Here is a 453,660-nt window from a genome sequence, read left to right as displayed (position 1 = left end):
AACTTCCCACCGGCTGGCGCTATCGATGGTGGAGTACGGCTTCCTGCGCCGTAACGAAAGCGGCGGTTTCCAGCTAGCTGTGGATCCGCCGCGGCGATGAACGTATTTGCCAGCTCAGCGTTGACAGCCAGCATGAGCTGAAGGCGACCCTGCCGGAGGGCGCACGTCTGCCGTTGCCGGCAGGGTCGAGCGGACGTCTCCTGGCAAGAGAGGCAGAGGCCTTGGAGGAACTGGCGGCGAACGGCTGGGTGGAATCTGTCGGGAGGAGGACACCCGGTCTTGGCTCCGTGAGCGCGCCGGTGCTGTCACGAAGCCAGATAATTGCCACGATCTGTCTCGCCATGCCGCTCAGCCGGATCAAGGAATCGCCCGGCTCGGACTTCGGCACCGCCGTTATGCAGGCTGCCCACCGGATAGAAGCCGATCTCGCACAAGCCCAGGAACGGTAACCCGCCGGCTGTCGCTTTGGCATCGTGCGGGCCGAAACCGTTTGTCGTCCGGCCGCGCTAGCATCCGTTCGGTACAGTGGCACCAACGCTAGGAGGACCGCCATGTCAGACGAACCGGAATTCACCGCCGCCTCGGTCGCGGAGCTGGCCCAGGAACACGGACTGGATATCCAATCCACCAGCGTCACGTTCAACGAGGCCGGCTTGGATTACCTGGTCGCGTTCGCCGTCGCCAGGGACAACAAGCACTGGGTCCTGCGGATTCCGCGCCGGCCGGACGTCTCCGCCAAAATTGCCGACGAAGCCAAAATCCTCAAACTGGTCAAAGGCAAGCTCTCCGCGGCCGTGCCGGACTGGCGGATCCGGAGCCGCTCGCTGATCGCGTACCCGGCGCTGCCGGGGCAGCCCGGCCTGACGGTGGAGGACGGACAACCGATCTGGCATTTCGACCGCGAATCGCCAACCTACTGCGCCTCGCTGGGTCGGCTCATCGCCCAATTGCACCGGATCGACGCCGAGCAGGCGCACGCGGCGGGCATTCCCACGCTGACTCCGGAGGAGGTGCGCGAGGAATGGCGCACCAACCTGGCCAAGGTGGAGGCCGAATTCCAGATTGCCGATGCTCTGCTGGAACGCTGGAACGCCTGGCTGGCCGAGGACAGCTACTGGCCGGACTTCACCGTCTTCACCCACGGGGAGCTCTACCCGGCACACCTGTTGCTGGACGAAAACGCCGAAATCCGATCCGTCCTCGACTGGACCACGGCCAAGGTGGCGGATCCGGCGCTGGACTTCATGTTCCAGCACATGGTCTCCACCCCGGAGGCCTTCGACCTCACCGTCCGCAGCTCCGTTGACGACGGCGGACGCGTACCACCGCGGCTGGCCGACCAGTGCGCGGAGCTGATGGCGGCCGCACCGATCAGCTACGGCGTGTATGCGATGACAACAGGGAATCCGGACCATCAGGCGGCGGCAGCTGCGCAGTTGAACCCGGCGGACTAACGATGGACTGAGCGCGCCCCCGGGCCGCCGCGGAGAACTGCCGGCAGCGGAACGGCGAAGAACAGACGCGGGTCCTGCAGCAACGCGGGATAGTCAAAGTCCGACCGGCGGATCTCGCCGCTGAGCACCAACGTCCGCGCGAGCGTGTCCGCTGCTCCGGTGATTGGACCGAGCGTACCTGTTGCGAAGCGCAAGCCGCCGTCGAGCGGTAAGGCGACCGGGTCGCCGTCGTTCGCTTCGTTCAGCATGGCATCCAACTGCCTGGCCTTCTTCCCCCGCACCGGCACTCCGGCGGGCGTCAAGGCAGGAAGACTAACGACGGCGGCGTCCGGCTTTTCGCCTTGCCCGCCTTGAGTGCGGGCTATCCACAAGCGCGGACCGGTGACTTCAGCGGGGACCAGCTCGGTGGCCGGCTCGGGCCAGATGTAGGGGAGCGCATCGGCAGTGCCGGGGAAGCGCGGCCCGTAGAATCCGGGATCCTTCTGGATAAGGTTGGAGCGATGGGCGCGGTGAAAATCTTCATCGCCCAGCCAGGGCGGCGGCGTCGGAGTCGCGGTTTCTGCCTCCGGCGCGAACTCGAGGATGGGGCCGCGGGTGCCGTCAGCGTGGCCGCGGGCCAGCCATTCGTCCGTCATGGCCAAGCCGTAGCGGACCAGCGCCGGCACGTGGCCCATCCACATCCGCACAGCCGGGTGCCGCTGCCAACCATAGTCGGGAACAGTCAGCGCGCGCAGGATCTGCAAAGTCTCCACCCGCTGCTTGCCCAGGCGCGGCCCATCGAGGACGGCCGCGCTGGAAGCGAAGTCAGGAAAGGGCAGGAAGGTCTGCATCCTGCCTAGGATAGCCCGGCGGGTGGAGCGGGAGCTGGACCTTCCGCTCTTTCCGGACCCTGTACTGCCTCCGCCCTGATCGTATGGCCGAAGCGCAGCAGGTTCGCGGGATCCCAGCGGCTCTTGGCGGCAGCGAGCTCCTCGTACGCTTGCGGGGACCAGGCACGGGCACGGTCCGTGGCATCCCCAGGCGTTCCGTGGAAGTTCACCAGCGTCCGGCCTGTGGAGTAGGGCGCCATTGCTTGCAACAGAGACTGGATAGCCACGGTAGTGGCAGTTGCTATGGGCGGGGCCGTCAAACCGATGGCAAGCAGCGAGAAGGCTGCGTCACGTCCGGAAACCGCGTCCGTTCCAACGCCGCCCAAGGAGAGCGCGCCCCCGAGTGGACGAAGCTCGATCAGGATGAGGGGGCAGTCCGAGCCCGGACCAGCCGCGGCGAGGAAGGCCGCCTCGGCATCGGCGTCGAAACTGTGCAGCAGCGCGCCGGCTTCTTCGTATGGCAGCGGTTCCTGCGGGTCGGCGTGCACCATATCCACGTCCAGATAACTCATCGGCCCGGCCATATCCATGATCGGTGATGAAACCATGCGCATGGGCGCCAACAGGGTCTCGGCTTCCTCCTGCGGGCCGGGATAAGCGAAGCGGAGGTGAACGACGAATTGCGCGCGCAAAGGTGGCGGAACGAACTCCAGATCCGGGAGCCGCAGCAGCGCGATAGAGGTGGCTGCCTTCGTGGGCAGGGTCGGCCACCAATGGTTGAACGTGGAGAGTACGTTTGCTGCATCTGTCCCAGGGAAAAAGATGCCACCGCCGTAGAACTCGTCAACCGGCAGAAGGTTGCAGGTCAAGGAGGTTACGACACCGAAGTTGCCTTTGCCGCCGCGCAGCAGCCTGAACAATTCCGGCTCATGCTCCGCGTCCACGCGGCGCAGCACGCCGTCTGGTGTGACGATCTCGAAGCTTCGTACATGATCGGCGGCAAAACCGTATGTCCGGCCGAGAAGAGGCAACCCTCCGCCGAGCGTATAGCCGACGACGCCGACGTCGGTACTCGAACCGTGCAGGCCGACCAGGCCGAGCGGAACGCTGGCCGCCAGCAAGCTGCGCCATTTCACTCCGGCGCCGATCCGCGCCGTCCGTTCCACCGAATCGATCTGCAGGTCCTGCATACGACTGGTATTGATGAGCAGGCCGCCTTCGATGGAGCTGTTGGCTCCATGGCCGGTGGCTTGGACTGCGATGGGTATATTGCGGGCTGCAGCCCACTGCACGCCCGCCACAACATCAGCGGCGTTCATAGCACCAAGGGCCACGTCCGGCCGATATACGGCAGCGAGATTGAACGCGGCGGTATCCTCCGCGTAGCCCGGCGCCCCAGGTGCCATAACAGGTCCCGCGACCAAGGCAGCCAATGTTTGTGTTTCTTCAAGAGATAGCATGACGAGCTCCAACCATTCCGGCTCAGCCAATGACCCGGGACAGCGAGTCCGGATCCGAAAGTATTCAATGCCACGGCCTCATGAGCCGGTAGAAACATCGGCCCCAAGCCCCGCGTCTTGCCGGTCCACCAGTCGGTTTTCCAGTTACTGGAAACAAGCCCCAACCAGTTGGACTATCCTCCAGGTTCAGTAGGCCGTCAAGAGGCCAATGGGATTCCTAATTGTGCACTGGTCCGCTAAGGGCCGTGGTCCTATTTGCGGCCTTTGCGTTTCAGCAGCGGCTTCGACGCGCAGGACTTCGCCTGTGCCTTTTTGCCCGGGGCGTTCTTGCTGGGGTCGCTTTTTCCAGGGGCACTTTTGCCCGTGGCGCTCTTGCCAGTCGGGGATTTAGCCGCAGGAGGAGCCGGGGACGGGGACGGGGCTGCGGACTTGGCCGCTGCAGGGGCGTCGGCTGCCGGGGAAGCTGCCGGCTTTGTAGGCGCTGGCTGGGGCGCAGTCTTTGGAGCAGGAGCAGCCTTCTGCCCGCTTTCTCCACCGGCCGGAGGTGCAGCCTGGTCTGCGGAAGGCGTGCACTCATCCGCCGGGTCGTTGGTTCGCGGCGGATTCCCAGCCGCCGGAGTGGCCGATTCGCCCGGAGCCGTGGCAGTCAGCGGCGAGGCGGGAGCGTCCATGGAGGAAACCAGTTTGGTGATCTGGCCGGTGAAGTCCGGGATAGCGGAATCCCACTTCGGGGCGGGCGACTGCTGTTCCGCGCTGTCGCCCGTGCCGTCGAAGAACACGTCACGGTAACCCAACCTCTGAACGATCATCCAGACGGCGATCGCGACCATGAGCAGCGTCAGCATGACAAACGCGCCTGTCCCGTAGATCCGGACGAGTACGCCCACGGGGGAGATCGACCCCTGAAGAGCTTGGTCTGCCAGCCAGACCACAAGCCAAAAGGTGGCCGTGACGGCCAGGATTCCCAGCGGCAGGCCAAGGCTGGCCTCGGAGGCACGGCGCCGCCAGTTACCCAGAGCAAGGAGCAATCGAGTCATAGGGCTGGTTTTGAACTCCTGTATGTTCCTGGTGGGGGCGGGGACGCTCACGTGGTGTTTCCTTCGGCAACTGGTTCGAAACCGGTTTCTTGGTGGTCGGCAAGTTCCTGGACGAAGCGGTCCAGCATACGTGCAAGTGTTTCACGGTCCTTCGCGGACCAGGTGGCCAGGACCTCGTCGAAGAGATCCGCTCCGGCCGCACCGATCTGGCGCTGCATCTCGCGGCCTTCTTCACTGGTGCTGACCAGCGTTGCCCGGGCATCGCCTGGATCTGACTGGCGGTCCACGAGCCCCTTGTCGTCGAGCCGCCGGACCTGCGGGGTCATCGTGGATTTATCGACGCCGTGCTGGACAGCAAGTTCGGAGACGCGCACCGGACCGTTCTTGCTGATGTAGTCCAGCAGCGCCACATCGTTGGGGGACATGTCCGAGGCGGCGGGGCCAAACAATTCTTTGCGGACCTGCGAACGCGCGGCCCAGCGGATCAATTGGGTGACGCTGGACCTTACTTGGTCACCCGCAGTAGGGCCAGTGTCACCTTGGCTCCCGGCCCCTTGAATCTTTTGCACATGATGAGGATACGTCCTAAAGTTTGATTGTGCCAATCAAACTAAATTGGCAGAGAACCGGGCAGATCCCCCGCTGGCCGCATCTCATTGCGGCTCGCGGGTTTACACTGTAAGTTGAACCAGTAAGTATACTTAGTGGTAGCTATACGAGATTTAGTTGGGGTTGGCTAGCAAAGTCCAAATTGATCTTCTGTGAGGGAGTGAGAGTGGTAATGCCCAATCACAAGCAGCGCTATCGGCCCATCGATAGGGATGACGACATCTCTGATCCTTGGTGCTCCGTCTGCGCCACGGACGACTATTTGATTATTGAAGAGGTCGAGCCCGCCGAAGAGCAGGACCTCAGCGGGCATCCGTTGTGGAACATCAGCTATTCGTGTGCCGAATGTGAGAGCTTCTATGGGCATCAGACCCAGAAGCCATGGCTGGGCGAGGCTGATGAGGCAGGCAGGCTGGTGGCGATCGAATCCGCCTACATCCATTGCGGTGAGCCGATGCGGCCGTTCGATTCCGCTCAGCGGCCTATCTATGACCCTGTGATCAACCATGATCCCGAGGCGGATGCACTGCCGCATGTCGAACTGGACACGCTGGTACTTCGCTGTGCCTGCGGATTCCAGATTGCAGTGCCGGCGGACAGCTATTCGGAAGGCAACTGAGCCGGCAGGAATGGTAAGAGCCGCACCGGCATTCGGTGCGGCTCTTACCATCAGGCGACGGTTAGGTGTTCCACTGTCAGCGGGGAGGCGGCTGCAGTGTCCGGGACGGGTGTTGCCGCGGGGGACCAGGAGAGTGTGATCTGGATGCCGTCCGCCAGTTCGCTGATCCTCAGGCGCAGGTCCTCGTCGTAGAGGTTCCTGCGCTGGGTGGCAAGGCCGTCATCCTCTGCCTGGTGCAATAGCTTGGAGACCGCCAGGGCCATGGCGCGGCCCCAATCGTACGGATGCTTGCTGTTGGCTTTGGCTGTGGCCGTGTACCTTTTCTCACGCATGGCAGATGTCCTAACGGTCCTGGGGATGGGCGTATTGGAAGGCCTGATGATTCGTCCGCCCGGACGCAGAGTCAGAGGGGACATGCGTTATTCAGTTGCTAAGGGTGCTGGTATTTGGTCATTCAGTGTAACGCCGAATGAAAGCATTCGTCCATCATGCGAACGGCTGGCAGCGCAACCGGGTTTGTAACGTCCTGACACGTGGCTCCCCGCGGCCGGGGTAGAGCGGTAGCGTCCCTGTATGACCGTTACCGTAGTTGCAGGAAACCCGAAGCCGGCCTCCCGGACCCTTGCCGCGGCCCGGCTCCTGGCCGAGCAGATCACCGGAGCCCCGGTGGACAATGCCGTCGACGTCATCACTTTGGGCCCGGGCCTGCTGGGGTGGGGCGACGACGCCGTCGCGGCGGCCGTGAAGACGATCCAGTCCAGTGACCTGGTGATTTTCGCGTCGCCGACCTTCAAGGCCACTTACACAGGAGTGCTCAAGCTCTTCCTTGACCAGTTCGCAAGCGGTGACGGGCTCAAAGGCGTTGTCGCAGTACCGTTGATGCTCGGTGCTGGCCCGGCTCACGCGCTGGCCCCGGAGCTGCTGCTCAAGCCGGTACTTGTTGAGCTCGGCGCCACGGTTCCTGTGCAGGGTTTGTACCTCAACGAGAAGTCCTGGGAAGACCCGGAAAGCTCGCGCGAATGGCTGGACCGGTGGACACTGGTGATCCAGTCGCTGCTCTGAGCTAGCCGGCGACTTGCTCCGCCTCGAAGCCGAGCAGCAGCTCCGGTTCCAGCTCGATGGCCTCGCCGTTGATGACGTGGGCATGGGCTTCGCCCCGCAGAAGTCCCATGGTCACCCTGATGAGCGTGCCGTGCGCGACGACGATGATGCGCTGATCTGGATTCGCGTTAACCAGTTCCTGCAGCGTGGCAATGCTGCGTGCCGCCACTTCGGCTTCCGGCTCGGAAACGAGCAGCACCTTGTCGATCTCGGTCCGGTCCATGCCCAGCAGGACGGTGCCTTCGGCGTCGCGGAAGTCCCGTTCGATCAGTCCTGGCAGAGTGCCGGAAATCGACAGCCCAACGTGCTTGCCGATGATCTCCGCGGTTTCGCGGGCGCGGCGCAAAGGTGATGAAACCAGAAGGTTCCATTCCTCCGTCGCCAGCTTCGCGCCGGCGTCGTTAGCCTGCCTGCGGCCCAACTCATTCAGCGGGATGTCCGTATGCCCCTGCAGCCGTCCGGCCGAATTCCAGTCGGTCTCACCGTGTCGCACCAGTGCCAGCACTTAGGCCTCCTCATGTCCAGTTGTCTGCATCAATCCTGCCCCAATGCGGTGCCAATAGGAAACGACGACGGGGCCGGGCCCGCGAGCGACGCGCGGCGGTCCGCGGCTTCCGGCCTGGCAGCAGAGGCGGTTGAAAAGCCGGGGCACGGGAGATGAAGCCAGGGTAAACGGTTCATGAGAGCACTCTCATCGGTACATCATGTCCCTTTCATATGGGCCGCGTTTAGTCATTACTGACAGCAAAACCCGGACTAAGGAGAAGACTATGACACTCGTCGCCCACCCCAGCGAAGCCCTTTCCCCCACTATCAGCACCGCAAGCATCGCCAGGACAGCAGTAGCCGCGGATCCCCAGCGGCTGCAGCGGGCCAAGAAGGCCTACACCACCCGCTTCCTCGCGGACCGGCTGGCACTCGATCCGGCAGGGTACGAACTGCTGGACATTACTCCGGCCGCCGGCGACGTGGTGCTGGCCAAGGTAGTGGAGATCGGGAACCACACGAAACTGGAAAGCCCGGCTTCGCGCCGCCAGGCCATGTTCCCCGGCGATGAAATCCTGGTCGCCTTCGGGAACCGCTACGCGCCGGACCAGTTCCTCGCCGTCGTGCCGGATGATCTGGGCGAATGCAGCCTGGTGGCCGGCGGGGGACTGGCCGCCCGTGTCCTTGAGCAGCACGCGGACATCGACAAGGCCACGACCATCCAGCCCATCGGCCTGCTGGCCAAGGACGGCGTGGTGGTCAACCTGCAGGACCTGGCACCGCACACGGTCAACCATGCAACGGAGCTGCCCGGCCGGCCGCCGGTGATTGCGGTGCTGGGTACCTCGATGAATTCCGGCAAGTCGACAACGCTGGGCTGCCTGGTCAACGGGCTGGATGCAGCGGGCCTGCGGGTTTCGGCGGGCAAGGCGACCGGGACCGGCTCCGGCAACGATCCGCGCCTCTTCACCGACGCGGGTGCCCGCTTGGTGCTGGACTTCACCGACTTCGGCTTCCCAACCACTTATCTGCTGGACTACGAAACCGTGCGTGGCCTGCTGACCAGCCTCATCGACACCCTGACCACGTCCGAGACCGATGTGATCGTGGTGGAGATTGCCGACGGCGTCTACCAGGGCGAAACGAGCAGGCTGCTCCATGACCCGGTTTTCCACGCGGCCGTCGACCACGTGGTGTTCGCCGCCGCAGATGCATTGGGTGCCACGGCGGGCATCGGCGTCCTGCAGGATGCCGGAGTTTCCGTGCCGGCGGTCTCGGGCCTGCTCACCGCCTCGCCGCTTGCCGCCCGGGAAGCCGCCGGGGTCATCACCACCCGCGTGATCGACACCTACGATCTGTGCAACCCGGCAACGGCCCTGGAACTGTTGCCCGCACGCAAATAAGGCAGGTGCGAAGTATGCCTAGCAAGAAACTTCCGCCTGGCCTGCCCCGGCTGCTCAGTGGCCGCCGGCGTGGTTTGATGGCGCTGCTGGTCAGTACCGGCCTGGCCATGGCGGCGGTGACCGGTGCCAGTGCGCTGCTGATGATGTGGCTGCTCGACGAAGCCCCAGCAGGTGCCGGGAACATCGTCCCCCTCGTCGCCGGACTGGCCGCGGCCGCGCTGGCCATCGGCGGCCTGCGGGCTCTCGAACGGGTGCTGGGCGAGATGCTCGGCCAGGACTACATCCATCAGATCCGCAAAGGCCTGGTGAAATCCGCGCTCGCCACCGACCGGGGTCCGTCGCCGGGCGTGACCATCGCTCGCAGCACCAATGACCTCTCCAGCGTGCGCAACTGGATCGCAATGGGAATCTCGCCGCTGGCCGTGGGCATCCCGCTCATTTTGGGCACGGCGGTGGCGCTGTGGCTGCTCGCGCCGGGACTTGCCCTCGCCGTCGTCGTTCCCTTGGCTGTTCTGGCCGCGTGCCTGGCGATGCTGGCCAGGCCGGCCTTTGAACGGGCGCGTGCCCTGCGGCGGCAACGCGGGCGGCTCGCGGCACGGCTCGCCGATACGGTCATGGCAGCCGGCACCATCCGCGCCGCGGGAGGCGAAGCGCGCGAGGTGAAACAGGTGGACAAGGCCGGCCGCAACGTGGTCGACGCGGCGGTGCAGCGCGCCGCCGCTTCCGGTTCCATCCGTGGTGCCGCCGCAGCCGCGGCCTCGCTGGGCACCGCTGCGGTCGCCGCCGTGGGCAGCTGGCAGGCCATTCCGACGGCGACTGTCGCCGCCGCGCTGACCATCGTGGGCATGATCGCGGCCCCCATTACCGATATGGGCCGCGCCGTCGAATACCGGCAGAACTTCAAGGCCGCACGCCGAATCCTCGGTCCCGCCCTCGCCGTTTCGGCGCCGGAAGGAAACGAACGACGACGGCGGGTTGCCGCCTCGGCCGGCCACGCCACTGCTGTGGGTGCGACCGCGGTGGGCGCGAATGAAGCGGCTTCAAACGGGGAGGCGTTGAACGGGGAGCCGCTGGCCGGCGAGGATGCGGGCTCGCTCCTGGTAGCGGGCCTGGCCGAATGCCGGAACTGCCCCGTCCCGGAGCTTCGGGCCTGGCCGGGCCAGCGGGTACACATCCGCTCCGCGGATCCAGCAGTGGAGACCAGGTTGCTGGAAACGTTGATCGGGGTGCGCGGCGATCCCGATGCGTTTACTCAGGTCGACGGCCAGTCGCTGCTGGACAGCGGCGGACGGGACCGGCGGCGACTGGTCGGCTATGCCGCTGCCGGAGCGTACCTGGAGCGGGGATCGATTGCCCGCAGCGTGCGCTACCGGAGGCCTGACCTGGATGCGGCGCAAGGATCGGCCGCGTTGGAACAGGTGGGACTGGCCGGAGCTATTGCACGGCTGGAGCGGGGCGAGCAGACCATGCTCAAACGCGGCGGCGAGCCTCTGTCCACCTCGGAGCGGGCACGGCTTGTGCTGGCCCGGGCGATGCTGGGGGAGCCTCCGGTGTTGGTGGTCAACCGGCTGGACGCGGACCTGGACCGGGACGGCAGGCAGATGCTGGCTGACGTTGTACGCGACTATCCCGGCGTAGTGCTGTTCGCCTCGGATGATCCGGACGCGCTCGCCGCCGGTTTCACCGAATGGTCCGTCGACTGCCCGCACGCCGGGCTGGACCTGACCTGGGTAGCCGCGCGCCCCGCCGTCGTTCATGATGCTTACTGACCTCGGTGATCGACGGTCTGATTAGCTCAGTGAGTGGCGGCTGCGAGGCGCTGGCCAGCGTTCATCCACGGCTGTTGTCTCTTGGCGTCTGCACGTATTGACCTCTGCCGCCGCCGGTAACAGAGTGGTAACTACGGGCGATGGCCTGTCCCGGGCCGCCTTGCATCCAATTCCCCTAAGAAGGTAAGACCATGACAGATGCAGCCAATCGGCCACCAGCAGAAGGCGATGACCGGTCCATCCTGACCAATCGGCAAGGGCATCAGGTTTACGACAACCAGAACCAGCGGACGGTTGGCCCACGCGGTCCGGCCACCCTGGAGAACTACCAGTTCCTTGAGAAGATCAGCCACTTTGACCGGGAGCGCATTCCCGAACGGGTGGTCCACGCACGCGGGTTCGTTTCCTTCGGCACGTTCGAAGCCACCGGAAAGTGGGGCGACGAACCGATCTCCCGGTACACGCGGGCAAAGCTGTTCCAGGAAGCCGGCAAGAAGACGGACGTGGCAGTGCGGTTTTCCACGGTGATCGGCGGCCACGACTCCTCGGAGGCTGCCCGCGATCCGCGCGGTTTCGCGGTGAAGTTCTACACCGAGGACGGCAACTGGGATCTGGTCGGCAACAACCTGGCGGTGTTCTTCATCCGGGACGCCATCAAGTTCCCGGACGTGATCCACGCGCTCAAGCCGGACCCCATCACCTTCCGGCAGGAGCCTGCACGCATTTTCGACTTCATGTCGCAGACACCCGAGTGCATGCACATGCTGGTCAACCTGTTCAGCCCGCGCGGCATCCCGGCCGACTACCGCCACATGCAGGGCTTCGGCGTCAATACCTACAAGTGGTGCAACCAGGCCGGCGAAACAGTTTTGGTGAAGTACACGTGGCAGCCGCACCAGGGCGTGAAGAGCCTGACGGAAGCGGACGCGGCGAGCATCCAGGCCAACGACACCGGCCACGCCTCCAAGGACCTGTTCGAGGCGATCGAGCGCGGCGACTTCCCGAAATGGGATCTCTACGTGCAGATGATGAGCGACGACGAGCATCCGGAACTCGACTGGGACCCCTTGGATGACACGAAGACCTGGCCGGAACAGGACTTCGAGCCCAAACTCGTCGGCACCATGACGCTGAACGAGAACGTCTCCGACCACCACAACGAGAACGAGCAGATCGCCTTCGGAACCGGCGTGCTGGTGGACGGGCTGGATTTCTCCGACGACAAAATGCTGGTGGGCCGTACCTTCAGCTACAGCGACACCCAGCGCTATCGGGTGGGGCCGAACTACCTGCAGCTGCCAGTGAATTCGCCTCGACGGGTACAGGTAGCCACGAACCAGACCGGCGGGCAGATGTCCTACGGGCGCGATCTCGGCGTGGGACAGAACCCGCACGTCAACTATGAACCCTCCATCACGGGTGGCCTGCGCGAGGGGCATTACCAGACGGAGGACATTGAGGGCCCGGAACTCACCGGCCGGCTGACCCGTGCCCGCATCCCGCGCACCAACGATTATGAGCAGGCAGGCCAGCGCTACCAACTGCTCGAAGACTGGGAACAGGATGACCTCGTCACCAACTTCACCACGTTGATTGCGCAGGCGGACCGGAAGGTCCAGGAGCGCATGCTCTGGCACTTCTACATGGTCGACGACGAGCTCGGCTCCCGCGTGGGCGAGGGCCTGGGCATCAGCCTGGAGGATGTGAAGGACCTTGGGCCGTTGCAGTCGCAGACTCTCGCGGATGCCGAGGTGTCGCGGATGAAGAACCTGGGCAAGAACGGTCCGCGGAACGTCGAAGGGCTCACCATGACGCATTGCGTGCCGAACGAGCACGTCGTCGTCGCTCCCTGACCTGGAACCTTGACTAACGACAGCGGCGTCTGACCGTTGGGGTGAGGCGCCGCCTCTACATTGAGAAGCGTTAGAAAGGCGGTGGGGTGTAGAGGTCCGGTGGTGGTGGTTCGGCTGGTGGGCGGATGGACCAGCTGTTTTCCGGCGTGCTGCTCCATTCGTGGCCGGTACGCGATTTCCAGACGGTGCTGCCGTCGGCATATTGGGTGACTTTCCAGCCGCCTTTGTGTTTTGCAGCGTGCTCGGGTTTGCAGAGCGCCTTGAGGTTTTCGAGGACGGTTTTGCCGCCGTCTTCCCAGGCGACGGTGTGGTCGATCTCGCAGAAGCGGGCTTCGACGCGGCAGCCGGGGCCGGTGCAGTGTCCGTCACGTAACCGGACGAGTCGTTTGAGCCATTCGGGCGGGTGCCGCAGGTCTTTCGCGGCGGCGATCGCGTTGCCGTATCCATCGGTCAGGACCGGCAGCCACGATTCCGTCAGTCCGGCGAGGTTGCGGGCCAGGTCTGGCGGGATCGGCCCGTACCCGGCGAGTTCACCGGGTTCCTCGCTCAACCCCGCCGCGGTCTCCAGTGACAACGTGACCGCGACGCTGGCCGTCACCCCCGCGCCGGCCCCGGTCCCCGTCCCCGCGCCGCTGCCGGTGCCGGTGCCGGTGGCTGCGCTGCTGCCGCCGCCGCCGCTGCCGGCGCAGGTTCCGGTCCCGCTGCCGTTGCAGGTGCCGGGGCTGTGGAGGATCAGGTCGGTGATGACGTCGGCGCGCAGCTGGGGCAGGGTCCGGGCTTCGTCGGGGCCCTGAAGCTTCTTCGCGAGGGCCTGAACCAGGTTGAACACCATCACCGCCTTGTCCGCGCTGCAGCGGAACCAGACTTCGGCCATCCCGTCATCCTGCGGCACCAAGCCGACGTTCCGGGACTGGTTCGCGCGTTCGTGCCGGACGGTCAGGCTTTCCGGGTGCAAACGTTCACGGGCCTTGCGGGCCCGGGCCCGCACACTCTCGACGGTGATCCCGCCGGCTTGGGGCAGGACCCCGGCCTCGAACGCGGGCAAGAGTTCTTCGGGCAGATCCTGGGAGCCGCGCGCGATCGCGGTGGCCCGCGGCAGGTCCAGGTCCCCGGCGGCCATCGCCTCCACCGTGGCCGGCAAATGGTCGCACAGCTGCGCGGCCTCGGTGAGGTCCTTCTGCGCAGCCCCGCGGGGCTGGGCCAGGGCCGCGGCGATCTCCGTCGCCGCGCAGGAAGAGAACCCGTGCGCGTTGCCGGTCTCGGCGCCCTCGGCCGGGCGCAGCTCGGTGAACCGGCTCAAGGCCTTCACCCGGCCGGACTGCAGCCACGCCACGGCCTTCGCGGATGCCTGCAGGTAATCAACGGTCCCGACGTCATCCAGGCCCTCCGGATCAATCCGCTCCAAAACCGCGGCCAGCGCCGCCGGCGCCAGGTTCTCCCAGCCCTCCGGCAGGCCCGGCACCTCCGGCAGCACCGCGGCCGTCGCCAGGGTCCCGGCCGCTTCCTCGGCGGCTTCGTCGAAGGGCTCCGAGTGCCGGCCGGCGAAGGCCAGGTTCTCCTCGGCCCAGGCATCGAGGAGGAGTTTGTGCAGCATGATTTCCAGCAACGAACGCCCCGCCAAGCCGAGTGCCCGCAAACCGCGCTCCCGGTCCGGCGCCGGCGCCGGTATGAAATCAAACTGGAAATCTTCCATACACCCACACTAAGAACCGCCTCTGACAGTATGTGACCACGCACAACCATGGAGTGGAAGCGGCAGAAAAACATCGGAAACTTCCGACGGCGGAGCTTGCCAGGGCGACCAAGGCGACGTGATGCCAGGCGTATGCAGCAACTCGCGAAGCGGCGGCCGGCAGGGGTGTGGAACAGACCGGCAGGGCCCGTGGGGGTAACGGGCGCCTAGAATCCGCCGTGGGGGTACTGAATGAAGTTAAAGAGATGGCGCCGGCTGGTTGGAGGTTGGGGGGAAACTCCGACCGGCCGGCGCCGCATCACTCGCACCTTTATGAGGTAACTTCACAGTAGGTCTTGAACTTGATTGTTGGCCGGGAGCAACCTGTGAATTGCCTGAGTATGGTTTTTAGACAGCTCGTTCCAGCACGAAGTCGCGCAAAACCAGGCGGCCGGTGGGGAAGTTCATGCCGCCAACGGTCCGGAAGCCGTTCTTGGCGTAGAACTTCTGGGCACGCACGTTTTCTTCGCTGACGGAGAGCCACACCGCACGCGAACCGTTTTTCGCAGCGGCGGACAGGGTGGCGTTCATGAGCCGATGAGACAGGCCGCTGCCGTGGGCGTCGGCCCGAATGTAGAACTTGCTCAGCATCGAAGTAGGCCGCAAGGTCAGAGCTGCTTGGACTTCGACATCCAGGGGAGGGGTGTGGACGAGCATGCTGTAGCCCACCAGCCTCAGGCCGGGGCGAGTTGCGGACGCGTCGACTGGATCAGCATTCGGCTCTTCGAGCACCATCACGGTTCGTTCCGCGTTGGCGATATAGCTGCTGAACCGGGCCTCCGTGAGATGCTCTGCTATGTAGCCGTTGATGTCGTCCTCGGTCATGACCGGAGGGCACGCCAGCGGGAAAGTTGCCGCGGCCAATTCGGCGAGGGCGACGGCGTCGTCGGCTGTGGCCTGTCGGATTAAAGCGTCGGCGGGCAGCACTGTTCTGCCGGTCCCAAATCCGGGCATGGTTGCAGATTCCGCTGACGCTAATCCTGCGTCTGAATGGATCGAATCGTTCACGGAACAATCCTAAGCGGGCGTCAACGCTCCGTTGTGATCACGCGCTGTACTCTGCCTTCACTGCGAGGACAGGGGCATTGGCCTGTAGCAGGATCTGCTGGGCGCTACTGCCCAGCAGGAACTTGCCCACGGAGCTCCGGTGCCGGATCCCAATGATGATCAGCGACGGATCCAGGGCCTCAGCCGTGTCCAGAAGATCACCCACGGCATCACGGCTGCGTTCGTTCGGCAGCCGGTAACTCACGGCCACGCCCTCCACCTCGGTAGGGAAGTCCAACTGGCTGCCGCCGACGACTTCTTCATCATGAACGGTCCGGTCCAGATCGAAAACCACAAGATCCTGTCCGCGGAGTCGAGCTTCCGCGACGGCAGCTGTAAAGGCGGCCGTTCCTTCCCTGGAGCGGGACCGACCAACGAGAATAGTCATAAATGTTGCCTTTCGCCGTCCGCCAGTTGCGACGGGTTTAGGTCCCTCTGGCCGCGTGAAATAGCCTACATTGGATCGGTTTCTTGTAACGAACCAGAGTTCGCATGGTGAATGCGCCACTATCAGCAATTCTAAGGAAGGTCGGGAATCATGGCATCCCCGAAGCCCCAACCCGGCGGCTCCACGGCCGCGAGTGGCCGTTCCCGGAAACGGACCGTCGGTCTGGCTATCTACGGCGTGATCGCGGCGCTTGTCATCGGAGGAGCAGTCTTCACGTCCTCCCGCAGCGCAGCCGATGCGGAGCTGCGCAGCAAGCTGACCCTTATTGCTCCTGCCGGTGCCGGTGGCGGGTGGGACACTTTCGCACGCGAACAGCAGCAGGCCCTGCGCTCCAACGGCATTGTGAACAGCGTTCAGGTAGTCAACGTGCCCGGCGCCGCCGGTACCATCGGTCTGGGCCAGTTTTCCACCATGCACGGACAGTCCTCAACCCTGATGGCCACGGGCACCGTGATGCTCGGTGGCATCCAGCTCAACGACTCCCCGGTGGGAATGGACGACGTGCGTCCCTTGGCCCGGCTGGCCGATGATTACGACGCGATCGTGGTGCCTGCCGATTCGCCCTTCAACTCCATCGATGACCTGATCGCCGAATGGAAGAAGGATCCGCGGGAGTTCCCGTTCACCGGCGGCTCAATCGGCTCCATTGACCATCTGGTCATGGCGCAGTTGGCCATGGAAGCAGGGATCGATGCCTCGCAGACCACTTATATCCCCAACACCAGTGGCGGCGAAGCCCTGCAGACCGTCTTTTCCGATACCGCCAAAGCAGCCATCAGCGGTTACAACGAATTCGCGGACCAGATCGAGGCGGGCAGGGTCAAGGCTCTGGCCATCTCGGCGCCGCAGCGGCTGGAAGGCATCGACGTTCCCACCTTGCTGGAAGAAGGCTACGACGTGCAGATGAGCAACTGGCGCGGGATGGTCGCCGCACCGGGGACCAGCGACGAGGACTTCGAGGAGTTGCTGAGCATCATCACCGAAATGTCGCAGACGGCGGAGTGGGAAGACGCTCTGGCCCGCAACCAATGGGATAACACCTTCATGGTCGGCGAAGAATTCGAGGAGTTCATCGCCGCGGAGGAAGAAGAAGTCGCCGAGATCCTGGAAGGGCTGGACCTGTGACACATCCGGACAACCAAACGCATCCGGGCGCGCCGAGGCCGGCCGCGGATGCCTCGCCGGCTGCCCGGGGCTTCTGGCACGGACGCAGCGGAATTATCATCGCCGTCGTACTGGCGGCGTTCAGCACCTATCTGCTGGTGGGCATATTCGACATGGATGTACCTTCGGGCGCAGCCTTCCCCGGACCAACATTCTTCCCGGCTCTGATCGTGGCGGCCGGCTACCTTCTTTCGGTGCTCCTGGCCGTGTTCACGATCAAGAACCCGGACCCGCCCAAGCCCCCGCACTACGAATTCGAAGAGGACCTTGATCCGGACGTCCGGGCCGCGGCCGAAAAGGCAGCGGCCCGGAAGTACGCAACGTATTCGGACTGGTCCTCGGTTGTGGTGGCTATCGGCAGCTTCCTGCTTTTCGCTTTGCTGATGGAACCGCTCGGTTGGATTATCGCCGCAGCTGTTCTGTTCTGGGGGATGGCCCGGGCCATGGGAAGCCGCCGGCCGCTGTTCGACATCAGCCTGGCGCTCGTGGTCGCCTCGCTCATCCAGCTCGCCTTCGGTGCCGCGTTGGGCCTCAATCTGCCCGCAGGGTTCCTGGGAGGTGTGTTCTAAATGGATGCTCTAGCCAACTTGATGGAAGGCTTCAGCCTGGCGCTGACGCCGATGAATCTGCTCTGGGTAGTCGTGGGTGCGTTCCTCGGCACCGCAGTGGGGGTACTGCCGGGACTGGGGTCCTCCATGGCGGTGGCGCTGCTGCTGCCGATGACGTTCGCGCTGGATCCGATCGGGGCATTCATCATGTTCGCCGGGGTGTACTTCGGCGGGCTCTTCGGCGACTCCACCATGGCCATCCTGATGAACACGCCGGGACAAGCCTCGTCGATCGCCAGTACCTTCGAGGGCCACAAGATGGCCAAAGCCGGCAGGGCGCCGCAAGCCCTGGCGACCGCTGCCATCGGCGCCTTCATCGGCGGCATCATTGCCAGCGTTCTGGTGGTGTTCTTCGCCCCCGTCCTGGCAGACCTGTCCGCCAACTTCGGCCCGCAGGAATTCTTCGCGCTGGCTGTCTTCGCGTTCCTGGCCACCTCCTCGGTCGTCTCGGACTCGGTGATCAAGGGACTGGTTTCCCTGGTCTTCGGCCTCGGTATTGCCGTGCTCGGCATCGACAGCATCTCCGGCGCCGAGCGCTTCAGCTTCGGCGTGCCGGAACTTTTCGACGGCGTTAACATCATCACCGTCACCGTGGGCATCCTGGCCCTCGGCGAGGTGTTCCACGTGGCCTCGCGGATCCGACGCGATCCGGCCGCCGTGGCCACGCCCTCCTCGGGCCGGCCATACCTCTCCAAGGCCGAATTCCGCGAGGCGCTGCCGGCCTGGTTGCGCGGCACGGCGATCGGTGTACCTTTCGGCGTCATTCCCGTGGGTGGCGCGGAAGTGCCAACCTTCCTGGCTTACGGGGCCGAGCGTTCGCTGGACCGCCGCCGCCGGAAGCCGATGTTCGGCAAGGGCGCCATCCGCGGCCTGGCCGCCCCGGAAGCGGCAGGCAACGCGACCACGGGTACCGCGATGGGAGCGCTGCTGGCGCTGGGCCTGCCGGTCTCGGCCACCGCGGCGATCATGCTGGCGGCGTTCCAGCAGTACGGGCTGCAGCCGGGCCCGCTGCTCTTCGACCGCGCACCGGATCTGGTCTGGGCGCTGCTGGCCAGCTTCTTCCTCGGCCTGATCGTGCTGCTGATCCTGAACCTGCCCTTCGCACGGTTCTGGGCCAGGCTGCTGCTGATCCCCAAGCAGTACCTGTACGCGGGAATCTCGGTCTTCTGCGGGCTGGGCGTCTACGCGACGTCGGCGTCGGTGTTCGACCTGCTGATGGTGCTCGGCATCGGGGTGCTGGGCTTCCTGATGCGCCGCTACGGCATCCCGCTGGCGCCGATCATGATCGGCATTGTGCTGGGTCCGCTGGCCGAAACCTCCATGCGCTCGGCCCTGTTGTCCTCCAACGGGGACTACGCCGTTTTCGTGGACAGCCCGATCACCATCACGCTGTACATCCTGCTGGCGGTCGCCCTGCTCATCACGGCGATCAGCCGGATCCGTGCGCGCGCCAAAGCCGACGTGTAGCAAACTTCCAACAGCGGACGACGGCGGCGCCCCGCCTTCAAAAGGTGGGGCGCCGCCGTCGTTCTCGGCTTTAAAGACGGTGGCCGGCTAGACCTTCAGCGACTTCTGCTTGCCCTTGGAGTCCAGGATCAGGGCCAGCGCGATGCCGAACATCCAGATGTCCTTGGCCAGGCCGGTTCCCTCGGCGGTGGGGCGGACGCTGTCCTCGTGCGTCATGCCCGGGGTCTTGAGGTACATGCCGATCAGCGTGCCGGAGAATGCGGCGAGGCCCAGGCCCACCAGCCGGCTGGGGATGAACGGAGCCAGCAGCGCGCTGCCGAGGGCGAGCTCGCCGTAGCTGACGTACTTGCCGAACTGCTCGGGCTCCATGTCCTTAATCTGGGGCAGGATGTTGCCGGCCATGCTCTGCAGGTATGCGGCGCTGTCCTTGTCCAGGTTCATCTTGCCGATGCCGGAATTGAGGATAAATCCGCCGGTGGTCAGGCGCAGGGGAATGTGGCTGAGCTTCATGTCAGGTCCTTCCGGTAGTCAGACTCGGTCCCTTCGAGCGTACTTCCGGGGGACCACTCCTGCCAGTGTTCGGCAGGCAGCTTCTGCCGGAAGGGGCGACTGCGCAGCCGATTCGGACAACTGCGCAGCCGGGTGGCGCGGGTTACAGTTTGTTTCCGGCGCATTTCGCACTGTTTTCCGTTGCTAATGCATGGGCTGCTGAGATTCAGTTAAGCGAAACAAACCGAAATGCCGCCCTGTGTTAACTTGCGGTTTGAGCCTCGTCTGCTTGGATGGAATGTAATAGGAAACGGGTATCCCGGTTCCGAAACAGCAGAAGGTTAGTGATGGATTACATCCAGGCCGAGCATCCACGGCCTCACCATTTCATACTGCACATGAGCGACACCCATCTGGTGGGCGGTCCGAATCCCCTGTACGGACAGGTGGACAGCGAGGCCCGGCTCCAGCAGGTCTTCACCGAACTCGAGGCTTCCGGCGCGCGTCCGCAGGCCATCGTGTTCACCGGAGATCTGGCGGACAAGGGCGAGCCGGAGGCGTACACCAAGCTCCGCGCCATCGTCGAGCCGGCCGCGGAGCGGTTGGACGCGCAGGTCATCTGGGCCATGGGGAACCATGACGACCGCGCCAATCTGCGCACCGGACTTCTGGATCAGCCAGCGGACATGTCCCCGCTGGATAAGGCGTACGACGTCGATGGCCTGCGCGTGATCACGCTGGATTCCACCGTGCCCGGGTTCCACCATGGCGAGCTCAGCGACAACCAGTTGGACTGGCTCAAGGGGGAGCTGGCGGTGTCCGCGCCGCACGGCACCATTCTCGCGCTGCACCACCCACCGGTGCCGTGCGTGCAGGATCTGTCCGTGCTGGTGGAGCTGCGGGACCAGAGCCGGCTGGCCGCGGCGCTGGAGGATACAGACGTGCGGACCATCCTGGCCGGACACCTGCACTATTCGACCACCGCCATGTTCGCCGGCATTCCGGTGTCGGTGGCGTCGGCGACCTGCTACACGCAGGACCTGAACGTTCCCGTGGGCGGCACCCGCGGCCGCGACGGCGCCCAGGCCTACAACCTGGTCCACGTGTACGACGAGACGATTGTCCACTCGGTGGTGCCGATCGGCGACTACGCCACCGTGGGCGAATACGTGTCCCCGGAGGAAACCCAGCGCCGGCTTGACGCGGCCGGCATCCGGATTCCCGAGAGCGGCCGCCAGCTCGCCGGAGTCTGACAACGACGGCGGCACGCGCCTTTGCGTCTACGGCTTCCGCAGGTGTGGGCACCGTTTTGTAGCCAGCGGTACCGGGGCTCAATAGGCTGGGTGAATGATGCCTGATTCTTCCCAAACTTCCGCCGGCCCAACCTCGCCTAACTCTGCCTCGGCCAGCCCAACTCCAGCGGCGGAACCTGCCAAGCGGACCAATGTGATCGTTGCGATCGCCGACAAGGTCACTTCGTTCGGCGTCCGACGGGCCTACGGCGAACCGGTCCAGGTGGGCTCCGAGCAGGTGGTTCCGGTGGCGCTCGTCCAATTCGGCTTCGGCGGCGGCGAATCGGAGACCGGCGAAGGCGGTGGTGGCGGCGGCGGAATGGTGCTGCCCGTCGGAGTACTGGCGCCGGACAGCCAAGGCAAAGCCTCGTTCCGGCCCAACCCGCTGGCACTGCTGGTTTGCACCGTCCCGCTGGTGTGGTCAGCCGGCCACGCCGTGGCGCGGGTGGTCAAGGCCTGCCGCCGGTAAACCCGACGGCTAACCCAACGACGGCGGGTGAGCACCCGCCGTCGTAATTCTCGTTAGGCCGTTACTTGCCCGGAGTCGTTAATTTTTCCCATCGGTCTTATTTTTCCCAAGGCGCGGGGATGGGGAAGTACTTCTCGAGGAAGTCCGTGACGACTTCCTGCCGTTCCAGGGCCGGAACTTCCGGGAAGCTGCCGTCATTGAGGCAGAAGAAGTCGTGGTTGCGCTTTTTGAGCAGCTTCGCCAATGCTTTCAGCCCCGAGTACATGGTGGTGTCGATGTACTTGACCTTGGCCTCGGTCTGCGTGACGGCGCGGCCGGTCAGCAGCGCGTAGTAGTGGTAGAGCGAGTTGGTGACCGAAATGTTGTCCTTGGCGCGGAAGCGGCTCGCCGCGGTAGCCTCGAACTCGGCGGCGAACTCCTTCTCCATTTCCAGCAGCACGCTCTTGCGCAAGGGCGCGGCGCAGTGTTCCAGATGCCGGGTGGTGATGCGGCCGAAGCGATCGTAGAGCAGCTTGCGGTTCACTCGGGCTGCGTTCTCGAAGCCTGAGCGGTCCAGGTGGTTATCGCCCAGCCCGATCCGGGTGGAGGCCTCGATGAACTTCGTGATGCCACCGGGGGAGAAGAACACGTGCGGACCCACTGCGCGGCCGAAGAACATGTCGTCGTTGGAGTAGAGGAAGTGCTCGCTCAGGCCCTCGATGTGCTGCAGCTGCGCCTCGACGGCCTGCGAGTTGTGCGTGGGCAGGACCGAGGGATCCTTGAAGTGCTCTTCGCTGCGCACAATGTTGATGGCCGTATGCTCGGCGTTCAGCCACTCCGGCACGGGGGAGTCGGTGGCGATGTAGATGTTGCGGATCCACGGCGCGAACATGTACACCGAGCGCAGCGCGTACTTGAGCTCATTGATCTGCCGGAAACGGGCCTCGGCGTCGTCGCCCTCGCCGAGGATGACCCCTTCCATCCGCTTGCGGCGGGCGGCCTGGTAGGCCGGATCGTTCCCGTCCACCCAGGAGAAGACGATGTCGATCTCGAAGTCGATGTCCGTGGCGTGGTCGGCGAACATGTTTTCGATGGTCGGCCAGTCCAAGCCATACCGGCGCACGGTGCCGCGGACGGCTTCGGCCGCAGGGAGCGAACGTCGGGTCAGCGAGTTTTCGATGGGCAGGATCAGCTTCTCGTCCTGCCACATCCACAGTTCCAGCTGCACGCCGGCCGACTGCCCGTAGACCAGCCCGCCGTTCGGCTCGATGCGGGGGCGGTAGAGCCGGAAGATACGGGCCTGGTTGCCCTCGGCGAGCCGGCCGTCGCCGACCAGCAGCGCGCGCTTCTTCTTGGCGTCCACCGTCATGGAGTAGAACGGTTCGTTCAGGCAGGCGGCGGCCAGCGCGTCCTGAAGTTCCCGGCGGTCATCCCAGTTAATGGCGATGACCGGACGGGCATCATTGCCCCGGACCAGCAAGTATCCGATACCAGCGTCATCGAGCACGCGGCGGATGAACAGCAGGTCCTCCACCATCGCCTCATGCTGGGTGCGGTCCCTGTTGACCAGCGCATAGCGCCGCTTGACCTTGACGACATCCTCGCGGTCGCTCAAGCGTGCGACGGCGGCAGGAGAGGTCACCTCAACGACGTCGCGCTGGCTTTCCTCCGGTTCCGGGGCACCAAAGTACGCATCCGAAATGTCACTGGGGGCAAGCGATTCGGTAATGGAAGTCTCCTTCAGTTTTGGATGTGGCGTATCTCCTCCATACTAAGCCTGCCTTCTCGCCGGCGTGAGGCGGCTGTGGATTCAGCGAGCTTCGAGGGCTGGGGAAGACGCGAGGAGCTGCTGTGTGTAGGGATGCTGGGGCGCGGCGAAGAGCTGCTCGGCCGGACCTTGTTCGACGATCCGCCCGCGACGCAGGACGGCAACCCTGTCGCTCATGTGCCGCACGACCCCGAGGTCGTGCGAGATGAACAGGTAGCTCAGTCCCAGTTCCCGCTGCAGGTCATCGAGCAAATCCAGGATCTGCGCCTGGATCGAGACATCCAGCGCCGAGGCTGGTTCATCGCAGATCAAGATGCGGGGCCGCGGCGCCAGGGCCCGGGCGATGGCCACGCGCTGGCGCTGGCCGCCCGAAAGCGTGCGCGGGCCGCGGCGGGCAAAGTCCGCGGGCAGCCCGACCATCTCCAGCAGGTCCTGGACCTGCTCGCCGGCGCTCCGGGAATTCAGCGTCCGGCCGCCGGTGACTGCATCCGCCAGGGTCTGCCCGACGGTCAGCCGCGGATCGAACGAACTAAGCGGGTCCTGGTAGACGGTGCCGATCAACGGCCGCCGGCTCCGGCGCTCCTTCTCGGTGAGCGCGCTCCAGGGCTCGCCGAACAGCCGGACATCGCCGGCATCCGGCGCGGTGAGCCCAAGGGCGATGCGGGCGATGGTGGTTTTGCCGGAACCGGATTCGCCCACCAGCCCCAGCGTCTCCCCGGCGGCCAGTTCGAAGGACACAGTATCGACGGCGGTGAAGCTGGTCTTGTCCGGGTTGCGGAAGCGTTTGGTCAGGTCGGTGGCCTGCAGGACGGGTGTGCCGGCGCCGGGCTGATCGATATCGCGGTCAGCAGCTTTTGGCTTCGCGGTCGCTGGAGCGGACGTGCCGGACGGACGGGATAAGCCCGACAGGCCCGACGGTCCGGACAGGCGCGCACCGCGGGGATGGCCGGAGGGTACGGCGCGCAGAAGCTTCTTTGTGTAGTCGTGCTGCGGCGAGCCCAGGACCTGCGCCACCGGGCCTTGCTCCACAATCCTGCCCTCGGTCATCACCGCCACCTGGTCCGCCACCGAACCGACCACGGCCAGATCGTGGCTGATCAGCAGCATCGCCGTTCCCCGCTCCCGCAGTGAGGCCAGCAGGTCCAGAATCTGCGCCTGCACCGTGGCATCGAGCGCGGTGGTGGGCTCGTCGGCGATAAGCAGCGCCGGATCCAGCGCGATGGCGGAGGCGATCAGGGCCCGCTGGCGCAGGCCGCCGGAGAGTTCGCCGGAGCGTTGGCCCGCCCGCAGCTGCGGATCGTCCATGCCCACATCGGCCAGCAGCTTCAGCACCTGCCGGCTGCGTTCGGCGCGCGTCAGCCGGGTCCGCAGCCGGAGCGAATCCTCGATCTCGCGCCCGATGGTCCGCAGCGGATCCAGCGAGACCAGCGCATCCTGCAGCACAAAGCCGACCTTGCTGCCGCGCAACTGCCGCCAGCCGCGCCGACCCAGCCCGGTCAGGGACTCACCGCCCAGTTCCATCCGCTGCGCCGAAACATCCGCAGTGTCCCCGGCGAGGCCGATCAGGGCCCGCGCGGTTACGGACTTGCCGGAACCGGATTCGCCCACCAGCGCCAGGCACTGCCCGCGGTCGATGGATAAAGACACCCCGCGCACTGCCGGGACGGCACCAAAGCCGATGTTGAGGTTCTCAACCCGCAGCACGGCGTCGTTCTTCGCAATCACCGTCCGGCCACCCTTCGCTGCAGAGCGCGCCCCAGCACGGTCGAGGACGCCGCGGTCAGGACAATCGCGACGCCGGGGAAGAACGTCATCCACCACGCCGTGCCCAGATACGTCCGGCCGGCCGCCAGCATCGCGCCCCACTCGGCGGCCGGCGGCGGTGCCCCGAGGCCGAGGAAGCTCAGCGAGGACGCCCACACCACGGCCTGGCCCAGCCCGAGGGTGCCGAGCACAAAGACGGGGGAGAGGGCGTTGGGCAGGATGTGGCGGAAGAGCACCTGCGCCGGCCGGCGGCCCAGTACAACGGCGGCCTCCACCATTGCGGACGACCTCACCTGGCGGATTTGGCCGCGGATGATGCGCGCGTAGCCCGGCGCCGTCGAGAGCCCGACGGCGATGACCGAGGTGGTGATCCCGGGGCCGGCCAGCGCGATGAAGACCAGCGCCAGCAGCAGGCCCGGCAGCGCGAACAGGACTTCGAGGATCCGGCCCACGCCGAAATCCAGCCAGCGGCCACCGAGCCCGGCCAGCGCGCCGAGCACCAGCGCCAGCCCGACGCCGATGGCGGTGGCTGCTGCGCCGATCAGCAGCGACGGGCGGGCGCCGTGGATCACGCGCGAGTAGATGTCGCGGCCGGACTCGTCCGTGCCGAACCAGTGCTTGGCGGATGGGCCTTGGAACGAGTCGGCCGGGTTGATGGCCAGCGGGTCGAACGGCGCCAGCAGCGTGGGGAAGCAGGCGGCCAGCACCAGGAACAGTGCGACGCCGGCGGCGCCGAGTTCGACGGCGCGCAGCCCGGACACCGGGCGCAGGCCGCGGGTGGGTCCGAGGGTTCCTGCGGCGCCGGGGGTGCCAGGAGTCTCCGCGACATCAGGGGTTCCAGCCGCGCCTGAGGTGCCGGCGAGGACCGGGTCCTGATGGTTGCGCTTGCTCGAGAAGATACTCATGCGGCCCGCAACCGTGGATCGGCGGCGCGCTCGGCCACGTCGCTGGCGGCCATGACCACCACGTAGGCCAGTGCCGAGACCAGGGCGACGCCGGTGACCAGCGGGATGTCGCGGAGCGTGACGGCATTGAGCAGGGTCCGGCCCAGCCCCGGGCGGGCAAAGATCGACTCCACGACGACGGCGCCGCTGAGCAGGCTGCCGAAGGCCCAGCCGGAAAGCGCGATGCCGGGCAGCGCGGCATGGCGCAGAGCGTGGCGGAACAGCACACCGGTCTCGCCTTCCCCGCGGGCACGGGCGGAAAGCGCGAACGGCGAGGTCATGGCGTTGAGCATGGATTCGCGCATCACCTGGCCCAGGAACCCGGCCAGCGGCAGCGCCAGCGCCAGCACGGGCAGCACCAGCCCGTCGGCGGAGTTGGTGCTGACCGGCGGCAGCCAGCCCAGCGTGTTGCTGAACAGCAGGATCAGGATGCTGGCCAGCCAGAAGTGCGGCACCGCGGCTGCGGCGATCTCCAGCCCCGAAGCAACGACGGCGGCCGCCTTGCCGTTCAGCGTGGACCAGCCGGCCAGTCCGAGCGCCAGCAGCCAGGCCACCAGCAGGGCCAGGGCGGACAGTAGGAGTGTGCCGGGAAGCTGGTTGCCGAGCAGTTCGGCCACGGGCATCCGCAGCGAGTAGGAGTCGCCCAGGTCGCCCTGCACCAGCCGGCCCAGCTGTGTGAAGTACTGGACCAACAGCGGCTGGTCCAGCCCGTAGTCCCGGCGGACCTGCTCCAGCGCCTCGGGCGACGCCTGCGATCCCGGCCCGCCCAGTATGGCTTCGGCCGGGTCGCCGGGGATCAGCCGGATCCCGAAAAAGATCAGCGTCGCAACGGCCCAGAGCACGAAGACCGCGCCCAGCACCTTGGCGAGCAGCCAGCGGAGGGTTGTGGGGAGGCGGACACCGTCAGCCAGGGTCTGCGCCGGCCCCCGGTCTTCGGCGCTCAGCGCTGCCCGGCCGGGAGCCGGTGGCTCAGGAGTTGAGCCAGGCATCGTAGAACGTCGGCGTGGACACGGTGGGCAGCGCCCGCAGCCCGGAGACTTCCGAGCGGTACAGGAAGTGGTTCTGCTGGTCGTACAGCGGCAGGATGTAGTAGCCCTCCAGCACAATCTTCTGCGCCTCTTCGTACAGAGCCGCGCGCTCGGCCGGGTCGGAGGTTTCGCTGCCCTTGGTCAGGATCTCATCGAGTTCGTCCAGCTTCACCTGGGACAGGTTGGCGAAGTACCCGCTGGGTGCCGGAACGGTGCTGTCCGAGTGGAACAGGATCCGCAGCACGTCCGGGCCCACCTTGGTGTACGGGGCGCTGACCAGGTTGTAATCGTTTTCGGCCAGGGCGCCGTACCAGCTGGACAGATCCAGCAGGTTCAGCTTGATCTCGAAGCCGGCTTCCTTGGCCGTGGCCTGCAGCTGCTCGAACAGGGACTGCTCGGCCGGGATGGACTGGTTGGTACTGACCGGGAACTCCAGGCTCAGCCGCTCGCCGTCCTTCACCCGGTAGCCCTCGGCATCCCGCTCAGCCCAGCCGGCTTCATCCAGCAAAGCGTTGGCCTCGGCCGGGTCGTAGCCGAACAGGGACTCATCGGAGTAGCCCAGCGGCTCGACGCTGGAGAGCGGCGAGTAGGATCGTTCGGCGGTCCCGAAGAACAGGGAGGAAACGCCGTCGTCCACATTCACCGCCCGGACAAACGCCTCGCGCACCAGCGGATCGTTGAAGGGCGCCTTGCTGGTGTTCAGCTCCAGCCGGTTGGAGGCACCGGGCCGCGGCGCATCCAGGTGCTTGATGACGTCGTTGTTCTCCGCCGCGGCAATGGTGTCCGGCTGGGCGTTGTCGATCACGTGCACCTCGCCGGCCTGCAGCGCGGCGTAGCGGGTGGCGGATTCCGGAATGAACTTCCAGGTGATGGACTCCAGGTAGGCCGGGCCCTCGTGGGCGGCATCGGCCGGCGGGGAGTTGTAGTTTTCGTTGCGGACCATGGTGATCGAGTCCTGCTTGACCCAGTCCTCCACGATGAACGGGCCGGTGCCCACCGGCGCCGCGCAGTTCTCTTCCTGGCTGCGCTCCAGCGCCTTGGGGGACTGGATGGCGACCCATGGCATGCTGAAGGATTCCAGCAGTGCGCTGTCCGGAGCCTTGAGGTTCAGCTTGAGGGTGAGGCCGTCGACGGCCTCCGCGCTCTCGATCTTCTGCAGCGCCAGGTAGCCGGTGGAGGACGCAGTTTCGGGGTCCTGGACGTGCTCGATGTTGGCCTTCACCGCCTCGGCGTTGAGCGGGGTGCCGTCGGTGAACTGCACGCCCTCGCGCAGCGTGAAGGTCCAGCTGAGGCCGTCTTCGCTCTCCTGCCATTCGCTGGCCAGCCACGGGATGATTTCGCCGTCGTCGTTCTTGGAAACCAGCGGTTCCAAGTACTGGCTTGCCGCCAGCGCCTGCGGGTAGTTGCCGCCCACATGCGGATCCAGGCACGTCGGTTCGGCGTCGCCCGTGGCGTAGACGAGGTTTCCGCCGCTGACCGGCTCGCCCGCGTTCTCTTCGGAACCGGTGCCGCCGGCGCTGCAACCGGCCAGAAGTACGACGGCGGCCGCGGCGCCTGCCGCTGCAACGGCTGCACGGCGCGGGGAACGGAAGGCAAACGACATAGGATACTTCCTCAACTGGATCCGCCCGGCCGAGGCCTGCGGCGGTAGAGCGCGGCCGGACGGGCGCCGGCCGCAGGTTTGTACCCATTAAGGGTAGGTCAGCAGCGCAAACCGGCGCATGACGCGCCGCACAATGTGAGCAACCCCTCCGGCGGGCGCCGGGCTGTAATGGAAGTCTCATGGCGGCGCGGGGAAACGTACTATGGTGCTGTGGCCGCCCGGCACCGACGCCGAAGGGCAGGACCACCAGACCGGACGGGGGTTCCGTCCGGCTGCCCACAGTTGATGACTTTTGGACTGGAGCCTGTCGCGTGCTTGATCAGACGACCATTGAGAAGATTGCCGATGAGCTGGTGGAGGCCGGGCGCACCCGTACCCCGGTGCCTCGGCTGACGGCCCGCTACCCGGAGATGACGGTGGAGGACTCCTACGCCGTGCAGAACCTCTGGCGGGAGCGCAGCGAAGCCAACGGCCGTAAGCTCGCCGGGCGCAAGATCGGTCTGACCTCCAAGGCGATGCAGGCCGCCACCGGCATTACTGAACCGGACTACGGCATCATCTTCGACGACATGATCCTCGAAAACGGCTGCACCGTGAAGTGGGACCAGTACACCCACCCCCGCGTCGAGGTGGAGCTGGCCTTCGTGCTGAACCGCGATGTCAAGGGCCCCAACGCTTCGATCTTCGACGTCCTGAACGCCACCGAATACGTGGTCCCCGCGCTGGAGATCCTGGACTCGCGGATCGAGATGGAAGGCCGCACCATCGTGGACACCATCTCCGACAACGCCGCCATGGGCGCGATGGTGATCGGCGGCAACCCGGTCCGCCCGCAGGACGTTGACCTGCGCTGGATCGCCGCGATCCTGTACAAGAACCAGACCGTGGAGGAGACCGGCGTCGCCGCCGGCGTGCTGAACCACCCGGCCGCCGGCGTGTACTGGCTGGCCAACAAGATCGCCCCGCACGGCGACCACCTCAAGGCCGGCGAAACCATCCTCGCCGGGTCCTTCACCCGCCCGATGTGGGTCTACGAGGGCGACACCGTGCACGCCGACTACGGACAGCTGGGATCCATCACATGCCGATTCGAGTAGAAGCAGCGCCGTCCTTCAAGGACCTCGTCAATGACGCCGACCGCACCATCGCGGGCATGTTCGTGTGCTCCGGCGACGCGGGCATCGCCGAAATCTGCGCCGGCTCAGGCATTGACTACCTGCTGATCGACGCCGAACACGGACCCAACGGGCTGGAGACGGTCCTGGCCCAGCTGCGCGCCATCGCCGGCTACCCGGCCATCCCCGTGGTCCGCGTCCCCTTCAATGATCCGGTGCTGATCAAGCAGTTCCTGGACATCGGGGCGCAGTCGCTGATCGTGCCCATGGTCAACAACGCGGAGCAGGCCCGGGCCGCGGTGGCTGCCATGCACTATCCGCCGCGCGGCATCCGCGGGGTGGGCTCGGCGCTGGCCCGTTCGGCACGCTGGAACCGCATCCCCGACTACCTCAACCGCGCCGAGGACCTGGTCACCCTGGTGGTGCAGGTCGAGGCGGCCGAGGCAGTCCAGAACGCGGCGGAAATCGCCGCGGTGGACGGGATCGACGGCATCTTCATCGGCCCGTCTGACCTGGCCGCCTCCATGGGCGTGCTTGGCCAGCAGGAGCACCCGGACGTGGTGGCCGCGGTGGTGAAGACCATCCAGGACGTGAAGGCCGCCGGCAAGTTCGTAGGGGTCAACGCGTTCGTCGAAGCCTCAGCGCGCCGCTACATCGACGCCGGGGCGGACTTCGTCAACGTCGGCGCCGACGTGGCCCTGCTGGCCCGCGGGACCGAGGCGCTCGCCGCCAAGTACATTCCCGAAGAGGCAGGAGTCGGAGCAGAGGCGCAGGCGCCCCGCGCCAGCTACTGACTTCCGCTGAGTGTGCAGCAGGTGCCCTTTTGAACGCTGGAAAGGGCATCTGCTGTCTCCTGGTTTCGGGAGTCTGGCTTACCGCAGGTACTCCCGGGCCTCGACATTAAGGGCGCGCCGCTTCACCGAGATCGCCTTGGCGTAATACCCGACCAGCTGCTCGCACAGCACCGGCCAGGTCCGGCCCTGGACGGACTCAAAGGCTGCCTGCCCGAAGGCCCGGCGCTTGATGTCGTCGCCGATCAGGTCCTGCACGCGGGACCGCAGTTCATCCAGCCGGCCGGGCGCGTAGATCCAGCCGGTCCGCGACTGATCCACCAGGTCCAGCGGGCCGCCCCGCCCCACCGCCACCACCGGCACCCCGGAGGCCTGCGCTTCCTGGATGGTCTGGCAGAATGTCTCGGATTCGCCCGGGTGGACAAACAGATCGAAGCTGGCCACCATCCGCGCCAGGTCTTCGCCGCCCTGGAAGCCGGCGAAGTATGCGTCGGGCAGCTTGGCACGCAGCGAGTTCTTCAGCGGCCCGGACCCCACGATGACCAGACGGGTGCCGGGGATGTCGGCGAGCACGGCAAGATCCTCCACCTGCTTCTCCGCGGCCAGCCGGCCCACAAAGCCGATGATCCGCTCGCCGTTGGGCGCGACGGAAGCCCGCCACCCGACGTCGTACTTCTGCGGGTGGAAACGCAAGGTGTCCACGCCACGCCGCCACAAATGCACCCGGCGCACGCCGTGGCTGTGCAGTTGGTCCACGGCGAAACTGGACGGCGCCAAGGTGAGTGTGGAGAGTTCGTGGATGTTCTCCACGTGCTGCCACAACAACTGCTCCAGCCACGGGGCACCGTAGCGCGCGGCGTAGGCGGGAACCTCGGTCTGGTAGATGGAGACGGCGGGGATGCCCAGCTGGTGCGCGGCCTGCACGGCCCGCCAGCCGAGGATAAACGGCGAGGCCACATGCACCACCTCGGGCATGAAGTCCGCGAAGATCCGCCGCAGCCGCGCCGGCGTTCCGGCGGCGACCCGCACATTGGCGTAGCCGCGCAGCGGGACGGACGGCAGCCGGTGCACCGGGTAGCCCTCCACCTCGGCCGGCGCCTCATCATCGAGCCACGACGACGTCGGCGCGATGACCAGCACGTCGTCGCCCCGCCGGCGCAGGTGCGCAATGACCTGCAGCAGCGAGTGGGTGACGCCGTTCATATGCGGCAGGAACGATTCAGCAACAATGGCGATCCTCACGCTTCTACCGTGGCGGCTGGGCGCAGACTCCCGGCGAGGACAGGGTTTCGCCCCGGTGAACACTTGCAAAAGACTCACGACGGCGCAGGTCCGGGCCGGTGGCGGGAGAAGCGGTCCGGGCACGCGGCGGGAGGCGGCTAGTGTAGTCGGGTGACTCTTGGACTCCTGACCGTAATCCTGGTGGCGATTTTCCTCGGCTCGGTGGCCCAGCGGATCGCCGGAGTGGGCTTCGCACTGCTGCTCTCGCCCATCCTGGTGATGCTGCTCGGCGCGCACACGGGGATCATGATGATCAACATCTGCTCGGTGGTCTCCTGCGGCCTGATCGTGCCGCGGGTCTGGGCGGACATCAACTGGAACATGTTCTGGTGGCTGACCATCCCCGCCACCCTGGGGACTATCGGCGGCTCCTTCGTTGCCGTCAACGTCCCGTCCGCGCCGCTGGTGGTCACAGTGGGTGCCATCGTCATCTTCGCCCTCGGCCTGTCCGTGGTGCTGCACCGCGCTTCCGTGACGGTGAGCGGGAATCCGCCCAAGGCGCTGGCCGGGCTGGGATCAGGACTGACCAACTCGCTGGCCGGCGTTGGCGGCCCCACCGTCAGCGCCTACGCGGTGCTGGCCCGCTGGCCGCAGCGCGAGTTCGCCAGCACGCTGCAGCCCTATTTCCTGGTGATCTGCCTAATCACCGTCGGCGTCAGGACCTGGCTTAACCCGTCCCATCTGCCGCAACTGGACTGGTGGATGTGGGCCGCACTGGGGGTCATGATCGTGGTCGGGATCTTCACGGGGGAGAAGCTGCTGCGGCACATCAAGGACGACCACGCGCGCGTGGCCGTCATCATCATGGCGTTCGTGGGCGCGCTCGCTGCGTTGATCAAGGGACTGCTGGACCTGGCCGGTTAAAGCTGGACTTCAACGATTAAATCCGTGCCGTTGTTCCCGTAGCGCTCCTTTTCCACCTGTTTCGTGCCCGCACTGGCTTTTTATTTTAAAGCAGGTATGGTCTCTCATACCGTTGTATTTCGCCTTGAAAAAGGAGCTGGAATGGCAGGAAAGTCCCCGCAGGGGTCTAACACCAAGAAACAGGGTAAATCTATCAAGGAAAAGCGTGCTGAGAAGCGCTCGAAGTCCTCAGCTGAGGAGGAGCTCATTCCCAAGCGCCGCAAGGGCGCCTAAGCTGGGGCTGGATGAAGAAACCTAGGCTGGCGGAAATCCGGAGGCAGTCCGCGGCATTCTTGCCGTGTTGATTTCCCGGAATATTCCGCCTTTCCGGGCGGCTGGTTCTTTTTGAACCAGCCGCCCGCTTCCATTTAAAGTCCTGTCATTCAGAAACCCCGTCAAAAATGATTGCCTAAAACACCTTTTCCCGAAAAGCGGATTTCCCTTTCCGCGCCGGTGAAAGTGCTGGACTGTCCCCCGCCCACCCGCTCAATTTTGGTGCTGGCTGCCCGTCGCTGCCCGGCGTAACATCTGTCTCGGGTGGCCCATGGTGCGAAGGAGCAGACCATGGAATGGATCCGGCCGGAAGACGCCGGCTACGACGAAGCGCGCACACTTTTCAACGCGATGATCGACCGGCGGCCGGCCGTCATCGCCCGATGTTCGAGCGCTGCCGACATCCGTGAGGCCCTGTCATACGGGCGGCAGCACGGCCTCGGAATCGCCGTCAGATCCGGCGGCCACTCCGTTGCGGGCATGTCCATGAACGAGGGCGGACTGGTCATCGACGTGCGCGGGCTGAAGGACATCGCCGTTGACCCTCAGGCCCGCACAGCAACGGTTGGCGGCGGCGTGACCTGGGGCGAGTTCGACCGGGCGGGGCGGCCTTACGGCCTGGCGGTCACCGGCGGCCGGGTCTCCACGACCGGCGTTTCCGGTTTCACGCTGGGCGGCGGCTCCGGCTGGATGGACCGCGCCTGGGGACTGGCCTGCGACAACCTAGTCTCCGTGGACCTCGTCACGGCGGCTGGGGAGGAAGTGACGGCCAGCGCCGATGAGAACCCGGAGCTGTTCTGGGCGCTGCACGGCGGCGGCGGGAATTTCGGCGTCGCTACCTCCTTCACGTTCAAAATGTACGACGTCGGTGAGCAGGTTCTATGCGGCCTGCTGCTGTGGCCGCTCGGACAGGCCCGGGACGTGGCGCGTGCCTACCGGGACTTCGTACCGGCCTCGCCCGAATCCCTGGGCTCCTGCCTGCTCTCGGTGATCGCGCCGCCCGAGGAGTTCGTGCCGGCCGAGCTGCAGGGGAAGCCGGCGCTGGGCCTTGTAGTGATCTATGCCGGCGACCCGGACGAGGGCAGGGAGGCGGTCCGGCCGCTCGTATCACTGCAGCCCGCGGCCGATATTGTCGAGCCCCGACCGTACGCGGATTTCCAGTGCATGCTCGACGACGCCCCGGGGCAGTTGAACTACTGGACGGCCGACTACCATGACGAATTTCCGGACGCGGCGCTGGATGTCTTCCTCCGGTTCGGGGAAGCTCTGCCGCATGAATCCTCACAGATGCTGCTGGCGCCTTGGGGCGGCCGGGCCGGCAGGGTGGACCCGGACTCCACTCCGATGGCCCGGCGCACTGCCCAATGGATGACCCACCCCTTTGCCGTGTGGCAGGACCCGGCGCAGACCGCTGAAGCCATTGGCTGGGCCAAGGGCTTCCGGCGCGATATCGCCCCTTATGCCAGCGGCGGCGTGTATCTGAACTTCATCGGCCACGAGGGGCAGGAACGCATCATGGCCGCCTTCGGGCCCGAGAACTACGCCAGGCTCGCCCGGATCAAACGGGACCTCGATCCGGACAATATTTTCCGCGGCAACCAGAACATCCTGCCCGCCGCAGGAGAGCCGGCCGAATGGGAAGGTGCCGTTGCCCCCTGAGGTGCGTGCCGCCGTCGTACGTTGACGCGTTTTCCTGCCGGGGCCTGTCAACCTCTAGCCCGAACCAGAACCGGCGCGTAGCGTTGAAAAGGTTCCCGCCGACGAGAAATCGCGCGGCCCGGCACGCGAATCATTGACAGGAGTTCCAGACATGAAAGCTCTGACCTGGCAAGGCAAACGTCAAGTGTCCGTCGAGGAGGTCCCGGATCCGGCCATCCAGGACCCCACGGATGCCATCATCCGCGTCACCTCCACCGCCATCTGCGGCTCGGACCTGCACCTGTACGAGGTGCTGGGCCCGTTCATGAACAAGGGCGACATCCTCGGCCACGAGCCCATGGGCATTGTGGAGGAAGTCGGCAGCGCCGTCACCAACATCAAGCCCGGCGACAAGGTGGTCATTCCGTTCAACATCGCCTGCGGGAACTGCTTCATGTGCGGCCTCGGCCTGCAGTCGCAGTGCGAGACCACCCAGGTCAGGGAGAAGGGGACCGGCGCGGCGATGTTCGGCTACACCGAACTTTACGGCTCGGTGCCGGGCGGCCAGGCGGAGTATCTGCGGGTGCCGCACGCGGACTACGGCCCCATCAAGGTGGCCAACACCAGCATTCCGGACGAGCGCTACCTGTTCCTTTCCGACATCCTGCCCACCGCCTGGCAGGCCGTGGATTACGCCAACGTCCCCGGCGGCGGCACCTTGGCCGTGTTCGGGCTGGGCCCCATCGGGCAGCTGGCCAGCCGGATCGGCAAACATCTGGGCTACCGGGTCATCGCCGTCGAACGCATTCCCGAGCGGCGGCAGATGGCGGAACGGCACGGCATCGCCACCTTGGACTGGACCCGGAACTGCGCCGATGACCTGCGCGACATGACCGGCGGACGCGGGCCGGACTCGGTGGTCGACGCGGTGGGCATGGAGTCGCACGGTTCGCCGGTGGCGGCAGCCGCGCAAGCCGCCGTCGGGGTCCTGCCGCACCCCGTGGCCAAGCTTGCCATGACGACGGCGGGGGTGGACCGGCTGGCCGCCCTGCACGCCGCCATCGATTCGGTCCGGCGCGGCGGTACCGTCTCGCTCTCCGGAGTCTACGGCGGGGAAGCGGATCCGATGCCGATGCTGAAGATGTTCGACAAACAGCTCCAGCTGCGGATGGGCCAGTGCAACGTCAAGCACTGGATCACCGACCTGCTGCCCCTCGTGGACGACGACACCGACCCGCTGGCTTTGTCCGATCTGGTCACGCATCGCGTCTCCTTGGACGAGGCGCCGGCCATGTACGAGATGTTCCAGAAGAAGGAGGACGGCTGCATTAAGGTTGTGCTTCAGCCTTAGTGTTGCGCTGGCTGCCGGGTGGCGGGACTGTTAGGACCGCCGCTTTGGCTGCTCCGCCGCGTCGCTGGCCGGACGTTGGCCCGTCAACTGGCACCATGGAGACAATGAAACTCAAATGGCGCCCGGGCGGGCAAAGCGGACTGCCCATGCCCCTCTGGCTGCAAGGGGGTTTCGAACTTTTCCAGAGCGCGCTGCTCTCGGCGATCGTCGTGTTGCTGCCGCTGGTCGGCGTGTGGTTCGCGGATGGGTTCGAAGACCGCAGCTTCGATTCGCTGGCCAGGCTTGGCGGACAGGCCTGGCTGCTGATCCATGGCGTGCCGCTGCAGTTGGAGATCCTGATGGGCACCACGTCCGCGGACACCGAGCGGGGAACGCTGTCCCTTGTCCCGCTCGGCCTGACGCTGCTGCCCTTCTTCCTGTCCTGGCGAGCGGGACGACGTCTGGCGCGTGCCGCGTATACCGACCAGCTATGGCAGGCGCTGCTCGGTGCCCTCGGCGTGTATGCCTTTGTCGGCGGCGCCACCGCTTATCTGGTGCAGACCGAGGAAGTGGAAATTTCCATGATGGCCGGCGCCCTGATACCGCTGATCCCGGCCGGGTCCGGCCTGATCATCGGGGCGTACCGCGCGGCCGGATCATGGGGCCGGCTGATCGGCGTCGACGCGGCCGCCTGGGTGGCCAAGGCCAGCCAGCACTCTCGCTGGGCCGGCTCCTATGTCTGGTCCGTCATCCGGGCAGGCCTGCTGGCCGTCACCGCCGCAGTCTGCCTGGCGGCCCTGCTGCTGGCCGTGGACATTGCCCTGCACTGGGCGGACATCATCGAGATCTACCAGGAGCTCAACACCGGCGTAGTGGGTGGCATCGTGCTCACTGTCGCGCAGCTGGGCCTGCTGCCGAACTTCGTTGGCTGGACGCTGGCCTGGTCCTCCGGCGCCGGGTTCGCCGTCGGCACCGGCAGCTCCATCAGCCCGCTCGCCACCACGGTGGGCCCGCTCCCGGCGTTCCCGTTGCTCGGAGCGCTGCCTACCGGCGAACTGACCTACGGCATGGCCGCCCTGCTGCTGCCTGTCGTTGCCGGCGTGCTGGCCGGCTGGTGGTTCCTGCGCGAGGGTGAAAACCACTTTGACGAATGGCTGTCGATCAAGGTCCAGACCCGCTGGTTCACTGCCGCGGCTTCCACCGTGGTTCTTGGCCTGCTGATCGGCGCCGCCGCCGGCGCCGGCACTGCAGTCCTGGCCTGGCTGTCCCGCGGTTCCCTGGGCATCGGGCGCTTTGTGGACCTCGGGCCGGACCCGATGTGGACGGCACTCTGGGTCGCGCTGGAAGTCGCTGCCGGCGTCGTTATTGGTTACGCCGTAGGTCCCTGGCTGGAGCGCGAGCCGCGCCGCGCTGCAACAATTCCGGCGGAGAGCCGCGGCAAGAAAGGCTAGCTTCCGCACCAGCGGCGACGGTTAGCCGCCGCCATAGTGACGGCGGATCCGTCAGCTCTGCGGGTTGAACAGGTTGCTGTAGTCGAGCAGCTTTTCCGAGTACTCGTTGGTGCACTGCGCCTGTGCGCTCTGCGTGACCGCCAGGCGTGTGCACTCCTCGTACTGGGCCGTGAGCGGCCAGAAGACCATTTGGGCCAGGGCGGTCAGCGCGAAGAAACCGCCGACGATGATGCCGAAAATGAACGTGATCCGAAGCGTCCCCGGCAGGCCGTGCCGGACTGACTTCACCAGACCCACGATCGAAACCACCACGGTGGCCACGGCCAGGACCAGCGCGGCAATCTTCCACGGCAGCGGCAACGCCGCCGCCAGGAATGTGCCCAGCACCAGCAACAGCAGAACCCGCAGATAGAGACTGGCGTTTTTTGTTTGTTCCTCGCTGGGCCGCGGCCGTGTGTCATGTTCCATGGGTTTAAGCCTAGGCGAGCCGGGAGCATAAAGTTGACGCATGCGCATCGTGGTACTCGTCTCCGGCTCCGGCACCAACCTTCAGGCAGTCATCGAAGCGGTGAAAACAGGGGAGCTCGACGCCGATATCGTCGCCGTGGGTTCCGACGTCCCGGGCTGCCTGGGGCTTGAGCGGGCCGAGGGCGCAGGGATCGAGACGTTCGTGGTGGCGCCGGCTGACCACGGCAGCCGGGCGGAGTGGAACCGCGCGCTCCAGGCCGCCGTCGCCTCCTATACCCCGGACGTCGTGCTTCTTGCCGGTTTCATGCGCATTCTGGATGCCGAATTCGTCGAGGCCTTCGACGGCCGCATGGTCAACACCCATCCCGCACTCCTGCCCTCCTTCCCGGGCGCACACGGAGTGCGGGACGCGCTGGCCCACGGCGTGAAGATTACCGGCGTCACCGTGCACATCGTCGATTCCGGCGTGGATACCGGACCTATTCTGGCGCAGGCCGCCGTGCCCGTCCGCGAGGAAGACACCGAGGAAATCCTGCACGAGCGCATCAAAGTGGAGGAGCGCAAACTCCTCGTGCAGACGCTCGCGGACCTCAGCACACGCACCAGTTAGCCTTTCTGGCGGTGATGGCGGCGCCAGCGTGGAACGCTGCTGTCCTCCGCGACTTATTGCGCTCCCTGAGCCCGGTTTCCTGTGGATAACCTTCCAGCCTTGTTAAACGTGTGATTACACTGGCTCGAATACGTCAGTAAGCAACCCGACCAGTGCATAGGGGTCTCGGTGAACCGCAGGACCAAATTCGATACTTTCACGCGTACCCGATCCTCGGTGTTTGCCGTACTGGCTGTGGCCGCTCTCGGTCTCACGGCCTGCGGCGGCGATGCAGAGGGCGAGCCTGGCACCTCTGCCGCACCTGCAACTTCGGCCGTTGCGGCTGAATCTGCTACGCCGACGCCTACACCAAGTGCCACTCCGGAATACAAGCCAGCTTCGGCTGATGGGCCGGCTGAGAACGTACCGGTGCCGAAAATGCCAGAACTCGCAAGCGAAGAATCCAAAGAAGGGCTCGAAGCATTCACTCTGTATTGGTATGACCTCCTGAATTACGCCTACGAGTCGGGAGACGTTAAACGGCTTCATAGCATCACGGAGGAATCATGTGTTCGTTGTAATGATGTTGCGAAGAATATTGGGGAATGGCATTCGGAAGGTCGCTGGCAGGTCGGTGGCAAAGTCGAGATAGATGGGACTGGGACTGATTTCGTCAGTAATTCCGCTGGTGAATATCATGTTGCAGTACAACTTGTATCAGGAGAGCTGCGTTACTACCTTGCCGATGGCACGTTGCACGGAACAACTCCAGAATCTGACATGCAAGTCGATGTTCTCGTCGCCCGTTATGAAGAAGGGGCATGGCAGACGGTGGATGTAGGCGTCGCTGGGGATGTGTAGAAACAATGAGGGGAACCCTTTTCGATCGATCGAGGCACCGGATCTCCTGTCAAGTGCTCTCGACGACGCTGGTAGCAGCCGCCGTAGTGGGCTTGAGCCACTCCGTCGCATTCGGAGCGCCAACGTCAATCTTGTTGCCATTTGCGAAGTCCACAGACGAGCCTCCTAAAATGGACTCCGATTGGGCAGGAGGGAAGCCTACTGTCACTTCGTATTACCCGGTAGCTGATGGTGGGGGGTGGACTAGCAGCCCGCATGCACTCCCGAAACCGGACACGGTTTTTCGGTATGAGATCGCGTGTATGGATGAAGGGCGAAACAACATTGATATAGCATGTCTCGGCGCCCTTCCCGAATGCGATGCAGCCGATGATGGTCGAGTCGTTTTCTGGGAGTCAGCCTCGACCCTTGTCGACCCCCTACAGTGGCGCCGGTTGGATGGATATTCGTGCCTGTATGCGGAGGAGCCTGTGGATGTCATGGACCTCATCGCTGAGGATATCCTTCGGGCGTTTCGTGATCTGCCGATAGAGGCAGGTGAAGTGATCGGTCAGCCGGCTCCGCATACTTTGCGCGGCGCCGAGACGAATTTCTATGCAGATGCCGGTGAACAATCGGCCGACTTCGAGCTTCATGGTCAAGAGATCCATCTTGAAGCCCGGCCGGTCCAGTATGAGTGGGATTACGGAGATGGAGCCCGTGGCGGACCATTTCTGTTTCCTGGCGGTCCTCTGCAAGAAGGCGAATGGGGAACGAAAACTGCCACCAGCCACGTCTTCGAGGAAACGGGAGACTTTGCTGTTGGCCTTACAGTGACTTACCGCGCTACTTACACTGTCAACGGTGGCGTCGTTATCGATGTCCCTGGCGATGCCGAATTTTCTGCCGAGCCAGTCACTACAAGTGTTTGGCGTTCCGTGGTGAACAACTTTGCGGATAACTGTCTTGAGAATCCGAACGGGGCCGGCTGCTGATCGGCGGCACCGCGCCCGCTTACTCGCCAACTGGCAAGTAAGCGGGCCGGGTCAAAGGACTCAGTGCAGTTCTGCGCCTTTGGTCTCGGGGGAGAACCTGGCCATCCAGAGGACAGCGATCAGTACTAGGCCTCCGGCGATGGCGAAGGACCAGGCTAGGCCGAGGTAGGGCCACATGATCGAGACGAAGATCAGCGGTCCGAAGCCGGCGCCGATTCGGGAGAACGTTGAGGCCCAGCCGAAACCGGAGCCTCGCAGTTCGGTGGGATAAAGCTCGGAGACGTACGCGTAGAGCACCGGGATGGCGATCTGGACGACGAAGCCGTAGACCAGCAGCCAGGTGATCACGGCTGCAGGGACCTCGATCACCAGGGCCACGATGACCAGGATCAGAGCTGAGAGCGGTCCGGTGACCGCGAGGATCCACTTCCGGCCCGTCTTTTCCACGAAGTACGCGGCGACGATGACGCCCAGCAGCCCAACGCCTGCCATGCCGGCAGTGGTAATGAAAGCGCGGACTTCTGCGAAGCCGGACTCGATCAGAATGCGTGGCATCCAGGTCAGAGCCAGGTAGTAGACCAGCAGAATGCTGAAGAATAAGGCCCACGCCGCCGTCGTTATTTTCCAGTTGTGTTTCCAGATGGCCGGGAACTGTTCAAAGATGTTGCCAACGGTAAGCTTCGGAATGGCCTCGGGCTCGGGCAGCCGCCATTCGGTCGGCGTGCCGCCGGTGCGTCTGACCAGATCGTTGATGACGTGGGCGGCTTCTTCGCCGCGGCCCTTGCTGATCAGGAACAGGGGAGACTCAGGGACGGATCGGCGGATCCAGAAGACCAGAAGCGCCGGAAGCACCATGATCAGCATGGTGTAGCGCCAGTCCGCCAAGGTGGCCATGATGCCGGCGGAGACGAAGCCACAGAGGGCAGCGCCGACGGGCCACCAGCCGTCCATTGCGGTGAGGACTCGGCCGCGTTGTTTGCGTGGCGTGAACTCCCCGACAAGCGCGTAGTCCACGGGCACGCAGCCGCCGAGGCCGAAGCCTGCGATGAAGCGGAAGATGCAGAACCAGACAATGTCAGGGGCGAAGGCGCCGAAGACTGTGAAGATGGAAAAGACCAGCAGCGTCGCCGTGAAGGCTTTCTTCCGTCCGATGAGGTCGGCGATGGTGCCCCAGACGAACGCTCCGACTGCCATGCCGATGAGGTTTGCGGTGCCGATCCACGCTGCCTGTGACGGTTCGAGGCTCCAATGGTCGGACAGCAAGGGGATCAGCACGCCGTTGAGGGTGACGTCCCACGCGTCGAACATGAACCCCAGGCCGCCGATGATGAAGACCTTCCCCTGCACCCTCCAGCGCCAGGGGAGTTCCTGCACTATGTGGTCGCCCGTGGGAATCCTCTGGGTTTCGGTCATGACGCCTTCCCTTTGCACCTACAAAAACTCTACTGCGCCCGGTCTCGAGATGTGCCGTGCGGGCAAATCATCAAAAATGAGAACTCTCTCATCGGGTTCTCCTGTTTATCTCACGTTCCAGGCGCAATGTTGCTACCAGCAAGGCACTCGGCTCGCATCGAAGGATACTTCTCATGAACAAGCGGAACATCTGGATCGCAACGGGCTCCCTCGGAGTCATGGCACTTGGCATGGGGGCAGCAGTTGCCGATAGCGGGACGATTCCCCAGGACCTTGGCAGCAGCATCACGGCACAGGCAGAAGTTTCGGCAAGCACGCCTGTGCTGGAGCGGGCAGTTTCGCCAGCGGAAGCGAACGTCTGGGACCAACAGCTTACGACGGCGGATTCGCCCACCAGCGCGCATACGGCAGCCTCGCCTGCGTCCCCTGTTTCCGCGCAGTCCGCGGGATCGCCAATGTCCGCGCAGTCCGCGGCCTCGCCGATGTCGGCCCAGTCTCCTGCTACGCCGGAGTCGGCGCCAAGCCCGGTCTCTTCGCCCAGTCCGGCGTCCGCCCCGAGCGCAGATACCGCCGCTGACTAAGCCCGCCAAAGCCGGTTCAACAGACCCGCCGAGCCCCGGATGTTCCCCCATCCGCCGGGGCTCGGCGCATTTAGCTCTGCCTGGCCGGAAGGTTGGCCGCGGGGGAGTGGCCTGCCCGGCGCCACTTCATACTCTCCGCTCAAGACACCCGTGAACTAAACTGATGCCATCCCCCATACTTTTGCATCCTTGGAGATTTGCGTGAGCTTGAAGCAGCTTGACCGTGTTCCCATCCGCCGGGCCTTGATCTCGGTGTACGACAAGACCGGCCTGGAGGAGCTGGCGCAGGGCCTCCACCAGGCAGGCGTACGCATCGTCTCCACCGGTTCCACGGCCAAGAAGATCTCCGCGGCGGGCATCCCCGTAACAGAGGTGTCCGAGGTCACCGGCTTCCAGGAGTGCCTGGACGGCCGCGTCAAGACCCTGCATCCGCTGGTCCACGCCGGCATTCTGGCCGACCGCCGCCGCGAAGACCACATCCAGCAGCTCAAGGAGCTCGGCGTCGAAGCATTCGACCTCGTCGTCGTCAATCTTTACCCGTTTGTCGACACCGTGAAGTCCGGCGCCGGCCAGGACGAGGTAGTGGAGCAGATCGACATCGGCGGACCGTCCATGGTGCGCGCGGCCGCGAAGAACCACCCGAGCGTCGCCGTCGTCGTCGATCCCACCAAGTACGCCGACGTGGTGACTGCCGCAGCCGAAGGCGGCTTTGACCTGACCGCACGACGTCGGCTGGCGGCTGCCGCTTTTGCGCACACCGCTGCGTACGACAACGCCGTGGCCTCCTGGACCGCCGCGCAGTTCGGCGACGATACGGATGAGTCCAACCAGTGGCCGCCGTACGCCGGCCTGGCTCTGGAGCGCTCGGAAGTGCTGCGCTACGGCGAGAACCCGCACCAAGGCGCTGCCCTGTACGTCGAGAAGGGCGCGACGCCGGGCATTGCCCAGGCCGACCAGCTGCACGGCAAGCCGATGAGCTACAACAACTTTGTCGACGCCGACGCTGCCCTGCGTGCCGCCTTCGACCATGCGGAACCTGCCGTGGCGATCATCAAGCATGCCAACCCGTGCGGTGTCGCCGTGGCCACGCCCGGCGCCACCGATCCTATTGCGGACGCCCATGCCAAGGCCCACGCCTGCGATCCCGTTTCCGCCTTCGGCGGCGTGATTGCTACCAACCGCACGGTGACCGCCGGCATGGCCAGCACCGTCAAGGACATCTTCACCGAGGTTGTCATCGCGCCGGACTTCGAGCCCGAGGCCGTGGAGATCCTCTCCCGCAAGAAGAACATCCGCCTGCTCACCCTCCCGGACGGCTACCGCCGCGACCCGGCCGAAATCCGCCAGGTATCCGGCGGCGTGCTGGTCCAGGTGTCCGATACGTTGGAGGCCGACGGCGACAGCCCCGCGAACTGGACGCTTGCCGCCGGCGAGGCCGCCGATGAGAAGACGCTGGCCGATCTGGCCTTCGCCTGGAAGTCCATCCGTGCCGCCAAGTCCAACGCCATTCTGCTGGCCAACGACGGTGCCGCGGTGGGCATCGGCATGGGCCAGGTCAACCGGCTGGATTCCTGCAAGCTCGCCGTGGAGCGCGCCAATACTCTGGGCGTGGCCGTCGACGGCGGTGCTGACGCCGCCGGGGGAGCCGCCAACGTTGAAGGCGGTGCTGCGCCGGAGCGGGCCCGCGGTGCAGTGGCTGCATCGGATGCGTTCTTCCCGTTTGCGGACGGACTGCAGATCCTGATCGACGCCGGCGTCCGCGCCGTCGTCCAGCCCGGTGGCTCGGTGCGTGATGAGGAAGTCGTGGCGGCAGCCAACGCCGCCGGGATCACCATGTACTTCACCGGAGCGCGCCACTTCTTCCACTAAACAGTTCCGCCACTGGCAAGTCAGGCCGGCACCCCTTGCCAGCGCCGTGCCGGGCACCTAGGTTCAAAGCAACCGTTGTGCCCGGCAACGGCGTTTAAGGGGTAGGGATGCTTCCGCTGCAGACCGTTGGATCAGCCGGCTCGTCCAACGTATGGGTCGGCCTCGCCGTCGTACTCATTGTGGTGGCGGCGGCGCTGGCGTTCTGGCTGGTGCCGCGGTTCAGGAAGCCGCGTTCCCGCTCCGCGCAGGAGCAGGCAGCAGTCCGTGAGGCCGAAGCACCCGGCGGTGCCATGCGGGACACGCACCTGGAACACAACAACGATGTGCACCGCGGCCAGATCTTCGGGCCAGGTACCGGGTTCTAGCCGCTGCGAATCAATGTGACATGCCTGCTTGGCGCGTCAGAAGCGCGGTCATGAAATGGCGCATATCGGGCCGCGATAGGGATCGAAGCGGCCTCCTCAGGTAAGTTAGATGGTGAATTCAACAGGATTTACAGAGTTCCGTAGACCTTAGGGAGACGCCTCACCAATGGCCAAGATTATCTATACCCACACCGACGAAGCGCCGATGCTGGCCACGTATTCGTTCTTGCCGATTGTCGAGGCCTTCGCTTCGACGGCAGGTGTGGAGGTGGAGACCCGCGACATCTCGCTGGCTGGCCGCATCATCGCCGTCTTCGGTGACTACCTCACTGAAGACCAGCGGACCGGCAACGCGCTGGCCGAGCTCGGAGAGCTGGCGAAGAAGCCCGAAGCCAACATCATCAAGCTGCCGAACATCAGCGCGTCCATCCCGCAGCTGAAGGCCGCCATCGCCGAGCTTCAGGGCAAGGGCTACGCCCTGCCTGACTACCCGGACAACCCCTCCTCGGACGAGGAGACGGACATCCGCTCCCGCTACGACAAGATCAAGGGTTCCGCCGTGAACCCGGTCCTGCGCGAAGGCAACTCGGACCGCCGCGCACCGCTCTCGGTGAAGAACTACGCCCGGCAGAACCCCCACTCCATGGGTGCCTGGTCGGCCGATTCGAAGACCAACGTCGCCACCATGGACGCCGATGACTTCCGCTCCAACGAGAAGTCAGTGGTCATTCCGGCCGACGACACGATCAAGATCCAGCTTGTTGCCGCCGACGGCACCGTCTCCGTCCTGAAGAAGGACTTCCCGGTTCTCGCCGGCGAGGTCATCGACGGCACCGTGATGCGCGCCGCCGCACTGGACGAGTTCCTCGCCGCCCAGGTTGCCCGCGCCAGGGAAGAGGGCGTGCTCCTCTCCGCACACCTGAAGGCCACCATGATGAAGGTCTCGGACCCCATCATCTTCGGCCACGTGGTCAAGGCGTACTTCACCGAACTCTTCGAGACCTACGGCGAGCAGCTCGCTGCCGCAGGCCTGAGCCCCAACAACGGCCTGGCCTCCATCCTCAACGGTCTTGAGGAACTGCCGGCCGACGTCCGCGAAGGCGTCCAGGCTGCGATCAAGAAGGGCCTGGAAGAGGGCCCGGCACTGGCCATGGTGGACTCCGACAAGGGCATCACCAACCTGCATGTTCCCAGCGACGTGATCGTGGACGCTTCCATGCCGGCCATGATCCGCACCTCCGGCCACATGTGGGGCCCGGACGGACAGGAAGCCGACACGCTCGCCGTGCTCCCGGACAGCTCCTACGCCGGCATCTACCAGGTTGTCATCGACGACTGCCGTGCCAACGGCGCCTACGATCCGACCACCATGGGCACGGTTCCGAACGTTGGCCTGATGGCCCAGGCCGCCGAGGAATACGGCAGCCACGACAAGACGTTTGAGATCCAGACCGCCGGCACCGTCCAGCTCGTGGACAGCTCCGGCACCGTGCTGATCGAGCACCAGGTTGCCCCGGGCGATATCTGGCGCGCCTGCCAGACCAAGGACGTGCCGGTCCGCGACTGGGTCAAGCTGGCCGTCAACCGCGCCCGCGCATCCAACACTCCGGCCGTGTTCTGGCTCGATGAAACCCGCGCCCACGATGCCAACCTGATCGCCAAGGTCAAGGAATACCTGCAGGACCACGACACCGAGGGCCTGCAGATCGAGATCATGTCCCCGGTGGAGGCCACCGCCTTCACCCTGGAGCGCATCCGCAAGGGCGAGGACACCATCTCCGTCTCCGGCAACGTGCTGCGCGACTACCTGACGGACCTGTTCCCGATCCTCGAACTCGGCACCAGCGCGAAGATGCTGTCCATCGTTCCGCTGATCAACGGCGGCGGCCTGTTCGAAACCGGCGCCGGCGGATCGGCTCCGAAGCACGTGCAGCAGCTGCTGAAGGAAAACCACCTGCGCTGGGACAGCCTCGGCGAGTTCCTGGCCCTGGCCGTCAGCTTTGAGCACCTGGCCAACTCCACCGGCAACAAGCGTGCGCAGATCCTGGCCGACACGCTGGACCGCGCCACCGGAACCTTCCTGCTGGAGGACAAGTCGCCCAAGCGCAAGGTCGGCGAGCTCGACAACCGCGGCAGCCACTACTACCTCGCCCGTTACTGGGCCGAGGAACTGGCCAAGCAGACCGAGGATGCCGAGCTGGCGAAGTCCTTCGCCGCCGTTGCCGACGCCCTGACCTCCAACGAGGATGCCATTATCGGCGAGCTGCTCGCCGTGCAAGGTTCCCCCGTTGACATCGGCGGCTACTACGAGCCGGACGACGCCAAGGCCGCCCAGGTCATGCGCCCGTCGGCCAAGCTCAACGAAGTTCTGGCCACGCTGAGCTAGGCACTGGTCAGGCACAGCCAAAAGCCTGAAGCGTACGACGCCGGCCCGCACCTTTTCGTTCAAAAGGTGCGGGCCGTCGTCGTACTTTGGCATGAACCGCCCCTGGCAAAGAGTCGCCCGCGCTATTTGGGCCGCCCGCAGTTGGGGCAGGCGGGAGTTTAGGGTTCCCAGGGGCTGAGCCCCAGCTGGTGGAACCGGGCAAGGGAGTCTTCCAGTCCCCAGGCCCGCACGATCAGGCCGTCTTCGAAGGTGAAGAAATACACTTCATCAACCTTGTTGAAGCGGCGTCCGGTGGGAGCGTGGCCTCGCCAAATCCCGAGGTGGGTGCCGGAGCAGCGGAACCGGGCGGCCACCGAGGAGTCGTCCGAGCTCAACTGCACTACAGACGTCCGGACGTCCGGGAACGAAACCCGGAACGGCTCGATCCAGCGGCGCACGACCGGCACCATCCGGGGGACGTAGAACCGTTCCAAGGCGGCCAGATCCCCGCCCACCAGGACTTCGTCAACCAGTTCAATGATGGCTGCTTTGTGGGAAGTGTTCATTGGCCCGGTCAGGATTGCTGCCGTGAACCATTCATGCCTACACACTAAACCCGTCCGGTGGAACCATGTCAGGTCTTCGTTAGGTAGGTGCCGGATCCGTTGCCCGAGTGGGGCAGGATAGGAAGCATGCGATTTATTCCGAAGCGTCAGGCGTCTACCACCCGGTCGGTGTCGAGCACGCTAAAGGCCGATCCGGACGCGGTGGAGTCCGCCACCGGACCAGGGGTGAAGCCGCAGGAGGCGCGGGGGATATTCGCCGCCGGGGTTGACCGCACGGCTCTGTGGACCGGCCGCGCCGTTGTCATCGCCATCGGTCTGGTGCTGGCCTGGTGGCTGGTTCGTGCGCTGTGGTCGGTGGTTTTCCCGACGATCCTGGCCCTGCTGCTGGCCAGCATCTTGTGGCCGGTGAACCGGCTGGCCCGCCGCATCATGCCCAAGGCGCTGGCGGCCTTTGTCACTGTGCTCGCTGCGTTGGCGGCCGTGGTCGGAGTGCTGATGCTGGTGATTCCGTCGCTCGCCTCGGGAACCGCGGGGCTGGCCGGGAAGGCCCGTGAGAACCTCGGGCAGATCACGCAGTTCCTTGCGGGGCCGCCGTTCAATCTGGAAAACGCGGACCTGAATTCCCTGGTGGACAGCGCGGTATCCCAAATCCGCCAGCACGCCGGCGACATCGCGTCGGGAATCACCACCGGTCTGGGCGCCATCACATCGGGCACCGTGATCTTCGTGCTGGTCCTGGTTTTCACCTTCTTCTGCCTCAAAGACGGCGACCGTTTCCTCGCCTGGACCAGCCGCTGGACGGACGCCCGGGTCTACGTCCACGCCGCCGCGATGACCTCCCGGGCTTGGCAAACCCTGTCCGGCTACATCTCGGCCCAGGCCGCCGTCGCTTTGGTCGACGCGGTCTTCATCGGCGCCGCCCTGTTCATCCTGGGCATTCCGCTGGCCTTTCCTTTGACCGTCCTGATCTTTATCGCTGCCTTCATCCCGGTGGTCGGTGCGGTGGCAACGGGTTTGTTGGCCGCCCTGATCGCCCTGATCTCCCACGGCTGGGTCACGGCCCTGATCGTGCTCGGCGTGGTGATTGTGGTTCAGCAGCTGGAGAGCAATCTCCTGCAGCCGTTCCTGGTCGGGACCCGACTGAAGATCCACCCGGCCGTGGTCCTGGCCTCGGTAACGGTCGGCGGCACCCTGTTCGGCATCGTCGGAGCTTTCCTGTCGGTACCCACAACCGCGGTGGGAATTGTGGTGCTGCGGTACCTGCGGGACGTGGTCTTCCCGGTCCAACCGGAGGGTGATGCAGAGGCAGAGGGTTCAGACAGCAGCCCACCGGAAGCAGAGGCAACCGTGGCGGGTGCCCAGGGCGAGCGGGATTAGCTGCCCAATGTCAGGCTGATCCTGTCTGACCCAAGACGTCCAAGTAATGCTGGTTGTACATCACACCGAGAATGTTGCCGAACGGGTCGACCACTGAAGCGGTCACGAACCCCTCACCTCGCTCAATGATGGGTTCGTGCTCAGAGGCGCCCATGGCGAGTAGCTTCTCCATCGCGCCCGGCAGGTCGTCGACATGCCAGAAGACGACGGCGCCAGCCGGTGATGCAGCGGCACCGTGAGGTGCGTAGCGGCTGTCGATAATCCCCAATTCGTGTTGGTAATCGCCGATACGGAATTCTACGTAGGCGGGCGGGCCCTGTTCCGGCCGCACGAAGTAGGCATCCACGCCCAGCAACTGGCTGTACCAGTCCATGGCTGCCGTGACATCTTCCGCATAGAAGCTGACAGTAGTGAGTCCTCGCAGCATCGGCTCTCCCTCGTAGGTGACGGCACACGGCCGCCATTGGTTTCTGCCGCCAAACCGGGCGTCTTGACCGGAGCAGTTAACCCGCCGCACCCTCCACCGGCCAGGTGTGGACCGGCTCGTTGGTATGCATGTTGTGCGAATACTGCCGCGTCATCTCGGCCAGCGCTGCCGGACGGTCCAGCCCGCCTGCTTCAAGCAGCCGCAAGGTCTTGAGCTGCCAGTTGGCGCCGTTCTGCTCCGTCTGGGCGCGGGAGCGAAGGATCTCCATGTAGCGGTCGACCAGATCCGGGGCCACACGAAGATCGGCCAGGCCCTCGGCGGCCAGCGGCAGCAGATGGCGGATAATCAGCTCCACCACCGGAATGTCTCCGATGCCCGGCCAATAGACGGTGGCTTCCAGCCCCTGCTTGGCACAGTTGATGAAGTTATCGGCCGCGCTCTTGAATGCGAGCCGGGACCACAGCGGCCGGTCCGCCGTCCTGATCATCCGGACCAACCCGAAGAAGAAGGCAGCATTGGCCACGGTATCCACCACGGTGGGCCCGGCAGGCAGCAGCCGGTTTTCGAGCCGCAGGTTGGGCATGGTGTCGCCGGGGTCATAGATGGGACGGTTCCAGCGGTAGACGGTGCCGTTGTGCAGGCGGAGTTCCGGCAGCAGCGGTGCGCCGGCCTTGGTCTGTTTGCCGGTGGTCCGCGAGAGCTCCGGCAGCAGGGCGGGGAAGTAGCGGACGTTCTCTTCGAACAGGTCGAAAATCGAGGTGATCCACCGTTCGCCGAACCACACGCGGGGCCGGACACCTTGGTTGCGCATTTCCGGCGGCCTCGTATCGATCGACTGCTTGAACACTTCGATCCGTGTCTCGTGCCAGAGCAGCTTCTCCATGAATACCGGCGAATTCGCCGCCAGCGCCACCTGCGGGCCGGCGACGATCTGCGCCGCGTTCCAGACCGGCGCGAATTCGGCGGGCTGGACCTGCAAGTGCAGTTGCACGCTAGTGCAGGCGGCTTCCGGCGCAATGTTCTTGGCATAAAAGGACAGCGATTCGATTCCGCGCAAGTCCATCAGCACGTCTTCGCCGCGGGCCTGCAGCACCGAAGTATTAAGGGCGGCATAACGCTTCCCGGCACTGAGCCAGGACATGTCTTCCACCAGGGCGCGTTTGAGCGTCGGCAGGATGCCGATCATGAGGATGCGGGCCTTTGCCGATGCGGCGCGTTCATCCGCATGGTTCAACTGGTCGCGCAGGCTGTTCTCGAGCTTCTCAAGCCCCCGGCCGGCCACGGCGAGGGCAGGATGGTTGAGCTCAATGTTGAAGGCGCCGATCTCGGTTTGAAAAGCCGGATCGGCGATGGCCTCGAGCACCGCGGAGTTGCGTAGCGCGGGGGAGCAGTCCGAGTTGGTCAGGTTCAGCTCCATCTCCATACCAATGGAACCGGTTCCGGCGAACTCGGCGGTGGCGAGGTAATGCCCGAAGCTTTCCAGGTTTTCCAGCAGACGTTCACGGTAACGGGTGCGCTGCTCACGGCTGAACGTCTTGGTTTTGACTTCTGAGCCCATGCTTGAAGGTAACCACCACGCGGGCACCTTGTATAGAGTGCGGGCCACCAGCCGACGGCCGCCACCCAAGGCGGCGGCCCCTCACCCGGAAGGGTAAGGGGCCACACTCCACGCGTCGACCGGGATTACGCTTTGACTGACTTCTGGTCATCGGTCGCTTCGGCGGTATCGACCGCCACCGTTTCAGCCGCTCCGGTGACAACCTCGATCTTGCGCGGCTTGGCCTTCTCGCTGACGGGGATGGACACCGAGAGCACGCCATTTTCGTACCGAGCGGAGATGGCATCGATGTCGATGCCCTGACCCAGATTGAGCTGGCGCAGGAACGAGCCGCCTTCGCGCTCGCGGGTGAGCCACTTGACGCCTTCCGCGCCACGCACGGTGCGCTCGGCCCGGATAGTCAGCAGCTGCCCGTCGACGTCGATGTCAACGGATCCCGGATCAATCCCGGGCAGGTCCGCGTTCAGGATGTAGTGGTCGCCGTCGCGGTACAGATCCATCGGCATCGGCCGCAGGCCCGGGCGGTTTTCCAGCAGGGCTCCCGCGACGCGGTCCAGTTCACGGAATGGGTCAAACTTCATGGCCATTGTCATCAACTCCTTCGCACGCCCCGAACGGAGCGGTTGTCTTTGGCTAACATAGTTGAGTCACCTTCGCTCAACTACGTTTATAGATTAGCACTCAGGTAGGAGGAGTGCTGACTCTTTTGATAGCTGTCAGCGAACAAATGAACAACCGATTCACCCAATCCTCTGGACTGGTGCTGCCAACGGACGTAGCCTGAAATTCGGTAGCAAAACTGGTCGTCACGGGGGTGGTCACGGTGCGCGTTGAGCCGCTGTCCCGTGTTCCAGTCCTGGTGCGCAAGGTCGTGCTCACAGCTGCAGCCACCGCCGGATTCGCTCTTTTCGGGATCGCCGGCGCGAGTGCCGCGGATGCTGACGACGGACTTCTGACGGAAGTGCTCAGTTCAGAAACCCAAAGCACGACGGCGGCGCTCACCGAGGAGCTCATACCCGTTACCGAAGAACCTGCGGCCGTGGGGGAAGAGGTCGCCCCGGTTGTCGAAAAGGCCGCCGCTCCTGTGGGCGCTGCTTCGGAGTCCGTCGCCCAGTCCGCGCAGCCGGTTACGGCGGCAGCGCACGAGGTAGCTGGCGCTGTTGCCTCCGTATCCGATCCTGTCCTTGAAGCAGCCGCGCCCCTGACCGAGCCGGTGCTCGAAACGGCAGCAGATGTAGTGGAACCAGTCGTTGAGACGGGTTCTGCCGCTGTGCAACCGGTAATCACTCCGGTTGTCGAAGCCGCGGCACCTGTTGTGGCACCTGTCGTCGAAGCAGCAGCACCTGCTACCGCCCCGGTGATCGAAGCTGCTGCTCCCGTCGTCGATCCGGTCGAAGACGGCCCGACCGCGGATGCATCATCTGTCTCCGTTGCGGTAGCTGAGGTTCCCAGCAACCAGCTGGCGGATGGCCCTGCCGAAGTCGCTCCCGCCGATACCGCCGCTGGTACATCGGACAACCGCCAGAAAGACGAGCACGAAGCAGCGCCCGCTCGGGCAGAACCTCAACCAACTCCGGCCCAGTTCTTGGCCCAAATTTCCCACACACCTTCAGCGGTCGCGGACCAGGATGCCCATAGTGCTGCCGTGGAGTCGTATCCCGGCCAGCCCGTCGCGGCTCCGCCGCCCGCCGTCCCAGCAGGCGTTGGCGGAAGCGGCACTGCTGCCGCTGGCGGAAGTGCATCCGCCGGCCAAGGCGCTGCTGACGTGCCTTTTTCTAATCTGCTCGCGCCGTTAGCCAATTCGGGTACTGCCCATGGCTCGGCCTGGAGTCTGCCCGCTTCACGTTCTTCGGATCCCGGTTCCTCTCCTGATTGATTCTGGTCCACGCTGCCCTTTTACCGGCAGTACAAGGACCATGGCCACCCGCAACAGGGCGGCGACAGATTCAATCAGGAGAACAACGATGCGTAGAACAATGCGGACGGCGCTGTGCAGCGTCGTCTTTAGCGGAGGACTTCTCGTCCTCGGTACAGCGGCTGCTTCAGCCGCGGAATCTGAACCACCGGAGCCTGCGGTTGCTCCGGACAGCACAGTGGCAGTTGATACGAACCTGAATGTCATCGCCGACGACGTCGGGCTCGATGCCGTAGCGGATGTGGACGCCGAGGTCCGCGGTTTCAAGGTAGACGCGGATCTCGACGCCGAACTGCTTGGAGCCGAATCAGTGGCCGATGTAATGGCCGACGTGGAACTTGACGGCGACGCGGTTGACTATGCCGCTCCCGTGGAAGCAGAGCCCGCGCCGGAGGCCATGGAACCTGAGGCAGCCGTGGTTGCGGAGGCTGACGTTGCCGTCGGGATAGCCGAACCTGCCGGCACCCAGGCGGTGCAACCCGAGGCCGTAGAACCTGACGCAGTCCTAGTTGCGGATGCTGACGTTGCCGTCGGGACAGCAGAACAGGACTATGCGATTGCCGAAGAACCTCAGGTGACGGAAGCGGAGGTGGAAGCAGTTGCGGATGTAGAAGCCGAAGCCGATGTCGTACTCGCCGATTCTGACGCGGTGGTCGCTGACACTACCGTCGAAGCTGATGCGGAAGTGATGGCAGAAGCGACGGTAGGCACCGAGGAAGTCGCTCCGGCCGAAGCAACTGATGATGCTGCTGAAACGGTCGAAGAAAAGGATGAAGCCCCAGCAGTAGTGACCGACTCGGACGCCGCTGCCGATGTGGTGGTCGAGGATGTTGCGGCTGCCGACGTTGATGCCGCCGCGGATGTAAATGTGGCGCTTGACGAAGACCGCCTGGTCGACGTTGCCGCTAACGTTTGCCTTGATGCTGATGTGGCTCTGTTGGGTGATGGGCTGTCGGCGGACGGGTTGCCGTGCCGCACTGCGGAGGGCGATATCGGTAGCGATGACGGTGTCATTGCCGAGGAGGATGCGGCTGCGGATGTGGTGGTCGAGGATGTTGCTGCTGCCGACGCTGATGCCGCCGCGGATGTAAATGTGGCGCTTGACGAAGACCGCCTGGTCGACGTTGCCGCTAACGTTTGCCTTGATGCTGATGTGGCTCTGTTGGGTGATGGGCTGTCGGCGGACGGGTTGCCGTGCCGCACTGCGGAGGGCGATATCGGTAGCGATGACGGTGTCATTGCCGAGGAGGATGCGGCTGCCGATGTGGTGGTCGAGGATGTTGCGGCTGCCGACATTGACGCTGCCGCGGATGTAATCGTGGCGCTTGACGAAGACCGCCTGGTCGACGTTGCCGCTAACGTTTGCCTTGATGCTGATGTGGCTCTATTGCGTGATGGGCTGTCGGCGGACGGGTTGCCGTGCCGTACTGCGGAGAGCGGCACCGGTAGCGATGACGGTCTGCTCGCCACCGATGCGGACGTACTTGCGGATGCAACGCTGGTGATCGGCGAAGTGATCGGTACCGATGATTTCAGCAACGTCGACACTGATGTTGCCGGAGACCTTGTTGCCGAGGTGGAGACGGTCGTGAACGCTGGCTACGGCGACGGATTTGGCGTAATTGCCGACATTTGTCTGGATGCCGCGCTGGTCCTTGGAGGCTTTGCGACAGGTGACAATGGCTGCCTGGCTGGAACAGTGGGCAATGGAACCGGCGGTGCTGAGGATACCGATGGAACACCAGGATCGGACCCCGCTGATGAGGATGCAACGGATCCTGACTCGGACGGTGACGGTACTCCAGGGTCAGACGTCACCGGCGGCGATGCAACTGACGAAGATGCAACCGGAGGAGACAGCAACGACGGAGACGGCGTAGCTGGAACGCAGGGTTCCGGCAATACCGGGATTCCGGATGGCGACACCTCCACCGGGACTAATGCCGGAACCGATGCAACCGAGTCGAACACCGATTCGCCTGCAGGGATCGCCGGAGACCGAGGGGTCCTCGTCGGTGGTGAAGGAACTCCAGGAATGGTAGGAACCCTGGATTCTGCCTTCGTCGCTGCTGCTAATGGCAGCGGGGCAATCAAAGGGACGCAGGGTGAGTCAGCGGCAAACGGCGTTGAAGCGTCGGTAGCCGCTAACCGCATCGCAGGCAGCGACGGAGCCGGAGCCAACAGCGGAACGCTGGCGGCCGGCGTCGTTGTTGGTAGTTCGGGTGCCGGCACACCTGGTGCCGACGGCACAGAAACCCTCGCCGAGACAGGAGCTACTACAACGGACCTGCTGTTCGGAGGGACGGCGATGATTCTGCTTGGTGGCCTGCTGGCCATGAGGCGGAAGGAAGTTGCTCCGATGCGGAGCTAACGGAACGGCAGGCAGTGGTGCGGCCTCTTCACTGGGACCTTGGCGGGAGCCAAACGCCGGAAGAGGCCGCATCCCCCTGTCCGCATATTGATACAACCCTCCACATAGTGGACGCTTGGGACGTAGCATTTATAAGCTTGCGCAATGACTTTGCCAGTTGAACCACCGCGGACAGCAACCGCCAGCATCGATACCACCCGGGAGGACCGCGCCGCGACCATCGCGGTCACGCTGTTCCCGATCCTGATTCTGGCCGGCGGTGTCGTAGCTTTCCTGTTCCCCTTGGCCTTTACCGGCTGGGGAGCACTGGTGACGCCGGCGCTGGGTATCATCATGTTTGGCATGGGGCTCACCCTGACGCCGCCGGACTTCGCGCTGATCGCCAAGCGGCCAATTCCTGTGGTGCTCGGGGTGATCGCGCAGTTCGTCATCATGCCGCTGCTGGGCCTGCTGATCAGCATGGCGCTTGGACTGCCGCCGGCGCTGGCGGCGGGCGTGATCCTGGTGGGCTGCTGCCCCGGCGGGACCGCCTCCAACGTGGTGTCTTACCTGGCCAAGGGCGATGTCGCCTTGTCGGTGGCGATGACTTCGGTGTCGACGTTGCTGGCGCCGCTGCTGACGCCGGTCCTGACCTTGTGGCTGGCCAACCAGTACATGCCGGTTGACGCCGCGTCCATGGCCGGATCGATCGTGCAGATTGTGCTGATCCCGGTGGTGCTGGGCCTGGTGGCACGCTTCTTCCTGCCCGGGCTCGTGGCCAAGGCGCTGCCGCTGCTGCCCTGGGTCTCGGTTCTGGCCATTACCTACGTGGTGATCGCCGTAGTCTCCGGCAGCGCGGCGGCCATCGCCGCGGCAGGGCTGCTGGTGTTCATCGCGGTGGTACTGCACAACGGCCTCGGCTACGCGCTCGGTTATGGTGCCGCACGCCTGTTCAAGCTGCCGATCTCCTCGCGCCGCACCACGGCCATCGAGGTGGGCATGCAGAACTCGGGCCTTGCTGCGGGCCTGGCCGCCCAGCACCTCACGCCCGAATCCGCGTTGCCCGCCGCCATCTTCTCCGTGTGGCACAACGTCTCCGGTGCGCTCATTGCAGCGTTCTGGCGCCGGCGGGATGCCGCCAAGTCTTAACCAAGAAAGCAGCCGGGCTGCGGGTCAGTCCGCTACCGGCACGGCCCGGTCGTTGACGTAGCTGACGCCGAGCTGGGCGCGCACGCCGTCGAACAGGCGCATGGTGTTCAACGTGTCGTCCAGCGGCATGGTGGGACTTTCCAGCAGGCCCTGCTGGATGCAGCGGGTGACATCGCGCAACTCGTACACATAGTTCTGGCCCACCGGCTCAAAGGTCTCGATCCGCGGCGTTCCGTTGTGCTCCCGGATGATCAACTCGGTTGGATTGTGCAGGGGGCTGTTGGTGCGAAGCCAGCCATTGCTGCCGCAGATCGTGGCGGTCCGCGGCGAGGACGCCAGGAGCGAGGAAGTCAGCTGCGCCTGGGCGCCCGAGCTGTAGGTGAGGGTCAGCGCGTTCTGGGCGTCCACGCCGTCGTCGTTAATATGGCCGACGGCGGAGATGGTCTGCGGGAATCCCAGCGTGCCGAGGGCCCATGTGAGCGGGTAGACGGTCAGATCCAGCAGGGCTCCTCCGCCGGCAGCGGGATTCCACAGCCGGGCGGCCGGATCATAGAGGGCGGGAAAGCCTATGTCCGCCTGCAGCCACTGGACCACGCCGAGCTCCCCGGAATGGAGGATCTCCCAGGCGCGTTGGACGATCGGCAGGAACCGCGTCCACACCGCCTCCATCAGGAACAGCGAGTTGCTCCGGGCCAGCTCGGCCAGCTCCAGGGCCTCGCGCGCATTGATGGTCAGGGACTTTTCGCACAGCACGTTCTTGCCGGCTTCCAGTGCGCTCCGGGCAATTTCGTAATGCTGGCCGTGCGGAGTGGCCACGTAGACGATATCGACATCGGGGTCTGCGAAGAGCTGCTCGTAGCCTTTGCCGCCGTCGTTATCAAAATAGGCGGTGGTAAAGCCGAACTGGTCTCGGAAGGCCAGCGCGTTTTCCGCCACCCGCGAGCTCACCGCCTGGAGCACGGAGTCCTCAAGCAGGGCGATGTCACCGCTGACCTTGGCGGCGACTTTCCCCGTGGAAACGACGCCCCAGCGCAACGGCCGGCCGGTGGCGGCTAGCGGGCTGGGTGCCCCGGGGGCGGCGCAGGGCGGCGTGATGATTCGCGGGGGCGTTGTCATGAATCCATCATTACCGCTGCAAATGATAACGTCCATCAAGCGGGGCAAGTCTCAACGTTTCACCTGACGGTGGTGCCGCGCTGTTCGGGTGCCCGGCGAGTGGCACCTTCATCGATATGGGGGATAGGCATGAGCGCCGTGCGCCGCTACGTTTTTCCGATTGTCTGGATGGCCATTTTCGCCGTCATCGCCGTGGCACTTTTCAAGCTGGCCTTCGTCGACGGCATGCGTGCAGAGGCCACGGACCAGCAGCCCGCGGCGCAGCTGGTCACGCCGAGCATTCCGGCTGCCCGCGGCACCGTGACCAACGTGGTCCAGGTGCAGGGGGCCGTCGCGAGCGATCCGGCCGTTGTAGTCCGCAGTACCGCCGAGGGCACCGTCAACTTTATCCATGTGGCAGTGGGCGCGGACGTTGCCAAGGGCGATCCGCTCTTCCAGGTGCAAAAACTCGTGGAACCGGATCCGGCGCAGGCCACCGAACTCTTTGCGGGCCGGACCGCCGACGACGGGGGAACTTCCGACACCGGCGGGTCCAACGGGACTGCCGGGAACGCCGAGCCGGAACCGGTACGGCAGGCTGCTCCGCCCGCTCCCGTCTACACCTACACCGACGTGGTGGCCACAGCGGCCGGCAAGGTCACCGATCTGGCGGTGCTCGTGGACCAGCAGGTCAGTGTGGGTGCCGATGCCGTGACGCTTTCGCCCGGCACCTTTTCCGTCTCCGGCTCCCTGACCTCTGACCAGCAGTTCCGGCTGCTGGACCGCCCGAGTACCGCGATGGTTACGGTCACCGGTGGCCCTGCGCCGTTCGAATGCCAGGCCGTTACCGTGGGCGAAGCATCTTCCTCGGACCCGGCCCCGCAGGCGCCGCAGGATCCGGCGGCCATGGGGCCGTTCGGGCCTGCAGCCCCTGAAACGTCCACCGGCACGGTCAGCTGCGCCGTGCCCGAAGACGTCACCGTTTTCGCCGGTCTCGGGGCCAGCATCGACATCAGTGCCGGCACTGCCGAGGACGTGATCACGGTGCCCACTACTGCGGTGAAGGGCGCGGTGGACTCCGGCGTCGTCTGGGTTGTGGAGAACGACGGCGGTGCGGAGCACGTCGAGCGCGAGGTGCGCCTTGGTCTCAACGACGGCCAGCAAGTGGAAATCACCGAAGGACTGGACGAGGGCGAACTGGTGCTGCAGTTCGTCCCGGGTGCTCCCGCTGAGGAACTGATGGGGCCGGGCATGGAAGGTTTCGGCATGGTGATGGGCGGATGACGGCGCCCGCCACTTCGCGGACGCCGGCGGCCGAGCATCCGGAAGCACCGCTGGTTGCGCTGGAGCGGGTAGAGCGAACGGTACTCATTCCCGACCATGGACCGCTGCACATTCTGCAGGGCGTGGACCTGGAAATCAGGATCGGCGACCACCTGTCCATTGTGGGCCGGTCCGGCTCTGGCAAGTCCACGCTGCTGAACATCCTGGGACTGTTGGACGTTCCTACCGGAGGCGCAATGTCCTTCGGCGGCGTGCCTGTCCAGTCCATGAATGAAAAGCGCCGTGCCGTGACGCGCGGCGCCCGGGTGGGATTCATTTTCCAGCAGTTCAACCTGCTGCCCGGCCGCACCGCGCTGGAGAACGTCATAACGCCGCTGCTCTACGCCCGGGGCAAGCAGTTCTGGCAGCGTGAGCGGCTGGCCACCGAGATGCTCGGGTTGGTGGGACTGGGGGACCGGCTGCGGGAGAAACCCCACAAACTCTCCGGCGGCGAGCAGCAGCGCATCGCCATCGCGCGGGCATTGGTACGCTCGCCCCAGCTGATCCTGGCGGACGAGCCGACCGGCGCACTGGACATTGAAACGGGCCAGTCCGTGATGAAGCTGCTGGATAACGTGGCACGGGAGTCCGGGGCCGCATTGGTCACCATCACGCATGACCCGAACGTCGCCGCGCTGGCACAGCGGCATTACCGCCTGCAAAACGGTGTACTCGTTGACGGGGAGTCTGCAGCATGACCGGCTTGATCGCGGCCCTGGTCGAAGCCTGGGCAGAACTGCGGATCCATAAGACACGAGTCCTGCTGGCGCTGATCGGAGTGGCCTTGTCGGTGGCGGCCCTGACCACCGTCGTCGGGCTGGGGAACATGTCCCGGGAAGCCATGGTGCAGACGCAGGAGCAGCAGGGCGGCCGCGCGGCCACCGTGACTGCCGAAGTTTTCCCGGCCAGCGGAGAACTGGAGGTACCGCAAGTACGGGAGGCCCTTGAGGGGCTGGTGGAGCGTTATGGCGTTGAGCATTCGAGCCTGCGCTACCAGACATCGGTTCCGTTCCAGTTCCCCGACGGCGTTTCGGCGGCGGAAACCATGGTGGTGGACCGAGGATACGGCACGATGCGCCGGGTGGATCTGTCCCTCGGGCACTGGTTCACGCCCACCGACGAGCAGCGGCTGGCACCTGCCATCATCGTCAACGAGGCTTTCCACCAGCGGCTGGGGCTTCCCGATCTGCAGCAGAATCCCGCGGTGCAGATCGTCCGGGAGCGGCCGATTACGGCCACCGTCGTCGGCGTGGTCCCCAACCAGTGGCCCGAGGCGCCGCCGCAGGCAACGCTGCTCGCGGCGCACTACGACGCCTGGGCTTTGGGCGGCGAGGCGCTGATGCCCCCGGCGATGGAGATGTGGGTTCCGGAGGAGATTGCCGAACCGCTCGCCGCCGCCATGAGCAGTGATCTCGCGGCACAGTTCGGGCCCGGTTCGGCACAGGTATTCAGATCCGATTATGCGGCCTTCGGCGACCCGTTCGAGAGCATTCAGCTTGCCGTCGGCGGAATTGCGGGTTTGGTGCTGCTGCTCGGCGCCGTCGGGCTCCTCAACATCTCGATGGTGACGGTCCGCTACCGGGTGCGCGAAGTCGGGATCCGGCGCAGTTTCGGTGCAACGGGTGGCCGGATTTTCTTCGGGGTGATGCTCGAATCCGTAGTCGCGACGTTCGTGGCGGGGGTCATCGGCGTGATGCTGGCGGTGGCCGTCGTCAAGAGCCCGTGGGTGCAGGACGTGATTGCCGCCGGCGTGAGCGAGCTGCCGCCCTTTCCGCTGGAGGCGGCCTTGATCGGCCTGGGAGCGGCAACCTTGGTAGGTGCTCTGGCCGGTCTGATCCCGGCTGTGGTAGCGGTCCGGGTCAAGGTCATCGATGCCATCCGGTACTGACAATTGCCAGCGGGGCGCCATCGGGTCCTGGCCCGGCTCTCGGCGCCCGCGGCAGTAGTCCGCCTTGCCGCTGACCTGCGGTTCCTGTGATGCGCCCCTGTTACTGCTACTCCATGAGTGGTACAAAGTAAGTAGGCTGATATTCCCGTTCAGCAGGAAAGAGGCGCTATACCCATGGATACATCCCAGATTGTATGGATCATTGTTGCAGTTGTAGTTCTTCTGATCATCATCGGTTTGATTGCCTTCTTCGCGAAGAAGCGCAACAAGGCCAAGATGCATGAACGGCAGGAAGCGGACCGGGCGAAAGCCGCCGAAGTCCGCCAATCGGCCCAGGCTACTGCACTGGGCGCCCGTGAACGCGAGGCGGAGGCTCACCGTGTCCAGGTTGATGCCGAGCAGGCGGACATCGAGGCCGAGCGCGCGCGGATAGAAGCGGACCGGATGCGGCGGCAGGCCGATGAGCGCAAGGCCGATGCCCAGGGCATCCGCGATGAGTCCCAGGAGCAGCTGCGCAAGGCCGACGAAATGGATCCGGACGTCAATACCGACGACAAGCGCAAGGGCGGGCGCGGAAGCGACCGGGGCGCCGGTGACCGCGACGAAAACCGCGGCCCCGACCAGAACCGCGACGACGAGGGCCGCCATGTTGCCCGCGACGCGGACGGAGACCAGCGCCGGCAGTAACCCGCGGCGCCGTCCTGAACCCACGTCGTCAGGAACTGCTCAGCGGCCGGCATCTTGAAGGAACATCGTTCCCCAAAGATGCCGGCCGCTGCTGTGTGTCCGGCCGGGAGATGCCCTGCTACCCCTTGACGGAGCCGCTCATCAGACCACCCACAAAGTACTTGCCGAGGATGATGTAGACGATCAACGTGGGCAGCGATGCGATGAGCGCACCGGCCATGGACGCGGCGTAATCCGTCAGCTGGCCGCCGGCGAGGAAGCTCAGGGCAATGGTGACCGGTCCGTTGCTGCCCGAGGAGAAGAAGGCGGCGAACAGGTAGTCGTTCCAGGCTGAGGTGAACTGCCAGATCAAGACAACAACGAAGCCCGGCGCGGAGACCGGCAGGATGACCGAGGCGTAGGTCCGCAGCAGGCCGGCACCGTCCATTCTGGCTGCTTCGATCAGTTCGCTGGGCACCGACTCGTAGTAGTTGCGGAAGATCAGTGTGCAGATGGGCAGGCCGTAAACGATGTGCAGAACCAGCAGGGACGGGATTCCGTTGGGGATGTTGAGCCCCTGCATCAGCTGGGTCAGCGGGATCATGACCGCCTGGTACGGGATGAACATGCCGAACAAGATGAGCGTGAAGACCACATTGGCGTAGGGGAACCGCCAGCGCGAGAGGACAAAGCCGTTCATCGAGCCCAGCATGGCAGAGATGATGGACGCCGGAATGACCAAGGCAAAGGTGCGGCCAAGCGCAGGCGCCAGCGTCTCCCAGGCCTTGGCCCAGCCGGCGGTTTCCCACGCCGTCGGCAGCAGCCAGGCCGTTGAGGGATCCGCATCGGCGGGTCCCTTGAAACTGGTAATGACCAGCACATAGGCCGGAATCAGGACGACGACGACGAACACCAGCAGCAACGCGTACTTGAGCGTGCGGTTGATCTTCTGCCGGCCGCCGCTGCGGGCGGGCGCGCGCGGGGTCGAGACTTTGACCGGGGGCGGGACGGTGGCGGTCGCCATCAGCGCTTCTCCTGCCGGGAGGTGTAGACGAGGTAGGGGACAACCACCAGGGCCACCAGGATGAGCATGATGGTGCCGATGGCGGCGGAATCCGCGTAGTCGCTGCCGATGTACTTAACCCACATCATGGTGGCGGGCACCTGGATGTCGTAGGTGTTGGCATCCGGGACGATGGCGCGGATCAGGTCGAAGAGCTTCAGCGACATGTGGCCGATGATGATGACGGCGGAAAGCATGACCGGGCTCAGCTGCGGGAAAATGACATGTCGGTACAGCTTCCATTCGCTGCAGCCGTCGATCCGGGCGGCCTCGCGCAACTCGTCCGGAATGCCGCGGAAACCGGCCAGGAACAGCGCCATGACGTAGCCCGAGAGCTGCCAGATCGCGGGGACGGCGATGGCCGCCACACCCCAGTTGGGGTCCGACCACCAGCTGTTCTGCAGGAAACCCAGCCCAATGCTCTCCAGCAGGCGGTTCAGGCCGGTGGTGCGCTCGCCGCCGGGCTGGTCCGTCTGCAGGCTTGAGAGCAGCCAGCGCCAGACCACGCCGGAGGCGATGAAGGATACGGCCATCGGAAACAGGTAGACGGAGCGAAAGAAGCCTTCGCCGAAGTCGGGGCGTTCGAGAATCCAGGCCCAGAGAAACCCGAAGATGAGCGTGCCGGCCAGGAAGACAACCGTCAGCAGCAACAGGTTGCGCAGCGAGTGCTGGAAGTCGGCGTCTCCGAACAGGCGGAAGTAATTGTCCAGACCGACGAAGTCCGCGCGGGGCAGGGACGTGTGCTGGTTGGTCATGGAGATTTGGACGTTCTGGGCGATCAGTCCGTAAACGAAGACGCCCAGCAAGATGATGGTGGGGGATATCAAGGCCAGCGCCGGGCCCCAGGTCCTGATTTTCGCGAACACGAACCCTATCTCTCCTCAGGCAGCAGCGGAACGAACGCGGTGGGCGGGTGCTTGAGGCCTGAGCCGCACCCGCCCACCGGTTTGTCCGGAACTACTGCGCGAACTTTTCCGCTATCGATGCGGCAGATTCCTGCAGTGCGGCAACGTCCTGCGGGCCGCCGAACTTGCTCACGGCGGTGCTCAGCTCGTTCAGCCATGCCACCGGCACCGCGGCGCCGTGGGCGAGCGAGGAGACGATGGTGTCCGAGGAAAAGTCCTCGATGGCGCTCTGCTGGTACTCGCCGAATTCATCGCTCGGCACGTCCGTGCGGGCAGGGATGGACCCCTTCGCCGCGTTGAACGCCTGCTGGCCTTCGACACTCGAAATGGTCGTCAGCCATGCCTTGGAGCCGGCCGGATTCGGGGCGCCCTTCGGCAGGGTGAACGAATCGGCCAGGAAGTCGAAGACGCCGTCGGTTCCGGGTGTCGGGAAGTACACGTAGTCCGTGCCCGGCTTCAGCCCGTCCTGCGCAAACTTGGCTTCAGCCCAGTCGCCCATCACGTTGTAGGCCGCGGCCCCGTCTTCGACCAGCTGCGTGGCAGGGCCCCAGTCGCTGAGGGTGTCGCGGTCCGAGTTGGTGTAGCTGAGCGCCTTCTTGTAGTTCTCGATAGCCTCGGTCACCTCGGGGCTCTTCCAGTCCGTGGTGCCGTCCCAGAGGCCGCTGTAGCCTTCGGGGCCGAGGGTTGCCAGCAGGATGTTCTCGAACAGCTGCACCTGCGTCCAGGTGCCGGCGACGGCCAGCGGGGTGGTGCCGCTTTCCTTGATCTTGTCCATGTCCGCGAACCAGGCGTCGAGATCGGCCGGCGGACTGTTCGGATCCAGGCCAGCTTCTTCAAGGACTTCCACGTTGGCCCACACCACGTTGGCCCGGTGGATGTTGGACGGAACCGAGTAGATCTTGCCGTCCACGGTCAGGCGGTCCAGCAGATCCTGCGGGAAAGCCTCATTGAGCTGGGCTTCCTCGTAGAAGGAGCTCAAATCCTCGAGCTGGTCCGCATTGATGTAGTCCTGCAGCTCGGCCCCGGCGTGGGCCTGGAAGGAGTCCGGCGGATTGCCGGACTTGAGGTTGGCCGCCAGGACGCTCTTGGCCTGGCTGCCCGCGCCACCGGCTACGGCCAGGTTGTCGAAGGTCAGATCCGGATACTGCTCGTCGAAGATGTCCACGAGCGCATCCAGGCCTACTTTCTCCGACCCGTCGGCCCACCAGGTAAAGACCCCGACCGAACCGGTAGCTTCTGTCGGGTTCGCTTCTTCGACCGAGCTTCCTCCGCCGCATGCGGACAGGAGCAAGCCTGCTGCCGCAACGCTGGCGAGCAAAGATACGCGTCGCATAACGCCTCCATTACTGAGCAGTCATTGACTACTTTGTCGTCTGGCTGAAGTTTGCACACGGGTTCGTGGCTTGCCTTGAAGTTAACTCCGTCACACACGTTGCCGTCAAGAGTTGAACGCAAAACTATTGCCGAGCCAGCATGCGGGTCGTTTTTACAACGAGGGCAGCTCGGCCTGCTGCAGGACCAGCGTGGCAGCGCCGAGGGCTTCGGCCCGGTTGCTCAGTCCGGACATGGCCAGTTCGGTGGATTCGCCCACGGCGGGTACGGCATGGCGCAGCAGCCCCCGTCGCACGGGTTCGAGCAGGATGGCGTTTAGCCCGGTCAGGGAGCCGCCGAGGACAATGACTTCCGGGTTGACCAGATTGCACACGTTCGCCAGCGCCCGGCCAACCGCCAACCCTGCGTCGTCGATTACCCGCAGTGCCGCAGGGTCACCGTCGAGGGCAATCCGGACAATGTCTTCGGTGCTGACCGGTTCGGATTTGCCGCGGCTCAGCAGCTCGATCATCGTGGAGGTCGACGCCACCGTTTCAAGGCAGCCGCGGTTTCCGCAGCGGCAGATGAGGCCGTGATCGGCGACGGTGGCGTGGCCGATTTCGCCGGTCACGCCGATGTTGCCGTAGAACGGTGCACCGTTAAGGATCAGTCCAGCACCGATGCCGGAGCCCAATTTCAGGAAAACCAGGTTCTGCACGTTCTGGTAGGGGCCCCAGCTGACCTGTGCCAATGCACCCAGATTGGCGTCGTTGTCGATGAAGACCGGAATGCCGAACGCCTCGCGGAGCCGGCCCAGCAAATCGATGCCCACCCATTCGGGCAGGATCGCTCCGTGGATGACCTTGCCGGTGCGGTGGTCGATCGGGCCGGGAATGCCGGCGCCCAGGCCGAGGAGCGATCCGGGTTCCACGCCGATGTCCGCCAGTAGTCGCCGGACCAGCTGGGCGGCGGCCTCGATGCCTTCCTCCGCCTGGTGGCCGAGGGGCAGTTCGACGCCGTCCTCCGCCAGAACCCGGTGGTCCAGGCTGACCAGCACCACATTGACATGCCGCCGGCCGAAATCCACGCCGACCGCAACCGCACCGCGGCCGTTCAGTGTGACGGAGAGCGCCCGGCGGCCGGAGCTGGTGGTCGGCGATGTCAGGATCAGGCCGTCGTCGACCATGGCCTTGACGATGTTGGACACGGTTGCGGTGGAGAGACCGGTCTGCCGGGCCAGCTCGGCCTGGGTCAGCCCGCCGCTGGTCATGAGCGCGCGGATGATCCGCTGGCTGTTGCGCCTGCGCAGTGCACCCTGGGAGCCGGGCCGGTGGTCGGTGCCCGTCACTGTGGCTGGTTCGGCTGGCATACCTAACAGGGTGCTCCCGCTACCCCTTGTAGTCAAGAAGTTAACGCAAGACGACCAGGTGGACTGGAACTTATGCGTTGGCATCCCGGTGCAGCTTGGCGAGCTCGACGTAGTGCGCCGCGTTGTCGAGGACGGACTGGTATTCCTCGTCGCTGAGTTCGCGGCGGACCTTTGCGGGAACGCCTGCCACCAGCGACCGGGGCGGGATCTGCGTGCCCTCCAGTACCAAGGCACCCGCGGCAACCAGTGAGCCTTCGCCGACGACGGCGCCGTTCATGATGGTCGCGCTCATGCCGATCAGGCAGTTGTCCTCCACCGTGCAGCCATGGACCACGGCCGTGTGCCCGATGCTGACGCCGGCGCCCACGGTGCACGGGAAGCCCTCGTCCGCGTGAAGCACCACGTTGTCCTGCAGGTTGCTGCCTGCCCCCACACGGATCGGGGCACTGTCGCCGCGGACCGAGACGCCGTAAAAGGCGCTGGAATCGGGGGCCAGCTCCACATCGCCGCTCAAGGTGGCGGTGGGAGCGACAAAGGCGGACGGGTCGGTGGCCGGGGTTTTGCCGGCGAGTGTGATGATGTGGGCCATGGCACCAGCCTACCCAAGCCGGGGTGGCCGCGCGGCGTGCGCACCGCCGTCGTAAATCAGGGTTTATAGATCATGAAGTACTGGTAATGCCCGGGGTCCTGGCCGTGTTCCCAGGTGGTGAAGTGGCGGATGGTGCCGTGCGGTTCGAACAGGCTCAATAGGGTCTCGTCGGAGCGGCGGCTGAAGAAGCGCTGCGGTTCCTGATCATCCGCGGCATTGATGCCCTCGCTGTCGGAGCCGGACCAGAGGCCCACGGCCAAGGGGGAGCCGGGTTTGAGGACGCGCATGATTTCGGTCAGGACACCGTAGAGGTCGGCGTTGGCGACATGCAGCAGTGTGCTCATGGTCCAGGCGGCGTCGAAGGTTTCGTCGGCGAACGGCAGCTCGCGGGCAGAGGCGACCGAGGCTTCGAGCTGTTTGTGCCTGGCGATCCGCACGCTCGCTTCGGAGAGGTCTACCCCGGTGTAACGGATGCCGGCGGCCTTGAACGCGAGGCCGTCGACGCCGGTGCCGCAGCCGATTTCCAGCAGGTCGTGCCGGCGGGTCGCCTTGAGGTGCTCGATGAACTCGCTGCGCTTGGCCACCCGCTGTGGATCCGGTGTCCGGGCATCGCGGACTTCGGCCTGCCGGTCATAGTAGGTTGTCAGGTCCCTCTCATAGTTGCCCATGCTCCGACCCTACGTGGGGACGGCAGCCAGGAGAAGGGCAGGTGCGGGAGAGCCCGGTCAGTTGAAGACGACGGTCCGCTGCCCGTCCAGCAGGACGCGGTGCTCGGCATGCCACTGGACGGCGGTGGCCAGCGTGCGGGCCTCCACGTCGCGGCCCATGGCCACGAACTGCTCCGCGGACTTCGCATGGTCAACGCGGATGACTTCCTGCTCGATGATCGGGCCCTCGTCCAGGTCCGGCGTGACGTAGTGCGCGGTGGCGCCGATCAGTTTGACGCCGCGGTCGTGCGCCTGGTGGTACGGCCTGGCGCCCTTGAAAGACGGCAGAAAGGAGTGGTGGATGTTGATCGCCTTGCCCTGCAGGTCCGTGCAGAGTTCGTTGCTCAGGATCTGCATGTAGCGGGCGAGCACCACGAGCTCGATGTCGTACTCGGCCACTAGGTCGCGGAGCGCTTGTTCGGCTTCGGCTTTGGTGTCCGGCGTGACCGGAATGTGGCGGAACTCGATGCCGTAGAACTCGGCCATGTCCGCCAGCTCCGTGTGGTTGGAGACGATGACCGGGACGTCGATGGGCAGCGTGCCCGAGCGTTGCTGGAACAACAGGGAGTTGAGGCAATGCGCGGACTTGGAAGCCATCAGCAGGGTGCGCATCCTGGCGCCCTGCTGGTTCAGGCTCCACTTCATGGTGAAGGTTTCCGCCACGGGCTGCAGCGCCCGGTGCAGGTCTCTGTAGGACGTGCCGGTGGTGACGGCGACGCGCATGAAGAACCGGCCGGAACTCGGGTTCCCGTACTGCTGCGAATCGACGATGTTGCAGCCGGCTTCCACCAGCGCTCCGGTCACGGCGTACACAATGCCGGGGCGGTCCTCGCAGGAGAGCGTCAGGTTGTAGGTGGAATCGGTGCTGGGCAGGGAAGCTTCACTCACAGCTCCAAGGTTACCGGTGCGGGCGCCGAAACCGACGACGGCGTCAGCCGGCCACCGTTGCCAGTGCATGCGCTCCTTGCTTCGGGACCCGAAGGATCTTCAGCTGCCGCACCGCTGCCATCGCCGCCGCCCGGCCGGCCCGGGTGGCACCGACTGTGGAGGCGGAGGAGCCGTACCCCACGAGGAACAGCCGCGGTTCCTTGACCACGGACACGGCGTCCGGCCCCATGCGGATACCGCCGCCGGGCTCACGCAGCTGCAGCGGGGTCAGATGGTCCAGCGAGGGGCGGAAGCCGGTTGCCCACAGGATGGCATCCACCTGCTCGGCCGATCCGTCCGCAAACACCACGCCGTCCTCGGTGATCCGGGCAAGCCGCCCGCGGGACACCAGGACGCCGGCGTCGATACCTGCCTTGTAGGTCTCGTTCAGCGGCAGGCCCGTCACGCCGACCACGCTCACCGGCGGCAGCCCGGCGCGGGTGCGCTCGTTGACCTTGCGCTCCACCTCGATGCCCCAGCTGGCGTCGAAGGGCTCGGTAATGAAGTCCGGCTCCCGCCGCGTGGACCAGACGGTCCGCGCGCCGGCGGCGTCGAGCTGGAGCAGGAACTGCAGGGCGGAGGTGCCGCCGCCGACCACCAGCACGCGCTTGCCGCGGAACTCGTCGGCCGACCGGAAATCGTGGGTATGCAGCTGCCGGCCGCGGAACGTCTCGCGCCCGGGGTAGTAGGGCCAGTACGGCCGGTCCCACGTGCCGGTACCGCTGATGACCGTGCGCGACAGCCACTCGCGGCCCGAGGCGCTGGTGACCCGCAGCAGCTGCCCGGAGCCGCCGTCGTCGTTGGTGATGGATTCGACGCGTTCGGGGCGGTGGACGGAGAGATTGAACTTCTGCTCGTAGGCACCGTAGTAACGGCTAACGACGGCGGACGCCGGCTCTGCGGGGTCGGTAACCCCGAGCGGGAGGCCGGGGAGATCGTGCAGCCCGTGGGCGGCGTCGAAGGTCAGGGAGGGCCAGCGGTGCCGCCACGCGCCGCCGGGGCCTTCGTTCGCGTCCAGGACAATGTAGTCCTGTTCCGGAACCAGGCCGCGCCGCTGCAGATGGTAGGCGGCGCTGAGACCGGCCTGGCCGGCGCCGATAATCACTGCGTCCAGAACCTTGTCCATGCCGCTCCCGTCCAAATTGGTTGATATGTCAACTTCTATAGGTTCCAACGGTCCTGGGTGCCAGGGTATTCCACGGTGCCTCGATGGGGCCGGGATGGCGCCGGGAATGTGTCGAGAACGTGTCGAAACGTGTCGAAAAAAGTCGGTGACGCCCCGGCCAGGGAGGGCGCCGCCGTCGTACTTTTCAGGGTCTGCGGGAGGCGCAGTAGAATTCCTATCGTCGCGACTGGCGTCAGGTGGACCACCATCAGGAAGCGGCGGCAGGGCCAACCGACCCGTGGGTTGATTGGCACTGCACAGTGCAGACCACGGATCGCACGCCTGGGCCGAGGGTCAAGTTTCAACCGGATGCGCATTGCAGCGCAATTTTGCAGGCCGGACACACAATGCGTGAGTCTGCCCGCAACCGGTAGCCTGACCTGTAGCAAATCCCTTATCTCCAGGAGAACCCCCGTGACGTCTTCCACCCCGTCAGTCACCGACCAGCCTCTGGCCGAAGTCGATCCCGAAATCGCTGCCGTTCTCGATGCCGAGCTCGGGCGCCAGCGCGACACGCTGGAAATGATTGCCTCCGAAAACTTCGCCCCGCGCTCCGTGTTGGAGGTCCAGGGATCCGTCCTGACCAACAAGTACGCCGAGGGCTACCCGGGCCGCCGCTACTACGGCGGCTGCGAGCACGTGGACGTGGCCGAGAACCTGGCCATCGAACGCGTCAAGAAGCTGTTCGGCGCCGAGTTCGCCAACGTCCAGCCGCACGCCGGCGCGCAGGCCAACGCCGCCGCGCTCGCCGCCCTGATCAATCCGGGCGACAAGATCATGGGTCTGTCCCTGGCCCATGGCGGACACCTCACCCACGGCATGAAGCTGAACTTCTCCGGCAAGCTCTATAAGGTCGCCGCGTACGAGGTGGACCCGCAGACCTTCCGCGTGGACATGGACAAGGTCCGCGAGCAGGCCCTGGCCGAGCGCCCGAACGTCATCATCGCCGGCTGGTCCGCCTACCCGCGGCAGCTGGACTTCGAGGCGTTCCGCTCCATCGCGGACGAGGTCGGCGCCTACTTCTGGACCGACATGGCGCACTTCGCCGGCCTGGTGGCCGCTGGCCTGCACCCGAACCCGGTGCCGCATTCCGACGTCGTGACCTCCACCGTGCACAAGACCCTGGCCGGGCCGCGCTCGGGCGTCATCCTGGGCAAGCAGGACTTCGCCAAGAAGATCAACTCCAACGTCTTCCCGGGCCAGCAGGGCGGGCCGCTGATGCACGTCATCGCAGCCAAGGCCGTGGCCTTCAAGATCGCCGGCAGCCAGGAGTTCAAGGACCGCCAGGCGCGCGTGCTCGAGGGCGCCCGCATCCTGGCCGAACGCCTCACCGCCGCCGACGTCACCGAGGCCGGCGTCTCCGTGCTGACCGGCGGCACCGACGTGCACCTGGTCCTGGTGGACCTGCGCAACTCCGAACTGGACGGCCAGCAGGCCGAAGACCTGCTGCACTCGGTGGGCATCACCGTGAACCGCAACGCGGTGCCGTTCGACCCGCGCCCGCCGATGGTTACCTCCGGCCTGCGGATCGGCACGCCGGCGCTGGCCACGCGTGGTTTCGGCTCTACCGAATTCACCGAGGTTGCCGATATCATCGCCACAGCGCTGAAGGGCGGGGCCGACGTCGAGGCGCTGCGCACGCGCGTGACCAAGCTGGCCCAGCAGTTCCCGCTGTACCCCGGCCACGAGCAGTGGTAACGCCGGCTCCGGCCGGTTCCCGCAGTCCACGTATTCCGAACAGGAGCCCGATGAATTCTGAAGCCACCCAGACCGCGCAGAAACTGGACGGAACGGCTACGGCCAAACGCATTAAGGAAGAGCTCACCGAGCGGGTTGCCGCGCTGAAGACCCGCGGTATCGTGCCCGGGCTCGGCACGGTGCTGGTGGGGGAGGACCCAGGCAGCAAGTGGTACGTCGGTGGCAAGCACAAGGACTGCGCCGAGGTGGGCATCAATTCCATCCGCCGCGACCTGCCGGACACCATCTCGCAGGAGGAACTGGAAGCGGTCCTCGATGAGCTGAACAACGATCCGGCCTGCACCGGCTACATTGTCCAGTTGCCGCTGCCCAAGCACATCGACACCAACGCCATCCTCGAGAAGATCGATCCGGCCAAGGATGCCGACGGCCTGCACCCGATGAACCTCGGCCGGCTGGTGCTCAACGTCAACGCGCCGCTGGATTCGCCGCTGCCGTGCACTCCGCACGGCTGCGTGGAACTGCTGCTGCGCCACGACATCGAGCTGGCCGGCAAGCGCGTGCTGGTGGTGGGCCGCGGTGTGACCGTGGGCCGGCCGCTGGGGCTGCTACTGACGCGCAAGTCCATCAACGCCACCGTGGTGCTGGCCCATACCGGCACCGTGGACCTGGCCGATGAGCTCCGCCGCGCGGATGTGGTGATTGCCGCCGCCGGCATGCCGCACATGGTCAAGGCCGAAGACCTCAAGCCCGGTGCCATTGTGCTCGACGTCGGTGTCAGCCGCGTTGAGGATGAGGAGACCGGCAAGGCCAAGGTCACCGGCGACGTGGAGCCCGCGGCCAAGTCCGTGGCCAGCTGGCTCTCGCCGAACCCGGGCGGCGTGGGTCCGATGACCCGCGCCATGCTGCTGGCCAACGTGGTGGAAGCCGCCGAGCGCCAGGCACGCTGACCGCAGTTCTGCTGCGTTTCGGGATTCTGCTCCGCTTTCACGGCGGCAGCAGGATCCCGTTTCGCAGTTAAACCCCGCTTCGAGGCGGGCCTACTCCCGGTGGAGTAGGCCCGCTACACCTCCGGGCGGAAGCGCAGCGCCCCGTCGCGCAGGTACGCTCGGATCATGAACCCGGGCTTCCGCGGGCCGCCCACCGCCGTCCTGATTGCGGTGACGGCCGTCATCCAGCTGGTCGGCACCAGTTTTGCCGCCGCCCACCAGTTTTCCCAGCGTCCGCTGGATCCTCTGGCCTACTCGCTGCTGCTGGCCGGCCCCGCGCTGCTATCGCTGCGCCGCAAGGCTCCCGGTCCCATGGCCGCCGGGGCAGCCCTGGCAACAGGAACCTATTTCGCGGCCGGCTATCCGGGCGGACCCATCTGGCTCTCCCTGGTGGTGGCGCTGTTCATCGCGGTGCGCTCCAAGGCACGCTGGTGGGCCTGGGGAGCCGTCGGCGGCCTGGCTCTGCTGTTCTTCTTCGCCACTTTCTTCACGGGCGGGCTCGCCGATTCTGCCCGGGCCGGGGCGGGCGTGGCCTGGCTGGTCATAGTCGTCATGATGGGGGAGCTGCTGGCGTCCCGTGCCGGACGACGCGCCGAACGCCGGCGCTCCGAGCTCGAGGCGGAGCAGCGCCGCCGGAATGAAGAGCGGCTGGTCCTTGCCCGGGATATTCACGACGTCGTTGCGCACTCCCTCTCGATGATCAATGTGCAGGCATCGGTCGCCCTGCACCTGGCACGGAAGGATCCGGATCCGGAGCAAATGCGGCAGGCATTGGAAGCCATCAAGTCCGGTTCAAAGGACGCCCTCGCCGAAGTGCGCGACGTCCTCGCGGTGCTGCGCCAAGATGCGCCGAGGGCTCCGGCCCAGCGGCTCGACCAGCTGCCGGAACTGCTGGCACGGGCCGAACAGGGCGGGCTGCAGGTCCGGCTGGATAACCACGCGGGCCAGCTATCTGAAAGCGCAGCCCCGGCGGAAAGCACGGCGTACCGGATCATCCAGGAAGCCGTCACCAACGTCGTCCGGCACGCGCACGCCAGCCAGGCGTGGGTGGGCATCAGCGTCGCCGGTGGCGTGCTCGAAGTGACGGTGGAGGACGACGGCGTGGGGTTGGGTAATGCGCCGGAAGGCAACGGATTGCGCGGGATGAGAGAGCGGCTTGATACGCTCGACGGCGAACTGGCGGTGGGGACGCGCGAGCCTGCAGGCACCCGCGTGCATGCCCGCATTCCGCTGCCGGGCGACAGGCCTGCAGCTGCCGGCCGGCCTGCAACGGGCGGCGGGCCGGGTTCAGGAGGGGCAGACCGATGATCAGGGTGCTGCTGGCGGATGACCAGACCCTGATCCGGGCCGGCTTCAGGGCGCTGCTCAACGCCGAAGACGATATGGAAGTCGTCGCGGAGGCCGGTACAGGTGCCGACGCGGTCCGCCTGGCCAAGGCAACGCGGCCGGATGTGGTCCTGATGGACATCCGCATGCCCGGGGGAGACGGCATCGACGCCACCGCCACGATTCTGGCCGCGGCCGAGCTCTCCGGTACGCGCGTCATCATGCTGACCACCTTCGAACTGGATGACTACATCATCGACTCCATCCGGGCCGGGGCCAGCGGCTTCCTGGTCAAGGACACCGAGCCCGAAGAGCTGATCCGCGCCGTGCGTGCAGTGGCCGACGGCGACGCCCTCCTCTCGCCGTCCGTCACCCGCCGCCTCCTGACCAAGGTGGCCGCCGAGTCCCGCCCCGCGCCCGCAGCGCCGTCGTCGTTGGAGCAGTTGACCGCACGGGAACGGGAAGTTCTGGCCTTGGTCGGCGCCGGGTTGAACAACGCGCTGATCGCCGAGAAGCTGTACATCACGCCGCTGACTGCAAAGACGCATGTCTCGCGCATCATGACCAAGCTGATGGTCCGTGACCGCGCGCAGCTGGTGGTCCTGGCCTACGAGTCCGGGCTGGTCCGGCCCGGCTGGACCGGCGCGGCGCCGGACCGGTAACAGCCGTAGCCTTCAGCCCGCCCGGCCAGCCAAGTCACGTGGGAGTACTGCCGGGCACTCCCGGGAGAGTAGCCGGCGGTGCATAAGTGTCTCCACCGGGGCGACGACCTGCGGCGCCGCGCTCGGAAGACTTGAACTGTGATCGACGGACGGTCACGAACGAAAAGTTTGGAGCAATCATGTTGACCGCAGCAACCGGCGCCATCGCCGCCAGCAGCTTTGTCGCCCAAGGACCTTGGAATGACGGCCGCGGACCCGGCTGGTGGATCCTGCTGGTTCCGCTCTTCTGGATCCTGGTTATCGGCTTCGCCGTCTTCCTGATCCGCCGCACCATGTGGCGCAACCGCAGGCAGGAAAGTGTCCTGGGCGCCGAAGGCGTCCTGCGCGAGCGGTATGCCCGCGGGGAGATCGATGAGACGGAGTTCCGCCAGCGGCTGGAGGTACTTCGCGCCCAGCCGCAACGCTAGCCGAGGCTGGTCCGGCCCCGGCTACGACGCAAACGAAGAGGCCCCGGACATAAAATCCAGGGCCTCTTCGGGCTGTTCTGTGCAGGAGCGCTTTAGACGGTGGCCTTCACGGTGTCGACGTCGTCGGTGGAGGCGCCGCGGCGCTTATCGAAGATGGTGGCTCCGACTTCCTGCTCGGCCTGGTTCTTGATGCTCAGGTCGATACCCGGACGGTCCCGCAGGACCAGCACGGCGCCCATGGACACGAAGGTCACCAGCAGCAGGTAGACCGACACGGCCGTGGAGGAACCGGTGGCCTGCACCAGCGCCTGCGCAATGGTCGGCGCGAACGCCCCGCCGAGGATGGCGCCCAGCGCGTAGGAGATGGAGACGCCGGAGAAGCGCACGGAGGCCGGGAAGATCTCGCTGTACCAGGCAGCCTGCGGTCCGTAGCCGAGACCCAGGCCCACCGAGAACAGTCCCAGCGCCAGGTAGAGTGCCCACAGCTCGCCCGTGTTGATCAGCCAGAACAGTGGGAAGACGGTGATGGCCTGCGCGGTAAAGCCGATCAGGTAGGTCTTCTTGCGTCCGATCTTGTCGGAGAGAATGCCGGCCAGCAGGGTAAAGACAAACCACATTGCGGCACCGAAAGTGATGGCCAGCAGGACCGGCGTGCGGTCCAGCCCGACCGGGCCGTTCGGATCCGTGGCGTAGCTGGGGATGAACCCGCCGGTTGCCATGTAGCCCGCGGCGTTGTTGCCGGCGAAGACCAGCGCGGCCAGGATGACCAGCAGCCAGTGCTTCTTGAAAAGCTCGACGGCGGGAACAGAGCGCTGCTCTTTCTTCTCCGCGATTTCCTGGAAGACCGGGCTTTCCTCCACGGTCCGGCGGACAACGTAGCCGACCACAATGAGCACGAAGCTCAGCAGGAACGGTACGCGCCAGCCCCATTCGACGAAGGCTGCGCCGGGGGAGATGACACCGGTCATCAGGGCGGTGACGCCCGAGGCCAGCAGCATGCCCAGGGGAACACCGAGCTGCGGGAAGGAGCCCGCGCGGCCGCGGCGGTCCCGCGGAGCATGCTCGACGGCCATCAGGACCGCGCCGCCCCATTCGCCGCCGGCGGAGATGCCTTGGACGATGCGCAGCAGGAGTAGCAGGATGGGAGCCAGCACGCCGGCGGTGGCGTAGGTGGGCAGGAAGCCGATCAACGTAGTCGACGCGCCCATCAGGATCAGCGTGAGCACCAGCATGGCGCGGCGGCCGATCTTGTCGCCGTAGTGGCCGGCAAGGAAGGCGCCCAGAGGCCGGAAGAGGAAGCTGATGCCCACAGAGGCGAAGGCAAGCAGCAGGCCGATCGAGTCGCCGGCCGGCTTGAAGAAGAGGTCGGCGAAAACCAGACCCGCGGCCGTGGCGTAAATGAAGAAGTCGTACCACTCGATGGTGGTGCCGATGATGGTGGCAAAGGCCACCCGGCGCTGGTTCGAAGCCTCGGAGCGGGGCTGCGTGTGAGTGCTCATACATGTTCCTTGATCGAGCGATTACTGCAATGTGGCCGGCACGGGAGCCGGTTGAATTCATGAACGGTTGAAAAGTGGAACTAGTCCACAGTTGTTACGAGTATCACAGGAAAACTTCCTCCGGTAAACTTCAGAGAACTGCATAACTTCCTTGATTGGACCGAAGAACCGTGGCTAACTTCACGCTCCGCCAGCTGGAGCTTTTCGCTGCCCTGCCGGATTTCCCCACCCTGAGTGCGGCCGCGGCCAGCCTGCGCATCTCGGAGTCGGCTCTATCCCAGGCCATCACCGCCCTGGAGAAGGTCGCGGGGGAGCAGCTGTGCGTGCGGCGCAAGGCGCGCGGGCTCCAATTGACTCCTGCGGGGCAGTTCTTTGCCCAGCGGGCGCGCCGGCTCATCCGCGACGCCGACGACCTGGTCAACGACCTGGCCGGAGAAGCCGGGACGCTCAAGGGCCCGGTGAAGCTGGGCTGTTTCAGCAGCCTGGCCCACAACCTGCTGCCCGGCATCCTTGAAGCCCTGCCTTCCGCACATCCGCAGCTGAACGTGGACGTCACCGTGGGCACGCACACCGAACTGCTGCCCGCGCTGGATGCCGGGCTGCTGGATATGGCCATCGTCTACGACATGCAGCTGCCCGCGGGGTACAACCAGCGGACCATCTACCGGACGGAACTCGAGGCCGTCCTGCCGCCGGACCACAAGCTTGCGGCGCAGGAGACGGTGGATCTGGCGCAGCTGGCCGAGGAGTCCCTGATCATGTACGACTCCAGCCCCAGCACTGCCAACACCCACCATGTCTTCGCCGAGCGCGGCCTGCGTCCCAACGTAGTCTCGTCAATGCCCCAGATGGTCCTCGTGCAGGCGATGGTCGGCCGCGGACTTGGGTATGCCCTGCTGATGTCCAGGCCGAACTCTCCGGGATTGACCGTCGAGGGCCGTCCGGTGGCCATCCGGCCGTTGTCCCCGCCGGCCACCCGGACCACGGTCTGCGCCATCTGGCCCGAAGACATGTCGCTGAGCCCGCGGGCCGAAGCCGTGGTGGACCTGGCCGTGCGGGTTCTGGGCGGCCAGGACTGAGAACCGGCTAGACGCCTGCCGCGGCGGCCTTGGAGTAGGCCTTGAAGTCGAATTCCAGGTCGGCGGCCTGTTCCGGGGCGAGGGTGCGTCCCTGGGCGAGGAGCCGGCGGGCGGCCATGTGGTCGGCAGGCTGGTTCACGGATTCGACTGCCACCAGCCGGCCGTTGCGGAAGCAGAAGACGGAGAACTTCCCCTCATCCGGGTTCCCGCGCAGGACGGTTTCGTCGTCGGGGTGCGCGATCCCGGCGATCTGCAGCCGCAGGTCTCCCTGGGTGGACCAGAACCAGGGCAGCTCGGTGTAGTCGCGGCCGCCGTCGTGGGTGTCGAGGATGGACTTGGCGGTGTGCCGGGCCTGGTCGGTGGCGTTCTGCACGGATTCGAGCCGGGTGCGCGCCTCGGCGTGGTGGCTGGGGTAGTTCGCGCAGTCGCCCAGGGCGTAGATGTCCTCGTCGTCGGTGCGCATGGCACTGTCCACCGTGATGCCGTTCGCCACCGCGAGGCCTGCCTGCTCGGCGAGTTCGGTGCGGGGGATGACGCCGATGCCCACCAGCACCATGTCGGCGGGGTAGGTTTCGCCGGTGGTGCTGACCGCGGCGGCCACGTGCCCGCGCTCGCTTGCCTGCCCGGCTTCGCCCTGCCCGCTGTCGTTGCCGGTGAAGGAGGCGATGCCTTCGCCCAGGCGGAGGTCCACACCCATGTTCCGGTGGGCCTGGGCAAACCAGTTGCCCATCACGGGGCTCAGCGCGCGGGCCATTGGCCGGTCCGCGTATTCGAGCACCGTGACGTCCAGCCCGCGTTTGCGCGCCGCGGCGGCGAACTCAAGCCCGATGAAACCGGCCCCGATGACGACGACGGAACGCACCGTGTCCAGGCGGGCGTGGACGGCTTCGGCGTCGGCCAGGGTCCGCAGCCCGTAGATCCCTTCCAGACCGCTGCCCGGGACGTTGAGTTCGCGGTTGGCGGCGCCTGTGGCCAGGACCAGCGTCGTGTAGGCGATGCTGGCTCCGTCGGACAGCGCAATGGTTTGTCCGGCGCGGTCGATGGAGGTGACCCGCACGCCCAGGCGGGAGTCGACGTCGTTGTCGGTGAAGAACTTTTCCGCGCGCAGCGGCAGCGGTTTCGGCTCCTTGTCCGCGGCCATGAAGTCCTTGGACAGCGGCGGGCGCTGGTACGGGAAGTGCGTTTCCTCGCCGATCACCGTGATGGTTCCGGCGTAGCCTTCCTTGCGCAGCGAGTCGACCAGCTGGATGCCGGCCTGCCCGTTGCCGACAATGACAATGTTCTGCTGGTTCCGCGGGTTCTGCGAGTGCTGCGCGTTGCTCGATGTGCTGGGTACGGCGGTCATGGTGGCCCTTCTCTGCGGTGGCGGACTTCCTAGATCTGGCTGGCGGGGACGTCGACCTCGATCTCGTCGAACCCTTCGCCCGCCTTGATCTGGCAGCCCAGCCGGCTGCGGTCCTCATCGCGCGGGTCTGCGGTGCATTCGAGCATTTCCTCTTCGTCCTCGCTGATTTCCGGGAGCCCGTCGAGGTACTCGGGACGGACGTAGACGTGGCAGGTGGCACACATTGCCTGGCCGCCGCATTCGCCGACGATGCCGGCGACGCCGTTGGTCACGGCCGCGCGCATCAGGGAGGTGCCCGGGTCGACGTCGAGCACGTCTACATTGCCGTCATTGTGGTGGAAGCTGACTTTAGCCATGGGAGGTTTCCTTCTTGAAAGTGTGGTCTGGTCTGATGATATGCCGGTTACTTCGCGTCCCAGCGGACCGGCAGGGCGTTCATGCCGCGGAACACCCAGCCGGCATCGACGGCCGGCCGTTCCGGGTCCAAGCGCAGGTTGGGCAGTTCGGCGAAGAGCTGCGGCAGCGCGATCCCCGACACCGAGGCCTTGGCCACCCACGCGCCGGCGCAGTAGTGGTTGCCGCCGCCGAAGGCCAGATGCGGCTTCTTGGGCCTGTTGATGTTGAAGCTCTCCGGATCCTCGAAGACCTCCGGGTCGCGGTTGGCAGCACCAACAACGACGCCGAGGCGGGCGCCCTTGGGCAGTTGCACGCCTTCCAGGACGGTGTCGCGGGTGGTTTCGCGCGGGTACATGCCGATGGGTGCGACCCAGCGGACGGATTCCTCGAACACGGTGGGATAGAGCGCGGGGTCTGCCAGCACCTGGGCCAGCTGGTCCGGATGGGAGAGCAGCGCCCAGACTGCCACGCCGAGCACGTCGCGGGGTTCGTTCAGGCCGCCGCCGATGGTCATCTTCATGTTGGCCCGGATGGCTTCCAGCGGGATCGGCATGCTGGTCATGCCGGAGAGCAGGCTCGAGTCCGGGTTCTTGCGCAGGTAGGGCAGGATCTCATCGATCGCGTCGTCGACCTCGTTGTAGGACTTTTCCGAGGCGGCCCAGACCTCCGGGTCATCGGCGTAGTTGCCGGTGCCGTTGATCATCGACTGCGACCAGCGCTGCATGTCTTCCTGCGTGGCGTTGTGGAAGCCCATCACCAGGCGCAGGTTTTCCGCCGCGTACGGAGCGGCGTACTCCCAGATCAGGTCGGAGCCCGGGCCGGCGGCCTTGAGCCGGGCCAGGTACTTTTCGTGGTTGGCCTGGAAGATCGCGTTCCAGTGCTCCTTGATCGCCTTTGGCCGCAGCACCGAACCATAGGACTTGCGGTCGACGTCGTGCTCCGGATCATCCTTGCGGAGCATCGAGTGGCCCATGGCGCGCTTCATCAGCGAGTTGGTTTCGTCGGCGGAGAAGATTTCCTGGTCATTCTCGACCGTGTGGCAGGCCGCGTAGCTGGTGACCATGTAGCGGTTCACGGCAGGCACCCAATGGACCGGCGCCTCGGAACGCATCTTCCGGTAGATCGGGAACGGGTTGCGGTAGAGGTCCTCGATGGTCACCCAGTCCGCGGTGGGCACCGGGCGGGCTGCAATGGCTTCGGCGGTCATCGTCCACTCCTTGTTGCTGCCGGTCGGACCGGCACGTAGGTGAGCTGTCTTTCAACTGAGTGTGGCAGGAGTCATATCCTCGGGTAAAGTTCATAAATAGTTGATTTATCCGCAGAAAAGCGGGGGATAGGAGGAACGGTGGCGCGCTACACGCTGAGGCAGCTCTCCTACTTCACTGCGGTGGCGGAAGCGGGAACCATTTCCGGTGCTGCGGCCAAGCTGCATGTGTCCCAGACCGCCGTCGCCGCAGCGGTGACCGAGCTGGAACGAATCTTCAAGACGCAGCTGACGGTCCGGCGCAAGGCCCACGGGGTGTCGCTGACGCCGGCCGGCTCGTACCTCTACGCGCAGGCCGCCGAGCTCCTGCGCTCCGCCGAGGAGCTGGAGCTCAACGCCAGCAGCGGCGGGCGGGAGTTGGCCGGGCCCTTGGTGATCGGCTGCTATGCCACCGTCGCGCCGACCATCCTGCCGGTGCTGATCGAGGGCTTCACCGTGAACCATCCGAAGGTGCAGCTGGACTTCGTGGAAGGGCCGCAGGACCGGATCCAGGAGCGGCTCTTCGCCGGGGAGCTGGACCTGGCCATCGTGTACGACATGGACCTGAGTCCCGGGCTGGGCTCGGTCCAGCTCTACGACGTGCGGGGCTATGTGCTGTTGCCGCTGGCCCACAGGTTGGCCGGCCAGCCGGAGGTTTCGCTGCAGGAGCTGGCCGAGGATCCAATGATCCTGCTGGATGCCCCGCCAAGCAGCCACCACACCATGACGCTGTTCGAGCAGGCCGGCGTCAGCCCGGCCATCCGCTACCGGACCACGGACTTCGAGCTGACGCGTTCGCTGGTGGGCCGCGGCGTCGGGTATTCGGTGCTGGTGCAGCGGCCGGCGATTGATTCCTCCTATGAGGGGCTGCCGGTGGTGCCCAAGCCGATCGTGCCGGCCGTGAAGCCCGTTGCCGTGAAGATGGTCTGGCCCGAATCGATCAGGCTGACTGACCGCGCGGAGGCCATGGTTGGCTTCGCCGCCAGCGCCGCCCGGAATGCCCGCAATCTGCCGCCTGCCTAGGCGTACGGCGGTGATTGACCTTGCTCAATCAGTGAACTCGATTAGGCTTATGACGTGCCTAACATTGCCGCGCCGAAGCAGCTGACCAAGACGGTTATTTCCGCCCGCGGGCTCACCAAGAAGTATGGGGATTTCGCCGCTGTCGACGGCATCTCCTTCGACGTGCCCGCCGGTGAATCCTTCGGGCTGCTCGGCCCCAACGGCGCCGGCAAATCGACCACCATGCGGATGATCGGCGGCGTCTCCCAGCGCACCTCCGGCGACCTGGCCATCATGGGTCTGGACCCGGAGCAGCATGGCCCCGAGGTCCGTGCGCATCTGGGCGTGGTTCCGCAGCAGGACAATCTGGACGAGGACCTCAGGGTCCGCGACAACCTGGTTGTCTACGGGCGTTACTTCGGCCTGCCGCACAGCTACCTGCGGCCCAAGGCGGACGAACTGCTCGAGTTTGCCCAGCTCTCGGACAAGGCCAAGGCCAAGGTGGACTCGCTCTCCGGCGGCATGAAGCGCCGGCTGACCATTGCGCGCTCGCTGATCAACGAGCCGAAGATCCTGCTGCTGGATGAACCCACTACAGGCCTGGATCCGCAGGCCCGGCACATCCTGTGGGACCGGCTGTTCCGGCTCAAGGAACAGGGCGTGACCCTGGTACTGACCACCCACTACATGGACGAGGCGGAGCAGCTCTGCGACCGCCTGATCGTGGTGGACAAAGGCCGGATCATGGCCGAGGGGTCCCCGGCCGCCCTGATCCGCGAATACTCCACGCGGGAGGTGCTCGAGCTGCGCTTCGGCTCCGAGCGCAACGCCACAGTGGCCGCCCAGCTCGAGGGGATCGGCGAGCGCCTCGAAACCCTGCCGGACCGCGTGCTGATTTACACGCACGACGGCGAAACATCGCTGGAACAGGTCAGCGGGCGGGGGCTTCACCCGGTGACCTCGCTGGTGCGCCGCTCCAGCCTGGAAGACGTGTTCCTGCGCCTGACCGGCAGGAGCCTCGTTGACTGAGAACAATCTCCAGCCCAGGTCCGCACACCCCGGGCCAACCCCGTCCCCGGGGTCCGCCAGTGCCCGCGAGGCAGACGCGGCCACGCCGCTGTTGTCCCTCCACGTTCCCCTGACCCCGGAGCAGTCCGCCGCGAAGGCCCGGAAATACGGCTCCCTCTACTTCGCCGAGCACTGGATCCGGACTATGCGCGGCTACGGCTGGACGGTGGCCATGACGGCCGTGGGCACGCCCCTGGTCTACCTGTATGCCATGGGCGTCGGCCTGGCCTCGCTGGTCGATGCCAACTCCAATGCAACGCTCGACGCCGGCAACGGCGCCGTGGTCTCCTACCTCACCTTTGTGGCCCCGGCCCTGCTGGCCACGGCCGGCATCATGGTGGCCAGCGAGGAGAACACGTATCCCGTAATGTCCGGCTTCAAATGGCGGCGCACGTACTACGGGCCCAACGCCTCCCCGCTGGGCAGCCATCAGTTGGTCAATGGCCACGCGCTGGGAGTTTCCTTCCGGCTGCTGCTGACCACCGGCATCTACTTCGCGTTCCTGCTGCTGTTCGAGGCAGTGCCCGGCTCCACCGGCTGGATCATGATCTTCACGGCCGCCCTGGGCGGGATGGCTTTCGGGCTGCCGCTGATGGCCTATGCCGCCAGCATTCAGGAGGACCGCGGACAGTTTGCGATGGTCCAGCGGTTCATCGTCATGCCGCTGTTCCTGTTCTCCGGCACGTTCTTCCCGCTGGCCTCCATGCCGTGGGCGGTGCAGTGGATCGGCTGGCTTTCCCCGCTGTGGCATTCCGCCGAGCTGGGCCGGGTGCTCAGCTACGGATACGGGGAGCCGGTCTGGCTGACCATCACCCACGTACTCTATCTGGCGGTGCTGGCACTGGCCGGCTGGATCTTCGCCCAGCGGATCTATGAGCGGAGGCTGGGCAAATGAGCGCGACCGCGGGCAGCGGCCGGACTTCTTCCGGGGACCAGCTTCAGCTCCTGCCGTCGGGGCGCCCCTTCGGTTCCCTTTACTCGGGAAATGTACGTGCCGTCGTCGCACGTGGTCTGAAGGCGACATGGGGCAGCAACTGGGCGGTCATGGCCAGCGGCTTTGTGGAGCCGGTGCTCTTTCTGATTGCCATGGGCATCGGGCTCGGCTCGCTGGTCGGAACCGTGGAAGGACCCGGCGGCCAGGAGATCGGCTACATCGCCTACATCGCCCCGGCCCTGCTGGCCGTGTCGGCGATGAACGGCGCGGTGTACGACTCCACCTGGAATGTGTTCTTCAAGCTGAACTTCGCCAAGCTGTACCAGGGCATGCTCTACACCTCGCTGGGCCCGCTGGACGTGGCGCTCGGCGAGATCACGCTGGCCCTGCTCCGCGGCGCGCTCTACGCCACGGGCTTCACGGCCATCATGGGGGTGATGGGGCTGATCACCACGCCTTGGGCGCTCCTGATGATTCCGGCGTCGGTGGTCATAGCTTTCGGGTTCGCGTCCTTCGGAATGGGCATCACCAGCTTCATGAAGACTTTCCAGCAGATGGACTGGATCAACTTCCTCATGCTGCCGATGTTCCTGTTCAGCGCGACGTTCTACCCGCTGTCCGTGTACCCGCAGGCCATCCAGTGGATGATCCAGGCGCTGCCGCTGTGGCACGGGGTGGAACTGCTGCGCCAGCTCAGCGTCGGCACGTTCACCGCCGCCACTGGCATCCACGTGCTCTACTACCTGGTCATGATTGTGCTCGGCCTGATCCTGACCACCGCGAGGTTGCGGAAACTGTTCCTGAAGTGATGGTGCGCCTGCTTTCTGCCGCCGACAGCCGGCAGGCCACCCGAGGGTAGCCATCCTTCCGGGTGCGGGTGATCATGGAAAGTGCCCGATGGAACGCTTACACGAAGTTCAGGAGTTGGCGATGATAGGTACATGGCAGTCGCTGGTCATAGATTGTCCGGATCCGGATTCCCTGGCCACGTTCTACGAGCAGTTGCTGGGCATGATCCGCATCCAGCACGACGAGGACGGCTGGATCAGCATCGGCGACGGGACGGGACGCCCCGGTATCGATTTCCAAAAGGTGGAGGACTACATGCCGCCGCAGTGGCCCGGCAGCGAGCACCCGCAGCAGATGCACGTCGACGTGCGGGTAAAGGACCTGGACATTGCGGAGGATCTTGCCCTCAAGCTGGGCGCGACCAGCATGGATTCAGGCACCAAAACCTTCCGGGTCTATCTGGACCCGGCGGGGCATCCGTTCTGCTTGGTGCTTTGGTGACGCTGCCCGGCGTGCGCGTAAAGCGGCGCTGCCAAGACGGTCCGCGGCGGATCGTTCGCCTGCGGTGGAAGCAGCCCGCGCCCCGGGTCAGGATTTGAGACAATAGCTCCATGCAATCCCTTGGGAACCCCTCAGCGAATACCTCTGCCAACCGCGTCCTGCCGTTCAAGGCGGGCAATCTCGGCATCGCCGTCATGGTGCTGGTCTTTCTTTTTGCCGTTGTTTTCGCCGCCAACCAGAACGATGTGATCGGCTGGATCGTGGCCATCATCGCGCTCGGCTGGTTGCTGCTGGCTGCCTTCGTGGTGTTCAGCGTCCGGGGTGCCACCAAGAAGGCCAAGGAGAAGTTCGCCACCGCCCAGGCAGACTTCGCTGCCCAGCAAATGCCCAAGGGCTCCGCCGGCGGCACCGCCGTGGTGGAGGAGCAGGTGGCCAGGGCCAACGCCGTCCGGGACGAGAAGCTGGACCACAGCTTCAAGATCGTCCAGGTCCAGGCCAAGGTCGTCCGGGACTATCTGGGCAAGGACGAGGGCATGGTGGAGCGCGCCCTCGATACCATCGAGGTGACCGCCCACAACGGCCGCGGCATGATCCGCAAGAACGACGGCGAGGGTCCGGTTACGGGCACGGTTGTCAACTGAGCTGCGGGCTTGGGTAAGGTAGTCGAGTGAGTTTGGCACTCGAGGGCATCGTTCAGGAATCCGGTACTGCAGCAGGCGGAGCAGGCATCGCGGTAAGGCAAAAATTGCGGATCGCCACCGTCAACGTCAATGGCATCAGGGCCGCCTACAAGCGCGGCATGGAAGCCTGGCTGGCGGAGCGCGATGTGGATATTCTGTGCCTGCAGGAAGTCCGGGCCCCTGACGCGATTGTGCGCGAACTGCTCGGGGACGGCTGGCACATCCTGCACGCCGAAGCCGAAGCGAAGGGCCGCGCCGGCGTCGCCGTTGCCTCCCGCATCGCCCCGGTGGCTACCCGGGACCACATCGGCGACGACTACTTCGTTACTTCCGGCCGCTGGGTTGAAGCGGACTTCGAGATCCCGTCCGACGACGGAACCCAGACGCTGACCGTGGTCAGCGCCTACGTCCACTCCGGCCAGGCTGATACACCGAAGCAGGTGGACAAGTACCGGTTCCTGGACGTCATGGGCAACCGCCTGACGGAGCTGAAGACCACCAAGGACTACGCGCTGGTGGTCGGCGACCTCAACGTCGGCCACACCACCCTGGACATCAAGAACTGGAAGGGCAACGTCAAGAAGTCCGGTTTCCTCCCTGAGGAACGGGCTTACTTCGACCGCTTCTTCGGCGACGAGCACGGCTGGCGGGACGTGCACCGTTCCCTCGCCGGCGAGGTTCCCGGTCCGTACACCTGGTGGTCGTGGCGGGGGCAGGCTTTCGACAACGACGCCGGCTGGCGCATCGATTACCACATGGCCACCCCGGAGCTCGCCGCCCTCGCGTCCGACGCCGTCGTTGACCGCGCCGAGACCTACGACGCGCGTTTCTCAGACCACGCACCCTTGGTAGTGGACTACCGCTTCTAGAAAGATCCTGCTCATATGACCAGCACAACCCAGACCACCGACGACGCCGAAACCACCAAGGCCGCCGCAAGCACTTCGCGAAAGCGGCTGCTCTCCGGCATGCAGCCCTCGGCGGATTCGCTCCACCTCGGGAACTACCTCGGCGCCCTGGTGAACTGGGTCAGCATGCAGGATGAATATGACTCCATCTTCTTCGTCCCGGACATGCACGCCATCACCGTGGACCATGACCCGGCCGAGCTCGCCACGCGCACCCGGGTGACCGTCGCGCAGTACATTGCCGGCGGGATCGACATCGAGAAGTCCACCCTCTTCGTCCAGTCCCATGTGCCCGAGCACGCGGAGCTGGCCTGGGTGCTGAACTGCATTACCGGTTTCGGCGAGGCCTCCCGGATGACCCAGTTCAAGGACAAGTCGCAGAAGTCGGGAGCCGAGCACTCCAGCGTGGGCCTGTTCGCGTACCCGGTCCTCATGGCCGCGGACATCCTGCTCTACCGCCCGTACGGCGTGCCGGTCGGCGAAGACCAGCGCCAGCACCTGGAACTGGCCCGCAACCTGGCCCAGCGCTTCAACCACCGCTTCGGCGAGACCTTCGTGGTCCCTGAAGCGGTGATTCCGCGGGAGGGGGCGAAGATCTACGATCTGCAGCACCCGAACGCCAAGATGTCCAAGTCGGCCGATTCCCCGGCGGGCCTGATCAACATCCTGGACAACCCGAAGACCGCGGCGAAGAAGATCAAGTCCGCGGTGACCGACGACGGCACCGAGATCCGCTTCGACCGCGACACCAAACCCGGCGTGTCCAACCTGCTGACCATTTACTCCACGCTCAGCGGCAAGAGCATCGACTCGATCGTCGCGGATTACCAGGGCAAGATGTACGGCCACCTGAAGGTGGATCTGGCGGAACTCGTGGTGGAGCGGTTGGCGCCCATCCAGTCCCGCGCCCAGGAACTGCTGGACGATCCGGCCGAGCTGGACAGGCTGCTGGCCCGCGGCGCCGAAAAGGCCCGCGGTATCGCCTCGGCTACACTTGCCGATGTGTATGACAAGGTCGGTTTCCTGCCCGCAGGGGCACGGCGCTAGCAATGTGCCAGCACCGGCTGCAGGTGGACCCCGGCGTCGCTCCGGACGGCGGCGTCCGTACGGCTGCCCTGCCTGAGGTGGGCTGTGCCGGCGTCGTAATCGGCATTCCGGAGCCGCTGGCCGGCGACCTTGAGGGCTGGCGAGCCTCCTTCGGCGACCCAATGGCCGCCGTCATCCCGCCGCACGTCACGCTGGTGACAACGACGCCGGTAGCGGATTGGGCTGCGACTACCGAACACGTCCGCCGGATTGCCCGCAGCCAGCAGCCCTTCACTGTAGCCCTGCGCGGCACCGGCAGCTTCCGGCCGGTGTCGCCGGTGGTCTACCTCAACATTGCCGAGGGCTTCGATGAAATCGTTGCGCTGCACCGGAAGCTGCAGGCGGGACCGTTGGCCCGGGAGCTGGAATTCGACTTCCACCCGCACATCACCGTGGCCCACGATGTCAGCGATGCCGGCATGGATGCGGCCGAAAATAAGCTTGCTGACTATGACGCTTCCTTCGCCGTCAGTAGCATGGGCCTGTACGAGCACGATTCGTCAGGAGTTTGGATACTGCGGGAAGAGCTGAGCTTTGGGACAGAAATCGGCGCAGAGGGCAGCGCGCAAGGCGACGGGCAGCAGCGGGAGTAAATCCGAAACACCGCATCCGCTCGAACGGCAGAAGCTGAAGGTTGTCGAGCTGGAAAAGCGGCGCGCCTTCGTCCGGGCCCGGCGCCAAGGCTCCACGGGCAAGACGGTGTTGGCCGCCCTGCAGTACTTTCAGGCGAAAGCCCACGCGTGGCGGGTCATGCGGGTCTGGATGCTCTACAGCATGCGCCACGGGCCGCTCATGGCCGCGGGCAGCGCCTACAATATGTTCTTCTCCGTGGCAGCGATGCTGGTGGCGGGATTCTCCATCTTCGGCCTCATCGCCTCCGGAAACCGCGACCTGCAGCTGGCCGTGGTGGAAGTGGTCAACGATTCCACGCCCGGGCTGATCAATACCGGCGACGGCGGCTTGGCCAAGCCGGAGCAGCTCTTCTCCCAGAGCGGGGCGTTCGGCATCACGCTTATCATTTCCACGGCCGCCATGATCCTGACCTCCCTGGGCTGGATTGCGGGCCTGCGCGAGGGGATGCGCGGTGTCTTCGGGCTCCCGCCGCTGCAGGGGAACCCGGTTCTGATCAAGCTCAAGGACGTCGGCACGCTGCTGTTGCTGGGGGTGGCGCTGATGCTGACCTCGGCCGTGGCCGGCATAGCGAACACTGCGCTGGACTTGATCATCAATCTGCTCCATTTCGACGGCGGCGCGGTGGTTCCGCTGACGAAGATCACCGCGGTGCTGGTCATGCTGTTGCTGGACATGGTGGCCGCCGTGGTGCTGTTCCGGATCGCCTCCGGTGTCCGCATGCCGCGCAGCATCATGTTCCAGGCAGCGCTGATCGCCGGGATCGGCAGTACCGTGCTGCGGTACTTCGCGTCGGACCTGCTGGGTACCGTGGGAAACAACCCGCTGCTGGCGCCGTTCGCGGTGATCCTGGGCCTGTTTGTCTGGTTCTACTTCCTCAGCCAGGTGTACCTGATAGCGACGGCGTGGGGTGCCATCGGCAAGGCGGACCTGCACGCCCGGGAACAGGCCGGCGGCCGGACACGCGGCTTCCTGTCCCTGCGCCGGCGCGCTCAGCTGAAGCAGGACGGTGGCCTCGACCACGCGCTCGACGGCGCCAGCGTTCCGTGAGCAGTCTGCCAGGCTGCAACCGTCCTGCCGGTTCCGCGCACTGGTTCCGTCCGGCAGGGTCAGCTCAGCGGGTCTTCGGTATCCAGGTACTGGTTGGCCCAGGCGGCGATCAGCAGGCCGGCGCGGTCCGTTTGATCCCGGTCGGTCAGCATGTGGTTGCTGCCTTCGAGCGAGATGAATGACTTGGGGTGCTTGGCCGCCGCGAAGATCTCTCCGGCGTTCTCCACGCCCACGGTGTTGTCGGTGGGGGAGTGCATGACCAACAGCGGCCGGTCCAGGTTGCTGATGCAGCCGGTCAGATCGGTCCGGCGCAGATCTTCCACGAGTTGCCGGCGGATTTCGAGCCGTTTGCCGCCCAAGGTGATTTCGGCCGAGCCGGTGCGCTCGACGTCGTCAATCTCTTCGTCGAAAAGGTGCATCACATGGTCCGGCCGGAACGGGGCGGCCACGGTGGCCACGGCCTTGACCTCGTCGAGGCTGCCGACCGCGCCTAGCACGGCGGCCCCGCCGAGGGAATGGCCGATCAGCAGCGAGATCCGGCGACCGCTCTCGCGCATGAACGCCGCCGCACTGCCGATGTCCGCCATTTTTGTGGAGAAGGTGGCCGCCGACCAGTCCCCGGTGGAGCCGCCCAGTCCCGCGGCATCATAACGCAGCACGCCGATGCCGTGCCGGGCCAATGCCTTGGAGATCCGGGCCGCGGCCGCGCTGTTCTTGCCCAGCGTGAAGCCGTGGCAGAACAGCGCCCAGGCTCGCACTTCGCCGTCGGGTATATCCAGGACCCCGGCCAGCGTGGTGCCGCCAACCCCTGGGAAGCTCACTTTCTCGAACGTGGTCATGCTGCTCCTGTCTGGCCGTCAAGCCGGAATACGGGCGGATGGTTAAAAGCGTAAGGTGCCGATTCCTGACGAATCGGCACCTTACGTATGCTGGCAGGTCGTAAGGACCTGACGGACCCGGCAAGCCGGGACGGATCAGATCTTGCGGTTCAGCACGGCGTTCTTGACCTCGGCAATCGCCTTCGTCACCTGGATGCCACGCGGGCAGGCCTCGGTGCAGTTGAAGACGGTGCGGCAGCGCCACACGCCTTCCTTGTCGTTGAGGATCTCCAGGCGCATGTCGCCGGCATCGTCGCGCGAGTCGAAGATGAAGCGGTGCGCGTTGACGATAGCGGCCGGGCCGAAGTACTGGCCGTCCGTCCAGAAGACCGGGCAGGACGAGGTACACGCAGCGCACAGGATGCACTTGGTGGTGTCATCGAAACGCTCGCGGTCCTCGGCGGACTGCAGGCGCTCACGCGTCGGCTCGTGGCCCGAGTTGATCAGGAACGGCATGATCTCGCGGTAGGACTGGAAGAACGGCTCCATGTCCACGATCAGGTCCTTCTCCACAGGCAGGCCCTTGATCGGCTCGACGAGGATCGGCTTGGAAGTGTCCAGGTCCTTCAGCAGCGTCTTGCAGGCCAGGCGATTGCGGCCGTTGATGCGCATGGCATCGGAACCGCAGACGCCGTGGGCGCAGGAACGGCGGAAGGAAACCGAGCCGTCGTGCTCCCACTTGGCCTTGTGCAGGGCATCCAGCACGCGGTCCGTGCCGAACATGGTCAGCTTGAACTCGTCCCAGCGGGCTTCTTCCGAAACCTCGGGATCGTACCGGCGAACCTTCAGCGTGATGTCGAAGCTCGGGACTTCCCCTCCGCCGCCGACCCCGGGGGCCAGCTCGACCTTTGACGGTCCTTCGGGAATTTCGGTCGGGGTGCTCATTAGTACTTCCTCACCATCGGTTCGTAGCGCGTGAATACAACCGGCTTCGTTTCCAGACGGATACCGGCGACGGACTCGGACGTAGCCAAGTCATCCTTGTATGCCATGGAGTGCTTCATGAACTTTTCGTCATTACGGTCCGGGAAGTCTTCCCGGAAGTGGCCGCCGCGGGATTCCTCGCGGTGCATGGCGGCAACGGTCATGACCTGGGCCATGTCCAGCAGGAAGCCCAGTTCCACGGCTTCGAGCAGATCCAGGTTGAAGCGGCGGCCGCGGTCCTGGATGCCGATGTTCTTGTAGCGCTCACGCAGGGACGCGATCACGTTCAGCGTTTCGTTCAGGGTCTGCTCGGTGCGGAAGACCTGGACATTTGCGTCCATGGTGTCCTGCAGTTCCTTGCGCAGCTGGGCAACGCGTTCGGTGCCGTTGGCCGCACGGACCTGTTCGATCAGATCGATCGTGAACTGGTCGGCGTTTTCCGGAACCTCCACGTACTCCGCTACCTTGGCGTACTCGGCGGCGGCGATACCGGCGCGCTTGCCGAAGACGTTAATGTCCAGCAGCGAGTTGGTGCCCAGTCGGTTGGAGCCATGGACGGAGACGCAGGCTACCTCACCGGCGGCGTAGAGGCCGGGGACAACCGTGTCGTTGTCCTGCAGAACCTCGGCCTTGATGTTGGTCGGGATGCCGCCCATCGCGTAGTGCGCGGTCGGGAACACGGGCACCGGCTCGGTGTACGGTTCCACGCCCAGGTAGGTGCGCGCGAATTCGGTGATGTCCGGGAGCTTGGCGTCGATGTGCGCCGGCTCCAGGTGGGTCAGGTCCAGCAGGACGTAGTCCTTGTTCGGGCCGCAGCCACGGCCCTCGCGGACCTCGTTGGCCATTGAACGGGCCACGATATCGCGGGGCGCAAGGTCCTTAATCGTCGGGGCGTAGCGCTCCATGAAGCGTTCGCCGTCGGCGTTGCGCAGGATGCCGCCTTCGCCGCGCGCGGCTTCGGAGAGCAGGATGCCCAGGCCGGCCAGGCCGGTCGGGTGGAACTGGAAGAACTCCATGTCTTCCAGGGGGATGCCGCGGCGGAACGCGATGCCCATGCCGTCACCGGTCAGGGTGTGGGCGTTCGAGGTGGTCTTGAAGACCTTGCCCACACCGCCGGAGGCGAAGACCACGGACTTGGCCTGGAAAACGTGGATCTCGCCGCTGGCGAGGTCATAGCTGACGACGCCGGCAACACGCTTCTGCATGTAGGGAGTTCCGTCTTCGCGGAGTGCTTCCTCCTCGACCAGGAGCAGATCCAGAACGTAGTACTCGTTGTAGAACTCAACGTTGTGCTTGACGCAGTTTTGGTACAGGGTCTGCAGGATCATGTGGCCGGTACGGTCGGCGGCGTAGCAGGCGCGGCGGACCGGGGACTTGCCGTGGTCGCGCGTGTGTCCGCCGAAGCGGCGCTGGTCGATCTTGCCTTCGGGCGTGCGGTTGAAGGGCAGGCCCATCTTTTCCAGGTCCAGCACGGCGTCGATGGCTTCCTTCGCCATGACCTCGGCGGCGTCCTGGTCTACCAGGTAGTCGCCGCCCTTGACCGTGTCAAAGGTGTGCCATTCCCAGTTGTCTTCTTCCACGTTCGCCAGCGCGGCGCACATGCCGCCCTGGGCAGCGCCGGTGTGGGAACGGGTGGGGTAAAGCTTGGTCAGTACTGCTGTTCGCGCGCGCTGGCCTGATTCAATGGCGGCGCGCATACCGGCGCCACCGGCACCGACAATAACGACGTCGTACTTATGGACCTGCATACCAGATGCTCTTTCTGTTGAAACCAAATGTTCTTCACGGGCTGATGCTGCCTCGGGTGCTGCCCCGATGGCAGCGCCCGCGGCGTTCTGCTGGATGTTCTGCCGGCCGCGTTTCCGGCGCGGCCGGGCGCCGGACTACGGCGCGGGGCAGAAGGAAGGCAGCAGTTCAGCAGCGGCGTTCGGCGGGCACGGATCGAAGGTGAAGATCACCAAGGTGCCGAGCACAATGATGACGGCCGTGGCCGCGTAGAGAACGGTCTTGAGCCAGAAGCGCGTGCCGTCCTTGTCCGCGTAGTCGTTGATGATGGTGCGCACACCGTTGGTGCCGTGCAGCATGGCCAGCCACAGCATCGCCAGATCCCAGATCTGCCAGAACGGGTCGGCCCATTTGCCGGCCACGAAGCCGAAGTCGATGGCGTGCACGCCCTCGCCAACCATGAGGTTCACAAACAGGTGGCCGAAGATCAGGACAACCAGGACGAGGCCCGAAACGCGCATGAACAGCCATGCGAGCATTTCAAAGTTGCCGCGGGAGCTGCCATGGCGGGTGTACTTAGGTGCAACGCGACCGGAGCGCGGTGCCTGGATTTCAGATGTAACTGCCATGATTAGTGACCCCCGGTGAATGCGAGCGTAAGGTGACGGATCAGGAACGGAACCATGACGAGAACCCACAGCCCGACAACGCCCCACAGCAGCTGTGCCTGGTACTTCGGGCCCTTCTTCCAGAAGTCCACGAGGATGACACGCAGTCCGTTAAAGGCGTGGAAGACGATGGCTGCTACCAGCCCCGCTTCCAGAAGGGCCATGAACGGGTTCTTATACGTGGCTATAACGACGTTGTATGCCTCCGGCGATACGCGTACCAGCGCGGTGTCCAGTACGTGTACTAAGAGGAAGAAAAAAATTGCGACGCCGGTGACGCGGTGTCCTACCCATGACCACATGCCTTCTCGGCCGCGGTAGAGGGTGCCTGCTGGTGTCTTCGACACTGAATTAACCTCCCTGCATCGCAAGGGCGCTAGCGTGGTTTCCACGCAGAGTTACGCCATGCGAGAGCGCTCTTCGTTCTAGACTAATCTAGGCTTCGCTCAGGGCTTATTCAATTTGAAGACACTCACATGTGAGCTTTTTAACAGCGGCGCTGTCATGTACGCCTGTTCCGCGCGAAATAGGGGCAAATTCAGGCATTTAGGCCATTAAAACATGCCCTATTCCCGGCCTCGCAAACAGGCTGCAGCGTCCGAACCTGGCGTTCACGCTGCGGACAGCCCTTGACAGGCGCGTGCACCGGATACCTCCACAGGATGAGTACGCCCGGCGCCGGACTGGTCTACCTTTGAAGTGATGACTACTGATAAGCCGCTGGGCAATGGCCCGGCCAATGAAGACAATGTGCTGGGCCGTTTTTACGGTGTTATTCCGGCCGGCGGGGTGGGGACCCGGTTGTGGCCGCTCTCGCGGGCGGCGGCGCCGAAGTTCCTGCATGACCTGACGGGGTCCGGGAGCACGCTGATCCGGGCGACGTATTCGCGTCTGGAGCCGTTGTGCGGGGACCGGACCATGGTGGTCACCGGGACCGCGCACCGCAAGGCGGTGCTGGCGCAGCTGCCGGAGCTGACGAAGAACAACCTGGTGCTGGAGTCCGAGCCGAAGGACTCCGCGGCCGCGATCGGGCTGGCCGCGGCGATCCTGTACCACCGGGATCCGCGGATCATCATGGGTTCCTTCGCCGCGGACCAGGTCATCAACCCGGTGGAGAAGTTCCAGGACGCGGTGCGCGAGGCGATCCATACCGCCGCCGGGGGCTACATCGTCACGATCGGGATCACCCCCACGCACCCCTCGACCGGGTTCGGGTACATCCGCACCAACGGGAACCTGGGCATCGAATCCGCGCCGAACGCACTCGGGGTGACCGAGTTCGTGGAAAAACCCGACGCCGAGACCGCGCAGGCGTACCTGGCCGAGGGCGGGTATTCGTGGAACGCGGGCATGTTCGTGGCCCCGGTGGAACTGCTGCTCAAGCACCTGGAGACCAACGAGCCGCTGCTCTACGCCGGTTTGATGGAGATCGCCGCGGCCTGGGACACCCCCAAGCGCCGCGACGTGGTCCGCCGGGTGTGGCCCGGGCTGCCGAAGACCGCGATCGATTACGCGGTCGCGGAGCCGGCCGCCGCGGCCGGGGACGTGGCGATGATTCCGGGCGACTTCTCCTGGGACGATGTGGGGGACTTCGCCGCGATCGGCCGGCTGAACGCCGCCTCGGAGACGAACAACCTGACCGTGCTCGGCGAGGGCGCACGGGTGTATGCGGAAAACTCCACCGGCATGGTGGTCTCCGATACCAAACGCGTGATCGCGCTGATCGGCATTGACGACGTCGTGGTGGTGGACACCCCGGACGCGCTGCTGATCACCACCAAGGAACACGCCCAGCAGGTCAAGAAGGCCGTCGAATCCCTCCGCGCCAGCGGCGACACCGACGTCCTCTGAAACGGGCCGCTTGGTTCGCTTAACGCGGGTACGTTGAACGCGGCTCTTCCGGCGGCAACTGGGTAGAGTTTGTCTGTGCAGACTATTTCAGAGACTTCGGACAGCATTCCCCGCATAGGTGTGTGGACGGCCCCGTTCGTGGACGGGTTGCGGCAGTTCCGTCGGGATCTGCACCAGCATCCGGAGTTGTCCCACAAGGAGTTCCGTACGACGGCCAACCTCATTGCCCGGCTGCGGGAGGCAGGGCTTGAGCCTGTGCCGCTGGAGGGCACCGGGCTGTACGTGGACATCGGCGAGGGGCCGCTGGCCATCGGCCTGCGTGCCGACATCGATGCGCTGCCGATCATGGAAGAGACCGGGCTGGAATACGCCTCGGTTAATAAGGGCATCAGCCACGCGTGCGGCCACGACATCCACACGACAGTCATGCTCGGCGTGGCCTTGGTGCTGTGCAAGCTGGAAATGGAAGGGGAGCTCGGCGGCCGGGTGCGCGTCATCTTCCAGCCGGCCGAAGAGACCATGCCGGGCGGCGCCTTGGCCGTGATTGAACAGGGCGTCCTGGTAGATGTGCCCCGTATCCTCGCCCTGCACTGCGACCCCCGCGTGGACGTAGGCCAAGTGGGCACCCGGATCGGCGCCATCACCTCGGCATCGGACACCATCCGGATCGAGCTCTCCGGACGCGGCGGGCATACCTCGCGGCCGCACCTGACCGAGGACCTGGTCTTCGCGCTGGCCGAGATTGCCGTCAACGTCCCGGCGGTGCTGAGCCGCCGGATCGACGTGCGCAGCGCGGTCTCCGTGGTCTGGGGCCAGATCCGCGCCGGCGCCGCGCCGAACGCCATTCCCGCACACGGGTTCATGGCCGGCACCATGCGCTGTCTCGACGGCGAGGCCTGGCATGCTGCGGGGGAGTTGCTCGATGAGGTGGTCACGCAGGTGGCGGCACCGTTCGGCGTCGAAGTGAAGCTTGAACACATCCGCGGCGTGCCTCCGGTGATCAACACCGAGCGGGAAACCGGTTTGATCGAAGCCGCCGCACGGCTGGAGCTTGGCCCCGGTTCCGTCATACTGACGCCTCAGTCCATGGGCGGCGAGGATTTCGCGTGGATGACGCAGGAAGTTCCCGGCGCGATGATGCGGCTGGGGACGCGGACGAAAGGCGGCGAGACGTTCGACCTGCACCGCGGCGACTACACGCCGGACGAGCACGCGATCGGCGTAGGAGTGCGCGTCATGGCCGCAGCCGCCGTCATGGCCTGCCGCGGCAAGGACCAGGGCTAGCAGCCTGACCGCAGATGAACCGGAGCCGGGGCACGCAGCCGGGCCCCGCCGTCGTCGTTTGTTCTGTGTCGATACCGGTAAGTAACAAATTTTCAACAATGTTCGTCCAAGTGCCGGAAATTGATACTCTGCCCTGCCCGCGGCCACTATTGTAGGCTCGTAACGCACCTGCAGGACGGGTGCGCCCGCCGCGCGGATGCCAGTGGTGACAGGACACGATCCTGACTGCACTCAGTGGTTTACGGCAGTGGGGCAATCTTTCTTTTTTGGAGGAACCTTGAAGAAATCACTGCGCACCATCAAGCGCGGCACCGGCCTGTCCGCGGCCATGCTCGGCGTATCTGCCCTCGTCCTCGCCGGTTGCGGCGCGCCTCCGGCCGAAACCGAAGGCAGCGCGGGAGCGGAAGGCGCCGATTACCTCGGCTGCATCGTTTCCGACTCCGGTGGCTTCGACGACCGTTCCTTCAACCAGTCCAGCTACGAAGGCCTGAAGATGGCCGAAGAGGGTCTGGGCATCCAGATCCAGCAGGCTGAGTCCCAGGCGGAAACCGACTTTGTGCCGAACGTGGACGAAATGGTGCAGTCCGGCTGTGACATGGTCCTGACCGTCGGCTTCCTGCTCGGCGATGTCACCAAGGAAGCCGCCGCCGCCAACCCCGAGACCCACTTCGCCATTGTCGACTACTCGGATCCCGAGTTCACCGACAACGTCAAGCCGATCGTCTACGACACGGCCCAGGCCGCCTTCATGGCCGGCTACCTGGCCGCCGGTGTCACCGAGACCGGCAAGGTCGCCACGTACGGCGGCATCCAGATTCCCACCGTCACGATTTTCATGGACGGCTTTGCCGACGGCGTGAAGTACTACAACGAGCAGAAGGGCGAGGACGTCCAGCTGCTCGGCTGGAACAAGGAGCGGCAGAACGGCACCTTTGTCGGCAACTTCGAAGACCAGGGCAAGGGCAAGACCAATACCCAGAACTTCATCAACGAGGGCGCGGACATCATCATGCCCGTCGCCGGCCCGGTGGGTCTGGGGACCCTGGACGCCGTGATCGAAGCCAACGAAGCAGGCAAGGAAGCCAAGGTCGTGTGGGTTGACTCGGACGGCTACGAAAGCGCCGGCAAGGGTGAAGAATTCATCCTCACCTCGGTCATGAAGGGCATGGCTGCCTCGGTCGAGGACGTTCTCCGGACCGATCTCGAAGGGAACTTCGACAGCACGCCGTACGTCGGCACACTGGAAAACGAGGGTGTCTCGCTGGCACCGTTCCACGACCAGGAAGCCAACGTTCCGGATGAGCTGAAGCAGGAGCTGGAGACCATTAAGGAATCCATCATCTCCGGCGAAATCACCGTTGAATCCGAGGCAAGCCCCAAGTAACAGCTGAACCGGCCGGACCGCCGCCGCCGTGCGTTCATCCGCATGGGGCGGCGGTTCGTTCTGTTATCGGTGCGATCGGTTTAGGCTGTAGACAGTTCGCCCGTTGCACGAAAACGTTCCGCTGACACCTACAAAGAACAGGTTGGTTGGGGTTTTGAAGCTCGAGCTAAAGGGAATTACCAAGAAATTCGGTTCCTTTGTTGCCAACGACCACATAGACCTCGTGGTCGAACCGGGACAGGTGCACAGCCTGCTTGGCGAGAACGGCGCAGGGAAGTCCACGTTGATGAACGTCCTCTACGGTCTGTACGAACCCACCGAGGGACAGATCCTGATCGACGGCAATCCGGTTGAATTCAACGGCCCCGGCGATGCCATGGTTGCGGGAATCGGCATGGTGCACCAGCACTTCATGTTGGTACCGGTGTTCACCGTGGCGGAGAACATCGCCCTGGGCAACGAGGCGACCAAAGCGGGCGGGATCCTCAACCTGGAGGAGACCCGGACCAAGATCCGGCAGATTTCCGAGCAGTACGGCTTCCACGTCGACCCGGACGCCGTGGTGGAGGACCTGCCGGTCGGCGTCCAGCAGCGGGCCGAGATCATCAAGGCGCTGGTCCGCGATGCCGAGGTGCTGATCCTCGATGAGCCTACGGCCGTCCTGACGCCGAAGGAAACCGACGAACTGCTCGCGATCATCGCCCAGTTGAAGTCGGATGGTAAATCGATTGTCTTCATTTCCCATAAGCTCCGCGAGGTCAAGACCGTCTCCGACCTGATCACGGTCATCCGCCGCGGCAAGGTGGTCGGCGATGCGGATCCCAACGCCTCCACCACCGACCTGGCCTCCATGATGGTGGGCCGCTCGGTGAGCCTGTCCCTTAACAAGGCCCCTGCCCAGCCGGGGGAAGCCACCTTCGCCATTGACGGCCTGACCGTGACATCGCCGACCGGACAGCGGGTGGTGGACAACGTCTCCCTGCAGATCGCCCAGGGCGAGATCCTGGCCGTCGCCGGTGTCCAGGGCAACGGCCAGACCGAACTCACCGAGGCCATCCTCGGCCTGCAGGAGCATGTCTCCGGTTCCATTCGGCTTGAGGGCAAGGAGCTGGTGGGACGCGGCACCAAGGAGATCATCAACTCCGGCGTCGGCTTTGTGCCGGAGGACCGCAGCGTGGAGGGACTGGTCGGCGCCTTTTCGGTAGCCGAGAACATGATCCTGAACCGCTATGACCAGGCGCCGTTCGCCAAGGGGCTGGCCATGAAGCCGGCGCTGGTCGCAGAGAACGCTGCCGAGCGGATCGCCGAGTTCGACGTCCGCACGCAGTCGGCCACTGCTGCCGCGGGCACGCTCTCCGGCGGCAACCAGCAGAAGGTGGTGATGGCCCGCGAGCTGTCCCGGCCGCTCAAACTCTTCATCGCGTCGCAGCCGACCCGCGGCGTCGACGTCGGTTCGATCGAGTTCCTGCATAAACGGATTGTGGCAGAACGCGACCAGGGCACACCGGTGATGATCGTATCCACCGAACTGGACGAAGTCCTGGAGCTGGCGGACCGCATCGCCGTGCTGTACCAGGGGCGGCTGATGGGCATAGTTCCCGGCAACACCTCGCGCGACACCCTGGGCCTGATGATGGCGGGGATGGGTGCGGAAGAAGCGCAAGGCACTGATCCGGCACGCACTGATCCTGAAAGCGGGGACAAATGAGCGAGGACGAGCGTAAGCACGCCCGGAAGAAAACCGACGAGCACGCCTCCGAGGTACGCCTTGAGGCCATGGTCGACACGGAGGACGGCCGGATTGCTCCGCCGCCGGTACCGGCCACCGCGCAAAGCGGAGACCTCCACCCCGAAGCCAGCTCGCAGACGGTAGTCCAGCGGATCATGAGCGGCGACGCCCTGGTGGCCGTGCTCGCCGTCGTACTCTCGCTGATTGCCGGCGGAATCCTGATTGCCCTGACCGACGAGGACGTTGCGCAGACAGCCACCTACTTCTTCGCCCGCCCGCAGGACATGCTGCTGGCTGCCTGGTCGGCCGCCTCCGAGGCCTACCTCGCGCTCTTCCAGGGGTCCGTCTTCAATTTCGAGGGCGAGACCTTCACACGGATGATCTCCCCGCTGATGCAGACCCTGACTGTAGCGACGCCGCTGATCTGCGCCGGCCTGGGCGTGGCGCTGGCCTTCCGCGCAGGCCTGTTCAACATCGGCGCCCAGGGCCAGATCATCATCGGTGCCACGCTGGCGGCCTGGGTCGGTTTCAGTCTGCACCTTCCGGTCGGCATCCACCTGCTGCTGGTGATCGTAGCGGGCATCATCGGCGGAGCGATCTGGGGCGGCCTGGTGGGCCTGCTCAAGGCGAAGACCGGCGCGCACGAGGTCATCCTGACCATCATGCTCAACTACGTGGCGATCTACCTGGTCACCTATTTCCTGACCACGCCCGCCTTCCAACGGCCCGGGTCGTCCAACCCGATCAGCCCCCAGTTGGATGAAACGGCCATGTACCCGCCGCTGTTCGGCGACGCCTTCCGACTGCACTGGGGCTTCATCGTGGCGCTGCTGGCCACGGTGTTCGTTTGGTGGCTGCTCAAGCGGTCGATCATCGGCTTCGAACTGCGCGCGGTGGGTGCGAACCCCGTGGCGGCGCGCACCGCAGGCATCAGCGTGACCAAGGGCTACGTTGTCGTCATGCTGATTGCCGGGGCGCTGGCCGGACTCGCCGGCGTGGCCCAGGTAGCCGGTACCGAACAGGTCCTGTCTTCCGGCGTGGCGGCCAGCTTCGGCTTCGATGCCATCACCGTGGCTCTGCTGGGACGCTCGACGCCGTGGGGAACGTTTTTTGCCGGGCTGCTGTTCGGCGCGTTCCGGGCCGGTGGCGTGACCATGCAGATCAGCACCGGGACCAGCATCGACATTGTGCTGGTGGTCCAGTCCCTGATCGTGCTCTTCATCGCGGCCCCGCCGCTGGTCAGGGCGCTGTTCCACCTGCCCGAGCCCGGCAAGACCAAGGGGCCCAGGAGCCCCAAGGGAGCCAAATCCCGCAAGCCCGCCACGACCGGAGGTTCAGCATGAGCACGGCAGTGTCAACCGCGCCCGAGCAGAGCACCACCCGCGCCGGCGCGGTGCGGAGCTGGAAGACTCCCATTACGCTGGCCGTGCTGGCCGTCTTCGCGCTGCTGGTCTTCGCCATCGGGGCGCCCGGCAACGAGGTGACCTTCCGGCTGTCCGACCCGGGGGATGCCATCGTGCTCCCGCCGATTGTCGTCTTCGCCCCGGTCATGGGCTGGATCGGCGCGGTCATCATGCTTGCCGCAGCCGCGCTGGCCTTCGTGCAGGTCCGGGCCGGCCGGCCGGTCCCCGGCTGGCTGATCGCCGTGTTCGCCGTCGTCTTTGTGGCGGCCTTCCTGAGCTGGATTGTCGGCAGCGCGCGCACACCCAACGTGGCGCTCTATGGGCTGCTGGCCGGATCCGTGACGCTGGCCGTGCCGCTGATCTTCGGCTCGCTCTCGGGCGTGCTGTGCGAACGCTCCGGCGTGATCAACATTGCCATTGAGGGGCAGCTGCTCTTCGGCGCGTTCTCCGCAGCTGTCGCGGGATCCCTGTCCGGCAGCGCCTTTGTCGGCCTGCTCGCCGCCGCCGTCGGTGGTGTCCTGGTCTCGCTGGTGCTGGCGGTGTTCAGCATCAAGTACCTGGTCAACCAGGTCATTGTCGGCGTGGTGCTCAACGTGCTGGTGTCCGGTCTGACCGGCTTCCTGTTCTCCACCGTGCTCAGCGCCGATGCCGAAACCTGGAACTCCCCGCCGCGCCTGCCGGTCATTTCCATTCCGTTCCTCTCCGACATTCCGATCATCGGACCCATCCTGTTCGAGCAGGCCATTGTGGGCTACCTGATGTATGTCGCCGTCGCGGTGATCTACGTGGGTCTGTTCCACACCAAGTGGGGCCTGCGGACCCGGGCCGTCGGCGAGCACCCCAAAGCGGCGGATACGCTGGGCGTCAAGGTCAACCGGATGCGCTTCATGAACGTGTCCCTGGCCGGCGTCGTGGCCGGACTCGGCGGCGCGTTCTTCACGCTAGTGTCCGTCTCCAGTTTCGGCCGCGACATGACGGCGGGGCAAGGCTACATAGCCCTCGCCGCGTTGATCTTCGGCCGCTGGAATCCGATCGGAGCCTTCTTCGCGGCCCTGCTGTTCGGCTTCGCCACCAATCTGCAGTACGTGCTCAGCTTCCTGGGCACCCCGGTACCCAACCAGTTCCTGGCCATGCTGCCGTACATCGTGACCATCTTCGCGGTCGCCGGCCTGGTCGGCAGGTCCCGGGCGCCGGCGGCCAACGGCGTGCCGTACATCAAGGGCTGACATGACACAGCTGCCAACGAATCCAACCAACGACGGCGGAATGTCACCTAACGATGGCGGGTCACCTCAGGTTGACCGGGCCAAGGCAGGCCGCGCGCAGGCGGACCGCCCAGAGGTGGACTGGGCCAGCCTGCAGGACGCGGCGCGCGCGGCCTCCGCGCACGCCTACGTGCCCTACTCGAAGTATCCGGTGGGCGCGGCGGCCCTGACCGAGGACGGCCGGATCGTCTCTGGGGCGAATGTGGAGAACGCCTCCTACGGCCTGACGCTGTGCGCGGAATGCTCGCTGGTCAGCGCACTGCATATGTCCGGCGGCGGGCGGCTAGTGGCCTTCAGCTGCGTCGACGGCGCCGGCAACATCCTCATGCCGTGCGGGCGCTGCCGCCAGCTGCTCCACGAATTCCGGGCGCCCGGCATGCAGCTGATGACCGTTTCCGGCATCAAGTCCATGGAAGAGGTCCTGCCGGACGCCTTCGGTCCCGAAAACCTGGGCTGAGTCCTGGCACGCTGAAAGAAGGAGAGCCACGTGAGTGAGAAGTTCGACGCCGTCGACATCATCCGGACCAAACGCGACAAGGGCACGCTGAGTCCGGAGCAGATCAGCTGGACCATCGACGCCTACACCCGCGGCGCCATTGCCGACGAGCAGATGTCCGCCCTGAACATGGCCATCCTCCTCAACGGCATGAGCCGCGAGGAAATCTCCCAATGGACGACGGCGATGATCGCCTCGGGCGAGAGGATGGACTTCTCCTCGCTCGGCAAGGCGACCAGTGACAAGCACTCCACCGGCGGCGTGGGGGATAAGATCACCCTGCCGCTGGCCCCGCTGGTGGCCGTCTTCGGCGTTGCCGTCCCGCAGCTGTCCGGCCGCGGGCTCGGGCACACCGGCGGAACCCTGGACAAGCTGGAGTCGATTCCCGGCTGGCGCGCGGACCTGTCCAACGACGAAATGATGGCGCAACTTGCCGAGGTCGGTGCGGTGATCTGCGCCGCGGGCGCCGGCCTGGCCCCGGCGGACAAGAAGCTCTACGCCTTGCGCGATGTCACCGGCACCGTGGAGGCCATCCCGCTGATCGCCTCCTCCATCATGAGCAAGAAAATCGCCGAGGGCACCGGTTCGCTGGTGCTGGACGTCAAGGTCGGCTCCGGTGCGTTCATGAAGGACGAGGACATGGCCCGCGAGCTGGCGGAAACCATGGTGGGCCTCGGCAAGGATGCCGGCGTGAACACGGTGGCCTTGCTGACCAACATGCGCACGCCGCTGGGACTGACGGCGGGCAATGCCATCGAGGTGGAGGAGTCCGTGGAGGTGCTGGCCGGCGGCGGCCCCCAGGACGTGGTGGAACTGACAATCCGGCTGGCCGAAGAAATGCTGCAGGCTGCCGGTGTGCCGGACGCGGATCCGGCCGCCGCGCTCAAGGACGGTCGGGCGATGGACGTCTGGAACCGCATGATTGAGGCGCAGGGCGGCGATCCGCGGGCCGCTTTGCCTGTCGCCAAAGAATCCGAAGTGGTCTATGCCGCAGCGGACGGCGTCCTGCTGGACCTGGATGCCCTCTCCGTCGGCATCGCCGCGTGGCGACTGGGTGCCGGCCGCGCCCGCAAGGAGGATCCGGTCCAGGCCGGTGCCGGAGTGCGGATGCATGCAAAACCGGGCGCGATGGTCCGGGCGGGCGAGCCGCTCATGACCCTGCTGACGGACACACCGGACAAATTCGATCGTGCGAAGGAAGCGCTGGCAGACGCCGTCGTTATTGGTCCCGAGGGGGACAGGCCCGCCCAGCAACTGGTCATCGACCGCATCGCCTGAGCGCCTACCCCAGTGCGCAAAAACTGGGGTAGAGGTAACTACATCGGATGGACAAACCTCTTCCGCAGCCGCCGCCTCGCAAGGATAATTGTTGCCATACCGGCGCCCGGGGGGAGTGGCCGGAGCCGCGGCTGTCTCAACCCGAGGGATGAGGCAGCCGCGGTGATCAGCGGCGCAGGACCTGCCGTTATGGGACGTGGGAATGATGCGCGCAGGATTGCGGGCACGTACCGTTATCTCAGGGGGTTGATCAGGGCAACACCCGATAGCGGCACTTATTGCAACGTGACATCGTTGGAATAACCAACCGGCGAACAGGATCATTCACGTGCAGGCTTTTATGGACGCTCTTAACGTCTTCATCATCGATGCGGCCGCCCAATGGTGGGTGTATCCGCTGCTTTTCGCGCTCTGCCTCATTGACGGGATTTTCCCGCCGGTGCCGAGCGAATCCGTGGTTGTCGCCCTTGCCGCGCTGTCCGTTTCGGCGGGCGTGCCGAATGTGTGGCTGGTCATGGCCATCGCCGCCGCCGGTGCCATAGCGGGGGACAACATTGCATATGTGATCGGCCGGCGCATCGGCTCGAACCGCTTCAAATGGATGCAGCGGCCGCGCGTCGCCTCGGCCTTCGCCTGGGCGCGGAAGGAACTCGACCGGCGCGGAGCCCTGCTGATCCTCAGCGCCCGCTACATTCCCATCGGCCGCGTTGCCGTCAACATGACCGCCGGCGCCACCGGGTTCCACCAGCGCAGGTTCGTCTTCTTCAGCATCATTGCCGGCATCTCCTGGTCGCTGTATTCCGTGGGCATCGGTGCCCTCGCCGGCCAGTGGTTCCACGACCACAGCCTGCTGGCAGCCGGCCTGGCCATCGTCATCGCCCTGGCCATGGGTCTCGTGGTGGACCATGGCCTGAAACTGCTCTACAAGCGCAAGGTGCGCAAGAGCCACGAGGCGGAGGACACCGCCTCGGCCACGGAAGATTCAGCAGCCGCTTCCAAGAGTGCGCACGCGCGGACCGGCACCCCGGTCTCGCACTGAACAGCGCGTTTTCCACCACCTCTACACAACGGCCGCCGAGGCGTGCATCGGTTCGGCTGTCAACGTAAGGTGGTGCCTGTGACTGAGCCTAATTACTCTGCTGACCCTGCCGCCGACGTCGACATTGATATCCGCAGCCTGCCCAAGGTTTCGCTGCACGACCATCTCGACGGCGGACTCCGCCCCGGGACCATCATCGAACTGGCCGCCGAAGTCGGCCACCAGTTGCCGTCCACCGACCCCGTCGCGCTGGGCGAATGGTTCCGGGAGTCCGCGGACTCCGGCTCGCTGGTCCGCTATCTGGAAACGTTCGACCACACCGTAGCCGTGATGCAGACCAAGGAAGGCCTGCACCGGGTCGCCAAGGAGTTCGTCGAGGATCTGGCGGACGACGGCGTGGTGTACGGCGAGGTGCGCTGGGCGCCGGAGCAGCACCTCACCAAGGGGCTGACGCTGGATGAGGCAGTCGAAGCAGTCCAAGCCGGGCTGGAAGCAGGGGTGGACGCAGTCGAAGCCAGCGGCCGTCCCATCCAGGTCGGTCAACTGATTACCGCCATGCGCCACGCGGACCGCGGCCAGGAAATCGCCGAGCTCGCCATCCGGCACCGGGACAAGGGTGCCGTCGGCTTCGACATCGCCGGCGCCGAGGACGGCTTCCCGCCCTACCGGTTCAAGGACGCCTTCACCTACCTGGCCGAAAACCAGTTCCCGGTCACCATCCACGCCGGCGAGGCCGCCGGGCTGGACAGCATCGTGGACGCCCTGGTCAGCGGCCGCGCCCTGCGCCTGGGCCACGGCGTGCGCATCGCCGAGGACATCCAGGTGGACTTCACCCCGAACGAAGAGAACGACGCCGACCTGGGCCTCGTCACGCTGGGCCGCGTTGCCGCCTGGGTCCGGGACCGGGGGATCGCGCTGGAATGCAGCCCGTCCTCGAACCTGCAGACCGGTGCCACGGCGCCCTTTGGCGAGGGCATCGAAAACCACCCGTTCGACCTGCTGTACCAGACCGGCTTCAAGGTCACGATCAACGCTGACAACCGCTTGATGAGTGGCGTGACGCTCACCGACGAGTACGAGCTGCTGGTCGAAACGTTCGACTACGATCTCGATGACCTGCTTGAAATCACGCTCAACGCAGCCGAAGCGGCCTTCCTGCCGCTTGAAGAGCGCGAAGCACTGGTCGAGTACATCGCCGAGGGGTTCAGGGCCTATCAGGGCTGAACCTGCCATGGCTGAAAGCACGACGGCGGTCGGCCGGCTTGTGCAGGTCGTGGCGCAGCTGCGCGAGCATTGCTTGTGGACAGCTGCGCTCACCCACGAGTCCTTGGTCGAGTACCTGATCGAGGAATCCCACGAGCTGGCCGAGGCCATCGAGGCCGGGCCGGGCGCCACGGCCGCCGAACTCAAGGGCGAGCTGGCCGACGTCCTCTTCCAGGTGCTGCTGCATGCCCGCATCCAAGAGGAGGCCGGCAACTTCAACTTCGAGGATGTGGCCGAGTACCTGAGTGCAAAGCTGGTCCGCCGGAACCGGCATGTGTTCAAGCCCGACGGTTCGCTGCAGGAGTCCTTCCCCGAAAGCATCGAGGAGATCGTCGCCAGCTACGATGCGGTCAAGCAATGTGAGCGCCCCGAACGGGACAGCCCGTTCGACGGCATCCCGCCGACCTTGCCCGCACTGACGCTGGCGGCGAAGTCGATCGACCGGGCCCGGCGCGCCGGCTTCCCGGTGGACCAACAGCCCGGCGCCTCCGCAGCCGGAAACCAGCCACCGGCTTCCGAAACCGAACTCGGAGACCTGCTGCTCGCCGTCGTCAGCCAGGCCTCTGCCGCAGGCCTGGACGCGGAGCAGGCGCTGCGGGGTGCGGTGCGCCGGTTTCAACGCGGCGTAACGGGCGCATAAGCGCGCCCCGTTCTCGATTACGCTTAGACCGACAGTGCTGTCCGGCGGCCTGTTGTAAAGAGTTTCATCTTTCGTTCCAATGAACAGGAGCAATCAATGGCGCTTATTGATGCCATCCACGCGCGTGAAATCCTTGATTCCCGCGGCAATCCCACGGTTGAGGTTGAGGTCTTGCTCTCGGACGGCTCCATGGGCCGCGCTGCTGTCCCGTCCGGGGCATCCACCGGTGCTTTCGAAGCGGCCGAGCGCCGCGACGGAGAGAAGAACCGCTACCTGGGCAAGGGCGTCAGCCAGGCCGTCAACGCGGTGCTCGACACCATCCAGCCCGCGTTGGTGGGCCGCGACGCGACCGACCAGCGCCTGATCGACCAGACCATGATCGATCTGGACGGCACCTCCAACAAGTCCAACCTGGGCGCCAACGCCATCCTGGGCGTTTCGCTGGCGGTGGCCAACGCTGCCGCCGAGTCGGCCAACCTGCCGCTGTACAAGTACCTGGGCGGCCCGAACGCACATGTGCTGCCCGTTCCGCTGATGAACATCCTCAACGGCGGCTCCCATGCCGACTCCGACGTCGACATCCAGGAATTCATGGTGGTGCCCCTGGGCGCTGCCACCTTCTCCGAGGGCCTGCGCTGGGGCGTCGAGGTCTACCACAGCCTCAAGACCGTGCTGAAGGACAAGGGCCTGTCCACCGGACTGGGCGATGAGGGCGGTTTCGCCCCCAACCTGCCGAGCAACCGCGCCGCGCTGGACCTGATCACCGAGGCGATCAACAAGGCCGGCTACACCCCGGGCAAGGAAATTGCACTGGCACTGGACGTCGCCTCCTCCGAGTTCTACTCCGACGGCGCCTACCAGTTCGAGGGCAAGTCCCTGACCGCGGCCGAGATGAGCGAGTACTACAAGCAGCTCGTTGCCGACTACCCGCTGGTCTCCATTGAGGACCCGCTGGACGAGGACGATTGGGAAGGCTGGGCCACCCTGACCGCCGAACTCGGCGACAAGGTGCAGCTGGTGGGCGATGACCTCTTCGTCACCAACCCCGAGCGCCTGCAGCAGGGCATCGACGCCAACACCGCGAACTCGCTGCTGGTCAAGGTCAACCAGATCGGTTCCCTCACGGAGACCCTGGAAGCCGTCTCGCTGGCACAGCGCAACGGCTACACCACGATCACCTCGCACCGCTCCGGCGAGACCGAGGACACCTCGATCGCGGACATCTCGGTGGCCACCAACGCGGGCCAGATCAAGACCGGCGCCCCGGCCCGGTCCGAGCGTGTGGCCAAGTACAACCAGCTGCTGCGCATCGAAGAAGAGCTCGACGACGCCGCGCGCTATGCAGGTGCCGGCGCTTTCCCGCGTTTCAAAGCCTGAACCCTGCCCCTGAATCTGTATCGTCTTAAGCGGGGACTGATAACCTCATTTCCTGCCGACGACCAATGATTTAGGAGCTCCATGGCCACCCGACGCCCCAGAGTGCCACGTGCCGGCCGCCCGGCCGGCGGCAACGGGCCTGTGCAAACAGGTTCCGGTTCAGGGGCGCCGGGTGGTTCCATGTCCGGGAGCGCAGGGCGGACCAACGGCGGCGCAGCGGGGCATGAAAGTGCCCCGTCCGAGGCGAAAGTTATCCGCGCGGACTTCGGTGGCTCCGAAGCCAAGTCCCACGGATCGAAAGCTGAAGGAACCAAAAAGAAGCCTTCGCCGTCGGAAGCCCGGGCAGCCGAACGCCGCGAGCTCTCAGGCGCCATCCGGCAACCCATCATCAGCAGGACGACGCCGCAGGACCGGCCGGAGGACAGCGGCGACGGCACGGGAAGCACGCCGGTCCCGGCCAGGGGATTTTCCGGACGCATGCTGGCCCTCGCCGTCGTACTCGTGACGATCACCATTCTGCTGGCGCCGTCCGTGCGGATCTTCATTGAGCAACGCTCCGAAATCGCCGCGCTGGAACACGAGATTGCAGCCGAGCAGAAGACCCAGAGCAAGCTGGAGCGGGAGCTGGCCCGCTGGGAGGACCCGGAGTACATCAAACAACAGGCCCGCGATCGCATATTCTATGTAATGCCGGGTGAGACACGTTATCTGGTGACCGGGACCGAGGGGCTGAGCGAATCCGAGGAGCATGCGTCCGTGGCGGCGCCGTCCGACCTGCCGTGGGTGGACGCGTTGTGGGACTCGGTGAAGCGGGCAGCTACCGACGTTCCCGCGGAAGAGAACGAGGAAAAGGCCGGGGAAAAGCCGGATACACAGGCCGAGAAACCAGCGGAATAGCCGGTCTGCCCGGCGGCAGCGGTGGCTGGCGGAACCGATGCGGCGCCGAGGCGTGGTCCGCATCGGCCCGGGACGTTGTCGGGAAGCCGGGGCAAAAACAGCCCGAACCAGTCAGCCAACCCGCCCGGCCCGCACGCACGAGCCATCCACCCAGCCCGCACCAGAACGTCCGCACAGTCAGGAAGGACCGCGCCATGGAAGACCCGCGCACACCCACGCCCCAGGATTTGGAGACCCTCAGCCGGCAGCTCGGCCGGCCTGTGCGGGACGTGGTGGAAATAGGAGCGCGCTGCGTCTGCGGCAACCCTCTGGTGGCCACCACGGCGCCGCGGCTGGGCAACGGCATTCCGTTCCCCACGACTTTCTACCTGACCCATCCGATCATCACCTCGGCAGTGTCCCGGCTTGAGGCCGCCGGTGTCATGACCGAAATGACCGAACGGCTCGAACACGATCCGGAACTGGCTGCCGCCTACCGCGAAGCGCACGAGGACTATCTGCGCGTCCGCGATGAAATCGGCGCCCGCACGGGCGTGGGGTCTGTTCCCGAGATTGCCGGTGTCTCCGCCGGCGGCATGCCCACGCGGGTCAAGTGCCTGCACGTGCTGGTGGGCCATTCGCTGGCCGTCGGCCCGGGCGTGAACCCGCTGGGCGACGAGGCGCTGGACAGGATCGCCGAATGGTGGACCAAGGACCGTTGCTATTGCGACGGCGCCTGGGACGTCGCGGGTCCGGCCCCCTCAAGGGACCTGAGCCGCCACACCAAGACCCAGGGCCTCAGCCCGGAAGAGCTCGAGGCCAAGAAGGCCGAACGCCGTCGTGCTGCCGAAGAGGAACCGGCGGGCGAACACGGCGCGCCGGAACAGGAAGAGGGAGCCCGATGAGCCGCGTAGGCGCCATTGACTGCGGAACGAACTCCATCCGCCTGCTGATTGCCGATATCGACGACGACGGCGTGCTGACCGACGTGGTGCGGCTGATGAAGGTGGTCCGGCTGGGCCAGGGCGTCGACGCCACCGGCATGCTCGCCGAGGAAGCCCTGGCACGTACCTTCGCCGCGGCGGAGGAATATGCGGCCCTGCTGCAGGAGCACGGCGCCGAACGCCTGCGCTTCGTCGCCACCTCCGCCACCCGTGACGCCGGCAACCGGCAGGTCTTTGTCGACGGGATCCGGGAGCGGCTCGGCGTGGAACCGGAAGTCGTCACCGGCGCCGAGGAGGCCGAACTGTCCTTCACCGGTGCGGCAAGCGTGCTGGCCACCGCGCCGGGGGAGAAGGTACTGGTGGTCGACCTGGGGGGCGGCAGCACCGAGTTCGTCCTCGGCACGTCCGAGGGAGTCCAGGCCGCCTTGAGCACGGACATGGGCTGCGTGCGCTTCACCGAACGGCACCTCAAATCGGATCCGCCGACCGCCGTCGAAATCGCCGCCGCGGAAACGGACATCAACGCGTACATCGACGCCGTGCTGGCGGACGTACCGCTCGCTGACACGGACCGGCTGGTCGGCGTGGCCGGGTCCATCACCACCGTGACGGCCCATGCCCTTGGGCTGACCGAATACCAGCCCGACACCATCCACGGTGCGGAACTGGATACGGCCAAAACCGCGGCCGCCTGCACATCGCTGCTGTCCATGTCACGTGCTGAACGCGCCGCGCTGCCCTACATGCATCCGGGCCGGGTGGACGTGATTGGCGCCGGGGCACTGATCTGGCGCACCATTAACAATCGTGTCAATGAACTGACCGCCGGCAGGGTCAACGGGGCCACCGCCAGTGAGCACGACATCCTCGACGGCATCGCCATGAGCGCCGCCCGCGGGTAAGTACGAAGTAACCGAAAAGGGCCGCCGGTCCGATCAACGGTAGGATAGTCCGCCATGCCCCCGTACAGGGGACTGGCAGGACACCGGGGAATCCAGGAAAGAGGACACGCATGCACAGCAGGGCCGGAAGACCGGGCCGTCGGGCCACGGTCCGAGCCGCCGCACTCTCTGTGGTCTCTGTGCTGGCCTTGGTATGCGGCACAGTCTTCGCCCCGGCGGCGATGGCCGACGCCACCCGGGACAAGCAGTACTGGCTGGACTCCTACGGCATCCGCGAAGCGTGGAAGACCTCGCAGGGCGAAGGCGTCAAGGTCGCCGTCATCGACAGCGGCGTGGACGCCAGCCATCCGGATCTCAGGGGCGCCGTCGTCGGTGGTACGGATGTTTCCGGCGCAGGCGCGCCGAACGGGCAGCGCGGCATCGGCCAGACTCCTGAACACGGCACCCTCGTAGCCACCTTGCTGGCTGGCCGCGGCCACGCCCCCGAAAAGAAGGAGGCGGACAAGGACGCCGCCGACAAGGACAAAGACCAGAAGGACGACGACGAGAAGGCGCCTGAGCCCAAGGACAAGGGCATCGGCGCCGGTACCGACGGTGTTATCGGGGTGGCGCCCAAGGCCGACCTGCTGACCGTCTCCACCTGGCTCGGCTCGCCGAATCCGGCCGGTGTCAGCATCGAAGAGCAGATCCCCGCCGCGGTGAAGTGGGCCGTGGACAACGGTGCCAAGGTCATCAACATGTCGCTGACCAGCTCCAGCACGTCCTGGCCCGAAAGCTGGGACGAAGCGTTCCTCTATGCCGAGCAGAACGACGTCGTTATTGTGGCCGCTGCGGGCAACCGCGCCGGTGGAACAGAGCAGTCCGGTGCGCCCGCCACCATTCCCGGCGTGCTGACGGTCGCCGGGCTGAACCGCGAAGGCGAAGCCAGCGAAGGCGCTTCCGCCCAGAGCATCGTGATTGGCGTGGCGGCCCCGGCTGAGGACCTGGTGGGCGGCCTGCCAGACGGCCTCTACGCGGACTGGTCCGGCACCTCCGGCGCCACTCCGTTGGTCTCCGGCGTTGCGGCCCTCATCCGTGCCGAGTACCCGGAGATGAGCGCGGCCCAAGTTGTCAACCGCATCATCTCCACGGCCAAAGACGCAGGCGTGCCTGGTCATGACCCGATCTATGGTTTCGGCATTCTCGACGCCGAAGCCGCCCTGACCGCGGACGTGCCGGTTGTCGGCGCGAACCCGGTGGGCTCGATCGCCCAGTGGATCACCGTGCACCGCAGGGGGCAGGTGGCCCCGCCCGAAACCAAGGCCCCCGCCAACCGCGTGGAGGAAGAACCGGCCGTACCCGAGCCCACCACTCCGGTGGCAGAGGAGCCGCGGCTTGAAGGGGACGTGCTTCCCGCGGTGATCGTGATCGGGTTCAGCCTCGTGTTTATCCTGGTCATCGGCCTCGGCGTCCAGCAGACGCTGCGGGCCCGTCATCTGGCAGCCGCTGAACAAGGTGGGGCCGACGACGGCGAAGACACGGGTTTCCTGCCGCCGATCCGCGAGCCGCTGCTCAAGGAATCGGGCAAGAGTGGGGGCCATGGAACCGGCAAAGACAGCGGTCCGCAGAACCGCTGACCATACGACGGGCTGACCGCGTTTCAGCGCCCGCTTCACGCGGTTCGGCACGAGCTCCGGCCACTTAGTGAAAACTTTCACAAAAGGGTTTACACTATTTCGTATGGCATACACTCCTGCTCTTTCAGACCGTCCTCGCGTCCTCGTAGTCGGCGGTGGCTACGTCGGACTTTATGTGGCCCTTAAGCTCCAGAAGAAGGTTAAGGCCCACGGCGGCATCGTGACCTTGGTGGACCCGCTGCCCTACATGACTTACCAGCCGTTCCTGCCGGAGGTGGCTGCCGGCTCCATCGAGTCCCGCCATGCCGTGGTTTCCCACCGCATGCACCTGAAGCAGACCGAAGTCATCACCGGCCGCGTGACCTCGATCGACCATGCCAACAAGACCGCCGTGGTTGAATCCGAAGACGGCGAAGTCAGCTTCGACATCCCGTACCGCGACGTCGTGATTGCCGCCGGCGCGGTGACCCGCACCTTCCCCATCCCGGGCCTCGCCGAAGAGGGCATCGGGTTGAAGACCATTGAAGAAGCGCTGGAACTGCGCAACACCGTGCTGGAGCGGATTGAAGCCGGCTCCATCATGCCGGACGGCCCGGAGAAGCAGCGCGCCCTGACCTTCGTCGGTGTCGGCGGCGGCTTCGCGGGCATCGAAGCCATGACCGAGATCGAGGACATGGCCCGCCACGCCGCGGAAAACAACCCTCGTCTGAAGCGCTCGGACCTGCGTTTCGTGCTGGTGGAGGCCATGGGCCGCATCATGCCCGAGGTCACCGAGCACCAGGCCGAGTGGGTTGTCTCGCACATGCGCTCGCGCGGCATCGAGGTGCTGCTGAACACCTCGCTGGCGTCGGCCGTGGGCGGCAAGCTGGACCTGATCAATATGCCGGACAAGACCCCGGCGCAGTCCTTCGAAACCGACACACTGCTGTGGACCGCCGGCGTGCAGGCCAACCCGATCGTCCGCCAGTTCGGCTTCCCGCTGGACGACCGCGGCCGCGTCAAGGCCAACGCCGAACTGCATATCATCGATGACAACGGCCAGCCGATCGATGGCGCCTGGACCGCTGGCGACGTCGCAGCCGTCCCGGACCTGACCGGCGGCGGTGTAGGCGGCTTCTGCGTCCCGAACGCCCAGCACGCCGTGCGCCAGGCCAAGCTCATGGCGAAGAACATCCTCGCCGAACGCTGGGGCGTGGGCGAGGTCAAGGAATACAAGCACGAGAACCTCGGTGCCGTTGCCGGCCTGGGGCTGAACAAGGGCGTTGCCAAGGTCATGGGCATCAAGCTCAAGGGCCCGCTGGCCTGGCTGGCACACCGCGGCTACCACGGCTTCGCCATGCCGACCGTGGAGCGCAAGATCCGCGTCGTCGCCGACTGGCTGCTCAACGCGGTCCTTGGCCGCGACACCACGGAGATCGCGGACCTGGAAACGCCGTACCGCGCCTTCCGCACGGCAGCCACGCCGCCGCGTAAGTCCGCCGAGCCGCAGCCTGCCGAAAAGAAGGCAGATGACAAGGCCGACGAGCAGGCGCCTGCAGACTCGCGCTAACAACGCGTGAAGTCCCGTAGCGCTAGCGATCCGGGATCCGGGTTCAGCGACGGGCGGAGCAGAACCTAACGACGGCGGGAGCCGGGGTTTCGTACGGAACCCCGGCTCCCGCCGTCGTCCGCTTGGTTGGTTGTTTGGACGGCGTTGGTTGGCCGGCGATCTAGACTGCAATGATGGAATTGCGCAGCGAACACACGAGCGACCGGCCGGCGATACTGGAATTAACCGGCCGTGCTTTCGCCACTGAGGAAGGGCCCAACCCGCCGGTCGAGGTTGCACTGCTGGCCGAGTTGTTCGAATGCGACGGCTATCTGCCCGGGCTCTCGATTGTTGCTGTCGATGCGGGCGTGGTTGTTGGCCATTCGATCACCACCCGTGGTTTTATCGCTGATCAGCCGGCGCTCGGCCTGGGCCCGATTTCCGTCCTGCCCGAACGTCAGCGGCAGGGAATCGGGGCAGCGCTGCTGGAGGAAACCAGAATCCGCGCCGAGGGGATGGGGGAGTCGGTGATCGTGCTGCTTGGACACATTACCTATTACCCAAGATTCGGCTACCGGCCCGCCTCCGAGCTCGGCATCGAAGCGCCGGATCCGCAATGGGGCGACTACTTCATGGCGCTGCCGCTTGGCGGCAGCGAGGTGCCTGCTGGAACGTTCCGTTACGCGGCGCCCTTCGCACGGCTGTAGGCCTTCGTGCCCGCCTCGTCCTGGCCCGGGCGGATCGAGTAGGCTTAGGAGGTGCATTTTCACGGCACGCCCCCGTAGTCCAATGGCAGAGACAGTCGACTTAAAATCGATCCAGTGTGGGTTCGAGTCCCACCGGGGGTACAACTCTTTCCGTTCCGGAAGGTCTCGAAAGGGGCCATTTTGGGACAAAAGGCCCCGACTGTGACGAGCGTTACAATGATGTAACCGAATAGTCTTATTTTTTGGCGCTTTGTGCACTAGCTTTTCTTCTAATCAGGAAACCCTGATATTCGCATCGAAGGTTCGCGGACCTTTGGATCGAGGAGAAAAATTGATGACTGCAACACGTAACGCAGTGCTGTTTGGCGCCGGCGGTAACACCGCGCGCGCGGCCAGATTCGCGGCACTCGGTCTCGGCGTCGCACTGTTCGCGTCAGCCTGTGGGGGCGGCACTTCGACCGAAACCGAAGGAAACGGCGGCTCACCCGCAGCCGCCGGGCTTGTCTGCCCCGAGGGTGGCGAAGGCGCGGGTCCGACCACCGGAACCAAGGGGGATCCGGCAGCTGTACCGGAGACAAAGGGGTCCACGGATACACCGCTGAAGATCGGCTCACTGCTGCCCACCACGGGTGCGCTGGCCTACCTTGGCCCGCCCGAAATTGCCGGCGTTGATCTGGCCATCAAGCAGATTAACGAAGCAGGCGGCGTTCTCGGTGAAGACGTCGATGTTGTGCACCGGGATTCGGGCGACACCACCACGGATATCGCCACCCAGTCCGTGTCCGCACTGCTCGGCCAGGATGTCAACGCCATTGTCGGCGCAGCCTCCTCTGGCGTTTCGAAGACCGTAATCAACCAGATCACCGGGGCTGGCGTTCTGCAGATCTCGCCAGCGAATACCTCGCCGGACTTCACTGACTGGGACGACAACAACCTGTACTGGCGTACAGCCCCCTCGGACGTGCTCCAGGGCCGTACTCTGGGCAGCTACATGGTCTCCTGTGGAGCGCAGACGCTGGGCATGATCGTCCTGAACGATGCCTACGGCACGGGCCTGCGGGATAACGTGAAGACCGCGTTTGAAGGCGCTGGCGGCCAGATCGTCGCTACGGAAATGTTCAACGAGGGCGATTCGCAGTTCAGCTCGCAGGTTGACGCCGTCGCAGCGGCCAACCCGGATGCCATCGCGCTGATCACGTTCGACCAGGTGAAGTCCATTGCCCCGCTTCTGCTGGCCAAGGGCATCACTCCGGACCAGTTGTTCCTGGTGGACGGCAACACCGCCGATCTGAGTGAAGATATGGATCCGGGCGCCATGGAAGGTGCACAGGGCACCATTCCCGGCACCTTCGCGAAGGACGAGTTTAAGGCCTCTCTCGCGGAAATCGATGACGGGCTGACTTCCTACGCGTATGCGGGCGAGGCTTATGACGCGGTGAACCTCGTGGCTCTGGCCTCCGAGGCTGCCGGCAGCACCAACGGCGAAGACATCGCCGGAGAAATGCAGTCGGTGTCCAGGGACGGCGAGAAGTGCTACGACTTCGCCGGCTGCGTGACCCTGCTCCGCGAGGGTGCCGATATCGACTACGACGGTATCTCCGGCCCGATCTCCTTCGATGAGAACGGTGATCCGACCGAAGCTTACGTCGGTATCTACGAATACGACGCCGAAAACCGGCCGCAGCCGATGCGTGAGGAGTTCGGCCAGCTATAAAATAGGAAATCGTCACTCGCAGTCACTCGCACTGACGCAGGAAGCCTCCGCTCTTGGCGGGGGCTTCCTCGCGTGTGGGTTCCAAACGGAACTCCAACTGTGGCCCCGTCACTCGTGGTGGGTTTTTGAAGTGCGTTTCGCTGGTCGTCCCGTTCTGGGAAAGAGGGGATTTGCCTGCAGTTCGGCAAGCGTTCTTAGGGTTGTACACAGCCCCGCAGGCAAGCGTTGTGCTCCCCATCACGCGACGGTAGAATCGAATGTATGTTCGAGTCAATCGTTCCAGCAGAGATGGACCCGGTGAAGCCGGTCCCCGGCGATCCGGGTGCTGCGCTGGTCCGCGGCTGGGCCGTCGAACTCGCAGGTCTGGACCTGGACGTCTCCGAGGGGGTGCGGATCGACCGGATCACCGCCCTGGAGGAACTCAAGGGCGCCCTCGCTGCCGCGCAGGCGCGGGAGACGGAAGCGTTTGTGGCTTCCCGGCGGGAGGCCAGGGCCGCGGCCCGGGTTCCGGCGGAGAGGCGGGGCCGGGGCCTGGCGAAGGAGATCGGGCTGGCCCGGAAGGACTCCCCGAATCGGGGTGGGAAGCACCTGGGCTTGGCGACCACGCTGATCCGGGAAATGCCGCACACGTATGCGGCGTTGGCCGAGGGCCGGCTGAACGAGTGGCGGGCGACCATCCTGGTCCGCGAAACCGCCTGCCTGACCGTTGAAGACCGCGCCCGCATCGATAAGGAACTGTGTTCTGATCCGAAGACGCTGCACGGGTGCGGGGATAAACGGATCGGGGCGATGGCGAAGCAGGCCGCGCTGCGGCTGGATCCCTTGTCGGTGGTCCGGAGGGCGGCGAAAGCCGAAACGGAACGCCATGTCTCCTGCCGTCCGGCGCCGGACACCATGGCCCAGGTGTCCTGCCTTGTGCCGGCGGGGCAGGGCGTGGCCGTCCTCGCCGCCCTGACGAAGGAAGCCGACCGGTTGAAGGCGCAGGGCGATGAACGCTCCCGGGGCCAGCTGATGGCCGACATCTTCGTCGAACGCGTCACCGGCCAGCCCGCGGAGAACCCCGCGAAAATCGAAGTACAGCTGGTCATGACCGACCGCACCCTGTTCCAGGGCGACTCCGAACCGGCCCACCTGACCGGGTACGGCATCGTCCCCGCCCAATGGGCGCGGAACCTGCTCCGCACCGGCGACACCGACACCGAGGTTGAGGGAGCGGCTGGCAGCGGCCATTCCGCCGCCGCAAATCCGGAAAATCGTGCCGCTGGCGAAGACGAATTCGTTGCCCGCGCAGCGGATGCCGTCGATGGGGGCGGCGCTACCGGTTCCGGTCCGCCGGCCAGCGGCGAACCGGAACCGCTCCCCGATGCTGGTGCCGGGAACACGGACCCCGGAACCGCCGGAGATGCCGGCTCGGCGGCCGGACCTCCCGGTGCGAAGCGAAGAGACCCCGGCGATGCAGGCGATGCAGGCGATTCGGAAGAGGTGGAAGTGTGGGTGCGCCGGCTCTACACCGCGCCGGGTACCGGGCAGCTGCTCGGAATGGATTCGCGGGCGCGGTTGATGCCCGCCGGAATGCAGCGGGTCATCCAGGCCAGGGACCAGCTCTGCCGTACCCCGTGGTGTGACGCGCCGATCCGCCACCACGACCACGTCGTGCCCTGGCGCAACGCCGGAGAGACCAGCGAGATCAACGGACAAGGCCTGTGCGAAGCGTGCAACCTCGCCAAAGAAGCCGACGGCTGGCACGCCCGAACAATCCCCGGACCCCGGCACACCGTCGAAACGACAACGCCGACCGGGCACACCTACCAATCCACCGCACCGGCACTGCCCGGCACACCACCGGCAACAGAACAACCGGACGAGACACTCGAGCCGGTGTCAATCTTCGAGCAGGCACTCGGCCGCATCGACTTCCTCTACCGCCCCGCCGCCTGATCTGTAAGTCAGTTACTGGCTACGCGGAAAGCGCGGTTCAGGATTACGCCCTGAACCGCGGTCACTAGGCGGAATCAGCCAGCGTCCCTAGATACAGCTGGATGACCTTGGGATCCTTCATCAATTCACGTCCGGTTCCCGTGTATGCATCCTTGCCTTGGTCCAGCACATATGCGCGGTCGCAGATCTGCAGGCACCGGCGCGCATTCTGCTCGACCATGATTACGGACACTCCGGCGCGGTTGATCTCATGTACCCGGAGGAAGGTCTCGTCCTGCTTGACGGGGGAGAGGCCTGCGGAGGGCTCGTCGAGGAGCAGGACCGCCGGTTCCATCATCAGGGCCCGACCCATGGCCACCATCTGCCGCTCGCCGCCCGAGAGCGAACCCGCACGCTGGGTACGGCGCTTGCCGAGCTCAGGGAACAGACTCGTGACAAAGTCAAAGCGTTCCTTGAAATTCTTAGGCTGCTGGAACATGCCCATTTGCATGTTCTCCTCAATAGTCAAAGAAGCGAAGACGTTGTTTGTCTGAGGCACGAAGCCGACCCCCTGCGTGACAAGCTTGTTCGCCTTAAGGCCCGTGAGGTCCTTGCCGCGGACGACCACGGTTCCGGAATGTACCCGCACCAAGCCGAACATGGCTTTGAGTAATGTCGACTTGCCGGCACCATTCGGTCCGATGATGCCGATCAGTTCACCGGGGCGGGCCTCCATGCTGCACCCATTGAGAATATTGACGCCGGGCAGATAACCAGCGACGAGGTCCGTGACCTTGACGACCGCTTCCTGCGACGCAGCCTCGCGGCTCTGCTCACTCATCGCTGTTCCTTACTGTCTCCGGAGCCCGGTTCGCCCGGGCGTTCAGCACCGCCGTCGAGCTCCGTGATATGGCGTCCGATCACGCCTTCGTCCTCTGTCCCGACAACCGACTCCTGGTCGTGTGAAAGCTGTTCTTCCAGAGCTTCGATTCCTTCCGCATCGCCCAGATCTACATCATGGTGAGCGCCAAGGTAGGCATCGATAACCGCCTGGTCCTTCATGACGTCCTGCGGCGGCCCTTCGGCGACAATCTTTCCTTCTGCCATAACGACAACCCAGTCGGCAATGTGGCGAACCATCTGCATGTCGTGTTCCACGAACAGAACGGTCATTCCCTCAGCCTTCAGGTTCTTGACGTGGTCCAACAGTGACTGAGTGAGAGCCGGGTTCACGCCTGCCATCGGCTCGTCGAGCATGACAAGCTTCGGCCTGACCATCAGGGCCCGTGCCATCTCCAGGAGCTTGCGCTGCCCGCCGGAAAGGGAGGCCGCGTAGTCATCCTTTTTCGTATCCAGTTTGAACTTCTCGAGCAGGATGTCAGCCTGCCTGGTGATCTCCTTTTCCCTGCTGCTCCACATGCCTTTGAAGAGTGCTTTGCTTAGCCTTTCACCGGGCTGGCTGTCCCCGCCGAGACGCATGTTTTCCATTACCGTGAGCTTGCCCATCACCTTGGTGAGCTGGAACGTGCGGACCATACCCATGCGGGCAACTTTGTGGGACGGGACGCCCGCCAGCGAATGGTCGTCGAACTTCCACTCGCCGCTTTGCGGAACGTCGAATCCGGTCAACAGGTTGAATAGCGTAGTTTTGCCTGCACCGTTGGGGCCGATCAACGCCGTGATCTTGTGTCGTGGGACTTCCAGGTATTCGACGTCGACCGCCTTGAGTCCGCCGAAGGTCCGGGTCACATTCTTGGCAATCAGGATCGGATCCCGCTTCTTGCAGCCCGGCGCGGTTTCGCCGGCCGCGATGGGCCTGGTGTCGGTCATGAATTCGGAGGCTGCATGCTTTGGCGCACCGCTTACGGGCGCCGGGACTGCGGTGTTGTTGTCGGTCATGCGAACGCCAGCTCCTTCTTATTGCCCATGACGCCTTGGGGCCTGAAGATCATCAACAGCATCAACGCCACACCTACCAGAATGTAGCGAAGCTGCCCGGCTTGGGTGGCTGTGAGGAAGGTGATGTAACCGGCTCCGATTGCACCATAGAGTACGCCCTGGGTTAGTGAGAGGACCACCCAGAAAATCATGGCGCCGATGACCGGACCGAGTACGGTTGCCATGCCGCCCAGCAGCAGGCAGGTCCACAGGAAGAACGTCAGTTCCGTGGCGTAGTTGGCTGGCTGCACGGCGCCGCGCGGCAGTGTGAAGATCATGCCTGCCAGTGAACCGAAGATACCGCCGATGATGAGGGCCTGCATTTTGTAGGAATACACGTTCTTGCCCAAGGAACGGACGGCGTTTTCGTCCTCGCGGATGCCCTTGAGCACGCGTCCCCAGGGACTGCGCATCAGCAGCCAGACGATCACACAGCAGATGGCCACCACACCCCAGCCCACAATCCGGATCCACAGGTCCCGCTCGTTAAAGTCCACCAAGCCGAGGTTGTACTGGCCTGGCGGGATGGGATTCATGGCAAAGAATCCGCCTTCGAAGGCGGCAAGGCCGTTGGCGGAACCGGTGATAGGGGTGAGTTGGTTGGTGGTGACGATGTAACGCAGGATTTCCGCCGCCGCGATGGTCACAATGGCCAGGTAGTCCGCGCGCAGCCGCAGGGTGGGAATACCGAGCAGGAGTGCGAATAGAACGGAGCCGATGAGGGCGATCAGCAGACCGACGACGAATGGCACGTCCCACAGGATCGTAGGAATGGCGAAGCCGTAGGCGCCGACCGCCATGAAGCCGGCCTGGCCGAAGTTGAGTAGCCCGGAGTAGCCGAAATGCACGGCGAGGCCGAGTGCCGCAAGGGCGTACGCCGCCGTCGTCGGGCTGATGACTTCGCCGAAGGCGTTGGCGAGAATGTTGAGAAAGTCCATATCGAAGCTCCTATCCCACTCGCTCTTTACGGCCCAGAATGCCTTGGGGCCTAAACAGGAGTACGACGATCATGATCAAGAGGGCGCCAACGTACTTCAGGTCCGCTTCAAGCCAGAGGGTGGACAGCTCAACAAACAGGCCCACGAGCACGGAACCCAGCAGGGCGCCGAAAATGGTACCCAGACCACCGAGAACGACGCCGGCGAAGATCAGCAGGAGGATCTGCTGCCCCATGTTGAAGGTCACGCCCGGGCGGTAGTAGGCCCAGAGGATGCCGCCGAGAGCAGCCAGCACGCCGCCGGCGGTCCAGACAATCCGGATGACGCGGTCCACATCGATGCCTGATGCTGCGGCGAGGGCCGGGTTGTCGGAAACGGCCCGCGTGGCCTTTCCGAGCCGGGTCTTGAGCAGCAGCAGACCGATGGCGATGATGACGATGGCGCTGACCACCAGGGACGTCAGGGTGTTGCGGCTGATGGAAATGGAGCCGAATTCGAGAATGGGGCTGTTGGAGCCGGGCAGTTGCTGGGTGGCACCGCCGAAGAAGAACTGGATGACGTAGCGGCTGGCGAGGGCGAGGCCGATGCTGACGATCATCATCGGGATCAGCCCCGAACCGCGGCGCCGCAGCGGCTTCCACAGCCACGCATCCTGCGTATAGCCGAAGATGGCTCCGCCGACGATCGCCAGGGCTATCGCAAGCCAGACAGGCAGGCCCGCGGCGTTGAAGCCGAAAACGAGCACGGCTCCGAGAGTCACCATCTCGCCGTGGGCGAAGTTCGTCAGGCCGGTGGTGCCGAAGATCAGGTTCAGGCCGACGGCGGCTAGGGCCAGGAGCAGGCCGAAGCTCAGCCCCGCGATCAGGCGTTCAACCAGCTGTTCCCCGAAGCTGGCGCCCTGGATAACAATGCCTTCGCCGAGCGGGAAGATCGCTGCCGCGTTGGAGGTGTTGGTGAAGGTTACCTCGCGCGGATTGGGCGTTCCTTCCGCAAGCTCCACGCCTTCGGGGAACGTTGCGACATCCACTTCCACTTGATACGTGCCCCGCTCCGGAACCCCAATGGACCAGGAACCGTTTTCTCCGGTGACGGTTTCCCCCGTGAATCCTTCGCCAGTGGCGGTGATTCTGACGCCAGGCACCGGGCCTTGGGCGTTGCGCAGAACACCGCTGATGGTGTCCCGGAATGGTTCGGCCGGGGCGCTCGTCGTTGTATCCGGCGCCGGCGCGGGCGCAGTAGTGGCAGCCAGCGAGGGCGAGGCGATGAACAGCATTGCCGCCGTCATAGCCAGAATTGCGAGTAACTTCCCCCAGAGCCGAGCGAGCTTCGGCATAGTTCTCAAAATACAAACCTCCACAGTGTGGGGTGGCCCGACGTTTTTTGGCGGCAGGCAGCTGACGTCGCCTGTGATCTCTATCACGGACGTGTCGTTTATGTTACTCGCGGAATTCGTTCAATACGTTGCGAAATGCTTGCTTTTCATCGCAATCGGATAACACTTGTGCACGCATGGTGAAACGAAGCTGCCTGTCGGGCTCTGAAGAGGCCTGAGAGCACGGACCTCAGGTCAGAGGTACAGCCCGGTGCTCTTGTCCTGCTCTTCCGGCTCGGCCACCGCATGGATGTCGCGCTCGCGCAGCAGCACATAGTCCGTGGCATTGACTTCCACCTCGGCCCGGTCCTCCGGGTCGAACAGCACCTTGTCCCCGACGCTGACCTGGCGCACATGGGGGCCTGCGGCGACGACGGAGGCCCAGGCCAGACGCTTGCCCATGGCGGCGGTCGCCGGGATCACGATGCCGGATGAAGAACGGCGCTCGCTGCTGTCCTTGTCCAGCGCAACAAGAATGCGGTCATGAAGCATCCGCAGGGGCAGTTTGGTTGCGGCGGTGCGGCTGGAGGAGGAATCGGGGCGCGTGGTCACCCCAGTATTCTAGCCATGGCGCCGGCTTGCGCCGACCGCAGCTGCCGGTAATCGCCGCAGGCCCACGGCCACTTGAACATCGATTCGGCAAGCGAAAACAGACGATCCGGACATTATTCACGGAACGGGATAAATTTCGAGCCTTCAAACGTTGTGATTGGTAGGGTTTAGTCAGCTCGTACCCCCTAGATGGAGGACAACAACAATGGCCATGGGTGGAAATCCGGTCTTCAATAATCCAAATGCGTTCCGCAGCCAGCCACAGCGCTCAGCGAACGCCGGCGCAGGCATGCTCGCGGGCCAGTCGCAAATGTCCAGCCAGCAGCTCAATGAGCTGTACAACCAGCCGTCGGCCGGTCCCGCACAGACCGGGCGGATGACCTACGACGACGTCATCATGAAGACCATGGCCTGCCTGGCCTTGGTCCTCGCCGGTGCCGCCGTCGGTTGGATGATCCCGGCCCTGATGATTCCGGGCATGCTCGTCGGCCTGGTGCTCGGCCTGGTCAACGCCTTCAAGAAGGAGCCGTCCAAGGCCCTGATCCTGGCGTACGCCGGAGCCGAAGGCGTGTTCGTCGGCGGCCTGTCCATGGTGCTCGACTCGATGTACCCCGGCGTCGCACCTCAGGCAGTCCTCGGCACCGTCTGCGTGTTCGCCGTAACCCTGCTCCTCTTCAAGAGCGGCAAGGTGCGCGCGACGCCGAAGGCGATGAAGTTCTTCATGATCGCCATCATCGGCTACGCGGTGTTCTCCCTGGTCAACTTGGGCCTGCAGATGTTCGGCGTCATGGACACCCCGTGGGGCGTTCGCGGCATCGAAATCAACATCATGGGCATCGGCATCCCCCTCGGCGTGATCATCGGCCTGTTCGCCATCGGCCTGGCCGCGTTCTCACTGATCATGGACTTCACCTCCATTGAGCAGGGCGTCCGCGCCGGTGTGGACCGCAAATACTCCTGGACGGCTGCGTTCGGTCTGACCGTGACGCTGATCTGGCTGTACGTGGAGATCCTGCGCCTGCTTGCGATCCTTCGCGGCACCGAGTAGCAGCGCATTCCATAGTTCGACCGCAGCGGGTCCCGGCAGCAATGCCGGGGCCTGTTGTGCTTAACGGGCGAATTGGCAGGCGGCGGTCAGGCCAACCGCCGGGCGCCGTCGGCCGGGGCAACCGGAAAGATGACGGGCTGCTTGAATCCGGCCATCCGGAAAGAATTGACGACGGCGGTGCTCACCTTTTCTGCCGCTTCTTCCGGGACAAGGGCGATGGCCGAGCCGCCAAATCCGCCTCCCGTCATCCGGGCACCCAAGGCGCCGTGCTGCAGCGCGGTGTCCACGGCCAGATCCAGCTCGGCACAGGACACTTCGTAGTCGTCCCGCAGTGATAGATGGCTGGCCGTTAAGAGGTCGCCGATGGCTGCGGGTCCGGATACCGGGCTGGATGCTTCGCCTTGCGACGTCAGCAGGTGGGCTGTCTGCTGCACGCGTTGGTTCTCCGTGACGACGTGCCGCACGCGGCGGAACGTTGTTTCGTCCAATCGGCCTCGTGCCGCCGAAAGCATTCCTTCCTCCACATCCCGCAGGGAGTCCACGCCCAGGCCTTCGGCGGCCCGCGCGCAGTCGGCGCGCCGTGCGGAATACCCGCCGCTGGCGTGCGAGTGCGAGACCTTCGTATCGACCACCAGCAGCTGCAACCCCGCCTCGCGCAGCGGCAGGGGGACCGGCTGCGTTGCCAGGCTGCGGCAATCAAGGAGCAGGGCATGGTCGCCGCGGCCCAAGAGGGAAGCGGTCTGGTCGAGAATGCCGGTCGGCGCGCCCGCCATCTCGTTCTCGGCCTGCCGGCAGATCTGGACCAGTTCCGGTGGTTCGAAGCCGGCCCCCAGCAGGTCGTTGAGGGCAACGGCCACGGAGCATTCCAGTGCAGCCGAGGAAGAGAGCCCGGCCCCGATGGGGACGTCGGACCCCAGTTGCAGCTCCAATCCGGGAATTTCCACACCGCGCTGGGCGAACGCCCACACGACGCCGAGCGGATAGGCAGCCCAGCCCGTCACGGCGCCGGGTGAGATATCAGCGGCAGCCAACGTCACGTCGTCGTACGCGGTATTTAGGGCGGTGGCGCGAACGGTTGAATTGTTCCGCAGGGAAACGGCGGCCAGGGTGGAGCGGTCGATGGCCAGCGGAAGGGCAAAGCCGAGGTTGTAGTCGGTGTGCTCGCCGATGAGATTGACGCGGCCCGGCGCGGCCCAGATGCCGTCGGGAGCGTGGCCGAAGCGTTGGGCGAAGGCATCGGCGGCGGCGGTGGTCCGGCGGGTCATACCGTGTCCGCCGCCCGGAGCCGCGCGGCGGTGTCCTCGGGCGCGGTGTCGTTGATGAAGGCGCCCATGGCGGCTTCCGAGCCGGCCAGGTACTTGAGTTTGTCCTCGGCCCGGCGCGGGGAGGTCAGCTGCAGATGGAGATGGCCGGAGGGTCGGAAGTCTTCGGCGACGGGTGCCTGGTGCCACGCGGCAATGTAGGGAGTGGGGGAGTTGTAGAGATTGTCCAGCCGGCGCAGCAGTTGCGGGTAAAGCTCCGCGAGTTCGTCGCGTTCCACTCCGGTTAGAGCGGCGAGGTCGGGGATCTGGCGGTGCGGAACCAGGTGTATTTCCAGCGGCCAGCGGGCGGCGAAGGGAACGTAGGCGCTGAAGTGGCTGCCCTCGACGATCATGCGCGCGCCGTCGGTCCGTTCGGCCGCCAGCACCGAACTTGTCAAGGTTTCCAGACCGCCGGAGCGCAGATAATGCCGCCGGGCCAGCTTCGCCATGCCGGCGCTGCGCGGCGTGATGAACGGATAGGCATAGATCTGACCGTGCGGGTGGTGCAATGTCACGCCGATCTCGGCTCCGCGGTTTTCGAAGCAGAAAACCTGCTGCACGCCGGCCATCGCAGACAGGGCCTCGGTGCGCTGGGCCCAGGCGTCCACCACCGTGCGCACCCGCTCGAACGGGAGCGTGCCGAAGGCACCGACGTGGTCTTCGGTAAACGAGATGACTTCGCAGCGTCCGTACGCCGGGGCGCTGGTAGCGGGAGCGTCGTCGGGGGCAGGCAAGGCGCCGAGCTGCGGACCGAAGGACGGGAAACGGTTCTCGAAAACCGCGACCTCGTAGCCGGAAGGAATCTCCGTCTGCCGTGCGCCGTCGGAGGGGCACAGCGGACATTCGTCCGCCGGCGGCAGGTGGGTGCGGTTCTGCCGGTGCGCCGCCACGGCCACCCATTCGCCGGTCAGCACATCGAAGCGCACCTCGCCGGTCTCGCCGCCGCGCGGATCCAGCTGCCGGGCGTCCGCCGAGGAGGTGTCGCGGCGCCGCTTGGCTGCGTCAGGGGTGCTGTCAAAATAGATCAGTTCCCGCCCGTCCGCGAGCCGCGTGGAAGTCATCGTCGTCATGGCGGCTCCTGAGGATGCATTCTCCGGTACGTTTTAGCTATGAGCCACCCTACCTTCGCCACCGGAGAACAGTTCGAGATTGTCCGCGGAGACTCACGCGCCGTTATTACCGAACTCGCAGCCTGCCTGCGGTTGTTCGAGAAGAACTCCGTGCAACTGACCGAGACCTTCGGCGACGACCAGATTCCTCCGGGAGCAGTAGGGATTCTGCTGGCGCCGTGGCCCAACAGGGTGGACAAAGCGGTCTGGACGCTCAACGGCAAGGAACAACGGCTGGACATCACGGAGCTCAAGCGCGGCCATGCCACCCACGGGTTGCTGCGGAACACCGGCTACCGCAAGGTGGAACACACCGAATCCGCCGTTTCGCTGGAGGCCCGGATCTTCCCGCAGCACGGCTATCCGTTCCACCTCACCCACCGCGTGCGCTACGAGCTGGATAACGACGGCGACCTGAAGGTCATGCAGACACTGGTCAACCATTCGGCGGAGGCAGCGCCCGTGGCCCTCGGCGCGCATCCCTACCTGCGGCTGGGTCAGGAAGATACCTCCGGCCTGACGCTGACGGTCCCCGGCGGGACGTACCTGATCACGGACGAGACACTGATTCCCCGGGACAAAGCAGCCGCCGCAGATGGGATGGACCTGCGTGCCGGACGAGAGGTGAGTTCGCTGGACATGGACTGTGCCTACACCGATCTGGTCCCGGCTGCCAGCGGCCGGGTAGAGAGCACCTTGAGCGCCCCGGACGGCAAATCCGTGACGTTATGGCAGGACGAAACATTCCCCTACACGCATGTGTTCGTGACAGACAAGTACCCGGGGCGGGCGCAAGCGGTGGCTATTGAACCGATGACGGCACCGGCGAATGCGCTCAACTCCGGCGATGGCCTCGTCTGGCTGGAGCCCGGCGCTCAATTCGGCGGCAGCTGGGGCATCAGTGCCGAGGTCAGTTCGACGAATGTCCGGGCGCGAATATGAAACTATTGACACTATGACCCGGCCCTTCCCCGACAACCGTCCACCGGCCGCCGGTCCGCGCGCCGGAACCGGTGGTGCGCACCATGTCCGCGAGGACGTGCCGTACGCCCTGAGGATCAGTGCTGCCTGGGCCTGGCGGCTCGGATTGATCATTGTGGTGGTCGGGGTGCTGATCTGGCTGCTGAGCTACATTTCGCTGATCATCATCCCGCTGATGGTCGCCGCCCTGCTGGCGGGCCTGCTCCAGCCCGTGGTCCGGTTCCTCCACAAGGCCAAAGTGCCCGGCGGCCTGGCCGTCGCCATCACGATCCTGGGCTTCCTGGGCCTGATGGGCGGCGCGTTGTCCCTGGTGGGGCGCCAGCTGTTCTTCGGTTTCCGCGAACTGTGGGACCAGGCCCTTGAGGGCGTGCGGCAGATCCAGGGCTGGCTGACCGACGGTCCCTTGGCCCTGACATCGGCCCAGCTGAACGACTACATCAACGAGCTGCTGGACCAGCTGCAGAACAACAGCAGCGCCATCCTCTCCAGCGCCCTCTCCGTCGGTTACACTGCCGGCCACTTCGTGACCGGACTGCTGCTGGCAATTTTCGCACTGATCTTCTTCCTGCTCGACGGCGAGCGGATCTGGATGTTCGTCGTCGGACTGCTGCCGAGGCGGGCACGCGCGGCAAGCAACGGTGCCGGCCGCAAGGGCTGGAACTCGCTGGTCCAGTACATCCGTGTCCAGGTATTCGTGGCGTTCGTGGATGCAGTCGGCATTGGTGCGGGCGCGGCCATTATCGGCGTTCCGCTGGCGTTGCCGCTGAGCGTGCTGGTGTTCATCGGTTCGTTCATCCCGATCGTCGGTGCGCTGGTCACGGGCTTCGTGGCGGTGCTGCTGGCCCTGGTAGCCAACGGCTGGGTCAACGCCTTGATCATGCTGGCCATTGTGCTGGGCGTCCAGCAGCTGGAAAGCCACGTCCTCCAGCCACTGATCATGGGCAAGGCAGTGTCCCTGCATCCGCTGGCCGTGGTGATCGCCGTGGCTGGCGGCACTATGGTGGCCGGCATTCCCGGTGCGCTCTTTGCGGTTCCGCTGCTGGCCATCGTCAACACGGTAGTGAAGTACATAGCGGCCCGGGGCTGGGAGCATGACAGCGCCCTCGTCGGGCAACAGCGGCCTGCTGAAGCCTTGGCCGGGCCGCCCGGCACAGAGAGTGCGCGCGGGGCCGGAGGGTCTGCGCCGGGCAGCGAGGATAGGCCGGTTGATGCCGCAAAGTCGGGCCCCGGGGACGCAGCAACGCAGGAAGCCGTGGTGAAGCCGGATGCCAGGGACGGGACTGCGGAGGGCACCGCCGTCGAGAATACGAAGCCCGAAAAGACTAAAGCTGGGGAACCGGGCGGTAATGCCCCCGAGGATAGGAACGAACTGCGCAAATGATAGATCTGAAAGCACTGCCCGTTACCGTTGACGACATCATGGATGCCGCCGAATTGCTCGACGGCGTGATCGAGCTGACTCCGGTCGAACAGTCCCGTGCACTGGGCCGGATGACCGGATCCGATGTCTACTTCAAGTGCGAGAATCTGCAGCGCGCCGGTTCCTTCAAGGTCCGCGGTGCCTACGTGCGCATGGCCCGGCTGAACGAAGAGGAGCGGGCGCGCGGCGTGGTTGCGGCGTCAGCGGGAAACCACGCCCAGGGCGTGGCCGTCGCTGCGGCCAGGCTGGGCATCAAGGCGCGGATCTTCATGCCCATGGGCGTCGCCCTGCCGAAGCTGGCAGCCACCCGCGGCCACGGCGCGGAGGTCGTCCTGCACGGCCACAACGTGGACGAAGCCCTGGCCGAGGCCCAACGCTACGCTGATGAAACCGGCTCGGTCTTCGTCCACCCCTTCGACAACACGGACATCATCGCCGGGCAGGGGACCGTCGGCCTGGAGGTGCTGGAGCAGATCCCCAACGTGGACACCGTGGTTATGGGTGTCGGCGGCGGCGGACTGCTGGCCGGCGTGGCGACGGCGATCAAGGCCCGCGCCAAGGAGCTCGGCCGCGAGATCAGGGTCATCGGCGTGCAGGCCGAAAACGCCGCTGCTTACCCGCCGTCGCTGGCCGCTGACGCACTGGTGCCGCTGCAGAAAGTGTCCACCATGGCGGACGGCATTGCCGTGGGCCGGCCCGGACAGGTGCCGTTTTCCATCATCCGGGAGCTGGTCGACGACGTCGTCACGGTCAGCGAGGATGCCCTCGCAAGGGCGCTGATCTTCCTGATCGAGCGGTCCAAGCTGGTGGTGGAGCCCGCCGGTGCCGTGGGCGTGGCCGCGCTGATGGAAGGGGTCATCGAAAATCCCGGCACCACGGCGGTCATCCTCTCCGGCGGCAACATCGATCCAATGCTGATGCTCAAGGTGATCCAGCGCGGCCTGTACGCCTCGGGGCGCTTCATGTCCGTGCGCATCATGCTGGACGACCGGCCCGGCTCGCTGGCCCAGATCTCACGCATCATCGCCGAGTCGGACGCGAACGTCACGCGCGTGGACCACACCCGCATCGGCGGCTCCATCAGCATGGGCGACGTGGCCATCACCATCGACATCGAGACTAAGGGCCACGAGCACTGTAAGCAGGTGCTGGGGAACCTGCGCGCGGAGGGCTTCCAGCCCGTCGTCGTGCATTAGCCATGGCTGACCACGGCGGGCAGGCGCCTCGGACCCAAGCGTCACGGGCGCGGTGGGGACTGGTGGTGCTCGGTGTCCTCACGGCCGTGCTGTGGGGTATCCAAATAGTCAATGTGTCGACCGGCCGAGAGCTGAATTTCCTGCTGGGAAACATCCCGCGGACGCTCTACGGGCTGGACGGCATCATCTTTTCGCCGCTGCTGCACGCGGACTTCAGCCACCTGCTCAGCAACAATCTGCCCCTGGTGGTGCTGGGGTTCCTGGTATTCCTGGAGGGCGTGCGCCGATTTGTCGCAGTCCTCGCCTCCAGCTGGCTGGTATCCGGCGTCGGCGTCTGGCTCACCGGCGCAGGCCTGACGGTCGGTTCCTCGGGACTGGTCTTCGGCTTCCTGACCTACCTGCTGGTGCGCGGGTTCTACAACCGCAGCTGGAAACAGATTCTGCTGGCCGTGGTGATCTTCATGTTCTACGGCTCGGTCCTGTGGGGCGTATTGCCGACGCCGGGGTCCGGCATTTCGTGGCAGGCCCACCTTTTCGGCGCGGTCGGGGGAGTGTTGGCAGCGGTCCTGCTGCGCAAGGAAGCCAGGCGCCGGAACCGGCGCGTGGGCAGCTGAAGCCAAGTGCCGCCGTCGTTGTTTGGACGCCGAGGGCAAAGGGCTGCTGACAGAAATGGCGGGCTCCCCGGTGGGGAACCCGCCATTCGAATCCGGACTGGCCGGAAGCTGCTTTAGCCCTTGTACGGCTTGGCGGAGATGATTTCCACCGAGATTTCTTTGCCGTTCGGTGCTGTGTAAGTGGTCTTGTCGCCTGCTTTGAGACCCTGGATTGCGGCGCCGAGGGCGGACCGCTCGCTGTAGACATCGATAGCGGCGTCGCCGGCAACTTCGCGGCTGCCGAGCAGGAAGGTTTCCTTGTCGCCGGCGACTTTGGCTTCAACAACCATGCCCGGTTCGACAACGCCGTCATCGGCAGGTGCTTCCCCCACATGCGCGTTGCGAAGCAGCTCGGTCAGCTGCCGGATGCGTGCCTCTGCTTTGCCCTGTTCCTCTTTGGCTGCATGGTAACCGCCGTTTTCCTTGAGGTCTCCCTCGGAACGGGCCTGCTCAATACGGGCAACAATCTCCGTACGGCCGGGGCCGGAGAGATGATCCAGTTCAGCCTTCAGGCGGTCGTAGGACTCCTGGGTGAGCCAGGCGACGGATGCGCTGGATGTAGACACGTACTTCTCCTTAGTTACTGCCGGTTTCAAAGCTGAGACTCCGGCACGGTTACTTATTGCAGGAAACGGCCGCCGGGTTGGCAGCCGCTTCCATGCAAAGACCCCGCCATACTGGTGACTCGTCTAGCGAATTTCCTTGGTCACCTGATGGGCGGGGTGGAATGTATTTGAATAAGTCTAGTCAATCACAGAAGCAAATCCCAATAATCGAGACCGAGCTGCAACATTTGCTTCGGGCTTTGCCCCCTGTGCGGGGAGGGGCAGCGGAGAGCCAGCGGCGCGGGTCAGTCCACAATCCAGCAGCTGTTGACGCCGCCGGTAGTCGCAGGGGATTCCGTTCGCAGCTCAACGCGATGGGCGGTGGTGCGGCCGTTGGCTGCTCCTTCGTCCTCCGCGTTGGGACCGACGGTGACGACCTTCCAGCCGACGACCGCGTAGTTTTCGCTCAAGGCCTGGACCGCGCACTCCGCCGTGGCGTCCGGATCCTTCATGACCTGAAAGTCCACCACCACTGTTCCGTCGTCGCTAAGATTGAACCCGACGTCGGTGCTTGAGACATCGTCGGAGCCCTGGATGGAGAAGGACATCCAGCCAGCGATGACGACGGCGACAGCCAGCGCGGCGATGGCCATCCACTTTTTGGCGTTCCCGCTGAGCCCGCGCTTTGGGGCGCCGTAGCGATTGGCTACGCTTAAGCCGGACGAGGTGTCCGTGGGAGTGGGTCCGGTGGTGCTCACACCACCACTTTATCGTGTCCCGGGATCGACGGCGGTCCCTTCAGAATCCAGTCATTGTCCGTTCGTAGATCACCAGGAGTTTTTCGTGAGCATCCCCGCACAGCCCGGCGTGGCCCCCAAGGGAAGCAGTTCCGGGGGCCGGCTTCGCCTGCTCGCGGTCCATGCGCACCCCGACGATGAGTCGAGCAAGGGCGCGGCGACGATGGCCAGCTACGCGGCGGCCGGCGTCGATGTCATGGTCGCCACCTGCACCGGCGGTGAGCGCGGCGACATCCTGAACGCCGAGGTCGCCTCGGTTCCGCACGCCCTGCGTGACCTGCCCGGCCTGCGCCGGCTGGAAATGGCCGACGCCGCCAAGGAACTCGGCGTCGCGCACCGCTGGCTTGGCTTCGTCGACTCGGGCCTGCCGCAGGGCGACCCGCTGCCGCCGCTGCCCTTCGGCAGCTTTGCCACGCTGCCGCTCGAGCGCGCCGCGGCGCCGCTGGTCCGCCTGGTCCGCGAGTTCCAGCCCCACGTGATCATCAGCTATGACGAGAATGGCGGCTATCCGCACCCGGACCACATCATGGCACACAAGGTCGCGGTGGAGGCCTACAACGCCGCCGGCGACGCCGAAAGCTACCCCGAGGCCGGCGAACCCTGGACGCCACTGAAGCTCTACTTCGACCGCGCCTTCAACCCCGAGCGGTTCCGCGCCCTGCACTTCGCCCTCGAAGAGGCCGGCCTGCAGTCGCCGTATGCCGCACGCATCGCCGCCTGGCAGGAGGCAGATGCCGAGGGGCACCAGCCGCCGATGCCGGTCCACCGGACCACCACGCAGATCGACTGCGGGGACTTCTTCGAGCACCGCGACCGCGCCCTGCTGGCCCACCGCACGCAGATCGAGCCCAACGGATTCTTCTTCGCGGTGTCGCCGGATATGCAGCGCAAGGTGTGGCCGTGGGAGGACTACACACTGGTTGACGCCCGGGTGGAAACCTCGGTACCGGAAACGGACTTCTTCGCTGGCATACGATAGAGACAGCGCCACCTGATTTTCCGGGCACCTTGTGCCTATTCCGGGCCACATGTCCCGGGTTCTGCCAGAAAGAGACTGACCTTTGCACCTGTTGCACGTATTTGCCGCCGCAGCCCCGAATGACGAGCCCTCGCTGCGTCCGGGCCTTGACCCCGATCAGGTCACGCCCGGTGCGTGGGGCTTCTTCGCCACCTTCTTCCTGGCCGCCGCCATCATCCTGCTGATTTGGGATATGGCCCGGCGGATCCGGCGCGTGCGCTACCGCCAGCAGGTTGAGGAAGCCGCCGTGCTCGAGGCGGCAGAGCGCGAGGCTTCAAGCCAGAACGACGACGGCGAAGGCCGGCCGCGCGGCTCGGCTGCGGATACGGGGCGCGAGTTCCGGCTGCAGGACGGGCTCGATGAAAGGATCACCGGCGGCAAGCGTGCGGATGAATCCCGCGGGAACAAGTCCGGCCCGGATCGCGTGGGGTAGCTGATCATGGCCGGCAGACTGCGCAGCGAGGCCTCGGCCTACCTGCGCCAGCATGCCGGCAACCCGGTGGACTGGTGGCCGTTCGGCGACCAGGCTTTTGAACAGGCACGTCTGCGCGACGTGCCTGTTTTCATTTCCATCGGCTACGCAGCCTGCCACTGGTGCCACGTCATGGCGCACGAATCCTTCGAGGACCAGGCCACCGCGGATGAGCTGAACGAACACTTCGTCAGCATCAAGGTGGACCGGGAAGAGCGGCCCGACGTGGACTCCGTCTACATGGCGGCGACGCAGGCGATCACCGGCCAGGGTGGCTGGCCGATGAGCGTTTTCGCGCTGCCGGATGGCCGCGCGTTCTACGCGGGCACCTACTATCCGCCGCGGCCGGTGTCCGGCATGCCCTCCTTCAGGCAGGTCCTCGCCGCGGTCTCGGAGGCGTGGACCCAGCGGCGCAGCGGCGTCGAGGAAAGCGCCGTCGCGCTGGCGGAGGCGCTGGGACGGGCCGAAGACGGCAACCGGCAGCTGCTGGGAGACCTGGTCCAGGTGCCCGACGGCGGGTGGACCGGACAACTGCCGGCCTACCTTGAGCAGGGGGTCCGGCTGCTGGCGCAGCAGGAAGACCGGCAGTTCGGCGGCTTTGGCGATGCGCCTAAATTCCCGCCGTCGTCGGTTGTGCAGTTCCTGCTCCGGCACGCGGCCGGCGGCAGTTCCACGGTGGGATTGGCGGGCGGGCTCGCCGGGCGGACGCTGGCAACCATGGCCGGTTCGGCGCTCTACGACCAGCTGGACGGCGGCTTCGCCCGCTACGTGGTGGACCGGCAGTGGTCCGTGCCGCACTTCGAGAAAATGCTGTACGACAATGTCCAGCTGCTGCGGGCCTATGCGCAGTGGGCGATGCAGTCCGAGCCGGGGCCGGACCGGGAGCTTGGCGCCGCGGTGGCGTCGGAAACGGCGGACTGGATGCTGGCGCGGCTCGGCATGCCCGGCGGCGGCTTCGCATCATCGTTGGACGCGGATACGGTGGTGGACGGGGTGCACCACGAGGGCGCTACCTATCTCTGGTCAATTGCCGAGCTCGACGAGGTTCTCGGCGCGGACGGGGCCTGGGCGGCGGAAACCATGAATGTCGGGGCGCGGGGAACGGTCAGCGAAACGGGCTCGCCGCTGCACCCCGGGCGCCGGCTGGATCCGGGGGAGCGGCAGCGGTTGAACGCGCTCAAGCCCTCCCTGCTGGAGGTACGCAACCGCCGTCCGCAGCCGGCACGGGACGACAAGATCGTCGCTGGCTGGAACGGACTGGCGATCGCAGCCCTGGCCGAATCGGCCGAGCTGCTGGACCGGCCGGACCTGCTGGCGGCAGCCGAGGCCGCGGCGGACTATCTGCTCCGGGTGCACCTTGACGACGGCGGACGGCTGGCCCGCGTGTCGCACGACGGCGCGGCGCAGGGCATCGAAGGGCTGCTGGAAGACTATGCCGGCTGCGCCGAGGGCTTCTTCGCGCTGTACGCCGTATCGGGAGCGGAACGCTGGTACCGGGCTGCCGAGGATTTGGTGTTGCGGACACGGGAGCTTTTCCTGCGCGACGGCGTGCTCAGCGACTCCGCGGTCCGTCCCGCGCAGCTCTCGGCGGCCGCCGGGGAACGCGGTGCGGCGGATCCGCTGGAAAGCGCTACCCCGAGCGGGGCCAATCTTTTCGCCGGGGTGCTGCTGACCCATGCCGCGTACAGCGGGTCGACCGAGCACCGCGGGCTCGCGGAGAACCTGCTGCGGTACCTGGAACGAGCCGCTCCCAAAGTGCCGCGGGCGGCGGGCTGGGGCATGGCCGTGGCCCAGGCCATGGTCGCCGGACCGGTGGAACTGGCGGTCGTGGGGGAACTGGATGCAGCCGCGGAGCTGGTCCGGGCCGCGCGGAAGACCGGGCAGCCCGGCATGGTGGTCGCACGGGGAACTGGCGGGACCGGCCGGAGCGGGGGAGCCGCCGGGACCGGCGGGACTGCTGGAAACGGCGAGACGGCAGAGACCGTTGTGCCGCTGCTGGCGGATCGTCCGGCGCCGGCCGAGGGCGCCTTGGCATACGTGTGCCGGGGCATGGTGTGCCGCCGGCCGGTCGGCAGCGTGGAGGAGCTCGTCGAGGAACTTGCCGGCTAGGAGGGGGCGCCGGCGCCCAGGACGGCCATCATGATGGCGGCGAAGTGGCAGCCGAAGCCGACCACGGTGAACGCGTGGAACAGCTCATGGAAACCGAACCACGCCACCGAGAGGTTCGGTTTCTTCAAGCCGTAGAACACCGCGCCGGCAATGTAGAAGGCACCGCCCACACAGATGAGGATGGTGGCGGCGGGGTCCGCGGAGTAGAAGTCCGGGAGATAGAAAAGCGCGGCCAGACCAAGGGCGATGTAGACGGGCACGTAGAGCCAGCGGGGCGCGTGGGGCCACAGCACCCGGAAGGCGACGCCGGCGAGGGCTGCGCACCAGATCAGCCACAGCAGCAGCGTGGCCTGGGGCCGCTCCAGCAGTGCCCAGGCCAGCGGGGTGTAGGAGCCGGCGATGACCAGCATGATGTTGGTATGGTCCAGCCGCTTGAGGATGAGCTTGGTTTTCGGCTTCCAGTTGCCTCGGTGATACACGGCGCTGACCCCGAACAGCAGTAGGCCCGTCACCGCGTAGATGGCGGAGGTCAGCTTCCCGGCCGGTGTGGGCGCCATGCTGACCAGGATGATGCCCGCGATCAGCGCAAGCGGCGTGGCGCCGGCATGCAACCAGCCGCGCAGCTTGGGCTTGATGTTCAGCGCATCCGCCACTTCTTCAACGGCAGACTCGAGGGGGCCGTCGTTTTGTTCCGGGTCCCGGTCATAGGAGCCGGGAGGCAAGGTACCGCGAGGAGTCATATGCGCATTCTATTCCAGTGGGATGCGTCACCTCGTCACCACGCGGAGCGGCATTGCCGCTGCATGGAAGCCTCGCCGCGGCAACCTGGAACGTGGACCGGCAGCGGAAGCGATAGTATTTTCTCCGTTGGTAGCTGACAAGGAAAGGGCGGGTGCACAGTTGAGACTTCCGGCTGTGGTGTACCGCCTCTACGAACGCAAGCTGCAGCGGACCCTCGCGCAGGAGCGGATCCCCGGCCACATCGGCGTCGTGGTGGACGGCAACCGCCGCTGGGCCAAGCTCGCCGGCACCCCCACACGCGAAGGCCATCAGGCCGGGGCGGAGAAGATCCTCGAGTTCCTGGGCTGGTGCGATGAGCTCGGGGTCAAAGTGGTGACCCTCTACATGCTCTCCACCGACAACATGAACCGTTCCGGTGAGGAACTGGAACAACTCATGGGGATCATCGCCAACACGCTGGACCGGCTCGGCGAAGGGAAGAACGTCCGGGTGAGCCCGGTCGGCGCACTCGAAACGCTGCCGGAATACCTCAGCGACAAGGTCTGCCGGCTGGCGGAACAGACCAAGGATGTCGACGGCGTACACGTCAATGTGGCCATCGGCTACGGCGGCCGCCAGGAGATCGTCGACGCGGTCAAGGGCCTGCTCTACACCGCGGCCCGGGATGGCCGCGACCTCAACTCCGTGGCGGACGGGCTCGATGTGGACGACATCTCCCGCTACCTCTACACACGCGGCTTGCCGGACCCGGATCTGGTCATCCGCACCTCCGGCGAACAGCGGCTCTCGGGCTTCCTGATGTGGCAGAGCGCCTACAGCGAGTTCTACTTCTGCGAGGCGCTCTGGCCCGATTTCCGCAGGCTGGATTTCCTGCGCGCACTGCGCGACTACGCGAGCAGGCAGCGGCGTTTCGGCGCATAAATAAGCCGGCCGCGCGCCGTCGTCGTTCGTTCACCTTGAATTACTCCACAGGTTGCCCAAAAGCAGTTGTGCGGCAAATAACAGGGGCGTAGTTTGGAGCTATCAGTCAGCAAGACCGCAGATTGATCGGGAGGCCACCATATGCCGCTTTTCACGAAGCAGCGGGGGAGGCCGGTAACGGCCAGGTGGCCGGACCGTCTCACCCTGACCCAGATCATTCGGAGCGCTAGCGCTCCGGACGGGAGCTAAAGTGGCCACCACTGAGAACATGAGTCAAGTCGCCGAGACCGGACGCCAAGCAAACGAAACAGATGTTTCTGCTGCGGCGGACGGTCTTTCTGTTGCTGCCCGGGCAGCGGCAGACCCGGCCGGCAGAGGACCGGAGCCTGCGCAGTCCTTTGTGCTGGACACCTCCGTTCTGCTGTCCGACCCGCGGGCGCTGATGCGCTTTGCCGAACATGAAGTCATCCTGCCGGTAGTGGTCATTACCGAGCTGGAAGGCAAGCGGCACGATCCCGAGCTGGGCTACTTCGCCCGCAAGGCGCTGCGGCTGCTGGATGATCTGCGGATTGAACACGGCGGACTCAATACGGCGATCCCACTCGGGGAAGAGGGCGGATCGCTGCGGGTGGAGCTGAACCACATTTCCCCCGACGTGCTGCCGGCGGGTTTCCGGGGCGGGGACAATGACAGCCGGATCCTGGCGGTGGCCAAGAACCTGGCGGACGAGGGCAAAAACGTCACGCTGGTCTCCAAGGACCTGCCGATGCGCGTCAAGGCGTCGGCCATGGGGCTGCAGGCAGACGAGTACCGCAACGAGCTGGTCAAGGACTCCGGCTGGACCGGCGTGGCCGAGCTGGACGTGCTCGAAGACGACGTCAACAACCTCTACAACCACGAGCCGGTGTTCATTCCGGCGGCCGCGGAAATGCCGGCCAACACCGGCCTGGTCATGCTCTCCAACCGCGGCTCGGCGCTCGGCCGGGTAGGGGCGGACAAGCAGGTCCGGCTGGTCAAGGGGGACCGTGACGTCTTCGGGCTGCACGGCCGGTCCGCGGAGCAGCGGCTGGCGATCGACCTGCTGATGGACCCGGAAGTCGGCATCGTCTCGCTCGGCGGCCGGGCCGGAACCGGCAAGTCCGCGCTGGCACTCTGCGCCGGACTGGAGGCCGTGCTGGAGCGGCGCGAGCACCGCAAGGTTGTGGTGTTCCGGCCGCTGTATGCGGTGGGCGGCCAGGAGCTGGGCTACCTGCCCGGTTCCGAGTCGGAAAAGATGAACCCATGGGCGCAGGCGGTCTTCGACACGCTCGGCGCCCTGGTCTCCACCGAGGTGGTGGAGGAAGTGATGGACCGCGGCATGCTGGAGGTGCTGCCGCTGACGCACATCCGCGGACGCTCGCTGCATGACTCGTACGTGATCGTGGACGAGGCACAATCGCTGGAGAAGAACGTCCTGCTCACGGTAATGAGCCGGATCGGGCAGAACTCCAAGATCGTCCTCACCCATGACGTAGCCCAGCGCGACAACCTGCGGGTGGGCCGCCATGACGGCATCGCCGCTGTGGTGGAGACGCTCAAGGGCCACCCGCTCTTCGGCCACATCACGCTGACAAGGTCGGAGCGTTCACCGATCGCAGCGCTGGTCACGGAACTGCTGGAAGGCGCGGAGATCTAAGGGGAGTACCTTTGAGGCCGCCGCGTCAGGCGTCTTCGAGTCCGAGGAAGCGGGCCGCCGCAAGGTGGCCCGCTGTCTCCAGGCTCCAATCCGGGCGGCGGAATAGGTCCGGTGTCACGCGCATGCGCTGCATGGTGCGCACGTGGTCCCGGCCGGAGGAATGCCGCCAGACGCCGTTGGGCTCATAACCCAGCGACCGGGAGACGCCCAGGGACGCGGTGTTGAAGTCGAATGCCTCCGACTCGGCAACTTCGGCGCCGAGGAAATCAAAGGCATAAAGAACGACGGCGGTGCGCATCTCGGTGCCGAGCCCTTGCCCCTGCGCGGACTGCTTGAGCCACGAACCCGTGCTCACGGTCCGGGTTTCGGCGAAGCTGGTAGCCAGCAGTTCCTGGCAGCCGGCAAAATCGTCCCCCTGCCAGACACCGAACAGCAGCGACCAGCTGCCGGCCGTGGTCTTGGCCCGCTGGTGCCAGACATGTGCAGCAGTATTGCGCGGCAGCTCCTCGCGCGGCGCATCGGTCCAGGGGAAGGAGAAGGGCGAGATGTCCGGATCATGAATCCCGCTCAGCACCGCCTCGACCATCGCGGGGATGTGCTCATCCGCAACCGGACGCAGCTGCAGCCGAGGCGTGGTGAGGGTCAGGCCGAGCACGGGCCAGATATCGGTCAGCTGCGTCATTGGTCTTGTCTACCACACCGGCTTAGACGGGCAGGCTGACCAGGACCTCGGTACCCTGCCTCGGAGCGGTGTGGAGATCCAGACGCCCACCGGCGGCGGACACAGTGTCCTGCAGGATCTGCAGTCCAAGGTGGCCTTCCGGGGCTCCGGACGACCGCTCGAAGCCTTCGCCGTCGTCGTACACCGCCAGCTGGAGCCGGTCACCGCTCCGGCTCAGCTCGACGCTGATCACGCTGGCGCGGGCATGTTTGATGGCGTTGGTGATGGCTTCGCGTGCTGCACGGTACAGCAGGGCCGCCTGCTGCGCGTCCGGTGCGGGGTCGCCGACTACACGCAGGTGCCACTCGAGCCCGCGGGCACGGACCGGATCGCCGAGGCGCTCGAGGGCGCCGGCCAGGCCGAGGTCGGCAAGATCCGGCGGGTACAACTCGGTGGTGATGCCGCGCAGGGCGCTGATGTTGTCCTGGACCAGAGCCCGTGTCCGGGCGAGGAACTCCTTGGACGGAGGCTGATCCTGCAGTTCGAAGGACTCCAGCGCGTAGGCCACGCCGGACAGATCCTGGATGACATCATCGTGCAGGTCGCGGGCGAGCCGCTGGCGTTCAAGTTCAGAGGATTCGATGGCGCGCTGGAGCAGCTGACGTCGGGTTGCGCTATCCCGCTGCAGGCGGCGGGCCATCCGCAGGGCCGGGACCAGCTGGACGAGCTGGAGCACTGCGAGGGCACCGAGCACCGGCGGCAGGATGCCCAGCATCATCTCCCGCTCGTCGGCGCGCACTTCGTCGGGCTGGTAGTACGTCTCGTACAGCACTGGTTCACTGCCGGCGGTCCCGGTGGCGACATAGACTTCCAGCATCTCGCCCTGGCCGCTTTCGAAGGTGTTTTCAAAACCGGTCTGGGGCTCGAAGTGGGCGATGCCGGGGTGGTCACCGGCGAGCAGCTCCTGCTGCCAGGGCTGCAGGTCGAACTGCTGGCCGATCAGCGAGCGTTCGTCCGAGTAGATGATGACGCCATCGGAACTCCACACCTTGATCCGCAGGATGCGGTGGCGTTCAAACCGTGGCTGAAGCAGCCGGTCCATCCGGTCCAGCGCACCGGGCTCGCCGGCCAGCAACCGTTCATCGATAAACGGGGCCACGGCGAAGTCAGCCGTGCTTTGGGTTCTTTCGATCGCATGGTCGATGGCTTGCTGGCGCGAAATGGCGCTGGCACCGATGACTACGGGAACCACCACAATCAGCAGCGTCGCCAGGCTGCCGATGAGGAACTTCCAGATCGCCCGCCGCATCTCGGAGTTTTCCGGAACCAGCTGTGGCGCGTCCGGCTTACCGGCATCGGTGGCGCCCGAAAGTGCCGCAGCCAGAGGCCATCGCCGCTTTTTCGTCCGGCGGCCGGAAGCGGGCGCAGCGGCAACGCCCTCGGGCGAAGACGGTCTAGCCGAAGCAGGGCTCACGGAAGCCGGCTCTGCTGCAGCGGGCGCTGGTGAAGACGGCGCTGCCGAAGCGGACACTGGCGAATCGGAATCCGCCGAGAACCGGATTTCAGCACTGACCTCGTCCGCGGAGGCGCCGTCGCGTACCCCGCGGGCCCGGCTAGCCATCCCTGTCCGCCGTCAGGAGCCCCAGACGCCCGGCTACCGCCACCGCTTCAAGCTGCGTGTGCGCGTCCAGCTTTGCCAGAATGGATTTCACGTAGCCGCGGCAGGTGTTTTCCGTAATGCCCAGATGTTTCGCGTTGGCCCGCACGTCGTGGCCGGCCGCCATCAGCCCCAGTACTTGACGTTCCCGCTCGGTCAGCGACGGCGTGTCCGCGGGCTGGGAGGTGGAAGCCCGGCTGGCGATGGCCAGCAGGGACGGATGGATCACCAGGGAACCCGTGCGGGCATGCCGCAGGGTGTCCAGCAAGGTGGCCAGCGAGCCGTCCTTCGGCAGGAAGCCGCAGATTCCGGTGATTGCCGCCCGTCCGAGGATTTCCGGCGACGGATCCCCCGTGAGCACGATAACGCGCGTCAGCGGATTGTGCGCCAGTATCTGCTCTGCAGCGTCCAGCCCGTTGCCATCCGGCAGGTGGTAATCCATCACCACCACGTCCGGTTCCAGCGAGCGGCACAGTTCGACGCCGTCTTTGGCGCTGCCCGCAATGCCCGCGTTCTCCAGATCCTCCTGCCGGTCCAACGCATCCGACAACAATTCCGCAAATGTTGTGTGGTCATCAACGACTACAACACGGGCTACATCCCGTGCTTTTTCTTCGGTCATAGCAGTGTCCCCAACCCAAGCCCCCCGACACGGTCATAGAGTGAGTATGCTCTATCAGCGTGCCCTTGTACATAGCTTCTTTGCGGCAGCACCGTGGTTCTGCGCCGCCGCCAGGGGTCTGTTACAGACTTTGACGACGACGCAGCCTGCCTGTTGCCGCGCGCGCACCATCAGCGGTGCGGACCTCCTGCTCAGCTAACGGCGAGTGCTTTGTTCAGGAACGAACTGATGACCCTGCTGGCCGATTCGTGGTTGCTGCCGGTCCTGAAGCCGCGCGTCCGGGAGTTCGCCGCTGCCATGGCGCTCTCGCGCAACGACTGGGCACGCATCCGCTCGTTCAGGTACAGCAGGGCCTCCAGGACCTCGGACAGTTCGCCGTCGGTCTCTGCGGTTTTCTGCAGCAGGCGCACGTGCGCTTCCCGCAGGGCGGGGCCCGGGGCGCAGCCGAGGTCACGGTCCAGCAGCCGCCGGCACTTGTCGTAGGCCTGCAGGCCTTCGGCATAACGGCCGGCGCTTTCCAAGCTGGTGACCAATGCGGACCAGGCCCGTTCGTTCAACGGCTCCGATGCCACCGCGTGCTCGGACCACTGGACAGCTTCGTGCGCCTGTCCCAGGCCGGCGGCGATTTCGGCCACCCGGATCTGGGCAGCGGTTACAGCGGCCGTGTGGTGGTCGCGCGCTTCTTCGGCCCATTCCGGTGTGAGCTCGTCGCTGAGCAACGTTCCGGAGCCGAAGTTCAGCGCCTGCGTCAGCGCGGCGTAGGCCTGCTGCGGGCTGCTGTGCTCAGCGAGGTCCACCAGGTCGTTGAAACGCGCCAGGTCGAGCTCCACCAGGGACGGTTCCAGCACGTAACCGCCGTTGGCGGTACGCAGCGGGCCGGTCTTGGCGCAACCTGGCTGCAGGTTGCGCCGCAGGACGCTGACGTAGCTTTCCAGTGTGGCCAGGGCCTCGCCCGGAGGCCGGCCGCCCCACAGCAGCTCAACGAGTCGGTCCTTGGAAACCGGAGTACCCAGTTTCAACAGCAGAATTTCGAAGATCTGCCTGGGTTTCGGGCCGCCCAGCGTCGCTGCGGTCAGAACGGTGTCGCCGCGGCGAACCTGAAGATTACCGATGATCCGAACAGAAATGGGCATGCAATGCCCGGCTAACATTTGCTCCACGATGTCCCCCTCGTAGGTAGCACCCCCAACGAATGCTGGTTCCATCCTCCAGTGCGTCCCTAATCTGCAACAGCCCTCATTGGGGTTAGTCCGTTACCCCAATTTTGGGGGTGGTGTACGTCACATTCCCGTTCGAGGTTTTTCCCAAGCCTGTCCAGCGAGAGTGTTTCTACACCTTGAACCTGCAAACGGCCACGGATGGCCCGGCGCCGGCTAAGGGTGCGGCGCGTCAGTGCGCCATCCGGTAAGACCCCGGACCCCGGTTGCCCGCCCCCAACAGCCGGGGTCCGGGCCCTGCCTGTGGGCATGGCGACCCCCAATGTCTGGCAGTGCCTGCCAGTCTTAAGGTCACGCGGGGTGCGGTTGCAGCGGCCAGGGGATGTGCTCGCGCACATCGGTCAGGTTCATGCTGACCTCGACAAAGAGGTCATCGAGCATGTATTCGTCGACGCCAAGGATGCGAAGCGTGTGGCCGCTGCCGGCATCCGGCCCGTCCAGTGCCGCGGCGGAGACGCAGACACCGGTCTGCCAGTCGATCCGGACCAGCGAGCGGCCGGGACCGATCAGCGGGTGCGCAGGGTCAAAGGGCTTGTAGGTCCGGTTCGGCGAGACGACGGCTTCGAGCGCCTTGCGGCCGTTGTAGTCCACTTCCGCGAGCGAGAGTATTTCCACCACGTTGGCGTAGGGGACTTCGAACGACACGGGTGCATTGCCCGCCAGTTCCACCGGATCCAGCATGGCGGACCAGCGCCCATTGCCGAACACCGGCTCGCCATAGGCGGCCTCCGGTCGCCGTCGGACCAGATTGATGTCGTTGTACACCGGTGTCACCAGGTGCGGCGGCAGCAGCCAGGACTTGCGGGTGGCGCTGACATAGAAGCCGCCCTTGGAGTCGTTGATGCCCGTGGTGCTGAAGAGCAAGCGGCCATCCGTCGTCTCCACCCGGAGGGCCGATGGCCGACGGGTCCAGGCGCGGAGTCCGGAGCCGGTGCCGTCGTCGGCAGTGGTCGCACTGGACGAGGTGGAGGCCGTGGAGACAGCGGAGGCAGCAGAGGTGTCAGACTCGGCGCGGGCTCCGCCGTCGTTCGCTGTGGCAGCGTCGGAGGTCCCGCCGTCGTCGGCCGCGTGTACGGCGGGGTCATGCGCGAAGACTTCGAAGCGCAGCGTTTCCCATTTCCACGGCGAAGAACGGCACAGGCAGCGGAAAAGCTCCGCGCTCTTAGCAGAGACATCGTCAACGTGGTTCAGATTCTCCCCGGCATCCATATCCACAGTGTAAGACTTCACACTGCACCGCGGGCCGGGCGGTGAAGTACGTTGGGAGCTATGATCCAGGAACTGGCCCGGCTGTGGAGCGTCCACCCGCTGGCCTTCGCCGCGCTGCTGGTTGCCGGGGTCTATCTGGTGGCTACCGGCGCCCTGCTGAGCTGGATCGATCTGCGCACCCACCGGCTGCCCAACCGCATCGTCTTCCCGGCATATGGGGTGGCGGGGGTACTGCTGACGACGGCGGCGCTCGCCGCGGGCGAGCCGGGCCGGCTGGTGCGGTTGCTCGCCGGGGGAGCGGTGCTGTGGATCTTCTACTTCGCGGTTCGCTTCGTCTACCCCGCCGGGATGGGGTTCGGGGACGTCAAGCTGGCCGGTGTGCTGGGGCTGTACCTTGGCTACTTCGGCTGGGGGCACCTGCTGGGCGGGACCTTCGCCGCCTTCCTCCTGGGCAGCTTGTACGGCGTGGCCCTGCTGCTGGTCCGGCGCGGGACCCTGAAGTCCAACATCCCGTTCGGCCCTTTCATGATCCTCGGTGCCCTCGCGGCGGTGGCGGTTCCGCTCGGCTTATAGGCTGGGAACCATGCCTACACCGGACTTCATTCTTCAACTGCGCGAAAAAATCGGCCAGGACCTGTTGTGGCTGCCCGGCGCCACCGCCGTGGTGCTCGACGACAACAACCGGGTGCTGCTGGGCCGGCGCGCGGATAACGGCATCTGGACGCTGATCACCGGGATCCTGGAACCGGGGGAGCAGCCTGCCGTCGGGATCGTCCGGGAAGTGTTCGAGGAAACCGGCGTGGTGGCGGAAGTGGAGCATCTGGCCGAGGTGTTCGCCGGCGGCCCCATGGAGTTCGTCAACGGCGACCAGGCGCAGTTCCTGACGCTGAATTTCCGCTGCCGCTACGTTTCGGGCGAGGCCCGGGTGAACGACGACGAGTCCTCCGAGGTGGGATGGTTTGCCTTGGAGGACCTGCCGGAGCTGCCCAACTACCACCGTGCCCGGCTGAGAGCTGCCCTGCGGGCTACCGGCGTGCCGGAGTTCGTGCGCTGAAGATGCCGCCGTCGTGCACCTGGACGGTGCACGACGGCCGGTGTTACCGGCCGGACTCGCTGCTGTCCGGGGATGAACCCGCACTCGCGTGGCTTCCGGCGTCGACGAGATTGCCGGCGTCGTCGTCCGGATCCTTGGCAGCGCCGGGATCCTGGCGCGTGCCGGCCTGGGCGGCTTCCCGCTCGGCCTCCAGACGAACAGCTTCCTCGCCGCCGATCGCCTCGCCGCGGGCGACCATGCCGGCCACGTCGGAGAGCGGAATCTGCTTCATGGTGATGGCAAGGACGAGGGCGATGACCAGGAACGGCACGAGATACCAGAAGACCGGCGCCAGGGAATCGGCGTAGGCGCTGACAATGCCGTCCTGGACCCGCTGCGGCAGTTGGCTCATCGCCGCCGGCTCCAGCGTGGCCGTGGCGTTCGCCGCGGCTTCGGGCGAGGCCCCCGAGCCGGTGAACACGTTGGTCAATGACTCCGACAGGCGGGAGGTGAACATCGCGCCGAAGATCGCCACGCCCAAGGCCGCTCCAACCTCGCGGAAGTAGTTGTTGGAGCTGGTCGCCGTGCCGATCTGGTCCACCGGGACCGAGTTCTGGACCACGAGGACCACTACCTGCATGATCAAACCGAGCCCCGCGCCGAAGAGGAACAGCTGGCCGCAGATGACCCAGATCGGGGTGGCGGCCTCGAGCGTGGTCATCCACAGCATCGCGGCGATTACCACGGCGCTGCCGGCGATCGGATACGCCTTGTACTTGCCGGACTTGGTGATCGCCAGGCCGGACCAGATGGACGTACCCATCATGCCGACCATCATCGGCAGCATCAGCAGGCCGGAGACCGCGGCCGAGGTGCCGGAGGACATCTGCAGGAACGTCGGGACGAACGCCAGCGCGGCGAACATGGCCACGCCCAGGGTGAAGCCGATGGCCGTGCTGTTGATGAAGATCGGGTTCTTGAACAGGCTCAGCGGGATGATCGGGTCCTCAGCCTTGCGCTCCACAAGGACAAACGCGACGGCGGCCAGCAGCATCCCGGCACCGAAGAGCCAGGTCAGCGGGGCGCCCCAGCCGTAGTCGTTCCGGCCACCGAAGTCGGTAAAGAAGATCATGCAGGCGGTGGCTGCGGACAAGAGAACGACGCCGGCGATATCGATCCGCTTCTCAGCCTTCTTGTTGGGCAAGGTCAGCGCGAAGTAGGCGATCAGGAAGGCAATAATGCCGATGGGAATGTTGATGTAGAAGGCCCACTGCCAGGTCAGGTGGTCCACAAAGTAGCCGCCGAGCAGAGGGCCGGCAACGGCGGAGAGGCCGAAGATGCCGCCAAGCGGGCCCATGTACTTGCCGCGCTCATTGGCCGGGACGATGTCGGCGATGATGGCCTGCGAGAGGATCATCAGCCCGCCGCCGCCCAGTCCCTGCATGGCGCGGAAGACCACGAAGGTCCAGAAGTCCGGGGCGAACGCGCAGCCCACCGAGGCCAGCGTAAACAGGGCGATGGCAAAGAGGAACAGGTTGCGCCGGCCCATAACATCGCCGAACTTGCCGTAGATCGGCATCACGATCGTGGTGGCCAGCAGGTACGCCGTGGTGATCCAGGTCTGGTGTTCCACGCCGCCAAGCTGGCCGACGATGGTGGGCATCGCCGTCGAGACGATGGTCTGGTCCAGGCTGGCCAGCATCATGCCGGCGATCAGCGCGGAGAAAATGATCCAGATGCGTTTCTGGGTCAGCAGAAGCGGGCCCTCGGTCCGTGCAGCGGTTGCGGTCATGAAGGTTCCTTGGTGAGGATAGTGGCTGCAGACTCAGGGTTGCCTGCGGCGACTGGGCGGTCAGGTGGTTGTCGTGTGGGCTGCCGGGTGGATGATGGCGCGGACGGCATCTACCGCTTCGGTCAGGACCTCGCGGTAGCTGCGGGTGTTCCACGGGGCGAAAAACTCTTCGCCGGCCTGTTTGGAGATGGCGGTCATGACGCCGACGGCCAGCCGTATCCGCAGGTCTTGGGGCAGCAAGCGTTCCCGCGCTGCCAGCAGTTGGGCAAAGGCTTCCTCGGCCTTCTGGGACCCGTGCACGGCCTTGTCCAAAAGTTTGGGTTCGGCCGTAATGGCCTCCCGGAGCCGGACGACGTCCTCCCGGCTCATGGCCAGGCGGTCCATCATGGCGCAGGCGAGTTCGATGAAATCGGGCAGCAGGGTCGGCGAGATTTCGTCGGCGGGAAAACCGGCTCCGCCTTCGACGAACACCTGCGCCAGTGCCTCCGGAATGTGGTCCATTGGATCCCCGAGGATGGCGTCCTCTTTGCCGGGAAAGTAGTTGAAGAACGTGCGGCGCGAGATACCGACTTCTTCGCAGAGCTGTTCGACGGTAAACCCGCTGACGCCGTGCGCGGCGGTGAGGGAGCGCGCGGCGTCGGTGATGGCCACGCGCGTTGCCGCGCGTTTGCGCTCGCGTCTCCCGCCGCCGTCGTCCTTTGTACTCTCTGCCACCGTTGAATTTTTGCACTTTTGAGGCGATAGTGCAATTTAGTGGGCTGCGCCACAGCCGGCGTCCGGGGCGGCAGGGAAGGCGGGTCAGCGGGGCGTCGGCGCCGGCAGGGGAGGCGGGCCAGCGGCGTTGCCCTGACGCAAGCACATGGCGGCACAGCAAAACGCCCCCGGTCCGGTGTGGACCAGGGGCGCTTTCAGGTTTGCGCGGGCGGCGCTACCTGTTGTGCTTGCTTGAGCTTACTTCTGCGGCGGGGTGGTCATGGACAGGACGTCCAGAGCCTTGTCCAGCTGCTCTTCGGTCAGTTCGCCGCGCTCGAGGAAGCCCAGGGCCACGACGGACTCGCGGACGGTCAGGCCTTCCTTGACCGCGTGCTTGGCGATCTTGGCCGCGTTCTCGTAGCCGATGTACTTGTTCAGCGGGGTCACGATGGACGGCGAAGCTTCGGCCAGGAAGCGGGCGCGCTCCACGTTGGCGGTCAGGCCGTCGATCATCTTGTCCGCCATGACGCGGCTGGTGTTGGTCAGCAGGCGGATGGACTCGAGCAGGTTGGCCGCCATGACCGGGATGCCGACGTTCAGCTCGAAGGCGCCGTTGGTGGAGGACAGGGCGATGGTGGTGTCGTTGCCGATGACCTGTGCGGAGACCATGATGGCGGCCTCGCAGATGACCGGGTTGACCTTGCCGGGCATGATCGAGGAGCCGGGCTGCAGATCCGGGATGGCGATTTCGCCGAGGCCGGTGTTGGGGCCGGAGCCCATCCAGCGAAGATCGTTGTTGATCTTCATGAAGGAGTAGGCGATGTTGCGCAGCTGGCCGGAGGCCTCGACCAGGCCGTCGCGGTTGGCCTGGGCCTCGAAGTGGTCGCGGGCCTCGATCAGCGGCAGGCCGGTGTCGGCTGCGAGCAGTTCGATCACGCGGGCGGAGAAGCCGGCGGGGGTGTTAATGCCGGTGCCGACGGCGGTGCCGCCCAGAGGGACCTCGGCGACGCGGGGGAGCGAGGAATTGATGCGCTCGATGCCGTAGCGGACCTGTGCGGCGTAGCCGCCGAACTCCTGGCCCAGGGTGACCGGGGTGGCATCCATCAGGTGGGTGCGGCCGGACTTAACGACGTCCTTGAACTCCACGGCCTTGCGCTCCAGCGAAGCGGCCAGGTAGTCCAGCGCCGGGATCAGGTCATTGATCAGCGCGGACGTGGCGGCAACGTGCACCGAGGTGGGGAACACGTCGTTGGAGGACTGCGAGGCGTTGACGTGGTCGTTGGGGTGGACCACCTTGTCGCTGCCGGACTCCTTGAGCGAGCGCGAAGCCAGCTCGGCGAGGACCTCGTTGGTGTTCATGTTCGAGGACGTGCCGGAACCGGTCTGGAACACATCGATGGGGAAGTCGCCGTCGTACTTGCCGGAGGCGACTTCATCGGCAGCGGCTTCGATCGCCTTGGCCAGCTCGCCGTCGAGCACGCCCAGTTCGGCGTTGGCGGTGGCGGCGGCCTTCTTGATCCGGGCCAGCGCCTCGATGTGCGCGCGCTCGAGCGTCTTGCCGGAGATCGGGAAGTTCTCGACGGCGCGCTGGGTCTGCGCGCGGTAGAGAGCGTTTACCGGGACGCGGACCTCGCCCATGGTGTCGTGTTCAATACGGTACTCAACGGAGTCGGCAGTAGTGGAAGTCATGCCCTCAGTTTCTCCCACGGCGTTAGAGCGCACCAAATCCTGAGACAAGCTCCGCCCGGCCTTCGGCAAGCCGGTAGGTGACGCCGATGACGGCGACTTCGCCCTTGTCGACGGACTCGGAGATGACGCGCGAACTGTCTACCAGCCGCTCCGCCACCTGCTGCACGTGCTCGACCACCATGTCGTTGACTTCCTCGAAGCCGTTCCGCCGGGCGGCGAGGACGGAGGGAGTGATGCGTTCGACCAGGTCGCGCAGGAATCCCTTGGGCATTTCGCCCGTGTCCACGGTCTGTTTGGCAGCGGTCACCGCGCCGCAACTGTCGTGGCCGAGCACCACGATCAGCGGGACATCGAGCAAGCTGACGCTGTACTCCAGCGAACCGAGGACCGCGTCGTCGATGACCTGACCTGCGGTGCGGACCACGAACGCATCGCCGAGGCCCAGATCGAAGATGATTTCCGCGGCCAGCCGGGAGTCCGAGCAGCCGAATATTACGGCGAACGGATGCTGCTGGTTGACCAGCGAACTGCGGCGGGAGGCGTCCTGGTTCGGGTGGTTAGAGGAGCCGGCGACGAATCGTTCGTTGCCTTCGCGGAGCTTTTGCCACGCCAATGCGGGGGTGAGGTCTGTAGTCACCCTGCTTACTTTACTGACATGCGCCGGGTGGGGCGTTTCCGTTGCGGTCCGTTACGCCGGTTACTTTTCGGCCGGCTCGTTCTGGGCCAGTTCCTCCACTACGGCAGCGCCGAGGATGTCGAACTCGTCAAGGTCCGCGCCGCCGCTGAGGATCACGGTGAAACCGTCCTGCTCCAGCACAAGGTGCTTGCGGTCTTCGCCGCGGTCGCGCAGTTCCCAGCTTTCCCCGCCGGCCTGGCGGTCGCTGGTGATGGGTGCGTTGTCAGTGGTCTGCGCGATCCAGGTGGGATTGGCTTTGTCCGTCTGGGTCAGGGCGATGTGCTGGCCCTTGGGCGTGAGGTAGCCGACTTCCCATGCGGGGACTGCTCCGGTGCCGCCGGTGTTCCAACGGGCATAGTTGGCACGCCACGGTTCCGGCATTTCGACGGTCAGCGGCTCATAGCCGGCGGTGGCCGCGGCCTGCGATGCCGTGCCGGGAACGTCAATGTTACGTTCGTAAACTTCGGACTTGCTGGCCGGGTTCAGGAAGAAGATCGGCAGGAAGATCGCGATGGTCAGGCCCAAGGCAATCAGCATGCCGGTCACGGTGGCATTGGCACGTTTGGCCTGTTTTGCGGTCAGAACCGGGGTTGCGGCAGGCTGGTCTGAATCTTCGGGGCGTACTTCACTCACCCCTCTATCGTCTCTTAAACTACGGCACCCTCGCACCGCCGTCGTGCTTTGAATGGGTTTGGGCGGTGCCGGATAAGTCGGACGTGCCTGTCATCACAGACTCGGCGGGCGCCCCGGCGACTATGATCGGAAGTACAGGAAAACCGATGCAGTCCCGATCGGAACTGCGCCCAAGCCACTCGAAGATGAGGTTCTCGTGTCCAAAGCCGCACCGGCCGCCCAGTATTCAACGCTTTCCCCGTCCCTGGCTGTTGCCGACGACGGGCCGGACCGCAACCTGGCCCTGGAGCTCGTCCGCGTGACCGAAGCTGCCGCCATCGCCGGCGGCCACTGGGTTGGCTACGGGGACAAAAACACCGCAGACGGCGCCGCCGTGGACGCCATGCGTTCCTTCCTATCCACCGTCCACTTCAACGGCGTTGTGGTGATCGGCGAGGGCGAAAAAGACGAAGCCCCCATGCTCTACAACGGCGAGAAGGTCGGCGACGGCTCCGGGCCCGAGGTTGACGTGGCCGTGGACCCGATCGACGGCACCCGCCTGACCGCGTTGGGCATCAACAACGCGCTGTCCGTGCTGGCCGTTTCCGAGCGCGGCAGCATGTTCGACCCGTCGGCCGTGTTCTACATGGAGAAGTTGATCACCGGTCCCGAGGCCGCCGACCTGGTGGACCTGCGCCTGCCGATCAAGCAGAACCTGCACCTGATCGCCAAGGCCAAGAACAAGAAGGTCAACCAGATCAACGTGATGATCCTGGACCGCGACCGGCACAAGCCGATGGTCGAAGAGATCCGCGCTGCCGGCGCCCGCACCCGCTTCATCATGGACGGCGACGTGGCCGGCGGTATTGCTGCCGCCCGCGAAGGCACGGGCATCGACGTCCTGATGGGCATCGGCGGCACCCCGGAGGGCATCGTCACGGCCTGCGCCATCAAGTCCCTCGGCGGCGTCATCCAGGGCCGCCTGTGGCCCACCAACGATGACGAAAAGCAGAAGGCGATCGACGCCGGCCACGACCTGGACCGCGTGCTGACCACCAATGACCTGGTCACCAGCGACAACTGCTACTTCGCCGCCACCGGCATCACTGACGGCGACCTGCTGCGCGGCGTCCGCTACGCGCCCAACACGGTGCGCACCCAGTCCATCGTGATGCGTTCCAAGTCCGGCACCATCCGCTTTGTCGACGGCGAGCATCGCGCCGACAAGTGGGAAGGCTACGAGCGCAAGCACTAGGCAGCGCGCCCGGACTTCCGCGTCCGTACAAGAAAACCCGCTCCGGCTCAGGCCGGGGCGGGTTTTCTTATGGCCGGCTGGGGGCGCCTGCCGCGTTGCAACCCATGTTCAGGCCTAACGGTCCAAGTTTAGGCTTCAAGTAACGCGCTGACTTGGGACGATGTTTTGCGCGTGTTTTAAACATGGGTCGCTAGCGGGCGTGGCGGGCCAGCGGAGGCGCTGAGGGGCCGGGGGAGACCCGTCAGCGGACGGGGGTCAGCGGCCGAGCTTGGTGCGCACCTTGTCCAGCGCTGGACCGGCTGTGGAACGTGCCTTCGCCAGTGCCGGGCCGGCGGCGGAACGTACCTTGTGCAGGGCCGGCACAGCGGTATCACGCAGCTTGCGGGCCAGGCCGTAGGCGGAGTGCATCACCTTGTTGACTGGCAGGTCCCAGGAGCCCGGGTAGGCCACCTCGAAGCCGCCGAAGGAGCGCTTGAAGCGGGAGAAGCCGGCCCAGGCGTGGTCCGGTTCATCCTCGGGGGAGACGCCCCACATATCGAAGCGGGTCATGCCGGAGGCCTTGGCGTCCATCATCATGGTGACGACCAGCGGGATACCGGCATTGAGCTTGCGGTAGGTGTCGTCCGCCGCCGCGTGAGCGTAGACGCGCGTGGTCTCCGTGTCGTAGGACAGCGCCGCGGCGATCGGGGTGCCCTCCAGCTTGGCGATGAAGATCTTCGCGTTGCCGGCCGGCACCAGGGCCTGGGCGGCGCGGGTGAGGTAGTCATCGGACTGCGCCTTGAACTCGGCCCGCTCCGAAACATCGTGCAGGAAGCCCAGCAGGATGGAGATGTCCTTCGGATCGGTGGAGATCTCGAAGGTCACGCCCTTCTTGTGGATGTTCCGGTAGAGGTTCCGGCTGGTGCTGCGCATGTCGGCCAGGATCTTGTCTTCGTCCTGGGTCAGATCCACCATCCACGTCAGGTGCGGCTGGATGTCGGCGGGCGCCTTGACGAGTCCCAGTCCTGCCAGCTCGGCCTCCGCATCGGTGCCCGGGCCGGAGGCAAGGCCCGCGTCGACCGGCTCCACGCGCACGTAGTGTGCGCCCTCGGCCTTCGCCAGCGCTGCCAGGGCCTCGAGTGCGCGGGTCAGGGCATGCTTGTCCTCGGCGGCGGGCCCGTACGGCACGTAGAGGTAACTGCCCAGAGGCGTCTTCTCGTGGATGGCCAGAAAGGAGTAGCCGTCGCCGGTGGACTCGAAGACTTTCTTCCCGAGACTGCGCTGGAACTCGGCCCAGGCGGCGGACTGCAGGATGGAGGAACTCATGCGTCGATATCCGTTCGTTGATTCACTGAACTTCATAGACTTTCATAAAACTCGGCGAACTCGCTGGCATTGCCCGCGCACGTGACCGCAAAAAGCACGGCGGGGGAGTCCGCGTTGAGCACCGGATGGACCAGCACGGGCTGCTCCGAAGCGGGGATGAACGCTGAATCTCCGCGGTGCAGGGTCAGATCCGTAACGGGCGAGTCCAGCAGTGCGCTGCCACTGACGGCCAGCACCACAACGGGACCATGCTGTGCCAGCGGTACGGGCGTGTCGCCGTCGTTAATCTCGATGCGCTGGAGCTGGAACTCTGCGAACGGCGGGCAGTAAAGCTCCTGGCCGGCGTCCGTCAGCTTCCGTTCCACCCGGGGCGGCTCGATCGGGCGGAAATCCGTGATCTTGAGCAGCTCGGGGATGTTGATGTGCTTGGGGGTCAGCCCGCCGCGGAGCACGTTGTCGCTGGTGGCCATGACCTCGATGCCGAGGCCGCGCAGGTAGGCGTGCACGTTGCCGGCCGGCAGGCTCAGGGCCTGGCCCGGCTGCAGCGTGGTCAGGTTCAGCAGCAGCGAAATCAGCGTGCCCGGGTCCTGCGGGTAGAGCTCCGCCAGCCAGCGGACTGCGGCGAACTCCGGCCCGGTTTCCTCTTCGGGGACGGCAGCCAGCACCGCGGCCGTGTTGTCGACCAAGGCAGCGGACTCGGCGCCGCCTTCGAGCAGCGTCACGAAAGCGCCACGGATGGCCGCGGATTCGTCCGGGCCCTCAAGCGACTTGATCACCCGTTCCAGCAGGGCGGTGTCCGCGTCGACGGCCTTGAGCTTGCCATGGAGGCCGCGGAAAAACCGGACGGAATCCTGAGGGTGCCGGAAGCCGCACAGGGCCTGGAACTCCGTCAGGGCGAAGAGCATTTCCGGCTTGTGGTTGTCGTCGCGGTAGCTGCGTCCGGGGGAGGACAGCGGGACCTTGGCGGCGTTCTCGGCCGCAAAGCCCTCGCGTGCCTGCTCCAACGTGGGGTGGACCTGCAGCGAGAGCGCCTCGTCGGCGGCCAGGACCTTGGTCAAGAACGGCAGCTTGGCGCCGAACAGGGCGAGCGCGTTCTCGCCGAGCGCCAGCCGGGGCCCGTCGTTAATGAAGTCCGTGAGCGGCTGCTCATCGCCGTCGGGCAAATGGACCGACGACGGCGAGTCCGGGTGGGCTCCGATCCACAACTCCGCCTCGGGGCTGCCCGAGGGTTCGCGGCCGAACAACTCGGCAATCGCCGTCGGCGATCCCCAGGCATAGGGTCGCAGAACATTGGTCAGCCGGTACATTGTGGAGCCTCTTCTCTATGCAGGTATCTGAACGTGCTGGTGCGACGACTTCGATACTAAGGCACCGAGCATTCCCCGTTCCCGCGCACGATCGACGAAAGCGTTGCCGTGTCGCCGATGACAGCCAGCTGCTGCAGGTACTCCTCGGTAATCTCCGGAGTCTGTTCAGCCGGTGTTTCGGCCGGGGCGGCTTCGGCGCCGCCGTCGTTGGCCGAAGTGTCCTCCGCGGTGCCGCCCGAGTCCGCGCCGCCGTCGTTGTTTTCGCCGGCGCCGGAATCCGAACCGCTGTCCGGTTTGGAGCCCGCGTCGCCGCCAGCGTCCTTAGTCTCCTCTTCCTGGATGAACATCTCCTGAACGCGAGGGTGGATCTGGCTGAAGTCCGGGAAGGTGACGAAGTTGTCCGAGGGGGTGCCGAAGTCCGGCGGGCCAATGGTCAGCCGCTTGATCTTCTGCCCCTTGGCATCGGCAGCCAGGGAAACGAAGCTGCCGAGCTGCTCGCTGGGAATGTCCGTCTCCACGACCTCCTCGCCGGCGGAGGCCAGCTGCTGGAAGCGGGTCAGCACGGTGGCAGGGTCCAGCTGCTTGACCATCGCGGACATCACGCACTGTTGGCGCTGCACGCGGTCGTAGTCGGTGGCGAATTCGCGTGAACGGGCGTACCAAAGCGCGTGGTAGCCGTCCAGCTCCTGCACGCCCGGGGCGATCCAGCCCTTCGGCGGGTAGTGCTGGTTGGTGCCGGGAATGGTCCGGTTCGAGATGGGCACCCAGCCGCCGGCGTCCACGGTGATGCCGCCCATCGCGTCCACGAGGGCCTCGAAGCCGCCCATGTCCACCAGCGCGTAGGCCTGGATTTCGATGCCGAGGATGCCGCTGACCGCGTCCTTCATGGCCTCGGCGCCCGGGTTTTTGGCGTCCGGGTAGAGGTGCGCGTAGTTCTGCTCCACGTCCACGTAGAGCGCGTTGATGATGCACTCGTCGCCGCAGTTGAAGCCCTCCGGATAGACCGCGTGCATCGGCGAGTCCTCCGGGAACGGAGCGTTCTGGAAGTTGCGCGGGATGCCGAACATGACCGTCTGGCCGGTCTTGGCGTCCACGCTGACCACCTGGATGCTGTCCGGCCTTAGACCCACACGGCCGGCCCCGGCGTCCCCGCCCATCAGCAGGAAGTTGTAGCGCCCGTCCACCGGATCGAAGGCGGGCCGGGTTTCGAAGATGGTGCCCAGCGTGCTGCGTCCCACGTTCATCAGGTAGGCGCCGTAGCCCAGCGTGCCGGTGGTCAGCGCCATCAGCGCCACCAGGCAGACCGCCACGATGGGGCGCATGCCCGGCGCGAGCAGGCCCGGCCGGATGATCCGCAGCGTGTCCAGGAACAGGAACGCCCAGAACAGCGCCAGCGCCGCCAGCACAATGACCAGCACCAGCGAGCCCCAGCGGTGGGTGGCGATGTTGACCAGCGTTGGCCAGTTCACCAGGGCCACGATGCCCGCGGCAATCAGCAGCACCCACACGGTAAACGTCACCCGCAGCGCCTTGCGGCCTAAGTTGCGGTTGCCCGCCACCAGCTGCGCGCTGCCCGGGATGAACAGGGTCAGCAGCAGCAGGATAAACGCGCGCTTGGTCCGCACCGGAGCCGCCGCGCTCTGCGGGTAGCGGACCGGATCGGTGACGCCGTAGCCATCGTCACCGCGATTGCCGCGGCGCGGACTGTCCTGTGGGGCGATGCGCGGCGTCATGACAATTTTGCCCGCAGGGCTTCACCCTTGTCGTACGCGCTTTGGCGCAGCTCAGCGGCGAAGTCGGCCAGCTGCGGCTGCAGCCGGGCGGCAAGGTCATCGGTTCCGGCGGCCAGTATCCGGACCGCCAGCAGCCCGGCGTTCCGGGCGCCGCCGATGGAGACGGTGGCGACGGGAACGCCGGCTGGCATCTGCACGATGGACAGCAGCGAGTCCATGCCGTCCAGCATCTTCAGCGGCACCGGGACACCGATGACCGGCAGCGTGGTGACCGATGCCAGCATGCCCGGCAGGTGCGCGGCGCCGCCGGCCCCGGCGATGATAGCGCGCAGCCCGCGGCCCTGGGCCTCTTTGCCGTAGCGGATCATGTCCTCGGGCATGCGGTGCGCGGAGACCACATCGGCCTCGTACGGAATGCCGAATTCTTCCAGCGCCGCGGCCGCAGCCTGCATGACGGGCCAGTCAGAATCGGAGCCCATTACGACGCCGACAATCGGGTTTTCGCTCATAAGTTGCCTTCCTGCGGGTCTGCCCCGGTGCCCTGCGGGTCTGCCCCGTCGCGGATGATCGCGGCCACCCTTGCGGCCTTGGTGCGCAGCACGTCCACGTCCGAAGCGTGCCGGCCCACCACATTAACATGTCCGATTTTGCGGCCGGGACGCACCGACTTGCCGTAGCCGTGGACCTTGACGTCCGGTTCGGCAGCCAGCGCCTGCGGGTAGGCGCCGAACAGATCCGTGTTGGCTCCGCCCAGGTAATTCTTCATAACGACGACGGCGCCCAATGCCGCCGTATCCCCGAGCGGCAGGTCCAGGACCGCGCGAAGGTGCTGCTCGAACTGGCTGGTCACGCAGCCGTCCATGGTCCAGTGGCCGGTGTTGTGCGGGCGCATGGCCAGCTCGTTGATGACGAAGCCCTGGCCCTGGCCGGGGGTCTCGAACAGTTCGGCGGCCATCACGCCGGTGACGCCGAGCTCCTCGGCGAGGCGCAGCGCGGCCTGCTGGGCGGCTTCGGCCACCTCGGCGGAAAGTTCCTGGGCCGGGGCGATGACCTCGTCGCAGACCCCGTCCACCTGGATGGTGTGGGCCACCGGCCAGGCCTTGGCCTCGCCGGAAGGCGTGCGTGCCACCAGGGCGGAGAGCTCGCGGCTGAAGTCCACCTTGTCCTCGGCCAGCAGTGGTGTCCCGGTGAACCAGTCAGCGGCAGCCGCGGCAGCGCCGGCGTCGTCAATCATGCGAACGCCCTTGCCGTCATAGCCGCCGCGCGGAGTCTTGAGCACCACCGGCCAGCCGGTCTGCTCGCCGAACGCGACCAGCTCCTCGACGGTGGAAACCGCGGCCCAGGCCGGGTTGGGCAGGCCGAGCTTTTCGACGACGCCGCGCATGATGAGCTTGTCCTGCGCGTGGATCAGCGCATCCGGCTGCGGCTGGACATTGACGCCCTCGGCGATCAGGGTCTGCAGGTGCTCGGTGGGCACGTGCTCGTGGTCGAAGGTCATCACATCCAGGCCTTGGGCGAACCGGCGCAGGGTGTCCAGATCCTTGTAGTCGCCGACCGGGGCGTTGGCCACTGCCGCGACCGCCGAGACGTCTTCTGCCTCGGCCAGGACGCGGAGTTCAAAGCCAAGGGCTACTGCACAGGGGGCCATCATGCGGGCTAGCTGGCCGCCGCCAACAACGCCAATTACTGGGAAAGTCACGTAGTTAGCGTACCGAACCACATCCCCGATAGCCCTATCCCCGGCCGTGCGGCACTGCTAACCTTCGCTGACCCGGGCCGATGTCCTAGGAAACATTCAGCCGCCCGACTTAGAATGGGCCCTCGGTGCCCATCCGGCGCCAGCCGTTGAGGAAAAGGATCCCGCTGAAGCTCATGCAGAAAACGATCGCCGACCGCATCCGGGGTCTCATCTCCCTGTTCTGGCGGGAGGTGGCGAAGTTCGGGACCGTCGGCGGCGTGGCTTTCGTCATCGACAACGGCCTCTACTGGTGGCTCATCAACGGCCCCATGTCGGACAGCGAGGTCAAGGCACGCCTGGTTTCGGCCTCGGTAGCCACGCTGTTTTCCTGGGTGGCGAACCGCTACTGGACGTTCCGCGACCGGCGCCAGCCCAACCCGGTCCGCGAACTGATCATGTTCGTAGTGATTAACGTCATCGGCATGCTCATTTCGGCCGGGTGTGTCTGGATCGCCAAGTACCTGCTGGACATCGAAGGCCGCACCGAGCTGCTCATCGCCGGCATCTTCGGCACCGTGGTGGCCACAGTCATGCGCTTCTTCGCCTACCGCTTCCTGGTCTTCAATGCCGAGCTGGATGCCGAGCCGGAGTTTGCGCATGACCACGAGATCTTCGAGCACGAGCACGCCGGTGCCGGGCATGACCGCGGTCAAGAAAGCGGCGGCCGCGAGCACGGCGGATCTGACCGCGCCGGAACCGCGGCCGGTGGAATCAGCTCAAGCGAGAATGAACGTGACGGGTTCAGCTCTGACGGTCAGTCAGGCGACAGCCAGGCCCGCGATGGACACGTGGCCGGGCCCGGCCGCCGGCGCTCCCAGCCGCCGAGCTAGAGCTGTTCGGTGATCCGTTCGTTGGCCACCAGCTTCGCCGTGTCGTGCACCGACTGGTGGCACAGCACCACGGTTCCGCCGCCGAGCCAGGTGGCCACGGCCTCGGTCAAGGTGGTGAACCAGTCCGACTTCGTGGGAATCAGAATGTTGCGGCCGACAGGCTCGCGGTGCAGCAGCGCATCAAAGGTGAGCGAGCCGCCGTCGTACTCCAAGGCCGTTGCCGAGTTCTCGGCCGAGCCCATCCCCATAAACACGTCGCCGTAGGAGCGCACCTCGGCCGCGTAATCCAGCACGCCCTCGGGCAGTGCGCCCGGCCACCCCAGCGCCAGCGCGCCCTCGGCCACAGCAACCTGGTACGCCGGGCCGTCGCCCAGCTGGTCCAACTCATTGCTTACGACGACGTCGGGCTCCGTGCCGCCGTCGTCCCCGGCAGCGTCCACGGTCAGCGTGGCCCCGGTCTGCCAGCCGGCCAGCGCCCACACCATGGACCGCCAGTGCGGCGGCATCGCCAGGCGGATGACCGTCCCGGGCTCGGCATCCAGTTCCTCCGAGAGCAGGTTTGCCGTCTTCGCCACCCAGTTGTCCAGCACCCGGCCGGAGAGTTCAACTCGTTCGCCATCCGGGCCGTACCAGATGAGCGCGGGCGAGGAATCCGGGCGCAGGGCTGCCAGCAGCTGGTCGATGGTGCTCACTGAATGCACGGGTGCTCCTTGAGGGTAGAACGGTTCGGTTGCGGCTTGCTTCCAGCGTATCCGCAGGTGCCTGAGCCGGCATCGGAGCGGATCGCTTCACCGCCCGCTTTCCACAGATCACATGCGCCCCGCTGACACCACCGGCCGCGAGTAGTAAATTGGGCTGCAGCTTGCGTATTCCTTGAGATGACGGGCTTTCCGGCGCGCCGGGGAATCCCACCCACGCTTTCGGGCGTGGCGTGCACGCTTTTTTGGTGTCGGACTCGATAAGATTCCCGCTTTGGCTTGACTTGCACGACTTACACCCATGTAATTAGGTATCGGATTTGTAACAGCAATGAAGACGCAGCGGCTGTTCAGGCCACTGCATATCTGGCACAGGCTGGGACAACGACACCGGGAGGGCTCATGGGGCAGGCAGAGCGTATAACGGACCGTACGGAATTAGAGGCACAGGCTTCAATCCGGTACGGTTCCCGCGGCGTACCGGCGGACTGGTATGTGGATCCGGCTGATCCCGCAGCGGCAGAGCGCTACCACGAAACAAGCCAGCAGTCTCTGGAAAACCAGGCCACCGCATTTCTCGCGGCGCACCAGGCACTTGCTGCCGACGTCGAGGATCTGCAGGCCGATGAAACACATGAACTCGCCGCGCCGCGAATGCTGCACGAGGTCGCGCCGCCGAAGGAACAGCCCGCCTGGATCGGTCTGCCCGGATTCGGCTCGGACTTCGACGATGAGGGCGAGCTGGGCTGGCAGGCGGATGCTTTGTGCGCCCAGACGGACCCGGAGGCGTTCTTCCCCGAAAAGGGCGGCTCAACCCGGGACGCCAAGAAGGTCTGCGGCGCGTGCACCGTGCGCGCCCAGTGCCTGGAGTACGCCCTGGCCAATGACGAACGCTTTGGAATCTGGGGCGGTCTTTCGGAGCGCGAGCGCCGACGCCTAAGGAAGCGGGCAGTCTAATTCACCAGCAAGTTCGCGTTACCGCCGTTGTTGTCGCCCACAACGGCGCCGAATACCTGCCCGAGACGCTCGCTGCCCTCAACGCGCAAACCCGGCCGGCTGACTTCCACATCGGCGTGGACACCGGTTCCACCGACGCCTCGGTTTCGCTCCTGGAACAGACCCTGCCGGCGGGCAGCCCCGTGGTCAAGGCCTCTGCCCGGGCCGGATTCGGCACGGCGGTGCGCGTTGCCCTGGACGAGCTTAAGAACCAGAAGAACGACGACGGCGTGCCGGCCACGGTTCCGCCTGACGCCTTCGTTTCGTCCCCGGCTTCGGGCCAGGCTGACGAGTTGGCCGAGGCTTCCCGCCCGGCCGCCGCGGGCCAGGGGGATTCCCCGGCTGCGGAGGGGACTGCCGGAGGCCCCGCTACGCGCACGGCCGCTGCTGGCGGCGCTACCGCTCCCGCGGCCATGGCTGCTGCCGGCGGCCGCGTGCAGGAATGGGTGTGGCTGCTGCATGATGACTCCGCGCCGGAACCGGACGCGCTGGAAGAACTGCTGCTGGCCGTGGAGACCGCGCCGTCGGTCACCATCGCCGGCTGCAAGCAGGTGGACTGGGAGAATCCGCGCAAGCTGATCGACGTCGGGCTGACGGTAACGCGCGGCGCCGAACGGCTGACCATGATCGACCTGGACGAGATGGACCAGGGCCAGTACAACGGCCGCAGCGACTTCTTCGCCGTGAACTCCGCCGGCATGCTGATCCGCCGCGATGCGTTCGAGGAACTGGGCGGGTTCGACCCGGCGCTGCCCGGCATCGGCGACGATGTGGACCTCTGCTGGCGCAACCGGCTGGCCGGCAACCGCGTAGTCGTGGTGCCGACGGCGACAATGCGGCATGCAATCTCACGCGGCAACCCGCATGCTGCAGCCATGGCGGCCCGGCGGTCCCAGGTCCACCTGCGGCTCAAGCACGCGGCGTGGTGGCAGTTGCCGTTCCTGTGGATCGGCACGCTGCTCGGCGGTTTCTTCAGCTTCATCATCAGCACCGTTGCCAAGGACCCCGGCCACGGCCTGCGGCAGCTCCTGGCCACCCTGTCCGCGCTGTTCCGGCCGCGGGAATTCCTGCAGGCGCGCAAGCAGGCCGGTGCCACCCGCAGGTCATCCAGAAGCATCATCAAGCCGCTGATGGTCAAACGGCAGGATGTTTTTGCCTACCGCCGCTCGCTGATGGAATCCGTCAGCGCCGAGCATGTGCTGGGGGACGGCACGGGCACCGACACCACCGGCAGCTACGAACCCACGGGAGGCTCCGACGAATTCGCCTCCATGGCCTCGCCGCTGCGGACCTGGGTAGGCACCGGCGCCGTGGCCGCCACCCTGGTCCTGGCGCTCGTGTCCATCATCGGCATGTTCGGCTTCCTCGGCGTTCCGGCGCTGGCCGGCGGCGCACTGCTTCCGGTCTCCGCGGATCTTGCCGAAATCTGGCACAACTCCTCCGCTTGGTGGATCAGTCTCGGCTCGGGCATGCCCGGCCACGGCGATCCGTTCGGCTATGTGCTGGCCGTGCTGGCAATCCTCGCGCTGGGCAACGGCTCCGCCGCGGTCCTCACCCTGATCCTGCTGGCGATGCCGCTGGCCGGTCTCGCGGCGTGGATGGCCGCCGGCGCCTTCACCCAGCGCCGCTCGCTGCGCCTGTGGGCCGCTTTCTTCTGGGCCACCCTGCCGGTTCTCCAGGTGGCCCTCGGCTCCGGCCGGCTTGGCGCCCTGATCGCCCACCTGATGATTCCGTGGGCCGTGCTGGGCTTGGTCCGGGCAAGCGGCTCCGCAGTGCAGCGGCTGAACCCGGATCCGCTCAAGCCCCGGCCCGAAGTCATCCACAAGCCCGGCATCAACGGCATACCGTCCTGGACCGCTGCCGCTGCCGCAGGTCTCTGCCTGGCTGTCATCACCGCTTCCGCTCCGGCACTGCTGCCGGTCTTCATCATTTTCGTCGGCATCATCTGCCTCAAGCGCGGCCGGCGCGCCAAAACCGTGTGGTGGTCCCTGGTGCCGCCACTGGCGCTCGCCCTGCCGATGCTGCTGACCGCGCTGGACACCCCCCGGGCGCTGCTCGGCGACCCGGGCGTGCCGCTGTTCTTCGACGGCGCCCCGCTCTGGCAGCAGGTCATGGGTTTCCCCGTGGCGTTCGATATATCCGCCGGTCTGAGTGCCTCCGGCTTCCTCGAGTCCCTCGGCCAAGGCCCGTGGGCGCTGGTCTTCGCACTGCTCACCGGCGTTCCGATGCTGGTGCTGGCCGCCGTCGGCCTGCTGCTTCCCGGCAGCAGCGCCGGCGTTGCCCGCCTGTCCTGGCTGGGCGCGATCGTGGCCCTGGCGGCGAGCTGGGTCTCCGCCATGATCGCTACCGCCATCGCACCGGGTGCCATGGTGCCCCCGTTCATCGGACCGTTCGTCTCGCTGGCGCTGTTCCTGCTTTTGGCCGCCGCCCTGATCGGCGGGGACAGCGGCATGCGGCGCCTGCACACCCTGAACGAGCCGCGGAAGGAACGCAAGGGTGTCTTCCGCGCGATAGCCATTGCCGCCGTCGTTGTTCTGGCTGCCGGCCCCGTGCTGAATCTGGGGCACTGGCTCCTGCCGCAGCTGATCGCCGTGGAAACCGTTGCCGCCGAAGGGCGCGCGCTGACCGACTTCGGCACCGACATGCAGCTGGAGCCGAGCCAGGCGCGGATCCTCCCGGCCACGGCCACGGACCGGGGGACCGGGCCCGAACAGACCCGTTCGCTGGTGCTGAGCAGCGAGAGCGGCTCGATCAGCGCCGCCGTGATGCACAGCGGCGGCACCACCATGGACCAGCTGTCCCCGATCTACGCGGCCCGCTCCATTACCGGCGGCCTCTTCGACGCTGAACGGCGGGAGGACGACGACGCCACCGCGGCCGCCCGGAACGCGGTCGCCGTGATCGCCGCCGGCACCGGCGTGGACCCGCGGGAGGAACTGGCGCGGCTCGGCGTCGGCTTTGTGGTGCTGCAGCAGACGGACAGTTCCGCGGAACTGCTGGCCAACAGGATCGACGCCGTGCCCGGCCTCAGCGCCGTGGGACGCACGGATTCGGGCTGGCTGTGGCGCGTAGTGCCGGACCAGAGCGGCGACGGCGAGGCCAGCAGCACGCTGACCAGCCGCGTGCGCGTGATCGACAGCACCGGAGCCCTGCTGCAGACCGTGCCGTCCTCCTGGACCAGCGCCGGCACCACTATTCCCGAAGGCAACGCCGGACGGATGGTGGTCCTGGCCGAACGGATGGACCCGGGGTGGAGTGCAACCCTGGACGGGCAGCCGCTCGAGCAGGCGGAGAACGGCTGGGCGCAGGCGTTCAAGGTGCCCGAAGCAGGCGGCGAGCTGCGGATCAGCTACACCAATCCGTGGGGCATTTGGGTAGCCATTGTGCAGATCATCTTCCTCGGCATCACCGTCCTGCTGGCCGTCCCGATTCCGTCCCGGCAGCGCTTCGTGCCCCGGCGGATCGACCATATTAGAACCACCGGCACGGACAGCAGCCCCGAAGAACTGCGGATCGCCGCACATGAGATCGACCCCGCCGACAGGCACCACGCCGACGCGGCACCTGCCACGGCAGGGAAGGAACCGTAGCCATGGCAGACAAGCCTGACAACCAGCCCGACGAGCAGTCCGCCCCTGCCGATCCGCAGGACGCTGTGCCCGGCAAGGCCGCACGCGGGACCCGCAAGGGGCGCCGCGCGGCGAGGGCCGCCAAGGCTGAAGCGGCCGCGGCAGCAAAGTCTTCAACCGCAGGTCCGGCCCCGGCAGCCACGAACGCCTCTGCTCCCGCCGCGGGTACGACGTCGGATGCAACACCGCGCCCGGACGGCCGGGAGGCCGAGCCTAAAGCCGGCAAGAAGAACGGCCGCTTGGTTGGTCTTGCCGCCGGGCTGGGCATCCTCGTTCTCGGCACCGGTGGCGTCGTCGCCGGCAGCGTCATGCAGCCACCCCGGGCTGCCGCCGAACTGCCGCCCGTTTCGGCTGCCGTCCCCGCGGGCGAGTACACCGGTGTCTGCCCCGAGCCGCTGAAACTCCTGGACAGTTCCGCCGAAGAGGTGGATCCCGAGTTCAGCCCTGTCTCCAGGACGGCGGAAACCCGGGCACGCGCCGTCGTTCTTAGTGATTTGGGCGGAACGGTACCCGGCAGCGCACTGTTCGAACTCGGCTCCGACTCTCCGCTGCGCGAAATCGCGGAGTTCACCGGTGAAGCAGGCAGCACCGGCCGCAGCGAAGCCGGGGAGACCAAGGTCCTGGCCGAAGTGGTGCCGAGCCGGGATATCTCCGCTGCCACCGTGCTGACGGTGGAGCCGATGGGGCAGCAGCATCCGCAGGCGGGGGCGGCAATGACCTACACCGCCGAAGACGGCGACCTGCGCGGCCTGGCCGCGGCCAACTGCATGACGCCGTCGAACGACTTCTGGCTGCTTGGCGCCTCCACCACTGTAGGCAGCAGCGCCGTGCTCAACCTGTACAACGCCACCGAAACCGCATCCACGGTGGACCTGGAACTCGTCGGTGCCGAAGGGCCGGTCCAGGCCGCCGGCAGCCGCGGGCTGCTTATCGCCCCCGGCGAATCGAAGTCCATTGTGCTGGCGGGCCTGGCTGCCAACCAGGAATCGCTGGCCGTGCATGTCAGTTCCTCCGGCGGTCCGATAGTAGGGACCATCCAGCAGAGCATCCTGCGCGAACTGACCCCTGGCGGCGTGGAGCTGCTGCAGCCGTCGGCCGGTGCGGGCCTGAGCCAGGTGCTGACCGGGATTGCCGTGCAGGACGAGAAAACTGCGCAGGAGATCCGCGGGCAGGCCGGGTACGAGAATGCCTCGCCCGCCCTGAACGTGGTGGTCCCGGGTGCCAGCGACGCCACGGTGGAAGTGCGAGTTTTCGGTCCGAAGGGCCAGGTGGCTTTGCCCGGCGGCGGAGTCTTCAACGTGGCGGCGGGAACGGTGTCCGCTATCCCGCTCGACTCGCTTCCGACGGGAACATACTCGGTGGAGGTGACCTCGGACGTGTCCGTGGTGGCTTCGGCACGGGTGAGCCGGGGCACGGGCGAGGGCGACCCTGTCGATTTCGGCTGGGCTCCGTCCACCGACCGGCTGGGCAGCGAACACCTGGCGATCATGCCCGGCGGCGTCAGCTCCCGGTTCTCCTTCATCGCCCCGGAAGGCAACGCCAAGGTCAGCGTGACGCCCATCAGCGCGAACGGCCAGCCCGGCACCGAGCAGGTGGTCGATGTGCCGGGCGGAAGCACCGTCTCGCTGAATCCGAAGGCCAACGGCGCGGATCCGGCGGCCCTCCTGATCGGGGCCACCGGGGACCCCGTTTACGGCTCGCAGGTGGTCTTCAACGGCAGCTCGCCGAACATCTCGGTGCTGGCTGTTCCGCCGGGAACCCAGGGCCGGCAGAGCGTGCCGGTCTTCCTGGGCTACTGAGACAGCTGGGCTACTGAGGCAGCCGGGCTGACGGGGTCAGGAGCGGGTGCGGCCGTAGCTGGGGTCGACGGCCTCGGGCGCCATGCCGAGCAACTCGGCGGCTTGTTCCACCACGACGTCATGCACCAGTTCCGGCAGCTCTTCCTTGCTGTCCGCCTCCCGCTCCACCGGACGCCGGAAGACAGTAACGACGGCGGGCCGTCCCGGAGCCGCAGGAGTGAAGCTGCCAAGGGGCGCGGGGCCGCCCGCGGCAACCAGTTCCTCCAGGTCCGGCGGGATGTCGGCGACCACGAACTGGGTGGCCTCGATGGGATCCCCCCACAAATAATGAAGCCGTTCCGCGGAGTCCGAGACCCAGCCTTCGAACCGTTCCTCCCGGGTACGGTTGCCCGGCAGGTGGGCGGGCAGAAGCTCACCGCGCAGTCCGCGCCCGTGGCGGTTCCGCCGTCGTTTTTCGAACGGCTTTGATTTGCCCCCGGACTGCGCTGCATCACTCAGCCTGACATTGAGCGATGGTCCGTTTTTCATATATCGACTCTAATCCTGTGCGCCGCCAAAAGCACTTCCGAAGCGTGCCGCTGCACGTGATGGAGGCCTGAGGCGGGTAGGATGCATAGTCGTGGGATCCATACGCCAATGTTCACGCTCGGCCTGTCAACGGTCGGCCATCGCTACTTTGACGTACGTGTATGCCGATTCCACGGCCGTCCTCGGGCCGCTGGCCACCTATGCCGAACCGCACTGCTACGACCTGTGCGCCATACACGCGGAGCGGTTGACCGTACCGCGAGGCTGGGAAGTCATGCGGCTGGCCCTGCCCGAGCAGCCTCCCGTCCCGAACACCGATGACCTGATGGCCCTGGCCAAGGCAGTCCGCCAGGCGGGAACCGTCCCCGACAATCCGGACGAAGCACCTGCCCAGCGCGGCCTGCGTGAACCGATCGAACCGCCGTCCGAGTCCGGCGGAGCCCGCCGCGGGCACCTGCGCATTCTGCGCGGACAGCAGTAGGGCGATAACCTGAAGTGAAGAAATCCGCGCCGCCGGCCAGCCCGGGCCGTCTGCGTGCCGGTACGTCCTGACGCCAGGATCACAGGATCAAAGGAAACTATCACCATGGCCCATCTTTCCCCTGAACTGCTTGCCGTCCTGCGTTGCCCGGTGACCGGATCGTCGCTGGTCCAGGAAGGCGAGGAACTGGTTTCCAGCGCGAAGGATGCCAGCGGCCAGCAGTTGCGCTACCGCATCGACGAGGGCATCCCCGTTCTGCTCCCGCCGGCGCTGCAGGAAGCCGGCCAGGCCGCCGACGCTCAGGCGGCTGACGCGCAGCCCGGCGCTCAGCCCGCCACCGACAATTCCCCGAACACCCCGGCAACCGACGCCTAACCAACGCCCAGGAGAACACATGTCATTCGATTACAAGGTCAAGGACCTTTCCCTGGCCGAGGCCGGCCGCCACCAGATCCGCCTCGCCGAGCACGAGATGCCGGGCCTGATGGCCCTGCGCGAGGAGTTCGGTGCCAGCCAGCCGCTCAAGGGCGCCCGCATCGCCGGGTCCCTGCACATGACCGTGCAGACCGCCGTGCTGATCGAGACGCTGACCGCGCTCGGCGCCGAGGTCCGCTGGGCCTCGTGCAACATCTTCTCCACGCAGGACGAGGCCGCGGCCGCCATCGTCGTCGGCAAGGGAACCGTTGAGGACCCGCAGGGTGTGCCGGTGTTCGCATGGAAGGGTGAGACGCTCGAGGAGTACTGGTGGACCGCCACGCAGATCCTCAACTGGCCCGGCGCTGCCGAGAACCCCGAGCTCGGCCCCAACATGATTCTCGACGACGGCGGCGACGCCACCCTGCTGCTGCACAAGGGCGTCGATTTCGAGGCCGCCGGCGCCGTCCCGGACGCCACCGCCGATGACGCCCACGAGTACACGATCATCCTCGACGTGCTGCGCAAGTCGCTGGCCGAGGACCCGCAGCGATGGACCCGCATTGCCGGCGGCATCCTGGGCGTGACCGAGGAAACCACCACCGGCGTCCACCGCCTGTACCAGCTGGCCGAACAGGGCAAGCTGCTCTTCCCGGCGATCAACGTCAACGACTCGGTCACCAAGTCCAAGTTCGACAACAAGTACGGCATCCGCCACTCCCTGCCGGACGGCATCAACCGCGCCACCGACGTCCTCATGGGCGGCAAGGTCGCCGTCGTTTGCGGTTACGGCGATGTGGGCAAGGGTGCCGCGGAGGCACTGCGCGGCCAGGGCTCGCGCGTGATCGTCACCGAGATCGATCCGATCTGCGCCCTGCAGGCGGCGATGGACGGCTACCAGGTCACCACGCTGGAGAAGGTTGTGGACCAGGGCGACATCTTCATCACCACCACGGGCAACAAGGACGTCATCATGGCGGCCGACATGCTCAAGATGAAGAACAAGGCCATCGTCGGCAACATCGGCCACTTCGACAATGAGATCGACATGGCCGGGCTCGAGAAGATCGACGGCGTGCAGAAGGTCGAGATCAAGCCGCAGGTCCACGAGTGGGTCTTCGACGCCGGAACCGCCACCGAGCGCTCCATCATCGTGCTTTCCGAGGGCCGCCTGCTGAACCTGGGCAACGCCACCGGCCACCCGTCCTTCGTCATGAGCAACTCCTTCGCCAACCAGACCATCGCGCAGATCGAGCTGTTCACCAAGGCCGGCAAGCCCGCCGCGGACTCGGCCACCGGCGAGCCGGAATACGCCAAGCAGGTCTACGTGCTGCCGAAGATCCTGGACGAGAAGGTTGCCCGCCTGCACCTCGGCGCCCTCGGCGTGGAGCTGACGGAGCTGAACAAGGAACAGGCCGAGTACCTGGACGTGGACGTGGCCGGGCCGTACAAGCCGGAGCACTACCGCTACTAAGCCGCTACTAAGCCGCACCGCTACTAAACGCACCTCCGCTTTCCAGCGAACGACGGCGGGCCGGTCACCTTCGGGTGTCCGGCCCGCCGTTTTCCTGCATCCCCAAAATGGGGAATCGTGGGGGATCGATATTTGGGACTGAGGTTTTTTCAAGTACGTCAGGCGAACATTGGTTCCAGTCTTGATCACGAGGGCCGGCCGACACCGGCACCGGAGTGAGCAAGACTCCGGAGTCCGGCAGAGCGCCCCCCAACCGCCGGGCTCCGGTTTCCCCCCCCCCCACCGCCGGGCTCCGGTTCCCCCCCAACCGCCGGGCTCCGGTTCCCCTCCATCCGCGGGCTCCGGTTCCCCTCCACCCGCGGGCTCCGGTTCCTCCATCCGATCGGGATGAATCCGCTGAACGTTGTTCATGTTGTCCTGTCCTGGCCGCCGAAGCACGAAAAGCCGGACCGGCTGGCATGATGAAGAGAGGTGTGTAGCCAGGCTGCACCGAGAACCGCTCGCAACGTTAGGATGCAGACGTCATGACCATGAGTCCGGATCGGATTATTCCCACCCGTCATCTGTTTGGGCCGGGGCCGTGCAACCCCTACCCGGAGGCGACCGCGGCGCTGGGCCTGCCGCTGATCGGGCACCTGGACCCGGAATTCATCGCGCGGATGGACCGGACCAACGAGGGCCTTCGGGTGCTCTGGGGTACTGAGAACGCGCGGACCCTGCCGCTGAGCGCTACCGGCTCGGCCGGCATGGAAGCCGCCTTCGTCAATACGGTCCAGTCCGGCGACGTCGCCGTCGTCGCTGTCAACGGCCTCTTCGGCGAGCGGATGTGCGAGGTTGCCTCGCGGGCCGGCGCCGAGGTGGTGCGCGTGGACCACGAATGGGGCACGCCGGTGGACGCCGAACGGGTTGCCGCGGCGCATCCGAACCCCACGGTCATCGCCGCCGTCCACGCCGAGACCAGCACCGGCGTCCTGAGCGATACCGCTGCGCTCGGCGCCATCAAGGGCGACGCCCTGCTGATTACCGACGCCGTGACGTCCATCGGCGGCATGCCCATCCTCGCGGACGAGTGGGGCATCGATATCGGCTATGCCGGCACCCAGAAGTGCCTCGGTGTGGCTCCGGGCCTCGCGCCGTTCACCATCTCGGACCGCGCCTTCGAGCGCCGCGTGCCGAAGCCGCAGTCCTGGTACCTGGATCTGGGGCTGCTCGGGGGCTACGTCAACGGTGCACCCGGCGGGCAGCGAGCCTACCACCACACCGCTCCGGTGGGCATGGTGGCCAGCCTGGAAGCGGGCATTAACCGCATCCTGGCGGAGGGGCTCGACGCGGTGACCGAACGCCACCGCTCGGCCGGCAAGGCCTTGCAGGACGGGCTGCAGGAAATGGGCCTGGAGCTGTTCGCCGCCGAAGGCCACCGGCTGCCGCAGCTGACCACGGTGTTGGTTCCCGAGGGGGTCGACTCCGCGGCGGTCCGCGGCTACCTGCTGGAGAACTTCAACATCGAGATCGGCGCCGGCGCCGGCGAATTCACGTCCACCGTCTGGCGGATCGGGCTCATGGGTCCGAACGCCAACCCGGCCTCGGTGGCGCTGCTGCTAGGCGCCCTCAGGGAAGCCATCGCCAAGGCCTGACCTGATGGCGGGTTCGGTTCCGGGCCGGTGGGTCCGGAACCGAAGCCGTTCAGTCCTGGAACGGGAGCGAGTGCAGCCGCTTGCTCTGGGCCTGGGACCGCTCGTACTGGCGGCTGAGCCGGGCGAAGTCGCGTTCCCGGCGTTCGGCCATGACCGCGATGAGGAACATTTCCGGCGCGGTACCGGCCGGCGGCGGAGGAGAAACAAAGCCCGAGGTCTCGTTCGCCAGATCGATCGCCAGCCGTTCCCGCGAGGCCGGAATCATCTTGGGCGACTGGACGATGAACTGGGAGATCCGGCGCGCCAGCGGCTCCGGCAACCGCCCCATGTCCGTCAGCTTCACCCACGGCACCAGCTGCGGCGGAATGTGCGGCAGTTCCTGCGGGATGACGCCCACCCGTTCGCGCATGCTGTAGGTCCCGGCGAGCAGATCGCCCAGCCGCTTGGACCGGTCATTAAAGAGTGCGACGACGAACGCCACGGAACCGAGCAGCAGGTACAGCTCGAACACGCCGACCAGCCCACGGATCAAGGCATGCCGGAAGCGGATGGAACCGCCGTCGTCGCGCACTATCCGCAGTCCCATGATCAGGCGGCCGACCGACTTGCCGCGGGTGAGCGTCTCGAGGGTCACGGGCACGATCACCAGGAAAAACACCACCATGGTCAGCACCAGGGCCTGCGCCGCCGCGGGGTCGAAACCGATCTGCACGGTCTCCGCCAGGAACGCGGTGGTCAGGATCAGCAGCAGGAAGTTGATGATGCAATCGATCATCGAGCTCAGCGCGCGCACCCCGAACGACGCCGGACGCAGTTCCAGGACCACGGCCTCGCCCGTGACGATGTTACTCATGCCACCACTCTACCGAGCACCCGGCGGCGCAACCGAGCGCCCGGCGGCCCAACCCAGCACCCGCGCGGTCGCGGAACGATAGGCTGGAGGGGTGGATATCGATGCCTTCACCGCGGTGCACCAGCATGACTGGAAACGCCTGGACGAGCTCAGCGCGAAGCGCCGCCTGACCGGCGAGGAAGCCGACGAGCTGCTGGTGCTGTACCAGCGCACCTCCACGCACCTGTCGATGATCCGCTCGATCGCGCCCGAAAGCCAGCTCTCCGGCGCGCTCTCCACGCGGCTGTCCCGCGCACGCACCAAATTCACCGGCGCCCGTTCCAACTTCGCGGAGGATGTTGCCGGCTTCTTTGTGCTCTCGCTGCCCGCCGCGTTCTACCGGATCCGCTGGCTGACGGTGATCATCGGCGTCGTTTTTATCCTGGTGTCCTGGCTCTTCGGCGCCTGGGTCACCGGCAACCCCGAGGTCATCAAGGCCATCGGCTCGGACGAAGAGCTGCGCCAGTACGTCGAAGAGGACTTCGTCAACTACTACAAGGAAAACCCCAACGCGTCCTTCGCCGGCATGGTCTGGACCAACAACGCGTGGATCGCTGCCCAGTGCGTGGCCTTCGGCGTGACCGGTCTCTGGGTGCCGTACGTGCTCTACATGAACGCCCAGGGCGTGGGCATGGCCGGCGGAATGATGGCGGCCTATGACCAGCTGGACACGTTCTTCCTCTACATCCTGCCGCACGGCCTGATGGAAATAACCGCCATTTTCATCGCCGGCGCCGCAGGCCTGCGGATCTTCTGGTCCTGGGTTTCACCCGGCCGGATGACCCGCGCCGCGTCGCTCGCGAGGGAAGGCCGTTCGCTGATCACCGTCGCCCTGGGACTGGTGCTGGTCCTGTTCATCTCCGGCCTCATCGAGGGCTTTGTGACGCCGAGCGACCTGCCGCACTGGGTCCGCATCGGCATCGGCGCGCTGGTACTTGCCGCGTACTGGACCTATACTCTGGTGCTCGGACGGCGCGCCTACAACGCCGGGGAACGCGGCGACCTGGGCCGCTTCGACGCCGGCGAGGTCGCCCGGACCAGCTGAGCTGCTCCCTGAACTGGGTCTGGCCAGCGCTGAGGAGCCTCACGCCGGAGCCGCCGGTAACGAGGCGACTCATCGGGTGCCGTCGGGGTGGCATCCGCGGCCGGAACGCTCCCGGCGGTACTGTCTTTAACAGATGTGGCGAGCGCGAGGAAAGAGGGAGAACGTGGCAGGCGAGGACCGGATCTCCGGCAACATTGAGAACCCCCGTACGGACCGTACGCCGGATACCGACAGCGACCCCATCGAGGTGCCCGCGCCTCCGGTCCCGGCCAGCGGCCGGTTCCTTGACGAGTCCAACCGGCTGCCGATGCGCAAGGCCAGCCGCTTGCCGGATCTGAGCGCCTTCAACAAGGAGCCTCGCGGCTCGGCAAAGAATAACGACGGCGGGGCCTCCTCACCGAAGAACGACGGCGGCGCTTCCAATGGGAAGAGCGACGGCGGTGCTCCCGCTGCTTCGCGCTTCAAACCGGACGCCGTTCCCGGCTGGGGGAGTCCAGCACCCAAGCCGACTGACTCGGCGCTGGCCGCCGCTTCCGCAAAACCGGATCAGCCCGAAGTAGACCGGGCCGCGGTCGGCGCGACGCCTGCGGCTGCGCGGACGTCGGCAGATAAGGCGGCCCCGGAAACGAAGGTGGTTCTCACAGCGGCGGCTTCCGCTGGCAGCGCGGCTTCGGAAAGCGCAGCAACCTCCGCTGTTTCGCCTGCTACCTCCGGCTCACCGGCCACCTCCGGGTCGCCTGATTCCTCCGAACTGCCCAGTACCGGACGTCGGGCCGCCACGGGCGCACCGCAGGAGGAAGCCCAGACTCCGGGCGGCCAGCAGGACGGCGCTCCGACTTCGGGCGAACCGCGGGACGGCGCTCAGTCTCCAAACGGACCGAACCCGGAGCCGAACCCGGCGAACCTCGGGCCGGACCGGGCGTCCGAATGGCAGACAGGACCGGCTGAGATGGTGCGCGCGGAGAAGACCCGGACCCGTCCCGGAGATAAAGGGGCCGGCAAAACATCGGCGGCGGCAGCAACGGCGTCGTCCGCGGCTGTGGGCGGAGCCGCCAACGGCGGGGCTGGCAAGGGAGCAGGCAACGGGCCTGCCAAATCTGGCGCCGCAAAGCCGAACCGGCCGGTGCTTTCGGATGTGGAGCGCCGGGCGGCCGAGCGTGAGGAGGCCGTCAACGCGAAGCCGCCGGCGGGCCGGATCCTGCAGGTCATGCTGGCCGTCTTTTTTCCGTTCCTGCTGATCATCGGGGCAATCCGCGCAGTGTGCACGCCGCTGTTCCTGTGGATCGAGTACCACCGGCCGGGGTTCCCCGCGGACAGTTTCGGGTTCAGCACCGAGGACCGGATGACCTACGGCTCGTACGCGGTGGACTACCTGCTGAACTGGGCCGGTCCGCGCTACCTCGGTGGGCTGGTGGGGCCGGACGGGGAACAGCTGTTCCTCGACAGCGAGGTCGGCCATATGGCGGACGTGAAGACCGTCATCATGGGTGCGTGGATCGCCGGTGCGGTCATGCTGGTTCTGGGCGTACTTGCCGTGATTTACCTGGCGCGCAAGTATCCCGGCGGCATCCGCCGCGGCCTGTTTGCCGGCTCCGCCGCCACCCTGATCCTGATCATCGTGCTCGGCGTGCTGGGCGCGCTGAACTGGCAGGGCTTCTTCACCGCGTTCCACGGGGTCTTCTTCGCGGACGGTACGTGGACGTTCTTTGTGGACGACACGCTGATCCGGCTGTTCCCCGCCCAGTTCTGGATGGACGCGGGCATCGTGATCGCGGTGCTGGTGCTGATGGTGTCCTCGCTGGTGCTGGCCTTCACCTGGCCGACCAAGTCCCGGCGGGAACGCAGCTCCGAGAAGCTCGCCGCTGCCCGGGCCCGCTACCTGCAGGACCTGCGCGAAGACTTCTAAGTATCTGGCGCCCCGCACAGCAAGCGCGGCGGGGCGCCGGATCAGCGGTAGCCGTCAGATCAGCTGTAGAGGCGGTCGATGTCCGCGGTGAAGTCCTCGATGACCTGGATCCGCTTGAGCTTCAGCGACGGCGTCATGTGGCCGGAGGCCTCGGTCAGTTCCTGCTGCAGCACGGTGAACTTCCGGATCTGCTCGGCGCGCGAGACCAGCTTGTTGGCATGGTCCACCGCGGACTGCAGCTCCGCCAGCACCGCCGGGTCCGAACCGGCCTGGGCAACGCTGAGGCCGTTCCGGGACCGGGACTTGCACCAGGCGGCCACGCCGTCCGGATCAAGGCACAGCAGCGCGGCCACAAAAGGCTTCCCCTCGCCGACGACCACGGCCTGCGACACCAGCTGGTGTTCGCGGAGCGCATCCTCCAAGGGACCCGGGGCCACGTTCTTGCCGCCGGCCGTGACCAGCAGGTCCTTCTTCCGCCCCGAAATGGTGAGGAAGCCGTCGTCGTCGATTGTGCCCAGATCACCGGTCCGGAAGAAGCCGTCCGTGAAGTTCTCCCGGTTGGCGTCGTCGTTGTGGTAGCCGGGGGTGATGCCGATGCCCTTGATCAGCACCTCGCCGTCATCGGCAATGCGGATGGTGGTGCCCGGCAGCGGCAGGCCGACGGTGCCGATCCGGTTGCGGCCCGGCAGATTGACCGCGGCGGGCGCGGTGGACTCGGTCAGCCCGTAGCCCTCGAGCACGGGAATGCCGATCCCCGTGAAGAAGTGCGCCAGGTGCGGATTCAAGGCGCTCGCGCCGGAGACCGTGAAGCGGACCTGGCCGCCGAAGACGGCGCGCAGCTTCGCGTAGACCAGCTTGTCGAAGACGGAGTGCTTGAGCCTCAGGACCGGGCCCGGGCCGGAGCCGGTGCCGCGGTCCCGCGCGTCGGCCGCCCGCGAATAGGCGACGGCGGTGTCGGCCGCGGCGTCGAAGATCCGGCCCTTGCCGTCGTCGTGCGCCTTTTGCCTGGCGGACGCGTAGACCTTCTCGAACACGCGCGGCACCACCAGCAGGAAGGTGGGGTTGTACGTGCGGAGGTCATCGATCAGGTCTACCATGCTCGCCGTGTGGCCCATCTTCACGCCGGCGGCGAGGCAGATGACCTGGACGGCGCGGGCGAGAACGTGGGCCAGCGGCAGGAACATCAGCGACTTGGCGCCCGGCTCCTTGAGGATGGCGGGCAGGAACTCCGTGGTGTTCAGGGCGAGCTCGGCGAAGTTGCCGTGAGTGATGATGCAGCCGCGCGGGCGTCCGGTGGTGCCGGAGGTGTAGACCAACGACGCCGCATCCTCCAACGTGCGCGAGGTGCGGGCCTGCTCCAGCTCCTCATCCGGCACGGCTGCGCCCTGCGCCCGGAGTTCGGCCAGGCCCGGGTTGGCTCCGGCCATGGTCCAGACCGGCAGCGGGGCGGGCAACTCCTGCATGGCCGTATTCACGACGGCGGCCTTGGACTCGTCCTCCACAAAGACCAGCTTGGCGCCGGAATCGGCGAGGATCCACTGCACCTGGTGCGCCGAGGACGTCTCGTAAATGGGGACCACCACGGCGCCGGCAAACCAGCCCGCAAGGTCCACCACGGTCCATTCGAAGCGGGTCTTGGACATCACCGCAATCTTGTCCCCGGGCCGGATGCCGGCGTTGATCAGCCCCTTGGCCAGCGAGGAAACCTGGCCGAGGAGTTCGGCGGCGGACACGTCGGTCCACACACCGGCCCGCTTCACGGCATAGAGGGCATGCTGCGGGTTGCGCTTGTGCCGCGCCATGAGAATGTCCGTGATGTTGGAGCCGTCCGGCATGCGCTTCAGCAGTTCGGTTGACGCTTCGCGCACCGCGTTCTCGCTTTCCTCGTTGGTGTTGCTCGAGTTTCCTGTTGCCCGGGTTCCCTCTTGCCCGGCCCGTCGGCTCATACCCAGCTGGGCATCCACATCCGCCACCGCCACTGATCGTAGGGGATCTGCTCCGCCGTCCAAACCGGTATGAAGTACGCCGAAACCAGCAGCACGGCAATGATGAACCCGCCTACCACTACCAGTCCCTGGCGGCGCCGCCAGACCGGATCCGTCCGCCTGCCGAGGAACATTCCGAGCACATAGGTCAGGGCCAGGACCAGGAACGGCTGGAAGGAGATGGCATAGAAGAAGAACGTAGTGCGGTCCGGGAACAGGAACCACGGGAGGTAGCCGGCGGCCAGGCCGGCGAGGATTGCGCCGGCGCGCCAGTCGCGTCGGCCCAGCCAGGCGAAGGCGACGGCGATCAGCGCCAGCGCCGCGGCCCACCAGATGAGCGGGTTGCCCACCACGGTTACGGCAGTGGAGCAGGTGTCGACGGCACATCCGTTCACGCCGTTTTCATCCGAGTGGTAGTAGAAGGAGGTGGGCCGGCCCATGAACAGCCAGGTCCAGGCGTTGGACTGGTACGGGTGCTCGGAATCCAGGCCGTTGTGGAAGGTGTAGGCGCTGCGGTGGTACTCGGCGAGGGAGCGCAGCGGATCCGGCACCCAGCCCCAGATGCCGCCGGCATTGTCGCGGGCCCATTGCCGGTGGTAGGCGTCTTGGGACAGGAACCAGCCCGTCCAGGTGGCCAGATAGGTAACGGCCGCCAGCGGGATCATGGTGAAGAACGCGGGTACGCCATCGCGGAAGACCCCGCCGGAGATCCAGCCGCGGATTCCGGCGATCCGGCGGGCATTGACATCCCACAGCACGGCCATCACACAGAACACCGCGACGAAGGACAGCGCCGACCACTTCGTTCCGACGGCGAGGCCCATGCAGACCGCGGCCGCCAGCCGCCACGGCCGCCACAACACGAACGGACCGTAGAGCAGTTGCAGTTTATTAGGTACCCCGGACGGCCCGGCGAGGGCCGCCACTTTGCCGGCCAGCCGCCGTCGTCCGTCGTCGCGGTCCAGCAGCAGCGCGCCGAACGCCGCGACCACCCAGAACGTGAGGAAGATATCCAGCAGCGAGGTGCGTGAATGCACCAGATGGTGGCCGTCGACGGCGGTCAGCAAACCGGCGACGCCGCCCAGGACGGGGGACTTGAACAGTTTCTGGGCGATCAGCGCGATCATCAGGATGGACAGTGTGCCGGCCAGCGCCGCGCCGAAGCGCCAGCCGAAGCCGTTGTCCGAGCCGAACAGCCACATGCCGAACGCGATCATCCACTTGCCCACCGGCGGATGAACCACATACTCGGGGGAGTCCAGCAGGATGTCAGGGTTGCCCGCATTGAAGGAATCGTTGGCGTCTTCCGGCCACTCCCGCTCATAGCCGGACTGCAGGTAAGAGTAGGCATCCTTGACGTAATAGGTCTCGTCAAAAACCAGCGAGCCGGGTTCGCCCAAGCGGTAGAAGCGCAGGATTCCGCCGATCGCGGCGGCCAGCACGGGGACCAGCCAGCCCCAGATCCCGAAGACTATGGGCGCGCCCAGCAGCCGCCGCTTCAGCACGTCTCCTTTGAAAGCATGCGCCGGCGCCTGAAGCCAGTGCGCCGGGCGCTCCGGTTCATGCTGTCGCTGGCTGGTAGTCTGGGTCACGGTGAACATGTTACCCGCGGGTAACTTGCTGGGTATGCGTCGGGGTAGTGCGACCCCGTGGGTGCTGTGGGCAGGACTGACTGTTCAATGAAGCCACATACAGACCTTATCTACCGAGGCTGGGAATCGCCGCCATTGTGCACATGTGAAGGTTCTGCCTCTTGGCTGAGCGGGGGATCGAAAGTGTCCAAGCCGACGGTCAATCAAGCACTCTGCCGGCTCGCTTCCTGTGGCGGGGCGGTAGGGTTGTCGTGTGAATGAGCAGGAAAAGCCGGACAGCGCGGGCCGCGGACAAATCGTGCTGGCGGGCACGCCCATCGGCAACATCGGGGATGCCTCGACCCGCCTGGTGGAGCTGCTGCAGACCGCCGACATTGTGGCCGCGGAAGATACGCGCCGGCTCCACAAGCTCCTGCATGCCCTGGGCATCACCGCCTCCGGGAAAATCATCAGCTACCACGAGCACAACGAAGCCACCCGGACCGCCGAACTGCTGGAGCTCATCCGCGGCGGCAAGACCCTGATCATGGTAACCGACGCCGGCATGCCGGCAGTGTCGGACCCGGGATTCCGCCTGGTCGAAGCCGCTGTAGAGGACGGTGTGGTGGTCACCGCCATCCCGGGACCGTCGGCAGTGCTGACGGCCCTTGCCCTGTCGGGCCTGCCAACGGACCGCTTCACGTTCGAAGGCTTCCTGCCGCGCAAGGCCGGGGAGCGCAGCGCCAGACTTTCCGACCTGGCGGATGAAAAGCGGACCATGGTGTTCTTCGAAGCGCCGCACCGCCTCGAGCCGATGCTGCGGGCGCTGGACACCTCGTTCGGGCCGGACCGGCGAGTGGCGGTCTGCCGAGAACTGACCAAGCTGCACGAGGAAGTGCTCCGCGGTCCGGTGCGCGAGTTGCTGGAGTGGGCCGAGTCCTCCGAGGTGCGCGGTGAAATCGCCGTCGTTGTTGCCGGAGCTCCGGATGCAGAGCCGGAGCAGGCCGAAGACCACGTTGCCGCAGTGAATGAGCTGATCAGCCAAGGTTCCCGCCTGAAGGACGCCGTCGCGGCGGTCGCAGCGGACGCGCGGATCAGCAAGCGCGAGCTCTACTCGGCCGTGCTGGCCGCGCGCTCCTGACCTGGTGCGGCCAGAGCCATCGAACTAATCGTCCTTGTACACTTGCACAGGCGTAATAAAGCGACCTAGTGCAGTCCTGCATTTACAGCCGTGAGCGCCACCACCTACCGTAAAAGCAGTTGGGCAGCTCGCCCGTCGATTCAATGCTGAAAAATTGGAGGCACCGCTATGGGTGACACCGCAACCCGCGAGGCAGAACTGCTCGCCAAGGTTCCCACAGGTCTGTTGATCAACGGCGAGTGGCGCGACGCCGCCGGCGGACAGACGCTCGACGTCGAAGACCCCGCCACCGGCAAGGTCCTGCTCACCATCGCCAACGCCCAGCCCGAGGACGGCGCCGCCGCACTGGATGCCGCAGCTGCTGCCCAGGCCGACTGGGCCAAGACCGCCCCGCGCGAACGTGGCGAGATCCTGCGCCGCGCCTTCGAACTCGTCACCGAGCGCACCGAAGACTTCGCCCTCCTGATGACCATGGAAATGGGCAAGCCCCTGGCCGAAGCCCGCGGCGAGGTTGCCTACGGCGCCGAGTTCCTCCGCTGGTTCTCCGAAGAGGCCGTGCGCGTCAACGGACGCTACGCCACCGCCCCGGACGGCAAGAACCGCCTGCTCGTCCAGAAGAAGCCGGTGGGCCCCTGCCTGCTGATCACGCCGTGGAACTTCCCGCTGGCCATGGCCACGCGCAAGATTGCCCCCGCGATCGCCGCCGGCTGCACGGCCATCCTCAAGCCCGCCACCCTGACCCCGCTGACCAGCCTGCTCTTCGCCCAGGTCATGATCGAGGCCGGCGTGCCGGCGGGCGTGCTGAACGTCATCCAGACCTCCACCGCCGGCAAGGTCACCGGACCGCTGATCAAGGATGACCGCCTGCGCAAGCTCTCCTTCACTGGTTCCACTCCGGTGGGCCAGGCCCTCATCCGCGACTCGGCGGACAAGGTCCTGCGCACCTCCATGGAGCTCGGCGGCAACGCCCCGTTCGTGGTCTTCGACGACGCAGATCTGGACAAGGCCGTCGAAGGCGCGCTCGCCGCCAAGATGCGGAACATGGGCGAGGCCTGCACCGCAGCCAACCGCTTCATCGTGCAGGACACCATCTCCGAGGCCTTCGCCGAGAAGTTCGCCGCCCGCATCGCCGAGCTGACCCCGGCCCGCGGCACCGAGGAGCGCTCCAACGTCGGCCCGCTGATCGACGGCAAGGCCCGCGACGGTGTGCACGAACTCGTCACGGACGCGATCTCCCACGGCGCAACCGCCGTGACCGGCGGCGCTTTCGTGGACGGCCCGGGCTACTTCTACCAGCCCACCGTGCTCACCAACGTCTCGCCGAAGTCGCGCATCCTCGCCGAGGAAATCTTCGGCCCGGTGGCTCCGATCGTCACGTTCCGCGATGAGGACGAAGCCGTGGCCCTGGCCAACGGCAGCGAGTACGGCCTGGTTGCCTACGTCTACACCAAGGACCTCAACCGCGGCCTGCGCGTGAGCGAAAAGATGGAGACCGGCATGCTCGGCCTGAACGCGGGCGTCATCTCCAACGCCGCCGCTCCGTTCGGTGGCGTCAAGCAGTCCGGTCTCGGCCGTGAAGGCGGCTCCGAGGGCATCGAGGAATACCTCTACACCCAGTACGTCGGCATCGCCGATCCGTACGCGGACCAGCTCTAACCTGCTCTACAGTGGGGCGGCAAGCCGGATGGCCTGCCGCCCCGCTGCTGTTTAACTACCCATACCTTCAATTCCAACAACGACGGCGGGACGCCCCGTTTACCGGTCTGATTCCACCTGGGTTTGGGCTACTCGGTCGTGCAGCGCCCGCCCCTTGCCGGACACCACGCTGGCAACCATCGCCGTGAGCAGGGGGTAAGTCGCCCAGGCCGCAGTCAGTGTCAGCGGGTCCCGGCGATCGAAGCCGCCGAAAGCTGCTCCCACGGCTAAGGTGTGGCCAAGCTGCCACGGAACGGCAATCTTGGCGGTGTTCCGCAGCAGGGAGCGGCCGAAACCCGGGACCGAGCCGTGGCGGTCGGCGACGGTCAGTCCGTAGCGTCGCTTTCCCCAGGTCGCCCCGGTGTCAGTCTCGCGGCGTGCTGCCAGCAGCGTGGCGGCGATCGGAGGAACCGCACTCGCGGCAAGGACGAAACTGCGTTTGCTGCCCCAGCCCGACGCATGGGCTAGAAGGCCAAGCGGGACGGTGCAGCCGGCAATGGCCGCATATCCGATGCAGTCGTACACATAGGCCGCCGCTCTGCGGCCGGCAAGCTCGTTCATGGCCCCACTCTACTCAGCAGAGCCGCGCGCCACACTGCGCTGATCTTAAAGACGTCCGGCGGGGGCCCAGCGTCAACGGCGGCGGAAGAGCGACTGGGGCAGGAACCGTCCCAGCAGGCGTTGCTGCCAGGAGCTTCTCGCCTTCAGCTGCCCGGCCACGACCGTAACGTCCTCCCAACGGCGGCTGTTCACCGGCGGCTGGGCAGGGGTTTGCGGATTGGCGTAGGCGGCGTATTCGTACCCTGTGCGCAGCCGTTCCAGCGCGGCGGCGGGCTCGCCTTCGAGGGCGCCGCTTGCCGCCAGCCGCTGGTGGAAGGCCCGGGCGGACTCCTCCGGCGCGGACGGCGCTCCATAGTCCGCAGCGACGTCGAGCGTTTCCTCCCAGGCCAGCAGGGCCGACTGGCGTTCCGGCACAGCCGGCGCGAGCAGCTGGGTGCGGCGTTTCCGCGTTCGCGAGGTGCGCAGCAGCATAGGGGACAGGAGGGCCAGGAGCAGGGCGGCCGCACCGGCTGCGCTCCACAGCCGCGGCGCCAGGCTTTCCGCCTCGGTGCCGGTGCCGGCTTCCGGTGCTGCGCCCGCCGAGGGCAGCGGCAGGGTTGGCCCGGCACGAGGATTGAGGTTTTCTTCCTCCGCCGGATTCGGAACAGGCGTCACTTCCGCCTGCGCGTAGTCGGGCACTGCGCCGCGCCCCGGCGTCGGCTCGAACGCGACCCAGCCGAGGTTTTCGAAGTACAGCTCGGGCCAGGCATGGGCGTCGCGGGAATCGATCTCGTATTCGGTCAGCTCGCGACCGTCCATGTCGACAACTTCACCGGTCTCATCACCGGGCGCGTAGCCGACGGCAATCCGGCTGGGGATGCCGGCGGTGCGTGCCATGATCGCCATGGTCGAGGCGTAGTGCGTGCAGTAGCCGGACTTTTCCTCCAAGAAGGCGCCCACCACGTCGAAGCCGCTCTGGTCGTAGCCGCCGTCCACCGGGGCCTCTTCCGAGTAGACGAAATCCGGGCCGCGCAGGTAGCTCTGGATCGCCATCGCCTGCTCATAGGGCTCGGTCAGCCCATCGAGCACGTCGGCGGTGGTTTCCTCGATGATGTCCGGCATGCTGTCGGGCAGTTCGGTGAAAATGTCATCCACTACGGGAGCGTCGATTGACTCGGCTGACTCCAGCCCTTCGCGGGTCAATGCTGGTTCCACGCTGCGCACCGTATAGTCCTGGTCCGCGCTGGTGGTGTTGCCGGAGCCGCGGATGGCCAGCGTGCGCGGATCCCAGGTCCAGTTGCCGCTCAGCCCGTCCACTTCGGCGGGCGCGTAGGGGGCCGGGAGCCAGGGACTGGTGAAGGAACCCGTGCTGATGACGGTGGTGGTCACCTCGCCGCGCTCCATTAGCTCGCGCGTACTCCGGGTGCCGATCCGCTCGACCCCCGAGCGCTGAACGCCGTCGGAATCGGTGGGCCGCCAACGGGCGCCGGCCAGGTTCTCCAGCGTCACGGAACGGATATACAGCGGGTCGGCGGAATCTGTGGCGTAGGTCATCCGGCCGAAGGCCCCGGGCCGACGCAGGTTGTCGCCCAGGCTGACGATGGGATTGAGCCCGGTGGGCGCGCCCAGCCAGTTCAACCGGGATCCCTGCGGAAATGCTCCGCTGGTGAAGCCCGGAATCGCCAGCGGCAGCAGCAGCGTCACCGCCAGGCCCGCTGCGCCAATGGAGGCGGCCCGGGTGAACTGCCCGGCACGCACGGTACCCGCGGGGGTCTGGTCGTCCCCGGCCAGCCACTGCGCGCACCCCAGGATCAGCAGGAAGCCGATGGCTGCGGCCAGGAAGCCCACCACTCCGAGGCTGTTGGGCTTGATGATCGCCGGCACCATCAGCACGGCGAGCAGCCCGCCCCCGGCGGTGGCAGGCATCTGCAGCGGGACCGCCACCGTATCCACGAGCAGCGCCACCAGCCCGATACCGACACACGCGACCATGACGATACCGGGCGTTGCGAGCACGGGCGCCACCTGCGAGATGACGGTCTCCTGTGCTTGGTCGACCATCGGGCCCAAGGCCCGGAAGGCTCCCGGACCCGGGATCACGCCCAGGAAACTGGTGGACGCGAAGAACATCAGCGTGACGGAGCCAGCAAGACCCGCCAGCCCCAGCAGCGTGGCGGCAACCGCAGGCCAGTTCAGCGCCCGTCCCAGCGCCGTGCCGGCTTCAACACAGAGGACCGTGAAAAAGATGTTGCCCAGCCAAGTCCAGCCTTCGATGACGCCGTTCAGGTTGGCGGCGGTGAGCACCACCGCCGCGGCGATTGCGGCGGATATGAGCCAAGGCCCGGAGCCAGACGGGAGGCGCCGTCGTGAGCTGTTGTCCGGTGCGAGGTATTCCGGCGTTCCGGCGCGGGTGCCGTGTCCCGGTCCGCGGTCCAAGGTGGCCGTCATCGCCGGCCTCCCCGGGAAGCGGTCGGGGAAGGGACGGGGCCAGCCGCGGCGGGGCCGGACCGGGCGGTGGACGCCGTGACCGGTGCCTGCGCATCGAAGTAGCTCCACGCCGCCGGCAGCGAAGCCTTGGCATTGACCGCCACCGCGCGCCAGCCGCCGTTGCGCAGAGCCTCGAGCACCGGCGAGGAGTCGTGCGGATGGTCGGTGACCAGGATGGCGAAGGCGTGCGAGCCGAACTCGGCGGCCGGGGCCAGCAGGCGGGCTTCGGCCGCGGAGATGTTGCCCAGCAAGGCCAGCAGCGGGCCCTTGAGTTTGTGCGCGGCGAGTTTGTCCATCAGTCGGTCCCCGAACGTCTCCGCCCCCGGCAGCGGCCGGTCCGACCTGCGGTGCGGGTCCTCCGCGAGCCCCAGCGCGGCCAGGCCCTCCGCCAGGTTCTGGTAGCCGGCCGGGCCGACGAAGCTTTCGTCCTCGGGCCACGGCGCCGAGGGGGAGCGCAGCAGGCCGGGCTCGGCGTGGACGTCGAGCAGCCGCACCGTGTAGTTGCGCTGGATGAAGTCATGCGCGGCCGAGGCCACCGCCGTGACCGCCCATTCGAACGCGGGCGAACTGTGCAGCAGCTCTCCGCCGTCGTGCTCCGCGGACAGCGACGGCAGCAGCCCGCTGCCGAACGTGTGCACGCGCTGATCCAGAATGATGGTGGCCTGCGGTGTGGTGACGGATTCCTCCTGCCGGACCATCAGCTCGCCCTGCCGCGCGGTGGCCGCCCAATGCACCCGGCGCATCGGATCGCCGTGCCGGTATTCGCGCGTCATGACGTCGTCGTCGCTCGGGTTCGCCTGCCGCCGGGTGCTGGCGGTGCCGTCCGTGCCGCGAGCGCCGGTCAACGACGTCGGCGGCAGTTCCACCGGCGCCGGCGTGACGATGAGTGCGGAGACTTCGCCCAAGTTGTGCCTGTGCCGGGCCAGCCCGAACGGGTCCTCGAAGTCCGCGGTGACGGGGCCGATCCCGAACATCCCGCGCTTGCCGGAGCGCAGCCGGTACTCGTAGATGCTCTCGCCGGTCCGCGTCGGATAGCGCGCGGGGAAGCGGAACGTGGGGGAGCGGCCGAACCGGTGCGGCAGCTGCTCCTCCATATACGCGATGCCACCGAAGCTGCCGGTGCGCCGGACGGAGAGCTGCACGTGCGTGATCAGCCCGGTCTCCACGGAGGCGGGCCGGAATTTGCGTTCGACGGCGAAGCGCGGCTTGAGCACCACCATCACCGCCGCGGCGAGCAGGGGCAGGGCGATGAGGAAAACCGCCAGGCTCAGCAGGTCGCGGCGGCCGAAGATCTGCGCCAGCAGCAGGGCGACGACGCCGGCAGCGAGCAGTCCCCAGCCGCGCATCGTCACGTAGCGGGCGGGCAGCCAGCCGAACCGGTCCATGGCGCTTGACCTACACAGCGGGACGGCGGGATTCGCCGTTGACCGGAACCTTGGCCAGGATCGACGCCACGATCCCGGGCGCGTCCTCGCCGGCGGTCACGGCTTTGCGGTCCAGCATCAGCCGGTGCGAGATCACCGCCTCGGAGACTGAGGCGATGTCGTCCGGGAGCACAAAATCCCGGCCGTCCAGGGCGGCCGCGGCCTTGGCGGCCCGGAGGAGCTGGAGCAGCGCGCGCGGGCTGGCGCCGAGTCGCAGGTAGGGGTGCTCGCGGGTGGCCCGGCCGATGTTGACGGTGTACTCCTTGACCGCGGGGGAGACGTAGACGTCCTGCACCGTGGCCACCATGGCGCGGACGTCCGCCATGCCCACCACGGGCCGGACATCGGCCAGCGGGGAGGTGGACTGGTGGTTTTCCAGCATGTCCATCTCCGCGCGCGGGTCCGGGTAGCCCATGGAAATCCGCGCCATGAAGCGGTCGCGCTGGGCCTCCGGCAACGGGTAGGTGCCTTCCATCTCGATCGGATTCTGGGTGGCCACCACCATGAACGGCGGCTCCAGCCGGTAGGAGCGCCCGTCGACGGTGACCTGGTGTTCCTCCATGCATTCCAGCAGCGCGGACTGCGTTTTGGCTGACGCGCGGTTGATCTCGTCCCCGATGACGATGTTGGCGAAGACCGGCCCGGGCCGGAACTCGAAGCTGTGCTTGTCCTGGTTATAGATGGAGACGCCGGTGACGTCCGAGGGCAGCAGATCGGGCGTGAACTGGATGCGGTGCACGCTGCAGTCGATGGTGCGCGCGAGCGTTTTGGCCAGCATGGTTTTGCCGACGCCGGGCACGTCCTCCACCAGCAGGTGACCCTGGGCCAGCAGCACGGTCAGCGCCAGCCGCGCGGCTTCCTCCTTGCCGTCGATCACCGTGTTGATCGCCGAAAGGATGCGCCCGCACGCCTCATGGAAGTCCACCAGCGGCAACCGGCCGACGTCGTTAATCACCTGTCCGTTGGTGGCCGTGCCCGCAGCAGCGGTTGCCCCGCCGGCACCTGCCTGCCGCGCGGGATCCGATACTGCCGCCTGCTGCTGGATGTCCATGGAAACCTTCCGCTAGCCTTCCCCCCGGGGCCGGATGTACCAACACTACTGGCAGAACTTTCCGGAGGGTAGGGCCTGAAACGTTTCTTTCGGGCGCCGGCGATAACCTAGAAGCATGCCGAACTACCTCGCAGTCCAGCCCGGAGAAACGCCCGCCCCGTATGTCGCCGAAGCACCGTCGCCCGCGGAAGGGCGCGCCCGCAGCGCCGAAGAGGAAAACAGCGGACGACGGCGGCGGCTGCAGTATCCGCCGGCGCCCGAACCCCTGCCGGTGCCGGTGATGGACAACCACACGCACCTGGATTTCCGCGACGGCGACGTGCAGGTCAGCGCCACGGAGGCACTCGACGCCGCCGAGGCGCTGGGCGTCCGCGGTGCCGTCCAGGTCGGCTGCGACCTGGAGTCCTCCCGCTTCACCATCAAAGCGGTAGAAGCAGACGCAAGGTTGCTGGGCGCCGTCGCACTCCATCCCAACGATGCGCCGGCACTGGGGGAGGCCGGCACGCTTGAAGATGCGCTCGCCGAGATCGAAGCGCTCGCCGCCCATCCGCGCGTGCGGGCCATAGGCGAAACCGGCCTGGACTACTTCCGCACGGAGGGGCCTGGCCTGAAAACGCAGGAGTATTCCTTCCGCCGGCATATCGACATGGCCAAGCGGCTGGGCCTGGCGCTGCAGATCCATGACCGCGACGCGCACGAGGATGTGGTCCGGGTGCTGCGCGAGGAAGGAGCGCCCGAAAAAGTGGTCTTCCACTGCTTCTCCGGCGACGCGGAACTGGCCCGGATCTGCAACGAGAACGGGTGGAATATGTCCTTCGCCGGCACCGTAACCTTTAAGAACGCGGGCGACCTGCGCGAGGCCCTGGCCATCGCCGATCCCGGCCTGGTGCTGGTGGAAACCGACGCCCCCTTCCTCACCCCGCACCCCTACCGCGGCAGGCCCAACGCGAGCTACATGATTCCCTACACAATGCGTGCCATGGCCGACGTTTTGGACAAGGATCTGGCGCAGTTATGCACAGAGGTGTCACAAAACACAGAAGAAATTTACGGCACTTTGTGAGCTAAGTTACTGCGGAGTATTTTTCCTAGTCAGCCCCGGTTTTCCGACGTTTCACCGGGGCTGACTTGGGACGTTCGGGCGTGACCAAAACGAGATTTTGGCCGGACTCGAGTTGGAGATGCATCACGGTTCGGTTACGGTGGGGAGCTAATGGCCGGGGTCGGGGAAGGCAACCGGACATGAATTCACTCGCTTGAGGCAAGTTGGACGTTCCGTTCGTACGCCCAAACCCTCTCGTCTAGTGCTGCCTGCACAAAGCATCGTGCCGTGCGATTCGGCGCGCGACTGCTCGTGTCCAAGTCCCCGTGCCCGGGAAACGTTAAAAAAGTTGGGTACCGTGGCAAACGCACTGAAGAACCGCTGGGTAAAAATTGCCGGGCAAATGATCGTGATGACTGCACTCGTGCTGGGGCTCGTGGCCTTCGTCGGCAACAACAAGTCAGTGACCCTGACTGTTGACGGCCAGGCCAGCAGCGTCTCGACCTTCGGCAGCACCGTCCAGGACGTCCTGAACGACGCCGATGTCCAGGTGGGCGAGCTGGACGAAATCACTCCGTCCGCCAGCGCCGAGATCACCGACGGCAGCAGCATCCAGGTCATCACCGCCAAGCCGGTCAAGCTGACCCTGGACGGCACCAGCAAGACAGTGCACTCCACCTCCGCCACCGTTGAGGACCTCCTCCACGAGCTCGGCGTCGAAGAGGATTCCGAACTTTCCGCCCCGCTGGATGCCGAACTGGCCAGCGTGAGCACGGTGACCATCACCACCCCGAAGACCGTTTCCATCACGGTGGACGGCGAAACCAAGAAGAAGATTACGACGGCGGCCACCATCGGTGAGCTGCTGAAGGAACAGAAGATCAAGCTGGGCAAGGACGACGAGCTCTCCGACCCGAAGTCCACGGAGATCAAGGACAAGCTGAAGCTCAAGATCACCCGCATCGACCGGGATCAGAAGATCGAGGTCACCGAGCCGATCGAGTTCGAGACCGAGACGAAGAAGGACTCCTCGATGTACGAGGGCGAGCAGGAGATCACCCGCTCCGGCGTCACCGGTGAACGCACCAAGACCTACGCCCTGGTGCTGGTGGACGGCGAGGAAACCGAGCGCGAGCTGGTCAGCAACGAGATCACCCGCAAGCCGGTCACCGAGCAGGTCAGCGTCGGTACCAAGGAACGCCCGGCCCCCGAGCCCAAGGCTCCTTCCGGCAACGACAACACCAACGTCGGCGGCACCTGGCAGGCCCTCGCCCAGTGCGAGTCCGGCGGCAACTGGGCCATCAACACCGGCAACGGTTACTACGGCGGCCTGCAGTTCAGCCAGAGCTCGTGGATCGGCGCCGGCGGCGGCAAGTACGCCCCGCTGCCGCACATGGCCAGCCCTTCCGAGCAGATTGCCACCGCAGAGGTCCTGCGCAGCAGCGGCGGCTGGGGCCACTGGCCGGCCTGCTCAGCGAAGCTGGGCCTGCTCTAACCGCAGCAGCATCATCCCATCGGCAGGACCCGGGCGCGGCCCCGGGTCCTGCCGGTGTTTAAGGTGCATTCATAGTGCCGTCGGAGACGCAGTTCAGGACGTTCGGACCCACGTTCAGGCACTTCTGCCCACCTTTAGCATTCAAGTAACGCTCTGACGTGGGGGGATGCTGACGGCCGATTCAAAACATGGGTTTGAAGCTCCCGGCCCGCTCGTCCCGCCCCGCTCGGCCCGCTCGGCCCGGGCCGATGGGGCCGTGTTGCGAGCTGGCTGCCCGTTTCGCCCCGGCCGGCCGGGATCAGCCATGGGCCACCCGGCGTTTAAGGTGCGGCAGAGATCAGCGGCTACGATGGCACAGTGACAGAAGCGAATTCTTCCTCAGGGCTGGCCGACGACGGCTCGGCGTCGCCAACCCGCGAGGGCGCGGCAACGCCTGCGAACGACGGCGGCCGCCCGGCTGCTGGGGGTACGGCACCTTTGCTGGGGGCGGCCGACATCAGGCGGCTCGCGGACGAACTGGATGTCCGTCCCACCAAGACCCTTGGACAGAACTTCGTTATCGACGGCAACACGATCCGCCGGATCGTTGCCGCAGCACATATCGATCCGCAGGAAACCGTGCTCGAGGTGGGCCCGGGCCTGGGCTCGCTGACGCTTGGCCTGCTGGACGCGGCCAAGCATGTGGTCGCCGTCGAGATTGATCCCAAACTTGCCGCCAAGCTGCCGGCCACCGCCGCCCGGCTCCGTCCGGATGCAGCCTCCCGGCTCGACGTCGTCCTTGCGGATGCCATGAGGGTGACCGAGCTGCCGCAGCAGCCCACCGCGCTGGTGGCCAATCTTCCGTACAACGTGGCCGTGCCCGTGGTGCTGCACCTGCTGGAGCATTTCCCCTCGCTGGAGCACGGGTTGGTCATGGTGCAGGACGAGGTGGCGGACCGGCTCGCGGCAAAACCGGGCTCGAAGATTTATGGCGTTCCCAGCGTCAAGGCGGCCTGGTACTCGCAGATGCGCAAGGCCGGCGTGATCGGCATGAACGTGTTCTGGCCCGCGCCGAAAATTGCCTCCGGACTGGTGGAGTTCACGCGGCACGAGCCGCCCGAAACGAGGGCAACGCGCAAGGAAGTCTTCGCCGTGATCGATGCGGCCTTCGCCCAGCGGCGGAAGACCCTGCGCGCCGCCCTCGCCGGCTGGGCCGGCAGCCCGGCCGCTGCCGAGGATGCCCTGCGCGCGGCGAACGTGGACCCTAGCGCGCGCGGCGAAGTGCTGGACGTCCAGGCCTTCGCGCGGATTGCCGAATTCAAACAGCCCTTGATGGCGTGAGCTAAGACCCGGTGGAGGAGGCAATGAGCATGTCCAGAAAGCGTTCGGTTCGGGTAATGGCCCCGGGCAAGATCAACGTGTCCTTCCGGATGGGCCCGCAGCGCCTGGACGGCTACCACTCCGTGGCCAGCGTCTATCTGGCCGTGTCGCTCTACGAGGAAGTCACCGCTACAGCGCGCGACGACGACCGGGTCACCGTGAGCGTGCGCAACGGCTCCACGCTGCCGCTGGAGCTCGACGACATCCCGCTGGACGAATCCAACCTGGCCGTCCAGGCCGCGCAGCTGATCCGCTCCATGGCCGAGCGGCCCACCGGCGTGCATCTGGACATCACCAAGCGCGTACCGATCGCCGGCGGCATGGGCGGGGGATCGGCCGACGCCGCGGCAGCTCTGGTCGCCTGCAGCGCGCTCTGGGATACCGGCTTTTCCCGCGAAGAGCTTGTGCGCATTGCCTCGGACCTCGGCGCCGACGTGCCCTTCGCCATCCTCGGCGGAGTCGCCGTCGGGCTTGGCATCGGGGACCAGCTGACGCCGGCGCTGGCGCGCAAGGACATGAACTGGGTGCTAGTGCCGGCCAGCTTCGGCCTGTCCACCCCCAAGGTCTACGCCATGGCGGACCAGTTGCGCGAAGAGGCCGGATTCGAGGCCAGTGAGCCGGAGGGCGTGGACCCGGCCGTGCTGAAGGCCATGCATGCCGGGGACGTGGACTCGCTGGCGAACGCCGTGGGCAACGACCTACAGGCTGCCTCGATGGCGCTCGCGCCGGAGCTGGCCGATATCCTTGAACTGGGTGTCGCCGAAGGCGCGCTGGCCGGACTGGTCTCCGGCTCTGGCCCGACACTGGCGTTCCTCGTGGCGGACCGGCTCGAAGCCGAGGACCTTGCCCAGCGGCTCTCCGACGTCGCCGGCGTGGCGGCGCTGCCGGTCCACGGCCCGGTCCACGGCGCGCGCATCATGGCCTGATCGGGCTCGGCCCGCCCCGCCCCGATAACTTCACCTACACAGCAACAGAAAGTATCACCTTGGCCCACCTGCTTGGCGCGGAAAACATCAGCGTCTCCTTTGCCACCCGCACCGTCCTGGACTCGGTTTCCATCGGCTTGAACCAGGGCGACCGGGTCGGCATGGTAGGCCGCAACGGCGACGGCAAGTCCACGCTGATGCGGCTGCTCGCGCAGCGCACGACGCCGGACGAGGGCCGCGTGACCAAGCGCGGCGACGTCAACATCGGATACCTCGACCAGCAGGATGTGCTCAACGGAGACCTGCCCGTGGGCGAGGCCATCGTCGGCGACCAGGCGGACCATGAGTGGGCGTCCAACCCGCGCATCCGCGAGATCATGGGCGGCCTCGTCGGTGACGTGGACTGGCACGCCAAGGTCTCCCTGCTCTCCGGCGGGCAGCGGCGCCGCGTGGCCCTGGCCAAGCTGCTGATCGAAGACCACGACGTCATCATGCTGGACGAGCCCACCAACCACCTGGACGTGGAGGGAGTGTCCTGGCTGGCCAGGCACCTGAAGGAGCGCTGGCGTCCCACCGAGGGCGCGTTCCTGGTGGTCACCCACGACCGCTGGTTCCTGGACGAAGTGTGCACCCGGACGTGGGAGATCCATGACGGCATCGTGGACCCGTTCGACGGCGGGTACGCGGCCTACGTCCTGGCCCGCGCCGAACGCGACCGCATGAACGCCGTCGTCGAAAGCAAGCGCCAGCAGCTGGTCAAGAAGGAACTGGCCTGGCTCCGCCGCGGCGCACCCGCCCGCACGGCCAAGCCCAAATTCCGCATCGAGGCGGCCAACGAGCTGATCGCCGACGTGCCGGAACCGCGCGATACGGTGGCGCTGAACAAGGTGGCCACCGCCCGGCTCGGCAAGGACGTGCTGGATCTGGAACACATCTCCTACACGCCCCCGCCCCGGGAAGGCGCCGAGGCAAAGAACGACGGCGGCAGGCCCCTGTTCGACAACATCACCCTTCGACTGGCGCCGGGCGAGCGGCTGGGCCTGGTGGGGGTCAACGGCGCGGGCAAGACCACGCTGCTGCGGCTGCTCAACGGCGAGATCGAACCGGATTCCGGCAAGGCCAAGCGGGGCAAGACCGTGAAGACCGCCATCCTCACGCAGGAAGTGCGCGAGCTGGACGACGTCTCGGACCTGCGGGTCATCGAGGTCATCCAGCGTGAACGCCAGGTCTTCAACGTCGGCGGCAAGGAAGTATCCGCCGGTCAGCTGGTGGAGCAGCTGGGCTTCAACAAGGAGAAGCAGTGGACCCCCGTGCGGGATCTTTCCGGTGGTGAGCGCCGCCGGCTGCAGCTACTGCGCCTGCTGGTGGGGGAGCCGAACGTGCTGATGCTGGACGAGCCGACCAACGACCTGGACACCGACACGCTCGCGGCGGTGGAAGACGTACTGGACGGCTGGCCCGGGACCCTGGTGGTTGTCTCGCACGACCGCTACCTGCTCGAACGCGTGACCGACCACCAGATGGCGCTGCTGGGCGACGGCAAGCTCCGCGGCCTGCCCGGCGGAGTGGACCAGTATCTGGAACTGCGGGAGGAAGCACTCGCCGCCGGCGACGGAAAGGTGGGGCCGTCGTCGTCCGCAGGTGCCGCATCCGCAACGGTTCCGGTCGGCGAAAACGGCGCTGCCCAGCACCGTTCCGGCGGTTCAGCACCGTCCTCGACGCACAGCGAGGCCGAAAAGAGGCAGGCTAAGAAGGACCTGAACCGGATTGAGCGCCAGCTGACCAAACTGACCCAGCAGGCGGACAAGGTCAAGGAACAGATGACGGCCGCCGGCTCCAAGGCCGACGCGGACTTTGAGCAGCTTGCCGAGCTGAACAAGAAGCTGCAGGAGATCGGCGCCGAGCAGGAAGAGCTTGAGATGGAGTGGCTCGAGGCCTCCGAAGTCCTCGAGTAGCTTCCGCACAGGATCTAGGCAGGGGGCTAGGCGGGCTGATTTGTGCGGCCGCGGCTTGCATAAGCCTGGACTTCAGCCCTGGTGGCGAGCCCCAGTTTGGCGAGAATGCTCCCTACATGGTGTTCCACCGTGCGCTTGCTGATGAATAGCCGCGCCGCGATCTGGCTATTGGACAAGCCGTCGGCGATGAGTTTCAGCACTTGGTCTTCCCTCGTGGTCAGCTCGCCGCCGGCCCGGGGGAGATGCTGGGAACGGTGTCCTAGGGAGCGGAGGACCTGGGCTGCCGCATCGGCGTCGTAATGAGCGCCGAGCTGCTGGAAGTCCCGCAAAGCAGTCAGCGCTTCCGCGGTGGCTAGCTCCGGTTGGCCTGCGGCCACGGCCCGGGCCAGGGCCAGGCGGCTGCGGGCCTGTTCGAGGGGCAGGCCGGCAGCACCGAAAGCCACCAGCGCCATCTCCAGATGTCCGCGGGCAACACCGGCCGCCCCGGCGCCGGCGCCGCCACTACTTTCGGTGGCCAGGCGGCACAGCCCCACGGTGTACTCAGCCAGCGCTCTGTACTGCCCGAGGCCGGTCGCTGCGGCGATAACACCCAGTTCACAGCCGAGGCCGGATGCTTCGTCCGGACGCCGTGCGGCCAAATGGACCTCAGCGAGGAGCGCTATTTCCGGTGCCACCAGGACGGAGCCGGCGGCCGCCTGGAGATGCCGGCGCAAGACGGCCGCCGCGGCCTCGGTGTCGCCGTTCATCAGCCGGAGCCGGGCCAGCGGCTGGACCGCGGCCGGATCCGACTCGTAGCCCTGCAACAGGGTGGCCGCTTCTTCCACTCTGCCCTGACGGAGACGCAGGTCAGCCAGCCGCACTACTGCACCGCCGCGCAATGCCCGTAAGCCGCCGTCGTAATCTTCGATGGCGCGCTCCAGCCGGTCCTCGGCCTCGGCCCAACGGCCCGCGGCGGTGAGGATGCCGCCGTAATGCATCGCGCAGATCGCCGGTACCCATGCCGCGTGCTGGTGGTGGCCGAAACCGGCAGCAACCTCCATCCATTGCTGGGCCCGGCTGACATCGAGGGTCAGCTCGGAGCAGAGCAGCATCTTGCAGTAGATTTCGCCGGCGGCCTGGTAGTCGCGGACCTCGCCGCTGGTGGCAGCGGCCGCGGCTTCATCAATGAGCCGCAAGCCCGCGCCGATGCGGCCGCCGAGTACCAGCGCCAGGCCTTCGTAACTGCGGGCACAGAACTCCAGATCCGGTTCGCGCAAGCGCCGGCCAAGTTCGGTAGCGGCCGCGGCATGGGCGCGCATCTGGGCAGGGTCGAGGGTGCCAAGGCACTGGGCCAGCTGCACCCACCCGGCCTCCACGCAATTGCCTGCGTCGCTGACGAGGGTGGTAGCCCGTGCCAGCCAACCGTCCGCGGCAGCCGTATTTGCGTAGACCGCGTCGTACAGGAAGCTGAGCTCGCGGGCGGCGATTAATGCCGGAAGCCGGAATTCGCCGCGCCGGCGGAACAGGGTGAAGGCCTTTTCGTAGAGTCCGATGGCAGTCTCGAAGTCCCCGGCCCATTCAGTGGCTCTGGCCAAGCCGTAGGCGGCCTCGGCAGTCGCCCCGTAATCAAGCGCCAGGCTGAAGAATGACAGCGCTGCCCGCCAGTCCCCGCCGTCGAGTGCGGCGCGGCCGTCCTCGAGAAGCTGCTCCGGGGTGGAAGCCATGACCTATTTTACGTCCGGCCTGCGTGGAGGAAAGGGCTGGAAAATAGGTGCACGCACCGATGTCCGCGCGCCCGGATCGATCGATCCTTGTAGCAATACGGCATTGCGAAACACATAAGACCGGGCGAAAAGGTGAGAATAATGGCCAGTACAGAGAGTTTCCAGCTGGAAAAAGCAGCGGCCGAGGCTTACGAGGCAAAGTTCGTTCCCGCGATGTTCGCGGAGTGGGCGCAGCAGATGGTAACCGTGGCCGGAGTGACCCGGGGGCAGCGGATCCTCGATGTTGCCTGCGGTACTGGGATTGTAGCCCGCACGGCGGCGGAGATAACCGGGGCGGAAGCGGTGACCGGCGTGGACATTAACCTCGCCATGCTAGCCGTGGCTGCCAGGGCCCGGCCGGAGATCAGCTGGCTGCAGGGTGACGCGGCCGCGCTGCCCGTGCAGGACGACGCCTTTGACGTAGTGCTTTGCCAGATGGCGCTGATGTTTTTTCCGGATGCCGTGGCGGCGCTGCGAGAGATGCGCAGGGCGGCGGTCGACGGCGGAACAGTTGCGGTTGTGGTCCCTGGGCGCCTGGAGGACCAGCCAGGCTATGGGCCCTTCGTGGAACTGGTCTCGCGCCATGCGGGTTCCGCCGCCATGTCGCTTCTAGGCGTTTATTGGGCCTGCGGCGACCTGGAAAAACTCAAGCGGCTCATTGCCAAGGCGGGTTTGCTGGAGGTGGAATCCCATATGCACATCGGCAAGGCCAAGTACTCCTCGGCCGCGGATTTCGTGGCGGTGGAAGTAGAGAGCACCCCGCTGATGGCGCGATTGAGCGAGGACCAGTTTGCCAGCATCAGTGCGGAAGCGGCTGCCGTTCTGCAACCTTTCACGGAGGCAGACGGTTCGCTGACAGTGCCGTTGCAAGGACACCTAGTCCTCGGGCGCAAGTTCAACGGGCGCAGGCCCTAGCAAGCCACGTAGCCACGACGCGTCCGCTATGACTTTGGCGCGCCGCGGTTCTCCCAGAGCCCGGCGGCCCGGATTGACGCCTGGATCTTGGTGGCCGCGGAGTGCAGGGCGTTGCGCTCGTCCTCGGACAGCGGGTCGAAAACGTTCTCGCGGACAAAGCTCACGTGTCCCGGGGCCGCCTGCACTATGGCCTTGTGTCCGGCGTCGGTCATTGAAATGTTGAATCCGCGCGCATCGGACTCGCACTCCGTCCGTGCCACCAGGCCCTTGGCCTCCATCCGCTTGAGCAGGTGGGAGAGCCGGCTCCGCTCCCAGTCCAGCGCCTGGGCGATGTCCCGCGCCCGCATGACGCCGTCCTCGGCTTCGGAGAGCGCGGCGAGCACGGAGTACTCCACGCCCGAGAGTTCAGAGTCGCGGATCAGCTGGCGGTCCATGGCGGATTCGAAGCCCCAGATGAGTTCGCGCAGCGCGCGCCAAACTTCCTGCTCCTGCTGATCGAGCCACCGCGTGTCCGAGCTCACTAAACTTCCCCCTCCAACTATGGTTGACAATTCAAGTGTCCCCTGTGCATGATTGACATGTCAACAAATCAATGACGTGTCAACAACCTGAAGGGGTTATCCACATGACCAAGATTGCAATCGTCACCGGCAGCACCCGTCCGGGCCGCAACAACAAGGGCGTAGCCGACTGGGTTCTGTCCCAGACCGCAGGCCGCACTGACGCCGAATTCGAACTTGTCGACATCGCAGACTTCAACCTCCCCTTGCTGGACGAGGCCTACCCGGCCATGTACCAGAACTACCAGAATGACCACACCAAGACCTGGTCCGCCAAGATCAACGAATTCGATGGCTTCATCTTCGTTACCGGCGAGTACAACCATACTCTGACCCCGGCCCTGGCCAATGCGCTGTCCTACCTGAACGTGGAGTTCAATAACAAGGCAGCCGGCATCGTCTCCTACGGTTCCATGGGTGGCGCCCGCGCCGCCGAGCACCTGCGCAATGTGCTCTCCGAGCTGCAGATTGCCCACGTCCGCAACCAGGTCATGTTCTCCCTGTTCACCGACTTCGAGAACTTCTCCGACTTCAAGCCGACCGAGCAGAACGCCGGCACCCTGGCCCCGATGCTCGATCAGCTCATCCCGTGGACCCGCGCCATGGAGGCCGTCCGCGCCGAGGCAGCCGTCGCCGCCAGCTAAGGCTGTCGGCCCCCGCGCGCCGGCCCACCAGCCAGCGTCGCGGAGCTCCAAGCTGCAAGCGCTCTGTTCCCCCACCTGCCCATGAGGGGGAACGGAGCGCTTGTTCTTTTAATCCACCCCGTCTATTAATCCACCGTACGGTGCTGCCTATGTCCTCATGACGGCCGATTGGATACGATCGATGCGTCAGAACGGGTAACGGCGTGGTCGGGGAGGCCGCGGCGATTGCCGGCAGGGCTGAGAAGAATTCGACGGGGAGGAAGCACGCATGCGGCAAGGACCAGGACGGGGCGGTCCCGGACCGCACCGGCAACCGGCGCAACCGAGGCAAGCGAGGCAACCCGCGCCATCGGGCCAGCTGTGCACCTGGCTGGGAAGGTGTCCCTGTGAATGAGCGGCAGGAAGCACGACGGCGGCTGGTGCTGGCGGTGGGGGTGGTCCTGATCGTCTTCGGTATTGCGGCATTGGCCTGGGCCTTCGTGCTGCTCGGGCGCTGAGCCACCATGGAACTACCCCGTGGAATCGGCCAGCCGGCTACCCGTGCGTTGAACGGCGAGGGTATTACGAGTCTTGAGCAGGCGGCCGCGTATACAGAGGCTCAATTGCTGGCCCTGCACGGCTTGGGGCCCAAGGCCATCAGAGTGCTCCGCGAGGCATTCGCGGAGCACAAGCTGGACTTTGCCTAGTCCAGCGGTTCGGGGTCGCCCACACCCAGCAGGTAGGACGCGATGGCCTCGTGAAAAACATCCACCCGCCGGCTGCCCGGGACCAGGGAGGAATTCCCCTCGAGCAGGCTGCGGAAGGCGAGGCCCTCGATCAGTGCCGTAAAGCCGCTGGCGAGTTTGGCCGGTTCCGTTGAGCCCAGCGCTTCGAAAAGCTCCAGCGCCCGCGACTGCGAGAACAGCGCGTCCGAAATCGTTCCCCGGAACTCTTCGCGCTCGGAGAGCTCCAGGGCCAGGGCCACGCGCGCTTTGATGTGGTGCGGGCGGGTGCTCAGCTGGATGTCGAGGTACTGGGCAATACGAGTGGCCACATGCTCAATGTCCATGCCCTCTTCGACAGTCCGCGGCGCCTCCAGATGGGAGTTCTCGAAGTCCGCCATCGAACGCTCGCGCAGGTACTCCAAGGCGCCTGCCAGCAGTTCGTCCTTTGTCCGGAAGTAGTAGCTGGTGGAGCCCGTCGGCAGGTTCAGGTGCGCATCCACGGCCCGGTGTGTCAGGGCCCGTAGGCCCTCGTGGGCGATGATTTCCGTGGTGGCTTCTGTCATCAGGGTCCGGCGCTGCGCCTTGTCGTCGTGCGCGGAGGTTTCCGGGCTGTGATGGACCTGCGGTAATGCTGCTTCCACGGGGGAGGCTCCTGATCGTTCGATGTACTCTACAGATGTAGAGTACCTTGTCTGAAAGGAAAGGAATGACGTGTTGAGGGGCAAGTCGCAGACCAAGCAGGAAATTCTGGCGCACTTTGCGCATCGTGCGGCAGCGGCTGGCTTCGATCTCGACGAGTACCAGCTCCAAGCCATCCGGCAACTGGCGGAGGTTGCCGCCAGGACAGTTAATGCTTCCACCGCGCACGCTCCCAACGTAGCCTCCGCACTGGCATCGAGCAATAAGAAGCGGCGGAATCTCTACCTCTGGGGTCCAGTTGGCCGAGGCAAGAGCTGGCTGGTCAACGAGTTCTTCGCTGCGCTGCCGTTGGAAGGCAAGAAGCGCTGGCATTTCCACGACTTTTTCCGCGAGCTGCATGCCCGCCGCCGCGAAGCGCAGGATTCGCCGTCGCGGCCGGCCGGTACCAGCGCCGTGGACCTGGCCATTGACTCGCTGCTGCGGGACTGCACCCTGCTGGTCCTGGACGAATTCCATGTGCACGATCCCGGTGACGGCCAGCTGCTGGCCCGTTTCCTGCGCGCACTTTTCTCCCGCGGCATTGCACTGGTCACCACCTCCAACTACCCGCCGGGTTCCCTGATGCCCAACGGCCTCTTCCACGATCTGTTCGCTCCCACCATCGCCCTGATAGAAAAACACATGCAGGTGGCCGGCGTCGCCGGCCCGGTGGACTACCGCTCCCTGCCTTCAAATAACGACGGCGGCCGCGAAGGTCCGCGGTTCAGCCACGGCAGTGTGATCAGCTCCGGAACAGGTGACCTGGTCCGCGCGCTCGACGAAACCGGCCTGTCCGTGCCGGAACCGCACGAGGCGGTGGAATTGCGGCCCACCACGTGGCCGCTGCCGGCGCTGCGCGTAACGGAGACGGAACTCTGGTTTGATTTCCGGCAGCTTTGCGAGACGCCCACCGCCACCCAGGACTACCTTGCGTTGGTTCGGCCCCGGCGGCACTGGGTGATTACCGCGGTGCCGTCCCGGGAGGAGATCAGCATGAACGGCTGGCAGCGCTTCAGCAATATTGTGGACATCCTCTACGACGCGGACATTCCGCTGACGTTGATCAGCGAAGTACCCCTGGACCTGAGCCCGTCGGAGAGTCCCTCCGCCGTCGATATCGCCCGCATCGCCAGCCGCCTCGGGCAACTTAAGGCAGCAGCCTGGGTCAACTGAAGGCCGCGGTGTGGGCCAACTGCAGGCCAGCGTGAACCAACTCAACGCCGCGGCCCACACAATAGGGTAGACCGTCCGTTGTGCCACCTGCTCATTCCAGCGATTCCTGGTTCACGGCCTCACTGCGTCTGATCCCGGGCTCAGGGCTGCGGCGGCGCGAGAGTGCTACGCCGAACAGGCATACCGCCCCGCCGATCACCGCGATCAGCGTCGGCACTTCGCCCAGGAACAGGAGCCCGAGCACAATGGCGGCAGGCGGCACCAGGTAAGAGGAAACGATGAGCTGCCCGGCCGGCATCTTGGTCAGCGCGTACCCCCAGGTGCTGAACGCGATGGCGGTCGGCACCACGCCGAGGTAGATGACGCCCAGGATGGACGCGGCCGAAGCATCCTGCAGGTCAACGATGAGTTCGCCGGTGAACGGCAGGGCGGTAACGGTGCCGATGGCACAGGCCAGCCATGTCACCTGCGCCGCGGGCACTCTTCGCAGGGCAGGTTTCTGGAGCAGCACGCCTACCGAATAGGTCAGCGCCGCTACCAGCGCCCAGATGACGCCGGTTCCGCTGCCTGCAGCGCTGTCTGCACTTGTGCCGAAGCCGATCAGCAGTACGCCGATGAAGGCCACGCCGGCGCCGATCGCGAGCCATTTCGGAATGCCTTCGTGCAGGAAAACGCCCGCACCCAGGGCGATCAGGATCGGAGCGAAGTTCACGATCATGGCCGTGGTTCCGCCATCGAGCGTTTGCTCCGCGGTATTGAGGGCAACGTTGTAAACGCCGAACCACATCACGCCGCAACCGATGATTAGCAGCCATTCCCGTGGACTTGGTTTCACCCACGGCCGGCCGATTAGTCCGATGGCCAGGACTGCGGCGCCGACGCCCAGCCGCAGCAGGGCGAGGGAACCTGGCTCGAAGTCCGTTCCCACGCCGCGGATCACAATGAACGCGCTGGCCCAGGCGAGCACGGTCACCGCGACGGCAACCAGGACGAGCGGGGTCAACGTTTTCGTCAACGGTTTGACCGGCACGGAAGGCGTAGGGGAGCTCACGCCGTCAGATTATCCGACTCCTCCACACGGCACACCGGCCGGCGGCGAGGATGGCAGTTCCTTGCCGATAGTTGTCAGCTTCTCGCCGGGAGTTCTTCCACCACGCTGGTGCCTCGTTCCGGGCGTGATTCCCACTGCCAGGTTTCGTGCAGCCGGATGCGCCCGTCCTCGAGTACCTCCAGCTTGCTTGCGCACACTCCGTTGGCGGTCTGCAGGTTGATGTTCAGGTGCGAGTAGCGGAAATCCAGCCGGTCGCCGTCGCGCGTTCCCACCAGATAACCGCGGACAACGGCGCCGCCGGAGTATTCCGCCCAGATCATCCTGCCGTCCTGGCTGTAGTGGAAGCGCGTGGTGCGCCCGACCTCGCCCGATGCAGTGTTGGCCACGGCGGCGAAGACTTTCCCGTCAAGGACGGCCTGCACAGCGGCGGGATCGGGAGCCTCGGCATCGTCGTCCTCCTCGGTGCCTGCCCCGGCGTCGATGCCTTCTTCAGGCTCGGCATCCTTCACAGGGTCGGCGGCTTCAGCGGACTCGACCTCGGCGCTGGCTCCGGAGTCCTCAATGGCTCCGGCGTCCGGCACGGCGATGGCCGGCTGGTCCTCGGCCGGAAGTAATCCTGCGTCCGTTTCCATCTGGCCGCCGGGCAAATCCGAAAAACTGGTCGCTGAGACTGATTGAGACATGGATACAGAGTAGAGGCCATCACGAAAAGGTCACAATGACCGGGCGTGTTGAACCCGTCTAGGAATGGAATGTTTCACCTATCCGGGTCAATCGCTGCGTTCAAACAGTACTGTGCTTGATCACCCGCACTCCCACGGCCAGACCAATGACGGCGGTAACCACCGCCGCGACGACGCCCCACAAGGTGTCCCAGCCGAGCCCGCCGGCGAACAGCTCCCGCTCGGCGTTGACCATGTAGGTCAGCGGGTTAAACAGGCTCAGCACCTGCATCCAGCGCGGACCCGCTTCGATGGGCAGCATGATGCCGGAGAGGATCATCAGGGGGAACAGCAGTGTCTGCTGGACGCCCCAAAACACCCACTCCTTCCCCTGCGTCACCAGCGCCAGCGCGTAGGAGAGAGCACCGAGGCCGATGCCGAAGATCCCGATCACCACGAGTCCGAAAAGCACGTGCAGCGGATAAAACACGAACCCGAACGGGATGGAGGCCAGCGCGATCACCAGACCTTGCAGGACCAGCGGCGCCCATTCCTTCAGCGCCCGGCCGATCAGCAGCGAGGAACGGGACAGCGGTGTGGCCAGGATCCGCTCGTAGGAGCCGGTCATCAGCTCGTACTGCAGGTTCGAGCCGGTCATGGAGGTGCCGAACAGCGCGATCATGACGACGACGCCGGGCAGGAACCACTGCAGCGAGGACTCGCCGCCGAAGGCCTCCGCACCCACTGCCGCCCCAAGCAGTGGCCCGAAGAGGGCCAGAAACACCAGCGGCTGCACCAGCGAAAAGATCAGCGAGAACGGATCCCGGACGACCAGGAGCATTTCCCGCCAGAACACGTACTTGGTGTCCTGCAGGATCCGCCCGACCCCGGGTTTCCTCACGGCGGTGCCGGCGTCAGCGGCTTGCTGGAGCTGCATCAGACTTTGCCTCCTTCGCGCAGGCTGCGGCCGGTCAGTTCGAGGAAAACATCGTCGAGGGTGGGCGGTTTCAGCTCCAGGCGCAGGGCCGGCGCACCGGCATCGTTCATGTCCTTGAGCAGTCCCGGTGCCAGCCGTGCGCCGTCGGGGAGCCGAAGACGGAAGCGGATGACGCCGTCGTACGCTGTTTCTTCCAGCTCGCCTGCGGCCGCCGCCCGGCCGAGCAGGCCCCGCACCTCCGGCGCCGCGGCAGCCGAGACTTCCACCGCCAGCAGGTCGCCGGCCAGCTCCGCCTTGAGCCGGCTGGCCGTGTTGTCCGCAATGATCTCGCCGTGGTCGATGACGATCACCCGCTCGGACATCGTGTCCGCTTCCTCCAGGTAATGGGTGGTCAGCACGATGGTGGTTCCGTGCTCGTGGCGCATGCGCATGATGTGTTCCCACAGATTCGCGCGGTTCTGCGGGTCCATGCCTGTGGACGGCTCGTCGAGGAACAGCAAGCTGGGGGAGTGCATCAGCCCCAGCGCCACGTCCATGCGCCGCCGCTGACCGCCGGAGAGCTTGATGACGGTGCGCTTCTTCAGCTCCTCCAGTTCCAGCGACTTGAGCAGCTGGTCTGCCCGTGAGTGCGCGTCGGTAGTGTTCATCCCGTAGAAGCGGCCCTGCATGATGAGCTCGTCGATCACACGGTAGCTGTGCCCGCCGCCGTTGCCCTGCCCGATGTAGCCGATGCGCGAGCGCACCCCCGCGGGGTCCGCGATGACATCGACCCCTGCCACCCGCGCGGATCCCGACGTCGGCGCCAGCAGCGTGGTGAGCATGCGCAGAGTGGTCGATTTACCCGCGCCGTTAGGCCCGAGGAACGCGACCAGCTCGCCGCGCTCGACGTCGATGTCCACGCCCTTGACGGCCTGGATTTTCTCCTTCTTAACGGTAAAAGTCTTGCTGAGCTTCCTCGTGTGGATCATGGCGACCCCTGGTCGACGGCATTCGCGATGTCAAAACGCTACGCCTGCGGCAGGAGCGAGTCCATGGGATCGCGAAGCTATGTGGACATCCTCTTCCTGGTTCCGGGAAATGGGGCCCTGTCCTGCACAGCCCACAAGCGCTATAGGCTGGGGCGATGGAGCCGCTGTATGAAGCCGGAGCCGGCCGCTGGCTGGAACCGCTGCTCAGTCCTGCCGGCAACGACGTGCATTCGGTCTGCGGGACGGCTATCCCGCCTACGCCAGGATCTTCCACCCCGCTCAGCGGGACCGTCCGGCGGAAACCGGCTCCTGGCACGGACACCCCATTGGTGAAGTTGCCGACATCCGTAGCGAATCCGTTACCTGGACGGCCGTCGCCGGCGCCTTCGGCAAGACAATGCATGCGGCGGCGCAGTTCCATCGGCATCCTCTGGCCGGAGGACCAGGCGTGGGTGCTCGTCACCGAAATCGACTTCGACTCGACGGTTGTTTGCGGCAGCCAGGATCTCGTCACCGCCCTCGTCAGAGATCCGGCGCTTGAGGCCCTGATCATCCGCGAGGGAACAGATCTCGCTTGGGACGCAGACGCTGAAAACCGTTCCAGCTATTAACAAGTCGGTGGAGCAGCGCGTGCGGCTTCCCATCAGTGCTAGGTAAGCGGAAACCGATCAATCGCTGTCGAGTATCTGGAAAATGTCTAGGTGAGTATTCGAGACACGCAGAACCTCAATTGAATCTGCTGTTTCAACATAGAAGAAGATGTAGGGGAAGACTTTCAGGCTATGGTGCCGGACCTTTTGGAGCGATAGCAACTCCGAAAATCGGGTTGAGCCTGCGGCAGGAAAATCCGCAATGAATGCGGCGGCCTCATCGACAGCATCGAGAAATTTCAACGATAGATCTTGTTCTTGCTCAGCGTAGTACTGAGCGGCGTTCCGGAGATCCTCTGCCGCGGTCTCGCGGTAGACGACCCGTCCGTTCATCCGTGCTGCCTACGCAATTCGGTAATGAGTTGTTCATGAGTGGGGCCAGACGGAGACTCGACCCCTTCGAGGAGCAGGTTCCGCAATTTTTCTTGGGCAGCTTCTCGCTCATCGTTCCGAATTAAGTGACGAACGAATTCACTCGTTGACGTATAAGCGCCTTCATGCACTCTGCGGTCGACATACGCCTTTAGATCCTCACTGAGCGCGATGTTCATCGTCACGGTCTTCATATGAAAATATTACGGACTCTTGGCAAACCTTGCCAAGGGGCGGCTGTCCGAATGCACGTCGAAGGGGCGCATGCAGGGCGATTAGAGTTGTACACCTGATGCCTTTTCCGCATCCATCCCTCTCCACGCCCACATCACCACGTATAAGGAACAGCCATGCCCGCCCCGGCCCCTGCCACCAAGCCAGCACTGACTCCCGATGAGCGGCAGTCCGTACTGCGCACGCTGAAGTCCCCGCGGCTGCTCAAGACCGAGGTGCTCGCCGGCCTGGTGGTCGCGCTGGCGCTGATTCCCGAGGCCATCGCGTTCTCGGTGATCGTGGGCGTGGATCCGCGCATGGGCCTGTTCGCGTCATTCATCATGGCGGTGACCATCTCGTTCGTCGGCGGCCGGCCGGCGATGATCTCGGCCGCGACAGGCGCGGTGGCGCTGGTCATTGCGCCGGTGATGGCCAGCCACGGCGTTCAATACTTGATTGCCACGGTGATCCTCGGCGGCATCTTCCAAGTGCTGCTCGGCGTGCTGGGCGTGGCCAGGCTGATGCGGTTCATCCCCCGTTCGGTCATGATCGGCTTCGTGAACGCGCTCGCGATCCTCGTGTTCGGTTCACAAGTGCCGGAGCTGCTGGGCGTGCCGTGGCTCGTCTACCCCATCACCGCCGTCGGCCTTTTGATTGTCTTCGGCCTACCCAAGCTAACGACGGCGGTGCCCGCGCCTTTGGTCGCGATCGTCGCCTTAACGCTGGTGACCGTGCTGGCCGCCATCCAGGTGCCCACCGTGGGGGACAAGGGGCAGTTGCCGGACAGCCTGCCTGGCCTGTTCATCCCCGATGTCCCGCTCACGCTGGACACCTTCCGGACCATCGCACCGTATGCGCTGGCGATGGCTTTCGTCGGGCTGCTCGAATCCCTGCTAACCGCCAAGCTGGTGGACGACATTACCGACACCCGCTCCAGCAAGACGCGCGAGTCCTGGGGCCAGGGCGTGGCCAACATCGTCACCGGTTTCTTCGGCGGGATGGGCGGCTGCGCGGTGGTCGGCCAGACCATGATGAACGTGAAGGCGTCCGGCGCCCGCACCAGAATCTCCACCTTCCTGGCCGGCGTGCTGCTGTTGCTGCTCGTGGTCGTGCTTGGTGACGTGGTGGCGCTGATCCCGATGGCCGCGCTCGTGGCCGTGATGATCTACGTGTCCATCGCGACCTTCGACTGGCACTCCATCAAGCCGTCCACCCTCAAGCACATGCCCAAGTCGGAGACGGGGGTAATGGTGAGCACCGTCGTCGTGACCGTGTGGACGCACAACCTCGCCATCGGCGTCGGAGCCGGCGTGCTGGTCGCCATGGTCCTTTTCGCCCGCGGGGTGGCGCACTTCGTGACCGTGGAGCGCACCGTTCTGGAGGTCAACGGGGAGGAGACAGCTACCTACCGCGTGGACGGCGAACTGTTCTTCGCTTCGTCCAACGACCTCTACACGCAGTTCAACTACGCGACCGATCCGCAGCACATCATCATCGACATGCACGCCTCGCATCTGTGGGATGCCTCCACCATCGCCGCACTGGATTCCATCGCGGAGAAGTACCGCAGCCTTGGAAAAACCTTGGAGATCATCGGGCTGAACGAAGCATCCGTGCTGATGCGCGAGCGCCTGGCGGGCAAACTCAACGGCTGACCCGCTGGCAGTGCGGAGAATCTCGGGCTTCTCGAAGCCGTCTGCCGGTGACCAGACCGTTGTATTTCGGAACGGCGCGTTTATCCAATAGTTATTGGCCCTTGGTGTCGGGCAGGAGTATTCTTTTCATACCGGAAAGTTGCCTACGTACAACGTTCCGTCGGTATTTTTTGGGGTCCAGCTAATGTGCGCCGGTGGCTAATATGTGCCCGCACATTCCAGACGTGGCCGGGTCCGATGACTACCCGTCCCGAAAAGAGGAATCCGCTTGCTTCAGCGGAATTAGTTCCTCGCACCGTCCGGTGCCGCATCCTCGGTGCGGCACCGGACTTTGTTAAACGGGAAACTTCCGGCCAGTTGTGCTCCCGCCTGCAGTTTCGCCCGGCTAATCTCGAAAGGTACCTTAGTCTCCGGCGTTGAAAGTATGGGCTTTTGTTACGGAAATTGATAGCTTTAACCGACAGGGCGGAACTTGTTAGCAACCCTTGAACTTCATATCCGCAGGAAAAAGCACTTTTGAATTGCGCATTGTTCACGGTTATTAGACCGCCTTGGGTCTGGCCCCAACCGCGCAGCCAGTTCAGGATCCGTCCGCTGTTAAGCAGCCGGGCGTTATTACCGCGTTACAGGTTTTTCCAAAACACTGGTTACTTCTGCCTGCCGTCAGTATGCTGATTCTCAATGCAGGAACGCCGACGTTGGGGAATGTGTGGCAGGTGTGAGGCGTGAACCAGTTAAAAGATCTGTGCGCGGCCGTGTCTTGGGGGCGGCTGCAGTGCACCCGGGTGCCAGGACTGCGCGGGCATCGGACCAGACCGACCATCTTCCGGAGCCAGCCGGGCGCGCCGTAGGAACGGTGTCGCCGATCGGACTGACGCGCGACGGCGTCAACCCGGTATCAGCGGCGGGACTCCCGGCGCCAGCCAACGTTTTTGTGGGCCGGCAGCGAGAGATCGAGGAAGTTCGTTCCGCACTGCAGGACAACCTGCAGGTGGGGGCGATGCTCGTGGGGGAGCCCGGCGTGGGCAAGACCGCACTGGCGCTGGAAGCGCTCAAGACCTTCGACGGCAACCACCATATTGTCCCGGTACGCGGCAGTGCCTTTTCCGCCAACGTCCCCTACGCGGCCCTGGGTTATCTCCTCAGCGAACTGCCCGAACACGTGCTGGACCATCCGGTGCTGGCGATGCAGGGGTTGTCCCGGCTGCTGACCGAACAGGCAGACGGCCGGACGCCGGTCCTGCTGGTCGAGAACGCCCATGAACTGGATCCGATGTCCGTTATGGCCGTGACCCAAATGGCGGTCTCCGGCCAGGCGAAGGTGCTGATCCTCGCGCGCGAACTGACCGGGGCAGCCGAGGAGTTCATCCGGCTCTGGGCCGATGGCCACGTCCGGCGGATTGATCTTGCGCCCTTCACGCTGGAGGAGAGCGCCGGCTACCTCGAGGCACTGCTCGGCGGGCGGGTGGCCCGCACCGCCGTCGCAAATCTTCACAGCCATACCTCCGGCAGCCCGGGATTCCTGCGCATGCTCGCGTCGGAGCAGCGCCACGCCGGCACCCTCGTCGAGCAGGACGGCAGCTGGGACCTGGTGGCGCCGCTGGTCCGCTCGGGCGAGATCGCGGAGGTCATCCGTGCCCGCCTGAACCGCTACGGCCCCGAGCAGCGCCGCATCATCGAGCTGCTGGCCTTCGCGGTGGAACTGCCGCTCGCGGCGTTGCAGCGGCTGGCCGCACCCGAGGACCTGGACGTCCTGGAAGAGCACGGTGTGATGCGCGTGCTTGCCACGTCGCCGCCGATCGTCCGGCTGCAAAACCAGCTCAGCGCCGAGACCGTGCGCGAATCCGTGCCGCCGGCGCGCAGCCGGGAACTGCGGGAGGCCGTCGCCGCCACCATTGACTTCAACGCGATTCCGGGCGGCACGCTGATGGGCTTTGCCTCCTGGAGCATCGACTGCGGCGTCGAACTCCCGCCCGAGGCCGCGCTGCGGGCGGCGCAGTTGGCCAACCGGCTCTATGACCATGCCGGTGCCCTCCGCTTTGTCCGCAGCGTGCCGGACCACCGGAAGCGGCCCGAAATGGTGCTCCAGGAAGCCAACGCCCTGCGCAGCCTGGGCGAACTCGACGCGGCGGCCGAGGCGCTGGAATCGGTTCTTGAGGCGGCACGCGGAAACCTGCGGCTCTGGACCCTGCTGTGCGTCGAGCGGCACCGCGTGCTCCGCCGTCTCCCGGGCCGGGCCGCCGAGGCCCGCGCCGTAATCGAGCAGCTCAAGGCCGCCATTGGCAGGGATGGCCAGGCCGAACAAGGCGGAACCACCAACAACGACGGCGGCCCGCCCCTGCGTTGGGAGGCGGTGTTGATCGAATCCGAGTACGCCACCTTCGAGGGCCGGCACGCACAGCTGCCCCGCGAACTCGAAGACATTTACGGCGACGAAACCCTGCCGCTGGGCATGCGGCTCTACGCCGGCTGCCTGCTGGCCGAAGGCTGGTCCCTCACCGGTCGGAGCGAGGACGCGCTCGCCGTCGTCGCCTGGCTGGAAACCGGTACCGCGAACCCTGATCTCTCGCCGGCCCTGCGGGACACCGTGCTGGTGCGGGTTTTCGAAATCTACTTCAACTGCGGACTCTGGCACCGCGCCGCGGACCTGCTGTCGCCCCGGCGCGGCACCGGTTTCGTCAGCCTGGCCCGCAGCTCCGGTACCGGGACCGGCGGGGAGCTGGCAGCCGGTCTGCTGCACGCGTCCGGCGGCCTGCCCGACGAGGCGCTGGACCATCTGCTGCCGGCTCTGGCCAAACTCCGGCGGCGCGATCCGGCGGGCGCGAAGCCCGCAGCTCTGGCGGCCGCAGCATACTGCAGCGCGCTGCAGGGCGACACCGCCCGCGCCCGGCACTACCTCGACGAGATGGCTGCCATCGGGGAACAGCCGCCCTGGAACATCGGCGTAGTCGCAGCCTATTTCCGCCTCACCGCGCAGGTCCTGCTGGGTGCCCGGGGAACTGCGCTCGCCGAGCTGAAACGGCTTGCGCAGGAGGCCGCCGGCCGGGGCCTGGTCGCCCACAGCGCGCTCTTCCTGACCGCGGCCGCGAGGCTGGGGGACCGCGAAGCCGCCGTCGTAATCCTGGAGCGGATTCCGGAGACGGCGGGTCAGCTGGCGAGGACCGGCAGGCTTTTCGCCGCGGGAATGCTCAACAACGACGGCGGCGCCTGGCTCCAGGCTGCGCAGCTCGCCCGTGGGGACGGTAACGAATTGCTCGCCTACGAGGCTGCCTCCGCCGCCCAGGCCGCGGCATCGGATCCGCTGACGGCCCGGCAGGCGCGGGAGCTGGCCAATACGAGCTACCGCAGGCTGCGCCGGCACCACGATCTGCACCGCAGCTTCGAAACGCTGAGCAGGTTCGAACAGGAACTGACCGTGGCCGCCGCACGCGGCCGCAGCAGCGTGGAGCTCGGCGAGCAAATGAACCTCTCGCCGCGCACGGTGGACTGGCACCTGGGCAAGATCTACAGCAAGCTGCATGTCTCCAGCCGCACCGAGCTTGCCGAACTTCTCGTCTGACCATGGAGGGATTCGGGAGCATCGGGTTGGTGGGGCGGGACCGGGACGTTGGCACGGTCCTGCACGCTATCCGGACCACCGGGGGAGCCCTGCTGGTGGCGGATCAGGGACTGGGCAAAAGCGCGCTCGCCCGCGCCGTCATCGCGGAACTGGGCAGCGAGATGACCCCGCTGCGCGTCTACGCGAGCCCAAGCCTTGCGCGCATTCCGTTCGGCGCGCTGGCCCCGTACCTGTCCTCCCTGCAGGTGGAGCGGAAGGACTCCGTGCTGCCGGCCATGCGGTCCGTGCTCGCGTACATCCACCGGTTGTCTCCGGGCAAGGCGCCCGTGCTGATGGTCATCGACGACGTCCACGAACTCGACGAGTCCAGCTCCCTGCTGGCGGCGCAGCTGGTGGCGTCCGGAGCGGTCAGGCTGCTGGCGATGAGCCGGACCACCCAGGCGCCGCCGCCGGAAATCCAATCGCTCGCCACGGACGGGCTGATCCTGCGGCACAACCTGCAGCCGCTGGACCGGGCGCAGGCCCACGAGCTCTGCCGCCAGGTGCTGCAGGGCGAAATCCTGCCCAGCATCAGCGAAGCCCTGGTCCAGTCCGCCGGCGGCAACCCGATGTTCCTGCTGGCGCTGCTGGCCCAGGTCCGCCGGGAGGGCACGCTGGTGGAACGCAACGGTGTCTGGCTGCTGGGCGGGGAGCCGCTGCCGCCGGACCTGCGCCTGACCGATCTGATCAAGGGCCACTTCAGACGCTGCACCGAGGCCGAACGCGAACTGCTGGAGACGGTGGCCTTGGCGGACCCGGTGCCGCTGCAGGTCCTGCTGCAGACCGGCGCGGGGGACCAGGTCGACGCGCTCGTCGAAGCCCGGCTGATCACCATCGGCGACGACGCCGAACAGCTGGTCCGCGTGGCGCACCCGATCTACGCGCAGGTGCTGCGGGCCATGGTCCCCGCCGGGCGCAGCCTGCGGATCCGGCGCAGCCTGGCCGCCTACCTAGGCCAGCAGGCCTCCCGGCCGTTCCGGATGGAGACGCTGCTGCGCTCGGTGGACTGGTCGCTGGAGTGCGGCGTGCCGGTGCCGGACCAGCAGCTGCTGCAGGCGGCCCAGGTGGCCAACGGCCTGTTCCACTCGCGCTTCGCCCTGCGCGCCGCTGGCGCGGTCAGGGATCCGGCGTACCGCCCCGCGGCGCAGGTGGCCCTGGCCCGCGCCCATTTCCACTCCGGCGATTATGAACGCGCCGGGGAAATGCTGGCCGGCGTGCTGGCCGGGACCGACGCTCTGGGCACGGCCAAACAGGCGGCACTGCTGGCCGGCCAGCTGCATCTGCACCTGCACGGTGGGCCGGCCGGACTGTATGACCTGGCCGACCAATGGGCGCGGGCGGTGGAGCGGATTCAAGGTGCGAATCCGAAGCTGCAGGCGAGCCGCGCCGTCGTTATTGCGGAGCAGGGCTACCGCCTGATGCGTGTGCACGCCAAGCTCTCCGAAGGCCGGCTGGCCGAAGCCGAAGCCGAACTGCGCGAGCTGCAGGCGGCCTCGGACGGCTTCCCCGAGACCGAGCTGGTCATCAAGACTCTGCTGGGCGATGTGTATGCCGCCACCGGCCGACTCGTCAGTGGCGCGGCGCTGACCCGCGAGGCGCTGGCGCTGCTGCGTCGGAACGAAGACGAGCTGCTGGGGTACTACGAATACGTCCTGACCACGCACATCATGGCGTGCGTGCGGCTCGCCGAATGGGATGAGGTGCGGCTCGAACTGGAGCGGTACGCCGGCACCGGGCACCGCGGGCTGTTCTACTTCGGCGGCGCCGTCAGCTACGCCTACGCCATGCGCGAGATCCTGCAGGGGCGCACGGCCAGCGGGCTGCAGATGCTCACCGCCGCCGTCGAGGGACTGCGCCAGTCCGATCTCGAACACCTGCTGCCCATCGCCCTCGCGTCCGGCGCCTACGCCTCCGCCATGGCCGGACTGACCGCGCTAACCGGCGAATACCTCGCCGCATACGCCGACGTGCCTTACCAATCGGTGCCGCAGCTGCAGCTGCTGAGCCGGGGTTACGTGGCCGCCGCCGGCTACCTCATTCAGAACGACGACGGCGGACTCGGGAAGCTGCGTGCGCTCAGCGGCGACGCCAGGAGGAGCGGCCTGGCCAGCACGGAGCTGGACCTGCGGCAGCTGAGCCTGCGCCTGGGCGACCTGACGGAACTGGACGAACTGGTCAAAGTCGCGGATCTGACCGAGGGGACGCCCGCCGCGCAACTGACCGCGTTCGCCCGGGCCCTGCGCGACGAAGACATGGACGCCGTGCTGCGGATCAGCCGCGACCCCTCGGCGGGGCATGCCCTGCGGCTGACGCTGCAGAGCCTCCAGCAGCGGGACCTGCTGCCCGAACACACCGGTGGAGCCGCCGGCCGGCAGGACTTTCTGCAGCAGGTCAAACGGCAGCTGCAGAAACTGTCCCTGGTGCTGGATACCGCCGGCGGGACGCAGCCGGGCGGGGCGGGCGGAGTGCCAGCCGGCGGACTGCCGGCGGGCGGTCTCGCGGCCCGCGGATCGTCCGGGGCCGGCCCGTCCGCTTTCGGCCTGTCCACTGCCGGGGCCGGCTGGGCGATGGCTGGGGCAAACGGAGGCCAGGCCGGCACCGTCACGGTGCAGGCCAGGCTGACCAGGCGCGAGCGGGAAATCGGACGTCTGGTGGTGGATGGGCTGGCCAACTCGGACATCGCCGCGCGGCTGAGCCTGTCCGTGCGCACCGTGGAGGGCCACATCTACCGCATGTTCGCCAAGCTGCAGATCAGCAACCGCGAGGACCTGACTGCCGAGCACCTGGACTGACGCGGCCTGCAAAACCGAGTAGCCGCCCGGACTTTCCAGCCGCCGGCGCCTCCCGGCGGCAGCCTGCCGGTACCTGCACGTACCTACCTGAGTAGTCAGCGCGCCGTCGACAAGCTTTCTCCAAGTTCCCTGAGTACAGTCCGGCTGCCTCCGCGCGAAGAACCCGTACCGGCTACGCAAGACACCGCAGCGGCAAAAATTTAGGCTCGATAGCACGTAGCTTCAGCCGATTGGTCTCATCATGTTCAGCCCTACATCGGCGTGGTCTGACCTACCGCTCGCACCGGATGAGCAGACTTCGCACCGACACATGCACCTGCCGCCTTCCATGCCGCCGGTTCCAAACCCGGTAGGCAGCCGCAGCGAGCTCGCCGATTCCCTGGCCAGGTATCTGGCCGCCGCCTTCGCTCCGTCCCTGCCCGGCCGCGGCGTGCTGCTGATCGGCGGCCCCGGTACCGGCAAGACTTCCTTGGCCCGCGACGTCCTCCACCGACTGCACGGCAAGGCCCACATCGAGTACCTCCGCGGCAGCAACGCCGTCGAACGTCTTGCCTACGGCGCGCTGAACGTGCTGCTCGCCGAGGTTCCCGAAGCGCAATTGCGACATCCGCTGGCGGTTGTGCGCAGTGTGGCCAGTTTCCTGCACCGGCGATCGGGCGGCAAGCCCGTGCTGCTGTTTGTGGACAACGCGCACGCGATCGATCCGCTTGCTGCCACGATCATTGCCGCAATGGCCGACGACGGCGACGCCCGCCTTCTGGTGTGTGCCAACGATGCGCGTCGCACACCTGCCGGGCTGCTGCGCCTGTGGAAGGACGGCCGCCTAGTGCGGACAGACCTGGCGGACTTCGACGTGGAAGAAACCGCCGAATGGCTGAGCGCGGCACTTGGCCCGGGACTGACCCTCCTGGCTGTGCAGGCGCTGCATGAAGCCAGCGGCGGCAACCCGCGGCTGCTGCGCGTGCTCACCCGCGAATGGGTTGAATCCGGCCGGCTGGTCCAGTGCGATGACGGATGGATCCTCACCGAGGCGCGGCCGATGGCAGACGCACTGCAAGCAGACCCGGGGCCGGCCGCGCCCTTTGCCACGAGCCCGGCTCCGGCGGTGCTCGCCGCTGCAGAGCAAGCGGTGTTCGACGGCCGCTACCTTGAGGTTCCGGCGGGCGTGGCGGATCTCCTGCAATCCGGGGACCCCGCCCTGCGGCTGCGCGCCGGCGCCGTCCTCTGCGAGGCTAAGGCCGCCACCGGCCACGAAACCGAGGCCCTGGAACTCGCCGCCGAACTGCTCGGTCCCGACCACATGGGCGGGCCGAGCCAGCCGGGCAGGATTGCTCCTGGGTTTGCCGATCCCAGTGCCAGGGCTGCCCACCGGACAAGCGGGACCGCCCGCGGGCTGCGGTCGCTGGCGCACCAGCGGATGTGGGACGGCTTCGGCCGGTTGTTCGCCGCCGCCAGCCCGCGCCGGCAGGACTCCCTCGCCGCCACCACTCGCCGGCAGGACTCCCTCGCCGCCACCACTCGCCGGCAGGACTCCCTCGCCGCCACCTCGTCGATCAGCCACGCCGGAACCTGGCTGTGGATCGACATCGCCGAGTCGATAGCCAGCGCGGATGCAGGCCTGGCCGACCAGGCGATCGCCAAGCTGCGCCCGGTGCTGGCGCAACTCCAGGCCGTCCCCTCCGAGAACGGGCTGGATGCGCTTGCCGCGGCGGCGGCTGCCTACGCGTCCGCCCTCGCCGGCGATACGCAAGGTGCACACGCGCACCTCAGCCGGCTTCCCGCCGTCGTACTTCGTGCCGGCACTACCGGGCTGAGCTGGCAGCAGCAGGTCTGGATCCGCTACCTCGGCGCCATGGCCTCGGCTACCGCCGCCACCCGTGGCGGACCGAGCACAACCACCCGAAGCGTGCCACACAACCGGGACGAGGTCATCGCCCTGCTGCTGCAAGACGCCGACCAGGCCAACACCCGCAGCGCGCTCGTGGACGAGTTGCTGTTCGTCAGCGGAGCGGTGCGCCTGGGCGCCACCGGGTCGGCCGCCCGGCTGGCGAGCATCGCGGGCCACGTGCAGGGGGACTTTGCCCGGCGGTGCGGGCTCTTCGGTGAAGGCCTCGCGCGCGAGGACGCCGGCCGGCTTTTCGCCGCGGCGGACCAGGCCGTGACCCAGGGGAACCGGGTCTTCGCCCAGGAGGCCGCCCGTGCCGGATTGACCTTCGCGGCGCGGCAGCACGACACCTCGCTGATGCGCTCCGCGCTCAGTTTCGTTCTTGCCGAACGCCGGCTGCCGGACTTCGCGCCCGGCGGCGGCGCCACTCACGATGCCTTCAGTGGGCGTGAGCGCGAGATCGCTTCGCTGGCAGCAACAGGCGCCGGCAACGCGGTCATCGCGCGACGGTTGCACGTGTCCATCCGCACCGTGGAAGGCCACCTGCAGCAAATTTACCGGAAATTGCAGGTTGACCCGCCGGCTGTCCCGGCCGGGGAGTTTGCCTAAGTCAGCTGGGCGGTACCACAGCAGAAACACGGTTCATCATGAGTCACTCGATCATCTCCGCACGCGCGGGGGCCTTGGAAGAGGCAGAACACAACGGGGAAACAGCTTTGGGGGAATTGCGCTTCGGAAAATCACACATTGGGAAATCACAATCAATAAGTACGACGGCGGTGCCCCGCCTTCCAGCGTTGGCAGCACTTCCAGCGTTGCCAGGACGCGAGCGGTCCACGACCGCCGTCACGGCAATCCTGAACAAGGCGGCAGTCCGCGGTGCACTGATCGTCGGGGCACCGGGGATCGGGAAGACTGCTTTTCTCGGACACATCGCCCAGGCGTTGAAGGCGGACTTCCGCTTTATCCGCCTGGCGGGCAGCGCGGCATCGTTGCTCGACGTACCGTTCGCGGTGCTGGGCCCGCTGCTCGGCGGCGAGGTTCCGCCTGCACCGGACACGCCGCCGGTGGAGGTCCTGCGGACAACGTTGCGGTTCCTCTCCGGCCACGCCGTACCGCCCGTGCTGCTGGTGGACGATGCCCACGAACTCGATCCCGACAGCGCCGGCATACTGGCCCAGCTGATCGGAAGCGGAGCCGTTCAGGCGCTGCTGGCCGCCCGGCCGGGAAACCTGCTTGATCCGGGACTGGCGGACCTGCGGCAGGATGGCCAGCTGGAACATTGCGAACTGGCCCCGCTCACGGTGCCGGAAGTTCACGACGTCGTCCGGCACGTCCTCGGCGGCCCGGTGCTCCCGGCCGCCACACGGCTGCTCGCACGTAACTCCGGCGGCCATCCGCGGAACCTGCTGGCTTTGCTCGCGGAAAGCCGCCGGCTGAGCCGGCTGGTCGAACACAACGGCAATTGGCTGCCCACCGGCCGCTTCCCGGAAACCAGCGAGCTCCTGCAGGACATGCTGCGGGAGGACCTGCAGCGGCTGGCCCCGGCAGAGCAGGACGCGGTCTACGCCGTGGCCCTCGCCGGTCCGCTGCGCCTGCGGCTGCTGTCGCGGCTCGCCGGAGGAGGCCACTTCGAGCGGCTCCAGGCCGGGTGCCTTCTCGAGTTCGACTTCGAAGAGACGGACCATGGGAAGGACCCGCACTCGGACCAGAGCCGGGATACGGACCCAGACCGGGGTCGGAATGCGCGCCCAGACCAGGACCGGGCAGCCAGGGCGGAAGCCTTGGCCCATTTCGGTCCCTTGGTCCGGCTGGGAGCGGCCTACCCCGCAGCGGCGGTGCGCGGCATCGCGCCCGCCGGCACCCGTCGCGAACTGTATGACCGGTTCACGCAGATCCTCGCCGATGAACCGGAGCTAACGCCCGACGGCGTGGAGCCGGCCAGATGGGCCCTCGACGCCCAGTTGCCGCTGAGCGAGAAGACACTGCTGGCCACCGCACAGCTGGCCAACCGGGGGCACGACCTCGCGCTGGCGCTGCGGTCCGCGACGGTGATCGAGTCGCCGAAGCTGACGCCCGCGGCGGAAGTAGAGATCGTCCGGAACTACCTGCGCCAAGGGTATGCCGGCCGCGCGCTGGCCCGGCTGTCCAAGGTCCTCGCCACTTCCACTGACCCAACCGTGCTCCGCGACGCGGTCCTGCTGGGCCAGGAAGTAGTGGTGCGGACAGGTGCCGGGGCGGAGCAGTTGAGCCAGCTGCTCCGGAACTGGGACATTGCGCTGACGCGCCGGATCCTGAAGCCGGAGGACCGCCGGTTCGACCGGCTGCTGCACCACCACGCCATGCAGCTGGAAGGCCGGTTCGCCGAAAGCATCCCGGGCCTGTGGCGGCTGGCAGCCGAGACCGAATCCGAACCCGAAGCCGATCCGCAGCAGCACGGGAATTGCCCGGATCGCCCGATATCGGACGAGGGCCTGGTGGCCAAGACACTCCTCGCCGAGGCGGCACTGGTTAGCGGCGACCGGCAGACCAGCGCCGACATCGCCACCGCCGTGCTTCGCCAGATGGAACACGAACCGGACACCGGGAACGTTCTGCAGGAAGGCCTGGCGCTCCGCCTCATCCGCTGCCTGATCCAGGCCGGCCACTCCACCGACGCCGCCGGGCACCTGGAACGCTACGAGACCGACAGGCCTGAATCCCTGGTGGTCTTCGGCGGAACCACCGAGTTCCTGCACGGCTGGCTGGAGCTCAGGCAAGGGCGCGTGCGGGCCAGCCTGGACCGGCTGCTGCTGGCCGTGGACGCGCTGCAGATGCATGACCCGCACCAACTGTTCGGCTACGCGCTGGGCCTCGCCGCGGATACCGCTGCCATGCTCAACGAGCGCGACATCGTGGCATCGTGCACCCGCGCCTTCAACGAGCATCTGGCCCACCAACGGGGCAGCATCCACGAGACCATGCCCCTCACGGCCCAAGCCCGGATCGCCGCGGCCAGCGCCGCCACGCACGGCATGACCGCTGCCGTGCAGGAGCTGACCGGTCTGGCGGCACGCCTGGCCCAACTCGGCCGGGTGACCGAGGAAACCGAAGTCCACATCCTGTTGCTGCGGCTCGGCGAACTGGACGGGCTGCCCCGGCTGCGGGACCTCACCGCCGCACCGGCGGGCAGGGAAAACGGGCTGCGGCATGCCTTCGCCCAGGCGCTGCTGGCTAAGGACGTGGACCGGATCCTCATTCTCGCCCGGGATGCAGCCGATGCCGGCTACCCGCTGCTTGGCGCGGAAGCTGCAGCCTACGGCGCCAGGTTCCTGGCGAGCGAGGGGCAACGTGACGGCAAACGCGACGGGCAGCGGGCCAGGAAGCGGGAGGCCGCGCGGCTGGTCCAGCAGCTGCGCCTGCAACTGCCCGGCGTTGTGACCTCCCAGCTGGGCGACTCGTTTGCCACCCGGGAGCTGACCTACCGGGAGCGGGACGTCGCCACGCTCGTGGCGCAGGGCATGCGCAGCCGGGACATCGCGGCACGGCTGGGCGTTTCCGTGCGTACCGTGGAAGGCCACATCTACCGGATCTACGACAAACTGCACGTACGCACCCGAGGTGAGCTTGCCGCCGTCGTACTTAGTGGCCCGCAACAAGTGGAGCCTGCCGCGCTCGCCCCACGTGATGCCGTGCCCGCGATGCAAGTAGGCGGCGGGTAGAACGCGTAGGGACCACTCGTGCCGTGGACGCCGCAGCTTCCTAGGCTGAGGAAATGGGGCAGGCGACGCCACGGCCAACCCGCTCCTGATCCGGACCGCGGCGGGAAAGCCCCCGCAGCTGCCGCGGTCCGGACCTGGCGGGACCGGCGGTGAACGAAGTCTTCTGAGACCGAGACTTTTGCCCCGTCGCTGCCGGCCCCGTCGCTTGCGCAAGCGCCAGGTCGCCGGGAACAACGCACTGGGGAACAACAGGGGAACAAGGCGGGGAGCATCACCGGGAAGCTGTTTGGGGCAGCGTCCGCTCAATCATTCGTGCCAGTCCATTCACAGATCAGACAGGGGATCAGATCATGACTCTGCAAGACCCGAGGCTCCGTCCGCCGGATTCGCTGAGCGCGGCACCGCGCGTTGCCGGCAGGACTTTCAACGCCATGCCGGACATGTACATCACGCCCGTCAGGAAGACCGATTTCGAGTTCGACGTCGCCATTGTCGGCCTGGGTTATGTGGGCCTGCCTACTTCGCTGGCGTTCCACGAAGCTGGTTACCGCGTGCTCGGCCTCGACGTCAGCGAGCTCCGGTTGCAAACCGTCCGGCAGCAGCGCGCCGACCTGCTGCCCGGGGATCGTGAACGGCTCTCGCGGGCCTTGGGTGATTCCGGCTACGAACTGACCTCCGATCCGGTCCAGCTGAAGCGGGCTGCCGCCGTCGTTATTGCGGTGCCGACCCCCGTGGACAGCTACCTGGTGCCGGACCTGGGCATCCTCCGCCGGGCGTGCGCCACCGTGGTGACCAGCGCCGTGCCGGGCCAGCTGCTGATGCTGACCTCCACCACCTACGTGGGCAGCACCAAGGACATGCTCGCCGATCCGCTGGCCGCCCGCGGGCTGCTGCCGGGCACCGATGTCCATGTGGCGTTCAGCCCGGAGCGCATCAATCCCGGTGTCGATACCTTCAGCCAGGAGGAAGTGCCGCGGGTGGTCGGCGGCGTCACGACGGCCTGCGGGGAACGCGCCGCCGCGCTGTTGGCTAAATACGTGCCGAATGTGCACGTGGTGCCGACGGCGGAGGCGGCGGAGATGACCAAGCTGGTGGAGAACACGTTCCGGGCGGTCAACATCGCACTGGCCAATGAGTTCGCGGACATCTGCACCGTGCTGGGCATCCAGGTGATGGACGTTATCGACGCCGCGGACACCAAGCCGTTCGGTTTCATGCGCTTCACCCCGGGGCCGGGCGTGGGCGGGCACTGCATCCCGTGCGATCCGCACTACCTGCTGTGGCAGCTGCGCCGGAACCGGTTGAACGCCCCGGTGATCGAGCAGGCCATGCACGGCATCGCCGCCCGCCCGCACCGGGTGGTGGACCGAACCCGGAAGATCCTTTCGGACACGGACCACGGGCTGGCCGGGGCGCGCATTCTGGTAGCCGGCGTGGCCTATAAGCCGGATGTGGAGGACCTGCGCGAATCGCCCGCGCTGGAAATCCTGGCCGGCCTCGCGGCGGAGGGAGCCATTGTGGGCTACGTGGATCCACTGATCGGCGAGCTCAACCACGAGGGACTGGAACTGCGCTCGGTTGCCGACCCAAAGAAGTTCGGCGCCCATGTGGTCATCATGCACACCGCGCACAGCAACTTCGACCTCGGCTGGCTGGCCGACGTGCCGACCGTCCTGGATACCACTTACCGGCTGCCGCTGACGGCGAACACCGTCCGGCTCTAGCACCAGCTCTTGCACCGCTGAAACAAGTTCACTGCACAGTTCACTGCACATTGGGGATCGGAAATGAAAACAGCAATCACCGGGGGCGCCGGGTTCATCGGCAGCCACCTGACCGAATATCTGCTCGCTTCGGGGGACGAGGTGGCCGTGCTGGATGATCTGTCCACCGGTTCGCTGGAGAACCTGGCCAACGTGAAGCGCCACCCGCGCTTCCGGTTCGTGGAAGGCTCCATTCTCGACCGGGCGGCGGTTGACAGCGTGGTCGCCGGCGCAGACCGGGTGTTCCACCTTGCCGCAGCGGTGGGCGTCAAGCTCATCGTCGAAGAACCGCTGCGCAGCCTGCGCACCAACATCCACGGCACCGAGACAGTGATGGATGCAACGCTTGACGCCGGTGCCATCCTGTTGCTGGCGTCCACCAGCGAGGTATACGGCAAGAACGCGTCGGACTCGCTGCCCGAGGACTCCGACCGCATCCTCGGCTCACCGCTGAAGTCCCGCTGGACCTACGCGGCAGCCAAGGGTATCGACGAAGCCTTCGCACACGCCTACTGGAAGGAGTTCGGCCTGCGCGTGGCCATCGTGCGGCTGTTCAATACGGTAGGACCGCGGCAGACCGGCCGTTACGGCATGGTGGTGCCGAACCTGGTGGGGCAGGCCCAGCGCGGCGAGCCCTTGACCGTCTTCGGCGACGGCACGCAGTCCCGTTGCTTCTCCTACGTGGCGGACGTCGTGCCAGCCCTGGTCAGGATCGCCGAGCATCCCTCGGCGTATGGCCAGGCTTTCAATCTTGGCGGCACGTACGAAGTCTCCATCCTCGCCCTGGCCGAACGGATCATCGACCAGTTGGAGAGCGCTAGCGACATCAGGCTGGTCCCGTACGACAAGGCCTACTCGCCGGGCTACGAGGACATGCGCCGGCGGGTTCCGGATAATTCGAAGGCCCGCGAGCTGGTGGGCTTCAACCCGAAAACCACCATTGCGGAGATCATCTCCAACGTGGCCATGTCCTGGCAGACCGTCATGAGGGCCCCCACTTGGGCAGCGGCAACAACGTCCGACGCCGAAACCGCCGCTGGCATAACCACCGCCCCCGGCGGATCCATCGACGCCGAAACCACCGCAGGCGCAACCACTGCCGCCGTCACCAAACCGGCCGCACTCGCTGCCCGTTAGGCCCGCAGCCGGGCCGCCGCTACACTGCGGCGGCTCCGGCGACGGTTCCACAGCCCGAAGGGCAGAGCCGTGGGACCGCTGGAGGGAAGGACTTACATCATGGGTCTCAAACGCCGCTCTGTGCCTGCGGTCCCGGCCGCAGACACCCGCGGTTCAAAACGCTCGCTGCAGTGGCTGGCGGCACTGGTGCTGCTGGCGCTCCCGGCAGCCTTCCTGGTCTTCGGCGACCAGTGGCTGAACACGTCCGGCCCCGCCGCCAACGCAGAGCCGGCCGAGGTACAGGTTTCCCCGCCCCGGCAGGACCCCGCCGCGGCCATCGACGTGCCGGACTACGCGCCGGCCGATCCGATGGAAGCCACACCAGGACAAACGGTGGTATCCCTGACGTTCGACGACGGCTTCCGCGGCCAGGCACGCGCCGCGGAGATTCTATCGGACGCCGGCCTGCAGGGGACCTTCTACCTCAATTCCGGCAACCTGGGATCGCCCCGCTACCTGACTTTGAAACAGGCGAAGGAAATTGCCCTGGCCGACCATGAAATAGGCGGCCACACCCTGTCCCATCCGGACATCCAGGACCTTGGTTTCCAGGAAGCGGCACGGCAAATCTGCCAGGACCGGGCCAACCTCGATGGCTGGGGCTTCGATGTCACCAACTTCGCCTTTCCTTTCGCCTCCAGCACGCCGGAACTCGAATCCCTGGTGAGCGAGTGCGGCTACAACAGCGCCCGCGGCCTCGGGGACACCGCCGGCGAAGGCTGCGAGGACTGTCCGGAAACCGAGTCGCTTCGTCCGGCCGACCCCTACCTGCTGAAGGCCCCGGAACAGGTCGAAGCCGACTGGACCCTGCAGGACCTGCAGGACAAGGTCACCCGCGCCGAGGACACCGGCGGCTGGATCATCCTGACGTTCCACGGCATGTGCCCCTTCGAGTGCACCAACATCGACGTGGAAGAAGATCTTTTCACCGAGTTCGTCGACTGGCTGGCCCAGCGAAGCGTCCCCGGTGACCAGTCAACCACTAACGACGCCGGGAACGGCCCCGGCGCACAGGCCCCGGATTCCGTCAGCGTCGCCTCCGCAGGAAGCAGCACCGTGGTCCGGACCGTCCAGCAAGTCATCGGCGGGCCCAACCGGGAACCAGCCGAAGTACCCGCACCCGAGCCGCCTGCCGCAGGGGAGAACGCCCTGGTCAACGGCAACCTGAACCAGTGGCAGCGGGATACAGCGCCGTTCTGCTGGATGGAAGGCGGCTACGGCGACAACGAAGCCGAATTCAGCCGGAGCCGCGGACCGGACGGCTCCAACGCCGCGGAACTCGTAGTCTCGGACTATGTCGACGGGGACGCCAAGCTGATCACCCGGCAGGACCTTGGCGAGTGCGCCCCGGCTGTCGAGCCCGGCCACCGGTACTCCCTGCGTGCCGACTACAAAACGGAAACCAACGCACAGTTCAGCGTCTACTACCGGGACGGGCAAGGGGCCTGGCATTACTGGACCGCCAGCCCGTACCTTGATCCGGCCGAAGACTTCGTCCACGCCGAATGGACCACGCCACCGCTTCCGGGTCACGCCACTGCCCTGACCTTCGGCATCGGCCTCATCGGCGACGGCACCCTCGTCACCGACAACTACGCCCTCTACGACGCCAACGGAGCGCCACCGGCCCACTCACCGGCGGCCCAACAACCGGCCCAACAACCGCCGGCGGAACCAGCGGCCCAACAACCGCGGGCCGAACCATCGGCCCAACCGCCGGTCCAGTCCTCGCCGGAGCCGGCACCGTGAAGCAGCGGGCCACGACCGCGGTGGCAATCATCTCAGGACTCATGGCAGCCGGAACGCTCCTGACATCATGCGTTCCAGCCGGTTCCTCCGGCGCCGGTCGCGACCTTGAGCCGAACAACCAGAAGTACCCGTGGCACACGGACATTATCGCGACTACTTTCTGGGTCGGCGAAGTCTTCGACCCCAATGCGCCCGATGGCAGCCAACTCCAGTCCGCCTACGACAGTTTCTGGCTGGAGAGCTACGGAGGCTGCGACGGCGTCGTCGTCGATAATGTCTGCACCACCGAACCGCGTGCCCAGGCCAACGGCTACTTCCCCACGCAGATGGTGCCGAAGCAGAACCCCTTCTACCTCGATCTGCCCTTCGACGACGTCAACAATCCGCTCGCCTTCGCCATGCGCGGGAGCGTGATCCCGTGGGCTCAGGAACCGGGTTACGCAGGCAAGGAAACGGACAAGTCCTTCAGCTACATGAAGAACCGCTGGGTCCGGATCAAGAAGGGCGACCGCACCTGTTACGGCCAGATCGAGGATGCCGGACCCGGGAAATACGACGACGCCACGTACGTTTTCGGCAAAGGTGACCATAGGCCCGCGAACACGGAGTTCAACGGCGCAGGCATGGACGTCTCACCCGCGCTGAACGGCTGCCTGGGATTCAGCTCGCTCAACGGCGCGCAGGACAAGGTGGACTGGCAGTTCGTCGACGAAGAGGACGTTCCCAACGGCCCGTGGCTCAAACGGACCACGACGCTCCAGGTCCAGCAGGGACAAAGAAGCAGCTAGCACCTACCGACAGCAGCACAACCCGCACCGGCATGGCTGGCAACGAGATGAGGGGGAGAGATGGAACCGTGGACAATACTGCTGATCTGCCTACTGGTACTGGGCATCAGCACACCGTTCTGGAGCAGCATCGGACTGCTGCGGCTCGTGGGGGAGTGGCAGAACAGCACCAAACCCCGGCAGCTGGCCGTCAAGGTTGATCCTGCCGTCCGGCCGGCAGATGTTGCGGTGCTGATCGCCGCGCACAACGAAGAACTCGTCATCAAGGAGACCATCGGGACCGCTGCCGCCCTCGTGCCGGCGGGCAACATCCACGTGATCTCCGACGGGTCGACCGATGCGACGGCGCGGATCGCCGGACGCGCGGGGGTGAACGTTCTGGAACTGAGCCCCAACCGGGGCAAAGCCGGTGCCTTGGCGGCCGGCATGGAGTACTACGGTCTGACCGGCAGCTATAAGGCTGTGCTGCTGCTGGACGCCGACACCCGCCTGGCCCCGGACTACCTGGCAACGGGCCTGCCGCTCTTCAACGATCCGGAGGTGGTGGCCGTCGCGGGGCGGGCACGCTCCCTGCCCGACCGCGGGAAGCAAGGCGCCGTGGGCAGGATTCTCCTGGCCTACCGGGAACGGCTGTACACCATCGTCCAGTTGCTGCTGAAGTACGGCCAGGCGGCCAAGCCCGCCAACGTGGTCACCATTGTGCCCGGCTTCGCCAGCATGTACCGCACCAGTGTCCTGGCCGATATCGACGTCGATGCTCCAGGGCTGCTGATCGAGGACTTCAACATGACGTTCGAGATCCACGCGAAGAAGCTCGGCCGCATCGATTTCCACCCCTCCGCGGCCGTCGCCTACACCCAGGATCCGGACAACTTCCAGGACTACGTCCGCCAGATCCGGCGCTGGAGCCTCGGCTTTTGGCAGACCGTCCGCCGCCATGGCCTGCACCTCGGCCGTTTCTGGGCCGCCCTGCTGCTGCACATCGTCGAACTGATCACCGCCAGTGTGGTTCTGGTGCTGGTCATTCCGGCGCTGCTGGCGGGTGCCCTGCTGGATGTGGTGATCCTGCGGCCACAGGATGTTCTGCTGGGCATTCTCCTGCCGGACTACCTGCTGACCGTGATCACCGCCTGCGTACTGAGGCGGCCCGGCCTGCTTCTGCTTGGACTGGTCTTTCCGTTGGTGCGCCTGGTTGATGCCACGGTTTGCCTGGTTACCGCCGTGCAGGCCTGGACCCGGAAAACCAGCGGCGTGTGGGTCAGTCCCGCGCGCCGCCTGCAGCCGAGCTAGCCGAGTTAGCACTGTCATGAGCGGTCCACGCCGCCGCCTCTGCGAGGAGCGGGAGGATATGGTCGGTCAGCAGCGGAGCCAGATCGTCCCGTGCCTTCGCTTCATCGGGGTGCAGCCAAAGAACTTCTTCGATCTCGGCCGCTGCAATCGGAGCCTGGTGTGTCTTGCAGCTGAAGATGCCGGCGTCGATAAAGGTGTCCGTTTCATTGGCCGCCGCCCCGTACCAGCGGCCCATGTCGGTCAGTTCCGTCTCAGCCACCCGGATGCCCAGCTCCTCCTGGAGCTCCCGGACGGCTGCAGCTGCGAAGCTTTCGCCCGGCTCCAGCTTGCCGCCCGGCTGCATGAACTTGGAAGTGCCGCGCTTGCGGACCAGCAACAGCCGGCCGGCGTCGTCACGGATAACCAGGGCAGAAAGCGTCAGTACGGTAGGCACCTGCAAATCGTATCGCCGCTGCCTGTCCCTTTCCCGCTGTCCGCCCCTTTGCCGAGGAGCAGGCCATGACTGCCGAAGCCCGAGCCGCAACTTCGGGCAAGCCAGATCCCGTCCCGGGCACGCCAAGTCCCGCGCCTGCAGCTCTGGCTACGTCAACGCCGCTCGCTCCCGCTCGGCAAGATACGGGCCTGGAGCCTGCTTCCACAGGCCGCGACCGCTACCTTGACCTGCTGCGCGCGATCGCCCTGGTACGCATCGTGGCCTTTCACACCTTTTTCCAAGCGGTCTGGCTGAGCGTGGTCTTCCCCTCCATGGGCGTGATGTTCGCGCTCGCAGGCTCGCTGATGGTCCGTTCCCTCCAGCGTCCGGCCGCCGGCGTCCTGAAGAGCCGGGTCCGGCGGTTGCTGCTGCCCCTGTGGGCCTACAGTCTGACGGTGGTGACGGCCCTGCTTGTTCAAGGCTGGCGGCCCGAGCAAGGAGATACCGGTGGCTGGTGGCTCAGGATCCTGCTTTGGTTTCTTCCGATCGGCGACCCGCCCTTCCCTGAAAGCATCGGTTCCGATGCGGGCCTGACCGAGACTTCATGGGGGATGGAGTCGGCGGATATCCTCTGGTACATCAGGGCGTATTTCTGGTTTGTCTTGCTGTCGCCGCTGCTGCTCAAGGCGTTCAGGAGACTGCCGTGGGTCACCCTGATGGCACCGCTCGGACTCGTCACCGTGCTGGGTCTGGAGATCGTCGTGATTCCCGGCGCCGCAGACAGTCCCGCAACAGACTTCGCCACCTACGGAGCCTGCTGGATTCTTGGTTTTGCTTATCATGACGGGCTCCTTCGCCGGGTTCCGTTCCGTATTGTTCTGGTCGCGGCGCTGGCGATCATGGGTCTGGGGCTGCTCTGGGTTTGGTCGCACCTTGAAGAGTTCGGCTGGGACCTGGGGGCCAACCCGCTGGGACAGGCCTTATGGTCCTTCGGCGTCTGCGCGTTGCTGCTGCGAATCTCGCCCTCCTGGTCCATGCTTCCGCGACCATTGCGGTTCCTGGACAAACTCATCGCGCTGATCAACAACCGCGCCATCACCATGTACCTATGGCACAACCTCGTGCTGATCGCATCGGTCCCACTGATCGAGTTGCTCTGGAACTTTCCGGTCCTCGAAGAAAACCTGCCGTGGCTCCTGGAAAGCGAACTGCTGCAGTTCATCGTCGTTTGGCCGCTGCTGGGACTGGTTTTCTTCGCCATCGGCTGGATCGAAGACGTGGCAGCTAAGCGGCGGCCGCGGCTGTGGCCCACAGCAGCGCAAGGGAAAGGTTCGTCAGGAAAAGCGACAGCGACGCCGTGAACATGAGCAGCCCCACGCAAACGTGGATGAGGATTGCCGGCGGGGAACGCGGAAAGCAGTCCAGGCCCAGGCCCAGGCACATGTCCAGACATAGTCAGGAGAGCGTTAGGTGCTTGTGGCGGCTTGGGCGGCTGACAACGCTTCGGGAATTCCCGCGTGCCAGTACAGGTTGCGTCGCGCTTTTCGTTCCGGGTCGAGGTACGCCGGCGGAATGAACCAAGGGATGCCCTGCCGGACCTCGATTTCCCAGTTCCCGTTGTCCATGAGGGCATGGTGAAACGAACAAAGCAAGGTCCCGTTACCGACTTCCGTGAGGCCGCCGTCCCACCAAGGTTTGATGTGGTGAGCTTCGGTCCAGACAGCCGGTATGCAGCAGTCGGGGAAGGCGCAGCCTTTGTCCCGTGCGACAAGTGCTCGGCGCATCGCGCGGTTGAAGAACCGGTGCTTCCGGCCGACGTCGAGAATTTCACCCTTCGAGCCGAGCACCACCGGGATGATATCGGCGTCGCAGGCGATCCGGCGTGCAGTCTTGGGAGTAACCATCCCGCCGAACACGGCATGGCCGCTTCCCGCGATTGCGCCGCACAGTTCCTGGTATCCGATGGTGACCATGACCTGGGGGCGGTGTCCGCCGGTGTCCGGTAGTTCGTCGGTTGCCAGTGCCAGCTTGCAGCCTGCAACGAGCCCGTCAAGCAGTTGCTGCTCTCTGGTGCGCGGGTCCTGCCACACTTGACCGCTGTCTTGTCCGTTCTCCGGCTCAGCTCCGAGAGCCTCAGGGTTTTCGGAGGAGGCACCGTGGTCTGAAGGGGTGCGGTTCGCGGCGATGCGTGGGTTGGTGGCTACGTTCATGACCGTGGCGATGTACTCATGCTGTTCGTCCGTGGCCGCGATTTCGAGTTTGTGGAGACCGTTACGCTTGCCCTTGTAGAAGACGCCTTGTCGACCCTTGAGCAGTTCAGGAGACGGCTCGGCCCCGTCCTGATCCAGACCTGCTTCCCAAGTGGCCACGAGTGTAGACAACACGTCTACGTTGGTCTCCTGGGCCTGACGGGTGAGGTTCTCCTCCATGGCGACGAGGGCTTCAGGCCCCGCTACCGGACGGACGCGGTCCACGGCATCCCGGATCATGGTGGCGGCCTTGCCGCTGATGGATCCCTCGGCCAGCGCTTTACCGAGATGTTCCAGTTTCGCTGCTCCAAATTCGCCATTGAGCTGGCGCCGCGGCAAAATGTCCGCCGCCACCCGGAGCCGGCGGCGCGCCTCCGTCCGGCTGATGCCGAGGCGCCCCCGAAGATAGTCGGCTGCGTCTTTGAACTCAGGGCACGGCTTCTTCCGAACGGCGCCAGTCGCTGTCTCAGACGATGTGTCTGACGTAGCGGCAGCGCAAGCGGACGTGTCCGCTGGCGCGGGAGGTTCCGACCAGCCAAGGCCGCTGCTGGACTCACCGAGGGCCGCAACGTTCTGGTCTTCCACTGCTCGGGCACCGACCAGCTGCAGAAATTCGACGACTTTAGCCAGTTCTTCCGTGAATGCAACAGTGTCAGCGAGATCCCGACGGGACATCAGCAGCGAATCCTGGACAAACTCATCGGTTATCCGGAGGACTTCGGAGCGCAGGGCGGCGAGGGAGCTGCCTGCTCCGTCCGTTTCCTCCAGCGTTCCAATGGCCATACCTCAACGCTATTGGAACCTCTGTTCGAGGAGGAGGGTTCTTCGGGCTTATGTGGACAAGTGCCGACTGTGGAGGGGAAGTGCCGCCGGCAACGTGGATTTCGGGCCGACGGTAATTCTCACTACGGCGCCGTCCGAGCAGGTTTCGGGCAGCGCGGCAACGTCTTTTTAGGTGGCCTGCACGGTTCCGCCTTCCAGATACTTGGCCACTGCGTCTTCGCTGACCCGGTAGCTTTGGCCGATCCGGACGGCCGGCAACTGTCCGGTGTGGACCAGCCGGTAGATGGTCATTTTCGAGACATTCAGGTGCCCGGCGACCTGGGCGACGGACAGGTATGTCTTGTTGTTGTCGATCTGGTTATCCATGTGGATCCCCTCCTAGTGTCAGCCGACGGTCAACGCCTTGTTCAGGAAGGCGCTGATGACGCGGCCTGCAGTATTTGTGTACGACGACGCCCCCTGCGCGCGTTTGGTGACGGCCCGCGTGTTCTGGTGCGCCGGCTGCGAGCGCATGCGGTCGTTCAGGTAGAGCAAGGCCGCGAGAACTTCGGAGAGTTCGCCGTCGTCCTCTACGGTTTTCTGCAGCAACCGGGCGTGGGCGTCGCGCAGGGTTGGCCCCGGCGTGCAGCCCAGCTCCCGGTCCAGCAGCCGACGGCACTTGTCGTAGGCCTGGAGGCCCTCGGCATAGCGGCCGGCGGACTCAAGCGTGGTGACCAGTGTGGACCACGCGCGTTCGTTCAGCGGCTCGGACGCCACCGCCTGTTCGGCCCAGTGAAGCGCATCCTGTGTGCGTCCCAGATACTCAGCGGTTTCGGCCGCCCGGATCTGCACCGACGTCACCAGGGACGCATGGTGGACACGCGCCTCGTCGGCCCACTCGGTAGCCAGCTCGTCCCCGAGCAGCGGCGCCGACGCGAGCTTCAACGCCTGCGCCAGCAGGGGATAGGCCTCGGCCGGTGCGCTTTCGTCCGCCTGCGCGACCAGCTGGTTGAACCGGACCAGATCCACCTCCACCAGGTCCGGATCGAGGACATAGCTGCCGGTCGCGGTCCGCAGCGGGCCGGTTTTTGCGTCGCCGGGCTGCAGACTGCGCCGCAGCAGGCTGACGTAGCTTTCCAGCGTGGCTTGTGCTTTGCCCGGTGGCCTGCCGCCCCAGAGCAGTTCGATGAGCTCGCCTTTGGAAACGGGCGAGCCGAGTCTCAGCAGCAGAATTTCAAAGATCTGCCTGGCCTTCGGGCTGCCGAGAGTGGCTGACGTCAGGACGGTTTTGCCCCGACGGACTTCAAGGTTGCCGATCATCTGTACAGAAATGGGCGTGGCGTGCCCGGCGGTTAATTGCTCCACACATCCCCCTTGCATCTCGCATTCCCCAATGCGTCGCATTCCCCACGAATGCTTCCTTCATCATGACTGGTAACGATTGAGTTTCAATGGTGCAGTTGGGGCATGTCGGGGGCCCAAAATTGGGGGTTGCCCGAATATGGATGCTGAGGCATACGCAAACGGAGAGGCAGCTAAAGATGACAGTGCTGATAGCGGGATGCGGCGACCTGGGCACGGAAGCGGGACTGCGTTTTGCCGCGGCCGGCCACCGCGTGATCGGCTGGCGCCGCTCGCCGGAGAAGCTGCCCGCGCAGCTGGAGGGCGCGGCCGTCGACCTCACCGGTCCGCTGCCCGCAATCCCGGCCGACACGGAGATTGTGGTCATCGCGACGGCGGCCGCCGAGCGGACAGAGGCGGCCTACCGCAGCGCGTATGTTGACGCTCTCGCCAACCTGCTGGATGCGATGGAGCACGACGGCGTCCGGCCGCGCCGGGTGTTGTTCGTGTCTTCCACCGCGGTGTACGGGGAGAACGACGGCGGCGAGGTCGACGAAACCACGCCGGCCCGGCCATCGTCGGCCACCGGCAGGATCCTGCGCGAGGCGGAGGAGTTGCTGCATGCCCGGCTGCCGTCCGCCATCGTGCTGCGGCTGGGCGGTATCTACGGTCCGGGACGCACCCGGCTGATCGACCAGGTGAGGCAGGGGACAGCGGTAATTCCGGACCCGCCCCGGCTGACCAACCGGATCCACCGGGACGATGCCGCCGCGGCGATCGTGCACCTGACCACGGCTGTCGAAGCGCCGGAGCAGATCTACCTGGGGGTCGATTCCGAACCGGCGGATATGGGGGAGGTGCTGCGGTTCCTGGCGGCCGAACTGTACGTGCCGGAACCGCCTAGCGGGGCGGCTGCGCCTTCGGGAAGCGGGGCGGCCTTGAAGACCGCGGCGGCTTCGGTAAGCGGGGCAGCCTCGGGAGGTGCCAACAACGCCCGCGGCGGGGACAAGCGCTGCAGCAACAGCCGGCTTCTCGCCACCGGCTTCCGCTTCCGCTTCCCCTCATTCCGCGAGGGCTATCGCGCCGTGCTCGCCGGCGAGGGCGTGCGGCACCCCTGAAGGCCCGCTTTCTGCCTGGCCGGCTCTGGATAAAGTCGGCACCATGGGCGCGTCTGGATCGTGACCGGGGCGGGTACATGAACACTGAGGGTGCCCATTGGGCCGCGGGTCACGGGGCACGGGGCGCGGGCAGAGAGATGCAAGCCGAAACCCACGGATTGAAACGCCAGGAGCGAGGGGATGTCCATGACACAGCAGGAATCCGACGTGAGCCGGGGAAGCCCGCGCACGATCCAGGAAGTGCTCAATTCCCATCTCCACTACCGCACCGTGGGGGATCTGGAAGGTGACCTGCGCGAGAACTATGCGGACGACGTCGTACTTCTGTCGGCCGAGGGGGTGCACCGCGGCCACGACGGCGTGCGCCACCTCGCAGACATTCTGCAGAGCTACATTCAGGACGGCTCGTTCCAGTTCCATAAGCTGCTGACCGACGGCGAGATCGGCATGCTGGTCTGGACCGGTTCAACCGACGAGCTCGAAATTCACGACGGCGTGGACAGCTTTGTGGTCCGCGACGGCCGGATCGCGGCGCAGACCATCCACTACTCCACCCGCCGCTGAACTGCGAACACGATGCTGCTGTGACCCATCCCACAGTCCGCGCATAAAAGGCCTAGGATGGTGGGAATCGCGGTCCACGGGATCTGAAGCGGACAGCATGGTTCACGCAGTCTGGGAGGCAGAAGTGAAGAAGTTTTCTTTGACCGCAATCGGACGCCGTCATCTCGACACCGCCAGGCGTGTGACCAGCGGCAGAAGCGCCAACACGGTTTACGGCGGGCACGAGCACGTCCTGCGCCAGACCGTGATCGCGCTCGCCGCCTGCCAGGAGCTGAACGAACACCTGAACCCGGGCGAGGCAACCGTCCTGGTGCTGAACGGCCGCATCCGGCTGGCCACGCAGGTCGACCGCTGGGACGGCCGCGACGGTGATCTGCTCGTGGTTCCACCGGGGCTGTACTCGGTCAGGGCCACGGAGGATTCGGTAGTCCTGCTGACGGTGGCCAAAACTGACCGGCTGCACCAGCATCGGGCAGATGATTCAGCGGTCCGGGAGGTGCCGGAGCCTGCAGAAGAAGGGGATGTGCCGGTCTCCGGGTATGAGCTGGACGAGCCTGCCGCGCCTGCCCTGTCGGAGAAAAGCTAGCGGGAGAATGCTAGGGGATCAGGACCTCAGGCTTCCAGGGCGGAGGCCAGTTCCTCGAGGCTGGTGATTGTGTAGTCGGGTGCTTCGAAGTAACCCGGGTAGTCGGCGCCGCTGCGGTTGAGCCAAGCGGTCTGCAGGCCGGCCCGCTTGGCGCCGTGGATGTCCCAGGGATGGACGGCCACCAGAATCATCTGGTCCGGGTCCGTCTCGCAGACCCACGCGGCGTAGTCGTAGGCAGCGCGGGCCGGCTTCCAGGCGGGTGCGTCCTCCACGGACAGGAGTTGTTCGAACTGCTCCAGCAGGCCGGCCGAACCTAACAGGTTCCTCGCCACGTCCGCCGAACCGTTGCTCAGGGTGACCAGGCGCAGGCCGGCGCCGCGGAGAGCGCTGATGCCCTCAGCCACATCGGGATGAAGGGACAGGGCGGAAAAACCGTCCATAATATGCTGCACGGCCTCGTCAAGGTCCCGGTTCAGCGGAGCGTCCTGAAGCACGCTGTGCAGGGATTCCGCGGCGACCCGGGCGAACTTCTCGTTGTTGCCTGCGGCGGCCAGAGCAAAGCCGTCGCGCAGCAGCCCGGCAAACCACACCTTCGCCAGGAAAGCCGGCGCTCCCGTCTGGGTGAATTTGGCCGGCAGGGCAGAAAGGTCGGAGAGCGTTTCGTTGACGTCGAAAACCACTATGGACGGTTTCATGGCTACCCCTTTCTGGTGATGACCCTACGGGAGGGCGGCCCGGCCATCCAGAGGCCTGCGGGAATCGGCAAAACGCTTGCGGCCCCACCGGATAACTGTTAGGCCTAAGGTACTCGCAATACTCCTGCTATGAGCACATCAATCGGACCTGCGTTTTGTGGTGAAGAAGGGACGTGCGGCAATGACGCGCAATAATCCTGAGGTTGAGGAAGCCGACGAGAACGATCTCGAGGTAGAGAAGCCCAAATCCTGGGCGGCCGGCATCCCCGGCGTCGTGCATTCCATGCAGCCGGCGCTGAAGCATATGGGTGTGGACCGCAGCCGGAAGACCCTGCTTGCGATGAACCAGAAGGACGGGTTCGACTGTATGAGCTGCGCGTGGCCGGATCCGGACCACCGCAAGCCCTTCGAGTACTGCGAGAACGGGGCCAAGGCAGTCACTTGGGAGGCCACGCCGGTCACCATCGCCACCGAGTTCTGGGCCGAGCACACCGTGGAAGAGCTGCGCGGCCGGAGCGAGTACTGGCTGGGCATGCAGGGCCGGCTCACGGAGCCGGTGTACAAGCCGGCCGGCGCGGACCATTACATCCCGGTCAGCTGGGATGACGCCTTCAAGATCATCGCCGCGAAGCTCAACGGCCTGGCCTCGCCGGATGAGGCCGCCTTCTACACCAGCGGCCGCACGTCCAACGAGGCCGCCTTCGCCTACCAGCTGTTTGTGCGCGCCTACGGCACCAACAACTTGCCGGACTGCTCCAACATGTGCCACGAGTCCTCCGGCTGGGCCATGGGCCAGACCATCGGTGTCGGCAAGGCCACCGTGAAGTATGACGACTTTGGCAAAGCGGACCTGATCATCATCATGGGCCAGAACCCCGGCACTAACCACCCGCGCATGCTCACCGCGCTGGAGGAGTGCAAGGAGAACGGCGGCGAGATCGTCGCGGTCAACCCGCTGCCCGAGGCCGGCCTGCGCCGCTACAAGAACCCGCAGACGGTCAAGGGCATCGTCGGCCACGGCACCGAGATCGCGGACCAGTTCCTGCAGATCCGGCTCGGCGGGGACATGGCTCTGCTCCAAGCCCTCTCCAAGCGCGTGCTCGACGCCGAAGCCGCCAATCCCGGCACCGTGCTGGACCACGAGTTCATCCAGGCCCACTGCGAGGGGCTCGACGAGCTCAAGGCCCACCTGGACAAGCTGGACGAACAGGCCGTGCTGGAGGCCACCGGCCTGCGCACCGAGGAGATCGACGAGCTCGCGGCCCGCTACCTGAAGGCGGACAAGGTCATCATCACCTGGGCGATGGGGCTGACGCAGCAGAAGAAAGCGGTTTCCACCATCAAGGAGATCATCAACCTGCTGCTCCTGCGCGGCAACATCGGCAAGCCCGGCGCCGGCGCGTCTCCCATCCGCGGCCACAGCAACGTGCAGGGTGACAGGACCATGGGTATCTGGGAACAGATGCCGCCGTCGTTCCTTGACTCACTTCGGGACGAATTCGGCTTCGACCCGCCGCGGGAACACGGCGTGGACGCCGTCCAGGCCATTGCCAAAATGCGCGACGGCGGGATCAAGGTTTTCATCGCGCTCGGCGGCAACCTTGTGGCCGCCATTTCGGACACGGCAGCGGCGGAGGAGGCCATGGAGAACACGGAGATGATCGTCCAGATCTCCACCAAGCTCAACCGCTCGCACACCGTCATCGGCAAGGAAGCGCTCATCCTGCCCACCATGGGCCGCACTGAAATAGACAGGCAGGCCACCGGCGAGCAGTTCGTCTCGGTGGAGGACACGGTCAGCGCAGTGCACCCGTCCTGGGGCAAGGTGGAACCCGTGGCACCGGGCTTGCTCTCGGAGGTCGCCATTGTCACCCGGCTCGCCCGCGCGGTGCTGGGGGACAAGGTCAACGTGGACTGGGCCGGCTTCGAGCAGGACTATGACAAGATCCGCGAGCACATTTCCCACGTGGTGGTCGGCTGCGAGAACTACAACCAGCGCATCCGGCAGGAGGGCGGCTTCATGCTGGCCAACGGCCCGCGCGATTCGCGCACCTTCAACACGCCCACGGGCAAGGCCATGTTCAGCACCAATGACCTGGAGGCGCTGGACTGCCCGCCCGGCCGGCTGATCCTGCAGACCCTGCGCTCGCATGACCAGTTCAACACCACCATCTACGGCTACAACGACAGGTACCGCGGCATCAAGAAGGGCCGCCATGTGGTCTTCGTGAACCCGCAGGACCTGGTCTTGCTGGACATCCACGACGGCCAGCTGGTTGACGTCCTCGGGGAGTACGACGACGGCCGGGAGCGTGTGCTGCGCAAGTTCCGTGTTGTTGCGTACCCCACCGCCCAAGGGTGTGCAGCGGCCTACTATCCGGAGGCGAACGTGCTGGTGCCGCTGGACAGCGTGGCGGAACTGAGCAACACGCCCGCCTCCAAGCAGGTCATCGTCCGGCTGGAACCCGTGCCGGAGCAGCCCGCGGCGGAAGATGGACAGCAGGAAGACACCGGAGTCAAGACGCTAGAAGGAGGCAAGGCACCCGAAGGAGCCAAGGCCCCTAAGGGAGGCAAGACCCCCGATCCAGACGTCGGCTGGACCGGTACCGGGCAATAGCCTATGCATGATTGCCTATACGGAGCAGCCCTGCGCTATCCCCGCTGTGATTCGAGCCATGAGATGACGCGCTTCCGGCGAGGTTCGTCCGCGTCCAGTTGCTTTGCCCTATCCATGAGGACGTCAATCTTGATCAGGGCAGCAGCCACCAACTCCGAGACGAAGGCATAGTCTTTCTCTCTGGCTGCGACAAGCTTGGCAACGCACAGATCGTGAGGATCCAGACAGAGACCGGTTCGATGCCTCGTGTTGTCGTTACTCACAGCGACGAGTCGGTCCTCCCATCCGGCTGGGAGGACGGCTGTATGGCGTCCCACTCCCTGGACATAAAATCCGTGTGTTTCATGAAAGGACGAGAGCTCGCCGATAGCGGCGTCGAGCTCTGTAGCGAGAGTTTCAGCGTCGTCATCGCCGATGGGGGCGATATCCACCTCTTCAGACATGGTCGCGGCCGCAGGCAGGACTTCTTCTGTCCAGGTTCCGAGGATGGACTGACTGCCGATGATGATGACACTGTCCTGCCGAATTATCTCTGTAGCTGCTCGTATGGCGTGTTCAAGTTCGAGCCGGTGCAACAGCAGCCGCCTTCCGGATTGCGATTAGACGCTCTTCCTGCGTGAGTGCTCCCGCAAACGGGCTCAACTGGCGCATCTCCTTGGCATGCTCGCCGTCGGCAAGCATGCCGTGTTCGAGTTCGTCGACGGAAGCGTTCAGCAGTTCCTCCCACTTGTCCAGCCACATCTCTGCAATCGTGTTGCGCTTCCGCTGTCGTAAGCGGCGAATGCCTTGGCGGCCAATCTCGCGGATCAGCTGCTCGTCTTGGCGCAGCTTCAGTGCTACCTGCAAGTGCAGTTCGTACGACACGCGTTCTTCGCGGCGATCGAGTACGGGACGGGCCCTTTTGGCCGCAGCAATAGCTGCCTGTACGACTGCAGGGCTGACCCCAAGCCGGGAAGCGATGCCGCGAACAGGGAGTCCGGCAGCGCGAAGTGCGAGCATGTTCTCTTGTTTGAGGCGAGCGGTACGGTTCATTTCGAGACGTAGCGCCTCGGTGGCACGGGAACTTTCGGCGGTTCTCTGAACCAGCCGTTCTACTGCCTCCGCATCTAGTCCGACCATAGCTGTATGGTACCCCCAAACGGCCGGGACCTGTGGAACGGGCACCGGGAAACAAACCAGCCCTGCCCCTCAAGTCCAAAGGACGGGCCGGGGCTCCGGCGCGCTCAAGTCGCATCGGACTCCCCAAACGTGGCAAAATGATTTCTTGTGCCCGTCAGGCAACCAGCAATTGTCATTTTGCCAACCGCTGGTAGTGACCGGTCGGCACGGTCCGCTCTGGTGTAATGGCAGCACCCCAGCCTTTGGAGCTGTGGAGTATAGGTTCGAATCCTATGGGCGGAACGAGGACCCTCTGGTAAACGGAGCAAGTCCCGGCAAGTAGCATGGCGTTAACCCTTGCTTAGCATTGACACGGATTCAGTCCGGGTAGGAGTGCCACTTCGTGAGCCCCCAAGACAACAGTCCAGACAACGCAGTACCGGTGATCCAGCCGGCCGCAGTCATCGTTCTCGCCGCAGGCGCGGGCACCCGGATGAAGTCGCAGAAACCGAAGATCCTCCACGAAATCGGCGGGATTTCCATGGTCGGCCACGCGCTGGCCGCAGCCCGGGGCCTCGAGCCCAAGGTGCTGGCCGCCGTCGTACGCCATGAGCGCGACCGCGTGGCCGCCCATATCCAGGAGCTGGATCCGGACGCGCTGATCGTGGACCAGGACGAGATTCCTGGCACCGGCCGCGCGGTGGAAGCCGCGCTCGAAGCCCTCCCGGCGGACCTCGAGGGCACGGTTGTGGTGACCTACGGTGATGTTCCGTTGCTCACAACCGCCCTGCTGCAGGAGCTGGTCCGGACCCACACCGGGGACGGCAATGCGGTGACCGTGCTGACCGCGGTGCTCGACGACGCCGCCGGCTACGGACGGATTGTGCGCACCGCGGACGGCACCGTGCAGGGCATCGTGGAGCACAAGGATGCCAGCGATGCGCAGCGCGAAATCCGCGAGATCAACTCCGGCATCTACGCGTTCGACGCGAAGGTCCTGCGCGATGCGCTCAAGGAGATCACCACGGACAACGCACAGGGCGAGAAATACCTTACGGACGTGCTCGGCCTGGCTAACGACGGCGGGGGCAGAGTGGCCGCGGTGGTCACCACCGACCGCTGGCAGGTTGAGGGCGCGAACGACCGCGTCCAGCTGGCGCAGCTCGGCGCGGAGCACAACAAGCGCGTGCTCGAAGCCGCCATGCGTTCGGGCGTGAGCATCGTCGATCCGGGCACCACCTGGATCGATTCCACTGTCACGTTCGGCACGGACGTCACGCTGCTGCCCGGCACTCAACTGCACGGCAGCACGCACGTGGCGAGTGACGCCGTCGTTGGTCCCGATTGCACCCTCACAAACGTCACGGTGGGCGAGGGTGCCAAGGTCATCCGCACGCACGGTTCGGACAGCCGGATCGGCCCGAAGGCGACGGTGGGTCCGTTCACCTACCTTCGCCCGGGCACGCAGCTGGGGGAGAAGGGCAAGATCGGCGCCTTCTACGAGACCAAGAACGTCATCATCGGCAAGGGCTCGAAACTGAGCCACCTCGGTTACGCCGGGGATGCCGAGATCGGCGAGAACTCGAACATTGGCTGCGGCAACATCACCGCCAATTACGACGGCGTGGCCAAGCACCGTACGATCATCGGCTCCGAGGTCCGCACCGGATCGAACACCGTCTTCGTTGCACCCGTTCAGGTGGGCGACGGCGCGTATTCGGGCGCGGGCGCGGTGATCCGCAAGGACGTTCCGGCCGGCGCACTGGCGCTGAACGTCGCGGCCCAGCGCAACATCGAAGGCTGGGTCCAGCAGAACCGGGCCGGCACTTCAGCCGCAAAGGCGGCCGACGCCGCTGCTTCTTCCCAAACCCCCACCAATGCAGAAAGTGACCATTCATGACCGGAATTAAGGCCCAGGGCGAAAAGAGGCTGGTCCTTGCCTCAGGCAGGGCACACCCGGAACTCGCCAAAGAGATCGCCAAAGAGCTCGAGATCGATCTGCTTCCCACCAGCGCGTACGACTTCGCCAACGGCGAGATCTACGTCCGCTTCGAGGAAAGCGTCCGCGGCACCGACGCCTTTGTGATCCAGGCACACCCGGCCCCGATCAACGAATGGCTCATGGAACACCTGATCATGGTGGACACGCTCAAGCGGGCCTCCGCCAAGCGCATCACCGTGATTGCCCCGTTCTACCCGTACGCCCGGCAGGACAAGAAGCACCGCGGCCGCGAGCCGATCTCGGCCCGCCTGGTGGCGGACATGTACAAGACCGCCGGTGCCGACCGCCTCATCTCGGTGGACCTGCACACCGCGCAGATCCAGGGCTTCTTCGACGGCCCGGTCGACCACCTGATGGCCATCCCGCTGCTGGCCGAGTACGTCCGCACCCGCGTGGACCTGGACAACGTTACCGTGGTGTCCCCGGACACCGGCCGCGTCCGCGTGGCCGAGCAGTGGGCCGAGCGCCTCGGCGGCGCCCCGCTGGCCTTCGTGCACAAGTCCCGCGACGTCAACGTGCCCAACCAGGCCGTGGCCAAGACGGTTGTCGGCCAGGTTGAAGGCCGCGAATGCGTGCTGATCGACGACATGATCGATACCGGCGGAACCATCGCCGGCGCCGTCCAGGTGCTCAAGAACGCCGGCGCCAAGGACGTCATCATCGCCTCCACCCACGCCGTGTTCTCGGACCCGGCGGCCCGCCGCCTGGCCGAGTCCGGCGCGCGCGAAGTGGTGGTCACCAACACGCTGCCCATCACCGCGGACAAGCAGTTCCCGCAGCTGACCGTGCTGTCCATCGCGCCGCTGATCGCCCGTGCCATCAGCGAAGTGTTTGAGGACGGCTCCGTCACCAGCCTCTTCGACGGCAAGGCCTAAGTCTTAGTCCTGGCTATCAGCGCGGCGTCGGCCGGTCTCCTTCAGACCTGGCCGGCGCCGCGTCGTCGTTAGCTGCCGTCCTCTCGCCCAGCGACGTCTTGCGCAAGGGATCGGTCCGCCGCTGCACGGCCGAGGCCCACACCCACGTTGTCCGCCGGACGCCGGCGTCCTCCCAGGTCACCTGCACGGCCCGCGACGTCCAGCCGAATGCCTCGCCCTGGACCAGTTCGGCGGCACCGGGAAAACGGATCCACGCCCACACCGGCACACCCGGGACTACCCGGGTCACGTTGTGGTGCTCGAGATCCAGTTCCTCGGCGGTCAGCGAGACGGGTTCCGCACGCTTCGCATAACGGGCTGCCATCCGCGCCGCAGCATCCCGGTCCATATTTAAAAGTAGAACATATCTTCGATGGAAGTGACAAAGAGAGGGTGACGGAACGCTGGTTCCGCCACCCTCTTTCTGCAGCCCGGCCCGGAAGGAGCCGGATGGGGCCTACCGGCTGCTGCCGCCGTCTTTGTCTTCGCCCAACAGGGAGAGGGGGAGGCCCAAGTCCACATCAACGTCAGCGCGGACGCGGAACCGGCGATGCTTCTCCCCCTCCGCATCCCGGGTGGTGTCGGCGGTAGGCGACGCGTCCGGCGAAGGCCGTTCCTCCGGATCGACAGCTTCGCTGGTCGGAGCCGGTTCGACGGGCGCCGCTGAGTGGCTGCGTACGCTTGATCTTGTAGGTTCGGGCTCTTCAGGCACAGCTCGCGCGCTTTGCTTGGCCGGAGGGCTCGTAGCCGGGGTTGTCGGTACTGCGGCGTCGGCGGTGGGCGAGGCTGTCGGCTTAGCTGCCTCCGTAGCGGCCGCAGTGGCCTTTTCTGCCGTATCCGTGGCAGCCGCAGTCGCGCCAGCAACCTTGTCTTTGGCGGTACCAGTTGCTTCTCCGACGGCGCCGGCAAGCGGCGCGGCAGCCTCTCCGGTGGAAACACTGGCAGACTCAGTGGTCATCGGAGCGGGGCGCTCGCTAACGTCCTCTGCAGGAGTCGGCTGGGCCGCAGCACTCGGAGTGACCTTTGTTTCCTTCTGCGCGGCCGCCGTGCTGTCTGTTGTAGGCCGGCTGAACGTCGGTTCAGCTTCATTGGACGGGGCTGAAATGGGCCAAGCTTTTACCGATGTCTGCAGTTGGGGGCGGCCAGCGCTGGCTTCCTGGGATCCAGTCTGATCCAAGGGCAGGGCAGCCGCAGCAGCCACCGTGGCAACTACGGCCAGCCCGGTGAGTGCCCCGACGCTTCGGAGCGAGACGGCGGATGGGGCTTGGTCCTTGGTGCGGCGGCGGCCTCGGACCAGGCTGGTGACACCATGCGACGAGACAGTGGGGCCGGCGCGCCGGCGTCCACGGGCAGAAGGGTTCTTCACGGGATTCCTCTCTACACGCCTGCGAAGTTAGCTGTCGGATTCGAGACGGAGCATCTCGGCGCGACCGGGACCGCAGCAGAACGCCGCGGACAACCTGCCGCACTTCACCCCAAGACGCCGCTGGCGCCACTTTTGGTTCCTCCACCTCTGCCAGTGAAATTGAACGGACAGGTACGCTGGCAGAGCTCGGCGTGCGGACCCGGCCACAACCCTTGCCTAGGGCCATGGCGCGATTAAACGTATCGGGCGCGCTGAACCGTTACAAACTCGTGACTTGTGTTTGTGGTCACGCGCTTTTCAGGCGGCCTGGGCCGTGCGAGCCCATATGCATGCTGACCTGCGCATATGCCGTTGGAGCACGAAATTCGAGCTGCGGAGCCCTCGTCAGTCGATTCGCCTTCGGCCGGATGTGGAGATTGCGACGACGTCGTGCTATCGGGTGGCTTCGAAGGCAGCGATGAACCGGCCGGCGCGTTCCCGAGCGTATTGCCCGAACGGACGGACCAGGACGGGGGAATGGGGCATGTCCGGCTCTGTGGTCCGGATGTACAGATCGGAGGTTTCGGGGCGCATGAGAAACAACGTCGCGTGCGACACTTCGGGTGAGTCCTGGGGCCAGGCGAAGGCAGTACGATCTTTGATCGCTTCCGTGATGATGGCGTCCTGTTCCTGGTCTGCCAGGAGCAGGCGTCCGCTCCGAGTGATGTTGAGGTATACCGGGCCGCGGGGAGAGTAGGTCCAGGAGGTTCGGCCGAGTAGGCCGCGCGTTTTGCGGAACTTTGCGTCAGCTACCGGGAAGGAGCCATCAGGCATCGCGTCTAGGATTCCGGCCTTGGCGTAGCCGCCAATAATCCAAGCGCCGAGATCGCGGAACAAGGGCTCCAACAATGCCAGGCGCCGCCCCAGCTCCTGATGCGCTTCGGGGGAACCGTTCACGGTGTAATCTTTCTTGTTCCTGCCGCCGTTGCCCATAGCCAAGGCGGATACCCTAATTTGATCTTGCGCACGGCGTTGGGCTGGTGAATTCGGACGTTCCAGCGCTCTTCGTGCATCTGGAACGTACGTTCGGAACGCAGTGTACTCCAGTAACATGAACTGGGGCCTCCACCCGCGATCCAGTGATGCGAGACGGTTAAGCCGATGGAAACCGATCGGGAAGCCGTTTCGGGTCCGATGGCGGCGTCGTCGTTGGGGACGGCCGGACAACCGGCCGAGGTGGCAACTCCTGTAAGCCGCGGCCGCAGCGCGAAATGGCTCGGAGCGGGTTGGCATGGTGGCCTGACTTCAGGCCATTCGCATATCCGGAACAAAGCACGACGGCGCACCACTGGTGCCCGGCAGCGGTGCGCTCGACCTGCCAGATCGCGGACCACGTGGATCAGCTGAGGATGAGGAGGACCGCGCCCACCGCGGAAAGGACGGCCCGGGCGAGATTGGCGCGGCTCCAAGGCCGCTCGAACTTAGCCCAACCAATTTCCGACCGCGCCAGCCGCCCATTGAGGGGAACGTTGACTGCCATCGTTGCCAGCCATCCCGCCAGATAGCATCCCGCGCCAAGTGTAGAGGTAAGCCAGCCTGCGGCAGAGGGGCCCGAGATCTGCTGGACAACTGTTCCGGCACACAAGAGAGCGGTGCCAAAGAACAACGCCATGAATGGTGCCCGAACCGCCTGTTCATTGATCGAGATCATCGCTGCCTCGGCTTCAGGCGCGGGCCTGCGTCGCAGCGCCGGCATGACAGTGAAGGAAAACGCAACGTAAAATCCGCCCACGATCGCAGAACCGATCCCGGCGATCACTCCAAGTGTCACCCAATTCTCCCCACTGTCATGTGAGAACCATAGCGGCAGGTGGTTGCCGCCGGTTGAACTGAATCTGTCTGCAACGAGACTGCAGGCAGCGGCAACGGCAGCGGCAACCGGTTTGAGTGGGAGGGGCACGCAAGAAATAGCGTTGTCCAAACACAAGGCAGTCATGCATTCCGCATTTCCCGGCATGCCACAATTCCAAGATGAATCTTTTCACCAACCTCTGGCGTGTCGTTGCGTCCGAACTTAGGCTGAATTAGTCATCCCAGCGCATGCCACCTCCCCAAGGCACGGGATGGATGGACCTGGCCGGGGCAGCGCCTCTGGCCAGGTCCATCACCTTCCGGTCGTCGTGAAGCCGCGCCGGATTTCCTCGGTCATCCCTGCGGTGCTGTAATCGGGAGAGGTATCAATAGTGGGGAGCGTAAGTGCATCAGTGCAGCGTCAACTGGCATCGCCATGCCTTTCATATACTGTTGACCGCCGCGGCGGTTTCGCTGCTGGCAGGATGTGCCGCTTCGGCCTCCCTCCCTGCTTCATCTGCCGCCACAGGGACGAGCACAGGCAGAGCTGGCGGGAAGACGCCAACTCCGAGCCCTCAACCAGCAGGTCCCACCGCAACCTTTACCGCAGTGACTCCGGCACCTGACGGGACTTCGGTGCCGACTGCTCCCAGCCTCACCATGGCGGAGGCCGAAGCCGACCGGTTGGCGATGGAGCAGTTTCTCGCCAACGCCTGGGACACTATGGACGTCAAGCGCCTGAGCGACTTGGCAATCGGGGACTGCCTCTACTTCGATTACGATTACCAGGCCAAAACCACCGCCATCTTCCCGGTTGACTGCTCAACCCCGCACGAGGGGGAAGTGATGGCGACCTACCGGCACCCTGATTCTGGTTATCCTGGCCTGCATAACCTTGGCGTGAGCGCAGAGTCGTACTTCGGTGGAGCTGCCAGTGCAATGCGGGAGGCCGGTCAGCTGCCGAGTACGGCACGCAGGCATCTGAGCCCGACCGAAGCTGACTGGGAAGCCGGCGATCGGACCAGCGTGGACTTGCTCATCCACAATTCCAGCTTCGGCCTCTTGGAACGCGGCTACCTTGACACAGACCACGTGACGGTGGCCGAAGTGCCAGATGAAGGAACTGCGTCCGGAGACCTTGCAAATACCTTGGAAAACCGAGCCGATCCGGCCGCGAGCAACGTTTATCCCTAGCGCCCGCACTCACCCCTCGCCTAGGCTAGCCGTACTTGGCAGCCACCACCGCCTCCGTTGCCGGCGGCTGTCAGGGCACGAAGGCAGCGGAGCGGGTTCTCAATGGCGAGGACGCTGGGGGAAGCAGTTTTCTTTATGAGGGACTGCACGTGTGGCAGCCCGTTGGGGAGCGGGCTGCCGCAGCGTCCGCATGGGCGCTCACGGCAATAACGGACCAGGGGAGACGGTCCGACACTCGCACCTGCACCGGCACCCCACGTGTGCCGGTCTTTTTTGGGGGAACAAGATGACAGACAAGCCAGCGCAGTCAGCGGCGTCCAATCCGAAACCGCCCAAGGAAGCGCGCCCGAAGAGGCGCGGCACCGTCAAGCGGCTGCGCGGAGGACTTGCCGCGGTGGCCGCCGGCTCGCTCATGTCGGCCGGCCTGGCCCTGCCCGTTCTGGCGGACGACGGCGGAGCAGAGTCATCGGGATCAGCCACCGAGATCGTGGGGCTGGCTGCGGCGGCCCCTGCCGAAGCCACGCCAGCCGGAACCGAAGACCTCGCGGAGGGAACAGGCGAGCTCACTGCAGCTGAAGCAGCTGAGGCTCCCGAACCTGCGGAACCGGCAGCCGAACAGCCCGTTGAGCCGGCACCAGCTCCGGGCCAGGCACCGGCACCGGCTGCCCAGGACGCCGCGCCGGCCAACCCGCCCGCCGCGCCCCTGGCCGCGATCGCCGGAAGTGACGATGACGCCGGGCACGAAGACGAAGACGAAGAAGCCGAGGTAGAGGATGAGACCGAGGAAGTAGAGGCCGAGGACGAAGCCGAGCACGAAGAAAACGAAGAAGACGCCGAGCACGAAAAAGACGCCGAACACGAGGAGGAGGGCGAGCACGAGGACGAGGCCAGCCAGATCGTCGCCACCAAGTCCGCCAACTCGTTGGAGGCCCTTGGCGACGAGTCCGAAGGCCGCTGGTACATCAGCTACACCATTCAGGTAACCAACCAGCCCAACGGCGACGGCGACTACAAGGACGAAGAGGAATACACCCTCTCGGACACGCTCTCCTTCGGCCACGGCATCGAGGTCGAATCGGCTACTTGGAGCAAGGGCGACAAGGAAAACCAATTCCCGGGCAACACGGCCGAACTCGCCAGTAAGGCCGACGACGTCGAACTGGGCGAAGGCAAGAGCCATTTCTACCATGTGTACGCCACAGTCAAGGTTGCAGACGACACCCCCGAATATGAGCTGACCTGCAAGGACGGCTATTCCGGCGGCCTGCTGAACAAGATCTACGTGGACGGCAACTACGCCGATTCTGCCTGTGCCGATATCCCGCACGCGCCCAAGTACCGCGCCAGCCTCGAAGTGGACAAGCAGTGGGTCATCGACGGGGAGTACTTCAACCACGGCAAGCAGCCCGACGGCTTCGACGCCTGGCTCAAGCTCGGCCCGGACGATGAGGCGCTCGAGGACGAAGCGTGGGGCAGCCAGTACACGGACTTCTACAAGGGCGATTACGTCTATCTCAAGGAGGAAGTTACTGTCCCCGAGGGCTGCTTGGTAGTTGACCAGCAGGGTCTCGGCGAGCGGCAGCTCGAGCACAAGGACAGCGCCTTCACCGTGGTGAACCATGTTGAATGCGAACAGAACCTGACCCTTGCCAAGGACATCGACCCGGAGGACTACTGGGATTACGCGGAGAAGTGGACGCTGACCGCCACAGCGGAGGGCGCCGATGAGCCCACGCTTGAGGGCACCTCCTGGGTGAGCGGAAGCGTGGATCCGGACGTCACCTACACCCTTGCCGAGGAAGCAGACTTCGATGGCCAGGACGAGTTCTCCGCCGGCGACTGGGTCTGCGAACTGGTCAACGGCGAAGGCAAGGTCTACCAGGACGGCGACAAGATCACGCCGTCGTACGGCCAGGACATCCGCTGCGTCATCGAGAACTCGCTCGACCCCGAGGGACTGCACATCGACAAGACCGCCTACGAGGCGATCGACGTCGGCGCCGGCATCTGGGAAATCGAATACGAAGTCAGCGTGACCAACAATTCGAAGATCGCCTGGCGCGACTATGACCTGACCGACACCCTGAAGTTCGGCGAGGGCATCAGGGTCACCAACGCTGAATGGATTCGGGATAACGACGGCGAGGAAGGGGCTTGGGCGGATCCCGAAGAGGACACTACAGCCACCTTGGCGGACGGCCGCGGCATTGAACCCGACTCCACTGATCTCTACATCGTTTGGGCACGCGTCGTCGTTGATTCCGGCGCCTCGGAGGACCAGCTGGACTGCCGGCTTGAGGAAGATGAAGGAACCGGCCTGTTGAACGAGGCCCTGCTCAACGGCAAGTACTCTGCCGAGGCCTGCGCCGAGGTCGAGGCTCCGGACGAGGAGACTCCGGCCAAGCCGACGCCGGAACCGGAAGAACCAGCGGCCAACCCCGAGGAGCCGCCGGTTGCGCTGGCAGAACCGCCGGCACCGGGTGCGGCGGCACCGAACCCCGAACCGGCACCGGTGGTCTACCCCCAGTCAGGTGGCCTGGCCATGACCGGCACGGAATCCATGGGACTGATTTCAGCGGCGCTGCTGCTGATGACAGCAGGAACCGCGGCCACCGTCTTCTCACGTCGGCGCCGCAAGAGCTAGGTAATCATCCGGCCATCCAGTCACGAATAATTTGAGGCCGTTGCCAGGCATCCCGCCCGGCAACGGCCTCAGGCGTCTTCGCTGGCAAGCTACTTGCTGTAGTGATACCGGCACTGAGCTACGCGGATCTCACTGCCTTCAACACGATAGACGAGTCGGTGCTCATCACTAATGCGACGAGTCCAGTAGCCGTGGAATCCGTGCTTGAGGGGTTCAGGCTTTCCGATGCCTTCGTTGCCGTTCCGTTGAATATCTTTGAGGAGATCGTTGATCCTGCGCATCAGCTTGCGGTCCGTCTGCTGCCAATAAAGGTAGTCCTCCCAAGCAGCTCCGTCCCAGATGAGTTTCAATCGCGCAATTCCTGTTCGACACCCTTACCTGATTCGAGGTTTTCGATGGCACCGAGTAGCCGCCGGGCGTTTTCAGGACTACGTAGCAGATAAGCGGTTTCCTTGAGGGACTGGTATTCATCCAAAGACACGATCACGACCGGATCTTTGCCAGCCCGAGTGATAACTACTTCTTCTCGGTCGTCCAACACCGAGTCGAGAGTGGCGGCATAGTTTGCCCTCGATTCCGAGTAAGTCATGGTTTTCATTCATGAGTCCTTTCACGTACAACTTATTGTACTCCTTTGTGGGAAGTTCTCCATGCTGAAGTTTCTAAGGGCGTCGTATGCAGGCTCTACGATGAGCCTATGACGGTACCGGATGCAGTGATTGTCCAGCAGTCGGAATGGTGGAATGTCCTTGAGGCTTTGGGCCCGCTGGCCACGCTGCTGGCGGCCGCCGTCGCGGGTTTCATTGCTTGGCAGGCCCTGAAAGAGCGGTCGCTGGCGGACCGCCGTTCCGAGTGGTGGTCGCGCGCGCAATGGGCGCTGGATGCTTCCTTGTCAGCTGACATGGAGCGCAAGGCCACGGGACTTGGTGTCCTGGCCCTGCTGGCAAAAGCCACTTGGCCACCGATGAAGAGATCGAAATCCTGGCCACGGCAGCCATCAGGCCGCTGCAGGAAGCTGCACTGCCCAAAGCGCTGCCGGAGCGGGATGGCGAAGACCATTGCGTCAAGACCAACGCGGCGCGGCTGTGCGTGGCCACTGACAGGCGCCTGGGAAGGTCCACGCCGGAATGGGTTTCAGATCTCGCAGCATCGGGGCTTCCGCAGCCGGGGGCGGGTTCTGGAAAATAGGAACCCGCACCGGCAAAAAAGCGGTCAGGCTGCGGCGGTCGCCAGCTCCTTCGTTTCCTTGGGCTCGGGAACCGCCGTCAGGTGAAGGCGCCTGACTTCATTGGCCGGAACCAGCTTCAGATACACGGGGTGCGCCGAGATGATCTTGCGGACTTCGTGGCAGAACGGGCGCACGGCCAGCCGCCTCTTGTGCGCATCGGCCAGGGCGTCGCGGATCAGGCGCTCGGCAAGGCCCTCCACCTCGCAGCTGTCGCTCACGGTGGTCCAAAGAAGCCACATTTCGCCGTTCTGGATCTGGTAGTGCAGTGACGCGGCCACCGCTCCGTCCACATAGGCGTCGTACTGGGAAGCACCGAAGTTATTGGTGATTACCTGCATGCCATCACTCCTCTGTTCAAGAATTGATCCTGCTACAAAATGAAGCCAAGCATGCTTACTATCTCTCATGCAACACGGCGACCCTGTTTCGGGTCTTTCGAGGTCAAAATGCCGTTTGGGACACCTTCTGGACACCTGGCCGTGATAAAGACGAGTCCTTCAATGAAGGTGCGGGTAGCCGGGCCTATTCGGTGAAAACAGGCAGCTGGTCGGGAACGCTGGTGTCTTCGAGGAATGGCTCGCCGGTCGCACTGTCGAACACAACAAAACGCTCCTCGGCATAGTCAGCCGTGAACCAGATGGACAAAGTATGTCCATCGCCGTTCGGCTCACTGTGTTCCGTTGAGCCCCAGCTGGTCCATGTACTTCTCGAGGAGGTTAAAGCCCATCGCATGTTGGTTCTCCGTGTCCGCACCCTTTACTGACACGCCGTGCCCGACAAGCAGTGGGATGGCGGCGAAAAAGATGCTCCACGCCGCGACGGTCGTGACTCTCTCCTTGAGCTTGCGGACCGACGCATAGAGGATGACGACGAGGCCAAGCCCGCCGACTGTGAGGGCGGCCGTGAGAAAGAACGGATTCGGCTCGGCATCTATGGGCATGTACATGATGCCCTCAGTCTGCCCTGTCCTCCTCCACCCCGCACCATTCCGCGATGAACAGCGCGATGGCCTTGGTGATCCGGCGGACGGACTCGATGTCCACGCGCTCGTCAAACCCGTGGATCGCCTCGGAGACCGGACCGTAGACCAGGGTGGGTGTGTCGCCGTAGAGGGTGAACACGCGCCCGTCCAGGTAGCCCGGCGTGGTGAAGCTCTGCAGTTCCTCGCCGAACGCCTCCCGATGGGCGCCGGCCAGCACGGCTTCGGCATCGGAGCCTTCCTCCAGCACGTAGCCCTCGGAGTAGAAGCCGGTCTTCGTGGCGGTCACCGGCAGCCCTGTGGCATCGAGGCAATCCTGCAGTTCCTGCCAGGCCTGGTCCGCCGTCGTACCCGGGTAAATGGCCACGCGCACGTCGATCTCGCACCAGGCCGGGACGCTGGAGGGCCAGTCGCCGCCGACGATTTTGCCGAAGTTGAAGTTGATCGGATGCTCGAGGTCCTCAAAGTAGCGGTGGGAGCTGCGCTGTTCATTCCACTTCTCCTCCAGCTTCCGCAGGCTGGCCATCACTGTGTAGGCCGAGTCGATCGCGTTGAAGCCGGTGGACATTTCGCGCGGATGCGTGGGCTCGCCGGCCACCCGCACCTTGAACCAGAGCACGCCCACATTGGCCCTGACCAGCATGTTCTCTTCCGGTTCGGGGATGATCACGGCATCGGCGGTGTAGCCGCGCAGCAGCGCGGCCAGCGAACCGTTGCCGGTGCACTCTTCCTCCACCACCGACTGGATGATGATCTCGGCGGTCGGCGCGAGCCCGGCGGCACGGACGGCGTCGAGCGCGAAGAGGTTGGCCACCAGCCCGGCCTTCATGTCGCCGCTGCCACGGCCGTACAGCCAGCCGTCTTTCATTTCGGCGTGCCAGGGGGAGCGGGTCCAGGTGTCCTCGGGCCCGGCGGGCACCACGTCCACGTGGCCGTTCAGGATCAGCGAGCGCCCCGCCGTCGTCCGTGGTTTGTAGGTGCCGACCACGTTGACGCTGTTCTCGTAAGACACGGTGGACGGGCCGTAGCCGACGTGGCTGCGCAGTTCCTCCGAGTCGATTTCCCAGCGGTCCATCTCCAGGCCGCGGGACTCCATCGCCCGGTAGAGTAGGTCCTGCGCGTCGGCCTCGTCCGCGCGCAGCGAGGGTTCGGAGATCAGCTCGGCAGTGAACGCGAGCTGCTCGTCGAAGGCGGTGTCGACGGCGGCCAGGATGCGCGCTCTGATGTCCGGATCCGGCATGGTTGCTCCTTCGGTCGAGGCTGGCGCGGGCGCGTTACTGGCCAAGGTACAGGATCCCTTCGAGCGGCTCACCGGCAGCAATCCGGCTGAGGATATTCGGTTCGGCGGCGTCGGATTCTACCGCCTGAAGAACGACGGCGGCGGCCGCCTCGGGTGCCAGCACCACCACTCCGTTGTCGTCACCGAGGACAATGTCGCCCGGCCGGACCGTGACACCGCCGACGTTGACGGGAATGCCGAACTGGGCCCGGCCGGACGCGTGGCGTTTGGTAGTGAGGCAGGTGGTGCCGCGGGCGAACACGGGCAACGCCCCGCCGTTCGCTTCATTGAGTTCCACCACGTCGGTCACCGGGCCGTCCACCAGGATGCCGGCCGCGCCGCGGGCACGGGCGGCGGCACAGGTGACCGCGCCGACCGGAGCGTACTGCCGGTCGCCGTCCATGTCCAGCACCAGCACCTCGCCGGGCTGCAGGCGCAGCAGCGCGTGGTTGACCGCCACCGCATCCGCGTCGGGAATCCGGGCCGTGGAAGCAATGCCCACCATCCGGGCACCGGGCACGATCGCGCGGATCTCCGAGGAGCAGAATCCTTCCTCAAGGAAGTGGCCCAGGGTGGGGAAGCTGACGCTGCGCAGCTGGTCAAGCAGTTCGGGCAGCTCCTGCCGTTGCGGCAGCTCGGCCGGCTGGCCCGGGGTCCCGGTTGCCAGGGTTTTGGTGGCGGACATTTCCATGGGTTATTTCTCCTCCTGTGCGGGCACTACCGCCACGCATTCGATCTCCAGGCTTACGCCCCACAAGCTGACGCACACCGAGGTGCGGGCCGGTTTGTGGGGGCCGAAGAATTCCTCGTAGACCGCGTTGTATTCGGCCAACTGGTCCGGTTCGGTCAGGTAGGTGTTCACCTTGACCACATGTTCCAGGCCGGAGCCGGCTTCTACCAGTGCGGCCTCCAGGTTCCGGATGGTCTGGCGGACCTGCTCGGCAAACGTGTCCGGCTGGTCCTCCAGACTGGACTTGGCGGGCACCTGGCCCGCGGTGAAGACAAAGCCGTTGGCGACGACCGCCTGTGAGTACGGGCCCACCGGCTCGATCGAGCCGGTGGCCGCGTGGATGCGCCGGATGGTCACCGGGCAACCTCTGCACTTTCGGAACCGTCAGCCTGGACGGCGCCGCCATAAACCGTGCCGCCTTGAGCGGAGCCGGCCGGGGCGTCCAGGTTCTCGCTGGACGGGGCTGCCTCCACGGCGTCGATGTTGCCGTAGCGGGTCTCGGTCAGCAGGTACAGCGCGACCAGGGACAGCGCGGCGGCGCCCATCACATACCAGGCGATCGAGGAGCTCTGGCCGGTGGCGGCGAGCAGTGCCACCGTGATGGCCGGGGTAGCGGCCGAGCCCAGCAGGCCGGAGAGCATGTAGGACACGGACAGGCCGGAGTAGCGCACCTTGGAGCCGAACAGTTCGGCCAGGAAGGTGGCGATCGGGCCGTAGTTGGCGGAGAAGGCCAGCATCATCAGGCCGTAGCCCACGAACATCAGCGGCACGGATCCGGTGTCCATCAGCCAGAACATCGGGAAGGCCAGCAGCGCCTCGGCGGCCACACCGGCGAAGATGATCGGCTTGCGGCCCACATGGTCGGAGAGCCGGCCGAAGAACGGGATGGCGATGAAGGCCAGGACGCAGGCGAACATGACGGCCCAGAGCATCGTGTCGCTGGAATGTCCCAGCTCGGTAGTGCCGTAGTTGACGCCGGAGGCGACCAGCAAGGTGAACGTGCTGCCGGTGGAGAGGGTGGCGACGCCGCCGAGGATGACCTGCTTCCAGTACTTGCGCATCAGGTCGGCAAACGGGATCTTCGCCTTGGCACCGGTCTCGCGGACTTTCTGGAAGGACGGGGTCTCTTCGATGTTCAGCCGGATGTAGATGCCCACGCCCACCAGGATGGCGGAGAGCAGGAACGGTACGCGCCAGCCCCAGCTGAGCAGGTCGGCCTCGGACAGGTTGGCGGCCACCAGCAGGAACGCCACGTTGGCAATCAGGGTACCCACGGGCACGCCGATCTGGACCATGGAGCCGTAGAAACCGCGCTTGTTTTCCGGCGCGTGCTCCACGGTCATCAGGACCGCGCCGCCCCATTCGCCGCCGAGGGCCAGGCCCTGGATCAGGCGCAAGGTCAGCAGCAGCAACGGAGCGGCGATGCCGATGGTGGCGTAGTCCGGCACCAGGCCGATGGCGAAGGTCGCCGCGCCCATGGCGATCAGCGAGATCAGCAGCATGGACTTGCGGCCCACCCGGTCGCCGAAGTGGCCGAAGAGGATGGCGCCCACCATGCGGGCCAGGTAGGCGGAGGCGAAGGTGAGGAAGGAAAGGATGGTGCCGATGGCGCCGTCGAGTTCGGGGAAGAAGATCCGGTTGAAGACCAGCGCGGACGCCGTGCCGAAGAGGAAGAGGTCGTACCATTCGACGGTGGTGCCGATAACGCTGGCGGTGGAAATCTTGCGCATCTTTGCGCGGTCGAGTCGTGCACTTGTCGAAGCGCTTCGCGTGGCTGCAGAAGACATTCGTAAGCTCCAATGAGGAAGGGATGAAGGTGCACCGGGCGGCTCTGATGTTCGCCCTGCGGTGCGGAACAAGCTGGTTGTGCAGACCACTATCCCCGCGGAGTGGCGGGCGTCACAAGAAAGATCCACACACGATTAGCGCTCACACATTGGGCACATGCACACCTGCTCCAGCCTCGCCCTTCCCGTCCCGCTAACTCCTTCTTTCAACCAACGACGACGGCGCGCCGCCCGCTTTGGGCGGCGCGCTCACCTTCCGCTGGGATCGCTTCTTCTGCTCAGGGGCGTTTCTGCCGAGGCCCGGTCACTTTTTGACGGCCGTGAACAGCAGGTACTCCCATTCCATCCTGCCGTTGCCAAGGTTCGTGCGTGCCAGCTCGGCCAGTTCGTCATCCAGCGCCTGCACCCGCTCCGGGCTGTCGGCGATGTTGCGGTACGCGGTGATGGTGGGGCCGTAGCAGGTCTTGAAGAATTCGCGGAACTCTTCCGGTGTGCCGAACCGGTCAACCATCAGCTTCTCCCGTTTCGCGACGACGTCCGTCACCCGGTCGCCCAGCAGCTCCCGAACATGCTCCTCGTTGCCCCACAGGGGAGGCGGTTGTGCGCCCGGAGGTGGCGGCGGAGCGTACGGCTTCATGGTCTTGAACATTTGGCCGATGAAGCCCTCGGGTGTCCAGTTGATCAGCCCGATTCTGCCTCCGGGCCGGAGGACGCGGACAAGTTCGTCGGCGCTGGCCTGATGGTTGGGAGTGAACATGATCCCCACGCAGGAGATCGCGACGTCGAAGGAGCCGTCGTCGAACGGCAGGTTCTCGGCGTCGGCCTCCCGCCATTCCAAGGTCAGGCCGTCGCCTTCCGCTTGCCGGCGGCCGGCGTCCAGCAGCGCAGGTGTCAGGTCGGACGCCGTGACCCGAGCGCCGATCCGGGCTGCCGGAAGGGCTGCGTTGCCCGAGCCTGCGGCAATGTCCAGCACGCGTTCGTCCGGGCGGATTCCACTTGCCACGACGAGTTCCGGGCCCAGCGCCGGTATGACTTCCGTGGCGACGGAGGGATAGTCGCCCAGGGCCCACATGGCCCGGTGCTTCGCTTTGATTCCGTTGACAACATCTTGATCGCTCATGTCTTGCCCTTAGAAATTAATAGCTCTTGATGGCCCCTTGTTGGTGGTTCTTCAAGGATCGATCCACATGCAGTCTGCGTCCAGTGCCAGATTTGAACCGTCGCTTCAAAATTTGTACTGGTGCGGCAGAATGTCCGGCGTTTACCTACGCCGGGGGACCCCGAAGATTGCCCCTTTACTGTTGTCGAAACGGCTGCGAAGCCTCGAGCGCGCTGGCGCCGTCGGAACACCATGGTCAGCGGCCACAGCACCTACTCGCTTTAACCTGAACGTTTTCCCGCCTGCGCAAATGGGGTGCCAATAAGGGCTGCCCTTGCCACGCCGGCAACGACTGCAGCGGCCCTTCTTTTCCACAGGCAGCATATTGTCTTGCAATGCCCTTAATATTGCAAGACAATATTAAGAGGGCGATCAGATGGACGGAGAGCGCGGGTAAGCACCTACCACATAGAGCAGTTTGATGAACCACGCGTAGGGAACGGCCGCCGCCCGGATTTGTTTATTGGCCCGTCCAGAGACCGAAGCATGATCCTCGAAGTTATGGTGGTCATCACCCCTCCTGATGACATCTTGGTCTTTCACGTAATGGAAGCACGGCGCAAAATCGTCGAAATTGCAGAAAGGGGAACGGAATGAGCACCAAGAAAGCTATGGAAAGCAACGAAGCGGAACTCAGCCCTCAGGAGCAGGAGCACTACGAGGAACTCGCTGCGTGGGCGGAAACTGCTGACATCGCACCAAATGCTCGCATAACCAAAGCCGAAGGACCAGAAGCAGGACGGTCCCTGCTCGAAGCTGCACTTGGCTCGCCAGAGGCCGTCCGTCGTGCCGTTGGGAAACCCTCTTTGAGTAAGGAAGGCATTTCGCCTACTCGCTCCATCAGGCTCCCGAAGGAGTTGGACGCGCAGCTCGTTGCAAGATCAGAGAGCGAACATCGCAAGCCGAGCGAAATTGTCCGGGACGCGCTGCGCGAATATCTGGGAAGGGCGTCGTGACGTAGTCCGCAAGCGGCGGGTTTTAATCAGGCCCAAGCAACGACGGCGCGGGCGGCCTGAACCGGAACCATCAGGTCGATCCCGGTCAGCTCCTTGAAGCGGCGCATCCGGTTCAGGATGGTGTTGCGGTGGCAGTAGAGCTGGTCCGCCGTGGCGCTGACACTGCCGTTGGCCAGGAAAGTGGAGACGGTCTCGCGCAGCCGCTCCATTTCATCCGGCCGGGCTGCGGCAAGCTGGGCGTCCAACCCGGCGCCGAGCTGCACGCCGAGCGCATCCATCCGGGCGCGGGCCAGCCTGATCCAGTGCCGCTCGACGGTAATGGGCTCCTGGTCGTCAGGAGCGGCGAGATCCGATAGAGCGGCGGCAATGCGGCCGGCCGCGGCCAGATCCACCAGTCCGGCGTCGGCGGTAGCCAGGCCGCAGGGGAGGGAAGAAAGCCCGGCACCAAGAGCGCCGGGCCATCCGCCGCCGCGCGGTTCCGGCCAGAACAGGTAGGTGTACTCCTCGGCCTGATGCAGGAACATGGATTGGCTACGGTTCGGGGCTGCGGCTATCTTCCGGAGCTCGGCCGCCGGCTGCCCCTTGGCTGCGGCGATGGCATAGGGCACGTCCGGCTTCAGGTTGAAGGCCTTGGCAAACCGATCGCGGGTTTCGGGCAGGCGGCCCTGGGCACCAAAGAGGGCTGAGATGAATTCCTGCCGGACACCGGCTTCCTCCTGCGCCATGCTCACACGGGCGGCCAGGTAACTGGTGTGGGTGGCCGTGGCGTAGTCGTCCACGACCCGCCAGACTTCCTCGGTCCGGTTGACCAGCAGGGCGGCGTCGTCGTTGTTCGAAATTTCCAGCAGCGTGGCCCAGATGATCGGGAAGTCCATCCGGACGGCGGAGATGAGAGCCTCGGCCGGGAGGCCCTGGCGGGCACGGCGGTTGCCCAGATCGGTGGCGAACTCCAGCAGCCGCGGGTAGTGCTCCTTGCCCGCCATCGCGTCCAGCGTCAGCTCAATCGCCTTGGCAGCGGCGGACTGCAGGTCCTCGCCGGAAACGGCATGCCCGGAGTACTCGGGAATGGCCCGCACCCGCTCGACAAAGAGCTCCTGCATCTTCGGCAGTTTGTCCTTCAGCCCACCCACCAACTGCACCCAGCGGGCATCGTCGGCGCGGGATGCGCGGGATGCGGGGGATGCGGGGGATGGGGCGGCACTGCCAGTGGGTGTGTGCATGAGCACAGTGTAGGGGAAATAAACCGTTGGCTATTGCTAGTTCCAGCGGACCGGCCGACTGCCATGATGGGAAAGACCGACAGCCAGGGCGCCGGGTTCTGCACATAGCTGTGTAGGGCAATTGATGTGTAGGGCAACTGCGGCGAGTACCTGGACAACCAAGACCTGTGGAGGACGAATACCAGTGAGCGTAATGACCGAGACCCGGATGGCCACCGAGACCGGCACGATCTCCGCCGGGCACCTGATCGTCGCCCAGCTGGAGGCCGCCGGCATCCGCCGGGTCTATGGCGTGCCGGGGGAGAGCTTCCTGGACGTCCTCGACGGGCTGCACGATTCGTCCATCAACACCGTCATCACCCGCCATGAGGGCGGCGCCGGCTTCATGGCCGTCGCGGAGGGCCGGCTGACGGACCTGCCGGGCGTGGCCATGGTGACCCGCGGACCGGGGGCGGCCAACGCGCTGATCGCCGTGCACACCGCATACCAGGACGCCACCCCGATGATCCTCTTCGTGGGGCTGATCCCCGTGGCGGACCGCGGCCGCGAAGCGTTCCAGGAGTTCGACATCACCGCCTGGTTCGGCAGCACCGCCAAGAAAGTGGTGGTGCTCGACGACGCAGCCTCGGCCGCCGCCGTCGTCGATGACGCGATCCACACCTCCCGCAGCGGACGCCCGGGCCCGGTGGTGATCGGCCTGCCCGAAGACGTGCTGACCCACGCCGTGCAGCGCGGCGCCCCGGTTGCGCCGCGTGCCCTGGCCAGGACGGCTCCCGCGTCCGCGGACCTGGACGCACTGGGCCGCCGCTTCGCCCAGGCGAAGCGGCCGCTGATCGTGGTCGGCGGGGAGTGCTGGACGCAGGAGTCCGGCGAAGCCCTGGCCCGCTGGGCCGCAGCGCATGGCGTGCCGGTCGCCGCGGACTGGCGCGCGTACGACGCCGTGCCACACGTGCTCGACGACGGCAATTCCTACATCGGCTACCTCGGCTACGCCCGCAGCGACGCCAACGCTCGCCGGCTCGACGAGGCTGACCTGCTGGTGCTGATCGGCTGCCCGCGCGGCGACGTGCTCAGCGACGGCTATACCCGCGGCCTGTCCGCCGAAACCGTGCTGGTCATGCCCGGCGATACACTGGGCCACCACGGCCGGCTGGACCAGCACATCGTCGCGGATGTGACTGCCTTCAGCCTGGCGCTCGCCGGGCAGCACTACAACACGGCGCCGGAGCCCAGCTGGCTCGCGGACGCCCGCGCCGACTACGAAAGCTACTCGACCCCGCGGCCGGACGGCGGGACCGGCGTCGACATGGGCGTGTGCATGGATATCCTCCGCGGCGAACTGGAGCAGGACGCCGTTATCACGTATGGCGCCGGCAACCACGCACTCTGGCCGGGGCGCTACCTGCAGCACACTGCCGCCAACTCGCTGGTAGCACCGCGCAACGGCGCCATGGGCATGGGCATTCCCGCCGCCGTGGCCGCCAGCCTGATCTTCGCCGAACGCCAGGTGGTCTCGGTGGCCGGCGACGGCTGCTTCATGATGAACGGCCAGGAAATTGCGACGGCGGTGGGTTACGGCGGCACGTTCATCGCCATTGTGGTGGACAACCAGTGCTTCGCCACCATCCGCGAACACCAGGAACGGGAATACCCCGGGCGGCCTTCGGGCACGCACCTCACCAACCCGGACTTCGCGGCCTGGGCGGAAACGTACGGCGGCCACGGCGAGCGGGTGGAGCGTACCGAAGATTTCCAAGCAGCCTTCCGCCGCGCTGCCGCCAGCGGCAAGCCCGCCGTACTGCACGTGCTGCAGGATCCCGAAACCCGCGCCCCGCGGACGGATTCCTGACCCAGCCCAACTTCGCCCGAACAGCTTTTCCCGAGGAGAAACCATGAGTGCCACCATCGTCGAACCCAATCCGGCCGCCTTCACCGGCGACGACGCGAAGTTCATTGCAGATTTCGCCACCCTGTGCACGTTCGGCGCCACCGCGAACGGCGGCGTGCACCGGCTGGCTGGCAGCGCGGCCGACGGCGAACAGCGCGCCTGGCTGACCCGGCTGCTCGAACAGCACGGCTTCCGCGTGGAGTTCGACCGCATCGGCAACCAGTTCGGCCTGCTCGAACTGGTCCCCGGCGCGCCCTATGTGCTGGTCGGTTCACACCTGGACTCGCAGCCGACGGCGGGCCGGTACGACGGCGCGTACGGTGTCCTCGCCGCGGCGCACGCCGCCATCCGGGTCGCCGCCCGCAGCGAAAACGGGACGTCGAAACCGAAGTACAACCTCGCCGTCGTCAATTGGTTCAACGAGGAAGGCGCACGCTTCAAGCCCTCGATGATGGGCAGCTCTGTCTACACCGGCAAGCTTGCGCTCGAGGATGCGCTAACGACGGCGGACCCCGCCGGCGTCACGGTGGGGGAGGCACTGGAATCCATCGGCTGCCTCGGCGCCGGTGACGGGCCGGAAGCCGCCTATTGCGCGGAGATCCACATCGAGCAGGGCCGCAGCATGGAGCGGGCGGGCATCACCATCGGCGTGGTTGATTCGAATTGGGCCGCCAACAAATACCAGCTGGTGGTGCACGGCGAGCAGGCGCACACCGGTTCCACCGTGATCGCCGACCGCAAGGACGCGCTGCTCGGCGCCTCGCTGCTGGTGGTTGCCGCACGGGAGATCGCGGATCGGTTCCCCGGCGTTCTCCACACCTCGGTGGGCCAGCTGGACGTCTACCCCAACTCGCCCGTGGTCGTTCCCTCGAAGGTCACGCTGCTGCTGGACCTTCGCTCGGCGGACGAGGAAGTGCTGGCCCAAGCGGACCAGCTGCTGCATGACCGGATGGCCGAGATCGAGCGGCAGGCCAACGTTTCCGTGGAGAAGCACTCCTCACACTGCTGGCCGGTCACCCCGTACCAGCCCGAGGGCGTGGAGCTGTCGGAGAAGATTGCCGTGGATCTGGGGCTGGAGTACGGCCGCGTCAAGACCCTGGCCGGGCACGACTCGACCAACATGAAGGACATCGTTCCCACGGTCATGCTGTTCGTCCCGTCCGTGGAGGGCATCTCGCACAACGAACACGAGTACACCCGGGACGAGGACATCGTCGCCGGCCTGCACATGCTTATCGCCGTGGTGCAGCGGCTGGCCGAGGGGGAGCTGGACGGGAAGTAGGGCCTGACCCAGGCAGGCCAGATCGCGGCGCCTTCAAAGGGCTGTCGCCGTTACTGTCCGCAAGCCGTAATTGCTGCTGGCCGAGTCTGGCGTATTGGAACTCCGCGCAGCTACGCGGTAGCGGTGCCGTACGACGATCATGGGACCTCATCCATCTTTCCGCTGCTCTTCGTCGAGGTCGACGAGGATTTGTTTGAACAACCGGGCGCCGGGTGATGGCGGTCCGTTTCTGTGGATCAGGTATATGTCGCGTCTGATGGGTGGATCCAGTTCGCGGATCACGGCCCCTTTGGCTTGAGCGAGTTCTGCCAGTGCGCGCGGCAGCAGTGCCGCCCCCGCGCCGGCCAGCACCAGTGAGAGGGCTGAATCCCTGCGCTCAACTTCAATGATGGGGTGCTGAAGGGTGCCGGACCGCTGGATTTCCCGTCGGACGATCTCCGGCCCGGCGCCTGCGGCGCCTACGATCATGCCTGCCGCGAGCAGTTCACGCCCTGTTACCGGGCCGTCGTTACCGGGGTCATGGCCCGGAGGGAAGACGGCAACTATGGTTTGTTCCCCTACTTGCCTCATGGCCAGATCTTCACAGTTCTCGGGATTCTGCACGAACCCAAGTTCTGAGTCACCTGACCGGACGGCCTTCGGGATGTCTTCCGCCTTCTCAGACTGCCGCAGCCGGATTCGCACCCGGGGAGCCCGCAGCCGGAACTCGTAGATCCAGTTCGCTAGCGGATCTAGCGCGATCCCGGGCATGGTGATGATTTCCAAGCTCCCCGCCTCAAGCCCGATGATCTCGTCCACGGACGCCTTCGCTGTAGCGAAATCTCTGACCACCTGCTTGGCGGGGTCCAGGAGAGCTTCGCCGGCCGGGCTCAGGCGCATGCCTCGTGCCAGGCGGTGGAAGAGCTCAGTGCCGAGTTCCTTCTCCAGCTGCCGCACCGCTTGGGACAGGGCAGGCTGGGAAACATGCATGGCCTCCGCAGCCGCCGCGAGACTGCCTTCACGGGCCACGGAGACGAAGTACTCGAGTTGCCTGCGCTCCATGTGCACCTCCTTTCCTGACATAAGCAAGTCTTATACGAATGTGCAAATAATACTAATAGTGCTTCACCCTAGGGCCGTGTCTAATGGAACCGATAAGTATGACGTAGCTAACACTCAGGGACTATGCAGACGCCGATAACGTCAGTCCCGCTCGACTGTCGAAGGTGACTAACCATGGCGCAACCGCTTCGAAGTATGTCGAAGCCCGTCCTCGCTGATTTTCTCGCGCGGCGCAGTATGGCCTTGATCGTTCTGGTGATCGTGGCGCTGTACGTTCTGCCGGTCGCGATGATCATTTACGGGGCCTTCCGGGATGCGGCCCCCGGGCAGGCCGGGTCCTGGGCGCTGGCCGGATTTGTATTGACGTTTGCCGATCCGGCCACCTACACCGCACTGGGGAACTCGCTGTGGTTGGCAGTCATGGTCGGAATCTGCAGTACGGCGATCGCGGTCGTTTCGGCATGGATTGCAACCAATACCAAGACGCGGCTTGCCGGATTGATGACCCCGTTGGCGGTCATCGGGCTGGCCACACCGCCGCTGTTCTTCGCCTTGGCTTGGGACCTGTTGGGTACCCCTAATCTGGGCTTGCTCAGTAAATTCCTCGCTGGAGTGGGCATCGAAGGATTCGCTATTGACGGTGCCTGGGGCACGGCCTTCATCCTCGGATTGAAGGTCTCCACGCTGCTCTACTTCGTCATGGTGGGTGCATTCGGGGCCATGGATCACCGGATGGAGGAGGCCGGGATGATCTTCGGCGCGAGCCCGCGCAGAACGTTCCTGACCATTACGCTGCCGATGATGGCCCCTTCGATTGTCGGTGCCTTCATCCTGGCCTTCATCATCGGTCTGACGGCTTTCGACATTCCGCTTCTCGTCGGCGGTTCCGGTCAGTTCCCGGTGGTTTCCACCAGGATCTTCTCACTGCTCAATGAGCAGGTCCCGCCGAACTACAGCGCGGCCAGCTCCATGGCTTTGGTCCTGATGCTGGCTGTCGTGTTGCTCGTCGGCGCTAAATGGCTGCTGCTGGACCGCCGGCAGTTCGCCACCGTCGGCGGCAAGAGCGGCGGGAAGTTTCACTGGGAGCTGGGCCGCTGGGGCATTGCGGCCAATGCCTGGGTCGTGCTGTACGCCGTCGTCCTTGTCATCCTGCCCGCAGTACAGGTGATCCTCGGTTCCCTGCAGCGGATCTTCGGTGCCTCCGGACCGCTCTCCCTGCATAACTACGTGGAGCTGTTGAGCGACCCGGCGATTGCTCCGGCCATCCGGAATACTTTCCTGCTGGCGACCCTTGGCGGTGTAATTGCCAGCTGTATCGCGTTGGTTCTCGGGCTGATCGGGCGGCACGGCACTGCCGCCGTCCGCCGCGGTCTGGAGCTGACCACCTGGTTGCCGTGGGCAGCCAACGGTATCCTGCTCGGACTCGGACTGGTGTGGGGCTTTTTGACCATCCCCTTCCTGACACCGTTGTTCGGCACGGTCTGGATCGTGTTGATCGGCCTGGTCATCGCGGCGACACCGCTTGCGGCGAGGACGATCGACGGCGCCTTGGCTCAAATCGGCAAGGAGCTGGAGGAATCGGCGCGGGTTTCAGGCGCGACCGCGCTACGGGTCGCGGTCGGCATCGTATTGCGGCTGATGTTGCCGTCGTTCTTCGCCTCCTGGTTTATCTGCGCCATCAATATCGTCGGCAACCTCGAGGTTCCCATCCTCCTGTCGCTGCCGACCAATAAAACCATGGCCGTCGAAGTTTACCGGCTGTACGGCAACGGCGAGAGTTCGATGGCCGCCGCGCTCTTCGTGCTGGTCTTCGCGGTGGGCGGTGCGATTGCTGGCCTCGTATACCTGGCCCGGTGGATAATCGGCCGGCTGATGCGCAGGAAGCAGGCACGGGAGGCCCGCCGTCTCATCGCCCTTGACGTCCAGGGGGCAGGGCAGGTCCTCAGCCCCGAAAACGATCCCCTCATGTCCCGCACGGACCCCACCCCCGCCAGGAGTAGCCATGTCAGCAGTAGCAATTGAGAAATTGACAAAGAAGTACCAGGACAACGTGGTCGTCGACGCTATCGATCTGGACATAGCGGACGGCGAGTTCCTGACCTTGCTCGGGCCCAGCGGCTGCGGCAAGACGACGACCCTGCGCTGTGTCGCCGGACTGGAGAACCCCGAGGGCGGCAGAATCAGCATCGGGAACAAGACAGTCGTCGATGGCGCACACCGCGTACCCCCGAACCGCCGCGATGCCGGCATGGTGTTCCAAAGCTATGCCCTGTGGCCGCACATGACCGTGCACAACAATGTTGCGTACCCGCTGCGGATGCGCCGGGCCAAACCCGATGAGCTTCGCCGCCGGGTAGCCGAGGCGTTGGACGTTGTGGGATTGGGGCATCTGTCCAACCGTTCCGTGGGCGCACTGTCCGGAGGGCAGCAGCAGCGCGTTGCACTCGCCCGCGCCTTTGTTGCACACCCGGCGCTGATGCTGTTCGACGAGCCGCTGTCCAACCTGGATGCCAAGCTGCGCGGAACCATGCGGACGGAGTTGAAGCAGCTGCACAACCGGATCGGAACTACCTCCATCTACGTCACCCATGACCAGGTCGAGGCGCTGACCATGTCGGACCGGATTGCAGTCATGTATGGCGGACATATCCAGCAGATCGGGAGCCCGGAAGAGATCTACTCCTACCCGGCCAACGCCTTCGTCGCGGACTTCCTGGGTTACGAGAACATCCTTACCGGCACCTTCGCGGGCAACGAACAAGACCGCGGCATCGTGGACGTCGACGGCATCGGCCGCATCATCTGTGGCAAATCGGGATCCTATTCCTCCGGATCGGCTGTGAAAATCGCGATCCGGGCCACCGCCGTAAGGCTGCACGAGACCCAGTCCGAGCTGCAGAATTCATTCCTGGCGGAAAGGGCCAGCACCGTCTTCCTCGGGGACCAAGTCGAACACCTGATCAAGACGCCGGCGGGGGACTTGAAGGTCCGCACCGGCACCGGCGACTTCGACGCCGCCGGGTCGCAGGTTCGCGTCGAATTCCCGTCGCGCTCCGTCGTACTGCTCGAAACAGAAAACCAAGCAAGCTAATCAAGGGGAGTCAGATGAACAAGAAGTCATTACCAATCTTTGTCGCAGTCTCGGCCATGCTGCTGACCGGCTGCGCCGACCTCACCGGGGGGGAGTCCGAGGGCGAACTCGACCCGGCCTCGCTGGGTTCCCCCGAGGTCCAGGAACAAATGGACGCGCTGTACCAAAAGGCGGTCGACAGCGGTGAAACGCTCGTGGTGACCTACGGTCCTGCCGAGGAAAGCTACTCCGAGGCATACCAGACGTTCATGCAGCGTTATCCGGAAATCCGGGTCGAAAACGAATACATCTTCGGCGCCGAACTGGCTGCCCGCCTCGACCAGGAATTCGCCAGCGGCAACCGGGTGGGCGGTATCCAGAGCGGCGGCCCTGCCTTGACCAGCCTCACACACAGCGCCGACCGCTGCCAGGCATACGAACCGTTCGCCATTTCCGATGAGGAAATCGGCCTCGACCAGGTGTCCGAGGACAAGGAATACCGCGCCCTCTCGCTCTTCCCGTTTGGCATCGCCTACAACACCGACAAAGTCAGTGCCGAGGAAGCCCCCCGCTCCTTCACCGAGCTGACCGACCCGAAGTGGGAGGGCCAACTGCTGGTGAGTGACCCGCACCGTGTGAACGGCTTTACCAACTCACTAGCGGCCATGATCAACGTTGGAGACTTCGACATGTCATGGGCCGAGGGCATTGCCGCCAACGAACCGCTGGTTGCCAACACGTCGGCGCTCGCAGCACAGTCCATCGCTACCGGAGAACGGGCCATCGACGTCATGGGCCAGTACAACCAGTATCAGGATCTGATGGCAGACGGGCTGCCCGTGGACTTCGTCTTCCCCACTGAAGACGTCGTGCGCGCCGAATACCACTACAGCTGCCTCCTGAAGGACAGCCCCGCCCCGGCGGCTACCGAGCTGCTCTACAACTGGCTCTACACCGCGGAAGGCCAGAACGCCCTGGCAACCGGAGGCGTCTACGGCGTACGTCCGGGCAGCACCCCGCCCGGTGACTTCCCGTCCCTGGACGAGATCCGCGAGGACCTCGTCGGGAACGTGCCGGTGCAGGAAGCTGCCAAGGCGGCACAGGAAGTTATTGAACAGAACAAGACCATTTTCAAATAGGACGATCAGGGATATCCGCCGGCATGGCGGGAACTCTCTTGATAAGGAGTATGTTTCTATGGCCGGCGAGATCAATTCCGGACATTATTCCGTGCGGGGATACAACGGCTTCGCGGGAGTGGTGGGGGAGCGGGCTTCGGAGTCCATTCCTGCATGGCCCGAACAGGTACGCGCCCCGCAGGGGGCGCCGAATGTGGTCGTCGTGCTCATGGATGACATGGGGTACAGCGATATTTCGCCGTTCGGTTCGGAGATTGACACCCCGGCGCTGGCAGAGTTGGCTGGCGCCGGGTACCGGCTGGGAAACTACCAGACGCCGCCGATGTGCGCCCCGGCGCGGGCATCACTGATGACAGGGCTGAACCCGCACCGCGCGGGTTTCTCCTTCGTTCCGCACATCGACCCAGGCTTCCCGCACTCTTCCATGGAACTGCCCCAGGACGCACCGACTCTGGCCGAGAACTTCCGGGCCGGCGGATACGCAACGTTTATGGTAGGCAAATGGCACCTGACCGTCGAGTCGAAAATGCACGACGGCGCGGACAAGAGCTCCTGGCCCTGCCAGCGCGGCTTCGACCGCTACTACGGGTGCATGGACGGATTCACTTCGCTGTTCCACCCCCACCGGCTGGTACAGGACAACAGCCAGGTAGTCATCGACGAGTACCGGGACGACTACTACCTGACCGACGACCTGACCGACCGGGCACTGGAAATGATCGGATCACTGCGGGCCAGCCACCCGACGAAACCGTTCTTCCTCTACTTTGCCCATACCGCAGTGCATGGGCCCGTCCAAGCCAAGGCGAAGGATATGGAGAAGTACCGGGGCTGCTACCAGTCCGGCTGGGACCATGTCCGCTCGGAGCGCTTCGCCCGGCAGATCCGCGACGGCCTGTTCCCGACAGGCACCTCCTGCGCCCCGCGTAACACCGAACCCGGTCTGGACGTTGTGCCGTGGGACTCACTCAAGGAGGAGCAAAAGCACCTCTTCGCCCGGTATATGGAGGCCTACGCGGCCGCCGTCGACAACGTGGACCAGAACCTGAAACGACTGACGGACTATTTGAAGGGCATCGGAGAGTACGAGAATACCGTCATCGTGTTCACCTCCGACAACGGCGGCACGGCCGAGGGCGGGGAAACCGGTACCCGCAGCTATTTCAGCCGATTCAGCGCCCAACGCACAGGACTGCCGCCGGAATGGCAGTCGGATGTGCCCCGGGATCCGGAACTGATCGGAGGCCCCCGGACCTATGTCCACTACCCGCGCGGCTGGGCGTATGCATCCAACACCCCGTTTCGGCTGTATAAGACCCACACCTACGGCGGCGGAGTCCGAGTGCCGATGGTGCTGTCCTGGCCTGCCGGGCTGCCGCGGGGTCCTGGAGACGACGGCGTGCGGCACCAGTACGCCTACGCCACCGACCTCAGTCCCACCCTGCTGAAGCTGGCCGGGATTGAACCGCTCACCCAACGCAACGGGCTGCCGGCCCAGGAGGTCGACGGCCTGTCCTTCGACGACTGGCTGCGTGTGCCTGAACTGCCCACCCGCCACTCGGAACAGTACGTGGAGCTCAACGGCCGCCGCGCCTTTCTGGACGGAAATTGGAAAGCCGTGGCTCCACAAATGAACGGCCCCGAGTGGGTGGAGGACTCTTGGGAGCTCTACGACCTGGCTGCCGACCCGACCGAAACCATCGACCTGGCCGGCGAATTCCCGGCGAAAGTACGCGAACTTGCCGCCAGATGGAAGGACGCCGCCTGGCACAACCAGGTGTTCCCCCTCAATGACGATGCTTCGTTCAACCGGAACCGGCCCTCCACGGAACTGGTCCTGGAACAGCCTGTCACCCTGTATCCGGGCATGCCCACGCTCGAACGCTTCCGCTCCAGTAAACTCACCAAGCTACGCTCCTTCAGGATCGACATCTCACTCGAGCACCGGCGAGGGAACTCGGGCGTGCTGGTGGCACATGGAGACCAAGGTGGCGGCTACGTACTTTGGATCGAGGACGGGCAGCTGCATCTGGGCTACAACCAGTACGGTGAACTCTTCCGTGCCACCGCGCCCCTGTCTGAAGGCGATCAGCAGCTCACCATCAGTTTTGAAACGCTCCCCGGACTGAAATGGTCCATCAAAGCGGAGGCCTCGGGACAGCCCCTGCTAAAGCTGGGCCCGGTACTGCAGCTGGCAGGGATGTGCCCTTTTGCCGGAATCAGCATCGGGCTGGACCGCGGAGGGCCCGTGGACTGGGAACTGTCCCAGCGCCATGGCTGCTTCCGCTACAACGGCAACCTGCGCTCGGTCCGTTACACCCCGGGACCTAAAGCCGACTACAACACAGAGCAGATCGTCGACATCGAACGCGAAGTCGCCCGTATCTACGAATAGCCGCCGCTAGCACTCGGCGACTCTGCTGGTGGTCGCCGCGCGGAAGATGGCCGGCCGGTTCCCTGGCACGCTGCTGCTGGACCTGCGTTTCGCGGACGAGGAGGTGCTGGCCCGAACCGACCAGTTCTGGATGACCGGATGGCCGAGATCGAGCGGCTGGCCAACGTATCCGTGGAGAAGCATTCCTCGCACTGCCGGCCGCTCTGTTCGTTCCGTCGGTGGAGGGCATCTCGCACAACGAACTCGAGTACACCCGGGACGAGCACATCGTCGCCGGCCTGCACATGCTCACCGCCGTGGTGCAGCGTCTGGCCGAAGGCGAGCTGGACCGCGGGTAGGTTCAGCGGCGCACCCGATAGTGCAGGTGAAGCACCCGGTTGCCCTGAATCACCACGTCCGGATCCTCCAACAGGTGCTGTGCGTGGACCGACCCGAAGTAGCGCTTGCCGGACCCGAACACGACGGGTACGAGGTCCATGCGCACCTCGTCGAGCAGGCCCGCGGCAAGCACCTGGCCACCGACGTCGCCAGCGGCGACCTCGACGATGCGGTCACCCGCAAGCTCCTGCGCCTTGGCCACGGCCGCCTCGACGCCGTCGACGAAGTGAAACGGCGCCTCGGGGTCCCAGCCCTCGGGCTTCGGCCGGTGCGTCACGACGACCACGTGGTCGACCCCGGCCGGAGGCTTCCCGTCCCAGCCATCCGTCATGTCGAAGACGTGGCGGCCGGCGATTGTCGCCCCGATCTGGTCCCAGTACGGCCGGGTGTAGTCGTAGGACGTCTGCGACACCTTCAACACGCCGCTCTCGTCCAACGGGACGTCACCGCTGGTCAACCAGTCGAACAGGGGTCCGGGCTGGTCGTTTTCGTCCGCGATGAAGCCGTCCACCGACACCGAGCCGTACATGACCACCTTGCCCACGGGACTCTCCTCTGCTTTGGGGTGCCCCATGTTACTCCTCAGCAGGTACTGAGGTATCAGTATTGGTGGCCTCGATATCTGGTTCTTCGTCGTGATCGGCGAAGCCGTCGTCTGGGTTGTGCCCAAGGGCGTGTCGACGAAGGAGGCCGCGCTCGCTGATCCGTTCGGCGTCGCGCTGCACACGGTCGCGGTCTGGCGACGTGGCAGGCAGCTCCGTGCTGGTCAACGGCTGCGGCCCGATCGGTGCCCTGGCTGTCGTCGCTGCCAAAGCGGCTGGGACAGTGAAGGCTCTCAGCGACTTCTGGATGAACCAGCCGCCCGATTCCTGACACGCGCCGGCAGGTTCTGAGCGCCAGTTAGGCGGGCTTATGGCGCACTGTGTAGGACAGGACGATGATGCCGTTCTTGAGGACTTGAGTGTTCAGCAGGTCCAGGCGCGCGGCGGGACTGTGCCCGAAAAGCAGGCTGTCCGCATCGGTCCCGCCGATGAAGAACGGGTGGACCCACAGCCGGATCTCGTCCAGCAAGCCGTGTTCCATCAGTGCCCGCCCCAGCCGGCCGAAGCCATAGGTCACGATGTCCTTGCCGGGCTGCCCCTTGATCCGCCGCACCTCGGCGGCGGGATCGCCGGTGATGACGGTGCTGTTCTCCCAGCTCGGCTCGACCAGCGTCGACGAGACAACGTACTTAGTCATGCGGTTGATCTGGTCGGTGTAGGGATCTCCCGATTGACCCTCCCACACGGAGGCGAAGCTCTCGAAGGTCTCTTTGCCCAGCAGGACGGCGTCGCATTGTTGCAGCAGCTCAAGCTGAAGATCCGCGCCGACGTCGTCGTGCCCTTCGAGGGTTGGCCAGGTCTGAGGATTCTTGATGACACCGTCGAGCGAAATATAGGTCGAGTTGATAATCCGCCGCACGATGTCCTCCTGGTCAGCGGTGCTGGCTGTCCCTCCACAGCGTACTCACCGCGGACGTAAAATGGAGCCCTCGATGAGAGGCAATTATGGCCATCACAGAATCGATCGAGCGGGGCCGTGCAGCTTGTACGGGGCATGCCTGGGACGACGCGTACCAATTCTTGTCGGACGCGGACGGTGCAGGCTCGCTTGAGGCTGCCGATCTTGAACGGCTCGGGGTAGCCGCGTATCTGACCGGCCGGGATGAGGCCGCCGTCGAGGATCTGGAGCGCGCCTATCAGGCGTACCTCGGACAGGGCGGACTCGAAAGAGCCGTGCGGTGCGCGTTCTGGCTTGGGATCACGTTGCTGCTGCGCGGCCAGCATGCCCGTGGCGGAGGATGGCTCGGCCGGGCTCAGCGGCTGGTCGAGGAAAGGCTGCCTGGCTCGGTCGAGCAGGGGTACCTGATGATTCCGGCCGGCCTGCAGGCCTTGGAGGCAGACCCTCAAAGCGCCTACGAGACCTTCGACAAGCTGGTGGCCATCGCCAATGAGTTCGACGACGCCGATCTCACGGCCCTCAGCCGGCTCGGTCTGGGCCAGTCGCTGGTCGCGATGGGGGAGGCGGCGCGCGGCGTTGCCATGCTGGATGAGGCAATGCTCTGCGTGACCACCGGGGAGGTTTCCCCGATCGCCGCCGGGATTGTCTACTGCGCCGTGATACTGGCATGCCGGGACACCTTCGACTTGGCCCGCGCCCAGGAGTGGACGGCGGCTCTGAGCGAATGGTGCTCCAAGCAGCAAGGCCTCCGGCCTTACCGGGGCCAGTGCCTTGTGCACCGCTCGGAGATCATGCAGCTGCACGGCCAGTGGGAGGACGCGATGGTTGAAATACGTCGCGCCTGTGAGCATCTTGCTGCGCAGCCGGGGAACCCGGTCATGGGGATGGCCCAATACCAGCAGGCGGAGATCCTCCGGCTGCGCGGCAAGTACGCCGATGCCGAGGTGGCTTACCGCGAGGCCGCAGCGTACGGACATAGTGTGCATCCGGGTCTGGCCCTGCTGCGGCTTGACCAAGGCCACGTACAAGACGCCTTTGCGGCGATCCGCCGGGTGGCATCAGATGCGGCCGAGCGTCCGGTCGAGCGGGCGAAAATCCTCGCAGCATACGTCCGGATCGCGCTCGCAGCGGGCGACACGAACGGGGCCAAGCAGGTCGCAGAGAATCTGCAGGAGATTGCCCATCGGTTCGACTCCCCGTACCTGGAGGCCATGGCCGGGTCCGTACGAGGCATGGTCCTGGTCAGCGAGGGCGACTACACAGCCGCCTGCACCACGCTGCGTGCGGCGTGGTTGGCATGGCAGGAGGTGGAAGCTCCCTACGAAGGGGCACGGCTCCGCGTCATCATGGCCCGCGCCTACCATGCGCTGGGGGACCATGACACTGCGGAAATGGAACTCGACGCTGCGGCTCACGTCTTTGAGAAGCTGGGGGCGGCACCGGACCTGAGGGAGATCGCGGAAGTCTCGAGACGTTCGACGGCGCAGGCAGCCGGGGGGCTGAGTGCGCGGGAAATCGAGGTGCTCCGGCTTGTCGCCACGGGCGCGACCAATCGCGGGATTGCGAATACGTTGGTCATCAGCGAAAAGACGGTCTCCCGCCACATCAGCAATATCCTGACCAAACTCGGTCTGTCATCACGCACGGCAGCCGCGGCCTTCGCCTACGATAACGACCTCGCCTAACACGGGCCGCCACGCCAGCTTCCTACACCAAATTGCCCATTACCCTTCGCCGGGACGGATGGTCCGTCTTCCCGATGCGCCACACAAATGCCCGGTGGGATGCTCAAGCATAAGGAACGGTTTGAGGAAGGTGAGGACGATGAACACGAATGAAGGGAACGGGACACGGGAGCGACTGCTCGCCGCGATTCCACTGACGGAGAAGGTCCGGCAGCTCAATGGCGTATCCACCGCCGTGCTGGAGGGCGGCGACGGCCCGCCGATCGTGCTGTTACACGGCCACGGAGAGTTCGCCGCAGTCTGGCTCCGGGTGGTACCCGAACTGATGAAGACGCATCATCTGGTCATACCGGATCTGCCCGAGCAGGGCGCGTCGGAAAACACGGGCGGGACCCCGCTCGATGCGAACGGTGTGCTCGAGTGGCTCAATCAGCTCATCGACGCTACGTGCGATTCCCCGCCCGTGTTGGCGGGCCACCTGCTTGGCGGTGCCATCGCTGCCCGCTATGCGGCTGACCACGGCCATCGCCTCGCCCACCTAGTGCTCGTGGATACCATGGGCCTGGCATGGTACCGGCCTGCGCCGAGGTTCGCCATCCCCATGATGGGCTTCATGGCCCGGCCCACTGCCAAGAGCCGGGATCGGCTCTTCGACCAATGCTTCTTGGACCGGGAGCAGCTCCGGCAGCGGATCGGCGACGGTTGGGAGCCGCTGATGGACTACGCCCTCGATCGGGTCCGAACGCCGAGCGTGCAGTCGGCAGTGCGCCGGCAGATCACGGGCTTGGGTATGCGGCCGATCCCGCCCGCGGACCTGGCCAGGATAGACGTTCCGACCACGCTGATCCACGGGCGCTACGACCTACAAGTGCGGCTCAAGACCGCCGAAGAGGCCGCTGCCCGTTATGGGTGGGCGTTGCACGTGATTGACGACTGCCGCGACGATCCCGCCGCCGAACAGCCTGAAGCCTTCATCCGTGCCATGCGCGCCGCGCTGGAACCTGCATGACAACCACCACAAACAACGACGACGCCGGCGCCCGCCAAAGCGGTGAGCACCGGCCTTCGCCGTCGTAAGCCGCGGGCTGGTATTTTTTCTGGCAGGAGCATCAGGAGCGCAGGCAGGCCAGGACACGAATGACGACGACGCTGAGGATCGAGCCGGAAGCAGTACTGCCCGCGGATGTCCGGCAGTTGCTGCAGGAACACTTGGCGGACATGCACGCGATCTCGCCGGCGGAGAGTGTGCACGCCCTGGACGTCGACGCGTTCTCCGCACCCGGGATCGCCTTCTGGACCCTACGGGACGGACAGATGCTCCTCGGCTGCGGCGCGTTGAAGGAACTCTCGCCGAAGGAGGGCGAGATCAAGTCCATGCGCACGGCTTCCGGCGCCCGCAGACGCGGAGTCGCCACCGTGATGCTGGCCCAGCTGCTCGACGTTGCCCGTAGCCGGGGCTACGAGCGTGTCAGTCTCGAAACCGGCTCGGACGAATTCTTTGCCCCAGCACGGCGGCTCTACCGGAGCCACGGCTTCATCGAATGTCCGCCGTTTGCCGACTACCGCCTGGATCCCCACAGCGTCTTCATGACCCTGCCCCTGGGCGCGTCACCGGCGTCGTAATTCCTCGACGGTGGTAATCCCGGCGGCGGTATTCAGCCCGCGTGGATGGCGGGACGGCGCTCCGGATCCGGCTCGTTCTCGCGGATGATCTCGCGCACCACCGGCGCGGTGTCGCCCTGGCCGAGCAGCAGGTAGCGCATCAAGTGCGTGAGCGGATTGCCTTCCGACCACTCGAAATAGGCGTGCGGCCGCACCCCGGTGGCATCGCGCAGCGCCAGCAGGATGGCGGCGATCGCATTGGGCGCCGCGGGGCTCTTCACGCGCAGGATGCGGTGGCCGCCGATATCGGTGCCGCGGACGTGGAGCGCGTCGCTGAAGCTTGACGGGTCGCTGACCTCGATCTCCAGGAACAGCACGTCCGCGCTGCCCGGCACCGGGTTGATGCTGCGCTGGGCGGCTTCCATCATCGCGTACTCCTGCTCGGTGGCCACGTGCGGCCTGTGCGCATTCGGCGCAGCGCAACCGGGAGGCGTCCACTGCAGGGGCGGAAGCGGCGGCGCTGGGGGAGCTGAGCCGCAACGCAGTGGCCACCCAGGAGAGCGTACCGGAATTCCTTGTGCGTCCGGGAACATTTTCAGAGCGACGGCGCCGGGCTAAACGTCCGCAAAGACCACGATGGCGAACCGAACGCCAGGCACCCAGTGAGCGGATTTGGGCTACAGCTGTAGGTGCAGTCGCAGCGCGTCGTCGAGCTTCGCCATGACGTCGGCTGGGACGTGCCCGAGGGCATCGCCTAGCCGCTCAACTGCGAGCGAGCGGACCTGTTCGGCCTGCGCCTTGGAGTCCTGCCGCAGCCCGCTGTCGGCTGCGGAAAGCAGAGCCTGGAAGGGAAAAATCCGGTCGATATTGCTGGTGATCGGTACGATGGTGATCACCCCGCGGCCGAGCCGTGCAGCGACCGAGTTTGCACGGTCATTGCTGACGATCACTACGGGGCGTCGCTTGTTGGCTTCGCTTCCGCGGACGGGGTCTAGATCGGCGAGACGAATCTCACCGCGCAGCATCGGCGATCCCGTCGGCCGCAGTCGCGTCCCACGTCGCGTGGTCTCCTGATGCCTCCCACTCGTTCCAAGCCGCCTCATAGTCCCGCTCCAGCTCGGGAAGGCGCAGCATTCCGACGGCGTGGTGTAACGCGGCCGACCTAGATGCAAGACCCTTTAAGCGAGCGAACTCATCGAGGATTGCCACGTCCTCAGCTGGCAGACTGACACTGATTTTCATACCACAATACTACCCTAGTAGCACCGGGCGCACGCCTGCGTGGCTGGCCACGCTCAGCACCGACGACTCTCACTACGTCTGCGTCCGCGCAGGCGTTGGAATTCCGTTAGAAACCGTCCCGGTGCCTTCAGGAAAATATCAACACCGGATTTTGAGGGAGTTCTGCGGCGTTGACTTGAAGGGACGGGAAATGCGCAAGGCGGGGGCTACCTCATCCGGCAAGGCAGCCCGTCCGGGCGCCGGAGAGCCCCACCGTGGAGACCTCGGACTCCGAGATCAGCCTGATCGATAAGCGCGTCACCCGCGACGGAGTGGCGGTCCGGCTGACGCCGATTGAGTGGAACATTCTGGAACTGCTGGCCCGCAATCCCGGCAGGCTGATCTCCCAGCAGCAGGTCCTGACCCATGTGTGGGGACCCGCCTACACGAAGGAAACCCAGTACCTGCGGGTGTACATCGCGCAGCTGCGCCGCAAGCTCGAACCGGACCCGGCGAAACCGCGCTACCTGCTCACCGAAGCGGGGATGGGCTACCGCTTCGAGCCGGGCACTAACTGACCCGGGACCGCTTTCTACTCGCCGCCGCCGCCACCGGAGTCGCAGGAGGAGCTGCCGGAATCGTAGAAGCCGAGCCCGCCAATGGTCCCGGCCCCGTATGCTCCGGGTCCGACCCAACCGGCATCGGCGCGGCGGGTGGCCCGGTCACGTTTGGCAGCCATGCGGCTAGCGCGGGTTGCCAGTAGCAGCCACACGACGGCGCCCACTACGAGGACGATCATGACAATGGCGAACTCCATGTGGACTCCTGTCGTTGGCTTCAGCGTAGAGGCTGGGTGACGGACAGACAATAGTCAGCCTGCGCAGAATCCGACGGTAGACTGCATCCGTGCCAGAAGGAGTGCTGGACCCAGACAAACGACGCACCAGGATAATCTCTGCGGTGCTGGCCGTGCTGCTCGGCTGGCTCATCGTCGGCTACCCGGCCGCTATTCTGGCATTCATCGCGATGGTCAGTTTCAGTGGCTGCTTCCTGGAATGTTCGGAGCCGGATCCGCTCGGTGGAGTCCTCACCCTCGTTGCGGCGCTGATCCTGGTTGCCGCACCGTTGCTGGTCGCCTGGAGCATCCTGAAACCCGGCTCGCCGGCATGGAAGCTCGGCGCCGGCGCCGTCGCGGTTCTGGCTGGGGTCTTCCTGTATGGCCAGCTAGCCGGAGCGCTCTGACGGGCCGGGTGCCCGGGAGCTGTCGCCTGCCTTCGGGAGCTGTCGCCGTGACGATGAAATCAGGCCCGGCTGCTGAAATTAGCTCCGGCTGCGCAGGGCTGACCAGGTGTCCAGGGCGTAATAGGTCTGCCGCTGGTAGACCAGCGGCTGGGCGATCGAGCCGCCGTCGAGAATCTGCAGCACTTGAGCAGCAAGGACGATGCCGGTTCCGGCGGGCATCCGGTCAAGGGGCTTGCAGCGGAGCACCGTGCCGACGCCGCGGATGATCGGTTCGCCGGTCGGCGCGGTGTACCAGTCCATGTTGAACCCGAAGCGGTGCGAACCGGGACGTGCGAAAAGCTCGGCAAGCCCGCGGTTGGCGGTAGTGAGCAGGTGGACGGCAAGCGTTTCGGCCGCGAGCAGTGCGGCTCCGGATTCGCTGCTGGGCATGATGGAAAGCGCAAGCACGGGAGGTTCCGCAGACACGGAAATCACGGAAGACGCGGTAATGCCTGCCGGCCCATCCGGTCCCGCAGCGGTCACAATTGCTACACCTGCGGGATGGCCGGCGAACGCGGCGCGGAAGGCGGCGGCGAGGCCTGAAGGCTGAGCGTCCTGCGGCATGGGCGCCATGCTGACTCCTTCCTGCAGCCGGACGGGCCGAAAGCCCTTACTGCCCATGCTAGGACGGCGAAGTACGCCGCGCCAGAGAACTCAGGCCGGGAGCCGCCGGTTCCGGCCCGCCAGCCTTGCCTCCCAAGCGCATGCGAGGGTTGTATGTGCGGGAGACTGTTCTTATGCGGAAGCCACTGGTGCCACTCGTCGCGGTATTGGCTGCATCCCTCGCAGGGTGCATGACCGAGGCGTGCCCGGCCATCGGCTGGTCCAGCAGCCTGACCGTCGAGCTGACTGGTGATACCTCCCAGGTCCACCTCGTCGAGTTGTGTTCCGAGGGAGTCTGCTCGGATCCGGTGCAGCGCGCTCCGGACACAGGGTCGAAGAATTTTCTCACGGTTCCGTCCACCGGCGCTGTAAGCAGCGGCACCGTAAGGGAGGGCAGGGAGCCGGAAGATCCTTCCAAGTTTTCCGCTTCCCGGGTGGATGACAACACGTGGCGCATGGGCTTCATGATGCAGGCCCCGACTGCTGTGACGGTCCGGGCGCTCACGGACGGCGGGAAAGTCTTGGCGGAAGAAGACTTCACCCTGAAGTGGACACGCGTCGGCGGCAGCGAACAATGCGGCGGCCCGATGAAGGCCGATCCCGTCGTTCTCGATCTGTGAGCCGGCAGAAATTGATGGGGAAGTCGAATAAGTAGCGCCATCGTCGGCATCTTCGGCGACGATTGAATGACAGCGCAGGCCGTTTCGACGTCGACGCGACGCCGGATCTGCGGAAGGAGAACAGCGTGTCGCCTACAGCGGAAAGATCCGGCCCGGAGCCGGGCAGCGGAGCGGCCAGGACCGAAGCCGGAAGCGACAAGCCGTCAGGGCGCGCCGTGCAGCGAATGCTGCAGGTGGTGCAGCGCCCCGAATTCGTCACCGACCTGCTGCAAATCGTGAAGAGCGTGATCGCGGCGACGGGTGCCTGGTGGCTCGCGGTGATGGTCTTGAATTCCCCGTTACCGTTCCTGGCTCCCTGGACGGCGCTGTTGACCGTCCATGCCACGGTGTATCGGTCGCTGTCCCGCGGGGTGCAAATGACCGTTGCCTCCGCAGCTGGCGTTGGGCTCTCGTTTTTCATCGGCAACTACCTTGGCGTCAGTGTATGGACCTTTGCCCTGGCGCTTTTCGTCGGCCTGGCCGTGGCCCGAATCCGCTGGATCCGCGACGAGGGAGTGGCTGTCGCAACCACGGCGATTTTCGTTCTCGGCAGTGGATTCTCCAGTCAGGAACCGTTGTTGCTCAATCGGTTGGTCGAGGTTGGCGTGGGAGCCGCGGTGGGCATCGCGGTCAACATACTGATCGTCCCCCCGCTGCGGGAGCACCAAGCCGCCCGGCACGTCGACAGCATCAACCGCCGCATGGGCAAAGTCCTGGTCAACATTGCGGGCGAATTCTCCGACTCGTGGAACACTGGCAAAGCCGAAGCGTGGTTCAGTGAAATCGAATCAATGACCCAGGAGCTGGAATCGGCATGGCAATGGGTGCGGTTCGCCCGCGAAAGCCGGCGTGGCAACCCCCGTCACCACTTTCCGATGTCAAGCAAGTCGAGCAAGCCGAGCAAGTCAAACAACAGACGACGGCGATCCGGAGAGGCCGACCAAGAGGTCGACTATGAGGAAATCCTTCTTCGCGTTGATGAAGGAATCTCGCATCTGCGCCATCTGGCCCGTACGCTGCGCGACGCCGCTTACGCTCCCGGTGAGTGGGACACACGGTTCCGGAGGCAGTGGGTGGCTATTGTCCGCGATTCCGGCCGGGTCATCGCAGATCCTGATGCCGAAGTGGAACCCATCCGCGACCGGCTGACCGCGTTGGCGTCAGAAATGTCGGATCACGAAGACTTACCCCGGAGCGCGTGGCCAATCTACGGTTCTCTCATCGCCAGCATGCGCCACATCATCGTCATCGTCGATGATGTCGCCTCCTCACGAGAGGCCCGCGAAGCCACGAGCGGAAACCAGAAGGCATAACGCCGGCAGCTTAGGGTGTTTCCTGCTCATCTCCGGGCAGGACAGGCTCGGGTGATCCGCCCGGCATGGCGGGATCCGTCGGCCCGCTTGGTATGCCGGGAGCAGGAGACTCAGTGGTTTCTTGCAATTCGTCCTGCGGTGTTTCCTCTGGCTCGGTGTCGTCGCATCCCACGAGGAAAAGCGCGCTAAGCGCCACGACCGCCAAAAGTTTCTTTGCTGCCGCTTTGGCGTCCATGTTCTGCTCCTGCGATGGATTCGTTTCGCTTAGTCCCGTATACAACAGGGTGGCAGTCCGGTTCGTCCTTCACAAGGCCTGCGCCGGTGTTTGGAGAAGCAGCACCGGCGGCACGGTTTCAGGAACGGTGGCGTCTCGCCAGGGCCCTGAAAGCTACGGCTGCGATGCCGCCTGCGGCCACCCAAGGGGCGCCCACGATGATTGGGTCCAGCCACTGATGGTTGGTGTCCGCCCGTTTCCTGCCGAATCGGGACGACGCGCCGCGATGGGTGACTTCGCTGCGCACGCCGGTTTCGGTGATCGGATTATCCGGCCGCAAGCTGGCGAAGGAGCGCAAGTGGCTCTCCCACGCATCGACCCGATCGGCGGCGAGCAGGAGCAGCCAATGCGCCGCTCGTCCCTCGCTGTACTTTTTGTAAGAGTATTTCCGTATCGCGCCTGAGAGCCCCTTGGGTGGTGCAGAGGTCCCGAAGACAGGCGTGAGGAACTGGTGCTCGATGGAGCGCTCCCGCGGCCACTTCTCCGGCTGGCGTTCCGGGAAGTCCCAGTGTGCTCCGGTGGAGCCCGGGTCGAACCGCTCCTTGGGCACTGCCGGTCGGTCTTTGGGATCCAAGTCCGCGCCCCATCCGGGGATTCGTGCCCGAAGATCGTCGCTGGACAGCCGGCGCTCTGGCTTCTCTGCTCTGTACGGCATTTCCTGACCCTTCCTCAGCTTGCGTCCGGGATGATGACCGGCTTGATGCAGTCATCCAGCTTCGCCGAGAAGATGTGGTATCCCTCCGCTATGTGCTCCAACGGAATGCGGTGAGTGATGATGTCGCTGGGTTTGAGGTAGCCGTTCTTGATGTGTTCGAACAGCCGCGGCCACTGGCGCTTCACCGGGCACTGGTTCATGCGCAGGGTCAATCCCTTGTTCAGTGCGTCGCCGAACTTCACAGCACTGAACATCGGGCCATACGCACCCATCACCGAAATAGTCCCGCCCTTGCGCACAGAATCGATCGCCCAGTTCAGTGCCACAGGGGAGCCGCCCTGCAGTTTGAACTTCGCGGCGGTGACATGCTGGGTGAAGTTACCGTCTGCTTCGGCGCCAACGGCATCGATCGCCACGTCGGCGCCGAGATGATCGGTAATTTTCTTCATATGGACCACGATGTCCTTGTACTCGGCGAAGTTGTAAGTCTCGGCGTGGGCGAATGTGCGAGCCTTTTCCAGCCGGTAGTCCAGGTGGTCGATGACGATCACACGCCCGGCGCCCATCAGCCATGACGACTTCGCCGCGAACAGTCCAACCGGTCCCGCTCCGAACACCACCACCGTGTCGCCTTCGACGATGTCCCCGAGCTGGGCACCGAAGTAACCGGTGGCGAGGGCATCGGTCAGCAGCAGCGCGTCCTCCGGATCCATCCACTCCGGAATGATCGAAGGCCCGACGTCGGCAAACGGCACCCGCACGAACTCCGCCTGACCGCCGTCGTAACCACCGCAAGTGTGGGAGTAGCCGTAGATGGCGCCAACCGCCGTCGCATTGGGATTGACGTTGTGGCAGTTGGAATACAAGCCCCGCGCACAGAAGTAGCAGGACCCGCAGTAGACGTTGAACGGCACCATCACCCTGTCGCCGCGCTTGAGGTTCTGCACCGATTGGCCAACCTCCTCGACCACGCCGATAAACTCATGGCCGAAGGTCATGCCCACTCGCGTGTCCGGCATCATGCCGTGGTAGAGATGCAGGTCGGATCCGCAGATCGCCGCCTGGGTCACGCGCACGATCGCATCGTTCGGATGCTCGATCGGCGGTAGGTCCTTCTCTTCAACGCGGACCTTGTATGGACCGCGGTACACCATTGCTTTCATCAGTGCCGCCTCCGAAGGATGTTTGGATGACCGCCAGCTTCACAGGCCGCACCGACCCGGTCAAGGTCTTTTCCCGTTTTGGCCATCAGCCCGCCTCCCGCGGCCTCCGCTGCGCCTCCGTTTGCCACCCGCGATTCACCGGCATTGCGGGTGTCGTATGCAATCACGGCGCGGTCGAGGCTCAGCTCAGCGACTGCGTCATGGAAAACCGAGTGATCATCCGGGTATCCGTGGACAAACAAGACTGCGGGTGAACTGACGCGCTGGCCGGACCCGTAACTGTACACGGATAAGACGGCATCCTCTCGAATTACGGCCAGCTCCTTCCTCAGCCTTCATGCGACGCCTCCCGGCTTGGCAGTGCTTCGCCAGTAATTCTTCTGGTCAGGCATTTCTCTTCAACGATCTTGCCCCGGCGATCAGCCGGGGCCCCAGGACGTTGTCGACCATGGACAGGGCCGAGGCAATAGCCATGTGCATGTCCAGGTATTGGTAGGTCCCCAGCCGGCCGCCGAAGAGGACGTCGTCTTCGGCAGCTGCGAGTGCACGGTAACGCTTCAGCCGGGCACGGTCCGCGGGAGTGTTGATCGGATAATAAGGCTCATCAACTGTATCTGCCGCCCGGGAATATTCTTTGACGATAACGGTCCGGTCCTTGGGATAGTCCCGTTCCGGGTGGAAATGCCGGAACTCATGGATACGGGTCCAGGGGACATCCTCGTCGGCATAGTTCATGACTGGGGTGCCTTGAAAATCACCGGTGGGAAGGATCTCCTGCTCGAAGTCCAAGGTCCGCCATCCGAGGGGGCCCTCCGCGTAGTTGAAGTAGCGGTCCAGCGGGCCGGTGTAGACGACAGGCACCCCTGTAGGCAGCTTGTGGCGGACGTCGAAGAAGTCCACTCCAAGCTGGAAGTCGATGAGTTCGGATGCACACATGCGTAGAAGCCACTTGGCGTAGCCATCGACGGGCAGTCCTTCGTGACTGTCGGAGAAGTATCGGTTGTCGAAGGTGTACCTGACTGGCAGGCGGGTAATGATGTCCGGACTCAGATCGCAGGGATCCGTCTGCCATTGTTTCGCCGTGTAGCCCCGCACGAAGGCCTCGTAGAGAGGCCGGCCAATGAGGGAGATGGCCTTGTCCTGGAGATTCCGGCAATCGTCGCCGGGCACCTCCCGGGCTTGCTCTCGCACCAGGGAACGGGCCTCATCCGGGGTCAAATGCCGGCCGAAGTAGGAGCACATCGTCCCCAGATTGATGGGCATCGGGTACACCTGGCCTTTGAAGACTGTGAAGACGCGGTGCTGGTAGCCAGTGAACTCTGTGAACCGCCTGACGTAGTCCCACACCCGCGCATTTGAAGTGTGGAAGAGATGCGCCCCGTAACGGTGGACTTCGATCCCGGTTTCAGGTTCCGTCTCGGACCAGGCATTACCCCCGGGGTGGGCCCGTTTTTCGAGCATCAGGACTCGTAAGCCATAGTCCCGCGCAACCGTCTCGGCGACCGTGAGGCCAAACAACCCGGTCCCGACGACTACCAGATCGTAGTGTCCGTAGGGCAGAACGCTTACCATTGGAGGGCCTCCGCCGTCGTACAGGGTGCCGACGTGCCACAGGTGCCGCAGAACCCTTCGGCATCTCCAGCAGCGGGGTGAAGGGCGGCGACGGCGGACATCTTGGCCAGCAGCGGAGCCCGCAGGAACGGGGTGGCGCTGCTGACAGCGGCATCGGCGAGGGAGCCCACTCCGGGTCCGGTCAGCCGGATTTCTGCCAGCGCGGCGTCCTGCAGTCCGGCGATCGCGGCGGCGACGGCCTGGCGGTGCGCCAGGTCGAGTTCCCAGGACTGGGCTGCAGCTTTCATGCTTCGTTCGCGGCTGCTCATGCCGACGCTCCCTTCACATGTTCCGCACTGGAAGAACTGTGATCCATGAGGGCAGACATTTCTTGGGCAATAGCGTCCCATTCGTAGCGTGCCAGGATTTGGGATACTCGGTTGCTCCGGTCTTTCCCCTTCGGCCTGTCGGCGCGGCAAGCCGAGGCGAATCCGGCCGCATCATCGGCGAGACTTACCAGGTTCCGGTAGCTGGAAACAATGTCAGGCACTCTGGTCGAGACCACGGGCAGGCCGGCCGCGAGATATTCCAAGGTCTTGGTCGGGCTGATGGACCGGGTTGCCTCGTTAAGCGCGAAGGGCATCAGGGCGACGTCGAAGCCCGCCATGACGGCGGGCAGTTCCGCGTAGGTTGCCATCCCCGGGTATTCGATGTTCGATGCCTGCGGCAGAGTGTCGGGATCGATCTTGGTCACCGGGCCGACCATTCTGATAGTCCATTCCGGAAGCGCCGATGCCAGTCCGGCCAGCAGTTCCAAGTCCAGCCGCTCGTCGATCACACCTACGTAGCCGGCAACTTTCGAGCCAGTGTTCGAGCGTTTTTCGCGTAAAATCAGGGATTGGGCGTAATGTCTCACATCTACACCGCTGGGAAACAGGTGGCAGCCGTCCTCGCGGTGTCGGCTCACGCCTTCGTAAAGAGTCCGGCCTCCGGTGAACACAACGTCCGCCTCGTTCAACAGCCGTCGCTGGCGGAGCCGCAGGCCCTCGGGGGCGTTGCGGAAGGAGGCCAGATCGTCCATCACGTCATAGGCAACGGTAGCCGGATCGAGAGCACGGGCCAGATCGAGCGCCATGGGCGTGTAAAGAAGGACGTCGGGATTGCTGCGGCGATCGATGCGAAACTGCTCGAGCAGCAGATCCGGATAGGCAGCCGCATCGGGCGCGTCGAATCCCAGGTGGTCGGGTATGCCCGGCCTGTGCGGAACTGCCAGCCATACGCGGTGAACGCCGTCGTGCTCCTCAAACTCAAGACGCGGCGCTTGCACGTCCGCGGAGACGGGTTCTTCAACGAACCACGTCCTTGACCCAGAAGGCCGCATCGCAGCAAAACGGGACACCAGATGCTGTGGACGCTGCCAGACCCATGTCCAGCGCAAGTGGGACAGAACGACCAAATCGGCTTCAACGTTGCGTTGCATCGGTGGCTCCTTCGCCAGAGTTGATGAGGACCGGTGGAATGACGTCGTGATGGGGCGGATCCGTCCAATCCCAGTGCAGCATCTGCGGCAACAATCCCGCGAGCTGGACATTGCAAGGGGACTGGAACCGGTAAGCCGGCAGTTCAGTCGCGGGTTTGCCCGCTGCGGCCGCTTCCCACAACCCGGTGAATGAAGTGCGTCGGCGGGCAGCGCCGTCGCCAACCGAGACAACACCAACTGGGTCGACCCGGCCGGCAGGCCGGGACAGCAGAGAGTCCCAGTCGCAGGAATCCACGTAGGGGAACCAGCAGTAGCCTTGAAGGGGGACGCCGCGGCTTACTGCGAGTTCGTACTGCTCGAGGGTGTAGCGCAGCCAGGACGTGCGGTCCGAAGGCAGCCCCCGGAGGTTTGTCTCGCTCAGAAGCATGGGAAGCCCATAACGCTTTGAATACTGTTCAGCAAGAGCGGCGAAACCCAGTGGCTGGGGCGAGGGGGAGTGGCTGCCCTTGTCGTCATACCACCACTCCGAATGGCAATAGTAGTCCAGGCCGAGAACGTCAACACGGGTCGGAGGAAGCCCCAGCAAGGTGTCTCCGCCGGCGGAGAGAAACTGTTTGAGGAAGGGCCGCTGAGGTTCCAGGTCGTAGCCCAACGCCAAGTCAAGCAGTACATGCCGCCGGTCATTGGCCAGTTCAGCGTAAGCCGCCGGTCCGCCGGCACTGCCTGCATGGTGTTCGCAGGTATCAACCCAGATGTGTTGGGCCTCCGGTAAGAGTTCCGACCAGATAACGGACGCTTCGGAAACCGCTGGCAGGATATTCCGGACCAGCCGGATGAAGCCCTCTATGCCGTGGTCGTACGGTGGCCAGAGCGCTTCATGGCCGGAGAGGAAGAGCGTGGCAAACGGTTCGTTAAAAAGCGTGTAGGCATTCAGCCACGGGTAGCGCTGTGCCACGGCCTCCGCAAAGCGGATGTAAGCACTACCGAACCGGCGGTCACGGAAGCCGTCTTCCAGCCAAATCGGGTAGCTGGTGTGGTGGACCAGATCCACGATCGGCTTGAGTCCCAGTTCCTGCATGTAGTGAAGTACGGCATCTGTCTCGGAAAAACACAGTTCGCCCGGACGAGGTTCGATCCGGTGCCAGCGAAGAGGGTACCTCACCTGCCGTACGCCTGTCTGTGCCAAAGCATCCAGGTCCTCGCGCCAGGCTGCGGCATGGCCGGTAAGTTCAGCCACGTCCAGGTCATGTCCTGGCATGTAGGTGCTTTCGAATGCCCCGATAAAGGTGATTGCGGTCTCGTCGGCCGGGGCCAGCGGATCCTGCGAGTTTTTGTCCGGCATGCTGGTGCTCCTCTGCCAGTCCCGGTGGGCTCATGATTCAGGCCCGGAACAGTTCCCCCAACTGCTTGACGGAACCAGCAAGATTCCAAAAGACTATACTAAGCCTGCTTACTTTGGTGCAGGTCATCAACGATTGGCCATTCATCTCGAAGGCAGGGTCAGGGGAAAGCTTGCCTTCGAGTCGGCCGTTCCATCCGATCTTGATCAGGCGGCCGGGATCTCAACAGGCGGCACGCCCGACGGCGCTAAGCCAGAGCGAATACGGCAACGAACTGCTGCGTCATTGATGCCACCGAATGTCCCGCTGGAACTCGACGGGTGACGAGGCAGGGGTGGATTAGGGGAATCTGCGGGAACTGGTTGCCGTCGGAATGCCGGGTTCCGTATCCTTCTAGGAAGGTTCTGCAGTGGGCTGGAACTAACTATCCTGCCGGAGTAAGCCATGGCCCACAAACTGCGCCTGCTGGTCAAAATTGATGCCAACCCTTCCACCGCCACGCTGGCCGTTACGGGCTGCCTTACGGAAGAGAATTGCCGCGCACTGCTGCCGATCGTCCGGCGGCTCGGAGCGCTGGTCGACGGTATGGGTGTCATCGTGGATCTAAGCACCGCCAAACACATCGAGGCTCCAGCTGTCCGCATGGTAGAGCAATCCGGTCCGACCGAGGCCTTTGGTGCTCAGGATGAGGCAAAAGTGCGCATCATTCTGCCGGCTCACCTTCCCTCCTGCCCGGCGTTGACTTGGGACGGGTCGACCCAGGGCCAGTTGCACTAGAAACGGCTGGCGTCGTTGTAAGCCCATGACGGTTCGGTGATAAAAGACCCTGGCCGCCCCTCGCGCCTCAGGGCAAGCTAGGGGTAGGCGTACTGCAGCCGTGCGATGACGCCGGGCGGAATACTTTAGCAAGACGGGGAACAAACTGCCATGAGCCAACACTCCCGCACAAGCCATGGCTTTGAGGTCCCTGGGTTGGGAAGCGCCGGGCTGATCTGATGCGCCTGAACTCTGCCCTGGACCGGAATAAGGTTGGCTCCGGCAAGGGAGGGGGCCTGCCACGATTTTAATCTTGCGGCGCTTGGTAGCTTCGCTGACGGGGATGGTCACACTGAGCATCCCATTGTCGTAGTGCGCGGCAATGACGTGACGTCAATATCCTGGCTGGCCAACGTTGGCTGGCCAAGAAGGAACCGGCCCGGCGTTCCTTGAGCATCCACCGCGTCTTGCCGTTGTCCTTCATTGTGCGCTGGGTGCGGATGCTCAACAGTTGGCCGCCGACGTCGACCTCGACCGGTTCTGATCGATGTCCGGCAGGTCGGCATTGAGCACGTAGTGATCGCCTTCGCGGTACAGATCCATTGGCATCATCCGCGGGCACTGCCTGCTGCCAGACAGTGTCTGGGGCAGGCGGTCCATTTCCCGGAACGGATCAAACCTGGCCATTGTCACCAACTCCTTTACTCACTCAATACCAATAGTCCGCGCCGTGTGCCGACCGCTACCGGGAAGCGTGCGAACCCTTAGGAAGCCGCCCATGGTATTGCGGTTGTCCGCCGGGAATGGCTCCCAAACCTGTTTGGCGGCGTAGTCTGAAAGTGGCGTGGCGTAAACGCTCGGCGTCATTATTTTCGGATGTCCTTCCCCGTTTCGGGCAGTTGTCTGAAGAGCGATCAGGAACGAGGCTTTATGGCTGATACGAGAAACTACGTATCCGAGGCCAGCATCCTCGAGTATCTGCAGGATCTGGTACTGAACAGTTCCGATGTTGAGGAATTCCTGGATGAACTGACGCGGTTCTCGGCTGCGAAGCTCTCCGTGCCTGTTCAAGCAGTGTATTGCGGGATCACCTTGGAGCGGCGGAAGAGATCGGTCACACTTGCCAGCAGCGACGCGAAGGCCCGGGTGCTGGATGAACTGCAGAATACGTTCGGTGACGGTCCGTGTCTTACTGCCATCCGAGCCGATCAAAGCATTCTCGTGCCGGACGTTGAAGCGGACAGGCGCTGGCCCGAGTATATGGCAGTGTGCGCGGATCACGGGGTGTACTCGATCCTGGCGGTCCCCTTTGACCTGGACGGTGAGGGGAAAGCTGCTCTGAACCTGTATGCCGGGACCCTTAACGCGTTTTCCGGCGAGGCCATCGAGAGGACTGAGGAGTATGTGCGCAGGGCTTCCAAAACCTTGAACCTCTCGGTCCGCATGGCTCACCTGAGCGATGCCCGGGACAACCTGAAAGCGGCGATGGAATCACGCACCACGATCGACCTGGCCCTCGGGGTCATCATGGGACAGAACCACTGCAGCCAGGATGCAGCCTTCAAGATCCTCAAGAATGCTTCCAGCACCCGCAACGTCAAGCTCCGCGAGATCGCGGCCAGCATCGTCACCACATATAACTGTGGCGGGAAGACGGAAACCTCGTTCGACGAGTAAAGGCTGCCGGTGAGAGAGGATTCCCGAGAAAAGGGTTCGGGCGTGAACGAAGCAGACCAACAGATACTTACCACCGCCGTGATGCACGAAGTCGGCGTTAGCCTGACCATGCTGTGGGTCCACTACCTGAGCATCGGCGGCACGGAAATGGAAAACACGGTCGCAGCGTATCTCAAAGGCCTCGGTGTCCTGCCCGCGGAAGAACGGGACCTGCTCTCACATGCTCTCAACGAACTGGTCATGGGTTCACCCTCCTCGCCCCAGGCACCCTGCAGCGACGCACCGTTCACCCTTGAGCACGGCGGCTAGAACTTCTGATCGCAGCCGTCAGCGCCAGCTGGAACCGAAGGCGGCACCTTATTGCTGTGACAGTAATAGCGTGACCCTGATGCTGCAGTCTTTGGCTCCTGCCAGCGTGTTATTCCGCGTCCTGCCGGCCCGGACGCTCCCTCCCGGATGATGATTCCTCGTTCGATACCATCGGGGGCTGGTCCCGTGGCTCCTCTCCGCTGGCAGCTCCGCCGGCGCTGGTGAGCTCGTCTGCGTAGGGGGCGCGGGGACGGGGAATGTTCTCAATCAGTTCATTGGCGGCCATGGCCAGCAGGTCGCGCTGGGTTTCGGACAGGGACAGCAGGCCCTGCAGATAGGCTTCCACCTCGTATTCCCCGATGCTGCCGCCGAGGCTGAAGTAATGCAGCCACAAGTCACCGATGCTGATGCCAGCCGCCTGGATGGCGGAACGGAGCATCGCCCGTTGCTGCGGTTCATACGGATCAAAACCCATCCCGCACCGCCGTTACTTTCCAGTGGCCGGCGTCCCGGCAACCAGGGCGGAGCTCAACTGCCGCAACGGAACGTTAGCGTCGCGGGAGTGGCGCAGCAGCGCCTGCAGAGCTTCCTCGCTGCCGAGACCATGGCGTTCCATCAGCACGCCGCACGCCCGGTTGATGATGTCCCTGCTGTGCAGGGACATCTGCAGGGACTCGCTGATGCGCTGGGGGAGTTCGCTGGCCTGGATGTGGGAGAGCAGCGTTGCGGCCGGAGCGGCGAACCGTTCCAGCATGCGTGCTGCCGCGTCCGTATACGCTGACGGGACGGCGGCATAGACTTTTAGCGCCCCGATGCATTCCTGCTCTTCGACCAGCGCGGTGCTGATCACGGAGCGGATGGGCAGGGCTGTCACGGCCGCGCTCCATTGCGGCCAACGCGGATCGGTACCGACGTCGTCGATGATGATGGTCTCTTCGGCGGCCCACGCGGTCAGGCAAGGGCCTTGGCCAAGGTCGTATTGAAGGGTGTCCGCCTGTTCGACAGTGCGGTCAGTGGCTGCTTTGCTGGTCCGCCGTCCCCGGGAGTCCAGCAGAGAGACCCCGGCCCCGATCGTCCCGGGTACTGCGTCCTTGATTGCCTGGGCCAGCAGTTCCACAGCCCGGTCGACCTTCTCCGCCGTGAGCAGCAGTCCCTCGATCCTGGCGATCACCAGCGAGAGTTCATCAAGGGGAAGATTACGGTCCATCACGGTCCTCCGTCAGGGCTTGAGGCGAACCAGCCGCGACTTTGCCTATCGAAAGTAACCGCGTCACACAAAGAGGTGCACCACTTCAAGCATACGCATATTCCGGGTCCAAAGAGCGTCCTCCCCCCGGTATGGTGCCGGAAACGGTCTTCGACCGGGCGCAGCGTGTTATCCCTCGAAGTGTGTTGTGGCGGGGCCCTTGCCGACACTCTCGACAATGCTTGCAGCCAGGTCGCGTAGTTTGACGTTCCGGGTGCTGGACGCGGATTTGAGGACGTTGAAGGCCTCGTCCTGGCTGCACTTGTTCTGGCCCATGATGATTCCGACCGCCAGATCAATCGTCGTCCTCGAGCGCATGGCCGCGTCCATGTCCGCCTGCCGGTCATGGCATCACTGCGCGTCCTGGCCGCGGAGCTTCCGCCCGGCTGACGGTTCGGCATTATCGCAAAGCAGTCATACTGCGGGTGTCCGCCCCACCGCATGATCGTCTTATAGGTGATCCAGCGGCAGAATCACCTGGCGCGTAATCCCGCTCCCACCTGCCTGCGGCCGTTCACCTGCCCTTCCGTCTGTTCGCTCTGCAGAGTTGGGTTCCTGATCCTATTCAGGAGCAGGAACCGGACTGCATCGATAACAACGCTTGGAATTCCTCGCTACATATGCGCCGTTATCGGCGCTAAAGCTGCTGCCCGTGCCCGCAGTGACGCCCGCTCCGCATGCTCTCGCCGGTGCAAGATCAATAGGGCCGACGGTGTTCTTGGAATGCTTGCCATGTCACGTCCGCCAGTGCGGCTTGGCCGGCTACGCCTGGGTGGAAGTAGTCCAGGGTGCTGATTTCGTTGGCAGAGAACTTGTAGGCGTAGACGGCGCCCCCGTCCCAGTGGCAGTTCTTATACCGTGCGCAGGTGTCCGCGAGGATCTTGTTGAAGGCCGTCTCACGGTTAACAACTTCCTGCCGCTGGCTTTCGGTGGCCGCGGCGCCGAGCATGGACGGGCAGGTTCCGTTGGCTGCCCAGGCCCGTCGCGGCTCGCGGTCGCTGCGCAGGAGGGACCACAGGTGATGGATGTCGGGAATGCTGCTGACATAGATGCGCGCCTGTGGCAGCCCGCGGTGCAGTGCATCGAGAGCGGTTTTGATCTGCTTGGCGAAGTCGGTTGTGGACGTCATCGCTGCTGCCGAAGAGGCGCACAGGTCGTTGGCTCCAATGAGGACGGTGACGTAGTCCGCCTTCTGGTCTACGGCCATGGAAACTTGTGCAGGAAGGTCCGCCGCTTTGGCGCCGCTGGCGGAATTATTGTGGTTGTTGTTACGGATTAGGGGGTGCAGTGCCGCCAACCGTTCATAGTGGCTGCGGATGCCGTCGTTTAGTCCGTCGCCGGTGGACCAGGACCGGGCCGGGTAATTGCCGGGTTCGCAGCAGGTGTTTGCGGCCTGGGTAATAGAATCTCCCAGGCCTGCGATGGCAATCGGGAACGGCCGCAAAGCGGCGGATCCTGGCACTGCCAGCAGCGCGAGCAGCATAAGGGCCAGGATCAGGAACCGGACCGCACTGCCCATGGAATCTCCTGCGGAACGTTGACCGCGTCCTTCGGCCAACCCCTGTGCGGCGGCAGCTTAGTTCACCTCATTGGGGTGGGACCCGATCCGGCCGTCCGGGCGGTCGAGAACGGCCAGCCGTGCCATCGTTTCCGCGTCGAGGGTGAAGTCGTGGACGCGCAGATTCTCCGGCATCCGCTCATATGTGGCAGTTTTGGGTATGGCGGTGTTGCCCAGCTGCAAGTGCCAGCGGAGGACGATCTGGGCCGGAGTTTTTCCCATGTCCCTTGCCACTTCCGCCACGACGGGATCGGTGAGTACGGCGCCGCGCGCCAGAGGGCTCCAGGCGATCGTGCGGATGCCGTGGCGTTCGTTGAATTCGCGCAGGTGCACCTGCTGGAACCATGGATGCAGCTCAATCTGGTTTACTGCCGGCACGATCTCGGTGGCGTGCATCAGGTGTTCCAGATGTCCGGGTAGAAAGTTCGAGACGCCGATGGCCCTCACCCGCCCCTCGTTGTAGAGGTGCTCCATGGCCCGGTAGGTCTGCACGAACAGGCCCCGCTGGGGCAGCGGCCAGTGGATGAGATACAGATCCACGTAGTCCAGTCCCAGCTGGTGCAGGGAATCATCAAAGCCACGCAGCGTGGTGTCATAGCCTTGGTTTTCGTCCAGACTTTCGTGGTCAGGAAAATGTCCTCCCGACTGCCGGAACCTTCGGAAATGAATCTCCGCACAGCCTCGCCCACCCCCGGCTCGTTGCCGTACAGGGCCGCCGTGTCAATGTGTCGGAAGCCGGATTCCAGGGCGCAGTAGGCAAGAGACGCTGCCTCAGGCGGCGGGACCCTGCCCATGCCGAAGCCCAACTGGTCCATCAGCACTCCGTTATTCAGCGCCACCTTCTGCGCAGCCACCATGCGAAGACTCTAACCACCGAAAGCAACTCCCGCCACAGCCCTGGAGACAACGGCTGAACATCCCGGGGCATTGCGAGAAGCTCGCGATGTCCTATTCTCTACCGCTGATGCCGAGGCGTTTGACGTCACTTGGGCCTGCATTCTGCTCCGTGCTGCAGGCGGTACCCGTCCAAGCCTGTGGTTTCAGGGGGCGACGGGGTAGGCACCGCTGATCGCGATAGCGAGGGGGCCTTCAGTAACCCTGCGGCTTGCCCCACTTGGGATATGGAGCAGCCCCGCCCGCGGAGCCAACGATGAGGGCAACCCGGACGGGAAGCCCCTAAAGCCGGTTTAGAGATGTAGGCTGAAAGTAGCCGTGGTGCAGTGCGCGGCCCCATATTCCGGGTTCCATTCTGAATTTCATTAGGACGGCAGCCTGCATCCATTAGGAACGGGGCCTTCTCATGGCCGAGGCGACGAACGAGCTATTCGATACAGGCATCACCGAGCATCTGCAAGATCTGGTTCTTAGCAGCTCGGATGTTGAGCATTTTCTGCATGAACTGGCCGTTTTTTCGGCTGCGAGGCTCTGTGAGCCTGGAGAGAAAATTTATTGCGGCATTACCCTTGTGCGGCGGAAGAAATCAGTCACGATTGCCAGCAGCGATGAAAATGCCCGGGTGCTGGATGAACTGCAGAACACCTTTGGGGACGGCCCATGTCTTACAGCGATCCGGAAGAATGAAAGCGTGCTCGTTCCGAACGTGGATACCGAGGGTCGCTGGACTGAGTACATCGAAGCGGTGAAGGATCATGGGGTCAGGTCTATTCTTGGCGTTCCGTTGGGCCTGGACGGGGAAGCGGGCGCAGGCCTCAACCTGTACGCCGGGTGGGCCAATGGCTTTTCCGGGGAAGCCATCTATCGGGCCGAGAGTTATGCCATGAGGGCTTCCAAAGCACTGAATCTTTCTGTGCGCATGGCCCATCTCAGCGATGCCCGGGACAATCTGAAGGCCGCTATGGAATCGCGGACCACCATAGATCTGGCCGTCGGAATTGTCATGGGACAAAACCGCTGCAGCCAGGAAGCCGCCTTCAAGATCCTCAAGAATGCGTCCAGTACGCGTAACGTTAAGCTTCGCGAAGTCGCGGCCACGATCGTTGCCTCTGTTAGTCGTGAACGTGAGATAGAGACTCGGTTCGACGAGTAGATCCCGGCGCTGGCGCCGGGCCGACGTCTTTCGCAGAACCGGCAGTTTCAACTTTCTCGAAAGGTGCGGACAAGTGAACGAAGCAGACCAGCAGATCTTGACCACTGCCGTGCTTTACGAAGTAGGCTCAAGCGTCTTCAGGCTTTGGGTTCATTACCTGAGTATCGGCGGAACTGATTCCGAAGCTGCCATAGCCTCGTACATTGACGGCAAGGGGGTCCTGCCCGTCAAAGAACGCGACTTACTCTCCCACGCGCTTAATGAACTGGTGATGGATTCCCCCCTGTCGCTCCAGGCGCCCAGCAGCGAAACTCCTCTCGCACTGGAATCTGGCTCCTAGGCAAACAGCCGACATCGATGGGAGGTGCGTGCTGGGCGAGGGTAACCCGATGGCCGAAACCCGACTGGATCAATTCCGCCGTGGCCTCGAATTTGACCTGGACCGTTTCCAGGTCGAGGCCTGCCACGCACTGGAATCGGGGCGCGACGTCTTAGTCGCCGCGCCAACAGGGGCCGGGAAGACTGTGGCCGCCGAATTCTCGGTCTATATGGCATTACGGCAAGGCGGGAAGGCGTTTTACACCACGCCCATCAAGGCGCTGAGCAATCAGAAATATGTCGAGTTGGCACGAGCAAACGGGGCCAGCAAGGTGGGGCTGGTGACTGGTGACCTGAGCCTGAACCCGGATGCCCAAATCCTCGTAATGACCACCGAAGTCCTGCGGAACATGCTGTATGCAGAATCACCGGCTCTGAATGATGTCGCCTATGTTGTATTGGATGAAGTGCACTATCTGGCCGACCGACTGAGGGGCGCAGCGTGGGAAGAGGTTATCATCCACCTGCCGCCAGTAGTGCGCCTCATCTGCTTGAGCGCAACCATATCCAATACCGAGGAATTCGGGGCATGGCTGGGAACTGTTCGGAACGAAACCGTTGTGGTTGTCTCCGAAGAGCGGCCGGTGCCGCTGTTTCAACACCTAATGGTGGGCAACGAGATATTCGATCTTTTCGACGATCAGACACCCTCTGATGAAGCCGGGAAAAACAGTCCCGGCTTCATCCGAAATGAAGCTGCACTCAACCACGAGCTTATGGCTTTGTCCGAACCTGCATCACTGCTTGCCTCTAACTCAGAGGACGTGGAACAGAAACGCGGCAGATCCAGGCAGTTCGAGAGACAGTGGGATGACTACGGGCGCACCACAGGTAAAACGCCGTGGGCACAGACGCTCAAACGCCTAGGCCGCGCGGGGTTCCTGCCAGCCATCACTTTCATCTTCTCGCGTGCGGGGTGCGAGACAGCAGTCCAGAGTTGTGTGGCTTCCGGGCTCTGGCTTACTAGCGTGAAGGAGCGCCGGGAAATTATCAGGAGGGTCGATCAAGCCCGGTTTTCGCTGTCGTCGGAGGACCTTCAAGCTATAGGTTTCGGGTATTGGCGCGAGGGTTTGCGGCGGGGGATCGCGGCTCACCACGCAGGCCTGCTCCCAGCGTTCAAGGAAGTCATCGAGAACCTGTTTGCGGACGGGTTGCTCAAAGTTGTTTTCGCAACGGAAACCTTGGCGCTGGGGATTAATATGCCTGCGCGCAGCGTGGTGCTGGAAAGGCTTGAAAAGTTCAACGGCGAGACGCGGGTTCCCCTAACGGCTGGCGAATACACGCAGTTGACAGGCCGGGCCGGTCGCCGCGGGCAGGACGAAGAAGGACATGGAGTCGTTCTGTGGAGGCCTGGAGTAGATCCTGCCGCTGTGGCAGCTCTTGCTTCCCGGCGTACCTACCCGCTCATTTCGAGCTTCCGCCCCACCTACAACATGAGCGCCAACCTGATTTCACGGCTGGGACGGGATGCATCTCTGGACCTGCTCCGCGCATCGTTCGCGCAGTTCCAAGCCGATCACTCTGCCAAGAACCAGCAGGCGATGCTCCGCCGAGAAGTTTCCGGTTTGCGTCTCCAAGAGGAGGATCAACCGGATGGATGCATCGATGAGCCTGAAAGCGGGGGCTGGGAGGAGACAGACGAGGGCGTGCTCGACATTCCAACAGGCTTCGGGCGCATCATCGAAGTTCTTACGCACTATGGCTACCTTGAGTCGGCGGGCACGGACCTGACGATCAGCAGCCGTGGCGAGCAGTTGCGAAAGATATACGGCGAAAGGGACCTGCTGACCTGCCTGGTCGTCGACGCCGGCATTCTCGATGCCCTCAGTCCTGCGGAACTTGCAGCACTATCTACTGTGTTGGTGTATCGGAGCAGCCGCAGCGTACCGGGTAGCGGCCGTAAGATGCCTACGCGGGAGCTGGAGCTCTCCCTAGACAAGATCATGAGTATCTGGACCGATCTCCGTTTTACGGAAGAACGGCACATGATTCCGCCGACCACTGAACCGGAGGGAGGGCTGGCGCATGCCATGTACGCGTGGGCAAACGGAGAAAGCCTCGGCGAAGTCCTGCTGACGATGGATATGTCAGCAGGTACCTTCGTCCATTGGGTGAGGAGAAGTGCCGATCTGCTCCGCCAGTTATCCAAAGTATTAAACGAGCCTCAGGGCAACAGCGACCCATATGGTCAAGCACTTCACCTCATTGACCGCGGTATTGCCGCACAAGCAACACCGGGACACCTGCAGCTATCGTAGCCTCCGGAACCTTCCGCCCCTTGGAACAGCAGCGTCGAGCCGTACAGCAGCAACGAAACCCGAGGACGGGGAACCTGAACCAGCGTGCTGCGGGCGGACCGCCAGGGTCCTGATTCCTCCTGGCGCAGCCGGTGCAAACGTCAACATTGCGCTATGGCCCACCGTGTCTTTCGAGGTGCATTGGTAGCGGGTCCCGATGTTGTCCTGAAGCAGAATGTCGGACAGCGCCGTGGTTTCCATCGCCGTCGGGCAGTGGACGTGGATGATGACCTTGTCCTCCCAAAGCTCCAAAGAGGTGACGAGGAAACGTCTATGGTCATCGAAGTACTGGTATGTGCAGGACTGGGGAATAACGACGGCGAGTGGCCCGCCGCTGTAGGACAATTCCGTCCCTGCGGTTGGAGCGGACCGGTGGCCGGTGCGGACTTCTTCCCCCGTGGTCATGACGCGTACCGGTTAGACGCAACATATTCCAGGGCACGTTGCCTTTCCGGTCTTGTGAGGTTCTGCGAAGCCCCGCAGCTAGCGCAGACCAAGACGCCAGGTCTGTCGGCTCTGGCCGCGGATTGGTTGGCCGACTCCATCAGCCGATGTTGGCTGATCTGGTCACAGGCGGGGCAATGGATTTCAAAGGTTGCCAGGATGCGTGAAGCCGGACGGCTCGACAGGATCATGGTGATTCCTCCGTGCTTACCTGAAGCGGCGTTGCGTAGGTATTGCGATGGATGGCCGCTGCAGGAGGGGTGCCGTGGCAGTTGCTTAGCCGTAAGCAGAGGTGCAACTATTTCACGCCTAAACCTTCATGCGGTCAAGGCTTCAGCGAAGACTGGTTGGGCCTTCAGCCGGTACGGCGCGCCACAAAGCGGCCCAATCCCTTGGCCGCCGCAAAGATCAGCAATGCCCCAGCCATCTTGCGCACGGCGGTTCTTCGTCTTCCGTGCCATCCACCTTCCACTGTCGCTGCAGGACCATCGGGCAAGGGCTCATGGATGTTTCCCGTTGATGGTGGGGCAGGTTCCTTACGCGACAGTTGCGCGCTGTCGACCTGTACCGCCATCATGGTCTCCATGGCGCGTGGAGTGAGTCTGTGCTGCAACGCCATCGCACGTCCCAGCGGTCCGACGATTGTTTCTGCGCGAGGCGAAAGCGCGACGTCGACAATGGTGTGGGCTGCTTTTTGAGGTGCGTAGACCGGAGGCATGGCCAGCACCTTCCGCCCCGTGTAGTTGGCTCCGTGCGCAAAGAACGGGGTATCAATAGTCGCCGGCAGCACCGTGCAGATTTTGATCCGCTTCCTGCCTGCGAGGCGTAGCTCCGAACGCAGGCTTACGTCCAACGCCCGGACCGCAGCCTTGGACATCGAGTAGGCCGAGGTATAGGGCTGGGCAATTTCCCCTACAACCGATGAGACGTTCACAATGACGCCGGATCCTTGCGCCTGCATCTGTTCCAGCGCGGCCCTGCAGCCGTGGACGTAGCCCATGACGTTGACGTCCATAACCCGCCGGAAGTCCTCGAGCGGTACGTCCAGGAACGGTGAGAAGACGCCCACGGCCGCGTTGTTGACCCAGATATCGATCCGGCCGAAGCGGTCCACTGCCTGCTCTGCCAACCGTTGTACCGCCTCGGCGTCGCTGACATCCGTCGGGACGGCAAGGGCTTCGCCGCCCAGCCGTTCACACTCGGCCGCTAATTTTTCCAACGCCGGTCCACGCCGGGCGGCGAGGACAACCTTTGCGCCCTTGCTGGCGAAGCGGAGAGCAGTGGCGCGCCCTATTCCAGAGGAAGCTCCGGTAACAACGACGACGGAATTTCTTGCCCGCACTGTGGATCCTCTCTGTGGACGAACCCTAAACGCGGGTCTTTCGGCCCGGGGAAGGCCAGTGCGGGCTGAAGCTATCGAGGAAGATGTAAGCACCCGCCCCTGCGGCCAAAAACCCCGCGACCCCCAGTATCGTGAGCTGCAGGCTAATACCCAGGATGACCAGGGCAAGACCGGCGATTGTGACCAGCAAACCGTAAACCTTTCGAGCATCCGGTCTATTGGATAGTCTCCGGGCGCCCAGCTTTCGGGCAAGATGCGGATCTTGCGCGGCGAGCTCCTCTTCGAGCTCGTGGAGGCGCCTGCGCTCATCGTCCGACAACGGCATCGAAGTCTTCTTCCTTGGCGCGGTCCGGGTGTTCAGCACCTGGCCGCGGAGTTGTGCTTTTCCTTCACATTATGGGCACTTTCCCGGCTACTCTCCAGAGTTCGCCGTCGTATCTTTTCCGGGCTGTTGCGCCGGCGCAGGTCAGAGATATGTGACAGGCAGATGTGTGCGTCGGACGGCGTCGAAGACGACGTCGGTGAGCTTGCCGTGGCGGGCGAAGACAGCCCGCTGGCGGTCTGCACCTGTTCCGGTGCGGACAATTCGGCTGGCCAGATGCTTGACCGGTTCCAGGTCTCCGGTTTCGGCCAGGACCGGTTCCACGTACTTGAGCAAAGCGCCGACGGCGGATCGTGCCGGACAGCGCCCGTTCCGCAACGGATGGATCAGATCGTCAGCGACGGCGGACTTGCTTGCCCGCCACGACGCGAGCCGCAGCAGTTCCGTCGGAACGGCCAGCGGTGGGCGGCCGTCAAGCCACTCCCGTGCCGCCGTCTCGACAAGGGCCCGGCACATGCCGGCCAGCGCCGCGGCGTGGTCAGCCTCGAGGCAGACGTCGGCGACGCGGATTTCCACGGTGGGCTGGCGTCTGCTGAGGCGGGCATCGAAGTAGATCATTCCCTCGTCGAGCAGTACATCGCAGTCCAGGAGAACCCGCACAAGGCTGTGGTAGGCGGAGGCAGACCCGAAAAGATCGGTGGGTCCCGCAGTGGGCCAGCGTTTCCAGACCTGGTACCGGAAGCTGGCGTAGCCGCTGTCGACGCCCTGCCAGTAAGGGGAGTTGCCGCTCAGGGCAAGCAGGACGGGTAGCCAGACCCGGATCCGGTCAAGGACCGCAACGGCTTCGTCGTCGGAAGCTACGCCTACGTGGATATGGAAGCCGCAGGTGAGCTGCTCGCGCAGTGTCATCCCGTAGCGGCCTTCCATCGCTTGATAGCGCGGGCGCCGTACCAGCTGAGTGGAAGCCGGCAACGGATAGGTGCCGAGCGCAACGGCCCTGGCACCGAACCGCTTGGCCTGCCGGTCGGCCTCGGCCCTGCCCGCGCGCAGGCCTGCTGCCAGCTTCCTCAGGTCCTTGTACGGTGCCGACACGGCTTCAAGCTGTTCCTGCTTCAGCTCCGGAACAAGCGCGCCGGTGTAGGCATTCGGGGAATCCGCCGTCCCTGGCTTGGACGGATCTGCCTGCTGGTTGTCCCCGAGCAGCTGCTCGGAGACCGGGGCCAGCACTCCGGTCTTTGCGTCCACGAGAAGCAGCTCTTCCTCGACGCCAAAGCTGCGCATATCTTTAGTGTTCACCACGGGGGAGCGCCGCGGAACGGCAAGCTGCAAAATAGATCATTGGGTAAACAAGTGGCCCCGGGATCATGTTGGAGGCGGGGACCAATCACCCGAATCCGATTCCCGCAGCAGCGGAGTACTTGGCAAGCGCGGCTAACAAACCAAGGGGTTGTAGCACCGCGTCGAATACGACAAAATAAAAAGCACCCTTAGTATCCGCTATAGGCTCTGGCGCAGCTCCTTCCTCGTGCCGCTGAGGGCAGCGCGCGGGTGCTGTCAGAGCCTGTCGCGACGCTGAAGCGGGCAAACTTCAAGAGTTCCCTGGGCAGGGAGGCGCCAGCAATGACCTACAACCCGCAGAACCCGAACGAGAACATCGACAGCGACGAAATCGAAGAACTCCAACAGGACGAAACCCTCACTCCGGCAGACCGTATGGACTTTATTGCCAACAGCGTCGCGGCGGACGGAGACCTGGATGCCGCCAAAAGTTCAGCGGGAGCGGTCAACGATGAGAGGGACACTCCTGGTGCCAGATAAGAATAAAGCCGCCGTCCCGGTAGCCCCTGCCGGCTTCTTCGCGGCACCTCGTGATCTTTTAGGCTTCGCCGCTTGGATTGGCCCCTCGGAGGGCAGGGTAACGACCACATGGACCCCCGGCGCCGGTATCCTGATCCACCTTGAAGATCCCGAGGACCTAAGCTTCGCAGAGGCGGAACGGGTACTGGCGCAGCTGTCGAAGGTGTTGGAACAGCTCAAGGAACAACGGTAGAGCGTGTGAACAAGCACTACGAGTTGCGGACCATCAATGAAATCGATGGACTGGGCAGCCCTGAGCCCATGAAGCCGCGTTGGATTGACTACGAGTGGCCGAACGTCGAAGGGCTGGACAAGGGGTACCTTGAAGGCGGCCGCTATGCAGCCTTCCGGGTCGACAAGGGCAATACCAGCGATGGGTGGCGGGCGCTCAACGACCTCGTCGGCGCCATCAGCGGTCAGCAAAAAATCGAGGCAGAAGGAGGGTGGTATCTGCTCCCGCCCGTCGAAATGATCAAAGCACTGGTCGTCATCCGGATGCTCGGAGCAGACGAAGGGTTCGAAATCTGCCTTCCGCCCGAGTACATGAGCATCGTGGAGTCCGGCATGCGAGCCAGCGAGCAGATCCGCGAAGCCATGAAGTTGCTCCGCAACACAGCGGAAGAAGAGCTCTAGGGCCTGCAGGCTCCAGCGTCCAGACGCGCGGGAAACCGCTTGCTCCCTGCCCTTGACAATGCCCGAGGGCCCGAAACAAACATCTGTCATGGAGCCCTCGATGGGATTCCGGAGGCCGACCTGAGCACTTGGCCTGACGGATCCCTTCCGTGGGCTTCTTGTTCTGCCTAGCCCACGTAGGCTGTAGCAGTCAGGCGGCAGACCGGAGCCGCGGACGGACGGGATTTGCCCGTAGCGTCATTTAGTACTGCTTTTGAACAGGTTCTGGAAGCGTGCGCGAACGGGATGGAGGTGTATCGGTGGACGCTGAGCAGAAGCTGGTTGCGGAGAACGTTTACGAGCGGATCGACCAGGCGCTTGCACGGACGGATCTGCCCGCCCTGACCGCGGTGCTGGAGACACTGAGCAGGGTCCATAGCAACTGCCGGATCCAGCGGGCCCGACGGTCCGGCTCCCGCCCGCTGTCCTGTTGCCCGGGCATGCCGGTATTCCACGGCACCCGCCCGGTGTTATCGCCGGTCCGTTCCGACTTGGCATCGCGGTCGCCGGTACCGAACTCCAAACGCTCAGCCATACCGCTGCCCTCCTAACTCACCTATCACAACAGAGCGCGACCTGCTAAAGATTCTGTACAACGCGCACCCCGGCAGGGTCAACACCCTGAGCAACTTCAACCGCTCCAGACCGTCATGCCCACGACGGCCGCCGGCAGCCCGAGATGTGCCTCAAGGGCGGATGAGGAGCGAAGACGGCTTGAACAGTTGGACCGGGAATTCAGCCCAGCTGATTCGCAGCTGGCACGGACGCTGCGCTCCGGACTAGTGCAGACCCTGCCTCCACCTGGATCAGTTCCGCACGGACTGGCCGTGTCGGCGGGGTTCGGGCTGATCATCCTCGGTTTGCTGCATCTGGTAACCGGCAGCGGTGCCATCGGCGCTCTTGCCATCAGCGGGGCGGCTACTGGCTCTATCGCCTGGGGCGGACTCCGTGGCATGGTGAGGAATAGCAGATACAAAGTGGCAGCTTTCGCCCGGTCAACGACGAAGTGCATCGTAAAGCATCGATGAGGAGGAGATCATGCAGAAAGAAGAACCGCCGGCCGTGCAGGGTGGCCCGGACGCTGACTGGCTGGAGCAGCAGACGCCGGTTCTGCCGGATGACCCGGCTGCCGATCCTGTTGCTGGTCCGGAGCCGGCGCTTGTTGATCCGCCGCTTCCCGGAGGTTCGGAGGCTGACCGGATGGAACAGCAGCTTCCGGCAACGCCGGTGGCCGGAGACGATATCCGCGCAAGCGATCAGGCCATTGCTGAGGCGGCAGAAGCGGACCGCCTCGAGCAGGCCAGGGCAATAGCCGGCGACGACGAGGATGACTATCCCCACGGGGCCACCGACTAGCGCTCACCGTACGCCTGGTGAACTGTACCGGGTCCCATAACTTGCCTTGCATTGATTAAAGTCAGAAGCATGACAGATGCACCTCAACAGCGGTTCCTCAAGCTCACAGACGTCCAGGAGATCCTGCAGATTAGTCCGGCCCAGGCGTACGCACTGGTCCGCTCCGGTGACCTTCCCGCCATCCGGGTAGGCGGCCGGCATCAGTGGAGGGTGGAGCGGGCGAAACTGGAGGCGTTTCTTGAGGAAAGCTACCGGCGGACCGCCGAGGCAATAGCCGCGGGCTTGTCTGTTGAGACCGGTCAGGAGCATGTGCCCGAGGGAGACGTCGAGGAGTCCGAGCAACTTGGATGATTTTGGAATAGGGAGCCGGCACTTTCCGTTATGCAGATCATAGTTGAGTCGCAATGACTCAAGTTTGGCTGATCAGGGAGGCATGGTCGTGAGGGACGTCCGAGATCGGGATGCTACCGCTTCCGAACCGGTAGGGCAGAACGGCCGGGTAGACGAGCCCGCCAAAGTGATGCGGATCGGCAGCATGGCCAGGCAGCTTTTGGAGGAAGCGCGAAGCGCACCCCTGGATGACCCTGCCCGCTCTCGCCTGGGTCAGATCTATGAGAGGTCCGTGCTGGAACTTCAGCGGGGGATCGACTCTGAGCTGGCGGCGGAACTGGCCCGGGTCAGCGTTGCTTTCCCGGCCGATACCATTCCCTCCGATGCCGAACTGCGGCTTGCCCATGCGCAGCTTGTGGGCTGGTTGGAAGGGCTCTACCACGGAATCCAGACGACCCTTGCCCTGCAGGAGATTGCGAAGCGGGCGCTCACGCTCCGGCAGCAGTTGCGCCCGGCCGGGGCCGCACCCGGGGCTCACGGCGAAGCAGGCTCCGACCGGGTTGCGGCAGCAGACACGCCGGCATCCCGGGAAGGCCGCCGTCACCGGAACGGGTACCTCTGAACGGCCCTGGTGACCATGTTCCCGGTTGAGTTCTCCCGGGCTAGGCGCGCTCCAGCGCCCGGGCCACCGTCCTTCCCCGCTTCGAACGCGTCAGGATGGCCAAGGACGCGGCTACGGAATGGTCGGGTTCTTCCTCCGGCGGACTGTAGGTGCGGAGGACCAGGACCGACTTCGCCGCGACGTCGATTTCCCCGCCGGCCTGCAGTATTTTCCCGCCTGCACGTTGGCCGGCGGTATCGAGAACCTGCTCCCATTCCGCCGCGTATTCTTCGGGCGGGAGCGTGAAGATCACCCAGTCCTCATTGGAGTTGAAAAACAGTAGGAAGCTGTCATCGGTCATTTCGCGGCCGCGGCTGTCTTTGCCGACGTCGGCACCGTTGTAGAAGACGCCCAGAGCCAAGGCAAGCTCCCGGTCCCAATCGTCCGGCGACATGGGCGTTCCGTCCAGATTCAGCCAGACGATGTCCGGCAGCGGTTCACCCTCTGCCCGGCGCACGGGACGGCCTTCGAAGAAACGTCCTCGCCGGAAGGTCGGGTGCTCACGGCGGAGCCTGCTGACCGCGGCGGTGAATTCGGCCAGCGGTTGGTCGTTCTCGTGCCAGTTGACCCAGCTGAGCTCGGAGTCCTGGCAGTAGGCGTTGTTGTTCCCTTCCTGCGTCCGCCCCAGTTCATCTCCGTGAAGCAGCATGGGCACACCTTGGGACAGCATCAGCGTGGACAGGAAGTTGCGCTGCTGCCGGGCGCGCAGGGCAAGGACCTTTTTGTCGTCCGTCGGACCTTCCGCGCCGCAGTTCCACGAGCGGTTGTGGGATTCGCCGTCGTTATTGTCTTCGCCGTTGGCCGTGTTGTGTTTCTCGTTGTAGGACACCAGATCCCGGAGGGTGAAGCCGTCGTGCGCGGTGATGAAGTTGATCGAGGAAACGGGCCGCCGGCCGGAACGCTCATACAGGTCAGCGGAACCTGCCAGCCGCGAGGCAAACTCGCCAAGGGTGGAGGGCTGCCCTCGCCAGAAGTCCCGGACGGCGTCGCGGTACTTGCCGTTCCACTCGGTCCAGAGCGGGGGAAAGTTGCCCACCTGGTAGCCGCCCGGCCCGACGTCCCACGGCTCGGCGATCAGCTTCACTTGGGAGACAATCGGGTCCTGCTGGACGAGGTCGAAGAAGCTGGAGAGCCGGTCCACCTCGTAGAACTCCCGCGCCAAGGCCGAGGCAAGATCGAACCGGAACCCGTCGACGTGCATTTCCGTCACCCAGTACCTTAACGAGTCCATGATCAGCTGGAGCGAGTGGGGACTGCGGACGTTCAGTGTGTTTCCGGTACCCGTGTAGTCCATGTAGTAACGGCGGTCATGCTCCGCGAGCCGATAGTAGGCGGCGTTGTCGATCCCGCGGAAGGACAGGGTGGGGCCCAGATGGTTTCCCTCTGCCGTGTGGTTGTACACCACGTCCAGGATGACCTCGATCCCGGCGGAATGCAGCGACCGCACCATGGCTTTGAATTCCTGCACCTGCAGTCCGGGTACCGCCGTCGAGCTGTAGCCGTTGTGTGGCGCGAAGAATCCGATGGTGTTGTAGCCCCAGTAATTGCTCAGGCCTTTGTCCTTCAACACGCTGTCATGGACAAACTGGTGCACCGGCATCAACTCGATGGCGGTTACCCCGAGCTTTTGCAGATGGCTTACGACGGCGGGGTGGGCGATTCCGGCGAAGGTGCCCCGTTCCTCCTCCGGCACCTCCGGGTGGAGCATGGTCAGGCCCCGGACGTGCGCCTCATAGATCAACGAGTCGTTGTACGGGATGTTCGGCGGCCGGTCGCCCTGCCAGTCAAAGAAGGGGTTAATGACCACGGCTTTGAGGGTGGAAGCGCCGGAGTCGAGGTTGTTGTAGGAGTCCGGGTCGCCGAAGTTGTAGGAGAACATTGCGGGGGTCCACTCGATGTCCCCCGATACTGCTTTGGCGTAGGGGTCCAGCAGCAGCTTATGGGGATTGCACCGGAGTCCGGCCGCCGGATTGTACGGGCCCTCGATCCGGTAGCCGTACAGCTGACCGGGGAGCACATGGGGCAAGTAGCAGTGCCACACGAACGCATCCACGGCTTCCAGCTCGATCCGGTTTTCCTGTCCGTGCTGATCAAAAAGGCAGAGCTGGACGGACATAGCGGCCTGGCTGAAGATCGCGAAATTAGTACCGTTGCCGTCATACGTGGCACCCAAGGGATACGCGCTGCCTGCCCAGACCTCCACCGACCAACCACCCCTAACCGGACCTCTTGTTTAGCCCCACCCTAGGAGTCCCGGAAGGAAAATTACAGGTTATTGACAGCACTGGACGACAGCGTGAAAATATTTTCACGGAGCCCCTCGACGGGATTCCGGAGGTCAGGCTGATGCGCCTTCGCACCTAACCGTTCATCGAGACGGACCATGCGCCTCCCGGATCCCTTCCGGGGGCTTCGTTGTGCTTCCCGCCTCTCGCCCAGCGCCCGCCGGATTTTCTGCCAATCCGGGTCCAGACCTTGAAAACGGCCCTTCCAACATGGAAGGTAGTAAGCACACTTAGCACCTCTGCAGGGTATCCCAACGAGTCTTGCCAGAGAAGGAGCGGAACAGTGTCACCCACACCAAAACAACCCATCACCGATGACAGCATCAGGGTTCGCCAACTCAGCCACTACCAGTTCACCTGGGTGGCCGGCGAGCCGGGAGCTCCAGGCACCTGGACCCTGCAGCTTGTCCTGGACGAGGGCGCCTGGGAAGAAGTCTTGACCCTTGACGCCGACGACGCCGACAACCTGCAGGATCTGCTCTCCACGGCAGAGACGGTGTACTACGACATCGGCCGGCGCACCTTGATGTTCGGTACCACCAAGGCCGGCCATCAGTAACCCAGCCCACTCCAGCCACCATCCATAGGAGCCCAACATGTCCGGAAATCTCTTCGCACGGTCGGTCCACGACCTCACGGCAGCCACGTGGTTCGGAGGATCCCTGATGGGAGCCGTCGGACTCAACGGAGCTGCAGCCAAGGCACAGAATCCTGCCGAACGCACCCGCCTGTCCAGCCTTGGCTGGAAGAAATGGGCGCCGGTGCAGACTGCTGCCTTCGCATCCCACATCATGGCGGGGTTGCCGCTGATGTGGGAGAACAAGGGGCGAATGGCCAAACAGGAAGGCGCCACCCGGCTCACGGTTGTCAAGACCGGCGTCACCCTGCTCGGCGCCCTGGTCACGCTTTATGCCGGCATTCTTGGCAAGAAAGTCGAGCAGCTGGCAGGCGAAGGGGCCGAAGGTGCAACCGAGCCGGCACCCACAGCGTCAGCTGAGCTGAAGGCCGCGCAGAAACAGCTGAAGGCGCTCCAGTGGACCATCCCGGTCTTCGCCGGAACCGTCATCGTGCTGGGGGCGAAGCACGGGGAAATGCAGCGGCCCAAGCGCATCTTCGAGGGGCTGCTCAAGCACTGAGAAACCTGCCCCAAAAGCGCAGAAACCCGCCCAATCGCCGAAGGTATTCTGGATAGATGAGTGTCGAAGCCCAGTCAAACGTCACCTTTGACGGCCAGTTCGCCCGCGAGCTCGCGGAGCTGGCCGTTCCGTGGCAGGCGGAGGAAGCTCCCGACCCGCAGCTGCTCGTGCTCAACGAGCCGCTGGCTACGGAGCTGGGCTTCGACCCCGCGTCCCTGCGGAAGGCCGAGGGCCTGCGCCTGCTGATCGGCAACACGGTACCCAGCGGTGCCACTCCGGTTGCCCAGGGCTACGCCGGCCACCAGTTCGGCTTCTACTCGCCGCGTCTGGGCGACGGACGCGCTCTCCTGCTCGGTGAAATCGCCGACGCCGGCGGCGGCCTCCGGGACATCCATCTCAAGGGTTCCGGCCGCACGCCGTTCGCCCGCGGGGGCGACGGACTGGCCGCGGTCGGTCCGATGCTGCGCGAGTACGTGGTCAGCGAGGCGATGCACGCTTTGGGCATCCCCACCACCCGCTCCCTCGCCGTGGTTGCGACGGGGCGGCCGGTGCGCCGCGAGACCCTGCTGCCGGGAGCCGTGCTCACCCGCGTGGCAAGCAGCCATCTGCGCGTGGGCAGCTTCCAGTACACCCGTTCAATGAACGACGACGGCCTGTTGCGCCGCCTCGCCGATCATGCGATCGCACGCCACCATCCCGGAGCGGCGGACGCGGATAACCCCTATCTCGCCCTGTTCCAAGAAGTGGTTGCCGCCCAGGCGTCGCTGGTCGCCCGCTGGATGCTGGTGGGTTTCATCCACGGCGTGATGAACACCGACAACATGACCATCTCAGGGGAGACCATCGACTACGGGCCGTGCGCCTTCATGGACGCTTTCGACCCGGCCACGGTCTACAGCTCGATCGACGAAAACGGCCGCTACGCCTACGGCAACCAGCCGCTGGTGGCGGAGTGGAATCTCGCCCGCCTCGCGGAGGCTCTGCTGCCTCTGCTCCACGAGGACCAGGAACAGGCCGTCGCGCTCGCACAGGAATCGCTCGGCGCCTTCCATGGTCAGTACAGCGCTGCCTGGCTGACCGGTATGAAGACCAAGCTCGGTCTGCCCGACAGCCTCGACGACGACGTCGCTTCGCCGCTGGTGGACGAGATCTTCACTCTGCTGCAGGAAGGCCACGTGGACTACACGTCCTTCTTCCGGAGCCTCGCCAAGGCGGCCCATGGCGACGCCGGGCCTGCTCGATCCATGTTCCCGAGCCCGGCAGCCTTCGACGCCTGGACCGAGCGTTGGCGGGCACTCGACCCGGATGCAGACCTGATGGACCGGACCAACCCCGTCTACATTCCCCGCAACCACCTCGTCGAGGAGGCCCTCGCCGCCGCTGTCGACGGCGACCTGGAGCCGTTCAGCCAACTCCTGGCCGCGGTGACCGCGCCTTTCGAGGAGCGCCCCGGCCTCGAGCGGTACGCCTCCGCCGCCCCGGAAAGCTTCGGCCCGTACCGAACCTTCTGCGGAACCTGAACCTGAACCCGCGCGCGGGCCATAACGGCCGCCGGCTTCCTTGTTGCGCTGACTTTCGGGCTGATGGACCCTGACACGTTTGAGGTGTTTGGGTACGGCCGGCAACAGCTGGGGCAAATGGGAACCTTTGCCCCCCTGATTTTGAGGGGAAGCGACCCCCAAACCTAGGCTGGCCACCTTCGACCTGTGCCTGAAGGATGTGAGGCAGGCATCTGCTAAGGGGTAACGGGGCGCTGATGCACAAAGTATGCGCTTTTCGCTCGCCTTCTTGCTGAAGTCCACGACTGGCTAGGGAGTTGCATGCTTTCGCTCACCGATGATCGCAATGTCCTTCCCATTTCTGCGGACTGGGACTGGGCTGCGGTAAGCAGGTTTTACGCAGAGGTATCTCCGTACATTCCGGTCGCAGTAGCAGGAGCGATCGTTTGGGGCCTGTGGATCTACCGGTTCATCCTGTCCCGCAAGGCCCGGCCCATCGTCACCGGCTACCGCGCCACGTCGTCGGTCATCGTCCCGTCCTTCCACGAGGATCCGCGCATCCTGATGAGCGCGCTGGAGTCCTGGCGGGCCCAATGGCCGGATGAAATCATCATTGTGCTCGACGTCGAGGACCTGGAGGCATACCGGCGGATCAGGGCGCTGGATGATCCAACGGTGAAGCCCATCCTGTTCCACCATGTAGGCAAGCGCTCGGCGCTGGGTGCCGGAATCCGGCTGGCCCGCTACGAGCTTTTGGTCCTGACGGATTCGGACACCTGGTGGCAGCCTGGACTGCTGGACAACGTTCAAATGCCGTTCGAGGATCCACTAGTCGGCGCCGTCGGGACGCACCAGAACGTGTACAAGCGGGATACAACCCTATGGCGGCAGGTGGCGGACTGGTTGGTGAACCTGCGCTATCTCGACTATGTCCCGGCGATGGGGCGGGCAGGTGCCGTGCCCTGCCTCTCCGGGCGGACCGCCGTGTACCGGCGCGAGGCCGTACTTCCGGTGCTTGAGCACCTGGAAAACGAATACTTCATGGGCCGTCGCTGCATCTCGGGCGACGACGGGCGCCTTACCTGGCTGGTCCTGGCCTCGGGCTACAAGACGGTCCACCAGTCCACGGCGCGTGCGCTGTCGATGTTCCCTGCCGGCTTCCGTGCCTTCGCGAAACAACGCATCCGGTGGAGCCGGAACTCCTACCGGTGCTACCTGACGGCCATGGCCAGCGGATGGTTATGGCACGTTCCGTTCATCACCAAAGTGACGGTGCTCCAGATTCTGCTGACCCCGGTCACCATGGGGCTGACCATGTTCTACCTCATCTTCAGCCGGCTCGAACTCAACACCTTCGGAGTCACCGCAGCCGTGTGCTGGCTTCTTCTCGGGCGGGGGATCCGCGGCATCTCCCATCTGCGACGGCATCCGAGGGATATCCTGATCCTGCCGGTGGTGGCTGTTGCCGTCATCTTCATAGCGCTCCCGATCAAGGTCTACGCTTTCGTGACGATGAACAAGCAGGGCTGGCTCACCCGGCACGCGGACCAGGTTGGCGGAGAGGGCCAGAACGCCCAAAGCCTCGGCGTGCGGGAGGCAACTACATGATGTTCCGCCAGCCGGTTGTCATGATCGTTTCCGCCGTCGTCGTCATCGGGGTGCTGGCGGCAGGCATTATCTACGTAGCCAACGTCCGGACCGACGAGTCCAATGACGCCTTCGGCCGCAATGAAATCGCCAGCAACGGCAATGTGCAGGGCGATATCTATCCGGGTGATCCGGCCAGCGAGGCTCAGCTGGTAGAGCGCGAAGAGCAACGGCTTGTTTACGTGCGGACCATCGCTTCCGCCGCCCGCTGGAGAGTGAGCGGGTTGAAAGGACCGTACCGGCTCCGCACCGGGTCCACCTACACACTGGTCCTGCCCGGGCGGGAGAAGCCCTACACCGTTGACGATCTGCTCAAGCTCGCGCCGAAAGCCTTCGTCCGGCAAAAGGACGGTTCCTATCTGCTGTCGGAAAGCATTGTGGTTCTTCCCGGTGCGAACCTTTCCCTGATCGCACCCGAAGAAGCGGAAGGCCTGGACATCCGGTTGCTCAGCGGTGCGGAATCCTTTGTTTCCATCGTCGCCCTCGGAGGCTCCCTCACGATCGCCGGTTCAAAGGCCGCGGACGTTTCACTGACGAGCTGGAACAACGACGGCGATGCAGCAGACAGGAGGACGGACGATGGCCGTGCCTACATCCGGCTCCTCGGCGGCCACGCTTCCCTTGAACATGCCCACATCTCGAACCTGGGATTCTGGAGCGGAAATACCGGCGGCCTCTCGCTGACCGGTACCGACACCGCAGGTACTTTCGGCGACGAACCGCCTCCGCCGGCCCACGCAGAAGCCGCCGCAGCGGAAGGGGCACGGCTGCTGCCCGAGGACCAACTCACAGCGCTCGCGGCTGAAACAGGCGAGGACTACAGCATCGTGACCGCCGGCATCAAAAACGTGACCATCGAAAACAACGCTTTCGGCCTGTTCCTGACGAACGCCCGGGACGTTGCCATCGAGGACACGGCCATCAGCGGAAGCCTCGTCGACGGACTCGTCCTCCACCGCGCTGTCACCGACGCGGCCATCACGCGTACGTCATCAACGGACAATTTCGTAGACGGCTTTGCCATCGGCAGATCCACCACAAGCGTGGTGCTTAAGGACAGCACATCCCGGGGCAATGGCCGCAACGGCATCTCCCTCGACGGGCGGCCGCTCGCGGACGGACCGAACGCCGTCGGAACGGCAGTCAAGATCTATGGCGGCAACCGCATCATTCAGAGCACCTTCGAAGACAACAAAAGGTACGGCATAGAAATAAGCGGAGGCAGGAACCTGGAAGTTAGGGGAAACACTATCGTGAAGAACAATGTGGGCGTGGTGGTCAGCCATGGTGCCGAGAGAGTGAATATTTTCGCCAACAATCTACGCAACCAAGTGCAGCAGTCGATCGCCCTTCGTGAGGCCGGTGCCTCCACTGCCGTCCGCCACAATGACATTCGGGGCGGTGACACCGGCATCTACGTCCGGAACTCCGGTGCCGCGGTCTCCGGGAATACCTTGAATTCCATCTCGAACCACGGCCTAACACTGCGCGGCGATGTGCGGGGCACCAACGTTGCGAGCAACGTGATTTCCGGCTTCGGATCGAGCGCAGTGTGGGACGAAGAGTCCAGCGGTGCTGCCCTTGGGGAGAACGATCTGCTGGGCTGGCGTCCGGCTTACACCTTTGAAAGGGCGGTCAACTTTGTCTTCCAACCACTCACCTTTGTGTGGCTCCTGCTTGGCGGGCTCCTGCTGGTGACGGCCATGAGCGGCCGGCGCAAGCGGCAGGACACGACCATCCGCAGCCCTTATGCGGAGCGGGTGCCGCTGACTTCCCTCAGCAAGGGCATAGTCTCCCTTGACGACGTCGGGCAGCGGCGGTGAACGTCCTGAAGCGGCCGGTGGTCCTGACGGCCTCGGTGCTTGCATTGATACTCGTTGCCGGACTGATCGTCTTCCTGACGAAGGGCCTCGTAAACGCGCAGCCCGGGTCTGCGCCGGCGGCGCCTCCGGCAGCTTCAGCACCCGCGGCACCTCCGGCTTCAGCTCCGGCAGTTCCGGACGCTCCGGCAGCGGATTGTCCGGCGGCGACCATCACAGTTTCCACGGCTACCGAGCTGGACAACGCCCTGGCGGATGCCGGACCGGGCACCGTTATACAACTTGCCGAGGTCGAGTACATCGGCAACTTTTCGGCAACCGGAGACGGCTCCGCGGACCAGCCCATCACGGTGTGCGGAACGGACAAGAGCATTCTCGACGGCGCTGACGTGGAGGATGGGTATGTTTTCCATCTGGAGCAGGCGTCCTACTGGGTGCTGGACGGGTTTGCGGTCCGTAACGGGCAAAAGGGCGTGATGGTCGACGAGACCACCAACTCGATCCTGCGGAACCTGACGGTCAGCCACATCGGCGATGAGGCGATCCACCTGCGGAAATTCAGCACGGACAACAAAGTGATCGGCAACACCATCACGGATACCGGACTGCGCAAGCCGAAGTTCGGCGAAGGAATCTACATCGGTACGGCAGAGAGCAATTGGTGCGACATCAGCAATTGCGAGCCCGACAGAAGCGACCGCAACGAGATCGCGGACAACACCATTTCCGGCACCACCTCGGAAAGCGTCGATATCAAGGAAGGAACTTCCGACGGGGTGCTGCGCAACAACACCTTCGACGGTTCGGACATTGACGCGGCAGACTCCTGGGTGGATGTGAAAGGCAAAGGATGGACCATCGCGGATAACTCGGGCAGCAATTCACCGGAGGACGGTTTCCAGACCCACGAAATAGTCGATGGGTGGGGGACCGAAAACGTCTTCCGCAACAACACCGCGGAGGTCAACGGCCCCGGCTACGGGTACGCGCTGACCCCGGTGCGCGACAACGTCGTCGAATGCAACAACAAAGTCGCCGAAGCCGAAAGCGGTCTATCCAACGAGCCTTGCGGCACCGGTTAGAGAAAGAGTAATCACGTGGACAACACAATTCCTGCTCTTCCTGCGCCCAAAGCCACGGTGATCGGCACAGGGTATCTCGGCGCTACGCACGCCATTTGCCTGGCCCTGATGGGCTTCGACGTCCTCGGCGTCGACGTCGATCAGGACAAGATCGAGCTGCTCCGCGCCGGAAAGGTCCCGTTCTACGAGCCCGGCTTGCCCGAGAAACTGGCGGAGGCGCTGGCCTCGGGGCGCCTTGCCTTCAGCACGGATTTCGATGAAGCTGCACGCTTCGGCGATATCCACTTCGTCTGCGTCGGCACTCCGCAGGCAGCGGAATCCGCAGCTGCCGACCTCACCTACGTAGAGGCCGCCTTCACGGAGCTTGCCGCCAGGATTACGCGTAAGTCCCTGCTAGTGGGCAAATCAACCGTGCCCATCGGTACTGCGGCGCGGCTGACGCGGCTGGCACAGGACATTTCACCGATCGGGACCGAGCTTGAGCTTGCCTGGAATCCGGAGTTTCTGCGGGAAGGATTTGCCGTTCAGGACACGCTGCATCCGGACCGGCTCGTCTTCGGCGTCGCTTCCAAATGGGCGGAAAGCCAGTTGAGAAGCGTCTTCAACCCCCTGCTGGCCGATGGAACGCCGGTCATCATCACGGATCTGGCCACGGCCGAGCTGGTCAAAGTCGCAGCCAACTCCTTCCTCGCCACGAAGATCTCCTTCATCAACGCGATGGCCGAAGTCTGCGAAGCTACCGGAGCGGATGTAGGCGTGCTCGCGCAGGCGCTGAGCCTTGACGGCCGGATTGGAGGCCGCTTTCTGAAACCCGGACTCGGATTCGGCGGCGGGTGCCTGCCCAAGGACATCCGCGCCTTCAAATACCGCGCCGAGCAGTTGGGCGTGGGGCAAGCCGTGAGTTTCTTGGGCGAGGTGGATTCAATCAACAACCGCCGCCGCGTGCGGACGGTAGACCTCATCCGGGAGCTTTCCGGGGGAGACCTGACAGGCGTCCGCGTTGCCGCTCTGGGCGCGGCCTTCAAACCAAATTCCGACGACGTTCGTGACGCCCCGGCGCTCGACGTCGCCCGGCTGCTCTATCTCGAGGGAGCGGTGGTGGCGGTCTACGATCCGGAGGCAAACGTGAACGCCCACCGCCTCTACCCGGACCTCAACTACGTCGGCTCGCTGGCAGAAGCGGTTGCCCAGGCCGATGTGGTCGCGCTGCTCACCGAGTGGGACGAATTCCGCCGCGCGGACGCCGGTGCTCTCGGAGCCCTCGTCAGGCACCGCCGCATCTTCGACGGGCGGCACGCCCTCGATGCGGGCCATTACGCCTCGCACGGGTGGGACTACCGTGCCCTCGGACGTCCCTACAAGCCCAGCACGATCACGCTGCACGAAGACGCGCGGGACACGGCTTGAAAGCGGCTGGCCGATGATGGAAACTGGTAAGCACACTTAGCATCTTGGGGAAGCTGCCATCCGATTTCAGCCCTAAAGGAGCAGGACCATGACCCCCACGCCCAAGCAACCCATCACCGATGACAGCATCAAGGTCCGCCAACTCAGCCATTACCAGTTCACCTGGGTGGCCGGCGAGCCAGGCAAGCCGGGAACCTGGACCCTTCAGCTCGTCCTGGATCAGGGCGCCTGGGAAGAAGTGCTGACCATCGATGCCGACGACGCCGATAACCTGCAGGACATGCTCTCCACTGCGGAGACCGTGTACTACGACATTGGCCGCAAGACCCTCATGTTCGGTACCACCAAGGCCGGCCACCACTAGGAACAAGCGAACCCCTTGTACGCGTCAAGCGGCCACGTGGTCCTGCTCGGCGACTCCATCTTCGACAACAAGGCCTATGTCGAAGGCGGCCCCGACGTCGTTCATCAACTCCGCGGTGGACTTCCGCCCGGGTGGAAGGCAACCCTCCTGGCCATCGACGGCGACGTCATCTCAGGCGTGCCGCGGCAGCTTCGTTCCCTGCCGCGCGACGCGACCCATCTGGTGATCAGTGCCGGCGGAAACGACGCGCTGGGCTACGCCTACCTGCTGCAGTCTCCCGCGCGTTCCGTGGCGGAAGTTCTTCACTGGTTCGGTGATGCGCAGGACCGGTTCGCGTCGGATTACGAGGCCATGGCGGAAGCAGTCGCGGCTACCGGGCTGCCCGCTGCGGTCTGCACGGTCTATGACACTCCCGCATCCGGGCCCGACTACCGGATCATCAGGACTGCCGCGGCCTTCTTCAATGACTGCATCACCCGCGCAGCCTTCGCCCGCGGCCTGTCGCTGATCGACCTGCGCCTGATCTGCAACCAGGACGGCGATTACGCCAATCCCATCGAGCCGTCGGTCCAGGGTGGCGCCAAGATCGCCCGGGCGATTGCCGCCGTCGTCGGTTGTCGTCAAGTTTCCCGTAATTCCACCGTTATCGCGGGGACGGGGTGACGGCCGGAAGCCCAGACGCACCCCAGTAATCGAGGACTGGGGCCATTGTGCTGTAGTGCTGGTCCACAGGGGAGGCCAGAATGGTTACGTCGGAAGCGGCCGGGAGAACTGTCCGGTTCCGTCCGCAGCGTCTTCCTTGGGGGCGGCCGTAAACGCGGCCGGGGTGGGAACACCCGAGATCCGCGGCAACAAGTGAAATGGCTTGAAGCGAGCTGGCTTGGGGAGGCCTGGCTTCAGGCCATTTCGCATGTCCGGGAAAGCTCGCCGTCGAGGCCGCGGCTGGCCCGGCCGGCCACACAACCCAGGTTCCGCGAGATCCAGGAGGCCCAGCCCGACGTCCGCGATGTACGGACTGGCGCCGAACCTAGAGCTCACGAAGGTAACAGAGCATTCTGTAGTCCTGACCGGGCTGGATGTTGGTGAAGCCATGGCGTTCGTAGAAGCGGCGGGTGTCGATATCAACCTCATCGACGTTGATGTGCATTTCGGCTGCGCCCCGCTCACGGACCCGCAGGAGCGCAGTCTTTAGCAAGGCGGTCCCGATGCCCTGGTCCCGCAGGTCGGGGTTCACGTAGAGCTCCTCAAGCTGGGCCAGAGTCCCGTCGTAATACGGCGTGGGCCGCAGGGTCAGGAAGGCGAACCCGGTCGGAGCCTCAGCAGTCCCGGACAGGAGTACAAGCACGTCCTCGCGAACCAGCAGGAACCTGAATCGGGCGGAGAGCTGCTCGGCGGTAGGGCCGGGTGTCTCAAACTCGTTGTTGAAGTCGTACAACAGGCGGCCGACGGTGCACGCCTGCTCGGGCGCAGCAAGGAAGACATCTGTGACGGCCATAAAGCTATTCTGAGGGTTTGCGTGCAGGTGGTGGAAGTCCTGTCATCGGGCCTCCGCCGCACAGGTCCGAACGCTGCCGGCCGGCTGCTCCGGGCCGGCCGCAAGTGCAGCCGGCCCGGATGCCTCGGTCAGCGCAGGTCGAAGCGGTCGAGCTCCATGACCTTCACCCAGGCTGCCACGAAGTCGTTGACGAACTTCTCCCCGGCGTCGTCGCTCGCGTAGACCTCGGCCAGCGCCCGGAGTTGGGAGTTCGAGCCAAAGACCAGGTCGACCGGTGTGGCGGTCCACTTCAGCTCGCCGGTAGCAACGTCGCTGATCTCGTAGACGTTCTCCTCCTCTGACGCCTTCCACCGAGTACCGGGGGAGAGGATGTTGACGAAGAAGTCGTTGGTCAGGACCTGGGGCCTCTCGGTGAGAACGCCGTGGGCGCTGCCGCCGACGTTGGCGCCGAGGGCGCGCATGCCGCCGACGAGCGCTGTCATTTCCGGCGCGGAGAGGTCCAGCAGGTACGCCTTGTCCACCAGAAGGGTCTCCGGCTGGAGCTTCTCGCCCGGACGGACGTAGTTGCGGAATCCGTCCGCCCGCGGCTGCAGGTACTGGACCGACTCGACGTCGGTCTGCTCCTGCGACGCGTCGGTGCGGCCGGGGAGGAAGGGGACCGTAACGTCGAAGCCGGCGTCCCGGGCTGCCTTCTCCACTGCTGCGCAGCCGCCCAGGACGATCAGGTCCGCCAGCGAGACTTTCTTGCCGCCGGTCTGGGCGGTATTGAACTGCTGCTGTACCCCCTCCAACGCCTGCAGGGCATCGGCGAGCTGCTCGGGCTGGTTGACCTCCCAGCTGCGCTGGGGCTCCAACCGGATACGGGCTCCGTTGGCGCCGCCGCGCTTGTCGGTCTTACGGAACGTGGAGGCCGAGGCCCAAGCCGTGCTGACAAGCTGCGGGACGGACAGGGCATCCAGGAGCTGGGCCTTGAGCGAGGCCATGTCCTGCTCATCGATCAGCTCGTGATCTACCGCGGGGATCGGGTCCTGCCACAGCTGCGGTTCCGGGACCCACGGCCCGAACATGTGCGGACCAACAGGACCCATGTCCCGGTGCAGGAGCTTGTACCAGGCCTTGGCGAATGCCAGCGCGAACTCGTCCGGGTTCTCCAGGAACCGTCGGCCGATCTTTTCGTAGATCGGGTCGAAGCGTAGCGAGAGATCCGTGGTGAGCATCGTGGGCCGGTGCTTCTTCTCCGAGTCGTGGGCGTCGGGAATGATCTCCGGGGCGTCCTTGGCCACCCATTGGTGGGCGCCAGCAGGGCTCTTGACCAGCTCCCACTCGTGCTCGAACAGGATCTCCAGGAAGCGGTTGCTCCACTGCGTCGGCCGGTCCGTCCAGGTGACCTCGAGCCCGGAGGTAATCGTGTCACCGCCCTTGCCCGTCCCGTAGGTGCTGAGCCAGCCGAGTCCCTGGTCCTCCAGGTTCGCGGCCTCGGGCTCGGGGCCCACGTGTGCGTCAGCGTCGGCTGCGCCGTGGGTCTTGCCGAAGGTGTGGCCACCGGCGATGAGCGCGAAGGTCTCCTCGTCGTTCATCGCCATCCGTTTGAAGGTCTCGCGGATGAATGCTGCCGCGAGCTTGGGATCCGGGTTGCCCATGGGACCCTCGGGGTTGACGTAGATCAGGCCCATCTCGGTGGAGCCGACTTCCTCCGACATCTGGCCTTCGCCGATGTAGCGTTCATCGCCCAGCCAGGTGTCCTCTGGCCCCCAGAAGATCTCCTCGGGTTCCCATACGTCCTCGCGGCCGAAGGCGAATCCGAAGGTCTTGAAGCCCATCGACTCGAGGGCGACGTTGCCTGCAAGGACGAGCAGGTCGGCCCAGGAGAGCTTCCGGCCGTACTTCTGTTTCACCGGCCACAGCAGCCGCCGGGCTTTGTCAAGGTTGGCGTTGTCGGGCCAGCTGTTCAACGGGGCGAACCGTTGGCTGCCGTCCCCCGCCCCGCCGCGACCGTCATGGACGCGATAGGTGCCGGCAGCGTGCCAGCTCATCCGGATCATCAGGCCGCCGTAGTGGCCGAAGTCCGCGGGCCACCAGTCCTGGGAAGTGGTCAGGACCTGGATGATGTCCTGCTTGAGTGCCTCGACGTCGAGCTTTTGGAATTCCTCGCGGTAACTGAACGTGGGGCGAGCGGGTTGCCTGCCTGGTTATGCGCGTGGAGAACGGAGAGGTCGAGCTGGTTGGGCCACCAGTCCGCAACGGTCCGCGGCCGGTGAGCCTTGGGCTGCGGGGAGTCGATCGCCGGGTTCTCGCTCTCGCTGCCATGCGAGGTCACGCTGTCAGGGGCGACCGGACACCCACCTTCGACCTTGCTGTCCAGACCCTGGGCACTTCCCGGGGTGGGGATCGGGGGATGGTCCTGGTGATCGGTCATGTGCTTCCTTCCATATGGCCGAGGCCAAGGTCGGACTCGGGCAGCCGGTCTAACCCTCCCATTTCACCATGAAGGAACGCCGCGGGGGAGAGCCTTCCGGCGAATTGCATGAAGACCTGCACCTTCGCACCAAGAGATGAGCCGCTCAATTTGTCTGACTTTGTTTGCCGTCATTGCCGTTCTGTTTCACAGCAGCCTCACAGTTTGGCCACAGTGGGGCCTTATGACCGGGCCCGACCGTGGAGTATGGCAAGCAATCTTGATAGATTGCACGTCCGCACCATCGTGTAGCAGTAGCTTCGGCCGCCGGTTCCGCTCCGGAATCCCCGGTGATCGGGTCCGTCAAACAACTGACCGGCGTCCAGGACGCAGACTTGGGGGAGTCGACATGCGACTTGTTAGATCCGTTCCGAAGTGTTTCCAGAACCGCCCTCATCAGTACACCCGGCTGTGGAGCGTTGCGGTGTGCGCGGCACTCGTCGGCGGTGTTGCCGCTTGTTCGGGCGAGCCGCGGCCGGCTGTAGGTGTGGAGGCCCCGCCAGATCCTTCAGTTGTGCGGGAGGTGGTTGAGCCCAGTGCGCTGACGCGGCACCTGGAGGCGCTGCAGGCGGCGGCCGACGCGAACGGTGGGAACCGGGCCGCTGCCACCGGGGGCTATGAGGCGTCCGCGGTGTACGTCGAGGAGCAGTTGCGAGCCGCGGGGTACGAGCCGCGGCGGCAGGAGTTCAGCTACGACGGCCAGGACAACTCCGTCGACACGTTCAACATCCTGGCCGACACCGGTAGCGGCTCGGGCAGCGTGCTGGTGCTCGGCGCGCACCTGGACTCGGTCCAGGAGGGGCCCGGGCTCAACGACAACGGCAGCGGGGTCGCCGCGGTGCTCGAGGTCGCGCTGCGGCTCGCCGAGGAGGGCGCCGTGCCGCGGGAGCGGATCCGGTTCGCGTTCTGGGGCGGCGAGGAGGACGGGTTGTACGGCTCGGCACACTATGTCGAGGAGCTCTCCCGCGCGGAGTCCGCCGCGCACGTCGCGTACCTGAACCTCGACGTGGTGGGCTCGCCGAACGCGGTGGTGTTCGTGTACGACGGCGACGGCTCCGACAGCGAGGAGGCCGGGCCCGAGGGGTCTGGGGCTGTGGAGCAGGTTTTCCTGGACATCCTGCGCGCCGAGGGGATCGAGGCGCTGCCCTTTGGGTTCATCGGGGATTCGGACTACGACGCGTTCGTGCAAGGTGGCATCCCGGCCGGTGGCCTGTTCACGGGCGACGCGGGGACCAAGAGCGAGGCCGAGGCACGCACCTTCGGCGGACAGGCCGGACTGCAATACGACGAGTGCTTCCACCTCGCCTGCGACAACATCGAGAACGTTGACATGGCCATGCTGGAGCAAATGACCGAAACGCTCATGAGCGCGACCGTCTCGCTCGGCGGCATCGAGGGCGGCCTCGCCAAGGGCTCGGCCACCGGTTGAGTTCGGCGCCGGAGAGGTGGAAGCCGTCCATCGGCACGTGCGCGTACCACTGCTATTCCGGAACACGAGTGCCGGTGTTGCGCTGTCGGACCAGGGCCTCGGTGAGGGTCGTCTTGCCTGCGCCTGGGACTCCTACGATGTTGCCGTGACGGTCAACCTCTTCAATCCTGAAATCGCCGTCATCGGGGACAGCCCGCGTAGTCGAAGACTACCTCTCGCAGGAATCCGCGAAGCCGTCTATCGGCGGTCCCTGCCATGGCCACCTGGCGCATCCGGATAATCGGTGCCACTCAAGGGAAACAAGCGGGGCATGATAGGACTCGCACTATAAGTAGCTCAATCCGTGTTTAACCGGGACCCCTTCCCGAGTTGAACCAGACCTCACGAAAGTCTTCCGTCACGCAGTCGGCCTAAACCTCTAACCCTAAGCCAAATCCACCGGGCTTCTAGATTGTCTGGGTTCGCTCAGGCGCCGGCGTGCAGCCGCGTGAGGGCGTGGACCAGCGGTTCCAGCTCGGGCACTTCCAGGGCATCGGATAGCGCACGTTCCAGGGTGGCGGCGTGGACGGGCCGGCTCTGTTCAAGCAGGGAAATGCCGCTGGGTGTGAGTTCGGTGTAGATGCCGCGTCGGTCGTCGGCGCAGAGGATGCGCGTTAGGAGGCCGCGGTCTTCGAGGCGGTTGACCAGGCGTGTAGTGGCGCTGGCGCTGAGCGCGGTGGCCCTGGCGAGTTGCTGCATGCGCATGTGCCAGCCGTCCTGGCGGCTGAGCGCATCAAGCACGGTGTACTCCACGACGGACAGTTGGGCTTCGGCCTGCAGCGAGCGTTCCAACTCCGCCTCGATCAGCCCGTGCAGGGCCGCCAGGGTCCGCCAGCCCTGCGCCCGGACCTCGACGGCGTCATCCAAAATGCCCATCCGATAGTTCCCTTCCATCAGCTTCTTCCGCAGCAACCCACGGATCACAAAATAGTTGCTTGCGCGCTATAGTTGCTTGTGCAACAATAAACAGCGCGTCTGCAACTATTAGTTTACGCCTCATACTTCTTTCCGTACAGATCCTTTGAAGGAGCACGCCATGCCTATTGGCCTGATTGCACTCGCCCTGGGCGGGTTCGGGATAGGACTCACTGAATTCGTCATCATGGGCTTGCTGCCGGAGGTGGCCGCTGACTTTCAGGTCAGCGAGGCTACCGCGGGCTGGCTGATCTCCGGTTACGCCCTCGCGGTCGTCGTCGGGGCGCTGCTCCTGACGGCCGCGGTGACGCGGTTCGAGCGCAAGCCGGTCCTGGCCGTGCTGATGGTGCTGTTCATCGCGGGCAACCTGGTTTCTGCCCTCGCACCGGATTACTGGACCATGATGATCGGGCGCATCATCGCCGCCCTGTCCCACGGGGCGTTCTTCGGCATCGGCGCGGTGGTCGCCGCCAGCATGGTCGCGCCCACCAAGAAGGCCGGCGCCATCGCCATCATGTTCACCGGGTTGACGGCAGCCAATGTCTTGGGCGTCCCGTTCGGCACTATGCTGGGCCAGGCCGCTGGCTGGCGATCCACCTTCTGGGCCATTACGGCCATCGGCATCATTTCCCTCCTGGGCATTTTGACGCTGGTCCCCAAGACCGGGTCCGGGGACGCCGCCCCCGGCGGGCTCCGCGGCGAACTCCGGGCATTCCGCTCCGGACAGATCTGGCTCTCGATCCTCGTCACCATCCTCGGCTACGGCGGCATGTTCGGCGCCTTCACCTATATCGCCTTTACCCTCACCGAAGTCACCGGCTTCTCCGCCTCCGCGGTCCCGTGGCTGCTCGTCCTCTTCGGCGTGGGCCTCTTCATCGGCAACACCGTCGGCGGCAAAGCTGCGGACAAGAACGTAGACCGCACACTGATCGTGGTCCTTGCCGTACTGTTCGTGGTGCTCGTGGTCTTCGCCCTCACGGCCGGCAACCAGCCGATGACCATCGCCTCGATCGTCCTGCTGGGGGGCTTCGGTTTCGCCACCGTGCCCGGGCTGCAGATGCGCGTCATGAAATACGCCCACAACGCGCCTACCCTGGCATCCGGCGCCAACATCGGCGCCTTCAATGTCGGCAACGCCCTCGGCGCCTGGCTCGGCGGCGTCACCATCACCGCCGGCCTCAGCTACACCTCACCCATCTGGGCCGGTGCCGGCATCACCCTGCTGGGCCTCGGCGTGATGGTCCTCGCCGCCGCCAACGCCAGCCGCATCCAAACGGAAACCGCCAAGCCTGCAGAAGGTTCTGTAGCCCAGGACATCGCCGCGCCAACAACCGCGCCGGCAGCCGCTGACCACGCAGGCATTCGCTAACCAGCACAACCTGCCGGTTGAACATCCAACCCGCTTTACCCAGACAACAGCTTTACCCACACACCATAGGAGAAGATATGACCGCCATTCCCAGCATCACACTCAATAACGGCATTCAGATGCCCCAGCTCGGCTACGGCGTGTTCCAGGTATCCGATGACGACACCACTGCCGCGGTCGGCGCAGCTCTCGCAGCCGGATACCGGAGCATCGATACCGCCGCGATCTACGGCAATGAGGCGGGAACCGGCCGCGCCCTGGCGGCCTCCGGAATACCGCGCGACGAGCTCTTCATTACGTCCAAGGCGTGGGTGGCAGACCTCGGCTACGAAGCAACTCTGGCGGCATACCAGTCGAGCCTGGACAAGCTCGGCCTCGACTACCTTGACCTCTACCTCATTCACTGGCCCGCTCCGGCCACTGACGGCTACCTCGAGTCCTGGCGTGCAATGGAGAAACTGATGGAAGACGGCAGCGTAAGGGCCATCGGCGTCTCCAACTTCCTGCCTGAACACCTCGAGAAAATCATCGGTCTGGGCGGCACGGTGCCGGCCGTCAACCAAGTGGAACTGCACCCGGCACTCCAACAACGCGACGTTGTGGCTACCAACAACGCCCACGGCATAGCTACCGAAGCCTGGAGCCCGCTGGCCCAAGGAGCCATACTGGACGACCCGGCCGTCACCGGCATTGCCGCCGAACATGGAGTTTCGCCAGCCCAGGTGATCCTCCGCTGGCACCTCCAGCAGGGACGCATCATCATCCCCAAGTCGGTCACCCCCGCACGGATCTCAGAGAACCTGAACGTGTTCGGCTTTGATCTGACCCAGGCCGAACTGGCGAACATCGACGCCCTCGAGCGGGACGGACGCACCGGTCCCCACCCCGCCGAATTCAACGGCTAAGCGCATCGCCGAATCAAGATCTGGGCCAGTTTCTCCCGCAACACCTCCAAGGACCTGAGGTTGCATAGATGGAGCCCGCGGCACGAGTGCGGACCGGACCGACAATGCCAGCTGGCCCCACACCACGATAACGACGACGGCGGGGCGGCCTTTAACTGCCGTTGCTGGGACACCAGAAGGCCGGGCAGCCTTCCGATAAGAGACGGCCCGGTGCTGAAGCGGTGCAACTCTTGACGGATTGTGATGCAGGTCATAAAGTTCCACGATACGGTTACGTCCGGGCTCTCCGGACGGGGAAGTGGCAGCCATGAGTGCTTGGAACAACGACTTGGGCGATTCCGATCTGGCGGTCCGCAACGCCGATCCTTCCCTGTACAACGAGGACCTCGCTCCGCTGCCGGCGTCGCAGCGCACCTGGGGCTGGTTTGCCATCTTCAATGTCTGGTCCAACGACATCCAAAGCCTTGCCGGCTACACCTTGGCGGCGAGCTTGTTTATTACCGCGGGCATCAATGGCTGGTTTGTCTTCGCTGCCATCCTCCTTGCCGGTTTCATCGTGAAGCTCCTCGTCGATCTCAGCGGACGACCCAGCGTCAAATACGGCTTTCCTTATCCCGTCCTCGCACGCGCCTCCATGGGTGTGCGCGGCGCGCAGTTTCCGGCGATAGTCAGGGCAGTCGTCGCTGTGTTCTGGTACGGCGCCCAGACCTACTTCGCGTCCACCGCCATCGCTTTGGCACTTAATGCCGTTCTGGGCAGCCCTGGAGGCGCAGAGTTCCTGGGCATGAACTGGGTCTCCTGGGCATCCTACGTGCTCGCCTCCGTGCTGCAAGTCGCACTCTTCCTTGGGGGCATCGACCGGATCGCGAACTTCCTCAACATCGTCGGCCCGGGCGTCTACGCCGTGATGATCGCTCTGCTGGTTGCCATCTGGGTGCAGGTCGGCTCCGGTCTGCCGCAGGCAGTGGGCACACTCTTTTCCAACGACGACGTGACCGGGTGGGCGGCCGTGGCCGCGTTCGCAGGAGTCGTGGGCACGATGATCGCCTACTTCGCCGCCGTCGTTATTAACTTCGGAGACTTCGCGCGCAACGTCCGCAGCGAACGGGCCATGCGGTTCGGTAACTTCACCGGCCTGCCGCTGAGCTTGGCGCTCTTCACCTTCCTGTCGGTGTTCATTACAGCCGGTGCATACCTCCTCTACCAGGACGGCGAGGGCAACCCCCTGACCAATCCTGCCGACATCGTCGGGCTCGTAGACAACGTCCCGCTGACGGTTTTGGCGGCAGTGACCTTCCTACTTGCGACGCTGGGCATCAACGTCGTCGCAAACTTCATCCCACCGTCATACTCGCTTTCCAACATCAACCCAGCCAGGATCTCGTTCCGTACGGCAGGCATGATCACCGCGGCTGCCGGTTTCGTCATCGGTGCGCTCTGGGTGGCCGTCATCGCGAACATCGGCCTGCCGCGGTTCGTTGACACACTGGGAGCGGTGCTCGCACCGCTCTACGGCATCATCATCGCTGACTACTACATCGTGCGGAAGCAACGGTTGAACCTGAACGACCTTTACTCCGCGGATCCGAAGGGGATCTACCACTTCACCCGCGGCTGGAACCGGCGGGCGGTGGTGGCCTTCGCCATCGCCGGCGTCTTCTCCATCCTGACTGTATGGCTGCCGCAACTGGCGCAGCTTAGCGGTTTCGCCTGGGTTTTCGGCGCCGTCCTCGGCGGGCTCTTCCATTGGCTGGCCATGCGCGGCCACGTGGTCGTAACGTCTGCCGACGACCGCTGACAGAGACCTGCGTCGCAACTGACCTGGTGGCACGGGACCGAGCCGCCCCCTCCGTTCGCGGATGTTGCCCATACCCGCTCCTGCTGTTCGGGCTGCGGTTCATTTACCGTAGGGCTTGGCCCATCGGAGCACAATGGTGCGCCTTGTCATTCTTGTTGGTTTCAGGCAGCACGAGCTGCGGCTAGGTCAACAAAAAGCCGGGCCGCCTTCCAGTCGGAGACGGCCCGGCCTTAGATGCTGAGGTCCCTACTTGCGGGTCAGCGTTCCGCAGTTGGAAACCGTGAAGCCCTTAGCCGAGGCCGGGATGGTGACCACGACGCGCGCTGAACCGAAGTGGTTGTCGATCAAGTCATCGAAACTCTCGGTAAAGCCGCTCAAGGTTGCCCAGTAGCAGGAATTGCCCGAGCTGTAGCCGTAGTAGGTGCCGGGTTTGATATCGACACCCACCCGGTACGTGCCGTCGGCAGTAATCTTCGAAGCGTTGGCGCCGGTAGTCGGAGCAGTGGTCCACTTGCCGCATCCGGACGTCTCGAAACCTACGTCCGAGGACGTGATCTGGACGTACGTGCGGGCGGAGCCGAAGTAGTTCGCGTTGATCTCATCAAAATCGCCGGAGAATCCGGAGACGGTCTCCCAGTAGCAGCCGTCGCCCGTTCCTGTGGCCTTGTACAGCCCCGGCTTCAAGGAGGACCCGACGCGGTAGATGCCGTCGCGGCTGATCACGGTGCGCGGCGGCATCGGAATGCTGACCGCGGCGCTCGTGGCGGCACGCGTGTAGTGGTTGGTCTTCCGCGCGGAGACCTTGACCGTGATCTTCTTGCCGTTGTCCGAGGAGGTCAGCTTGTAGGTGCGGTACTTCGCCCCGGAAATGGCCTTGCCGTTGCGGTACCACTGGTAGCCGTAGGACGAGGGCTTCGGGGAGTAGGACCCGGCGCTGGCGGTCAAGGTATGACCGGCCTTCTTGGTACCGCTGATCTTGGGCGCCGACTTGGTGGTGATCAGGGCCTTGGCAACCGTGACAGCTTTCGCCGTTGCGGTCCGGGTGGTGTAGCCGGGCTTGGAGAGCGTTACCTTGACGCTGACCTTGGAGCCGATGTAGCTCGAGCCCAGGTACAGGTAGTGCTTTGTGCCGCCCTTGATCGCCTTGCCGTTCTTGTACCACTGGTACTTGAACGAGGAGCCGGAGGTCCAGCCGTGGGAGATCCTGACCGTCTGGCCGTAGCGGGCGCTGCCGGAAACGGTCGGCCATTTGCTGGCGTAGATGGAGCCCGCCGCTACCTTCTTGGAAGCCGAGTACTTGTCCACCGTCTTGTAGCCGGACTTGGAAGCACGCACGCGCACCTTCACGTACTTGCCGTTGTCTGCCGGCGTCGCGGTATACTTGGTGGATTTTGCTCCAGTGATGGCAGCTGAACCGCGGTACCACTGGTAGTCCAGCGCGTAGCCGCCGGGGCTGATGGCTCCGGAGACGGATGCCGTGATTACTTGTCCGGCGATGGCCCGGCCGCTCACGGTTGCTTTGGCCGAGGACGAGAAGATCCCCGGCTTGATGGTGACTGCCGGCAGCGACACTGTGGCGCTTTCGCCGCTGGCCGAGTTTGTGGCCTCTACCGTCAACTGGAGCTCTTTGCCGGCCAGATCGGCCGTCAGCGGGAGCTTGTTCGGCACCGCCTGTGCCAGTGGCAGCGCCGAGAAACCGGCATGGCGCTCGCCGTCCAGCGTCCAGCTCAATGTAAAGGTGTCGGCGTTCTGCCACTCGCCGATGGTGCCGGTCAGAGTCGTGCCGACAGCGGCATTGCCCCGATGACGGGCGGAGCAATGTTCACCGGCGCAGCGGCTTCAACTTCCTGCGCTGCCGGTGATTCGACAGGGGGGGGTCGACGGCTGTCTCGTCGGCCGTTCCAGCCGGCGGCTCTACGGCCGGCTCGGTCGGTTCCTCCACGACAACTTCGGCAGGTGCCTCGGGCGGCACAGCAGAAGGTCCGTCCAGAGGCGCCTCGACCGGTGCTTCCATCGGAGTCGTGGGAGATTCGGAAGTGGATCCGGTGCCGGTTCCGTCAGGTGATGCGCAGGCCGCGGAACCGGCGAACAGCCCGGTAACCAGGGCGGCAACGCCGATAAAGATAGTGCCCGGCTTGGCGCGATTCAGGCGCGCAGAAGCCGGGACAAGAGGGGGGGTGTGAGACAACTGTGTCCGTTCCTAAATATGATATTTAGGAGCCTTGTATGGCTTGCAGGACGTGTGCCCTGCTTGTCGTTTCATTGGCAGTGGTTTCGCCCAGCACATGTGCCAAGCCAGAGCCACCGCCTCCGCGACCGTTTTGTGTCTCCCTGCAACTCAGGGCGACGAGGTTTAGTGCGGCGTTGTAGTCACGGTCGATACTCAGACCGCATGCATCGCACTTGTAGGTTCGTTCGGATAGGGGCAGTTTGGCTTTCACCGCACCGCAGTCCGAACAGGTTTTGCTGGATGGGTAGTAGGGGTCAGCAATGATGATTTCGCGACCGTACCATTGGGCTTTGTAGTTGAGTTGACGGGAGAATTCCCCGAACCCGGCATCCAGGATGTGCTTGGATAGATGCTTGTTCCGCACCATGCCGCCAACGTTGAGTTTCTCGATGACTACCGTTTCGTAGTTATCAACCAGGAACCGGGTTGTTTTGTGGATGAAATCAGCACGTTTGTTCGTGATCCGGGCGTGGGTTTTACGGACATCATCGCGGGCTTGCTCCCAGCGTTTTGAGGGAGCCACACCGTTCTTATAATCGGGTCCCTGGCGGCGTGAGAGACGCTTTTGCTGCGACCGTAGTTTCTTTTGTAGCCGCACATAATGACGCGGGTTCTTAACCACCAAACCGTCGCTGGTGATGTAAGCGTCCTTGATCCCCACATCCACGCCCACAGCCTTGCGGGTTGCTTTGCGGGTCCTGCCCGCAAAGTAACGGTTCGCCAGTTTGTCCTCCATTTTCAGGGAGATTGACACTGCCCAGCGGTTCCCGTTCCTGCCAATCGCTATCTGGGTAATACGGGCGCCTTCCCGGAGCAGCCACAGTGCGGCCTTGGGACGTTCCAGTAAGCTAATGGCGCCGATGCGGGGAAGCGTCAAAACATCCCCGTCGAGCCGCATCACGCCCGTTGTGAAACGCACAGCATTGGGCAGGGTCAGGGACTTCTTTTTGAACCGGGGGAATCCTACGGATCGTCCTGCACGGCTGCCGTTGCGTGATTTACGCCAGTTCTCAAAGGCTTTGGCAGCGTTTGCCGTACCTGTAGCGAAGGCTTCCTTGCTATTCTCATGCCACCACGGCGCAATATCATCCTTCTCAGCATTCAACGCCTTACGCAGCGAATAAGCGCTAGTGCTCACATACTCAGTCTCGGTACCGTTCCTGACGGCTTCCCAGTTGTTGCGGATATGCGCGATAGCCCAGTTGTATGCATAACGAACAGCACCCAGATGGGAGGAAAAAGCGGTCTCCTGCATTATGGAAGGGGAAAGGTCATAACGGAAGTTGAGTGTTTGGCTCATCTTTCAACACCTCCATCGCTTTTCTGGCGCGGTGTGAAGCCGCTCTCCTAGCGTAAAAGCGGGCAGTGACAGAATTGCGACATTCAGTGATGTCACGGACGATGTCATCGTCAATCTCATGATCATTAATGACCGTGATGGTCCGTCCGTTTGCAGCCAGTGCGGTTTGTCTAAGACGGAAAGTGAACAGTCCAACATCAATCCCGCCAAGATCTCGTTCCGAACGGCAGGCATGATCACCGCGGCTGCCGGCTTCGTCATTGGTGCGCTCTGGGTGGCCGTCACCGCGAACATCGGCCTGCCGCGGTTCGTTGACACCCTGGGAGCGGTGCTCGCACCGCTCTACGGCATCATCATCGCCGACTACTACATCGTGCGGAAGCAACGGTTGAACCTGAACGACCTTTACTCCGCGGACCCGAAGGGGATCTACCACTTCACCCGCGGCTGGAACCGGCGGGCGGTGGTGGCCTTCGCCATCGCCGGCGTCTTCTCCATCCTGACTGTATGGCTGCCGCAACTGGCGCAGCTTAGCGGTTTTGCCTGGGTCTTCGGTGCGGTCCTCGGCGGGCTCTTCCATTGGCTGGCCATGCGCGGCCACGTGGTCATAACGTCTGCCGACGACCGCTGACGTATACCTGCATCACAACTGACTTGTGGCACTGGACCGCGCCGTCGGATCCAGACCATGAATAACGACGACGGCGGCGGCTGCCGGGCCAGCCGGATTTCCGTGCCAGCGCGGGGGCGGGGCTTGGGTTTCCCCGCCTCCGCCGTTATCGCCTGCGGCGGAGGCGGGTGACCCTGTTCTAAGGCTTAGCGGATGGGCAGGTTGTAGTGGCCAGCGATCAGTTCGACCGTGCGGGCGTGGATTGCGCGCGAGTGCCCTCCGGTAACCAGCATCAGCTCGTCGGCGCCGGTTTGCTCGTGGAGTTCTTCAAGTCCCTCGGCAACTTCGCTGGCGGTTCCGTGCAGGGTGCGGTCGGTCCATTCGTCGAGAAACTGCCGCTCCGGGAACGTGGCGGGATAGTCTTCGACGTCCTTCGGGTGAAGGATGGAGAAGCCCTGCTGCTTGAACATGCGCATCATGCCCATGGCCGTGGTTGCCGCCTGGCGCCGTGCCTCGGCCGGATCGTCATTGGCGATTGCTCCTACGCTGACGAGGCTGTACGGCTCGTCCAGGAATGTGGAAGGGCGGAAGTTCTCGCGGTAGATCCGCATGGCATTGAGGACGTCGGCGCTGCCGAACTGCAACGCGAAGGCGTACGGCCGGCCCAGCCGCGCGGCCAGGTGTGCGGAGTAGATCGAGGAACCCAGGATCCAGACATCAGGGCTGGTCTTAGTCGGCGGGATCTGGTTCTGCTCGTCTTGCCAGGGTCCCGGCACGGCGTGCACATGCTGGTAGGGGTGGCCCTGCGGGAAGTCGTTGCCCATGAATCCGAGCAGTTCCTCGATCTGCTCGGGGAACTCGTCGTTCGCCGTGTGGTGCCGGCGTAATGCCATCGCGGTCGCACCGTCGGTGCCGGGCGCGCGTCCCAGTCCGAGATCGATTCGTCCCGGGGCCAGCGTCTCAAGCATTCCGAACTGCTCGGCGATCATCAGGGGCACGTGGTTGGGCAGCATGATCCCGCCCGCACCGAGCCTGATGTGCTCGGTCTCGCCGATCAGCCGGGCCACCATGAGTTGAGGTGACGACGTCGAAGCTCCCGGCATGGCGTGGTGCTCGGACATCCAGAACCGGCGGAATCCAAGCCGGTCGGCCAACTGCGCCAGCGAAATGACATCCTCGAATACTTCCTGCACAGAGTGGCCGACGCCGGTTAGCGCGTTATCGAGCACGGACAGGACAAACGGGGCGGTACCGGACGGGGCTGGGCGATTCATGAACTACCTTACTTCTCACGGATGTAGAACGCTTTTGGCGTGACTCTGAGACTATCCTGTCTTCACGGTAAAAGGCAACTTGTGCCGTGAGACAATGCGATGCTCGAAGTTTCTTGCGGGCGTCGCATCGTGAAACAGCGACGCCCGCAAGACGCTAACTTCCTGGTGGTTAAGGTAATTAGCGGGCCAACGAGGCCGCGGCTCCGTCGGCCGCAGACTCGACAAGGTTGCTCTTGCCCAGCGGCTGCTCAGTCTCAACGGCGCGGGCCCAGTCGTCAGTGGAAGCCACGGCGGCGAAGTTCGAGTTGAGCAGGGCCATCAGGGTCGTGTGCACGGTCTTCGCATCCACGGTGCCGGCGCTGTTCGAGATGTTGATGGCGCCGGTCGCGTCCGAGAGGACCTCGGTGTTGAACGCGTGGATCTCAGCATCGCTGGCGGAGGCGATGATGCAGTTGTTGGTCATGTAGCCGGTGAGCGTGATCGTGTCGATTCCGTTCTCCCGGAGCCACTCCACCAGGCCGGTGCCGGGGAAGACGGAACTGTACTGCTTCACCACGGACTTCCACGCGTCGGACTTGCGTTCTTCCAGCGAGGAGTGCAGCTGAAACTCGGTCATGGTCGGGTTGAACACGGGCGATTCGTCGCCTGCGGAGTGCTGGACGGTGACCACCGGAATGTCTGCCTTCTCCGCGGCGTCGATGGCCGCGGCGATCCGCTGGATCGATTCCTCGCGCGGCGGGTACTGGATAGGCAGGAGTCCGGTGAAGTATTCCTGCTGGGCATCAATAACAATCAGGGCGCGACGGGGAGCCGTCATGTCTACCTCCTGGGTGGTTGGTGGGCGCGGTTTTCACGCTCTTCCCCAGTCTCGCCGCCCCGTATTCGTGCGACAATTGGCACAAGGGCATATAAACGATGGAAACAGGCCAACCAGGAGGTGATGCGTGTGCGGATCGCTGTCTACGCCTTCGAGGGCGTCACGATGTTCCACCTCGCCGTACCGCAGATGGTGTTCGGAGAGGTGGCCCGTCAGGGATTGGCCGACTGGGAAACTGTTCTGTTCACTGACGACGGCGATGCCATCCGCACCGCGGAGGGGTACCAGATCGGCGGGCTGGCCGGCCTCGACGCCGCATCCGCCGCCGACTTTGTGGTCATTCCCTCCTGGGACGAGGACGGAAAGCGTCCGTCGGTACAGCTGGCCGGCGCGCTGCAACAAGCGCATGGGCAGGGCGCCACCGTCGTCGGGCTCTGTCTCGGGGCATTCGCCGTCGCCGACAGCGGACTCCTCGCCGCTCGCCCTGCCGTCACGCATTGGCACGCGCTCGACGCGTTCAGCGAAAACTACCCCGACATCCCGGTGGACCGAACTGTCCTCTACATCGATCACGGTGACGTGCTGACCTCCGCCGGCACAGCCGCGGGGATCGACGCGTGCCTGCACATTGTCCGTTCCCGCCTCGGAGCTGAGGCCGCGAACCACGTCGCCCGCAGTCTCGTCGTCGCGCCGCACCGCAGCGGAGGCCAGGCCCAGTACATCGAGCGCCCCATTCTGCACCCGGGCGGCGCCAACCCCATTGCGGAAGCGCTCGACTGGGCGATCGAGCACCTCGGCGACAAGATCAGTGTTGACGATCTTGCCAAGGCTTCGCATATGAGCCGCCGCAGCTTCATCCGCGCCTTTCGTGCGGCAACAGGCACGACGCCGGCAACCTGGCTTCGCGCGCGACGCCTGGACGAGGTCCGGAGGCTCCTGGAGATCACCGACCTTCCGATCGATCAGATTGCAGCCCAATGCGGGTTCTCGAGCCCTATCACCATGCGCCAGAACTTCATGTCCACCTATGCGACTACACCCTCGGAGTACCGACGCCGTTTCAGTGCCTCAGCCCCTTCGCCCTACTCGGCAAGCGAGGCGTAGACAACGTAGTTGTCCTCAAAGATGCCGGTGTCCGGGTTGTAGCCGTCGCAGGTGATCAGGCGCAGTTCCGGTCCCTCGGTGTTGCCGTAGACATCAAGCGTGGGGAACTGGTTCTTCTGGTATTGCTCGCCCCGGTCCACGGTGAAGACCGCGCTGGTGCCGTCTTCGCGTTCGACGCGGATGCTGTCGCCCCTGGTTAGCTCCGGCAGCCGGGCGAAGACGCCCGGGGTCTGGCTGAGCGAGTTCACATGACCCAGCAGCACTGCGGGTCCGGGATCTCCGGGGGCGGGGGAGCCGTTGTACCAGCCCGCCGGGGCGCCGGCATCCTCCGGCGGCACCTCCAGCGTCCCGTTTTCCTGCAAGCCCAGGCGGAGCAGCTCCGAGGCGACACCGATCTTCTCGATCTCCATCGAAACCGGCGCGGCTGCAGGCTCGGCGGCCGGTTCACTTGGTTTCGCCGCCTTCGCCGAAGTGGAATTGGAAGCAGCCGTGGAACTGGATGCAGCCGTGGAGCCGGACGGGGAGCCGGCCGCACGTCCGGCGCCGGACGTGGGGTCAGAAGCGGGGGAGGGCGCCGTCGTCGTTGTTGGGGTTGGTGGTGTTGGGCTGGAGGGCGGCGAGGTTCCGCAGGCGGTCAGGAGCAGGGCGGCCGCCGCGGCCAGGAGTGCTGGTCCGCGGCGGCCTTTTCTACCAATCGTCATGGCTGGTGTGCTGTCCTGCCGTGCCTAGGACTTGGCCATGCTGCGGCGGACAATCCACGTTCCGCCTGCCGCTGCGGCCAGGACCAGGCCACCGCCGAGAGCAAGCATCTCGGTGGTGTTGTTCTCCGTGACTTCCACGCCCGTGTCCGGGGCGCCGTCGGGCATTGCGCCCATCTGGGAGGCGGCGAGTGTGCCGCAGGCTGCCGGAGAAGTCGCGGCCAGCGGCAGCTCGGGAACGAGGTCGCTCATCTTCTCCTGCGCCTCCGCGCTCAGGGTGGCCGGATCCAGGCCATGGACAACGACGACGGCGGTGCCCGCCTCGAGCGCGGCCGCGGTGTCGGCGTTGAGCTCGAACGTGCGGTCGTAGGTGTACCCGCCGCCCTGGCCGCCGACCTCGAGGGTCAGCCCGGCGTCGGGGCTGGTGTCGCCCGAGGTGGCCAGCGTGGTGCCGATGTGACCGTAGAAGGGGTGGCCTTCGGTGGTGGAGACCACGCCGTCGCCGTCGGTATCTGCTTCCGGACCTGGGCAGGTGCCCTGGGCGCCGATGTGGATGTGCTGGACGTGCGGGTAGGGGGCGTCGTTGAAGGTTTCGGCCAGCCCGGTAACGTCCATCTTGACGTGGGCCTGGTTGCCGGTGACGTCGACCATGACGGTGCCGGTGGCGCTGCTGCCGTTGAGCGCGCTGAGGTTGGCCTGATAGTGGTCGGAATCGCCATGGGCCATGGCGGGGGAGCCGGCCAGGGCGACGGCGCCAAGAGCCAGGGCGGGAATGGTCATCAAACGCATCTTCTTGTTCACGAAAGGATCCTCCAGAATGCGGGTTGTTAACGCTCCGGTTGTGGAGCGCATATAAGGCATTCGGAGTGACCCGCACCACGGATTGGATTTTTTTGCAGAACGTGAAAAATTACCTCGACGTAATGTTGCGGCAACGTCCAACCGACAGCATGGAAAGGGACAAGCAACCGGGGACAGGGAGTCAGAATGAAACGTGTTGGATTGATTCGCACTCTATCTACCGAGGCTCGAGGGCTGCTTCAGCTCCACGGACAGATCCTGCAATCGGCCTTTCCCTTTGCTGTGGTCTCCCGCGCCATTCCGTTCCAGCCCGAGGCGGTGCACGATGCGGAATCCTGCGTCCGCGCCGCACCCAAAGTGGTTGCCTTGGCCAGGGAACTTGCTCCCGCGGTCGACGGCATTATTATCAGCTGTTCCGCCGATCCGGGCCTGGCGGAAACTCGCCTGGCCGTGGACGTGCCGGTAGTTGGAGCCGGGGCAGCGGGCGCCGCGGCGGCCTTGGCCATGGGCGCTCGCATTGGCGTCCTCGGCATAACGCCGGAGGCGCCCGAAGCCGTTGCCTCCGTCTTGGGCGCCCGGCTTATTGCGGTTGAATCACCACAGAGCGTCAACTTCAGTACAGAGCTGCTGACGCCGACCGGAGTGTTCGAAAGTCTCGACGCCGGCCACAGGCTGGCGGATGCCGGGGCGGATGTGATTCTGCTGGCCTGTACCGGCTTCACGAGCATGGGCATAGGAAAGGAACTGAACCGGCGGCTCGGTCTTCCCGTAGTCGACTGCGTCCTGGCCGCCGGGGCAGCCCTCGCTGCCGCCGAGTCCGGACGCGCTATGCGGCCAGCCTCGATAGGTACGGCTGCCTAGCAGAGGTCGGGCGCAGGAGACGCTCACCGCGGATTCTGCAGGCCGGTCAGCCACTCGCGGGCCATCTTCATTACCTGCTCCGGATCGGTGGTTGTTTCGATCGCAGGACGCCGGGCCCGGCGTGGGCCACGGATGATGCGCGCCCGGAAACCATTGTGGCCGGTTTCCTGCCAGGCCCGGATGACGAGCGTAACGGGAACTGCGTTCCTGCGGGTGCCTTCGTCTGCTGTGCCGGTCATGATCAGCCACTCCCTCGATGCGTTATGTGCTCTTGAGATCCACCGTAGGAAGCGAAGCTATGCCCCAGCTATGAAGAGGCCCTGCCCTGGATATGAGTGGCGGGTTCAGCGCTCGCGGTTCGCGGTTCAGAGATCGGAGTCGAGGGTGAAGCCGCAGCTGCAGCGGTAGGTGCGCACTGTCGTTGCCTCGGGCTCAGGCAGGACCGTTTCTGCGGTCAGAATCATGAGCGGTGCGGTGATGGGGAGATCTGCGGCGTTGACCAACTGCATGGGTTCCCCGCAGTGGACATGCTCGGCGATGGTACGTGCGAGTGCCTCGTCTTCCTGGCAGGCCGCGGAGGCTTCAGGGGCGGCGGGAGCGGAGTTCCCTGTGCAGCCGCGCCACCGCAGGCCTTCTGACGAGAATGCTTCTACAGCGGTCATACTGATTCTTCCCGGGGCGTAGGCAGGACAGGTCCTCGACGCATTCGGTGGCTCCTTTGTCCGGCCGGCTTCGTTGCCGGCGACAACCTCAATCCTACGGCTCGTGGGTTCCGGGTGACAGGGGCCCCTGGGGTCCGCAACCGTTCCGTAATCTGCCAGATCCATATAACAACAAAATCACAACGCCGTACCGTCAGGCGTCCCGCAGCGGGATCACGTGGGCTCGGATCCCGCGGGCGGAAGATCCGGATTCAGGTCTTCAACGCGGGGGTCCTCCGCGGTCCAAACCTGGAGTATGGCCCAGACGACGGCGGCCAGCGGCACCGAGAGCACCGCACCGATAATCCCGGCGAGGATAGTACCGGCGGTGAGCGCGAACAGGATGACGAGCGCGTGCAGCTTCAGGGCATTGCCCATCACTATCGGCTGCAGCAGATCGCCCTCCAGTTGGTTTACCGCAATCACAATGATGACAACAATCAGCGCCACTACGGGCCCGTTGGCCACGAGCGCCACCAGCGCGGCGAGGATCCCGGCCACGGTGGCACCCACAAGCGGGATGAAGGCGCCGAGGAAGACAATCATCGCCAGCGGGATGGCCAGCGGAACCTGCAGGATCAGCAGGGCCAAGCCGATTGCCGTCGCGTCCACCAGTGCAATGATGGCCGTGCCGCGCACGTAGCCGCCCAGGACTTCAAGCGTGCGGGAGCCGGCCCGGCGCAATTTGGCCGCACGCCGTCCACCGAACGGGCGCAGGAAAAAATTCCAGATCTTCTGGCCATCCTTGAGGAAGAAGAACAGCACGACCACCATCAGCGTGGTGCCGGCGATGAATTCGGTGACCGCCGAGAGGCCCGTAAGGGCGCCGGAGCGGACCTGCTGGCTCGTGGCAAAATCGACCAGCGCCTCGCGTGCCTCGTTGATCTGGGCCTGGTCGATCGGCAGCGGGCCGGTCAGCAGGAACGATTGCAGCTCGTCGAGACCGGATGCGGCGGCGGTGACGAGTTCGTCCCATTCGCTCCGGACCGCCACCACAATCACGGTGGTGGTCGCGGCCAGCAGTACCAGCAGGCTGAGGAAGGCGATTACTGTCGCCAGTGCTCCCGGCACTCCCTTCCGGCGCATCAGGTTCACAAACGGGCCGATGGCCGCGGCGAGGATCAGCGCGATCATCACGGGGATGACCAGCAACCGGATCTGCAGCAGGCCGTAGATGGAGACCGCCACAAGGGCCAGAATCAGCAGGACCTGGGCCGCGCGGCTTCCCGCACGGCCCAATCCGTCCTGCCAAGCCCGCGCACCCGGCGAAGTTTGATCCTGCCTGCTGATGCTGCTGCTCATGCAGTTCCTCAGGCGGCAGCCGGCTGGTGTTCCCGGACCGCCCGGCGGCGCGCGTTCCGCTGTTCCTGCACGCGCGCCAACTGCTGCTGGCGTTCGGCTTCCTGCTTGTCGGCGATGAGGGACGAGTGCAGGCGCAGCCGTTCGTCGTGGGGGACCAGCATCAGGTAGTTGGGCAGCGTGGCGATCATGTGCCGTACCTTGGGGCAGAACGGCCGCACCGCCAGACGCCTGCGCTGCGCGTCGGACAGCGACGTGGTGATCAGGCTGGAGGCCAGGTTTTTGCCCAGTCGTCCGCCGGGAACATCGGTAAAGAGGAGCCAGATTTCACCGTCGTGGATACGGTAATGCAGCGAGGCCACCACAGCTCCGTCAATGTAGGCATCGAACTGTGAGGCGCCGAAATTGTCCCGTACTACAGGCTTCATGGGGGTTCGCCTTTCTCGTAAGCATGCTTTCTTTTCCGTACTCAGAAGCAAAGCATGCTTACTTTCTTGTTGCAAGACAGACCTGTCTGTTTTTTCGGTTTGCTACAGAATTGGTCGCCCGCCGGTGACCGCAATGCGGGCGCCGGAGATGTAGCTGCCGTCGTCGGACGCCAGCAGTACGTACGTCGGCGCCAGCTCCGCCGGCTGGCCCGGCCGGCCCAGCGGCGTGTTGCTCCCAAAAGATTCCACCTTCTCCGGCGGCATGGTGGACGGGATCAGGGGTGTCCAGATCGGACCGGGAGCGACGCTGTTGACCCGGATGCCCTTCTCGCCGAGCAGCTGTGCCAGGCTGGCGGAGAAGTTGGCGATTGCCGCCTTGGTTGCGGCATAGGGTGCCAGCGTGGGGTTGGGCATGTCCGAGTTGACCGAAGAGCTGCCGATGATTGAAGACCCCGGCGCCATGTGGGGGAGTGCCGCCTTGACCAGGTAGAACATCGCGTTGATGTTTACCTTGAAGGTGTGCTCCCACTCCTCGTCGCTGATTTCCTCGATCGTCTCGTGGGTCATCTGGTAGGCGGCGTTGTTGACCAGGATGTCGATCTTGCCGAATTCCTGCACGGCCGTATCGATGATCTTCCGGCAGTGTTCGGCCGTATCCAGGTCGCCGCGCACGAGGACTGCTTTCCGCCCGGCTTCCTCCACCAGTCGGGCAGTGTCGCGGGCGTCCTCGTCCTCGCTGAGGTAGGAGATCAGTACGTCGGCGCCTTCGCGGGCGAACGCGATGGCCACTGCCCGGCCGATCCCGCTGTCGCCTCCGGTGATGACCGCGGCCTTGCCTTTGAGCTTGTCCATGCCGCGGTAGCTCTGTTCCCCACAATCGGGCACCGGTGTCATCTCGGACTGGGTGCCGGGTACTTCCTGCTGCTGCTTGGGCTGGTTCATGGCGTCCTCCTGCTGGACTGCTTGATCGGGATGCTGTCCGACAATAGTAAGCAGACTTATAAGACGTACGACGGCGGACGTCGCCTTTGGTGTTCGGCCAGCCATTGCGCCCGGCTTGAGCCAATCTTGAGCACGGTCCCAGCCTTGAGCAAACTCTGAGCCGAAGCTTCGTGAAGCCCGGCCCGTTCCTTGAGGTCCGGCGGTCAAAGTAGTCAATATCGGCCGGCGCGCAGAACCAAAGCTGATCCGCCCTTCTTGGGGGAGGGCGGAGCAGCTACCAAATGAAAAAGCGAAGAGGGTGCGGCCACGTGTGGCCGCACCCTCTTGTGTAGTGATTCAGTCAGTCTTTCTTGAACGCGTCCTTGACCTTCTCGCCGGCGTCTTTGAGGTCTGCCTTGGACTGGTCCTTCTTGCCCTCGGACTGCAGGCTCTGGTCGTCGGTGGCGTCTCCGGCTGCTTCCTTGGCCTTGCCGCCTGCACGCTCTGCGGCGTTTCCGATCTTGTCATCCAAACCCATGGTGTTTCTCCTACGGTCGATGGTTGCTGCCGGTGTATCACCCGGCAGGCCGGACATTCCTAACCCTACTTACTATCGCGGTCATTCGCCACCGCGCCGGAACTTTGAGCGACTCCTGAGCATCTATGAGGCCAGCGCGTAAAACGCATCGTATAACCTGTTTTTCCGCGTGCTTACGCGGCACAGTCGGGTAACGACTATGGTTTTTACAAGCGGCGATTGGTAGCTTGGACGTATTGGAAAGGGTCCTGCTGGGGAGCAGGACACTCGCACGCGGTGCTCGGGGCGGCACCAGTTGGCGTGATGCGGGAACGCGCACCGTACCGCATCACCATCCGCTGCGGCCCTTCGTGGGGGAGGACCGAGGCACCGTACCCTGCGGTTTCGCGGGGCATATGAGGTAGAGGTTTGACGTCGGAACCGGAAGGCAGCGAAGCCGCCCGGTGTGACTGCGTACAACCGCTTGGGGGAACAGATGAGGTATTTCCCTCTCCGGGAAACCGGAGGTGAGAGGTCCAGTTCCGCTGTGCCCCGGCACCGCCGGCGCGCAGCAGCCAGAAGCCGCGGAAGTGTCCGCGCGAAATCCGGCCGGCATGCCGCGCTGACGATAATGCGCACCGCGCTGGCCACGGCAGTAATGTTCGCCATGCTCGTGCTCGGCTGGCCCGCCGCCGCGATGGCAACGCCCTCTCCCAGCCCCTCCGCCACCGCAACCCCCTCCGCCACGGCCACGGCACCAGCCGATGACCACGGAGCCGCCAGGACGGTCAAGGAACCCACGGATGATTCCACCACCCGCGAGCTGAGCACCCAGGCACCTGAGCTCTCCGGCATCTCGCCGTCGCCCGCGCCGCAGACCTCGCCCACCGCTCCGGACACAACACCCCCAGCGGAAACAATCACGGTGACGCCCAACCCGGACCCGGCTCCGGCCGGCACCACGCCCCCTTCCACGAATCCGACAACGCCACCGCCAACTACGCCGACGCCGGAAGAGGTCGTCCCGACCACGCCTCCGCCCACCACAACGCCGCCGGTCGTCAGTCCGCCGCCCACCTCGGTGGAACCGCCTGCAACGGTTGACCCGCCGGCCACCGGAGGAACCACCGCGCCCCCGCCCGCCACGGACGGCGGCAACGTCGACATTCCCGTCCCGCCGCCCGTCGACGAGATCGACCCGGGCACGCCCACGGAAACCGAGGCCCCGCCTACGGACACCGGCGAAGGCAGCCCGGACACCCCGGACAACACCAACGGCGAAGCCGCCCCGGAAACCCCCGGCACCCCGGACGCCGCAGGAGAGCCCGTCGCGGTCGCCCCGCACATCACCGTCGTCGAAGGCAAGCCCACGCCCAAAGAGGACGCCAACGGCAACAGCATCGAAAAGCCCGAGCCCCGCGACGATGACGATGACAATGACGGCATCAAGAACGCGGACGTCCTGGTCAACGTGAACTGGCAGGTCAACGGCCGCTCCGCCAGCCACGAGGAGGTCTCCAGCCTCGGCGTCAGCGCCCACCTGATGCTGGCCCCGGGCTCAACCAACGGCGCACAGTTCGGCGTCCCCGCCATCGGCTTCGAGGACGGCGGCAGCGTCACCATCAAGGAGGGCTTCTCCTCCGGCCAGCAGTGCCGGCTGCTCTCCCGCTCCCTGGCAGGCAAGGCCCTCCCGGACAGCGGTGCCACCGTTGCACTAAAAGCAGGGGTCAACTCCTTCACCATCACCAATACCCTGGACTGCAGCAACCAGGAGGGTGACCTGCAGCTGCTGAAGACCGCGGGCACCCCGGTTCCGGGCGAGGCCGGCACCTGGAGCATCGGCTACGACATCACCGTCACCAACACCTCCCGCAGCTCGGACAACACCTACAGCCTCTCGGACACGCTCGGCTTCGGCCCCGGCGTCACCATCAAGTCCGCCACCTGGACCCGCACCGGCGGGGATCCGGCGTCGGGCTCCTGGGCCAGCCCCGATGCCAACCGCACCACCGTGCTCGCCCCGGCTGGCACCGTGATCGGCCACAGCCCGGACGGCAACACCGTTCACACCTACAGCGTGCGCGCCGTGGTCGGCGTGCCCGCCGGTACCCGCGCCGCCCACCTGGACTGCCGGATCGACAGCGGCAGTGGCACCGGGCTGACCAGCTCCGTGCAGCTGAACGGGCTCAGCGCCAAAGCCTGCCAGCCGCTGCCCGTGACCCTCAAGGCCACCAACAGCTGGAACATCAACGGCACCGTGTACGCCGGCGGCAGCCAGCCCGACGGCTTCGCGGCCGAGCTGGTCCTGCCGGACGGCGGGGGAGAGCCGGCCCCGGGCAAGTGGGGCACCGTGTATGCGTACGACGCCGGCACCCGCCTTGCGCTCGGCGCCAACCTCACACTGCCGGCCGGCTGCGCCGTGGCGGACTCGGACGGCCTCGGCAGGATCGCCAAGCTGATGATCGCCAACGAGGTCGCCGTCACCAACACCATCGACTGCCAGCAGCAGCTCACCCTGATCAAGGCCGTCGGTCCGCAGCCGCCGGCCGGCATCAGCCCGGATGACTGGAAGCTCTCCGCCACCCCGGCCGGAGGCGAAGCAGCCGCCGTCGCCGGCGCTACCGGAATCGCCGGCAGCGTAGCCGCCGGCACCGCCTACGACCTCTCCGAAACGGCCGGCTTCATCGGCGGCACGGAGTTCCTTGCCAGCGACTGGTCCTGCGAACTGGACAGCGGCAGCGGCACCCTGCACCAGGAAGGCACCATCGTGGTCCCGTCCTACGGGCAGAGCATCGTCTGCTCCATCGTCAGCAGCTGGGAAGCACCGGCCCTGAACGTCACCAAGTCCGTCCGCGAACCGGTTGAGGTCTCCGGTGCCGGGGAAGACGTTTGGGACGTGGTGTACGAGGTGTCCGTGGAGAACCCCTCCGTGGTTGCCGGCGCCACCTACAACCTGACCGACACCCTCGACTTCGGTGGCGGCGTGGACATATTGAACGCGCGCTGGATGCTCTTGGGAACGTCCGACGGCGGTGAATGGCCTGATCCCGAAGCTGATCCTGCCGCTGTGCTCGCCACCGACCGCAGCCTGGAACTGCTGGATAGCCACCTCTACTTGGTCAACGTCCGCATCAAGCTTGATCCGAGTGTCCCGGCCGAGCAGTTGGACTGTGTAGCCGACGCCGCATCGGGCACGGGGCTGCGGAACACCGTGCAGCTTGGCGAAGAGGGCAGCGGCAGCATCTGCATCCCGGCGCCCGTCGGGGAACCCGCCATCGCGGCAGCGCCGAAGGAAGACCAACCCGGAGTCAACGCCCGGGACGTCGAGCGCGCAGAGACCGGACTCCTGCCCGTTCCTCCGCTCGGCGGCCCCAACGAGGACCAGGAGCCGGCCAGCCCCGAAGACTCAGAGACCGGGACGCAGCCCGGGGCAGCAGACGTCGTGCTTCGTCCCCAGCTGCTGCAGCTGGATCCCGCGTTCGCCATGTCCGAAGCGGGAACTCTCTCCGCCATCGCCGCGGCGATGCTCCTGATGGGCGCGTACGGCGCAGTGCTCTTCGCCCCCCGCAAACGGACCTGAACTCGGCCGTGAGCATGTAGTTTCCCTGTTGCTCACCTTCCGGCAACCTTGCTGCTAGGCAGCAGGACGAGCAGTGGCGTAGGGTGGATTCACCCTCGCACGCGGCATTCCGGGGACGCATCGAGCATAAGGAGCACGAATGTTAGATAAGCCCTACCTTTCGCCGAAGGAAGCCTTCCCCTCGCACTTGGAAACTCTTTCCCGCAAGGAGTTGGATCTGCTGGCGCAGCAGTTGCAGGAGGAAGTCTTCCGGGAATGCAACGCAGGGGACGGCGAAGCCAACCCGGAAACCTTGCTGCGGCAGTCCCTGGTGGAACTCGAAGTAGCCGCCCGGGACAGCAACGGCGAATAGCCTCCCGTCCCGAGGCAGAATGCCAGCAGCTGACGCCGGATAACTACGGTTTCCGTGCCTGGTCAAACAGCCTCAGTACGGTTTCCGTCCCCATGCCCAGCGTCACGTGGGAGACCAGACCTCTCACATGTGCCTGCCACGGATACCGGCGCGGTCCCGAAGCCAGACCCAGCAACGGGGCGCTCGCTTCATCCAGCACAGCAAAGAGCCCGAGACCATACAGCGCACCGCTGCCGGCGCGGACCACGGGCAGGCGTCGCCGGACGACGCCATGAACTGCGCCGGGCAGAATTCCTAGGGCGTAGTGCACGCCGATCCCGATCGGGCTCGGCTGCTCCACCTTGCGGGCCATGCCCGTCAACCGGGCCGCCTTCTGGGCCAGCACGTGCGCAACGTCCTTGCCGTCCACCCGGGCACGCAACTCCCGGGCCAGGGCCCGCGGCTCCTCCCGCTCGTACAGGTACCAGCCGACCTTATCCATCGCCCAGACTCCGGCCGCTCCCGCCAGCCCTCCCAGTACCAGGTCGACGGCGACGTGCCTCCGTTTCGCGGGCACGGCCGCAGCCAGATTCTCTTCCACTGCTGGGGTTTGTTCCTTGTGGTGATGCCTGGTCATGATGTTCCCTTTCGGCCGGTTCCGCTATGGATAACGTCAGAATCCTGGTGATGAGTCAGGCGAACGGCTTCGGCAACCACGCCCTCCAGCGAGCCCGTCCGTTCCAGCGCATCGCGCTGCTGCCGTGCTCCGGTTCCCCTCTGAAGCAGCTGCCCATACAGCCGCTGCACCTGCGCGTCATCCCCGGAGTCGGTGAGAGCTTCGCTGACGTGTTCGAAAAGTAAGTCAACGACGTCGGTCGCCTTGCAGGGCGTGCCCGTCACGGGATGCAGCAGATCGCCTTCGGTTCCCCATCTGCTCGCCTGCCACGCCGCCAGCCGCAGGACGGCAACGGGCACAGGTTCCGGAGCCTTGCCCGCGCGCCAGTCCCGTGCCGCTGTCTCCACCAGAGCCCGGGCGAGGGCGGCGATCAACACGGTGTCGTCCGCGTCCAGGCAAACGTCGCTGACACGGATTTCCACCGTTGGATAGTTGTTGGACAGCCGGGCGTCAAAGTACAGCATCGCCTTGTCGAGTACGACGCCGGTCGCGAGGATCTGCTCGATCGCGCGGTGATAGGCAACCGCCGACCCGAAGATCTCCAGCGGCCCTGTTGATGGCCAACGCGACCATGCCTGGCCGCGGAAGCTGGCGTAGCAGGTATCTGTGCCTTGCGAGAACGGCGAATTGCTGGCTAGAGCTGCCAGGATGGGCAGCCAGATCCGGATGCGGTCCAGGACGGCCACGCCTTCTTCATCCGAGTCCACACTGACATGGATGTGGAATCCCGACGTCAGCTGCTCCCGCGCCGTCAGCCCATAACGCGCGATCATTATCCCTACCCGCTCATCGGGCGCGGCGTGCGGGACCGTGGGTAGGGGAGCCGTGGCTAAAGCAGCCGTCCGCGCACCGACCCCTCTGGCGCACGAGTCGGCCAAAGCCCTGCCTGACCTGATGTCGGCCGCCAGACCTGCTAAGGAACTGTGCGGTCGGCTGATGACTTCTATTTGTTCCTCCTGGAATTCCGTTGCCAGCCGTAGGCCGGTGAATTCCGGAGAAGGAGGATCAGGTGGATGGTTCTGTGCTGTCTGCGGCAGCTGCTGGCGGTAGAGGTTCGTCAACGAGCTCGCGCAAGGGACCACGCGCCAGCTGGTGGGATCCACCAACAGCAGTTCTTCTTCGACTCCGAAGGTGCGCATGCAACCGGCCGTTCTCTTGCCTGGTGACTCGGGACTGCGAATTCCACACTAGGAGCCTTAGAACGGAGCCACAAGGCGATCCTGCTGATTGGCCTGGCTGCCCTTTGCAGCAAGCCCCAAGGTTTCGCCAACCCCGCATTGCTAGAAATGAAGCGTCTCGTCACCATCCAGAAAGGTCCGGTGCGCACATGGTTACTGTTCCCATCACCAAGTCTGTCCGCCGGCACCTGAGCGCCGGCGCAGTTTTGAGGATGTCCGACGCCATAACCATCTCTGTCTCGGTTGCTGCGGGCCTGTTCCTGGTGCCCGTGTCCGGCGTCGGACCGGACGGAGGCTCAGGTTGGGCTGCCTTCGTTCTCGGCTTTGCATGGTTTTGCGGTCTGGTCCTGACCTACCGGAGCGACATCCTGTTTCCGCGCCGGGCAATGGCGGAGTGCTGGAGTGCAGTCAAGGCTACTTTCTGGGCCTACGCCTTCTTCGCCGCCTGGGTACTGCTGGTCGAAATCGACGTCGCCCCGGGACTCTTCCTGATCACTCTGCCGATCGGCGGCGCGCTCCTAGTGGTCGCCCGGTACAGCCTTCTGCGCGAAAAGTTGCGGGATTTGGACTGGGTTGATCGTGCTCTCGCTCAAGCCAACGTGAAGGGGCCCAACGACTCGGAATGATCGAAGGCGTCGACAGACGTTAGAGTTCTGGAATGATCCGCATTCTGACCATTTGCACCGGGAACGTCTGCCGCTCTCCAATGGCGGAGCGGTTGCTGCAGCAAAAACTGGACCAAGTCCGCCCCGGCGTCTTCGATGTCCGCAGCGCCGGCATCCAGGCCCTCGTCAATTCGCCTATGGACACCCGCGCAGCCGGCCTGCTCCATGTCCTCGGCGGATCTTCGGAAGGTTTTGCTGCCAGGCAACTCCATGAATCCCATCTGGCAGACGTCGACCTCGTGCTGGCGATGAGCATCGAGCACCGGGACCGGATCCTCAACCTGATGCCGCGCCTGCTCAAGCGGACCTTCACGGTACGTGAACTCGCCCGCATGATCGACGCCCTCGAAGCGGACCCGGATACGGAGATCCCTCGAGGCACGTCCGACGAAGAAGTCGAATACCGGTGGAAGAGGCTTCCCCACCTAGCCGCCCTCAAGCGCTACCAGGCCCGCGCCGCAGACCAAAACGAAGACGAAATCGTGGATCCATACCGCCGTGATGACGGCGTCTACCAGCAAATGGTGAGGGACCTCGTGCCTGCTCTGGACAAATTGGTCGCGTTTGAAGCGAGGATTACTCCCGACCTTAGATAAACCCTTTGATCGCCCGTATACTTCATACGGGAATGGCCTGTCGGGGAAAGGCGGGCATCGTAGGGGGAGCTTTAACTTAATGGGTATAACCGTCGAGGAACCGAGTCACGACATCAGGGAACACATTCGCACCGTGGAACCAGAACAGAAAACGGTCGGTCCACTGCCGGCCCCATCGCCAATGTCTGCAGGTTCTGTTGGGCAGGACCGAAGTTGGGGCAGATCCCTCAAGAACAGACTGGTTCTGACTGATACGGTCGTCGTAGCGGCTTCCCTGTTCCTCGCCCAGCTTCTGCGCTTCGGTGTTACAGAGCAGGAACTCAAGGTGGTCGGGGCCGCCCAGACGTACTCGATGGTTTCGGTAATTCTCGGGCTCATGTGGCTCGTCGCCCTCATGATTACCCAAAGCCGCGCCCTACCGGTCCTCGGAGTGGGGAATGACGAGTACCGACGCGTTATCAACGCAACCATCGGAACGTTCGGCGCCTTCGCCATCGCCGCCATGCTGTTGAAATACGACGTCGCACGAGGCTATCTTGCCATCGCCTTGCCTGTAGGTCTCGGTCTGCTCCTCCTATCCCGGCATGTCTGGCGCCTGTGGCTGGGTCGGCAGCGATCCAACGGGAACTATACGGACCGCGCCATCATCGTCGGCTCGATCTCGGACGTTACTTTCGTGGGCGACAAGATCTTCAAGTCCCCGCAGACGGGCTACCGGCTGCTCGGTGCAGCCATTCGCGGAACTGAGGAATCCGAGGTCACGCTTGCTACCGGACACAGGCTTCCGGTCATCAGTTCTCCTGAATGCGTCGTTCAGGCGGTTAAGGACCATAATTTCGATACCGTTATCGTCGCCGGCACAGCACAGAACGGCCAGCGCTATCTCAAAGAACTCAGCTGGGAGCTCGAGGGAACCAACACCTCGCTAGTTGTCGCCAGCAAACTGGTCGACGTTGCCGGTCCGCGAATCCACTGGCGGCCGGTCGAAGGCCTGCCGTTGATGAACGTTGAGATGCCGCAATATGACGGCGCCAAGTTCACCTGGAAGCGTTCCCTCGATGTCGTTGCTTCGGCCTTCGGACTTATCGTTCTTTCACCCGTCATGCTCGCCATCGCCATCTCGATCAAGCTCGACAACCCGGGCCCGGTGTTTTTCCGGCAGGAACGCGTAGGCATCCAGGGCAGCCGGTTCCACATGATGAAGTTCCGGTCCATGGTCGTCGACGCCGAGGCGCGGCTGAAAGAACTGGCGGAGCAGAACGAGGGCAACGGCACCCTGTTCAAGATGAAGCGTGACCCGCGGGTAACCCGCGTCGGTGCTTTCATCCGCAAGTACTCTCTCGACGAAGTACCCCAGCTCTGGAACGTATTGATCGGGGACATGAGCCTGGTGGGCCCCCGCCCGCCGCTGGAGCGCGAGGTCGCCGTCTACGAGCAGCACACGCACCGCCGCCTGCTGGTGCGCCCCGGCATTACCGGTCTGTGGCAGGTCAGCGGCCGCTCGGATCTATCCTGGGAAGAGAGCGTACGCCTCGACCTTTACTACGTGGAGAACTGGTCGCTGGCCGGGGATCTGACCATCATCATGCGCACCATCAAAGCTGTCGTCGCCAAAGACGGAGCTTACTAAGAACGACGGCGGCGTCCAGACTTAGCTGAGCGTCACCTTTCACTACGGTCACCGGAATACGTATTTGCTCCGAATCCTCTGGAACAGAGGAATTGGAGCCGTTTCTTGTGCAGCATGCGAGACGGGATTTCTAGCCTCTCACAAGAGCGTTAGCGGCTGGGGAGACAGGTTGCTCCGAATATGCCGCCTTACGTACAGATGAAACTACTGTGTGAACAAACAGTGTGATTGAACTCCTCCTGGAAACACTGCGACCCCGGCATCCGAGGACACCGGGGTCGAGTTATTGGTTACGTTTTCGTACAGGGACAAGCTAGCGTCGTGCCGGAGGCATGCGCCGGTCCTGGACCGGTTCCCCGCTCAGCAATGCCCTAAACTCCTCTTCGGACTCCGAACCGAAGTCCTGGGCGGGAGTAGGAACAGGCGCGGTGGCGCGGCGCGGCTGCTTCTGCTTACGGCGACCGCCCTTCGGTGCGGGCTCCTCTTCGTCCTGCTGGTAGTACTGACCGTAGTAGCCGTACTGGGCCGCGTCGGCACCCTGGGTGGGAACACGGTTGAGGATGGCGCCAAGAACATGGGCATCAACGCGGGCAAGGTTTCCCAGTGCCTTATCGAAGGCGTCCACCGTGGTCTTGCCGGCGTTGAGGACCACCATCGCACCGTCTGCAACCTTTGACAGGATCGCGGCGTCAGTGACGGGGAGCAGCGGTGGAGCGTCAATCAGTACGGTTGCATGTTCGGCGAGCTGCCTTAGCATGTCCGCCATCGAATGCGATCCAAGCAGTTCGCTAGGATTCGGCGGAATACGGCCAGCACCGAGGACGGCCAGGTTTGGAACCTGGCCCCAAACCTGCAGCACATCTTCGAGGTCTGCCTGACCGCTGAGAACGTCTGTCACTCCGGCGCCAGGAACGAGGTCGAACATGCTGGTTACAACAGGCCTCCGGAGGTCGCCGTCTACTACAACTACGCGCTTACCGGCGGCTGCGATCGTAACCGCGAGGTTGGCTGTGACTGTGGACTTGCCTTCGCCCGGGACCGAACTGGTGACAACAATGATCCGGGGCGGGTTGTCGACATCTACGAAACTCAGGTTGGTACGAAGTTCACGCAGGGCCTCTGACATGGCGTGGCTTGCTCGGTCACTCTGGAACTCAACGATTCCGGTCTCGACAACCTTACGGCGGTCCAGCATCCGCTTGTCTACAGGAATGGTTCCGATGACGGGGACGCCGAACTGCTTCTCAATCATTTCCGCCGAACGGATTCGCCGATCCAAGTGGTTGCGAATCAGTGCATAGGCAAGGCCGAGCATCAGACCAATAACAGCCCCGATGGCCAGAGTTAGCTTCATATTGGGCGAGACCGGGGAGGTTGGCAAAGCCGCATCTGCCAGCGCGACAATCTGCACAGCAGCTTGTTCTGCACCGGTGCCGGAAGTCTCGATTTCTTCGACCTGGTTCATCAATGCCGTGACCCAAGCGTCGGCCAGATTGCGCGCGTCAGCAGGGTCTTCGGAAGACGCCGTAATGCGGAGCTCCGCGGTGTCCAAAGGAGTTTCGACCTCGATACGCTCGATGAGTTGCGCCGGTGTCGTGTCGAGGCCTAATTCGTCGATGACGGCCTGGGCGACAGGACGCGTAGTGGCAACACTGGCGTAACTGGTCGCCTTTGACTTAGCGAGGTTATCACCGGCCAAAGTCTGATTGATGTCTTCGCCCGCGCCGGCCGTCACCAGACCCATGGACTGAGCCTCGTAAACAGGTTTCTGCAGGAACGTCCAGCCGAAGGCCAGCAGGGTTACCAAAAGCGTGATGGCGACGATGCCTCGCCAGTATGTGTGTAGGACCCTAAGATAGTCCCGGAGTTCAAGCCCTTGCGGCTGCTCTTCGGTTTGGTTCAATTCCACGAGACTCTTGCAGTCCTTCCAATGGCGGTCATCTGGCCCCAAGTCAGCCTAAAGTCTAACGCAGGTTACATGAACGGAAGGTAACGAGGCCTGGCTTTGCCATGTTCAAGTTAAAGATTTCACTCCAGTGCTGCCGAGCACCGATTCGGTTGCCTATCGTCGCGCTGGTAGACTGCTAAACGATGCCTAGGCGAGGGAACGCCACATTTCTTGTGGAGTGTCCGTTATCGACGGTGGCTAGATGCGATCTTTCTAGACATTTTCCTGTAGCTCCGGCCATTGAACCGTTGAGAATCCTATTACTTCCTCAGAGGAGACAGATATGTCTGATCAGAAACTGGCTGCCGAAGTCCGCAGCGAATTCGGCAAGGGCGCTGCCCGCCGTGCCCGCCGTAACGAGCAGATCCCCGCAGTAATCTACGGCCACGGTGCCGAACCGATGCACATCCTGCTGCCGGCCAAGGCCACCACCCTGGCGCTGCGTACCTCAAACGCGCTGCTGACCTTGGACGTGGATGGTGAACAGCACCTTGCGCTCGCCAAGGACATCCAGCGCGACCCGCTCCTGCAGATCATCGAGCACGTTGACCTGCTCACCGTCCGCAAGGGCGAGAAGGTTCACGTCGACGTCAATATCCATGTTGAAGGCGAAGTTGCTCCGGGCGCAGCCCTCGACCTGGAAGAATTTACCGTTGCTGTTGAGGCAGATGCCACGGCTCTGCCGGAGACTCTGACCATTAACGTTGAGGGACGTCAGGTCGGCGAGCACATCTACGCCCGTGACATCGAGCTCCCCAGCGGCACGACGCTGCTGATCGAGGGCGACACCCTGATCGCCGCTGTCTCCGCTCCGACTGTTGCAGCAGAGGCCGAAGAGGCCGCGGGCGAGACTGCTGCAGCTCCGGCTGAAGCATCCGCTGAGTAATTCTTTTCAGTGAACAGCAACACCTGGCTTGTAGTCGGGCTCGGGAACCCGGGGCCCGGCTACAGCCATAACCGGCACAACGTCGGACAGATGGTGTTGGACGAACTCGCCTCCAGAATTGGCGGGTCATTCAAGTCCCACAAAGCCCACGCCCATGTGCTCGAAGGCCGTCTCCGCATAGGTGGACCCAAGGTCATCCTAGCCAAACCGCTCACCTTCATGAATCTCTCCGGCGGCCCGGTGTCAGCATTATCGAAGTTTTTCGACATCGCGCCTGATCATGTCGTAGCTGTACATGACGAGATCGATATCCCCTTCAATACCGTCAAGCTCAAGATCGGCGGCGGAGAAGGCGGCCACAACGGACTGCGCGACCTGTCTAAGGCCCTCGGCACCAAGGACTACTGCCGCGTCCGCATAGGTGTGGGACGCCCGCCGGGCAGGATGGATACGGCGGACTATGTCCTGAGGGATTTTGGTACCGCCGAGAAGAAGGAACTGCCGTTCCTGATTGATGACGCGGCTGATGCCGTCGAGTTGATGGTCGAAGAGGGGCTGCTAGCAGCCCAACAGAAGTTTCATTCGAAGATCAGCTAGACGAAACTGAGTTGAACGTCTAGTATCGATTGTCGGGAGGGCGAAAGTCATCCTGCCGAGCGCTTTTGTCGCTCACAGCCTTTATGGCTCCGAAAGCGGGGGCCGACGATGGGCGGCCTCTGAGACTGGGCCACCCCCATCCCATCGTCGGTCCCTTTTTCATGCCCGGATGTGAATCGTGCGGAAGCAAATTAGGCGCCACTCACATGACCTCTGCGGGCCGAGCATGGGAAGATTAGGACAGAGTTGTCTTGCGTATTGCGGATAGCTAATTCTGCCCAGTCAAACAAGGAGCACCCGCAGTGCCTGTGGTTTCCACTCCAACAACGCTGAAGCACTCCGTCGGCGCCATCGACAATACGGAAGTCCTGCGCATCCGTAACGATTTCCCCATCCTGAATCGGGAAATTAACGGGCGTCCGCTGGTCTACCTCGACTCCGGCGCCACTTCGCAGAACCCGCTGAGCGTCATTGAAGCTGAGCAGGAGTACTACGAGCAGCGTAACGCTGCTGTTCACCGAGGGGCACACAGCCTTGCGGTCGAAGCCACCGACGTTTACGAGGCGGCGCGTGAAACTGTCGCCAGCTTCATTGGCGCCCGCATCAACGAACTGGTCTGGACTTCCAATGCGACCGAGGCCATCAACCTCATCACTTATGCGTTCTCCAACGCCACCGCGGGCCGTGGGGGAGAGGAAGCCGAGCCCTTCGTGCTGAAGCAGGGGGACGAAATCGTGGTGACCGAGATGGAACACCACGCTAATCTGATCCCCTGGCAGGAGCTGGCGTTCCGCACTGGGGCGACTCTGCGGTATCTGCCGGTCGACGACGATGGCGCCCTGCAGCTCGAGCACGCGAATACGATCATCTCGCCACAGACGAAGATCCTGGCGTTCACCCACGCCTCTAATGTTCTGGGCACGATCAATCCGGTCGAAACGTTGGTAGCAATGGCCCGAGAAGTAGGAGCCTTCGTGGTGCTGGACGCCTGCCAGTCCGTGCCGCATCTACCTGTGGATATAAAGGCCCTAGACGTGGATTTCGCAGTTTTCTCCGGCCACAAGATGCTCGCGCCAACCGGAATCGGCGCGCTCTACGGCAAGGCGGAACTGCTCAACGCGATGCCGCCGTTCCTGACCGGTGGCTCCATGATCACTACGGTCACCATGGAGCACGCAGCCTACCTTCCCTCACCTACACGTTTCGAAGCCGGAACACAGCGCATCTCGCAGGCCGTGGCGCTGGCGGCCGCTGTCAACTATCTGCAGGAAACGGGCATGGATCGTATCCACGCGTGGGAAGTTGAGCTCGGACAGCGTCTTGTCGCTGGCCTGGAGGAGATCGACGGCATCCGAGTCCTCGGCCCGGGAGCAGGCTCCGAAAGGATCGGCTTGGCAGCTTTCGATGTCGACGGCGTCCACGCCCACGACGTCGGCCAGTTCCTAGACGATAAGGGCATCGCCGTGCGTGTAGGACACCACTGTGCCCAGCCGCTGCACCGCCGGCTTGGGTTGGTGGCGACCACCCGGGCCAGCACCTATCTGTACAACACAACGGACGACGTCGATGCCTTCCTGGAAGCTGTCGCCGGAGTCCGCCCGTTCTTTGGAGTGAAGTAAGTGAGTTCCGAGCTACAGCAGCTGTACCAGCAGATCATCCTGGAGCATGCAAAGCTCCGAAATGGTGCTGGACTGGCCGAGACACCTGAGGGCGACAATATGGGGGAGTCCCACATGCTCAACCCCACCTGTGGTGATGAGATCATCCTCCGTGCTTCCGTGCATGCGGATGGTGATAAACGCACGCTTTCAAGCATTAGCTGGGACGGGCAAGGTTGTTCCATCTCCATGGCGTCCGCATCAGTCCTCTCCGACATGGCGCTCTCTATGGAAAGAGATGAGCTCATGAAGCTCGTAGACCAGTTCCGTGAGGTCATGCGCTCCCGTGGCAGCATTGAGGCCGATGAGGAGATTCTTGGGGATGCTGCTGCTTTCTCTGGTGTCTCGAAGTACCCGGCACGAGTCAAGTGCGCCATGCTCGCATGGGTAGCCCTGGAAGAAGCGCTTCTGGCAGCGAACTGAGCTGTAATAAAAGAAGGTCCGGAACCGACTGGTTCCGGACCTTCTTGCTAAGTCAGGTTTGACTAGGCATTCTTGCGACGCGACACTACCACTGCGGTCGCTCCTGCGCCGAGTGCCAGCACGCCGGCGCCACCCCAGAGGAGTGCTCCAGATTCGAGGCCGGTATCAGCCAAGCGGTCACCGTTTGCTACAGCGTCTTCATTGGCGGCGGAATCGTCTCCAACAACTGCACCGTTACCATCGTTGGTTACATCGTCGCCGGGAGCTGCTGCACCATCTACGGCCACAACCTCAACGGTTGCGGACTGGATGACGCCCGACTCCTGGCCCTCAGCGCTTAGGGAGTATGTGCCCGGTTCGGTGAGTGCAACTTCAGTTGCGAATGCGCCGTTTTCGTCGGCCACTACAGTGTCGCCGTCAACGACGTTTGCCGGGAGGATGACGCCCGTTACACCAGCGCCGAGTCCGCCACCGAGACCCAGGCCACCAACCCCAGACGCGGTGGGCTCAGTAGTAAGGGTGATGGTGATGATGATGGTTTCGCCGGGAATGAATCCTTCGCCACTGAAGACGAAAGCTTCACCCGGTGCAACAGTGTTGTCGGAAACTTCAGCCACCGGCGGGGCCGGGTACGGCAAGGCTTGTGCAGCGCCGGCGCCTAGGAAGGTCAGCGATCCGGCGATGGCCAAGGCAGTCAAGGTCTTTTTCATATGTGATCCCCCGTGGGTCAGATGTATAGGTGCAGGTGTGAAGACAGACTTACTTTATTCGTGTATGACGCTACATCGATGAAACGATTGAAGCAACTTGGGTAAGTGAAATTTCTAACGTTTAACCCCGAGTTAACATTAGGACGTGCAATTCGGACCAGATTTCAGTGGAGTTACTACTTCTGAACGAGCTTGGACAGTTGGAGTAACGCGCAATTGAGGCTCGTCCGTTTCGTACAAAGTAGAAAATTCAAACTCAACTGTGGTCGATTCTCCAGGCTTGAGTGAGACCGTCAGCCCGCCCACGGGACTGGTCCCGTGACGGTAGGAGCCAAACGACGATGTTTCGCCGTCGACATCTGCTGACGCAAGTAGCCATTCCGACGGGCCATAAGCATAAATATTCGTCCTGATCGTCCCTGGGCTCACGCCAAAGTTGCCACCTCCTGTGACATATTCAGGCAGAGTCTCCGCCGCATCTGAAGGTGCATTGTTAGTCAGCGTCGCCTGAACTGCATAACGGTAGTATCCGTCCGGATGGCATCGCTCAATCAGCTGTATTTCGCGTTCCACGTAGTAATCCATCTTGGCGCCGGTGCCGTCGTTGAAATACACGCCAATTGTCGGCTCCCCGGTCAAGATGGAGCCACCGAGCGTCGAGGCACTAATGACCGTCTGCTCATCTTCGAACTCGGACCATACGAACAATCGCTGATCCTCGGCGCTATCCTGTACGGCCTTTAGCATCTGCACAGAATCCGTACTCCCGTCGGTCAAGGCAGCGAAAATGTCGCTGGCAACGGCAGCAAAATAAGCATCTTGAACTTGAGGTTCTTCGATTTCCCGGTAAACGTCGGAGAGCAAGGTCTGGACCACGTTCTCGCTGTCGAGCGTCGTCGGGAGGTGACCCGTACCTACCGGTAGAGAGTCGAGCGAGCTGAGTTCCACCGGTCCCGTGGCCACCAGAAGTTGCGACAAGACAACGGCGTCAAGTGCAATGACACCGTCGATCTTCGCCTCCGGATTCTCCTTCTCCCACATTGCTTGCGCAGTAGAGGCCGCAGTCGGGAAGTCGGGAGTGAGGTTGACGTTTTGCATATATCCACCGAGACGGGTGGTGTAAATCTGTTCCTGTTCTTCATCCACTTCCAGCGGTGGCTTGAACCTGCCCAGAGCCGACGCGCTGCCATGGTCTGTGAACTCGATTTGGCCGTCGCTTGTCTTGAGCACAACCAGGGCTCCCGGGATACCACCCGTAGCACGGATCTCCGCGTTGTTCTGAACCAGAACCAGATAGTTCCGGTCACCGTCTCCTCCGAGCATTGCCGGAAGGATTTCCGCCGTCGAGGCCGCGCCATGGAGAGTTTCTTGGACGCCCTCCAGCGCTGACGTGGCCTGGTCAAGCGGCTCCGACAGTTGCGGGAGGAGCTGTCCCTCATCGATCTGGTTGAGGCTTTCATATGCGGCCGAGACGGTAGCGGAAGCTCGTGTTAACTTTGGTGCAAGTTCTCGAAGCGGCTGTAACTCGATTTTTCCGCCTTTGGGGACGAAGGCGTCGAGCCCGCCAGATCCGATGGAATCCATAAGGGGAGCGGCGGAACTAACCACGACGTCGGCCGCAACTGTGATGTCGGTAACTGCGGAGAAATTTTGACCAAACCATGGCAACATACCGGCTGCGCGCCAAAGCGGGTCAGTTCCGGCGCTACGTGCTTCAGCTGTATGGGCTTCCATCTGTTCCAGACTGACAGCGGCGGTATCGATGTCACCCTCCGCAATTGCCGCTTGAATGGTAGGCAGGAGTCCCGTGGTGGCTTCCAGATTGTCTTTGACCTGAACTGCCCGGAATGCCAACCAACCTACTGCCAGGAGTAGTAGAAGGAATAGCGCCGTGAGCGGAAGAACTACGCGCAACAGCCGTCTTCGCGAACGTTTGCGTCCATGCCCTGACCGTCGCCTTTTCTGTATTGCCACAGAGGTTCCTTGACGTGCTTCCGTGGCGGCATCTGCGGCGCTTGGCATAAACGTCCTTTGTGAAAGCGTGAGTGAGACCTCGACAATGGTATCCAACTGGGATGACCGCCCCCAATCGGAAAGACGAGCGATTAGAGGACGTCGGTGTCGCCGCTGGCGCGGAGGGATTCGACGGCCTTCTTGACCTGTTGGGCGTGTTTCTTGGTGGTGATCAGCAGCGCGTCCGGGGTGTCCACCACAACGACGTCGTCAATGCCGATCAGCGCGATCACGCGTTTGGTATCGGAGACCACCATCCCGGTCGAGTTCTCCGCATACACCCGCGCGCCCTCGCCGAGCACGGTCAGGTTGTTCGTCTCCGACGCGGCGTTCAGCCGGCCGATCGCGGCGAAGTCCCCCACATCGTCCCAGGAGAAGTCGCCCGGAATCATCGCCACGTCCCCGGCCGCGGCCGCCGGTTCCGCCACCGCGTAATCGATCGCGGTCTTCGGCAGCCCGGGCCAGACCCGGCGGACCACGTCGCGGCGCTTGGGGGTGTCCCAGGCCGCGGCGATCTCCATCAGTCCGGCGTAGAGCAGCGGCTCGTTCGTCTCCAGGTGCTTGAGCAGCAGCTGAACCGGGGCCACGAACATGCCCGCGTTCCACGAATACCCGCCCTCGGCCAGGTATGCCTGCGCGGTCTCGGCGTCGGGCTTCTCCACGAACTCCGTCACCCCGAGCGCGTTCGGCGCCGCGCCGATGCCCAGGTTCCCGTTGGTGCGGATGTACCCGAACCCGGTCGAGGGGTGCGTGGGGGTGATCCCGATCGTGACGATGTAGCCCCCGGCCGCGGTATGGATCGCCTCGCGCACCGCGTCCTGGAACTTCTCCACCGGGTTGATCACCTGGTCCGCGGCGAAGGACCCCATGATGATCCGCGGATCCCGGTGGTACAGGATCGCCGCGGCCAAACCGATCGCCGCCGCCGAGTCCTTCGGCTCGGACTCGAGCACCAGGTTGTTCTTCGTCAGCTCCGGCAGCTGCGCCAGCACCGCCTTGCGGTGCGCGGTCCCGGTGACCACCATGGTCCGGTCCCCACACAACGGCTCCAGACGCGAATACGTCGCCCGGATCAGCGTGCTCCCGGACCCCGTCAGGTCATGCAGGAACTTCGGCGCCGCCGCCCGCGAAAGCGGCCACAACCGGGTCCCCACCCCGCCGGCCGGAATAACACCGTAAAACAGGTCAAGTGCACTCGACTTATCGGCACCCAGTGTCGTCATCTTTGGTTATTCCCTTACCAGTCCCAGGACGGTGTCCCGGACCTTGTCCAGTGTTGCGGTGTCGATGGCTTCTGCGTTCAGGCGCAGGAAGGGTTCGGTGTTGGACGGGCGGAGGTTGAACCACCAGGAGCCGTCGCGGGCGGTGAAGGTCACGCCGTCGAGTTCGTCGATGTCCACGTCGTCGCCGGCGAACCGGGCGCGGACGCGGGCGACGGCGGCGTCCTTGTCCTCGATCTTCGAGTTTATTTCGCCGGAGGAGACGTAGGGCTCGTACTCGTGCGCCAGGGCGGAGAGCGGCTGGTTCTGTTCGCCGAGGGCGGCCAGGACGTGCATCGCGGCGAGCATGCCGGTGTCGGCGTTGAAGAAGTCGCGGAAGTAGTAGTGCGCGGAGTGTTCCCCGCCGAACACGGCGCCTTCGGCGGCCATCACGGCCTTGATGAAGGAATGTCCCACCCGGGTGCACACGGCGCGGCCGCCGTCGGTAGCAACGAGTTCGGGCACGGCGCGGGAGGTGATCAGGTTGTGGATGATGACCGGGGTGTGCTCGCCGGCGGCCTTGGCGCGGGCGATTTCGCGGCGGGCCACCAGTGCGGTGACGGCGGAGGGGGAGACCGGGTTGCCGGTTTCGTCGATCACGAAGCAGCGGTCCGCGTCGCCGTCGAACGCCAGGCCGATGTCCGCGCCGTGGGCGACGACGGCGGCCTGCAGGTCGCGCAGGTTTTCCGGTTCCAGCGGGTTGGCCGGATGGTTCGGGAACGTGCCGTCGAGCTCGAAGTACAGTTCGGTGATTTCCAGCGGCAGGGCCGGCAGCACGCCGTCGCCCAGGACCGCGGGGGTGGTCAAGCCGGCCATGCCGTTGCCGGCGTCGACCACGACCTTCAGGGGCCGGGAGCCGGAGAGGTCGACCAGGGAGCGCAGGTAGCCGGCGTAGTCGGCCAGCACGTCCTGTTCGCTGAGGGTGCCGGGGTCGGAGGCGAGGATCCCGTCCGTGAGGTAGCGGGCGGCGGTGTCGCGGATGTCGAACAAGCCGGTGTCGGAGGAGACCGGGACGGCGCCGGGCAGGGCCATTTTCATGCCGTTGTATTCGGCCGGGTTGTGCGAGGCGGTGAAGACGACGCCGGCCGCGGACAGGGTGCCGCAGGCGAAGTAGAGTTCGTCCGTGGAGATCAGGCCCAGCATCTTCGGGTTCGCGCCGCGGGCCGCGGCGCCGCGGGCGAAGGCCCGGGCGAATTCGGGGGAGGACGGGCGCATGTCCCCGCCGACCAGGACGGTCTGGCCGGCCAGTCCGAGGACGTCCACAAACGCGGCGCCGGTGGCCTCCACCGTGGCCGCGGTAATCGTTTCGCCGACGATGCCGCGCACGTCGTACGCCTTGAAGGACTCCTGGAAAGAAACACTAAGATCGAGACTCGTCAATATTACGTTGACCCTTCGTAACGACAAGAACAAACGTAGGGGGTCGAGGCGGTGCCACGACCCCCTACGTTTGTAGGACACTACCGGCGAATATTTTTTGCGTTCTCGCGATACCAGCGGACAGTGTCAGCGATGCCTTCTACGAGACTGATACGCGCTTCCCAGCCAACTGCCGTTAGCTTGGATACGTCAAGGAGCTTCTTGGGAGTTCCGTCCGGTTTGGAAGTATCCCACTCCATTCTGCCCTCGAATCCAACAGTTTTAGCCACGAGTTCAGCTAATTCTCTAATGGTGACATCCGTCCCCGTGCCCACGTTCACCTGATCCGGACCATCGTAGTTCTCCAGCAGGTGGAAACATGCCGCCGCCATGTCATCGACGTGAAGGAATTCGCGTCGTGGCATTCCTGTGCCCCAGTTTGTTACCGTGTCAATTCCAGCTTTGGCTGCCTCGTCATAACGACGAATCAGCGCGGGCAATACGTGAGATCCTTCTGGAGAGAAATTGTCTCCGGGGCCATAGAGATTGGTGGGCATCGCAGAAATCCAGGGCAATCCATACTGACGTCGAACAGCTTGAATCTGCATGATACCGGCTATTTTGGCGATCGCATATGCATCGTTGGTCGGTTCGAGATGCCCTGTTAGGAGGTACTCTTCCCTAATGGGCTGTTGGGCAAACTTTGGATAGATACATGACGACCCGAGGAACAGAAGCCGTTCTACGCCATTTTCGCGAGCAGCATCGAGAACATTTACCTGAATTCTCATGTTGTCGCTGAGGAAGTCCACAGGATATGTGTTATTGGCAAGAATTCCGCCTACCTTGGCTGCCGCTAGGACAACGTATCGAGGTTTCATCTCGGCGAAGAACGCGAAAACTGCATCTCGGTCCTTCAGATCCAATTCTGAAGAAGACCGACCAATTAAATTGACGAATCCTTCCGATTCAAGCTTTCGCCAAATGGCTGAACCGACCAGACCGCGATGACCAGCCACATAGAAAGACGCCTTTCGATCCAACGGGGCTGGCGCGAAGTCCACATCGTCACCAGCACTTGTGGCGCTGGCGTTCCTGACAGCCATACCTACTTCTCCCAGCTTCCTAGATTCACGTTATCGATCCAGTGATTACCTGCATGCTGTAGAGCCTCGATGTCGGCATCGACCATGATCCGGGCTAATTCCGGGGTTTCGACGGTAGCTTTCCAACCCAACTTTTCGTGGGCCTTGGAAGCATCTCCAATTAATGCGTCAACTTCAGTCGGACGTAGATAGCGCTCATCGAACTTGACATGGTCTTCCCAATTCAAGCCAGCATGCTCGAAGGAGACCTGTAAGAAGTCGCGAACCGTGTACCCCACACCAGTGGCTAAAACAAAATCGTCAGGCTCGTCAACCTGCAGCATCCGCCACATACCTTCGACGTATTCAGCAGCGTATCCCCAGTCTCGAACGGCATCCAGATTGCCCATATACAGGTCTGTTTGTTTCCCGGCCTTAATGGCTGCTACTGCGCGAGTAATCTTGCGAGTAACGAACGTCTCGCCGCGGCGGGGTGACTCGTGATTAAACAGGATGCCGTTAACAGCGAACATCCCGTATGCTTCGCGGTAGTTCTTGGTTACCCAGTAACTGTAGACCTTCGCCGCACCATAGGGCGAGCGGGGATAGAACGGCGTTTCTTCGTCCTGTGGCGGGGGTGTAGCACCGAACATTTCCGATGAAGACGCTTGATAGAAGCGGGTATTTATACCAGCCATTCGCACGGCTTCTAGCAAACGAATTGACCCCATACCGGTGGTGTCTCCGGTATGTTCGGGTTCCTCGAATGAAACTCGCACATGAGACTGGGCGGCCAGATTGTACACTTCGTCAGGTTTAATGTCAGCAAGCAGTGTGACCAATCGAGCGCCATCGCTGAGATCCCCGTAATGAAGGAAGAGCTTGGCTTCGGGGTCATGCGGGTCGATGTACATGTGTTCGATGCGGGCTGTATTGAAAGTAGAAGCACGTCGAATTAATCCATGAACTTCGTAGCCCTTTTTCAACAGCAATTCTGCTAAATAGGAGCCGTCCTGGCCTGTGATTCCTGTAATGAGTGCGCGCTTTGCCAACGCAGTCCCCCTGCTTAATTTGTCTCGGACTACTACATGTGAAGTTACATCAGACCTAATGCGGCGCTTCGTCGCCGGCTAGGCTTAGGATCCAATCACTGTATTGGACTATAGCGGCTTTTTGAGAGAGAACGTTTTCTGTGTACTGGAGGCCAGCCTTCGAGAGCCGCTGAATTTCGTTCGGCCTGGCGGCCAATCTTTCCGCTGCGTCCAAAAGCTCTTGGGGAGCGCCCGGCGATACCCTGATGCCGGCGCCTGAGTCCAAAACTTCTTCTGCTGTAGTGCTGTCAGCCTCGGTGGCAGCTAGCACTGGTAGTCCACTTGCAAAGTAAGACGTGAGTTTGCTTGGGACCGCCATTTCCTTCAACCCGGGCATCTCATTCACTAGCAGTATGTCCGCCGAAGCCAGTACTTGAGTGAATTCGGCTTCTGGTAACGGACTAATGAACTGTATGTGCTTAATATCACGGGCTATTCGCTCTATGTGAGGTCGCTGATTACCGTCACCCAACAATACGAAATGAACCTTTGAGTTTCTTTCATCCGCTAGGCGGGCCGCATCAACGACGTTTTCAAGAGCTTGCTTCACACCTATGTTGCCAGCGTGCAGCACAATGACGTCCTTGTCACCCCAGCCATAGCGATGTCGGATTGTGCACTTGTTGAAGGGGCCAACTTGCCGTACATGCGACCAGTTACGTATGACACGTATGTTTTCCTGTGGTACTCGGAGATCGGTTGTAACGAAGCCTTGGAATCGGGAATGGATTACAACGACGCCGGTTGCAGCGCGAAGCACCAGCGTTTCAACCGTTTTGACTACCCATGTTAAGGCAGAGTTGTCCACGCCGGTCTCTTGCATGCCGCGCCCGTACAAATCTTGGATCCACACACCCGTCGGTGGCCGACGGATCCCGAGATTGGCACGCAGGACTGCTAACGCTGTCGAAAAAAGGGCTGGACTGACCAGCAGGACGACGTCAGGATCTCCCCAGCGAGCAAATAACAAGCGGACACCAAAGCTCAGCTCTAGATGCATCCTGCGCAGATTGTTGACCCGCCTGGGAACAAAGTGCCGAAGGCGTTGAACCCGAACACCGTTTATGGTTTCATTTTTCGTCCAACCCTTATAGCCGCTACTTAACTTCCAGGCTGGATAGTGTGGGTATCCGGTCAGCACCCTGACCTCGTGCCCTTCCCGAGTCAGCTGTTCAGCGAGTCCAGTCGTGTATGGGGCAATGCCCGTCGGCTCTGGGGCGTAGTTGAGGCCAAGGATGGTTATGCGGAATTTCGGTTGAGTCACACATGCAAGAATAGTCGGGGCTATGGTGAAGATTTTTCGACAGGCTTTGAGGATCAGGATCAGCGAAACATGAGTAGTGATTACGGGCAAGATGCGGTGCCAACTATTGAACTGTCGAAGGCACCAGGTGAACGTGAGGCATGGAACCGGCCAAAAAGCCTAGTGTATCTGTGGGGGATCTGCGAGCTCATATTTGTCTCTAATGCTTGGCAAGTAAGTTCACGCCTTCGTATAGCTATATTGAAACTATTTGGTGCAGAAATTGGTAACGGCGTCGTCTTCAGGCCTCGTACGAGAGTGAAATTTCCATGGAAGCTGCACGTGGGGGCGAATTCATGGATAGGTGAAGGGGTGTGGATCCACAATCAGGATCAGGTCGTAATTGGACACGATGTGGTGGTTTCACAAGAGACTTTCATCACTACTGGCAGTCACGCGCACAGGCGGGACATGGCTTTGTTGACACGCCCTGTCAGAATAAGCGACGGAAGTTGGATAACCTCCCGGTGCATCCTTCTTGGTGGCGCCGACATTGGTAGAAATTCAATAATTGAGCCAGGCACAGTAGTTTTCGGAACGGTTCCAAAGAACAGTATTTGGGGTATGCGGAGGGCTGAAGTCGTCGGTGTAAGGTTTCCCGTTTCGCCGGCGGATGAGAAGGGCAGGGGCAGCCTCTAATGAGTAAGCCCGGAATTTTCAATAAGGCCGTAACGAAATGACACGAGCAACGGTAAGCCAGGTTCTACAGGTCAATGTGAGATTGTCCGAAGGCGGAGCCGCCGGAGTAGCACGGAATCTAGCCAGTGAACTAAAGTCGCGGGGCATATCTAGCACGTTCGCTTACGGCTATGGGCCACATGGATCGATTTCGCCAGACGAGAAGTCTATGAACGCCATTCGGTTGGCTCCTCGAGCTGTTGTCGCAGTCAATAAGGCCAGTCATCTGCTCATTGGAAGAGAGTCCCGATTCTTGGATCCCGGGAGCAGAAGAAGATTTATCGACGCTTTAGAAGCGACCGACGTAGTTCACTTACACGCAATCCATAGTTATTTCATGAATCCACAGTCTCTCCTGGCGATGATAATTGATGCAAAGAAACCTGTGGTATGGACAATGCACGATCAGTGGGCATTGACGGGTCGTTGCGCTCTCCCAGGCGAATGTGATGGGTGGAAAGCAGGCTGTACTAGGTGTCCGAATTTGCAGGCTTATCCGCCAGCGCTCGTAGATCAAGCGGCCCGTAGATGGAACGAACGGTCGACTATGATTCGCGACCTACAAGACGCCGTGCCTACAAGGATCGTGGCCTGCGCCGCTTGGTTGGGCGAAAGAGCCATACATGCCGGTCTGCGAAACGTCTCCGTTATTCAAAACTCAGTGGACCAAGAGTACTGGGAAGCGTCTGGGAAAGTAGTATGGCCGAGCGCAAATGACCAGCATCGCGTAGTTTTTGTATGCCGCGACCTACGTGACGATGTGAAGGTTGATTGGAACCTGCTCCAGAGAATTTCGCTTCTTCCCGAAGTTCGCCTAACGATCATTGGTGACAATGCACCCGTAAGTTTGCCTGGTGTTGAATACATCCCGGCTATCACTGAAAGAAGTCTGCTTCCGGCAGCCCTCGCCAAGAACGATACCCTGTTGTTCACCTCTAAGGTCGACCATTTTCCGTTAACAATCGCGGAAGCCCTTACTGCAGGTTTGAATGTGATCGCTGCTGATTCTCCGGCGGCGCGCGAATTCGCTGACTTTCAACAAGTCCGAGTTTGTCGCGACGAGCAAGAGACAATCGCATCATGTGCGGTGATTCCGACGGTAGCCGCTGGAGCAAGGGGCAGTGATATTGATAAGTTTGCCCCAACACGTATGGCGGATGAATATCTCAAAACATATAACTCCGTATTTTCATCTTAATAATAGTTTGGACGGAAGCCTAAGGGCTTTACATGTGGATTCGAAATGACGCAGCAAGGATAAGGCAGTTTCAGCTGTGAGATAACCTTCTCATTATTTTATAGATATCTACGTAAGTGTCCACAACAACAAGTCTGTTGTGGCTTGAGAGGAAAGAGTTCTCATTGATGGTAGGCAACGCTCAGCCTTTGTTATCTATTGTCACCGTTACTTACCACGATTTGAGGGGGCTGGAGAATACTCTTGAGTCGGTGAGATCACTCCGTGAACAGTCAGGGGGTAAGATCGAAATACTTGTTCAAGACGCTAACACCCCCGCACTGGATGAACTCGTTGTGCGTTATAGTTCTTGGGTTGATTTTGAATCTGCATCTGACGCTGGCATCTATGACGGAATGAATAAAGGCATGCATCGTTCACGTGGACGTTATATATGGTTCCTGAATAGTGGTGACCTGTGTGTTGTCAAGAGTTGGAATGATATTGAGAAACTGATGTTAGAAGCGGACGACCGAATGATATTCGGTTCCTATCTCTTAGACCTTGGACACGCAATAATCCGCCGGAAGTCTAAGGGAAAATGGTATCTATTCCATGCACTGCCCACGTCTCATCAGGCAATTCTTTATCCAGGACCGAGCGCAAGATCAATGGAATATGATATCGCTTATACAGTTGCAGCGGACTATGCGTTTACTGCAGCCCTATCGGTGACAGATATCGGTGTAAGCCGCTCTGAATTAGTTTTGGCCCAGTTTGGGTCTGGAGGCTATTCACAACAGAATTCCGGTCAGATTTCACGAGATGCGGAGAGGGTGCAGCGCACCGTCTTACACTCGCCGTGGATTCTGAGGAAAATCAGCCAAGCGCTACATCACCAGAGTCGCTTTTTAAGGAAATTGCTCACTGATTCTTCGCGCGCATTGAGCAAACGCCGCAAGAACTTGGGCCAAAATGCCTAATGAATATTGTTGTTTGATTGTACCTATTGATGAAAAACATCTTTAGATTGGAGGAAGAGAGTTGCATCGGCTACGCGATTCCCTAACCTTATGGTTGCAGGGTGGGCTGGGTAATCAGCTGTTTCAATTGAATGCTTGTGAATCAATGTCAAAAGTCTCCAATGTCCCCCTTCTGATATCAGCCAACAGCTATCGAAAAGATCAACAACGCCAGTTCGACGTTTCCGCCCTTACTGATGGACGAACTCATACCTCGAGGTTAGAGGATTTTCTCGTCGGGAAGCCCTATCGAGTTACCGGTGCATCTAAGACAAAGGCGGGCATATTCGGTCTAGAGATTGTCGGTCGACTTGGAAAAGTGGAACCTGGCTCCCTCGCCGTCGGCTACTTCCAGGAGGAGGAATGCCTTGAGCTCGATTTTGGGCAGACAGTGTCGCGTCTGATACAACATCGCCAGAGTCCAAGACTTCGAAGGCTAATGGACTTGGTTGCAGGTAAAACCATTGCGCATGTTCGGCGAGGAGACTACGTCTCCAATGCATTTGCAGCGAGGCGTTTCGGCACTATATCTCCGCGCTTTTATCTGGATGCATTCGAGACACTAGAAACCTCCCCACGTGATGTCATATTTTTTTCAAACGACGGTGATTACGTTAGAGATACGTTCGGTGCCTCGGAGAAACACGTCATAACTGAGATAGCAGGCTATTCTGATTTGGATCTGTTGGTACTTATGTCCGCGGGCGCGAACTTGATTATTCCGAACAGTACTTATTCGTGGTGGGCAGCGGAAATGATGGGTACAAACGCTCGCGTAATTGCCCCCGAGGAATGGTTCCGGGATGAGCCGGGGCGTTCGCTGGTACGTTCATCATGGGAGCGGTTGCCGAACTAGGTGTATAACAACTTCAAGGTACTGCTGTTTCGATTTGGTTGGCTTCCGCTATCCCAAGCGATTGTATTTGTCATTTCTACGGCCGGTTTTGCCGTATTGGCGCGCACCCTGGGGCCCAATGAGTATGCTCGGTTTGCTGTCGTCATTTTGGCCTTTACTGTTATCACGCTTTTAAGCGATCTATCTGCCCAAGGGTTCTCTCTCGTTCATGGAATTAGCCGACAGAATCTTGTTATCGGTCGTCGGTTATCGTGGATATCTATTGGCCTAGGAAGTTTGCTCCTAATAGCCTTCTTCGGCGCGTTCGGTCCGACTATTCCACTCTATCCGCTGTCCACCTTTGAATTTTTCATGCTTCTGGTTGCTTTAATATCGCAAGCATTCATGCAGGTCCCCAGAGCGGTGGTCGTTTCATCTGGACGCTATAGGTCGATTGCTCTTAGTGACATAACCTCAGCTGCTATCGGTATCGCTGCCGCGTTAGCTACTTCGGTGACGGAATGGTCGGAAATTGCCCTAATAGTTCAACTCGCGACGACCGCGTTTTTCCGCGCTCTGTTGGTGAGGATGGCTGGTCGTGAGGCTATTGCCCACCTAGAAGTGGATCGTAGTTCTTTATCATTGGGCATGGGAATTAAATACGGATTTCGTGTCCTGCCACTAAATGTGGCAAGTTATCTCAGTCGCGCTTTGGACTCAGGCCTTCTTCCGTATTTTGTAGCGCCGGGGATGGCGGCTACGTATGCGAGAAGTTATCAGGTAGTAATCGCCCCCATCAGTCAATTGCAACTTTCAGTGGGACCAGCAATCCTCGACAGAATGGCCAAGGACTATCGTACAGGAGGTGACCCGAACGTCCGTGTCATGCTCCTGTGGAAGTGGCTGCAGCGGATCGCGTTTTTCTCTGGACTGGCCCTGATGGCTGTATCGAGTTTAATCGAGTCGCTGCTATTTGGCCCGCAATGGCCTAACGTGGAATTGACCATTATCGCCATGTCTACTTGCCTTCCGAGTTTAGCCTGCGGGATGCTGGGCTCTTGGTTAGCGCAGGTGTCGGGCGTTGGTAAGCGTTCCCTTAGCCATCTGCTGGGTATGGTTCTTTCACCGCTTTCTGTTATCGTCTGCGCGTATTTTGGTGGATATCAGTTGGCACTTGTCTCTCTTGTCGTTGTCGGCGGTCTACTGCAGCCAGTCGTCCTTATCTTGATCCACGGAAAGAGCTTTCCAAAGCCGTTGTTCAAGGCTGTACTTCGTATTGTTATACAGTGGATATTGCTTGCGGCAGTTTTTTTTACAATTTTCTTGGTTTCGATTTTATGAACCCAATGTGAGAATGAGATGTTTATGAATGAATATCAGTGTAACGATGTCACGATCGTCATACCTAGTTACAACGCGGAGGCGACTTTGGAGCGCGTTGTAACTAGCGCCCGTGCCTTGAGTCCGGCGTCTGTCATAGTCGTCGACGATGGGTCGACGGATGGAACACGCGAGCTTGGGGAAAGTTTAGGATGTAGAGTTATTTCGCAGTCCAATGAAGGTGCCGCAAGGGCCAGGCGAACGGGTGTAGCTGCGGTTCGGACGCCGTTCGTAATTCTCTTGGATTCGGATGATGAACTGATCGCGGAAGGCGTTATGGCGTCCCTCCGTATTCTCCGGAGTAACGACGAGTATGCCGGTTCCTGTGGAGGCTTCGTGACCTCATCTGAGAATGGGAAGGAAAGCTTTTCCCGACCCTGGCGCGAGGGGGTATCTACTGCGTCTCTGATTCGTAGAGGGTTCTCTCCAGGACCTCCAGCGGCATTTGTCTGGCGAACTGATCATTTGGCCCTTGCAAATGGTGACCTACCTCGTGCCCTTAGGCCAGAATATGCAGAGGACTACGAGACACTAATCAGAGTCTCGCTCCTTGGGAAGATCTGTACCCATACCTCTAGAACCTGTTTGTATGCTACCCGAGGTGGAAAGTCGGATATGGCTCCATCACGAAGTAACGAATCTGCAGAGCGGATTCGAAGGTACTATGGCGGGCTCCTAGGGTGGAAAATACGTCAAAGATCCGACGCTGAACTCAGAAGTATGACACTGATGCGGAAGGCATTTGCTGCTACCGGTGATGGGGAAAGCGGCCTCAGAAGACGCCTTCAGCTTGCCGCATTTGTACAATGCCCCGGACTGTTTGTGAGGATAGCTGGTAGACGAATTATGCGCTTGATCGGAAACTGACTCGCTGTCATTCGATTGTGTAGGGTCGTAGCCAGCTCTTCGCGTTTAGTGGTCACGCGGTCTCCGTACGAATCCAGCTGGATGGGGTCGCAGCGGGATCCAGCGGTGCGGCGAGCGGGGACAGGAGATAAAGGGCCACACGGGCGGGGGGCCAAGGACCGGTCTGGACGAACCAGTACTGTTACTGAAGGCGAATGCGAAGCTCTCGGACCGGGCGAGAGGCTGATTGCATGTCGTCTTCAGCGTGGATGACGTCACCGGGAAGCTGACGGCGGCCTGGGAGGTCAAGTACAGGTCGGCGTTTGCTGCCCATCTGCGAACTTTCCGGCACCGCCGCGGCGAAGGACGAGCCGGCTAGACTGGTCGAGCGTGCCTGCAGAGCCGGAGACGAGGTGAATATTCGCTCGTAGTAGGGCCAGACACTATTGTGTTTCAACGCCGGTGATATTGCCTCTGAGAATCAGTAGCCAGGAAAGTGCCCGCTGGCGGCCAGTAAAACTACCCGTTCGCGCCATGAAATCTGGCCGCTTTCTTACTGACCAACCGCGTCTCCAATCTCATCCTGAAGAACGTCAAGCGAGACGGTCTCGAATACCAGAACTACGACCGATACCGCGCTCGTCGCGTGGGCTGAGCACGTGTCCCTACGTGGAAGGTCGAAGGGCGGGCGTTGCTGTGACGTTGCCTCGCCGGCAAGTTAGGGGTCCCGGCGGGCGGCGCGTCTGGCTTGCCGCCCGCCCCATCTAACAGAACATGTCGTCTACGTCGCTTCTCACTGGCCGTCTGAACGGCTTTTGCCGCTAATAGCAGAGCGACAGGCATCCAAACGTAGCGGTCGTAAAGGGACGGCCCGGTTTGGGCGAAGAATAGTGCGACTAAAGCGGCCGCGAAAGCCGACTCCATCAAGGGATCGTTGGTGTTTCGCCAGCCAACTGTAATGGCGCAGACAACAGCAAGTACGATTGCAACGAACAATAACGGACCTCCTTGGTACCATGCCAATAATTCCATGTTATGGACGTGGGTTCCTAGGACGTCGGTAGCCCCCGCACTGCCGTTAAAACCAGTACTTGAAAATGGGTTAGCAATTATGGATTCCCACGCTACAGTTATCGTGTCAATTCGAGCACCGATTGTGCTTACACCCGTCTCCCCTGTAGCGGAGGAAATACGATCGAAGGGCGTCACAAGCGTCGGGAAAGCTCTTTGAACCCACTGGAGTGTCGCCCCTGCAACCAGAGTTACTATCCCTCCAATCAATAAGAGTTTCATCCTGCGCGCGCGTAGCATAACCACCGCGACACCTAGGCCACAAGAAATCAGTCCAGTTATGCTGGCAGCAAGGATGACGCCTGCGAGGGACAACACTGCGATAAAGAAAGACAAGTAACGATTCAAGCCATAGACCATGAAGGCGACGGCGATGGTGAAGGCTATTGCAAGGGTACCGCCTTGTCCATTAGGGTGCGTGTTGAGCCCAACAAGCCGTACTCCAATGTTGCTCGAGCTTTTCTCCAGGAGGGAAAAGGACACTTCGACCCCTGAATATTGGGCTATAGCAACAATTCCAGAAATGGAACAACCGATGCTAAATGCAAGTGCCGCGGAAACGACCTGAGCTCTGCTGCGAAGCAACATCGACGCGGTTGCAGGCCACAATCCCAGTACAAGTATCATCCGGAATGCCACGCCCAGCTGTCCCTCAAGGTCGCCTATGTAGATGGCCACGCAGAGACATGCGATGAATGCAAGCGCGGCCGCCCAAAGCATCACCGCGGGTACCCGTGAACGCCACTTCACCCCGCTCAAAGCGCCAGCAGCCGCTGCAATTACTAAAGTTGCGTCGCTGGGAGTGAGCGGACCAATCGGCTTAATGGCCGTAAGCGGCACAAGCAGACATGCTGCGTACAGAAAATACCGTCCGGCCCTCATAAAAAAGTGTTTGCTCGGAGGAACGCGATTTGATGTCAGTCCAAGAGTGTTCGTCGGTGGCACGCTTCCCCTTTAGTCCTACCAGAATTTAGACAATTCTACTCGGGCTCGTTCCAACTAAGCGCCATGCGAGCCTCTAGACGGTGTGATACAGGACGCTGGGTAAATGGCTAAGGCCTTGTTATTTCGGTGCCGGGCCCGGGGCAGTCCCTACGCTTCTTGTCAAGCGGTGGGACCGGCTTTCGGTGCTGCGCGTGGTCGGTGTTTTTGGGTAGGGGTGCATCGGTCGGTGGCCTTTGCCGCAGGCTGATGTTAAATTCTTCTTAGATGGCTGTGTAACGGGCGGCCTCATAGGGCGCCGTCATAAAGGGCGCCGTCGCGCAGCATTGCGAACCGGACGTCGCTCAACGCGATGGACGCCGCGACAGGAGCCCTAATGTCAGGGCAAGTGCCGGGCAGGTACCCCGACTGCTGTTGTGGCAGGGGGAACGTCCTTGGTGACCACGGCACCGGCCCCCACCTTCGCCCCCGCTCCCACGGTAATCGCGCCAATAATGGAAGCCCCTGTCCCGAGGTATACATTATTTCCTACCCTAGGGACGTTGCGCGGGTTAGGGCCCGATTGCCCGAGTGTTACACGGTGATAGATGGTCACGCCGCTTCCTATCCGGGCGTTGGCATTGACAATCACTCCACGGCCGCCATGAGGCAGCCGTAACCCCGGCCCGCACTCCACCGACCCTGGGAGTTCCGCGCCAATAATCATTTGAACCCAGATCAGGTCAAGAATTTTGACCACCGGAGCGAGCATGCGCAGTCCTCCAGCATTCACGGACTGATTCAACCGAAAGACGGTGATCGTGGCCCGGTCAAAAAGTCGCCCATTCACGCCGTAATCCGCTTTCAACGTCCTTCCAAGCTTGTTCTCCATACGCGAAGTTTACCGGCAACAATTCACTGCACCTACACCAGGAACCGTGACGGGTCGTTCGCCGTGGCCCCACCGCTAAGGACCTTTCTGAAACAATGCCCAGTTGTCGCACCTAACCGGTTCCAAACGGGATTATTGGAAGGCATCAATATAGTCAGGAAGCCTGCCAGCTGTCCGCCGCAAGCGGCCTGGCCTTGATTCTTTAAGGTTACTAGCGTGGAGTGGCAGACGAGCATGTGGAAGTCCCGCCGTCTACTTCCAAGATGCGAGGGCTCCGAGGGCTCTGCGGGAAACGGGGCGAAACAGCCTTCGCGCCGTGAGCGGCAGCGGCGTCGATCTTGGATGGACCGACCGTCTGCAGACCCTAGAGCTTAACTCGAATGGCGGCTACATCAAGTCCGAGGTGCGCGTTCCACCGACGGACGCAGTTAATTGAACAGCGTGGGCCTTGTGCCGGAGCGTTATCAACGTGGAACAATGCCCCAGCGGCGAACTGATGTGCCAGGAAATTGCCTCTTACGTACAACGGGGGCCGTAGCGCTTCGGCTCGGTTCCCGCACGTAGAGGATCGGTGCCCGGCCTCGTTGGGGAAAGGCCGGCCACCGAAACTTGACCGTTCTCCTGTGGGTGTCAGCTCCCGCCGATCAAGATGATGTAAGTGTTGCGCGGTTTGCTTGGAAAAATCCGAGTCACTAAGACGGGGGATAGTCAATCCCCATTGGGTACCTAAAGTAGGGTAGTGCTGGTCGTCTGTACAACGATGCTGCAGTCTTCGTTCCACCGGACATAGCCCGATTCGGCACCGGCTAATAGTGTTCAAGCTGGCCCGCGGTGGGTCGTGGTTGGGGAGGGGCAACGTCAGCATGAAAGGCACCACTATGAGCAGCGTTCTGTATCGGGGCTGGAGCGAACTGCCCGGTCTGGAAGTCGAGATCAAGAAGGACGGGCGAAGCGTCCGGACCGGTTATGTCGGAGCGGTCACCCGTGGGGCCGATGCGCTGTGGCTGGAAAACCATGGGGCGCAGATGCGGACCCTTTTTGAAAAGGCGGAAGGCTATACCGCCTGGCCGCTGTCCGGCGAGACCGAGCTGGCTGCCCGATGAACGCTCCCTGTAACACCACCATCGAGGTCCGGGCAGAGAGCCGGGCCGTGAGGGACGAGAGGCTCAATGCTGCCGTCGAGGAAATGACGGGGCTGGCGAAGATGTGCCGGACCGGCGGCATCCTCGTCACGCGTCACGAGCCCGGGCGGTTCACCGTGGCGATCAGCGATTCGGTTCCTTATGGCTACACGGAGCAGCTCGACTTCTGTAGCTAATTTCGCTCAGTGTGGCTGGTCGACGGCGTGATGTTGCAGATCCATCGTCTGGTGGATCTGCAACGCAAACCACAGCTGGGCCAAGGACGACGTCTCGGCCATGTCCAGTCCGGTCAGCTCGCTGATCTTCCGGATCCGGTAAATGACGGTCTGCCGGTGGGTGAACAGCGCCGCGGCAGTCTTCTGCCAGGACCGTTGATGGTCCAGGTAAGTCTTCAAGGTCTTGAGCAGGTCCGGCTGCTTGCCCCGTTCATACTCCAGGATTGGTCCGAGCAGACGCTGGACCATGGCCTGCCCTTCGTCCATACTCGTCAAGCCCAACCACGAGGGTCCGTCTCCGTAACGAACCAGTGTCTGGTGTGTGCTGGCCGCCGTGCCCAGCGCCCACAATGATTCCTGCAACGCGCGCTGCACTCCGGTTGCGCCGGTAGGCCGGCTCATTCCGATTCTGGCGTCGTCGGGAAGTGCATGCCGCAGCTGGTCCTCGGTGCATTCGGGCGACAGGACGAGATACAGGGTGTTGGACTGGCGCAGACTGACATGGGCCAGGCCATGGCGCCACAGTTCGGCGTGGATGGTGGCGAAACTTTCTTCATCCAGCCCCGAGATGGACACGATGAGAAACTTCTCGGCCGGCAGCTGGAAACTGGCGAGGCGGCTTTCCAAATCCACAAGGGCATAGCGGCCTTCGAGCGCTTGGGCCAGGAATTCCGCCCCGAGACGCCGCTGGTCTTCCAACGCGAGCATGGTGCGGGAAAGCTCCAGACCCAGGACGGAAGCCGCGTGCAGCAGCACAACTGCGTCCGGGTGCGGCTCGGACAGCGGCAGGACCAGCAGCAGCGCGTTGTCATGGGTGGGAACGTCCATCATGAGGACGTGGCTTCCGTCCACATGATGCCACTGGAATTTCTTGCCCGACGCCGGAGCTGCTGTGATCAGCGGTTGCAGTTGTCCGGCGAGTTCGGCTGGCAGGGCTTCAGCGCCGGGGTGCCAAGGGTGGAGGCACCGGCGGTCCACTACATAAAGCCGGGCGTCCAGCTGTGCGGCCACCCCATGGACCAGAGCCTGCCACTGGTCTGCGCGCGGGCCGGCCAGCCGCAGCAGGTCGTAGATCCTGGCCGTTTGCCGCAGCCGGCGCGACTCCTCCAGCAGCGATGACTCGGCCACGGACCGCGCGATGGAAATGAACGGCAGCGGATACGGCACATTGAGCACCGGCAGCGGCAGCCGGTCGCAGGCTTCCAGGAATTCGGGCGTGAGCTCCGGTGCATGCATCTTTTCGCCGATGGCCAGCGCGCTCGCCCCGGCGGCGACCAAGGCCTCGGCCAGTTGGACCTGGCCTGCGGCGTCCGCCGGAATGGAGAGGCCATTGGTCATCATGATCTCCCCGCCGGTCACCCACTCCCACAGCCGCGGCAGGTCCGACGTGTGCGCCCACGTGATCCGCTGCTGCAGACCGTCCTCACCTGCCAGCAGGCTCAAATCCAGCTGCGGCTCGGCCAGCAGCTCGGCGACCGTTATCGACATGTGTGCTCCCGGAATCGGCCAGAACGCCGTCGTACTTTGTGGCTTTTATACATATGTCTAAGCGTCCTCTTTCTTTGTAGTCATTCTATGGGTTTTGGTAGTGAGCCGGATCACGAATGATTGAACCATCACGATCCAGCTCAACGATGAGCATTCAAGAGAGAGGGCGGCCATGAGCGCAACGAGCAATCTCATTGACGATGCCCCGCTGACCACATTCCATAAGAAACTGACCTTCTTCGCCTCGGGCGGTCCGTTCATTGACGGGTACGCGCTGTCGATCATCGGGATTGCCTTTATTACGATGACGCCGGGACTGCAACTGAGCACCGGGGAGATCGGGCTGATCGGCGCGGCGAGCCTGATCGGCATCTTCTTCGGCGGCGCCATCTTCGGCTGGCTGACGGATAAGATCGGCCGGCACAAGATGTACATCGCCGACCTGATCGCGCTGGCGCTGTTCTCGCTGCTGAACGGCTTCGCCACCGAAGTCTGGCACGTTGTCCTGTGCCGGTTCCTCCTCGGCATGGCCATCGGCGCGGACTATCCGATCGCCACCTCGCTGCTCGCGGAGTTCCTGCCGCGCAAGGTGCGCGGCCGGCTGCTCGGCGCCACGTTTGTGGTCTGGGCCGTGGGTGCTGCGGCGGCTTTCGCCGTGGGCTACCTGCTGCGCGACATGGGACCGGACGCCTGGCGGTTCATGGTGGCGAGCCCGGCGATCTTCGCCGTGGTTACGTTGCTCTGCCGGCTGGGAACGCCGGAATCCCCGCGCTGGCTGCTCTCCCGCGGCCGGCAGGACGAAGCCCGTGCGGTGATCAAGAAGGTGTACGGGGAGCAGTACGACATCAGCGACATCTCCTCCGATCTTGAGGCGGGCGCCAAACAGGCCAGCTTTACCGATATCTTCAAGGGCCAGTTGTGGAAGCGCACGCTGTTCGTCTCCATCTTCTGGACGGCTCAGGTGATCCCGCTGTTCGCGGTCTACACCTTCGCGCCGGACCTGCTGGCTTCCTTCGGCCTGACCGGGGATGCCAACCTCTACGGCGGCTCCTTCCTGATCTCCATGCTGTTTGTGATCGGGGGAGTGCCGGGACTCTGGCTGGTGGAAAAGATCGGGCGGCGCAAGCTGCTGCTGGGATCCTTCGGAGTCATCGCGGTGGCACTGGCCATCCCGGCCTTCATCCCGGACGTGCAGGCCGGCCCGCTGTTCCTGGCGCTCGCCATCTTCGCGATAGCCTCCGGAGCCTCCAGCTTCCTCGAGGTAGTCTACCCGAACGAGCTCTTCCCCACGGAAATCCGGGCGACGGCGGTTGGCTTCGGCACCGCGATCAGCCGGGTGGGGTCCGCCGCCAGTACGTACCTGATGCCTGTGGCGATCCTCAGCTTCGGCGCCGCGGGCTCCCTGCTGATCGGGGCCGTTATCTCCTTGGTGGGGCTGGTGGCCACCTTCCTGCTCGCGCCGGAAACGGCCAACAAGACACTTTCCGAACTCACCTCTGACAAAAAGCCGGCCTTTCCGGCAGAACGTACCAAGGAAGGATCCTCGCTATGACCACCCACGATCCCATCGGACCCGTCGACGCTACTAAAGTTCCGCGTTACGCAGGTCTGGGCACGTTCGCCCGGCTGCCCCAGATCGACCGGGTGCCCGACTACGACATCGCCATTGTCGGTGTACCGTTCGACGGCGGAACCTCCTTCCGTCCCGGCGCCCGTTTTGGACCGGCCGGCGTCCGCGAGGCCTCCCGGCTGCTGCGTCCGGGATACCACGTGGAGCTCGACGTCGAACCGGTGAACGAAACCCAGGTAGTGGATGCGGGCGACATCGCGTGCACGCCGTACGACATCACCCGGGCGGTGCAGGAGATTGAGGAGCAGGCGCTGCCGCTGCTGGGGCTGGACAAGAGGCTGATCTCAATCGGCGGGGACCACACCATCGCATTGCCGATGCTGCGGGCGCTGAACAGGGTGCACGGGCCGGTTGCCTTGCTGCACTTCGATGCGCATCTGGATACCTGGGACACCTACTTCGACCAGCCCGTCACGCACGGCACCATGTTCCGCCGCGCGTTTGAGGAAGGGCTGCTGGTGGAGGCTAGCTCGATGCACGTGGGGATCCGCGGGCCGGTTTATGACCGGAACGACTTCCTGCGGGACCACGAGTTCGGCTTCCAGATCCTGCGTTGCTCGGACCTGGACGTCATTGGGGTTCCGGCTGCGATCCAACGGGTCAAGGACCGGCTGGGCGACACTCCCGTATACGTCTCCATCGACATCGACGTGCTGGATCCAGCATTCGCCCCGGGGACGGGCACCCCGGAAATGGGGGGACTGCACTCGCGCGAACTGCTGGCGCTGCTGCGCGGGCTGAACGGCATCAACATTGTCGGGGCCGATGTGGTTGAAGTTGCCCCGGCTTACGACCATGCCGATATAACGACCTTGGCCGCGGCGACGGTGGTCTTCGACCTGCTGGCGTTGATGGTCAACCGTGACAAGGGTGCCAGCTTTGTTGGCGAGGAGGACTTGCAGGCGGCCGCTGTCTGATCTGCCTTGTTCTGGCTGTTGCTGCGGGCCGGTGGGAGTTTCCCACCGGCCCGCAGCCATGTCCGGAACTGCTAACGCTTGTTGTCCATCGCCGTCGCTCTCGAAGGCAGCGTTTCGGCTCGCTGGTGACTACCCGCCGTCGGAATCTTGACGGTAACCCTGGTTCCGGAACCCAGCCGGCTGGCAACTTCGATGGTGCCACCGTGACGGTTCACTATTTCCCTAGTAACCACCAGCCCGAGCCCAGTGCCGTGGATGCCGGCACTGCGCGCTGAGCTGGACCGGAAATACCGGTCAAAGACGCGGCGCTGGTCCGCGGCATCCATTCCGTAACCGGTGTCTTCGACCTCCAGCACCGACGTGCCGCCATCCCGCCAGCCGCGGATTCTGATGGTGCTGTCCCGAGGCGAGTATTTGACTGCATTGGAGAGCAGGTTATCCATCACCTGGGTCATCCGCCCGGGGTCTATGTGCGCCGGCAGTGCCCGGTCGATTTCGTTGATCAGGGCGATATCCTTGGCCGCTGCGCCGGCTGCCGCGGAAAGCATACTTCTCTGGACCACAACCGCCAGGTCTGCGGCTTCGGTCTGGATTTCGAGCGTCCCGGCCGATGAGGAGAGGAAGTCCGAAATCAGCTCCAGCAGCCGCTCGGCGTTGCGGTCAGCCACCGCGAGGTAATCGGCGGCTTGGCCGGGCAGGTCCGGGTGCTCAAGTGCCAGGTCCACGTAGGCAAGGATCGAGGTCAACGGCGTCCGGAGTTCATGCGAAATGGCGGACATGAAATCGTCCTTGGCGGCCAGTGCGGCCAACTGGGCAGTCACGTCCTTGAATAACACCACGGATCCGGCGTACTCCGGCTCCGTCTTCTGAGCGGAAATCCTGCGCGCCGAGGCAGACACCGCGACCCGCTGAGATCCGTCGCCGAGCCACACGATTTGGCCGGAAAATTCCTCGGCCCTGGCCGCTTTGTGCACGGGGCGGCCATCGAGCGGCAGGGGAGTGGCGCCGTCGTCGTCGTAAATCTTTGAGTGGTCTGCCTGCAGATCCGGGGTTGCCGCTTCGCGTCCCGGCGAGGACGCGCGGACGGCGAATTCTTCCTGTTGCCGGTTGACCAGAGTGACGGCGCCGCTGGAGTCCACGGCGACCAATCCGACGTCGATGCTGTCCACGACCGCGTGCAGCAGCTGCTCGCGTTCCCGGCTGGCCTGCAGCACCTTTTGCAGTTCGGCCTCGGCCGTTGCGATCTGGGCGCGCTGGAACTCCAGGTTATTGGCGATAATGTGCACCGAGACGGAGATGGCCAGCATGATGGCCGGTGCGAGCACCAGGCGCAGCAGATGGGTGGCATTTACGGCTTCGGAGAGCAGCACGGGCACGAGGACGGCCAGCAGGCTCCCGGCAAAGCTAATCAGGATTCGGCTTTTCAGGACGCTCACGGAAAGCCAGATCACCGGGAAAACCAGCAGCATGCCCAATCCGCTGAGCGCCTCGCCGTCGGCATGCAGCAACAGCGCGATCAGGGCGAAGTCGATGATCGGGATGATCTGGAAACTCCGAACCGGCAGTCGTTCCCAGGGGATGAGTGCGCAGAGCGCCAGGACCACAGCGTGCAGCAGCAGGCACAAGCGGAACCAGGGATTGGCGAACATGGCAGGCTCAGCCAAGGCAAAGACTCCGACAACCACGAACATGCAGGAAACCAGCGGCAGCTGGCAGAGCACCACCCTGGCCCGAAGGCCGAGACTGTGAAAGTTCTCGGCGAAAGGCAGTTGGGTGCCGGGCCAGTGCATCTTCTCTCCTTGCCACCCCTTGGGCGGGGGATCGGTTGGGTTGGCGGATGCTCAACCGGGAAAGCTGCGATTGGCGTGGGTTCCGCACTGCTGTAGCCGGGCGGAATTGGCTTTGGACGGAGCTTGCCATAGGACAGGATAGCGGACCGGGAACCGCATGGCGGGCAACAGGGCGGTACGCCGTGGCGCGGCCATCACCGCTGAGCTCGAGTCCGGGTGGAACAGTAGAATGACCACACACTTTCCGGCGGATAGGCGGCACGAATGAGCGACACCGAAGGCGATGCACGCCGGCGGGAACTTGGCGACAATTCAGGCCCGGTTGAGGAGGAGGTGGAGGAATCCTTCGACCGCACGGTTGAGGAAGGTGCGCAGCGGCTGAACCGTTCCTTTCGGGACGTGCTCATCACGGGCGTGTTCGGCGGGTTTGAGATAGGCATCGGCATTATGGCCTACCTCGGCGTGCTCCATGAGACCGGGAACCACCTCCTCGCGGGACTGGCGTTCAGCGCGGGCCTCGTTGCCCTCCTGCTGGCCAAGAGTGAGCTGTTCACGGAGGGCTTCCTGGTGCCCATTGCGGCCGTTGTCGCACGGGAGGCAAGCTACGCGCAGCTCGGGAAGCTGTGGGGCGGCACGCTCATTGCCAACCTGGTAGGCGGTTGGCTGTTCATGGCATTGATCATGACGGCGTTCCCGCAGTGGAGCGAGACCATCACAGCGGAAGCCAACCACTTTCTGGACGCCGGGTTTAACTGGCAGACCGTATGTCTTGCCGTGTTGGCGGGGAGCACCATCACGCTGATGACCCGCATGCAGCACGGGACGGACAGCGTCACCGGCAAGATCGCGGCCGCCGTCGTTGCCGCTTTCCTGCTCTACGGGATGCAGCTCTTCCACTCCATCCTGGACTCGCTGCTGATCTTCGGCGCCATCCACGCGGGCGCTGACATCAACTACCTTGAGTGGCTCGGCTGGTTTTTCTATGTAGTGGTCTTCAACGTGCTTGGCGGGATCTTGCTGGTGACCGCGCTGCGGCTGGTGAGCGCCAGCAAGCTGGTGAAGGAACGCCGCGATGACGCACCTGAGAACCCGGAAGACGCGCACCACTCCGGCTAGGTTCCGGTGAGAAACGAGGAGAGGACTTGTTGATGGATAAACATTTGCTGGTCACTGGCGGGAGCCGCGGAATTGGCGCAGCCGTTGTCAGGGGTGCTGTCTCCCGTGGCTACTCGGTGTCCTTTAGCTACAGCCGGGATGCAGAAAATGCGGACGCGCTTGCCTCGGAGCTAAGGGGGAGCGGGCATCGTGTCCAGGCGCTGAAAGCGGATGCGGGAACGGCTAATCCGTCCCTCTTTGACCAGGCCGAGATGGAATTCGGGCCGGTGGACCTGCTGGTGAACAACGCCGGCATCACGGGTCCGCTTGGTGCCTTTCTCGAGTCGGACGAGGAAACGGCGCGGCGCATCTTCGACGTCAACGTCCACGGCACGATGTCCTACAGCCGCTTCGCGGTACAGCGGTGGCTGGAACGAGGGGCGGCCGGCGTCGTCGTCAATCTTGGATCCGTTGCCGCTACGACAGGTGCTCCCGGTGAGTACCTGGCCTATGCGGCCTCGAAAGCTGCTGTAGAAACATTCACCAAGGGATTGGGTAAGGAGCTCGGCCCTCAGGGAATCCGGGTAGTCGCCATTTCACCGGGGACAACGGACACCTTCATTCATGCCGCTGCCGGGGATCCGGAGCGGCCGGGCCGGGTTGCGGCGCGGGTGCCGCTGCGGCGGGTTGGGAATCCGGAGGAGGTTGCCGCCGCCGTCCTCTGGGCGCTGTCCGACGAGGCGAGCTACGTGACGGGCACAGTCATTAGTGTTGCCGGGGGATTGTGACCGTCGCATGAGGTGCGTTCCGAGCCTTTCCAAGGTTTTCCAACTGCCGATCTACGTATTCTCGGATAAACGCATAAGTCCAGGTGCTCTTTCAGGCAGGTTCCCCGCCGCTTTTAGCGGCCGCAGATGTCGCGCCATGAACAGAGAGACGGATCATGTCCTCCTCTTGAGCAAGAAATCGTTCTTGAAGGTCACTGGCGCGTTCATTCTCGCTGGCATGCTTGCGATCCCGGCGGTCGCTGATGCACGCCCTCTAGCGACAGGCGCGCCCGCCGGGCCGAAAGACGGTCTCAATCAGGACAAAGTACTGGACGCCTTCAGCAGGGGACTTCCACCTGGCCATTGACGTGAAGCGTGTGGTGAGCGGCCGAAACGCGCGTGTACTCGGCGTCCTGAGCCGTCACGGGCACCCGGTCGCCCCGCCGCGGCCAGCCACGTCGACGAGGGCACCGATGAGTTGGGGACCCATCGCCAGCGCTGCATCGTTGTGGTCCGCCGCCGCTACCTCCACCTCGATGACGTAGTTTCCGGCGTCCCGGGCCGCCTGAGCCACGTCCCGGCTCTGCTGTGCGGGCACGATGGTGTCCCCGCTCCCGTAGACCACGGCGGTCGGGATGTCCACCCGCACTACGTTCTCGCGTACCGGGTAGTGATCGCGAAGCATCCAGCCCACCGGCACGCCGTAGGCTGCCCGGCCGACGTCGGCGAGCGAGGTAAAAGGTGAGCGCAGCACCATCGCGGCTGGAGGATGCTCGGTGGCGAGCTCCGTGACCACCCCGGCGCCGAGGCTTTCCCCGAAATAGACGAGCGAGCCTGCCGGTACTCCTGCCGCACCTGTCAGGAACTCGCGAGCGGCGCGGACATCGCGCGCGAGACCGTCCTCGGACGGGTACCCGGGATTCGCCGCATAACCGCGATAGTCGAAGAGCAGCACGCCGAAGCCGAGCTCGCTGATCGCTCGTCCCAGCCCTGCCCGATAAGCCCGGTTGCCGCCGTTGCCCGGTGCGACGAGCACGGTCGCGCGGCAGCCGTCTGCGGCTGGCAAGTACCAGGCACCGAGCTTGAGGTCGTCCCTCGTCGTGAGCGTGACTTCCTGGGCTCCGGGCAACAGCTCGGCGGCCGGGCGTGGCTGGCCGCGGTCGGGAAAATAGATGAGCGAGCGTTGGAAGAACCACGGCATGCCAACCAGGAGCCCGACGACGACGAACAAGGTCGCGAGCGGCATGATCCTGCGCACCGTCAACTTTTTCGCCACAGTCTTATGATCGCAGAGCCGTTCGCGCCGCACACGGCACGTGACTCACGAGGTCAATGGCCGGAAGCAGCATTTTTTCTGCCTCCGCCGTCTGCGCCCATTGGGGGAGCTTTAACAGAGGTCGTAACGCGGTCAGGTCGTGAGTGCCCGCGACCGCCTGTAGAACATGGCTCGGGACAGTCCTCCGGGTATCCGGACCTCCTCGATCAGGCCGGACCTCAGTTGTGCAGACGGGTTCTGACATTCCGTGCAGACGACTTCTGACAATGACACCGGGCGCGTTCGTCTGCGGAGGCTGCTTGCGGCTGGGCAGGTGAACAAGGACCTGTCGCTGGTTCCGTTCCACCGGACATATCGGAACACGTGACCGGCGAGTAGTGTTCGGTGTTGGCCCTGGGAGGGGCGGGTCGTTTTTGTCCCCACCGTCGCGGCGGAACAGGGCGGCAAATGTCAGCAGGAAGGGGCATCACCGTGAGCAGCGTTTTGTATGGAGACTGGAACGAGTTGACCGGTCTTGAAGTCGAGATCAAGAAGGACGGGCGAAGCATCCGCACCGGCCATGTCGGCGCAGTGACCCGCGGAGCAGACGCCCTTTGGCTGGAAAGCCACGGAGCCCAGCTGCGGACACTTTTTGAAAAGGCAGAAGGTTATACCGCCTGGCCGCTGTCCGGCGAGCCCGAGCTGGCAGTCCGATGACAACGCCATGTGAGGCCACCATCGAGGTGCGGGTTGAGAGCCGGGCCGCCATGGACGAGAGGCTCAATGCCGCCGTCGAGGAAATGACGGGGCTGGCTAGGCGCTGCCGGAACGGGGGCATCCTCGTCACCCGCCACGAACCCGGGCGGTTTACCGTGGCGATCAGCGATTCCGTTCCTTACGGCTACACGGAGCAGCTCGACTTCCGCAACTAATTTCGCTCAGTTCGTTACTCGCCTCATTCATTACTCCGGGCCTCCGGTGTTTCCGGAGGCCGTTTCCGCGATAGGTGAGGCAAGAGCGGAACGGACGTGACGCCGTCGTACCTGTTTTCAAGAGCCCGTTGGGGCAGCGGCGGAGTGGATGGCCTCTCGACGATGGCAGTGGTCCGTCGGAGAATGAAGGCATGAAAAAGATACGACTGCTTCCTATGTTGTCGGTTGCTGCTGGTGTCCTTCTGGTCGTGACAGGGTGTGACGGCGCGGAAGATGGGCCGGCCACAACGGGCGAGGGTACACAAACCCAGGTGGCTCCGGAGACGACCAGTCCGGTCCCTGGGCAAATGGCTACTTCCCCGGGCGCGGTAAGTGCGTCTCCCGGGCAGACGAGTCCCGGAGCCGGGGGAGCGACCGGCACTCCGCCAACCGGAGATGCCAACGGCCGTGCCGCCGTCGAAACCGCGGTAACGGCCGTGCCGGGCAGCGCCGCGGTGGACGTTGACTACAGCGACGATCGGCAGGGTTGGGAAGTCGAGCTCATCAGCGGTGGCACCGAGCATGAGGTGCTGGTGCTGGCGGACGGCAGCGAAGTGCTGGATCAACGGGACAAGGGACCCGCCGACGAGGAAGACCGGCTCGCTCTCGATTCGGCGACGGTTTCTCTAACCGAGGCGATCGAGACCGCGCAACAAGCCGCCGTAGGCGACCTCGAGGAAGCTTCGCTGGAGGACGAGAACGACAAGCCGGTGTGGGAAGTGGAAATCCGGTCCGAGGGCGGCACACTCACGGAAGTGCTCATTGATGCCGTCAGCGGGGAGCAGATCCGCTAGGAGGTGATCTTGTTAGGCGTGGCGACACCAGGCATGGCAGCTGGTGTCGGACGTGGACATGCCTTTGCTGCGACGCTATATTCGATAGCTAGACAAGCAAGATATATGTCCATCGAAGGATCAGCTTTATGCAAGACGAAGCGGCCCAAGACGGCCTGGGAAAAGCAGACGAAGTGGAGCAGCGGCCGGCGGGTTCGGGCCTGTTGAATGCCTTGAGCGATTATGGGGCGTCTGAAGTCGCGATGAGGCGCCGCATGCGCGGGTCCATGAATTTGGGGGAAACAGACCTGCTTGCCCTGCGGTACGTGATCGAAGCCGATGCGGCGAACAGGCCGATCGGACCGAAGGAACTGGGGCAAAAACTCGGCGTTACTTCTGCGTCCATGACTGCGCTAATTGATCGGCTCGTCAAGAGCGGGCACGTCAGCCGAGAGCCGCATCCCTCGGACCGAAGGGCGTTGCTGCTGCGACCGGCGCCGGGTTCGAGCAAGGAAGTGCGGGGGTTGATGGACCTCACGCACCGCCGGATGGCGGAGATCGCCTCATCACTTTCGCCGGAAGACTCCAAGACCGTTGCAGACTTCCTGCAGCGTATGCGCGGCACGGTGGACGCCATCGATCCCGCCAACCAGGATTGAGCGCTGTGTGGACTTAACCGCTAAACCGTCATATAACTAGTCAGACGAGATACTTTTTATCCGAATTATCAGTAGTCTGAGGAGTTCGCTGTGACGCAAGTGGTTGATGCCCCCGACGCAACCGGATGGAAAAGCGCCCTACCGGACGGCGCGTTTTCTTTGCAGCGAGTCGACACGTTTCCTTGGATGAGCGACGTGGCGGCTGTGCCCTCGCCCCCTGTGCATTGTGGTGCGCCGAGCTCGAGCCGAGCGGCTGATGCACTGGGCATGGTTCGGCTGGCCGCAGCCAGGCAGGAAAGCTTGCAGTGGGAACTCGATGCGGCGCAGTTGAAGCTCGTTGAAGCGATCCGGAACGCTGCCGCCGCGGGAGCGGCTAGCTCCGCGCTGTGCCTGGCGGCCGACATGACGGAATCCGAGCTTGAAGATGTGCTGAAGTGACCCCGCCGGTCATCACGGCCGACCCTGAGGAGGCGCTCAAGCCGACAGCCGATGGGCCGGCGTGGGAAGACTCCTATCTAGCCGGTCGGCGCTACCGGTTGGGACCGCTCTTGGGCTATGGCTCTGAAGCCGCGGTCCGCAAGGCCCTGGACACGCACACGGGACGCACCGTGGCCGTCAAGATTTTCCGAACCGACGCCGTGCACTCGGGCGAGCGGTTCCATCGGGAAGTCACTATCCACCGGCGGCTGAACCACTGGGCCATCGTGCCCATGACCGACTACGGCCGAATGCCTGCGGCTGCCGGAACCACCGGACCGGCATTCATGGTTATGGAGTACGTGGAGGGCCGGAACCTTCGGCACGTGCTGCAAGAGGGTCCCTCAGATCCTGCTGTGACAGCGGCGTGGATGGCTGCCATTCTGCACGCACTTTCGTATGTTCACCGCAAGGGCATTGTCCACAACGACATCAAACCGGCAAACATCCTCATCCCATCGCTCGGGAACGAGCGCAACGGCGCCGTTGCCAAGCTCACCGACTTCGGCATCGCCACCAGCCGGCGGCATGCACCGTTGGCTTCCCTCTCCGGCACCGCCCACTACATGAGTCCTGAAGAGGTCCACGGCGCTCAAGCTACCGAAGCAAGCGATATATATGCTTTGGGTCTGGTCGCGCTCGAGTGCCTCACAGGAGTAAAACCCTTCCCGGGAACTCCCATGGAGACGATGGTCGCCCGCGCACTCAACAAACCCCGCATGCCGTACACCCTCGGCCGCCGATGGACAGTACTGCTGCGAGCCATGACGGACCTGCGGCCAGCAGAGAGGCCTACCGCCCGTCAAGCACTCCGAATGCTCCACCGGATCAACCGCTGACGTTCCGCGTTCTTGAATGCGACGGCAGTATGCAGGCCGTCACCTCACCATGTTGGGGCCTACCGAGGAGCGTGCGAGTTCGAGCGTGGCTAGCTTGAGCGGGCCGAGGACATCGATCCGCAGGGCCGCGACGTCGTAATGCCCTGTGCCTTCGAGCTCCTGCCACGGGTCCGGTTCTGTCCGGGCTGGATCCAGGCCGGCCAGTTCTGCCGGGTCCGGCTGGTTCTGGGCATTGGCGGTGAGCGACAGGGCGCTGTCGGGGCCGAAGAGTCCCCGCAGCGTCGTCGAAATCAAGGACACCAGCGGGCTGACCTGCGTCTGCAGGTTCGTTCCGAGGCCGGTGACCAAGGGCTGAAGGCTGCGGTCTAGGACTTCGGCAATGAGCGGACCAAGAATTTGGTTCGAGGCGAATCCTGCCAAGCCATCGATAACCCCGTTGACCACGCTGCAGAGGGATCCGACAAGGATGCCCGAACAGACGCCGGAGGGCTTCAAGGCGACTTTTACATCCGCTTGTCCGGCCCTCAGCGCTGCGAGGCTGACTCCCGTCCCGGTGGCCGCGTCTCCAACAGTGATGCTGAGTGTGCCTACTTCAACGGGAAGGAGCCCGCCCATCAGCTTGACCGGGAGCGTGATGCTGAGTTGGACTTCGACGGCGTCCAAGGCCTGGTTGACCGCCGTCGTGATCCGGGCAGTCCAATCGTCCAACGCTGATGTCAACGCTCCGGTTAGCGCGTTCAGTGCGGCGTTGTTGATCAGCAGTTGGGTATTGGGGGCCAGACCGTTGAGGCCGACGGAATCCTGGTACTCGGGGCCAAGTAGCGCGGCCAGATCCACGCTGACAGTGCCGCGCTGCGGATCGATGACGACAGTTCCCTGCGCGTCGCTGATGGGCTCGGTCAGGAGCGTGCGGACAGCGGAAAGATCTATGGTGAGGCCGAGGTCCGCGACTGTGTTCTTCCTGTCCAGTAACAGGGTGCCGAGGACCGGTCCGAGTCCCTTTGGGCCGAGGAGGACGTCGGAAATCTCATTGACCGCTCCGTTGGGACCGGCCAGCGTCTCCACAGTTGATTCGAGACTGCTGAGCGTGCTGTCCACTGTGGACACGAGGTCTCCGGAGAGGGGAGTGTCCAGTTCGGCATCCAGTCCGGCGATTGCATATCGCCGCTCGAGGGCGGAATAGATATTGCCGTGCCAGTCGCCGGCGCAAGCATCCAGGGTGGCCCTGCTGGCGACGGCGCCGATGCCAAGGCGGACATCGGCCAGGTTGGTGATACCGGCGCCGGTTCCTTCGCCGAGAACCTGGTCCAGTACCGTGCCGAGTTCCAGTGTGGCGAAGCGCGGGAGCTCCGGGTCGGTTTCGGGGTGTAGGTCAATGCCGCCCGAGTTGCTGACAGCGCCGGCTGCCCCCGCTGAGTAACCGGTATCGTTCGCCTGTCCGAACTGGTTGACCATACCGGCTTCGGCGCCCAGCGGAAGGACCAGCAGGCCGGTGAGCCCGACGTTGACGGACTGGAGCGCCTCGACGTTCAGCGGGTTAGCGTAGGCATCATTGCCCAGGACTGTTGCGTTCTGAGGATTGACGCTCGACGCCGTCCCGTCATTAACAACGACGACGTCCTCCACTTCCGCGAGTGGGTCCAGATCCGTGCCGAGCAGGTTGCCGCCCAGAACTTTGCCCGCCCCGCGGGTCTCCGCGCTGTCCATGGTTGCGCAGTCCAGCGTGCCGACCGTGGAGTGGTTCCATTCCCGGTCCGTCCAGCTTGCCGCAGAGGCGGGAATTATCAGCGTGCCGATGAGGGCGCTTCCGGCCGCAGCGGCAACGAGGCCGCGCAGCCGCCGCCTCATGAGCCCGCCCCTTTCGGCTTGCGAAAACGCATGGCGATCCCGGTGACGGCCAACAGCAGGCCGAGACCGAAGACGCCCAGGAGACCATCGGCACCGGTGTAGGGCAGCGGCCCCCGCGGAACATCCCAGGTTGACGGTGGAGTGGCGACGTTTTCTTCATCACCCAGCGCGGCAAAGCCCAGCCCGAACGTGGCGCTGCTGTCCTGCAGTTGGTCGGGCAGGTCCGCCGGCATAGTGAACGTGGCGTGGAAGTACGCGCCCTGCTCCGGCGACAGGAAACCGAGGCCATGCACCGTCCCCGGGTCGATCCTGCTGAGCGGCGCGTCCACGATGACGGTCCCGCCCGAAGCGCAATGTTTCTCTACCCACGGCTCACTGCACTGTTGCAGCGTAAGCCGGGCACCGGCGTCGTTGTTTGCCAAGGGACCATCCGAGCGGATCTGCAAGCTGAGAGGCCCGGACAGACCATCGTTCAGCTTCGGCGTGATGGTCCAGGTTACTGAATCTCCCGGCGTAAGATCTTCGAACTTGAGCGGATACGGCGAGACCTCCAGACTCAGCGGGCCGTGAGTGGTGTTGACGACGGTCTGCGGGCGCTCGTCAGAGGCTGCAGCAGCTGCCCAGCCAGGGGCCGGCACCATCAGGCAGGGGAGCAGCAGCACTCCCGCAGCCAGTCGAGCCTTCGCCAACATTTGAGCTAACTTTCGATCGGTCTGGCTTCGGTGTTCTTGCCGGTTGGCCAGAGCACCCACAGCACCAACGAACTGAAGAGCACGGTCAGCACGCCCATGCCGACCGGGGACCGGACGAACTCGACCAGTTGCCCGCCCCACGGGATGCCGACGACCATTCGGCCGACGCGGTCCACCAAATACGGTTGGGGGTCCTCCGTGGCGTTGGCATCACCGCGCAGGGTCAGCGCCACCCTGCCGCCTGTCTCTGCCGTGGGCGGCTCGAGGGCGACCACGCGGTGCGTCACGGGGCGGTGGTCAGGGCGCTGGACCATGACCACATCGCCGGGCTGCACTTGGGCGGCCGGTGTATCGCGGACCATGAGCAGGGAACCGGCGGGCAGGCCCGGCGACATGGAACCTGTCGCCAGGCGCACGGTGTGCAAACCCAGGGCCGGGCCGACGACGGCTACTGCAATGACCAGGGCTATAGCTGCCATGGACACGGCGTAAAGGACGCCGGACCAGCCAATGCGTTTGTTGCCGCGGTGCCTGCGTCGCGTCGTGGTGGCGCTGTGGGCGGCCACGGTTTACTTGGAGATGGCCTTGAAGTTCCAGACTGGGGTGGCAGTCTGGCCCTGCAACTTTTTATTGGCAGCGTTTGCTTCGTTGTCCGGCAGAGTCAGGGCGAAACAGATTGTTGCTTCGTCGCCGCTGTTAGCAGCCAAACTAAATGTGCGTGTTGCATCGGTAGTCAATGGAGAATCCGCGGGTACAAGTTGATTGTCTGTAGCTAGACTCGCCGCCAGACCAGCAGCGTTACAAGCTTCGGGGCCGGCGACCTGACCTGCCTGATACGTGAGCGCGTTATAGAGCAACTGGGAAGAGTCCTTGAACGGCAACTCAGCGTTCAGGGTCAAATCACCTCCATCCGAGCCCGCCGCGGTACGGAGGCGAACGAACGCGTGCACGGTATCGCCTGGTACCAAGGATGACGCTTCAGTGCTGAACTCGATTTGACCACCCGGCCGGGTTTCCTTATCAGTCCAGGAAGTGGTGTCGGCGGTGACGTTCTGCTGCACATTGAAGCTGCTGGTGCCGACTCCAGGTGTTCCGCCTGCGCCACCGAAGATCCATTCGGTGTCCGTCCAGGCAGCGAGCGAGGTGACGGTAGCTCCTGCTACCAGTACAAGGCCTGCTGCGGAGAGCGCTACGGCTTTTTTCCGATTCGTCTGATCGTGACGTTTATTCATTTTTAGTCCCCCAACTAATGTGCCGGCAGTCCGGCAAGATTCTGCCTAGGCGGATCCGAATATGGATAGCTTGGGGAACGGCCTGCTTTGCCCCCACTGCAAATGCCTAGGTGAATCGTTGCACATCTTTCACCTGTTTGTGGATCATAAGGCTCAAGAATTGCTCAATTTTTCGGCAAGTACGCCGTGTCAGTCATCAGCGCCGAGGTGAGCCGCGGTGCTTTCGGCCCGTAGCGGTGGAACTTCTGGGTAACGGACTTGGAGAACGCACTGATCACGCCGTTCACAGTCAGAGTTACAACGAGTAGGGAGCCCGCGATCTCTGGTATGAACTGGCACGACGGCGGACAATGGGGATCACGACACTGACTCTTTATCGCAGTGGGTCTGCCACCACTGAGGAGGGAATGCTCCTATGTACACCTTGCAGATAGAGCATCAAGTGCGGGACTTTTCGATGTGGCGGCAGGCTTTCGATAGTGACCCGCTCGACCGGGCCGGGTCCGGCGTTCGTGCCTTTAGGATTTACCGGCCGGTGGGCGACGACTACGTCATGATTGAACTGGATTTCGAGACTCAGGAAGGGGCCGTCATGTTTCTGGCCAGGCTTGAGGAAGAGGTCTGGAAGTCAGGCCCGGCAGCCCCGGCGCTGGTGGGAACGGCGGAGACCAGAATCGTCGAGGTCGTTGAGAATACGACCGTGGCTTGGTAATCCAGTCGCTACTTTTCGATGATGGACTCGACGGGCTGCGGGGAAGTTATTGGATCCGCGTGCCGATGCACGACCTTCCACTGTCCTTGCTCGAGCCGGAATATCGTTGTGACTCGGAGCGAGACGGGCGACAGCTCATCCGACTGGCCTACCTTCACCCGGGTCCGTTCGATTTCGACGATGTAGGCCATGTCCGTCCCGAGATGCCCGGAGATCCGCTCGAAGCGGTTGGGTTCACCGCCCCTGAGGTGGGAAGCTGCGCGACTGATCACCTTTTCGACTTCGATCCAACCGCGAATGGGCGGGCCGAAGGGGTTCGCCAGCGTGACGTCGCTCTGTCTTGACCACACTTGCTTCTGAGGGGACGCATCTCCCTGGACGATTGCATTCACAGCTTGGTGGTACTGCTCCACAGCTGCTTCGAAAGCAGATCCAGTCATTTCTCCTCCAGCTTCCGGCTTCAATCCGAATTCACATGAGCCGGCTGAAGCGTGCATACATATTGGCACCGTGTACAAGTTGTGTCCACCATTCGAGGGACGCGTCCTCAACGCGAATGAAGCGCGGCGACACCGGGCAGCTCGAATCCATTATTGGAGGGTGCCAAAACGCAGTTCTCTCTGGTACTTCGGTACAGGCCGTGCCACCCTGAAAAAACGAACCTTCGCTTGAGCTCATCCAAGCTACATCAGTCCACTCCACGGCACGGAGGATTGCATCGTGAAACCCTTACACACTATCGTTCCGACAACCCTCGCCGCCCTGGTTCTTAGCCTGACCGCGTGCGCCGGCGCTCCGGAAGGCGCCGGGGATGAACCGGCACCCGGACCGACGGAAGAGGAGACGGGGAACCCAACGCCAGCCACCGAAAGCCAAGTACCAGAACCTACGGGCGAGCTAGGTTCCGGAGAATTTGCACCGTATGCCGAGGGTGCCACCGCCGTGACTTATGACGAGCGTGTACCCGACGGCAGTTCCGCCGATGTTACGGTCAACGAGGACGGTGCCAAAACGACCGTGACCCTGTCGGTGAAGGGGCTCGAACCCGAATCGGAGTACGGCTCGCATGTCCACGTCGCGGCATGCGGTTCCGATCCGGATGATGCCGGCCTGCACTACCAGGATCAGCAGGATCCTGCGACACAGGGTCAGGAGGACGTCGTAGCTTCGACGGATCCGGTCTACGCCAACCCAAAGAACGAAGTATGGCTGGACTTCATCACCGATGCCGAAGGTAACGCCGAAGTTGAAAGCACCGTTGGCTGGCAGTTCCGCGAGGGCGAAGGCCGGTCTGTGGTTATCCACGCAACGCACACCGGCATGCAGGAAGGTGAAGCAGGCGAGGCCGGAGACCGCCTCGCCTGTATCACTGTCCGCTAGCTACGAGCACGAACGTAGCTTGGCTCTCGAACGGCAGGAATACGGAGGATCCGGTCAGCGGGCTTCGCCGTCGTCATATACTCAAAGCATGCTGATCAGGTGTCTCAACCGTATCCCCCTCGCCCAGCAGTCCGCCGTCGTGCAGTGCGGGGGCGAGCTGTGAGCGGCGGTCTCGTCGCCCTGCTGGACGACGTCGCAGCCCTGGCCCGCATAGCGGCCGCCTCGGTGGACGATGTCGCTGCCGGTGCCGCCAGGGCCGGGACCAAGGCCGCTGGCGTGGTGATTGACGACGCGGCGGTCACTCCGCAGTACGTGTCCGGCGCAGACCCGTCCCGTGAACTGCCGATGATCAAACGGATTTTCTGGGGCTCGCTCCGGAACAAGCTGCTGATCATCCTGCCGGCACTGCTGCTCATCAGCGCCTTCATCCCGGTGATCATCCCGTTCATCCTTATGCTGGGCGGCACCTACCTCTGCTACGAGGGTGCCGAGAAGGTCTGGCACAAGGTCCGCGGCCACCACGAGGCCGAGCATGCGCCGGCGGTCGAACAGGGCCCGGAGGCGGAAGCCAAGGTCACCAAGGGCGCGATCACCACCGACTTCATCCTGTCCTGCGAGATCATGGTCATCTCGATGAACGAGGTGGCCGACGAGTCCCTGTGGGTCAGGGCGTTCATCCTGGTCTTCGTGGCGATCGCGATCACGGTAATCGTGTACGGCGCCGTCGGGCTCATCGTCAAGATGGACGACATCGGCCTGCACCTGACCACCAAGGACTCCGCGAGCTCGAAACGCTTTGGCAGCCTGCTCGTAAAGGGCATGCCTACGGTGCTGGCCGCGATCACCTTCATCGGCACGATCGCCATGCTTTGGGTCGGCGGGCACATCATGCTCCAGGGTGCGTACGACCTCGGCTGGCACGCCCCGTATGACCTGGTCCACGTCCTCGAGCACCCGTTCGCCGGGATCCCGGTGGTTGGCGGCTTCCTAGCCTGGCTTGTGAACACCCTGTGCTCAGCTGTGCTCGGGCTTGTCTGGGGCCTCGTGGTAATGGCCATCGTGCACCCGCTGGTGAAGCTGCTGCCGTTCGGCAAGAAGAAGGGCGGGCACGAAGAGGGCGATATCCGCGCCGCTGTCGCCGGCTACCGGCCGTCGAAAGACGATGCCGCAGGAAACAGCGGAGACGGCGGTAGATGACACACCGGAACTAGGTCCTGCCTGACAGGCATCAGTGCTGGTGGCAGTTCGGACCGCCTACTCGTCCGCCGGCTCCTGCAGGGCGGCGAGTACGTGCATGTGCTCACGGTTCGATGGGTACAGGTGACCATAGGTGGCGTACAGCTTTTCGTAGAGCGGGGCGGTCGCCGGATCTGGCTTCACCGTCGCCGCCGTCCGGGCCCAGTCCGTCCCGGCTGGCACGGCCCCGGTTCCGACGGCGGCGAGCAGCGCGTCCCCGTAGCTGGCACCGATGGTCTGTTCCGGGACCAGCTGTTCGCGTCCGGTGATGTTGCTGACGATCTCCGTCCAGAGTCTGGCCTTGGTGCCCCCGCCGACGGCTGCGACGCGCCGGATCGGTTCGCCGGCGTTCTCCAGGTACTCCAGGATCTGTCGGATACCAAAGCCGATGCCCTCGTAGGCGGCACGGAACAGATGGCCCCGAGTGTGCCGCAGCGACAGCCCAGTAATCAGGCCGCGGGCGTCGGGATCGAAAACAGGCGTGCGTTCGCCCGCAAAATAGGGCAGCAGCAGCAGTCCGTCAGATCCCGGCTGTACCGCGGCGGCCTCCGCGACGAGCTGCTCGAAGGGGACGTCACCGAAAAGCCGCTGCAACCAGGTGGTCAGGCTTCCGGACGTTGACATCCCAGCGGCCAGCGTCAAAGACCCAGGGTCCACTCCGGCCGTGGTCCAGAGTTTGGGTTCGGCGCGGAACTTCCCGAGGACCTGGACAAAGAACATGGTGGAGCCGTACATCAGCATGAGGTCGCCCGGTTGTCGGACGCCGGCGCTGAACGCCTCCGCCCAGGCGTCGACCGTGCCTGCGCAGACCGGCAGGCCTTCCGGCAGCCCTGTCGCCTCGGCTGCCTGACGGTGCACGCTGCCGCCTACTTCGGCTGGCCAGACCAGCCGGGGTTTGGGCAGGTGGCCGGCGACGGCGTCGTACCGCTCCGGATGCCACCGGTTAGCCCGGACGTCGTACAGCGGATCGCACTGGCTGGCAGTGTGGTGGTCCAAAACCAGCTCCCCGGTAAGCTTCGCCAGGATGAAAGAGTTCAGGCTGTGCCAGTTCCGCGCACGGGCGAAGACCTCCGGTTCCCGATTGCGCAGCCAGCGGAGCTTCGGTCCCACGGCCTGCGAGGACAGGACTTTCCCGGCATCGCGAAAGATCGCCTCGGCACCGAACTCCTCTGTGAGCTCGCGGATTTCGACGACGGCACGCGCGTCAATACCGTACAGGATCGCCGGGCGCAGCGGGGTCAGGTTGTCGTCCGTGACGACCAGGCTGGGACCCATCGCGCTGACGCACATGCCGGCGACAGCCCCGGCGTCGTTCCTGGAGAAAAGCTCCCGGCACAGCTGGACCACCTCTGCCCAGGCCCCGCCCTCGGCGTCGAACTCGGCCCAACCAGGCCGCGGGTAGTCGACGTCATGCGTGACCGTTGCGCTGTCCAGAACGTGGCCCTCGGCGTCGGCCAGTACCGCCTTGCTGCTGCCTGTACCGATGTCGATGCCTAGAAACATGTCACTCAAACGGCCGGTCACTAGGCGCGGCCGTGCGAGGTGCGGGACTTGCGTGAGACGGCGTCGAGAATCACGGCAAGCAGCAGCACCAGGCCGGTGATCATGTAACGGAACGAAGATTCAAGGTTGAGCAGTGTGAGGCCGCTGGAAATGGACTGGATCACCAGGATGCCCAGGAGTGCGGAGAATGCGGACCCGCGGCCGCCGAACAGGCTGGTTCCGCCGATCACCGCGGCGGCGATCGCATTGAGGTTCACGTCGCCGGTACCGCTGCTCTGCGCCGAGGCCGCCAGGCGGCCGGCAGCCAGCATGCCGCCGACAGCCGCGAACGTCGAACACAGAACGAAGATGGACACGTAGATGCGGTTGACGCTGATGCCGGCCCGCCGCGCCGCTTCCCGATTGCCGCCGACGGCGTAGACGGAGCGGCCCCACCGGGTCCGGGTGAAGGCGTAATGCATCATCAGCACCAGGGCTGCGAAGAAGACGAACATCCAGCCAACGCCGCGGGCCTGGTTCAGGTACCACACCGCGAAGAGCAGGATCACGGCCAACAGGATCGACTGCATCACGACCAGCCGCATCGGTCTGCCCGACAGGCCTGCCTTGACCCGCTGACGGGAGAGCGTGAGCTGGCTGAGGAAGAAGCCTGCCACGCCGAGGACCGCCAGCACGTAAGACAGCCATGCCGGTACGAACGCCTGTTGGCCGAACCAGACCAGGAAGGAATCGAACGGCAGGTTAATGGTGCCCTCGACACCGAGCACAAACAGCTGCAGGCCGAGGAAGCCGAGGAGGCCAGCCAGCGTGATCACGAAGGACGGCACCCCGAACCTGGTGTACACCAGCGAATAGACCAGGCCGATAGCAGCACCGGCGGCCATCGCCGTGAGGATCGCCAGCCCGATCGGCCAGTCCTGCTTGATGAAGGTGACGCCGACGATCGCGGCCGATAGGCCGCTGACCGAGCCGACGGACAGGTCGATCTCGCCGACGAGCAGGACGCACACGATGCCCAGCGCGATGACTCCGACGGCGGCGCTTTCCAGCAACAGGTTGACCAGGTTGGCGCTGGAGAGGAAGAAGGGATTGAGCAGCTGGAAAATGCTCCAGATAACCAGCAGTCCGACGACGATGGGCAGCACGCCCAAATCGCCGCCGCGGACCCGGTTGATCCCGACCTTGACGGCGCCCTTGAAGCCCTCGGTTCGGATCAGCCGTTCATCCTGCAGATCGGTGGCCACCGGGACGACCGGACTGGTTGGATTGGTTGTCATGGTGCGGCTCCTTCTTCCGGTGCTGGTCCGGACCCCAGTTGCCCGGCGCTTCCGGGGGCTTGGCCGGGCGGCAGCGAACCTCCACCTGGTCCGTCCAGCCGGTCAGCCCCGCCCACCGTTCCTGCCGTCCCTGCCGCGTTGGCGGCGGCTGCGGCGCCGGTTTGAGCGGCGCGCTGGGTCACGACGTTGTCGGTGGCGCCGGTGATGGCGGCGATCAGTTCGTCGGTAGACACGTCCTTCATGCGGAACGTGCCGTTGTTCTTCCCCAGCCGCAGCACCGCAACGCGGTCGGCGACCGCTTTAACATCCTGCATGTTGTGGCTGATCATGATCACCGCGAGGCCGTTCTCACGCAGCCGCTCGACCAGATTCAGGACCTCGGCTGTCTGCGCCACGCCGAGGGCAGCCGTGGGCTCGTCGAGGATGATGAGCTTGGGGCTGCCGAGCAACGACCGGGCGATGGCGACGGTCTGCCGCTGGCCGCCGGACAGGGAGGCCACGGCGATTCGGACCGAGGGGATCTTAGCCGAGAGCTGGCGCAGTAGCTTCCAGGACTGGACTTCCATCTCCACTTCGTTCAGCCGCCATGGTCCCAGCTCCCGGCCAAGGAAAAGGTTGTCGACGACGCTGAGGTTGTCACAGAGGGCGAGGTCCTGGAACACGGTGGCAATGCCCAGCTGAATGGAATCCACCGGCGTGTGGATGGTGACGTCCTTGCCGTCGAAGTTCACCGTTCCGGTGTCCTGCGGATGCACGCCCGCGAGAATCTTGACCAGAGTCGACTTCCCGGCGCCGTTGTCCCCGACAAGGGCGACGACTTCGCCAGCGTGGACGTCCAGCTCGATGTCGGTCAAGGCGGCGACGGCACCGAAGTGCTTGCTGACACCCCGCATGGACAGCACCGGAGCGGTTGCCTCCGGGCGTTCCGCTGAGACAGTGGACACTGCTTTCCCTTTCCCTGTGACGTCCTATTCAATGCCGAGCTCGTCGCAACCCTTCGTGTATTCGCCGGTGCAGACTTCCGAGGCCTCGTAGATGCCGCCGTCGAAAATCACTTCCTTGACGTTCTCCTTGGTGACAACCGTTGGCACGAACAGCGCCGACGGGGTGTCGAAGAGCGTGGCGTCCGGTTCCGGCGTTTCGCCGTTCAGCAGCTGGACCGCAACCTCGGCCGACTTCTCCGCGACGATTCTGATCGGCTTGGAGATGGTGTTGTACTGGTCGCCGCTGATGATCCGCTGGATCGCCGCAACCTCCGCGTCGTTCCCGGTGACCGGCGGGAAGGGCGAGACGCCGGCTGCCTTGAGCGCCGCGATGGCGCCACCGGCGGTGCCATCGTTGGCGGCTACGACGCCGGTGATCTCCTCGCCGAACTGGGTGATCTGGCCGGCCACCCAGTCCTGGGCCCTGGACGGCTGCCACTCGGGCGTGTCATAGGATGCCAAAATCGGATGCTCGCTGGCATCGATGGCTTCCTTCGCGCCTTCCTTGATCAGCTGTGCAGCCCGGTCTGTGGGCGAGCCGTTGACCATCAGTACCCCGCCGGTCTCCTTGCCGTCGGCGTCCAGCTTCTTGACCAGGTCTTCGGCGATGAGGGAACCGATCTCCTTGTTGTCGAACGAGACGTAGAAGTCGGCCGCTGTATCGGGGACCGGCCGGTCGTACGTGATGACTTTGATGCCTTGGCCCTTCGCGGTGTTGACCAGCGAGGCGGCAGCGGTGCTGTCAACCGGGTCGAGGACCAGGACCTTGACGCCCTGGGTGATCATGGCGTTGGCCTGCTGCTGCTGCTTGTTCGCGTCACCGTCAGCGTTTTGGTAGAGCACCTCGCAGCCGGCACAGAGTTCTTCCACCTTGGCCTTGAACAGCGGGCTGTCCTGCTGCTCGTAGCGGGTGGAGGCCCGGTCCGGCATCAGGAAGGCGATTTTTCCCTCGGCCTCGCCGCCGTTCCCGCCGCCGCCGCCTTCGCCGCCTCCTCCGCCGCCACCGCAGGCAGTCATGCCGGCTGCCAGAAACAGGGCAGTGGTGAGGCCCAGGATTCCCCGTGTGTGCTTCTTCATCGGTGCTCCTCTGTACTGGTGGTGTGCCCCGTTGCGGCTGGTTGTGATTCCGGCTCCCGCGGTCAGAGCTGTTGGGGGTAGATCATCGCCTTGAGCGATTCGGGTTCGGTGGACGTGTTGTCCAGTGCGGCCGCGGTTTGCGGCAGTGAAAAGCTGTGCGTCACCAGGCCCTCCAGGTTGATCCGGCCGGACGAAACCAGGGCGATGCCCAGGGGCCAGGTGTTGTTGTACCGGTTCACCATGGAGATGGTGATTTCTTTCCAATTGAGGATGGACAGAGGCAGCGGCACCTCTTCGGTTTTGGCAATGCCGATGACAGCGGCCCGCCCGGCCTCGTGCAGCCGGCCCAGCGCTGAGGCAAGGACGCCATTTGCGCCCGAGCATTCCAGCAGTACGTCAAAGGTCCGCGAGGTCGGCGCGTCGCTTTTCTCCACCGTGAACCCATGGTCGGCGGCGATACCGAGCCGGTAGTCGGAGATGTCCGTCAAAGTGACGCTGCCCGCGCCGAGGGCCCGCGCAGCTTCGGCGGCGAGCAGGCCGACCGGGCCGGCGCCGGTGATCAGCACGTCATCGCCGGCCTGAAGGTTCGCCCGCTGGCAGCCCCACAGCCCCACGGACAGCGGCTCGATCAGCGCGCCGTCCTCGTAGCTCATCGAATCCGGGATCGGGAAGTAGCAGCGGGCATCCATGGCCAGATACTGCAGCAGTGCGCCGTCGTAGGGCGGGGTGGCCAGGAACTCCAGGTTGGGGCAGAGATGGTAGCGTCCCGCCCGGCATTCTTCGCAGCTGCGGTCCGGCGTGCCAGGCTCGACGGCCACCCGGTCACCAACGCGGACATTGTCGACTCCTTCGCCGACGGCCACCACCTCGCCGGAAACCTCGTGGCCCAGGATGAACGGGCCATCGACGACGAACGGGCCGATCTTTCCGTAGCGGTAGTAGGCGACGTCGGAGCCGCAGACCCCCACGGCTTCCACACGGATCACGGCCTGACCGGGAGCAGGCTCCGGCGTCGGGCGTTCCTGAATCTCGATGCTGTTCAGGCCGGTCATCACGGCGGCGGCATTGCCCATCTACGACTCCTTTGAAGCAGCCACTGGGTGAAAGGGTCCCGCATGGACATGTGATTCAAGGCACATGCACACGCATATGCTAACCCCGGCGGAGGTGCCACGGCTATGAAATCGCAGGTGGGAGTTTCGGCGGGGAACAGCCGAACGTAACTATCCCGAAAACTAGGGGTGCAGATGTCCCTCGTCCGGGGCTTACCGGTCAGGTGAATGGATTGGACACTAGGTATAGCCGTCCCAGCAGCGAAGATTCCCGAACGGACGGCCGGTCGAGCCGGAGCCTACGTTTCCCAACCCGCAGGCTCCGGCTCGACACCCGTTATTGCCTGGGTCCGGCTGGCACATTCGAGCATGATCGAGATGCTGCCCCCGCCTGAACCGCCAAATTGGCGAGGGCACTTAATCACGTTCCTGGCGCGTGACCTCTCGGATGTCGGTGGAACCTGGGTCGTACAGTCCGCCGGGCTGGCCGCACCCGCGCTGGTGCTCCTCCGCGGACACCCGACTGCGGCAGTGGGAGTGGGAGCCCAACCCCTTCCGGGAGTATTCTCTCCCTAGTCCGGTGGGAAGACGCCATGCTCGAAGCGGAGCGATGGCGTCTCGTAACAGGTTTGTCTTCCCTTAGATTGGGACCGAGCATCACCACCACAAAAGGGGCGAAGGTGAGTACGAGGACGATAACGTAAAGGGTAATTTCCATGTCGAGCTCCTGCCCTTGGCATCAGAATAAGCGCCAAAAACACGGTGCACAATGGGCTAATTCGCAGGCCAAAGAACCCGCTTTGCGGCAACGATTCGCAGCTACGGCAGTGATGGTTAGCAGGGGGAGCCAGCAGCCAATTTTCCAGACGTTCGGGACGCTCCGGCTCAGTCCCTCCCGTAGAGCACGTCGACGATCCGCAGCATGATCGATGCGATGTCGGCCGGGTTTACGGCTCCGGGGGCGGCCGCCGTGATGCCGCGGTTGATTTCGCGTGACAGGGCCTCCTCGGACGGAACACCGGGCGGGATCCGCATCAGCCAGACGTATCCTCGCGGCGGGGGCGGTACGCCGGCGTCCCGGAGGTAGTCCTCTACACTTTCATCGATAGTCTGCCGGTCATTCACTGTGAACGGTTCCATCCGCGTTTCGGTAACGCCGCCAGTTTCAATCGTGACCCGCACTTCCCGGCCGGTGTCATCGGCGGGCAGCTTGCAGACGTTTTCCGTGCCGGCCGCCCAAGCGGCGAGCATGCCCCAGCCGGTTTCGGGCACCTCGGCCCATTCGCTGCTGTGGGCGCCGTCGGGAACCTCGTCCCAGTTTGTTGGACTCATTGCGGAAATCGGAGCCCTTCAGCTGGCTGGAGCTACCCGCTGACAGGTGCCGGGTCCGCGAAGGCGTCCGGCTGATCGGTCAGCTTCTTGTTGAACGCCCGGCCCAGGAGGTCGCCGCCTTGCTCGCCGAAGAAGAGTTCGTCCGCGCGCTCCTCCAGTTCGCTTTGCGCGTCCAAGGTGTCCGGGTCATCGAGATCGATGTCTGCGGCTTCGACGGCTATGGATACGATGCCGTCGGCCAGGGCATCGAGGCCGAACCAGCGGTAGCCCGCCACCGCGGCGGCGAGCTCATCCTCATCGAGAACCTGGATCCCGTGTAGCAGGCCACCGTTCTGGGCGACGTTGTCCAGCATCAACAGGTCATAAAGGGCCCGGTCCCCTTCGGCCCGTGGACCCTCATAGTCGTAGTCCAGCGCTCGGTTCCATACTTCTTTTTCGCGCATTCTCCGGAATCCCCTTAGCATTCGTAGCTACGGCCGGCGGCCGGCGGAAGCGGCCCCACGACCGAGCATAACGGTAGTCGGAGCGGAGGTGGAGAGCTCGACGCCAAGAAAATCGAACGGCTGGATCGAATCCGTTTTATCCGCTCGCGCTGACCTCGAATTTTTGAGGAAATACTGAGCTGGCGCAGGCGCTGTCCTTGAGGTGTTGGCCAAATACTGTCTGACAGCGCATTCCTACAGAGACACAGTCCTGACGCCCCTTGCCCGGACCATTCGCAGCTGTCTCTGCAGGTTGTGCTTAAACGGGGTGCGGGCAGCGCTGGGAAGAGCCTGCCCGCATTCCGGCCAGGCCCAGGCTATTGATTCCCTGTCCAAGCTCCCGGCTCAGAACGTCAGTCGCGGGCGGTAAACTTTTACCCGTGACCCCGGAGTTCTGCTGAACTTCGGGTATTCGTGTTGCGCCCTGCCCGGGGAAGAGTTAAGGATAGAAGACCATGAGCCTGAACGGACTGCGGACTGCCCTCGCCGAAGACAAGTCCTTCGAGCGGGTACGGCTTTACGCGTCCCGGCCGGCGGGGGAGCGAAGCGAGGATCTACAGATCGGGGCTCCTCCCGGACTGCGTGCGGCGTTGCTGGCGGAGATGGTCGCGGGACAGGATTCCGGCGTCGTTCTTGCGGTCACCGCTACCGGACGGGAGACCGAGGATCTGGCCACGGCGCTGCGCTGCTACCTGCCGGCGGAGGCCATCGAGGAGTTCCCCAGCTGGGAAACGCTCCCGCACGAGCGGCTTTCCCCTCGCTCGGACACGGTGGGCCGGCGTCTGTCCGTGCTGCGCCGGCTCAAGTACGACGACGGCGCCAGCCCGCTCCGCGTGGTGATCGCGCCGGTGCGCGCGGTGCTGCAGCCGCTGGTCAAGGGCCTGGGCGAGCTGAAGCCGGTGTCGTTGAAGGTGGGGGACGAGGTCTCCTTCGAATCCGTGGTCCGGCAGCTGGCCGATGCCGCCTACGCGCGCGTGGACATGGTCACGCACCGGGGCGAGTTCGCGGTGCGCGGCGGCATCCTGGATGTCTTCCCGCCCACCGAGGACCATCCGGTGCGCATCGACTTCTTCGGCGACGAGGTGGACCAGATGCGCTGGTTCGCGGTGGCGGACCAGCGCAGCCTCTCGGGCGAAAACGTCAAGCACCCCAGCGCCCTGTACGCCCCGCCGTGCCGGGAGCTGCTGATCACCCCGGACGTGATGAGCCGGGCGGCCAAGCTGAAGTCCCAGATGCCGGCCGCGGCGGACATGTTGGAGAAGATTGCCGGCGGCATCGCGGTCGAGGGCATGGAATCGCTAGCCCCGGTGCTGGTGGACGCCATGGTCCCGTTCCTGGGCGAGCTGCCCGAGGGCTCCCTCGCCGTCGTTATTGAGCCGGAAAAGGTGCGCGCCCGCGCCCACGATCTGGAAGCGACCAACGCGGAGTTCCTCGCCGCGGCGTGGGCCACGGCGTCGGACGGCGGCGACGCGCCGTTGGATCTGGCGCTGCAGGGCAACCTGGACGAGGCTAGCTTCCGCTCCCTGGCGGACACCCGCACCACCGCGCTGGACCGCAAGGTCTCCTGGTGGTCCATCACCTCCTTCAACCCGGACGATGAAACCGTACTGGACGTGGACACGCTGACCGTCAGCGCGCGCGAACCCCGCGGCTACCAGGGCGACGTGGCGGAAATGATGGAGTTCATCGGCGGCCGCGTCCGCGACCAGTGGCGCGTCGTCGTCGCCACCGAAGGCCCCGGCCCCGCGCAGCGCCTCGCCGAGCTCTTCCACGACAATGACATTCCCGCCACCCGCGTCGACTCCCTCGAGGACGAGCCGCAGCCGGGCATCATCGAAATTACGACGGCGAGTGCGGGCAAGGGGTTCGTCTTCGACGGGTTGAAGCTCGGCCTGCTCACCGAGGCGGACCTGCTGGGCCGGACCTCGGCTGCCGGCACCCGGGACATGCGAAAAATGCCCTCGAAGCGGCGCAACGCCGTCGATCCTCTGCAACTGACCGCGGGTGACTTCGTGGTGCACGAGCAGCACGGCGTGGGCAAGTTCGTGGAGCTGCTCCAGCGCTCTTCCGGGGCCGGCCCCACCAAAACTATGCGCGAATACCTGGTGCTGGAGTACGCGCCGTCCAAACGCGGGGCTCCGGGGGACCGGCTGTTTGTGCCCACGGACCAGCTGGACCAGGTCACCCGCTACGTCGGCGGCGACGCCCCCGCGCTGTCCAAGATGGGCGGCTCGGACTGGGCCAACACCAAGAACAAGGCGCGCAAGGCAGTCAAGGAGATCGCCGGCGAGCTCATCCGGCTGTACTCGGCGCGGATGGCCTCGCGCGGGCATGCCTTCGCCCCGGACACCCCGTGGCAGCGCGAGCTGGAGGAGGCGTTTCCGTACATCGAGACGCCGGACCAGCTAACCACCATCAACGAGGTCAAGCAGGACATGGAGCGCGAGATCCCCATGGACCGCCTGGTCTCCGGTGACGTGGGCTACGGCAAGACCGAGATCGCCGTGCGTGCCGCGTTCAAGGCGGTGCAGGACGGCAAGCAGGTGGCGCTGCTGGTGCCCACCACCCTGCTCTCGCAGCAGCACTACGAGACCTTCTCCGAACGGTTCAGCGGTTTCCCCATCCGGGTCAAGGCGCTCTCACGCTTCCAGACCGCCAAGGAATCCAAGGAGACCATCGAGGGCGTGAAGAACGGCACGGTGGACGTGATCATCGGCACGCACCGGCTGCTGTCCAAGGAAGTGGACTTCAAGGATCTGGGCCTGGTCATCGTGGACGAGGAGCAGCGCTTCGGCGTGGAGCACAAGGAGGCGCTGAAAAAGATGCGCACCAATGTGGACGTCCTGGCCATGAGTGCGACGCCGATTCCACGGACCTTGGAGATGTCGCTGACCGGGATCCGCGAAACCTCCACTTTGGCCACGCCGCCGGAGGAGCGGCACCCCGTGCTGACCTACGTGGGCGGGTACACGGACAAGCAGGCCTCCGCGGCCATCCGGCGCGAGCTGATGCGCGAAGGCCAGGTGTTCTTCGTGCACAACCGGGTCTCCTCGATTGATGCCACCGCCGCCCGCATCCGTGAGCTGGTGCCCGAGGCCCGGGTTGAAGTGGCGCACGGGCGGATGAGCGAGTCCAAGCTCGAGCAGATCATCGTGGACTTCTGGGAAAAGCGCTTCGACGTCCTGGTCTGTACGACGATCATCGAAACCGGCCTGGACATCTCCAACGCCAACACGCTGATCGTGGACCGGGCGGACAACTACGGACTGTCCCAGCTACACCAGCTTCGCGGCCGGGTGGGCCGTGGCCGCGAGCGGGCCTACGCCTACTTCCTGTACCCGGCGGAGAAGCCGCTGGGCGAGGTGGCGCTGGAGCGGCTCAAGGCCGTGGCCTCCCACAACGAGCTCGGCGCCGGCATGCAATTGGCCCTGAAGGACCTCGAGATCCGCGGCGCCGGCAATCTCTTGGGTGGGGAGCAGTCCGGCCACATCCAGGGCGTCGGGTTCGACCTCTACATCCGGCTGGTCGGCGAGGCCGTGGCCGACTACCGCGGCGAAGCCGAGGAGAAGGCCGCCGAGATGAAGATCGAGCTGCCAGTCAACGCCCACCTCCCGCACGACTATGTTCCGGGGGAGCGGCTGCGACTGGAGGCCTACCGCAAGCTCGCTTCAGCTACCACGCTTGAAGGGATCGACGAGGTGGTCGAGGAACTGACCGACCGCTACGGTGAGCCGCCCCTGCCCGTGCAGAACCTCATCGCCGTGGCGCGCTTCCGGGTTGGTGCCCGAGAGGTTGGCCTGACCGACGTAGCGTTGCAGGGCAACTTCATCAAGTTTGCCCCCGCCTCGCTGCCCGAGTCCAAGACCATGCGCCTGAACCGCATGTACCCCGGATCCCAGGTCAAACCCAACCTCGACTTCATCCTCATCCCCAAGCCCAAAACCTCCCGCATTGGCGGCCGCGACCTCTCCGACCAAGCCGTCCTCGAATGGGCCCAAGGCGTCATCGACGCGGTGTTTAGGGGGTAGAAGCTATTGCAGACAGATCGGGATCGTAAATAAGTAGTTAACCAAATTCCTACCCGAGCCTTTCCCCGGAGCGGCCAGCTACAACCAATTCTGAAATTGGCAGTACTCTTCATCCAAAGCTAGACCGGCGCAGAGCACAGCTTCCCAATGGTTCGCTCCCCTCAGAGCTGATAGGTATTGCGCCTCAGAAGAAAGATAATTATGGACTTCGGTACGCCCGCCTTGATGATATAAGTTCCGAAGTCTCCCGGCACGGTTCCCCATTGCATAGACGGCTTTTTTGCCAAGGCGAAAAGGAAGCTCAAATAGCTCGAAGGACTTCTCAATCCTGAGATATAGGTTGCTATCTACCGACTCGTGATTCTGAATCGAAAAGCTGTATGTGATATTTGAGCCACTGATTATTGGTTGCGCAAAGAGTATCTGCGTAGTGGGGAAGGAGTCGAAATACGGGTGAAGGAATGCCCACGACAAATCGTGGAAACTCTTATCCAGCTTAATTCGGTTGCATTTTCCGCACGTCGGCACCAAATTGCTTATATGAATCGAAAATTCAGGCCAAATTGAGCTCGGCAACACATGATCCAGCTGATCAACTTCTCCAAAATCACAATACGGGCATACTTCTGCAGACGCCATCAGTATGCCGCGGATAGTCGGGCTGGCGAGTCTTTCATCCGAAAGACTGTTGTAATTATTCTTCAACGCTGATACAAGGTCTTCTTCCAACTCTGGTAAAGGAACAATTCGAGAAGAATCTCCCTTATGCCGATCATACGTCTCATAAGCCAATTCAATGGTAGAAAAGGAAGATTCGAGCGCAGCTTTGCTCGTCTTGCTTCTTAATGGTATTGCGGTCTTTAAGACACCGATAGAATCATAAGCAGGTCTTTTAATGGTAGTCATCTGTTAAAGCGGACCCCCATTTGCATCAACAGTGCACGAGCTTGGCTGCTTATGCCCAACGGAAACAACCGCTCTATTTGCGCTGGTTCGAGTTTAGTGGCCATTGTTCTGAGCGTTCCTTCAAAACTTCCTTCCGAATTATCTAAATTGAAGACTTCTTCGGTCAAAGTGCCTAAGTTTTCGCCATAGGTTTCTCGCCTTGGCTGAACAAATTCTCTCAAGTTTTCCGTGCGTCGGAGTATGTGGACGTGAGATCGCGGGATTTCTTGAAGGACGACCGGCGAATGAGTTGCGATCACTGCGAATGATGAAGTTGAAGCTAGTGCACGGCGTATTCCTTTCATTAGCGCCGCAAGCAGCGGGGGGTGCAAATGTGATTCCGGCTCATCAATAAGGGCAAGTGACCCTATGCGCAGATGTGCGACCAAATTAACAACAATGGCAAGGGCGATCTGGTGTCCGCTACTAAGCGGCTTAAACTTATTCTGCCAACCTATGCTGTAGAAGTCGATCCTAATGTTAGCTCGCCGAAAAGAAGGCTCCTCAAATAGTGGTTCGAGGGCAGCGGCAAGAGCAGCTCTTCTTGAATCCGTTCTGATATTACCAAGAGCTTCTTCTAGCTCAACTAGCCTGTCATTTTCGGACTTAAGCTCGTCGGAACTTGACTGGGTTTTGTGATCCTGTTTTCGGAGTCCGCAATATCTATAGCCAAATTTCTCGACTATTTCTCCGTCTTTTTCATTCGGTCTCGGAATCTCGAATGTATCGAAAGCGCTGTATGAAATCGCTACGGTCGCAGGGAAGCGAATGCTCATGTCTGTGAAGCTGCCATAAGTTTCCGTTATGTCCTTCTTGATTCGGCGACTTTGGCCAGAGGAAGCTACTTGTGCAATTCCAGCCAGTAGCATCGTCTTACCGACGCCGTTGTAGCCAATCACGCAATTTATTCGACCAGGAAGGTAGGAGTCTTTGCTGAAACGAAGAGGCAGCAGTGCCCCGTCTATTGTTCTATAAACGAGATCGATATCTTGCGTAAAATCTTCGGCACGTGCCAGGAAGCCCGAATATTTTAGGGCTATCTCTGCCGAGGGGTTTCGGAGTAGAGACTCGGAGAATCCAGGTCGGTTGATGAATTTACTCCGTATAGAAGAATTGAAGACTACATCCTGCATGCCGCCTAAGTACGCTGCTCGTATGGACGATGGAACCTCCTTCAGCTGCTCGTAATAGTCAATGCTGTTCGCGAGTGAACAATAATTTGGCCCTAGCGAAGAAAACTTAGTCGGCGGCTTTGTTTTATTGTCTTCCGGGCCGTAGTCGTATTGCAGTATTTTGACGGGGCCAAGGTCGATAACTTTGGACCTACTTAGGTAAAGCTTTGCGTGAAACAGTGTTTTGTAGGTGAAGTCATCCCACTTGTCCTGGACAAGCACAGCTGAAGGGTAGTGGCTAAAAGTAGGATGGGGCGTCTCATGCTGGTGAACATGGAATTGGATTACGGGCTGCGTCCCGTCGCTTGGTGGCAACGTCATGAACTTCCTTCCGAGAGTCACTAACCGTTTGTTCCAAGTATGGATCAGCAGCTCGTAGATTCTTCCATCCTCGGGTTGTCTAGGGGCCCCGGGGTCATCGTCTACGTCAAGCATTTCAAGTCTTGTCAATTCGCATTGTCTTAACCTGCCGAAGGGATCATCATTGAACGGAATTCGTCGCGCTAGTCGGTGAAGCTAGCAGCCGTAGGTTTTAGTCTGGAATTGCAGTCTCCGTGAGCTGCGGCCTTAGATTCCCCTTGGCCAAGGCACCGGTTTCATTGACAGGGATGGTGCAGGCGGTTTGCCGGTGATGTGGGTGACCGCGGCGCTCGGATTCGACTGTGGCTGCCGAGTGCCGACGGTTCGCAGGCTGTTCCTGGCGCTGGCGATGCAGCGGAGGGTCTCGGCAATCACGGGGTGCGGGTCCGCAGACCATCACGTTGTTGACAGTCGTGGTGACGTTGAACATTGCAGGTTGGCGGGGCCTAAACATAGTTCTACCGCAGGTTGACCGACCCGAGATTCTCCATGCTGTTCTGGCGGCAGGATGTCGACTGTGTCGCCGTTGTTGCCGAGTCCCAGCAGGTTGCCGTCCTCAGCCGAAGTGAGTCAGGCAGCGGAGTCCCGTTCCACCTCGGAGTGACAGTGGCCGGATTTGCCTGTTGGCTGTACATGAGACTCATGCGGTCGCTGGCTTCGAGGAGTCTGCACGTGGCGGATCCGTTGGTGCTTCGGATATCCGTTCCGCCGCGGCGTGCAAAGGCCCGACGGGAAGCGATGACTCATGGATTGCGGGGTAGCAGGTGGATGCGTGCTGAAGAACAGCCTGGCCTCATTCTGCTTCAGGCGCTTCGCGGCGGAGCTTGGCCCAGGATTCGGCCACGGCCAAATGTTTCCTCGCCGCGGCCACGACGGCCTCTGGCACGGGGGTATTCCAGGCCCGTACTAGGTCTGCGAGTGTTTCCGCGGCGGAACGACGAGCCAAAGCCAATTCCATGGAATCGGCAATGCCAATGCGGATGGCTGGTGTTGCGGTCATGTTCTGTATTCGAAGCAGGGTGGGCACGCGGATTGTTTCCGCATGGTCAGAGCAACTCCTGAAGGTGCAGGCTGAGCCACAGAACCAGGGTGTCTTCGGGCTGGTCCAGATCAATGCCAAAGAGTTCGCTGAGGCGCCGGAGACGATAGCGGAGGGTGTTCTGATGCAGCGACAGAGCGGCGGCAGTTTTGGCGGAATCGCGCGATAAATCGAGGTAGGTGCGCAACGTCTTGGCATAGTCGGTGCCGGACTTGGCATCGAACTCCACGATCTGGGTTGCGGCCGGGGACATGAGCCGCGGGGTGTTCCGGAACTGTGCAGCGAGTTCGAGCAGTGTCAGGCGGCTGCGAACTTTCCGGGCGCTGGCAAAGTCACCGGCGCTGCGGCCGGAAGCGAGCATCAACAGAACGAGGTCGGCGTCGTGCCGTGAACGGCTGATGCCCGCGACGGTAGCGACGCTAGAGCCAGTGGACGCCCGTAGCTGGACCGGCAAGGTGGCGGCGGACCGCTCGATTAGGCGGCGGGCCAGGGTCTCGATGGACGCCAGAGCCGACGCGGCAGCGTCGGTGAAGAGGGCATAGATGGTGGTGCCGATGAGGACGCAGTGCGCGCCTTGTCGGTGGGACTCACATTGTGTGGTGACAAGGTCTACGAGGCGGAGCAGGGAGATTTCGTCGGCTTGATCGAGTTGCGGCTGGAAAGCGACGACAACGAACGGCCCCGAGGGCTTGAGTCCAAGTTGTTCCGCGATGAGTTGGACGTCGTCGCCGCCTTCCAAGAGTCGGCGAAGGAGCTCTGCCCGTTGCTGCCGGGCCAGATCGTTGGCGCTGCGGGCACGCAACATGTGCAGGGCAGCGATATCGGCAGCGCGCTCCAGTGCCTGCTCCGCCTCGGAATCCAGGCCTCCGTCAGCGTCGACAACCCAGATGGAACCCAGCGGTTGGTTCCCTGCCCGGACGGCGATTGCCAATCGGTCCAGTGCGGTGCCGATCCCTTTGATGTGTACGGCGCCGCGGGACTGGAATACGGAGGCGTATTGCTCGGCGTTCTCCGGCAGGTAGGGAACCTGCCGCCCCAGGATTCCGTTCCGTCGGTCTTCGTCGATGGGCTGATCGGGGAGGGCAGAGTAGGCCAGTACCTGTTCCTGTATGTTTTCGATGGTGGTGGCGCCACCGACCATGGCGGCGATGGCATTGGCCAAGGCAAACAGGTCACCTGCCCCCAACGGCGAAGGCGACCTGCTGGTTTCTGCCGCGGTACTCAGCGCCGATTCCAGAAGGGCGTAGAGCTGCCGCCAGCCGACGGCGTCGTCCACCACCAGCAGGGCGATGCCGACCTGTTCGGCGGTATCGACGAGTTCGTCGATGTCCTGGGAAAGCTGCTTCAGGACGATCGCTCCGAACCCGGCGCTCGCAGCGATTCGAACGACGTCGTTGGTTCCTGGATCTGCAGGATGGAGGCCTATTCCCAACAGGATCTCGCCGCGGAATCCTTCGAGGGGCGCGAGCGGGTCGTAGAGGGCAGGGCTTGTCAGAGACAGCTTGGGGGAGTTGCCGTACGAGCGGACCAGCAGGCCGGACCGCTCCAGGACTTGCAGGAGGTCGGACAAGTCGATGCTGTCCGGGGTTTTCGCGAGAGTGACCACCATGTGCACATTACCGGCGGCTTGTGCTGGGCCACAAGACAAAGGACGAAGGTTGGTGCCGGGCGCTGAAGTCATGGCGAGCCCTCTCAGACCATAGTTGACGCATGTCACTTACAGTTGAAGCCAATCCGGCAGCACGCCAAGCCGAGGAAGCCGGTGCCGCTGCCGCCGCCAGAGCCGGCGTCCGTGTCGTCGATGAACACGACCGCGAAAGACTCCGCGATGTTGAAGAGTTGCTTATCTCCATCTGGGGAATGTCTCCCCATGGTGCGCCGGTTCCCTTCGATCTCCTGCGGAGCATCTCCCACGCCGGCTGCAACGTTTCCGCCGCCTACCGGACGGACGGCGCGCTGTGCGGGGCGGCCGTTGGCATCGTCTCGCCGGGAGGGCGGACAACCTACTCGCTGATCGCCGGCGTCCTGCCCGGCACGGCGGACAAGGGTGTGGGTTTCGCACTCAAACAACATCAGCGGTCCTGGTCCCTTGCCCGCGGGATCGACACCATGACCTGGACCTTCGACCCACTGGTCAGCCGCAACGCGCGCTTCAACCTCACGAAACTCGGTGCCCACGCCACGGAGTACGCCCGCGATTTCTATGGCGAGATGCAAGACGATATCAACGCCAACGACGAAAGCGATCGGCTCGTTGCCGTCTGGCCGCTGACCTCCACACGGAGCATCAACTGCAGCGAAGGCGTAGTCGAAGAACCGCAACTGCCCCAATCCGACCTTGTCCACATCCTCGAATACGGCCCGGACTCCGGTCCGCTGCTCCGCGAAACACCGGGCGTCCTCTGGTGCCGGGCACCGCAGGACATCGTCGCCTTGCGTGCCGCGAATCCGGACGAAGCAAGCCAGTGGCGGTTGACGATCCGCGGGATCTTCGAATCCGCCTTTGCCTCCGGCTACAGCGCCACCGGAGTCACCCGGACCGGCTGGTACCGGCTGACCAAACCTAGCCAGGCCTGACCTACACCCAACACCAGGAGTAAACAATGCGCCACAAAAATCGAGCAGTCAGCGTGCGTCACGTCCTCGGCGTCGCAAGCCTGAGCCTCCTCGTCGGGCTCACCGGGTGTGCAGGAGGAGCCGCCCCGGCTGCAGAGCCGCAGCCGATCTCCACCGCCGACATCGACCCCGCCGCCGCAGCGGCCCTGCCGGAGGAATACAAATCGGCCGGAGTAATCAAGGTGGCATCGGACATTCCCTATCCGCCGCTGGAGATGTTCGATGAAAACCAGCAACTCACGGGCCTGGATTACGACCTTGCCCAAGCGATGGGCGCCAAGCTGGGCGTGCGGCTGGAACTGCAGACGCAGGCGTTCGACAGCATCATCCCGTCACTGCAGTCCGGCAAGAACGACATCATCATGTCCGGCATGAATGACACGGTTGAGCGGCAGGAGACCCTGGACTTTGTGGACTACCTCCACGCCGGGTTCTCCATCCTGGTCCCGGAGGGCAATCCGGAGAACATCACCACCGTGCTGGACCTGTGTGGCAAGAACGTCGCCGTGCAGAAGGCGACGGTGCAGGGGGAGATCCTCCGCAGCTATGACCAGCAGTGCAAAGACAAGGGCTCCGAGCCGGTGAACGTTGCCGAGCTCCCGCTGGAAACCGATGTGCAGACAGCCGTCCGTTCCGGCAAGGCCTCCGCCGACGTCGTCGATTCCGCGGTGGCAGCCTATGCCGCCAAGACCGCCGGGGACGGCAAGATCTTCGGCATCGTGAAGGACCCGGCGAATCCGGCCGGCTACAACCCCGTCTACACCGGGATCGGCATCCTCAAGGAGGACAAGGAACTAAGCCAGGCCATCCTCGCAGCCCTCGAGGCGGTCATCGCCGACGGCACCTACGACGAGATCCTGGCGAAGTACGACCTGTCCGATTACACGGTCAAGGAAACCGGGCTCAACCTGGGCGGAACCAAACCATGAAGCAGGTGAGCACCCTCCCCGCCCGGCACGCACCAGAAAACGGGGGCACCACCGCCAGCACAGTCGACGACGTCGTCGCTGTTCCCTTGCGGCACCCGTGGCGGTGGATCGTCGCGGGGGCACTGGCCCTGGGGTTTGTCGCTCTCTTCTCGTCCCTGTGGACCAACCCCAACATCGACCACGGCACCATCAGCAGCTACGTTTTCCACCCGCGGATCCTCAGCGGAATCGGCCTCACCCTGGTGGTGACCGTCGTTTCCATGCTGGTCTCGACGGTCCTCGGCGTGCTGCTGGCGGTGATGCGGCTGTCGAAGAACCCCGTGATGAACGCCTTCGCCTGGTTCTACGTCTGGGTATTCCGCGGCACCCCGCTGCTGATCCAGATTGTCTTCTGGGGGTACCTGGGACTGCTGTATTCGCAGATATCCCTGGGCGTCCCGTTCACGGACTTCACGGTGTTCTCGGTAGACACCAACACGCTGGTGCCGGCATTCACCGCAGGGCTGCTGGCCATGACCCTGAACCAGGCGGCGTATTCGGCGGAGATCATCAGGGGCGGGCTGGTCTCGGTGGATGCAGGCCAGCACGAGGCCGCGGCCTCGCTCGGCATGTCTCCGGCGTTCACCCTCTTCCGGGTGGTGCTGCCGCAGGCGATGCGCGTGATCATTCCGCCGATGGGCAACGAGACCATCTCGATGCTGAAGAACACGTCCCTGCTGTCCGTCATCGCGGTTCTTGAGCTTTACACCGTGGCCACCCAGATCTCCTCGCAGAACCTCCGCCAGGTGGAGCTTCTCGTCGTCGTTAGTTGCTGGTATCTCTTCCTGACCTCGGTGCTGTCCGTGCCGCAGTACTACCTGGAACGGCACTACGGCCGCGGAAACGCGCGGCAGCAGGGCCCCACGCCGCTGGGCCGGATTGTGTCCTCGTTCCGCAAAGGCAAGCAGCCAGACTCGAAAGGACCAGTCAATGACTGACGCCCTCGCAACCCACCGGCCCGAACCCGTCGCCGCGGCGACGACGCCGCTCCTGGTTGCCAGCAACGTCCGCAAGCAGTACGGCAGCGTGGAGGTGCTGAAAGGCATCTCGCTGACCGTCAATGCCGGTGAGGTCATGTGCCTCCTGGGCCCCTCCGGTTCCGGCAAGTCCACGTTCCTGCGCTGCATCAACCATTTGGAAAGGATCGACGGCGGACGCATTTCCGTGGGCGGCGAACTGATCGGCTACGCCCAGCGCCAGGACCGGGTTTTCGAAATGAATCCACGCGAAGTGGCCCGGCAACGCCGCAGCATCGGCATGGTGTTCCAGCGCTTCAACCTGTTCCCGCACATGAGCGCCCTGGAGAACATCTGGGCGGCGCCCGTGGGGGTGAAGAAGGTGCCTAAGCAGCAGGCGCTCAAGCGAGGAATGGAGTTGCTGGACCGGGTGGGCCTGGCCCACTTGGCGAAGGCTTATCCGGCGCAGCTTTCCGGCGGCCAGCAGCAGCGGGTTGCGATTGCCCGGGCGCTCGCCATGGACCCCCAGCTGTTGCTGTTCGATGAGCCAACGAGCGCACTGGATCCCGAGCTTGTCGGCGATGTTCTCGACGTGATGCGGACACTCGCCGCCGACGGGATGACCATGATCGTCGTGACCCACGAGATCGGCTTCGCCCGCAGCGCCGCGGACAACGTCGTCTTTATGGACGGAGGCGTGGTGGTGGAATCGGGCGCGCCGGCGGCGGTGCTCGACAATCCGCAGCATCCCCGGACCATCGCGTTCCTCAACAGCGTCATGTAGCCGGGCGTACCGTCAGCGTCCCCGGTCAGTCCCACCCCTATCCCTATCTTGAATTGCGAGTTCCGAATGAAAATTTCCCGTGCCACCATCGCGCTCATCGATGTTCCGCTGCTGGAACCCTTCGTGGTTTCTTATGCCACCTACGATTCGATGCCGAGCATCATCTTGACCCTTGAGACCGACGACGGACTGGTGGGCTACGGTGAAAGCGTTCCGGATGGACACATCACCGGAGAAACGCCGACCGGAACGGTCGAAGCCCTCAAGACCGAGCTGATTCCCGCCATCCTCGGGATGGACCCGCGGGATATTACCGCCATCCATCAGCGGCTCGATCAGTCGTTGAAGGGGTGCGGTGCGGCGAAGGCCGCCGTCGACATTGCCTGTTGGGATCTGGCCGGCAAAGCTGCCGGCCGCCCCATCTACGCACTCCTGGGAGGCCGCCGGCCAGAGCAGCCGACGATCGCCAGGGTGATGAGCATTCTGGAGCCCGAGGTGCTCGCCGAACAGGCGGTCCAGGCACGAAACGAAGGTTACCGGCACCTCAAGATGAAGCTCGGCAGCGACGACGGAAAGGACGTGGAGCGCGTCCGGGCGGTGCGGGCAGCTATCGGGGACGACCTGGCCATCCGCGTGGACGCGAATCAGGGGTGGGGTGATCCGGCTACGGCGCGCGTCATGATCCGGGCCCTTGAACCGTTCGGCATCGATTGGGTAGAGCAGCCAATCTTCGCCGATGACATCGACGGATTCCGACTGCTCCGACAAGACACGAGCGCACGGCTCATGGCCGACGAATCCGTGGTGGATGCCGGCGACCTTGCTCGGTTCGTCCGCGACCGCTCTGTGGACATGGTCAACCTGAAGCTCATGAAGAGCGGAGGCATCACGCCCTGCCACCGAATGGCTACGCAAGCTGAACTCGGCGGACTCAAAGTTCAGATCGGTTCCATGTTGGAGACCAGCATCGCTTCGGCTGCGGGGTTCCATCTGGCCCTGAGCCACCCCAACATAGTTTCTACCGAGCTATCCGGTCCAATGAAGTTCGCGAAGGAACCGGGGGACCTGCAGTACGTTCTGCCCGATGTCCAGATCACCGAACGCCCCGGCCTCGGTGTCGAGGTGGACACCGACATCCTTGCCGAACTCACAGTGAACGAGTGCGAAGTCCTGGCATGACAGTTGGCGCTGGTTCTCAATAAACGAACCGAACGGAACGGCGGGTGGAAGCGCAACGCAACCACCCGCCGTCGTCGTTTTGGATGAAGTTCGGATGGCAAGCGGGGTGGCCTCAGGCAACGTCGTATCTGAGGTCCACGGTGGCAAGTTTGCAGGCGTCCTGGTTGATGGATTTGTTGTTGAAGCCGATTTTCGCGCCGGTGAATACCGCTTTTTCTCCTGGTGCCAGAGCGCGGTGCACTGGCATTTGTACGTCGGTCAGGATGTAGTCGCTGACGTCGCACGTTCCAGGTGCCGCACTGGGGGCCGTAACCACGGAGCTGATCCTGGCAGTAACCGACGTGATGTATCTGGTTTCCGTGCTGCCGTTGGTCACGGTCCCAGTGATGAGTGCGGGCTCGACTCCGGGGGCTATGCCGGTGATCATCGAGATCTGCTCAGCCGTGACATCCTCGTCCGGCCCGGTTCCTACCGTGCCGTGGGTCGCCGGGCCGCAGTCAGGCGCGGCATGCACTGGAACCTCGGCGCCGGAGCCGCCAGCAAAAAGCAGTAACAGCAGCAGGACAGTGATGCCTCCCCGCCTGGTGCCGATTCGTCGGCGGGCCGCGGCCACCAACATCAGGCCGGCAGTCACGAAGGCGACGGCCAGTGCTATCAGCGCCGTTATAGGCAGGCCGGTGGCGGCGAGCTGGTCACAGTTCATCGGAGGCCTTCCTGCTGCGGCGGATTGATCAGTTGGCGGTGAACGGATTGCTGGTGATGTCTGCAAAACCTGGTGCAGAGGCTATGAGGACGTGGGATGCAGTAGCTTGCCCTGCGATATACAGATCGCTGAAGGTAGCGATGCCGTTGACGGCAGTAACCGTTAGGGATCCCTTGAGATCTCCGGGAGAAGTGCCCTTCTTCATCGTTACCTGCACCGTTCCTGTCGTTTGATTCCCGAAAGCGTCCGCGATCAGTACGGTGACAGCAGGCGTGATGACCTGGCCTCCCCTCACCGTGCTGGGTGGCTGCTGACCGAACATCAGCTTGGCTGCGGGGGCTGGCGTGACGGTTGCGGTCTGGGTGGCGCTGGTCAGGCCGTTGGCGCTGGCGGTGAGGGTCGGGGTGCCGGCTTTGGTGTCACCGTAGTAGAACGACGCCGTGGACGATCCGGCCGGGATCGTCACGCTCGTGATGGGCGCGCCGCCCGAGGTGATGGAGAAGACCTTGCTTCCGGTGGAGTTCGATGACGGCGTCAACGTGGTGGTTCCGGAGGTGACGGGGTTGCCGAACGTGTCCTGGCGCTGCACGGTGGCCGGGCCGAGGGTTGCCGTTGCGGAAGCGGTTCCGATGACCGGGACAGAAGTGAATACCACTTTGGAGGCGGTTGCTGCGTTGACGGTTGCGGTCTGGGCGGCGCTGGTCAGGCCGTTGCCGCTGACAGTGAGGGTTGGGGTGCCGGCTTTGGTGTCGCCGTAGTAGAAGGACGCGGTGGAGGAGCCGGCCGGGATGTTGACGCTTGTGGTGGGCGTGCCGCCGGTGGTCGCGGAGAAGACCTTGCTTCCGGTGGAGCTCGACGACAGGGCCAATGTGGTGGCTCCGGAGGTGACGGGGTTGCCGAACGTGTCCTGGCGCTGCACGGTGGTCGGGCCGAGGGTTGCCGTTGCGGAAGCGGTTCCGGTGACCGGCGCAGAAGTGAATACCACTTTGGAGGCGGTTGCTGCGCTGACGTTTGCGGTCTGGGTGGCGCTGGTCAGGCCGTTGGCGCTGATGGTGAGGGTTGGGGTGCCGGCTTTTGTGTCGCCGTAGTAGAAGGACGCGGTGGAGGAACCGGCCGGGATCGTTAGGCTCGTGATGGGCGTGCCGCTGGCGGTGGCAGAGAAGACTTTGGTTCCGGTGGAGTTCGACGACAAGGCCACGACAGTACCTCCGGCCGGCGCAGGAGCGGAATTTCCTGACGCGTCCTGCAGTTGCAGGGTCACCGGCCCCAGAGACGCAGTGGTGGATGCGGGACCTGAAACAGGCGGCGTGGTGATTGCCAGCTTGGAAGCCGGCAACGGGGCGCTGACGGTGAAGGGGGTGCTCGTTGCATCCAACAGTCCCGGACTGGTAGCCGTCAGCGTGAAGCCGAGGCCTGCCTTGTCGATGGACAAGTCGTTAAAGACGGCTACCCCCTGGGCGTTGGTCAGGGTGGTCAGCGTTCCTGAGAGTCTGGCACCGTTGAGGTTCAGTCCGCCCAAGGACACGGTGATGGGAACACCGGCAGCCTCGACAGTGGTGCCCAGCACCGACTGCAGGCTCACCGCCACGGCGGGGCTAATGGGGGCGCCGGCCGTAGCCCCGCTGGGCGGGGTGGTGAAAGCCAGTTTGTTCGCCGCAACGACGGTAACGGCACCGCTGGGTACGCTGGCAGCAGTCCAGGACTTGTAGACCGCTGTCACGGTGTAGGTAAAGGTGCCCGCCGCCAGGGCGGTATCGGTGCAGGAAGTTCCCGTGACCAGAACAGTCGAACTGGTTCCGCAGGCCGGCACGGCCGTCCCGTTGCTGCTGGCGCGCGTGACGTAGTAACCCTCCGGGATCGGAGTACCCGAAGATGCCGTCCAGCTGACAGGGATAGTGGAAGCGCCGATCAGGGAAACCGTTACGGCAGTCGGTGCCGACAGCGTTCCGGTCGACACCTCCGCGGTCACGGATCCTGTCGCCGTCCAGTAGGCCGAGGCTGGCCCCGCACCCAGAACAACCGCAAGGAACCAGACAGCGACGATGATCACGCTGGATCGTAACAGGCGCCTCAAAGGCAGCGCACTGGCCCGGACCCCGGGAGGGGATTCGGGCACGGCGGGCTGGCTGGGCACGAGCATCTCGACCTTCCGGACTCATTGCTAGAAACACGGCTCCCGACCCGCGACATGAAGGTCAAGCGGGCCGGGAGGTACAGGCGGCTAGGTTAGCTGGCGGCGAAGTGCAGTGGCACGGCCAGGCCCTTGCAAGCATTCTGGTTCGTGGGTAGGTTCTTCATCGTGATCGTCACGGTGCCCGGGACCGTATCGCCGGGCGCTATATCACCCCTGGTGATATCCACAGTGCCAACTTCGTAGTCCGCAGACGAGCATCCGTTGGGATCAGCCCACGGCGTGCCGTCCGCTTTGGCGACGGTCACTTCGACATCAGTCAGGTGTTGAACGCCGGTGCCGGGGTTCTTGACGTTGAAGGCGACGGTCTGGCTGGGACCGCCCGGTGTGAGTGGCCCGCCGGTCGCCGTCGTGCTGGTGACTGTGAAGGGCACAGTGGTTCCGGTCGTGGCGCTACCGGTGCCTGTGCCCGTCGTGGTCCAGTAGGCGAAGGCTGCGCCGCCGCCGATGGCGACGAGGGCTGCGGTCGTGATGGCTACGCGCTTTTTGCGTGCGGTGAACTTCTTCATGATGTGCCCCTTTGGTAGTGAGTCGAGAAGCTGATCTGCTCTGGATCCACTTTCGCGGGCTAACCTCAAGAAAAACCGCTGCTCAGGCGCATGTACCTGACAAAAAAGCCTCAATATTCGCCCAAGAACTGCTCAAGTCTTGACAACGGGCCGCTAATCTAGCATCGGGCCTATTGTGCGGCGGCCGGTCCACCAACAACGCTGGGTCCGATGGTCTTCGCCGCCGTTCTTCCATGGCTAATGGGCGGGATTGCCCAGTTCGATGAGCAGTACACCGCCCATGATGAGAACAATGCCGAGACCCATCAGCCAGGTGAAGGGCTCGTCGAACAGGAATCTGCCGATCACCGCGGTGAGGGCCACGCCGGCGGCGGTCCAGATCCCGTAAGCCACGCCCAGAGCTATGCCGTTGGCGAGCGTAAGCGCAAGCAAGCTGAAGGCGAGCAGGTAGCCGGCGACCACGCTGATGTACCAGCGCTTTGCTGCGGTGACCGCCATGCGCAGTGAGAGCGTACCGGCGACTTCGAATATGATGGCACCGATCAGGAACAGCCAGGCCATCAAACCACTTCGCTGTTCACTGGTGCTGCCCTCCTGTGAGCAGCTTGGGAGCCCAGTTCGACGCACAGCACTCCGGCGATGATCACGAGGATGCCTATCCCCATCAGCAGGGTGAGGGGCTCGCCGAAAATGATCAGTGACAGGATCGCCGTGAGCGCCACCCCTGTGGCGCCCCAAATTCCATACGCGACGCCGATAGCCATGCCTGTGCGGAGAACAGCGGCCAGCAACACGAAGGCGGCGACGTAGCCGACCACAACCACGGCGTAGAGTAGAGGGTTGGTCAAGGCACCCTTAAGCGACAGCGAGCCCGCTACTTCCGTGATAATCGCGCCGGCGAGCAAGAGCGCGCCCTGGCGGGATGTCGTAGCCACGCCAGAAACGTACCACACGCATGGCCGATAATCGGGAGGCTTCAGCGCAGGTGCCCTTGGAACCACGAGGGCCCGGGGCCACAATGGTGATACCCAGCCAGCAGACGCATCCAAAGCGAATTCCGGGAGTCATCATGGCAACTCCTCAAGAGGTAGTCAGACATCCGATCATGGTGGGGAGCCCGGAGTTCCTGGCCGACCCCTATGCCCACTACGCATGGCTGCGGGAAAACGCCCCTGTATACCGCGGACGATTGGCGTATGTGAGCGACCAGGACGTGTGGATGGTCTCCCGCCACGCGGACTGCCGGGCACTGCTGACCGACGATCGGTTCCAGCGCTCGCCGGGCGGGAACGGTCCGGGCTTCCTGGAGCAGTTCCCGGAGGCGGCGCGGGAACCTCTGAAGCTGCTGACTACCTACAGCATGATCATGATGGACGATCCGGCTCATCGGCGGCTGCGTATGCTCGTGGTCAAGCCGTTTACGTCGCGGGCGTTTGCCCGGATCGGTGAACGGGTGGCCGAGCTGGCCCACGGCCTGCTTGACGGGCTCGAACAGATGGGGACCGCAGATCTGCGCGAGCAGTTCGCGTTGCCCATCCCTTCCACCGTCATCAACGAGATGATGGGGGTTCCGCACGCCGACCGGGACCGCTTCCAAAGGGGCGCGCAGGCACTGATCGCCGGTGGGTTCGACTACGGCAAGGACAGCTGGGTCCGGGAAGTCAACGAGATGACCGAACTGGTCCGTGAGCTGATCGAACATAAGCGGACCGAGCCTGGTGAGGACATCCTGACAGGTTTGATCCATGCCGAAGAAGAAGGCGACCGCCTTGACGAGAACGAACTGCTGGCCATGGCGTTCCTGCTGATCACCGCGGGATACGAGACCACCTACAACCTGATCACCAACGCCGTGGTCACACTGCTTGATCACCCGGATGAGCTTGCGCGGCTGCGCTCCGCGAACGACGACGACGAACTCTGGCGTGGCGCCGTCGACGAAGTGCTGCGCTACAACAGCCCGGTCGGGGGAACCGAACCGGTCACCGCGACCACCGACGTGGTCTGGCACGGCGTCACCATTCCAGCCGGGGCGTCAGCGGTACCGCTGACGCAGGCGGCCAACCGCGACCCGGAAGTGTTCGAGGATCCGGACCGCTTCGATATTGACCGCCGCCCCAACAACCACCTCTCGTTCGGCCACGGAGTGCACTACTGCCTCGGGGCGAACCTGGCCCGGCTGGAGACCCGGGTTGCACTGGGCATCCTGTTCGAACGCAATCCCAACCTGCGGCTGGCCGTTGACCGCTCCGAGCTCACGCTTGAACCGCTGCCGCTATGGACGCGATATCAAACGCTGCCGGTCCGGTTTGGATAGACCGAACCGACAGACTCCGATGAGAAGGGATGAACCCTGCTTGTCCTGGTCAACCGCAACGTATGTATTGGACCCTGCAACTGCGGGATAGTCACAGAGGACGTATTCGGTCAGGACGACGGCGGCTTTGTCACTCTTCTAAGGAATAACTATCTGGAGAGCAGAACGAGCGCGTACCGGAGGCCAGTGCCAACTGCCTGTCGGGCCTTCGAACATGTTCGGTGATATCTAAATCGTTTCAATGGTGCCGTATTATCTATTTCTCTCTGTAGCCGGAATTACCTACTGTGGTGACCTGACTCGCAATACGTTCTAAGCCGATCGGCAGAATGCGGTTCCCAAACGAATCGCCGGCTGCTCAAGCGACCACTCCCTTGAAATGCAAATGCGACCCTGCCCCATTTCTTACGGGTCAAATTGATGACCCGGCCCCCACAGAAAGTCAAATAGTGACTCAGCGCACCTATAACGTTCAGGACGTTATCGATACCACCGTGATGGGTTCCAAACGTTGGACTATCATCATCCTTTGTTTCGTGATCGCCCTCCTAGACGGATTCGATACTCAGTCCATCGCATTCATCGGTCCTGCCATTGCAGAGGACTTCGCTCTGCAGGCAACCGACATGACCTGGGTCATCACCGCTAGCACCATCGGCATGGCGCTGGGTGCCATGACGTTGGGAACCTTCGGGGACAGGATAGGGCGGAAGAAAACTATTCTGCTGGCGCTGGCACTTTTCGGCGTATTCTCGCTGGTTGGCGCGTTCGCTCAGACACTCGAGCAGATCGTTTTGCTGCGATTCTTGATTGGTTTGGGAATGGGCGGTGCTACTCCCGCCCTGTTGGCACTCACCGCTGAATTTAGTCCCAAGAACCGGCGAGGCACATTCATGACACTGGTTTTGCTGGGGCTGCCGGGCGGCGCACTGCTTGGCGGTCTGGTGGCGGCCGCTTGGCTCCCTGTGGTCGGTTGGCGCGGCATCTTCCTCATCGGTGGTGTACTGCCGTTGGCACTTCTGCTGGTGTGCCTGAAACTGCTGCCCGAATCTCCGGTCTTCCTCGCGACCAAAGGCACAGCTGCGGCCGATGTCCAGGCGCGCAAAATCATGTCCAGCGTTTCCGGCCAGCCGGTTGCCTCCGATGTCGTAATAGTAAGCGAGGAGAAGAAGAACGAACGTAGTTCAATCACCGCACTTTTCTCTACGCAGTACCGCAAGGTCACCATCGCGATTTTCGCCACCTACTTACTGAACTGGATCGCCTGGTACCTGCTGCTTCTTTGGATGCCCACCGCCCTTCAGAGTCTCGGGCTCGAAGATTCGCAAGCGGCTATGGGCACCGTGACGGTCAACGGGGCGTTTATTCTGTTCGCAATTCCGCTGTCGATTCTGCTGCCGAAAGTAGACGCTCGGAAGCTTTTGCTGGCTATGTTTGCCGCTGGCGTTCTAATTGCGTTAGGCCTGGGTCTTGCCGGGACGAATTTCGCTCTCGTTTTCATCTTGATCGGTCTGGCCGGGTTCGGAGTCGGAGGACAGCAATTGGCTCTGAATTACCTGATTGCCAATGCGTACCCTACGCAGCTCCGGGCAACCGCCACTGGATGGGGCATAGGTATCGGCAGGCTAGGCTCCATCGTGGGGTCAGCCCTAGGCGGACTGATCTTGGCCGGCTTCGGCGTATCCGGATATTTCATGGCGCTGGCGATTCCACTGGCACTGGCCGGTATTGCCACGCTGGTCGTGCGTTCCTCCGCGGGTAGGGCCACAGTGCCTACGGTGGCAGGCGCAGAAGCTCGCGAATCCGCAGAATCCCGGTGACGAGAGGACACGCCTGGCTCGTTTTTCGCGAGAGGCCGTTTTGGCCATCTCGCGCCGGATGAGGACATGATACGCGGCGGACTGTGGCTGGACGTCATCAGCATCATCATGATTCCGATCGTACTGACCACAATCGCCTGTTGGTCTTCGGCGTAGGCCTGAATGTCGTTAGAACGAACATAGGTTTACAGAACGACGGCGAGTGGCTGCGTAACGCAACCACTCGCCGTCGTTCGTCTGGAAGCTGAGGTCAGGCGCCGCTGCCGTCCGCGTTCCAGTCCGTGTAGCCGCTCGCCTCGGTCTGATCGACCTTGCGGTGATAGTGCATGCCGGCCTTGCCGCCCAGGACGGCGGCCACCAGCGACAGCAGTCCGATGCCGATCAGCACCACTATTCCGCCGGTCGTCATGGTCCCCTCGTTGAACGGAACCCCGGGGAAGCTGGCGAGGAGGGCCGGGACGTCCAGTTGCGCTCCGGACACCGTGCCGGTCACGGTTCCAAGCGCGGCGATGATTCCCGCTACGACGACGGCCCAAAGCCAGACGGCGACACCCTGCCTGGCTCCGTCGTACCGCGCCATGCGGCCGGCGACGTAGCCGCCGGAAAAGTACGCGAGGAAGATGATGACCGCCAGAATCACCGCACCGATGATGCTGACGCTCGTCAGGTCTTGTCCCGCTTGTTGGGCAATGGTGCTTGGGTCGGCGCTGCCGGCGACGCCGAAGACGGCGCCGATTCCAGCAGCGAGTCCGGCCAGCAGGACGAAAATGCCGGTTGCTGTCATCCAACCGAAGAAGGCGGAGCCTATTTTCACCCCGCCAAGCCTGGTTTGCCGAGCCGGATGGTCCCGGCCGCTTTCGTAGTGGCCTGCCCCAGCGGCTTCTGCTTTCATGGCAATCCCTCCTGCGGGTAAAGGGCCTCACAGCCCTGCTGCACGTCCCTAAATTCCAGATTAGGCGCGCGGAATCAGGGCCCACAAGGACAGTTATGCAGTCGTGATTCGCGCAGGAATTCTTGATGCGGCCGTGACGCCCGGCGCGGAACGGCGGGAGGCTGCGCAACGCAACCACCCGCCGTCGTACTTAGTTTGTGGCCAGCTCCAGGCTCATTGGATCCCCGACACCAGCTCCTCCGTGGCCGTGCGGTAGGCGATGCGTCCTGCTACGACGGTGAGGCGGGCACTGTTGGTCAGGAGTTCGGCCGGGTCAGCGGCGAGCGGGTTGGCCTCGAGAACGGTGAAATCGGCGAAATGGCCGACGGCGATTCGGCCTTCCTTGTTCTCCGACCGGCAGGAGTAGGCCGCGTCGCGGGTGGCATGGCACAGGGCGTCGGCCAGATCCAGGGCATAGCCGGGCAGGTTGGCCGGCAGGGCAGGGTTCAAAGCCGAGCGTCGCGTCGCGGCTACGTACATGTTGGGCAGCGGGTGGTGCGGGGCGGTGGGAGCGTCGCTGCTCAGGGCCAGGGTGGCGCCGGCGTCCGTAAATTCGGTCCACGGGTAGGCCCGCTCCGTCCGGTGGTCGCCCAGCATGGCCTGCCAGTTCTCCTGGATCGAGGGGTCGGCATGGACCGGTTGCATGGAGGCGACCACGCCCAGGCGGGTCAGGCGGCGGACGTTGGCTTCAGTCACCGCTTCCAGGTGTTCGATCCGGTGCCGTCGGTCGCGGGGACCGTTGGTCCGGTAGGCCTCCTCCAGGGCGTCCAGGGCGATGTCGGAGGCTTCGTCGCCGATGGCGTGCAGGGCGATCTGCAGTCCGGCGGCGTCGGCGGCGATCACAACAGGAGCCAGGGAGGCCCGGTCCCAAATCGGCTCGCAGGTGCTGCCGTCGCTGTACGGCTCCTTCATGGCCGCGGTGCAGCTGTCGATGACGCCGTCCACCACGATCTTGATCCCGCACATGCGCAGCCAGTCGCCCGAGACCTCCTCAGCCAGGCGCACGGCCTCGGCAACCTGGGCCAGATTCTGGTCCGTGGATTCCCGGCGCGAGACCAGCCAGTGTCCCTTGACGCGCAACGGCAGGCGGCCGCCGTGTCGCTGCAGGGCGCGTTGAAAGGCCGCCAGGTCGTCCTCTTGCACAGCCATGTCCACAGCACTGGTCACACCGGATGCAAGGTAGTTCATGAATGCTTCCTCCAACTGCGAGTCCCGGTCCGCATCGGAGGCCATCCGGGCGAGGGCCGGCCAGGCGATCTGCTGGGCAGCTGTTTCGTACAGCATGCCGTCCGCCGCACCGGTCACGGGATCGCGTCCTATGCGGCCGCCGATCGGATCCGGCGTGGAGTAGTCGATCCCCAGTTCCTTCAAGGCCGCGCTGTTGAGCCACATGGAGTGCAGATCATTCGCATCCAGATAGACCGGGCGGTCCGGAACGGCGGCATCAAGCAGTTCCTTGGTGGGGGCGTGGCCGGCGAGGGTGCTGTAGAGCCAGCCGGCGCCGAGGATGCGCGGTGCTTCCGGGGAATCCAGGACGGCCTGGCGCAGGCGATCCTGCAGCTCGGCCAGGTTCGCCGCGTCGCGCAGGGCGGCCTTTTGCAGGGCCTGTCCCGTCATCAGCAGGTGGGTGTGGGCATCGATGAATCCGGGGAGCGCAAAGCCGCCCTCCAGATCAACCTCGTCAGTTTCTACTCCGGCAAACTCGCGGGCGCCGGCCTCATCGCCGACGTACGCGAAGCGGGAACCTTCGACGACGAAAGCTTCGGCATTGCCTCCGTCCGCGGTAAAGACGGTGCCGTTGGTGTAGAGCGTGCGCATGGGGAAGCTTCCTAACTGGTGGGTATGGGACATCAGGCAATCGCTGCCTGGTTGAGGTTTATTTCGGGGGTGGTTGCGCCCTGGGCGGCTTCAGCGCGCACGGAGAACCTGGAGATGATGAGGAAGGGAACCAGCAGGACAAAGGTCATGCCTGCCAATACCATTCCCAAGGTGGTGTAGCCGGCGGCCGTTGAAATGGAGGTGCCGAAGACGGGGGCGAACGAGGAACCGATGAGGTAGACCCCGAGAACCGGTGCCGACCAGCGGCCCGTTGCGTCGAGCGCTGCCGCAGTAGCGACGACGTAGATGAAGGAGAGCATGTAGATGGTGTTCCAGGCGATGATGACCACCATGTACCAGCCGGGATCGGTAACCATTCCGGAAACGAATTTCAGGGCGCCGCCGGCTATCAGGGCGACGGCAAGGGGAACGGTTCGGCCCAACCGTCCGCCGGCTACTCCGACCAGGGCGGAGGCGATCAATCCGCCGAGGGTTGACAGGCTCAAGACCAAGCCCATTCCCGTTTCGTCGAGCCGGGCCTGTTCGGCACCCATCGTGGCTGCCACGGCCCACAGCGAATCTTCGCTCAGCGCCCAGAGGGCGAAGCATGCCAGCAGGGCCAGGCCGGCAACTGTTGTCTTGCGCTGGGACGCCGCGGGCGAGCTGGTTGTTGCTGCTACAACAGGTGCTTCGACGGCGGGGCGATCCGGTAGCCATCCTGTGGTGAAGAGCGCGGCCAAGGCCAGGCCCGCAAGCAGGCCGAAGGCGCTGCCCATCCCGGCGCCAAGGGCCGGTATGGCGAAGAGGACCACGGAGACCAACGCCCGATTGGCGAACCCGCTGATGCCCGAAGCCCGGTCAGGATTGCGCAAGGCACCCAAAGCGGCTCCACTTGCGGAAACAGCCCCGCCGCTTCCCAAGCCGCCGAGGAGTACGCCTGCAATGACCACCGGAGCGGAGGGGATGAAGGCTGCGGCACCGAAACCTAAAGCCGACAATGCGAGTCCGCTCCGTGCGATGACATAACGTCCGTCGAGGGATGCCCAACGTGACGTCAGGAGGCAGGTGGTTGCACAGGCCAGCAGGGAGCCAGTCAGCAGTGCGCCGGCGGATGTTGCTGAGAATGCGAGCTCCTCGATGAGGGCTACGAGCATGATCGGGACCAGGTTCGCGGTCATGAATCCGACCACGCTGATGCCGAAAATAGAAACTGCGCGGGTGGCAGTCAGCGGTACGCGTGTCGAATGCGTAGTTGAGGAATCGTTGGACATAGCTGTCCTCCATCGGTCGGAGAAGGTGTGGGAGCCATCACTAAATGAAAGGCTTTCATTATTATGTGGGCACACTTCTCGGATTTCAAGAGTTTGGTGAAAGGCTTTCAGGAAATCTTTTTCAACGCCTTCTCGCGCACGCCGGCGATGAGCAGATCCAGCCCGAAGGCGAACGCTGCCTCCGCTCGTTCCTCGGCGGTGCCGAGGTTGGAGATCGCCTGGGTGAAGGCGGGGAAGCGTCCCGGTGGCAGATTCCAAACCACTTCCGGCGCGGTGAGCTCAAGAGCCGAGCCCAAAGCCAGATAGTCGATCGTGTTAATGGCGGGAACGATTTCCTCGTTGGGGACGCCGGCTCGTCCCAGCACCTGGGCCATGTCTTCGTAGGACGAGATCACGCCCAGATCCTGCACCGTCTGGGTGATCAGCATCGGGACCAAGCGGGGGTGGGGGAGTAGGCAGTCGCGGTAGTTGCGCACCAGCGTCCGCAGCGCGTCCTCCCAGGACATATTGTCAAGATTGACTCCTACAACACGGGAAAACGTCTTTCCACGCATCAACTCAATGATGTGCTCCCGGTTATCAATGTGGTTGTACAGCGCAGACTGGCTCACGCCCAGCCGTCGGGCGACCTTGGGAAAGCTGAAGTCCCCTTCCTCGTCCACTAGTTCCAGTGCCGTATCGACAATGGCGTCGACCGACAAGAGTGGGGAACGGGGGCGGGCCATGAAGAACTCCTTGCGCAGCGATGGTCCTATCAATCTAACGTGGATGGCGCAATGCCGAGGACCGAGGCCGGTTCCAGTACCGAGCGCCGAGTGGCAGCGCAACGTAACCACCCGCCGTCGTTGTTCGCGATCGTCACCTGAGCACCGCGCAGCGGTCTGCTAGCGGACGCTCGCTAATTCACGTGCGGCCGGGGCGAGGTTAGCGCTGTTTGGGCGAAACATTTGCCTGCCGCAGTGTTCTTCCACAAAAGACCCCAACGTTCGGTGGCCGAAATTTTTGTAATCTACGTCGGGCCAACGTTTACGGAGTAGGTTTCCTAATTGGGAGCCGTGTACGAGGCCATTAACGGTGAGCGTGGGATCCTTTTTCAGGAATGCGTTGATCGACTGTTTGTATTCAGTGATAGTCGGAATGCGATTGGTTTCGGCCGTTACGCTACTTTCCGCTGCCGCTCCGCCATCCAGTTGAATCGTGTGAAAGTGATCCGCCGCTGAGCGCAAGAGCTTACTGACCGTGCCAGAAGCAAAATGGGATGTCGTGACAACCATCGTGTATTTGCCCAAGACGTGAAGCCGCCGTATCAAAGGGATATACCCGCCGTCACCGCTGACGATGACAAAAACGTCGACCCATGGGGAATCGGCCGCAACCTCAAGGGCGTCAACCACGAGTTCAATATCTGCAGCGTTTTTGACATCTTGATTGAACGAAAAGACCTGTACAGGCTCTACACCGTTTTCCAGCATTTCCCGTCGATAGGGTGCCATGTCAGCTCGGCCCCAATTGGCATACGCCCTGGTTAAGGCAACGAGTGATCCTACGCCGCGGCTTTGAACCACATTTTGTACTTCTCTAACTATGCTGCCGATGGGAACCGAGGCGACGTCCTTTTGATACCCGCCCATGAGGTTTTCCATGTCAAGGAAAATCGCAACGTTGCGCTTGGGAGGTGCCCCCGAATGATCCATATTTATTCTGCCCCCACATCGAAATAAATGTTCTTTGGATCGTACATGGGGCAGGGGGAAGTCGGCTAAGTCTAAGGGTGGCTACGCGTTTGCGTGCTCCTGCGTCGACTGGCGCGCGGCGGGGGTTGTGTGGAGCCTGTTGTTCCCCAACACGCCAGACTCCACACGGATTCCCCCAACCTTCATCAACAAACCACGGCCTCCCCAACGAAGCCGTGGTTTGTTGATGCGTCACGTTTAGGATAACGATTCAGCGGGGCGGATTACTAGGGACTTTAGCCCTATACGGGGCACCCCGTCATGTGGGAGCCGTGGTCTGGCGGAAGGCCTATTGTCTGCCCGGCGCTACAGAGTCACGATTGGTTCATCCCAACAGTCGAAGGAGACACTAATGGAAACATCAGCCTACGCAATCGTGCATTTCTTTCCCGGCGGCACCAAGGACCAGTACGAGGCATCGGTGGCAGCGGCCCATCCGGGCGAGGGGCTGCGCCCGCCGGGGCAGATCTTCCACGCCGCCGGTCCGTCCGATGGAGGCTGGAGGGTCATCGCCGTCCACGAGTCGAAGGAGAGCTGGGAGTCTTTCCGCGACAGCACTCTCATGCCCTTGCTGCAGAAGGGTGTGGAGGGCGGGTTCACCACCATGCCGGAAGCCACGGAGATCCCGCTGCACAACCTGCTGATGTAGGTGGGCAGAGACGGAGGCGGTGCCCGGCAGAAAGCCGGGCACCGCCGTCGTTATTTCCCTGGTGCAGTTACCCGATGACTGGAGTCTGTGCAGTGACGGGAACATCTGATACGGACTGGACGAATCGCTTGATCCGAGGCTCGGCATCCGGACCGAAAAGCGACTCCGGCGGACCCTGCTTCACGACGTTCCCGTCCTCCATGAAGACCACCCAGTCCGCTACGTCGCGGGCTAGCTTCATCTCGTGAGTCACGATGACCATGGTCATACCGTCCCGGGCGAGTTCGGCGATGACGGCGAGAACTTCTGCCACAAGCTCAGGGTCGAGGGCCGATGTCGGCTCGTCGAACAGCATGACCGATGGTTCCATGGCCAGAGCGCGGGCGATGGCGATTCTCTGCTGCTGGCCACCCGAAAGCTGATGCGGGTACTTCTTGGCGTGTGCAGCCATGCCAACCTTGCGGAGGAGCTCCATGCCGAATGTTTCGGCTTCGGCTGCCGTCATGAGGTGCAGTTGGACGGGCGCCAAGGTGACGTTCTCCAGCACTGTCTTGTGGGGGAAGAGGTTGAACCTCTGGAACACCATGCCGATGTTGCGGCGCTGCAACGAAATGTCACGGTCGGAGAGCGCAACAACGCGTCCTTGGGGACCGGCTTTGCAGCCGACAGTCTGGCCGTTGATTTCGATGCTTCCGCCGTCAGCCGGTTCCAGATGGTTCAAGGTACGTACCAGAGTGGTTTTGCCCGAACCCGACGGGCCGATAACCACAACCACTTCGCCGGCGTGGACGTCCATGTCCACACCCTTCAGGACCTGGTTTCCGTGGAAAGACTTGGTGACGCCCTGCGCCTTGACCAGCTTCTCGCCCTCGTGCGGACGGCGCTCGCGGCCGCGGACGACCGTTCCCTGGATGGCGACATCGCCATCTCCATGTAGTGCGGGACGGCGGCGGTTCACGTCAAGCCTGCGTTCGAGCAGGTCCCGCAAGCGGTCGAAAATAGTGACCAGCAGGACGTAGAAGATTGCGACGGCGAACAGGGTTTCCAGGACCATGAAGTTCTGTGTGTACAGCCGCTGGCCGACAAGGAGGATTTCCTCAAGCGAGATGACGCTTGCCAACGAAGTTAGTTTCAGAATCGAGACGAACTCATTGCCCAAGGCTGGGAGCGCGATCCGGAACGCCTGAGGGATAACCACGTGACGCTGCACCCGCCCGTACGGCAGGCCCAGCGCGCGCGCCGCTTCCCGTTGGTCAGTCGAAACGGACAGCAGACCCCCTCGGTGAATTTCCGCCATATAGGCCGCTTCGCTGAGGACCAGGGCGATCAACGCGGCATTGAACGATGAGCCGAGAACCACCTGGGTTGCGGGGAATACCTGAGGGATGTTGTAGGCGAACACCAGCAGGACCAGCAGCGGCAGGCTGCGGAACAGCCAGACATAAGCACCGGCTGCGGTGGAAAGGATCCTGGACCGCGATTCTTTCATCAGCGCCAGGCCGATGCCGGCCACATTGGCGATGACCCAAGAGAGCAGACTAAGCGCGACGACGAGGCCGGCTGCCCGCCACAGGTCAGGGTTTGCAAAGAGCGAGAACGTGTATGCCCAGTCGAACGTCATGATTATCCCTGCTTCAGCGAATCTTCGAGGACCTGCGGGTCGACGGGCTCAAGGTTGTATTCCTGGAGGAGCTCATCGTAGGTGCCGGACACCTTCATGGCTTCGATGCCGGTCTCGAGCGCTTCCTGCATCTCGCTATTGCCCTTTTGCACGGCCAGCCCGACTGCGATCGGGTAGATCAATTCAGTGCTGGTGATCGCGGCCCGGCCTTTGGACTTCTCCACCACGGTCTTCGCTACGGCGGCATCTGTCATCTGTGCATCCACCTGACCGGCGAGCAGCGCTTGGGTTGCTTCCGGATCCGTCGGGAATTCCTTCACATTGATGGCGGGCTTGCCCGCTTCCTTGCACTTGTCACTTTCGGTGGAAGGAAGCAGTTTGGCGATCACCGTGGCCGTGATGACGCTGACCGTCTTGCCGCACAGATCCTGGGCTGTAACGAGCGGCGCATCGCCTTCCGGCGTCAGGATTGAATTTCCCGTCTGAAAATAGGGAACGAAGTCCACTTCCTTGTCCCGGCCGGCGGAGATGTACAAGGTGGAAGCGATCACGTCATAGCGATCTGCCTTGATACCAGCGACGATCTGGGCAAAGCGGGTGTCGGTGAACTTGGGCTCCAGGCCCAGTTCTGCGGAAAGCGCGTTCATAAAGTCGACATCAAAGCCCGCCGGTTTGCCGTCTACGAGCATGTCGTAGGGCGGGTAAGTTAGATCGACGCCGACATTGAGTTGGCCCGGTGTATTGGTTTCGACGCTGCTGGTGCCGGACGCAGGCGCTGCGCTGTTTTCACCTTCCGCGGCGGTGCTGCCACCGCCGCAACCGGAGACGAGCAGAGCAAGGGTTGTTGCACCACCGAGGAGACCGGCGAGCTTAGCTGACTTTTTCATGGGAGAACCTTTCTCGGAACTACTCGGAGATATGCGTTTCGTTGCTGTTGGTGCTGTTGTCGCGGCGGTGGAGATCTTGCGTCAGCGGCACCAGCTGTGGACTGCGTTGTTATAGATTTCGATAATTTCGCGGTACTTTGCGAGCTCAACCCACTCATCCGCCCAGCTGTAGGGGGGTGTCCCTGGTCCGACGTTCACCGAGGGAATTCCGAATTGTTTCAGGGGCACCATGTCCGTCCAGAACTGGATACCTTGGTAGACCGGCGAGATTCCGGCCTCCTGCACAGCTTTCGCGACAGTCCTGGAGATGGGGGAGTTCTTGTCAATTTCGTAGGGCAACCGCGGTCCGCTGAGCCAATGGTCGCTGAATTCTACGATGGCTTCGATACGGGGATCGGAAGCCTTGAGCTCGCTGACCATCTGCTCAACTTGGATCTTGACGTCGTACGGATCTTGGGAGGGCAGGAGCCGAATGTCGCAGGTCATCTCGCAGCGGTCCGGCACTTGATTATGCTTTGTGCCGCCACGGATAGTGCCGATATTCAGGTTGGGCCCACCGGGCAGATCCGGATGCGGTTCGTAAGGCATGACACCTTCGAGCTTCCGCATGGCCGCCAGAATGGGCTCCATGGTTTCGATGGCGTTCAGTCCTAGTTCCTTGGCCGAGGTGTGGGCCTGCTTGCCGAAAGTCGTGATCTTCAGGTAGGCCGCGCCCCGATGAACTGTGCCGATTGTGTTGTCCGTCGGCTCACCGCAGATGGCTGCATCAGCGGTGAAGCCAGCCTCCAGAAGGGACCTTGTGCCGACCCCGCCTTCAAAATGACAGGACACACCTTGGAATATGACGTCGCCTGCGGGGCGCTCGCCCGATGTGGCGATCCTGCGCATCACCGCCAGCGCTGCGGCCGTCGCTGCTTTCATATCGGCGATGCCTCCGCCATAGATGCGGCCATCCTCGATGCTCGGGTTGAACGGATCCCGAGTCCAGTCGGGAGACATTTCATAAATGTCTAAATGGCCGTTGAGGATCAATGACCTTCCCTTGCCGGTTCCCCGGATGCGGCCGCCAACACTGGGCCGCCCCGGCATGGAGTCGACCAGCTCGACGTCGTCCACTCCCCAGGACTCCATCTGGCTACCCATGTACTGGGCCAGTTCTTTCTCCTTGCCCCATGTCGAGTCAATGGAGAGTGTGTCGAATAGCAGCGCGAGCTCGGGATCGTTCATCTTTGCTCCTTGGAGAATCGGTGAGGCGTTCAGTGATTACAACGACTATGCAGTGCGCGGTGCATCGTGTAAAACAGATGTATTCGAAGAAGGGTTTCGGTTTAATCGATGTCTAACGTGAGCTTGAGGCAGCTGGAGTACCTTGTGGCGGCCGCAGAAACCGGCAGCGTGACCGCGGCGGCAACCAAGTTGTATCTGTCGCAATCTGCCGTTTCCACGGCCCTGACCGACCTTGAAGAATCCCTTGGGGTGCAGATATTTGTCCGTCATGCCCGCGGCATGTCACTTACTAGTGTTGGTCAACAGGTCCTGGTGGACGCGCGTCGCTTGCTGGCCGGCGTCGAGGATCTGCGCAACTCGGCCAGGGAAACCAGTGAGTCACTCTCGGGTCGGCTTGTTGTTGGGTGTTACAGCACTTTGGCGCCCATCCTGCTGCCCCGGATCATCGCCGACTTTACTGATTCGCATCCGGGCGTAGATCTCAGCTTCATCGAGGGATCGCATTCGGAGTTGGAAGAGAAGCTGCGCAGCGGCTCTTTGGATCTGGCGATCCTGTACGACTATGGTTTTGGCGGTCGCCAGCGCCCACGAGACTTAACCAGCACTGTTATCGAGTCAACGCCGCCCTACGTAATCTTGCCGGAGCACCATAGGCTGACGCAGCGTCCTAGCATCAGCCTGAGCCAGTTGGTGGAAGAGCCGCTGATCCTCTTTGATCTTCCTCCCGGCGGCGACTACTTCCTCTCCTTTTTCCAGAATGAAAACTTGTCTCCCAACATCCGCTTCCGGACAACCAGTTTTGAAATGGTGAGGGCTTTGGTTGCCCGTGGTCTTGGTTATTCAATTCTCAGCCAGCGCACCAACATCAACATGAGCTATGAAGGTTTGGGATTTGTTGCCCGGGAGCTCGACGGCGGGCACGGAGGACTGAACGTCGGCACTGTTCATTTGTCTGGTGTGCGGCTCACCCGGAGGGCCACGGCCTTCATCGACCAGTGCAGGCGTTCCCTTCTGAAATAGGACACACACCTTGTCCTAACCAATTTTAGGGGTCTAGGTTTCGGTTTTTCCGATGCCTATCGTAGAAAAATTCTGTTGGACACATGGCTCGTAGTCGCCCAATACTGATTGCAGATCACCGCAGCAATCGGAAAAGGAGCATGCGATGTCAACCGAAACCAGAGCAACTTCGGGCCAAACTGCGCCGGCGAGAGCGTATGATCCGTTCATCGCTGCCATGGGCAAGGTGGCTACGGGAGTCACTGTTGTAGCAACGGACGGGCCGGCTGGACGCTTTGCACAGACCGTGAGCGCGATGTGCTCGGTCTCCGCGGATCCGCGGCTTGTACTCGTCTGTATCAACTCCCGAAGCCCGATCAATAACGCGATCGCCAAGAACCGGTCGTTCACCGTAAACGTCCTCGGACGTCAGCACGACCATGTTGCTGATACTTTTGCCGGTCGTCCTTGGCCGGGCAAAGAGCCTTGGGACTTCAGCTGCGGGGAATGGACCAATGCCCCTTCAGGATCCCCGCGCATTGCCGATGCCGTGGCTAGCTTTGACTGTGAAATCCACGAATCGGTGGAGGCGGGGACCCACCTTGTGTACATCGGCCATGCCCTCGACATTGAATCCCATGGCGGCGATCCGCTGATCTACAGCGCTCAGACGTATGCGAAACCGCAGCCCGTGCCGCCCTCAGTTTTCCCCGATTATCCAGGATCGGGACCCACCTATGGACCGTACAAGAAAGAGAGCTCCAAATGATCCGCACCGGAGATGAATACCGCGACTCCATCCGCGACGGACGCCAAGTCTGGGTTGACGGTGAGAAAGTCAGCGACGTTACGTCCCACCCAATGTTCAAGCCGATCGTGGATGTCCGGGCGAGGATCTATGATCTGGCCCATGAGGCCGAGACCCAGAAGGTCATGACCTACGCGGATGAGGAAACCGGCGAACTTAATGCGATTGCTAACCGGCTGCCCAAGACGCAGCAGGACTGGATCGACAAGCGGGCCGCTGTGGATCTGGTCCAGCGCGAGGCGGGCGGCGTCGTCACGCGTGTCGGCGACGAGACCATTGGTGAAATGTGGTCGCTTTATGACGGCCAGGATGTGCTGAACGAGGTTGATCCACGGTTCTCCGAGAACATTCGCCGGCACATCTCTCGCTCCATCAAAGCCGACCCTTTCCATGTTTCAGCCAACACTGATCCCAAGGGGGACCGCTCCAAAGCTCCGCAGGATCAGGACCCTGACATGCTCCTGCACGTGGTGCGCGAAACCGACAACGGCATCGTGGTTAGAGGCGCCAAGTACGAGACGGCAGCCGCGTACTCCAACCAGGCCTTCACGAAGCCGACCATTGCCAACTGGGGCAACAGCGAGCTCTCCGACTATGCGGTCGGTTTCGTTATGGACATGGGATCTCCTGGACTGAAGTTCATCTCCCGGAACGGATTCGCCAGCAAGAGTCCGTCGGCCGACTACCCACTGGCCAACCGCGTGGATGAGGTTGAATCTTTGGTGGTGTTCGACGATGTCGAAATCCCCTGGGAGGACGTTCTCTTCTACCGCCACACCAAGGCGGCAGGCTTCATCCGGTCCACGCTGCACCGTTACAGCGCATTCCCGTTCGTGCAGCGCACGCTGCATCTGGCCGATTTGATGATCGGTTCGGCGCTGTGGAACGTAAAGCAGACCGGGTTGGAGAAGCAGCAGGCTGTGCAGGAAAAGCTGGCCCAGCTAGCCTGCTACAGGGAGACTATCAATGCCCACTTGACGGCAGCCATCGCACATGCCGAATCGAGTCCGGGCGGACTCCTGATGCCCAACCAATCGCTGCTGTACACCGGCCGGGTCACCGCGCTGACACAGCTCCCAGCCATGATGCACATTGCCCGTGAGCTTTGCGGTGGACAGATCTGCATCACGCCCGACTCGGCAACCTTTAACGACCCGGAAGTCGGATCCTGGCTGGACAAGTTCTACTCAGTGAACGAAAACTGGGTGGCCGAGGACCGCCGTCGTCTCCTCGCCTTTGCACGGGACTTGCTCAACAGCGACTACGCCGGCCACCGCCTGACGTTCCAGCTCTTCGCACAGTCGCCGCCTTTCGCCCAGCTCGGCGCCGTTTACCGCAACTTCGACTGGGACGGCCCGCTCGATCTGGTTAAGTCCGCGGCAGATCTCTCGGAGAAGGTGAACGGGTCGCGATGACCGCAACAACTCATACGCGGATCCGGCCATTCAACACCAGGGAAACGTACCCCGAGCAAAACCTCGACAACGATTTGTGCCAAGCGGTGGTCGCCAACGGCGTGGTCTACCTTCGCGGCCAGATCGGGCAGGACTTGGATACGCGCGAATCCGTCGGCGTCGGAGATGTAGAAGCACAGGCGGAGAAAGCAATGGCCAATATCAAGATGCTTTTGGAAGAGGCCGGCAGCTCCTTGGCGGACATCGTCAAAGTCACCGTCTACTTGATCGATCCCCGATACAGGGAGCCGGTCTACCGAACAATCGGCAAATGGCTCCGGGGCGTTCATCCGGTATCTACCGGCTTGGTGGTCAGCGCCCTGGCCAGACCCGAGTGGCTGGTGGAAATCGATGCCACCGCAGTCGTTAGTAACAGCCAACAGTAACTACTCCTGAGGAGCCATTATGACGTTTTCCCTTGTGGCGCGAGATCCTGAATCCGGTGCCTTCGGCATGGTTGTCACTTCATCAAGTCCTGCTGTGGCTGCGCGTTGCGTGCATTTGCGAGCCGGTATTGGCGGAGCTGCCTCTCAGAACATCACTAACCCCGAGCTAGGCTCCAAACTGCTGGAATCGCTTGAATCCGGCACGACCGCCGACGATGCGATGGCGAAACTGCTTGCAGCGGAGCCGGACACTGAGTACCGCCAGCTGAGCCTGGTTGATAATCAGGGAGGGACGGCAGCCTTCAGCGGAACCAACACCCTTGGCACTCACCGAACTGTCGAAGGTCCGGGCGCGGTGGCTGCCGGCAACTTGCTCTGCGATACCGCTGTCGTTGATGCAATCATGGATGCCTATGTCAGTGCCTCGGGTGAGTTTGAAGACCGGCTCCTGGCCGGCCTGCTCGCCGGTAGGGACGCGGGTGGCGAGGAAGGGCCGGAGCATTCGGCTGGCCTTGTCGTCGTCGATAAAGTTTCCTGGGCCGTCACCGACCTGCGGGTGGATTGGGCCGAGGAAGATCCGATCGGCCAACTGGCTGACGTGTGGAGACTCTGGCAGCCGCAGAAGCAGCAGTACCTTACACGTGCGGTGCAGCCGGATGCGGCGCCGAGCTATGGCGTTCCGGGGGATCTGTGAAAGACCTGAAAGACGTTGCGGCCGCGCGGATCGATGGGCTTTCCGCGCGGCTGCTCGGCCTCTCGCACAGGCTGCATGCGAACCCCGAAACTGCATGGCAGGAGAAGCAGGCCGCTGCCTGGATCTCAGCAGAACTCACCGGCGTTGGATTTAAGGTGACGCGGGAGCTTTGCGGCTTCCCGACGGCGTTTGCCGCCACGCTTGGCCGCGGACCACTGCAACTTGCTATTTGTGCCGAGTACGATGCATTGCCTGGTCTCGGGCACGCTTGCGGACACAACATCATCGCCGCTGCTGCCGTCGGTGCCGCGGCGGCGCTGGCCCCCGTGGTAGATGCCCTCGGCGTGACGATCACGGTCATCGGCACACCGGCCGAAGAGGGCGGCGGCGGCAAAATCGAACTGATGGATCGCGGTGCCTTCGATGGACTGCACGCGGCTATGATGGTCCACCCCGGTCCGCTCGATGTGGCGCGGGCCGAACCCTTCGCGGTATCGCACAGTAAAATCCGATACCGAGGGAAGGCGAGTCATGCGGCGGCCTATCCGGAGCGGGGAGTCAACGCAGCTGATGCTTTCACCGTGGCACAGGTCGCTATAGGTCTGTTGCGGCAGCAGCTCCAGTCCGGCGTACGCGTCCACGGAGTGGTGACGAACGGGGGAGAAGCTCCGAACGCCATCCCCGAGGTGACTGAGGGCCGCTGGTACGTCCGTGCGGGCACCCTGGCCGACCTTGCAGTGTTGGAAGAGCGGGTGCGGAAGTGCTTCGAAGCAGGTGCCCTGTCCACCGGTTGCGACCTGGAGATTGAGGCCGAAAGTCAGCCCTATGCGGAGTTCGCCAATGATGAGGCAATCCTCGACCTCTTCGTAGCCAACGCAACGGCGCTGGGACGTCAGTTCGTCTCCTCTGGTGCGGATATGAGGATGAACAGAGCCTCCACAGATATGGGTAATGTGTCCCAGCGGCTTCCAGCCATCCACCCCTATATAGGTATTGATTCTCTTCCTGCTGTGAACCATCAGAAGGAGTTTGCCGCGCATTGCATCACCGCGGCGGCGGACAAGGCTGTCATGGACGCGGCGAAGGCTATGGCCTTCACCTGTATCGACATCGCCCGGAGCAGTGTGCTGCGCTCGCGCTTGATTGGGAATACGGAACAGGACACTCTAAAGGAGACTGTAGATGTCCACTGACATGCGCCGCGAGCACGACCTCATCGGCTGGCTGGACGTCCCAGTCGATGCGTATTATGGCGTACATACGGCCCGCGCCCTGATGAACTTTCCTATGACCGGTGTACCCATCGGCATCCACGGCCACTTTGTGAACGCTTTGGCGGCAGTCAAAGAAGCTGCGGCGGCCACCAACAAGGATCTCGGCCTGCTGGACGCGGTCCGTGCTGATGCCATCATCGCGGCATGCCGGTTGATTCAGGCGGGAAAGCTGCACGATCAGTTTGTGGTGGATTCGCTCCAGGGCGGCGCCGGCACCTCCACGAACATGAATGCCAACGAAGTCATAGCAAACCTCGCATTGGAAATACTTGGTGGCCAGCGGGGTGACTACAGTGTCCTGCACCCGCTGGACCACGTGAACCTGGGACAGAGTACCAACGATGTTTACCCCACGGCACTGCGGATTGGTCTTCACGGGGCGGCCGAGGATTTAGCCACGGCAATGGGCGGTCTTCGTGATTCCTTCGATCGGAAGGCCCGGGAGTTCAAGGAATACCTCAAGATGGGCCGGACCCAGCTCCAAGACGCAGTGCCGATGACGCTGGGGCAGGAATTCAATACGTTTTCGGTCATGCTCTCCGAAGATGAACTCCGCTTGGGAGAGGTGATGGCGCTGATCCGGGAAGTAAATCTGGGCGGCACCGCTATCGGAACGGGCCTGAACTCCCACGGCGAATATACCCAGCGGGCCTGCACCCATCTGGCCCTCATCAGCGGGGTCCCGGTAACGCCGGCTGGTGACCTGATCGAAGCGACTCAGGATGTCGGAGCGTTGGTCCAGCTTTCGAGCGTACTGAAGAGGATCGCCGTCAAAATCTCCAAGGTCGCCCACGATCTGCGCCTGCTCTCGTCCGGACCACGGGCTGGCCTTGGGGAAATAAATCTGCCGGCAGTTCAGGCAGGCTCAAGCATAATGCCCGGGAAAGTTAATCCGGTCATTCCGGAAGTCGTGAACCAGGTTGCGTACTCCGTGATCGGCAATGATCTTGTTGTCACGATGGCAGCCGAAGCCGGCCAACTACAGCTAAATGCCTTCGAACCTGTCATGGCCCGCGCACTCTTCGAGAGTCTGGGTGAGCTCAGGGCAGCCTGCACCGTACTGGCTGAGCGTTGTGTCGATGGCATTACCGCGGATCCCGCCAAACTGATCGCCACCGTTGAACAATCCATCGGTCTAGTGACTGCTCTGGTTCCCTACATCGGGTACCTGAGCGCCACTGAAGTCGCCCAAGAAGCAATGGCTTCCGGTGACAGTGTAGTGGAAGTCGTCCAGGCTCGAGGACTGATGTCAGATGAGGCTTTGGACAGCGTGCTCGGTTCCCCGCACCTGCTCACAGCGCCGGGCCTCCGGACGATCGGTGCACCTCTGGCCAGTACAGTTTGACGGTGCGGCTGATGCCGTGAGTCCAGCCTCTGCTCCCGACACAGCGGGGACGCCTGCACGGGCGTCCCCGCTGTGTCGGGAGCAGCTGTCTTGCCTGTCCTCTTCTACAGCGCCGCGCCCGTGACCGCCCTCGCATAGGAGAGCAGTATTGTTTTGGCGTGTTCCGCAGTGAGACTGTCAGTGCCAGCCAGCACTTGCAACCCCAGGCCGTCCTCGAGGGCGACAAAGGATCTTGCCAGTTCGTTAGTGGGAGCGGACAAGTTGAACGCCTGTGTCTTGCTGCCGTGTTCCAATACTTGCTCGTACAGTGAGACTTCGTCCCTGTACAGGCTGCTCATCAGCTGTTCGTGTTGGAGCTGCCTCGTGGCGCTGATGCTTAGCTCGTACAGCACACTGGAAAGCACATCCCCGCGGCCTTGGGGCAGCCCGCTGGCGATTAGCTCCGTTAGCGCAGCTTCCGGGGCGCGATGACGCTGGATCGTGCGAAGCCTATTCCAATAGTACTTTTCCGACGCTTTGCGGTGGGTCGCAGCAACCAAGCCGTCCAGATCCGGGTAGTAATAACTGACTAGCCGCTCGGACACACCTGCCTCCGCCGCGATGTCCTTAATTCTCAGATTCGTCAAACCATTGCGGGCGATTGTAGCCACCGAAGCGTCAACGAGCGCATCCATTCGTTTATCCCTGTCTCGCGCCATTTGCACTCCTCCCGGCCTGTATTCAGAAGCCCATGCCCTGTCGAAGCGGACCCCACGGTTATTTCAATATATAGCTTCGGTTAATCAGTGCCGACAACTCTCGCCTTGGTGACTCAGTGCACAGTATTCTTGCGGTGAAGCGCAAACTATAGGAGTAGTGATCATGTCGCAAAAAACCCATCAAGAGTGGTTGGACCTGGCCCAAACGATGCCGGTTCCGCAATATGCATTCATTGACGGCCAACAGGTTAAGGCTGAATCCGGTGCCACCTTTACGTCCATAAACCCTGCTACGGGCAAGGCTTTGGCGGATGTGGTCTCCTGCGATGCCGCAGACGTGAATCGCGCAACTGCTGCTGCCAGGAGGTCTTTTGAAGATCGCCGCTGGACAGGCCAGCCGATGGCGGTCCGCAAGCGCGTCATGCAGAACATCGCCGAAGGACTTCGGGCGCATGCAGCCGAACTGGCCGTGTTGGACTCGCTGGATATGGGGAAGCGGGTCGTTGATGCCCACGAACTCGACGTGCCGTTCTCGGCGTCACTGTTCGATTTCTACGGCGAGGCTCTCGACAAGCTCAACGGAGAGGCCGTGGCAATGGACGACGGGGTCCACGCCACCATTACAAAAGAACCGTTGGGTGTAGTCGGCGCCGTGGTGCCATGGAACTACCCGGTGGATATGGCTGCCTGGAAGCTCGCGCCGGCCATTGCCGCGGGAAACAGCGTAGTGCTCAAGCCGGCTGAGCAGTCACCTCTGTCAGCTATCCGTTTGGCTGAAATCTTTGCCGGAGCAGGCCTGCCGGACGGTGTCGTCAACGTGGTGCCCGGATTTGGCGAGACCGCGGGACAAGCCATTGGTCGGCACATGGACATCGACACACTCGTGTTTACTGGTTCAACCGGGGTCGGCAAACTGTTCCAACGGTATGCGGGCGAATCGAACATGAAGCAGGTATGGCTTGAGTGCGGCGGCAAGAGTGCCAACATCGTCTTTGCCGACACCGAAGACCTGCAGAAGGCAGCCGAATCTGCCGCGTTTGACGTGTTCTTCAACCAAGGGGAGGTGTGTTCCTCGCATTCACGAGTTCTGGTGCAACGGGGAATCCATCAGGAGTTCGTCGCGCTCTTGCGCGATATCTCTGAGCGGTACCAGCCCGGGGATCCGCTCGACCCCGCATCGGGTATGGGGGCCATGGTAAGTGCAGAGCACACGGACATGGTGGAGGGCTTTATCGCCCGTGCGCGGAAGGAAGCAGACCTCGCAGCTGGCGGCCGCAGGCTTAAACTAGGCGACAGCAATTGCTTCATTCAGCCCACAGTAGTGGACAACGTGCACCCGGACTCAGAACTCGGCCAGAACGAAGTGTTTGGTCCGGTCCTGGCAGTCATTCCGTTCGACACCGAAGAGGACGCGGTCAGAATTGCCAATTCGACGCAGTTTGGCCTGGCCGCATCGGTCTGGACTTCAAACATCTCCCGCGCACACCGCGTGGCCAGCCGACTGGTTGCAGGCACGGTATCGGTCAATGCCACGGACGCATTCGGAGCCCAAACTCCCTTTGGCGGCTTCAAATCCTCCGGCTACGGGCGCGACCTTTCCCTGCATGCCCTGGACAAGTACCAGGGACTCAAGACGACGTGGGTTTCTTACTGACAAAACGATAGGTTGCCGAGCCGCTTCCATGCGGCCCGTGGCAGGACCAAGCAAAGAGGCCTGGCCCTTCATCCACGCTTTTCGAAAGGTTCAGCAATGCCATCGATAAATACCAAGTATATGGACGAGCAGCAAGGGAAACTTCACCGTACGCTTGGCCGCTTGGACATCGTCCTGTTGACGATCGCGGCGGTTATTTCCATCGAGATTCTCGGTCAACTGTCTTCCTATGGAGGGGAGACCTTTACATGGCTGGTCATTCTGGTCATCACTTTCCTGATTCCCTACGCGCTCTTGTTCTCTGAGACAGGCAGTGCATTCACAGATGAGGGCGGCTGCTATAACTGGGTCAAGCGAGCTTTCGGCCGCAAAGTCGCATCAATCTCCACGGTCTTCTATTGGGTTACGACGCCTGTCTGGATCGGCGGTTCAATGGCATTCCTGGCAGGGGAGACGTTCCACCAGTTCTTGCTGCCCCTCGATCTGGCCGGTCCGTCCGGCTACCTGTTCTATCTGGCCTTTATCTGGACCACGGTGATTTCGGCGATTGCAAGCCTTCGCTGGGCTAAGTGGTTGCCGAACTCCGGGGCGGTGGCCAAGGTTGGGCTGTTGTTCCTGTTCGTGGTGACCACTATTATTTACGGGTTCCAGCACGGTTTCAGCGGTATATCCGCAGCCGACCTCAGTCCGACACTGCTCGGTCTCTTCGGCGTAGCACCGTTACTGCTCTTTGGATTTCTCGGCTTTGAAGCAGCCAACGGCGCTGCCGGCGAAATGAAGAATCCGCAAAAAGACGTACCCAAGGGCCTGACGCAGTCCACGTTTATCGCGGCCTGCTGCTACCTGCTACCCATTTTGGCCATCCTGCTTGTGATTCCCAAGGACGAGATCACGGGTGTTTCGGGCTTGATGGAAGCAGTCGGCGAAGTCTTTGTGGTTTACGGTCCGGCCGCGCCCGTCATGATGACCGTAGCGGCAGCGCTTTTCGTTCATGTACTGGTCACCCAAGGTGCCGCGTGGATGATCGTCAGTGACCGTGTCCAAGGTATCGCGGCGGCAGACGGATCGTTCTTCGGCGGCTTCTTCGGCAAATTTCACCGGGTTCTCGGCACTCCGATCCGTATCAACCTCCTTTCCGGCGTTCTCGCCAGTGCTTTCTTGATCGCGTCCCTGACTCTGATCGAAGGTTCTTCCGCAGCGGTGTTCGGCGTAGTGCTGACTATCTCCATCAGCACGTACCTGATCTCGTACCTTGCCATCATTCCTGCGGCCATAAAGCTGCGGCTATCGGACACCCGGACCCATCGACCGTTCCGGGTGCCAGGTGGGAACCGTGTTTTCGTTACCCTCGGTGTGATCTGTACGGCTTGGGTGGCTCTGGGATCGTGGGTTGCTGTCTTCCCCGGCACGCTTGAAGCCGTCTTCGGACTGGACTACCCGTTCTTCGAGATCTGGGGCGTTGAGCAGCAGGTCTACACAACGTTCACGCTTGGCACTCTCGGATTCCTGGCAGCGCTGGGCCTGGCCGGTTACATCTTTGGCGCTAAATTGCGCGTGCCGCCGACTATGGAGGACCGCATGGAATCCGATGGCGAATCAGTTCAAGACCGCACCTCGGTTCTGGACTAACAGGCCGTGATGGAGGCGTTCAGTTATTCCCAACGACTCCATCGCCAGTTTCGAAAGCAACAGCGATCGCTATTTGTGGTCCTTCGCTTAGTCTTGCGGTTGAGCGCAAAGAATTAATCTGATTCGGCAGCACCGGCCGGTTCTACTTGAAAGGAAAATCATGCAGACTACCCAAATTGCTCCCTCAAGCCTGGGGGTCACCCATCCTCTGGACATGCTGACGCCGCAGGAGATCAGCGCTGCTCGCCAGATTCTGGTGGACGCAGGAATGGTCAGCGAGAATACCCGCTTTCCTCGAGTTCTTCCTATGGAGGCCGACAAGCAGTTGCTGGAAACCTATGTGGATGGCGACGACGACTACGACCGATCGGTTCTCGTTACGCTGATGGATATCACGACGGCGGAGGCCGCGGAAGCCACCGTCTCCGTTACGAAGGGCGAAGTCACTGCCTTCAGGACGGTGCCGAATTCCGAGCATCCTTATGGTCAGCCGCAATACCTCTTCGAGGAGTATGAACGGGCGCAGGAGATCGCGAAGGCAGATCCGCGCTGGCAGGCAGCCATGCTCCGCCGTGGGATCACAGACACCACCAACACTTACCTATCCCCGCTGGCACCTGGATTCTTCCCGCGGGAAGGCGAGACCGGAAAAAGAATGATTCGGTCTTTGACCTTCCACCGGAACTTTGAGGGAGACAACGCTTGGGCGCACCCGGTCGAGGGCCTGATTTGCCACATTGACCTGACTGCCAGCGTCGTTGCCCGGGTCGAGGACGACTATGCCGAAACGGAACCGGTACCGATCCCGATGGAAACCCGGCACTACACACCAGAGCATGTTGGTCCCGCCCGGACCACTCTTAAGCCTTTGGAGATTACCCAGCCTGAAGGCCCGTCCTTTAAGGTCAACGGAAACCATGTGGAGTGGGAGAACTGGAAACTCCGCGTGGGATTCAACGCTCAGGACGGGCTCGTGTTGAGTCAGATCAGCTTCCGGGACGGCGACGAGGACCGCATGGTGCTGCACCGGGCCTCCGTACCGGAGATGGTGGTCCCGTATGGCGATACATCCAACACCCGATTCTGGATCAGCTATTTCGACGCCGGCGAGTACCTCCTCGGCAAGAACGCGAACTCGCTCAAGCTAGGGTGTGACTGCCTGGGCGTGATCGAGTATTTCGACGCCTTCGTCGCAGGGGACGACGGACGTCCTGTCCAGATTCCTAACGCCGTCTGCATGCACGAGGAGGACTACGGCATTCTCTGGAAGCACACCGAATTCGGCGAAGCCCCGCAGGTGCGCCGGTCACGCCGGTTGGTGCTCTCTTACTTCGCTACCATTGGGAACTACGACTACGGCTTCTTCTGGTACTTCTACCTTGACGGCTCCATCCAGATGGAGGCCAAAGCCACGGGAATCGTCTACACCGGAGCCACTTATCCCGGCCAGCCGAACCAGCATGCCCCCGAAATCGCCCCCGGGGTCATTGCGCCTGTCCACCAGCACATTTTCTGCGCGCGGCTCGACGTGGCGATCGACGGCAACGCCAACTCAGTCGAGGAGCAAAACATAATGGGTATCCCGATGGGGAAGGAGAATCCGCACGGCAACGCGTTCACCTGGGAGCGCACACCGTTGAGCCGCGAACTGGATGCTGTCCGTGATGCCAACACCGAGACGGGCCGGAGTTGGTTCATTACTAACCCGAACCGGAAGAACTACGTCGGACAACCCACCGGCTACCAACTGATTCCGATGGCCGGTCCGCGGCTCATGGCGCAAGAAGATTCCTCCGCGTGGAAGCGGGCCCAGTTCGCGACTCACCATTTCTGGGCCACAAAGTACGACCCGGCAGAGCGCTTTCCGGCCGGCGATTACCCGAACCAGCACGCCGGAGACGGCATCGGGGAATGGGTGAAGGCCAACCGCGCCATCGAAAACGAAGATATTGTCATCTGGCATTCCTTCGGTCCCACCCACATCCCGAGGACTGAGGATTGGCCGATTATGCCCGTCGACTACAGCGGTTTCTGGTTCAAGCCACACGGTTTCCTAGATCAGAACCCTGCTATGGACTTGCCAGACTGGAGCTCCTATAAAGCGGCGTCCGTTGAAGCGCAGCCGCACATGGACGATGCTGCCGGCAATTGCTGCGGGAACTTACCTAAACCCTGAAGACCGGTTGCCTGGACGTTGTCCCTACCCGTGTCCAGGCAACAGTGCACCTTGAAAGTTGAGTTACTAACATGGCGGGTTCTCTGCACCTGGCGCTCACAACGGGAATGCTCATCTTTACCGGGACTGGAGTTTGTTGTGCGGTAGCCGGCAACCGCCGGCAACCCGGTCAGCGTTCGCGGGTCCATCTCTCGATGACTGGGAACGGCACTGATGTCATGGGCGTCTTTTGGATGTTGATCATGCTGGTAGCCATGGCGGACATTGCCCTGTCGTCGGTCGCCTTGCAGTCGGATATCGGCTGGGCCCTGTTCCTGATATTGGCTGGACCGTTTTCGTCGGCATTGGCTGCGCGCACAGGAGGCCGGTTCTCGGACGCTCCACAACGAGCTCAGATGGTCCTGCACCGAGGTCTGTCCATGATGGCAATGGGTTCATTGATTCCGTTCGTTCATTCAGGAGGTGAAACAACAAACATCGCCATCGGACACGCGCATAGCTCCATGAGCGGAACCGGTCAAAGCTACGTGATTTTGGTAGGTATCGCTGCCTACATAGGGTTCACTCTCTGGGTGGTGTCTCGTCTTCGGGGAAGCCCGGATCTGCGGCACCGACGTCGTTCGCATTTTCTTGAGGCCGTTTCATCGGCGGCTGCGGTGGTTTGTATGGCCGTCATGGCGGCGTAGATAACATTCCAAACACGAATCGCCGGGTGGATGCGTAACGCAACCACCCGGCGTCATACTTAGTTTGCCGCGGGACCGCCCTATGTGAGGACGAAGACGCGGATCAGCACGGCATCCCTTGAGGGGCGCAGCGAGTTGAGCGTTCCGACCAGGATGCGGCGGTTCAGCCAGTCGTGCGGACCGGCTGGGGCGGTCACGGTCAGGAAGGATCGCGCGTACCGCTGTTCCGGCGTGGGCTGGTCGATGAGCACGTTGTTGACCACCGAGAGGACGGCGCCGTCGTCGGTGCGCAGCTCGTAGGTAGCCTCCAGCATGCGGACGCCGTCGCCGCGGATGAGTTGGCGGTCGGCACCGCCGCTCTCGACGGTGCCGCTGATCCGCGGGCCCTTGAACCTGCCGCCGGTGATTGGCACAATCCGGCGTCCGCCAAGCGGGCCGTCGCCCAGGTCCTCGGTGGGGGCAATGTCCACCACCGCTTCGAAGGCAAGTTCGGCGCCCACTTGGTCCATGGGAACACCGGCGAGGAGCTCTTCGAATTTCTTATCGGACAGTGGGGGAGCAGGCTTCGCCCTGTCGGCGGCTGCGACCGATCCTGCCGTAGCGAGGCCGGCAACCGACGCCAAGCCCGCGCCGAGCATAACGCGCCGCTGGATGTTCTGTGTCATGACATTCCTCCTTGGTGGATCAAGCTCGAATCAGGAATTTGCGGTCCAGTCGCGGTCGTTGATGAACTCGCCGGGCCGGAAGTCGATGAAGGCGGCGCCGTCCAGCCCCATCGACTCGGCGTTCTTCTGCAGCACGGAGGTCTTGGCCACGTTGCCCCAGTTGCCGGTCTCCAGCCGTTGGTCCATGGCTTCGACCGAGGCGACGTTTTCGGCCACAGTGAAGTTGCAGTGTCCTTCCCGGTCGATGAAGGCCTGACGGAACAAGGAGCGCTCGCCAGCCTGACGGACGGTTTCGGCGTATTCCTCCTGGTACTCCACGGGCGCCAACAGGTCTACGAGGGTGTGCGTAGCCAGCAACGGCACCTGCAGTTCGCCGGTGGGGGTGGAGGTTCGCAGCATCCACTCAAGGCCGCCTTCGTCGGGCTCGATGCCGGCGTTGGCCGTGACACTGGCGAGGTCGGCAGACAGATCGAGACCGGACAGGCCATACATGTGCTCCACCTGCTTGCGCTGGTCGGAGGAGCGCAGAAGCTTGGCGTAGTCGACGCCAGCGGTCCAGCCGCTGTCCCCGCCGGCCGCGCTGACGATGGTGTGCCGGCGCTCGATGACGGTCGGCAGGGTGTCCAGCACGAGCTCTGCCTGGGCGGCTGCCAGCGCTTCCGGATCCGCCGGGTCGACGTCGTCGAGCTCGGTAGGAGTGTTCAGCAGTGCCGCCACCAGTGCGATCCGGGCCCTGCCCCCGGCTGATTCCGTGGCTTCCTGCAGCGCCGCCTTTAGGATGGCGATGGTCGCATCCGACTGGACTGGCGTAGTGAAGCCGGTCAGCCGGATGTCCTGCCCGGGGACGAGGAGTTCGGCCGCCGCGTGGGCCGCGTCGAGCTGGTAGTTGTTCAGGGCCACTCCGCCGCCGACCAGACCGCAGGTGCTCACGGCGCCGTCGATACCGGCTCCCGGAATCTCGGCCATCATGCTGGTCACGAGGCCGCCCATGGACCGGCCCACGGCAATCACGCGGTCCGCTTCGCCGAACTGCTTCTCGAACGCGGCCATGGTGTCGAGCTGGTCCTGCGCCGCCGTCTCCAGCGCCCAGCCGGTTTCGGAGTACGACGACGATGCGACGGCATATCCACGCTTGATCAGTTCTGTCGCGGTGGGGGCGAATCCTTTGTCCCAGGCCGGGTTGTCGGTGCCGCCGCGGAAGCCGTGGGCGAAGAGCACCAGCTTGCCGTTCCAGTCCGCGGGCACTTCGGCGCGCCAGGTAGCTCCGTTGTCGAGGGTCCCGATGGCGACAGTGGGCGGTGCCTGTTGGGCGGTTGCCGCGTTTCCGGTGCGGGCCTCGGATATCGGCGGGGCAGCAACGGCGGCAGGGGAGGCAGCCGCCGTCGCCAGCAGGAGGGAAAGGGCGGACGTTGAAACAATCGTGCGGCAGCGTTGACGCATGGTGCGGGTCATTGGGGAAACCTCACTATAGATCGTTTAATCGGACAACTAATGCTTATCCGAATGATTGAATGTGTCAACGAGTAGTATGAGGCGCGTCACATATGGGGCATGCGTCAGAAGTTTTGGCATCGTGAATTTTGCCCGTCAGACGAATACGCGCCGCGCGTGGTTGCGTCGCCGCGGTCCTTCTTTGGGATTTAGTTCCCGTGTTGCTTTAAGACTGGGGTTTAACTGGGGTATGAAAGCTTTAAGTGAAACGTTACGCTTCTCCCGGGGGAATGGTCACGGCTTGCCGGGCACCTACCTTAGCTCGGAGCCGGTCTCACGGTTCCGCCGATCGTTTTTTGAGGGGCGAAACTGTGAAAGAACGCTTTGTTGCGCTGGCGGCTGCCGGATTCCTGGCAGCGGGGTTCATTATCCCGGCCGCGACGCCGGCCTACGCGGGTGAGCAGGCTACCGGCCTGTCTACAACCGGCACGACCTCGGCCGCCACGGAGGATACGACCGGTGGCTCTGCTCCGGCATCTGTCCTTGCCACACCTGATCCCGCGCCCTCCGGCGCTGCGGACGCTGCTGCCGAACCGGTTGTGAAGCTGGAAATCCTGGAGCGCGACGCCGGCGACCCTGAGCTCAAGTTTGAAGGCCAGGCCACCAACGCGGCCGGCAAGGCCGTGGAACTCCAGGTGCACTGGGACGGCGAGTGGGCGAAACTGTGGACTTCGAACGCTCTGGAAACCGGTGATGAGGCATTCCAGCGCACGTTCAAGTTCACCGAGGCCACGAAACTCGGCTTCCGGGCTGCAGTCGAAGGCAGCACGGCGGTGTCCGAGATTGTGGAGGCGGAGTGGACCGATGAGGCGGCGTCGACAAAGCCCGCCCCCGAGGCAACCGGGTCCACCACAGGCCAACCCGCCAAGGAAGCACCGCTGACGGAGGTTCCGGAGGCGGACGAATCAGCCCCGGCCACCGATGCCGCGACGCCTGCCCCGAGCACTGACGTTCCGGAAACAGAAACGCCGGCGCCGGCTCCGACCACGGAAGCTCCCGCCACGGAAACGCCGGAGACAACACCGACCACCGAAGCACCTGCGCCGGCCCCTTCGCCGACCACTACTACCGAAGCCCCGGCCACCGTCAAGGCAACTCCGCAGCCCGTCGTGAACAGCGTCCTTCCCACCATTTCCGGCAGCGCCGTCCTGGGCCAGACCCTGACCGCCAAGCCCGGCACCTGGACCACCGGCGCCACGCTGACGTATCAGTGGCTGCGCGAGGGCCAGCCGATCACGGGCGCCACCGCTGCTACCTATAAGGTGACCACCGCGGACGCGGGCAAGCGGATCAGCGTCCGCGTGACCGGAACTAAGTCCGGCATGACCGCCACCTCCGCCACCTCGGCGCTCACGGCCAAGGTCATCCTCGGCACGGTGGCCAACAGCGTGGCAGCGACCATCAGCGGCAGCGCACTCGTGGGCAGCACCCTGACCGCCAAGGGCACCTGGACCACCGGGGCCACCCTGACCTACCAGTGGCTGCGCGACGGCCGGAACATCACCGGCGCCACCGCCGCAACCTACAAGGTGACCACCACCGACGCCGGGACGAAGCTTTCGGTGCGGATCACGGGCTCGAAGACGAACTACCGGTCCCGGACGGTCACCACCGCGCAGACCGCGATCGTGGCCTATCCGCCCGCTCCCGGCACTTTGACCTACCGGAACTACACAGCTCCCAACGGCTTGCGCAGTCAGTACCACGTGCTCGGCAACAACGTGGACACCTCGCAGCCGGTGGGCATTGTGTTCGTCTTCCACGGGGACTACAGCTACCCGGCGCAGTCCTATGTCCACCAGCCCACCGGCTCGATCATGAAGGGCATGGCGGCCGAGGCGGCCAAGAAGAACATGATCATGGTCCCGGTCATCACACCGGACAAGGTCGGCGGCATCACCTGGTGGGAAGACATCGACCGCAACGGCGACTACTTCCGATCGCTCGCGGCCATGCTGATTGCCAAGTACGACGTCGACCCGAGCCGGGTTTGGTTCCACGGCTACTCCGGCGGAGCAGAGTTCACCAGCATGGAAGTGCTCTCCGACCGGCAGAACTGGATCAAGGGCGGCGGCGCCACCATCGTGGGCGGCGGCGGATACCGGAGCATGCCCACGGCCCCGTCCACCGCAGTCAAGAACATGAATCTCAACTGGATCGCCGGCAGCCTGGACGGCATGGGCGGCACCACGCTGGACACCTGGTCAGCACTGGGCACCGCCCAGCGTGCCGAACAGATCTACTCCGACAAGGGCTTTACCAAGACCACCATGACGGTCCTGCCCGGCGTCAACCACTGGTCCTACGACATGCCGGCCCTGCTGGCCCGTGACCTGCGGGTGCTGCCGGACCGCCTCCCCGCGGCCAACAAGACCGCGAAGATCCTGCCCGGTGACATTGCCGCGGTGGCGGGCGACGGTTCGCTGTACTCGTACCCCTCGGCGAAGGGCGGCGACCTGGCCCGGCGCACCTTCGTGTCGGCAGGCTGGCAGAACGCGCTCAACGTGGATGTCGCCGATTGGAACAACGACGGCGTTCAGGACCTCGTGGCGAACTGGAAGAACGGCCAGCTGACTGTCGACTACGGCCGGGCTGCCGGCGGGTTCCAGCGCGCGGTGATCGGCAGCGCAGGCTGGCAGGGCTACGACGTCCTGGTGACCGACTGGCGGGGCACCGATAAGTTCCCCGGCGTCATCGCCAAGAACCTGCGCGACGGCAAGCTCTACGCCTACACCAACCCGGCAGGCGAGAAGCACGGGCCCCGCACGCTGATCGGCTCCTCGGGCTGGCGGAACCTCGACCTGATGGCCATGGACTACGACCAGGACGCGAAGATGGACCTGGTGGTCAAGATGACCAACGGGCAGCTGAAGCTCTACCGCTCCAATGGTGCCGGCCGCTTCATTTCCGAAGAGCGACGGGTGGTCGGCCGGTCCGGGTGGAACGCCATGGGCCACCTCTCGGCCATACCCAATCATGTGGCCGACGGCGGGATGGGAATCCTCGCCCGGGACATGAACGGCACGCTGTACCACTACGCGGTGACCAAGAACCGGATCAACAAGCGGATCGTCATCGGCCAGGGCGGCTGGGAGACCCTGCGGCTCGGTTCCTGAACCTAACGGGACGACCATTTAGTGACGACCACGTAGGCGGGTGGCTGCGCAACGCAGCCACCCGCCGTCGTCGTTTTCAGGGGGCAACGCCCGCGGAGATCGCCGATGTCTTTCCACGCCTCGCATTCCCTGTCATTCTGTAGTTGCGGGGCGGATTCGTGAACGAAGGAGAGCGGCGATGGTGTCGGCAAGCGGCAAGATTGTTGTCGGTGTGGATGGTTCCGAGGGATCGGTGGAGGCGCTGCGAATGGCCGCACGCCTGGCTCCGGCCCTGGATGCGTCCATTCATGCGATTTCCTGCTGGCATTTTCCCCCGATCTACGAGGGCTATGTTCCGCCCGATTTCGAGGCGTTCGAGGCCTCGACGAAGAAGGAACTCGAGGCCGCCTTGGATCAGGCCTTCGGTGAGAATAAGCCTGCAGACCTGACCAGCCAGCTATTGCGCGGTCCGGCACCCGAGCTACTGGTCGAGGCAGGCCGAGAGGCCGTCATGCTGGTGGTCGGGCGACGGGGGCACGGCGGTTTCCTCGGCATGCACCTCGGGTCGGTGAGCTCGGCCTGTGTATCCCATGCCGCCTGTCCGGTCCTGGTGCTGCATGAGGACGGCAAGGTCCACGGCCGCTTCGGCCAGGGGCGGAGGCGTCGGGAGCACGACTGATTGAGCAACGGGCGTGGAGTTGCTGCCGCTCCGTCTCGAGGTCGAGGACGGCGAACTCTGAGGGCGGCCGTCACGCGCTCAGGAGAGGTTGGATGCGCTTGAGCTCTTGTTCGTGTTTGATGGCTTCCACACTGAGGTCATAGCGCGTCTGCAGATTCATCCAGAACCGCTCAGAGGTGCCCAGGGCTCGCGCCAAGCGCAGGGCAGTGTCAGGGCTGATGCCGCGCTTTCCATGAACAATCTCGTTGATGCGGCGGGGCGGAACGGAAATCGCCGTCGCAAGACGATATTGACTAATTCCCAGAGGCTTCAAAAACTCTTCCAGCAGTATCTCACCCGGGTGGATGGGGTCATGAGTGGTGGGCATGGCGGTGTCTCTTTCAGTGATAATCGGTGATCTCGACGTCTGCTGGTCCGGCTGGTGTCCATACGAAGCAGATACGCCATTGATCGTTGATACGGATGCTGTGCTGGCCTTTGCGGTCGCCCTGCAGTTGTTCGAGCCGGTTGCCGGGAGGGATGCGCAGGTCGTTGATGGTTTCGGCGGCGTCAAGGAGAAGCAGCTTTCTGTTGGCCGCTCGCTGCAAATCCGGTCCGAGTCGGCGCACATGCATCCGTTGCCATACGCGTTCTGAGTCTTTGTCCGCGAATGACAGGATCATGCAACCATAATAACGCTGTGCGTTATTACCGGCAAGCGTTATTAGGGGCCCTGGCAGAAGTCCAGTCGGCCCGTCGCGGTGCTGTAATCCGGATCAAGGGGCGGCCTTCACGATGTAGGCCATCCCGTTCCCGTCGAGGCCGGGGAAGGCTCCGATCCCGTCGCCGGATACTGCGGAAGGCAGCACGGTCTCATTGCCCTCGTGCCAGGGGCGAGGGTCCGTTCCCAGTGTGGGGTCATAGCTGGCCGCCTGCCCCTCACTGGTGTCCGGTGCCGCGTACTTTCCGTACACAATGCCGTCGGCGCCGACAAAGTAGGGGCGGAAGTCCTCCGACTCGGTGTCGCGCGGATCTGCGTTCTCCACCCATTGCCGCCCGGTCTCCGGGTCGAACATGGAAATCAGGACGGTACCCTCCTCAAAAGACGCGAACCCGCGGCCCCGATGCCCCACGAACAGGAGCCCGTTGAAGCCATGGATGTGGTTGGAGCCCGTCCGCAGGCACCCGTTGTTCAGCTGCTCCGAGGCGCCGATGCTTTCGCCGGTATGCACGTCGACAATAAGGCACTTGTCCGTCGCGACGCCGCCGTTGCCGATGGCCAGATTGATATAGGGGCCCACCGCGTTTGGGACGGCGATGAACCCCTCGTGACGCCAATCCCCGGCGAACGCCTCATAGCCCAGCTGGCGGCGGTCACCAAGGTCCATGGTTGGCAGGTCATCGACCCGGTTGAATACGTCCACCCCGTCCACCCGCAGGATCCATTCATCGCCTTCGGGAACTTCAACGGTTTCGAACTCTCCGCTGACCGGATCGAACACCAGCGGAGCCTCGGCGACGGGCAGATGCAGGGAGCCGCTGTGGCCGAGCAGCCCGGTGTCATGGTCGCCGTCGGACGGGAACGTGTGGACCGTTCGGTGCAGCAGTTCGCCGTATGCGCCGTCGAACACGGTGATCACGGCAGCAAGGGCGGCGGGGGAGGGACTTGTACCGTCTGCCTCCGGCGGCGTTCCTTGGCTGAAGACGGCGAGGAACTTCTTCCCGCCCTCATAGAGTTGGGCCACCTCGGTGCCCCTGGTCTGGTCGGGCCTTAGCTCCTTGGGTTCCTCCGACTGCGAGACAACGCCGCCGCGGCTGTCGTAGACGGTCATGATGCCGTCCTCGGACAGCGCGGCAATGCCGGTGTCCAAGCCATACGTGCCGGTCACCCCGCCCGCAGTCACCCAGGAGGCTCCGCCAGTCCACGGGTCAGGTAGCTGGGCCGCAAAGGAATTCGTGGACCGGTAGGACTCATGGGGCTCCCGCGAGGACTCGGTGGACCCGGGGGCGCTGGCAGAAGTAGAGGGGACAGTGTCGGGCGGTTCCGGCCCGTCGAGGGTGCAGGATGAGAGTGCGATCGCCGCGGCTGTCGCAAGTATGACGGCTGTGGACGCACGCATAGTCCTCATGACGCGTCCTTCCCCAAGGCGGCGCTCGTCGCGTCGCGTGCGTTCAGACTCACTCAGCATCGCCCACGCGTCAATCCACCAAACAGGGGGTAACGACGACGAAGCCGCCCGCCCAGCCGGATTGGACTGGGCGGACGGCTTCGTGGGGTTGGACTACTCGGTGACCTCGAAGGTCAGCGTCTGGGTGAACTCGCGGCCGTGGACGTCGGTCGCGGTAACCTCGGCGGTGTGCTCTCCGACGGCGAGGTCGGTGGGCAGCTCCAGCCGCCACAGGTGCATCGAGCGGTCGGCGAGGCCGCCGCCGTGGACGAACTGCTCCTGGATCGCCACCGGATCGGACCATTCGGCACCGACGCGGACGGTCTCGCCCTGCAGTTGCTGGGTGCGGGTTGCCGGAACGGTTTCGCCGCCGTCGATCTTTGCTTCAACGGTGGAGCCGGTGCTGCCCATCCAGAAGTTGGTGGTCAGCCAGGTCTGGTTGGCCAGGTCCTCCTGCGAGACGGTCAGCGGGTCGGTGAACTCGGGTGCCGAGCCGCGGGGCTTGCCGACGTTCTCGGCGTACCAGGTCCGGTAGCGCGGGCTGTTCAGGCCAACGGCCAGCTGCTGCGATTCGTCGCCGCCGCGGACGGTGAAGCGTTCGGTGACGTCCGTGTTCATGATGTCCAGCGTTACGACGCCGGGCGGGGTGCCGTCACGCTGGATGGACGTGGGGTAGCCCTCCTCGACCACGCGTCCGCCGTACCAGTGGCCGGAAACCGCGGGGACGGTCAGGTGCGTGAACGGCAGGCCCTGCTCGCCAACCTCGTCCATCCAGCCGGCCATCAGGTCGCCTTCGCGCAGGTTCTCCGACATGTGGGTGTGGCCGCCCAGCGTGACGACCTCGCGGCCCTCGAGGATTTCGTAAATCTCCTTGAGCTGCTTGGTGGTGTGCGAGTTGCTGTAGAAGAACTCGAGCAACGGGCTGTGCGACGCCAGCACGATCACCTTGTTCTTGGGCACCTGCGCGATGTCGTTACGCAGCCATTCGAGCTGCCGCTCGCCGAGGCCGTACGTGTAGTTGCTCTTCTTGGCCGGCACCTTCGTGGGGTACTCGATGGTGCTCAGCGCGACGACGTGGGCCTTGCCGGCGTCGTAGGAGTAGTACTCCGGGCCCAGCTTGGCGCGGAAGGTATCGAACTCGTGTTCCCCGTCCAGTGCGTCGAAGTCGAGGTCGTGGTTGCCGGGCAGGAAGCGGGCGGGGCCGTTCAGCATCCCCGTCAGCTCCCGGGTCTGGCTGAACAGGGACAGATCATCGCCCACCACGTCTCCGATGAAGAGGGCGCCGCAGCCGGCGTAGTCATCACGGGCGGCCAGATCGGCGAAGACGCCCGCCTTGGCGAACTCCACCTCTTCCTGGTCATACGTCTGGACGTCGGCGCCGATCACGCAGTGCTGCTCGGGTGACTGCGTGAGCTTGCTCTGGGCCAGCGGGAAGTTCACGGCGTCCGGCAGGGCGCCGGTCGGGGCGATGCCGCCGTACTTTAACTCGGGCGAGCCCTCGGGCAGGTGGTTGTAGGAGAACTGGGCAACGTTGTCGCCGTCCACCGGAACCTGGTAGCCGCGGGGCTGGGTGACGAAGACGGTCATGTTGTTGAACGCCGGCAGCTCGTAGCGGCCCTGCTCGTCGGTGCTCACGACGTCGCGGCCGTTGGACACGGTGACGCCAGCGACGCCGGGCTCGTTGGTGTCCTGCTTGGAGTTGCGGTTCTTGTCGTTGAACACGGTGCCATCGAGGACATTTTGGTCCTCGTCAGCGCCAATAACGACGTCGACGGCGCCCTGGTAGGCGGCGGTTCCGCCGGCATCTACGGGAGCGCTGTCAGGTGTGGCGGTGGCAGCGGGGGAGAGCAGGACGCCGCCGACGACCAGTGCCAGCGTGCTGGCGGTCAGGCGGGCAGGCCGGCTGGAGAGCGGTTTTCTCGGATGGACATTCGGATGCAATGGATTCTCCGGTCGAATGGTGTGGCATGGGGCAGCAGCTGTCCGCCCAGCGGATTGGCTGGGCGGACAGCTGCGGTGCGGGGCAGTACTACTTGGTGACCTGGAAGGTCAGCGTTTCGGTGAACTCGCGGCCGTGGACGTCTGTCGCGGTGACCTCGGCGGTGTGCTCTCCGACGGCGAGGTCAGTGGGCAGTTCCAGCCGCCAGAGGTGCATCATGCGGTCGGCCAGGCTCCCGCCGTGGACCAGCTGCTCCTGGACGGCGGTCGGGTCGGACCACTCGGCGCCGACCAGCTGGCCTTCGCCCTGCATCTGCTGGGTGCGGACAGCCTCGGTGGTGTCGCCGCCGTCGATCTTCACGTCAACGGTGGAGCCGGTGCTGCCCATCCAGAAGTTAGTGGTCAGCCAGGTCTGGTTGGCCAGGTCTTCCTGCGAGACGGTCAGCGGGTCGGTGAACTCCGGAGCGGAGCCCTTGTTGTCCACGTTCTCGGCGTACCAGCCGCGGTAGCGCGGGGTGTTCAGGCCCAGCGCCATCTGCAGGGAATCGTCCTCGCCGCGGACGGTGAAGCGCTCCTTGACCTCGGTGTTTTTGATATCCAGGGTGAGCACGCCCGGCAGGCCGCCGTCGCGCTGGACGGCGAGGGGGTAGCCCTCGGGCAGCATGCGGCCGGAGTACCAGTCGCCGGAGATGGCGCCCGCGGTGATGTGTGTGAAGGGCAGACCGTCGACGCCGAAGACGTCGGACCAGCCGGCCAGCGAGTCGCCTTCGCGCAGGTTCTCGATGCTGTGCGTGTGCCCGCCCAGGGCAACCACTTCGCGGCCTTCGAGGATCTGGTAGATCTCCTTGACCTGGTCTACCTGGTGCTTGGAGCTGCCCTGGTCGGCGTAGTCCAGCAGCGGGATGTGCGCGGCCAGCACGATCAGCTTGTTCTCCGGCACCTGGGCGATGTCGTTGCGCAGCCACTCGAGCTGCCGCTCGTCCAGCGCACCGTTGTAGGGTGTGCCCGACTTGTACTCCACGGTGTTCAGCGCTACCACGTGGGTTTTGCCGGCGTCGTATGAGTAGTACTCCGGGCCGAGGTTGGCGCGGAACGAATCGAACGAGTGCTCGCTGCTGGCGGCGTCGAAGTCCAGGTCATGGTTGCCGGGCAGGAAGCGCGCCGGCCCGTTGAGCATGCTGGTCAGCTCGCGGGTCTGCGGGTACAGCCCGGGATCGTCGCCCACCACGTCGCCGATGAACAGGGCGCCGCAGCCGGCGTAGTCAGTGCGTTCGGCCAGGTCGGCGAAGGCTCCGGCGCGGGCGAACGGCACCTGTTCCTCCGTGTACGTCTGGATGTCCCCGCCGATCAGGCAGTGCTGCTCGGGCGACTGGGTCAGCGAGCTCTTGGCCAGCGGGAAGTTGACCGCGTCCGGCAGGGCGCCGGTGGGGGCGATGCCGCCGTGCTCCAGCTCCGGCGAGCCTTCGGGCAGGTGGTGGTAGTAGAACTGCGCCACGTTGTTCTCGTCCACCGGCACTTGGTAGCCGCGCGGCTGGGTGGCGAAGACGGTCATGTTCTCGAACGCCGGCAGCTCGTAGCGGCCCTGGCTGTCCGTAGTGACAACGTCGCGGCCGTTAGAGACGGTCACGCCGGCGAGGCCGCGCTCGCCGTCGTCCTGCACGGAGTTCTGGTTCTTGTCGTCGAAGACGCTGCCGTCAATGGTCTCCTGGTCGGCGTCCGGTCCTTCGACCACCTCGACGCTGCCGCGGTAGGCGCTCGCGGCCCAGCCGGTGTCGGCCGGGGCGCTTCCGGGTGCTGCGGTGGCCGTGGGGGAGAGCACGACACCGCCGAAAATCAGCGCCAGCGTGCCGGCGGTCAGGGCGAGGGGCCTGACAGAAGGTGACTTGGACGGGGTGGTAATGGGGTTCACCATGATCCTTCGGTCGAGTGATGTTGGCTAGCGGTTCTCGCTGCCAAAGGCACTGTTACAGGGTTTGGTGAACGTTTCACTACCGGCAGACCACAAGGATGGGAAGCAGACGTAGCGACTCGCCCAACCCCGGGTGAAGTCTCCAAGCGGCGCGTCAAACAACGACGGCGGGTGGGCACTCGCCTGGCCGCCCGTTCCCGGAACCGCGGGCCTGTGGAAAGCTGGTGGCATGAAGTCGCAGAAGAAGTCCAGGCGCAAGGTCCTTGCCGCCCTCCAGAGCGCCATGGATAAGAAGGCGTACGTTGATATTCGCCGGAAGATCAAAAACGCGGACGTCATCCACGGCTACGTCATACAGCTTTCCGACGACTGGATCCTCATCGCCGACACCCGTGACGGAGGCTACCTGGACGGCTTCACTGCCCTGCGCACCAAGGACA

Annotated in this window: 417 protein-coding genes, 2 tRNA genes, 5 pseudogenes and 2 riboswitches (2 of these 426 only partly in view); of the genes and pseudogenes, 226 read left to right on the top strand and 198 right to left on the bottom strand. The window is 64.2% G+C overall.

Annotation, left to right across the window (positions count from 1 at the left end; all coding sequences use genetic code 11):
• The 3 genes from AC3A4M_RS06655 to AC3A4M_RS06645 all read left to right on the top strand — a co-directional run.
• Nucleotides 1–100: the 3' end of a helix-turn-helix domain-containing protein gene (locus AC3A4M_RS06655; RefSeq protein WP_498734753.1), read on the top strand. 125 nt of this gene lie to the left of the window's left edge; only the last 100 of its 225 coding nucleotides appear in the window; its start codon lies beyond the left edge, outside the window; the stop codon is at nucleotides 98–100.
• Between the two features lie 121 nt (nucleotides 101–221).
• Nucleotides 222–449 (top strand): hypothetical protein, encoded by a 228-nt coding sequence (locus AC3A4M_RS06650; RefSeq protein WP_498734752.1) that lies wholly within the window; start codon nucleotides 222–224, stop codon nucleotides 447–449.
• 102 nt (nucleotides 450–551) lie between these two features.
• Nucleotides 552–1,454, top strand: coding sequence for a macrolide 2'-phosphotransferase (locus AC3A4M_RS06645; RefSeq protein ID WP_498734751.1), 903 nt, complete (start codon nucleotides 552–554; stop codon nucleotides 1,452–1,454).
• Here AC3A4M_RS06645 and AC3A4M_RS06640 read toward each other — a convergent pair.
• The 4 genes from AC3A4M_RS06640 to AC3A4M_RS06625 form a co-directional block, all read right to left on the bottom strand.
• Complete coding sequence (locus tag AC3A4M_RS06640; RefSeq protein ID WP_498734750.1) at nucleotides 1,451–2,284, bottom strand: MSMEG_6728 family protein; 834 nt, start codon at nucleotides 2,282–2,284, stop codon at nucleotides 1,451–1,453. The genes AC3A4M_RS06645 and AC3A4M_RS06640 overlap by 4 nt on opposite strands.
• A gap of 5 nt (nucleotides 2,285–2,289) precedes the next feature.
• Entirely contained in the window at nucleotides 2,290–3,723 is a 1,434-nt protein-coding gene (locus AC3A4M_RS06635; protein ID WP_498734748.1) for an FAD-binding oxidoreductase, read from the bottom strand.
• Between the two features lie 251 nt (nucleotides 3,724–3,974).
• Nucleotides 3,975–4,760: an exosortase/archaeosortase family protein gene (locus tag AC3A4M_RS06630; RefSeq protein ID WP_498734747.1), complete on the bottom strand. Its 786-nt coding sequence runs from the start codon at nucleotides 4,758–4,760 to the stop codon at nucleotides 3,975–3,977.
• 47 nt (nucleotides 4,761–4,807) lie between these two features.
• Nucleotides 4,808–5,248 carry a MarR family winged helix-turn-helix transcriptional regulator gene (locus AC3A4M_RS06625; RefSeq protein WP_498734746.1) on the bottom strand — a complete coding sequence of 147 codons (441 nt, stop codon included), beginning with the start codon at nucleotides 5,246–5,248 and terminating at the stop codon, nucleotides 4,808–4,810.
• Nucleotides 5,249–5,541: 293 nt separating this feature from the next.
• On the opposite strand from AC3A4M_RS06625, the gene AC3A4M_RS06620 reads away from it, so the two are divergent.
• Nucleotides 5,542–5,988, top strand: a complete 447-nt coding sequence (locus AC3A4M_RS06620) for a hypothetical protein (protein WP_498734744.1) — start codon at nucleotides 5,542–5,544, stop codon at nucleotides 5,986–5,988.
• A gap of 50 nt (nucleotides 5,989–6,038) precedes the next feature.
• On the opposite strand, the gene AC3A4M_RS06615 is transcribed toward AC3A4M_RS06620, so the two are convergent.
• Entirely contained in the window at nucleotides 6,039–6,320 is a 282-nt protein-coding gene (locus AC3A4M_RS06615; RefSeq protein ID WP_498734743.1) for a hypothetical protein, read from the bottom strand.
• A gap of 241 nt (nucleotides 6,321–6,561) precedes the next feature.
• Between AC3A4M_RS06615 and AC3A4M_RS06610 the strand changes: the two genes are divergently transcribed.
• Nucleotides 6,562–7,050: an NADPH-dependent FMN reductase gene (locus AC3A4M_RS06610; RefSeq protein ID WP_498734742.1), complete on the top strand. Its 489-nt coding sequence runs from the start codon at nucleotides 6,562–6,564 to the stop codon at nucleotides 7,048–7,050.
• A gap of 1 nt (nucleotide 7,051) precedes the next feature.
• Here the strand turns inward: AC3A4M_RS06610 and AC3A4M_RS06605 are convergent, their stop codons facing one another.
• On the bottom strand, nucleotides 7,052–7,594 hold the full coding sequence (locus AC3A4M_RS06605) for a histidine phosphatase family protein (RefSeq protein WP_498734741.1): 543 nt from the start codon (nucleotides 7,592–7,594) through the stop codon (nucleotides 7,052–7,054).
• Nucleotides 7,595–7,859: 265 nt separating this feature from the next.
• On the opposite strand from AC3A4M_RS06605, the gene AC3A4M_RS06600 reads away from it, so the two are divergent.
• The 3 genes from AC3A4M_RS06600 (at nucleotide 7,860) to AC3A4M_RS06590 (ending at nucleotide 12,600) form a co-directional block, all read left to right on the top strand.
• A complete protein-coding gene (locus AC3A4M_RS06600) occupies nucleotides 7,860–8,978 on the top strand; it encodes a DUF1611 domain-containing protein (RefSeq protein WP_498734740.1) in 1,119 nt (372 codons plus the stop codon).
• A gap of 14 nt (nucleotides 8,979–8,992) precedes the next feature.
• On the top strand, nucleotides 8,993–10,747 hold the full coding sequence (locus AC3A4M_RS06595; protein ID WP_498734739.1) for an ABC transporter transmembrane domain-containing protein: 1,755 nt from the start codon (nucleotides 8,993–8,995) through the stop codon (nucleotides 10,745–10,747).
• 191 nt (nucleotides 10,748–10,938) lie between these two features.
• On the top strand, nucleotides 10,939–12,600 hold the full coding sequence (locus AC3A4M_RS06590) for a catalase (RefSeq protein ID WP_498734738.1): 1,662 nt from the start codon (nucleotides 10,939–10,941) through the stop codon (nucleotides 12,598–12,600).
• Nucleotides 12,601–12,670: 70 nt separating this feature from the next.
• Here AC3A4M_RS06590 and AC3A4M_RS06585 read toward each other — a convergent pair whose 3' ends face one another.
• The 3 genes from AC3A4M_RS06585 to AC3A4M_RS06575 all read right to left on the bottom strand — a co-directional run bounded on the left by AC3A4M_RS06585 (nucleotide 12,671) and on the right by AC3A4M_RS06575 (nucleotide 15,767).
• Nucleotides 12,671–14,293, bottom strand: a complete 1,623-nt coding sequence (locus AC3A4M_RS06585; protein ID WP_498734737.1) for an HNH endonuclease signature motif containing protein — start codon at nucleotides 14,291–14,293, stop codon at nucleotides 12,671–12,673.
• Between the two features lie 387 nt (nucleotides 14,294–14,680).
• Entirely contained in the window at nucleotides 14,681–15,286 is a 606-nt protein-coding gene (locus tag AC3A4M_RS06580) for a GNAT family N-acetyltransferase (RefSeq protein WP_498734736.1), read from the bottom strand.
• A gap of 91 nt (nucleotides 15,287–15,377) precedes the next feature.
• Nucleotides 15,378–15,767: a universal stress protein gene (locus AC3A4M_RS06575; protein WP_498734735.1), complete on the bottom strand. Its 390-nt coding sequence runs from the start codon at nucleotides 15,765–15,767 to the stop codon at nucleotides 15,378–15,380.
• Between the two features lie 150 nt (nucleotides 15,768–15,917).
• Between AC3A4M_RS06575 and AC3A4M_RS06570 the strand changes: the two genes are divergently transcribed.
• Genes AC3A4M_RS06570 through AC3A4M_RS06560 form a run of 3 tightly spaced genes read left to right on the top strand, consistent with a single transcriptional unit; the run spans nucleotide 15,918 to nucleotide 19,066 of the window.
• Nucleotides 15,918–16,952, top strand: a complete 1,035-nt coding sequence (locus tag AC3A4M_RS06570) for a Bug family tripartite tricarboxylate transporter substrate binding protein (RefSeq protein ID WP_498734734.1) — start codon at nucleotides 15,918–15,920, stop codon at nucleotides 16,950–16,952.
• Nucleotides 16,949–17,560 carry a tripartite tricarboxylate transporter TctB family protein gene (locus AC3A4M_RS06565; RefSeq protein ID WP_498734733.1) on the top strand — a complete coding sequence of 204 codons (612 nt, stop codon included), beginning with the start codon at nucleotides 16,949–16,951 and terminating at the stop codon, nucleotides 17,558–17,560. The genes AC3A4M_RS06570 and AC3A4M_RS06565 overlap by 4 nt, the downstream gene beginning before the upstream one ends.
• Entirely contained in the window at nucleotides 17,561–19,066 is a 1,506-nt protein-coding gene (locus AC3A4M_RS06560; protein WP_498734732.1) for a tripartite tricarboxylate transporter permease, read from the top strand.
• Nucleotides 19,067–19,153: 87 nt separating this feature from the next.
• On the opposite strand, the gene AC3A4M_RS06555 is transcribed toward AC3A4M_RS06560, so the two are convergent.
• Entirely contained in the window at nucleotides 19,154–19,576 is a 423-nt protein-coding gene (locus AC3A4M_RS06555) for a hypothetical protein (RefSeq protein WP_498734731.1), read from the bottom strand.
• A 326-nt stretch (nucleotides 19,577–19,902) separates the two neighbouring features.
• On the opposite strand from AC3A4M_RS06555, the gene AC3A4M_RS06550 reads away from it, so the two are divergent.
• Together AC3A4M_RS06550 and AC3A4M_RS06545 are read left to right on the top strand one after the other, a co-directional pair.
• Complete coding sequence (locus tag AC3A4M_RS06550) at nucleotides 19,903–20,808, top strand: phosphodiesterase (protein ID WP_498734729.1); 906 nt, start codon at nucleotides 19,903–19,905, stop codon at nucleotides 20,806–20,808.
• A gap of 193 nt (nucleotides 20,809–21,001) precedes the next feature.
• Nucleotides 21,002–21,316, top strand: coding sequence for a hypothetical protein (locus AC3A4M_RS06545; RefSeq protein ID WP_498734728.1), 315 nt, complete (start codon nucleotides 21,002–21,004; stop codon nucleotides 21,314–21,316).
• 97 nt (nucleotides 21,317–21,413) lie between these two features.
• Here the strand turns inward: AC3A4M_RS06545 and AC3A4M_RS06540 are convergent, their stop codons facing one another.
• From AC3A4M_RS06540 to AC3A4M_RS06520, 5 genes are all read right to left on the bottom strand, one after another.
• The gene (locus tag AC3A4M_RS06540; RefSeq protein ID WP_498734803.1) at nucleotides 21,414–22,832 is read right to left on the bottom strand and encodes a stealth family protein; all 1,419 of its coding nucleotides are present in this window, start codon (nucleotides 22,830–22,832) and stop codon (nucleotides 21,414–21,416) included.
• Nucleotides 22,833–23,105: 273 nt separating this feature from the next.
• The gene (locus AC3A4M_RS06535) at nucleotides 23,106–24,788 is read right to left on the bottom strand and encodes a dipeptide ABC transporter ATP-binding protein (RefSeq protein ID WP_498734727.1); all 1,683 of its coding nucleotides are present in this window, start codon (nucleotides 24,786–24,788) and stop codon (nucleotides 23,106–23,108) included.
• The gene (locus tag AC3A4M_RS06530) at nucleotides 24,785–25,732 is read right to left on the bottom strand and encodes an ABC transporter permease (RefSeq protein ID WP_498734726.1); all 948 of its coding nucleotides are present in this window, start codon (nucleotides 25,730–25,732) and stop codon (nucleotides 24,785–24,787) included. The genes AC3A4M_RS06535 and AC3A4M_RS06530 overlap by 4 nt, the downstream gene beginning before the upstream one ends.
• The gene (locus AC3A4M_RS06525; RefSeq protein ID WP_498734725.1) at nucleotides 25,729–26,760 is read right to left on the bottom strand and encodes an ABC transporter permease; all 1,032 of its coding nucleotides are present in this window, start codon (nucleotides 26,758–26,760) and stop codon (nucleotides 25,729–25,731) included. The genes AC3A4M_RS06530 and AC3A4M_RS06525 overlap by 4 nt, the downstream gene beginning before the upstream one ends.
• Nucleotides 26,741–28,402: an ABC transporter substrate-binding protein gene (locus AC3A4M_RS06520; protein WP_498734724.1), complete on the bottom strand. Its 1,662-nt coding sequence runs from the start codon at nucleotides 28,400–28,402 to the stop codon at nucleotides 26,741–26,743. Before AC3A4M_RS06520 ends, AC3A4M_RS06525 begins: the two co-directional genes overlap by 20 nt.
• Before the next feature lie 311 nt (nucleotides 28,403–28,713).
• Between AC3A4M_RS06520 and hpaH the strand changes: the two genes are divergently transcribed.
• Together hpaH and AC3A4M_RS06510 are read left to right on the top strand one after the other, a co-directional pair.
• A complete protein-coding gene (gene hpaH / locus AC3A4M_RS06515; RefSeq protein WP_074699314.1) occupies nucleotides 28,714–29,499 on the top strand; it encodes a 2-oxo-hept-4-ene-1,7-dioate hydratase in 786 nt (261 codons plus the stop codon).
• Nucleotides 29,484–30,311 (top strand): aldolase/citrate lyase family protein, encoded by an 828-nt coding sequence (locus tag AC3A4M_RS06510; protein WP_498734723.1) that lies wholly within the window; start codon nucleotides 29,484–29,486, stop codon nucleotides 30,309–30,311. The genes hpaH and AC3A4M_RS06510 overlap by 16 nt, the downstream gene beginning before the upstream one ends.
• Nucleotides 30,312–30,389: 78 nt before the next feature.
• Here the strand turns inward: AC3A4M_RS06510 and AC3A4M_RS06505 are convergent, their stop codons facing one another.
• Nucleotides 30,390–31,550, bottom strand: coding sequence for a glycosyltransferase family 4 protein (locus AC3A4M_RS06505; protein ID WP_498734722.1), 1,161 nt, complete (start codon nucleotides 31,548–31,550; stop codon nucleotides 30,390–30,392).
• Nucleotides 31,551–31,700: 150 nt separating this feature from the next.
• Between AC3A4M_RS06505 and AC3A4M_RS06500 the strand changes: the two genes are divergently transcribed.
• The 5 genes from AC3A4M_RS06500 to AC3A4M_RS06480 all read left to right on the top strand — a co-directional run bounded on the left by AC3A4M_RS06500 (nucleotide 31,701) and on the right by AC3A4M_RS06480 (nucleotide 37,184).
• Entirely contained in the window at nucleotides 31,701–32,453 is a 753-nt protein-coding gene (locus AC3A4M_RS06500; protein WP_498734721.1) for a sulfite exporter TauE/SafE family protein, read from the top strand.
• A gap of 63 nt (nucleotides 32,454–32,516) precedes the next feature.
• On the top strand, nucleotides 32,517–32,726 hold the full coding sequence (locus tag AC3A4M_RS06495) for a hypothetical protein (protein WP_170837925.1): 210 nt from the start codon (nucleotides 32,517–32,519) through the stop codon (nucleotides 32,724–32,726).
• Nucleotides 32,727–33,056: 330 nt separating this feature from the next.
• A complete protein-coding gene (locus tag AC3A4M_RS06490; protein ID WP_498734719.1) occupies nucleotides 33,057–34,424 on the top strand; it encodes an FAD-binding oxidoreductase in 1,368 nt (455 codons plus the stop codon).
• Nucleotides 34,425–34,575: 151 nt separating this feature from the next.
• On the top strand, nucleotides 34,576–35,754 hold the full coding sequence (locus AC3A4M_RS06485) for a zinc-dependent alcohol dehydrogenase (protein ID WP_498734718.1): 1,179 nt from the start codon (nucleotides 34,576–34,578) through the stop codon (nucleotides 35,752–35,754).
• Between the two features lie 104 nt (nucleotides 35,755–35,858).
• Entirely contained in the window at nucleotides 35,859–37,184 is a 1,326-nt protein-coding gene (locus AC3A4M_RS06480; RefSeq protein WP_498734802.1) for a cell division protein PerM, read from the top strand.
• A gap of 51 nt (nucleotides 37,185–37,235) precedes the next feature.
• Here the strand turns inward: AC3A4M_RS06480 and AC3A4M_RS06475 are convergent, their stop codons facing one another.
• Nucleotides 37,236–37,652: a hypothetical protein gene (locus AC3A4M_RS06475; protein WP_498734717.1), complete on the bottom strand. Its 417-nt coding sequence runs from the start codon at nucleotides 37,650–37,652 to the stop codon at nucleotides 37,236–37,238.
• A 40-nt stretch (nucleotides 37,653–37,692) separates the two neighbouring features.
• On the opposite strand from AC3A4M_RS06475, the gene purN reads away from it, so the two are divergent.
• From purN to AC3A4M_RS06460, 3 genes are all read left to right on the top strand, one after another.
• Nucleotides 37,693–38,262, top strand: coding sequence for a phosphoribosylglycinamide formyltransferase (gene purN / locus AC3A4M_RS06470; RefSeq protein ID WP_498734716.1), 570 nt, complete (start codon nucleotides 37,693–37,695; stop codon nucleotides 38,260–38,262).
• Nucleotides 38,263–38,430: 168 nt separating this feature from the next.
• Nucleotides 38,431–39,102 (top strand): DUF6318 family protein, encoded by a 672-nt coding sequence (locus tag AC3A4M_RS06465; RefSeq protein ID WP_498734714.1) that lies wholly within the window; start codon nucleotides 38,431–38,433, stop codon nucleotides 39,100–39,102.
• Nucleotides 39,103–39,581: 479 nt separating this feature from the next.
• Nucleotides 39,582–40,076, top strand: a complete 495-nt coding sequence (locus AC3A4M_RS06460) for a PKD domain-containing protein (RefSeq protein WP_498734713.1) — start codon at nucleotides 39,582–39,584, stop codon at nucleotides 40,074–40,076.
• A gap of 60 nt (nucleotides 40,077–40,136) precedes the next feature.
• Here the strand turns inward: AC3A4M_RS06460 and AC3A4M_RS06455 are convergent, their stop codons facing one another.
• Entirely contained in the window at nucleotides 40,137–41,489 is a 1,353-nt protein-coding gene (locus tag AC3A4M_RS06455) for an MFS transporter (RefSeq protein ID WP_498734711.1), read from the bottom strand.
• Between the two features lie 173 nt (nucleotides 41,490–41,662).
• Here AC3A4M_RS06455 and AC3A4M_RS06450 point away from each other — a divergent pair, with 173 nt between their 5' ends.
• The 4 genes from AC3A4M_RS06450 (at nucleotide 41,663) to AC3A4M_RS06435 (ending at nucleotide 46,690) form a co-directional block, all read left to right on the top strand.
• Nucleotides 41,663–42,070 (top strand): hypothetical protein, encoded by a 408-nt coding sequence (locus AC3A4M_RS06450; protein ID WP_498734709.1) that lies wholly within the window; start codon nucleotides 41,663–41,665, stop codon nucleotides 42,068–42,070.
• Between the two features lie 201 nt (nucleotides 42,071–42,271).
• The gene (purH, locus tag AC3A4M_RS06445) at nucleotides 42,272–43,939 is read left to right on the top strand and encodes a bifunctional phosphoribosylaminoimidazolecarboxamide formyltransferase/IMP cyclohydrolase (protein WP_498734708.1); all 1,668 of its coding nucleotides are present in this window, start codon (nucleotides 42,272–42,274) and stop codon (nucleotides 43,937–43,939) included.
• 107 nt (nucleotides 43,940–44,046) lie between these two features.
• On the top strand, nucleotides 44,047–44,304 hold the full coding sequence (locus tag AC3A4M_RS06440) for a hypothetical protein (protein ID WP_498734707.1): 258 nt from the start codon (nucleotides 44,047–44,049) through the stop codon (nucleotides 44,302–44,304).
• A 166-nt stretch (nucleotides 44,305–44,470) separates the two neighbouring features.
• On the top strand, nucleotides 44,471–46,690 hold the full coding sequence (locus AC3A4M_RS06435) for an NADP-dependent isocitrate dehydrogenase (protein WP_498734705.1): 2,220 nt from the start codon (nucleotides 44,471–44,473) through the stop codon (nucleotides 46,688–46,690).
• A gap of 158 nt (nucleotides 46,691–46,848) precedes the next feature.
• On the opposite strand, the gene AC3A4M_RS06430 is transcribed toward AC3A4M_RS06435, so the two are convergent.
• A complete protein-coding gene (locus AC3A4M_RS06430) occupies nucleotides 46,849–47,235 on the bottom strand; it encodes an ester cyclase (RefSeq protein WP_498734704.1) in 387 nt (128 codons plus the stop codon).
• A gap of 168 nt (nucleotides 47,236–47,403) precedes the next feature.
• Between AC3A4M_RS06430 and AC3A4M_RS06425 the strand changes: the two genes are divergently transcribed.
• Entirely contained in the window at nucleotides 47,404–48,612 is a 1,209-nt protein-coding gene (locus AC3A4M_RS06425; RefSeq protein ID WP_498734703.1) for an AI-2E family transporter, read from the top strand.
• A 10-nt stretch (nucleotides 48,613–48,622) separates the two neighbouring features.
• Here AC3A4M_RS06425 and AC3A4M_RS06420 read toward each other — a convergent pair whose 3' ends face one another.
• The 3 genes from AC3A4M_RS06420 to AC3A4M_RS06410 all read right to left on the bottom strand — a co-directional run bounded on the left by AC3A4M_RS06420 (nucleotide 48,623) and on the right by AC3A4M_RS06410 (nucleotide 51,184).
• Nucleotides 48,623–49,039, bottom strand: a complete 417-nt coding sequence (locus AC3A4M_RS06420; protein WP_498734702.1) for a VOC family protein — start codon at nucleotides 49,037–49,039, stop codon at nucleotides 48,623–48,625.
• Nucleotides 49,040–49,115: 76 nt separating this feature from the next.
• Nucleotides 49,116–50,597 (bottom strand): glutamate-cysteine ligase family protein, encoded by a 1,482-nt coding sequence (locus tag AC3A4M_RS06415; RefSeq protein ID WP_498734701.1) that lies wholly within the window; start codon nucleotides 50,595–50,597, stop codon nucleotides 49,116–49,118.
• 125 nt (nucleotides 50,598–50,722) lie between these two features.
• Nucleotides 50,723–51,184, bottom strand: coding sequence for an Hsp20/alpha crystallin family protein (locus AC3A4M_RS06410; protein ID WP_498734699.1), 462 nt, complete (start codon nucleotides 51,182–51,184; stop codon nucleotides 50,723–50,725).
• A gap of 236 nt (nucleotides 51,185–51,420) precedes the next feature.
• Between AC3A4M_RS06410 and AC3A4M_RS06405 the strand changes: the two genes are divergently transcribed.
• The 3 genes from AC3A4M_RS06405 (at nucleotide 51,421) to AC3A4M_RS06395 (ending at nucleotide 56,011) form a co-directional block, all read left to right on the top strand.
• Nucleotides 51,421–52,473 carry a hypothetical protein gene (locus AC3A4M_RS06405; protein ID WP_498734697.1) on the top strand — a complete coding sequence of 351 codons (1,053 nt, stop codon included), beginning with the start codon at nucleotides 51,421–51,423 and terminating at the stop codon, nucleotides 52,471–52,473.
• Between the two features lie 88 nt (nucleotides 52,474–52,561).
• A complete protein-coding gene (locus AC3A4M_RS06400; protein ID WP_498734695.1) occupies nucleotides 52,562–54,883 on the top strand; it encodes an LPXTG cell wall anchor domain-containing protein in 2,322 nt (773 codons plus the stop codon).
• Between the two features lie 144 nt (nucleotides 54,884–55,027).
• The gene (locus AC3A4M_RS06395; protein ID WP_498734694.1) at nucleotides 55,028–56,011 is read left to right on the top strand and encodes a bile acid:sodium symporter family protein; all 984 of its coding nucleotides are present in this window, start codon (nucleotides 55,028–55,030) and stop codon (nucleotides 56,009–56,011) included.
• 24 nt (nucleotides 56,012–56,035) lie between these two features.
• On the opposite strand, the gene AC3A4M_RS06390 is transcribed toward AC3A4M_RS06395, so the two are convergent.
• Complete coding sequence (locus tag AC3A4M_RS06390) at nucleotides 56,036–57,127, bottom strand: Gfo/Idh/MocA family protein (protein WP_498734693.1); 1,092 nt, start codon at nucleotides 57,125–57,127, stop codon at nucleotides 56,036–56,038.
• 129 nt (nucleotides 57,128–57,256) lie between these two features.
• Between AC3A4M_RS06390 and AC3A4M_RS06385 the strand changes: the two genes are divergently transcribed.
• The 4 genes from AC3A4M_RS06385 to AC3A4M_RS06370 all read left to right on the top strand — a co-directional run bounded on the left by AC3A4M_RS06385 (nucleotide 57,257) and on the right by AC3A4M_RS06370 (nucleotide 61,004).
• Nucleotides 57,257–58,390 carry an efflux RND transporter periplasmic adaptor subunit gene (locus tag AC3A4M_RS06385; RefSeq protein ID WP_498734692.1) on the top strand — a complete coding sequence of 378 codons (1,134 nt, stop codon included), beginning with the start codon at nucleotides 57,257–57,259 and terminating at the stop codon, nucleotides 58,388–58,390.
• A complete protein-coding gene (locus tag AC3A4M_RS06380; protein WP_498734690.1) occupies nucleotides 58,387–59,127 on the top strand; it encodes an ABC transporter ATP-binding protein in 741 nt (246 codons plus the stop codon). The genes AC3A4M_RS06385 and AC3A4M_RS06380 overlap by 4 nt, the downstream gene beginning before the upstream one ends.
• Complete coding sequence (locus tag AC3A4M_RS06375) at nucleotides 59,124–60,317, top strand: ABC transporter permease (RefSeq protein ID WP_498734688.1); 1,194 nt, start codon at nucleotides 59,124–59,126, stop codon at nucleotides 60,315–60,317. Before AC3A4M_RS06380 ends, AC3A4M_RS06375 begins: the two co-directional genes overlap by 4 nt.
• A gap of 174 nt (nucleotides 60,318–60,491) precedes the next feature.
• Nucleotides 60,492–61,004, top strand: coding sequence for a hypothetical protein (locus AC3A4M_RS06370; RefSeq protein ID WP_498734686.1), 513 nt, complete (start codon nucleotides 60,492–60,494; stop codon nucleotides 61,002–61,004).
• Between the two features lie 118 nt (nucleotides 61,005–61,122).
• Here the strand turns inward: AC3A4M_RS06370 and AC3A4M_RS06365 are convergent, their stop codons facing one another.
• The 8 genes from AC3A4M_RS06365 to AC3A4M_RS06330 all read right to left on the bottom strand — a co-directional run bounded on the left by AC3A4M_RS06365 (nucleotide 61,123) and on the right by AC3A4M_RS06330 (nucleotide 68,980).
• Entirely contained in the window at nucleotides 61,123–62,007 is an 885-nt protein-coding gene (locus AC3A4M_RS06365) for a carbohydrate ABC transporter permease (protein ID WP_498734685.1), read from the bottom strand.
• Nucleotides 62,007–62,912, bottom strand: coding sequence for a carbohydrate ABC transporter permease (locus AC3A4M_RS06360; RefSeq protein ID WP_498734684.1), 906 nt, complete (start codon nucleotides 62,910–62,912; stop codon nucleotides 62,007–62,009). Before AC3A4M_RS06360 ends, AC3A4M_RS06365 begins: the two co-directional genes overlap by 1 nt.
• Nucleotides 62,913–63,003: 91 nt before the next feature.
• Entirely contained in the window at nucleotides 63,004–64,284 is a 1,281-nt protein-coding gene (locus AC3A4M_RS06355) for an ABC transporter substrate-binding protein (protein WP_498733350.1), read from the bottom strand.
• Nucleotides 64,285–64,437: 153 nt separating this feature from the next.
• The gene (locus AC3A4M_RS06350; RefSeq protein ID WP_498734683.1) at nucleotides 64,438–65,631 is read right to left on the bottom strand and encodes an ROK family transcriptional regulator; all 1,194 of its coding nucleotides are present in this window, start codon (nucleotides 65,629–65,631) and stop codon (nucleotides 64,438–64,440) included.
• Between the two features lie 70 nt (nucleotides 65,632–65,701).
• A complete protein-coding gene (locus tag AC3A4M_RS06345) occupies nucleotides 65,702–66,220 on the bottom strand; it encodes a gamma carbonic anhydrase family protein (protein ID WP_498734682.1) in 519 nt (172 codons plus the stop codon).
• Between the two features lie 56 nt (nucleotides 66,221–66,276).
• Complete coding sequence (locus AC3A4M_RS06340) at nucleotides 66,277–66,888, bottom strand: class I SAM-dependent methyltransferase (protein WP_498734681.1); 612 nt, start codon at nucleotides 66,886–66,888, stop codon at nucleotides 66,277–66,279.
• A 57-nt stretch (nucleotides 66,889–66,945) separates the two neighbouring features.
• Nucleotides 66,946–67,815 carry a formyltetrahydrofolate deformylase gene (gene purU, locus AC3A4M_RS06335; protein WP_498734680.1) on the bottom strand — a complete coding sequence of 290 codons (870 nt, stop codon included), beginning with the start codon at nucleotides 67,813–67,815 and terminating at the stop codon, nucleotides 66,946–66,948.
• A gap of 43 nt (nucleotides 67,816–67,858) precedes the next feature.
• On the bottom strand, nucleotides 67,859–68,980 hold the full coding sequence (locus AC3A4M_RS06330) for an FAD-dependent oxidoreductase (RefSeq protein WP_498734678.1): 1,122 nt from the start codon (nucleotides 68,978–68,980) through the stop codon (nucleotides 67,859–67,861).
• Between the two features lie 212 nt (nucleotides 68,981–69,192).
• A riboswitch (ZMP/ZTP riboswitch) is annotated at nucleotides 69,193–69,270 on the top strand.
• A gap of 163 nt (nucleotides 69,271–69,433) precedes the next feature.
• On the opposite strand from AC3A4M_RS06330, the gene glyA reads away from it, so the two are divergent.
• The 5 genes from glyA to AC3A4M_RS06305 all read left to right on the top strand — a co-directional run bounded on the left by glyA (nucleotide 69,434) and on the right by AC3A4M_RS06305 (nucleotide 74,161).
• Entirely contained in the window at nucleotides 69,434–70,717 is a 1,284-nt protein-coding gene (glyA, locus tag AC3A4M_RS06325; RefSeq protein WP_169991183.1) for a serine hydroxymethyltransferase, read from the top strand.
• 50 nt (nucleotides 70,718–70,767) lie between these two features.
• Nucleotides 70,768–71,667, top strand: coding sequence for a bifunctional methylenetetrahydrofolate dehydrogenase/methenyltetrahydrofolate cyclohydrolase (locus AC3A4M_RS06320; protein ID WP_498733341.1), 900 nt, complete (start codon nucleotides 70,768–70,770; stop codon nucleotides 71,665–71,667).
• A 165-nt stretch (nucleotides 71,668–71,832) separates the two neighbouring features.
• The gene (locus AC3A4M_RS06315; protein WP_498734677.1) at nucleotides 71,833–73,014 is read left to right on the top strand and encodes a sensor histidine kinase; all 1,182 of its coding nucleotides are present in this window, start codon (nucleotides 71,833–71,835) and stop codon (nucleotides 73,012–73,014) included.
• Nucleotides 73,011–73,694, top strand: coding sequence for a response regulator (locus tag AC3A4M_RS06310; protein ID WP_498734676.1), 684 nt, complete (start codon nucleotides 73,011–73,013; stop codon nucleotides 73,692–73,694). Before AC3A4M_RS06315 ends, AC3A4M_RS06310 begins: the two co-directional genes overlap by 4 nt.
• Nucleotides 73,695–73,873: 179 nt before the next feature.
• Entirely contained in the window at nucleotides 73,874–74,161 is a 288-nt protein-coding gene (locus AC3A4M_RS06305; protein ID WP_498734675.1) for an SHOCT domain-containing protein, read from the top strand.
• A 92-nt stretch (nucleotides 74,162–74,253) separates the two neighbouring features.
• Here the strand turns inward: AC3A4M_RS06305 and AC3A4M_RS06300 are convergent, their stop codons facing one another.
• Nucleotides 74,254–75,660, bottom strand: a complete 1,407-nt coding sequence (locus AC3A4M_RS06300; RefSeq protein WP_498734673.1) for an MFS transporter — start codon at nucleotides 75,658–75,660, stop codon at nucleotides 74,254–74,256.
• A 155-nt stretch (nucleotides 75,661–75,815) separates the two neighbouring features.
• Here AC3A4M_RS06300 and AC3A4M_RS06295 point away from each other — a divergent pair, with 155 nt between their 5' ends.
• Complete coding sequence (locus AC3A4M_RS06295; protein ID WP_498734672.1) at nucleotides 75,816–76,739, top strand: LysR family transcriptional regulator; 924 nt, start codon at nucleotides 75,816–75,818, stop codon at nucleotides 76,737–76,739.
• A 7-nt stretch (nucleotides 76,740–76,746) separates the two neighbouring features.
• On the opposite strand, the gene AC3A4M_RS06290 is transcribed toward AC3A4M_RS06295, so the two are convergent.
• The 3 genes from AC3A4M_RS06290 to AC3A4M_RS06280 are packed head-to-tail and all read right to left on the bottom strand — an operon-like array spanning nucleotide 76,747 to nucleotide 79,687.
• On the bottom strand, nucleotides 76,747–78,084 hold the full coding sequence (locus tag AC3A4M_RS06290; protein WP_498734670.1) for an NAD(P)/FAD-dependent oxidoreductase: 1,338 nt from the start codon (nucleotides 78,082–78,084) through the stop codon (nucleotides 76,747–76,749).
• A 29-nt stretch (nucleotides 78,085–78,113) separates the two neighbouring features.
• A complete protein-coding gene (locus AC3A4M_RS06285) occupies nucleotides 78,114–78,440 on the bottom strand; it encodes a 2Fe-2S iron-sulfur cluster-binding protein (protein ID WP_074699272.1) in 327 nt (108 codons plus the stop codon).
• Nucleotides 78,441–78,487: 47 nt separating this feature from the next.
• Nucleotides 78,488–79,687 carry a cytochrome P450 gene (locus AC3A4M_RS06280; RefSeq protein WP_498734668.1) on the bottom strand — a complete coding sequence of 400 codons (1,200 nt, stop codon included), beginning with the start codon at nucleotides 79,685–79,687 and terminating at the stop codon, nucleotides 78,488–78,490.
• Between the two features lie 138 nt (nucleotides 79,688–79,825).
• Here AC3A4M_RS06280 and AC3A4M_RS06275 point away from each other — a divergent pair, with 138 nt between their 5' ends.
• From AC3A4M_RS06275 to AC3A4M_RS06230, 10 genes are all read left to right on the top strand, one after another.
• Nucleotides 79,826–80,746 carry a LysR substrate-binding domain-containing protein gene (locus tag AC3A4M_RS06275; protein ID WP_498734666.1) on the top strand — a complete coding sequence of 307 codons (921 nt, stop codon included), beginning with the start codon at nucleotides 79,826–79,828 and terminating at the stop codon, nucleotides 80,744–80,746.
• 54 nt (nucleotides 80,747–80,800) lie between these two features.
• Entirely contained in the window at nucleotides 80,801–81,754 is a 954-nt protein-coding gene (locus AC3A4M_RS06270; protein WP_498734664.1) for an ABC transporter ATP-binding protein, read from the top strand.
• On the top strand, nucleotides 81,747–82,688 hold the full coding sequence (locus tag AC3A4M_RS06265) for an ABC transporter permease (protein ID WP_498734662.1): 942 nt from the start codon (nucleotides 81,747–81,749) through the stop codon (nucleotides 82,686–82,688). Before AC3A4M_RS06270 ends, AC3A4M_RS06265 begins: the two co-directional genes overlap by 8 nt.
• On the top strand, nucleotides 82,685–83,536 hold the full coding sequence (locus tag AC3A4M_RS06260; RefSeq protein WP_498734660.1) for an ABC transporter permease: 852 nt from the start codon (nucleotides 82,685–82,687) through the stop codon (nucleotides 83,534–83,536). The genes AC3A4M_RS06265 and AC3A4M_RS06260 overlap by 4 nt, the downstream gene beginning before the upstream one ends.
• A gap of 121 nt (nucleotides 83,537–83,657) precedes the next feature.
• A complete protein-coding gene (locus AC3A4M_RS06255) occupies nucleotides 83,658–84,017 on the top strand; it encodes a VOC family protein (RefSeq protein ID WP_498734658.1) in 360 nt (119 codons plus the stop codon).
• A gap of 110 nt (nucleotides 84,018–84,127) precedes the next feature.
• Nucleotides 84,128–84,658: a hypothetical protein gene (locus AC3A4M_RS06250; RefSeq protein WP_498734656.1), complete on the top strand. Its 531-nt coding sequence runs from the start codon at nucleotides 84,128–84,130 to the stop codon at nucleotides 84,656–84,658.
• An 86-nt stretch (nucleotides 84,659–84,744) separates the two neighbouring features.
• Nucleotides 84,745–85,566 (top strand): exodeoxyribonuclease III, encoded by an 822-nt coding sequence (locus AC3A4M_RS06245; RefSeq protein ID WP_498734800.1) that lies wholly within the window; start codon nucleotides 84,745–84,747, stop codon nucleotides 85,564–85,566.
• Between the two features lie 15 nt (nucleotides 85,567–85,581).
• On the top strand, nucleotides 85,582–86,652 hold the full coding sequence (trpS, locus tag AC3A4M_RS06240) for a tryptophan--tRNA ligase (RefSeq protein ID WP_498733316.1): 1,071 nt from the start codon (nucleotides 85,582–85,584) through the stop codon (nucleotides 86,650–86,652).
• Between the two features lie 2 nt (nucleotides 86,653–86,654).
• Nucleotides 86,655–87,284 carry a 2'-5' RNA ligase family protein gene (locus tag AC3A4M_RS06235; protein ID WP_498734654.1) on the top strand — a complete coding sequence of 210 codons (630 nt, stop codon included), beginning with the start codon at nucleotides 86,655–86,657 and terminating at the stop codon, nucleotides 87,282–87,284.
• Nucleotides 87,226–88,371 carry a YihY/virulence factor BrkB family protein gene (locus AC3A4M_RS06230; protein WP_498734653.1) on the top strand — a complete coding sequence of 382 codons (1,146 nt, stop codon included), beginning with the start codon at nucleotides 87,226–87,228 and terminating at the stop codon, nucleotides 88,369–88,371. Before AC3A4M_RS06235 ends, AC3A4M_RS06230 begins: the two co-directional genes overlap by 59 nt.
• A 59-nt stretch (nucleotides 88,372–88,430) precedes the next feature.
• Here AC3A4M_RS06230 and AC3A4M_RS06225 read toward each other — a convergent pair whose 3' ends face one another.
• The 5 genes from AC3A4M_RS06225 to sdhC all read right to left on the bottom strand — a co-directional run bounded on the left by AC3A4M_RS06225 (nucleotide 88,431) and on the right by sdhC (nucleotide 92,913).
• Nucleotides 88,431–89,210 carry an alpha/beta hydrolase family protein gene (locus AC3A4M_RS06225; RefSeq protein WP_498733310.1) on the bottom strand — a complete coding sequence of 260 codons (780 nt, stop codon included), beginning with the start codon at nucleotides 89,208–89,210 and terminating at the stop codon, nucleotides 88,431–88,433.
• Nucleotides 89,211–89,345: 135 nt separating this feature from the next.
• Entirely contained in the window at nucleotides 89,346–90,134 is a 789-nt protein-coding gene (locus AC3A4M_RS06220) for a succinate dehydrogenase iron-sulfur subunit (protein ID WP_139006896.1), read from the bottom strand.
• On the bottom strand, nucleotides 90,134–91,921 hold the full coding sequence (gene sdhA / locus AC3A4M_RS06215; protein WP_498733308.1) for a succinate dehydrogenase flavoprotein subunit: 1,788 nt from the start codon (nucleotides 91,919–91,921) through the stop codon (nucleotides 90,134–90,136). Before sdhA ends, AC3A4M_RS06220 begins: the two co-directional genes overlap by 1 nt.
• 135 nt (nucleotides 91,922–92,056) lie before the next feature.
• Nucleotides 92,057–92,527 (bottom strand): succinate dehydrogenase hydrophobic membrane anchor subunit, encoded by a 471-nt coding sequence (locus tag AC3A4M_RS06210; protein WP_498733306.1) that lies wholly within the window; start codon nucleotides 92,525–92,527, stop codon nucleotides 92,057–92,059.
• Nucleotides 92,528–92,529: 2 nt separating this feature from the next.
• Nucleotides 92,530–92,913: a succinate dehydrogenase, cytochrome b556 subunit gene (gene sdhC / locus AC3A4M_RS06205; RefSeq protein WP_139006899.1), complete on the bottom strand. Its 384-nt coding sequence runs from the start codon at nucleotides 92,911–92,913 to the stop codon at nucleotides 92,530–92,532.
• Between the two features lie 355 nt (nucleotides 92,914–93,268).
• Between sdhC and AC3A4M_RS06200 the strand changes: the two genes are divergently transcribed.
• The 21 genes from AC3A4M_RS06200 to AC3A4M_RS06100 all read left to right on the top strand — a co-directional run bounded on the left by AC3A4M_RS06200 (nucleotide 93,269) and on the right by AC3A4M_RS06100 (nucleotide 117,800).
• The gene (locus tag AC3A4M_RS06200) at nucleotides 93,269–94,417 is read left to right on the top strand and encodes a mannose-1-phosphate guanylyltransferase (protein ID WP_498734651.1); all 1,149 of its coding nucleotides are present in this window, start codon (nucleotides 93,269–93,271) and stop codon (nucleotides 94,415–94,417) included.
• A gap of 105 nt (nucleotides 94,418–94,522) precedes the next feature.
• Entirely contained in the window at nucleotides 94,523–95,701 is a 1,179-nt protein-coding gene (locus AC3A4M_RS06195) for an amidohydrolase (protein WP_498733435.1), read from the top strand.
• Between the two features lie 277 nt (nucleotides 95,702–95,978).
• Nucleotides 95,979–97,085, top strand: coding sequence for a BMP family lipoprotein (locus tag AC3A4M_RS06190; protein ID WP_498734650.1), 1,107 nt, complete (start codon nucleotides 95,979–95,981; stop codon nucleotides 97,083–97,085).
• 154 nt (nucleotides 97,086–97,239) lie between these two features.
• Nucleotides 97,240–98,793 carry an ABC transporter ATP-binding protein gene (locus AC3A4M_RS06185; protein ID WP_498734648.1) on the top strand — a complete coding sequence of 518 codons (1,554 nt, stop codon included), beginning with the start codon at nucleotides 97,240–97,242 and terminating at the stop codon, nucleotides 98,791–98,793.
• Complete coding sequence (locus tag AC3A4M_RS06180; RefSeq protein WP_498734646.1) at nucleotides 98,790–100,157, top strand: ABC transporter permease; 1,368 nt, start codon at nucleotides 98,790–98,792, stop codon at nucleotides 100,155–100,157. Before AC3A4M_RS06185 ends, AC3A4M_RS06180 begins: the two co-directional genes overlap by 4 nt.
• Nucleotides 100,154–101,443, top strand: coding sequence for an ABC transporter permease (locus AC3A4M_RS06175; protein ID WP_498734645.1), 1,290 nt, complete (start codon nucleotides 100,154–100,156; stop codon nucleotides 101,441–101,443). Before AC3A4M_RS06180 ends, AC3A4M_RS06175 begins: the two co-directional genes overlap by 4 nt.
• A gap of 1 nt (nucleotide 101,444) precedes the next feature.
• The gene (locus AC3A4M_RS06170) at nucleotides 101,445–101,939 is read left to right on the top strand and encodes a cytidine deaminase (protein WP_498734644.1); all 495 of its coding nucleotides are present in this window, start codon (nucleotides 101,445–101,447) and stop codon (nucleotides 101,937–101,939) included.
• 30 nt (nucleotides 101,940–101,969) lie between these two features.
• Nucleotides 101,970–103,256: a thymidine phosphorylase gene (locus tag AC3A4M_RS06165; RefSeq protein WP_498734642.1), complete on the top strand. Its 1,287-nt coding sequence runs from the start codon at nucleotides 101,970–101,972 to the stop codon at nucleotides 103,254–103,256.
• Nucleotides 103,257–103,596: 340 nt separating this feature from the next.
• Nucleotides 103,597–104,295, top strand: coding sequence for a DedA family protein (locus tag AC3A4M_RS06160; RefSeq protein WP_498733293.1), 699 nt, complete (start codon nucleotides 103,597–103,599; stop codon nucleotides 104,293–104,295).
• Between the two features lie 78 nt (nucleotides 104,296–104,373).
• Nucleotides 104,374–105,519 carry an adenosine deaminase gene (locus AC3A4M_RS06155; protein WP_074699251.1) on the top strand — a complete coding sequence of 382 codons (1,146 nt, stop codon included), beginning with the start codon at nucleotides 104,374–104,376 and terminating at the stop codon, nucleotides 105,517–105,519.
• A gap of 7 nt (nucleotides 105,520–105,526) precedes the next feature.
• Complete coding sequence (locus tag AC3A4M_RS06150; protein ID WP_498734640.1) at nucleotides 105,527–106,198, top strand: MazG nucleotide pyrophosphohydrolase domain-containing protein; 672 nt, start codon at nucleotides 105,527–105,529, stop codon at nucleotides 106,196–106,198.
• Between the two features lie 96 nt (nucleotides 106,199–106,294).
• Nucleotides 106,295–107,575 (top strand): phosphopyruvate hydratase, encoded by a 1,281-nt coding sequence (gene eno / locus AC3A4M_RS06145; protein ID WP_498733289.1) that lies wholly within the window; start codon nucleotides 106,295–106,297, stop codon nucleotides 107,573–107,575.
• Nucleotides 107,576–107,755: 180 nt separating this feature from the next.
• Entirely contained in the window at nucleotides 107,756–108,472 is a 717-nt protein-coding gene (locus AC3A4M_RS06140) for an FtsB family cell division protein (RefSeq protein ID WP_498734637.1), read from the top strand.
• Nucleotides 108,473–108,666: 194 nt separating this feature from the next.
• Nucleotides 108,667–109,356, top strand: coding sequence for a DUF501 domain-containing protein (locus AC3A4M_RS06135; protein ID WP_498734635.1), 690 nt, complete (start codon nucleotides 108,667–108,669; stop codon nucleotides 109,354–109,356).
• Complete coding sequence (locus tag AC3A4M_RS06130; protein WP_498734634.1) at nucleotides 109,353–110,297, top strand: Ppx/GppA phosphatase family protein; 945 nt, start codon at nucleotides 109,353–109,355, stop codon at nucleotides 110,295–110,297. Before AC3A4M_RS06135 ends, AC3A4M_RS06130 begins: the two co-directional genes overlap by 4 nt.
• A 110-nt stretch (nucleotides 110,298–110,407) precedes the next feature.
• A complete protein-coding gene (locus tag AC3A4M_RS06125; RefSeq protein WP_498734633.1) occupies nucleotides 110,408–111,913 on the top strand; it encodes a S8 family serine peptidase in 1,506 nt (501 codons plus the stop codon).
• Nucleotides 111,914–112,016: 103 nt separating this feature from the next.
• On the top strand, nucleotides 112,017–113,462 hold the full coding sequence (locus AC3A4M_RS06120; protein ID WP_498734632.1) for an NAD(P)/FAD-dependent oxidoreductase: 1,446 nt from the start codon (nucleotides 112,017–112,019) through the stop codon (nucleotides 113,460–113,462).
• Between the two features lie 173 nt (nucleotides 113,463–113,635).
• Nucleotides 113,636–114,148, top strand: a complete 513-nt coding sequence (locus tag AC3A4M_RS06115; protein ID WP_498734631.1) for a GNAT family N-acetyltransferase — start codon at nucleotides 113,636–113,638, stop codon at nucleotides 114,146–114,148.
• A gap of 68 nt (nucleotides 114,149–114,216) precedes the next feature.
• Nucleotides 114,217–114,289, top strand: a tRNA-Leu gene (locus tag AC3A4M_RS06110).
• Between the two features lie 193 nt (nucleotides 114,290–114,482).
• Complete coding sequence (locus AC3A4M_RS06105; RefSeq protein ID WP_498734629.1) at nucleotides 114,483–115,862, top strand: ABC transporter substrate-binding protein; 1,380 nt, start codon at nucleotides 114,483–114,485, stop codon at nucleotides 115,860–115,862.
• Between the two features lie 261 nt (nucleotides 115,863–116,123).
• Entirely contained in the window at nucleotides 116,124–117,800 is a 1,677-nt protein-coding gene (locus tag AC3A4M_RS06100) for an HNH endonuclease (protein WP_498734627.1), read from the top strand.
• A 64-nt stretch (nucleotides 117,801–117,864) separates the two neighbouring features.
• On the opposite strand, the gene AC3A4M_RS06095 is transcribed toward AC3A4M_RS06100, so the two are convergent.
• The 5 genes from AC3A4M_RS06095 to AC3A4M_RS06075 all read right to left on the bottom strand — a co-directional run bounded on the left by AC3A4M_RS06095 (nucleotide 117,865) and on the right by AC3A4M_RS06075 (nucleotide 122,519).
• A complete protein-coding gene (locus AC3A4M_RS06095; RefSeq protein WP_498729291.1) occupies nucleotides 117,865–118,620 on the bottom strand; it encodes an ABC transporter ATP-binding protein in 756 nt (251 codons plus the stop codon).
• Nucleotides 118,617–119,609, bottom strand: coding sequence for an ABC transporter ATP-binding protein (locus tag AC3A4M_RS06090; RefSeq protein ID WP_498729334.1), 993 nt, complete (start codon nucleotides 119,607–119,609; stop codon nucleotides 118,617–118,619). Before AC3A4M_RS06090 ends, AC3A4M_RS06095 begins: the two co-directional genes overlap by 4 nt.
• Nucleotides 119,610–119,674: 65 nt before the next feature.
• Nucleotides 119,675–120,655 carry a branched-chain amino acid ABC transporter permease gene (locus AC3A4M_RS06085; RefSeq protein WP_498729290.1) on the bottom strand — a complete coding sequence of 327 codons (981 nt, stop codon included), beginning with the start codon at nucleotides 120,653–120,655 and terminating at the stop codon, nucleotides 119,675–119,677.
• 10 nt (nucleotides 120,656–120,665) lie between these two features.
• Entirely contained in the window at nucleotides 120,666–121,988 is a 1,323-nt protein-coding gene (locus AC3A4M_RS06080) for a branched-chain amino acid ABC transporter permease (protein ID WP_498734626.1), read from the bottom strand.
• A 234-nt stretch (nucleotides 121,989–122,222) separates the two neighbouring features.
• Nucleotides 122,223–122,519, bottom strand: a complete 297-nt coding sequence (locus AC3A4M_RS06075; protein ID WP_498734799.1) for a GroES family chaperonin — start codon at nucleotides 122,517–122,519, stop codon at nucleotides 122,223–122,225.
• 265 nt (nucleotides 122,520–122,784) lie between these two features.
• Between AC3A4M_RS06075 and AC3A4M_RS06070 the strand changes: the two genes are divergently transcribed.
• A complete protein-coding gene (locus tag AC3A4M_RS06070; RefSeq protein WP_498729288.1) occupies nucleotides 122,785–123,627 on the top strand; it encodes a Bax inhibitor-1/YccA family protein in 843 nt (280 codons plus the stop codon).
• A gap of 86 nt (nucleotides 123,628–123,713) precedes the next feature.
• Here the strand turns inward: AC3A4M_RS06070 and galK are convergent, their stop codons facing one another.
• Nucleotides 123,714–124,892: a galactokinase gene (gene galK / locus AC3A4M_RS06065; protein ID WP_498734625.1), complete on the bottom strand. Its 1,179-nt coding sequence runs from the start codon at nucleotides 124,890–124,892 to the stop codon at nucleotides 123,714–123,716.
• Complete coding sequence (gene galT, locus AC3A4M_RS06060; protein ID WP_498734624.1) at nucleotides 124,889–125,998, bottom strand: galactose-1-phosphate uridylyltransferase; 1,110 nt, start codon at nucleotides 125,996–125,998, stop codon at nucleotides 124,889–124,891. Before galT ends, galK begins: the two co-directional genes overlap by 4 nt.
• A gap of 39 nt (nucleotides 125,999–126,037) precedes the next feature.
• On the opposite strand from galT, the gene AC3A4M_RS06055 reads away from it, so the two are divergent.
• From AC3A4M_RS06055 to AC3A4M_RS06040, 4 genes are read left to right on the top strand one after another with little or no spacing between them, the layout of a single operon-like run.
• Nucleotides 126,038–126,979, top strand: coding sequence for an aldose 1-epimerase family protein (locus tag AC3A4M_RS06055; protein ID WP_498734622.1), 942 nt, complete (start codon nucleotides 126,038–126,040; stop codon nucleotides 126,977–126,979).
• A gap of 13 nt (nucleotides 126,980–126,992) precedes the next feature.
• Nucleotides 126,993–128,399 (top strand): AI-2E family transporter, encoded by a 1,407-nt coding sequence (locus AC3A4M_RS06050; RefSeq protein ID WP_498734620.1) that lies wholly within the window; start codon nucleotides 126,993–126,995, stop codon nucleotides 128,397–128,399.
• Entirely contained in the window at nucleotides 128,396–129,634 is a 1,239-nt protein-coding gene (ilvA, locus tag AC3A4M_RS06045; RefSeq protein ID WP_498734619.1) for a threonine ammonia-lyase, read from the top strand. Before AC3A4M_RS06050 ends, ilvA begins: the two co-directional genes overlap by 4 nt.
• 2 nt (nucleotides 129,635–129,636) lie before the next feature.
• Entirely contained in the window at nucleotides 129,637–130,248 is a 612-nt protein-coding gene (locus tag AC3A4M_RS06040; protein WP_498734617.1) for a rhomboid family intramembrane serine protease, read from the top strand.
• A 113-nt stretch (nucleotides 130,249–130,361) separates the two neighbouring features.
• On the opposite strand, the gene greA is transcribed toward AC3A4M_RS06040, so the two are convergent.
• A complete protein-coding gene (gene greA, locus AC3A4M_RS06035) occupies nucleotides 130,362–130,853 on the bottom strand; it encodes a transcription elongation factor GreA (RefSeq protein ID WP_498734616.1) in 492 nt (163 codons plus the stop codon).
• Between the two features lie 284 nt (nucleotides 130,854–131,137).
• Nucleotides 131,138–131,590 carry a DUF4307 domain-containing protein gene (locus AC3A4M_RS06030; protein ID WP_498734614.1) on the bottom strand — a complete coding sequence of 151 codons (453 nt, stop codon included), beginning with the start codon at nucleotides 131,588–131,590 and terminating at the stop codon, nucleotides 131,138–131,140.
• 91 nt (nucleotides 131,591–131,681) lie between these two features.
• Here AC3A4M_RS06030 and mca point away from each other — a divergent pair, with 91 nt between their 5' ends.
• From mca to AC3A4M_RS06015, 3 genes are all read left to right on the top strand, one after another.
• The gene (mca, locus tag AC3A4M_RS06025) at nucleotides 131,682–132,608 is read left to right on the top strand and encodes a mycothiol conjugate amidase Mca (RefSeq protein WP_498734797.1); all 927 of its coding nucleotides are present in this window, start codon (nucleotides 131,682–131,684) and stop codon (nucleotides 132,606–132,608) included.
• Nucleotides 132,609–132,690: 82 nt separating this feature from the next.
• A complete protein-coding gene (locus tag AC3A4M_RS06020) occupies nucleotides 132,691–133,080 on the top strand; it encodes a hypothetical protein (RefSeq protein WP_498734613.1) in 390 nt (129 codons plus the stop codon).
• Between the two features lie 6 nt (nucleotides 133,081–133,086).
• On the top strand, nucleotides 133,087–135,228 hold the full coding sequence (locus AC3A4M_RS06015) for a thioredoxin domain-containing protein (protein WP_498734612.1): 2,142 nt from the start codon (nucleotides 133,087–133,089) through the stop codon (nucleotides 135,226–135,228).
• Here AC3A4M_RS06015 and trhA read toward each other — a convergent pair.
• Nucleotides 135,225–135,968, bottom strand: coding sequence for a PAQR family membrane homeostasis protein TrhA (gene trhA, locus AC3A4M_RS06010; protein ID WP_498734611.1), 744 nt, complete (start codon nucleotides 135,966–135,968; stop codon nucleotides 135,225–135,227). The two genes, AC3A4M_RS06015 and trhA, sit on opposite strands and share 4 nt — an antisense overlap.
• Before the next feature lie 160 nt (nucleotides 135,969–136,128).
• Here trhA and AC3A4M_RS06005 point away from each other — a divergent pair, with 160 nt between their 5' ends.
• Both AC3A4M_RS06005 and phoH2 read left to right on the top strand, forming a co-directional pair.
• Nucleotides 136,129–136,890 (top strand): isoprenyl transferase, encoded by a 762-nt coding sequence (locus AC3A4M_RS06005; RefSeq protein WP_074699231.1) that lies wholly within the window; start codon nucleotides 136,129–136,131, stop codon nucleotides 136,888–136,890.
• Nucleotides 136,891–137,158: 268 nt separating this feature from the next.
• Entirely contained in the window at nucleotides 137,159–138,565 is a 1,407-nt protein-coding gene (gene phoH2, locus AC3A4M_RS06000) for an RNA 5'-3' helicase PhoH2 (protein WP_498734610.1), read from the top strand.
• A 25-nt stretch (nucleotides 138,566–138,590) separates the two neighbouring features.
• Here phoH2 and AC3A4M_RS05995 read toward each other — a convergent pair whose 3' ends face one another.
• From AC3A4M_RS05995 to AC3A4M_RS05975, 5 genes are all read right to left on the bottom strand, one after another.
• Nucleotides 138,591–139,247 (bottom strand): GNAT family N-acetyltransferase, encoded by a 657-nt coding sequence (locus AC3A4M_RS05995; RefSeq protein ID WP_498734609.1) that lies wholly within the window; start codon nucleotides 139,245–139,247, stop codon nucleotides 138,591–138,593.
• A gap of 22 nt (nucleotides 139,248–139,269) precedes the next feature.
• Nucleotides 139,270–140,847, bottom strand: coding sequence for a sensor histidine kinase (locus AC3A4M_RS05990; RefSeq protein ID WP_498734608.1), 1,578 nt, complete (start codon nucleotides 140,845–140,847; stop codon nucleotides 139,270–139,272).
• Complete coding sequence (locus AC3A4M_RS05985; protein WP_498729270.1) at nucleotides 140,840–141,505, bottom strand: response regulator; 666 nt, start codon at nucleotides 141,503–141,505, stop codon at nucleotides 140,840–140,842. The genes AC3A4M_RS05990 and AC3A4M_RS05985 overlap by 8 nt, the downstream gene beginning before the upstream one ends.
• A gap of 191 nt (nucleotides 141,506–141,696) precedes the next feature.
• Nucleotides 141,697–142,638, bottom strand: coding sequence for an AfsR/SARP family transcriptional regulator (locus AC3A4M_RS05980; RefSeq protein WP_498729269.1), 942 nt, complete (start codon nucleotides 142,636–142,638; stop codon nucleotides 141,697–141,699).
• A gap of 375 nt (nucleotides 142,639–143,013) precedes the next feature.
• Nucleotides 143,014–143,931: a hypothetical protein gene (locus AC3A4M_RS05975; protein WP_498734607.1), complete on the bottom strand. Its 918-nt coding sequence runs from the start codon at nucleotides 143,929–143,931 to the stop codon at nucleotides 143,014–143,016.
• A gap of 60 nt (nucleotides 143,932–143,991) precedes the next feature.
• Here AC3A4M_RS05975 and AC3A4M_RS05970 point away from each other — a divergent pair, with 60 nt between their 5' ends.
• The gene (locus AC3A4M_RS05970) at nucleotides 143,992–144,504 is read left to right on the top strand and encodes a prepilin peptidase (protein WP_498729267.1); all 513 of its coding nucleotides are present in this window, start codon (nucleotides 143,992–143,994) and stop codon (nucleotides 144,502–144,504) included.
• Nucleotides 144,505–144,514: 10 nt separating this feature from the next.
• Entirely contained in the window at nucleotides 144,515–144,985 is a 471-nt protein-coding gene (locus AC3A4M_RS05965; RefSeq protein ID WP_498734606.1) for an NUDIX hydrolase, read from the top strand.
• Nucleotides 144,986–145,028: 43 nt separating this feature from the next.
• Here the strand turns inward: AC3A4M_RS05965 and AC3A4M_RS05960 are convergent, their stop codons facing one another.
• The 5 genes from AC3A4M_RS05960 to AC3A4M_RS05940 form a co-directional block, all read right to left on the bottom strand.
• On the bottom strand, nucleotides 145,029–146,756 hold the full coding sequence (locus AC3A4M_RS05960) for an MDR family MFS transporter (RefSeq protein WP_498734604.1): 1,728 nt from the start codon (nucleotides 146,754–146,756) through the stop codon (nucleotides 145,029–145,031).
• 60 nt (nucleotides 146,757–146,816) lie between these two features.
• Nucleotides 146,817–147,470, bottom strand: a complete 654-nt coding sequence (locus AC3A4M_RS05955) for a TetR/AcrR family transcriptional regulator (RefSeq protein WP_498734602.1) — start codon at nucleotides 147,468–147,470, stop codon at nucleotides 146,817–146,819.
• A gap of 237 nt (nucleotides 147,471–147,707) precedes the next feature.
• On the bottom strand, nucleotides 147,708–149,138 hold the full coding sequence (locus tag AC3A4M_RS05950) for a class II fumarate hydratase (protein ID WP_498734600.1): 1,431 nt from the start codon (nucleotides 149,136–149,138) through the stop codon (nucleotides 147,708–147,710).
• 22 nt (nucleotides 149,139–149,160) lie between these two features.
• Nucleotides 149,161–149,775 carry a carbonic anhydrase gene (locus AC3A4M_RS05945; RefSeq protein WP_498639616.1) on the bottom strand — a complete coding sequence of 205 codons (615 nt, stop codon included), beginning with the start codon at nucleotides 149,773–149,775 and terminating at the stop codon, nucleotides 149,161–149,163.
• Between the two features lie 60 nt (nucleotides 149,776–149,835).
• Nucleotides 149,836–150,447 carry a DUF4245 domain-containing protein gene (locus tag AC3A4M_RS05940; protein ID WP_498734599.1) on the bottom strand — a complete coding sequence of 204 codons (612 nt, stop codon included), beginning with the start codon at nucleotides 150,445–150,447 and terminating at the stop codon, nucleotides 149,836–149,838.
• A 196-nt stretch (nucleotides 150,448–150,643) separates the two neighbouring features.
• Between AC3A4M_RS05940 and glpX the strand changes: the two genes are divergently transcribed.
• Nucleotides 150,644–151,681, top strand: a complete 1,038-nt coding sequence (gene glpX, locus AC3A4M_RS05935) for a class II fructose-bisphosphatase (RefSeq protein WP_169991052.1) — start codon at nucleotides 150,644–150,646, stop codon at nucleotides 151,679–151,681.
• 255 nt (nucleotides 151,682–151,936) lie between these two features.
• Here the strand turns inward: glpX and AC3A4M_RS05930 are convergent, their stop codons facing one another.
• From AC3A4M_RS05930 to AC3A4M_RS05910, 5 genes are read right to left on the bottom strand one after another with little or no spacing between them, the layout of a single operon-like run.
• The gene (locus tag AC3A4M_RS05930; RefSeq protein WP_498734598.1) at nucleotides 151,937–152,986 is read right to left on the bottom strand and encodes a lipid II:glycine glycyltransferase FemX; all 1,050 of its coding nucleotides are present in this window, start codon (nucleotides 152,984–152,986) and stop codon (nucleotides 151,937–151,939) included.
• 32 nt (nucleotides 152,987–153,018) lie between these two features.
• Nucleotides 153,019–154,293 carry a mannose-6-phosphate isomerase, class I gene (manA, locus tag AC3A4M_RS05925; protein ID WP_498734596.1) on the bottom strand — a complete coding sequence of 425 codons (1,275 nt, stop codon included), beginning with the start codon at nucleotides 154,291–154,293 and terminating at the stop codon, nucleotides 153,019–153,021.
• Between the two features lie 56 nt (nucleotides 154,294–154,349).
• Nucleotides 154,350–156,026: an LCP family protein gene (locus AC3A4M_RS05920; RefSeq protein WP_498734594.1), complete on the bottom strand. Its 1,677-nt coding sequence runs from the start codon at nucleotides 156,024–156,026 to the stop codon at nucleotides 154,350–154,352.
• On the bottom strand, nucleotides 156,023–156,535 hold the full coding sequence (gene purE, locus AC3A4M_RS05915) for a 5-(carboxyamino)imidazole ribonucleotide mutase (RefSeq protein WP_498734592.1): 513 nt from the start codon (nucleotides 156,533–156,535) through the stop codon (nucleotides 156,023–156,025). Before purE ends, AC3A4M_RS05920 begins: the two co-directional genes overlap by 4 nt.
• Entirely contained in the window at nucleotides 156,532–157,725 is a 1,194-nt protein-coding gene (locus AC3A4M_RS05910; protein ID WP_498734591.1) for a 5-(carboxyamino)imidazole ribonucleotide synthase, read from the bottom strand. The genes purE and AC3A4M_RS05910 overlap by 4 nt, the downstream gene beginning before the upstream one ends.
• A gap of 173 nt (nucleotides 157,726–157,898) precedes the next feature.
• Here AC3A4M_RS05910 and AC3A4M_RS05905 point away from each other — a divergent pair.
• Nucleotides 157,899–158,405: pseudogene (locus AC3A4M_RS05905) on the top strand (GtrA family protein); the annotation flags it as partial.
• Between the two features lie 185 nt (nucleotides 158,406–158,590).
• Here AC3A4M_RS05905 and AC3A4M_RS05900 read toward each other — a convergent pair.
• The gene (locus AC3A4M_RS05900) at nucleotides 158,591–159,295 is read right to left on the bottom strand and encodes a TIGR03089 family protein (RefSeq protein ID WP_498734589.1); all 705 of its coding nucleotides are present in this window, start codon (nucleotides 159,293–159,295) and stop codon (nucleotides 158,591–158,593) included.
• Between the two features lie 399 nt (nucleotides 159,296–159,694).
• On the opposite strand from AC3A4M_RS05900, the gene AC3A4M_RS05895 reads away from it, so the two are divergent.
• The 3 genes from AC3A4M_RS05895 (at nucleotide 159,695) to AC3A4M_RS05885 (ending at nucleotide 165,716) form a co-directional block, all read left to right on the top strand.
• Nucleotides 159,695–160,249: a WhiB family transcriptional regulator gene (locus tag AC3A4M_RS05895; RefSeq protein WP_498734587.1), complete on the top strand. Its 555-nt coding sequence runs from the start codon at nucleotides 159,695–159,697 to the stop codon at nucleotides 160,247–160,249.
• Nucleotides 160,250–160,365: 116 nt separating this feature from the next.
• Nucleotides 160,366–163,878: a glycosyltransferase family 2 protein gene (locus tag AC3A4M_RS05890; RefSeq protein WP_498734585.1), complete on the top strand. Its 3,513-nt coding sequence runs from the start codon at nucleotides 160,366–160,368 to the stop codon at nucleotides 163,876–163,878.
• 2 nt (nucleotides 163,879–163,880) lie between these two features.
• Nucleotides 163,881–165,716 (top strand): DUF5719 family protein, encoded by a 1,836-nt coding sequence (locus AC3A4M_RS05885; protein WP_498734583.1) that lies wholly within the window; start codon nucleotides 163,881–163,883, stop codon nucleotides 165,714–165,716.
• A gap of 36 nt (nucleotides 165,717–165,752) precedes the next feature.
• Here AC3A4M_RS05885 and AC3A4M_RS05880 read toward each other — a convergent pair whose 3' ends face one another.
• Entirely contained in the window at nucleotides 165,753–166,244 is a 492-nt protein-coding gene (locus tag AC3A4M_RS05880; RefSeq protein ID WP_498734581.1) for a metallopeptidase family protein, read from the bottom strand.
• Nucleotides 166,245–166,335: 91 nt separating this feature from the next.
• Here AC3A4M_RS05880 and AC3A4M_RS05875 point away from each other — a divergent pair, with 91 nt between their 5' ends.
• From AC3A4M_RS05875 to AC3A4M_RS05860, 4 genes are all read left to right on the top strand, one after another.
• Entirely contained in the window at nucleotides 166,336–166,725 is a 390-nt protein-coding gene (locus AC3A4M_RS05875) for a DUF3499 domain-containing protein (RefSeq protein WP_264668958.1), read from the top strand.
• 105 nt (nucleotides 166,726–166,830) lie between these two features.
• On the top strand, nucleotides 166,831–167,100 hold the full coding sequence (locus AC3A4M_RS05870) for a Trm112 family protein (protein ID WP_498734579.1): 270 nt from the start codon (nucleotides 166,831–166,833) through the stop codon (nucleotides 167,098–167,100).
• A gap of 19 nt (nucleotides 167,101–167,119) precedes the next feature.
• Nucleotides 167,120–168,613, top strand: coding sequence for an adenosylhomocysteinase (gene ahcY, locus AC3A4M_RS05865; protein ID WP_498734577.1), 1,494 nt, complete (start codon nucleotides 167,120–167,122; stop codon nucleotides 168,611–168,613).
• 524 nt (nucleotides 168,614–169,137) lie between these two features.
• Complete coding sequence (locus tag AC3A4M_RS05860) at nucleotides 169,138–170,247, top strand: pyridoxal-phosphate-dependent aminotransferase family protein (RefSeq protein WP_498734575.1); 1,110 nt, start codon at nucleotides 169,138–169,140, stop codon at nucleotides 170,245–170,247.
• A 49-nt stretch (nucleotides 170,248–170,296) separates the two neighbouring features.
• Here the strand turns inward: AC3A4M_RS05860 and AC3A4M_RS05855 are convergent, their stop codons facing one another.
• The gene (locus AC3A4M_RS05855; protein WP_498734573.1) at nucleotides 170,297–171,100 is read right to left on the bottom strand and encodes an RDD family protein; all 804 of its coding nucleotides are present in this window, start codon (nucleotides 171,098–171,100) and stop codon (nucleotides 170,297–170,299) included.
• A gap of 91 nt (nucleotides 171,101–171,191) precedes the next feature.
• Here AC3A4M_RS05855 and AC3A4M_RS05850 point away from each other — a divergent pair, with 91 nt between their 5' ends.
• The gene (locus AC3A4M_RS05850) at nucleotides 171,192–172,184 is read left to right on the top strand and encodes a stage II sporulation protein M (RefSeq protein ID WP_498734572.1); all 993 of its coding nucleotides are present in this window, start codon (nucleotides 171,192–171,194) and stop codon (nucleotides 172,182–172,184) included.
• 163 nt (nucleotides 172,185–172,347) lie between these two features.
• A complete protein-coding gene (locus AC3A4M_RS05845; protein ID WP_498734570.1) occupies nucleotides 172,348–174,090 on the top strand; it encodes a TIGR01906 family membrane protein in 1,743 nt (580 codons plus the stop codon).
• A 59-nt stretch (nucleotides 174,091–174,149) separates the two neighbouring features.
• Here AC3A4M_RS05845 and AC3A4M_RS05840 read toward each other — a convergent pair whose 3' ends face one another.
• Nucleotides 174,150–175,958 carry an AMP-dependent synthetase/ligase gene (locus AC3A4M_RS05840; protein ID WP_498734795.1) on the bottom strand — a complete coding sequence of 603 codons (1,809 nt, stop codon included), beginning with the start codon at nucleotides 175,956–175,958 and terminating at the stop codon, nucleotides 174,150–174,152.
• Between the two features lie 74 nt (nucleotides 175,959–176,032).
• A complete protein-coding gene (locus AC3A4M_RS05835) occupies nucleotides 176,033–177,676 on the bottom strand; it encodes a dolichyl-phosphate-mannose--protein mannosyltransferase (protein ID WP_498734568.1) in 1,644 nt (547 codons plus the stop codon).
• 244 nt (nucleotides 177,677–177,920) lie between these two features.
• On the opposite strand from AC3A4M_RS05835, the gene rsmI reads away from it, so the two are divergent.
• Together rsmI and AC3A4M_RS05825 are read left to right on the top strand one after the other, a co-directional pair.
• Nucleotides 177,921–178,787, top strand: a complete 867-nt coding sequence (gene rsmI / locus AC3A4M_RS05830) for a 16S rRNA (cytidine(1402)-2'-O)-methyltransferase (protein WP_498734566.1) — start codon at nucleotides 177,921–177,923, stop codon at nucleotides 178,785–178,787.
• Nucleotides 178,788–178,955: 168 nt separating this feature from the next.
• On the top strand, nucleotides 178,956–180,443 hold the full coding sequence (locus tag AC3A4M_RS05825) for an NAD-dependent succinate-semialdehyde dehydrogenase (protein ID WP_498734565.1): 1,488 nt from the start codon (nucleotides 178,956–178,958) through the stop codon (nucleotides 180,441–180,443).
• 99 nt (nucleotides 180,444–180,542) lie between these two features.
• Here the strand turns inward: AC3A4M_RS05825 and AC3A4M_RS05820 are convergent, their stop codons facing one another.
• The 4 genes from AC3A4M_RS05820 to AC3A4M_RS05805 form a co-directional block, all read right to left on the bottom strand.
• Entirely contained in the window at nucleotides 180,543–181,043 is a 501-nt protein-coding gene (locus AC3A4M_RS05820) for an RDD family protein (protein WP_498734564.1), read from the bottom strand.
• Between the two features lie 72 nt (nucleotides 181,044–181,115).
• A complete protein-coding gene (locus AC3A4M_RS05815) occupies nucleotides 181,116–183,470 on the bottom strand; it encodes a transglutaminase TgpA family protein (protein ID WP_498734563.1) in 2,355 nt (784 codons plus the stop codon).
• Nucleotides 183,467–184,894 carry a DUF58 domain-containing protein gene (locus AC3A4M_RS05810; protein ID WP_498734561.1) on the bottom strand — a complete coding sequence of 476 codons (1,428 nt, stop codon included), beginning with the start codon at nucleotides 184,892–184,894 and terminating at the stop codon, nucleotides 183,467–183,469. Before AC3A4M_RS05810 ends, AC3A4M_RS05815 begins: the two co-directional genes overlap by 4 nt.
• A gap of 10 nt (nucleotides 184,895–184,904) precedes the next feature.
• Nucleotides 184,905–185,984 carry an AAA family ATPase gene (locus AC3A4M_RS05805; RefSeq protein WP_498729220.1) on the bottom strand — a complete coding sequence of 360 codons (1,080 nt, stop codon included), beginning with the start codon at nucleotides 185,982–185,984 and terminating at the stop codon, nucleotides 184,905–184,907.
• Nucleotides 185,985–186,099: 115 nt separating this feature from the next.
• On the opposite strand from AC3A4M_RS05805, the gene AC3A4M_RS05800 reads away from it, so the two are divergent.
• The 5 genes from AC3A4M_RS05800 to AC3A4M_RS05780 all read left to right on the top strand — a co-directional run bounded on the left by AC3A4M_RS05800 (nucleotide 186,100) and on the right by AC3A4M_RS05780 (nucleotide 192,761).
• A complete protein-coding gene (locus tag AC3A4M_RS05800) occupies nucleotides 186,100–187,047 on the top strand; it encodes a TatD family hydrolase (RefSeq protein ID WP_498734559.1) in 948 nt (315 codons plus the stop codon).
• Between the two features lie 337 nt (nucleotides 187,048–187,384).
• Entirely contained in the window at nucleotides 187,385–188,521 is a 1,137-nt protein-coding gene (locus tag AC3A4M_RS05795) for a resuscitation-promoting factor (RefSeq protein ID WP_498734557.1), read from the top strand.
• 480 nt (nucleotides 188,522–189,001) lie between these two features.
• Nucleotides 189,002–189,841 carry a 16S rRNA (adenine(1518)-N(6)/adenine(1519)-N(6))-dimethyltransferase RsmA gene (gene rsmA, locus AC3A4M_RS05790; RefSeq protein ID WP_498729328.1) on the top strand — a complete coding sequence of 280 codons (840 nt, stop codon included), beginning with the start codon at nucleotides 189,002–189,004 and terminating at the stop codon, nucleotides 189,839–189,841.
• Between the two features lie 29 nt (nucleotides 189,842–189,870).
• Entirely contained in the window at nucleotides 189,871–190,806 is a 936-nt protein-coding gene (locus AC3A4M_RS05785) for a 4-(cytidine 5'-diphospho)-2-C-methyl-D-erythritol kinase (RefSeq protein WP_498729327.1), read from the top strand.
• 59 nt (nucleotides 190,807–190,865) lie between these two features.
• Nucleotides 190,866–192,761 carry an ABC-F family ATP-binding cassette domain-containing protein gene (locus AC3A4M_RS05780; RefSeq protein WP_498734556.1) on the top strand — a complete coding sequence of 632 codons (1,896 nt, stop codon included), beginning with the start codon at nucleotides 190,866–190,868 and terminating at the stop codon, nucleotides 192,759–192,761.
• Nucleotides 192,762–192,787: 26 nt separating this feature from the next.
• On the opposite strand, the gene AC3A4M_RS05775 is transcribed toward AC3A4M_RS05780, so the two are convergent.
• On the bottom strand, nucleotides 192,788–194,464 hold the full coding sequence (locus AC3A4M_RS05775; protein ID WP_498734554.1) for a LuxR C-terminal-related transcriptional regulator: 1,677 nt from the start codon (nucleotides 194,462–194,464) through the stop codon (nucleotides 192,788–192,790).
• A gap of 141 nt (nucleotides 194,465–194,605) precedes the next feature.
• Between AC3A4M_RS05775 and AC3A4M_RS05770 the strand changes: the two genes are divergently transcribed.
• Nucleotides 194,606–195,418: a class I SAM-dependent methyltransferase gene (locus tag AC3A4M_RS05770; RefSeq protein ID WP_498734552.1), complete on the top strand. Its 813-nt coding sequence runs from the start codon at nucleotides 194,606–194,608 to the stop codon at nucleotides 195,416–195,418.
• 26 nt (nucleotides 195,419–195,444) lie between these two features.
• On the opposite strand, the gene AC3A4M_RS05765 is transcribed toward AC3A4M_RS05770, so the two are convergent.
• Nucleotides 195,445–195,939 (bottom strand): MarR family winged helix-turn-helix transcriptional regulator, encoded by a 495-nt coding sequence (locus AC3A4M_RS05765; protein WP_498734550.1) that lies wholly within the window; start codon nucleotides 195,937–195,939, stop codon nucleotides 195,445–195,447.
• Nucleotides 195,940–196,043: 104 nt separating this feature from the next.
• Here AC3A4M_RS05765 and AC3A4M_RS05760 point away from each other — a divergent pair, with 104 nt between their 5' ends.
• Both AC3A4M_RS05760 and AC3A4M_RS05755 read left to right on the top strand, forming a co-directional pair.
• Nucleotides 196,044–196,622 (top strand): NADPH-dependent FMN reductase, encoded by a 579-nt coding sequence (locus tag AC3A4M_RS05760; RefSeq protein WP_498729211.1) that lies wholly within the window; start codon nucleotides 196,044–196,046, stop codon nucleotides 196,620–196,622.
• A 503-nt stretch (nucleotides 196,623–197,125) separates the two neighbouring features.
• Nucleotides 197,126–197,308 carry a helix-hairpin-helix domain-containing protein gene (locus tag AC3A4M_RS05755; RefSeq protein WP_498734548.1) on the top strand — a complete coding sequence of 61 codons (183 nt, stop codon included), beginning with the start codon at nucleotides 197,126–197,128 and terminating at the stop codon, nucleotides 197,306–197,308.
• Here the strand turns inward: AC3A4M_RS05755 and AC3A4M_RS05750 are convergent.
• A complete protein-coding gene (locus AC3A4M_RS05750) occupies nucleotides 197,305–197,967 on the bottom strand; it encodes a TetR/AcrR family transcriptional regulator (RefSeq protein WP_498729207.1) in 663 nt (220 codons plus the stop codon). The genes AC3A4M_RS05755 and AC3A4M_RS05750 overlap by 4 nt on opposite strands.
• 73 nt (nucleotides 197,968–198,040) lie before the next feature.
• Here AC3A4M_RS05750 and zapE point away from each other — a divergent pair, with 73 nt between their 5' ends.
• Nucleotides 198,041–199,177: a cell division protein ZapE gene (zapE, locus tag AC3A4M_RS05745; protein WP_498734546.1), complete on the top strand. Its 1,137-nt coding sequence runs from the start codon at nucleotides 198,041–198,043 to the stop codon at nucleotides 199,175–199,177.
• A 91-nt stretch (nucleotides 199,178–199,268) separates the two neighbouring features.
• Here the strand turns inward: zapE and AC3A4M_RS05740 are convergent, their stop codons facing one another.
• The 4 genes from AC3A4M_RS05740 to AC3A4M_RS05725 all read right to left on the bottom strand — a co-directional run bounded on the left by AC3A4M_RS05740 (nucleotide 199,269) and on the right by AC3A4M_RS05725 (nucleotide 202,795).
• Nucleotides 199,269–200,228, bottom strand: a complete 960-nt coding sequence (locus tag AC3A4M_RS05740; RefSeq protein ID WP_498734544.1) for a DMT family transporter — start codon at nucleotides 200,226–200,228, stop codon at nucleotides 199,269–199,271.
• A 74-nt stretch (nucleotides 200,229–200,302) separates the two neighbouring features.
• Nucleotides 200,303–200,911: an avidin-fold protein gene (locus AC3A4M_RS05735; RefSeq protein ID WP_498734542.1), complete on the bottom strand. Its 609-nt coding sequence runs from the start codon at nucleotides 200,909–200,911 to the stop codon at nucleotides 200,303–200,305.
• Nucleotides 200,912–201,011: 100 nt separating this feature from the next.
• Nucleotides 201,012–201,827: an ABC transporter permease gene (locus AC3A4M_RS05730; RefSeq protein WP_498734540.1), complete on the bottom strand. Its 816-nt coding sequence runs from the start codon at nucleotides 201,825–201,827 to the stop codon at nucleotides 201,012–201,014.
• Complete coding sequence (locus AC3A4M_RS05725; RefSeq protein ID WP_498734538.1) at nucleotides 201,827–202,795, bottom strand: ATP-binding cassette domain-containing protein; 969 nt, start codon at nucleotides 202,793–202,795, stop codon at nucleotides 201,827–201,829. Before AC3A4M_RS05725 ends, AC3A4M_RS05730 begins: the two co-directional genes overlap by 1 nt.
• Nucleotides 202,796–203,196: 401 nt before the next feature.
• Here AC3A4M_RS05725 and AC3A4M_RS05720 point away from each other — a divergent pair, with 401 nt between their 5' ends.
• On the top strand, nucleotides 203,197–203,406 hold the full coding sequence (locus AC3A4M_RS05720; protein WP_498734536.1) for a hypothetical protein: 210 nt from the start codon (nucleotides 203,197–203,199) through the stop codon (nucleotides 203,404–203,406).
• A gap of 57 nt (nucleotides 203,407–203,463) precedes the next feature.
• Here the strand turns inward: AC3A4M_RS05720 and AC3A4M_RS05715 are convergent, their stop codons facing one another.
• Nucleotides 203,464–203,778 carry a type II toxin-antitoxin system RelE/ParE family toxin gene (locus tag AC3A4M_RS05715; RefSeq protein WP_498734534.1) on the bottom strand — a complete coding sequence of 105 codons (315 nt, stop codon included), beginning with the start codon at nucleotides 203,776–203,778 and terminating at the stop codon, nucleotides 203,464–203,466.
• Nucleotides 203,775–203,996, bottom strand: a complete 222-nt coding sequence (locus tag AC3A4M_RS05710) for a type II toxin-antitoxin system ParD family antitoxin (RefSeq protein ID WP_498734793.1) — start codon at nucleotides 203,994–203,996, stop codon at nucleotides 203,775–203,777. The genes AC3A4M_RS05715 and AC3A4M_RS05710 overlap by 4 nt, the downstream gene beginning before the upstream one ends.
• A 171-nt stretch (nucleotides 203,997–204,167) precedes the next feature.
• On the opposite strand from AC3A4M_RS05710, the gene AC3A4M_RS05705 reads away from it, so the two are divergent.
• The 10 genes from AC3A4M_RS05705 (at nucleotide 204,168) to AC3A4M_RS05660 (ending at nucleotide 224,427) form a co-directional block, all read left to right on the top strand.
• Nucleotides 204,168–205,685 carry a SulP family inorganic anion transporter gene (locus AC3A4M_RS05705; RefSeq protein WP_498734532.1) on the top strand — a complete coding sequence of 506 codons (1,518 nt, stop codon included), beginning with the start codon at nucleotides 204,168–204,170 and terminating at the stop codon, nucleotides 205,683–205,685.
• Nucleotides 205,686–206,541: 856 nt separating this feature from the next.
• Complete coding sequence (locus AC3A4M_RS05700) at nucleotides 206,542–209,244, top strand: AAA family ATPase (protein WP_498734530.1); 2,703 nt, start codon at nucleotides 206,542–206,544, stop codon at nucleotides 209,242–209,244.
• 2 nt (nucleotides 209,245–209,246) lie between these two features.
• Nucleotides 209,247–212,075 carry a LuxR C-terminal-related transcriptional regulator gene (locus tag AC3A4M_RS05695; RefSeq protein ID WP_498734528.1) on the top strand — a complete coding sequence of 943 codons (2,829 nt, stop codon included), beginning with the start codon at nucleotides 209,247–209,249 and terminating at the stop codon, nucleotides 212,073–212,075.
• 328 nt (nucleotides 212,076–212,403) lie between these two features.
• The gene (locus AC3A4M_RS05690; RefSeq protein ID WP_498734526.1) at nucleotides 212,404–214,569 is read left to right on the top strand and encodes a LuxR C-terminal-related transcriptional regulator; all 2,166 of its coding nucleotides are present in this window, start codon (nucleotides 212,404–212,406) and stop codon (nucleotides 214,567–214,569) included.
• Nucleotides 214,570–214,757: 188 nt separating this feature from the next.
• Nucleotides 214,758–217,661, top strand: a complete 2,904-nt coding sequence (locus AC3A4M_RS05685) for a LuxR C-terminal-related transcriptional regulator (RefSeq protein ID WP_498734524.1) — start codon at nucleotides 214,758–214,760, stop codon at nucleotides 217,659–217,661.
• Nucleotides 217,662–218,011: 350 nt separating this feature from the next.
• A complete protein-coding gene (locus tag AC3A4M_RS05680) occupies nucleotides 218,012–219,385 on the top strand; it encodes a nucleotide sugar dehydrogenase (protein WP_498734522.1) in 1,374 nt (457 codons plus the stop codon).
• A gap of 63 nt (nucleotides 219,386–219,448) precedes the next feature.
• Complete coding sequence (locus AC3A4M_RS05675; RefSeq protein WP_498734520.1) at nucleotides 219,449–220,561, top strand: dTDP-glucose 4,6-dehydratase; 1,113 nt, start codon at nucleotides 219,449–219,451, stop codon at nucleotides 220,559–220,561.
• A 99-nt stretch (nucleotides 220,562–220,660) separates the two neighbouring features.
• On the top strand, nucleotides 220,661–222,349 hold the full coding sequence (locus AC3A4M_RS05670; RefSeq protein ID WP_498734519.1) for a polysaccharide deacetylase family protein: 1,689 nt from the start codon (nucleotides 220,661–220,663) through the stop codon (nucleotides 222,347–222,349).
• A 41-nt stretch (nucleotides 222,350–222,390) separates the two neighbouring features.
• Entirely contained in the window at nucleotides 222,391–223,137 is a 747-nt protein-coding gene (locus tag AC3A4M_RS05665; RefSeq protein ID WP_498734517.1) for a hypothetical protein, read from the top strand.
• 60 nt (nucleotides 223,138–223,197) lie between these two features.
• A complete protein-coding gene (locus AC3A4M_RS05660) occupies nucleotides 223,198–224,427 on the top strand; it encodes a glycosyltransferase family 2 protein (protein WP_498734516.1) in 1,230 nt (409 codons plus the stop codon).
• On the opposite strand, the gene AC3A4M_RS05655 is transcribed toward AC3A4M_RS05660, so the two are convergent.
• Nucleotides 224,396–224,860, bottom strand: a complete 465-nt coding sequence (locus AC3A4M_RS05655) for an NUDIX hydrolase (protein WP_498734514.1) — start codon at nucleotides 224,858–224,860, stop codon at nucleotides 224,396–224,398. The genes AC3A4M_RS05660 and AC3A4M_RS05655 overlap by 32 nt on opposite strands.
• A gap of 65 nt (nucleotides 224,861–224,925) precedes the next feature.
• Between AC3A4M_RS05655 and AC3A4M_RS05650 the strand changes: the two genes are divergently transcribed.
• Nucleotides 224,926–226,200 carry an acyltransferase family protein gene (locus AC3A4M_RS05650; RefSeq protein ID WP_498734512.1) on the top strand — a complete coding sequence of 425 codons (1,275 nt, stop codon included), beginning with the start codon at nucleotides 224,926–224,928 and terminating at the stop codon, nucleotides 226,198–226,200.
• Nucleotides 226,201–226,305: 105 nt separating this feature from the next.
• On the opposite strand, the gene AC3A4M_RS05645 is transcribed toward AC3A4M_RS05650, so the two are convergent.
• From AC3A4M_RS05645 to AC3A4M_RS05635, 3 genes are all read right to left on the bottom strand, one after another.
• Entirely contained in the window at nucleotides 226,306–227,871 is a 1,566-nt protein-coding gene (locus AC3A4M_RS05645; protein ID WP_498734511.1) for an HNH endonuclease signature motif containing protein, read from the bottom strand.
• Between the two features lie 168 nt (nucleotides 227,872–228,039).
• The gene (locus AC3A4M_RS05640; RefSeq protein WP_498734510.1) at nucleotides 228,040–228,237 is read right to left on the bottom strand and encodes a helix-turn-helix domain-containing protein; all 198 of its coding nucleotides are present in this window, start codon (nucleotides 228,235–228,237) and stop codon (nucleotides 228,040–228,042) included.
• Between the two features lie 18 nt (nucleotides 228,238–228,255).
• Entirely contained in the window at nucleotides 228,256–229,215 is a 960-nt protein-coding gene (locus tag AC3A4M_RS05635) for an AfsR/SARP family transcriptional regulator (protein WP_498734509.1), read from the bottom strand.
• 176 nt (nucleotides 229,216–229,391) lie between these two features.
• Between AC3A4M_RS05635 and AC3A4M_RS05630 the strand changes: the two genes are divergently transcribed.
• The 3 genes from AC3A4M_RS05630 (at nucleotide 229,392) to AC3A4M_RS05620 (ending at nucleotide 231,459) form a co-directional block, all read left to right on the top strand.
• On the top strand, nucleotides 229,392–230,309 hold the full coding sequence (locus AC3A4M_RS05630) for an NAD-dependent epimerase/dehydratase family protein (protein ID WP_498734508.1): 918 nt from the start codon (nucleotides 229,392–229,394) through the stop codon (nucleotides 230,307–230,309).
• 180 nt (nucleotides 230,310–230,489) lie between these two features.
• Nucleotides 230,490–230,873: a nuclear transport factor 2 family protein gene (locus AC3A4M_RS05625; protein ID WP_498734507.1), complete on the top strand. Its 384-nt coding sequence runs from the start codon at nucleotides 230,490–230,492 to the stop codon at nucleotides 230,871–230,873.
• A gap of 139 nt (nucleotides 230,874–231,012) precedes the next feature.
• Nucleotides 231,013–231,459, top strand: a complete 447-nt coding sequence (locus tag AC3A4M_RS05620; protein WP_498734506.1) for a cupin domain-containing protein — start codon at nucleotides 231,013–231,015, stop codon at nucleotides 231,457–231,459.
• 26 nt (nucleotides 231,460–231,485) lie between these two features.
• On the opposite strand, the gene AC3A4M_RS05615 is transcribed toward AC3A4M_RS05620, so the two are convergent.
• On the bottom strand, nucleotides 231,486–232,154 hold the full coding sequence (locus AC3A4M_RS05615; protein ID WP_498734504.1) for a haloacid dehalogenase type II: 669 nt from the start codon (nucleotides 232,152–232,154) through the stop codon (nucleotides 231,486–231,488).
• A gap of 181 nt (nucleotides 232,155–232,335) precedes the next feature.
• On the opposite strand from AC3A4M_RS05615, the gene AC3A4M_RS05610 reads away from it, so the two are divergent.
• Entirely contained in the window at nucleotides 232,336–234,771 is a 2,436-nt protein-coding gene (locus AC3A4M_RS05610; RefSeq protein ID WP_498734503.1) for an FdhF/YdeP family oxidoreductase, read from the top strand.
• A 35-nt stretch (nucleotides 234,772–234,806) separates the two neighbouring features.
• Here AC3A4M_RS05610 and AC3A4M_RS05605 read toward each other — a convergent pair whose 3' ends face one another.
• Nucleotides 234,807–235,346: a DUF6036 family nucleotidyltransferase gene (locus AC3A4M_RS05605; protein ID WP_498734502.1), complete on the bottom strand. Its 540-nt coding sequence runs from the start codon at nucleotides 235,344–235,346 to the stop codon at nucleotides 234,807–234,809.
• Nucleotides 235,327–235,890, bottom strand: coding sequence for a hypothetical protein (locus AC3A4M_RS05600; RefSeq protein ID WP_498734500.1), 564 nt, complete (start codon nucleotides 235,888–235,890; stop codon nucleotides 235,327–235,329). The genes AC3A4M_RS05605 and AC3A4M_RS05600 overlap by 20 nt, the downstream gene beginning before the upstream one ends.
• Nucleotides 235,891–236,100: 210 nt before the next feature.
• Here AC3A4M_RS05600 and AC3A4M_RS05595 point away from each other — a divergent pair.
• From AC3A4M_RS05595 to AC3A4M_RS05585, 3 genes are all read left to right on the top strand, one after another.
• Nucleotides 236,101–236,172: transfer RNA gene (locus AC3A4M_RS05595), tRNA-Gln, on the top strand.
• A 100-nt stretch (nucleotides 236,173–236,272) separates the two neighbouring features.
• Nucleotides 236,273–237,769: a bifunctional UDP-N-acetylglucosamine diphosphorylase/glucosamine-1-phosphate N-acetyltransferase GlmU gene (glmU, locus tag AC3A4M_RS05590; RefSeq protein ID WP_498734498.1), complete on the top strand. Its 1,497-nt coding sequence runs from the start codon at nucleotides 236,273–236,275 to the stop codon at nucleotides 237,767–237,769.
• Complete coding sequence (locus AC3A4M_RS05585) at nucleotides 237,766–238,746, top strand: ribose-phosphate diphosphokinase (protein WP_139005256.1); 981 nt, start codon at nucleotides 237,766–237,768, stop codon at nucleotides 238,744–238,746. Before glmU ends, AC3A4M_RS05585 begins: the two co-directional genes overlap by 4 nt.
• A 16-nt stretch (nucleotides 238,747–238,762) precedes the next feature.
• Here AC3A4M_RS05585 and AC3A4M_RS05580 read toward each other — a convergent pair whose 3' ends face one another.
• The 4 genes from AC3A4M_RS05580 to AC3A4M_RS05565 all read right to left on the bottom strand — a co-directional run bounded on the left by AC3A4M_RS05580 (nucleotide 238,763) and on the right by AC3A4M_RS05565 (nucleotide 242,147).
• Entirely contained in the window at nucleotides 238,763–239,134 is a 372-nt protein-coding gene (locus tag AC3A4M_RS05580) for a hypothetical protein (RefSeq protein WP_498734496.1), read from the bottom strand.
• 108 nt (nucleotides 239,135–239,242) lie between these two features.
• Nucleotides 239,243–240,151, bottom strand: coding sequence for a hypothetical protein (locus AC3A4M_RS05575; protein WP_498734495.1), 909 nt, complete (start codon nucleotides 240,149–240,151; stop codon nucleotides 239,243–239,245).
• A 2-nt stretch (nucleotides 240,152–240,153) separates the two neighbouring features.
• A riboswitch (cyclic di-AMP (ydaO/yuaA leader) is annotated at nucleotides 240,154–240,327 on the bottom strand.
• 256 nt (nucleotides 240,328–240,583) lie between these two features.
• The gene (locus tag AC3A4M_RS05570) at nucleotides 240,584–241,129 is read right to left on the bottom strand and encodes a hypothetical protein (RefSeq protein ID WP_498734494.1); all 546 of its coding nucleotides are present in this window, start codon (nucleotides 241,127–241,129) and stop codon (nucleotides 240,584–240,586) included.
• A 400-nt stretch (nucleotides 241,130–241,529) separates the two neighbouring features.
• Nucleotides 241,530–242,147, bottom strand: a complete 618-nt coding sequence (locus AC3A4M_RS05565) for an anthrone oxygenase family protein (protein ID WP_498734492.1) — start codon at nucleotides 242,145–242,147, stop codon at nucleotides 241,530–241,532.
• A gap of 443 nt (nucleotides 242,148–242,590) precedes the next feature.
• Between AC3A4M_RS05565 and AC3A4M_RS05560 the strand changes: the two genes are divergently transcribed.
• On the top strand, nucleotides 242,591–243,175 hold the full coding sequence (locus tag AC3A4M_RS05560) for a hypothetical protein (RefSeq protein ID WP_498734490.1): 585 nt from the start codon (nucleotides 242,591–242,593) through the stop codon (nucleotides 243,173–243,175).
• Nucleotides 243,176–243,461: 286 nt separating this feature from the next.
• Nucleotides 243,462–245,819, top strand: a complete 2,358-nt coding sequence (locus tag AC3A4M_RS05555; protein ID WP_498734488.1) for a hypothetical protein — start codon at nucleotides 243,462–243,464, stop codon at nucleotides 245,817–245,819.
• Nucleotides 245,820–245,908: 89 nt separating this feature from the next.
• Here the strand turns inward: AC3A4M_RS05555 and AC3A4M_RS05550 are convergent, their stop codons facing one another.
• Nucleotides 245,909–246,169 carry a Txe/YoeB family addiction module toxin gene (locus AC3A4M_RS05550; RefSeq protein ID WP_498734486.1) on the bottom strand — a complete coding sequence of 87 codons (261 nt, stop codon included), beginning with the start codon at nucleotides 246,167–246,169 and terminating at the stop codon, nucleotides 245,909–245,911.
• Complete coding sequence (locus AC3A4M_RS05545) at nucleotides 246,166–246,417, bottom strand: type II toxin-antitoxin system Phd/YefM family antitoxin (RefSeq protein ID WP_498734484.1); 252 nt, start codon at nucleotides 246,415–246,417, stop codon at nucleotides 246,166–246,168. Before AC3A4M_RS05545 ends, AC3A4M_RS05550 begins: the two co-directional genes overlap by 4 nt.
• A gap of 356 nt (nucleotides 246,418–246,773) precedes the next feature.
• Here AC3A4M_RS05545 and AC3A4M_RS05540 point away from each other — a divergent pair, with 356 nt between their 5' ends.
• A complete protein-coding gene (locus tag AC3A4M_RS05540; protein ID WP_498734483.1) occupies nucleotides 246,774–247,007 on the top strand; it encodes a hypothetical protein in 234 nt (77 codons plus the stop codon).
• A gap of 24 nt (nucleotides 247,008–247,031) precedes the next feature.
• Here the strand turns inward: AC3A4M_RS05540 and AC3A4M_RS05535 are convergent, their stop codons facing one another.
• The 8 genes from AC3A4M_RS05535 to AC3A4M_RS05500 all read right to left on the bottom strand — a co-directional run bounded on the left by AC3A4M_RS05535 (nucleotide 247,032) and on the right by AC3A4M_RS05500 (nucleotide 252,942).
• The gene (locus tag AC3A4M_RS05535) at nucleotides 247,032–247,385 is read right to left on the bottom strand and encodes a GNAT family N-acetyltransferase (RefSeq protein ID WP_498734481.1); all 354 of its coding nucleotides are present in this window, start codon (nucleotides 247,383–247,385) and stop codon (nucleotides 247,032–247,034) included.
• A 184-nt stretch (nucleotides 247,386–247,569) separates the two neighbouring features.
• The gene (locus AC3A4M_RS05530; protein ID WP_498734479.1) at nucleotides 247,570–247,692 is read right to left on the bottom strand and encodes a hypothetical protein; all 123 of its coding nucleotides are present in this window, start codon (nucleotides 247,690–247,692) and stop codon (nucleotides 247,570–247,572) included.
• A 22-nt stretch (nucleotides 247,693–247,714) separates the two neighbouring features.
• Nucleotides 247,715–247,993 carry a hypothetical protein gene (locus AC3A4M_RS05525; protein WP_498734477.1) on the bottom strand — a complete coding sequence of 93 codons (279 nt, stop codon included), beginning with the start codon at nucleotides 247,991–247,993 and terminating at the stop codon, nucleotides 247,715–247,717.
• Nucleotides 247,994–248,000: 7 nt separating this feature from the next.
• Entirely contained in the window at nucleotides 248,001–249,266 is a 1,266-nt protein-coding gene (locus AC3A4M_RS05520) for an ArgE/DapE family deacylase (RefSeq protein ID WP_498734475.1), read from the bottom strand.
• 34 nt (nucleotides 249,267–249,300) lie between these two features.
• Nucleotides 249,301–249,996, bottom strand: a complete 696-nt coding sequence (locus AC3A4M_RS05515) for an RraA family protein (RefSeq protein ID WP_498734473.1) — start codon at nucleotides 249,994–249,996, stop codon at nucleotides 249,301–249,303.
• A gap of 3 nt (nucleotides 249,997–249,999) precedes the next feature.
• Nucleotides 250,000–250,392 carry a RidA family protein gene (locus AC3A4M_RS05510; protein ID WP_498734471.1) on the bottom strand — a complete coding sequence of 131 codons (393 nt, stop codon included), beginning with the start codon at nucleotides 250,390–250,392 and terminating at the stop codon, nucleotides 250,000–250,002.
• A complete protein-coding gene (locus AC3A4M_RS05505) occupies nucleotides 250,389–251,822 on the bottom strand; it encodes an MFS transporter (protein WP_498734469.1) in 1,434 nt (477 codons plus the stop codon). The genes AC3A4M_RS05510 and AC3A4M_RS05505 overlap by 4 nt, the downstream gene beginning before the upstream one ends.
• A gap of 304 nt (nucleotides 251,823–252,126) precedes the next feature.
• On the bottom strand, nucleotides 252,127–252,942 hold the full coding sequence (locus tag AC3A4M_RS05500; RefSeq protein ID WP_498734467.1) for a class I SAM-dependent methyltransferase: 816 nt from the start codon (nucleotides 252,940–252,942) through the stop codon (nucleotides 252,127–252,129).
• Between the two features lie 632 nt (nucleotides 252,943–253,574).
• Between AC3A4M_RS05500 and AC3A4M_RS05495 the strand changes: the two genes are divergently transcribed.
• Nucleotides 253,575–253,937, top strand: a complete 363-nt coding sequence (locus AC3A4M_RS05495; RefSeq protein WP_169990969.1) for a ribbon-helix-helix protein, CopG family — start codon at nucleotides 253,575–253,577, stop codon at nucleotides 253,935–253,937.
• 26 nt (nucleotides 253,938–253,963) lie between these two features.
• Here the strand turns inward: AC3A4M_RS05495 and AC3A4M_RS05490 are convergent, their stop codons facing one another.
• Complete coding sequence (locus AC3A4M_RS05490) at nucleotides 253,964–255,157, bottom strand: helix-turn-helix domain-containing protein (RefSeq protein ID WP_498734464.1); 1,194 nt, start codon at nucleotides 255,155–255,157, stop codon at nucleotides 253,964–253,966.
• A gap of 193 nt (nucleotides 255,158–255,350) precedes the next feature.
• Between AC3A4M_RS05490 and AC3A4M_RS05485 the strand changes: the two genes are divergently transcribed.
• On the top strand, nucleotides 255,351–257,006 hold the full coding sequence (locus tag AC3A4M_RS05485) for a thiamine pyrophosphate-dependent enzyme (protein ID WP_498734792.1): 1,656 nt from the start codon (nucleotides 255,351–255,353) through the stop codon (nucleotides 257,004–257,006).
• 43 nt (nucleotides 257,007–257,049) lie between these two features.
• Complete coding sequence (locus AC3A4M_RS05480; protein WP_498734462.1) at nucleotides 257,050–258,327, top strand: M20 family metallo-hydrolase; 1,278 nt, start codon at nucleotides 257,050–257,052, stop codon at nucleotides 258,325–258,327.
• 147 nt (nucleotides 258,328–258,474) lie between these two features.
• On the opposite strand, the gene AC3A4M_RS05475 is transcribed toward AC3A4M_RS05480, so the two are convergent.
• Nucleotides 258,475–259,368, bottom strand: a complete 894-nt coding sequence (locus tag AC3A4M_RS05475; RefSeq protein ID WP_498734460.1) for a LysR family transcriptional regulator — start codon at nucleotides 259,366–259,368, stop codon at nucleotides 258,475–258,477.
• Nucleotides 259,369–259,542: 174 nt separating this feature from the next.
• On the opposite strand from AC3A4M_RS05475, the gene AC3A4M_RS05470 reads away from it, so the two are divergent.
• Genes AC3A4M_RS05470 through AC3A4M_RS05455 form a run of 4 tightly spaced genes read left to right on the top strand, consistent with a single transcriptional unit; the run spans nucleotide 259,543 to nucleotide 265,972 of the window.
• A complete protein-coding gene (locus AC3A4M_RS05470) occupies nucleotides 259,543–261,390 on the top strand; it encodes an ABC transporter permease (RefSeq protein WP_498734458.1) in 1,848 nt (615 codons plus the stop codon).
• Entirely contained in the window at nucleotides 261,371–262,459 is a 1,089-nt protein-coding gene (locus AC3A4M_RS05465) for an ABC transporter ATP-binding protein (protein ID WP_498734456.1), read from the top strand. Before AC3A4M_RS05470 ends, AC3A4M_RS05465 begins: the two co-directional genes overlap by 20 nt.
• A 14-nt stretch (nucleotides 262,460–262,473) precedes the next feature.
• Nucleotides 262,474–263,577 (top strand): ABC transporter substrate-binding protein, encoded by a 1,104-nt coding sequence (locus tag AC3A4M_RS05460; protein ID WP_498734454.1) that lies wholly within the window; start codon nucleotides 262,474–262,476, stop codon nucleotides 263,575–263,577.
• A 58-nt stretch (nucleotides 263,578–263,635) separates the two neighbouring features.
• A complete protein-coding gene (locus AC3A4M_RS05455) occupies nucleotides 263,636–265,972 on the top strand; it encodes an arylsulfatase (RefSeq protein WP_498734452.1) in 2,337 nt (778 codons plus the stop codon).
• Nucleotides 265,973–266,312: 340 nt separating this feature from the next.
• On the opposite strand, the gene AC3A4M_RS05450 is transcribed toward AC3A4M_RS05455, so the two are convergent.
• The gene (locus AC3A4M_RS05450; RefSeq protein ID WP_498734790.1) at nucleotides 266,313–266,894 is read right to left on the bottom strand and encodes a dihydrofolate reductase family protein; all 582 of its coding nucleotides are present in this window, start codon (nucleotides 266,892–266,894) and stop codon (nucleotides 266,313–266,315) included.
• 200 nt (nucleotides 266,895–267,094) lie between these two features.
• On the opposite strand from AC3A4M_RS05450, the gene AC3A4M_RS05445 reads away from it, so the two are divergent.
• Nucleotides 267,095–267,223, top strand: a complete 129-nt coding sequence (locus tag AC3A4M_RS05445; RefSeq protein WP_498734450.1) for a hypothetical protein — start codon at nucleotides 267,095–267,097, stop codon at nucleotides 267,221–267,223.
• 27 nt (nucleotides 267,224–267,250) lie between these two features.
• Here the strand turns inward: AC3A4M_RS05445 and AC3A4M_RS05440 are convergent, their stop codons facing one another.
• Nucleotides 267,251–267,811, bottom strand: coding sequence for a dihydrofolate reductase family protein (locus AC3A4M_RS05440; RefSeq protein ID WP_498734448.1), 561 nt, complete (start codon nucleotides 267,809–267,811; stop codon nucleotides 267,251–267,253).
• Between the two features lie 86 nt (nucleotides 267,812–267,897).
• Between AC3A4M_RS05440 and AC3A4M_RS05435 the strand changes: the two genes are divergently transcribed.
• From AC3A4M_RS05435 to AC3A4M_RS05425, 3 genes are all read left to right on the top strand, one after another.
• Entirely contained in the window at nucleotides 267,898–269,535 is a 1,638-nt protein-coding gene (locus AC3A4M_RS05435; protein WP_498734446.1) for a LuxR C-terminal-related transcriptional regulator, read from the top strand.
• 139 nt (nucleotides 269,536–269,674) lie between these two features.
• Complete coding sequence (locus tag AC3A4M_RS05430) at nucleotides 269,675–270,544, top strand: alpha/beta fold hydrolase (protein WP_498734444.1); 870 nt, start codon at nucleotides 269,675–269,677, stop codon at nucleotides 270,542–270,544.
• A 128-nt stretch (nucleotides 270,545–270,672) separates the two neighbouring features.
• Nucleotides 270,673–271,158 carry a GNAT family N-acetyltransferase gene (locus AC3A4M_RS05425; protein WP_498734442.1) on the top strand — a complete coding sequence of 162 codons (486 nt, stop codon included), beginning with the start codon at nucleotides 270,673–270,675 and terminating at the stop codon, nucleotides 271,156–271,158.
• Between the two features lie 32 nt (nucleotides 271,159–271,190).
• Here AC3A4M_RS05425 and AC3A4M_RS05420 read toward each other — a convergent pair whose 3' ends face one another.
• The 3 genes from AC3A4M_RS05420 to AC3A4M_RS05410 all read right to left on the bottom strand — a co-directional run bounded on the left by AC3A4M_RS05420 (nucleotide 271,191) and on the right by AC3A4M_RS05410 (nucleotide 272,379).
• Nucleotides 271,191–271,589 carry a hypothetical protein gene (locus tag AC3A4M_RS05420; protein WP_498734440.1) on the bottom strand — a complete coding sequence of 133 codons (399 nt, stop codon included), beginning with the start codon at nucleotides 271,587–271,589 and terminating at the stop codon, nucleotides 271,191–271,193.
• A gap of 225 nt (nucleotides 271,590–271,814) precedes the next feature.
• Complete coding sequence (locus AC3A4M_RS05415) at nucleotides 271,815–272,162, bottom strand: type II toxin-antitoxin system PemK/MazF family toxin (RefSeq protein ID WP_498734439.1); 348 nt, start codon at nucleotides 272,160–272,162, stop codon at nucleotides 271,815–271,817.
• Entirely contained in the window at nucleotides 272,149–272,379 is a 231-nt protein-coding gene (locus AC3A4M_RS05410) for a ribbon-helix-helix domain-containing protein (protein ID WP_498734437.1), read from the bottom strand. The genes AC3A4M_RS05415 and AC3A4M_RS05410 overlap by 14 nt, the downstream gene beginning before the upstream one ends.
• Nucleotides 272,380–272,618: 239 nt before the next feature.
• On the opposite strand from AC3A4M_RS05410, the pseudogene AC3A4M_RS05405 reads away from it, so the two are divergent.
• Nucleotides 272,619–272,936: pseudogene (locus tag AC3A4M_RS05405) on the top strand (winged helix-turn-helix domain-containing protein); the annotation flags it as partial.
• Between the two features lie 14 nt (nucleotides 272,937–272,950).
• Here AC3A4M_RS05405 and AC3A4M_RS05400 read toward each other — a convergent pair.
• Nucleotides 272,951–273,175 (bottom strand): hypothetical protein, encoded by a 225-nt coding sequence (locus AC3A4M_RS05400; protein ID WP_498734435.1) that lies wholly within the window; start codon nucleotides 273,173–273,175, stop codon nucleotides 272,951–272,953.
• Between the two features lie 89 nt (nucleotides 273,176–273,264).
• Here AC3A4M_RS05400 and AC3A4M_RS05395 point away from each other — a divergent pair, with 89 nt between their 5' ends.
• A complete protein-coding gene (locus AC3A4M_RS05395) occupies nucleotides 273,265–273,600 on the top strand; it encodes a hypothetical protein (protein WP_498734433.1) in 336 nt (111 codons plus the stop codon).
• Between the two features lie 78 nt (nucleotides 273,601–273,678).
• Here AC3A4M_RS05395 and AC3A4M_RS05390 read toward each other — a convergent pair whose 3' ends face one another.
• Nucleotides 273,679–274,212, bottom strand: a complete 534-nt coding sequence (locus tag AC3A4M_RS05390) for a flavin reductase family protein (protein WP_498734431.1) — start codon at nucleotides 274,210–274,212, stop codon at nucleotides 273,679–273,681.
• 164 nt (nucleotides 274,213–274,376) lie between these two features.
• Between AC3A4M_RS05390 and AC3A4M_RS05385 the strand changes: the two genes are divergently transcribed.
• Together AC3A4M_RS05385 and AC3A4M_RS05380 are read left to right on the top strand one after the other, a co-directional pair.
• Complete coding sequence (locus tag AC3A4M_RS05385) at nucleotides 274,377–274,862, top strand: hypothetical protein (RefSeq protein WP_498734429.1); 486 nt, start codon at nucleotides 274,377–274,379, stop codon at nucleotides 274,860–274,862.
• Between the two features lie 125 nt (nucleotides 274,863–274,987).
• Complete coding sequence (locus AC3A4M_RS05380) at nucleotides 274,988–276,214, top strand: FUSC family protein (RefSeq protein ID WP_498734428.1); 1,227 nt, start codon at nucleotides 274,988–274,990, stop codon at nucleotides 276,212–276,214.
• Nucleotides 276,215–276,224: 10 nt separating this feature from the next.
• On the opposite strand, the gene AC3A4M_RS05375 is transcribed toward AC3A4M_RS05380, so the two are convergent.
• The 3 genes from AC3A4M_RS05375 to AC3A4M_RS05365 all read right to left on the bottom strand — a co-directional run bounded on the left by AC3A4M_RS05375 (nucleotide 276,225) and on the right by AC3A4M_RS05365 (nucleotide 278,306).
• Entirely contained in the window at nucleotides 276,225–276,449 is a 225-nt protein-coding gene (locus AC3A4M_RS05375) for a hypothetical protein (RefSeq protein WP_498734426.1), read from the bottom strand.
• 118 nt (nucleotides 276,450–276,567) lie between these two features.
• Complete coding sequence (locus AC3A4M_RS05370; protein WP_498734424.1) at nucleotides 276,568–277,143, bottom strand: hypothetical protein; 576 nt, start codon at nucleotides 277,141–277,143, stop codon at nucleotides 276,568–276,570.
• A 14-nt stretch (nucleotides 277,144–277,157) separates the two neighbouring features.
• Nucleotides 277,158–278,306: a zinc-dependent alcohol dehydrogenase gene (locus tag AC3A4M_RS05365; RefSeq protein ID WP_498734422.1), complete on the bottom strand. Its 1,149-nt coding sequence runs from the start codon at nucleotides 278,304–278,306 to the stop codon at nucleotides 277,158–277,160.
• A 26-nt stretch (nucleotides 278,307–278,332) separates the two neighbouring features.
• Between AC3A4M_RS05365 and AC3A4M_RS05360 the strand changes: the two genes are divergently transcribed.
• Nucleotides 278,333–278,560 (top strand): hypothetical protein, encoded by a 228-nt coding sequence (locus tag AC3A4M_RS05360; RefSeq protein ID WP_498734420.1) that lies wholly within the window; start codon nucleotides 278,333–278,335, stop codon nucleotides 278,558–278,560.
• Nucleotides 278,561–278,690: 130 nt separating this feature from the next.
• On the opposite strand, the gene glf is transcribed toward AC3A4M_RS05360, so the two are convergent.
• From glf to AC3A4M_RS05340, 4 genes are read right to left on the bottom strand one after another with little or no spacing between them, the layout of a single operon-like run.
• Nucleotides 278,691–279,878 carry a UDP-galactopyranose mutase gene (gene glf, locus AC3A4M_RS05355; protein ID WP_498734418.1) on the bottom strand — a complete coding sequence of 396 codons (1,188 nt, stop codon included), beginning with the start codon at nucleotides 279,876–279,878 and terminating at the stop codon, nucleotides 278,691–278,693.
• On the bottom strand, nucleotides 279,872–280,186 hold the full coding sequence (locus AC3A4M_RS05350; RefSeq protein ID WP_498734416.1) for a hypothetical protein: 315 nt from the start codon (nucleotides 280,184–280,186) through the stop codon (nucleotides 279,872–279,874). Before AC3A4M_RS05350 ends, glf begins: the two co-directional genes overlap by 7 nt.
• On the bottom strand, nucleotides 280,183–281,337 hold the full coding sequence (locus AC3A4M_RS05345; protein WP_498734414.1) for a glycosyltransferase: 1,155 nt from the start codon (nucleotides 281,335–281,337) through the stop codon (nucleotides 280,183–280,185). The genes AC3A4M_RS05350 and AC3A4M_RS05345 overlap by 4 nt, the downstream gene beginning before the upstream one ends.
• Entirely contained in the window at nucleotides 281,321–282,679 is a 1,359-nt protein-coding gene (locus tag AC3A4M_RS05340) for a family 1 glycosylhydrolase (protein WP_498734412.1), read from the bottom strand. The genes AC3A4M_RS05345 and AC3A4M_RS05340 overlap by 17 nt, the downstream gene beginning before the upstream one ends.
• A gap of 442 nt (nucleotides 282,680–283,121) precedes the next feature.
• On the opposite strand from AC3A4M_RS05340, the gene AC3A4M_RS05335 reads away from it, so the two are divergent.
• Nucleotides 283,122–283,454: a hypothetical protein gene (locus AC3A4M_RS05335; RefSeq protein ID WP_498734410.1), complete on the top strand. Its 333-nt coding sequence runs from the start codon at nucleotides 283,122–283,124 to the stop codon at nucleotides 283,452–283,454.
• Nucleotides 283,455–283,937: 483 nt separating this feature from the next.
• Here AC3A4M_RS05335 and AC3A4M_RS05330 read toward each other — a convergent pair whose 3' ends face one another.
• Nucleotides 283,938–284,120 carry a hypothetical protein gene (locus AC3A4M_RS05330; protein WP_498734408.1) on the bottom strand — a complete coding sequence of 61 codons (183 nt, stop codon included), beginning with the start codon at nucleotides 284,118–284,120 and terminating at the stop codon, nucleotides 283,938–283,940.
• A gap of 189 nt (nucleotides 284,121–284,309) precedes the next feature.
• On the opposite strand from AC3A4M_RS05330, the gene AC3A4M_RS05325 reads away from it, so the two are divergent.
• Both AC3A4M_RS05325 and AC3A4M_RS05320 read left to right on the top strand, forming a co-directional pair.
• Entirely contained in the window at nucleotides 284,310–285,110 is an 801-nt protein-coding gene (locus AC3A4M_RS05325) for an ANTAR domain-containing protein (RefSeq protein ID WP_498734406.1), read from the top strand.
• A 42-nt stretch (nucleotides 285,111–285,152) separates the two neighbouring features.
• Nucleotides 285,153–285,419 (top strand): hypothetical protein, encoded by a 267-nt coding sequence (locus tag AC3A4M_RS05320; protein ID WP_498734404.1) that lies wholly within the window; start codon nucleotides 285,153–285,155, stop codon nucleotides 285,417–285,419.
• Between the two features lie 109 nt (nucleotides 285,420–285,528).
• Here AC3A4M_RS05320 and AC3A4M_RS05315 read toward each other — a convergent pair whose 3' ends face one another.
• The 6 genes and pseudogenes from AC3A4M_RS05315 to AC3A4M_RS05290 form a co-directional block, all read right to left on the bottom strand.
• Complete coding sequence (locus AC3A4M_RS05315) at nucleotides 285,529–285,894, bottom strand: hypothetical protein (RefSeq protein ID WP_498734402.1); 366 nt, start codon at nucleotides 285,892–285,894, stop codon at nucleotides 285,529–285,531.
• A gap of 12 nt (nucleotides 285,895–285,906) precedes the next feature.
• Nucleotides 285,907–286,626 (bottom strand): GAF and ANTAR domain-containing protein, encoded by a 720-nt coding sequence (locus tag AC3A4M_RS05310; protein ID WP_498734400.1) that lies wholly within the window; start codon nucleotides 286,624–286,626, stop codon nucleotides 285,907–285,909.
• 168 nt (nucleotides 286,627–286,794) lie between these two features.
• Nucleotides 286,795–286,998: pseudogene (locus tag AC3A4M_RS05305) on the bottom strand (ANTAR domain-containing protein); the annotation flags it as partial.
• 364 nt (nucleotides 286,999–287,362) lie between these two features.
• Nucleotides 287,363–288,184 (bottom strand): SGNH/GDSL hydrolase family protein, encoded by an 822-nt coding sequence (locus tag AC3A4M_RS05300; RefSeq protein ID WP_498734398.1) that lies wholly within the window; start codon nucleotides 288,182–288,184, stop codon nucleotides 287,363–287,365.
• A gap of 57 nt (nucleotides 288,185–288,241) precedes the next feature.
• Nucleotides 288,242–288,763, bottom strand: coding sequence for an aldo/keto reductase (locus AC3A4M_RS05295; protein WP_498734396.1), 522 nt, complete (start codon nucleotides 288,761–288,763; stop codon nucleotides 288,242–288,244).
• The gene (locus tag AC3A4M_RS05290) at nucleotides 288,667–289,017 is read right to left on the bottom strand and encodes an aldo/keto reductase (protein WP_498734789.1); all 351 of its coding nucleotides are present in this window, start codon (nucleotides 289,015–289,017) and stop codon (nucleotides 288,667–288,669) included. The genes AC3A4M_RS05295 and AC3A4M_RS05290 overlap by 97 nt, the downstream gene beginning before the upstream one ends.
• Before the next feature lie 506 nt (nucleotides 289,018–289,523).
• Here AC3A4M_RS05290 and AC3A4M_RS05285 point away from each other — a divergent pair.
• The 3 genes from AC3A4M_RS05285 (at nucleotide 289,524) to AC3A4M_RS05275 (ending at nucleotide 292,906) form a co-directional block, all read left to right on the top strand.
• Complete coding sequence (locus AC3A4M_RS05285; RefSeq protein WP_498734394.1) at nucleotides 289,524–290,270, top strand: GAF and ANTAR domain-containing protein; 747 nt, start codon at nucleotides 289,524–289,526, stop codon at nucleotides 290,268–290,270.
• Between the two features lie 73 nt (nucleotides 290,271–290,343).
• Nucleotides 290,344–290,610 (top strand): hypothetical protein, encoded by a 267-nt coding sequence (locus tag AC3A4M_RS05280; RefSeq protein WP_498734392.1) that lies wholly within the window; start codon nucleotides 290,344–290,346, stop codon nucleotides 290,608–290,610.
• A gap of 49 nt (nucleotides 290,611–290,659) precedes the next feature.
• The gene (locus AC3A4M_RS05275; RefSeq protein ID WP_498734390.1) at nucleotides 290,660–292,906 is read left to right on the top strand and encodes a DEAD/DEAH box helicase; all 2,247 of its coding nucleotides are present in this window, start codon (nucleotides 290,660–290,662) and stop codon (nucleotides 292,904–292,906) included.
• A gap of 838 nt (nucleotides 292,907–293,744) precedes the next feature.
• Here the strand turns inward: AC3A4M_RS05275 and AC3A4M_RS05270 are convergent.
• The 3 genes from AC3A4M_RS05270 to AC3A4M_RS05260 all read right to left on the bottom strand — a co-directional run bounded on the left by AC3A4M_RS05270 (nucleotide 293,745) and on the right by AC3A4M_RS05260 (nucleotide 296,334).
• Nucleotides 293,745–294,731 carry an SDR family oxidoreductase gene (locus AC3A4M_RS05270; RefSeq protein ID WP_498734388.1) on the bottom strand — a complete coding sequence of 329 codons (987 nt, stop codon included), beginning with the start codon at nucleotides 294,729–294,731 and terminating at the stop codon, nucleotides 293,745–293,747.
• Nucleotides 294,732–294,756: 25 nt separating this feature from the next.
• Nucleotides 294,757–295,056 carry a DUF3040 domain-containing protein gene (locus tag AC3A4M_RS05265; protein ID WP_498734386.1) on the bottom strand — a complete coding sequence of 100 codons (300 nt, stop codon included), beginning with the start codon at nucleotides 295,054–295,056 and terminating at the stop codon, nucleotides 294,757–294,759.
• Nucleotides 295,057–295,197: 141 nt separating this feature from the next.
• Entirely contained in the window at nucleotides 295,198–296,334 is a 1,137-nt protein-coding gene (locus tag AC3A4M_RS05260; RefSeq protein WP_498734384.1) for a carboxylate-amine ligase, read from the bottom strand.
• 339 nt (nucleotides 296,335–296,673) lie between these two features.
• Here AC3A4M_RS05260 and AC3A4M_RS05255 point away from each other — a divergent pair, with 339 nt between their 5' ends.
• The 3 genes from AC3A4M_RS05255 to AC3A4M_RS05245 are packed head-to-tail and all read left to right on the top strand — an operon-like array spanning nucleotide 296,674 to nucleotide 297,543.
• Entirely contained in the window at nucleotides 296,674–296,871 is a 198-nt protein-coding gene (locus AC3A4M_RS05255) for a hypothetical protein (RefSeq protein WP_498734382.1), read from the top strand.
• Nucleotides 296,861–297,103, top strand: a complete 243-nt coding sequence (locus tag AC3A4M_RS05250) for a hypothetical protein (protein ID WP_498729083.1) — start codon at nucleotides 296,861–296,863, stop codon at nucleotides 297,101–297,103. The genes AC3A4M_RS05255 and AC3A4M_RS05250 overlap by 11 nt, the downstream gene beginning before the upstream one ends.
• 5 nt (nucleotides 297,104–297,108) lie before the next feature.
• Nucleotides 297,109–297,543, top strand: coding sequence for a hypothetical protein (locus AC3A4M_RS05245; RefSeq protein WP_498734380.1), 435 nt, complete (start codon nucleotides 297,109–297,111; stop codon nucleotides 297,541–297,543).
• A gap of 334 nt (nucleotides 297,544–297,877) precedes the next feature.
• On the opposite strand, the gene AC3A4M_RS05240 is transcribed toward AC3A4M_RS05245, so the two are convergent.
• Nucleotides 297,878–298,117 (bottom strand): hypothetical protein, encoded by a 240-nt coding sequence (locus tag AC3A4M_RS05240; RefSeq protein WP_498734378.1) that lies wholly within the window; start codon nucleotides 298,115–298,117, stop codon nucleotides 297,878–297,880.
• A 115-nt stretch (nucleotides 298,118–298,232) separates the two neighbouring features.
• On the opposite strand from AC3A4M_RS05240, the gene AC3A4M_RS05235 reads away from it, so the two are divergent.
• The 4 genes from AC3A4M_RS05235 (at nucleotide 298,233) to AC3A4M_RS05220 (ending at nucleotide 299,890) form a co-directional block, all read left to right on the top strand.
• The gene (locus AC3A4M_RS05235; RefSeq protein WP_498734376.1) at nucleotides 298,233–298,610 is read left to right on the top strand and encodes a DUF3040 domain-containing protein; all 378 of its coding nucleotides are present in this window, start codon (nucleotides 298,233–298,235) and stop codon (nucleotides 298,608–298,610) included.
• Between the two features lie 10 nt (nucleotides 298,611–298,620).
• Entirely contained in the window at nucleotides 298,621–298,938 is a 318-nt protein-coding gene (locus tag AC3A4M_RS05230; RefSeq protein WP_498734374.1) for a hypothetical protein, read from the top strand.
• A 69-nt stretch (nucleotides 298,939–299,007) separates the two neighbouring features.
• Nucleotides 299,008–299,289, top strand: coding sequence for a helix-turn-helix domain-containing protein (locus AC3A4M_RS05225; RefSeq protein ID WP_498734372.1), 282 nt, complete (start codon nucleotides 299,008–299,010; stop codon nucleotides 299,287–299,289).
• 82 nt (nucleotides 299,290–299,371) lie between these two features.
• Nucleotides 299,372–299,890 carry a proteasome activator gene (locus AC3A4M_RS05220; protein ID WP_498734370.1) on the top strand — a complete coding sequence of 173 codons (519 nt, stop codon included), beginning with the start codon at nucleotides 299,372–299,374 and terminating at the stop codon, nucleotides 299,888–299,890.
• Between the two features lie 40 nt (nucleotides 299,891–299,930).
• Here AC3A4M_RS05220 and glgX read toward each other — a convergent pair whose 3' ends face one another.
• A complete protein-coding gene (gene glgX / locus AC3A4M_RS05215; RefSeq protein WP_498734369.1) occupies nucleotides 299,931–302,132 on the bottom strand; it encodes a glycogen debranching protein GlgX in 2,202 nt (733 codons plus the stop codon).
• A 365-nt stretch (nucleotides 302,133–302,497) separates the two neighbouring features.
• On the opposite strand from glgX, the gene AC3A4M_RS05210 reads away from it, so the two are divergent.
• The 9 genes from AC3A4M_RS05210 to AC3A4M_RS05170 all read left to right on the top strand — a co-directional run bounded on the left by AC3A4M_RS05210 (nucleotide 302,498) and on the right by AC3A4M_RS05170 (nucleotide 311,832).
• Nucleotides 302,498–302,773 (top strand): hypothetical protein, encoded by a 276-nt coding sequence (locus AC3A4M_RS05210; RefSeq protein WP_498729078.1) that lies wholly within the window; start codon nucleotides 302,498–302,500, stop codon nucleotides 302,771–302,773.
• Nucleotides 302,774–302,810: 37 nt separating this feature from the next.
• Nucleotides 302,811–303,350, top strand: coding sequence for a hypothetical protein (locus tag AC3A4M_RS05205; RefSeq protein ID WP_498734367.1), 540 nt, complete (start codon nucleotides 302,811–302,813; stop codon nucleotides 303,348–303,350).
• A 56-nt stretch (nucleotides 303,351–303,406) separates the two neighbouring features.
• Nucleotides 303,407–304,870, top strand: a complete 1,464-nt coding sequence (locus AC3A4M_RS05200; RefSeq protein ID WP_498734366.1) for a protein adenylyltransferase SelO — start codon at nucleotides 303,407–303,409, stop codon at nucleotides 304,868–304,870.
• 300 nt (nucleotides 304,871–305,170) lie between these two features.
• Nucleotides 305,171–306,457 (top strand): glycosyltransferase, encoded by a 1,287-nt coding sequence (locus AC3A4M_RS05195; RefSeq protein ID WP_498734365.1) that lies wholly within the window; start codon nucleotides 305,171–305,173, stop codon nucleotides 306,455–306,457.
• The gene (locus tag AC3A4M_RS05190; protein WP_498734364.1) at nucleotides 306,454–308,319 is read left to right on the top strand and encodes a right-handed parallel beta-helix repeat-containing protein; all 1,866 of its coding nucleotides are present in this window, start codon (nucleotides 306,454–306,456) and stop codon (nucleotides 308,317–308,319) included. The genes AC3A4M_RS05195 and AC3A4M_RS05190 overlap by 4 nt, the downstream gene beginning before the upstream one ends.
• Nucleotides 308,316–309,398 carry a NosD domain-containing protein gene (locus AC3A4M_RS05185; protein ID WP_498734363.1) on the top strand — a complete coding sequence of 361 codons (1,083 nt, stop codon included), beginning with the start codon at nucleotides 308,316–308,318 and terminating at the stop codon, nucleotides 309,396–309,398. Before AC3A4M_RS05190 ends, AC3A4M_RS05185 begins: the two co-directional genes overlap by 4 nt.
• 15 nt (nucleotides 309,399–309,413) lie before the next feature.
• Nucleotides 309,414–310,805, top strand: coding sequence for a UDP-glucose dehydrogenase family protein (locus AC3A4M_RS05180; RefSeq protein ID WP_498734362.1), 1,392 nt, complete (start codon nucleotides 309,414–309,416; stop codon nucleotides 310,803–310,805).
• Between the two features lie 88 nt (nucleotides 310,806–310,893).
• Nucleotides 310,894–311,169, top strand: coding sequence for a hypothetical protein (locus tag AC3A4M_RS05175; protein WP_264668847.1), 276 nt, complete (start codon nucleotides 310,894–310,896; stop codon nucleotides 311,167–311,169).
• A 15-nt stretch (nucleotides 311,170–311,184) separates the two neighbouring features.
• Complete coding sequence (locus AC3A4M_RS05170) at nucleotides 311,185–311,832, top strand: SGNH/GDSL hydrolase family protein (RefSeq protein WP_498734361.1); 648 nt, start codon at nucleotides 311,185–311,187, stop codon at nucleotides 311,830–311,832.
• Nucleotides 311,833–312,196: 364 nt separating this feature from the next.
• Here AC3A4M_RS05170 and AC3A4M_RS05165 read toward each other — a convergent pair whose 3' ends face one another.
• Both AC3A4M_RS05165 and katG read right to left on the bottom strand, forming a co-directional pair.
• Entirely contained in the window at nucleotides 312,197–312,664 is a 468-nt protein-coding gene (locus AC3A4M_RS05165; RefSeq protein ID WP_498734360.1) for a GNAT family N-acetyltransferase, read from the bottom strand.
• Nucleotides 312,665–312,792: 128 nt separating this feature from the next.
• A pseudogene (gene katG / locus AC3A4M_RS05160) lies at nucleotides 312,793–315,080 on the bottom strand (catalase/peroxidase HPI).
• Nucleotides 315,081–315,633: 553 nt separating this feature from the next.
• Between katG and AC3A4M_RS05155 the strand changes: the two are divergent.
• Entirely contained in the window at nucleotides 315,634–316,548 is a 915-nt protein-coding gene (locus AC3A4M_RS05155) for a M20/M25/M40 family metallo-hydrolase (protein WP_498734359.1), read from the top strand.
• Nucleotides 316,549–317,013: 465 nt separating this feature from the next.
• Here AC3A4M_RS05155 and AC3A4M_RS05150 read toward each other — a convergent pair whose 3' ends face one another.
• A complete protein-coding gene (locus tag AC3A4M_RS05150) occupies nucleotides 317,014–317,463 on the bottom strand; it encodes a MarR family winged helix-turn-helix transcriptional regulator (protein WP_498734358.1) in 450 nt (149 codons plus the stop codon).
• 160 nt (nucleotides 317,464–317,623) lie between these two features.
• On the opposite strand from AC3A4M_RS05150, the gene AC3A4M_RS05145 reads away from it, so the two are divergent.
• From AC3A4M_RS05145 to AC3A4M_RS05135, 3 genes are all read left to right on the top strand, one after another.
• Nucleotides 317,624–318,871 carry an MFS transporter gene (locus AC3A4M_RS05145; protein WP_498734357.1) on the top strand — a complete coding sequence of 416 codons (1,248 nt, stop codon included), beginning with the start codon at nucleotides 317,624–317,626 and terminating at the stop codon, nucleotides 318,869–318,871.
• A gap of 77 nt (nucleotides 318,872–318,948) precedes the next feature.
• Complete coding sequence (locus AC3A4M_RS05140) at nucleotides 318,949–319,776, top strand: aldo/keto reductase (RefSeq protein WP_498734356.1); 828 nt, start codon at nucleotides 318,949–318,951, stop codon at nucleotides 319,774–319,776.
• A 307-nt stretch (nucleotides 319,777–320,083) separates the two neighbouring features.
• Nucleotides 320,084–321,574, top strand: a complete 1,491-nt coding sequence (locus AC3A4M_RS05135) for an NCS1 family nucleobase:cation symporter-1 (RefSeq protein WP_498734355.1) — start codon at nucleotides 320,084–320,086, stop codon at nucleotides 321,572–321,574.
• A gap of 246 nt (nucleotides 321,575–321,820) precedes the next feature.
• Here the strand turns inward: AC3A4M_RS05135 and AC3A4M_RS05130 are convergent, their stop codons facing one another.
• Both AC3A4M_RS05130 and tnpB read right to left on the bottom strand, forming a co-directional pair.
• The gene (locus tag AC3A4M_RS05130; RefSeq protein ID WP_498734354.1) at nucleotides 321,821–323,305 is read right to left on the bottom strand and encodes an Rv1352/Rv1906c domain-containing protein; all 1,485 of its coding nucleotides are present in this window, start codon (nucleotides 323,303–323,305) and stop codon (nucleotides 321,821–321,823) included.
• 482 nt (nucleotides 323,306–323,787) lie between these two features.
• Nucleotides 323,788–325,104 carry an IS607 family element RNA-guided endonuclease TnpB gene (gene tnpB, locus AC3A4M_RS05125; RefSeq protein WP_498734353.1) on the bottom strand — a complete coding sequence of 439 codons (1,317 nt, stop codon included), beginning with the start codon at nucleotides 325,102–325,104 and terminating at the stop codon, nucleotides 323,788–323,790.
• A gap of 166 nt (nucleotides 325,105–325,270) precedes the next feature.
• On the opposite strand from tnpB, the gene AC3A4M_RS05120 reads away from it, so the two are divergent.
• On the top strand, nucleotides 325,271–325,735 hold the full coding sequence (locus AC3A4M_RS05120) for a cytosine permease (RefSeq protein WP_498734352.1): 465 nt from the start codon (nucleotides 325,271–325,273) through the stop codon (nucleotides 325,733–325,735).
• Nucleotides 325,736–325,920: 185 nt separating this feature from the next.
• Here AC3A4M_RS05120 and AC3A4M_RS05115 read toward each other — a convergent pair whose 3' ends face one another.
• Together AC3A4M_RS05115 and AC3A4M_RS05110 are read right to left on the bottom strand one after the other, a co-directional pair.
• Nucleotides 325,921–326,988: an LLM class flavin-dependent oxidoreductase gene (locus tag AC3A4M_RS05115; protein ID WP_498734351.1), complete on the bottom strand. Its 1,068-nt coding sequence runs from the start codon at nucleotides 326,986–326,988 to the stop codon at nucleotides 325,921–325,923.
• 178 nt (nucleotides 326,989–327,166) lie between these two features.
• Nucleotides 327,167–327,805 carry an isochorismatase family protein gene (locus tag AC3A4M_RS05110; protein ID WP_498734350.1) on the bottom strand — a complete coding sequence of 213 codons (639 nt, stop codon included), beginning with the start codon at nucleotides 327,803–327,805 and terminating at the stop codon, nucleotides 327,167–327,169.
• A 123-nt stretch (nucleotides 327,806–327,928) separates the two neighbouring features.
• On the opposite strand from AC3A4M_RS05110, the gene AC3A4M_RS05105 reads away from it, so the two are divergent.
• Entirely contained in the window at nucleotides 327,929–328,909 is a 981-nt protein-coding gene (locus tag AC3A4M_RS05105) for a GlxA family transcriptional regulator (protein WP_498734349.1), read from the top strand.
• On the opposite strand, the gene AC3A4M_RS05100 is transcribed toward AC3A4M_RS05105, so the two are convergent.
• Complete coding sequence (locus AC3A4M_RS05100) at nucleotides 328,888–329,610, bottom strand: class F sortase (protein WP_498734347.1); 723 nt, start codon at nucleotides 329,608–329,610, stop codon at nucleotides 328,888–328,890. The two genes, AC3A4M_RS05105 and AC3A4M_RS05100, sit on opposite strands and share 22 nt — an antisense overlap.
• 24 nt (nucleotides 329,611–329,634) lie before the next feature.
• Complete coding sequence (locus tag AC3A4M_RS05095; RefSeq protein WP_498734345.1) at nucleotides 329,635–330,408, bottom strand: GVDTG sorting domain-containing protein; 774 nt, start codon at nucleotides 330,406–330,408, stop codon at nucleotides 329,635–329,637.
• 186 nt (nucleotides 330,409–330,594) lie between these two features.
• Between AC3A4M_RS05095 and AC3A4M_RS05090 the strand changes: the two genes are divergently transcribed.
• Nucleotides 330,595–331,269 (top strand): aspartate/glutamate racemase family protein, encoded by a 675-nt coding sequence (locus AC3A4M_RS05090; RefSeq protein ID WP_498734344.1) that lies wholly within the window; start codon nucleotides 330,595–330,597, stop codon nucleotides 331,267–331,269.
• Nucleotides 331,270–331,292: 23 nt separating this feature from the next.
• Here the strand turns inward: AC3A4M_RS05090 and AC3A4M_RS05085 are convergent, their stop codons facing one another.
• The 6 genes from AC3A4M_RS05085 to AC3A4M_RS05060 form a co-directional block, all read right to left on the bottom strand.
• A complete protein-coding gene (locus AC3A4M_RS05085) occupies nucleotides 331,293–331,508 on the bottom strand; it encodes a hypothetical protein (protein WP_498734343.1) in 216 nt (71 codons plus the stop codon).
• Nucleotides 331,509–331,634: 126 nt separating this feature from the next.
• Nucleotides 331,635–331,931, bottom strand: a complete 297-nt coding sequence (locus tag AC3A4M_RS05080; RefSeq protein WP_498734341.1) for a hypothetical protein — start codon at nucleotides 331,929–331,931, stop codon at nucleotides 331,635–331,637.
• 213 nt (nucleotides 331,932–332,144) lie between these two features.
• A complete protein-coding gene (locus AC3A4M_RS05075; protein WP_498734340.1) occupies nucleotides 332,145–333,272 on the bottom strand; it encodes an AI-2E family transporter in 1,128 nt (375 codons plus the stop codon).
• Nucleotides 333,273–333,280: 8 nt separating this feature from the next.
• Nucleotides 333,281–333,697 carry a GNAT family N-acetyltransferase gene (locus AC3A4M_RS05070; protein WP_498734339.1) on the bottom strand — a complete coding sequence of 139 codons (417 nt, stop codon included), beginning with the start codon at nucleotides 333,695–333,697 and terminating at the stop codon, nucleotides 333,281–333,283.
• Between the two features lie 102 nt (nucleotides 333,698–333,799).
• Nucleotides 333,800–334,639: an SDR family oxidoreductase gene (locus tag AC3A4M_RS05065; RefSeq protein WP_498734338.1), complete on the bottom strand. Its 840-nt coding sequence runs from the start codon at nucleotides 334,637–334,639 to the stop codon at nucleotides 333,800–333,802.
• Nucleotides 334,640–334,979: 340 nt separating this feature from the next.
• Nucleotides 334,980–335,156, bottom strand: coding sequence for a CsbD family protein (locus AC3A4M_RS05060; protein ID WP_498729043.1), 177 nt, complete (start codon nucleotides 335,154–335,156; stop codon nucleotides 334,980–334,982).
• 526 nt (nucleotides 335,157–335,682) lie between these two features.
• Here AC3A4M_RS05060 and AC3A4M_RS05055 point away from each other — a divergent pair.
• The gene (locus tag AC3A4M_RS05055) at nucleotides 335,683–338,715 is read left to right on the top strand and encodes a hypothetical protein (RefSeq protein ID WP_498734336.1); all 3,033 of its coding nucleotides are present in this window, start codon (nucleotides 335,683–335,685) and stop codon (nucleotides 338,713–338,715) included.
• Nucleotides 338,716–338,854: 139 nt separating this feature from the next.
• Nucleotides 338,855–339,067: a hypothetical protein gene (locus AC3A4M_RS05050; RefSeq protein WP_498734334.1), complete on the top strand. Its 213-nt coding sequence runs from the start codon at nucleotides 338,855–338,857 to the stop codon at nucleotides 339,065–339,067.
• A 43-nt stretch (nucleotides 339,068–339,110) separates the two neighbouring features.
• Here AC3A4M_RS05050 and AC3A4M_RS05045 read toward each other — a convergent pair whose 3' ends face one another.
• Nucleotides 339,111–339,683: a hypothetical protein gene (locus tag AC3A4M_RS05045; RefSeq protein ID WP_498734333.1), complete on the bottom strand. Its 573-nt coding sequence runs from the start codon at nucleotides 339,681–339,683 to the stop codon at nucleotides 339,111–339,113.
• Nucleotides 339,680–340,861, bottom strand: a complete 1,182-nt coding sequence (locus AC3A4M_RS05040) for a glutamate--cysteine ligase (RefSeq protein WP_498734331.1) — start codon at nucleotides 340,859–340,861, stop codon at nucleotides 339,680–339,682. The genes AC3A4M_RS05045 and AC3A4M_RS05040 overlap by 4 nt, the downstream gene beginning before the upstream one ends.
• Before the next feature lie 188 nt (nucleotides 340,862–341,049).
• On the opposite strand from AC3A4M_RS05040, the gene AC3A4M_RS05035 reads away from it, so the two are divergent.
• The 3 genes from AC3A4M_RS05035 (at nucleotide 341,050) to AC3A4M_RS05025 (ending at nucleotide 343,791) form a co-directional block, all read left to right on the top strand.
• Nucleotides 341,050–341,526 carry a hypothetical protein gene (locus AC3A4M_RS05035; RefSeq protein ID WP_498734330.1) on the top strand — a complete coding sequence of 159 codons (477 nt, stop codon included), beginning with the start codon at nucleotides 341,050–341,052 and terminating at the stop codon, nucleotides 341,524–341,526.
• A gap of 32 nt (nucleotides 341,527–341,558) precedes the next feature.
• Complete coding sequence (locus tag AC3A4M_RS05030) at nucleotides 341,559–342,161, top strand: arsenate reductase/protein-tyrosine-phosphatase family protein (protein ID WP_498734329.1); 603 nt, start codon at nucleotides 341,559–341,561, stop codon at nucleotides 342,159–342,161.
• A gap of 181 nt (nucleotides 342,162–342,342) precedes the next feature.
• Nucleotides 342,343–343,791: a sugar transferase gene (locus AC3A4M_RS05025; protein ID WP_498734328.1), complete on the top strand. Its 1,449-nt coding sequence runs from the start codon at nucleotides 342,343–342,345 to the stop codon at nucleotides 343,789–343,791.
• Nucleotides 343,792–344,104: 313 nt separating this feature from the next.
• Here the strand turns inward: AC3A4M_RS05025 and AC3A4M_RS05020 are convergent, their stop codons facing one another.
• Nucleotides 344,105–345,700, bottom strand: coding sequence for a tyrosine-protein kinase domain-containing protein (locus AC3A4M_RS05020; RefSeq protein WP_498734326.1), 1,596 nt, complete (start codon nucleotides 345,698–345,700; stop codon nucleotides 344,105–344,107).
• A gap of 322 nt (nucleotides 345,701–346,022) precedes the next feature.
• Here AC3A4M_RS05020 and AC3A4M_RS05015 point away from each other — a divergent pair, with 322 nt between their 5' ends.
• The 4 genes from AC3A4M_RS05015 to sufU all read left to right on the top strand — a co-directional run bounded on the left by AC3A4M_RS05015 (nucleotide 346,023) and on the right by sufU (nucleotide 349,303).
• Entirely contained in the window at nucleotides 346,023–346,625 is a 603-nt protein-coding gene (locus AC3A4M_RS05015) for a 50S ribosomal protein L25/general stress protein Ctc (RefSeq protein WP_498734324.1), read from the top strand.
• A gap of 9 nt (nucleotides 346,626–346,634) precedes the next feature.
• Nucleotides 346,635–347,222, top strand: coding sequence for an aminoacyl-tRNA hydrolase (pth, locus tag AC3A4M_RS05010; protein ID WP_498734322.1), 588 nt, complete (start codon nucleotides 346,635–346,637; stop codon nucleotides 347,220–347,222).
• 302 nt (nucleotides 347,223–347,524) lie between these two features.
• Entirely contained in the window at nucleotides 347,525–348,841 is a 1,317-nt protein-coding gene (locus AC3A4M_RS05005) for a cysteine desulfurase (protein WP_498734321.1), read from the top strand.
• Nucleotides 348,842–349,303 carry a Fe-S cluster assembly sulfur transfer protein SufU gene (gene sufU, locus AC3A4M_RS05000; RefSeq protein ID WP_498734319.1) on the top strand — a complete coding sequence of 154 codons (462 nt, stop codon included), beginning with the start codon at nucleotides 348,842–348,844 and terminating at the stop codon, nucleotides 349,301–349,303. It begins immediately after the preceding gene.
• Nucleotides 349,304–349,365: 62 nt separating this feature from the next.
• Here the strand turns inward: sufU and AC3A4M_RS04995 are convergent, their stop codons facing one another.
• The 7 genes from AC3A4M_RS04995 to AC3A4M_RS04965 all read right to left on the bottom strand — a co-directional run bounded on the left by AC3A4M_RS04995 (nucleotide 349,366) and on the right by AC3A4M_RS04965 (nucleotide 358,084).
• The gene (locus tag AC3A4M_RS04995) at nucleotides 349,366–350,013 is read right to left on the bottom strand and encodes an LPXTG cell wall anchor domain-containing protein (protein ID WP_498734318.1); all 648 of its coding nucleotides are present in this window, start codon (nucleotides 350,011–350,013) and stop codon (nucleotides 349,366–349,368) included.
• 138 nt (nucleotides 350,014–350,151) lie between these two features.
• Complete coding sequence (locus AC3A4M_RS04990) at nucleotides 350,152–351,987, bottom strand: DUF4012 domain-containing protein (RefSeq protein WP_498734316.1); 1,836 nt, start codon at nucleotides 351,985–351,987, stop codon at nucleotides 350,152–350,154.
• A 131-nt stretch (nucleotides 351,988–352,118) separates the two neighbouring features.
• Complete coding sequence (locus AC3A4M_RS04985) at nucleotides 352,119–353,249, bottom strand: mannose-1-phosphate guanylyltransferase (RefSeq protein WP_498734314.1); 1,131 nt, start codon at nucleotides 353,247–353,249, stop codon at nucleotides 352,119–352,121.
• Nucleotides 353,250–353,255: 6 nt separating this feature from the next.
• A complete protein-coding gene (locus AC3A4M_RS04980) occupies nucleotides 353,256–354,665 on the bottom strand; it encodes a phosphomannomutase/phosphoglucomutase (protein ID WP_498734312.1) in 1,410 nt (469 codons plus the stop codon).
• Nucleotides 354,666–354,745: 80 nt separating this feature from the next.
• Nucleotides 354,746–355,750, bottom strand: a complete 1,005-nt coding sequence (locus AC3A4M_RS04975; RefSeq protein WP_498734311.1) for a GDP-L-fucose synthase family protein — start codon at nucleotides 355,748–355,750, stop codon at nucleotides 354,746–354,748.
• 2 nt (nucleotides 355,751–355,752) lie between these two features.
• Nucleotides 355,753–356,781 carry a GDP-mannose 4,6-dehydratase gene (gene gmd / locus AC3A4M_RS04970; protein WP_498734309.1) on the bottom strand — a complete coding sequence of 343 codons (1,029 nt, stop codon included), beginning with the start codon at nucleotides 356,779–356,781 and terminating at the stop codon, nucleotides 355,753–355,755.
• A gap of 55 nt (nucleotides 356,782–356,836) precedes the next feature.
• Nucleotides 356,837–358,084, bottom strand: coding sequence for a glycosyltransferase family 4 protein (locus AC3A4M_RS04965; protein WP_498734307.1), 1,248 nt, complete (start codon nucleotides 358,082–358,084; stop codon nucleotides 356,837–356,839).
• Between the two features lie 715 nt (nucleotides 358,085–358,799).
• On the opposite strand from AC3A4M_RS04965, the pseudogene AC3A4M_RS04960 reads away from it, so the two are divergent.
• The 6 genes and pseudogenes from AC3A4M_RS04960 to AC3A4M_RS04935 form a co-directional block, all read left to right on the top strand.
• Nucleotides 358,800–359,462 (top strand): annotated as a pseudogene (locus tag AC3A4M_RS04960) (glycosyltransferase); the annotation flags it as partial.
• Nucleotides 359,463–359,999, top strand: a complete 537-nt coding sequence (locus AC3A4M_RS04955) for a glycosyltransferase (protein ID WP_498734787.1) — start codon at nucleotides 359,463–359,465, stop codon at nucleotides 359,997–359,999.
• Between the two features lie 116 nt (nucleotides 360,000–360,115).
• Nucleotides 360,116–360,961, top strand: a complete 846-nt coding sequence (locus AC3A4M_RS04950; RefSeq protein WP_498734305.1) for a glycosyltransferase — start codon at nucleotides 360,116–360,118, stop codon at nucleotides 360,959–360,961.
• A 145-nt stretch (nucleotides 360,962–361,106) separates the two neighbouring features.
• Complete coding sequence (locus AC3A4M_RS04945; RefSeq protein WP_498734303.1) at nucleotides 361,107–361,856, top strand: alpha-1,2-fucosyltransferase; 750 nt, start codon at nucleotides 361,107–361,109, stop codon at nucleotides 361,854–361,856.
• Nucleotides 361,857–363,176, top strand: coding sequence for an oligosaccharide flippase family protein (locus tag AC3A4M_RS04940; protein WP_498734302.1), 1,320 nt, complete (start codon nucleotides 361,857–361,859; stop codon nucleotides 363,174–363,176).
• 18 nt (nucleotides 363,177–363,194) lie between these two features.
• The gene (locus AC3A4M_RS04935) at nucleotides 363,195–364,082 is read left to right on the top strand and encodes a glycosyltransferase family 2 protein (protein ID WP_498734301.1); all 888 of its coding nucleotides are present in this window, start codon (nucleotides 363,195–363,197) and stop codon (nucleotides 364,080–364,082) included.
• Between the two features lie 2,371 nt (nucleotides 364,083–366,453).
• Here AC3A4M_RS04935 and AC3A4M_RS04930 read toward each other — a convergent pair.
• The gene (locus tag AC3A4M_RS04930) at nucleotides 366,454–366,945 is read right to left on the bottom strand and encodes an LbetaH domain-containing protein (RefSeq protein WP_498734300.1); all 492 of its coding nucleotides are present in this window, start codon (nucleotides 366,943–366,945) and stop codon (nucleotides 366,454–366,456) included.
• 878 nt (nucleotides 366,946–367,823) lie between these two features.
• Between AC3A4M_RS04930 and AC3A4M_RS04925 the strand changes: the two genes are divergently transcribed.
• Nucleotides 367,824–368,048 carry a hypothetical protein gene (locus AC3A4M_RS04925; protein ID WP_498734299.1) on the top strand — a complete coding sequence of 75 codons (225 nt, stop codon included), beginning with the start codon at nucleotides 367,824–367,826 and terminating at the stop codon, nucleotides 368,046–368,048.
• Nucleotides 368,045–368,263: a hypothetical protein gene (locus AC3A4M_RS04920; protein WP_498734298.1), complete on the top strand. Its 219-nt coding sequence runs from the start codon at nucleotides 368,045–368,047 to the stop codon at nucleotides 368,261–368,263. Before AC3A4M_RS04925 ends, AC3A4M_RS04920 begins: the two co-directional genes overlap by 4 nt.
• Before the next feature lie 6 nt (nucleotides 368,264–368,269).
• Here AC3A4M_RS04920 and AC3A4M_RS04915 read toward each other — a convergent pair whose 3' ends face one another.
• A complete protein-coding gene (locus AC3A4M_RS04915) occupies nucleotides 368,270–369,790 on the bottom strand; it encodes a PucR family transcriptional regulator (RefSeq protein ID WP_498734297.1) in 1,521 nt (506 codons plus the stop codon).
• A gap of 172 nt (nucleotides 369,791–369,962) precedes the next feature.
• Between AC3A4M_RS04915 and AC3A4M_RS04910 the strand changes: the two genes are divergently transcribed.
• Together AC3A4M_RS04910 and speB are read left to right on the top strand one after the other, a co-directional pair.
• Nucleotides 369,963–371,342 carry an MFS transporter gene (locus tag AC3A4M_RS04910; protein WP_498734295.1) on the top strand — a complete coding sequence of 460 codons (1,380 nt, stop codon included), beginning with the start codon at nucleotides 369,963–369,965 and terminating at the stop codon, nucleotides 371,340–371,342.
• Entirely contained in the window at nucleotides 371,339–372,337 is a 999-nt protein-coding gene (speB, locus tag AC3A4M_RS04905) for an agmatinase (protein ID WP_498734294.1), read from the top strand. The genes AC3A4M_RS04910 and speB overlap by 4 nt, the downstream gene beginning before the upstream one ends.
• A 71-nt stretch (nucleotides 372,338–372,408) precedes the next feature.
• On the opposite strand, the gene AC3A4M_RS04900 is transcribed toward speB, so the two are convergent.
• Nucleotides 372,409–374,127, bottom strand: a complete 1,719-nt coding sequence (locus AC3A4M_RS04900; protein ID WP_498734293.1) for a sensor histidine kinase — start codon at nucleotides 374,125–374,127, stop codon at nucleotides 372,409–372,411.
• 264 nt (nucleotides 374,128–374,391) lie between these two features.
• Between AC3A4M_RS04900 and AC3A4M_RS04895 the strand changes: the two genes are divergently transcribed.
• Both AC3A4M_RS04895 and AC3A4M_RS04890 read left to right on the top strand, forming a co-directional pair.
• Nucleotides 374,392–375,243, top strand: coding sequence for a formate/nitrite transporter family protein (locus AC3A4M_RS04895; protein ID WP_498734291.1), 852 nt, complete (start codon nucleotides 374,392–374,394; stop codon nucleotides 375,241–375,243).
• Nucleotides 375,244–375,275: 32 nt separating this feature from the next.
• A complete protein-coding gene (locus tag AC3A4M_RS04890; protein ID WP_498734289.1) occupies nucleotides 375,276–376,010 on the top strand; it encodes an SDR family NAD(P)-dependent oxidoreductase in 735 nt (244 codons plus the stop codon).
• 400 nt (nucleotides 376,011–376,410) lie between these two features.
• On the opposite strand, the gene AC3A4M_RS04885 is transcribed toward AC3A4M_RS04890, so the two are convergent.
• Complete coding sequence (locus AC3A4M_RS04885) at nucleotides 376,411–377,265, bottom strand: alpha/beta hydrolase (RefSeq protein WP_498734288.1); 855 nt, start codon at nucleotides 377,263–377,265, stop codon at nucleotides 376,411–376,413.
• Nucleotides 377,266–377,736: 471 nt separating this feature from the next.
• Here AC3A4M_RS04885 and AC3A4M_RS04880 point away from each other — a divergent pair, with 471 nt between their 5' ends.
• From AC3A4M_RS04880 to AC3A4M_RS04855, 6 genes are all read left to right on the top strand, one after another.
• Entirely contained in the window at nucleotides 377,737–377,961 is a 225-nt protein-coding gene (locus tag AC3A4M_RS04880) for a hypothetical protein (protein ID WP_498728996.1), read from the top strand.
• Nucleotides 377,958–378,176: a hypothetical protein gene (locus AC3A4M_RS04875; RefSeq protein ID WP_498728994.1), complete on the top strand. Its 219-nt coding sequence runs from the start codon at nucleotides 377,958–377,960 to the stop codon at nucleotides 378,174–378,176. Before AC3A4M_RS04880 ends, AC3A4M_RS04875 begins: the two co-directional genes overlap by 4 nt.
• A gap of 347 nt (nucleotides 378,177–378,523) precedes the next feature.
• Nucleotides 378,524–379,009 carry a PepSY domain-containing protein gene (locus AC3A4M_RS04870; RefSeq protein ID WP_498734287.1) on the top strand — a complete coding sequence of 162 codons (486 nt, stop codon included), beginning with the start codon at nucleotides 378,524–378,526 and terminating at the stop codon, nucleotides 379,007–379,009.
• A gap of 128 nt (nucleotides 379,010–379,137) precedes the next feature.
• Nucleotides 379,138–379,647 carry a MarR family winged helix-turn-helix transcriptional regulator gene (locus AC3A4M_RS04865; RefSeq protein ID WP_498734286.1) on the top strand — a complete coding sequence of 170 codons (510 nt, stop codon included), beginning with the start codon at nucleotides 379,138–379,140 and terminating at the stop codon, nucleotides 379,645–379,647.
• A gap of 90 nt (nucleotides 379,648–379,737) precedes the next feature.
• Complete coding sequence (locus AC3A4M_RS04860; RefSeq protein WP_498734285.1) at nucleotides 379,738–380,085, top strand: hypothetical protein; 348 nt, start codon at nucleotides 379,738–379,740, stop codon at nucleotides 380,083–380,085.
• Nucleotides 380,082–380,963: a serine/threonine-protein kinase gene (locus AC3A4M_RS04855; RefSeq protein ID WP_498734284.1), complete on the top strand. Its 882-nt coding sequence runs from the start codon at nucleotides 380,082–380,084 to the stop codon at nucleotides 380,961–380,963. Before AC3A4M_RS04860 ends, AC3A4M_RS04855 begins: the two co-directional genes overlap by 4 nt.
• 39 nt (nucleotides 380,964–381,002) lie before the next feature.
• Here the strand turns inward: AC3A4M_RS04855 and AC3A4M_RS04850 are convergent, their stop codons facing one another.
• From AC3A4M_RS04850 to AC3A4M_RS04835, 4 genes are read right to left on the bottom strand one after another with little or no spacing between them, the layout of a single operon-like run.
• Entirely contained in the window at nucleotides 381,003–382,811 is a 1,809-nt protein-coding gene (locus AC3A4M_RS04850; RefSeq protein WP_498734283.1) for a choice-of-anchor G family protein, read from the bottom strand.
• The gene (locus AC3A4M_RS04845; RefSeq protein WP_498734282.1) at nucleotides 382,808–383,503 is read right to left on the bottom strand and encodes a hypothetical protein; all 696 of its coding nucleotides are present in this window, start codon (nucleotides 383,501–383,503) and stop codon (nucleotides 382,808–382,810) included. The genes AC3A4M_RS04850 and AC3A4M_RS04845 overlap by 4 nt, the downstream gene beginning before the upstream one ends.
• A gap of 5 nt (nucleotides 383,504–383,508) precedes the next feature.
• A complete protein-coding gene (locus AC3A4M_RS04840) occupies nucleotides 383,509–384,069 on the bottom strand; it encodes a signal peptidase I (protein WP_498734281.1) in 561 nt (186 codons plus the stop codon).
• Nucleotides 384,070–384,072: 3 nt separating this feature from the next.
• The gene (locus tag AC3A4M_RS04835; protein ID WP_498734280.1) at nucleotides 384,073–384,735 is read right to left on the bottom strand and encodes a SipW-dependent-type signal peptide-containing protein; all 663 of its coding nucleotides are present in this window, start codon (nucleotides 384,733–384,735) and stop codon (nucleotides 384,073–384,075) included.
• 415 nt (nucleotides 384,736–385,150) lie between these two features.
• On the opposite strand from AC3A4M_RS04835, the gene AC3A4M_RS04830 reads away from it, so the two are divergent.
• Complete coding sequence (locus AC3A4M_RS04830) at nucleotides 385,151–385,447, top strand: hypothetical protein (protein ID WP_498734279.1); 297 nt, start codon at nucleotides 385,151–385,153, stop codon at nucleotides 385,445–385,447.
• Nucleotides 385,448–385,455: 8 nt separating this feature from the next.
• Here AC3A4M_RS04830 and AC3A4M_RS04825 read toward each other — a convergent pair whose 3' ends face one another.
• The gene (locus AC3A4M_RS04825) at nucleotides 385,456–385,887 is read right to left on the bottom strand and encodes a YybH family protein (protein ID WP_498734278.1); all 432 of its coding nucleotides are present in this window, start codon (nucleotides 385,885–385,887) and stop codon (nucleotides 385,456–385,458) included.
• A 280-nt stretch (nucleotides 385,888–386,167) separates the two neighbouring features.
• Between AC3A4M_RS04825 and AC3A4M_RS04820 the strand changes: the two genes are divergently transcribed.
• Nucleotides 386,168–386,827 (top strand): superoxide dismutase family protein, encoded by a 660-nt coding sequence (locus tag AC3A4M_RS04820; RefSeq protein ID WP_498734277.1) that lies wholly within the window; start codon nucleotides 386,168–386,170, stop codon nucleotides 386,825–386,827.
• Nucleotides 386,828–386,986: 159 nt separating this feature from the next.
• Entirely contained in the window at nucleotides 386,987–388,024 is a 1,038-nt protein-coding gene (locus AC3A4M_RS04815; protein WP_498734276.1) for a DUF808 domain-containing protein, read from the top strand.
• A gap of 57 nt (nucleotides 388,025–388,081) precedes the next feature.
• Here AC3A4M_RS04815 and AC3A4M_RS04810 read toward each other — a convergent pair whose 3' ends face one another.
• The 7 genes from AC3A4M_RS04810 to AC3A4M_RS04780 all read right to left on the bottom strand — a co-directional run bounded on the left by AC3A4M_RS04810 (nucleotide 388,082) and on the right by AC3A4M_RS04780 (nucleotide 395,730).
• The gene (locus tag AC3A4M_RS04810; protein ID WP_498734786.1) at nucleotides 388,082–389,566 is read right to left on the bottom strand and encodes an FGGY-family carbohydrate kinase; all 1,485 of its coding nucleotides are present in this window, start codon (nucleotides 389,564–389,566) and stop codon (nucleotides 388,082–388,084) included.
• Nucleotides 389,567–389,586: 20 nt separating this feature from the next.
• Complete coding sequence (locus AC3A4M_RS04805; protein WP_498734275.1) at nucleotides 389,587–390,843, bottom strand: sugar ABC transporter permease; 1,257 nt, start codon at nucleotides 390,841–390,843, stop codon at nucleotides 389,587–389,589.
• Entirely contained in the window at nucleotides 390,840–391,736 is an 897-nt protein-coding gene (locus tag AC3A4M_RS04800) for an ATP-binding cassette domain-containing protein (RefSeq protein ID WP_498734784.1), read from the bottom strand. The genes AC3A4M_RS04805 and AC3A4M_RS04800 overlap by 4 nt, the downstream gene beginning before the upstream one ends.
• A gap of 75 nt (nucleotides 391,737–391,811) precedes the next feature.
• Nucleotides 391,812–392,903 (bottom strand): ABC transporter substrate-binding protein, encoded by a 1,092-nt coding sequence (locus AC3A4M_RS04795; RefSeq protein WP_498734274.1) that lies wholly within the window; start codon nucleotides 392,901–392,903, stop codon nucleotides 391,812–391,814.
• A gap of 62 nt (nucleotides 392,904–392,965) precedes the next feature.
• Nucleotides 392,966–393,976 carry an NAD(P)-dependent alcohol dehydrogenase gene (locus AC3A4M_RS04790; protein WP_498734273.1) on the bottom strand — a complete coding sequence of 337 codons (1,011 nt, stop codon included), beginning with the start codon at nucleotides 393,974–393,976 and terminating at the stop codon, nucleotides 392,966–392,968.
• A gap of 864 nt (nucleotides 393,977–394,840) precedes the next feature.
• Nucleotides 394,841–395,287, bottom strand: a complete 447-nt coding sequence (locus tag AC3A4M_RS04785; protein ID WP_498734272.1) for a DUF5956 family protein — start codon at nucleotides 395,285–395,287, stop codon at nucleotides 394,841–394,843.
• A 32-nt stretch (nucleotides 395,288–395,319) separates the two neighbouring features.
• Nucleotides 395,320–395,730: a hypothetical protein gene (locus tag AC3A4M_RS04780; protein ID WP_498734271.1), complete on the bottom strand. Its 411-nt coding sequence runs from the start codon at nucleotides 395,728–395,730 to the stop codon at nucleotides 395,320–395,322.
• A 494-nt stretch (nucleotides 395,731–396,224) separates the two neighbouring features.
• Between AC3A4M_RS04780 and mfd the strand changes: the two genes are divergently transcribed.
• Complete coding sequence (gene mfd / locus AC3A4M_RS04775; RefSeq protein WP_498734270.1) at nucleotides 396,225–399,797, top strand: transcription-repair coupling factor; 3,573 nt, start codon at nucleotides 396,225–396,227, stop codon at nucleotides 399,795–399,797.
• A 78-nt stretch (nucleotides 399,798–399,875) separates the two neighbouring features.
• On the opposite strand, the gene AC3A4M_RS04770 is transcribed toward mfd, so the two are convergent.
• The 4 genes from AC3A4M_RS04770 to AC3A4M_RS04755 form a co-directional block, all read right to left on the bottom strand.
• Nucleotides 399,876–400,703, bottom strand: coding sequence for an HNH endonuclease signature motif containing protein (locus AC3A4M_RS04770; protein WP_498734269.1), 828 nt, complete (start codon nucleotides 400,701–400,703; stop codon nucleotides 399,876–399,878).
• Entirely contained in the window at nucleotides 400,700–402,235 is a 1,536-nt protein-coding gene (locus AC3A4M_RS04765; protein WP_498734268.1) for an AAA family ATPase, read from the bottom strand. The genes AC3A4M_RS04770 and AC3A4M_RS04765 overlap by 4 nt, the downstream gene beginning before the upstream one ends.
• 832 nt (nucleotides 402,236–403,067) lie before the next feature.
• Entirely contained in the window at nucleotides 403,068–403,274 is a 207-nt protein-coding gene (locus AC3A4M_RS04760; RefSeq protein ID WP_498734267.1) for a hypothetical protein, read from the bottom strand.
• A gap of 46 nt (nucleotides 403,275–403,320) precedes the next feature.
• Nucleotides 403,321–404,922 carry a PucR family transcriptional regulator gene (locus AC3A4M_RS04755; protein WP_498734266.1) on the bottom strand — a complete coding sequence of 534 codons (1,602 nt, stop codon included), beginning with the start codon at nucleotides 404,920–404,922 and terminating at the stop codon, nucleotides 403,321–403,323.
• Nucleotides 404,923–405,023: 101 nt separating this feature from the next.
• Between AC3A4M_RS04755 and AC3A4M_RS04750 the strand changes: the two genes are divergently transcribed.
• The 5 genes from AC3A4M_RS04750 to AC3A4M_RS04730 all read left to right on the top strand — a co-directional run bounded on the left by AC3A4M_RS04750 (nucleotide 405,024) and on the right by AC3A4M_RS04730 (nucleotide 409,816).
• Complete coding sequence (locus AC3A4M_RS04750; RefSeq protein ID WP_498734265.1) at nucleotides 405,024–405,890, top strand: GNAT family N-acetyltransferase; 867 nt, start codon at nucleotides 405,024–405,026, stop codon at nucleotides 405,888–405,890.
• Between the two features lie 26 nt (nucleotides 405,891–405,916).
• Entirely contained in the window at nucleotides 405,917–406,858 is a 942-nt protein-coding gene (locus AC3A4M_RS04745; protein WP_498734264.1) for an ABC transporter substrate-binding protein, read from the top strand.
• A gap of 5 nt (nucleotides 406,859–406,863) precedes the next feature.
• Entirely contained in the window at nucleotides 406,864–407,835 is a 972-nt protein-coding gene (locus tag AC3A4M_RS04740) for an amino acid ABC transporter permease (protein ID WP_498734263.1), read from the top strand.
• Complete coding sequence (locus AC3A4M_RS04735) at nucleotides 407,828–408,637, top strand: amino acid ABC transporter ATP-binding protein (RefSeq protein WP_498734262.1); 810 nt, start codon at nucleotides 407,828–407,830, stop codon at nucleotides 408,635–408,637. Before AC3A4M_RS04740 ends, AC3A4M_RS04735 begins: the two co-directional genes overlap by 8 nt.
• Nucleotides 408,638–408,703: 66 nt before the next feature.
• Nucleotides 408,704–409,816 carry a mandelate racemase/muconate lactonizing enzyme family protein gene (locus AC3A4M_RS04730; protein WP_498734261.1) on the top strand — a complete coding sequence of 371 codons (1,113 nt, stop codon included), beginning with the start codon at nucleotides 408,704–408,706 and terminating at the stop codon, nucleotides 409,814–409,816.
• Nucleotides 409,817–409,928: 112 nt separating this feature from the next.
• On the opposite strand, the gene AC3A4M_RS04725 is transcribed toward AC3A4M_RS04730, so the two are convergent.
• From AC3A4M_RS04725 to AC3A4M_RS04705, 5 genes are all read right to left on the bottom strand, one after another.
• Nucleotides 409,929–410,519, bottom strand: coding sequence for a hypothetical protein (locus tag AC3A4M_RS04725; RefSeq protein ID WP_498734260.1), 591 nt, complete (start codon nucleotides 410,517–410,519; stop codon nucleotides 409,929–409,931).
• 28 nt (nucleotides 410,520–410,547) lie between these two features.
• The gene (locus AC3A4M_RS04720; protein ID WP_498734259.1) at nucleotides 410,548–412,569 is read right to left on the bottom strand and encodes a beta strand repeat-containing protein; all 2,022 of its coding nucleotides are present in this window, start codon (nucleotides 412,567–412,569) and stop codon (nucleotides 410,548–410,550) included.
• A gap of 176 nt (nucleotides 412,570–412,745) precedes the next feature.
• Complete coding sequence (locus tag AC3A4M_RS04715; RefSeq protein WP_498734258.1) at nucleotides 412,746–413,219, bottom strand: hypothetical protein; 474 nt, start codon at nucleotides 413,217–413,219, stop codon at nucleotides 412,746–412,748.
• Between the two features lie 237 nt (nucleotides 413,220–413,456).
• Nucleotides 413,457–413,780, bottom strand: a complete 324-nt coding sequence (locus tag AC3A4M_RS04710) for a DMT family transporter (protein ID WP_498734257.1) — start codon at nucleotides 413,778–413,780, stop codon at nucleotides 413,457–413,459.
• On the bottom strand, nucleotides 413,780–414,154 hold the full coding sequence (locus AC3A4M_RS04705; protein ID WP_498734256.1) for a DMT family transporter: 375 nt from the start codon (nucleotides 414,152–414,154) through the stop codon (nucleotides 413,780–413,782). Before AC3A4M_RS04705 ends, AC3A4M_RS04710 begins: the two co-directional genes overlap by 1 nt.
• 134 nt (nucleotides 414,155–414,288) lie before the next feature.
• Here AC3A4M_RS04705 and AC3A4M_RS04700 point away from each other — a divergent pair, with 134 nt between their 5' ends.
• Nucleotides 414,289–415,536: a cytochrome P450 family protein gene (locus AC3A4M_RS04700; protein ID WP_498734255.1), complete on the top strand. Its 1,248-nt coding sequence runs from the start codon at nucleotides 414,289–414,291 to the stop codon at nucleotides 415,534–415,536.
• A gap of 449 nt (nucleotides 415,537–415,985) precedes the next feature.
• Nucleotides 415,986–417,356 (top strand): MFS transporter, encoded by a 1,371-nt coding sequence (locus tag AC3A4M_RS04695; RefSeq protein WP_498734254.1) that lies wholly within the window; start codon nucleotides 415,986–415,988, stop codon nucleotides 417,354–417,356.
• Between the two features lie 250 nt (nucleotides 417,357–417,606).
• Here AC3A4M_RS04695 and AC3A4M_RS04690 read toward each other — a convergent pair whose 3' ends face one another.
• From AC3A4M_RS04690 to AC3A4M_RS04670, 5 genes are all read right to left on the bottom strand, one after another.
• The gene (locus tag AC3A4M_RS04690; protein WP_498734253.1) at nucleotides 417,607–418,248 is read right to left on the bottom strand and encodes a hypothetical protein; all 642 of its coding nucleotides are present in this window, start codon (nucleotides 418,246–418,248) and stop codon (nucleotides 417,607–417,609) included.
• 213 nt (nucleotides 418,249–418,461) lie between these two features.
• Complete coding sequence (locus AC3A4M_RS04685) at nucleotides 418,462–420,105, bottom strand: amidohydrolase (protein WP_498734252.1); 1,644 nt, start codon at nucleotides 420,103–420,105, stop codon at nucleotides 418,462–418,464.
• A 32-nt stretch (nucleotides 420,106–420,137) separates the two neighbouring features.
• A complete protein-coding gene (locus AC3A4M_RS04680) occupies nucleotides 420,138–421,376 on the bottom strand; it encodes an MFS transporter (protein WP_498734251.1) in 1,239 nt (412 codons plus the stop codon).
• Nucleotides 421,377–421,483: 107 nt separating this feature from the next.
• Nucleotides 421,484–422,101: a TetR/AcrR family transcriptional regulator gene (locus tag AC3A4M_RS04675; RefSeq protein ID WP_498734250.1), complete on the bottom strand. Its 618-nt coding sequence runs from the start codon at nucleotides 422,099–422,101 to the stop codon at nucleotides 421,484–421,486.
• 159 nt (nucleotides 422,102–422,260) lie between these two features.
• Nucleotides 422,261–423,070, bottom strand: a complete 810-nt coding sequence (locus AC3A4M_RS04670; RefSeq protein WP_498734249.1) for an NYN domain-containing protein — start codon at nucleotides 423,068–423,070, stop codon at nucleotides 422,261–422,263.
• A gap of 391 nt (nucleotides 423,071–423,461) precedes the next feature.
• On the opposite strand from AC3A4M_RS04670, the gene AC3A4M_RS04665 reads away from it, so the two are divergent.
• A complete protein-coding gene (locus tag AC3A4M_RS04665) occupies nucleotides 423,462–423,758 on the top strand; it encodes a hypothetical protein (RefSeq protein WP_498734248.1) in 297 nt (98 codons plus the stop codon).
• Nucleotides 423,759–423,825: 67 nt separating this feature from the next.
• Here AC3A4M_RS04665 and AC3A4M_RS04660 read toward each other — a convergent pair whose 3' ends face one another.
• From AC3A4M_RS04660 to AC3A4M_RS04650, 3 genes are all read right to left on the bottom strand, one after another.
• Entirely contained in the window at nucleotides 423,826–425,379 is a 1,554-nt protein-coding gene (locus AC3A4M_RS04660) for an amino acid ABC transporter permease/ATP-binding protein (protein WP_498734247.1), read from the bottom strand.
• A gap of 2 nt (nucleotides 425,380–425,381) precedes the next feature.
• Nucleotides 425,382–426,266 carry an ABC transporter substrate-binding protein gene (locus tag AC3A4M_RS04655; RefSeq protein ID WP_498734246.1) on the bottom strand — a complete coding sequence of 295 codons (885 nt, stop codon included), beginning with the start codon at nucleotides 426,264–426,266 and terminating at the stop codon, nucleotides 425,382–425,384.
• Between the two features lie 81 nt (nucleotides 426,267–426,347).
• Nucleotides 426,348–427,493: a M20 family metallopeptidase gene (locus AC3A4M_RS04650; RefSeq protein WP_498734245.1), complete on the bottom strand. Its 1,146-nt coding sequence runs from the start codon at nucleotides 427,491–427,493 to the stop codon at nucleotides 426,348–426,350.
• A gap of 108 nt (nucleotides 427,494–427,601) precedes the next feature.
• Between AC3A4M_RS04650 and AC3A4M_RS04645 the strand changes: the two genes are divergently transcribed.
• The 7 genes from AC3A4M_RS04645 (at nucleotide 427,602) to AC3A4M_RS04615 (ending at nucleotide 434,453) form a co-directional block, all read left to right on the top strand.
• Entirely contained in the window at nucleotides 427,602–428,513 is a 912-nt protein-coding gene (locus AC3A4M_RS04645) for a LysR family transcriptional regulator (protein ID WP_498734244.1), read from the top strand.
• 145 nt (nucleotides 428,514–428,658) lie between these two features.
• Nucleotides 428,659–429,261, top strand: a complete 603-nt coding sequence (locus tag AC3A4M_RS04640; protein ID WP_498734243.1) for a flavin reductase family protein — start codon at nucleotides 428,659–428,661, stop codon at nucleotides 429,259–429,261.
• Nucleotides 429,258–430,715 (top strand): 4-hydroxyphenylacetate 3-hydroxylase family protein, encoded by a 1,458-nt coding sequence (locus AC3A4M_RS04635; protein ID WP_498734242.1) that lies wholly within the window; start codon nucleotides 429,258–429,260, stop codon nucleotides 430,713–430,715. Before AC3A4M_RS04640 ends, AC3A4M_RS04635 begins: the two co-directional genes overlap by 4 nt.
• On the top strand, nucleotides 430,712–431,140 hold the full coding sequence (locus tag AC3A4M_RS04630; protein WP_498734241.1) for a RidA family protein: 429 nt from the start codon (nucleotides 430,712–430,714) through the stop codon (nucleotides 431,138–431,140). Before AC3A4M_RS04635 ends, AC3A4M_RS04630 begins: the two co-directional genes overlap by 4 nt.
• Nucleotides 431,141–431,159: 19 nt before the next feature.
• Nucleotides 431,160–431,834 (top strand): DUF1028 domain-containing protein, encoded by a 675-nt coding sequence (locus tag AC3A4M_RS04625; RefSeq protein ID WP_498734240.1) that lies wholly within the window; start codon nucleotides 431,160–431,162, stop codon nucleotides 431,832–431,834.
• Nucleotides 431,831–433,027: a M20 family metallopeptidase gene (locus AC3A4M_RS04620; RefSeq protein WP_498734239.1), complete on the top strand. Its 1,197-nt coding sequence runs from the start codon at nucleotides 431,831–431,833 to the stop codon at nucleotides 433,025–433,027. Before AC3A4M_RS04625 ends, AC3A4M_RS04620 begins: the two co-directional genes overlap by 4 nt.
• The gene (locus tag AC3A4M_RS04615) at nucleotides 433,017–434,453 is read left to right on the top strand and encodes an aspartate ammonia-lyase (RefSeq protein WP_498734238.1); all 1,437 of its coding nucleotides are present in this window, start codon (nucleotides 433,017–433,019) and stop codon (nucleotides 434,451–434,453) included. The genes AC3A4M_RS04620 and AC3A4M_RS04615 overlap by 11 nt, the downstream gene beginning before the upstream one ends.
• Nucleotides 434,454–434,557: 104 nt before the next feature.
• On the opposite strand, the gene AC3A4M_RS04610 is transcribed toward AC3A4M_RS04615, so the two are convergent.
• Nucleotides 434,558–435,127, bottom strand: coding sequence for a TetR/AcrR family transcriptional regulator (locus AC3A4M_RS04610; RefSeq protein WP_498734237.1), 570 nt, complete (start codon nucleotides 435,125–435,127; stop codon nucleotides 434,558–434,560).
• Nucleotides 435,128–435,314: 187 nt separating this feature from the next.
• On the opposite strand from AC3A4M_RS04610, the gene AC3A4M_RS04605 reads away from it, so the two are divergent.
• The 4 genes from AC3A4M_RS04605 (at nucleotide 435,315) to AC3A4M_RS04590 (ending at nucleotide 441,296) form a co-directional block, all read left to right on the top strand.
• Nucleotides 435,315–436,805: an aldehyde dehydrogenase gene (locus AC3A4M_RS04605; protein ID WP_498734236.1), complete on the top strand. Its 1,491-nt coding sequence runs from the start codon at nucleotides 435,315–435,317 to the stop codon at nucleotides 436,803–436,805.
• Between the two features lie 120 nt (nucleotides 436,806–436,925).
• A complete protein-coding gene (locus AC3A4M_RS04600) occupies nucleotides 436,926–438,434 on the top strand; it encodes an APC family permease (RefSeq protein ID WP_498734235.1) in 1,509 nt (502 codons plus the stop codon).
• A 160-nt stretch (nucleotides 438,435–438,594) separates the two neighbouring features.
• On the top strand, nucleotides 438,595–440,610 hold the full coding sequence (locus tag AC3A4M_RS04595; RefSeq protein ID WP_498734234.1) for a primary-amine oxidase: 2,016 nt from the start codon (nucleotides 438,595–438,597) through the stop codon (nucleotides 440,608–440,610).
• A gap of 71 nt (nucleotides 440,611–440,681) precedes the next feature.
• Complete coding sequence (locus tag AC3A4M_RS04590) at nucleotides 440,682–441,296, top strand: hypothetical protein (RefSeq protein WP_498734233.1); 615 nt, start codon at nucleotides 440,682–440,684, stop codon at nucleotides 441,294–441,296.
• A gap of 80 nt (nucleotides 441,297–441,376) precedes the next feature.
• On the opposite strand, the gene AC3A4M_RS04585 is transcribed toward AC3A4M_RS04590, so the two are convergent.
• The gene (locus tag AC3A4M_RS04585) at nucleotides 441,377–441,961 is read right to left on the bottom strand and encodes a DUF3237 domain-containing protein (protein ID WP_498734232.1); all 585 of its coding nucleotides are present in this window, start codon (nucleotides 441,959–441,961) and stop codon (nucleotides 441,377–441,379) included.
• A gap of 30 nt (nucleotides 441,962–441,991) precedes the next feature.
• Nucleotides 441,992–443,413: an alpha/beta hydrolase family protein gene (locus AC3A4M_RS04580; RefSeq protein ID WP_498734231.1), complete on the bottom strand. Its 1,422-nt coding sequence runs from the start codon at nucleotides 443,411–443,413 to the stop codon at nucleotides 441,992–441,994.
• Nucleotides 443,414–443,763: 350 nt separating this feature from the next.
• Here AC3A4M_RS04580 and AC3A4M_RS04575 point away from each other — a divergent pair, with 350 nt between their 5' ends.
• Nucleotides 443,764–446,568, top strand: coding sequence for a hypothetical protein (locus tag AC3A4M_RS04575; protein ID WP_498734230.1), 2,805 nt, complete (start codon nucleotides 443,764–443,766; stop codon nucleotides 446,566–446,568).
• Between the two features lie 178 nt (nucleotides 446,569–446,746).
• Nucleotides 446,747–447,226 carry a universal stress protein gene (locus AC3A4M_RS04570; RefSeq protein ID WP_498734229.1) on the top strand — a complete coding sequence of 160 codons (480 nt, stop codon included), beginning with the start codon at nucleotides 446,747–446,749 and terminating at the stop codon, nucleotides 447,224–447,226.
• Nucleotides 447,227–447,296: 70 nt separating this feature from the next.
• Here AC3A4M_RS04570 and AC3A4M_RS04565 read toward each other — a convergent pair whose 3' ends face one another.
• From AC3A4M_RS04565 to AC3A4M_RS04545, 5 genes are all read right to left on the bottom strand, one after another.
• On the bottom strand, nucleotides 447,297–447,593 hold the full coding sequence (locus tag AC3A4M_RS04565) for a HigA family addiction module antitoxin (RefSeq protein WP_498734228.1): 297 nt from the start codon (nucleotides 447,591–447,593) through the stop codon (nucleotides 447,297–447,299).
• Between the two features lie 13 nt (nucleotides 447,594–447,606).
• Complete coding sequence (locus AC3A4M_RS04560) at nucleotides 447,607–447,888, bottom strand: type II toxin-antitoxin system RelE/ParE family toxin (protein ID WP_498734227.1); 282 nt, start codon at nucleotides 447,886–447,888, stop codon at nucleotides 447,607–447,609.
• A 93-nt stretch (nucleotides 447,889–447,981) separates the two neighbouring features.
• On the bottom strand, nucleotides 447,982–449,334 hold the full coding sequence (locus tag AC3A4M_RS04555; protein WP_498734226.1) for a hypothetical protein: 1,353 nt from the start codon (nucleotides 449,332–449,334) through the stop codon (nucleotides 447,982–447,984).
• Between the two features lie 153 nt (nucleotides 449,335–449,487).
• Nucleotides 449,488–451,314: a calcineurin-like phosphoesterase C-terminal domain-containing protein gene (locus AC3A4M_RS04550; protein ID WP_498734225.1), complete on the bottom strand. Its 1,827-nt coding sequence runs from the start codon at nucleotides 451,312–451,314 to the stop codon at nucleotides 449,488–449,490.
• A gap of 88 nt (nucleotides 451,315–451,402) precedes the next feature.
• Entirely contained in the window at nucleotides 451,403–453,223 is a 1,821-nt protein-coding gene (locus AC3A4M_RS04545; RefSeq protein WP_498734224.1) for a calcineurin-like phosphoesterase C-terminal domain-containing protein, read from the bottom strand.
• Nucleotides 453,224–453,449: 226 nt separating this feature from the next.
• Here AC3A4M_RS04545 and AC3A4M_RS04540 point away from each other — a divergent pair, with 226 nt between their 5' ends.
• Nucleotides 453,450–453,660 carry the beginning of a hypothetical protein gene (locus AC3A4M_RS04540; protein WP_498734223.1) on the top strand. The gene runs 386 nt beyond the window's last position, so the window shows 211 of its 597 coding nt (coding positions 1–211); its start codon is at nucleotides 453,450–453,452; its stop codon lies off the right edge, out of view.

It is taken from the genome of Arthrobacter sp. Soil_C_60 (assembly GCF_057656375.1).
Note: the sequence above shows the minus strand (reverse complement) of the source record. Positions and strands in the feature narration are given on the sequence as shown.

Bases quoted from the DNA above. Each gene is read 5' to 3' on its own strand.
- AC3A4M_RS04760 (WP_498734267.1), bottom strand. From the start codon at position 403,274: ATGACCGCAACACCAGCCATCCGCATTGGCATTGCCGATTCCATGGAA.
- ilvA (WP_498734619.1), top strand. From the start codon at position 128,396: ATGATAGATCTGAAAGCACTGCCCGTTACCGTTGACGACATCATGGAT.
- AC3A4M_RS06235 (WP_498734654.1), top strand. From the start codon at position 86,655: ATGTGCCAGCACCGGCTGCAGGTGGACCCCGGCGTCGCTCCGGACGGC.
- AC3A4M_RS04735 (WP_498734262.1), top strand. From the start codon at position 407,828: ATGACTGACGCCCTCGCAACCCACCGGCCCGAACCCGTCGCCGCGGCG.
- AC3A4M_RS05015 (WP_498734324.1), top strand. From the start codon at position 346,023: ATGTCTGATCAGAAACTGGCTGCCGAAGTCCGCAGCGAATTCGGCAAG.
- AC3A4M_RS06310 (WP_498734676.1), top strand. From the start codon at position 73,011: ATGATCAGGGTGCTGCTGGCGGATGACCAGACCCTGATCCGGGCCGGC.
- AC3A4M_RS06075 (WP_498734799.1), bottom strand. From the start codon at position 122,519: ATGCTTCATGACCGCATTCTTGTTGCGCTGGACAAGGACAGCAGCGAG.
- AC3A4M_RS04750 (WP_498734265.1), top strand. From the start codon at position 405,024: ATGTCACTTACAGTTGAAGCCAATCCGGCAGCACGCCAAGCCGAGGAA.
- AC3A4M_RS04945 (WP_498734303.1), top strand. From the start codon at position 361,107: ATGTCAAAAGTCTCCAATGTCCCCCTTCTGATATCAGCCAACAGCTAT.
- speB (WP_498734294.1), top strand. From the start codon at position 371,339: ATGACCACCCACGATCCCATCGGACCCGTCGACGCTACTAAAGTTCCG.
- AC3A4M_RS06640 (WP_498734750.1), bottom strand. From the start codon at position 2,284: ATGCAGACCTTCCTGCCCTTTCCTGACTTCGCTTCCAGCGCGGCCGTC.
- AC3A4M_RS04745 (WP_498734264.1), top strand. From the start codon at position 405,917: ATGCGCCACAAAAATCGAGCAGTCAGCGTGCGTCACGTCCTCGGCGTC.
- AC3A4M_RS04915 (WP_498734297.1), bottom strand. From the start codon at position 369,790: ATGTCGATAACGGTCGCCGAGCTGCTGGCCGAGCCGCAGCTGGATTTG.
- AC3A4M_RS05410 (WP_498734437.1), bottom strand. From the start codon at position 272,379: ATGAAAATCAGTGTCAGTCTGCCAGCTGAGGACGTGGCAATCCTCGAT.
- AC3A4M_RS05760 (WP_498729211.1), top strand. From the start codon at position 196,044: ATGACCAAGATTGCAATCGTCACCGGCAGCACCCGTCCGGGCCGCAAC.
- AC3A4M_RS04685 (WP_498734252.1), bottom strand. From the start codon at position 420,105: ATGCGCACGCTCTACACCAACGGCACCGTCTTTACCGCGGACGGAGGC.
- AC3A4M_RS05580 (WP_498734496.1), bottom strand. From the start codon at position 239,134: ATGGACCGGGATGCTGCGGCGCGGATGGCAGCCCGTTATGCGAAGCGT.
- AC3A4M_RS05300 (WP_498734398.1), bottom strand. From the start codon at position 288,184: ATGGGCAGTGCGGTCCGGTTCCTGATCCTGGCCCTTATGCTGCTCGCG.
- AC3A4M_RS06315 (WP_498734677.1), top strand. From the start codon at position 71,833: ATGAACCCGGGCTTCCGCGGGCCGCCCACCGCCGTCCTGATTGCGGTG.
- AC3A4M_RS06400 (WP_498734695.1), top strand. From the start codon at position 52,562: ATGCGTAGAACAATGCGGACGGCGCTGTGCAGCGTCGTCTTTAGCGGA.
- AC3A4M_RS05085 (WP_498734343.1), bottom strand. From the start codon at position 331,508: ATGACCGGCACAGCAGACGAAGGCACCCGCAGGAACGCAGTTCCCGTT.
- AC3A4M_RS04925 (WP_498734299.1), top strand. From the start codon at position 367,824: ATGAGCAGCGTTCTGTATCGGGGCTGGAGCGAACTGCCCGGTCTGGAA.
- AC3A4M_RS05060 (WP_498729043.1), bottom strand. From the start codon at position 335,156: ATGGGTTTGGATGACAAGATCGGAAACGCCGCAGAGCGTGCAGGCGGC.
- AC3A4M_RS04655 (WP_498734246.1), bottom strand. From the start codon at position 426,266: ATGAAAAAGTCAGCTAAGCTCGCCGGTCTCCTCGGTGGTGCAACAACC.
- AC3A4M_RS04730 (WP_498734261.1), top strand. From the start codon at position 408,704: ATGAAAATTTCCCGTGCCACCATCGCGCTCATCGATGTTCCGCTGCTG.
- AC3A4M_RS06120 (WP_498734632.1), top strand. From the start codon at position 112,017: ATGGCATACACTCCTGCTCTTTCAGACCGTCCTCGCGTCCTCGTAGTC.
- AC3A4M_RS04870 (WP_498734287.1), top strand. From the start codon at position 378,524: ATGGCTACTTCCCCGGGCGCGGTAAGTGCGTCTCCCGGGCAGACGAGT.
- AC3A4M_RS04765 (WP_498734268.1), bottom strand. From the start codon at position 402,235: ATGACGTTGCCACCAAGCGACGGGACGCAGCCCGTAATCCAATTCCAT.
- AC3A4M_RS06355 (WP_498733350.1), bottom strand. From the start codon at position 64,284: ATGCGACGCGTATCTTTGCTCGCCAGCGTTGCGGCAGCAGGCTTGCTC.
- AC3A4M_RS06365 (WP_498734685.1), bottom strand. From the start codon at position 62,007: ATGGCGACCGCCACCGTCCCGCCCCCGGTCAAAGTCTCGACCCCGCGC.
- ahcY (WP_498734577.1), top strand. From the start codon at position 167,120: ATGTCATTCGATTACAAGGTCAAGGACCTTTCCCTGGCCGAGGCCGGC.
- AC3A4M_RS04660 (WP_498734247.1), bottom strand. From the start codon at position 425,379: ATGACGTTCGACTGGGCATACACGTTCTCGCTCTTTGCAAACCCTGAC.
- AC3A4M_RS06630 (WP_498734747.1), bottom strand. From the start codon at position 4,760: ATGACTCGATTGCTCCTTGCTCTGGGTAACTGGCGGCGCCGTGCCTCC.
- AC3A4M_RS05535 (WP_498734481.1), bottom strand. From the start codon at position 247,385: ATGCAGGTAATCACCAATAACTTCGGTGCTTCCCAGTACGACGCCTAT.
- AC3A4M_RS05090 (WP_498734344.1), top strand. From the start codon at position 330,595: ATGAAACGTGTTGGATTGATTCGCACTCTATCTACCGAGGCTCGAGGG.
- AC3A4M_RS05100 (WP_498734347.1), bottom strand. From the start codon at position 329,610: ATGACGATTGGTAGAAAAGGCCGCCGCGGACCAGCACTCCTGGCCGCG.
- AC3A4M_RS05825 (WP_498734565.1), top strand. From the start codon at position 178,956: ATGGGTGACACCGCAACCCGCGAGGCAGAACTGCTCGCCAAGGTTCCC.
- AC3A4M_RS05390 (WP_498734431.1), bottom strand. From the start codon at position 274,212: ATGGCGCCCATGCCGCAGGACGCTCAGCCTTCAGGCCTCGCCGCCGCC.
- AC3A4M_RS06450 (WP_498734709.1), top strand. From the start codon at position 41,663: ATGAACAAGCGGAACATCTGGATCGCAACGGGCTCCCTCGGAGTCATG.
- AC3A4M_RS04665 (WP_498734248.1), top strand. From the start codon at position 423,462: ATGGAAACATCAGCCTACGCAATCGTGCATTTCTTTCCCGGCGGCACC.
- AC3A4M_RS06095 (WP_498729291.1), bottom strand. From the start codon at position 118,620: ATGAGTGAGCAGAGCCGCGAGGCTGCGTCGCAGGAAGCGGTCGTCAAG.
- AC3A4M_RS05335 (WP_498734410.1), top strand. From the start codon at position 283,122: ATGGCCCACAAACTGCGCCTGCTGGTCAAAATTGATGCCAACCCTTCC.
- AC3A4M_RS04595 (WP_498734234.1), top strand. From the start codon at position 438,595: ATGCAGACTACCCAAATTGCTCCCTCAAGCCTGGGGGTCACCCATCCT.
- AC3A4M_RS05040 (WP_498734331.1), bottom strand. From the start codon at position 340,861: ATGCGCACCTTCGGAGTCGAAGAAGAACTGCTGTTGGTGGATCCCACC.
- AC3A4M_RS05310 (WP_498734400.1), bottom strand. From the start codon at position 286,626: ATGGACCGTAATCTTCCCCTTGATGAACTCTCGCTGGTGATCGCCAGG.
- AC3A4M_RS05370 (WP_498734424.1), bottom strand. From the start codon at position 277,143: ATGCCGTACAGAGCAGAGAAGCCAGAGCGCCGGCTGTCCAGCGACGAT.
- AC3A4M_RS05680 (WP_498734522.1), top strand. From the start codon at position 218,012: ATGACTCTGCAAGACCCGAGGCTCCGTCCGCCGGATTCGCTGAGCGCG.
- AC3A4M_RS04975 (WP_498734311.1), bottom strand. From the start codon at position 355,750: ATGGCTGTCAGGAACGCCAGCGCCACAAGTGCTGGTGACGATGTGGAC.
- AC3A4M_RS05360 (WP_498734420.1), top strand. From the start codon at position 278,333: ATGACCGCCAGCTTCACAGGCCGCACCGACCCGGTCAAGGTCTTTTCC.
- AC3A4M_RS05870 (WP_498734579.1), top strand. From the start codon at position 166,831: ATGGCCCATCTTTCCCCTGAACTGCTTGCCGTCCTGCGTTGCCCGGTG.
- AC3A4M_RS06585 (WP_498734737.1), bottom strand. From the start codon at position 14,293: ATGGAAGATTTCCAGTTTGATTTCATACCGGCGCCGGCGCCGGACCGG.
- AC3A4M_RS04610 (WP_498734237.1), bottom strand. From the start codon at position 435,127: ATGGATGCGCTCGTTGACGCTTCGGTGGCTACAATCGCCCGCAATGGT.
- AC3A4M_RS04935 (WP_498734301.1), top strand. From the start codon at position 363,195: ATGTTTATGAATGAATATCAGTGTAACGATGTCACGATCGTCATACCT.
- AC3A4M_RS05470 (WP_498734458.1), top strand. From the start codon at position 259,543: ATGGCGCAACCGCTTCGAAGTATGTCGAAGCCCGTCCTCGCTGATTTT.
- AC3A4M_RS05885 (WP_498734583.1), top strand. From the start codon at position 163,881: ATGGCAGACAAGCCTGACAACCAGCCCGACGAGCAGTCCGCCCCTGCC.
- AC3A4M_RS06580 (WP_498734736.1), bottom strand. From the start codon at position 15,286: ATGCCCGGATTTGGGACCGGCAGAACAGTGCTGCCCGCCGACGCTTTA.
- AC3A4M_RS05670 (WP_498734519.1), top strand. From the start codon at position 220,661: ATGGGTCTCAAACGCCGCTCTGTGCCTGCGGTCCCGGCCGCAGACACC.
- AC3A4M_RS05365 (WP_498734422.1), bottom strand. From the start codon at position 278,306: ATGAAAGCAATGGTGTACCGCGGTCCATACAAGGTCCGCGTTGAAGAG.
- AC3A4M_RS04570 (WP_498734229.1), top strand. From the start codon at position 446,747: ATGGTGTCGGCAAGCGGCAAGATTGTTGTCGGTGTGGATGGTTCCGAG.
- AC3A4M_RS05050 (WP_498734334.1), top strand. From the start codon at position 338,855: ATGTTAGATAAGCCCTACCTTTCGCCGAAGGAAGCCTTCCCCTCGCAC.
- AC3A4M_RS06455 (WP_498734711.1), bottom strand. From the start codon at position 41,489: ATGACCGAAACCCAGAGGATTCCCACGGGCGACCACATAGTGCAGGAA.
- AC3A4M_RS04900 (WP_498734293.1), bottom strand. From the start codon at position 374,127: ATGCACTGGCCCGGCACCCAACTGCCTTTCGCCGAGAACTTTCACAGT.
- AC3A4M_RS05650 (WP_498734512.1), top strand. From the start codon at position 224,926: ATGACTGCCGAAGCCCGAGCCGCAACTTCGGGCAAGCCAGATCCCGTC.
- AC3A4M_RS05665 (WP_498734517.1), top strand. From the start codon at position 222,391: ATGGCAGCCGGAACGCTCCTGACATCATGCGTTCCAGCCGGTTCCTCC.
- AC3A4M_RS05260 (WP_498734384.1), bottom strand. From the start codon at position 296,334: ATGCGCAGCTTTGGCGTCGAGGAAGAGCTGCTTCTCGTGGACGCAAAG.
- AC3A4M_RS06615 (WP_498734743.1), bottom strand. From the start codon at position 6,320: ATGCGTGAGAAAAGGTACACGGCCACAGCCAAAGCCAACAGCAAGCAT.
- AC3A4M_RS06225 (WP_498733310.1), bottom strand. From the start codon at position 89,210: ATGACCACGTTCGAGAAAGTGAGCTTCCCAGGGGTTGGCGGCACCACG.
- AC3A4M_RS05880 (WP_498734581.1), bottom strand. From the start codon at position 166,244: ATGAAAAACGGACCATCGCTCAATGTCAGGCTGAGTGATGCAGCGCAG.
- AC3A4M_RS05735 (WP_498734542.1), bottom strand. From the start codon at position 200,911: ATGTCTCAATCAGTCTCAGCGACCAGTTTTTCGGATTTGCCCGGCGGC.
- AC3A4M_RS05115 (WP_498734351.1), bottom strand. From the start codon at position 326,988: ATGAATCGCCCAGCCCCGTCCGGTACCGCCCCGTTTGTCCTGTCCGTG.
- AC3A4M_RS05385 (WP_498734429.1), top strand. From the start codon at position 274,377: ATGCGGAAGCCACTGGTGCCACTCGTCGCGGTATTGGCTGCATCCCTC.
- AC3A4M_RS05800 (WP_498734559.1), top strand. From the start codon at position 186,100: ATGCCGAACTACCTCGCAGTCCAGCCCGGAGAAACGCCCGCCCCGTAT.
- AC3A4M_RS05585 (WP_139005256.1), top strand. From the start codon at position 237,766: ATGACCGGAATTAAGGCCCAGGGCGAAAAGAGGCTGGTCCTTGCCTCA.
- AC3A4M_RS05695 (WP_498734528.1), top strand. From the start codon at position 209,247: ATGGAGGGATTCGGGAGCATCGGGTTGGTGGGGCGGGACCGGGACGTT.
- AC3A4M_RS06200 (WP_498734651.1), top strand. From the start codon at position 93,269: ATGACTACTGATAAGCCGCTGGGCAATGGCCCGGCCAATGAAGACAAT.
- AC3A4M_RS05640 (WP_498734510.1), bottom strand. From the start codon at position 228,237: ATGGATAACCAGATCGACAACAACAAGACATACCTGTCCGTCGCCCAG.
- AC3A4M_RS05485 (WP_498734792.1), top strand. From the start codon at position 255,351: ATGACCGAGACCCGGATGGCCACCGAGACCGGCACGATCTCCGCCGGG.
- AC3A4M_RS05645 (WP_498734511.1), bottom strand. From the start codon at position 227,871: ATGGCCATTGGAACGCTGGAGGAAACGGACGGAGCAGGCAGCTCCCTC.
- AC3A4M_RS05495 (WP_169990969.1), top strand. From the start codon at position 253,575: ATGAGCACCAAGAAAGCTATGGAAAGCAACGAAGCGGAACTCAGCCCT.
- AC3A4M_RS05810 (WP_498734561.1), bottom strand. From the start codon at position 184,894: ATGGACCGGTTCGGCTGGCTGCCCGCCCGCTACGTGACGATGCGCGGC.
- AC3A4M_RS06250 (WP_498734656.1), top strand. From the start codon at position 84,128: ATGCAATCCCTTGGGAACCCCTCAGCGAATACCTCTGCCAACCGCGTC.
- eno (WP_498733289.1), top strand. From the start codon at position 106,295: ATGGCGCTTATTGATGCCATCCACGCGCGTGAAATCCTTGATTCCCGC.
- AC3A4M_RS04875 (WP_498728994.1), top strand. From the start codon at position 377,958: ATGACAACGCCATGTGAGGCCACCATCGAGGTGCGGGTTGAGAGCCGG.
- AC3A4M_RS05030 (WP_498734329.1), top strand. From the start codon at position 341,559: ATGATCCGCATTCTGACCATTTGCACCGGGAACGTCTGCCGCTCTCCA.
- AC3A4M_RS06280 (WP_498734668.1), bottom strand. From the start codon at position 79,687: ATGACCGCCGAAGCCATTGCAGCCCGCCCGGTGCCCACCGCGGACTGG.
- AC3A4M_RS05345 (WP_498734414.1), bottom strand. From the start codon at position 281,337: ATGCAACGCAACGTTGAAGCCGATTTGGTCGTTCTGTCCCACTTGCGC.
- AC3A4M_RS06300 (WP_498734673.1), bottom strand. From the start codon at position 75,660: ATGAGCACTCACACGCAGCCCCGCTCCGAGGCTTCGAACCAGCGCCGG.
- AC3A4M_RS06590 (WP_498734738.1), top strand. From the start codon at position 10,939: ATGACAGATGCAGCCAATCGGCCACCAGCAGAAGGCGATGACCGGTCC.
- AC3A4M_RS06260 (WP_498734660.1), top strand. From the start codon at position 82,685: ATGAGCGCGACCGCGGGCAGCGGCCGGACTTCTTCCGGGGACCAGCTT.
- AC3A4M_RS06570 (WP_498734734.1), top strand. From the start codon at position 15,918: ATGGCATCCCCGAAGCCCCAACCCGGCGGCTCCACGGCCGCGAGTGGC.
- AC3A4M_RS06055 (WP_498734622.1), top strand. From the start codon at position 126,038: ATGAGCCACCCTACCTTCGCCACCGGAGAACAGTTCGAGATTGTCCGC.
- AC3A4M_RS05070 (WP_498734339.1), bottom strand. From the start codon at position 333,697: ATGAAGCCTGTAGTACGGGACAATTTCGGCGCCTCACAGTTCGATGCC.
- AC3A4M_RS06220 (WP_139006896.1), bottom strand. From the start codon at position 90,134: ATGAGCACCCCGACCGAAATTCCCGAAGGACCGTCAAAGGTCGAGCTG.
- AC3A4M_RS04835 (WP_498734280.1), bottom strand. From the start codon at position 384,735: ATGAATAAACGTCACGATCAGACGAATCGGAAAAAAGCCGTAGCGCTC.
- AC3A4M_RS06285 (WP_074699272.1), bottom strand. From the start codon at position 78,440: ATGGCTAAAGTCAGCTTCCACCACAATGACGGCAATGTAGACGTGCTC.
- AC3A4M_RS04555 (WP_498734226.1), bottom strand. From the start codon at position 449,334: ATGAGGACTATGCGTGCGTCCACAGCCGTCATACTTGCGACAGCCGCG.
- AC3A4M_RS04580 (WP_498734231.1), bottom strand. From the start codon at position 443,413: ATGACCCGCACCATGCGTCAACGCTGCCGCACGATTGTTTCAACGTCC.
- AC3A4M_RS05545 (WP_498734484.1), bottom strand. From the start codon at position 246,417: ATGAAAACCATGACTTACTCGGAATCGAGGGCAAACTATGCCGCCACT.
- AC3A4M_RS06015 (WP_498734612.1), top strand. From the start codon at position 133,087: ATGGCCGGCAGACTGCGCAGCGAGGCCTCGGCCTACCTGCGCCAGCAT.
- AC3A4M_RS04785 (WP_498734272.1), bottom strand. From the start codon at position 395,287: ATGAGTCCAACAAACTGGGACGAGGTTCCCGACGGCGCCCACAGCAGC.
- AC3A4M_RS04700 (WP_498734255.1), top strand. From the start codon at position 414,289: ATGGCAACTCCTCAAGAGGTAGTCAGACATCCGATCATGGTGGGGAGC.
- AC3A4M_RS06340 (WP_498734681.1), bottom strand. From the start codon at position 66,888: ATGGGCAACTATGAGAGGGACCTGACAACCTACTATGACCGGCAGGCC.
- mfd (WP_498734270.1), top strand. From the start codon at position 396,225: ATGAGCCTGAACGGACTGCGGACTGCCCTCGCCGAAGACAAGTCCTTC.
- AC3A4M_RS05555 (WP_498734488.1), top strand. From the start codon at position 243,462: ATGACAGACAAGCCAGCGCAGTCAGCGGCGTCCAATCCGAAACCGCCC.
- AC3A4M_RS06555 (WP_498734731.1), bottom strand. From the start codon at position 19,576: ATGAAGCTCAGCCACATTCCCCTGCGCCTGACCACCGGCGGATTTATC.
- AC3A4M_RS04865 (WP_498734286.1), top strand. From the start codon at position 379,138: ATGCAAGACGAAGCGGCCCAAGACGGCCTGGGAAAAGCAGACGAAGTG.
- AC3A4M_RS05980 (WP_498729269.1), bottom strand. From the start codon at position 142,638: ATGCCCATTTCTGTTCGGATCATCGGTAATCTTCAGGTTCGCCGCGGC.
- AC3A4M_RS05195 (WP_498734365.1), top strand. From the start codon at position 305,171: ATGCTTTCGCTCACCGATGATCGCAATGTCCTTCCCATTTCTGCGGAC.
- AC3A4M_RS05715 (WP_498734534.1), bottom strand. From the start codon at position 203,778: ATGAACGGACGGGTCGTCTACCGCGAGACCGCGGCAGAGGATCTCCGG.
- AC3A4M_RS06575 (WP_498734735.1), bottom strand. From the start codon at position 15,767: ATGACTATTCTCGTTGGTCGGTCCCGCTCCAGGGAAGGAACGGCCGCC.
- AC3A4M_RS05815 (WP_498734563.1), bottom strand. From the start codon at position 183,470: ATGACGGCCACCTTGGACCGCGGACCGGGACACGGCACCCGCGCCGGA.
- manA (WP_498734596.1), bottom strand. From the start codon at position 154,293: ATGTACCGGCTGACCAATGTTCTGCGACCCTATGCCTGGGGATCGCCG.
- AC3A4M_RS05920 (WP_498734594.1), bottom strand. From the start codon at position 156,026: ATGACGCCGCGCATCGCCCCACAGGACAGTCCGCGCCGCGGCAATCGC.
- AC3A4M_RS06490 (WP_498734719.1), top strand. From the start codon at position 33,057: ATGGAATGGATCCGGCCGGAAGACGCCGGCTACGACGAAGCGCGCACA.
- AC3A4M_RS04590 (WP_498734233.1), top strand. From the start codon at position 440,682: ATGGCGGGTTCTCTGCACCTGGCGCTCACAACGGGAATGCTCATCTTT.
- AC3A4M_RS05080 (WP_498734341.1), bottom strand. From the start codon at position 331,931: ATGACCGCTGTAGAAGCATTCTCGTCAGAAGGCCTGCGGTGGCGCGGC.
- AC3A4M_RS04995 (WP_498734318.1), bottom strand. From the start codon at position 350,013: ATGAAAAAGACCTTGACTGCCTTGGCCATCGCCGGATCGCTGACCTTC.
- AC3A4M_RS06320 (WP_498733341.1), top strand. From the start codon at position 70,768: ATGAATTCTGAAGCCACCCAGACCGCGCAGAAACTGGACGGAACGGCT.
- AC3A4M_RS04545 (WP_498734224.1), bottom strand. From the start codon at position 453,223: ATGGTGAACCCCATTACCACCCCGTCCAAGTCACCTTCTGTCAGGCCC.
- AC3A4M_RS05175 (WP_264668847.1), top strand. From the start codon at position 310,894: ATGACCCCCACGCCCAAGCAACCCATCACCGATGACAGCATCAAGGTC.
- galT (WP_498734624.1), bottom strand. From the start codon at position 125,998: ATGACGACGATGACTTCCACGCGGCTCGCGGACGGGCGGGAACTGATC.
- AC3A4M_RS06610 (WP_498734742.1), top strand. From the start codon at position 6,562: ATGACCGTTACCGTAGTTGCAGGAAACCCGAAGCCGGCCTCCCGGACC.
- AC3A4M_RS05235 (WP_498734376.1), top strand. From the start codon at position 298,233: ATGCCCACGACGGCCGCCGGCAGCCCGAGATGTGCCTCAAGGGCGGAT.
- AC3A4M_RS05255 (WP_498734382.1), top strand. From the start codon at position 296,674: ATGACCTACAACCCGCAGAACCCGAACGAGAACATCGACAGCGACGAA.
- AC3A4M_RS06420 (WP_498734702.1), bottom strand. From the start codon at position 49,039: ATGCTGCGAGGACTCACTACTGTCAGCTTCTATGCGGAAGATGTCACG.
- AC3A4M_RS04640 (WP_498734243.1), top strand. From the start codon at position 428,659: ATGTCAACCGAAACCAGAGCAACTTCGGGCCAAACTGCGCCGGCGAGA.
- AC3A4M_RS05615 (WP_498734504.1), bottom strand. From the start codon at position 232,154: ATGAAACCGTCCATAGTGGTTTTCGACGTCAACGAAACGCTCTCCGAC.
- AC3A4M_RS06255 (WP_498734658.1), top strand. From the start codon at position 83,658: ATGATAGGTACATGGCAGTCGCTGGTCATAGATTGTCCGGATCCGGAT.
- AC3A4M_RS04650 (WP_498734245.1), bottom strand. From the start codon at position 427,493: ATGAACGATCCCGAGCTCGCGCTGCTATTCGACACACTCTCCATTGAC.
- AC3A4M_RS06130 (WP_498734634.1), top strand. From the start codon at position 109,353: ATGAGCCGCGTAGGCGCCATTGACTGCGGAACGAACTCCATCCGCCTG.
- AC3A4M_RS05755 (WP_498734548.1), top strand. From the start codon at position 197,126: ATGGAACTACCCCGTGGAATCGGCCAGCCGGCTACCCGTGCGTTGAAC.
- AC3A4M_RS05990 (WP_498734608.1), bottom strand. From the start codon at position 140,847: ATGGCTAGCCGGGCCCGCGGGGTACGCGACGGCGCCTCCGCGGACGAG.
- AC3A4M_RS05930 (WP_498734598.1), bottom strand. From the start codon at position 152,986: ATGAGTTCCTCCATCCTGCAGTCCGCCGCCTGGGCCGAGTTCCAGCGC.
- AC3A4M_RS06600 (WP_498734740.1), top strand. From the start codon at position 7,860: ATGACACTCGTCGCCCACCCCAGCGAAGCCCTTTCCCCCACTATCAGC.
- AC3A4M_RS05515 (WP_498734473.1), bottom strand. From the start codon at position 249,996: ATGGAAATGTCCGCCACCAAAACCCTGGCAACCGGGACCCCGGGCCAG.
- AC3A4M_RS05770 (WP_498734552.1), top strand. From the start codon at position 194,606: ATGGCCAGTACAGAGAGTTTCCAGCTGGAAAAAGCAGCGGCCGAGGCT.
- AC3A4M_RS05465 (WP_498734456.1), top strand. From the start codon at position 261,371: ATGTCAGCAGTAGCAATTGAGAAATTGACAAAGAAGTACCAGGACAAC.
- AC3A4M_RS04755 (WP_498734266.1), bottom strand. From the start codon at position 404,922: ATGGTGGTCACTCTCGCGAAAACCCCGGACAGCATCGACTTGTCCGAC.
- AC3A4M_RS05075 (WP_498734340.1), bottom strand. From the start codon at position 333,272: ATGAGCAGCAGCATCAGCAGGCAGGATCAAACTTCGCCGGGTGCGCGG.
- AC3A4M_RS04565 (WP_498734228.1), bottom strand. From the start codon at position 447,593: ATGCCCACCACTCATGACCCCATCCACCCGGGTGAGATACTGCTGGAA.
- AC3A4M_RS06330 (WP_498734678.1), bottom strand. From the start codon at position 68,980: ATGGACAAGGTTCTGGACGCAGTGATTATCGGCGCCGGCCAGGCCGGT.
- AC3A4M_RS05995 (WP_498734609.1), bottom strand. From the start codon at position 139,247: ATGACGCAGCTGACCGATATCTGGCCCGTGCTCGGCCTGACCCTCACC.
- AC3A4M_RS05290 (WP_498734789.1), bottom strand. From the start codon at position 289,017: ATGGGCAGGGTCCCGCCGCCTGAGGCAGCGTCTCTTGCCTACTGCGCC.
- AC3A4M_RS06510 (WP_498734723.1), top strand. From the start codon at position 29,484: ATGCCGATTCGAGTAGAAGCAGCGCCGTCCTTCAAGGACCTCGTCAAT.
- AC3A4M_RS05065 (WP_498734338.1), bottom strand. From the start codon at position 334,639: ATGAACCAGCCCAAGCAGCAGCAGGAAGTACCCGGCACCCAGTCCGAG.
- AC3A4M_RS05820 (WP_498734564.1), bottom strand. From the start codon at position 181,043: ATGAACGAGCTTGCCGGCCGCAGAGCGGCGGCCTATGTGTACGACTGC.
- AC3A4M_RS06050 (WP_498734620.1), top strand. From the start codon at position 126,993: ATGACCCGGCCCTTCCCCGACAACCGTCCACCGGCCGCCGGTCCGCGC.
- AC3A4M_RS04585 (WP_498734232.1), bottom strand. From the start codon at position 441,961: ATGACACAGAACATCCAGCGGCGCGTTATGCTCGGCGCGGGCTTGGCG.
- AC3A4M_RS06350 (WP_498734683.1), bottom strand. From the start codon at position 65,631: ATGCCAGCCGAACCAGCCACAGTGACGGGCACCGACCACCGGCCCGGC.
- AC3A4M_RS04895 (WP_498734291.1), top strand. From the start codon at position 374,392: ATGAGCGACACCGAAGGCGATGCACGCCGGCGGGAACTTGGCGACAAT.
- AC3A4M_RS04790 (WP_498734273.1), bottom strand. From the start codon at position 393,976: ATGGGCAATGCCGCCGCCGTGATGACCGGCCTGAACAGCATCGAGATT.
- galK (WP_498734625.1), bottom strand. From the start codon at position 124,892: ATGACCCGCCGGACCACCGCCGCCGCCGATGCCTTCGCCCAACGCTTC.
- AC3A4M_RS04670 (WP_498734249.1), bottom strand. From the start codon at position 423,070: ATGGATCATTCGGGGGCACCTCCCAAGCGCAACGTTGCGATTTTCCTT.
- AC3A4M_RS06560 (WP_498734732.1), top strand. From the start codon at position 17,561: ATGGATGCTCTAGCCAACTTGATGGAAGGCTTCAGCCTGGCGCTGACG.
- AC3A4M_RS05435 (WP_498734446.1), top strand. From the start codon at position 267,898: ATGGCCATCACAGAATCGATCGAGCGGGGCCGTGCAGCTTGTACGGGG.
- AC3A4M_RS05240 (WP_498734378.1), bottom strand. From the start codon at position 298,117: ATGGCTGAGCGTTTGGAGTTCGGTACCGGCGACCGCGATGCCAAGTCG.
- AC3A4M_RS05705 (WP_498734532.1), top strand. From the start codon at position 204,168: ATGCCCGCCCCGGCCCCTGCCACCAAGCCAGCACTGACTCCCGATGAG.
- AC3A4M_RS05520 (WP_498734475.1), bottom strand. From the start codon at position 249,266: ATGCCGGATCCGGACATCAGAGCGCGCATCCTGGCCGCCGTCGACACC.
- AC3A4M_RS05525 (WP_498734477.1), bottom strand. From the start codon at position 247,993: ATGTACATGCCCATAGATGCCGAGCCGAATCCGTTCTTTCTCACGGCC.
- trpS (WP_498733316.1), top strand. From the start codon at position 85,582: ATGACCAGCACAACCCAGACCACCGACGACGCCGAAACCACCAAGGCC.
- AC3A4M_RS05225 (WP_498734372.1), top strand. From the start codon at position 299,008: ATGACAGATGCACCTCAACAGCGGTTCCTCAAGCTCACAGACGTCCAG.
- AC3A4M_RS05035 (WP_498734330.1), top strand. From the start codon at position 341,050: ATGGTTACTGTTCCCATCACCAAGTCTGTCCGCCGGCACCTGAGCGCC.
- AC3A4M_RS05985 (WP_498729270.1), bottom strand. From the start codon at position 141,505: ATGACCGAAGAAAAAGCACGGGATGTAGCCCGTGTTGTAGTCGTTGAT.
- AC3A4M_RS06635 (WP_498734748.1), bottom strand. From the start codon at position 3,723: ATGCTATCTCTTGAAGAAACACAAACATTGGCTGCCTTGGTCGCGGGA.
- AC3A4M_RS05505 (WP_498734469.1), bottom strand. From the start codon at position 251,822: ATGTCTTCTGCAGCCACGCGAAGCGCTTCGACAAGTGCACGACTCGAC.
- AC3A4M_RS05965 (WP_498734606.1), top strand. From the start codon at position 144,515: ATGCCTACACCGGACTTCATTCTTCAACTGCGCGAAAAAATCGGCCAG.
- AC3A4M_RS06100 (WP_498734627.1), top strand. From the start codon at position 116,124: ATGTTCGAGTCAATCGTTCCAGCAGAGATGGACCCGGTGAAGCCGGTC.
- AC3A4M_RS06125 (WP_498734633.1), top strand. From the start codon at position 110,408: ATGCACAGCAGGGCCGGAAGACCGGGCCGTCGGGCCACGGTCCGAGCC.
- AC3A4M_RS06380 (WP_498734690.1), top strand. From the start codon at position 58,387: ATGACGGCGCCCGCCACTTCGCGGACGCCGGCGGCCGAGCATCCGGAA.
- AC3A4M_RS05855 (WP_498734573.1), bottom strand. From the start codon at position 171,100: ATGAGTAACATCGTCACGGGCGAGGCCGTGGTCCTGGAACTGCGTCCG.
- AC3A4M_RS04715 (WP_498734258.1), bottom strand. From the start codon at position 413,219: ATGAAGAAGTTCACCGCACGCAAAAAGCGCGTAGCCATCACGACCGCA.
- AC3A4M_RS06140 (WP_498734637.1), top strand. From the start codon at position 107,756: ATGTCCGGGAGCGCAGGGCGGACCAACGGCGGCGCAGCGGGGCATGAA.
- AC3A4M_RS04890 (WP_498734289.1), top strand. From the start codon at position 375,276: ATGGATAAACATTTGCTGGTCACTGGCGGGAGCCGCGGAATTGGCGCA.
- AC3A4M_RS05145 (WP_498734357.1), top strand. From the start codon at position 317,624: ATGCCTATTGGCCTGATTGCACTCGCCCTGGGCGGGTTCGGGATAGGA.
- AC3A4M_RS05220 (WP_498734370.1), top strand. From the start codon at position 299,372: ATGGTCGTGAGGGACGTCCGAGATCGGGATGCTACCGCTTCCGAACCG.
- AC3A4M_RS04560 (WP_498734227.1), bottom strand. From the start codon at position 447,888: ATGATCCTGTCATTCGCGGACAAAGACTCAGAACGCGTATGGCAACGG.
- AC3A4M_RS05480 (WP_498734462.1), top strand. From the start codon at position 257,050: ATGAGTGCCACCATCGTCGAACCCAATCCGGCCGCCTTCACCGGCGAC.
- AC3A4M_RS06345 (WP_498734682.1), bottom strand. From the start codon at position 66,220: ATGGCCCACATCATCACACTCGCCGGCAAAACCCCGGCCACCGACCCG.
- AC3A4M_RS05330 (WP_498734408.1), bottom strand. From the start codon at position 284,120: ATGGCCAGGTTTGATCCGTTCCGGGAAATGGACCGCCTGCCCCAGACA.
- AC3A4M_RS05625 (WP_498734507.1), top strand. From the start codon at position 230,490: ATGTCCATGACACAGCAGGAATCCGACGTGAGCCGGGGAAGCCCGCGC.
- AC3A4M_RS06375 (WP_498734688.1), top strand. From the start codon at position 59,124: ATGACCGGCTTGATCGCGGCCCTGGTCGAAGCCTGGGCAGAACTGCGG.
- AC3A4M_RS06645 (WP_498734751.1), top strand. From the start codon at position 552: ATGTCAGACGAACCGGAATTCACCGCCGCCTCGGTCGCGGAGCTGGCC.
- AC3A4M_RS06430 (WP_498734704.1), bottom strand. From the start codon at position 47,235: ATGAACACTTCCCACAAAGCAGCCATCATTGAACTGGTTGACGAAGTC.
- purN (WP_498734716.1), top strand. From the start codon at position 37,693: ATGCGCATCGTGGTACTCGTCTCCGGCTCCGGCACCAACCTTCAGGCA.
- trhA (WP_498734611.1), bottom strand. From the start codon at position 135,968: ATGACTCCTCGCGGTACCTTGCCTCCCGGCTCCTATGACCGGGACCCG.
- AC3A4M_RS04645 (WP_498734244.1), top strand. From the start codon at position 427,602: ATGTCTAACGTGAGCTTGAGGCAGCTGGAGTACCTTGTGGCGGCCGCA.
- AC3A4M_RS05325 (WP_498734406.1), top strand. From the start codon at position 284,310: ATGTCCTTCCCCGTTTCGGGCAGTTGTCTGAAGAGCGATCAGGAACGA.
- AC3A4M_RS05105 (WP_498734349.1), top strand. From the start codon at position 327,929: ATGCGTGTGCGGATCGCTGTCTACGCCTTCGAGGGCGTCACGATGTTC.
- AC3A4M_RS05600 (WP_498734500.1), bottom strand. From the start codon at position 235,890: ATGGTCGGACTAGATGCGGAGGCAGTAGAACGGCTGGTTCAGAGAACC.
- AC3A4M_RS05970 (WP_498729267.1), top strand. From the start codon at position 143,992: ATGATCCAGGAACTGGCCCGGCTGTGGAGCGTCCACCCGCTGGCCTTC.
- AC3A4M_RS06475 (WP_498734717.1), bottom strand. From the start codon at position 37,652: ATGGAACATGACACACGGCCGCGGCCCAGCGAGGAACAAACAAAAAAC.
- AC3A4M_RS06620 (WP_498734744.1), top strand. From the start codon at position 5,542: ATGCCCAATCACAAGCAGCGCTATCGGCCCATCGATAGGGATGACGAC.
- AC3A4M_RS06305 (WP_498734675.1), top strand. From the start codon at position 73,874: ATGTTGACCGCAGCAACCGGCGCCATCGCCGCCAGCAGCTTTGTCGCC.
- AC3A4M_RS05975 (WP_498734607.1), bottom strand. From the start codon at position 143,931: ATGGATGCCGGGGAGAATCTGAACCACGTTGACGATGTCTCTGCTAAG.
- AC3A4M_RS04625 (WP_498734240.1), top strand. From the start codon at position 431,160: ATGACGTTTTCCCTTGTGGCGCGAGATCCTGAATCCGGTGCCTTCGGC.
- AC3A4M_RS05710 (WP_498734793.1), bottom strand. From the start codon at position 203,996: ATGAACATCGCGCTCAGTGAGGATCTAAAGGCGTATGTCGACCGCAGA.
- AC3A4M_RS05690 (WP_498734526.1), top strand. From the start codon at position 212,404: ATGCCGCCGGTTCCAAACCCGGTAGGCAGCCGCAGCGAGCTCGCCGAT.
- AC3A4M_RS05565 (WP_498734492.1), bottom strand. From the start codon at position 242,147: ATGCCGGGAAATGCGGAATGCATGACTGCCTTGTGTTTGGACAACGCT.
- AC3A4M_RS05265 (WP_498734386.1), bottom strand. From the start codon at position 295,056: ATGCCGTTGTCGGACGATGAGCGCAGGCGCCTCCACGAGCTCGAAGAG.
- AC3A4M_RS04850 (WP_498734283.1), bottom strand. From the start codon at position 382,811: ATGAGGCGGCGGCTGCGCGGCCTCGTTGCCGCTGCGGCCGGAAGCGCC.
- AC3A4M_RS06435 (WP_498734705.1), top strand. From the start codon at position 44,471: ATGGCCAAGATTATCTATACCCACACCGACGAAGCGCCGATGCTGGCC.
- AC3A4M_RS05490 (WP_498734464.1), bottom strand. From the start codon at position 255,157: ATGCACACACCCACTGGCAGTGCCGCCCCATCCCCCGCATCCCCCGCA.
- AC3A4M_RS05375 (WP_498734426.1), bottom strand. From the start codon at position 276,449: ATGGACGCCAAAGCGGCAGCAAAGAAACTTTTGGCGGTCGTGGCGCTT.
- AC3A4M_RS04830 (WP_498734279.1), top strand. From the start codon at position 385,151: ATGTACACCTTGCAGATAGAGCATCAAGTGCGGGACTTTTCGATGTGG.
- AC3A4M_RS06150 (WP_498734640.1), top strand. From the start codon at position 105,527: ATGGCTGAAAGCACGACGGCGGTCGGCCGGCTTGTGCAGGTCGTGGCG.
- AC3A4M_RS06480 (WP_498734802.1), top strand. From the start codon at position 35,859: ATGAAACTCAAATGGCGCCCGGGCGGGCAAAGCGGACTGCCCATGCCC.
- AC3A4M_RS05110 (WP_498734350.1), bottom strand. From the start codon at position 327,805: ATGACGGCTCCCCGTCGCGCCCTGATTGTTATTGATGCCCAGCAGGAA.
- AC3A4M_RS05165 (WP_498734360.1), bottom strand. From the start codon at position 312,664: ATGGCCGTCACAGATGTCTTCCTTGCTGCGCCCGAGCAGGCGTGCACC.
- sdhA (WP_498733308.1), bottom strand. From the start codon at position 91,921: ATGCAGGTCCATAAGTACGACGTCGTTATTGTCGGTGCCGGTGGCGCC.
- AC3A4M_RS05400 (WP_498734435.1), bottom strand. From the start codon at position 273,175: ATGGAGTTCGCCATTGTCATGATCGTCCTCGTAGTGGGCGCCGTCGTG.
- AC3A4M_RS05725 (WP_498734538.1), bottom strand. From the start codon at position 202,795: ATGATCCACACGAGGAAGCTCAGCAAGACTTTTACCGTTAAGAAGGAG.
- AC3A4M_RS06525 (WP_498734725.1), bottom strand. From the start codon at position 26,760: ATGCCTGGCTCAACTCCTGAGCCACCGGCTCCCGGCCGGGCAGCGCTG.
- AC3A4M_RS05340 (WP_498734412.1), bottom strand. From the start codon at position 282,679: ATGCCGGACAAAAACTCGCAGGATCCGCTGGCCCCGGCCGACGAGACC.
- AC3A4M_RS06540 (WP_498734803.1), bottom strand. From the start codon at position 22,832: ATGGTGGAGGACCTGCTGTTCATCCGCCGCGTGCTCGATGACGCTGGT.
- AC3A4M_RS05425 (WP_498734442.1), top strand. From the start codon at position 270,673: ATGACGACGACGCTGAGGATCGAGCCGGAAGCAGTACTGCCCGCGGAT.
- AC3A4M_RS06410 (WP_498734699.1), bottom strand. From the start codon at position 51,184: ATGGCCATGAAGTTTGACCCATTCCGTGAACTGGACCGCGTCGCGGGA.
- AC3A4M_RS05785 (WP_498729327.1), top strand. From the start codon at position 189,871: ATGTCCAGAAAGCGTTCGGTTCGGGTAATGGCCCCGGGCAAGATCAAC.
- AC3A4M_RS05675 (WP_498734520.1), top strand. From the start codon at position 219,449: ATGAAAACAGCAATCACCGGGGGCGCCGGGTTCATCGGCAGCCACCTG.
- AC3A4M_RS05045 (WP_498734333.1), bottom strand. From the start codon at position 339,683: ATGACCAGGCATCACCACAAGGAACAAACCCCAGCAGTGGAAGAGAAT.
- AC3A4M_RS04710 (WP_498734257.1), bottom strand. From the start codon at position 413,780: ATGGCCTGGCTGTTCCTGATCGGTGCCATCATATTCGAAGTCGCCGGT.
- AC3A4M_RS05455 (WP_498734452.1), top strand. From the start codon at position 263,636: ATGGCCGGCGAGATCAATTCCGGACATTATTCCGTGCGGGGATACAAC.
- AC3A4M_RS05430 (WP_498734444.1), top strand. From the start codon at position 269,675: ATGAACACGAATGAAGGGAACGGGACACGGGAGCGACTGCTCGCCGCG.
- AC3A4M_RS05950 (WP_498734600.1), bottom strand. From the start codon at position 149,138: ATGACTTCCACTACTGCCGACTCCGTTGAGTACCGTATTGAACACGAC.
- AC3A4M_RS04635 (WP_498734242.1), top strand. From the start codon at position 429,258: ATGATCCGCACCGGAGATGAATACCGCGACTCCATCCGCGACGGACGC.
- AC3A4M_RS04725 (WP_498734260.1), bottom strand. From the start codon at position 410,519: ATGAACTGTGACCAGCTCGCCGCCACCGGCCTGCCTATAACGGCGCTG.
- AC3A4M_RS06085 (WP_498729290.1), bottom strand. From the start codon at position 120,655: ATGGACTTTCTCAACATTCTCGCCAACGCCTTCGGCGAAGTCATCAGC.
- AC3A4M_RS04680 (WP_498734251.1), bottom strand. From the start codon at position 421,376: ATGTCCAACGATTCCTCAACTACGCATTCGACACGCGTACCGCTGACT.
- AC3A4M_RS06040 (WP_498734617.1), top strand. From the start codon at position 129,637: ATGGCTGACCACGGCGGGCAGGCGCCTCGGACCCAAGCGTCACGGGCG.
- AC3A4M_RS05190 (WP_498734364.1), top strand. From the start codon at position 306,454: ATGATGTTCCGCCAGCCGGTTGTCATGATCGTTTCCGCCGTCGTCGTC.
- AC3A4M_RS06160 (WP_498733293.1), top strand. From the start codon at position 103,597: ATGGACGCTCTTAACGTCTTCATCATCGATGCGGCCGCCCAATGGTGG.
- AC3A4M_RS06080 (WP_498734626.1), bottom strand. From the start codon at position 121,988: ATGCCGAAGCTCGCTCGGCTCTGGGGGAAGTTACTCGCAATTCTGGCT.
- AC3A4M_RS05200 (WP_498734366.1), top strand. From the start codon at position 303,407: ATGAGTGTCGAAGCCCAGTCAAACGTCACCTTTGACGGCCAGTTCGCC.
- tnpB (WP_498734353.1), bottom strand. From the start codon at position 325,104: ATGAGCCAAACACTCAACTTCCGTTATGACCTTTCCCCTTCCATAATG.
- AC3A4M_RS05860 (WP_498734575.1), top strand. From the start codon at position 169,138: ATGACCATGAGTCCGGATCGGATTATTCCCACCCGTCATCTGTTTGGG.
- AC3A4M_RS05610 (WP_498734503.1), top strand. From the start codon at position 232,336: ATGACGCGCAATAATCCTGAGGTTGAGGAAGCCGACGAGAACGATCTC.
- AC3A4M_RS06175 (WP_498734645.1), top strand. From the start codon at position 100,154: ATGAGCACGGCAGTGTCAACCGCGCCCGAGCAGAGCACCACCCGCGCC.
- AC3A4M_RS04780 (WP_498734271.1), bottom strand. From the start codon at position 395,730: ATGCGCGAAAAAGAAGTATGGAACCGAGCGCTGGACTACGACTATGAG.
- AC3A4M_RS04630 (WP_498734241.1), top strand. From the start codon at position 430,712: ATGACCGCAACAACTCATACGCGGATCCGGCCATTCAACACCAGGGAA.
- AC3A4M_RS04910 (WP_498734295.1), top strand. From the start codon at position 369,963: ATGAGCGCAACGAGCAATCTCATTGACGATGCCCCGCTGACCACATTC.
- AC3A4M_RS05730 (WP_498734540.1), bottom strand. From the start codon at position 201,827: ATGCAGCTCCAGCAAGCCGCTGACGCCGGCACCGCCGTGAGGAAACCC.
- AC3A4M_RS04805 (WP_498734275.1), bottom strand. From the start codon at position 390,843: ATGACAACCAATCCAACCAGTCCGGTCGTCCCGGTGGCCACCGATCTG.
- AC3A4M_RS05350 (WP_498734416.1), bottom strand. From the start codon at position 280,186: ATGAGCAGCCGCGAACGAAGCATGAAAGCTGCAGCCCAGTCCTGGGAA.
- AC3A4M_RS05835 (WP_498734568.1), bottom strand. From the start codon at position 177,676: ATGTTCACCGTGACCCAGACTACCAGCCAGCGACAGCATGAACCGGAG.
- AC3A4M_RS04800 (WP_498734784.1), bottom strand. From the start codon at position 391,736: ATGCGGGGTGTCAGCAAGCACTTCGGTGCCGTCGCCGCCTTGACCGAC.
- AC3A4M_RS06440 (WP_498734707.1), top strand. From the start codon at position 44,047: ATGCTTCCGCTGCAGACCGTTGGATCAGCCGGCTCGTCCAACGTATGG.
- AC3A4M_RS04795 (WP_498734274.1), bottom strand. From the start codon at position 392,903: ATGAAGAAGCACACACGGGGAATCCTGGGCCTCACCACTGCCCTGTTT.
- AC3A4M_RS04920 (WP_498734298.1), top strand. From the start codon at position 368,045: ATGAACGCTCCCTGTAACACCACCATCGAGGTCCGGGCAGAGAGCCGG.
- AC3A4M_RS06530 (WP_498734726.1), bottom strand. From the start codon at position 25,732: ATGAGTATCTTCTCGAGCAAGCGCAACCATCAGGACCCGGTCCTCGCC.
- AC3A4M_RS05960 (WP_498734604.1), bottom strand. From the start codon at position 146,756: ATGACCGCAACCGCTGCACGGACCGAGGGCCCGCTTCTGCTGACCCAG.
- AC3A4M_RS06550 (WP_498734729.1), top strand. From the start codon at position 19,903: ATGGATTACATCCAGGCCGAGCATCCACGGCCTCACCATTTCATACTG.
- AC3A4M_RS06115 (WP_498734631.1), top strand. From the start codon at position 113,636: ATGGAATTGCGCAGCGAACACACGAGCGACCGGCCGGCGATACTGGAA.
- AC3A4M_RS05135 (WP_498734355.1), top strand. From the start codon at position 320,084: ATGAGTGCTTGGAACAACGACTTGGGCGATTCCGATCTGGCGGTCCGC.
- glf (WP_498734418.1), bottom strand. From the start codon at position 279,878: ATGGTAAGCGTTCTGCCCTACGGACACTACGATCTGGTAGTCGTCGGG.
- AC3A4M_RS04690 (WP_498734253.1), bottom strand. From the start codon at position 418,248: ATGAAAGCAGAAGCCGCTGGGGCAGGCCACTACGAAAGCGGCCGGGAC.
- phoH2 (WP_498734610.1), top strand. From the start codon at position 137,159: ATGAGTCAAGTCGCCGAGACCGGACGCCAAGCAAACGAAACAGATGTT.
- AC3A4M_RS05895 (WP_498734587.1), top strand. From the start codon at position 159,695: ATGGGGCAGGCAGAGCGTATAACGGACCGTACGGAATTAGAGGCACAG.
- AC3A4M_RS06180 (WP_498734646.1), top strand. From the start codon at position 98,790: ATGAGCGAGGACGAGCGTAAGCACGCCCGGAAGAAAACCGACGAGCAC.
- purE (WP_498734592.1), bottom strand. From the start codon at position 156,535: ATGAGCGAAAACCCGATTGTCGGCGTCGTAATGGGCTCCGATTCTGAC.
- AC3A4M_RS05500 (WP_498734467.1), bottom strand. From the start codon at position 252,942: ATGAGCGATCAAGATGTTGTCAACGGAATCAAAGCGAAGCACCGGGCC.
- AC3A4M_RS06520 (WP_498734724.1), bottom strand. From the start codon at position 28,402: ATGTCGTTTGCCTTCCGTTCCCCGCGCCGTGCAGCCGTTGCAGCGGCA.
- AC3A4M_RS04930 (WP_498734300.1), bottom strand. From the start codon at position 366,945: ATGGAGAACAAGCTTGGAAGGACGTTGAAAGCGGATTACGGCGTGAAT.
- AC3A4M_RS04600 (WP_498734235.1), top strand. From the start codon at position 436,926: ATGGACGAGCAGCAAGGGAAACTTCACCGTACGCTTGGCCGCTTGGAC.
- AC3A4M_RS06460 (WP_498734713.1), top strand. From the start codon at position 39,582: ATGGACCTCATCGCTGAGGATATCCTTCGGGCGTTTCGTGATCTGCCG.
- AC3A4M_RS04605 (WP_498734236.1), top strand. From the start codon at position 435,315: ATGTCGCAAAAAACCCATCAAGAGTGGTTGGACCTGGCCCAAACGATG.
- AC3A4M_RS06170 (WP_498734644.1), top strand. From the start codon at position 101,445: ATGACACAGCTGCCAACGAATCCAACCAACGACGGCGGAATGTCACCT.
- AC3A4M_RS05720 (WP_498734536.1), top strand. From the start codon at position 203,197: ATGCGGCGGCGCAGTTCCATCGGCATCCTCTGGCCGGAGGACCAGGCG.
- AC3A4M_RS04615 (WP_498734238.1), top strand. From the start codon at position 433,017: ATGTCCACTGACATGCGCCGCGAGCACGACCTCATCGGCTGGCTGGAC.
- AC3A4M_RS06290 (WP_498734670.1), bottom strand. From the start codon at position 78,084: ATGACCGCCGTACCCAGCACATCGAGCAACGCGCAGCACTCGCAGAAC.
- AC3A4M_RS05660 (WP_498734516.1), top strand. From the start codon at position 223,198: ATGGAACCGTGGACAATACTGCTGATCTGCCTACTGGTACTGGGCATC.
- AC3A4M_RS05230 (WP_498734374.1), top strand. From the start codon at position 298,621: ATGCAGAAAGAAGAACCGCCGGCCGTGCAGGGTGGCCCGGACGCTGAC.
- AC3A4M_RS05140 (WP_498734356.1), top strand. From the start codon at position 318,949: ATGACCGCCATTCCCAGCATCACACTCAATAACGGCATTCAGATGCCC.
- AC3A4M_RS05460 (WP_498734454.1), top strand. From the start codon at position 262,474: ATGAACAAGAAGTCATTACCAATCTTTGTCGCAGTCTCGGCCATGCTG.
- AC3A4M_RS05205 (WP_498734367.1), top strand. From the start codon at position 302,811: ATGTCCGGAAATCTCTTCGCACGGTCGGTCCACGACCTCACGGCAGCC.
- AC3A4M_RS06370 (WP_498734686.1), top strand. From the start codon at position 60,492: ATGGATACATCCCAGATTGTATGGATCATTGTTGCAGTTGTAGTTCTT.
- AC3A4M_RS04810 (WP_498734786.1), bottom strand. From the start codon at position 389,566: ATGTTTCTAGGCATCGACATCGGTACAGGCAGCAGCAAGGCGGTACTG.
- AC3A4M_RS04985 (WP_498734314.1), bottom strand. From the start codon at position 353,249: ATGACGACACTGGGTGCCGATAAGTCGAGTGCACTTGACCTGTTTTAC.
- AC3A4M_RS05285 (WP_498734394.1), top strand. From the start codon at position 289,524: ATGGCCGAGGCGACGAACGAGCTATTCGATACAGGCATCACCGAGCAT.
- AC3A4M_RS05150 (WP_498734358.1), bottom strand. From the start codon at position 317,463: ATGGGCATTTTGGATGACGCCGTCGAGGTCCGGGCGCAGGGCTGGCGG.
- AC3A4M_RS06210 (WP_498733306.1), bottom strand. From the start codon at position 92,527: ATGGCAGTTACATCTGAAATCCAGGCACCGCGCTCCGGTCGCGTTGCA.
- AC3A4M_RS05475 (WP_498734460.1), bottom strand. From the start codon at position 259,368: ATGGAGCGCAGGCAACTCGAGTACTTCGTCTCCGTGGCCCGTGAAGGC.
- AC3A4M_RS05805 (WP_498729220.1), bottom strand. From the start codon at position 185,984: ATGGACATCCAGCAGCAGGCGGCAGTATCGGATCCCGCGCGGCAGGCA.
- AC3A4M_RS05775 (WP_498734554.1), bottom strand. From the start codon at position 194,464: ATGGCTTCCACCCCGGAGCAGCTTCTCGAGGACGGCCGCGCCGCACTC.
- AC3A4M_RS06390 (WP_498734693.1), bottom strand. From the start codon at position 57,127: ATGACAACGCCCCCGCGAATCATCACGCCGCCCTGCGCCGCCCCCGGG.
- AC3A4M_RS06105 (WP_498734629.1), top strand. From the start codon at position 114,483: ATGACTGCAACACGTAACGCAGTGCTGTTTGGCGCCGGCGGTAACACC.
- AC3A4M_RS06070 (WP_498729288.1), top strand. From the start codon at position 122,785: ATGGCCATGGGTGGAAATCCGGTCTTCAATAATCCAAATGCGTTCCGC.
- AC3A4M_RS06595 (WP_498734739.1), top strand. From the start codon at position 8,993: ATGCCTAGCAAGAAACTTCCGCCTGGCCTGCCCCGGCTGCTCAGTGGC.
- AC3A4M_RS05630 (WP_498734508.1), top strand. From the start codon at position 229,392: ATGACAGTGCTGATAGCGGGATGCGGCGACCTGGGCACGGAAGCGGGA.
- AC3A4M_RS05315 (WP_498734402.1), bottom strand. From the start codon at position 285,894: ATGGGTTTTGATCCGTATGAACCGCAGCAACGGGCGATGCTCCGTTCC.
- AC3A4M_RS04825 (WP_498734278.1), bottom strand. From the start codon at position 385,887: ATGACTGGATCTGCTTTCGAAGCAGCTGTGGAGCAGTACCACCAAGCT.
- AC3A4M_RS06385 (WP_498734692.1), top strand. From the start codon at position 57,257: ATGAGCGCCGTGCGCCGCTACGTTTTTCCGATTGTCTGGATGGCCATT.
- AC3A4M_RS06415 (WP_498734701.1), bottom strand. From the start codon at position 50,597: ATGGGCTCAGAAGTCAAAACCAAGACGTTCAGCCGTGAGCAGCGCACC.
- AC3A4M_RS06395 (WP_498734694.1), top strand. From the start codon at position 55,028: ATGACTTTGCCAGTTGAACCACCGCGGACAGCAACCGCCAGCATCGAT.
- AC3A4M_RS06485 (WP_498734718.1), top strand. From the start codon at position 34,576: ATGAAAGCTCTGACCTGGCAAGGCAAACGTCAAGTGTCCGTCGAGGAG.
- AC3A4M_RS05025 (WP_498734328.1), top strand. From the start codon at position 342,343: ATGTCTGCAGGTTCTGTTGGGCAGGACCGAAGTTGGGGCAGATCCCTC.
- AC3A4M_RS04675 (WP_498734250.1), bottom strand. From the start codon at position 422,101: ATGGCCCGCCCCCGTTCCCCACTCTTGTCGGTCGACGCCATTGTCGAT.
- AC3A4M_RS05275 (WP_498734390.1), top strand. From the start codon at position 290,660: ATGGCCGAAACCCGACTGGATCAATTCCGCCGTGGCCTCGAATTTGAC.
- AC3A4M_RS04845 (WP_498734282.1), bottom strand. From the start codon at position 383,503: ATGTTGGCGAAGGCTCGACTGGCTGCGGGAGTGCTGCTGCTCCCCTGC.
- AC3A4M_RS06090 (WP_498729334.1), bottom strand. From the start codon at position 119,609: ATGACCGACACCAGGCCCATCGCGGCCGGCGAAACCGCGCCGGGCTGC.
- AC3A4M_RS04770 (WP_498734269.1), bottom strand. From the start codon at position 400,703: ATGACTACCATTAAAAGACCTGCTTATGATTCTATCGGTGTCTTAAAG.
- AC3A4M_RS05415 (WP_498734439.1), bottom strand. From the start codon at position 272,162: ATGCTGCGCGGTGAGATTCGTCTCGCCGATCTAGACCCCGTCCGCGGA.
- AC3A4M_RS06135 (WP_498734635.1), top strand. From the start codon at position 108,667: ATGGAAGACCCGCGCACACCCACGCCCCAGGATTTGGAGACCCTCAGC.